The organism is Pseudomonas sp. Marseille-Q8238, from assembly GCF_965111915.1.
In genome coordinates this window covers 3,582,571-4,037,393 of record NZ_CBCOPI010000001.1, presented here as the reverse complement: position 1 = coordinate 4,037,393, position 454,823 = coordinate 3,582,571, and the positions used below count along the sequence as shown (strand labels likewise).

Genomic DNA, 454,823 nt, shown 5'->3' with positions numbered 1-454,823 from the left:
CAGGTCGCGATGCCGCGCCTGGCCTGGAACTACTTTCCCGGTCAGCGCCGGGTACGTCGGGCGCCGACCGTGGCGTACGACAATCCAGTGGATGGCTACGTCAGTGACGATGCGGACATGTTCAACGGCGCCCCCAATCGCTTCGACTGGAAGCTGGTGGGGCGGCAGGCACTGTATGTGCCATACAACAACTACCGCCTTGGCCAGCCTGGGATCCCCCATGCGACGATTCTGCAAAAGGGCCATATCAACCCGGACCTGACCCGATGGGAAATGCACCGCGTATGGCTGGTCGAGGCGACCCTCAAGTCGGGTGAGCGGCATGTCTATGCCAAGCGTCGCTTCTACCTCGACGAAGACAGCTGGAGCATCCTCATGTCGGAAAATTACGACAGTCATGGCCAGCTGTGGCGGGTCAACCTGGCCTACACCAAGCAGGCGTACCAGGTGCCGGTGCTGACGTCTGAGGCAATCGTTTATCACGACCTGATCAACCGCGACTACAGCGCCCTGGGTCTGCGCAGCCAGGAAAAGGCGCCTCGCCAGTTTCTTCTCACCCCACCTGCCGATAGCTACTGGCAGCCCGCTAACCTGCGCCGTATGGGCGTGAATTGAGGCTTTTACATGAAACGTGCTTTCTCGAATCGTCTTCTACTGGTAGCCGTGGTTGTGGTCGGCTGCCTGACGCTGTTGTGCCTGGGGCAACTTGGGCTTCGGCTCTGGGACTTTCATACACTGTTCAGGCCTGACCGCATTGTCGAGAATTTCCGCTCGATGCCAGACATCTTTCGTTCAGAAGAGATCCCCAAGGGACCGAACGTCTACCCTTTGGAAACAAGCCCTAGAGCGCTCCCGGAGAGCTTCCGGTTCCAAGGCCGCACGATGTTGCTGAAGGACTGGCTGGTGGCGTCTGATACGACGGGCATGCTGGTCCTGGCCGATGACAAGGTCGCCTATGAACAGTACTTCCAGGGTAATCAGCAGCAGAGTCAGGCTATCTCCTGGTCCGTGGGCAAATCATTTGTCTCTGCTCTGGTCGGTATCGCCCTGGCGGATGGTTCCATCCGCAGTGTGACCGATCCGGTCAGCGATTATGCACCGACCCTGAAGGGCAGTGGCTATGAGGGCGTGCCCTTGCAGGACGTCCTGCAAATGGCATCCGGCATCGCCTTCAGCGAAGACTACGCAGACCCGGATTCAGGCATCAATAAACTGGGCGAAACCATTGCGCTGGGAGGATCAGCCGATGCCTGGGTGGCAGGCCTCAGCCAGGCAGAGAAGCCGGGTCGCAAACACCACTACGTCAGTGTGGACACCCAGGTGCTGGGCATGGTGCTCAAGGGGGCAACTGGCAGAAGCCTGACTGACTACATGACCGACACGTTGTGGTCACGCCTGGGCGTTGAATGCGATGGTCGCTGGCTGACCGATAACAATGGCGCAGAAATAGCGTTCGGCGGGCTCAACCTGTGCCTGCGTGATTACGCGCGTTTCGGTTTGCTTTATCTGCATGGTGGTCGCAACCTGATGGGCGAGCAGGTCGTGCCCGAGCAATGGGTGCAGCAATCGGTTCACCCCAGCAAGGATTTTCTGCGTCCAGGCCGGTTCGAGGAGGAGGGGCAACCTAACCTCGGGTATGGTTACCAGTGGTGGATACCGCAGGGTGATGAGGGCGAGTTCATGGCTGTGGGGGTTTATGGCCAGTTCATCTATGTCAATCCTGTGCATCGCGTCGTGATCGCCAAGAATTCCGCATATAAGCAGTACAACGTGGATGGGATCCGTATGGAGTACGAAGCACTTGAAGCTTTCAGAGCCATTGCTCGAAGCCTTTGAGGCTACTGGAGAGCAGCAGATGTCGTCGTCATTGCTGACATTCGATTTCGAATGGCGACCGTTGCAGAACTACCTCAAGGTACGAGGCCTGGTTCCTCCTGATCTGCTATTCGCCGAGATGCCCAGAGATCAGCTACCCAGTCATGCGCTGTACGACTGGGTGGTACAGACTCATGCAGCGGTCATCGATGGGCTGCAGCTAGGCGAGCACTACCACGTTTCCGACTATGGAATGGCGGGGCTCGCACTGATGAGTGCCGAAACTTTCGGTGATGCGCTAAAGGTGATCAGGGCGTATGTACTGCTCTTCAATTCGGATATTGCCGATATTCGCGTCGATCATTCTGTGCAGGGCGGCGTGCGTATTGCTACCAGCCTAAATGCCCGGCCAGGCTGGTGCGACCAGGCTCGTCAGTTTCATGCCAATGTTCTGGCTTCGGCGTCCCACCACCTGCTCAAGGCGTTGATAGGCGTTGATGTAGCGGGGCTGGGGTTGACCTTGCCGGCAGGGCTGGAGGATACCCACCCATACCAGGCCTATTTTCGTATGCCTGTTCGCTCATATGGCAGCGATATTGTCTTCCACATGCCCTCCAGCGTACTCGATCAACCGATTCCGACAGCCAATCCTGCGGTATTTCAGGCTGCCCTCGCTACAGTCAGCGAAAGCTTCACCAGGATACTGGAGCAGGAAATGGGGGGCATGCGTCAGCGTGTAGTTGCGCTATTGGCGTCGCTTCCGGAGCGCTATCCCGACATCCGGCAAGTTGCCCGGCACCTGAAGTTGACCGAGCGGACCTTGCGCCGGCGCCTCTGCGAAGAGGGGAGTAGTTATCGGCAGATACTGGATGAGTCCCGTTTGCAGCGTACGCAAGAACTGTTGGAGCGCACCCAGCTCACCATCGAGCAGATTGCCGAGCTTGTCGGATACGCCGATGCGTCCAGCTTGCGTCAGGCATTTCGGCGCTGGACCGGGCGGAGCGTGAACGAATATCGCCAGCAGCATCGGGCGGTATAGCCCAGAGGCGAAGCATTAGTGGTTGAGTCAGGTGGGTACGCAGCATGCTGTTTGCAGGCTGCTGAGTCTCCGGGAAACCCCTGAAGATACACAGGCTCTCCAGGGGCTTCGTGGTTCACCAGTTGAAGGAAACCGTACCGAGCACGGTGCGCTCTTCGCCCCAGTAGCAGCGGCCGGCGTTGTTGCAGCCGCTGACGTATTCCTGGTCGAACAGGTTCTTCACGTTCACGTCGAGGCTCCAGTGCTCGTCCAGGGTGTAGCCGACCGCCGCGTCGACCAGGGTCACGTCGCCGGAGTCCAGCTTGCCGTAGAGCGTGGTCGGGTTGGTGTAGGCGAAGGTGCTGTCGAAATGGCGAACTCCGCCACCCAGGCGCAGACCACGCAGGTAGCCGTCGAGGAAGCGGTAGTTGGCCCAGAGCGAGGCCTGGTTGCGCGGTACACCTGTCATCTGGTGGCCTTCGAGCAGCGAGCCTGGCGCATCCTTGGTGATGCGGGCATCGGTGTAGGTGTAGGACGCGGTCAGGTTGAGGTTCTCGCTGAGGTTGCTGTTGAACTCGAGCTCGAATCCTTTGGCGCGGCTCTTGCCAACCTGGCGATAGTCGTTGGCTGCGCTATCGAAGATCACATCGTCCTTCTTGCGCAAGTCGTAGACCGAGGCGGTGATCGCGGTATCCCAGCCCTTGGGTTCGTACTTGATACCCGCTTCGTACTGCTCGGCCGTCGTCGGGTCCAGCGGGCCGGAGTGGCTGGTGGTCTGCTGAGTCGGCGCGAACGCGGTGGAGTAGCTGATATACGGCGAGATGCCGTTGTCGAACTGGTACATCAGGCCGGTCTGCCAGGTGAAGTCGCTGTCCCAGTAGTCGAGGTCGGCGGCCGGGTTGGTGGTCCCGGCCTTGTTGAGGTACTGGCTGTTGACCCGGTCGAAGCGCCCACCGAGGAGCAGGACCCAGTTGTCGTACTGGGTCTGCAACTGGCCATAGGCGCCATACATTTCCTGGTCGATCTGTGCGTTCTGGACGTGGGCGGCCATCGTCGGCTTGCCGGTCCAGACCGGATTGAAGACGTTGATGACACCACCAAAGCCGGCGTCCCAGTTCTGGTTGAACGAAGTGCGGTCGAAACTGGCGCCGAGCAGCACGGTGTGCTCGACGTCACCGCTGGCGAAGTGGCCTTCGAACTGGTTATCCAGGGAGTAGGCGATGGACTTGTTGGTGCGCTCATAGGCGGTATAGGTGAGCGTGGTGCCGAACCCGCCGTTGTTCAGCGCGCCAGGCCACATTTCCTGGCGGTCCACACGCGACTGCATGTAGCGGGAGTTCTGGCGGAACTGCCAGGTGTCGTTGAGCTGATGAGCGAACTCGTAGCCGAGGGTCCAGGTTTCGCGTTCGAACTTGTCCCAGTCCGGGTGGCCCAGCAGGGTGCTTCTGCCGATCTTGCCGTTCGGATTGTTCAGCAGCGTACCGGCAGCGGGGTAACCCAGCTCCATCAGAGTGCGATCACGCTGATAGGTCGAGAGCAGGGTCAGCGAGGTGTCGGTGCCGAGGTTCAGGGTCAGCGACGGGGCAATATAGAGTCGGTCGTCTGGCTGGTGGTCGACCTGCGTATCGGCATTGCGTCCCAGCATCACCAGGCGCCCGAGCACATTGCCCGCATCGTTCAGCGGGCCGGATACATCGACGCCCAGTTGGCGTTTGTTGTGCGAACCGTAGGTGAGCTGAACTTCGCCGCGCGCCTGCTCGGTTGGGCGTTTGCTGACCATGTTGACCACGCCGCCCGGGGCGTTCTCGCCGTAAAGGATCGAGGTCGGGCCACGGAAGACCTCGACCCGCTCCAGGCCATAGGGCTCGCTGGTGGTGTCGTAGCGGTTGCCCTGAACGCGCAGGCCGTCGCGCAGCAGGCCGTAGCCCCAGTCGGTGGCGTTGAAACCGCGAACGAAGAACAGGTCACCGGCCTGGCCATCACCGGCGGCGAAGGGCGGGGCGAAGATACCGGGTACATAGCCGAGTACATCGGTGAGGGTCTGCGATTTCTGGTCTTCCATGCGCTGACGGGTCACCACGGACACCGAGCGCGGGGTTTCGGCCAGGGCGGTGCTGGTCTTGCTCGCGGTGGAGCTGGCGACCACCTTGTAGCCGCGATCAGCCACCTGGCCGCCATTGGCCAGGCTGGTGCCGATCACCGAGGTGGCGTCCAGTTGCAGGGCGCCGTTCTGTGGCGCCGGCTGTAGGACATAGCCGCCGCCACCCTGGGCAATCGCCTGGATGCCGGTGCCATCGAGCAGGCGTGCCAGGGCCTGTGGCACCGAATAGCGGCCATTGAGGCCTTTGCTGGTGCGGTTGGCCGTCAAGTCATTGTGTCCGGCCAGGTAGATGCCGGCCTGGTTGCTGAACTGGTTGAGCACGCTGCCCAGGGGGCCGGGCGCAATCGTGTACTGGCGCTCCGCTGCCTGCTGTTGATCTGCCTGGACGATGGAGGATTGCAGTAACAGTGGCGCGCCGGCCAGGCAGGAAAGTGGCAGCGCGAGAGCCAATGGCCGCAGGGCAAAACGACGCGTGAGTCGGGCGGGCAAGTGCATGGTGTCCCCTGGAACAATTCGTTGGTTGAATGGGTGGTGTTCCGGGTAAACCGAACGAAAAGCCAAAAGGGGAACCGCAGCGGCAAGTTTTTTTTGCACATGCCACGGCGCTTAGGCGGGCTCGATGCTGACCCACCAGTCCGTCAGGCGCTGCACGCGGATCGGCAGGGCCGCACTGAGCAAGCGGAGCGCCTGCTCGGTATCGTTCAACGGGAAAGCGCCGATGACGGGCAGCGAGGCCACCGCCGGGTTGCAACCCAGGTAGCCATGGCGATAACGGCCCAGCTCATTCACCAATTGCCCCAGGGCCATGTTTTCAGCGGTCAGCACCTGATGGATCCAGGACTCGCCGGTGATCTGTGCCGGGCGTTGCGCATTGATTGCCAGGTGCGAGAAGTCGACCTGATAACCCGCATTGACCACTTCGGTTTGCGCACTCTCGCCGGTACATACCTCCACCGCGCCCTGGTAGACGTTGAGGCGCGTGATGTTCTCCATCTGCTTGACGCCGAAGCGTGTACCCAGCGCGCGCATGCGCCCATGGCGGGTGTCGATGAGGAAGGGGCGTCGTGCGTCACTGGCGGTATCGATCAGGACTTCACCGAAGCGCAGGTGCAGCAGACGCTGGTCTGCCGTGAACTCGGCGTCGACCGAGCTGAGCGCGCTGAGCCACAGGTGAGTGCCATCAGCCAGGATGGTGTCGCGGATTTCACCCGTGTGGGTGGAGAAGTCCGACGTCCAGCTGCCGAGCAGGCGTGGCAGTGGCGTGGTGCGCCAGGCGCCCCAGCCCAGGAGCGAACTGGCGCCCAGCACTATCAGGGTCTTGAGTCCCTGGCGGCGGCTGAAGCTGCCGTGTTCTGCGTTGCGCAGCATGGCGCTTGCCGACTCTCGCTCGTTGTCGCTCTGCAGGGGCGCGAACCGTTGCCCCACGCGCTCGACATAACGCCAGGCGTCCTGGTGTTCACCTTGCTGGTCGAGCCAGGCCTGCCATTGGGCGCGTTGCTGGTCGGTGGTGTTCTCGTCATGCAGCAGCACGTACCAATGGGCGGCCTGTTGCAGGCTGGTGTGGCTGAGTTTTCTGTCCTGGCCTTGCATGCGCGTCACTCGACCAGCAGGCCGTCAAGTTCGGCCTCCAGCAGCGCGCAGTGCACGAAGGCCTGGGCCAGGTATTTCTTCACCATGCGCTCGGAAACCCCGAGTTCGGTGGCAATGATTCGGTAGGGAAGGCCATCGATCTGGGCCAGCAGAAACGCCCGTCGCACACGTGCCGGCAGGCGCAGCAGCATGGCGTCCACTTCATGCAGGGTTTCGACGATCAGGGCGCGGTGTTCGGGGGATGGCTGCAGGTGAAGGGGGCGGGCTGCCATGCTTTCCAGCCAGGACTGTTCGAGTTGCCGACGTCGCCAGTGATCGATGCACAACCCTCGGGCAATGGTCGCCAGGTAGGAGCGTTCGCCGGTCACCCCATCGAATGTCCGGGGGCGCAGTAGCACACGCAGGAACGTATCCTGCACCAGGTCTGCGGCATCGAAGCGGCTGCCCAGCCGACGATGGAGGAAGCCGAGTAGCCAGCGGGAATGGCTGTGGTAGAGGGTGTTGATCGATGAGACGTCTGGGGAGGGCATCGAGTGCACGCTAATACCCGGCGCGATGCGCCTCAAGTGCGGATGAGAATTAATGTCAATGGTAATGATGCGCCGTCCGCTGTGCAATGCGCATGTCGCGATAGGGGGCTCGGGCCACTGTTTTCGGGTGTTTGCGGGGTGTAAGGGGCGTTTTCTCGGCACAGCTATAGCGAAAGGCTTACACGGCCTGCCTGCGATTCGCTCTGTTGATCACCCGGAGACAGGCCTAATCTTCACCCATCACTGAAGCGCAGGACGCGCTCAGGATCATGGACGATCGACCATTGCCAGGATGGCTGCTGACAGGATGTCGGAATGGTCTGAAAAGAACCCGCCTCGGCGGGTTTTTTGTTGCCTGCACGAAAGCGCCCGTCCGCCGGACGCCCTGTGTTCACGTGGTTGAAGCCGGCCTACAGGCTTGCTCGACCGCCAGGCAGATGGCCAGCAGGCTGTCGTCCTGGCCTTGCGTCAGCGAAAACAGCATCGAGGTGGGCAGGCCCTGGGCATCGACGCCTGAGGGCATGGCAATGCCGGGCATGTCCAGCAGGCTACCGATCATGGTCAGGTTGAGGGTCTGCAGGTTGGTCAGGGCGAAGTGCGCGTCGTCCTGTTCCAGCGCGGCCAGAGGCGGCGCCACATGCCAGACGGTGGGCATGACCAGCACGCTGTTGCCCAGTTCGAACTCAAGCCCGGCCATCAACTGGTCGCGGCCCTGGCGTAGCAGTGCCTCGCGCTCGCCGACGGCCCTGGAGGCCAGCAGGCGCTGGCGAACGCGCGGGTCGATCTGCATCGCGTGCGGGCCTTCGACCGCTTCCCCGTAGTTTTGCCAGGCTTCCACTGCGCCCAGCCAGCCATGCTCGGCGATCAACTGGCGGGTAAGGGCCACGGATTCCAGCGCGCGAACTTCGACCACTGCCCCCGCTGCACGCAGGCGTTCCATGCATGCCAGCAGGTTGTCGCGCACGGCAGGTTGCAGAAGCGGGTCCCGCAGAACCGTTTCCTCCACGACAAACTGGATACCCGCCAGGCGCAGAGGCACGGGCAGGCTGGCCAGCGTGCCGCGCAGGGCACCGTCGAAGGCAATGCAGTCGGCCACACTGTTGGCGATAGGCCCCAGGGTGTCCAGGGTTTGCGCCAGCGCTCGCACGCCTTGCATGGGGTAGCGGTTGCAGGAGGCACGGTAGCCGACCAGGCCGTTGAACGCGGCGGGAATGCGCACAGAGCCCGCCGTATCGGTACCCAGCGCGACGCTGACGATGCCGCGTTGCACGGCAATCGCCGAGCCTGACGAGGAGCCACCGGGGGCACGCGGTTCATCGACGGCAACGTCTGCCACCGGGGTACCGAAGTTCGCGTTCAGACCCAGCCCGGAATAGGCGAACTCGCTGAGGTTGGTCTTGCCGATCGGAATCATCCCCAGCGAGCTGAGCGCGGCGATCACCGGTGCGTCCCGCGCCGCGAGCGGGCCGTCGGCGAACAGTGTCGAGCCGGCACTGGTCGGCATGCCGGCAATATCCACCAGGTCCTTGACGGCATAGGGGATGCCGTCGAACGGGCTCAGGGGCTGCCCGCGCAGGCGCCGCGCCGCCGAAGCCTCGGCCTGGCGCAGTGCCCGCTCTTCGCACAGGGCGATGAACACATGCGCTGACGAGGCCGCAGCGGCCAGCGCCTGGCGGGTCAGTTGCAATGGGTCAGTCAGGCCCTCGCCCAGGCGATACGCCTCGTCCAGCAGCGTGCTCATGCTCGGTCGTTCTCCGCCGCGTGCTTCGCTCATGCGGCCGCGGTGCCGCGGTTGAGCCAGGGTTTGAGGAATTGCTGCAGGCGTTCGGTGGTCGGCTGGCGGAACAACTGCGCTGGCGCACCACGCTCGACCACCTGGCCGGCTTCCATGAATACCACCTGGGTGGAGATCTTCTCGGCGAAGCTCATCTCGTGGGTCACCATCACCATGGTCATGCCGGACTGGGCCAGCGACTGGATGACTTGCAGCACTTCTTCCACCAGTTCCGGGTCGAGGGCCGAGGTCGGCTCGTCGAGCAGCAGCAGCTCCGGTTGCACGGCCAGGGCGCGGGCGATACCGACCCGCTGCTGCTGGCCACCGGACAGGCGCCCCGGATAGGCGTCCAGCTTGTGGCTCATGCCTACACGGTGCAGGGCCTGTTCGGCCAGGGTCTGGGCCTCGGCCTTGGCCATGCGTTTGCCGAGCAACAGTGGCGCCATCACGTTGCCCAGCACGTTCATGTGCGGCCACAGGTTGAACTGCTGGAACACCATGGCCAGCGGCCGGCGAACCTCGGCCAGTTGTGCCGCGCTCTGGCGGTCCTTGAGGCTGCGCCCGTCGTTCTTGTAGCCGAGCAGGCGGCCGTGGATCAGCACCTCGCCCTCGTCATAGGCTTCGAGAAAGTTCATGCAGCGCAGGGCGGTGGTCTTGCCCGACCCGGAGGGGCCGATCAGGGAGACGATCTCACCGGGCATCACGTTCAGGTCGATACCCTTGAGCACCCGATGGTCGCCGTAGGATTTGCCCAGGCCACGCAGTTCGATGATCGGAGACGGATTCATGTTCAACCTCTGAGAATGCGATTGGCGCGCTGGGCGGCCAAGCCGAACAGGGTGCCGACGGTCTGGGTGAGCAGCCAATAGGCGATCACCAGCAGGGCGTAGGGCACGACATAAGAGAAGGTGTTGGAAACGATGGCGCCGGCGGTCTGGGTCAGTTCAGGGACGGTGATGATCGAGGCCACTGCGCTTTCCTTGATGGTCAGGATCACCTGGTTGCCCAGCAGTGGCAGGCAGAACATCAGCGCCTGAGGCGTCTGGATATGCCAGAACACGCGCCAGGCACCGATGCCATGCACGTGGGCCGCCTCGACATGGCCACGCGGAATGCTGTTCCACGCCGTGCGCAGCAGTTCGGCGAAGTACGCCGAGCTGTACAGGGCCAGCGACACGATGGTCGCTTCCACTGCGCTGAGGGTCAGGCCGAGCACGGGCAGGCCGAAGTACACCAGCATCAGTTGCGCCAGGAATGGCGTGCCACGAATCAACCAGACATACACACGGTAGACATGGACCAGCGGTGCCCAGGCTACCCGCAAGCCATTGAGGACGAAGCCGAGGATGCCACCGAGCAGGGCCGCGAGCAGGCTGATCTGCACCGTGACCCACAGGGCATTGAGGAAGTCGGGCAGGTAAGTCAGTACTTCTTCCATTACGCGCGCCTCTGCCAGTATTGCTCCAGAGCCCTGCCGGCCAGCGCGAGCACGCTGGTCAGCGCCAGGTAGAACAGGGCGGCCACCAGGTAGACCTCAAGCGGCCGGTAGGTTTGTGCGACCAGTTGCTGGCTGACGCGCATCAGGTCGGTCATGGCGACCACCGAGACCACGGCCGAGGCCTTGATCACGTCGATCAGTTCCGACACCAGGGCCGGCGAGGCCAGTTGCAGAACCTGGGGGATCTGCACGCGAGTCAGGGTCTGCCAGCGGCTCAGGCCGAAGACGGCGGCGGCTTCCAGTTGGCCCTTGGGAATCGCCTCGAAGCCACTGCGCAGAATCTGCGACTGGTAGGCCGCGGTGTTCAGCGACAGCACCACGATGGCCGCCACGACGCCCGGCAGGTCGATGTCCAGGCTGGTCGGCAGGTAGAAGCACAACAGCAACTGCGCGAGCAGCGGCGTGCCGCGAAAGAAGCTGACGTAGCCACGGGAAAACCAGATCAGCGCCGGTGAGCGGCTGGAGCCGCACAGGTACAGTGCGACACCCAGCGCAAACCCCAGGAGCATGGCCACCAGGCACAGCCCCAGGGTTACCAGCAGACCATTCCCGAGTGCCGGCAGATACATCATCAGCCGTTCAATGAACTCGTTCATGGGGTGACCTCAGATTTCCGGTTCAGGGCTTTCGGTCGGCAGGTCCATGGTGAAGCCGAACCATTTCTGCTGCAGCTTCTGCATGGTGCCGTCCTGGTTGGCGCGGACCAGGCGATCATTGAAGAATTTCACCAGCGATGCACTGTCGACATCCTTGCGGCCCACCCAGGCGAAGTAGGTTTTCGGCCCCAGCGGATCCGGCAGGGTGGCGAACAGGCCAGGGCGCGCCTTGAGCAGCGGGCCGATGTTCGGCAGCGCCTGGGCGACCCCGTCGAGACGCCCCGCCGCCAGGTCGGCGTAGGCTTCGTCATAGGCGATGTACTGGCGCAGTTCCTTCAGGCCTGGCTTGCCCTCGGCCTTGAGTTGCTTGTCGAAGGCCTGCAGGGCGAGGATCTGCCCGGAGCCGGTCTGCGAGCCAACGATCTTGCCGTTGAGATCGTCCAGCGACTTGATCGAATCATCCCCTTCGCGCTTGAGCAGTTTCACCGTCGCATCGGCAATCGGAATGGTGAAGGCGAACTGTTCGGCGCGGGCCTTGTTGACCGTGGCGGCACTGACCACGAAGTCGAACTTCTTGCGATCCAGGCCTGGCAGCACGCCCTGCCACGGCAGGTCGAGGTGCTTGAGCTTGACCCCTGGCAGGTCGGCCAGCACGTAGTTCATCAGGTCGATGTCGTAGCCGACCATCTTGCCGCCTTCGACGAATTCGAATGGCGCATAACGGGCCTCGGTGGCGATGGTGATGCGTTTGCTGGACTGGATCTGCGCGAGCAGGTCGTCGGCATTGGCCCAGGACGCGCTGAGGGCGGTCCAGGCACTGAACAGGGCAACGGCGATGTGTTTGCGAGGAAGCGTGATCATGGTAGTGACCTCATGGCTTGGTTTTTGTGGCAGCTCGGGTTGAGGGCAAAAGGCTGAGACTTTTTATTATTGTCTTGGCCTGTCGGTCATTGGACCTGGTAGTGCACTTCGGTGGGCATCATGCCGTTTACGGGCGTCATGTCCTGCGGACAGGCGGAAAACACGATCACCAGGTCCATTTCTGCCCGCAGGGTGACATGGTCGCCCGGTTTGCTGACGGGCGGCACGAAGGCCAGGCGACCGTCGCTGTCGACGGGCACGTTCATGAACAGGTTGAGCGGGCAGGGCGTATCGGTAATGTGCAGGCCGATGGCTTCCAGCGCGTTGGCCAGGTTGTCGGTGCAGCTGTCGTGATAGCCCTCGGCGCCCAACTGACGATAGCGGTGGATATCGCAGGCGGCGATCAGGGTGTCGTGGATGCCTGGCGTGGTGTCTTCGGTCAGGGTCAGCATCGGCCGGCGACGGTTGCTCAGGAAGGTATCACCGACCTGCGGGATCAGGCGCAGCAGTGAGGCGCGGCTGTGTTCCATGGACATGCACTCGGCCACATCGTCCTGGGCGAAGGCCCAGGTGTCGACCACTTGATGGCCGTGGGTGTTGGTGATGCGGATGGTTTGCCCGCTGGTCAGTTTCACCGCTACGCCATGGCGTGGGGCCAGGCGGGTAATGGCGGTGAATGTCGCGGAAACTGGGGTGTCGGTCACGTGTGGATGCTCCTTTGTTATCGGTCTTGAACAACGCATGACCAAGGAAATCACAGCGTGACATGGGAAAACCAATAATATAACTTGGCTTCACTATAAGTTAAATTTATAGGATCGCCATGCGAATCCGTCAGCTCGAATGCTTCCGAACCCTCATGCTCCACGGCACCATGACCCGTGCGGCCGAGCTGCTGGGCATTTCCCAGCCAGCCATCAGCAGCACCATTGCCATCCTTGAGCATGAGATCGGTCTGACCCTCTTCGTGCGCCGTGGCGGGCGTTTGCAGCCCACTCCCGAGGCGCGCCTGTTCTACGTCGAGGCCAACCGCGCGCTGGAAGCGGTGGAGAAGGCCACGCGTCATGCCCAGGAGATTCGTCTGGGTAAACGCGGGCATCTGGCGGTAGCCGCCTATGCCAGTGTCTCGATCAGTTTGCTGCCGCGGCTGATGGCCGAGTTCGCTCGGGAACGCCCCGGCTTGCAGATCAAGATCATCAGCCGCAACTCGCAATCGGTGCGCGAATTGATGGCCACCCAGCAGTTCGATATCGCCATTGCCGAGCTGCCGCTGGACTACCCGACGGCGAACATGGAAGTGTTCTCCTACGAGTGCCAATGCATGATGCCGGCCAGCCATCCGCTGGCCATGTTGCCCAGCATCACGCCGGCCGACCTGAGCGGTGTACCGTTCGTGTCCCTGTTCAAGGGCGACCCGATCCACCAGCAACTGGCCACGGCATTTTCCGAGTACGGCGCATCCTGGAACGTGGTGGCGGAAACCGAATTCTTCTCCACCGCCTGCGAGCTGGTCGCCGCTGGCCTGGGGGTGGGCATCATCGATCCGGTGGTGAGTCGTCCGTTCACCAGTGGACTGGTGCTGCGTCCGTTTCGCCCGTCGATTCGCTATGAAGTGGCCCTGCTGCACCCGACCCACGAGGCGCCTTCGCAACTGGTACTGGAGTTCATCGAGATCCTGCGGGCCAACCTCACGGCAACGCCGGCGGAGTGATGGCCGGGCAGTTTTCCTGAAGTGCTGAATGCATTGAACTAGAGCGCTTCATGAGCTTCAGCGGCTTATGAATTAATCACGATAAGGTGCGGTTTTTATATTCCCTTATCGTCCAAGGTATTAATACGAAGTGAACTAGCGTGAATCCAGTTAACTCACTGGAGCGTCACTTCGTATGGCCACGATCAAGAAAATGAGTGTCATGCAGTTGACCATGCTGACAGCGGTCAACATGCTCGGCTCCGGCATCGTCCTGTTGCCGAGCAAGCTGGCAGAAGTCGGTGCCATCTCGATTCTTTCCTGGCTGGTCACGGCCACCGGCTCCCTGGCCCTGGCCTATGCCTTTGCCCGCTGCGGCATGCTCAGTCGCAACAGCGGTGGTATGGGCGGTTATGCCGAATACACCTTCGGCAAGGCCGGCAACTACCTGACCAACTACACCTACGGCCTGTCCCTGCTGATCGCCAACGTGGCGATTGGCATCACGGCGGTGGGCTATATCGCCGAGCTGTTTCACCTCAGCCTCACAGCCCTGCAGGTCGGGTTGATGACCATCGCCCTGTTGTGGCTGACCACGATCGCCAACTTCGGCGGTGCGCGCATCACCGGCCGGATCGGCAATGTCACCGTGTGGGGTGTGATCCTGCCGGTGCTGCTGGTCTCCACCATCGGCTGGTTCTGGTTCGATCCGGCCACCTATGCCGCCGGCTGGAACCCGCATGGCAAGAGCCTGTTCGAAGCGGCGGGCGCCTCGGTGGCGATTACCCTCTGGGCCTTTCTCGGGCTGGAATCGGCCTGCGCCAACAGCGATGCGGTGGAGAATCCCGAGCGCAACGTGCCCATCGCCGTGCTCGGTGGGACGATCGGTGCGGCGGTGATCTACATCACCTCGACCAACGTCATCGCCGGCATCATCGACAATGCCGAGCTGGTGAAATCCACCGGGCCATTCGGCCTGGTATTCGCCCACATGTTCACCCCGGCAGTCGGCAATCTGGTCATGGCCCTGATGGTCATCGCCTGCATCGGCTCGCTGCTCGGCTGGCAGTTCACCATTGCCCAGGTGTTCAAGAGCTCGGCGGACACCGGCTACTTCGTGAAGATATTCGCCCTCGCCAACAAGGCCGGTACGCCCATCGTCGGCATGCTGGTTCTGCTGGCCTGTCAGACGGCCCTGGCCCTGCTGACCATCAGTCCGGACCTGAGCAAGCAGTTCGACACCCTGGTCAATCTCGCGGTGGTCACCAACCTGGTGCCGTACATCCTGTCCATGGCCGCGTTGATGACCATGCAGAAGGTGTCTGGTGTGCCGCCGAAACAGGCGTTCATCACCAATGCCGTGGCCTGTGTGGCGGCCGCCTACAGCTACCTGGCGCTGTATAGCTCCGGGGCGGAGGCACTGATGCTGGGCGGTGTCGCCGTCATCATCGGCTACACGCTGTTCGGGTTCGTCAACAACCGCCTGATCGACATGGAACGCGCGCGGCAGGTCAGCAGCATCGAGACATCCACGGTGCTGCGCGACGCGGAACCAACCCTGCCGCTGCAAAGGAGCTGAGCTCATGGCCCAAAGAAAACATCCCCTTGGCATGCTGGCGCTGGTGATCAGCGCCGAGCCAGACAGCAATACCGTCTTCGGTCGCTCGCTCAACCAGTTGATGGAGGACATCGAGGCCCGCGACATCAGCCTGCTGAGCTCGCGCAGTTTCCACGACGCCACCTCGCTGCTGCGTTCCGATTCGGCCATCCAGTGCGTCCTGCTCGACTGGAACCTGGACAGCAGCCCCGCCCACGATGCCTGTGTCTCCCTGCTCGTCGAATTACGCACGCGCAACAAGCGCATGCCGGTGTTCCTGATCAGCGACCGGGGTGGCGTCGACGGCATCCCGCTGGTGGTCATGCAGCACGCCGATGACTTCATCTGGCTGCCGGAGGACACCAGCAGCTTCCTCAGCGGACGGGTGCTGGCTGCCATCGAGCGTTATCGCCAGGAAATCCTGCCGCCCATGTTCGGTGCTCTGGCACGCTTCGCCCGCAGCTACGAGTATTCCTGGCACACGCCAGGGCATGCCGGTGGCACGGCCTTTCTGAAAACCACCGTGGGCCGCGCCTTCTACGAATACTTCGGGGAAAACCTGCTGCGCTCGGACCTGTCGATCTCGGTGGGCGAGCTGGGCTCGCTGCTGGATCACAGCGGGCCAATCGGCCAGGGTGAGCGCTACGCCGCCAAGGTGTTCGGCGCGCACCGCACCTACTACGTCACCAACGGTTCCTCGACCTCCAATCGAGTGATCCTGATGGCCAGCGTGACCCGCGACCAGATCGCCCTGTGCGACCGCAATTGCCACAAGTCCGCCGAGCACGCGATGACGCTTTCCGGTGCGATCCCCACCTACCTGGTACCGACCCGCAACCGCTACGGCATCATCGGCCCGATCATGCCGCAGACCCTGAGTCGCGACGCCGTGGCGCAGGCCATCGCCAGCAACCCGCTGGTGCGTGAAGGCATCGACCGCACGCCAGTGCACGCCATCATCACCAACTCCACCTATGACGGCCTTTGCTACAACGTCACCCGGGTCGAGCAACTGCTTGGCGCCAGTGTCGATCGCCTGCATTTCGACGAGGCCTGGTACGGCTATGCGCGGTTCAACCCGATGTACCGCGAGCGCTTCGCCATGCACGGCGAACCGGGCGACCACACCGCCTCGCGGCCTACGGTGTTCGCCACCCAGTCGACCCACAAGTTGCTTGCGGCGCTGTCCCAGGCCTCGATGATCCATGTGCGCGATGGCCGCTCGCCGGTGCCTCATGCGCGCTTCAACGAGTCGTTCATGATGCATGCCTCGACCTCGCCGAACTACGCGATCATCGCCTCCTGCGATGTCAGCGCGGCGATGATGGAAGCGCCCCACGGCGAGATCCTCACCCAGGAATGCATCGACGAGGCGGTGTCCTTCCGCCAGGTGATCGCGCGCATGCATGCCGATATGCGCGCGGCGGGCGACTGGTTCTTCAGTTGCTGGCAGCCGGAGCATGTCTCCGTCGCTGGCGCGTCCTGTCCGTTCGAGGATGCCGACCCTGCGCAGCTCAAGACCGATCCGTCCTGCTGGGTGTTGCACCCGAACGAAAGCTGGCACGGCTTCGGCGATATCGAGGATGGCTACTGCCTGCTCGATCCGATCAAGGTCACCGTGCTCACGCCGGGCATGGGCACCGACGGTCAATTGCAGTCCAGTGGTATCCCGGCCTGTGTGCTGACCGCCTACCTCGGGCGGCTGGGTATCGTGGTGGAGAAAACCGCCGACTTTTCTCTGCTCTTCCTGTTCTCGGTCGGCATCACCAAGGGCAAGTGGGGCACGCTGGTCAACGCACTGCTCGACTTCAAGCGTGACTATGACGAGAACCTGGAACTGGAGCGCTGCCTGCCCGACCTGATCGGCAGTCATGCACAGCGCTACAAGGGCATGGGCCTGAGGGACCTGGCCGACCAACTGTTCGCCGCGATGGGCGAGACCCGCACCACCGCGACCATGGCGGCGGCGTTCGCCATGCTGCCGCAGGCGGTGCTGAGCCCGGTGCAGGCCTACGAGAAACTCGTGCGCAACGAGATCGAACCGGTAACGCTGGCCGAGGCGGCCGGGCGCGTGGTGGCGACCGGTATCGTGCCTTACCCGCCTGGCATCCCGCTGATGATGCCGGGGGAAAACGCCGGCCCCATCGACGGTCCGTTGTTGTCGTACTTGCGCGCGCTGGAAAGCTTCGACCTGCAGTTCCCGGGCTTCGGCCACGACACCCATGGCATCGAAGCCGAAGAGGGCGTCTACCGCCTGTTGTGCATCCGGCAGCCCTAGCGTTGCTTAACACTGACGCCAACCCTGATCGGGCTGGCGCCAGTCGGTTCAGGCATTGCGCAGCCGTTCGCGCAGCGCTTTGCGATTGAGCTTGCCGACTGCCGTCTTCGGGATTTCGTCGACGAACAACACACGCTGTGGCTTCTTGTAGGACGCCAGTTGCGCGGCGACGTGTGCGGTGAACGCCTCGGGCCCGGCCTGCTGACCTTCACGCAGGGCGATGACGGCGGTAACGACCTCGACCCATTTGTCATCGGGCAAGCCGATCACGGCGCATTCACGTACGGCCGGGTGGCTCATCAGGGCGTTCTCCACTTCGCGTGGATAGACGTTGTAGCCGCCGGTGATGATCATGTCTGACGTCCGGTCCTTCAGGTACAGATAGCCGCGCTCGTCGAACACGCCGACATCCCGCGTGCGTACCCAGCCATCGGCCATGAAGGTTTCGGCATTCAGCTGTGGCGCATTGAAGTAGCCGGCAATCGCCGTAGGTGTGCGCACGGCTATTTCGCCCGGTGTACCGGCGGGTACTTCGTTGCCGTCCTCATCGATCAGCTTCACCTCGACATCCATGGCCGGTTGTCCGCAGGCGTCGAGCAGCTCGCCTTCATGTTCTTCCGGGCGCAATACGGTCAGGCAGATGGGCGCTTCGGTCTGGCCGTAGTACTGCCAGAAACGGTGTTGTCCCCAGAGCGCCATGGCGCGCTGGATCACCGCGCGTGGCATGGGCGAGGCGCCGTAGATGACATAGCGCAGGGCGGTGACATCTGCGCTCGACAACTGCGGGTGCTCCAGCAGCATCTGCAGCATGGTCGGCACCAGGTTGATGGCGGTGATGCGCTGGTCTTCAAGGGTACGCAGGAACAGGTTCGGCTCGAACCCGGGCAGGATCACCGTGCGCCCACCGCGCAACCAGAACGGCAGCACGAACACGCCGCTGGCGTGGATCAGCGAGGCGGCGTGCAGCATGGCATCGTCCGGGGTGACCGGCAGCAGGTTGATCAGTACGTTGCGGCAAATGGCGGCGAACGAGGCCTGGGTATGCTGGGCAGCCTTGAGCGTGCCGGTGGTGCCGGAGGTGAACAGGGTCAGCACGATGTCGTCCGGATGGACGTCGATTGCTGGTGCGCTCACCGGTTGCTGTCCGGCCAGCGCCAGGAGGTCGCTGCCACCGGGCAGGGCGCTGCCCATGCCGAGGCAGACCAGTTGCGGAATTTCCTCGGCCAGAGCAGCGGCGCGTTCGGCCAGGTCCGCACCGAACACCAGATAGTGGCACTGGGTTTCGCGCAGCATGGTGGCGTGTTCGGCCAGCGACAGGCGTGCGTTGAGCGGCACCCGATTGATCCCGGCTTTCACACAGGCGAAATCCAGCGGCACGCTGTGGATGCCATTGTTGAACAGCAGGCCGACGCGTTTGCCGGACGTGGCGCCGGCGTTGTGCAGGCAGTGAGCGAGCTGGCTGCTCAGGTGGTCGACCTCGGTGAAGGTCAGGCTGTCGCGGCCGCAGACGATGGCCGTGCGGGGGCCGTGTTGCAGGGCGCCACGGCGAATCAGTTCATGGTAGGTCGCGCCGTCGGGGCGAGGAGAGCGGGGCTGGGTCATGTGCGGTTCCTGGCAGAGGCGTGAAGGGTTCAGCTGGCGAAATCACCGTGGCGACCTGCGCCCAGGGCAAAGCGGGCGGCGCCTTTCTCACCTTCGGCGAAGACCATGGGCGTGCTTTGCTTGCCTTCATGGCGCAGTGCGTCGGCCAGCGGCAGTGCCCATTGGGCGAAGGCCGATGCACGATCGGCCAGCATGCATTGCTGTGGGAAGGCGGCGATCTGGCGGGCCAGTTCCTGGGCCACCGTCACGGCTTGTCCTGGTGCGGCGCTGCGGTTGACCAGGCCCATATGCAGGGCTTCGGGCGTGCCCACGGGGCGCCCGGTGAGGATCATGTCGAGGGCATGGCCCATGCCGACGATGCGTGGCAGGCGCACCGTGCCGCCATCGATCAGCGGTACACCCCAGCGGCGGCAGAACACGCCGAATACGGCATCCTCATCGGCCACGCGCAGGTCGGCGAGCAATGCCAGCTCCAGGCCGCCGGCGACCGCATGGCCACTGACAGCGGCAATCAGCGGTTTGGACAGCGCCATGCGCGTGGGTCCCATCGGGCCCGTGCCGCCACCATCCGGGTCGAGTTCGTTGCGTAAGGCGGGATCTGCCACAGCAGACAGATCGGCGCCCGCACAGAAGTTCCCACCCGCGCCGGTGAGCACGGCTACACGCAAGCTCGGGTCGGCTTCGAACTGCAGGAAGGCGTCGCGAATCTCGGCCGCCATCGGGCCATTCACGGCGTTGCGTTTCTCGGGGCGATTCAGGGTGATGGTGAAGACGGCGTCATCGATCGTGGTTACAACGAAGGCCATGGCAGGTACCTGGAATGCAGCGGGTTGGCTGGATTGACAGGCTAGGAAATATCTCTTTATAACGCAATTATGGACACCTTATGTAATATCGAGCGGGCCGCGATGAGCGCGCCGGAACTGATCCTGGACCTGCTGGTTGCCTGCGGCGAGGCGCTGCCGGCGCAGGCGTTGTGCCAGGCGGGCGAACTGCTCGGGATAAAGGCCTCGGCCGTTCGCGTTGCGCTGAATCGCCTGAGCCAGCAAGGCAAGATCATCAATCACCCGCGTGGCTTCTACCGGCTGAATCCAGCGGGGCCTGTGCTGGCTCGGGTGGTGGATGACTGGGCGCACAAGGAGACGCAAACCCTGCCTTGGCAAGGCGGCTGGCTGGCGGTGCACGATGGTGGCGTGCAGCGGTCCGACAAGACCACCTGGCGGCATAACGCCCTGGCCTTGAGCCTGCAGGGCTTTCGCCTGCTGCAGCCCGGTTTGCATGTGCGCCCGGACAATCTGCAGGGCGGCGCCAGTGCCATGCGCACTCACTTGCAGGCGTTGGGCCTGGCACCTCAAGCGTTGGTGTTTCGCCTCGACGAGTTGGACAAGGCCAGCCACAAACAGGCCATGGCCTTGTGGGATGTGAAGGCGCTCGCTGCCGATTATCGGGCCATGCAGAAGGCGCTGGTACGCAGCACACGCACGCTGGAAAAAGGCCCGCTCGAAAAGGCCGTGCGCGAGTCGTTGCTGTTGGGGCGCGTGGTCATCATCCGCCTGGTGCGTGACCCATTGCTGCCGGAGGAGATGACATCTTCCCGCGCGCGCCTGGAACTGACCGCAGACATGAAGAACTACCAGCGCAAGGCGCAGGTGCTGTGGCGCAGCTGGCTGGCGTTGAGCGAGAGGTAAGGCGCGGGGGCCTGAGTTGGGGCTTCCGTGTCACGACGTGAAGTTACTTCAACGTCGTGCACCCTTCAGGAGTACAGTGGTGAAGCGCTTCATCTCTCGATAGTCCTTCACGCGTAGCTTTCAACTATCGATTCCACTGGGGAATAGATATGGAAGCCCTGACGCTTTCCGACGTTAAACACGCCTTGGCCACTCATCTGGCCGATTACGACTGTGAAGTGACCCGTGCTGGCGATGGTTACCTGAGCCTGCAGTGCACACACATCACCAGCCTCGAGCAAGTCACGGTGGTGGGTATCAAGTGGGATGATTTTCTGAGCGATGCCGCGGCGCGCACGTTCGGCCAGGTGCTGAGGGAGGAGTTCGCCGCAGTTGCCATGAGCTTTCGCTGGCTTCCCGGTCGTATGTCGGGTGTCGCCACGCACTGATAGGCCTGCTTCATGCCGGCGCCTGCTTGTGCCTGAAGGGCCGGCGCCTACTCAGCACCATAATCGGTCCCGCCTGGTGCGGCATTTCATCTGCATAGGTGCCTGTCATGTCTGCTACTGCCGATCCACAACAGAATCACCTGCTGGCTGCGTTGCCAGTCGATGTGAAACAGCGTCTGTTCCCCCATCTCGAACGAGTTCCGCTGCCGTTGGGCGATGTGCTCTACGAGTCCGGGGATGCCCTGCACCATGTGTATTTCCCCATCGATGCCATCATCTCGCTGCTCTACGTCATGGAGAGTGGCGCCTCGGCGGAGATTTCCGTGGTGGGCAACGAGGGGCTGATCGGTGTGGCAGTGTTCATGGGCGGGGAGAGCACGCCCAGCCGCGCCGTCGTGCAGAGCGCGGGCCATGCCTATCGGCTGGCGGGGCAGCGCCTCAAGGATGAGTTCAACCGGCATGGTGAGTTGCTCCAGTTGATGCTGCGCTACACCCAGGCGCTGATCACGCAGATGGCGCAGACTGCCGTGTGCAACCGCCACCACTCCATCGACCAGCAACTGTGTCGCTGGTTGCTGCTGGCGCTGGACCGTTTGCCCGGCAACCAGCTGAACATGACCCAGGAGCTGATCGCTAACATGCTCGGTGTACGCCGAGAGGGCGTCACCGATGCGGCGGGCAAGTTGCAGCGGGTCGGGGTGATCGAATACAGCCGTGGGCATATCACCGTGCTGGATCGGCCCCGCCTGGAGCGCCTGAGTTGCGAGTGCTATGCCGTGGTGAAAAAAGAGACCGACCGCCTGCTGCCTTACCTGCACGCCCGGCATTCGCCCTAGGGCTTCGCCTCGCGGGATTACACCTCGTCAGAGTTTGTTGCCATTGACTTCGTGATCGTCGATTTCCTTCGTGGGCGCGGCCTCGTTGCCGCGTTCGACCTGCGGTTTGTTCGCGGGGTGGTGCCTGTCCTGATGACGCCCGGCGTCGTTCCGATTGCCCGGCTTGGGCGGGTGGCTGTGAGTGTCGCGGTTGCCCGGGGTGCTCTTGTTCATGTGGACCTCTGTTTCTGCCCGTCGCGGGAGTGCGCCGCAGCGTGGCAACGACTATGACAGGTAATGCGAGCCACGTCGGTACGCCTTCCTCCCCAGCGGCACAGAACATGAAGAGCCGATGACCGGGCCAGCCTATGTGCGCTAGCGGACAGACGCCCGGCGCTGGGGTGTGCAGACTGGTACCCGGCAGAGCTGGGTTAGCGAGTTTTCTGAACAGAAACAGAGCCCGGCGCCTGCTGCCTTCAGGGTGAGAGCCCGCATGGCGGCGCATGTTTTGCGCCGCACCTCACCTGTGCCTCTGCGGATGAACGCGGCGCAGGCCTGCCAAGGAAACGATGATCAGCCTATTGAACCGTACCTGGTCGCGCTTGCGCGGCGCCTCCCGCAAGTTCGAGTACGAGCCTGTCCTGCGTGCCGAATTGTTCAGCGCCGAACAGATGGCCAGCCACGGCAGCCATCTCGCCACGCAACACCGCCTGAGCCCGCGCTCCGCTTCCAGTTCGTTGCTGGCGCGCCTGGATGACAACGAGGCCCTGCTGGCGCGCAGTTGCGCCATGCTCAGCCAGGTGCCACTGGCCACGCGACGCGCCACGCCGGCGGCGGAGTGGTTGCTGGATAATTTCTATCTGGTCGAGGAGCAGATCCGTACCGCGCGCAAGCACTTGCCGCGTGGCTACAGCCGCGAGTTGCCGCGCCTGGCCAACGGCCCGTCGAGCGGCCTGCCACGGGTCTACGACATCGCTCTGGAAACCATCTCCCATGGCGATGGCCGGGTCGACAGCGACAGCCTCAGCCGCTTCGTCATGGCCTACCAGTCGGTCATGCCGCTGACGCTGGGTGAGCTGTGGGCGATTCCGATCATGCTGCGCCTGGCGCTGATCGAGAACCTGCGCCGCGTCGCCTCGCGGGTAATGGCCAACTGGGATGATCGCAACCTGGCCAACGACTGGGCCGACCGTCTCAGCGAAACGGCCGAGCGCGATGCCAAGAGCATGGTGCTGACCGTCGCCGACATGGCGCATTCGCAGCCGCCGATGACCAGCTCGTTCGTCGCCGAGCTGGCCAGGCGCCTGCAAGGCCAGAGTGCCGCGCTGATTCTGCCGCTGACCTGGGTCGAGCAGATGCTCGCCGAGACCGGCCTGAACATCGAGCGCCTGGTGCAGCAGGATGCCCAGCAGCAGGCGGCGGAGCAGGTGTCGATCAGCAACAGCATCGGCAGCCTGCGCCTGCTGTCTTCCACTGATTGGCGCACCTTCGTCGAGCGCATGAGCCGGGTCGAACAGGTGCTGCGTGAGGACCCGGCGGCGGTGTATGCCGGTATGGATTTCGCCACCCGTGACCACTACCGGCATGTGGTCGAACGCCTGGCCAGGCACTGTGCGCACAGTGAAGAAGCCGTGGCCCGGCAGGCCGTCAGCCTGGCCGAAGCCCGGCGCGAGCAGGGCGTTACCGGGCATGTCGGTTTTTACCTGGTCGACCGTGGGCTCACCGAACTGGAGCAGCAGCTGGCGGTACGCGTGTCGCTGGCCGAAGGCTGGCAGCGTTTGCTGCGGCGTGCGCCGTTGCTGTTCTTTCTCGGCCCGGTGCTGATCCTCAGTGTGTTGTTTGCCTGGCCCTTTCTCCACAGCGCCCGTGGCGTCGGCCTGGGCGACGGTGTGCTGGCGCTGCTCAGCGTTGTCGCTCTGCTGATGACCAGCCGCCTGGCGCTCGGGTTGGTCAACTGGCTGGTGACCCTCAGCGTGAGGCCGGATCTGCTGCCGCGTCTGGATTACAGCGAAGGCATCCCCGAGCAGGCGCGTACGCTGGTGGTGATCCCCACGATGATCGCCAGCGACAAGGATATCGAGGAGCTGGTCGAGGGCCTGGAAGTGCGCTTCCTGGCCAACCGCGACGCGAACCTGCACTTCGCTCTCCTTACCGATTTTCTGGACGCCCCGACCAAGGTGCTGGATCAGGATGCGGCCCTGCTGCAACGGGCCCGCCACTCTATCGAGGCGCTCAACCAGAAGTACCCGCCCGTCACGGCAGAACGCTTCTACCTGTTCCATCGACCGCGTCGCTGGAGCCCGGACGAGCAGGTCTGGATGGGCCATGAGCGCAAGCGCGGCAAACTCGCCGAACTCAACGCCCTGCTGCGCGGGCACGGGCGCACGTGTTTCTCGCTGATCGTCGGTGACATCGCGGCGCTGCAATCGGTGACCTATGTCATCACCCTGGATACCGATACCCAACTGCCCCGCGATGTAGCCCGGCAACTGGTCGGCGCCATGGCGCATCCGCTCAACCAGGCGGTGTTCGACCTGGAGCAACGGCGCATCAGTGCCGGCTATGCCATCCTCCAGCCGCGGGTCGGCATCAGCTTGCCCAGCGTCGCGCGTTCGGCCTATGCCCAATTGTTCGGCAGCGATGCCGGGGTCGATCCCTATACCCGTGCCGTTTCGGACGTCTATCAGGACCTGTTCCGCCAGGGCTCCTTTATCGGCAAGGGCATCTACGCCGTGGATGCTTTCGAGCAGGCGCTTGCCGAGCGCTTCCCCGACAATCGCATCCTCAGCCACGACCTGATCGAAGGCAGCTACGCACGTTCCGGGCTGATCAGCGATGTGCAGCTCTACGAGGAGCATCCGGCCCGCTACAGCGCCGATGTGAAACGCCGCCACCGCTGGATTCGCGGGGACTGGCAACTGCTGCCGTGGCTGATGCCGTGGACGCCGAAGCCGCAGGGCGGCCTGGAGCGCAATCACCTCGATGCGCTGGCCCGCTGGAAACTGTTCGACAACCTGCGGCGCAGCCTGGAGCCGAGTGCGTTCCTGATCATGCTGTTGTGGGGGTGGTTCGCCGCGCCATCGGCCTTGGTGTGGACGCTGGCCGTGTTCGCTCTGGTGCTGGCGCAACCGCTGCTCGGTGCGCTGCTGGAGCTGTTGCGCAAAGCCCATGACATCCCGTTGGGCCAGCACCTGGCCGTGACCTCGCGAGCCTCGTTGCTGGACCTCGGGCGTGCCCTGCTGACGCTGGTCTGGCTGCCATTCGAGGCGTTGTTCAGCCTCGATGCCATTGGCCGCACGCTGTGGCGCATGCTGGTCAGTCGGCGGCGCCTGCTGCAATGGAATCCGTCGCGCGAGGTCGAGCGCACCAGCAGCAACGACCTGGGCGGCCTGTATCGGCTGATGTGGGTGGCGCCCGCGCTGGCCGTGGTGGTCGCCCTGTTGCTCATCCCGACCCCGCTGACCCTGGCGCTGGCCAGCCCGTTGCTGGTGTTGTGGCTGCTGGCGCCGGCCATTGCCTGGTGGCTGAGCCGGCCGTCGTCACGCGCTGCATTCGTCCCTTCCGCCGAGGAACTGCGCTTTCTGCGCACCCTGGCGCGCAAGACCTGGGCGTTCTTCGACCAGCACGTCGGTCCGGCCGACAACTGGTTGCCGCCGGACAACGTGCAGGAGCAACCCGTGGCCGTCATCGCCCACCGGACTTCGCCCACCAACATGGGCATGGCGCTGGTGTCGCACCTGGCCGCCCATGATTTCGGCTACCTGAGCGCCGGGCGCATGCTCGCGCGGCTGGACCAGTCATTGACCTGCATGGCAGGCCTGGAACGCTACCGTCGGCACTTCTTCAACTGGTACGACACGCAGACCCTCAAGCCCTTGCCGCCGCACTACGTCTCGACCGTGGACAGCGGCAACCTCGCCGGGCTGCTGCTGACCTTGCGCGCGGGCTTGCTGGAACTGGCCGACCAGCCATTGATCGGCCCGCAGCTGTTTGCCGGAATCGGTGACACCCTGGCGGTGTTGCGTGATGCGTTGCGTGCGGTGCATCAGGATGAACAACCCCTGCGGGCGTTGCAGGCGGAACTGGATGCCGCCTCCGCCGCTGACTCGCCCGGCAGTGAAGCGGCGGTGGCGCGTCTTGGCGTATTGCTTCACCACGTCGAGCAACTGTTACCGCTCCTTGCCGTCGCCAACGACAGCGAGGTCATGCGCTGGGCCAATGCCCTGCTCAGCCAGTGCCAGGACCTGCACGACGAACTGAGCAGCATGAGCCTGCCACTGGCGAGCCTGGCTACCGCGCCGGTGCTCTCGAGCTGGCGCTATCTGGCCCGCCTCGACAGCGCGCACTGGCCCGTCGAACAGCAGGACCGGGCGCTGCTGGTACAGCGCCAGGCCAGCGAGCGCATCGCCAGTGCCACGCGCCTGGCCCGCTTGGCTGGTGAGCTGGCGCACATGGATTTCACCTTCCTCTACGACGCCCGCCGCGACCTGTTCGCCATCGGCTACAACGCGGAAGAAAACCGCCTGGATGCGGCCTATTACGACCTGCTGGCCTCCGAGGCGCGGCTGACCAACTTCGTGGTCATCGCCCAGGGCCAGTTGCCGCAGGAGGGCTGGTTCACCCTGGGCCGGTTGCTCACCAGCAACGGCGGCGTGCCGGTGCTGCTGTCGTGGTCCGGCTCGATGTTCGAGTACCTGATGCCGATGCTGGTGATGCCGACCTATGCCGGCACGTTGCTCGATCAGACCTGCCAGGCGGCCGTCGCCCGGCAGATCGAACATGGCCACCAGCTCGGCCTGCCCTGGGGCGTGTCGGAGTCCGGCTACAACACCCTCGATGCCCACCTCAACTACCAGTACCGCGCTTTCGGCGTGCCGGGGCTGGGACTGAAACGCGGGCTGGGCGAGGACATCGTCATTGCCCCTTATGCCAGCGCCCTGGCCCTGATGGTCGCCCCCGAGGCGGCCTGCAAGAACCTGCAGCGCCTGGCGGATCTCGGACTGGCCGGCCCCTTCGGCCTGTACGAGGCAATCGACTTCACCCCGGCGCGTTTGCCGCGTGGCCAGCAATCGGCCGTGGTCCAGTCGTTCATGGCGCACCACCAGGGAATGAGCCTGCTGGCACTGGCCTATGTCCTGCTGGACCGGCCAATGCAACGGCGCTTCGAGTCCGACCCGCAGTTCCAGGCCACGGCGTTGCTGCTGCAGGAGCGTATTCCGAAAACCGCCGCACAGTACCTGCACGCCGCCAGCGCGCCGGATGCCGATGCCGCTGCACGCGTGGTGGAGACCAAGCTGCGCGTGTATGCCGACCCGGATCGCCGGCGCCCGGCCGTGCAGTTGCTGTCCAACGGCCGTTACCACGTCATGGTGAGCAGCGCTGGCGGTGGCTACAGCCGTTGCAACGAGCTGGCGGTGACCCGTTGGCACGAGGACATCAGCGCCGACAACTGGGGCATGTTCTGTTACCTGCGCGATGTTGCCAGCGGCGCTTTCTGGTCCGCGGCGCACCAGCCTGCGCTGCAGCGTACGACCAGCCATGAGGCGATCTTCACCGACGCCCGCGCCGAGTTCCGCGTGCGCGAACGTGACTTCGATACGCACACCGAAATCGTCGTCTCGCCCGAGGACGACATCGAGCTGCGCCGCCTGCACATCACCAACCGTGCCCGCGTCCGGCGCACGCTGGAACTGACCAGCTACGCCGACGTGGTGCTCGCACCGGCCCTCGCCGATGCACTGCACCCGGCGTTCAGCAAGCTGTTCGTGCAGACCGAGCTGCTGCCCACGTTGCAGGCGATACTCTGTACCCGCAGGCCACGCTCCAGCCAGGAGGCGACGCCCTGGATGTGCCACCTGCTGGCTGCACACGGCGTGGATATCGAGGCGATTTCCTACGAGACTGACCGCGCGCGCTTCGTCGGGCGAGGGCGTAACGTCACACACCCGGCGGCGATGGACCGTGGCCATGAAAACCTGTCCGGCACGATGGGCTCGGTGCTCGATGCCATCGTGGCAATTCGTTGTCGCATCAGCCTGGAACCCGGGCAGACTGCGACCATCGACCTGGTCACCGGGGTCAGTGAAAGCCGTGAAGGCTGCCTGCACCTGATCGACAAGTACCGCGACCGCCACCTCGCCGACCGGGTGTTCGGCCTGGCCTGGACCCACAGCCAGGTGCTGTTGCGCCAGCTCAATGCCTCGCCCGCCGATGCCCGGTTGTTCGAGCAGATGGCGGCGTCGATCATCTACGCCAATGCCTCGCTGCGCGCCGACACCAGCGTCCTGCTCGGCAACCAGCGCAACCAGTCCGGGTTGTGGGGCCAGGCGATCTCCGGTGACCGGCCCATCGTGCTGGTGCAGATCGCCGACCCCGAGAACATCGAGCTGGTGCGGCAACTGGTGCAGGCCCACGCCTACTGGCGGCAGAAGGGCCTGGTGCTCGACCTGGTGATCTGGAACGAGGACCAGGTGGGCTATCGCCAGCACCTGCAGGACCTGATCATGGGCCTGGTCACCTCCGGCAGCGAGGCCAGCCTGGTCGACCGCCCGGGTGGCATCTTCGTGCGTCCGGCCCAGCAACTCTCCCGCGAAGACCGCCTGCTGATGCTGGCCGTGGCCCGGCTGGTCCTCAGCGACAGCCGTGGCAGCCTGGCCGAGCAGGTGCACAAGCGCCGCGCCGAGACGCCGTTGCCGCGCTTCGATCCGGACCTGATGCGCATACCGCGCAGCGTGCCGGGTGCGCTCATCGACAGCCCGGTCACCTTGCTGGGCAATCAGTACGGTGGCTTCAGTGCCGATGGCAGCGAATACGTGATGACCCTGGCCGAAGGGGCCAGGACGCCGGCGCCGTGGGCCAACGTGCTGGCCAATCCGCACTTCGGCACGGTGATCAGCGAAAGCGGCGGCGCCTACACCTGGAGCGAGAACGCGCATGAATTCCGCCTGACACCGTGGCGCAACGACCCGGTCGGCGATGCCAGCGACGAAGCGCTGTACCTGCGCGACGAAGACAGCGGCCACTACTGGTCGCCCACCCCGTTGCCGCGTCCCGGTACCGGCCCTTACGTGACTCGCCATGGCTTCGGTTACAGCGTGTTCGAGCACGAGGAGGATGGCATCCACAGCGAGTTGTGGGTGTATGTGGCGCTGGATGCGCCGATCAAGTTTTCCCGCCTGAAGATTCGCAACGACTCCGGGCGTGCGCGGCGCCTGTCCGTCACCGGCTATGTGGCCTGGGTGTTGGGTGATCTGCGCGAGAAGTCGGCGATGCACGTGGTCAGCGAGGAAGATGCGCTGAGCGGCGTGCTGTTCGCGCGCAACGCATTCTCCATCGAGTTCCCCGGCCGCGTGGCGTTCTTCGATGTGGATTCGCCGGCGCGCAGCGTCAGTGGTGACCGCAGTGAATTCCTCGGGCGCAACGGCAACCTCAATGCCCCGGCGGCCATGGCCAAGCCACGGTTGTCGGGGCGTACCGGTGGCGGCCTCGATCCCTGTGCGGCCATTCGTGTCAGCCTGGAACTGACGGATGGCGAGGGCCAGGAGGTGGTATTCCGCCTGGGTGCTGGTCAGGACGCCAGGGGCGCTAGCCGTTTGGCGCAGCGCTTTCGCGGCAGCAATGCCGCCAGCGAAGCCCTGGAGCAGGTGCGAGAGCACTGGCGCACGACCCTCGGCGCCGTGCGCATCGAAACCCCGGAGCCGGCCCTCGATGTGATGGTCAATGGCTGGCTGATGTACCAGGTCATCGCCTGTCGCTTCTGGGCGCGCAGTGGTTATTACCAGTCCGGCGGCGCCATCGGTTTTCGCGATCAGTTGCAGGACAGCATGGCCATGCTCCACGCCATGCCGGCGGCCAGCCGTCAGCATCTGCTGCTTTGCGCCGCGCATCAGTTCGTCGAGGGCGATGTGCAGCACTGGTGGCATCCCCCGCTGGATCGCGGTGTGCGTACCGCCTGCTCCGACGATTACCTGTGGTTGCCGTTGGCGACCAGCCGTTATGTGGCGCTCACCGCCGACCGCTCGGTGCTCGATGAGCTTGCCGGCTATATCGAGGGCCGTGCGCTGAATGCCGGCGAAGAGTCCTACTACGATCTGCCGCAGCGCTCGCCAGTGCAGGAAAGCCTCTACCAGCATTGCGTCCGCGCCATCGAACACGGCATGCGCCGTGGCAGCCATGGCCTGCCGCTGATCGGCAGCGGTGACTGGAACGATGGCATGAACCGCGTCGGCGAGCAGGGCAGGGGGGAAAGCGTGTGGCTGGGCTTCTTCCTCTACGACGTGCTTCTGCGGTTTGCGCCCATCGCCCGCCTGCAGCAGGACGAGGCGTTCGCGCAACGCTGCAGCGAGTACGCGGCGGCCCTGCGCGTCAGCCTGGAGGAACATGGCTGGGACGGCGACTGGTACCGCCGTGCGTATTTCGACGATGGCACGCCACTGGGGTCTTCGGACAATGAAGAGTGCCGCATCGACTCCATCGCCCAGAGCTGGTCGGTGCTGTCTGGCGCGGCCAGCGATGCCCGTCGGCGCACGGCCATGGATTCGCTGGAGCGGCATTTGCTGGACCGCGACCTGGGCCTGGTGAAACTGCTGGAGCCACCGTTCGACAAGAGCACGCTCGATCCCGGTTACATCAAGGGCTACGTGCCCGGCGTGCGCGAGAATGGCGGCCAGTACACCCATGCCGCAGTGTGGGCGAGCATGGCTTTTGCTGCGCTCGGTGACAGCGCGCGGGCCTGGGAGCTGTTGCGTCTGATCAACCCGGTTAGCCATGGTGATGCCGCCTCCATCGCCGTGTACAAGGCCGAGCCCTATGTGCTGGCGGCGGATGTGTATGGCGTGGAACCGCATACCGGTCGCGGCGGCTGGAGCTGGTACACCGGCTCGGCAGGCTGGATGTATCGACTGGCGGTCGAGTCGCTGCTCGGGGTGCAACGGAGCGGCGCGAGCCTGCGGATCGCTCCGGTACTGCCCGAACACTGGTCCGGGTTTACCCTGCACTACCGTTTCGGCACCACGCAGTATCACATTCAGGTGCTGCAGGACCGCGAGGCCGCGCCTTCGATTCACCTAGACGGCGAGCGGGTTGAAGGCGAGACCATCCCGCTGTTCGACGATGGCGCTGAGCATCAGGTCGTCGTCAACTATCGCGCGCCCTAGGACCTCTTTGAGGCAGTTGCGGACGTTCGACCTTTGGGTTTCATGATGCGTTGATTGGTGGGCTGAAGCCCACCCTACGGGGGCCGGTTCTGTAGGGTGGGCTTCAGCCCACCAACTGCGGTGTTCGCAGTTGCCTTGATCCGACCACCGATGTCGGAACGTCAGCAGCCCCTGGGAACGAGAGCTGCTAAGCGGCTCAGCGCACCGACGCGGGCGGGCATAGCTGTCATGGTCTGTCTTCCTGCCGTCAATTCGAGTCCGCCATGAAGCGTTCCATCTGTACTACCTCATTCACCTCGACGCTCGAGCGTGGGGCATGAGTCGCCCGTTGGCGGAGGTCATCCAGAACAACTGGCGTCATCTGGCCGGGCTTGCCCGTATCGTCTGGGACGACCTGACCCTGGATGAAGTGATCAAGTCCGGAGGCGATGCGCAGAAGCTGATCGGCCTGGTCGAGAAGCGCTATGGCATGACCCACGACGAGGCGCGCAAGCAGGTCATGAGCTTTTTCGAGCGTCACCGCACCACCTGATTCCACCTGCGAGGTACGTCTGATGTTGCTTTCCTACTTCGTCGTTGCCCGCAGTTCCGGCAACATCATCCGCATTACCCGGCGCACCTGCCCGCCAGCCGATACGGCCACGTTGCTCAACGTGAAGGCGTCCACGGCGAGCCTGCACTGTTACCAGGCGCTGTATGCCAAGGGCCAGGATCTGATCAGTCTCGACAGCGTGAGCTGAGCCAGCCTGCCAGGCCAGCGCTGGGCGTCGCGAGCAGGGCGTCAATCTGGCGTCTCGATGTATGTCTTGCGGTGCGCGTGGCGCCCCCTATGCGCGACACCTGAGGTCTTGCTGGCGCTGCTCATGCTGGGCGGCGTGATTCACCGTGCCCGCCTTCAGCGTGGTGGCGGCAGGCCGGCGACGCTGAACACCAGGCGCTCGATGGCGGGAAGGAAGACCCGCTGTTCGAAGTCCTTGCGTGGCAGCGACAGCTGGGCGATGACCAGGCCGCCGATGGCGTGCAGGACGAAGGCGAAATCGGTGTCCGGGTCTTGCGAGCCGAGCCTGAGGAACGCCTCCCGGCAGATGCCGGCATGCACGCGTCCCCATTTGGACAGGGCAGGCCGTAGAGCCGGGTCGTGGGCGCCGGCCAGGTTCAGTTCGTAAACGGCGATACCCATGCTGCGGTCGTCGATCAGCAGGCGGGTGTTGTACTGAGCGATGATCGCGGCGAACTGCACCGGATCATGGGCGCAGGCCTCCAGGTCAGGGGCGATCTCGCTGAAACTGGTGGCGATCTGCGCGCAGGCATGGTCGATCGCCGCCGACATCAATGCCCCCTTTGAACCGAAGTAATAGGCAACCGAGCCGTGGCTGCATTCGGCTTCCTTGGCCACGCTGCGCAAGCTGAGGCTGTGATGGCCATCGCGCACGATCAGGCGCATGGCTGCTTCGATCAGCGACTGGCGACGTTGCTCACCCTTGGCAGACAGGCCCTCATCACAGCGTGGGAGCGGTACTTTTTTCGGTTGCTGTTCTGTCATGACCAAACCCGGGAAATACGCTTCTCCGCGGCCGATTCGTCGTGGCTGCGGGATGGACGGCGATTATTGGTCAGATGGACCTGTATTGACAAAGTTATCCACTTGGATAAAAGTTAAATTACTCCACTCGGAGTAATTTGCCGGCGCAGCCATCCGCCAGCCCTTTGTCAGGACACAGGAGAACAATAATGAGCACTGTCGCTGTCCCCGATCCCCAGCGCGAAGCGCTACTGGCCGCGGCCGATGAGATTGGTCGCCGCGCTGCGGCACGCCTTCCCGAGATCGAGGCCAATCGCTTCCTGCCCCAGGACCTGGCCGACGAGCTGGCCAGCGCCGGGCTGTACCGCATGCTTACGCCGCGCGATTACGGTGGCCTGGAAGTAAGCGTGGAAACCTTTGTCGAGGTCGTCGAGCGACTGGCTCGTTACGAGGCCTCGGCTGCATGGTGCACCTTCATCGATTGCACCGCCTGCATTCTTGCGGCCTACCTGCCGAAAGAGGGCGCCTGCGAGCTGTTTTCCGATCCACAGCTCAAGACTGCCGGCGTGTTCGCCCCGCGTGGCAAGGCCGTGCGCGAAGTGCGTGATGGCGTACCGGGCTTCCGTATCACGGGCCGCTGGGCCTGGGGCTCGGCCAGCCGCAACGCTGACATCATCCTCGGTGGCTGCGTGATCATCACCGACCAGGGCAAGCCGGAAACCCTGGCCGATGGCTCCGTGCGCGTGCAGGCGATGGTGTTTCGCCGTGACCAGGTGAGCTGGCTGGACAACTGGGACACTTTCGGCCTGTGTGGCAGTGGCAGCGGTGAATTCGAGGTGCGCGATGTATTCGTCGCCGAGCAGCACAGTGCCTCGCTGGCCGCCGATGAGCCACTGCCCCGTGCGCTCTATCGCTTCCCCGCATTCGGCCTGCTGGGCATCGGTGTCGGCGCCGTGGCGCTGGGTATTGCCCGGCATGCCGTGGACAGCCTGTGTGAACTGGCGTTGGTGCGTACGCCGCAGTTCAGCGGCAAGACCCTCGATCAGCGCCCGACCACACAGCAGGCTGTGGCCAAGGCCGAGGCGGGCCTGCGTTCGGCTCGGGCGTTCATGCTGGAGTCCGTGCGCCGGGCCTGGGATGAAGCCGAGCAGAACGGTGTGATTCCCGTCGAGCAGCGCCGCGACATCCGCCTGGCGACCACCCACGCCGTGGAGACCGCGCGCACCATCGTCACCAGCATGTATCAGTTGGGGGGTGGTGCCTCGATTTTCGACAATTCGCCGTTGCAGCAATGCCTGCGCGATATCCATGTGGTCACGCAGCACTTCATGGTCAGCGAATCCACCTACGAGTTGGTCGGGCGCCTGTTTCTCGGCCTCGATACCAACGTCTCCATGCTCTGACACGAGGTGCATCCCATGAGTCTTCCCGCTGAATGGCGTTCGCGCCTGAAGTTGCCGCTGATCGCGGCACCGATGTTCCTTATCTCCGGCCCGCAGATGGTCATCGAATGCTGCCGCAACGGCGTGATCGGCAGCTTTCCCGCGCCCAACGCCCGTACCCCGGCGATCCTCGAGGAGTGGCTGCAGCAGATCAGTCAGTCGCTCACCGAACAGGACGCGCCCTGGGCGGTGAACCTGGTGGTGCACCGCACCAATGACCGCCTGCCCCTGGACCTTGAGCTGGTAGAGAAGTACAAACCGCCGCTGGTGATCACCGCGCTGGGCAGCCCCAAGGCGGTAATCGAACGGGTGCAGGCCTACGGCGGTCGCGTGCTGGCTGACGTCAACTCGCTGAAGTACGCCCGCGAGGCGGCCAAGGCCGGAGTCGACGGGCTGATCCTGGTCAGTGCCGGCGCCGGCGGACACACCGGGCAGATGAACGGCTTCGCCATGGTCAGCGCGGTGCGCGAGTTCTTCGATGGCACCCTGGTGCTGGGCGGTGGCCTGATGACGGGCGCGTCGATTCGCTCGGCCGAACTGTTGGGCGCCGACCTGGCCTCCATGGGCACGCGCTTCATCCCCTGCCTGGAGAGCCAGGCCGACGAGCGCTACCGGGAAATGCTGGTGGCATCCGGTTTCGAGGACCTGGTGCTGAGCAACCGGATTACCGGCGTGCAGGCCAACTGGCTGCGCCAGAGTCTGGAGCTGGCGGGTATTCGCTCCGAGGACCTGGCCCAGGAAACGCCCATCGACTTCACCGACCCGAAAGGCGCGGCACGACGCTGGACCCAGGTGTGGTCGGCGGGGCATGGCGTCGGTTCGATCCAGCGGTCCGAGCCTGCGCGCGAGCTGATTGCCGGCCTGGCCGAGGACTACTGGCAGGCCGTGCGTCGGCCAGCGTTCAACATCGCGCCGGAGCATGACTGACATGAACACGCGACAGCCCTATATCGTGGCGATTGGCGGCACTACTCGGCCCGGCTCGATGACCGAGCGGGTGCTGCTCAATGCCCTCGGCCACGCCCGCACGCGTGGTGCGCAAGTGAAACTGTTGGGTGGGGAAAACCTGCAATTACCGCTCTATGGCGCAGCGCCGGCCAGCCACCCGCTGGTGCAGGAGCTGCTGAATGAGGTACGCCGGGCCGATGGGGTGATTCTCGCTTCGCCGGGTTACCACGGCGCGCTCTCGGGGCTGATGAAGAATGCCCTCGACTACCTGGAGGAAGCGCGTACTGACGAGCAGCCGTACCTGAGTCGACGTGCGGTGGGCTGCATCGGCCTGGCTGCGGGTTGGCAGGCGGGTGCGGCAACCCTCGGTGGCCTGCGCGGCATCGTCCATGCCCTGCGCGGCTGGCCCACACCTATGGGCGTGGTGATCAACTCGACGCAAACCACCTTCGGCCAGGACGGCGCCTGCGATGACGAGCGGGTCGACCAGCAGTTGCAGACCATGACCGATCAGGTGCTGGAGTTCTGCCACATGCTGCACTGATCCAGACGCTTCAACCGTGGCCACGACGCTTGGCCACGGTGCAATTCCCCTTAGACCTGTTCACGATCTCCTGACTGTCAGCCATACCGCGTTAAAACTAGCCTCAGACTGCTCATTTAGAGCTCGTAAACCCGAGTGCGGGCTCAGTCCGTTCCTCGGCTAGTTTTGCCTTGTCTGGCTCTACTTCAAAAGGTCGTGAACAGGTTCTTGCGCCTCGGTTGTTCCAGCACGGCATGTGCTGGCGCAATCGGGGCTTTTTTGCTGATTTCTTTTCTGCCCACACCCCGTCATTCGGACATGTCATGAGCGTTGACAGACGTGCCCAACGGGTAGATGCTTTTTGCGTACGAACGTTTGTTCGTAAAGAATAATTCCAAAAATCAGGCAGTCATCAGCGAGAGTTCTCATGCGCATACTCATCATCGGGGCCGGCATTGCCGGGCTGACCGCAGCCATCGCGCTGCGCCGCAAAGGTATCGATGTCACGGTGCTGGAACAGGCCGCGGCACTCACCGAAATCGGTGCCGGTATCCAGATCGCCAGCAACGGTTCGCTGATCCTGCGCGAGCTGGGTCTGGAGAAGATCGTCAGCGAGCGTGGCGTCATGCCGCAGTCCTACGACACCCGCGATATCGTCAGCGGCAAACTCCTCTACACCTCGCCGCTCGGCCTGCAAGGTGCCGAGCGCTGGGGGGCGCCGCTGTACAACGTGCACCGCGCCGACCTGATCGAGATTCTCGCCGCCGAGATTCCCGCCGATGTGCTGCGCCTCAATGCGCGCTGCACCAGCATCAGCCAGGATGCCGAGGGCGTCACGGTGCAGCTGGCCTCGGGCGAAAGCCTGCACGGCGATGCGCTGATCGGTGCCGACGGTATCCACTCCCTGGTGCGCAAGCACTTGTGTGGTGAGGACGAGGAGGACATCCAGTTCTCCAATATCCTGATGTGGCGTGCACTGATCCCGGCGGAGAAACTGCGTGATATCGACCTGCAGGAGCGTGGCAACTACTGGGTCGGCCCAGGTCGCTCGCTGATCACCTACTGGGTGCGGCCGAAGCAGCTTTACAGCGTGCTGGCCTCGGTACCCGCCGACGAAGTGCACCGCGAATCCTGGACCGAGAGCGGCGACATCGAGGACCTGCGTCGTTCCTTCAGCGGCCTGGAACCTCGGGCGCAGCGGATGATGGACCAGATCGACAGCGCCTTCGTCACGGGCATGTACTACCGCAACCCCATCGAGCGCTGGACCTTCGGTCGCATCACCCTGATGGGCGACGCCGCGCATCCCATGGTGCCGTTCCTCGCCCAGGGCGCGTGCCAGGGCATGGAAGACGCCTGGACCCTGGCCAGCATCCTGGGGCGTAACGACGGGCAGAGCATCGAGGCCGCCCTGGTCGAATACGAACAGCGCCGCCGGCCGCGTACGACGCGGGTGCAGTCTGGTGCACGGGCGATGGTGAAGATGGTCCACGAGTCGGAGCCGGCGCGGATCAATGCGCGCAATGGCCGCTGGAAAGGCATGCAGCGTATCGACCCGATGACGGCCGCCACCTGGGGCTTCGTCTGGGACTACAACGTGATCAAGGCGGTCGAACAACCGGCCGGCGACGTGCTCGGGCTGTCGGCCACCCGTGAAGCCAAGACCCTCAAACGCCCGGAAAGCCAGCGCGCTTTCGCCCTGTGGAAGAACCTGTTCACCCCCGAGGACGTTGCCCGTGGCCACGATGGCATGCGTGAGGCCTACGAGCGTTTCCTGCTGAACAACTTCCCGCCACCGGCGGACCTGGCGGTGCAGCCGCTGGAGCTGTCGGGCATCCATACATTGCATGTCGCCGGGCCGCGGGGGCGTACCGGGCAGCGCACCGTGCTGCATTTCCACGGCGGTGGCTACATGGTCGGTTCGGCCAAGGGCTCGTTGGAATATGCCTCGCGTCTGGCGCACAGCCTGGAGGCCGATTGCATCACGGTGGATTACCGCCTGGCCCCGGAACATCCGTATCCAGCCGCACTCGACGATGCGGTGGATGCCTATCGCGGCCTGTTGCGCAGCGGCGTGCCGGCGTCCTCGATCCTGCTCAGCGGTGAGTCTGCTGGGGGCGGACTGGTGCTGGCGTTGGCGCTGACCCTCAAGGCCGCCGGTGATCCGCTGCCAGCAGGGATCATTGCCGTGTGTCCGTTCACCGACCTCGCGCTGACCGGGCCGAGCATCGCCGAGTTCACCGGGGACGATCCGGCGGCCAACCGCGATTCGCTGGCGCACATGGCGGCCTGCTACTTCCAAGGGCACGAACCGACCGATCCGCTGGTGTCGCCGCTCTATGGCGATCTGCGGGGCCTGCCGCCGCTGTACCTGACGGCCGTGCAGGGCGAGGTGCTGCTCAGCGATACTCTGCGCCTGGCGCAACGCGCCGAGGCCGCCGGGGTGGCGACGACGCTGCGTCTGGTGGAGGACTCGGTGCACATCTACACCCTGTTCCCGTTCCTGCCGGAAACCACGGCAACCTTCGACCAGTTGCGCGAATGGGCGACGGGTATCGACGTGTAGGCTGGAGCAGCCGTGGGGGCCGCCGGCCCCTGCGGCTCAGAGCCCCAGCAGGCGCCGGGTCAGGATATTCAACTGGTCGATGATGTCTTCGGCGCTCAGCGAGCCGTCCGGTTCGTACCAGTAGGCCAGGCGGTCGCATTGGGTGAGGATCGCCAGGGTGATGATCTTCGGTGCAATCGGGTCATCGGCGCTGATGAAGTCGCTGATCAGGTCCTGGACCCGATGGCGGTAGTGCTTGAGTTGCTGGTCGAACTTGGCGGCCACATCCTCGGGCAGGAAGATGCGCGAGAACTGGGTGTCGATCAGGCGGTCGTTGGCGCGGGAAATGATGCGTCGGCGCATCTTGTAGCTGGCGTGCCGACGGACGATCTCGAACAACTGGTCTGCACGGGGCAGTTGCTCGATGCCGTCGAGAACGAAGTTGAAGAAGTCGTCCATGCCGAAGCTCATGGCTTCGATCAGCACGGCTTCCTTGGAGGGATAGTAGTTGTACAGCGTCGGCGCCTTGAGACCGGACGCTTCGGCGATGGCGCGCATGCTGCAGTTCTCGAAGCCGCGTTCGGCGAACAGGGCGATGGCCGCCAGCAGAATCTGCGTTTCCATCTTGCCCAGGTCCGGGCGGGCGCCGGACTCGCCAGGACCATCCTCGATCCGCTCACCGAAATAGCTGGCGCCGGAGGGCTCGGCGGACACCCGCACGCCGCTGCGCAATCGCTTGGTAGTGGGTGTGCTCAAGGTCGCCTCCTTCGTTCGTAGAGAGGCGATTGTACTGATTTTCGCCACGGGTAGCGGACGGCTTGGCAATGACCTCTGCCAGCCGCACGCCGTAGCACTCAGCCGAGCTTCTGCTCGGCCACCTGCTTGAGGGCCAGCAGCGAATCTTCGGACTCGCGTTCGACACGGCGGCGCATCATCAGGCGGTCGAGCAGGCGCATCAGCCAGCCGGGGAAGTCGTATTCCAGCGTGCGGATGAAGCGCGTGCCGGCGGGCGTGGCCTGGCACTCGTAGGTCACCAGCAGGCGCAGGCCATGGTCGCCACTGGCGCGTGCCTGCCAGCGTTTGCCGGGCTGGTAATCGGTCACGTCCCAGCTCAGGTGCCCGGGGCGGCCGCCGGCGTGGATGTCTTCTTCGAAGTGATCACCGGCCTGCAGCGGGCCGCTCGGGCCATCGATGCGTAACGAGGACGGATGCCACTGCGGCCAGTGGGTTGGTGCGGCGGCATAGGCCAGCAACGTGTCGGCGGGCAGGGCGATGTCGATGCGGTGGGTCATGCGGGTCATGGGCGCTTTGCCTCCTGCTCCTCGGGCTCCCAATGCAGGCTGCCGAGCAGCCAGTCGGTCAGAGGGAAGACCAGGTTGAAGTTGTGGGTGTGCATCAGGTCGCGGCGGTGGTGCAGCTCGTGCAGGCGGCGCATGTGGCGTATCCACGGAAGGCGGGCCACCGGGTGTTCGGCTGGCAGATGCTCGCAGGCATGGAAGATCTCGTAGGTCAGGTAACCGATGAGCATGGTCGCGCTGAACAGTGCAGCCACGTTGCTGTTGAGGTGCGCCAGCAGCCACCAGGCGATGAACAGGCCGATGCTGTAGAACACGATCAGCCAGGCGGGGAACAGGATCACCCGCCAGTCCTGGGCGGTTTCGTATCGCATCTTCCCGGCGACGAAAAAGCTGTGGTGGTCGCCGGTATGGCGCTTGTAGAACATCTTGCCCAGGCGCGTCTTGTGGTGCCCGAGCTTGCGGTGTACGACGTATTCGCCCCAGTTGAAGAACACCAGGGCCAGCGGTATCACCAGCCACTCCAGCGGGCGCACCTGATCCAGGGTGCTGAACAGAAAGGCCAGGCACAGCGCGCCGTAGGCCAGCACGAACGAGGCATGCAGCCAGGGGTTGTAGCGCGGATGAATGCCAGCCCGGTAGCGCAACCGGAAGCCTTGAGTGTCGTGGGCCATGATGCCTCCAGACCTGGTAGGGATTGACTGGAGTCTAGTGAGGGAATAATTATTTAGATAATGGATATTTATGATGATCTTTATTCATGAGCCTGAATTTGCGTCGAATCGATCTGAATCTGTTGCTGGTATTCGACGCGCTGATGCAGGAGCAGAACCTGTCGCGTGCGGCGGTCAAGCTGCACATGAGCCAGCCGGCTGTCAGCAATGCCCTGGCGCGCTTGCGTGAGCAACTGGGGGAGCGCCTGTTCACCCGTACGGCCCGTGGCATGACGCCTACCTCGCAGGCGCATGCATTGCATGGCCCGGTTCGCCAGGCCCTGCATCTGTTGCAGTTAGGGCTGGGCGCGCAGCAGGATTTCGATGTGCAGGCCGAGCATGTGTTCCGCCTGTCGATGAACGACTACGCCCAAGCGACGCTGTTACCGGCGCTGCTGGCCCGGCTCGCGGAGCTGGCGCCGCGCGTGGTTCTGTCGGTGCAGAGTGACCAGGCCGATACCCTGACCGCACGGCTGGCCACCGGTGAACTGGATCTGGCCATCGACTACCTGTACTTCGACAGCGCGGACCTGTGCTATCAGCCGCTGATTGAAGAGCAACTGGTGGTGATCGGCCGGGCCGGACACCCGGCATTCGATGGGGGTCTGAGCCTGGCGGATTACCAGCGGTGCCAGCATGTGTTGATCCAGCCGCGTGCCGGGCGGGGGTCGCCGTTGGAGATCGTGCTGGGGTCAGCCCGTGTGCGTCGTCAGGCGCTATTGCATGTACCGCATTACCTGACGATCGCCCCCATCGTGGCGCAGTCCGACTTGCTCGGCACGGTGCCGCGCCGGCTTGCCGAGCATTTCGCACCGATCTATGCGCTGTGCACGGCACCGTTGCCGATCGACATGCCCGGCGTGCAGGTCAGCATGATCTGGCATCGTCAGCAGGAGCTGGCGCCCGGGCTGCGCTGGCTGCGTGAGCAGATCGCGCAACTTCATCTGGCTCTTTAGCGCCTGCTGTAGAGCGCATCAACAAGCTGCGAGCGGGTCACGCCAGCACGATGTAGTCGCTACGTTGCACGATGCCGCGATGGGGGCCTTCGACCAGTTGAATGTAGCGGCCGTCGACCTGGTCGATGGGAATGCAGTCGTCCACATCCAGCAGGGCATCGGTGTGGGGCTTGTCCCAACCCGAGCGGAGCTGGTGCTTGCCTTTGACCTTGGCCTCGGCGGGGTCCCTGGCCACGACCAGCAGGTAGCGGTGCGCCTCGCCGAAGCTACCCGGCTCGTAACCCCCCAGGTTGATGAAGTACAGGCGTGGCTCTCCGGCGGCCGGGGCCAGGGAGGTCAGGTTCACCTTGTAACCATCGATACCATCGACCTCCAGCCAGGAGTCGATATGCAGGCCGCGCGGGCTGCCGAACCAGCCCTGGCGCAATTGTGGGTAGGCCTGCTCCAGGGTGGGTGCGATGACAAACAGCACATCGTGTACTTCGATCTTGGCCTTGGGGTGGCTACCTCCCAGCATGACGACGAACAGCATGGCGATCCTGCAGTAATGGCGTGAAGTTCAAGGGTGTGTGCTCAGCACGTCTATTCTGCGGCATGCGAGGGTGTTCATGCCACGTCGGACGGCGCGGCTGCCGTGACGTTGCCGCACGTATCACGGTGCTGTGCCATTATGATGGCGACTGGATGTTCATGGAGGGCCGGCATGCCGCCTGCACCGCACAAGCCTTTGCGTCGCTGGATCTGGCTGGCCTTTCTGCAGAGCTCGCTGATTCCCCTGGTACTGGTCGAGTCGGTGTTGATCGGCGTGTACCTGTACAGCAATGAGTCGATTCGCGAAGCGCAGATCGGTTACTTGCAGAGCAGCGCCTTGCAGGACCTGTCCAGTGCGGTACAGCGCGAAGGGCAGGTGATCGACAGCCGCCTCGGGGCCATCGAGGCTCAGGTGACCATCTATCGCGACATGGTGGCTGCGGCCTTGCGGGACACTCACTACCGCCCCGATGCGCTGGAACGGCAACGACACGCGCAGACCGAGAGCGGTATCTACTACAGCCACAGTGATGATGGCCGCGCGGCTTCCTTCTATTCCAGTGCCACGCCAGTCGCCCAGCAAGATCGGGAAAAGGCCTGGCGCCTGTCGCAGGTCGATCCATTGATGCGTTCCATTTGGGCGGCCAATTCGTTGGTTGCGTCGGTGTATTTCAACACCTGGGACAACTACAACCGGCTCTACCCGTTCCTTAACATTCTGGAACAGTACCCTCACGATATCGTCATCCCCGAGTACAACTTCTACTACCTGGCCGATGCCCGGCATAACCCGGAACGCAAGGTGGTCTGGACCGATGTCTACCTGGACCCGGCCGGGCAGGGTTGGATCATGTCGGCGGTGGCGCCTGTGTACCGCGATGACTTTCTCGAGGGCGTCGCCGGGCTGGATGTGACGGTGGGGCAGATGCTGGGCGAGATCGGCAGCCTGAATGTGCCATGGCAGGGCTACGCCCTTCTGGTCAGCCGCGACAACGGCATCATGGCGCTGCCTGCGGCCGGTGAGCGCGATTTCAACCTGCGCGAGCTGACCGAGTATTCCTACGAGGAAGCGGTGCGCCGTGAAGTGCTCAAGCCCGAGGATTTTCGTCTCGACCGCCATGAAGGACTGACACAGTTGGCGGGCATCATGGCGGGCGCCAGCCAGGGTATCCAGGAGGTGCATCTTGGCGGGCGCAATCAACTGGTGGCCTGGAGCGAAATTCCCCAGACCGGCTGGCGCCTGCTGCTGGTGGTGGATGAGTCGAACATCTTCAGCGACACCAATGCCCTGGCCCAGCAGTACCTGAATATCGGCTACCTGCTGATCGCCGGTCTGGTGTTCTTCTACCTGGTGTTCGGTTGCTTCATGACCTGGCGCTCGCGCCAGTTGAGCAACCGCCTGGGTGCGCCGATGGCGGGCATCGTCGGCATGATGCGCCGGCTGGGGCAGGGCGAGCGCCACCCTGAAGCGCCACAAACGGCCATCAGCGAGCTGGCCGATATGGCGCGCGAGGTGCAGAACACCGGCAAGCAATTGCAGACCAGTGAAGCCCTGCGGCTCGAGACGCAGGGCATGCTCGAACTGGTGCTGGAAAGCACCACGGAAAGCCTCTGGGAGCTGGATGTGGCAAGCATGACTGCGAGCCTCAGCGAGCGCTTCGTCAAGCGCTTCGCCCTGGCCGCAGCGACCCTGCCACTGGCCGAACTCAATAAGCGCATGCACCCGGATGACATGCAGCGGGTGGGGCACCTGCGCCTCAACCTGACCCAGAACACCGCCGAGGATTTCTTCGAGGCCGAGTACCGCTATGCCGATGCCCAGGGTGACTACGTCTGGTTGCTCAGCCGCGGCAAGGTGATCGAGCGCGACAGTCAGGGTTGGGCGTTGCGTGCGGCCGGTACGCATGTCGATATCACCCGCCTCAAGCAGGTCCAGGAGGAATTGCGCCAGGCCAGCCTGGTGGCGCAGTCCGCCAGTCAGGCCAAGAGCCGCTTCTTGTCCAGCATGAGCCATGAGCTGCGCACGCCACTCAATGCCATCCATGGCTTCGCCCAGTTGATCGAGCTGGACGCCCAGGAGCGGCCGGACAGGCAGCAGGAGGCCGAGTATGCCGGTGAGATCGTCAGTGCCAGCCGGCACCTCACGGCCTTGGTCGACGACATTCTCGACCTGTCCAGTATCGAAAGTCGTCGGCAGCAATTGCAGATCAAACCGGTGGAGATCAGCAGCCTGTTGCTGGGCTGCGCCGAGCTGGTTCAGCCGGAAGTTCAGCAACGTGGCCAGCAGATTCGCGTGCTGGCCGAAAGCGGGGTGCAGTTGTATGTGCTCGCCGATACCCGCCGTGTGCGCCAGGTGTTGCTCAACCTGCTGAGCAATGCGCTCAAGTACAACAGCCCGAACGGTGTGGTCAGCCTCGGCTGTGACGTACGGCCAGAGGGTGTGCGCCTGTGGGTCGAGGATTGCGGGCCGGGTTTGAGTGAGGAGCAGCAGAGCCAGTTGTTCCAGCCGTTCCAGCGTCTTGGCCGGGAGAGCTCGACCATCCCGGGTACAGGCATTGGCCTGATGCTGTGCAAGGAACTGGCCGCCCTGATGGATGGCGAGATTGGCCTGTGCAGCACGCCGGGTAAGGGCAGCCGATTCTGGATCGACCTGCCCAGTGCGGCGGGGCCGGAGCCAGGCGCGGAGGTCACCTGGGCCATGGTGGCCGACGAAGCGCTTGCCCCTTTCGCCCAGGTGCTCTGCGTCGAGGATCACCCGGCGGGTCTGCGCATCCTGCAGGATGGCTTGCGCGATATGGCCGAGGTCCAGTGCGCCACGTCATTGCGCAGTGCCTTTGCCCTGCTCGCCGAGCATACGCCGGCGCTGGTCCTGCTCGACCTCGACCTGCCGGATGGCAGCGGCCTGGATATTCTCGAATGGATGCGCGGCCAGCCACGCCTGGCACAGGTGCCGGTGATGGTGGTCAGTGCTGCCAGTGACGAAACCCTGCTGGCAGAGGCGCGCCTGCTGGGCGCTAGCGCCTGTCTGCTGAAACCGCTGGACTTGCAACGGTTGCGGCAGATCGCTCGATCCCTGCTAGGCGGCGGGAACTGACCCGGCGGGTGCGGGCCAGTTGCGACCTGTCACTCGCTGGCTTGCAGCAGATTCAGCGCCTCTTCGAGTACCTTGACCGACTCTTCGTGGTTGCCGCTCTTGTGCAGTTGCTCGCCTTCATTGCGCAAGCGTTCAACCTCGGCCTTCACCTCTGGATCGGCAGGTGGGTCGCTTTGCAGCAGGCTGTCTATCCGCGCCATCTCTTGCGGGCAGTGCATGGCCCACAGGCTGCCGCTGAACAGTGTGAGAACGAGCAGAAGGGCGAATCGACGCATGGCAGCAACCTCCATCGGCATGATGCAGGGAGTATAGAGGCCTATGGCCGGGCTGGCCGGTCAGGGAACTGGCCGCCCCTGGGCCGGCCAGAGCCATCAGTTGGCGCCGCCCTTGTCGGATTTTTCCAGCAGGGTCAGGGCCTGACTGGCACTGCCCGAACACTCTTGGGTGTTGCCGGCTTGCTGGGCTTTGCGGGCGGCGTCTCGAAGGTCTTCAACTTGTTTCTTGACCGGCTCGCTGAGCATGCTGGTGGAGGCCATTTGGTCGTCCAGCTTTTGCAGGTTGACACTGCACAGGTCGCTGGCCGCGAAGGCTGGCGCGGTCAGCAGGGCACAGGAAAATAGCAGGGCAATACGTTTCATCGGTCGTTCCTCTTTCGTCCAGTTTGGGCCTCGGATCAGTCCGCACGAGCGGTTCTGCGGTCGAGCCAGCGTATCCGAAGGGAGTAAGCCCGACTGAGCGGGCTTATGGAGTGGACGTCGAGGTTTTGCCTGCGGTTCAACCTTTCTTCCCGTGGGCGACTCAGTGCCCGTCGCAGCACTCGCCCCAGTGCTTTTGCTTCGAGGTGTGGCCGATGCCGGGGTTGAAGGCGTTGGTCGGGTCCAGCTCGCGGTAGAACCCGGCCAACGCCGGCTTGGCGATGTACAGGTGGCCGACGTTGTGCTCGGCCGGGTACTCGGCGCGGCGCTCATCCAGCAGCGCCCACATGCGGTGCTCCATCGCCAGCGGGTCGACGCCTTTGCTGATGATGTAGTCCTGATGGAACACATGGCAGAAGAAGTGCCCGTAGTAGAGCTTGTGGATGATCTGGCCTTCCATCTCGGCCGGCAGCGTCTCGACCCAGTCGCGATCATTGCGGCGCAGGGCGATATCCAGGGCGACGATATCTTCCACGCTGCTACGGTGCGCTTCGCGGTAGCGGATTGCCGCGCCAGCGATGGCGAAGCGATGCAGGAAGGCCTTGCGCCCTTCCTCGGCGTCGCATTCGAAGAATGCCCCGCTGGCACGGCCTGCGAAGTAGTCGGTGAGGAAGGTTCGGGTCGCCTCCAGGGTGTCGTTGGACACACGCACCAGCAAGTGATGTTCGTAACGGTCGCGATACTCGCGCATGCGCGGCGGCAGGTGGCTGGGCAGCAGGTTCATCAGCGCCTGGATGACCTTGTCGGTCACGCCACGCAAGCCGAAGCGCTCGAAGAAACCATCGACCCGGCTCTTTAGGGCGAAGGCGGCAGGGACCTTGGCGGTGCCGAATTTGTCGATGACCAGAAACGTGTCCTTGCCGTATTTCTCGCCGATGTCGAAAGCGGTGCGATGAATGTACTCGCCGGCAATTGGCAGCCGCGGCAAATGGGCGAGCAAGTGGCGGCGCACTTCGGTGAGGTCATGCGGGTCGTTGCTGCCGATGTAGAAGACGCTGCTGGGCTCCTTGGGGAAGGTGTCCAGGCGCACGGCGAACAGACACAGCTTGCCGGCCGAACCCGAGGCCTCGAACAGGCGTGAGGGGTCGGCGTTGAAGCGCGCCGGGGTATCGGCATCGACGTCACGCACGTGCTCGCCATAACGGGCATCCGAGGCCTTGCCGTCACCGTCGTTACGGACCTGCTGCGGGCTGTAGTCGCCCTTCTGCAGGCGGGTGAGAATTTCCTCGGGGCTGTTGCCGAGGTCGATACCCAGGTGGTTGACCAACTCCAGCGTGCCGTCTTCCTTCACCTGCGCGTACAGTGCCAGCTCGGTATAGGCCGGGCCGCGACGGACCAGAGCGCCGCCAGAGTTGTTGCACACCCCGCCAAGCACCGAGGCGCCGATGCACGAGGAGCCGATCACCGAATGCGGTTCGCGGCCGAGCGGTGCCAGGGCCTGCTCCAGGCGGTCGAGAGTGGCGCCGGGCAGGCAGACCACCTGTTCGCCGTCGTTGATCAGTTGCACGCCGGTGATGCGCAGGGTGCTGACCAGCACGATCTCGCGGTCGTAGTCGTTGCCATCCGGTGTCGAGCCGCCAGTGAGGCCGGTATTGGCCGCCTGCATGATGACGATGCGATCAGCCGCGACCGCCGCCTGCAGCACGTGCCACTGCTCCAGCAGGGTGGCAGGACGGACGACGGCCAGCACGCCGCCTTCGCCACTGCGATGGCCCTTGCGAAAGCGCCGGGTGCTCTGCTCGTCGGTGAGGACGTGGTCGGTGCCCACGACCTTGCGCAGTTTCGCCAGCAGGGCGTCGCGGCTGCTAACTGTCATGCTTCAGAGCTCCTTGACCAGCGAATCGACGTTGATGTCGCTGATGGATTTTGCGCCGGTCAGGGTCATGGCCACACGCATTTCCTTGTCGATCAGCTCCAGCAGGTTGCTCACACCGGCGCCGCCAGCGGCGGCCAGGGCATAGACGAAGGCGCGGCCGAGCATCACCGTATCGGCGCCCAGGGCGATCATGCGCACCACGTCCAGGCCGTTGCGAATGCCTGAGTCGGCGAGGATCTTCAGGTCGCCCTTGACCGCGTCGGCAATGGCCGGCAGTGCGCGGGCGCTGGACAGTACGCCGTCGAGCTGACGACCGCCGTGGTTGGATACGACGATGCCGTCGGCGCCGAAACGTACGGCATCGCGGGCGTCTTCGGCGTCGAGGATGCCCTTGATCACCATCGGACCTTTCCAGAACTCACGGATCCACTCCAGGTCCTTCCACGAGATCGACGGGTCGAAGTTGGCGCCCAGCCAGCCGATGTAGTCGGCCAGGCCAGTCGGGTTGCCACGGTAGGTGGAAATATTGCCCAGGTCATGCGGGCGGCCAAACAGGCCGACGTCCCAGGCCCAGGAGGGATGGGTCATGGCTTGCAGCATGCGCCGCAGCGGCGCATTGGGGCCGCTCATGCCGGAGTGCGCGTCGCGGTAGCGGGCGCCTGGCGTGGGCATGTCCACGGTGAATACCAGGGTGGTGACGCCAGCGGCCTGGGCGCGTTCCAGGGCGTTGCGCATGAAGCCGCGGTCCTTGAGCACGTAGAGCTGGAACCACATCGGTCGGTCAATGGCCGGCGCGACTTCCTCGATCGGGCACACCGACACTGTGGACAGGGTGAAGGGGATGCCCTTGGCCGCTGCCGCCTTGGCTGCCTGCACTTCACCGCGCCGCGCGTACATGCCGGTCAGGCCGACGGGGGCCAGGGCGACCGGCATGGCCAGCTTCTCGCCGAACAGCTCGGTTTCCAGGCTCAGTTCCGACATGTTGCGCAGCACGCGCTGACGCAGGGCGATGCTGGCCAGGTCCTCGACGTTACGTTTCAGGGTGTACTCGGCATAGGCGCCGCCGTCGATGTAGTGGAACAGAAACGGCGGCAGCTTGCTCTGGGCGGCGGCTCGGTAGTCGGTAGAAGCGGATATGATCATTGGCGTCTCATCCGGTTGAAAAAGTGAAGCTTCGATGTTTCGCACGGATCTCGCGAGCTAGAGCGAGACCAGGCAGGCATGGCCTTACGAGCTGCACATGAGCAGCCCGAGGCCATGTCTAACGCGGTATCGCCGACGCGCGGCAGATCCGACTATTCAGTGAACCAGCATGCCGGTCAGCCAATAAGCCTGAACCAGCGTAATCAGGCCGACGAAGGCAGCGAAGATCAGGCTGTGCTTGAGAGTGAAACGGAACAGGTCGGATTCCTTGCCGACCATGCCGGTCGCGGCGCAGGCCACGGCGATGGATTGCGGCGAAATCATCTTGCCGGTCACGCCGCCGCTGGTGTTGGCCGCCACCAGCAGGGTGTCGTTGACGCCGATCTGGTGGGCGGTAGTGGCCTGCAACGAGCTGAACAGGGCGTTGGACGAGGTGTCCGAGCCGGTCAGGAACACGCCCAGCCAGCCAAGGAATGGCGAGAAGAACGGGAACAGCACGCCGGTGCCGGCCAGGACCAGGGCCAGGGTGCTGGACATGCCCGAGTAGTTGGTGACGAAGGCAAAGGCCAGCACCATACCGATGGACAGGATCGGCCATTTCAGTTCGATCAGGGTTTCCTTGAAAGTGGTAAGACCAGTTTTGACGTTGATCTTCAGCACCAGCATCGACACCAGGGCGGAGAAGAAGATCGCCGTGCCCGTCGCCGAAATCGGGTCCAGCTTGAATACGGCCGGCATGGCGGTTGGCGCGGTCACGATAGGGGCGACCTTAACCACCAGTTGATCCAGGTGCGGGATGGCGAAGTTGAACACCGTGCTGTACATCGCGCCGCCTGCAGCGAACAGGGCCTTGAACGGCTTCAGGGTCCAGATGGTCACCAGGGCGGTAAGGATCAGGAACGGTGACCAGGCCTTGAGGATTTCACCGAAGCTGTAGGGCGAAGGCGTTGTGCTGCGCTGGCCGCCAAAGCCGCCTGCCACTGCCGCGCTGCCTGCGGATACGCCGACGACTTCCGCTTGGGCGGCGCGACTTGGGCTCCAGACTTTAAGGAACAGAGTCAGGCACACGAGGCTGACCAGGGCCGAGGTGATGTCCGGCAGCTCAGGGCCGATGTAGTTTGAGGTGAAGTACTGGGTGATGGCGAAGCTGGCGCCCGCGACCAGGGCGGCAGGCCAGGTTTCCTTGATACCGCGCCAGCCGTCCATCATCGCTACCAGCCAGAACGGCACGATGATCGACAGCAGAGGCAGTTGCCGACCGGCCATGGCGCCGATCTTGAAGGCGTCGATCCCCGTGACCTGGCCAGCGACGATGATCGGAATACCCAGGGCGCCGAACGCCACCGGGGCGGTGTTGGCGATCAGGCACAGGCCGGCGGCATACAGCGGATTGAAGCCGAGGCCAACGAGCAGGGCGGCGGTGATCGCCACCGGCGCGCCGAAGCCGGCCGCACCTTCGAGGAAGGCGCCGAACGAGAAGCCGATCAACAGGACTTGCAGGCGCTGGTCGTCGGTGATCGACAGTACCGAACTGCGGATGATCTCGAACTGGCCACTTTTCACGGTCAGCTTATACAGAAATACCGCCGCGACGATGATCCAGGCAATCGGCCACAGACCATAGGCGAAGCCGTATCCGGCCGCGGCGAATGCCATGTCGGCCGGCATGTTGAAAGCGAAGATAGCGACAATGATCGACAGGGCCAGGGTAATACTGCCGGCCACGTGCCCTTTCAGGCGAAACACCGCCAGAGCAAGAAAGAAGAAAACGATAGGAATCAGTGCGACCAGGGCGGATAGGCCCAGGCTGCCGAGTGGGGCATAGAGTTGTTGCCAGGTTTGCATGATGCGGTGGCTCCCTGATTGTTCTTGGATGGCCTGTCGGCAGATCACCTGTATGAGGATGCTTGTGGCATCCGCTAGGGTCGTGGCAATTTTTGTTTCAGGTAAATTGGTAATACCAATTTACAAGGGGGACGGCTCAGGGTAAAAGTTGCGTAGGGGTGTGTCAATTTCGCGCACTACGACTTTCGTCGAGCATGCGTTGGAGAAGGGTCGCTTGTGGTGTCCAGGCAGGCTGGTTAGGCTGCCGCCGCTGTCCGTGCAAGGTGTGGTTCGACGGGGTCGGCAAGCGCAAAGGAGAGGGTGAGCGGGTTATGGCATTTGGTCAGGTGCAGCAACGCCGTCTGTCGGACGATATCGTCAGTCAGCTGGAGTCGATGATTCTCGAGGGCACTCTCAAGGCAGGAGAGCGTCTGCCGGCCGAGCGGGCGCTGGCCGAGCAGTTCGGTGTGTCACGTCCCTCGCTGCGCGAGGCGATCCAGAAGCTGGTGGCGAAGGGATTGCTGGTCAGTCGGCAGGGTGGTGGTAACTATGTGGCGACGGCATTGGGGTCGACGTTCAGTGACCCGCTGCTGCACCTGCTGGAAAGCAATCCGGATGCGCAGCGCGATCTGCTGGAGTTTCGTCACACGCTGGAAGGTTCCTGTGCATTCTACGCCGCGCAACGGGCGACCCCCGTCGACCACGAGCGCCTGCGCGATGCCTTCGAGACGTTACAGCGTTGTTATGCGCCAGGGAGCAAGGCCACGCGGGCCGAGGAGGGGGCGGCTGACGCGCGCTTCCACCTGGCCATTGCCGAGGCCAGCCACAATGGGGTGTTGCTGCACACGATTCGCGGCCTGTTCGACCTGCTCAAGCACAACGTGGTGACCAACATCGGCGGTATGTACCTGCAGCGCAGCGAAACCCGCGACATGCTGATGCGCCAGCACCGGGCGCTTTATGAGGCGATCATCGAGCGTCGTGCGGAAGAAGCGAGGGATATTTCCCACCATCACATTCTGTATGTGCAGGAGGTGCTGGCGGAGGGGCAGCAGGAAGCCAAACGCATGGCGCGGGCGCAGCGACGTCAGGGAACCTGATGAAGAGAAGCGCTGCCGGGAGCGGCCCCGGCAGTTGTGATCACTCGTCCTTGCCCTTGCTGCGCATGGCGCGCTGAACTTCACGGTCGGCGTCACGTTCTTTCTCGGAGTGACGTTTGTCGAAGTCCTTCTTGCCCTTGGCCAGGGCGATCTCGCACTTGATCAGGTGCTGCTTCCAGTAGATCGACAGGGCGACGCAGGTGTAGCCCTTTTGCTGCACTGCACCGAACAGCTTGTCCAGCTCGCGCCGGTTCAGCAGCAGCTTGCGCGTGCGCGTCGGGTCGGCGATCACGTGGGTGCTGGCGGCCGTCAGCGGCGTGATGTGGCAGCCCATCAGCCAGGCTTCGTCATTCTTGAGCAGGATGTAGCTGTCGACCAACTGTGCCTTGCCGGCGCGCAGGCTCTTCACTTCCCAGCCGGCCAGGGCCAGGCCCGCCTCGAATTTCTGTTCGACGAAGTAATCGTGTAGCGCCTTTTTGTTTAGCGCGATGGTCCCGGAGGGATGTTTCTTCTGTTTAGCCATAAGCGCCGCATTATAGGGAGTCTGCGGCGTGCTGGCGACAGCCTGTGCTTGAGGCGACAGGTTCAATTACGCACAATGCGCGCTTCCTGCTGATGCCCCGGCGTTTCCGGGTGCCATTGCGTCGTGGTTTTACAAGTGAGAGCTGATGAGCACCCGAATCCAACGTTCGGCGCTGTTGCCTTATCCGGCGCAGGCGCTGTTTGACCTGGTCAACGATGTGGCGAGCTATCCGCAATTTCTGCCGTGGTGCTCGTCATCCGAGGTGCTGAGTGCTGACGCCCAGGAAATGCGCGCCACGCTGACCGTGGCAAAAGGAGGTTTGAGCCAGCGTTTCATGACACGTAACCGGCTGGTGCCAGGTGCTTCTATAGAAATGCAGCTGGAAGAAGGGCCGTTCAGTCAGTTGCATGGTCTCTGGGAATTCAAGGCGCTGGGCGATAAGGCCTGCAAGATCAGCTTGGACATGACCTTCGATTACGCGGGGCCGTTGGTCAAGGCGACCCTGGGGCCGCTCTTCAATCAGGCAGCGAATACGCTGGTCGATGCCTTCTGCCAGCGAGCCAAGCAGCTGTATGGCTGAGTCGATGATCACGGTCGAGGTGGTTTTTGCTCAGGCCGAGCGCCAGGAGTTGCTGAGTATGGAGGTGCCTGCTGGTACGTCGGCACGGCAGCTCGTTTTACATTCGCCGATGAGTGAGATGTTTCCTGATCTGGATCTGGCGGGGTGCCCGCTGGGTATCTTCGGCAAGGCACTGGCTAATCCGGATGCTTATGTCGTGCAGGCCGGCGAGCGGGTTGAGATCTACCGTCCGCTGATCGCCGATCCGAAAGAGGTACGCAAGCAGCGCGCTGCAAAGGCGGCTCAGGCGCGAGCAGCAGAACAAGCAGAGTGATAGGTCTGGAAACGAAAAAGCCCGGCGATGCCGGGCTTTTTTATGCTGCAGATTACTGCGGTGAGCTTTCCAGGGGTTCTGGAATCGGCACGGGAACCGGCTCGGCGGCGTCGACTTCGCGCTGGATCTGGTCCAGCAACGAGCCTGGCTTGGCTGGGGCGTCGGTCTGCTGTTGCGGTTGCTGCTGTGGCGCGACGCTGGTGTTGCCGTCTTCGCCCATGATCGCCTGATCACGGCTGACGCCTGGCATGAAATCGCCGGCCAGGCCGATAAGCTGGTCGTTGCCGTCGAACATCAGGCTGACGCGTTCCTGGAAGCGCTGACGGCCGCCCGGCTGGATGCTGTACAGATAATCCCAGCGTTTGGCGTGGAAGGTATCGGTGATCAGCGGGTTGCCCATGATAAACCGCACTTGTCGGCGGGTCATTCCCGGCTTCAACTGGTCTATCATGTCCTGCGTAACGACATTGCCCTGCTGAATGTCGATTTTATAAACCCCGGGAAATGAACAACCGGCGAGTGCGAACAGGCCCACGAGCGTGAGACTGGACAGCAAGAGCTTGGTGTTTTGCATCGGTGGGTGACTTCCACTATCTTGGCTGGGCAAAGTAATCACCGATCATACCCGCATTAACGGAAGCTGCGAAGCAGCAACCTCGAGAAAGCTGACCATGGTTGAAAATAGCGAGCTGCGCAAAGTTGGTTTGAAAGTCACCCTGCCTCGGGTCAAGATCCTGCAGATGCTTGACTCGGCGTCTTCAGGCCAGCGTCACATGAGTGCTGAGGATGTCTACAAGGCACTGATGGAGGCGGGCGAAGATGTGGGCCTGGCCACCGTGTACCGGGTTCTGACTCAATTCGAGGCTGCCGGCCTGGTGGAGCGTCATAACTTCGATGGCGGCCACGCGGTGTTCGAGTTGGCCGACGGTGGTCACCACGATCATATGGTCTGCGTCGATACGGGCGAGGTCATCGAATTCTTCGACCAGGAAATCGAGAAACTGCAGAAAGAGATCGTCAAGAAGCACGGCTTCGAGTTGGTCGATCACAATCTGGTGCTGTACGTACGCAAGAAGTAATTCGTACGGCTACGCAAAAAAACGGCGACCTTGGGTCGCCGTTTTTGTTGCTGTCAGGTGTTCAGGCCTGGGCGCTGTCCAGCATCTTGCGCGCGTGCTGCAGGGACTCTTCGGTCAGATCGACCCCGCCGAGCATGCGTGCGACTTCTTCGATGCGCTGCGCAGGCTCCAGGCTGCTGACCGCGGTGCGGGTTTCCTGGCTGTCACGGGCCTTGTGCACAAACAGGTGGTGATGACCTTGTGCCGCGACTTGCGGCAGATGGGTCACGGTCAGGACCTGGCCGCGCTCGCCGAGGCGGCGCAGCAGTTGACCAACGACCTCGGCGGTGGGACCGCCGATACCGACATCCACTTCGTCGAATACCAGGGTCGGTACGCGTGAGGTCTGGGCCGTGATGACCTGAATGGCCAGGCTGATACGGGACAGCTCGCCGCCCGACGCCACTTTGGCCAATGCCTTGAGGGGAAGACCAGGGTTGGCGCTGACCAGGAACTCCACGTGCTCCAGGCCGTGGGGGTGGGGTTCTGCGTTATCACCTGGTTGGAGCTGGATGCTGAAACGCCCACCTGGCATGCCCAGGGTCTGTATTTCCTGTTGCGCGGCAGTGGCCAGGCGTTCAGCAGCAGTCTTGCGCAGTTGGCTCAGCTCGCTGGCTTTCTCCTGATAATGGCGCTCGTAGGCCGCCAGTTCTTCCGCGAGGCGCTCGCTGGCCTGGTCGTCTGCATTCAGGCTTTCCAGTTCCTCCATCAGGCGGTGCTGCAGTTCGGCCAGTTCGGCGGGCTGGATGCGGTGCTTGCGGGCCAGGGTGTAGATGCTGTCTAGGCGCTCCTCGAGCAGTTGCTGGCGCTGCGGGTCGGCGTCGAAATGGTCGATGAAGCGATTGAGTTCGCCCACGGCCTCTTCTACCTGGATCTGGGCGCTGGCCAGCAGATTGGCGGCTTCACCAAGCGCGCCTGGCTGGCTGCTGAAACTGGCCAGGCGGTTGAGACTGTTGGTCAGGGCGGACAGCACATTGCCTGCGTCGCTTTCGCTGCAAAGCTCCAGGACCTGGCGGCAGGTGCCGAGCAGTTGTTCGGCATTGCTGAGGGTCTTGTGCTCGTGCTCCAGTTGTTCCAGTTCGTTGTCGCCGAGCGCGAGATTATCCAATTCCTCCAACTGGTAGCTGAGGAGTTGGTGGCGGGCGCGTTGCTCGTCACTGGTGGAGGTCAGGCGTTGCAGTTCCTGACGGGTCTGGCGCCAGCGCTGTGCGGCCAGCTGCACTTGCCGGGCGAGTTCCTGGCTACCGGCGTATTCGTCGAGCAGGCGACGGTGGGTGTCCGGCTTCAGCAGGGATTGGTGTTCATGCTGGCTATGAATGTCGATCAGCAGTTCGCCTACGGCCTTGAGGTCGCCGAGTGGGCAAGGGCTGCCGTTGATATAGCCGCGTGAGCGGCCTTCGCTGGTAATGACGCGACGCAGGATGCACGGGCCATCATGGTCCAGGTCGCGTTCGGCCAGCCAGGCGCGGGCTTCGGGAATGTCGTCGAGATCGAAGCTGGCGAGAATGTCGGCTTTGTCCGCGCCGGGGCGTACCACGCCACTGTCGGCGCGATCACCCAGGGCCAGGCCGAGGGCGTCGAGCATGATCGATTTGCCGGCACCGGTTTCGCCGGTAATGGCCGACATGCCGCGCTGCAGCTCCAGATCCAGATGTTCGACGATGGCGTAATTGTGAACCGACAGGTGCACCAGCATGGGGAGCGCTCCCGAAAATTAAGGCTGGCTATTTATACAGTGTTTTTCTTTGTGCTGACAATAACCCTTGAAACCTTGTGTTTGGGCCCCATATAGGCGGCATAAGCGCGGGCCATGACCCGTTGATGTCTACACAGGAGGACCCAATGACCGACGAACAGCCCCTCGATACGCAGACCCCTCAAGATAATCCGGCAACAGAAAGCGGCGCGGGCGAAGACCTGGCGGCACGTGTGTTGGCGCTCGAAGAGCAACTGGCTGCGGCGCAGGATCAATCGCTGCGCGTCGCCGCTGACCTGCAGAACGTGCGCCGTCGCGCCGAGCAGGATGTAGAGAAGGCACACAAGTTTGCCCTCGAACGCTTCGTCAATGACTTGCTGCCGGTAGTCGACAGTCTGGAGCGTGGTCTGGAGCTGTCGAACCCCAACGATGAGTCGATCAAGGCCGTGCGCGAAGGCCTGGAGCTGACGCTGAAGCTGTTCCTCGACACCCTCAAGCGTTATCAGGTTGAAGAAATCGATCCGCATGGGGCGCCGTTCAATCCGGAGCACCATCAGGCGATGGCAATGGAAGAAAGCACGCATGTCGAGCCGAACAGTGTGCTCAAGGTGTTCCAGAAGGGCTATCTGCTCAGTGGACGCCTGTTGCGTCCGGCGATGGTCGTGGTGAGCAAGGCGCCGGCCGCTGCGCCGCCCACGATCGACGAGCAGGCTTGAAATCGGCCGACTGGCCCCCATCTATTTAGTCAAGCGAATCAAGCTGCGTGACCCAAGACATCGGGGCACGCCATAACCAAGTTTTGGAGAGAGTGAAAATGGGCAAAATCATCGGTATCGACCTGGGGACCACCAACTCCTGCGTCTCCATCCTGGAAAACGGTAGCGTCAAAGTCATCGAGAACGCCGAAGGCGCGCGTACCACGCCTTCGATCATCGCCTACGCCAACGATGGAGAGATCCTTGTTGGTCAGTCGGCCAAGCGCCAGGCTGTGACCAACCCGCACAACACGCTGTACGCGGTTAAGCGCCTGATTGGTCGCCGCTTCGACGAAGAAGTCGTGCAGAAAGACATTCAGATGGTGCCGTACAAAATCGCCAAGGCCGACAACGGTGACGCCTGGGTTGAGGTCAATGGCCAGAAAATGGCACCGCCGCAAATCAGTGCGGAAATCCTCAAGAAGATGAAGAAGACCGCCGAAGACTACCTCGGCGAAGCGGTGACCGAGGCGGTCATCACCGTACCGGCTTACTTCAACGACAGCCAGCGCCAGGCCACCAAAGACGCCGGCCGCATTGCCGGTCTGGACGTCAAACGCATCATCAACGAGCCGACTGCCGCTGCACTGGCCTACGGCATGGACAAGGCCAAGGGCGACCACACCGTGATCGTCTATGACCTGGGGGGTGGTACCTTCGACGTGTCGGTCATCGAGATCGCAGAGGTCGACGGCGAGCACCAGTTCGAAGTGTTGGCCACCAACGGTGACACCTTCCTCGGTGGTGAGGACTTCGACATCCGTCTGATCGACTACCTCGTCGACGAATTCAAGAAGGAAAGCGGCATCAACCTGAAAGGTGATCCGCTGGCCATGCAGCGCCTGAAAGAGTCGGCCGAGAAAGCCAAGATTGAGCTGTCCTCCAGCACCCAGACCGACGTCAACCTGCCGTACATCACGGCAGACGCTACCGGTCCGAAGCACCTGAACGTGAAGATCTCCCGTGCCAAGTTGGAATCGCTGGTTGAGGATCTGGTGCAGCGCACCATCGAGCCATGCCGTATCGCGCTGAAAGATGCCGGTATCGACGTTGGCGCGATCAACGATGTGATCCTGGTCGGTGGTCAGACCCGTATGCCGCTGGTACAGAAGGCAGTTACCGACTTCTTCGGCAAGGAAGCACGCAAGGACGTCAACCCGGACGAAGCCGTCGCCATGGGTGCGGCCATTCAAGGTGCGGTGCTGGCTGGTGATGTGAAGGACGTACTGCTGCTCGACGTCAGCCCGCTGACCCTGGGTATCGAAACCATGGGCGGCGTGATGACGGCGCTGATCGAGAAGAACACCACCATCCCGACCAAGAAGTCGCAGGTGTTCTCCACTGCCGATGACAACCAGGGCGCGGTGACCATCCACGTGCTGCAGGGTGAGCGTAAGCAAGCCGCGCAGAACAAGTCGCTGGGCAAGTTCGACCTGGCCGAGATTCCGCCGGCTCCGCGTGGCGTGCCGCAGATCGAGGTTACGTTCGACATCGACGCCAACGGTATCCTGCACGTGTCCGCCAAGGACAAGGCCACTGGCAAGAGCCAGTCCATCGTGATCAAGGCCAACTCCGGCCTGTCCGAGGATGAAATCCAGCAGATGGTGCGTGACGCCGAGGCCAATGCCGAGGAAGACCGCAAGTTCGAAGAGCTGGCGACCGCGCGTAACCAGGGCGATGGTCTGGTGCATGCCACTCGCAAGATGGTCACTGAGGCGGGCGACAAGGCAACTGCTGAAGAGAAAGCCGCCATCGAGAAAGCGCTGGGCGAGCTGGAGGCAGCGGTCAAGGGTGATGACAAGGCTGCTATCGAGGCCAAGATGACAGCCCTGTCCGAAGTGACCGCACCGCTGGCGCAGAAGCTGTACGCCGAGCAGCCGCAGTCGGGTGCTGCAGGTGCAGGTGCCGAAGAGGCGCCGCAGGACGCCGGTGACGACGTGGTCGACGCCGAGTTCGAAGAGGTCAAGGACAACAAGTAAGTCCCAGCCCCGCGGAGACGTGGGGTGTGCAGCAGGCCGCCAGGCGCGGTCGCTGCCTTCCGCTCTGGCCCGTTGCAGCTTGGCTGTGGCGGGCATGATCCGTCACGCGGGGGCTTGCCCCCGCGTTGGCGTGTCTGGGGGAGACGAATTCAGAGGTGTTGAAGGCATATGGCCAAACGTGACTATTACGAAGTGCTCGGCGTGGAGCGTGGCTCCAGTGAAGCCGAGCTGAAGAAAGCCTATCGCCGGCTGGCGATGAAGTATCACCCGGACCGCAATCCGGACGACAAGACAGCTGAAGAGCGCTTCAAGGAGGCTAATGAGGCCTATGAAGTGCTGTCCGATGCGAGCAAGCGCTCGGCCTATGACCAGTACGGTCATGCCGGGGTCGATCCGCAGATGGGCGGCGGTGCCGGTGGCTTTGGGGCCGGTGGTGCCAACTTCTCCGATATTTTCGGCGACGTGTTCAGTGACTTCTTTGGTGGCGGCCGCGGTGGTGGTCGTGGCGGCGCCCAGCGCGGCAGTGATCTGCGCTACACCCTCGAACTGGATCTGGAAGAGGCTGTGCGCGGGACCACCGTGACCATCCGCGTGCCGACCCTGGTCAACTGCAAGCCTTGCGATGGTACTGGCGCCAAGAAGGGCACTAGTCCAGTGACCTGTACCACCTGCGGCGGCATCGGCCAGGTGCGCATGCAGCAGGGCTTCTTCTCCGTGCAGCAGACCTGCCCGCGCTGCCATGGCAGCGGCAAGATGATCACCGACCCCTGTGGCTCGTGCCATGGCCAGGGCCGTGTGGAAGAAAGCAAGACCTTGTCGGTCAAGGTGCCGGCTGGTGTCGACAGTGGCGACCGTATTCGTCTGACCGGCGAGGGTGAGGCCGGCAGTCTGGGTGGTCCGGCTGGTGATCTCTATGTGGTGGTCAACGTGCGTGAGCACGCGATCTTCCAGCGCGATGGCAAGCACCTGTACTGCGAGGTGCCCATCAGCTTTGCCGACGCGGCGCTGGGTGGTGAGCTCGAAGTGCCAACGCTGGATGGTCGGGTCAAGTTGAAGATTCCGGAAGGCACTCAGACCGGTAAGCTGTTCCGCTTGCGTGGGAAGGGTGTGGCGCCGGTGCGTGGCGGTGGTGCGGGCGATCTGATGTGTCGGGTGGCGGTGGAAACGCCGGTCAACCTGAACAAGCGCCAGCGCGAGCTGCTAGACGAGTTCCGCAAGTCGCTGGAGGGCGACAGCTCTCACTCGCCCAAGGCCAGCGGCTGGTTCGATGGCGTGAAGCGCTTCTTCGGTGATATTTGAATGAAACTGCAGGCGGCCAGCCATGAGGCGTTATTGAGCGTGGTTTGTCGTCTGCGGCTCGTAGCTTGGAGCTGACGTGATGCGACGTATTGCAGTGATGGGCGCCGCCGGGCGCATGGGGAAGATCCTGATCGAGGCGGTCAGTCAGACCGAGGGTGCCGGCCTGACGGCGGCGATCGATCGTCCGGATAGCAGCCTGATTGGCGCCGATGCCGGCGAGCTGGCGGCGCTGGGGCGTATCGGTATCACCTTGTCGGATGACCTGAGCAAGGTGGTCGACGAATTCGATGTGCTGATCGACTTCACCCACCCCTCGGTCACGCTGAAGAACCTGGATGTCTGTCGTAAGGCGGGCAAGGCCATGATCATCGGCACCACCGGCTTTTCCGCTGAGGAGAAGCAGCGCCTGGCGGATGCGGCCAAGGACATTCCGATCGTCTTTGCGGCCAACTACAGCGTGGGCGTGAACCTGTGCCTGAAATTGCTCGATACCGCCGCGCGCGTGCTGGGCGACGAGGTCGATATCGAAATCATCGAGGCGCACCACCGGCACAAGGTCGACGCGCCATCCGGGACGGCGCTGCGCATGGGTGAGGTGGTGGCCAATGCCTTGGGGCGCGACCTGCAGAAGGTTGCCGTTTATGGGCGTGAGGGCCAGACCGGTGCTCGTGAGCGCGAGACCATTGGTTTTGCCACTGTGCGTGCTGGCGACGTGGTTGGTGATCACACTGTGCTGTTCGCCGCGGATGGCGAGCGTGTGGAGATCACTCACAAGGCATCCAGCCGCATGACCTTCGCCAAGGGGGCGGTGCGTGCAGCCATGTGGTTGGGTCAGCAGCCCGCAGGGCTGTATGACATGCAGGATGTGTTGGGGCTTAACTGAAATGCCTGAATGGTCCACCTTGGCTGTGGACCAAAAATGGCTTTTCCTGTAAGCTTCCTGCTTTAGTGTGTCCACTAAAAGTAGCGCAGAATGATTCAGATAAAAAAGCGGGGTGACGGTCATACGTCATCCCGCTTTTTTACAACCTGCGTTTGAGCAAGTTTCAGATCTAAGGGAGGTCTTCTTGACTAAGCCAGCCATACTCGCCCTTGCCGACGGCAGCATTTTCCGCGGTGACGCCATCGGGGCCGACGGCCATACAATTGGTGAGGTCGTGTTCAATACGGCCATGACCGGCTATCAGGAAATCCTCACCGATCCTTCCTATGCCCAGCAGCTCGTCACCCTGACTTATCCGCATATCGGCAACACCGGTACCACGCCCGAGGACGCCGAGTCGAATCGTGTCTGGGCTGCCGGCCTGATCATTCGCGACCTGCCACTGACTTCCAGCAACTGGCGCAACAAACAGCCGCTGGACGAGTACCTGAAGGAAAACGGTACTGTCGCCATCGCGGGCCTCGACACCCGCCGTCTGACCCGCATCCTGCGTGAGAAAGGCTCGCAGAATGGCTGCATCCTGGTGGGCGACGACGCTACCGAGGAAAAAGCTCTGGAGCTGGCGCGCAGCTTCCCTGGCCTCAAGGGCATGGACCTGGCCAAGGTCGTATCCGCGGCCGAGCGTTACGAGTGGCGCTCCAGTGTCTGGGAACTGAAGACGGACAGCCATCCGGAGATCGCCGCCAGCGAGTTGCCCTACCACGTGGTGGCCTATGACTACGGCGTCAAGCTGAACATCCTGCGCATGCTGGTCGCGCGCGGCTGTCGGCTGACCGTGGTGCCGGCGCAGACACCGGCCAGCGAGGTGCTGGCGCTCAACCCGGATGGTGTGTTCCTGTCCAACGGCCCTGGCGACCCCGAGCCGTGCGATTACGCGATCCAGGCGATCAAGGACCTGCTGGAAACCGAGCTGCCGATCTTCGGCATCTGCCTCGGCCATCAGTTGCTGGCCCTCGCTTCCGGTGCCAAGACCCTGAAAATGGGCCATGGCCATCACGGCGCCAACCACCCGGTTCAGGATCTCGACAGCGGTGTGGTGATGATCACCAGCCAGAACCACGGTTTTGCCGTGGACGAGGCGAGCCTGCCGGCCAACCTGCGTGCGACCCACAAGTCACTGTTCGACGGTTCCCTGCAGGGTATCGAGCGCACCGACAAGGCGGCCTTCAGCTTCCAGGGTCACCCGGAGGCGAGCCCCGGCCCGCACGACGTCGCGCCACTGTTCGACCGTTTTATCGAAGCCATGGCCAAGCGCCGCTAAGCCCGCCGACTGACCTACGGATTCGAGAGAGAGAAAATGCCAAAACGTACAGACATCAAAAGTATCCTGATCCTCGGCGCCGGCCCCATTGTCATCGGCCAGGCCTGCGAATTCGACTACTCCGGCGCGCAAGCGTGCAAGGCGCTGAAGGAGGAGGGCTACCGCGTCATCCTGGTGAACTCCAACCCGGCCACCATCATGACCGACCCGTCGATGGCCGACGCGACCTACATCGAACCGATCAAATGGGCCACCGTGGCCAAGATCATCGAGAAGGAGCGCCCTGATGCGCTGCTGCCGACCATGGGCGGGCAGACTGCGCTGAACTGCGCCCTCGACCTGGAAAAGCATGGCGTGCTGGAAAAGTTCGGCGTCGAGATGATCGGTGCCAACGCCGATACCATCGACAAGGCCGAAGACCGCTCGCGCTTCGACAAGGCGATGAAAGACATCGGCCTGGCCTGCCCGGTTTCCGGCATCGCGCACAACATGGAGGAAGCCTACGGTGTCCTCGACAAGGTCGGCTTTCCTTGCATCATCCGTCCGTCCTTCACCATGGGCGGCACCGGTGGCGGTATCGCCTACAACCGGGAAGAGTTCGAAGAAATCTGCGCCCGAGGCCTGGATCTGTCGCCGACCAGCGAGCTGCTGATCGACGAGTCGCTGATCGGCTGGAAGGAATATGAGATGGAGGTAGTCCGCGACAAGAAGGACAACTGCATCATCGTCTGCGCCATCGAAAACTTCGACCCCATGGGCGTGCACACCGGTGACTCAATCACCGTGGCCCCGGCCCAGACCCTGACCGACAAGGAATACCAGATCCTGCGTAACGCCTCCCTGGCGGTGCTGCGTGAAATTGGCGTGGAAACCGGCGGCTCCAACGTGCAGTTCGGCATCTGCCCGAACACCGGGCGCATGGTGGTGATCGAGATGAACCCGCGCGTGTCGCGTTCCTCGGCGCTGGCTTCCAAGGCCACTGGTTTCCCGATCGCCAAGATCGCCGCCAAGCTGGCCGTCGGCTACACCCTCGACGAACTCTCCAACGACATCACCGGTGGTCGTACCCCGGCGTCGTTCGAGCCGGCCATCGACTACGTTGTTACCAAGATCCCGCGTTTTGCCTTCGAGAAATTCCCGAAAGCCGATGCCCGCCTGACTACCCAGATGAAGTCTGTGGGTGAGGTCATGGCCATTGGTCGTACCTTCCAGGAGTCCCTGCAGAAAGCCCTGCGCGGCCTGGAAGTCGGCGTTGCAGGTTTCGACGAGAAGCTCGATCTGAACGACCCGGAAGCCGAGAGCACCCTGCGCCGCGAGTTGACCGTGCCGAGCGCCGACCGCATCTGGTATGTGGCCGATGCCTTCCGCGCAGGCAAGACCGTCGCGGAAATCTTCGAGCTGACCAATATCGACGAATGGTTCCTGGTGCAGATCGAGGACCTGATCAAGGACGAGGAGCGGGTCAAGACCCTCGGCCTGTCCAGCATCGACCGCGACGCCATGTTCAAGCTCAAGCGCAAGGGTTTCTCCGATGCGCGCCTGGCCAGGCTGCTCGGTGTGACCGAGAAGAACCTGCGCAGCCACCGCCACAAGCTGAAGGTGCTGCCGGTGTACAAGCGCGTCGACACCTGCGCCGCTGAATTCGCCACCGATACCGCCTACATGTACTCGACCTACGAGGAAGAGTGCGAGGCCAATCCGTCGACTCGCGACAAGATCATGATCCTCGGCGGCGGTCCGAACCGCATCGGTCAGGGCATTGAGTTTGACTACTGCTGCGTGCACGCGGCGCTGGCCATGCGTGAAGACGGGTACGAGACCATCATGGTCAACTGCAACCCGGAAACCGTCTCCACCGACTACGACACTTCCGACCGCCTGTATTTCGAGCCGGTGACCCTGGAAGACGTGCTGGAAATCGTCCGTGTCGAGCAGCCCAAGGGCGTGATCGTGCAGTACGGCGGCCAGACTCCGCTGAAGATCTGCCGCGCCCTGGAAGAGGCTGGCGTGCCGATCATTGGCACCAGCCCGGATGCCATCGACCGTGCCGAAGACCGCGAGCGCTTCCAGCAGATGGTGCAGCGTCTGGGGCTGCGTCAGCCGGCCAACGCTACCGCGCGCAGCGAAGATGAGGCCCTGGCCGCATCGAAGACCATCGGCTACCCGTTGGTGGTGCGTCCGTCCTACGTGTTGGGCGGTCGGGCGATGGAAATCGTCTACCAGGAAGAAGAGCTCAAGCGCTACATGCGCGAGGCGGTGAAGGTGTCCAATGACAGCCCGGTGCTGCTGGACCACTTCCTCAACTGCGCCATCGAAGTCGATGTCGATGCCGTCTGCGACGGCGAGAGCGTGGTAATTGGCGCGATCATGCAGCACATCGAGCAGGCCGGCGTGCACTCGGGTGACTCGGCGTGCTCGCTGCCGCCATACTCGCTGCCGGCGCATATCCAGGACGAGATCCGCGAACAGGTCAAGAAAATGGCCCTGGAGCTCGGGGTGGTCGGCCTGATGAACGTGCAGATGGCCGTGCAGGGCGAGGACATCTTCGTCATCGAAGTGAACCCGCGTGCGTCGCGTACCGTGCCGTTCGTGTCCAAGTGCGTGGGCGAGTCTCTGGCCAAGGTCGCGGCCCGGGTCATGGCTGGCAAATCGCTGGCCGAGGCTGGCTACAGCAAGGAAATAATCCCGCCGTACTTCAGCGTCAAGGAGGCGGTGTTCCCGTTCGCCAAGTTCCCAGGGGTTGACCCGATTCTCGGCCCAGAGATGAAGTCCACCGGTGAAGTCATGGGTGTGGGTGATACCTTCGGCGAGGCCTTCTCGAAGGCCCAGCTGGGTGCCAGCGAGATCCTGCCAAACTCCGGTTGCGCGTTCATCAGTGTGCGCGAGGATGACAAGCCATTCGTCGAGCAGGTCGCTCGCGATCTGATCGCCCTGGGCTTCGAGGTGGTCGCCACCGCCGGTACCGCGCGTGTGATCGAGGCTGCTGGCTTGCCGGTTCGTCGGGTGAACAAGGTGACCGAGGGTCGTCCGCACGTAGTCGACATGATCAAGAATGACGAGGTCACCCTGATCATCAACACTACCGAGGGGCGTCAGTCGATTGCTGACTCCTATTCCATTCGTCGTAACGCTCTGCAGCACAAGATCTACTGCACCACCACCATCGCGGCGGGGCAGGCGATCTGCGAGGCGCTCAAATTCGGTCCGGAAAAGGCCGTGCGCCGGCTGCAGGATCTGCATGCAGGAATCAAGGCATGATCAAGTACCCCATGACCGTCCAGGGCGCTCGCGCCCTGGAAGAAGAGCTGGCGCACCTGACCAAGGTCGTGCGGCCCAAGCTCAGCCAGGACATCGGCACCGCGCGCGAGCTGGGTGACCTCAAGGAAAACGCCGAATACCACGCTGCTCGTGAGCAGCAGGGTATGGTCGAGGCGCGTATCCGCGACATCGAAGGCCGCCTGCAGAACGCTGTGGTCATCGATGTCACGACCATTGCCCATACCGGCAAGGTGATCTTTGGCACCACCGTTGAGATCGCCAACGTCGAAACGGACGAAAGCGTCACTTACCAGATCGTTGGTGAGGATGAGGCCGATATCAAGCTGAGCAAGATCTCGGTGGGTTCGCCTATCGCCCGTGCCCTGGTTGGCAAGGAAGAAGGCGACGTGGTGGTGGTGAAAACCCCGAGTGGTCTGGTCGAGTATGAGATTGTCGAAGTCCGCCATCTCTAAGCATCCTTCAGGCGCAGCGCTGCTCAGCTGGAAGCTGGCCCAGACATTCTGGGTCGGCGGCCTGTGGGTGCTGTACTTCGCTGTGTTGCCAGGGTTGGGGCAGATTGGTCTGGCGCCGCTGCTGATTGAAGAGGTCAGTCTGACGCTGAGCCCGCTGCTGGTCGCCTTTGCGGCGTTCTGTGCGGTGCTGCAGTTGATGGTGCTGGCTCACGCCCAAGGTGTGCGAGGCCTGCTGCAGGATAGGCGCTGCCAGTTGCTACTGGCAGTGCTGGTGCTGGTGCTGGCGTACTTCGTGGTGCGCCAGTGGCAGCCGAACGCAGTGCGTTGGCTGTTGTTCAACTACCTGTTACTGGCGTTTACCGGGGTGTTGCTGATCGCCCAGCCGCTGCCTGGACAGCAGCGTATTGCAGAGGGCTGAATCAGCCCTGATAGCGGTGAACGTTGGACAGGTTCTTGTTCGGCTTGGGGTTCTTGCGGTAGACCAGTGCCATCTTGCCGATGATCTGCACCACTTCACAGCGGCCAATCTTGCTCAGTTCGTCGATCACGGCGCGACGGTCGTCGCGCTCGGTGATGCGGAACTGCACCTTGATCAGTTCATGATCGTTCAGCGCACGGTCCAGTTCGGCCTGCACGCCCTCGGTCAAACCGTTCTCTGCCACGATCAAGACCGGTTTGAGGTGGTGGCCGATGGATTTGAAGTGTTTCTTCTGCTCGTTGGTAAGCGCCATAATCTGAACCTGCGACTGGGAAACTGCCGGAAATGAAGCCTCGCCGATTGGCGTTTCGATGGCTGCGGAACACCGCACCATGCAGTTTCCTCAACCTTCCGCCTGATCTGGCTTCGTTTGCCGAGGGCTTCTGACTGTAAAAAGCGGCGTAGTGTACCCGAGCGTGTACAGCCTCGCCCAGATAATCACGATCATTGCGCTGGATGGCATTTCCGGTGTTGCTTCTATTTGGGATGGTTTCACTAGGGGGGAGCAAGCGCTTCTCGGCGCATCGATAACATTCGATGGGCCTTGTGATTTTCAATATGGCCCCCATATGGATGAAATAAGGATTTCAGTCCTGCGGGCCTCTATGTAAAGCGCTCGCAAGAGCGCGGAAGTGCGGACCCCTCTCGTCGAGCGGTTGCTCCTGCAAGCAGTACGTGCTCGCATGGGGCTTGCAAGGGGCCTAAACTGAAACTGTATGCGTCTGCGCAGGTCGGATTTGCCTGTGACAGGCTCATAAAGGGTTACAGACGACGCCTGCCTAGGGCAGGGTTGTGTAGTAAGTTAAGCGGGTATTTCTCCAGCCGTTTTGCGAAGCGCGTTTCAGGACGGGGCTCGCTTCAGAGGGTAGCTAATTGAACGATATGGCAAAGAACCTGATCCTGTGGCTGATCATCGCGGCCGTTCTGGTCACCGTGATGAACAACTTTTCTAGCCCCAGTGAGACCGGCAAGCTGAACTATTCCGAGTTCATCCAGCAGGTGCAGGAAGGCAAGGTCAGGCAAGTCACCGTGGATGGCTACATCATCAGCGGCAAGAGCTCCGACGGCACTACGTTCGAAACCGTGCGCCCCGCCATCGAAGACCGCGGCCTGATCAAGGACCTGATGGACAACAATGTCGAGATCGTCGGCAAGCAACCAGAGCGCCAGAGCATCTGGACTCAGTTGCTGGTAGCCAGCTTCCCGATTCTGGTGATCATCGCGGTGTTCATGTTCTTCATGCGCCAGATGCAGGGCGGTGCCGGCGGCAAAGGCGGGCCGATGAGCTTTGGCAAGAGCAAGGCGCGCCTGCTGTCCGAGGATCAGGTCAAGACCACGCTGGCTGACGTTGCAGGTTGCGATGAGGCCAAGGAGGAAGTGGGCGAGCTGGTCGAGTTCCTGCGCGATCCGGGCAAATTCCAGCGCCTCGGTGGCCGCATTCCCCGTGGCGTATTGATGGTCGGTCCACCCGGTACCGGCAAGACGCTGTTGGCCAAGGCCATCGCTGGTGAAGCCAAGGTGCCGTTCTTCACTATCTCCGGCTCCGACTTCGTCGAAATGTTCGTGGGTGTGGGTGCCAGTCGCGTGCGTGACATGTTTGAGCAGGCCAAGAAACACGCACCATGCATCATCTTCATCGATGAGATCGATGCAGTTGGTCGCCATCGGGGCGCCGGTCTCGGTGGCGGTCATGACGAGCGTGAGCAGACCCTCAACCAGTTGCTGGTGGAGATGGACGGCTTCGAGATGAACGATGGGATCATCGTCATCGCCGCGACCAACCGCCCTGACGTGCTTGACCCGGCGCTGCTGCGCCCGGGTCGCTTCGACCGTCAGGTGGTGGTCGGCTTGCCGGACATTCGCGGTCGTGAGCAGATTCTCAAGGTGCACATGCGCAAGGTGCCAATCGGCGATAACGTCGAGCCTGCTGTGATTGCTCGCGGTACACCGGGTTTCTCCGGTGCCGACCTGGCCAACCTGGTTAACGAGGCTTCGTTGTTCGCGGCGCGTGCCAGTAAGCGTCTGGTTGAGATGAAAGAGTTCGAGCTTGCCAAGGACAAGATCATGATGGGCGCCGAGCGCAAATCCATGGTTATGTCCGAGAAGGAGAAGCTCAATACCGCTTACCACGAGGCGGGGCACGCCATCGTTGGGCGTCTGGTGCCTGAACATGATCCGGTCTACAAGGTGTCGATCATTCCGCGCGGGCGGGCGCTGGGTGTGACCATGTTCCTTCCGGAGGAGGATCGTTACAGCCTGAGCAAGCGTGCGCTGATCAGTCAGATTTGCTCACTGTTTGGTGGTCGTATCGCCGAGGAGATGACGCTGGGCTTCGATGGTGTTACGACCGGCGCGTCCAACGACATCATGCGTGCCACGCAGATCGCCCGGAACATGGTGACCAAGTGGGGGCTCTCCGAGCGCCTGGGGCCGCTGATGTACGCCGAGGAAGAGGGTGAAGTGTTCCTGGGGCGCAGTGCCGGTAGTCAGCACACCAATGTTTCAGGTGAGACGGCCAAGGCCATCGATGAAGAGGTGCGCAGCATCATCGACGGTTGCTATGGCACGGCCAAGCGCTTGCTCGAGGAGAATCGTGACAAGTTGGACGTCATGGCTGATTGCCTGATGAAGTACGAGACCATCGATGCTGCGCAGATCGACGACATCATGGCTGGGCGTGAGCCGCGTGAGCCACGTGATTGGCAGGATGGTTCCGGTACACCGCCTGCGCCGAAAGAGCAGGTCGATCGCCCTGAGACGCCAATCGGTGGGCCGGCAGGCGAGCACTAATAGGTTCTTCATGACGTCTGTGCCGTACCCAACCCTGCTGCCCTTCGGCAGCAGGGTTCTCGATTTATCCCGTCCTCATGTGATGGGAATTCTGAATGTAACCCCTGACTCTTTTTCCGATGGCGGCCGCTTCGCTGCACGTGATGCGGCGTTGCGTCATGCCGCCGATATGGTGGCCGCTGGCGCTACCTTGGTGGATGTCGGTGGTGAGTCCACCCGACCAGGGGCGCGTCCGGTATCCCCGTTGGAGGAATTGGAGCGCGTGGCGCCTGTCGTTGAGGCGATTGTTGCCGAGTTGGATGTCGTCGTTTCTCTGGATACGTCCACGCCCGCGGTCATGCGCGAAGGTGCGAGACTGGGTGCGGGGTTGATCAATGATGTGCGGGCATTGCGACGCGATGGGGCATTGGAGGCTGCTGCGGATGCAGGGCTGCCTGTCTGTCTGATGCATATGTTGGGCGAGCCTGGAACCATGCAGTTGAATCCGCACTACGATGATGTAGTGGCGGAGGTGGGCGACTTTCTCGTCGAGCGGATGGCCGCCTGTGTTGCCGCGGGTATTCCTGAGGAGCGAGTGATACTCGATCCTGGCTTTGGGTTTGCCAAGCTGCTTGGGCACAACTTGAGCCTGTTCAAGCATCTTGAGCGTCTGCATGTGCTGGGGCGGCCTCTGTTGGTAGGCGTCTCGCGTAAAAGCATGGTAGGGCAGGCGCTCGGGCGTGAAGTCGGCCAGCGTTTGTATGGCAGCCTGGCGCTTGCTGCTTTGGCGGTTGGTAAAGGTGCCTGTATTCTGCGCGTACATGACGTGCCCGAGACGGTGGATGTCGTCCGGATGGTTGCGGCCGTAAGTGCGGCAGAATGAGAGGGTAGGGAGCAGGTATGAGCAGAAAATATTTCGGCACGGATGGTATTCGTGGCTATGTAGGGCAGTTTCCGATCACGCCGGACTTCATGCTCAAGCTCGGTTGGGCGGCGGGCATGGCCTTTCGCAAGCAGGGCAAGTGCAGGATTCTGATCGGCAAAGACACGCGTATTTCCGGTTATATGTTCGAGTCTGCCCTGGAGGCCGGTCTTTCTGCTGCAGGGGCCGATGTCATGCTTCTGGGGCCGATGCCTACGCCGGCTATCGCGTACCTGACGCGTACCTTTCAGGCCGAGGCGGGCATTGTCATCAGTGCTTCGCACAATCCGCACTACGACAACGGCATCAAGTTCTTCTCCGGCAAGGGCACCAAATTGCCGGATGAGGTCGAGCTGATGATTGAGGAGTTGCTCGATCAGCCGATGACCGTGGTCGAATCTGCTCAGTTGGGCAAGGTATCTCGCATCAACGATGCTGCAGGGCGCTATATCGAGTTCTGCAAGAGCAGCGTGCCAACCAGCACCAGTTTCGCTGGGCTCAAGCTGGTTCTCGATTGTGCCAATGGTGCGACCTATAAAGTGGCGCCCAGTGTGTTTCGTGAGCTTGGGGCGGATGTGACGACCCTGGCGGCGCAGCCCAATGGCCTGAATATCAATGACGATTGCGGCTCTACGCATGTCGCCGCGTTGCAGGCGGCGGTACTGGAGCAACAGGCTGATCTGGGTATTGCGTTTGATGGCGATGGCGACCGGGTCTTGATGGTCGATCATACCGGTGCCGTCGTCGATGGCGATGAGCTGCTCTATATCATTGCGCGTGACCTGCAGGCGCGTAACCGCTTGCAGGGCGGTGTAGTGGGCACCTTGATGAGTAATCTCGGTCTCGAGCTTGGGCTTGCCGAGCTGGGAATTCCCTTCGTTCGGGCCAAGGTTGGCGATCGTTATGTGATGGCTGAGTTGCAGGAGCGTGGTTGGCAGCTTGGTGGTGAAAATTCAGGGCATATCGTGTGCTTCCAGCACACTACAACGGGGGATGCGATCATTGCGGCCCTGCAGGTTCTGCTGGCGCTGGCGCGCAGTGAGTGCACGCTGGCTGAGGCGCGTCAGGGATTGCGTAAATGCCCGCAGACGCTGATCAATGTGCGTTTTGCTGGTGGTGTCGATCCGTTGGAGCATGCTGCAGTAAAAGATGCTTGCCAGCGAGTGACTGAGCGAATGGCGGGGCGCGGTCGGGTGTTGCTGCGCAAGTCGGGTACCGAGCCGCTGGTGCGTGTCATGGTCGAGGGTGATGACGAAGCGCAGGTGCGCAGCTATGCCGAAGAGCTGGCAGGTATTGTTACTGATGTCTGCGCCTGATTGCTTGCCAGTGCAGATGCTCTTGGGTAACATCTGCGCCCACTTTGATCGACGAGGTTCGGCATGCGTCGCCCCCTGGTAGCTGGTAACTGGAAAATGCACGGTACCCGCGCCAGTGTCGCAGAGCTGATCAAGGGCCTCCGTCAGTTGGCGTTGCCAAGTGGTGTCGAGGTGGCGGTATTGCCGCCCTGTTTGTATATCAATCAGGTCGTGACAGGTCTGGAAGGCAAGGCCATTGCCGTCGGTGCGCAGAATTGTGCTGTCGAGCCGATGCAGGGTGCATTGACGGGTGAGATATCGCCCAGTCAGTTGGCTGATGCGGGTTGCTCGCTGGTGCTGGTTGGTCACTCTGAACGTCGCCTGGTGCTCGGCGAGCGTGATGATGTGTTGAGTCGCAAGTTCGCGGCTGCGCAGTCATGCGGTCTGGTTCCTTTGTTGTGTGTGGGTGAGACGCTGGAGCAGCGGCAGGCAGGCAAAACCCTTGAGGTCGTTGCCGGGCAGCTGGGTAGCGTAATCGAAGAGTTGGGCGCAGGTGCTTTTGCGAAAGCGGTTGTTGCGTATGAGCCGGTCTGGGCTATTGGCACTGGATTGACGGCTACACCGCAGCAAGCGCAGGAAGTGCATGCTGCCATTCGCGCGCAGTTGTCGGCGGAAAATGCTGAAATTGCCCGCGGTGTTCGGATTTTGTACGGTGGCAGCGTAAAAGCGGCCAATGCTGTTGAATTGTTCGGCATGCCGGATATCGATGGGGGGCTCATTGGTGGGGCCTCCTTGAATGCAGATGAGTTTGGTGCGATCTGTCGCGCCGCGGGAAACTGAGAAGATGCTGGAAACAGTCGTAGTCGTTGTCCATCTGCTGGGTGCCATTAGTGTGGTGGCTCTAGTGTTGCTGCAGCAGGGTAAGGGTGCCGATGCTGGTGCTTCTTTTGGTGCGGGCGCCTCAGCTACCGTTTTTGGTAGTCAGGGTTCTGCTACCTTTCTGAGTCGTTTCACTGGTATACTCGCTGCGATTTTTTTCATTACCAGCTTGGGTTTAGCGTATTTTGCTAAAGAAAAAGCTGATATGATTGCTCAGGCAGGTTTGCCGGATCCGGCAGTGCTTGAAGTTAAAAAGGAAAAGCCGGTCGTCGAAGACGTTCCGGTGCTCGAAGAGCAAAAGCCGGAAGCAGATAATGCTGACGTGCCAGAGGCTCCGGAGCAGAAGTAACACCCGTTTTTGCCGAGGTGGTGGAATTGGTAGACACGCTACCTTGAGGTGGTAGTGGCCATAGGCTGTAGGGGTTCGAGTCCCCTCCTCGGTACCAAATCAAGAAAGCCCGCTAGATGCGGGCTTTCTTGTTGCTAAGGGCGTTTGGTTGACCCTGAGAGGGTACAGCCGTATACTCTCGGCCCAGCTTTGACGCGGGGTGGAGCAGTCTGGTAGCTCGTCGGGCTCATAACCCGAAGGTCGTTGGTTCAAATCCAGCCCCCGCAACCAGTTGTAGCCAAGCCCCTTTTCAGGGGCTTTTTGCTAGCTGGACAGTCCGCCGCCGGTTTTCGAGCGGCATGATGGATGGGCGTTTCGCCCATTTTTTATTTCTACGACATGCACGGAGGGGTTCAGGTGTCGAGCAAGCTAGAACAGTTGCAGGCCTTGTTGGCCCCGGTAGTGGAGTCGCTTGGCTACGAGTGCTGGGGCATCGAGTTCTTGTCTCAGGGGCGCCATTCCGTATTGCGCGTCTATATCGATCACGCCAACGGCATTCTGGTTGAGGATTGCGAGACGGTCAGTCGGCAGATCAGCGGTGTGCTGGATGTCGAGGACCCGATTACCAGTGAATACACCTTGGAGGTGTCGTCACCTGGGATGGACCGTCCGCTGTTCACTATCGAACAGTTCGCCAAACATGCCGGTGAACAAGTGAAGATCAAGCTGCGCTCGCCCTTTGAGGATCGACGCAACTTCCAAGGCCTCCTCCGCGGTGTGGAGGAGCAGGACGTGGTGGTGCTGGTGGATGACCACGAATACCTGTTGCCGATCGACCAGATCGACAAGGCCAATATTATCCCCCGTTTTGACTGAGGCGCGGATCCCGCGGAGTACGCGGATTGCGTGGATCCAATGGATTGCGAAAGGCGAGGCGTACGATGAGTAAAGAAGTACTGCTGGTTGTAGAGTCGGTATCCAATGAAAAGGGCGTACCGGCCGGTGTAATTTTCGAGGCGCTGGAGCTGGCTCTGGCGACAGCGACCAAAAAGCGTTTCGACGACGAGGTCGAGCTGCGTGTGGAAATCAATCGCCACACCGGCAACTATGAGACCTTCCGTCGCTGGACGGTGGTCGAAGACGAGGCGCTGGAAAATCCGGCAGCCGAACTGACTGTCGAGCAAGCCCAGGAACAGAAGCCGGGTGCCAAGGTCGGTGATTTCATTGAGGAGCCGGTCGAGTCGATCGAGTTCGGTCGCATCGCTGCACAGACCGCCAAGCAGGTCATCGTGCAGAAGGTTCGCGAAGCTGAGCGTGCTCAGGTCGTGGATGCCTACCGCGAGCGCGTGGGCGATATCATTTTTGGTACCGTGAAGAAGGTGACGCGTGACAGCGTGATCGTCGATCTCGGCAACAACGCTGAAGCGCTGCTGGCCCGTGAAGACATCATCCCGCGCGAGACTTTCCGTGTCGGAGCACGCGTTCGTGCGCTGCTCAAGGAAATTCGCACCGAGAATCGCGGTCCGCAGCTGATCCTGTCGCGCACCGCGCCGCAGATGCTGATCGAGCTGTTCCGCATCGAAGTGCCAGAAATTGCCGAAGAGCTGATCGAAGTGATGGCTGCATCCCGCGACCCGGGTTCGCGTGCCAAGATCGCCGTTCGCTCCAAAGACAAACGCATCGACCCGCAGGGCGCGTGCATCGGTATGCGCGGTTCGCGTGTACAGGCCGTATCCGGTGAGCTGGGCGGTGAGCGTGTCGATATCGTCCTGTGGGACGAGAACCCGGCACAGTTCGTCATCAACGGCATGGCGCCGGCCGAAGTCGCGGCAATCATCGTTGATGAAGATGCCCACGCAATGGATATCGCGGTTGCTGAAGACAACCTGGCCCAGGCCATTGGCCGTGGTGGTCAGAACGTGCGCCTGGCCAGCCAGTTGACCGGCTGGACGCTGAACGTGATGACTGAGGCCGATATTCAGGCCAAGCAACAGGCCGAGACCGGCGACATCCTGCAGAACTTCATCGACGAGCTGGAAGTCGACGAGGAGCTGGCTCAGGTGCTGGTCGAAGAGGGCTTTACCAGCCTGGAGGAAATTGCCTATGTCCCGATGGAAGAAATGCTCAGCATCGACGGCTTTGACGAAGAAATCGTCACTGAGCTGCGTGCCCGCGCTAAAGACCGTCTGTTGACCAAGGCCATCGCCAACGAAGAGAAGCTGGCCGATGCCCAGCCTGCCGAGGACCTGTTGTCCCTGGAAGGCATGGACAAGGACCTGGCGCAAGAACTGGCGGTACGCGGCGTAATTACCCGCGAAGACCTGGCCGAGCAGTCGATTGACGACTTGCTCGACATCGACGGCATCGACGAAGAGCGTGCCGGCAAGCTGATCATGGCCGCCCGAGCCCATTGGTTCGAGTAAGTTTTACGGCCTGAGGAGAGAAATGCATGTCGCAAGTCACGGTGAAAGAACTGGCCCAAGTGGTCGACACACCGGTAGAGCGCCTGCTGCAGCAGATGCGTGAGGCGGGTCTGCCGCACACCAGTGCCGAGCAAGTTGTGACCGATAACGAGAAGCAGGCGTTGCTTGCCCATCTCAAGAGCAGCCACGGCGAGAAGGTGGAAGAGCCGCGCAAGATCACCTTGCAGCGCAAGACCACCACTACCCTGAAAGTCGCTGGTAGCAAGACCATCAGCGTTGAAGTGCGTAAGAAGAAAACGTACGTCAAGCGCAGCCCCGACGAGATCGAGGCGGAGAAACAGCGCGAGCTGGAAGAGCAGCGTGCCGCTGAAGAGGCCGCTCGCCTGAAAGCCGAGCAGGAAGCAGCTGCCCGTCGTGCGGAAGAAGAGGCCCGTAAGCAGCCAGAAGCCGCCAAGGCTGAAGAGCCTGCTGTTGAGGCGCCTGCAGCTCCTGTTGTCGCACCAGTGGATGTACAGCCGGTCATCGATCCTGCTGCCGCCGAGCGCAAGAAAGAAGAGCCGCGTCGCCCAGAGAAAGCGCGTACCGATGACGACGAGCGTCGTGATCGCAAGCATGCGCAACATCGCCCTTCGCTCAAAGAGAAGGAAAAGGCGCCTGCTCCGCGTGTTGCCCCGCGCAGCACCGACGAGGAAACCGATGGTTTCCGTCGCGGTGGTCGCGGCAAAGGCAAGTTGAAGAAGCGTAATCAGCACGGGTTCCAGAGCCCGACAGGACCCGTAGTGCGCGATGTGTCGATTGGTGAAACCATCACCGTAGCCGATCTGGCTGCTCAGATGTCGGTCAAGGGCGCTGAAGTCGTCAAGTTCATGTTCAAGATGGGCACCCCGGTGACCATCAACCAGGTACTGGATCAGGAAACTGCCCAGCTGATCGCCGAAGAGCTGGGCCATAAGGTCAAGCTGGTCAGCGACAATGCGCTGGAAGACTCCCTGGCCGAATCCCTGAAGTTCGAAGGTGAGGCGTTCTCCCGCGCGCCGGTCGTGACCGTAATGGGCCACGTTGACCACGGTAAGACCTCGCTGCTCGACTACATTCGTCGTGCCAAAGTGGCCTCCGGTGAAGCCGGTGGCATCACCCAGCACATTGGTGCCTACCACGTTGAAACCGAGCGCGGCATGGTTACCTTCCTCGACACTCCGGGCCACGCCGCGTTTACCGCCATGCGTGCCCGTGGTGCCAAGGCGACCGATATCGTCATCCTGGTGGTGGCAGCGGACGACGGCGTGATGCCGCAGACCCAGGAAGCCGTACAGCATGCGAAAGCTGCTGGCGTGCCGATCGTGGTCGCGGTGAACAAGATCGATAAGCCGGATGCCAACCCGGACAACATCAAGAACGGCCTGGCCGCGCTGGATGTAATCCCGGAAGAGTGGGGCGGTGATGCACCTTACGTGCATGTCTCGGCCAAGATGGGTACCGGTGTTGACGAACTGCTCGAAGCAGTTCTGCTGCAAGCCGAAGTCCTCGAGCTCAAGGCCACTCCGTCGGCCCCGGGCCGTGGTGTAGTCGTCGAATCGCGCCTGGACAAGGGCCGTGGCCCGGTGGCCACCGTGCTGGTTCAAGACGGTACCCTGCGCCAGGGCGACATGGTGCTGGTCGGCGTCAACTATGGCCGCGTGCGCGCCATGCTTGACGAGAATGGCAAGCCAATCAAGGAAGCGGGTCCGTCGATCCCGGTCGAGATCCTCGGCCTGGATGGTACGCCGGATGCCGGTGACGACATGACCGTGGTTGCCGACGAGAAGAAGGCGCGCGAAGTCGCCCTGTTCCGTCAAGGCAAGTTCCGCGAAGTCAAACTGGCTCGTGCTCACGCCGGCAAGCTGGAAAATATCTTCGAGAACATGGGGCAGGAAGAGAAGAAGACGCTCAACATCGTCCTCAAATCCGATGTCCGTGGTTCGTTGGAAGCGCTGCAGGGCTCGCTCAGCGGCCTGGGTAACGACGAAGTGCAAGTGCGCGTTGTCGGTGGCGGTGTCGGTGGTATCACCGAGTCCGACGCCAACCTGGCGCTGGCGTCCAACGCGGTGCTGTTCGGTTTCAACGTGCGTGCCGATGCAGGCGCCCGCAAGATCGTCGAAGCCGAAGGTCTGGATATGCGTTATTACAACGTGATCTACGACATCATCGAAGACGTCAAGAAAGCACTCACCGGTATGCTCGGCAGCGATGTTCGCGAGAACATCCTGGGTATCGCTGAAGTCCGTGACGTATTCCGTTCGCCGAAGTTCGGTGCGGTTGCTGGTTGCATGGTGGTTGAAGGCAACGTTTTCCGTAACCGTCCGATCCGCGTACTGCGTGAAGACGTGGTGATCTTCGAAGGCGAGCTGGAGTCCCTGCGTCGCTTCAAGGACGACGTCTCCGAAGTGCGTGCCGGCATGGAATGCGGTATCGGCGTGAAGAGCTACAACGACGTCAAGGTCGGCGACAAGATCGAAGTGTTCGAGAAGGTCCAGGTGGCTCGTACGCTCTAACGCGCGAGTTGCAACACGCAACGCCCGGCCCCGCACTGCGCGGCCGGGCGTTTGCCGCTTTTGAACCCGCTGGTGATTGCTGGCGGGGGAGGTCAGGAAAATGGCAAAAGACTACAGCCGTACCCAGCGTATCGGCGACCAGATCCAGCGCGAGCTGGCACAGATGATTCCGCGTGAGGTCAAGGACCCACGTCTGGGCTTCGTCACCATCACCGCTGTCGAAGTCAGCCGGGATGTGGGGCATGCCAAGGTGTTCATCACCGTCATGGGTGAGAACGACGAGGACAAGATCAAGCAGAACCTGCTCGTGCTCAAGGATGCAGCGGGTTTCCTGCGCATGCTGTTGGGCAAGGCCATGAAGCTGCGCAGCGTACCGACGCTGCATTTCCACTATGACGAGAGCATTTCCCGCGGTGTGCACCTGTCGGCTCTGATCGAGCGTGCCGTCTCGGAAGACAGCAAGCACCAGGACGATTGAGCGTGGCCCAGGTAAAACGTATCCGTCGCAAGGTCGACGGCATCATTCTGCTCGACAAGCCCCTGGGCTTCAGCTCCAACGCAGCCCTGCAGAAGGTGCGCTGGCTGCTCAATGCCGAGAAGGCCGGGCACACCGGCAGCCTCGATCCACTGGCCACTGGCGTCCTGCCGCTGTGCTTCGGGGAAGCCACAAAGTTCTCCCAGTACCTGCTGGATGCGGACAAGGGCTATGAGACAGTGGCTCGACTCGGCGTCACCACCACCACCGGCGATGCCGAGGGCGATGTGCTCGAGCAGCGCGAAGTGACCGTCGATCGGGCGGATATCGAGGCACTGCTGCCACGTTTTCGTGGTGAAATCAGCCAGATACCACCGATGTACTCTGCCCTGAAGAAGGATGGCCAGCCTCTCTACAAGCTGGCGCGGGCCGGCGAGGTAGTGGAGCGCGAGGCGCGTTCTGTTACTATTGCGCGCCTGGAATTGCTGGACCTTGATCAGTCTGCTCTGCGACTAGCGGTTGGCTGCAGCAAAGGCACGTATATTCGTACGCTGGTCGAGGATCTCGGTCAGTTGCTGGGCTGTGGTGCGCACGTGGCTGAATTGCGGCGTACTCAGGCGGGACCATTTGCCCTGGCGCAGACGGTAACCCTAGACGCGTTGGAGCAAGCCCACGCCGAAGGTGGCAGTGAAGCGCTGGATCGTTTCCTGATGCCGGCAGACAGTGGCCTGCAGCATTGGCCGTTGTTGCAGTTCTCCGAGCACAGCACTTACTACTGGTTGCATGGTCAGCCGGTACGGGCCCCGGAAGCGCCGAAGTTCGGCATGGTGCGGGTGCAGGATCACAATGGTCGCTTCATCGGCATCGGTGAAGTGAGCGAAGACGGGCGCATTGCGCCGCGTCGATTGATTCGGTCGGAATGACCGGAGCCACAGGCGGATTCGTCTGCCTGTGGACTGTCGTCAGCGGGCTTATCTGTTGTCGACTCGAGGGTGGCTGTTAACAGGCATGGTCATTCCTCATTAATTAACTACAGGGAGCAGTCCCTGGCCTGTTCACTCTAGGAGCCCATTACCATGGCACTGAGCGTTGAAGAAAAAGCCCAGATCGTAACCGACTACAAGCAAGCTGAAGGCGATACCGGTAGCCCGGAAGTGCAGGTTGCCCTGCTGACCGCCAACATCAACAAGCTGCAAGGCCACTTCAAGGCCAACGGCAAAGATCACCACTCCCGTCGTGGTCTGATCCGTATGGTTAACCAGCGTCGCAAGTTGCTGGACTACCTGAAGGGTAAAGATGTATCGCGTTACAGCGCCCTGATTGGTCGCCTGGGTCTGCGTCGTTAAGACGTAAACCTGAAGTGAGAAGCTGGAAGTCATGAGTCTCCGCCGCGTCAACCGGCTGGGGTTCGTGCTTCCAGCTTCTGGCTTTTTACAGAATGGAATTTGAAACCCGTTCAAAAACCGGTTCTGGCGAGCCGAGTTCTGAACAGGTTTTCAGGGGGTTCAGTCCCTCGTTTCAGCAGTTTCCCCAAGGCAACAAAGAGAAGGAAAACACCGTGAACCCGGTAATCAAGAAGTTTCAGTTCGGTCAATCGACCGTTACCCTCGAGACAGGCCGTATCGCCCGTCAAGCCTCCGGCGCTGTGCTGGTCACCGTTGACGACGACGTCACCGTATTGGTCGCCGTAACCGGCGCCAAGTCTGCTGACCCCAGCAAAGGCTTCTTCCCGCTGTCCGTGCACTACCAGGAAAAAACCTACGCTGCCGGCAAGATCCCAGGTGGTTTCTTCAAGCGTGAGGCGCGTCCTTCCGAGAAAGAAACCCTGACCTCGCGTCTGATCGATCGCCCGATCCGCCCACTGTTCCCGGAAGGCTTCCAGAACGAAGTGCAGGTCATCTGCACCGTGGTTTCCACCAGCAAGAAGACTGATCCGGACATCGCAGCGATGATCGGTACGTCGGCTGCCCTGGCCATCTCCGGTATCCCGTTCAACGGTCCGATCGGCGCCGCGCGCGTTGCCTTCCACCCGGAAACCGGCTACCTGTTGAACCCGACCTACGAGCAGCTCAAGGCTTCCAGCCTGGACATGGTCGTGGCCGGTACCAAAGACGCCGTGCTGATGGTTGAATCCGAAGCCAAAGAGCTGACCGAAGACCAGATGCTGGGCGCCGTTCTGTTCGCCCACGACGAATTCCAGGCCGTTATCCAGGCTGTTACCGAGCTGGCTGCCGAAGCCGCCAAACCGACTTGGGACTGGCAGCCGAAAGCGGAAAACACCACCCTGCTCAATGCGATTCGCAGCGAGTTCGGCGAGGCGATTTCCCAGGCCTACACCATCATCATCAAGCAGGACCGCTACGCGCGTCTGGGCGAGCTGCGTGACCAGGTGGTTGCCAAGTTCTCCGGTGAAGAAGGTCAGCCGTCTGCTGGTGAAGTCAAAGATGCCTTCGGCGAAATCGAATACCGCACCGTGCGCGAGAACATCGTCAACGGCAAACCGCGTATCGATGGCCGTGACACCCGCACCGTACGTGGCTTGAACATCGAAGTCGGTGTTCTCGACAAGACCCATGGTTCGGCACTGTTCACCCGTGGTGAAACCCAGGCGCTGGTCGTTGCCACCCTCGGTACTGCCCGTGACGCGCAGTTGCTCGACACCCTTGAAGGCGAGAAGAAAGACCCCTTCATGCTGCACTACAACTTCCCACCGTACTCGGTCGGTGAGTGTGGTCGCATGGGCGCTACCGGTCGCCGCGAAATCGGCCACGGTCGCCTGGCTCGTCGTTCGGTTCAGGCCATGCTGCCGGCCGCTGACGTATTCCCGTACACCATCCGCGTGGTATCGGAAATCACCGAGTCCAACGGTTCCAGCTCCATGGCTTCCGTGTGCGGTGCTTCCCTGGCCCTGATGGACGCCGGTGTGCCGATGAAGGCGCCGGTTGCTGGTATCGCCATGGGTCTGGTCAAGGAAGGTGAGAAGTTCGCTGTTCTGACTGACATTCTGGGTGACGAAGATCACCTGGGCGACATGGACTTCAAGGTGGCCGGTACCGCCAATGGCGTCACTGCGCTGCAGATGGACATCAAGATCCAGGGCATCACCGAAGAGATCATGGAAATCGCTCTGGGCCAGGCCCTGGAAGCGCGCCTGAACATCCTCGGCCAGATGAACCAGGTCATTGCTCAGTCCCGTAGCGAACTGTCGGCCAACGCACCGACCATGATCGCCATGAAGATCGACCAGGACAAAATCCGCGACGTCATCGGCAAGGGTGGCGCGACCATCCGTGCCATCTGCGAAGAAACCAAGGCGTCGATCGACATCGAAGACGACGGCTCGATCAAGATCTTCGGCGAAACCAAGGAAGCTGCCGAGGCCGCGCGTCAGCGTGTTCTGGGTATCACCGCGGAAGCCGAGATCGGCAAGATCTATGTCGGCAAGGTTGAGCGTATCGTCGACTTCGGTGCCTTCGTCAACATCCTGCCGGGCAAGGACGGTCTGGTGCACATCTCGATGCTGAGCGATCAGCGTGTCGAGAAGGTCACTGACGTTCTGAAAGAAGGCCAGGAAGTGAAGGTTCTGGTACTCGACGTCGACAACCGCGGCCGCATCAAGCTGTCGATCAAGGATGTCGCTGCTGCCGAGGCCTCGGGCGTATAACACCCCGGCGTCTGCATGCATGAAGAGGGCCCCTTGCGGGCCCTCTTTTTTTGCCCTGAAATACGCCCTTTGCGGTTCCACACGGATGTCTGGCCATGGAAAAGAGTTACTGCCGTTATCACGCGAGTCAGCCCGCAACCTGGCGCTGCTCCCCCTGCGAGCGTGATTTTGGCGACTGTTGCATGCCTTTGAATGTCGAGGCTCCGGACGAAATACCGGTCTGCCCGTTGTGTCGTACCCGTCTAGAGTTCCTCGGTGCGGCCAATACGGCCCAGCCATTTTGGGAGCGCATCCCCCAGTTCTTCCTCTATGGCTTCCAGCGTGGGCCGCTGCTGTTCAGCATCGCGCTGGCGCTGGCCAGTTTGTTCATGCCGAGCTGGAAGCTGTTATGGCTGGCTCTGTTCAGTGTGGCGACCAAGTACCTGCAAAGCGTGATCGAACGTGTCAGCCAGGGCGGGCGTGAGGCGCCGGGGTTGGCCGGTGCCTTTTCAGGAGAGGGATTCAGTCTGTTCTGGCGGCTATTGGTGCTGTTCCTCATTGCCTTCGGTGTGCTCTGGGTAGCCAGCGATTTTGGCAGTGAGGCGCTGTATTGGGCCGTCAGCCTGGCGCTGCAACTGGTGATTCCGGCGAGCATCATCCGCCTGGCGCTGAGCAAGACTCTGGGGGCGGCGTTGAACCCTGAAGAGGTCGGCCAGGTGATCCGTGCCATGGGCTGGCGCTATCTGATCCTCTGGGTGTTCCTGTTCATTCTCTGGCAATCCCCGGCCTGGGTGACCTACATGCTGGCCAATGGTTTGCCGGGCGTCGTGCTCGTGCCAATCGCGACGCTGCTGTTCGGTTATTTCAGTGTGGTGATGTGCGCCATGATGGGCTATGCGGTTTTCCAGTATCAGGGAGCGCTGGGCTTCGCGATTGCCGAGGAGGGCACGGCTGTCGGTTTGCCGGAAGAGGAGTATCGGCAGCGCAAGGCCATCGCTGAGAGTGAAATCCGCTTCAAGGAAGGCCAGAGTGGTCCGGCGCTGGAAGTACTGGCCCAGGCTCTGGACCGTACCCCCAATGACCTTAAGCTCAATGAGCGTCTTCATCAGCTTCTGTTCGGCCTTGGCGCACGCGAACGGTGCCTGCGCCATATGGCCCATTATCTGCCGCTGGTGGCACGCACCAATCCGGCGCTGGCGGCTACTGCGCTGCTCAATGCGCGGCAGTTGCAACCCGACTACCTGCCTGATGATGCACAGGTTTGTGAGCGTGTGGCGGCGGCGCTGATCGAGCGTCATCGGGTGCGTGAGGGCTTGAGCCTATTGCGCAATCTGCACGTGCGTTTTCCCGATTATCCGTTTATTGCGCGAGCCTACCTGCTGGCCGCCCGCGGTTTTGCCGAGGGCCTTGGGCAGAACGAACCGGCCTTGAAACTGCTGCGTTATATCCGCGCGCGCTACCCGCAGTCTTCGTTGCTGGCCGAGGTCAGTAATCTTGAGGCGACCGTGGCACGCCTGGCTGGCCAGGCGTGATTCGTGCAAATTGCCTGACGCCATGAGCCGCAACTTGCAGAATGCACGAGAAAGGAGAATTATTTTTTAGCTAAGTGTTTGATTTATAAGTTAAATAATTTGTGCGTGAGGTTGGCACAGCGCTTGCGATAGTACTACTGGACTGCAGCCGGGAACTGGCTCGCAGATATCTGGAACGTACAGGAGTCGATACCCATGAAACAGCCAATCAACAAGATCGCTTTTGCCGCTATCGCTGCTGCTGCCCTGAGCCTGCCACTGGCCGGGACTGCCTTCGCCCAGAACAGTGTGGCTGTACAACCGACCATGCTGGCCGCCAATACCGTCGACAAGGCTGAAGAAGCCGTGTCCGACACCTGGATTACCAGCAAGGTGAAGTCGACATTCCTCGCCGAGAGCAATCTCAGCGGTCTGGATATCAAGGTCGAGACCAACAAGGGCGTTGTGTCCCTGTCCGGCGTCGTAGCCACTGATTCCGAGCGTGATCTGGCTATCGCCAAGGCCAAGGAGATCAAAGGCGTGAAAGCGGTATCCGCTGATGGCCTGAAGTCTGCTGACTGATCACGCAGTAATCGCCAGGGGCTAGATGCCTTGTTCACTCAACCATGGAGGACAGGATCATGAACAGCGACGTTATCAAAGGGAAGTGGAAGCAGCTCAGTGGGCGCATCAAGGAACGTTGGGGCAACCTGACCGATGACGACCTGGGTGTAGCCGAAGGCCATAGTGAATACCTGGCTGGCAAGCTGCAGGAGCGCTACGGCTGGACCAAGGAAAAGGCTCAGCAAGAGTTGCGCGACTTCAGCGATAAGCTGTAACGCGACACGCGCAACGGAGTGCGCAAAAGCCCCGCAGGAAACTGCGGGGCTTTTTTCATTGTGTGGCCAGGTGCTGACGGAATACCCCGAGCTGTGCGGTCTGCTCTGCGTCGGGGTAGGCCTTGCCCATGAACTGGCTGAGCTCGGTCACGGCGGTCATATCGTGTCGCCGCCCCAACTGCTTGGCCAGCTGCAGGGTCAGGATGGGGAAGTTGGCAGGTTGAGGTGTGTTACGCGCCACGATGCGCCAGGAGGCCAATGCCAGTTGTGGATGCTCGGTATCGCTCAGCAGCCGCTGCAGCAAATGGACCTGCAGTACTGGATGGTGCAGCAGACGCTGCTGCGAATCGGCACTGTCACGCGCCAGGCGATGCAGCAACGTACGGTTAGCAGGCTGTTCGGGTAAGGTCAGGATCTGCTTGAGCACACCGCCAAGTAGCGGTTTGTCCTGACGGTTCAGTGCAAGAGGGTAGAGGCGCTCGAGTAGGCCGAGGCGACCAGGATAGCGTTGGAGCAGGTCCAGGCCTCGGGTGCTGGCCTGGTGCAGCTCGAAGCGGCTGATCAACTGGTCGAGGTTGACCAGCTCGCGCTTGAAGGGAGCGTCCGGGTCTTCCTTGTGCAGATAGTGTTCGTCGACGCCCAGCTTCCCGCTCAGGCGCGGTAGCCAGACGGCAAGAAAACCCGCGGCCAATCCACCGAGGTGGGCATAGTAGTTGACGTGATCATTGGCCAGCAGCAGGCCATACAGCTCCTTGCCCATCCAGACCGGCAGGATCCACAGGGCGGGTGCCTTGAAGTAGCCGAACAAGGGGCCGAGCCAGTAGAAGAAGTTGATGCGCCGCAGGCCGTACACACCGATGTACATGCCCATCAGGCCGGAAATTGCGCCGGATGCACCGACTCCGCTGATCCAGGTCGGGTCCAGTGCCCACCAGAGCAGGTGCGAGGCTGCGCCACTGAGCAGATAAAGGCCGAGGTACACAGCTCGCCCCAGAGCGATCTCCAAGGCGAAGCCGAAGATGAACAGGAATACCATGTTGCCCAGCAGGTGCTCGGCACTGCCATGCAGGAACATGGCGCCGAACAGGCCTTCCACGGTAAAGCGTGCCGGAATGAAGCCAAAACGAATGCTGCTGAGTTGGTTGCGTGCGGCCTCTGCTTTTCCCCGGGCGGCTTGCCAGGCAGCATCTTGCTGGTAGTCGGGGCGTTGATGCAGGGTATGCTCGAATTGCAGGTCACTCAGGATCAGAGAGGCCAGGTCTTGTCTCCGGGCCGCGTCGAGGTCGCGGCGTGAGGTCTGGTCCAGCGTGTGGCGCTGGCTGAAGTCCTCGATGAACAACGCACGTTCGCGATTGAGCAGGCCGCCGTCCAGGTACAAGCCGACTGCTTCCTCGCGGCGCTCGGTGTCGCCGCCTTGGTAGCCGAAGTAGATGAGGGTGTTGAGCAGAATCAGCAGCAGGGTGACCACCGGCGGACGCTTCCAGTCCAGCGGGTGTTCGGCAGGCAGGATCATCACGGCGGGTTAATCTCGCATACGATTCTGGGGGAAGTACTATGAGCGTCTGTCGCTTCAGTTGCCGCGCTTGCTCTCGATCCTGACCAGGCGATTACCCTCCAGGCGCAGGTAGTGGTACATGCCGTTGCGCGGCCCGTAGATCCACTCTTCGATTTTCACTTCGCGGCCATAGCCGTACTCATCCAGGGCGGCCCGGTAACCGAGAAATTCGCGGCTGACCGGCTCGCCACATTTGCTCTGCACTTCGGCGCTGATGGCGCCAACGCTGACCAGGCTGCTACCGCAGCGCAGGGTCGCGCCTGCCTCGGCGGTGCTGGCCATGATCAGGCAGAGAGCAGGAACAAGCATCTTCAGCATGGGGGGCTCGATGGTTGGGGAGCGCTCAGCGCCTGCGCTGTTTTTCAATGCGTACCAGGCGGTTGGCTTCGAAGGTCAGGATGCTGTACATGCCGTTCTGAGGGCCGTACAGCCATTCTTCGATCTTGAACTCGCGACGATCATAGCCCCCCAGGGTGTAACCGAGCAGCTCGCGCTGTGCGGGAGGGCCACATTTGTTTTCGACCTCGAAGGCCCGGTCACCAATATTGATGAGTTGAGTGCCGCAGCGCATCGTCGCCGCCTGGAGCTGGCCGTAGGCCAGGCTGCCGAGCAGCAGGAGCACGACGCGCAGGCGCATGTTTATTCGCCACTGCCCAGGTGCAAGGCGGTGGCTACACGGCCATCGGCTTCCGCTTCGGCGCTGTTGACGTCGAGCAGGTAGACGCGCTGGTCTTCCAGGCCGCCTTTCTCGACCAGGTATTCCTTGATGCTCGCAGCGCGTGCCTGGCTCAGCTGGCGCAGCAGGAGCTGACTTTCGCCCCAGGATTGCAGCACGGCATTGCGCAGGTTGGCGACGCGCTGCTCATCTGGCAGGTCCTTCCATTCGGCCGGTGGCTGCTGTTTCAGGCGGTTGCGGTAGATGGCTTCCAGCAGGATGTCCTTGTCGCCGTCCTTGACCACCAGATCGCTAGGTTCGGCGGGGACTTTGTCGCCGCGCCGCTGCAGCATCTTGTACCAGGTGGTCTGGTATTCGCGCTCCAGCCGCTGTTCAGCCAGTAGAGGGCCGTCGCTGCTTTGTGCGCTCATGCCCTCTACTTCCAGACGCAGCACCGGGCGTTCCTTGAGGGCGGCGGCCAGGGTGTCGAGAGATTTCTGCGCGTTGCCATCGAGTTCGCTGCTGCCAGCGGCGAACTGCACCTGGCTGAGGTCGCTGTCACTGCCACCTACCAGGCCGGCGATGAACTTGAACGGGGCCTGGGCCGCACGCAACACCAGATTGCGCACGGTTTGCCAGACGATCGGCATCACGCTGAATTCGGGGTTGTTGAGGTCGCCTTTGACCGGAAGCTCGATGGAGATCTTGCCCTCGGTGTCCTTGAGCAGGGCGATGGCCAGGCGGATCGGCAGGTCCACGGCATCCTTGCTGTCGACCCGTTCGCCGAGCTGCAGATTTTCCAGCAGCAGCTTGTTGTCGGCGTTGAGCTGACCTTTCTCGATGCGGTAGTGCAGGTCGAGGTTGAGGCGGCCCTTGCGGATGCGATAACCGGCGAACTTGCCCGAGTAAGGCGTCAGGGTAGTCAGTTCGACATTCTTGAAGCTGGTGGCGATATCGAGGCTGTTCATCGGGTCGAACGGCGTCAGGCTGCCCTTGATGCTGACCGGCGCGTAGCGGTCGACCTTGCCCTGGATATCCACGGAGGCGGTTTTCGGGCTCTGGTTGTCCAGGGTGCCGATCTTGCCGTTGAGTTGCTGGATGGCCGTGGCGAAGTTGGGGGTGAGGCTGAAGTCGGCGAAGTTGGCCGAGCCATTGTTGATGGCGACCCCCCCGATCCGAATACCCAGCGGCTTGCCCGGAGCCGCCGGCTTGGCATTGGCATCGGTGGGTTGCGGAATCAACAGGTCATTGACGTTGGTGGTCAGGTTCTCGTTGATGATGAACCGCACATACGGCCGGTCCAGGGTGACCTGGGCAATATTCAGGCTGTCCTCGTGGCGGTAGTCGATGCCATCCACCTGTACCTGCTGCCAGCGCAGGAAGTCGCGCTCCTTGATGGTGTCGAGGGTATGCAGTTGTTTGATGGTGGCAGCACCCTTGATGGTGAAGGCCAGTGGCTCGGTGCTTTTCAGGTCGACGGCCAGGTCGCTGCCCAGCATCCCGCTACGCAGCTCCAGGTGCACGAATGGGCTGATATAGGCCTGGGCCAGGCGCAGGTCGATGTCGCGGGTCGCTACCTGCAGCGTGGCACTGACCGGGCTCAGCTGGACCTTGCCCTCGGCCTTGATCTGGCCATTCTTGTTCACGCGGGTGTCGAGCTTGATGCCAAAAGGCGAGGTACCCAGGCTATCGAAATCGGTCAGGTCGAGGTTGAGTGGTGCCAGGTCGACCGTGACGGGTTGCTGCCCGGCGCCTCGGTCGACGAGGTGTACCTGATAATCGCGCAGTTGCACGTCGCGCAACAGCACCTGCCAGGGTTTGGCGGGCTCTGCAGCGGTCGGTTGGGCGCTGGTGGTCTTAGTGTTTTCGTCCGTGGTTTGCGCCGGCTCAGTTTTTGTCTCAGCCTGCTCTGGAGCTGGAGCTGGAGCTGGAGCTGGAGCTGGAGCTGGAGCTGCCGGTTTGGCTGCTTGGCTGGCAAACAGTTTCTGCCAGTCGAGCTGGCCATCGGCTTCGCGCGCCGCCCAGGTTTCCAGCGCTTGGCTGCGGATCTTGCCGACCACGACTTGCTGCTTGGCGAGGTCCAGCGTGGTCTCACTGACATCCAGGCTTTGCAACTTCACCAGCGGCTTGTCGTCGGGGTTCTTGATGGCGAAATTGGCGATGCTGGCGGAGGTATTGTTGAGCAGCAGCTCGGTGCCCTTGGCCAGGTTCAGCGTGTACTCGGTGCTCAGGCTGACGTGGCCTTGCTCCAGAACCAGCGGCACGGCGTCACGCACATAGGGCCAGAAGCCTTTCATGTCGAGATCGGTGAGCTTCAGTTGGCCGCTGGAACTGATCGGGGTAAGGCTGACCTGGCCTTCCCAGTCGATGCGCCCTCCATGCGGGCCGGTGGCCACGAGGGTCATGTCGGCGTTGTCGTCGGGCAGGGTGCTGAGGTTGTGCAACTGCAGGTTGAGCGAGTCGTAGACGAATTCGACCGGCTCGCTGGGGCGCTGGTCTTCGAAGTGCAGGCCGCTTTCGATCAGGGTGATGCGGTCGATACGCAGCGGGAAGGGCTTGCTGGGTGTTTCCTGTGGCGGCTGCTCGGGGCTGGGCGGCAGTTTGAATAGCTGGGTGAGGTTGAGAGTCCCGTCCTTGGCGAACAGTACCTCGGTATGTGAGCGCTCCAGCTCCACATCGGCCAGGTGCAGGGCGCCGCTCCACAGGCTGTCCAGTTGCAGGTTGGCATACAGACGCTGGAAGCCGATCTGGTCCTGCTCGGGCGTCCCGATATGCAGCCCCCACAGGCTCAGCTCAAGGCTGAACGGATTGAGTTCGATGCGCTCTAGGCGGGCCGGTACGGTGGCGTATTCCGCCAGTTGCTGGTTGACGACGCGCAGGGCGATGCCAGGGATGATCAGGAAGCCGAGCAGGCTGTACAGGGCTAGGGTAATCAGCAGGGCGCTCGCGGCGCGTTTCAATCCTTTGGGCATGGGGAGGCGTCATCTTCCAGGCTGCGATGCGGGAAGTATGGCATGGCTATCGCGCCTTTGGGCGCCTGGCGCGACGGCCTGTTGGCATTCAGAAATGCAGAATCAATGTCTTCAGCGGTGGTTGGCCATCCTGCGAGGGGAAGTCGAGGGCTGGAGGCAGATGCTCATACTCGCGTACTGGCCGACCGAGCTTTTCAGCGCAACGCAGTACCTGGTTCCGCCATTCGGTGAAGGCGACCTTTGCCAGGTTGTTGCAGCAGATCAACGTGCCATCGGCCGCGGTGGTGAGAATCGCGGGCTTGAGCAGACTCTGGTAGTCGCGCTGTAGATCGACCGTGCCGAATGCGCTTTTGGCCCAGGCGGGAGGGTCAAGCAGCACCAGGTCGAACTGGCGAGCAGCGAGCTTGGGGTAATGCGGTAGTTTCTGCCCGCGGCGACTGCTGATGGGTAGGTCGGCAAATTGGCGAATCGCCGGGAAGTAGTCGGACTGGATGAACTGCATGGCCGGCAGGCCCGGGTTCAGCGCATTGTTTTCCCGGCCGACGGCCAGGTTGCCTTCGGCGAAATCCAGGTTGACCACTTCACGCGCGCCTCCGGCTGCGGCGCACAGGCCGACACCGCAGGTGTAGGCGAACAGGTTGAGCACCGACTTGCCCTGGCTGTGCGCTTTGACCCAGCCACGGGCATTGCGCAGGTCGAGGAACAGCAGCGGATCCTGCCCGGCATGGCGGCCGCGGATGCGGTAGTTCAGCCCCCATTCGCGGCCGATCTGTTCCGCCAGCGCTTCGGCTGTGGCCTGGTAGACGGGATCACTGCGGTCGATTCGCGAGTTGCCCTGCGAGCGGTCGTTGTAGACGAGGTGCAAGGGCAGGCCGAGGTGTTCTTCCACGGTGGCGTGCACGGCGAGCAAGGCTTCCCGTTCCAGTGGCTGATGAAAGCTCTGGACCAGCAACTGCGGGCCGTAACGATCGACGGTCAGGCCGGGCGCGCCTTCCTGGCTGCCATGGAACAGCCGGTAACAGTCGGTTTGCTGGTTGTGCAGTTGCTCCAGCAGGTCTTGGCGTTGGTCGAGTGCGGCGCGCAGCGCCTGGGCGAGAGAAGGCATGCGCGCTGTCTCGGATAAGGGGCGCGCAGTTTATCAGGCCTGGGAACTGCGGGCTGCTGGCGCTGCAACTGCGCGTGCGGTCTGGGTAACAGGAATGAACTGTCGGCTCCGTTGCGAGCTTTCGTAGGAACGGGCCTTGCCCGCGACGCCTTTCACGCCCCGGACTTTCGCAGGCAAGGCCTGCTCTCACGAAGGGTCGAGCGCTGCCTCGTCTCTCATCGGAACCGCTCCATGAGTGGGCGTGTGATACTCGACTGGCCGTACGTCCCGAGTATTTAGCTCAGGGCTGGCAGCCCCAGGCGTTTGCGGGCGCGGTGTACGGCGCCACTGCGTACTGCCCAGCGCAGCAGGGGCGCCACGCGACCGACTCCGGCAGCGATCAGGCGGCTGCGGCGAGCGCTGATGGGCTCGCCGAGCATGCCTTGGGCCCAGTGGGGCAGCAAATCGAAGCCAGCCTGCATCATCAGGGCGCCCATAGGGGCTGCGAGTGCGCTGGGGGCTGGGGCGCTGCGCAGGATACGCAGGATTTCCCGTGAGCGGTCGTCGCACCGCAGCTGCGGTCGCATGGCGTGCAGGTAGCTGTCGATCTGCACACGGGATCGGGGTATATCACGTGCACCGAGGCGTTCGGCGATCAGGGCGACTTCGTCGTAATAGCGGTCCTGGTCGGCCGGGCTGAGCTGTGGGTTGCGGTAGCGCAGGTGAGCGGCGAGGAAGCTGGAAACCTCTGCAACGTGTACCCAGGTCAGCAGGTCCGGATCGCTGGCGGCATAGGGGCGGCCATCTGGTGCGGTGCCGGTGACGCCTAGGTGGATGCGCTTGACCTTGTCGATCAGCCAGTCGGCGTCCTGGCGGCTGGCGTAGGTGGTGCCCGAGATGAACTGCCCCGTGCGCCGCAAACGCCCAAGCAGGTCTTCACGAAAGTTCGAGTGGTCCCAGACCCCGGCCAGCGCCAGGGGGTGCAGGGCTTGCAGCAACAGGGCGCTGATGCCGCCGATCATCATGCTGGTGAAATCACCGTGCACCCGCCAGCACACCGAATCAGGACCAAACAGGCCGGGGTCACCCGGTGGTTGCTCGAAATCGATCTGGCCCAGAGCCAGCCCGGTAAGGCTGAGAACCTGGGTTTCGATACGGCGGCGGAGGAATTCCATGGCGTGATGCGCTCGGTCAGGGACGGGCTGTATGCGGGAATTCTACCGCGCAGCAGACAATGCTGCGCTGGGCGTAGGGCGGACCGTGCGCACCGGCAGGATTTGCACGGCGCGCCCTACGAACAGTGGCGGTCAGCTGTTCAGGCGCTCCGCAATCAGGCTGTCGACCACGGATGGGTCGGCCAGGGTCGAGGTGTCGCCCATGTTTTCCAGTTCGTTGCAGGCGATCTTGCGCAGGATGCGTCGCATGATCTTGCCCGAGCGGGTTTTCGGCAGGCCCGGTGCCCACTGGATCAGTTCCGGCTTGGCGAAGCTGCCGATTTCCTTGCCGACCAGGGAAAGCAGTTCCTTCTTCAGGTCCTCGGATGGCTCGCTGCCGTGCATCAGGGTGATGTAGGCATAGATGCCCTGGCCCTTGAGGTCGTGCGGGTAGCCAACTACCGCGGCTTCGGCGACGGCATCGTGCAGCACCAGGGCGCTTTCCACTTCGGCGGTGCCGATGCGGTGTCCGGAGACGTTGATCACGTCGTCGACGCGGCCGGTGATCCAGTAGTAGCCGTCCTCGTCGCGGCGGGCGCCGTCGCCGGTGAAGTAGTAACCGGGGTAGGGTTTGAAGTAGGTGTCGATCATGCGTTGGTGGTCGCCGTAGACGCTGCGGATCTGGCTCGGCCAACTGGCCTTGATGGCGAGCACGCCAGCACCGGGACCGTCGATCTCCTTGCCTTGCTCGTCCAGCAATACCGGCTGTACGCCGAAGAACGGGCGGGTCGCCGAGCCGGGCTTGAGGTCGGTGGCGCCGGGCAGGGGGGTGATCAGGATGCTGCCGGTCTCGGTCTGCCACCAGGTGTCGACGATCGGGCAGCGCTGTTCGCCGACCACGTTGTAGTACCACTCCCAGGCTTCCGGATTGATCGGCTCGCCCACCGAGCCGAGCAGGCGCAGGCTGCTGCGGTCGGTCTTGCGTACCGGGCCTTCGCCTTCACGCATCAGCGCGCGCAGGGCGGTGGGTGCGGTGTAGAAGGTGTTGACCCGGTGCTTGTCGATGACTTGCCAGAAGCGCGAGGCATCCGGGTAATTGGGCACGCCCTCGAACATCAGGGTGGTGGCGCCGTTGGCCAGTGGGCCGTAGACGATGTAGCTGTGCCCGGTGACCCAGCCCACATCGGCGGTGCACCAGTAAATGTCCCCGTCGTGGTAGTCGAACACGTACTTGTGGGTCATCGCCGCGCCCAGGAGGTAACCGCCGGTCGTGTGCAGCACGCCCTTGGGTTTGCCGGTGGAGCCGGAGGTGTAGAGGATGAACAGCGGGTCTTCGGCATCCATCGGTTCGGCCGGGCATTCGCTGGCGGCCTGTTGCAGGGCCTGGTGATACCAGATGTCGCGGCCGTCGTGCCAATCGACAGTGCCCTGGGTGCGCTCGACCACCACCACGGTGGCGACGCCCGGGCAACTCTGCAGCGCCTTGTCGACGTTGGCCTTGAGCGGGATGTACTTGCCGCCGCGCACGCCCTCGTCGGCGGTGATCACGGTGCGGCAGTCGGCATCGAGAATACGGTCGCGCAGGGCATCCGGTGAGAAACCACCGAACACCACCGAGTGCACGGCCCCGATACGGCTGCAGGCGAGCATGGCGTAGGCCGCTTCCGGGATCATCGGCATGTAGATGCACACCCGGTCGCCCTTCTTCACGCCGCGATCCTTGAGCACGTTGGCCAGGCGGCAGACGTGGCTGTGCAGCTTGTTGTAGGTGATGTTGGCCGATTCCGCCGGGTTGTCGCCTTCCCAGATGATGGCGATCTGTTCGCCACGGGTGGCCAGGTGGCGGTCGATGCAGTTGTGGGCGACGTTCAGGGTGCCGCCCTTGAACCACTCGGCCTGGCCGGTTTTCAGGTCGCTGCGCTGCACCTGCTGCCAGGGCGTGAACCAGTCGAGAAAGGTGCTCGCCTGTTCGGCCCAGAAAGTATCAGGCTGGCCGATGGACTGGCGGTAGAGACGCTGGTAATCATCGTCGTTCAGGTGGGCGCGCTGGCGCACGGCGGCGGCGACGGGGTGAACGCTGATCTCGAACATGGCGGGGTCCTTTATTGTTGTGTGTCCGCGGTTGGCCCAGTGGGCAGGCGAGCCGATGTGTAGGCACTCAGGCAGACCCTTAGGGTGCACCCAAGCACTTGCTTGGTTCAAGTATCGACTCGTCTCTACGCGATCGGTTCGCCAGAATGAAAAAGCCCGGCGCTAGGCCGGGCTTTTTGGGTCAACCGCGGTGACGGCCGCGGAAGAAGTCGATCAGACCCTGGGTCGAGGCATCCTCGGCGGGTGGTTCGTCCCAGCCGGTGAGGCGCTGGTAGACGCTCTTGCCGAGGTCTTTGCCCAGTTCCACGCCCCATTGGTCGAAGGCATTGATGCCCCAGATCACGCTCTGCACGAACACCTTGTGCTCGTACATCGCCACCAGCGCGCCGAGGCGACGTGGGCTGACACGCTCGAGCACCAGGGTGTTGCTTGGCCGGTTACCCGGAATCACCTTGTGCGGGGCGAGGCGCTGCACTTCGGCTTCGGGCAAGCCTTTGCCGCGTAGCTCGGCTTCGGCTTCTTCACGGCTCTTGCCCAGCATCAGCGCCTGGCTTTGCGACAGGCAGTTGGCATACAGCCACTGATGATGGTCGGCCACCGGGTTGTAGCTGACCACCGGCACGATGAAGTCGGCCGGAATCAGTTGCGTGCCCTGGTGCAGCAATTGGTGATAGGCGTGCTGACCGTTGCAACCGACACCACCCCAGATCACAGGCCCGGTATCGGTGCTGACGGCGCTACCATCCTGGCGCACGCTCTTGCCGTTGGACTCCATGTCCAGCTGCTGCAGGTGTTTGGTGATGTTGCGCAGGTAGTGGTCGTACGGAAGGATGGCATGGCTCTGTGCGCCCCAGAAGTTGCCATACCACACGCCCAGCAGGGCCAGGAGGACGGGCATGTTCTTCTCGAACGGCGTGCTGCGGAAGTGCGTGTCCATGCTATGGGCGCCGGAGAGCAGTTCCTTGAAGTTGGACATGCCAATGGCCAGGGCGATCGGCAGGCCGATGGCCGACCACAGTGAGTAGCGCCCACCCACCCAGTCCCACATCGGGAAAATGTTCTTTTCACGGATGCCGAAGGCAACGGCGGCTTCCTTGTTGCTGGTCACCGCGATGAAGTGGCGGTAGAGCTTTTCCTCGGTGCCGCCACGGGCTAGGTACCAGGTGCGCGCAGCCTGGGCGTTCTTCAGGGTTTCCAGGGTGCTGAACGATTTGCTGGAGACAATGAACAGCGTGGTTTCGGCACTCAGCTTGCCCACCAGTTCGTGGAATTCACTGCCGTCGATATTGGCCAGGTAGTGGCAGCGTACGCCGTTCTGGGTGAATGGCAGCAGCGCTTCGGAAACCAGTTGTGGGCCGAGGAAGGAGCCGCCGATGCCAATGTTGACCACGTCGGTGATGGTCTTCTCGCTGTAGCCGCGCCACAGGTTGCTGTGGATGCGCCCGACGATCTCGGTCATCTGGTTGAGCACGCGGTGCACGTCATGCATGACGTTCTCGCCATCGACCTTGACGCAATCGCCGATGGGGCGGCGCAGCGCGGTATGCAGGGCGGGACGGCCTTCCGAGGCGTTGACGTGGTCTCCCTCGAACAGCGCCAGGATGGCCTGCTCCAGGCCGGCCTCACGGGCCAGGCGCACGAGCAGTTCGCGGGTCTCTTCGTTGACCAGGTTTTTCGAGTAATCGAGGAACAGCCCGCAGGTGCTCATGGAAAACTGGCTGAAGCGTTTGGCATCCGCCGCGAAGGCATCGCGCATGCTGAAAGTCTGCATGCTTTCGCGGTGCTGGCGCAGGGCCTGCCAGGCGGGCAGGGTCGTCACGTCGAGCGGGGTCTGGTAGTACGCCATCGGCTGCAGTTTCCTTCTTGTCCGACCATCAAACTGGTTCTTGAAACGGTAGTACAACGTCGAGCAGGCATTAAAAAGCCCGGCAGATACCGGGCTTGGAGTGTAGCGGCGAGAGGTCGTTCAGGCGACCTGGACCGGAATTGCATTACTGGTGTGGCTGAGTGCGCCATCGGCAGCCATGTACAGCACACGCGGTTGGAAATTGGCCAGTTCTGCTTCGCTGTACTGGGCATAGGCGCAGATGATCAGGCGATGGCCGACACCGGCTTTATGCGCAGCGGCGCCGTTGACCGAGATGATGCGCGAGCCTTCTTCGCCACGGATGGCGTAGGTGGTGAAGCGCTCGCCATTGTCGACGTTATACAGCTGGATCTGCTCGTATTCGCGGATGCCGGAAAGATCGAGCCATTCCCCGTCGATGGCGCAAGAGCCTTCATAGTCGAGTACCGCATGGGTCACGATGGCCCGGTGCAATTTGGCCTTGAGCATGATGGTGTGCATGGCGCTTTCCTCGTCAGTACTGCAAGCGGCGGCAGAGTGTGCCCGAACCGCTAAAGGCGTTCAAGGCGACCCTGTTCAAGGCAATTCTGCCCACGTTTTCAGCGGTCGAAAGCCAGATTGTCGATCAGGCGGGTAGTGCCCATATACGCTGCGGCGAGAATGACCAACTGCTGATCATTGGCACTCGCGGGCTGCAACTCGTTGCTCTCGCGGATTTCCAGATAGTCAGGGCGGAAACCGGCAGCGATCAGCTCGGCGTTACCGCCATCGATCAATTCGGCAAAGTCCGTTTCCCCTCCGCGAATGGCGTCGGCCAGGCGGCTCAGCATGCGATACAGGGCCGGAGCGCTGGCGCGCTGTTCGTCATTCAGGTAGCCATTGCGCGACGACAAGGCCAGGCCATCTTCGGCGCGCGCGGTGGGCTCGCCGACGATCTGCACGGGCATGTTCAGGTCGCGCACCAGGGCACGAATCACCGCCAGTTGCTGGAAGTCCTTTTCGCCGAACACGGCAAGATCAGGCTGAACCATGTTGAACAGCTTGGTCACCACCGTCGCCACACCCTCGAAATGACCAGGTCGGCTGCCGCCGCACAGGCCTTCAGAGAGGCTTGGCACGCTGACCCGAGTCTGCAGCCCCATACCCTGGGGGTACATCTCTTCGACCTCGGGGGTGAACAGCAAATGGCAGCCAGCGGCTACCAGCTTTTCCTGGTCGGCGATGAGGGTGCGCGGGTAGCGCGCCAGGTCTTCGCTGGGGCCGAACTGCAACGGATTGACGAAGATGCTGGCGACGACGAAGTCGGCGCGCTGGCCGGCTTTCTCCACCAGTGCGACATGCCCGGCATGCAGGTTACCCATGGTCGGTACAAACGCGATGCGCTTGCCTTCGGCGCGTGCTCGAGCGATGGCCGCTCGTAGTTCACGTACGGTCTTGACGGTGTTCATGCGGAAAAGCCGTGCTCCGGAGCAGGGAATTCGAGGTTCTTCACAGCTTTGACATAAGCCTCCAGAGCTGCCTGGATGCTGGTCTGGCCTTCCATGAAGTTCTTCACGAACTTCGGCGCGCGGCCGGTCAGGGACAGACCGAGCATGTCGTGCAGGACCAGAACCTGGCCATCGGTAGCGCTGCCAGCACCAATGCCGATAACCGGAACTTTCACCGCCTGGGAGATTTCGGCAGCCAGTTCGCTAGGCACGCATTCGAGCAGGATCATCGCCACGCCGGCCTGTTCCAGCGCCATGGCATCGGCACGCATCTGACGGGCCTGGGCATCGCCACGGCCTTGTACCTTGTAACCACCGAATACGTTGACTGCTTGTGGCGTCAGGCCCAGGTGCGCGCATACCGGTACACCGCGCTCGGCCAGTTGCCGAATGGGTTCGGCCAGCCAGGCGGCCCCTTCGAGCTTGACCATGTGCGCGCCGGCTTGCATCAACGCCGCGCTGCTGGCGAAGGTCTGTTCCAGTGTGGAGTACGCCATGAAAGGCAGGTCGCTGATGATCAGGGCGCCCTGGTTGCCGCGCTTCACGGAAGCGGTGTGATAAGCCATGTCGGCCAGGTTCACCGGCAAGGTGCTGTCATGGCCTTGCAGTACCATGCCCAGTGAGTCGCCCACCAGCAGCACGTCCACACCCGCCTTGCAGGCAGCCTGGGCGAAGGTGGCGTCATAGGCGGTCAGCATGGCGATCTTCTCGCCTTTTTGCTTGAGGCCCAGCAGGGTGCTTATGGTTGTATCAGGCATGAAAACGTCCTCATCAGCGGGCTCTATGACAACTGTTTACGCCCGGTTATGCCACCTGAAAACAGACGCAGATACCTGTGCTTATCACGAGTGCACTGCGCGTTTTCGTCTGTGTTCAACTCAGCTCATCCGTCGCGCGTTACACGTCCATAAAACCCGATTGTCGTGCGGTTTTTGCACCGCCTCAGGGCAACGGGACGCCTATAGTCCCGATGAGGGTGCATGAAGTCAATCGTGGGTGTTACCGGTTTGTTACCGCGTTACCGGCGCCGGCGCCACGCGTTCCAAGCCGACAAAGGGGCACGCGGCGAGCAGTTGCTGCAGCGTGCGGCCATCCGGGAAGTGCAGGTCGACGGCAATTTCAGCCAGTGGATAGAGCACGAAGGGGCGAGCCTGCATGTGATAGTGCGGCACGATCAGGCGTGGTTCGTTGAGCAGGTGCTGGCCGAACAGCAGGATGTCGAGGTCCAGGGTGCGCGGCCCCCAGCGCTCATCCTTGCGTACCCGGCCCTGTTCGAGCTCGATGGCCTGCAGGGCATCGAGCAGTTCAAGTGGTGCCAGCTCGGTTTCCAGGGCCGCCACGGCATTCACATAGCGTGGCTGATCGGCTGGGCCAAGTGGATCGCTGGCATAGAAGGACGACGTGGCGACAACCCGCGTGTGTGGCAACTGAGTCAATGCCAACAAGGCATTGCGCAGTTGTTGCAGTGGCTCGGCCAGGTTGCTGCCGAGCCCGATATACACGCGCTCCATCTTATTCACTGGCAGGGCTGTCGCTGCGTGGGCCGCGTTTGCGGCGGCCCCCACTGCGGCGGCGCTTGCGGGCCGGGCCATCGGTGCCTTCTTCAGCCTTGCTGCTGAGCTCGCGAATCATGCTGCGGCGTTCGCTGTCGCTGGCGTCCTGATAATCGGTCCACCAGTCGCCGAGGCCGTCCGTCTGCTCGCCGGCATCTTCGCGCAGTAGCAGAAAGTCATAGCCGGCACGGAAGCGCGGGTTTTCCAGCAGCAGGTCGGCGCGTTTACCACTGCGCCGTGGCAGGCGTTCCTGCATGTCCCAGATCTCGCGGATCGGCAGGGTGAAACGCTTGGGAATGGCGATCCGCTGGCACTGCTCGCTGATCAGCTCATGCGCCGCTTCCTGCATGGCCGGGATGGGCGGCATGCCACGGTCCTGCAGGCGCACCACCCGGGCAGGCAGCGCCGGCCACAGCAGGGCGGCAAACAGGAAGGCGGGTGTTACTGGCTTGCCCTGTTCGATACGCGCATCGGTATTGGCCAACGCCTGGCGGATCAACGTGCCGGTGTACTCGGGGTTCTGCTTGAGGGCAGTGGCGCTGGCTGGAAACAGCGGGGCGAACAGGTCGTATTCGACCAGCAGGTCGAAGGTGTACTGGGCATAGCCGGTGAGGAACAGCTTGAGCACTTCATCGAACAGGCGCGCCGAGGGGATGTCGCGCAGCATGGGCGCGAGGCGCCGAATCGGTGCAGCGCTGTGCTTCTCGATGTCGAAGTCGAGCTTGGCGGCGAAGCGGACCGCACGCAGCATGCGTACCGGGTCTTCGAGATAGCGCTTCTCCGGGTCGCCGATCAGGCGAATCAGATGGTTGCGGATATCGTGCACACCATTGGCGTAATCGAGGATGCGTTCACCGGTTACGTCGAAATACAGCGCGTTGATGGTGAAGTCACGACGTTGGGCGTCGTCTTCCAGGCTGCCATAGACGTTGTCGCGCAGAATGCGTCCGCTTTCATTGCGCGAAGACAGGTGGCTGTCTTCTTCCTCTTCACCTTGCGGGTGATTGGCGCGGAAGGTGGCGACTTCGATGATCTCGCGACCGAAATGCACGTGGGCCAGCTTGAAGCGTCGACCGATGACCCGGGCGTTGCGGAATTCGGCCCGTACCTGCTCCGGCGTCGCGCTGGTGGCGACGTCGAAATCCTTGGGTTGCAGGTCGAGCAGCAGATCACGCACACAACCACCCACCAGGTAAGCCTGGTAGCCCGCCTGTTGCAGGCGCTCGACGACGTTGACCGCATTGCGGCTGAAACGGGAGCGTTGCAAGGCATGCTGACGGTTGTTCAGCACTTCAGGTTTGCTGTGGGAGTGGGGGTTACGCTTCAGTGGCGAGCGAAATGACTTGAACAGCTTCTTCAGCATGGGGGGCACTGTTTGATGGTTAAAACGGCCGTATCAGTGCGTCGTGCTACGCCGGAATGGGAAAGGACGGCGATTGGCGACGGACTGAAAAATGCATTAGACCGCACGAGTGGCGCGGATTCTAGCATTGAGGGAGGGGAAGGAGAATTAAATGGCAGGCTGGGGATAAAGCTACTGGGGGAGCCGAAGCTCCCCCCCAAATAGGTCTGTGCTTTGTTTTTATTATTATGGCGGGCCTGTTGTTTTTGTTGGTTGGCCCGTTGTTGGTAGCCCAAATCGGGTACCAGTAGCAAACGGATTACTTTGGATGCTGACATTGCCATGATCAATCCGTGATCCAACCAGTTCCGGCGCTGCCTTAGGGCAGTTTTGTTATTCTCAGCCTGGCTGTGGGGCGAACCCCAAAAGCAATTCCTCTCCAAAATGATCAGTTAGCTGCGCCTCCGCCTTCTTGTTTTTATTGTGCTGGAGCCGTTCTGTCTTATTTTTATTATGGTTTTTCTAGCTTGTTATTGTTGTTGTGCCAGACATAAAGCAGAAGCCGTGCCAGTTTTTAAAAATCCTTATTTATCAATTGCTTAGTATTTTTGACCCTGGCAAGCAGGCAAGAAAAAGCCGGGTCATCGTTACCGTTGAACCCGGCTTTGTTACGCGATATTGATGGGGGTAACAGATCGGTGTGGCGTGGGCCTGTTACCGGCGACCCTCAGGACTCGCTGGTAGCGCCGGATTTGCGGCGTGGAATACCCAGGCGCTGGCGACGTTCCCACAGGCACTTGCGGCTGATGCCGAGTTTCCTGGCCAGTTCGGTTTCCGTCATGTGGTCCTGATGTTCGAGCACGAAGTGCTGGAAGTAGTCTTCCAGGGACAGGTCTTCGGTAGGCTCGTGATTGCTGTTGGTGCCGGTTACCGGGCTGGGTGGCAGGCCGAAGTCATCATCACGCAGGTCGTCCAGCTCGATATCGATGCCCAGTAGGTCGGCGGAAATTTCCGGACTCTCGCAGAGAATCACGGCCCGCTCGATGGCGTTTTCCAGCTCTCGCACGTTGCCCGGCCATGGGTAATGACGGATGGCCTGTTCGGCGTCCTGAGCGAAGTGCAGCGTCTCGCGTCCCATGCGTATGCACTGGCGCGCAAGGAAGGCGTTGGCGATTTCGTTGACGTCGGCACCGCGCTCGCGCAATGGCGGTAGCTTCAGGGCGATGACGTGCAGGCGGTAATAAAGGTCTTCGCGGAACTGGCCGATTTTCGACAGGGTCTTGAGGTCGCGATGGGTCGCGGCGATCAGGCGCACATCGACCTTTTGTGACTGCACCGAGCCAACCCGGCGAATCTCGCCTTCCTGCAATACCCGCAGCAGGCGGGCCTGGGCTTCCAGTGGCAGTTCGCCGATTTCATCGAGGAACAGGGTGCCGCCGTCAGCGGCCTCGACCAGGCCGGCACGGCTGGCGCTGGCGCCGGTGAACGCGCCTTTTTCGTGGCCGAACAGTTCCGACTCGATCAGGGTTTCGGGGATCGCCGCACAGTTGACCGAGATCAGCGGTGCCTTGGCGCGCTTGGACAGGTTGTGCAGCGCGCGGGCGACCAGCTCCTTACCGGTACCGGACTCACCCTGGATCAGGACATTGGAGTCGGTCGGCGCGACCTTGCGAATTTTGCTGTAGAGGTCCTGCATGGCGGCGCAGGAGCCGATGATGCCGATCTCGCCTTCGGCACTGGCGGTCGCCTTGCCGGCATTCTTGCTCGGGCTTTCCGAAACCTTGCTGCGCGCAGCCTGATGGTCACGCAGGATGCGCGCGGCGGCTTGGAGCATCTCGTCGTGGTCGAAGGGTTTGGCGATGTAGTCGACCGCGCCCATCTTCATCGAGTCCACCGCCGAGCGCAGACTGGCGTAGCTGGTCATGATCAGCACCGGCGTGCCGTCGGCCAGTTTGATCAGTTCGGTGCCGGGCGCGCCGGGCAGGCGCAGGTCACTGACGACCAGGTCGAAGTCCGGGATGTTGTAGCGCTCCTGGGCTTCCTGGACCGAGCCGGCTTCGCTGACCCGATACTGGTTGCGCTCCAGCAGGCGGCGCAGGGCCGAGCGGATGATGGTTTCGTCTTCGACGATGAGGATATGTGGCATTGAATTCTCTTCTCTCGACGGTCTCGGAACCTCGTCAGTATCTGTTGCGAACCGTGGGCCAGCGTGGCTGCGTGAGCGGCTGGCCCGGGCTTGCGAGATACTGAACAGGATTCCAGATCACTGCTCAGGTCGCTTCAGACGTCGCGTCGACAAACCTCGGCAGGGTCACCCGGAAACGGGTGCCGCACTGCCGTTCAAGGTCGGCCGGGCTGTCGATGATGATTTGTCCATAATGCTCTTCCACGATCGAATAGACCAGAGCGAGTCCCAGGCCCGTCCCTTTGCCAGGGTCCTTGGTGGTAAAGAACGGTTCGAACAGGCGGTCCATGATCGCCCGTGGAATCCCGCTGCCTTCGTCCTCGACGATCAGTTGCACGCTCTGCTCCGAAGCCTCGCTGCTGACGCGAATGGCGCCACCGGTCGGTGAGGCATCGCGGGCGTTGGACAGCAGGTTGATCAGCACCTGGGCCAGGCGTTGCGGGTCGCCCTTGGCCAGGTGGTCGGGATCGCACAAATTGTAGAACTGCACTTCGGTGCTGTTGCGGTTCAGCGCCAGCAGGCTGATGGCATCCTGCGCCACGTCGGCCAGGCTGACTGGGTATTCGGAGCGTTGCTGGGCGCCGGCATGGGCGAAGTTCATCAGCGACTGGACGATGCGCGAGATACGCTTGGTCTGGTCGATGATCTGCGAGCTCAGCTCGACCATTTCTTCATCTTCTTCCCGCTCTTCGCGCAGGTTCTGCGCCAGGCAGGCAATGCCGGTGACCGGGTTGCCGATTTCGTGTGCGACCCCGGCAGCCAGGCGGCCGATGCTGGCCAGGCGTTCGGAATGCACCAGTTGGTCTTCCAGGGCGCGGGTTTCGCTGATGTCCTCGACCAGTACCACCAGGCCGCTGTTGCCCGGTGCCAGGGGTTCGTCGATGGCGGCCTTGTGCAGGTTGAACCAACGTTCTTCGCCATCCAGGTTCAGCTGCTGCTTGTGCTGATGCTCGTCGTCCAGGCAGGTGAAGCTTTCCAGCAGTTCGCGCCAGGGCTCGTCCAGCGCGGCCAGGCGCGAGCCGACCACACGTTGCGCGGGAATCCCGGTGAGATCCTCCATGGCACGGTTCCACATGAGGATTTCCTTGTCCTTGGCCAGCGAGCAGACGCCCATGGGCAGCTCCTGCAAGGTCTGGCGGTGGAAGCGGCGCAGGGCATCGAGTTCGGCTGCCAGGCCGGTGAGGCGCGAGTGGTAGTCCTCCAGGCGGCTCTCGATGAAGTGGATGTCTTCACTGACATAACCCTCGCTGCCCGATTTGTAGGGCAGGAAGGTTTCCACGATGTCCTGGGCCACGCTCGGGCCCATCAGGCCGGACAGGTTGGCTTCGAGGCGATCACGCAGGCGGCGCAGGGCATAGGGGCGGCTCTCGTCGAAGGGCAGGTGCAGGTCGTGCAGCGCCCGTTCGACTTCCTTTTGCGCGGTTTTGGCGCCGAGCGGTTTGGCCAGTTGGGTGGCGAACTCCTGGGGCGAGTTGGCCAGCAGTTCGCGGCGCTGTGGGCGGCGGACGTTATCCACCGTACAGGCCTCGGCGGCGCTACGTTCCTCGGGACTGGCTTCGGTGAACAGCGAGATCAGGGTGAACACCAGTACGTTGGCGGCCAGCGAGCCGATGGCCGCCAGGTGCCAACTGGTGTCGCTGAGGCTGTAGATGATGTTCAGGAACGGCACCTGGATGCCGTCCAGATTGCTCACCAGCGGCAGCAGCATGGTGATGGCCCAGACCACGATGCCGGTGAGCAGCCCACTGATGAAGCCACGCCGGTTGGCAGTCGGCCAATACAGCACCGACAGGGCGCCCGGCAGGAACTGCAGTGTCGCGACGAAGGCGACGATACCGAGGTTGGTCAGGTCCTGTTCGGCACCGAGCAGCAGGTAGAAGCCGTAGCCGGCCATGATGATGGCGATGATCAGCGCGCGCCGTGTCCATTTCAGCCAGCGATAGATGTTGCCCTCGGCCGGCGGCTGGTACAGCGGCAGGACCAGATGATTGAGCGCCATCCCTGACAGGGCCAGGGTGGTGACGATGATCAGGCCGCTGGAAGCGGAGAGACCGCCGACGTAGGCGATCAGCGCCAGGGTCTCGCTGTTGACCGCGATACCCAGGCCGAGGGTGAAGTACTCGGGATTGGTGGTGGCGCCGAGCTTGAGGCCGGCCCAGAGAATCAGCGGTACCGACAGGCTCATCAGCAGCAGGAACAACGGCAGGCCCCAGCTGGCACTGACGATGGCGCGCGGGTTGAGGTTTTCGGTAAAGGTCATGTGGTACATGTGCGGCATGACGATGGCCGAGGCGAAGAACACCAGCAGCAGGGTGCGCCAGGGGCCTTCCTGCAGTGGCGTATGCAGCGCGGAGAGTGCGGCCTGGTTCTGCAGCAGCCACAGCTCCAGTTCACGCGGCCCGCCGAACACGCCATAGAGGGCATACAGGCCGATGCCGCCCAGGCAGACCAGTTTGACCACCGACTCGAAGGCGATGGCGAACACCAGGCCTTCGTGTTTCTCGCGGGTGGCGATATGGCGTGCGCCAAAAAGGATGGTGAACAGCGTGATCAGGGCGCAGAAGGCAAAGGCGAAGCGGTTCTGCAGCGGCTCACGGGTGAGGATGCCGATGGAGTCGGCCACGGCCTGGATCTGCAGGGCCAGCAACGGCAGCACGCCGATCAGCATGAACAGGGTGGTCAGGGCGCCGGCCCAACTGCTGCGGAAGCGGAAGGCGAACAGGTCGGCCAGCGAGGACAGTTGGTAGGTGCGGGTGATGCGCAGGATCGGATACAGCAACACCGGGGCGAGCAGGAAGGCGCCGGTAACACCCAGGTAGCTGGCGAGGAACCCGAAGCCGTACTGGTAGGCCAGGCCGACCGTGCCGTAGAACGCCCAGGCACTGGCATAGACACCCAGCGACAGGGTGTAGGTCAGCGGATGACGAATCACCCAGCGGGGGATCAGGCCCTTCTCGCTGATCCAGGCCACGCCGAACAGCATTAACAGGTAGGCGGCGCTGATCAGGACCAGCTGGCTCAGGCTAAAGCTCGTCAGCATCACGTTGGCTCTGCAGGATAAAGGTGACGACGATGAGGATCAGCCACAGCAGGTACGGGCGGTACCAAGCGCCATTGGGGTCGATCCACCAGTCCATGATGGCGGGGGAAAACAGGTAGATCCCCACCACCAGGAGCAGGACCAATCGATAGATGTACATGGGTGTTCTCGTCGCAGGCGAGCGGCGATGGTAGCGGATCGATCAAGGGCCAGCGAGAGGCGTGCTACTCGCATCGCCTTGGTGGGACGGTGCGCACGCCGGGACAGGCGTGAACCATCCCACGGAATGCTGACGAGGCACACGAGTAATGCCGCGAAAAATGCGACCATGGAGGTTGTCGAAAGCAGCGGTTTAGTGGGGGTAATGCATGAATATCGTTATCTATCTGATTGGGCTGGTCGTGTTGACGGCGTTGATCGTCCGCGGTGCTGTCGCGTTTTATGATGACTGGAAGAAGAGGAATCCGAGGTAATGACGCAAATCAACTTCAAATGGGTGGTCCTGGCTCTGCTGGCGCTGCTGCTGTTCGTCTCGTTTGCCGGTTCGTTCTACACCGTGGATGAGAAAGAGCGCGGGGTGGTGTTGCGCAATGGCAAGTTCATCGATGTGGCCGAGCCCGGCCTTGGTTTCAAGCTGCCCTTCATCGAGTCGGTCAAGTTCATCAGTGTGCAGAACCATGCCACCCGTTATGAGCGGTTGCAGGCCTACAGCCGTGATCAGCAGTCCGCCTCGCTGAATGTCTCGGTGTCATGGCATGTCACGCCTGGCGAAGTGGCCGACGTATACAAGGCCTATGGCGACCTCGAGACGTTGATGTCGCGCCTGATCAGTCGTCAGGTCCCGACCCAGGTGGAGAATGTCTTCGGTCGCTATACGGCGATCAATGCGGTGCAGAACCGTGGGCAGTTCGTCGCCGATGTGGCTGCGGCGATCAAGGCCGAGATTCGCGGGCCGGTGGTGATCGACAGCGTGCAGGTCGAGAACATCGATTTCAGCGATGCCTACGAGAAGTCGATCGAGGAGCGCATGAAGGCCGAGGTGCAGGTCAAGACGCGTGAGCAGATGCTGGCGACCGAGGAGGTGCAGGCGAAGATCCGGGTGACCCAGGCGCAGGCTGAAGCCGACAGCCAGGTGGCGCAGGCCAAGGCCGATGCCGAAGCGACTCGTCTGCGTGGCGAGGCTGAAGCCGACGCCATTCGTGCCCGCGCCCAGGCGCTGGCCAGTAACCAGAACCTGGTGGAGCTGACCAAGGCTGAGCGCTGGAACGGCGTGCTGCCGACTACGGTGTTGCCTGGCGGCACCATGCCGTTCATCGACGTCAGCAAGTAACACGCTGCGTGTTCAGATGCTCCGGGCAAACCGGAGCATCGTGCGGTTACCTTCGTTGTACCACTCGGTGCACTGACACCCCCTCGTACCTATTTATTAGCGCAGTTGGGCTTCGGCCAGCGTTGGGCTGCGCGGAATTCGTGTGGCGTCCCAGTGTTCGATGCCCCAGGCCAGCAGTTCGCCGGCCGCGGCGCCGGCCAGGTCGGCGGGTGGTTGCTGGCCCAGTGCACGCAGCGCGCGTAACAGCAGCGGCGAAGCCTGATCGCCAGGCAAGGGAGGCGAACGGTAGGTCTTGCCCAGCTTGTGGCCGTCGGGCTGGATGATCAGCGGCACATGCAGGTAGCGCGGTTGCGACAGGCCCAGCAATTCCTGCAGGTACAGCTGGCGTGGCGTGGAGTCGAGCAGATCGGCGCCACGCACTACGTCGGTAATGCCCTGCCAGGCGTCGTCGAGCACGACGGCCAGTTGATAGGCATACAGGCCATCGCGGCGGCGAATGATGAAGTCACCGACTTCGCGGCCCAGGTGCTGGCGAAACTCACCTTGCACCCGGTCATGGAAGTGATAGTTCAGCTCGGGCACGCGCAGGCGTATGGCGGCATCTTCAGCGTCGTGCCCGGCGTTGCGACAGAACCCCGGGTAGATGCCGTTGTAGCCCTCCAGTTGTTTGCGCGAGCAGGTGCAGGCATAGGCCAGTCCCTGACCGAACAACTGCTCGAGACGGGCGGCATAAACGTCGAGGCGCTCGCTCTGGCGTACCAGTTGGCCATCCCACTCGAAACCGTAGGCCTCCAATGTATGCAGGATCGCGTCCTGGGCGCCGGGTACTTCGCGGGGCGGGTCGAGGTCTTCCATGCGCAGCAGCCATTGGCCGCCAGCATGGCGCGCGTCGAGGTACGAGGCGAGGGCGGCAACCAGCGAACCGAAGTGCAGGTAGCCACTGGGTGTGGGGGCAAAGCGCCCGACATAGGAGGATGCGTTCATCGGCAGAAGACTATCTGGCGGTGGTTCATGAGGCCAGTGGGGCAGGTGGCAGTGATCACTGCGATACGGCTGGCTCGATGGCAAGCGCGGGGTGTTCGATCAGGCGCTGGAAATGAAACGGGGCGCCTGAGCGCCCCGTCCGGAATCAGGAACCGAGTTGCTTTTCCTTGATTTCCGCCAGTGTCTTGCAGTCGATGCACAGGGTTGCGGTTGGGCGTGCTTCGAGACGGCGGATGCCGATCTCGACGCCACAGGAATCGCACCAGCCGTAATCGTTGTCTTCGATCAGTTGCAGGGTTTCGTCGATCTTCTTGATCAGCTTGCGTTCGCGATCACGGGCACGCAGTTCCAGGCTGAACTCTTCTTCCTGGCTGGCGCGGTCCGCCGGATCCGGGAAGTTGGCCGCTTCATCCTGCATGTGGTGCACAGTGCGGTCGACCTCCTGCATCAGCTCCAGCTTCCACTTGTTGAGGATGCCGGTGAAGTGAGCGCGCATAGGCTCGCTCATGTACTCTTCGCCCTTCTTTTCTTTGTAGGGCTCAAAGCCACGGGCCAACTGGCTATTGCTTGGTTTTGCTTTGGTGGGCATGGATGGCCGCCTCTCACTTTCTCTGATCCATAGCGCAGGATCTGTTCCTTTACCGGCAGGGCCGGGCCTGCGGCGTGCAAGCGGGCGAACTTACCAGATCGACCCAGGGTTCGCTACTCCCTGTTGCCTTGCTTGTTGGTGGGCTTGTTACGGGGTGCTCGAACAGTTGGTTAGAATCGTCTCTTTGTCTGGATAAAGGAAGGCCAATGGCCCAGCCCTGGAGTGCGCGCAGCCGCGCCATCGAACCGTTCCATGTCATGGCATTGCTGGCCCGTGCCAACGAATTGCAGGCCGCTGGCCACGACGTGATCCACCTGGAAATCGGCGAGCCGGATTTCACCACGGCAGAGCCGATCATCCGTGCCGGGCAGGCCGCACTGGCCGACGGACGGACGCGCTACACCGCCGCGCGCGGGCTTCCGCAGCTGCGCGAAGCCATCGCCGGGTTCTACGCGCAGCGGCACCAACTGACTATTGACCCCAAACGCATCCTGATTACGCCCGGCGGTTCGGGGGCTTTGTTGCTGGCGGTGAGCCTGCTGGTCGATCCGGGCAAACATTGGCTGCTCGCCGACCCGGGCTACCCGTGCAATCGTCATTTCCTGCGACTGGTCGAGGGGGCGGCACAACTGGTGCCGGTTGGCCCGGACAGCCGCTACCAACTGACGCCGCACCTGGTGGAGCGCCACTGGGATGGCGACAGCGTCGGGGCACTGGTTGCCTCACCTGCAAATCCGACTGGCACATTGCTGCAGCGTGACGAGCTGGCGGCGCTGTCCGCCAGCCTGAAGCAACGCGGCGGCCATCTGGTGGTGGACGAGATCTACCACGGGCTGACCTACGGCTGTGAAGCGGCCAGTGTGCTGGAGGTCGACGACGAGGCCTTCGTCCTCAACAGTTTCTCCAAGTATTTCGGCATGACCGGTTGGCGCCTGGGCTGGCTGGTGGCGCCGGAGAATGCCGTGCCCGAGCTGGAGAAGCTGGCGCAGAACCTTTACATCAGTGCGCCGTCGATGGCCCAGTACGCCGCGCTGGCCTGCTTCGAACCGGCGACTTTGGCGATCCTCGAGGAACGTCGTCACGAGTTCCAGCGGCGGCGCGATTTCCTCCTGCCGGCGTTACGCGAACTGGGCTTCGGCATTGCCGTGGAGCCCGAGGGCGCTTTCTATTTATATGCGGATGTCTCGGCCTTCGGCGGCGATGCGTTCGCCTTCTGCCAGCATTTTCTGGAGACCGAGCACGTGGCCTTCACGCCCGGTCTGGACTTCGGCCGGCATCTGGCGGGTCACCATGTGCGGTTTGCCTATACCCAGAGCCTGCCGCGTCTGGAGCAGGCGGTCGAGCGCATTGCCCGTGGCCTGAAAAGCTGGGCGGCGCTCGCCCGATGAAGTTCGTACCGGACCTGGAAGAGGGGCGCCTGCTACGCCGCTATAAGCGTTTCCTCGCCGATATCGAGACCACCAGTGGCGAGCTTCTGACCATCCACTGCCCCAACACCGGCTCGATGTTCAATTGCATGAGCGAGGGCTGTCGGGTCTGGTTCAGTCGCTCCAACGATCCCAAGCGAAAATTGCCGGGCACCTGGGAAATCGCCGAAACGCCCCAGGGGCGGTTGGCCTGCATCAACACCGCGCGGGCCAATGCCTTGGTCGAGGAGGCGTTGCGTGCTGGAGTCATCACTGAACTGGACGGCTTCACCGCACTCAAGCGCGAAGTCGCCTATGGCGTAGAGAACAGCCGGGCGGATTTCCGCCTGGACTATCCGAGTGGTGCGGTTTTCGTCGAGGTGAAAAGCGTCACCCTGGGCTTCGATGGCACCACGGTCGCGGCGTTTCCCGATGCGGTCACCCTGCGGGGCAGCAAGCACCTGCGCGAGCTGGCTGCGTTGGCACGGCAGGGCATGCGGGCGGTGCAGTTGTATTGCGTCAACCTGTCCGGCGTGGAGGCTGTGCGCGCGGCGGTGGAAATCGACCCGGCTTATGCGGCAGGGTTACGCGAGGCCAAGGCGGCAGGTGTCGAGGTGCTGGCCTACGGCGCCGAGATCACTCCGCAGGCAATACGCCTGGTGCGCCGGCTGGATGTGCAGCTGTAGGCGCACGTTCCTACGGATTGACCCAGATTCCCGTGCTGTCTTCGCGGCAGGCAATGGCTCGCAGTGACTTGCCGGCACAGGGGCCGGTCACGCATTCGCCACTTTCTATAAGGAACAGCGCGCCATGGTGAGCGCACTGGATCAGGCTGCCGCTGGCGTCGAGGAAACGATCGGCCTGCCAGTCGAGGCTAATGCGCTGGTGTGGGCAGCGGTTGTGATAGGCATAGACCTCGCCATCGCGGCGCACCGCGAACAGGGCGAGGTCATCGATCAGAAAGCCCCGGCTCTGGCCTTCGGCCAGTTCATCTGGGGCGCATAGAAGAATCATCGGGCTTCTCCATGCCGGGGCGGGGATTATCCCGTAGATGCGCTACGCCTGTCGCGCTTGGAACCTGCTTCGGATCTGTTACAGGCCGGGCAAACGGCGTTTGCGTGAGGGCGCCTCGCCCTCGTTTTGCTCTAGCTCGCGACCCGAGACAGGTTCTGAGGCGATGGGCACATCACCGCGGGCGTTGTTCCGGGGTGACGTGCTGCCCGTCAGATATCCCACACCAGGTTGACCGAGACATTGCGCCCTGGCTGGCTGAGGCGGTCCATGGTCGCCGGCGCGGTCACCCCGGCCTCACCGTTGCCGTCATAGCCGCGCACGTCGTCCCACAACCAGTATTTCTTGTCGGTCAGGTTGTACAGGCCGGCGTTGACGGTCAGGTCGTTGGTCAGCTTGTAGTAGCCAGTCAGGTCGAGAATGCCGAGCCCGGGTGTGGCGAACTGGCTGCCGCTGCCATCCGGGGATTTGAAGCTGGTGTCGTCGATTCGCGTCTTGCGCTTGATCAGGGTCCAGTTCAGCAGGCCACCGAAACGCTCCTGTTCGTAGCCCAGGCCGAATACGCCGGTCAGCGGGTTGATGCTGTTCAGCGGCTCGCCCGTGTCGTCGTTACGGCCTCGGGCATAGGCAATGGAGCCCTGGGTATAGAGGCCGGGCAGGGCACCGAAGCTGTCCAGGTTCAGGCGACCCTTGGCTTCCGCGCCTCGGATGCTGGCCCGGCCGATGTTCTCGCTGCGAAATACGCTGAAGCCGCCACTGGTGCCTACGGCATCGTTGTCGATGAAGTCGCGGTAGCGGTTGTAGAACACGGCCACATCGAAGCTGCCACCCTCGAAGTTGCCACGCAGACCGGTTTCTACACCGCGGCTCTTCTCGGGTTCGAGATTCGGGTTGGGCTCCACGATGTAGCGCAGGTTGGCGTTCTCGAAGCGCCCGTACATGTCCTTGGCTGCTGGCGTGCGGAAGCCTTCGGCGTATTGGCCGAACCAGGTGTAGTGGTCATCGAAGGCATAGGTCACGCCGAGTTTGGGCGAAACGCGCTGCCAGGTTTCATCGCTGGGCTTGAAGTCATTGCCGGCCAGAGTGGCGCGATATTCATTGGTCAGCTCGGGTTTGAGCTGTGTACGGTCGTAGCGCAGGCCAGGCAGGAAGGTCCACTGGTTCCAACTGATTTCGTCCTGCAGGAACAGGGCATAGACATTGACGGTTGGATCGGGGAAGTCACTCTGTGCCGCTGGTGTGTCACTGGCATTGTTGCTGACCGAGCCGGGCCCGCCAGCGCACGCCGCGCCTATGGCCGCCTGGCAGATGCCCAGGCCGGTGCGCAGGCCGGTGACTTTCTGATGCTTGAGATTGAGCCCGTAAGTCAGCAGGTGCTCGGTTTCGCCGAGCGCGAAGCGTTTGTCCAACTGCGTGTCCAGCACCCACTGGCGGTCCTTGTAGTAGGTGTCGCGATAGCGCATGACATCGCGCGTGACCACGCCCGCGAAACCGGCCATGTAGTGCTCTTGGGTGCTCTGGTCGGTCTTGGCGATCTGATAGTTCAGGCTCCACTTCAGGTTGTCGGCCAGCGCGCTGTCCAAGGCCAGGCTGTGCTCCAGGCCGAAGCGTTCGCGGGTGATGGTGTCGTTACCGCTGCGTGCCCGGTAGAGGTTCTGGCCCACGCCGATGGTGGGGGCGTTGAAGGGGCCGCCGACGGCGCTGAGCTGGTTGGTGTCGCGGTCGTCCTTGTACTTCTCGTAGGTCAGCTGCAGGCGGTCGCTGTCGTTGTAGTTCCAGCCCAGCTTGGCCAGCAGGTTGGTGGTGCGCACGTCTTCCGGGTTGGCCTCGGTGCGGTTCAGGCCGATCCCGCCCTGGTTGCCATAGGATTCGGTTTCGTGACCATCCCGGCGGGACAGGTGCAGAAGGGCGTCGAAGGCCTCGTGGCGACCGGCGACGGTGGCGGATTTGAGCCAGCTCTCGTCGGCCGAGCTGTAGCCGGTTTTCAGGCGTGCGCCGACGTCCTGGCCGGGTTTGATGATGTCATCGGCGTCCAGGGTGAAGTAGCTGACCGCGCCGCCGATGGCGTTGCTGCCATACAGCGCCGAGGCCGGGCCACGGAGAACCTCCACGCGCTTGACGATCTCCGGATCGACGTAGTTGCGGTGGGTATTGGCGTAGGGGCCGTAGTAGAAGCTGGCCGGTATCTCGACGCCGTCGACCTGTGTCAGTACCCGGTCACCATCGATGCCACGGATGTTGTAGCCGGTGGCGCCTGCGCGCTGGCCAGTACCGCCGACGGACACGCCCGGCTCGTTGCGTACCAGCTCCTTGAGGGTGTTGACGTTGTTGCGGTCGAGGTCGGCGCGGTCACGCACGCTGACGGTAACCGGAACCTGATCGACATCGCGGGCATGGCGAGTCGCGGTGACGGTCTGTGGCTGCAGTTCGAACGAGCGGGACTGTTCCGCGCGGCGCAGGACGATATTGCTGGGCCCGACCTGCACGAAATCCAGGCCGCTGCCGGACAGCAGGCGCTGGAGTGCCTTCTCGGCCGAAAGGTTGCCGCGTGCGCCGGGAGAGGTAACGTTCTCGGCCAGCTCAGCCTGCAGGCCGATCTGCCAGCCGGTCACACTGCTGAACGCGTTGAGGGCGCTGCCCAGCGGTTGGCGCTCGATGTTGAACGGGTAGCTGATGCGAACCTGCTGATTGTCCGTGGCGGCCAGCAACGGCCCGGTGGGAGCCGAGGCGAGGGCGATGGACAGGGTCAGCAGAGACAGGGCGCGCAGGGGAAGGCTGTTCTGGGTGCGCAGGCTATCCAGGGAAGTGCGTCGGGAGGCGGTCATCGAGCTCTCTTCTTCAGTCGAAAGTTTCGCTGTAATGCGAATTAGTTGCATTGACATTTGACGAAACGAACGAGCATCGAAAAGCGCGTAAAAATTTTATGGAGCCGCTGAATGTCGGGCTCAAACGCGCACGGGCGGATCAGTCCAGGATCAGCAGGCGCGGCAGTTCATGCAGGCGTGAAGAGGTGACTTCGGCCAGCGAGCGCATGGCGCCGAGCGGGTCATCCAGGCGGTAGTTGCCGGTGATGCTGAGGTCGGCCAGGCGCTCGTCGGTTGTGATGATCCAGCCGGGGTAGTAGCGCCGCAATTCGCTCAGCACCTTGCTCAGTGGGCAGTTCTCGAAGACCAGGCGACCCTGAACCCAGGCCAGTTGCGAGGGATTGGCCGTCATCTGCTGGCGGTTGCCAAAGCCGTCGGGGCCGATGCGAATGCTGTCGCCGGCGCCGAGAATCAGGCTGGCGTCGTTACGCAGGGTACGCAGGCCCACTTCGCCGCGTTCCACGCTGACTTCCGTCACGTCGTTCAGGTAGCGGACGGCAAAGGCGGTACCGCGCACGCTGACCAGCACCGGGCCAGCATCCACCTCGAACGGGCGGCTGCGGTCATGGGCTATGTCGAAATAAGCCTCGCCGTAGAGCAGGCGGGCTTTGCGCCTGGAGTCGTCCAGCTGGCTGGCGAGGGCGGTGTCGGTGTTCAGCAGTATCCGCGAGCCATCGTCCAGCTGCAGATGCTGGCGCTGCCCGACTGCGGTGACATGGTCGGCCTGCAGGCGTTTGGGCAGATCGCTCAGCAGGATCACGGTGATGGCCAGCAGAAGGCTCGCGGCCGAGGCAACGGAGCGGTAGCGGGAACGGCGTACGCGCAGACGATTCTGCTGGTCCTGGCGCTCCAATCCGGCGGCTGCGGTACCTAGCAGTGGCGAGCCCCACAGTTGGCTGGCCCGCTGATAGGCGTGCGCGTTTTCTTCGCAGGCCTGCAGCCAGGCCTCGAATTGCGCGCGTGTCGCGGCATCACCATCGTCCAGTTGGATCAGCCAGTCCAACGCCTCTGAAAGGCGCTCGGTGCTGTCTGGTGATTGCTGGCTGGGAACGGTCACGCGCAAGTCCTTGAGGCTGGGGCGGGTATTCTCTGCCAAGCCTCGCGGGATGAACAGACGATCACGTCGGGGTTTCCAGGCGATCCAGAACCCCGATGCAAATCGCCATGATCAGTTTCAGTTCCTTCTGCACCGTGCTCTGCGAGACGTCGAGTTGTTCGGCAATCTCGGCGTAGCCGCAACCATGCAGGCGGCTGAGGATGAAAATCCGCTGCTGGCGCGGGCTGAGCTGGTTGACCGCCGAACCCAGGCGTATCAGCAACTGCTCGGCATGCAGGCTTTCTTCGGCCGAAGGCGCGCCGGAGGGAATGGCCTGCAGCACGTCATCGGAGACATCGTCGAGCATGGTGCGCGATTGCATGCGCTGATGGCGCAGATGGTCCAGGGCCAGGTTGCGCCCGGTCTGGAACAGGAACGGCTCCAGGTGTTCCACCTCGCGCTGGTTCAAGGTGCGGGCTACACGCAGATAGGTTTCCTGCACGAGTTCTTCGGCGATGCTGTGGTTTTTGACCATCTTCACCAGAGTACGTAGCAAGGGGAGACGCTGGGTGAGGAACACCGTATCGAGGTTGGAAGCGCTCACAAGATAGCCATCTTGAATTAAATGATAATTATTATTAATTGGTTGCGCGCTTTCGCACAAGCTGCCCCATGCAGATTGATGGGCGGGGCGTGTCACTCGCGCACGGGTAGAGGAACGGTCGCGGCGCATTTTGTAAATGCAAATTATTATCGACTGTGGTTAGACTTGGCCTGTTCTCAATTTGCCTTTCTGAGTGGCGATCGCTGCCAAGGACTTCCATGAACACGCCCACACACTCCCTCCTGTATGACCGCTGGCAGGCACTGCGTGCCGAGCAGAGTGGGCTGCGTGCCCGCGATGCTGCAGCACATCTCGGTGTTAGCGAGGGAGAGCTGACCGCCAGCCGACTGGCTATCGATACGGTACGGTTGCGCCCGGAATGGGCCGCTTTGCTACCCGCCCTGGGCGAGCTGGGCTATGTCATGGCGCTGACCCGCAACGAGCAGTGCGTGCATGAACGCAAGGGCTATTACCGTGACGTATCGGTCATGGCCAATGGGCAGATGGGCCTGGTGGTGTCGGCCGATATCGACCTGCGGCTGTTCCTGGCAGGCTGGTCCAGTGTGTTCGCCGTGGCAGAAGAGACGGCGCGTGGCATGCAGCGCAGCATCCAGGTGTTCGATCAGCAGGGTACGGCTGTGCACAAGGTGTTTCTCACTGCTGACAGCCACGTCGACGCCTGGATATCGCTGGTGGAGCGCTTTCGGGCGCCTGAGCAGCGCGCCGAGCTGGACCTGTCGCCGCTCCCTGCGCCGGAGTCGGTACGGGCCGATGAGGCAATCGATGTCGCCGGGTTGCGCGAGGGCTGGGCGAGCCTCAAGGACACCCATCACTTCTTCGCCTTGCTGAAAAAACATGCTGTGGCCCGCACCCAGGCGCTGCGCCTGGCCGGTGAAGAGTGGGCGCAGGCGCTGGCGCCCAGTGAGCTGCCGGCGCTGCTGGAGGCGGTCGCCGCTCAGGCGGTGCCGATCATGGTGTTCGTCGGCAATCGCCATTGCATCCAGATTCACAGTGGCCCGGTGCAGAACCTGAAGTGGATGGATACCTGGTTCAACGTGCTCGATGCCGAGTTCAACCTGCACCTGAAGATGCCATCGGTGAAACACCTGTGGCGGGTGCGCAAGCCCAGTGCTGACGGCACGATCACCAGTTGGGAGGCGTATGACGACGCCGGTGAACTGGTGCTGCAACTGTTTGGCGCACGCAAGCCTGGCATCCCCGAGCGCGAAGACTGGCGCTTGCTGGCTGAGGCCGTACCAGCGTTGCGCTGAATGACACTCATATCTTCCTGGAGACGCAGAACATGCGTAGTGCGGTCCGTTTGGCTGGCGTGTGTGCCGGCTTGTTACTGAGTCAGGGTGTGCTGGCGGCAGAGTCTTTGCCGCAACGTTGGGTCAGCGCCGGTGGCTCGCTCAGCGAGTGGGTGGTTCAGCTCGGTGGGCAGAGCAAGCTGGTCGGCGTGGACACCACCAGCCTGCACCCGGCAAGTCTCAAGGCGCTGCCAAGCATCGGCTATCAGCGTCAGCTGGCGGCGGAGGGGATTCTTTCGCTGCGACCGGACATTCTCCTGGGTACCGAGGAAATGGGGCCGCCGCCGGTCCTGCAACAGATCAAGGCAGCCGGTGTGCGTATCGAGCAATTATCCGCCAAGGCCGACCGGCAGGTGCTGCAACACAACCTGCAATCCCTCGGCCGCCTGTTGGGGGACGAGCCGCGTGCGCAGCAGGTCTTTGTCGATTATCAGAAACGCCTGGAACGCCAGGCGCAGTGGGTGAGCGAAGCGCAGCGTACGTACCCGGCACCGCGTGTGTTACTGCTGCTCGGGCATGCCGGTAACAGCCCGATGGCAGCCGGCAAGGACACGGCAGCGGCCTGGCTGATCGAGCGCGCTGGTGGGCAGAACCTGACCACGCATGATGGCTACAAGAGCCTTTCCAGCGAGGCGCTGGCAGCACTTGACCCACAGGTGGTGATCATTGCCGACCGCAGCCTGGACGGTGACGCGGCACGTGATGCCCTGCTCAAGCAGAATCCGGCGCTGGCGATGACCCGTGCGGCGAAAGACGGCCGCTTGCTGGCGCTTGATCCGACCTTGCTGGTGGGCGGGCTTGGTCCGCGTCTGCCGAATGACCTGGCAACGTTGTCGGCAGGGTTTTATCCGCAGGTCCCCAAACTACTGGCTGAAAGCCTGCTCCAGCCATGACCATGGGTGTTCGCTCGCGCCCATTGTTCATTGTCTTGGGTGTGTTGCTGGTGCTGGCGCTGTGGTTATCGCTGGCGCTGGGGCCGGTCAGCTTGCCGCTGACCGATACCGTGCGGGCGGCGATGCGCTTGCTTGGTCTGCCACTCGATGGCGAAGGGCTGGAGCAGGCTGAGCTGATCATCGGGCAGATTCGCCTGCCCCGTACGCTGCTCGGGTTGGCGGTGGGCGCCGTACTGGCGTTGTCTGGCGTGGCCATGCAGGGCCTGTTCCGCAACCCGCTGGCGGACCCGGGCCTGGTTGGGGTGTCCAGCGGCGCTGCATTGGGTGCTGCGGTGGCGATTGTCGGCGGTGCCGCCTTGGGCGGTCTGCCGGAGGCCTCGGCGCCTTACCTGTTGTCGCTGTGTGCGTTTCTCGGCGGGCTCGGGGTAACGGCGCTGGTCTATCGCCTGGGGCGGCACGACGGGCAGACCAGTGTGGTGACCATGCTACTGGCCGGTATCGCCCTGAATGCCTTGGCGTTCGCCTGCATCGGCCTGTTCACCTACCTGGCCGACGACGCCACCCTGCGTACGCTGACGTTCTGGAACCTGGGCAGTCTCAACGGGGCGAGCTATGCGCGCCTGTGGCCGCTGCTGCTGGTGACGCTGGCCGTGGTGCTGTGGCTGCCGCGCCGGGCCAGGGCGCTGAATGCCCTGCTGTTGGGCGAATCGGAGGCACGTCACCTGGGTTTCGACGTCGAGGCGTTGAAGCGTGAGCTGGTGTTCTGCACGGCGTTAGGCGTCGGTGCCGCCGTGGCAGCGGCCGGGCTGATCGGTTTTATCGGCCTGGTGGTGCCGCATCTGGTTCGGTTGGTCGCCGGTCCTGATCATCGGGTGCTGTTGCCGGCGTCCGCCCTGGCGGGAGCGAGCCTGATTCTGTTTGCCGATCTGTTCGCCCGCCTGGTGTTGGCGCCGGCCGAGCTGCCGATTGGTATCGTCACCGCCTTGATCGGCGCGCCGTTCTTCCTTTATCTGCTGTTGCGCAGGAGAGCCTGATGCTGTGCGCCGAGCGGCTGGAAATCCACCGGGGCGAGCGTGTCGTGCTGGCGGATATCGACCTGTGCCTGCAGCCCGGTGAGGTGCTGGGTGTGCTGGGGCCCAATGGCGCGGGCAAGAGTACGTTGCTGGCCGCGTTGTGCGGGGAGCTGGCGCCCAGCCATGGCAGCGTGCACCTCGACCAGCGGCCGCTCGGGGCATGGTCCGGCCCCGCGCGGGCACAGCGCCTGGCGGTATTGCCGCAGAGTTCGACGCTGAACTTCGGCTTTGCCGTCGAGGCGGTTGTCGGCATGGGGCGCCTGCCCCACGCCACCGGTGCGCAGCGTGATGCCGAGATCGTTGCGCAAACCCTGGCAGCGGCCGATGCCGGGCACCTGGCTGGGCGCAGCTACCTGGCCCTGTCCGGTGGCGAGCGTCAGCGCGTGCACCTGGCGCGTGTGTTGGCGCAACTGTGGCCAGGCGCGGCGGGGCAGACCCTGTTGCTCGACGAGCCAACCTCGATGCTCGACCCGCTGCACCAGCACACGACCTTGCAGGCGGTACGCGATTTCGCCGGGCGCGGGGCGGCGGTGATGGTGATTCTGCATGACCTCAACCTGGCCGCTCGCTATTGCGACCGCGTGCTGCTGTTGCACAATGCCCGCCCCCATGCGCTGGGCGCTGTCGATGAGGTATTGACCGCCCAGGCACTGGAAGCCGTCTTTGGTCTGCAGGTACTGATCCAGCGTCATCCCGAGCGTGGGCATCCGCTGATCATTGCCCGCTGATAACCCAGGCCCATGCTCACACGAGGGATCGCTTATGCGCGTGCTGCTGTTCTGTGTCGTTGCCCTGCTGGCGGCTTGTCAGTCTCGTGAAACCTTGCCGCCACCACCCTGGCTCAGCCCGTTGGGGCATGAGCATGCCGATATCGGCGTGATTAGCGACCTGGCCAGCGGTGAAATCCTCACTGCGCAGCAATTGCTCAATCGCCTGGCCGACGCACCCCGAGTGCTGGTGGGCGAACAGCACGACAACCCGGACCACCACGCGCTGCAGCTGTGGCTGTTGCGCAACCTGAGTGCGCGCCGCGAGCAGGGCAGCCTGTTGCTGGAGATGCTCACGCCTGGTCAGCAGGCCCGAGTCGAGGCGGTCCAGGCTGGTGCTCGCGTTGGCCATCGCCCCGATGACCTGATTACTGCCCTGGCCTGGCAGCCGGGTTGGGGCTGGTCGCTGTATGGGTCGCTGGTGACTTATGCGCTCGCACAATCCTATCCGCTGCTGGCGGCCAACCTGGATCGTACCGAGATCATGTCCATCTATAAGCAGAAGCCGGTGCTCACTGGCGCGTCGTCCACGGCGTCGGTGGTGCAGGACAAGCTGCTTGCGGATATTCGCGATGCCCATTGCGGGCTGCTACCGGAAAGCCAGATGCCAGCCATGCTGGCTGTGCAACAACAGCGTGACCGGCGCATGGCCGAGCGCCTGCTGGCGGCGCCACAGCCGGCGATGCTGCTGGCGGGCGCCTTTCATGTGCGCAAGGACTTGGGCGTACCGCTGCACCTTGCTGACCTGGGCGCAGGGCCGGGCACACGCGTGCTGATCCTGGCCGAGGTGGGCGCAGCGGTGCCTGCAGGCAGTGCCGACTATGTCTGGTATACCGCCGCGCAGCCCGAGCAGGATCACTGCGCGGGACTAAGGCCTGCGGGCTGATTCAGGCTCAGGGCGCGGCTGGCGGCGTGCTGCTCTGCGGCGAGCGGACAGCGATTTCGGCAGTCAGCTTGAGCACCTTGCCATCGCGCAGCACCTCGATAGGGATGCGTTCGCCAGGCTTGGTCTGTGCGACCTGGTTCATCGAACGGCGACCATCCACGGCGGGTTGATTGCCGATGCTCAGGATCAGGTCGCCGGGCTGCAGCCCGGCCTTGTGCGCCGGACCCTCCCGGTAGACGCCGGCAACGAGGATGCCCGCGCGCCCTTGCAGGTCGAAGGACTCCGCCAGTTCCGGGGTCAGCGGCTGGACCTCGATGCCCAGCCAGCCGCGAATGACCTGGCCGTGTTCGATGATGGCCTTCATCACGTCCATTGCCAGTTTCACCGGGATGGCGAAGCCGATGCCCTGCGAACCGCCCGACTTGGAGAAGATCGCCGTATTGATGCCGATCAGGTTGCCGTGGGCATCGACCAGCGCGCCGCCGGAGTTGCCGGGGTTGATCGCTGCGTCGGTCTGGATGAAGTCTTCGTAGGTGTTGAGGCCCAGTTGATTGCGCCCGGTGGCGCTGATGATGCCCATGGTTACGGTCTGGCCAACACCGAATGGGTTGCCGATGGCCAGGGTGACGTCACCGATCTTGATCTGGTCGGAACGACCCAGGGTGATCGAAGGCAGCTTGGCCAGGTCGATCTTGAGTACGGCCAGGTCGGTTTCCGGGTCGCTGCCGATGACCCGGGCGATGGTTTCGCGTCCGTCCTTGAGGGCGACCACGATCTGGTCGGCGCCGGACGTCACGTGGTTGTTGGTCAGCAGGTAACCTTCGGGGCTCATGATCACCGCCGAGCCAAGGCTTGATTCCATGCGCCGCTGCTTGGGCAGGTTATCGCCGAAGAAGCGCCGGAACATTGGGTCGTCGAACAGTGGGTTGTTCGATTTGTTCACCACCTTGGTGGTGTACAGATTGGCCACGGCGGGCGCGGCCAGGCTGACCGCATCGGCATACGACACCGGGCCTTCGCGTGCAGCCCCGTATTGCGGTGCCTGACGCAGGTGTACGTCATTGCTCGGCAATCCCACCCATTGCGGGTAGCGCTGCATGAGCAGCAATGCCAGCAACAGGCCGACCAGCAGGGGCCAGCCGAGGAAACGCAGGGCCTTGAACATCGATGAACAATCCTGAGGGTTGCGAGGGCAGGGAGCGGCCCTTAAGGTGGCGGCATTATAGTGGGGCGCCGAGCAAGAAAGCAGTGCCCGCAACAGCTTGTGAGGAATATCCATGGCCATCGCTTTGCGCACCCTGGTCGACGAGGCGGACCGGTTTCTGAATGCCGCGCGTATCAGCGATTACTGCCCCAATGGCCTGCAGGTCGAAGGGCGTCCACAGGTGCGTCGCATCGTCAGTGGCGTGACCGCCAGCCAGGAACTGGTGGATGCCGCTGTAGAGGCCGAGGCAGACGTGCTGCTGGTTCACCACGGCTATTTCTGGAAGGGCGAGGACGCGCGTATTGTTGGTATGAAGCAGCGTCGCCTGAAAAGCCTGCTGGCCAATGACATCAGCCTGCTGGCCTATCACCTGCCGCTGGATGTGCACCCCGAGGTGGGCAATAACGTGCAGCTTGCCCGTGAGCTCGACATTACCGTGGAAGGCCCGCTCGACCCGGACAACCCGAAGGTGGTCGGCCTGCTCGGTTCGCTGGCCGAACCGATGAGCGCACGTGATTTTGCCCGACGGGTGCAGGAGGTGCTGGGACGTGAGCCGCTGCTGATCGAGGGCACGAATACGGTACGCCGGGTTGGCTGGTGCACGGGGGGCGGTCAGGGCTATATCGACCAGGCCATTGCGGCGGGTGTCGACCTGTTCCTCTCCGGCGAGGCCTCCGAGCAGACCTTTCACAGCGCCCGGGAGAATGGCATCAGTTTCATTGCTGCCGGCCACCATGCCACCGAGCGCTATGGGGTGCAGGCGCTGGGCGATTATCTGGCGCGGCGTTTCGCCCTTGAACACCTGTTCATCGACTGCCCCAATCCCATCTAATTTCGCCTCGAATCACGGCTATATGTTTAGATCGTTTCGATCTAATGGGCTGCCTGAATAGAATAGGGTGCTGTGCTAGAGTGCGCGCTCGTCCACGGCCCGCCGGCCGTTCATCCCTGATCTCGTGATAAGCCATGCTCGACAAACTGACGCACCTGAAACAGCTCGAGGCGGAAAGCATCCACATCATTCGTGAAGTGGCCGCCGAATTCGACAACCCGGTGATGCTGTATTCCATCGGCAAAGACTCTGCCGTGATGCTACACCTGGCGCGCAAGGCCTTCTTCCCCGGCAAGCTGCCATTTCCGGTGATGCATGTCGACACGCGCTGGAAATTCCAGGAGATGTACAGTTTTCGCGACAAGATGGTCGCGGAGATGGGGCTGGACCTGATCACCCACGTCAACCCGGATGGCGTTGCGCAGGGCATCAATCCCTTCACCCACGGCAGCGCCAAGCACACCGATATCATGAAGACCGAGGGCCTCAAGCAGGCGCTGGACAAGTATGGTTTCGATGCCGCCTTCGGTGGGGCGCGCCGCGACGAAGAGAAGTCCCGCGCCAAGGAGCGCGTGTATTCCTTCCGCGACAGCAAACACCGCTGGGACCCGAAGAACCAGCGTCCCGAGCTGTGGAACGTGTACAACGGCAAGGTCAAGAAGGGCGAGTCGATCCGGGTGTTCCCGCTGTCCAACTGGACCGAGCTGGACATCTGGCAGTACATCTATCTGGAACAGATCCCGATCGTGCCGCTGTACTTCGCCGCTGAACGTGAAGTCATCGAGAAGAACGGCACGCTGATCATGATCGACGACGAGCGCATCCTCGAGCACCTGTCGGACGAAGAGAAATCCCGCATTCAGAAGAAGATGGTGCGTTTCCGCACCCTCGGCTGCTACCCGCTGACCGGCGCGGTGGAGTCGGAGGCGGCCAGCCTGACTGACATTATCCAGGAAATGCTCCTGACCCGAACTTCCGAGCGCCAGGGCCGCGCGATTGATCACGACGGCGCCGGTTCGATGGAAGAGAAAAAACGTCAGGGCTATTTCTAAGGATTCCGCACCATGAGTCATCAATCCGATCTGATCAGCCAGGACATCGTTGCGTACCTGGCCCAGCACGAACGTAAAGAACTGCTGCGCTTTCTCACCTGCGGCAACGTCGACGACGGCAAGAGCACCCTGATCGGGCGCCTGCTGCACGACACCAAGATGATCTACGAAGACCATCTGGAAGCCATCACCAAGGATTCCAAGAAGGTCGGCACCACCGGTGAAGAAGTCGACCTGGCGCTGCTGGTCGACGGCCTGCAGGCCGAGCGCGAGCAGGGCATCACCATCGACGTGGCGTACCGCTATTTCAGCACCGCCAAGCGCAAATTCATCATTGCCGACACCCCCGGCCATGAGCAGTACACGCGCAACATGGCCACGGGGGCTTCCACCTGCGACCTGGCGATCATCCTGATCGATGCGCGTTACGGTGTGCAGACCCAGACCAAGCGCCACAGCTTCATCGCCAGTCTGCTCGGCATCAAGCACATCGTCGTCGCCATCAACAAGATGGACCTCAAGGGCTTCGATCAAGGCGTGTTCGAGCAGATCAAGGCTGACTACCTGAAGTTTGCCGAAGGTATTTCGCTCAAGCCGACGTCGTTGTTCTTCGTGCCGATGTCGGCACTCAAGGGCGACAACGTGGTGAACAAGAGCGAACAGTCGCCCTGGTACACCGGCCAGTCGCTGATGGAAATCCTCGAGACTGTGGAAGTCGCTGGCGACCGCAATTTCACCGACTTGCGTTTCCCGGTGCAGTACGTCAACCGCCCGAACCTGAACTTCCGTGGTTTCGCCGGTACTCTGGCCAGCGGCATCGTGCGCAAGGGCGACGAAATCATCGCCCTGCCGTCGGGCAAGGGCAGCCGGGTCAAGTCCATCGTCACCTACGAGGGCGAGCTGGAGCAGGCCGGTCCTGGTCAGGCGATCACGCTGACCCTGGAAGACGAAATCGACGTGTCCCGTGGCGACATGCTGGTGCATGCCGACAACCGCCCGCAGGTCGTCGACAGCTTCGACGCCATGCTGGTGTGGATGGCCGAAGAGCCGATGCTGCCGGGCAAGAAGTACGACATCAAGCGCGCCACCAGTTATGTGCCGGGCTCGATTGCCAGCATCGCCCATCGCGTTGATGTGAACACCCTTGAAGAGGGCGCGGCGAGCAGCCTGCAGCTCAACGAGATCGGCAAGGTTCGTGTGGCGCTGGATGCGCCGATTGCCCTCGACGGCTATGCGCACAACCGCACCACCGGTGCCTTCATTGTCATTGACCGATTGACCAACGGCACCGTGGGTGCCGGCATGATCATCGCCGAGCCTGTCGGTGCGGGTGGGGCGACGCATCACGGGCAACTGGCGCATGTGTCTACCGAGGAGCGTGCCACGCGCTTCGGTCAGCAGCCGGCTACCGTGCTGTTCAGCGGCCTGTCCGGCGCCGGCAAGAGCACCCTGGCTTACGCGGTTGAGCGCAAGCTGTTTGACATGGGGCGTGCGGTGTATGTGCTGGATGGCCAGAACCTGCGCCACGACCTGAACAAGGGCTTGCCGCAGGATCGCGCCGGGCGTACCGAGAACTGGCGCCGTGCCGCTCACGTGGCGCGTCAGTTCAACGAGGCCGGCCTGCTCACCCTGGCCGCATTCGTTGCCCCGGATGCCGAGGGCCGCGAGCAGGCCAAGGCGCTGATCGGCACTGATCGCCTGATTACCGTCTACGTCCAGGCTTCGCCGCAGGTATGCGCCGAGCGTGACCCGCAGGGCCTGTATGCCGCCGCTGGCGACAACATCCCGGGCGAGTCTTTCCCCTACGACGTGCCGCTGAATGCCGATCTGGTGATCGATACCCAGAGCCTGTCGGTGGAAGAGGGCGTCAAACAGGTGCTCGATCTGCTGCGGGCCCGCGGCGCGATCTGATCAAGCCGTCTGCGAAAAGCCCCGCCTTGTGCGGGGCTTTTCATTTCTGCCTGCGTGGGGGGCGCCTTGCGCACCGTGGAGATAGGCAAGGCCTTTGGTTCAGGAGGCGCGTACGGCGACTCTGCGTCTGGCAGTAGTTCCCAGGCATGAAAAAGCCCCGCATCGGCGGGGCTTTTTCATGCGGCGGATAATCAGCGCTTGAGGCCGAACGTCTCGTCCAGCGTACCCGGCGCGTCGGCAGCTTTCGGTGCGTAGTCCTTGGGCATTTCGTTGTTCTTCGGTGGGGTCAGGCGTTCGCGTTTTTCGCTGGCTTCGTCGACATGCAGGGCGGCCAGCAGGCGTTGACGCGTGAGCTCGTCGAGGGCCAGGCGGTTGGCGCCTTCGGACAGGTGCTCTTGCACGTCCTGATAGCTCTGGGTGAGTTTTTTCACCAGGCTGGCGGTGGTGTTGAAGTGCGTCACCACTTCGCTCTGGTAGGCATCGAAGCGTTGTTGCATATCGTCCAGCTGGCGCTGGGTGCGATTGGGCGCGGCATTGGGCAGCAGGCGCGCTACCAGAAAGCCGATGGCGACGCCTGCCAGCAAGGCAATGGCGGGGAGCAACCAGGGCGTTATCGTCTGTTCCACGAGTCCTTCCTCTCTAAACGGCTTTGCTTTACGGTAACGGCTCTAACCCGAGCTGTATAGCGCACATGAGCCATAGGTTGTGCGTTGTGCCTAACCAAGACGTGTCGACCCGATCCGGGGTCACGGAGTTCCTGCAGTTGATCCGCGAAACCCCTCTCTTTCTCGATGGCCCCAGTGGGCCGCTCGAAGCCCTTTATCTCGACGCGCCTGATGCCCGAGGTGTGGCGCTGCTCTGCCATCCCAATCCGGTCCAGGGCGGCACCATGCTCAACAAGGTGATTTCTACCTTGCAGCGTGCGGTGCGGGACATGGGCTACAGCACGTTGCGTTTCAACTACCGGGGCACAGGGGCAAGCGCGGGCAGCCATGACATGGCTTCTGGCGAAGTGGATGATGCCGAAGCCGCCGTGCATTGGCTGCGGGAGCAGCATCCGCAATTGCCGCTGACCCTGCTCGGTTTCTCCTTTGGCGGCTTTGTCGCCGCAGCGCTGGGTGGGCGGCTGGAGCAGCAGGGCATCGACGTCGAGCGATTGTTCATGGTTGCACCGGCGGTGCAGCGTCTGCAGGAGCCTGAGCATATGCCGAACGCTGGCACGTTGACGGTCATCCAGCCCGATCAGGATGAAGTGATAGATCCGGCAACGGTATTTGCCTGGTCAAGTGCCCTGACGCGTCCTCATGAGCTGCTGAAAGTGGCAGAATGCGGCCACTTTTTTCATGGCAAGCTGCCGGAGCTGAAAGACCTGGTACAGCCGCGCCTCTAATTTCAAGCGATATAGATCATGACCACCCGAATTCTGACTGGCATTACCACCACCGGCACGCCGCACCTGGGCAACTACGCGGGCGCGATTCGGCCGGCCATTGTTGCCAGCCGCGCGACCGACGTTGACTCCTTCTACTTCCTGGCCGACTACCACGCGCTGATCAAGTGCGACGATCCGCTGCGTATCCAGCGTTCGCGACTGGAAATCGCCGCGACCTGGCTGGCGTGCGGCCTGGACGTGAACAAGGCGACGTTCTATCGCCAGTCCGATATCCCGGAAATTCCCGAGCTGTGCTGGCTGCTCACCTGTGTTGCCGGCAAGGGCCTGCTCAACCGCGCGCATGCCTACAAAGCGTCTGTGGACAAGAACGTCGAGGCTGGCGAAGACCCGGATGCAGGCGTGACCATGGGGCTGTTCAGCTACCCGGTGCTGATGGCTGCAGACATTCTCATGTTCAACGCACACAAGGTGCCGGTCGGCCGTGACCAGATTCAGCACGTTGAGATGGCGCGCGATATCGGCCAGCGCTTCAACCACCTGTTCGGTCAGGGCAAGGAGCTGTTCACCCTGCCTGAAGCGGTCATCGAGGCCGAAGTGGCGACGCTGCCAGGGCTCGACGGGCGCAAGATGTCGAAGAGCTACGACAACACGATTCCGCTGTTCGGCAGTGCCAAGCAGCTCAAGGACGCTGTCGCCCGTATTGTCACCGACTCGCGCCTGCCGGGCGAGGCGAAGGACCCGGACAACTCGCACCTGTTCACCCTCTACCAGGCGTTCGCTACGCCGGTACAACAAGCCGAATTCCGTGCCGAACTGCTCGCAGGCCTGGCCTGGGGCGAGGCGAAGAGCCGCCTGTATCAGTTGCTGGAGAGCGAGCTGGGTGAGGCGCGCGAGCGTTACCATGCATTGATCGAGCGTCCGGCGGATCTGGAAGACATCCTGCTTGCTGGCGCCGCTCGAGCGCGCAAGATTGCCACGCCATTCCTCGGCGAGCTGCGCGAGGCTGTCGGCCTGCGTTCGTTCCGCAGTCAGGCGCAGAGCCAGGAAGCTGGCAAGAAGAAAGCTGCAAAGAGTGCACGTTTCGTCAGCTTCCGCGACGAAGACGGCAGTTTCCGTTTCCGTCTCCTGGACGCTGCTGGCGAGCAGTTGCTGCTGTCCAAGTCCTTTGCTGATGGCAAGGCGGCTGGCCAGGCGAGCAAGCGCCTGCAGTCCGGCGAGACGCTGGATGTGCGCGATCAAGGCGAGGGTTTCGGCGTGTGGCTGGAGGGCGAGCTGATCGGTGAGAGCCCGGCCTTTGCGGATGCTGCTGCACGTGAGGCCGGTGTCGCCCGGCTGCGTGAGGCGTTGGCCCCGCAGGATTGAGTGCGCGTCGCGCCTTGGCCGGCGCGACATTGCCCGCCATATAAATGCAGGCTGTGATTGCCAACCCACGGGGCCGTCGCTAAAGTGACCGCCCCGTTTTTGTTACCGAATTTCCCATCATGACTCCTCTTGAGCGCTACCAGGCCGACCTGAAACGTCCGGACTTCTTCTTCGATGCCGCCCAGGAAACGGCGGTACGCCACCTGCAGCGTCTGTATGACGACCTGGTTGCCGACTCTCAGAGCAAGAGTGGGTTGTTTGGCGGGCTGTTCGCCAAGAAGCGCCAGGGGCCGGTCAAGGGCCTGTATTTCTGGGGCGGCGTCGGTCGCGGTAAGACCTACCTGGTCGATACTTTCTTCGATGCATTGCCGTTCGAGCAGAAAGTACGCACGCACTTCCACCGTTTCATGAAGCGCGTGCACGAAGAAATGAGGACGCTCAAGGGCGAGAAGAACCCGCTGACCATCATCGGCAAGCGCTTTGCCGAAGAGGCGCGGGTCATCTGCTTCGATGAGTTCTTCGTCTCCGATATCACCGACGCGATGATTCTTGCCGGCTTGCTCGAAGAGCTGTTCAAGAACGGCGTGACCCTGGTCGCCACCTCCAACATCGTGCCGGACGGGCTGTACAAGGATGGCTTGCAGCGTGCGCGTTTCCTGCCAGCCATCGCCCTGGTCAAGCAGCACACCGATGTGGTCAACGTCGACAGCGGTGTGGACTATCGTCTGCGGGCGCTGGAGCAAGCGGAGTTGTTCCATTGGCCGCTGGATACCGAGGCTGAAATCAGCCTGCAGAAGAGCTTCAAGAGCCTGCTGCCGGACTGCACCCAGGCGGTGGAGAACGAGGCGCTGATGATCGAGAATCGCGCAATCAATGCGGTGCGCGTTTGCGAGGATGTGGCCTGGTTCGAGTTCCGCGAGCTGTGCGATGGCCCGCGTAGCCAGAACGACTACATCGAGCTGGGCAAGATCTTCCACGCGGTGATCCTGGCCAACGTCGAGCAGATGGGCGTGGCCAAGGATGACATGGCGCGGCGCTTCATCAACCTGGTGGACGAGTTCTACGACCGTAACGTCAAGCTGATCATCTCTGCCGAGGTCGAGCTCAAGGACCTGTACACCGGTGGCCGCCTGGAGTTCGAATTCCAGCGAACCCTCAGCCGCTTGCTGGAAATGCAGTCCCACGAGTTCCTTTCGCGCCCGCACAGACCCTGACCTGCAGGTTGATTGCTCAATGAAAAAGGGCTGCCAGTTGGCAGCCCTTTTTCATTCAGGCGTGGTTGTCCTTGTGCAGGAATTGCCGGCGGTACTGGTTGGGTGACAGCTCGGCGTGCTGGCGGAACAGGCGAGCGAAGAAGCTGGCGTCGTCGTAACCGACTTCGTAGCTGATGGTCTTGATGCTCTTGCGCGTGGAACTGAGCAGGCCCTTTGCCGTTTCGATACGCAGGCGTTGCAGGTAGTGCAGCGGCTTGTCGCCGGTGGCGGCCTGGAAGCGGCGCATGAAGTTGCGGATGCTCATGCCGTGCTCGCGGGCGACATCCTCGATGCGGAATTTATCCGCGAAGTGCTCCTCCAGCCATTGCTGGACCTGCAGGATGGCTACGTCCTGGTGCAGCTTCTGCCCGCCAAAGCCGATGCGTCCGGGGCTGTAGCTGCGCTGGGTCTCATAGAGAATGTCGCGGGCTACGGCCTGGGCAACGCTGGCACCACAGAAGCGTTCGATCAGGTAGATGTACAGGTCGCAGGCGGAGGTAACGCCGCTGGCGCAGTACAGGTTGTCTGCATCGGAAAGGTGTTTTTCCGGGTTCAAGAGGACCTTGGGGAAGCGCTCGCCGAACTCGCGGAAGAAGCGCCAGTAGGTGGTGGCCTCCTTGCCGTCGAGCAGGCCGCTGGCGGCCATCCAGAAGACGCCGGTGGCTTCACCGCACACCACGGCTCCGGCCGCATGTTGCTGCTGCAGCCAGGGTGTGATCTGTGGGTAGCGTTGGTGCAGGACGTCGAAGTCTCCCCAGAAGGCTGGCAGGATGATCACATCGGCGGCTTCCAATCCGCCATCGGCCTGTACGTTGGCCTGGCTGAAACTGGTGACGTCGTGGCCATCCGGGCTGACCACGCGAATCTGGAAGTTGGTGGTGACGCCCAGGCCTTGCTGCTTGCTGTAGCGCAGGCCGGCCATGTGGAAGAAATCACGTGCCTGCATCAGGGTGGCTGCGAAGACGCCTTCGGTGGCCAGGATGCAGATGCGGGTCAGAGCGGTTGTCGCAGGCATGGCATATTATTCTTTTAAGTGGTGAAACGGTCATAATGTGGCTGGATCGTCTTATTTTTTGGCGCATGTGTCCAGTGTCTAGTGTCGGCGGGCTGGCCTAGAGTGGAGGCCATCCATTGGCCAACCAGATACAGGTACCACAATGATTCCAAGAACCCTGTTCAGTCACGAGCACGAGCAATTTCGTGAGTCGGTGCGTAAATTCTTCGAGCAGGAAGCGGTGCCGTTCCATGCGCAATGGGAAAAAGACGGCCATATCGACCGTGCCCTGTGGAACAAGGCGGGCGAGGCCGGCATGCTCTGCTCGCACATCCCGGAGGAATACGGCGGCATGGCCGCAGACTTTCTCTACAGCGCCGTGGTGATTGAAGAGCAATCGCGCCTGGGGCTGAGTGGTGTGGGTTTTTCCCTGCATTCGGACATCGTTGCGCCCTACATCCTTCACTACGGCAGCGAAGCGCAGAAGCTGAAGTACCTGCCCAAGCTGGTCAGCGGCGAACTGGTTACCGCTATCGCCATGACAGAGCCAGGTACGGGCTCCGACCTGCAAGGCGTGAAGACTACCGCTGTGCTGGATGGCGATGAATACGTGATCAACGGTTCGAAGACCTTCATCACCAACGGCTTCCTTGCCGACCTGGTGATCGTGGTCGCCAAGACCGATGCCAAGGCTGGTGCCAAGGGCATCAGCCTGTTTCTGGTCGAGGCCAATACCCCGGGCTTCGCCAAGGGCAAGCGCCTGGAGAAGGTCGGAATGAAGGCGCAGGACACCTCCGAATTGTTCTTCCAGGACGTGCGGGTATCCAAGGACAACCTGCTGGGCAAGGAGGGCATGGGCTTTGTCTACCTGATGCAGGAGCTGCCGCAGGAACGCCTGACCGTGGGCATCGGTGCCATCTCTTCGGCCGAGGCTGCGCTCAAGTGGACGCTGGATTACACCCGTGAGCGCAAGGCCTTTGGCAAACCGGTCGCGGACTTCCAGAACACACGCTTCAAGCTGGCGGAGATCGCCACCGAAGTGCAGATTGGTCGTGTGTTCGTCGATCGCTGTCTGGAGTTGCACCTGCAGAAGAAGCTCGATGTGCCGACCGCAGCGATGCTCAAATACTGGGGTACGGATCTGCAGTGCAAGGTGCTCGACGAGTGCGTGCAGTTGCATGGCGGTTACGGCTACATGTGGGAATACCCGGTGGCACGTGCTTGGGCCGACTCGCGGGTGCAACGCATTTATGCCGGCACCAACGAGATCATGAAAGAGATTATTTCCCGCTCGCTGTAACTCGTCCGGTTCGCCTGCGGTCGTCGCAGGCGAACCTGTCTCGCTGCGCATTGGTCTACCGGTCCTGATTCAGAGTCGGAGCGACCAATGCACACTTCACCATTCGCTGATTGGGACGGAACCGCGCAACAGGCGCGCGTGCTGCAGAGCGCGCTGGCCGAGCGTGTGGTGCTGGAGGATGACTTCGCGCCTTTGCGGGTGATCGCTGGTGTCGATGTCGGCTTCGAGGAGCAGGGCAGGGTCACCCTGGCGGCGGCTGTGCTGCTGGATGCCGAGACCTTGCAGTTGCTTGGGCATAGCGTGGCGCGTGTCCCCACCAGCATGCCGTATGTGCCGGGGTTGCTGTCCTTTCGCGAGTTGCCTGCGCTGTTGCAGGCTCTGCAAGGCCTGCCGCAGGTGCCAGATCTGATCTATTGCGATGGCCTGGGTATCGCTCATCCGCGTCGGCTAGGTATCGCGTCGCACCTGGGCGTGGTCACCGGGCTGCCGACCATTGGCGTGGCCAAGAGCATTTTGGTCGGCACGCATGAGGACTTGCCCGCAACGAAGGGGGCCTGGGTGCCACTCAGGCATGCTGGTGAGCAGATTGGCTGGATGTTGCGCAGCAAGGATGGCGTCAAGCCGCTGCTGGTCTCGCCCGGGCACCGGGTGAGCCTGGCGACTACGGTCGAGCTGGTGTTGGCGTGCTGTCACGGCTATCGCCTGCCCGAGCCGACCCGTCTGGCGGATCGGCTGGCCTCACGACGTGAGGAGATGCCGGCGTCCACGAGTCGTACGCCGGATCTGTTTGGTTGAGTCTTCAGGGGGCTGGATTGGGTTGCTCGCGGTGAATGGCTTCTATTCCTTCCAGCACCTCGTCGCTCAAGTTCAGCTCGGCGCTACCCAGGTTGCACTCCAGTTGTTCCAATGACGTTGCGCCAATGATGTTGCTGGTCACGAATGGCTGTGCGGTGACATAGGCCAGGGCCATCTGCGCTGGGTCCAGGCCGTGCTTGCGGGCGAGGGCAACGTAGCGGGCGCAGGCGGCCTGCGACTGTGGATTGGTGTAGCGGGTGAAGCGACTGAACAGGGTGATGCGGCCGTTCGCTGGGCGCGCGCCGTTGTCGTACTTGCCGGACAGCATGCCGAAGGCCAGTGGCGAGTAAGCGAGCAGGCCGCACTGTTCACGAATGGCGACTTCAGCCAGGCCAACCTCGAAGCTGCGGTTGAGCAGGTTGTAGGGATTCTGGATCGATACCATGCGCGGCAGGCCGAGGCTGTCGGCCAACTGCAGGAATTTCATGGTGCCCCAGGGGGTTTCGTTGGACAGGCCGATGTGGCGGATCTTGCCGGCCTTGATCTGCTCGGCCAGCACGTCCAGGGTTTCCTGCAGCGGGGTGAAGTCCTGTTCCTGGTGGCGATAGCCGAGCTGGCCGAAGTAGTTGGTGCTGCGCTCGGGCCAATGCAACTGATAGAGGTCGATCCAGTCGGTCTGTAGGCGTTTGAGGCTGGCATCGAGAGCGGCGACGATGTGCGTGCGGTTGTGTTTGAGCTGGCCGTCGCGAATGTGATTGATGGCGTTGCCTGGCCCGGCGACCTTGCTGGCCAGGATCCAGTCGGCCCTATTGCCGCGGGCCTTGAAGTAGTTGCCGATGATGCGTTCGGTAGCGCCGTAGGTTTCGCCGCGCGGTGGCACCGGGTACATCTCGGCGGTGTCGATGAAGTTGATGCCGACCGCTTGGGCGCGGTCGATCTGCGCGAATCCTTCGGCCTCGGTGTTCTGCTCGCCCCAGGTCATGCTGCCCAGGCAGAGAACGCTGACATCGAGGTTGCTGCGGCCCAGTGGACGGTACTTCATGCGCTTCTCCTCGCATTGGCTGAAAAAGACGTCATCAAAGCAGGTTGCTATTTTCGCTGCAATCGGCATAATTCCGCGGCTTTCTCAGCGGGGATGCCTAGCCTGCTCGAGAAGGAAGGTGGGGATGCCTAGCTCACCGAAAACCTTGCCGTAGCGGACGCGCTGACCCGAGCCCCCGATAGCGTCTGATTCCGGCTGCCTTTGACTTGTCAAAGCAAGCACTATTCAGTAAGATCCGCCGTCTAATTTTCAGGGCGGCCCCTGAGGCTATAGCGAATGAAGACTTTTACTGCAAAACCGGAAACTGTTAAGCGCGACTGGTACGTCGTCGACGCTGCAGGTCAGACCCTGGGTCGTCTGGCCACTGAAATTGCCAGCCGTCTGCGTGGCAAGCACAAGCCGGAATACACCCCGCACGTTGATACCGGCGACTACATCGTCGTCATCAATGCCGAGCAGGTGCGTGTGACCGGTGCCAAGACCACCGACAAAATGTACTACTCGCACTCCGGTTTCCCGGGTGGCATCAAGGAAATCAGCTTCGACAAGCTGATCGCCAAAGCCCCCGAGCGCGTGATCGAGACCGCGGTCAAGGGCATGCTGCCGAAAAACCCGCTGGGTCGCGACATGTATCGCAAGCTGAAGGTGTACAAGGGTGCTGTTCACCCTCACACTGCTCAGCAGCCCCAAGAACTGAAGATTTAACGGAATAGTTCATTATGTCGGCGACTCAAAATTACGGCACTGGCCGTCGCAAGACTGCAACCGCGCGCGTATTCCTGCGCCCGGGCACTGGCAAGATCTCCATCAACAATCGCACCCTGGATACCTTCTTCGGTCGCGAAACCGCTCGCATGGTTGTGCGTCAGCCGCTTGAGCTGACCGAGACCGTCGAGAAGTTCGACATCTACATTACCGTTCTCGGTGGTGGTGTCAGCGGCCAGGCCGGTGCGATCCGTCACGGTATCACTCGCGCCCTGATGGATTACGACGAATCGCTGCGTCCCGCCCTGCGTAAGGCCGGCTTCGTAACTCGCGATGCGCGTGAAGTGGAACGTAAGAAAGTGGGTCTGCGCAAAGCGCGTAAGCGTCCGCAGTACTCCAAGCGTTAATTCGCTGCTACGTTCAAAAGCGCCCAGTTTCCTTTTTGGAACTGGGCGTTTTTTATGGGTGTTTAGTTGTCCTGCGACAACGTGCCGCATTGGTGGATGCCGCGTCGGATAAGGCTTCGGAGCAATTTGTATCCGGTAATTACCTTGTCAGAAAAGGGGCTTTTCTTTACCATTCGGCAAATTTTGTGCGGCTAGATGATTACCTAGTAGAGGCCTGACCACAGGCCACAAAGCTGATGGGAGACGACTGAATGAGCAATGACGGCGTGAATGCAGGCCGGCGTCGCTTCCTGGTAGCAGCCACATCCGTGGTGGGTGCTGCCGGAGCGGTAGGTGCTGCGACTCCGTTCGTGGGGTCATGGTTCCCCAGTGCCAAGGCAAAGGCTGCCGGTGCACCGGTGAAAGTGAATGTCGGCAAGATCGAGGCCGGTCAGCAGATGATTGCTGAGTGGCGCGGTCAGCCGGTGTTCATCATGCGCCGTACCGAGGAAATCCTCGGTAACCTGGGCAAGATCCATGATCGTATGGCTGACCCTGAGTCCAAGGCGTCGGTACAACCCGAATACGTGGACCCACAGAACCGTGCGATCAAGCCGGAGCTGGTGGTGCTGGTCGGCCTGTGCACCCACCTGGGTTGCTCGCCGTCCTTCCGCCCGGAAGTGGCGCCTGCCGATCTTGGCAGTGAGTGGGTTGGTGGTTATTTCTGCCCCTGCCACGGTTCCCGCTACGACCTCGCCGGCCGCGTCTACAAGGCTCAGCCTGCGCCTCTGAACCTGCCGGTACCGCCGCACTCGTATGAGTCCGACGACGTCATCATCATTGGCGTGGACCAGGAGAAAGCCTGATGGAAAAGTTCATGGCTTGGATTGATGCGCGCTTCCCCGCGACGAAAATGTGGGAAGACCATCTGAGCAAGTATTACGCTCCGAAGAACTTCAACTTCTTCTATTTCTTCGGCTCCCTGGCACTGCTGGTGCTGGTCAACCAGATCCTTACCGGTGTGTGGCTGACCATGAGCTTCACGCCGTCCGCTGAGGAAGCGTTCGCCTCCGTCGAATACATCATGCGTGATGTGGAGTACGGCTGGATCATCCGCTACCTGCACTCCACCGGTGCTTCTGCGTTCTTCATCGTGGTCTATCTCCACATGTTCCGCGGTCTGCTTTACGGCTCCTACCAGAAGCCGCGTGAGCTGGTGTGGATCTTCGGCATGCTGATCTACCTGGCGCTGATGGCTGAGGCCTTCATGGGCTACCTGCTGCCGTGGGGTCAGATGTCCTACTGGGGTGCCCAGGTGATCATCTCGCTGTTCGGTGCCATCCCGGTGATCGGTGATGACCTGACTCAGTGGATTCGTGGTGACTACCTGATTTCCGGTATCACGCTGAACCGCTTCTTCGCCTTGCACGTGATTGCACTGCCGATCGTTATCCTCGGTCTGGTCGTGCTGCACATCCTGGCGCTGCACGAAGTCGGCTCGAACAACCCGGACGGTGTCGATATCAAGAAGAAGAAGGACGAGAACGGCATCCCGCTGGACGGCATTCCTTTCCATCCTTACTACACCGTGAAAGATATCGTCGGTGTGGTGGTGTTCCTCTTCGTGTTCTGCGCCATCGTGTTCTTCTTCCCGGAGATGGGTGGTTATTTCCTCGAGAAGCCGAACTTCGAACAGGCCAACCCGTTCAAGACACCTGAGCACATTGCCCCGGTTTGGTACTTCACGCCGTTCTACGCGATTCTGCGTGCGGTTCCGGACAAGCTGCTCGGCGTTATCGCCATGGGCGCCGCCATTGCCGTGCTGTTCGTGCTGCCATGGCTGGACCGTAGCCCGGTCAAGTCGATGCGCTACAAAGGCTGGCTGAGCCGTATCTGGCTGCTGGTGTTCTGCGTGTCCTTCGTGATTCTCGGTGTGCTGGGTGTGCTGGCTCCGACCCCGGGTCGTACCCTGCTGTCGCAGATCTGCACCGCACTGTATTTCGCCTACTTCATCCTGATGCCGTTCTACACCAGGATGGAGAAGACCAAACCGGTTCCGGAAAGGGTGACTGGCTGATGAAGAAGCTATTTGCTGCATTTGTTTTCGCTGCAATGCCGGTGTTCGCCTTTGCCGCCAGCGGCCATGATGTTCAACTGGATCATGTTGATATCGATCTGACCGATAATGCTGCCCTGCAGGATGGTGCGCGTACCTTCGCCAACTACTGCATGGGTTGCCACAGTGCCAAGTTCCAGCGTTACGAGCGCGTTGCCGATGACATCGGCATTCCGCACGAGCTGATGCTGGAGAACCTGGTCTTCACCGGTGCCAAGATCGGCGATCACATGCAGATCGGCATGAAACCTCAGGATGCCAAGGTCTGGTTCGGTGCTGCACCGCCTGATCTGACGCTGGTCGCTCGCGTACGTGGTACTGATTGGCTGTACAGCTACCTGCGTGCCTTCTACGAGGATTCCACGCGTCCGTGGGGGGTGAACAATAAGGTGTTCCCCAACGTCGGTATGCCGAACGTGCTGGTGGGTCTGCAAGGTCGTCAGGTAGTCGGCTGCAAGCAGGTCCAGGTTGTCGACAACGGCAAGAAGCAATTCGACCCACTGACTGGTGCGCCGATCACCCATGAAGCCTGTGATCAGCTGACCGTTCTGGACAAGACCGGCAAGCTGACTGAAGCCGAATTCGACACAAAAGTGCAGAATCTGGTGACCTTCCTGGCTTATTCGGCAAACCCGGTTCAGCTGAAAAGCCAGCGCATCGGTACGTATGTACTTCTGTACCTGGCCTTCTTCTTCGTCTTCGCCTACCTGCTCAAGCGCGAATACTGGAAGGACGTGCACTGATATCCTGTCGTACTGTTGTCGACGCACGCGCCCTATTGGGCGCGTGCGTTTTTCTGTTTCCGTAATTTGTTTAACCGAGGAGGGGCATTATGGCCGCACCCAATAAGCTGGCCTGCTATTCCGACCCCACCGATCACTACTCCCATCGCGTGCGCCTGGTGTTGGCCGAGAAGGGTGTCAGTGCCGAGATCATCGATGTTGCGCCAGGGCGTTGCCCGCCGAATCTGGCTGAGGTGAATCCATACGGTAGCGTGCCGACGCTGGTTGATCGTGACCTGGCGTTGTACGAGTCGACCGTGGTGATGGAGTACCTCGATGAGCGCTACCCGCATCCACCGTTGCTGCCGGTCTACCCCGTGGCGCGTGCCAACAGTCGCCTGCTGATCCATCGTATTCAGCGAGACTGGTGCAAGCTGGTCGACCTGATTCTCGATCCCCGCAGCAAGGAGCCAGCCCGTGTGCAAGCGCGCAAGGAGCTGCGCGAGAGCCTGACAGGCGTATCGCCGCTGTTTGCCGACAAGCCCTATTTCCTCAGCGAGGAATTGAGTCTGGTAGATTGCTGCCTGTTACCCATTCTCTGGCGCCTGCCGCAACTGGGCATTGAGTTGCCACGTCCGGCCAAGCCATTGCTCGATTACATGGAGCGCCAGTTTGCCCGTGAAGGGTTCAAGGCCAGCTTGTCCGCCGCCGAGCGCGACATGCGCTAACACAGGAGGTCCCACATGAATTCCAGTCGCCCCTACCTGGTGCGCGCTCTGTATGAGTGGATCGTCGATAACGATTGCACGCCGCACCTGTTGGTCAATGCCGAGTTTCCGGGTGTACGCGTGCCGACCGGCTTCGTCAGTGATGGGCAGATTGTCCTCAATGTATCGCCGAGTGCCGTGCGCAACCTGCAGATGGACAATGAGGCGGTGAGTTTCGAGGGGCGTTTTGGTGGCGTGCCTCATTCGCTCTATATCCCGGCGGGCGCCATGTTGGCGATCTATGCCCGGGAGAATGGGCAGGGCATGGTGTTCGAGCTGGAGCCGTCTGCGGCTGAGCAAGGGCCTGATGCTCCCGAGCCTGACGATGATGGTCCGGGCGGTGAGCCGCCGAAGCCTGCTGGAAGACCCAGTCTGAAAGTGGTCAAGTGATACAAAAAAGGCGATCCAATGGATCGCCTTTTTGCATCGTGGTGCTGGATCAGTTGGTGTACTGGAATAGCTTGACGATGCGTTGTACGCCGGAGACGCCTTGCACGACGTTGGTCGCATTGGCGCCCTCGGCGCGTGTCACCAAGCCCATCAGGTAGACGATACCGTTCTCGGTTACCACCTTGATGCGCGAGCTGGGCACGTTGCTATCGAACAGCATCTGTGCCTTGACCTTGGTGGTCAGGGCGGCGTCATTGCTGCGTGCAAGGGCGGAGCTGGGCTGCAGCACCTGGATCTCGTTGTGTACCTTGCGTACCCCGCGCACGGTGCGTGCAACCTGGTCAGCCTTCTCTTTGAGCTCAGCGCGTGGCGTCTGGCCGGCCAGCAGGATGACCCCGTTGTAGGCCGTGACTACGATGTGCGAGGTCGGACTGGTCAGGTCCGCATGGGCATTGGACACGGCCTTGGCGACATCCGGTTCGATGAACTGGTCATCGATCTTGTTACCCAGGCTGCGGTTGCTGCAGCCGCCGAGCAGAAGGCTGAAGGCCAGGGCGGCAAGGAATAGCGGATTGCGGGTCATTCTTCACTCCCGAACAGTTGGCGGTCGATCAGGTCGCACAAGCAGTGGATGACCAGCAAGTGCACTTCCTGAATGCGTGCAGTGACCTTGGAGGGCACGCGAATTTCCACATCTTCCGGTAGCAGCAGCGAGGCCATACCACCACCGTCACGCCCGGTCAGGGCGACTACCGTCATTTCACGATCATGGGCCGCTTGTATGGCCTGGATCACGTTGGCCGAATTGCCGCTGGTAGAAATAGCCAGCAACACATCGCCTGGTTGCCCGAGTGCGCGAATCTGCTTGGAGAAGACCTCGTTATAGCTGTAATCGTTCGCTATCGAGGTAATGGTAGATGTGTCGGTGGTCAGTGCGATGGCGGGCAGGCTTGGACGCTCGCGCTCGAAGCGGTTGAGCAGTTCGGAGGAGAAGTGCTGGGCATCACCAGCGGAGCCGCCGTTGCCACAGCTGAGCATTTTGCCTTCGCTGAGCAGGGCATGGACCATCACCTGGCTGGCATGCTCGATGAATGGCACGAGGACTTCCATCGCCTGCTGCTTGGTATCGATACTGGCCTGGAACATCTGGCGAATTCGGGGTTGCATGTCCATCGGATATGACCTTGAAACTGAAGGCTGAGCCTGCCTCTGTATTAAGAGGCGCTATTGGTCCGGCTTTTTACCTGAGTTGCCGGGTGCGGTCGACTGGAAATGGTTGTGGAGTCGTGTTCACGCCTCAAAAGCATTCTGAATCCAGTTCAGCTCCGGGCTCGCCGGTGAGGCACCGGGTGACAGCGCGATGACATCGAAGCGACAGGCATGCCTGGCCCAGCGTGATTCCTGTTGCAGGAACAGCTGGGCGGCATGCACGAGGCGCTGGCGCTTGCGTGCATCGATGCTTTCCAGGGCCCCACCCCAGGCGGCATGTTTGCGATAGCGCACTTCGATGAAAGCGACGGTGTCGCCATCGAGCATCACCAGATCGAGTTCGCCGCCACGGCAGAGCCAGTTCTGCGCCAGTAGGCGCAGGCCGTTGCGTTCCAGATGGCTGCGCGCCAAGGCTTCGGCCGCGCGGCCACTCTCTTGCTTACTGATGGGCGACATCCTGCAGGCGCTGAACCTGGCCATTGCGGAACTCGGCCCAGGGCAATTGGCGCTCCACGCGCTGCGCCGGGTTCAGGCTCAGGTTGCCGGACAGGCCTTCGATCTGGCTGTCAGGCAGGGCCTTGAGCTGATTCAGGCGCGGCGCCAGGCGGAAGGCATCCGCACCCATGGCGTACAGCCGGCCCAGGCTGCCAGCGGCTTGCGGCCACTGGTTGTCGACTTGCTGGCGCAGCGGATCATTGTTGTCCAGCAGCCAGGGGGTTTCGCAGAAGCGAATGCCCTCGAGGTCGCGGTACTGGCTGGGGTTGTTGCCGCCGGTATACAGGTGCGAGGTGGCATACACCGGTACATCGCCTGCGTACTGGAAAGCCAGGGTGGGCTTGATCTGCTGGGCTTGCTGCGGCGTGGCGGCGAGGAAGATGAAGTCCACATCCTGGCGGCGTGCCGGCAGAGCGGCGACGGCACCGCCTACGGTGTTCTGCAGGCGTTTGGCGCGTGCTTCGCTCTGGCGCAGTTGGAACAGGTCGGCAATCTGTTGGGCCAGCTCGACCGGTTTGTCGACATGCTCGGCGGCGATCAAGGTGCCGCCGGCGGCTTGCCAGCTTTGTTGGAAGGCGGCCAGAACGCGGTCGCCCCATTCGCCGCGCGGCACCAGTGCCACGGCGCGGCGCATGCCGTCTGCCCAGGCCCGGCGTGCCACTTCGCGGGCTTCATCTTCGGCGGCCAGGCCGAACTGGAACAGCTGGGCCGGTGCTTCACGTCCTGCGTCACTGTAGTTCAGGGCCAGGGTGGTGATGGGCAGTTGTGCGCGCTCGCTGAGCTGTTTGACCAGTGGCTTCTCCAGGGGGCCTACGACCAGTTGTGCACCATCGGCCTGGGCCTGGCGGTAGAAGTCGTCCAGCGAGCTCAGGCGCGAGCTGTCATAGAAGAGAATCTCCGGTGGGTTCTGCCCCTCTTGCTGGGCCTGATAGTGGGCAGCCATGAAGCCATCGCGCAGTGCGCGTGAAACCGAGGCCAGTTGCCCTTCCTGAGGAAGCAGGAGGGCAATCTTCTGCAGTGGCTGGCTGGCAATTTCCTTGAGGGTTGCCAGTGCTTGCGGCAGGTGTTCGGCGGCCGGGTGCTGCGGGTTCTTTTCGCGCCAGCTGTCGATGGCGCTCAGTTGTTGTTCCGGGGTGCTGCTGGTCTTGGCGATACGAGCCAGCTCCAACCAGCCATTGAGATCGCTGTCGGCATCACCTTGTAGTTGGTTGAGCGGCAGGCTGGAGACCAGCTTCCAGATGATTTCGTGGTTGGCTTCGGCACTATTGCCATCGAGCAGCGGAGCGATGAATACGCGCTCGCGTGCGGCGGCCAGCGTCTGGCCGTCAGCCTCCAAGGCATTGGCGCGTGCCAGTTGAGTGCGCGTCTGTTGCTCGATGGGGAGCTCGCCAAGGCGGTCGAGACTCGGGTGGCTCAGGGCTTTCAGTGCGCTCTTGGGTTTGTTGCGGCTCAAGGCCAGCTCCGCGCTGAGGGTGCTGGCGAAGATCTGCTGGGCAGGTTTCAGGGCGTCCAGCGGGACCTCTTCGAGGATGCGCGTGGCGCGGCTTGTGTCCTGTTGCTTGTAGGCCAGGTCGGCAGCGGACAGGCGCAGCAGGGCGGCTTGCTCGGGCGCGCTGGTGGAGGCTTGTTGCAGCATCTGTTCGATACTGGCTTGCGGCGTACGTGGCAGTTCACCCAGGCTGGACGAAGGGGAACTCCCGCAGGCGGCCAGTAGGCCGGCAAGGCAGAGTATGGAAAACGGACGCAGGCAGGCGATCATCGAAACGTTCCTGGTACTTGAGCAAATGAGTACACGATTGTACCCAAGGGCCGCAGCCCACGCGATGTTGACGGGACGAAACGGGCTACAATGCGCGTTTTCCGCTGTTATCGAGGATTGCAGGTGAGCCTTTCCGCTGCTTCTGGTGCCGCTGTTGGCACGCTCTATGTGGTCGCCACGCCTATCGGCAATCTGGATGACATCAGTGCTCGGGCGCTGCGCATCCTGCGAGATGTGGCGCTGATCGCAGCGGAGGACACTCGACATTCGGTGCGCCTGCTGCAGCATTTTGGTATCGCCACGCCGCTTGCGGCCTGTCACGAGCACAACGAGCGCGAGCATGGCGGGCGTTTTCTCGCTCGTTTGCAGGCGGGCGAAGATGTGGCGCTGATCTCGGATGCCGGCACGCCGCTGATTTCCGACCCAGGGTTCCACCTGGTGCGTCAGGTGCGAGCGGCAGGTATCAGTGTTGTGCCGGTACCAGGCGCTTGCGCGCTGATCGCTGCGCTGTCGGCGGCAGGGTTGCCGTCGGACCGTTTCATTTTTGAGGGTTTTCTGCCGGCCAAGGCTGTTGGCCGGCGCGCGCGTCTTGAGGCGTTGAGGGAAGAGCCGCGCACGGTGATCTTCTACGAGGCGCCGCACCGGATTCTCGAGTGCATCGAAGATATGCGAACGGTGCTGGGCGCAGAGCGGCCAGCGGTGCTGGCACGTGAGCTGACCAAGACATTTGAAACGCTTAAGGGATTGCCGTTGGGTGAACTGCACGATTGGATCGCAGCAGATTCGAATCAGCAGCGTGGTGAGTGTGTGGTGCTGGTCAGCGGCTGGCAGGCCCCAGAGGGCGAAGAGGCGGTGAGTGGTGAAGCGTTGCGGGTGCTGGATCTGCTGCTCGCCGAGTTGCCACTCAAGCGTGCTGCCGCCTTGGCGGCGGAGATTACCGGGGTGCGCAAGAACCTTTTATATCAGGTGGCATTGGAGCGGCAGCGCTGACTGCGAGTGGCGCAGTTAGGAGGGGATGCAGCATTTGGCTGCTGTGGATGGTCGAGTCGAGCGCGCTAGAGCGTATCGATCAGCTTGCAGCTTGGGGGCGCTGGCCGTACCCTTGTCGGCGGAGAGTCGATCGGACAGTCGCTGCCTTCGCAAGAGGGGGGAGGAAAGTCCGGGCTCCATAGGGCGGAGTGCCAGGTAATGCCTGGGAGGCGTGAGCCTACGGAAAGTGCCACAGAAAATAACCGCCTAAGCGCGCAAGCGCCGGTAAGGGTGAAAAGGTGCGGTAAGAGCGCACCGCACGGCTGGCAACAGTCCGTGGCTAGGTAAACCCCACTCGGAGCAAGACCAAATAGGGTTCCATTGGCGTGGCCCGCGCTGGAACCGGGTAGGTTGCTAAAGGCGTGCAGTGATGTACGTCGTAGAGGAATGACTGTCCTCGACAGAACCCGGCTTACAGATCGACTCTCCTCCTTTCTGCTCCACTCGTTTCGCTTTATCTCCCTTCGTCGCAATTTCGAAAAAATCCCACTCTTAACAAATTACTTTAAGTTTGAAGTTCAGCCTTATGAGCCTGCTGAAATTCATCCTTAAACCCCCTCGCTATGTCTCCGCAAAACCTCTCCTTAGTTCGCTAAATCTCCGTCCCATAAGGATTTTTCCTTATTTGCGCGCCTTGACGGTGGGTGCTGTGCATTCCTATAGTGTGCCGAAGTGGCACAAAGTGGCACGAAGTGGGTCATATGGGCATGGAAAGCTAACTTACAGTGGGGAAGCGCAACCTTGTTTCGCGGAGCTAACGCCATCAGTCTCGACGCCAAAGGGCGACTCGCGATGCCGAGCCGGTATCGTGACGAGCTCGTTTCGCGTTGCTCTGGCCAGCTCATTGTCACCATCGATGCCGTTGACCCTTGCCTGTGTGTGTATCCCCTGCCTGAGTGGGAGCTGATCGAAGCCAAGCTTCGCGAGCTGCCTTCCTTGCGTGAAGAAAACCGCCGCCTGCAGCGTCTGCTGATCGGTAATGCCGTGGATATCGAGCTCGATGGCAGCGGTCGTTTCCTGGTGCCGCCGCGTTTGCGCGCGCATGCGGGCCTCGACAAGCACGCGATGCTGGTCGGCCAACTGAACAAATTTCAACTGTGGAACGAGGACGCCTGGAACGCACTTGCCGATGCCGACCTGGCTGCCATCAAACAACCCGGTGCTCTGCCGGACGAACTGCGTGATTTGATCCTGTGAACATGACCAGCCCACTGCGCCATATCACCGTGCTGCTCGACGAGGCTGTCGAGGGGCTCGCCGTGCGCGCCGACGGCTGCTACCTGGATGGCACCTTTGGTAGAGGAGGGCACAGTCGGCTAATCCTCGAAAGGCTTGGTTCAGACGGTCGCCTGCTCGGTTTTGACAAAGACCCACAGGCGATCGCAACAGCAAACGCACTGGCGGCCGAAGACGGCCGCTTCGTCGTTGTACAGCGCAGCTTCGCCGAGTTGGGTGATGAGCTTGCGGTTCGTGGCCTGGCTGGTCAGGTGGCGGGCATCCTGCTTGATCTCGGTGTGTCGTCGCCGCAGTTGGATGATGCCGAGCGTGGCTTCAGTTTCCTTAACGATGGCCCGCTGGACATGCGCATGAATCCGGATGCCGGCGTCAGTGCTGCCGAGTTCATCGCCACGGCGAGCGCCGATGAAATTGCCCGGGTGTTCAAGGAATATGGCGAAGAGCGCTTTGCCAAGCGCATGGCGCGCGCTGTCGTCGAGCGTCGGGTGCTCAAGCCATTCGAACGCACGGCGGACCTTGCTGCCGTGCTGACCGAGGCCAATCCGGCCTGGGAAAAAGGCAAGAACCCTGCGACCCGTGCTTTCCAGGGGCTGCGCATTCACGTCAACAACGAGCTGGGCGATCTGGAGCAAGGGCTCGATGCCGCGCTGGAAGGCCTGGCTGTGGGTGGTCGCCTCGTGGTGATCAGCTTCCACTCGCTCGAAGATCGCATCGTCAAACAGTTCATGAAGCGCCACGCCAAGGGCGAGGCGGACAAACTGCCGCGCGACCTGCCGATCATTCCCAAGGCTTTCGAGCCGCGCCTGAAACTGCTGGGCAAGCCGCAGTTCGCCTCCGAGGCTGAGCTGAAGGCCAACCCGCGTTCGCGCAGTGCAGTCATGCGTGTGGCGGAGAAGCTGCGATGAGCCGCCTGTTCGCCAAGCCAATGCCACCTGGCAGCCTGTTGCTGGCGATTCTGTTCGTCGGCGTATTGCTGTCGGCCATTGCTGTTTCCTACAGCGCCTACTGGAATCGCCAATTGCTCAATACGCTCTATGGCGAGCTCAGTGTGCGTGACAAGGCGCAGGCAGAGTGGGGGCGGTTGATTCTCGAGCAGAGCACCTGGACTGCGCATAACCGGATCGAAGCGCTGGCCACTGAACAACTGAAGATGCACATCCCCGAGCCAGCCGAAGTACGGATGGTGGCGCCATGATGGGGCTTGAAGGCGCACTGTACCCCTGGCGTTTCCGCCTGGTACTGGCCTTGGTGGGCCTGATGGTGGCCGCTATTTCCTGGCGGATCATCGACCTGCACGTCATCGACCATGATTTTCTCAAGGCGCATGGCGATGCACGTAGCGTGCGGCATATTCCGATTCCCGCTCACCGTGGCCTGATCACCGACCGCAATGGCGAGCCGCTGGCCGTCAGTACGCCGGTCACTACGCTGTGGGCCAATGGCAAGGAGCTGAGCAAGGCCCGCGAGCAATGGGGCACCCTGGCTGCAGCGCTGGGTCAAGAACCCAAGGCTTTCGCTCAGCGCCTGGAGCAGAACAGCGGTCGCGAGTTCATGTACCTGGTGCGGGGCCTGACGCCCGAGCAAGGGCAGGTGATTCTCGACCTGAAAATTCCGGGTGTGTATGGCCTGGAAGAATTCCGTCGTTTCTACCCAGCCGGTGAAGTCACCTCGCATGTGATCGGCTTTACCGATGTCGACGACCGTGGCCGCGAGGGCATGGAGCTGGCTTTCGACGAGTGGCTGGCTGGCGTGCCGGGCAAGCGTCAGGTGCTCAAGGATCGCCGTGGTCGTTTGATCAAGGATGTGCAGGTCACCCAGAATGCCAAAGCCGGCAAGACCCTGGCACTGTCCATCGATCTGCGTCTGCAGTATCTGGCTCACCGCGAGCTGCGTAACGCACTGGTCGAAAATGGTGCCAAGGCCGGCAGCCTGGTCATCGTTGACGTGAAGACCGGTGAAGTGCTGGCCATGGCCAACCAGCCGACCTACAACCCGAACAATCGCCGCAACCTGCAGCCGGCAGCCATGCGCAACCGCGCCATGATCGACGTGTTCGAGCCAGGCTCGACGGTCAAGCCGCTGTCCATGAGCGCCGCCCTGCAAGGTGGTCGCTGGAAACCCAGCGACACCGTGGAAGTCTGGCCAGGCTCGCTGCAGATCGGTCGCTACACCATCAAGGATGTATCCCGCACTGAAGGGCGTGTGCTCGACCTGACGGGCATCCTGATCAACTCCAGTAACGTTGGCATGAGCAAGATCGCTTTCGATATCGGTGGCGAGTCCATCTACAACCTGATGCAGCAAGTCGGTCTCGGCCAGGATACCGGCCTTGGTTTTCCCGGCGAGCGCGTGGGCAACCTGCCCAACCATCGCAAATGGGCGCCTGCCGAAACCGCCACCCTGTCCTACGGCTATGGCCTGGCGGTCACTGCCGTGCAACTGGCGCATGCCTATGGCGTACTCGCCAACAATGGCGTCAGCGTACCGCTGACCCTGACCCGTGCCGACCGCATTCCGGATGGCGTGCAGGTGATGTCCGAAGATGTGGCGAAAACCATGCAGGGCATGCTCCAGCAGGTTATCGAGGCGCCGCGCGGGGTGTTCCGTGCCCAGGTGCCCGGTTATCACGTGTCCGGCAAGAGCGGTACGGCGCGTAAGGCCAGCGTGGGCACCAAGGGCTACACGGCGAACGCTTACCGCTCGCTGTTCGCCGGCTTCGCGCCGAGCAGCAACCCGCGCCTGGCGATGGTCGTGGTGATCGATGAGCCGAGCAAGGCCGGTTACTTCGGTGGCCTGGTGTCGGCGCCGGTGTTCAGCCGGGTCATGGCCGGTTCGCTGCGCCTGATGAATATCACCCCGGATAACCTGCCGGCACCTGTCGCTCCGGCAGGCTCGGTCGCTACTGTCGCCAGTCAGGGAGGGGCGCGCTGATGCCAATGCCACTCAACCAACTGTTGCCACAGGCCCATTCCGCCACGCTGATCCGTGAGCTGACCCTGGATAGCCGTAAGGTGCGTCCGGGCGACCTGTTCCTGGCTGTGCCAGGTACGGCGCAGGACGGTCGTGAGCATATCGCTGATGCCATCGGTCGCGGGGCATCGGCTGTCGCCTACGAAAGCGAAGGTGGTGTCGTACCGCAAGCCAATGGTGCCGAGCTGGTGCCGATCAAAGGGCTGGTCGGCCAGTTGTCGGCGATCGCCGGTCGTTTCTACGGTGAGCCAAGCCGGGCCATGCGCCTGGTTGGCGTCACCGGAACCAACGGCAAGACCAGCGTCAGCCAACTGTTGGCCCAGGCCCTGGATGCTTTGGGTGAGCCGTGCGGTATCGTCGGAACCCTGGGTACCGGCTTCTTCAGCTCGCTGCAGAGCGGTCGCCACACCACGCCGGACCCCGTTGCGGTGCAGGCCATCCTGGCTGATCTGAAACAGGCTGGTGCACGCGCCCTGGCCATGGAAGTTTCCTCCCACGGCCTCGACCAAGGTCGTGTCGCTGCGCTGGATTTCGATGTGGCGGTGTTCACCAATCTGTCGCGTGATCACCTCGATTACCACGGCACGATGGAAGCCTACGGCGCTGCCAAGGCCCGCTTGTTCGCCTGGCCGGATCTACGCTGCCGGGTGCTCAACCTGGATGATGCCTTCGGGCGCCAACTGGCTGCCGAGAAACACGAGTCGCGCCTGATCAGCTACAGCCTGGAAAACAGTGATGCATACCTGTTTTGTCGCGAAGCACAGTTCGATGACCAGGGTGTGCGCGCCCATCTGGTTACACCGCAAGGCGAAGGCAACCTGCGTAGCCCCCTGCTTGGCCGTTTCAACCTGAGCAACCTGCTGGCGGTGGTCGGTGCGTTGCTCGGCCTGAACTATGCGCTGGATGAAATCCTCCGTGTGCTGCCGTCGCTGCAAGGCCCGGTCGGGCGTATGCAGCGGTTCGGCGGCGGCAAGCTGCCGTTGGTGGTAGTCGATTACGCCCATACCCCGGATGCGCTGGAACAGGTGCTTACCGCGTTGCGCCCGCATGTGGCCGGTCGTCTGGCTTGCCTGTTTGGCTGTGGCGGTGATCGCGACAGCGGCAAGCGCCCATTGATGGCTGAAGTCGCCGAGCGCCTGGCTGATCAGGTGCTGGTCACCGATGACAATCCACGCAGTGAAGATCCGGCACAAATCGTTGCCGATATCCGTGCCGGTTTCACTCAGCCGGACCGTGTCGAGTTCGTACATGGCCGCGGTGCAGCCATTGCCTGGTTGATCGCTGCCGCCCAGGCCGAGGATGTCATCCTGCTGGCAGGCAAGGGGCATGAGGACTATCAGGAGATCAACGGTGAGCGCCAGGCGTTCTCCGATCTCGCAGAAACCACCAAGGCCCTGCAGGCCTGGGAGGTGGCGCATGCTTAAGCCGCTGCTGCTGAGCGAAGTTGCCGCGCCATTGGCGGCCCGTGTAGTGGGCGCCGATGTGGCGTTTTCCTCGGTTTCTACCGACAGCCGCAAGATCGAGCCCGGGCAGTTGTTCATTGCCCTCAGTGGGCCGAACTTCGATGGCCATGACTATCTGGCTGATGTCGCTGGCAAGGGGGCGGTGGCTGCATTGGTCGCCCGTGAGGTGGCGGGTGCGCCGTTGCCGCAACTGCTGGTGCAGGACACCCGTATTGCGCTCGGTCAGCTCGGCGCGCTCAACCGGCAGGCCTTTCACAAACCGTTGGCCGCCGTTACCGGCTCCAGTGGCAAGACCACGGTCAAGGAAATGCTCGCCAGCATTCTGCGCGCAGGGCTCGATGGCGAGGTTCTGGCAACCCGTGGCAACCTGAACAATGACCTGGGTGCGCCGCTGACCTTGCTGGAACTTGCGTCCGAGCACGTCGGCGCGGTGATCGAGCTGGGCGCCAACCATGTGGGCGAGATAGCCTATACCGTTGGCCTGACCCGGCCGCAGGTGGCGATCATTACCAACGCTGGTGTCGCCCATGTCGGTGAGTTCGGTGGCCCAGACAAGATCATCGAAGCCAAGGGCGAGATTCTCGATGGCCTGGCCGCCGATGGCGTTGCCGTGCTCAATCGTGATGACAAGGCGTTCGCCACGTGGCAAGCACGCGCCAAAGGGCGTCGCGTAACGAGTTTTGCCCTGCATGACAGCAGCGCTGATTTTCACGCGAGCGAACTGGCGCGTGATGCCCGTGGTTGCCAGGCGTTCACCCTGCACAGCCCGGTGGGTCAGACGCGTATTCAGCTCAATCTGCTGGGTACGCATAACGTTGCCAACGCGCTGGCTGCTGCTGCCGCTGCCCATGCTCTGGGTGTGCCGCTGGTCGGGATCCAGTCGGGGTTGGAAAACGTCAAACCGGTCAAGGGGCGCGCCGTAGCGCATCTGGCGCCAAACGGTGCCCGCGTGATCGACGATACCTATAACGCCAACCCGATTTCGGTATGCGCGGCCATTGATATACTCGCCGGCTTCTCCGGTCGCACCGTTCTGGTGTTGGGAGATATTGGCGAGCTGGGCGCATGGGCCGAGCGGGGGCACCGCGATGTTGGCGCCTATGCCACCGGCAAGGTCGACGCATTGTATGCGGTAGGCCCGCTGATGGCGCATGCCGTCACCGCCTTCGGTACTCAAGGACAGCATTTCGCTGATCAGGCCAGCCTGATTGCCGCACTGCGTCGTGAGCCAGGCGATATCACCATTCTAATTAAAGGCTCGCGCAGCGCGGCGATGGAAAACGTCGTCAACGCCCTGATCGCGACCACGAGCTGTGCAAACGGGGAGGCTCACTAATGCTGCTGCTGCTGGCGGAATACCTGCAACAGTTCCACACCGGATTCGGCGTATTCCAGTACCTGACCCTGCGCGGGATTCTCGGTGTACTGACCGCCCTGGCACTGTCGTTGTGGCTGGGCCCCTGGATGATCCGCACCCTGCAGGTGCGTCAGATCGGCCAGTCGGTGCGTAACGACGGCCCGCAATCGCACCTGTCGAAGAAGGGCACGCCGACCATGGGCGGTGCGCTGATTCTTTCTGCAATCACCATCAGCACCCTGCTCTGGGCCGATCTGTCCAACCGCTATGTCTGGGTGGTGCTGATTGTGACCTTGCTGTTCGGTGCGATCGGTTGGGTCGATGACTACCGCAAGGTGATCGAGAAGAATTCGCGTGGCCTGCCGAGCCGCTGGAAGTATTTCTGGCAGTCGGTGTTCGGCCTCGGTGCGGCGATCTTCCTTTACATGACGGCACAAAGCCCGGTGGAAACCACGCTGATCCTGCCGATGCTCAAGGATGTCAGCATCCCGCTGGGTATCGGCTTCGTGGTGCTGACCTACTTCGTCATCGTTGGCTCGAGCAACGCGGTCAACCTGACCGATGGCCTCGATGGTCTGGCGATCATGCCGACGGTGATGGTGGCGGGCGCGCTGGCGATCTTCTGCTACCTGTCCGGCAACATCAAATTCGCCGATTACCTGCTCATCCCTTATGTGCCGGGTGCCGGTGAGTTGATCGTGTTTTGCGCCGCGCTGGTCGGGGCAGGCCTGGGTTTCCTCTGGTTCAACACCTACCCGGCGCAGGTGTTCATGGGCGACGTTGGTGCACTGGCGCTGGGTGCCGCACTCGGCACCATCGCCGTAATCGTTCGCCAGGAAGTCGTGCTGTTCATCATGGGGGGCGTGTTCGTCATGGAAACCCTGTCGGTGATCATCCAGGTCGCGTCCTTCAAGTTGACCGGCAAGCGTGTGTTCCGCATGGCGCCGATCCACCACCACTTCGAACTCAAAGGTTGGCCCGAGCCGCGCGTGATCGTCCGTTTCTGGATCATCACGGTGATTCTCGTGCTGGTCGGCCTTGCCACCCTGAAACTGAGGTAATAGAGAGTGTCGCTGATCGCTTCCGACCAGTTCCGCATCGTTGTCGGCCTCGGCAAGAGCGGCATGTCCCTGGTGCGCTTCCTTGCGCAGCAGGGCGTGCGCTTTGCCGTGGCCGATACGCGCGCGAACCCGCCGGAGCTGGCGACACTGGCTGCCGAGTACCCGCAGGTTGAAGTGCGCTGCGGCGAGCTGGACGTGGAGTTTCTCTGCCGCGCCAGCGAGCTGTACATCAGCCCTGGCCTGGCGGTGGCCACCCCGGCGCTGCAAGCCGCTGCGGCGCGTGGCGTGAAGCTGTCTGGCGATATCGACCTGTTCGCCCGTCACGCCAAGGCGCCGATCATCGCGATCACCGGCTCCAATGCGAAAAGCACCGTGACCACGCTGGTCGGTGAGATGGCGCAGGCCGCCGGCAAGAAGGTCGCCGTGGGTGGCAACCTTGGGACGCCGGCGCTGGACTTGCTGGCTGATGACGTCGAGCTGTATGTGCTGGAACTGTCCAGCTTCCAGCTGGAAACCACCGAGCGCCTGGATGCCGAAGTGGCGACCTGCCTCAACGTCAGTGAAGACCACATGGACCGCTACAGCGGCATGCCTGACTACCACCTGGCCAAGCACCGCATCTTCCGTGGCGCCCGGCAGGTGGTGGTGAACCGTCAGGATGCCCTGTCGCGGCCGTTGATCGCCGATCAGGTGACCTGCTGGACCTTCGGCCTGAACAAACCCGATTTCAAGGGCTTCGGTCTGATCGAAGAGGCTGGCGAGAAACACCTGGCCTTCCAGTTCGAGGCCCTGTTGCCGGTCAAGGCACTGAAAATGCGCGGTGCGCACAACCAGAGCAATGCCCTGGCTGCCCTGGCCCTGGGGCATGCCGTCGGCCTGCCGTTCACCGCCATGCTCGACACCCTGCAACGTTTCACCGGTTTGGCCCATCGCTGCCAGTGGGTGCGCGAGTTGCGTGGCGTGAGCTATTACGACGATTCCAAGGCGACCAACGTGGGTGCCGCTCTGGCGGCTATCGAAGGCTTGGGTGCCGATATCGATGGCAAGTTGCTGTTGATCGCTGGTGGCGACGGCAAGGGGGCCGACTTCTCGGCACTGCGCGCGCCCGTGGCGAAGTTCTGCCGTGCGGTGATCTTGCTCGGTCGGGATGCCGAGCGCCTGGCCGTCACACTGGAAGGCACACCGCAATTTCGCGTGCAGACCCTCGATGAGGCGGTCAGCCGCTGTGCCGAACTCGCTCAGCCTGGCGATGCCGTGCTGCTGTCGCCAGCCTGCGCCAGCCTGGACATGTTCAAGAACTTCGAAGAGCGCGGGCGCCTGTTCGCCCAGGCGGCGGAGGGCTTGAACTGATGATTGCGCAACTGTTCGCCGCACCGTCGCCCTTGCGTACCCGTCGCGGTATCGATTTGGACTTCCCGCTGTTGGCCGGTTGCTTGGCCTTGCTCGGCCTGGGTCTGGTGATGATCACCTCGGCTTCCTCTGAAGTGGCTGCGGCCCTGTCCGGCAACCCGCTGTACCACATGATCCGTCACCTGATTTACCTGGGTATTGGTTTGGGTGCGGCCGTCGTCACCCTGTTTATCCCGATGTCGGTGTGGCAGCGTTTTGGCGGCACCTTGCTGCTGGCTGCTTTCGTCCTGTTGATCCTAGTGCTGCTGCCGGGTATCGGCCGTGAGGTCAACGGGGCCAAGCGCTGGATCGGCTTCGGCATGTTCAACGTGCAGCCGTCCGAGTTGGCCAAGTTGTTCACCGTGATGTTTATCGCCGGCTATCTGGTGCGCCGTCAGACCGAAGTCCGCGAGAAGCTCACCGGGTTTCTCAAGCCATTGCTGGTGCTGGGACCGATTGCCGTGCTGCTGCTGGCCGAGCCGGACTTCGGCGCCACGGTGGTACTGGTTGGTGCGTCTATTGCCATGCTGTTCCTGGGGGGCGTCAACCTCTGGCGCTTCATTCCGCTGGCAGGACTTGTTTTGGCCGCGGGCGTGCTGGTGATGACCAGCCAGGCCTATCGTCTGGAGCGGCTGACCAACTTCGTCGACCCCTGGGCCGACCAGTACGGTGCCGGTTATCAACTGAGTCAGGCACTGATTGCCTTCGGTCGTGGCGAGTGGTTTGGCGTCGGCCTGGGTAACAGCATCCAGAAACAGTTCTACCTGCCTGAAGCTCACACCGACTTCGTGTTTGCCGTGCTGGCTGAAGAGCTGGGCATGGTCGGCGCGCTGGCCACGGTTGGGCTGTTCGTGTTCGTCAGCGTGCGCGCGCTTTACATCGGTCTATGGGCTGAGAAGGCCAAGCAGTTCTTCTCGGCGTATGTGGCCTATGGCATTTCGTTCATGTGGATCGGCCAGGTGCTGATCAATATCGGGGTGAACGTCGGCCTGCTGCCGACCAAGGGTCTGACCTTGCCGTTCCTCAGCTACGGTGGCAGCTCGCTGGTGATCTGCTGCGTGTGCCTGGCATTGCTGCTGCGCATCGAGTGGGAGCGTCGCACCCAGCTGGGCAGCGAGGATATCGAGTTCAGCGAGGCGGACTTCCTTGAAGAACCGCCTGTTGCCAAGGGAGGCCTGAACCATGGCCGGTAATGTGCTGATCATGGCGGGCGGCACCGGTGGCCATGTGTTCCCGGCGCTGGCCTGTGCCCGCGAGTTCAAGGCTCGCGGTTACAGCGTGCATTGGCTGGGGACGCCACGTGGTATCGAGAACGAACTGGTACCCGCGGCAGAGCTGCCCTTGCACCTGATCAATGTCAGTGGCCTGCGCGGCAAGGGACTGCTGTCGCTGCTCAAGGCACCTTTTGCGCTGTTGCGCTCGTTGTTCCAGGCGCGTCGTGTCATGCGTGAGCTGCAGCCTGTTTGCGTACTGGGTATGGGCGGCTATGTCACTGGCCCCGGCGGCCTGGCGGCCAGGTTGGCCGGCGTACCGCTGATCATCCATGAGCAAAATGCCGTGGCCGGTACCGCCAACCGCAGCCTGGTGCCGTTCGCCAGTCGTATCTGTGAGGCCTTCCCGAATACCTTCAGTGCTCGCGCCAAGCGCCGCACCACGGGTAATCCGGTTCGCGAAGAACTGTTCCTGGAAACCCCGCGCGATACCCTGGCGGGTCGCCAGCCACGCCTGCTGGTGCTGGGCGGCAGCCTGGGTGCCGAGCCATTGAACAAACTGCTGCCCGCAGCCCTGGCCAAAGTGCCGGTAGCGCTGCGTCCGGCGGTGTTTCACCAGACCGGCAAGCAACATGCTCAGGTCACCACGGAGCGTTATCGCGATGCCGCGGTCGAAGCCGAGGTCGCGCCGTTCATCAAGGATATGGCCCGTGCCTACGCCTGGGCTGATCTGGTCATTTGCCGCGCTGGCGCACTGACCGTCAGCGAGCTGGCTGCCGCTGGTCTGCCGTCTTTCCTGGTGCCTTTGCCGCACGCGATCGACGACCACCAGAGCCGCAATGCCGACTATCTGGCCAAGGAGGGTGCCGCCATCCTCCTGCCACAACACACGACTGACGCGGACACGCTTGCCGCGCAGCTGACCGAGGTACTGATGCACCCAGAACGACTCGTGGCCATGGGCCGTACCGCACGCAGCCTGGCCAAGCCAGACGCGACCCGCAGTGTGGTGGATATCTGCCTGGAGGTGGCCCGTGGCTAAGTCTCCTGCTGCCGTGAAAGCCGAAGTACGCCGCATGCGCCGTATCCGCCGTATCCATTTCGTCGGGATTGGCGGGGCGGGCATGTGCGGTATCGCCGAAGTGCTGCTCAACCTGGGTTATGAAGTATCGGGTTCCGACCTCAAGGCATCGGCTGTGACCGAGCGCCTGGAAAGCTTCGGCGCCATCGTGTTCATCGGTCATCGCGCGGAAAACGCCGAGCAGGCCGATGTGCTGGTGGTATCCAGCGCTGTCAACACCAGCAACCCGGAAGTCGCTACCGCACTGGAGCGCCGTATTCCGGTCGTGCCGCGTGCCGAGATGCTTGCCGAGCTGATGCGTTACCGCCACGGCATCGCCGTCGCCGGCACCCATGGCAAGACCACCACCACCAGCTTGTTGGCTTCAGTATTCGCTGCCGGGGGCCTGGACCCGACGTTCGTCATCGGTGGCCGCCTGAATGCAGCTGGCACTAACGCCCAGTTGGGCAGCAGCCGTTACCTGATCGCCGAGGCGGATGAGAGCGACGCCAGCTTCCTGCATCTGCAGCCGATGGTTTCGGTGGTCACCAATATCGACGCTGACCACATGAGCACCTATGGCGGCGACTTTAATGTACTGAAGAAAACCTTCATCGAATTCCTGCACAACCTGCCGTTCTATGGCCTGGCCGTGCTCTGCGTGGACGACCCGGTAGTGCGTGAGCTGCTGCCACAGGTTGGCCGCCCCACTGTGACCTACGGCTTTGCCGAAGATGCCGACGTGCGGGCTATCAACGTGCGCCAGGAAGGCATGAAGACCTATTTCACCGTGCTGCGTCCTGACCGTGAGCCGCTGGATGTGTTCGTCAACATGCCGGGCAACCACAACGTACTGAACTCCCTGGCGACCATCGCCATCGCCACCGATGAAGGCATCGATGATGCGGCCATCGTCCAGGGCTTGTCCGGCTTCCAGGGCGTTGGTCGGCGTTTTCAGGTATACGGCGAGCTGCCGGTCGAAGGCGGCAGCGTGATGCTGGTCGACGACTATGGCCATCACCCGCGCGAAGTCGCCGCGGTGATCAAGGCCGTGCGGGGTGGCTGGCCAGAGCGTCGTCTGGTGATGGTCTATCAGCCGCATCGTTTCAGCCGCACCCGCGACCTGTACGACGACTTCGTTCAGGTGCTGAGCGAAGCCAATGTGCTGCTGCTGATGGAAGTCTATCCAGCCGGTGAGGAACCGATTCCCGGTGCAGACAGCCGTCAGCTGTGCCACAGCATCCGTCAGCGCGGCCAGCTCGATCCGATCTACATCGAGCGCGGCAGCGACCTCGGCCCACTGGTCAAGCCGCTGCTGCGCGCCGACGACATCCTGCTCTGCCAGGGCGCCGGTGATATCGGCGGGCTGGCTCCACAACTGATCAAGCACCCGCTTTTCCAAGGTGATCGCGTATGAGCCTGTTCTCCACTCTTGAGCCTTCGGCCTTTGGCCGGGTCGTCGTGCTGTTCGGTGGCAAGAGCGCCGAGCGCGCGGTCTCGCTGAAGTCTGGCGCTGCGGTGCTCGAGGCGCTGCAGGCGGCTGGCGTGGATGCCTTCGGTATCGACGTGGGCGATGACTTCGTGCAGCGCCTGGCCGCCGAGCATATCGACCGTGCCTTTATTGTCCTGCATGGCCGTGGTGGTGAAGATGGTTCCATGCAAGGGCTGCTGGAGTGTGCGGGGATTCCCTACACCGGTAGCGGCATCCTGGCGTCTGCCCTGGCCATGGACAAGTTGCGCACCAAGCAGGTGTGGCACAGCCTCGGCCTGTCGACACCTTTGCATGCCGTGCTGGCATCGCAGGCCGATTGCGAAGCGGCAGCGGCCGAGCTGGGTTTCCCGCTGATCGTCAAGCCGGCTCACGAAGGGTCGAGCATCGGCATGGCCAAGGTCACCGACCTGGATGCGCTGATCGTCGCCTGGCAGGCCGCCAGCGAGTACGACTCGCAAGTGCTGGTGGAACAGTGGATCAGCGGCCCGGAGTACACCATCGCCATGCTGCGCGGCGAGGTGCTGCCGCCGATTGGCCTGGGCACGCCGCATACCTTTTATGACTACGACGCCAAGTACCTCGCCAGTGATACCCAGTATCGCGTGCCGTGTGGCCTGAGCGCCGAGAAAGAAGCCGAACTGAAAGACCTGACCGCCCGTGCCTGTGAGGCCGTGGGCACCCAGGGCTGGGCGCGCGCCGACGTGATGCAGGACGCTGCCGGCACGTTCTGGCTGCTCGAAGTGAACACCGTACCGGGCATGACCGATCACAGCCTGGTGCCGATGGCTGCCCGCGCTGCCGGCCTGGACTTCCAACAACTGGTGTTGGCGATTCTCGCCGACAGCGTCGAGGCACGAGGCTAAGTCATGGTCGCAACGGTCCGTCATCCGCAACCCATCGGCCGCGCTCCTCAGCGCAAGCCGACGGCTGCGCGTGGCGCAAGCCGGATGGTGGCGCGCGAGCCGTTGTCCATGCGCGTACCGAAAGTCGACTTCAGCGGGCTCAAGCGTCTGGCCTGGCCTCTGCTGTTGCTGGTGCTCGGGTTTGGCACCTATGAGCTGGCCCAGCGGCTGCTGCCTTATGCCGACCGCCCGATTGCTCGGGTGAGCGTCCAGGGCGAGCTGAGTTATATCAGTCAGCAGGTGGTGCAGGAGCGTATCGCGCCCTACGTATCGGCGAGCTTCTTTACCGTAGACCTGGCAGGCATGCGTGCCGAGCTGGAGCAGATGCCGTGGATCGCTCACGCCGAAGTGCGTCGCGTATGGCCGGATCAGGTGTCTATTCGTCTGGACGAACAACTGCCGGTGGCGCGTTGGGGCAATGAGGCGCTGCTGAACAATCAGGGGCAGGCGTTCGCGCCGCGCGAACTGGCCAATTATGAAAACCTGCCCCTGCTGTCCGGCCCCAAGCGAGCCCAGCAGCAGGTGATGCAGCAATACCAGGTACTCAGCCAGATGCTGCGGCCGATGGGTTTCTCCATTGCCCGTCTGGAGCTGCGTGATCACGGCAGCTGGTTCCTCACCACCGGGCAGGGCGTCGAGCTGTTGCTGGGGCGGGACCATCTGGTGGAAAAGATACGACGCCTGAACAGCATCTACGACAAGGTGCTGAAAGAGCAGATTACGAATATCGCGCGCATCGACCTGCGTTACGCCAACGGCCTGGCCGTGGCGTGGCGTGAGCCGCAAGCGCCTGCGACGGGTCAACCCGTCGCCGTGCAGTGAATCGAGGAGAAAGGTAAGGATCATGGCAAGCGTGCAGAGCGGCAAGATGATCGTTGGCCTGGACATCGGCACCTCCAAGGTGGTGGCGCTGGTGGGCGAGGTAACGGCCGACGGCCAACTGGAAATCGTCGGCATCGGCACTCATCCGTCGCGCGGCCTGAAGAAGGGCGTGGTGGTCAATATCGAGTCCACCGTGCAGTCGATTCAGCGCGCGGTGGAAGAGGCTCAGCTGATGGCTGGCTGCCGTATCCATTCGGCTTTCGTCGGCCTGGCCGGCAACCACATCCGCAGCCTGAACAGCCATGGCATCGTCGCCATCCGCGATCGCGAAGTCAGCAGCGCCGACCTCGAGCGCGTGCTCGATGCGGCACAGGCCGTGGCGATTCCTGCCGACCAGCGTGTGCTGCACACCTTGCCGCAGGATTACGTGATCGATAACCAGGAAGGCGTGCGCGAGCCATTGGGCATGTCTGGCGTGCGTCTGGAGGCCAAGGTGCACGTGGTGACCTGCGCGGTGAACGCGGCGCAGAACATCGAGAAGTGCGTGCGTCGCTGTGGCCTGGAAGTTGATGACATCATCCTCGAGCAACTGGCCTCGGCCTATTCGGTGCTCACCGAGGATGAGAAAGAGCTGGGTGTGTGCATGGTCGATATCGGCGGTGGCACCACCGACATCGCGATCTTCACCGAAGGGGCGATTCGCCACACGGCGGTGATCCCGATTGCCGGCGATCAGGTCACCAACGACATCGCCATGGCCCTGCGTACGCCGACTCAGTACGCCGAAGAGATCAAGATCCGTTACGCCTGTGCCCTGGCCAAACTGGCCGGCGCGGGTGAAACCATCAAGGTGCCGAGCGTCGGCGACCGTCCGCCGCGTGAACTGTCGCGCCAGGCGTTGGCTGAGGTTGTCGAGCCACGCTACGACGAGCTGTTCACCCTGATTCAGGCCGAGCTTCGCCGCAGTGGCTACGAAGACATGATTCCGGCCGGCATCGTCCTCACCGGCGGTACTTCCAAGATGGAAGGCGCAGTCGAGTTGGCCGAGGAAATCTTCCACATGCCAGTACGACTTGGCGTGCCGCATAGCGTCAAAGGTCTGGCCGATGTCGTGCGCAACCCGATCTATTCGACAGGCGTGGGCCTGCTCATGTACGGACTGCAGAAGCAGGCCGATGGCATCTCCATGTCTGGCAGCAATTTTTACAACGATGAACCCAAGACACCTGTACTGGAACGGCTGAAACGCTGGGTCCAGGGCAATTTCTGATGGCAAACCCGCGGTAGCAGTAGGCGTACAACTAGAAAGGAAGGAGAGGGGAAATGTTCGAACTCGTAGATAACGTTCCACAGAACGCAGTTATCAAAGTGATCGGCGTGGGTGGCGGTGGCGGTAACGCTGTCAATCATATGGTCAACAACAACATCGAAGGCGTCGAGTTCATCTGCGCCAACACCGATGCGCAAGCCCTGAAGAACGTGGGTGCGCGCACGGTTTTGCAACTCGGCCCAGGCGTCACCAAGGGTCTGGGTGCCGGTACCAATCCGGAAATCGGCCGTCAGGCCGCCCTGGAAGACCGCGAGCGTATCGCTGAGGTGCTGCAGGGCGCCGACATGGTCTTCATCACCACCGGCATGGGTGGCGGTACCGGTACCGGTGCGGCGCCGATCATTGCTGCCGTGGCGAAAGAGATGGGCATCCTGACCGTCGCGGTCGTGACGCGTCCGTTCCCGTTCGAAGGTCGCAAGCGCATGCAAGTCGCCGATGAGGGCATCCGTGCACTGTCCGAGTGCGTCGACTCGCTGATCACCATCCCGAACGAAAAACTGCTGACCATCCTCGGCAAGGACGCCAGCCTGCTGTCCGCCTTCGCCAAGGCTGACGATGTACTGGCCGGTGCCGTGCGCGGCATCTCCGATATCATGCAGCGTCCGGGCCTGATGAACGTCGACTTCGCTGACGTGAAAACCGTCATGGGTGAAATGGGGATGGCGATGATGGGTACTGGCTGCGCCAGCGGCCCGAACCGCGCCCGTGAAGCCACCGAGGCGGCCATCCGCAACCCGCTGCTGGAAGACGTCAATCTGCAGGGCGCGCGTGGCATCCTGGTCAACATCACTGCCGGTCTCGACCTGTCCCTGGGTGAGTACGCCGCGGTGGGCGAGATCATCGAGGCCTTCGCTTCCGAACACGCGACCGTCAAGGTTGGCGCCGTCATCGATCCGGACGTACGTGACGAACTGCACGTGACCGTGGTCGCTACCGGCCTGGGCCCGCGCATCGAGAAGCCGGTCAAGGTGGTCGACAACACGGTACCGGCTGCAGTTGTTGCTCCAGTTGTCAGCAACAGTGCCGCGCCCCGTTCCGTCGAGCCGCAAACCGTCAACTACAAGGACTACGAGCGCCCTACCGTTCAACGTCAAAGCCACGCCGGCGCAGCCGCTGCGGCCAAGTTGAACACCCAGGATGACCTGGATTATCTGGACATCCCGGCGTTCCTGCGTCGTCAGGCTGATTGATGGAATTTATCAGGAGTATGAAGGTGATTGGTGTTCAGCAAAGGTCGGTTCTGCTATTATCGCCGGCCTTTGTTGAAAACAATTCGCAACTAGCGCAGCCAAAGCCATGATCAGACAACGCACCCTGAAGAACATCATCCGTGCCACTGGCGTTGGCCTGCATTCGGGGGAAAAGGTATACCTGACCCTGAAGCCGGCACCCGTGGACAGCGGTATCGTGTTCCGTCGCACCGACCTCGACCCCGTCGTGGAAATCCCCGCCCGCGCGGAGAACGTTGGTGAGACAACCATGTCGACCACTCTGGTCAATGGTGACGTCAAGGTAGACACCGTAGAGCACTTGCTTTCGGCCATGGCAGGCCTGGGCATCGACAACGCCTACGTCGAGCTCTCGGCGTCCGAAGTCCCGATCATGGACGGCAGCGCCGGTCCCTTCGTATTCCTGATTCAATCCGCCGGTCTGGAGGAGCAGGACGCACCGAAGAAATTCATTCGCGTCCTGCGCGAAGTCACCGTGGAAGAGGGCGACAAGCGCGCCACCTTCCTGCCGTTCGAAGGCTTCAAGGTGAGCTTCGAGATCGATTTCGATCACCCGGTCTTTCGCGGCCGTACCCAGACCGCGAGCGTCGACTTTTCCAGCACCTCGTTCGTCAAGGAAGTCAGCCGTGCACGGACCTTCGGGTTCATGCGTGACATCGAGTTCCTGCGTTCGCAGAACCTGGCGCTCGGCGGCAGCGTGGAAAATGCCATCGTGGTTGACGAGTTTCGCGTGCTCAACGAAGACGGCCTCCGTTACGAGGACGAATTCGTCAAACACAAGATCCTCGACGCCATCGGCGATCTCTACCTGCTGGGCAACAGCCTGATTGGTGAATTCCTTGGCTTCAAGTCGGGGCACGCGCTGAACAACCGTCTGCTGCGTACGCTGATCGAGCAGAAAGACGCGTGGGAAGTGGTGACCTTCGACGATGCCAGCACTGCGCCGATCTCCTACATGCGGCCGGTTGCAGCGGGTTAAGCAATACGTCCCTCCCTTCTGTTGTATTCAGGCCACCTTCGGGTGGCCTGTTTTTTTGTGGCCTGCCATTCAGGGCCGCAACGCGTGGGAGCGCGCAACATGAGGAATTGTTTTGAGGCGTTTTCGAGTGCTGTTCGATAAGCACCGGCTTGAAGTGCTATTCGCGCGGCTTGGCGTGGCTGGCCAGACGCTCCAGGGCGGCGCGTAGCCTGGGGTCGCTGATACCCTCGGCGGCACTGTTGAGGCTGTCTGCGGCGGCGCTGGACAGTTCGGCGGTGCGTTTGACATAGCCGACCTGATCGCTCGGCGGGCGCACCTTTACCTGTATGCGGATGAGGCCGGTGAACTCTGGAAGCGCCTGGAGTTGGCGTTGCAGCCTGCGTTGCTGGTAGTGCAGGCGAGTGGCCCAATGGCCATTGCTGGCCAGCAGCAACAGGCATCCGTCACGCCAACTGGCCACGCGGCAGTGCTCGCGGGCCGCGGCTTCCAGCTGGCTATCGACCAGCGTCTGCAGGCGGCCCAGGCGCAGAGCCTGATCAAGCAGCGCTTGCAGCGGCTTGGTTTCACGCAGCAGGGCAATCGGAGCCTTGGACGGGAGCGGGCGAAAGGTCATGGCGGGCACGTTGGGTCAATGAGCCAGTATGTTAGCAAACGGGGCTTGTAGCCGTTGGATGCTATCCCCATATAAGAACAGATTGTGTTTGCGCAGTTGAACGGCTTGCCCCGGCCTGTATGCACGCTGCGCTTTCATCGCCAACGTTTCCGGGTAGAATGCCCCCTTTGCACGCAGCCGTGCTGGCTGCAGGGCCGGTGTTTTACACTGTCCATCATCCCAATTAGTGGAAGAATCTGCCGATATGTTTGCGCCGCTGTTGAAGAAACTCTTTGGAAGCAAGAACGAGCGTGAAGTCAAACGCATGCTCAAGGCAGTGTCGGCAGTGAATGCCTTCGAAGAGCAGATGTTGACGCTCTCCGACGAGCAATTGCGAGCCAAGACCGAAGAGTTCAAGGCGCGCCTGGCCAAGGGCGAGACCCTCGATCAGATTCTCAGCGAAGCCTTTGCCGTAGCCCGTGAAGCGGGCAAGCGGGTGATGGGCATGCGCCACTTCGACGTACAGCTGATCGGCGGCATGGCCTTGCATGAAGGCAAGATCGCCGAGATGCGTACCGGTGAGGGCAAGACCCTGGTGGGTACCCTGGCGGTTTACCTCAACGCACTCGAAGGCAAGGGCGTCCACGTCATCACGGTCAACGACTACCTGGCCCGTCGTGACGGCAACTGGATGCGTCCGCTGTATGAGTTCCTGGGCCTGTCGGTGGGTATCGTCACGCCGTTCATGCCGCCGGAAGAGAAACGTGCCGCTTACGCGTCTGACATCACCTACGGTACCAACAACGAATTCGGTTTCGATTACCTGCGCGACAACATGGCGTTCAGCCTGGATGAGAAATTCCAGCGCGAGCTGAACTTCGCCGTGATCGACGAAGTGGACTCCATCCTCATCGATGAAGCGCGTACGCCGCTGATCATCTCCGGTCAGGCCGAAGACAGCTCCAAGCTGTATATCGAAATCAACAAGCTGATCCCGCGCCTCGTGCAGCACATCGAGGAAGAGGAAGGTGTGGTCACCCAGGAAGGCCACTACAAGATTGACGAGAAGACTCGTCAGGTCGAACTGAACGAAGCCGGTCACCAATACATCGAGGAACTGCTCGGTGCGGCCGGTCTGCTGGCTGAGGGCGAAAGCTTGTATGCCGCGCACAATCTTGGCCTCCTGACTCACGTGTATGCTGGCCTGCGCGCGCACAAGTTGTTCCATCGCAACGTCGAATACATCGTGCAGAACGACCAGGTGCTGCTGATCGATGAGCACACCGGCCGCACCATGCCCGGCCGTCGCCTGTCCGAAGGCCTGCACCAGGCCATCGAGGCCAAGGAAAAGCTGCAGATCCAGGCCGAGAGCCAGACCCTGGCATCGACCACCTTCCAGAACTACTTCCGTCTGTACAAGAAACTCGCCGGCATGACCGGTACCGCCGATACCGAGGCGTTCGAGTTCCGCCAGATCTACGGCCTGGACGTGCTGGTCATCCCGACCAACAAGCCGCTGGCACGTAAGGATTACAACGACCTGGTGTACCTGACCCAGGAAGAGAAATACGTGGCGATCATCGCCGACATCAAGGAATGCCAGGCCCAGGGCCGGCCGATCCTGGTCGGTACTGCGTCGATTGACAGCTCCGAGTACGTCTCCCAACTGTTGGAAAAGGCCGGTATCGAGCACAAGGTGCTCAACGCCAAGTACCACGAGAAGGAAGCGGAAATCATTGCCCAGGCTGGTCGTCCTGGCGCCGTGACCATCGCTACCAACATGGCGGGCCGTGGTACCGACATCCTCTTGGGCGGTAACTGGGAAGTCGAAGTGGCAGCCCTGGAAAACCCGACTGACGAACAGGTTGCACAGATCAAGGCTGATTGGCAGAAGCGTCACCAGCAGGTGATCGAAGCTGGTGGTCTGCACGTGGTCGCCTCCGAGCGTCACGAATCCCGCCGTATCGACAACCAGCTGCGTGGCCGTGCCGGTCGCCAGGGTGATCCAGGCTCCAGCCGCTTCTACCTGTCGCTGGAAGACAGCCTGATGCGCATCTTCGCCTCCGACCGGGTGAAGAACTTCATGAAGGCCCTGGGCATGCAGTCCGGTGAGGCCATCGAGCACAGCATGGTGACCAACGCCATCGAGAAGGCCCAGCGCAAGGTCGAAGGTCGCAACTTCGATATGCGTAAGCAACTGCTCGAATACGATGACGTAGCCAACGAGCAGCGCAAGGTGATCTACCACATGCGCAACACCTTGTTGTCGGCTGACAACATTGGCGAAACCATCATCGATTTCCGCCAGGAGGTGCTGGATAGCACCATCAGCCAGCACATGCCGCCGCAGTCGCTGCCCGAGCAGTGGGATATCGCTGGGCTGGAAGCAGCCCTGTACAGCGACTTCGGTCTGAAACTGCCGGTTCAGCAGTGGCTGGACGAAGACGACAACCTGCACGAAGAAACCCTGCGCGTCCGCATCCTCGACGAGCTGCTGGCTGCCTACAACGAGAAGGAAGAGGTCGCCAGCGCCGCGGCCCTGCGTACCTTCGAGAAGCAGATGCTGCTGCGTGTGCTCGACGACCTGTGGAAGGACCACCTGGCGACGATGGATCATCTGCGCCACGGTATCCATCTGCGTGGCTATGCGCAGAAGAACCCGAAACAGGAATACAAGCGCGAGTCCTTCACGCTGTTCCAGGAACTCCTCGATTCGATCAAGCGCGACACCATCCGCGTGCTGTCGCATGTCCAGGTTCGCCGCGACGACCCTGCTGAAGAAGAGGCACGCCTGCGCCGCGAGGCCGAGGCCCTGGCTGCCCGCATGCAGTTCCAGCATGCTGACGCTTCTGCGCTGCCGCTCGATGAGGACGCTGAGGCCGAGGCTGCCGGTGACGTTGCAGTCGCCGCCGCGCCGGTCCGTGCCGAGCCGAAGATCGGTCGTAACGAGCCGTGCCCCTGTGGCTCCGGCAAGAAGTACAAACACTGTCATGGTCAGGTCGGCTGAGCCACTGACCACGATGGCTTGAGGCCTGTTATATAACCACGCCGCGACCGGCTTAGCCGCTCGCGGCGTTTTTACTGCCTGCCGCACCGGTGTGCGGCGTTTCACCTGATCGCCCACGAAGGAGCGCACCCATGGCTGTTGGTCTTGGTCCCCTGCCGGTCCTGCACCCGGTTCCCGGTTTTGAACTCGGTATTTCCTCTGCCGGCATCAAGCGCCCAGGGCGCAAGGATGTTGTGGTGATGCGCTGCGTCGAAGGTTCGCGCGTGGCTGCCGTGACCACCACCAACGCCTTCTGCGCAGCGCCGGTGATCGTTACCCGTGAGCGATTCCAGGGCGATGTGCGCTACCTGCTGACCAACACCGGCAACGCCAATGCCGGTACCGGTGCCGATGGCCTGGCCAATGCCCGTCGCACCTGCGCCGCGCTGGCTACGCTGACGGGCGTGGTACCCGAGGCGGTGCTGCCGTTCTCCACTGGAGTGATCGGCGAACCCTTGCCCGTGGAAAAGATCGAGGCTGCCTTGCAGGCCGCTCTGGATGATCTGTCCGAGAACCACTGGGCTGAAGCCGCTACCGGCATCATGACCACCGATACCCTGCCCAAGGGCGCCAGCCGCCAGTTCCAGCACGAAGGCGTGACCGTCACCGTGACCGGTATCAGCAAGGGTGCCGGCATGATTCGCCCGAACATGGCGACCATGCTCGGCTATATCGCTACCGACGCCAACGTGGCGCGCGGTGTGCTGCAGGACCTGGTGCGCGATGCGGCAAACAAGTCGTTCAACCGCATCACCATCGATGGCGATACCTCGACCAACGACTGCTGCATGCTGATCGCCACCGGCCAGGCGCAACTGCCGGAAATCACCGAAGCCAGCGGTGAACTGTTCGCCAAGCTCAAGCAGGCGGTGTTCGAGGTTTTCATGGACGTGGCGCAGGCCATCGTGCGTGACGGCGAAGGCGCGACCAAGTTCGTCACCGTACAGGTCAATGGTGGTGGCACTCACCAGGAATGCCTGGACGTCGGCTATGCCGTGGCCCACTCGCCGCTGATCAAGACCGCGTTGTTTGCCTCTGATCCGAACTGGGGGCGCATCCTCGCTGCCGTGGGCTATGCCGGCGTGCCGCAACTGGACGTGAGCAAGATCGACGTGTTCCTCAGCGATGTGTGCATCGCCAGCCAGGGCTGCCGTGCGGCGAGCTACACCGAGGCGCAGGGCGCCGAGGTCATGGCGCGCGAGGAGATCAGTATTCGCATCGAACTGGGGCGTGGCACCTGCAGTGAAACCATCTGGACCACTGACCTGTCCCACGAATACGTCAAGATCAACGCGGAATACCGGACCTGATACCGGCATTCCTGCCGCGCATCCCCCGATGAAAAAAGGGAATTGGTCAGCAGGGCATGCGCCTCTTATGTTCCATCGATATCCGACGGGTAACAGGAGCGGCACATGTCCCTTACGCTGATCATCGGCAACAAGAACTACTCATCCTGGTCGCTGCGTGGCTGGCTCGTCACTGAATTGAGTGGCGCGCCCTATCAGGAGGTTACTGAATCGTTGTATCGCGCGGGTAGCCGCCAACGCTTGTTGGCGCATTCGCCAAGCGGCAAGGTGCCTGTACTCAAGACCGCCGAAGACGGGGTGATCTGGGATTCCCTGGCCATCGCCGAATACCTTGCCGAACGTTTTCCCGAAGCCCATCTGTGGCCGCGTGGTCAGGCGGCTCGTGCGCTGGCGCGGTCGATCTGTGCCGAGATGCACAGCGGCTTTGTTGCCTTGCGTAGCCATATGCCAATGGACATGCAACGGCTGACGGCCCTGGCGGACGTCCCGGACGAGGTGGCGGTGGATATTCGTCGCATCTGCACCCTGTGGGCTGACTGTCGTGCGCGGTATGGCCAGGACGGTCCCTTCCTGTTTGGCCATGCCAGTGTGGCCGATGCGTTCTACGCGCCAGTGGCCAGCCGGCTGCGCAGTTATGCCGTGGCGCTGCCAGACGAGGCGGCCGCCTATGTCGATACCATTTTTCAGTGGTCTGCCTTCCAGCGCTGGCACCAGGCCGCTTTGCAGGAGACGGAGTCCAATCAATGAAACGTGTGCATGTGGCGGCTGCGGTTATCCGCGATGCCAATCAACAGGTGCTGATCGCCCGCCGTGGCAACGATCAGCACCAGGGCGGCCTGTGGGAATTTCCAGGCGGCAAGGTAGAGCCAGGTGAAGCGGTAGAGGCAGCCTTGGTGCGCGAGCTGGATGAGGAGCTGGGCATCCGCGTGACAGCGGCCAGGCCGTTGATTCAGGTTCATCATGATTACCCGGACAAGCAGGTGCTGCTGGACGTCTGGGAGGTTTCCGCGTTCAGCGGCGAGCCGCATGGTGCCGAGGGACAGCCGCTGGCCTGGGTCAGCGCCAGGCAGCTCGGCGACTATGAGTTTCCTGCTGCCAATCAGCCCATCGTATCGGCAGCACGTTTGCCAGACCGTTACCTGATTACCCCGGACGATCTCGAGCCCGGTGAGCTGTTGCGCGGTGTTCGTACGGCGTTGGCCAATGGCGCTCGCCTGATTCAGTTGCGGGCGCCGGCGATGTTCGATGCGCAGTACCGCGACCTGGCCACTGATATCCAGGGCCTGTGTGCCGGCAAGGCGCAACTGATGCTCAAGGGGCCGCTGGAGTGGCTGGGGGATTTCCCCGCTGCCGGCTGGCACCTGACGCGTGAGCAGCTACGCAAGTATGCCGCCAAGGGCAGGCCGTTCCCGGCTGAGCGCTGGTTGGCGGCCTCCTGCCATGACGCCGAGGAGCTGGCGCTGGCCGAGCAGATGGGTGTGGATTTCATCACCCTCTCGCCGGTACAGGCGACTCTGACCCACCCTGACGCCGTGCCTTTGGGTTGGGACGCTGCCAGCGAGCTGCTCAAGGGCTTCAATCGCCCGGCTTATCTCCTGGGTGGTGTCAGTGCCGACGACCTGCCTCGTGCTTGGCAGAGCGGCGCACAGGGCGTCGCCGGCATTCGGGCGTTCTGGCCGCTGGTTTGATTGCGGGGGCGAGGAGGAGCCTGGCCTCTGCCCGCGAGCCCGGCGCCGAAAAAGCTTCGCGAGCAGAGCTCGCTGCTACGGTGTGGACGGCTTCTGCGCTACCTGCCAGAGCACTTCGTCGATATGTTGGCGGCGGGCGATCAGGCGGCCAGCCACGAACAGCAGGTCGGAAAGGCGATTGATGTAAGCCATGCCGGCCGCGCGCAGTGGCTCCTCGGCGTTGAGCGTTTGGCAGCGGCGCTCGGCGTTGCGAGCCAGGCTGCGGCAGACATGAGCCTGGGCAATCAGGCGTGAACCACCGGGCAAGATGAAGTTCTTCAGCGGGCCCAGCTCGTCATTCCAGCGGTCGATAGCCTGTTCCAGGCGCTCGATTTCCGCTTCGTCCAGCGCCTGGTAGTCGGGCATTGCCAACTCACCGCCAAGATCGAACAGGCGGTGCTGGCAGGGGGCGAGCACCTCGATGATTTCCGTCAGCCCCGGCCACAGGCTTTGCTGTTCGGCCAAGTCGGCCAGCAGCAGCCCGAGCTGGCTGTTGAGGTGGTCCAGTTCGCCAATGGCTTCGATGCGCGGGTGGTCCTTGCTGACGCGGCGGCCGTCGGCCAGCCCGGTTTCGCCGGTATCGCCGGTCTTCGTATAGATCTTGCTCAGGCGATAGCCCATGTTCAGTTGCTCGTGTTGTCGGTGGCGATAAGGGGCAGGCGCAGGGTGAAGCAAGTGCCTTGGCCCGCTGTGGAGTGCACCTCCATCTGCCCTTTGTGGTTGTTGGTGATGATGAAGTACGACACGGACAACCCGAGGCCAGTGCCCTGGCCAACCTCCTTGGTGGTGAAGAAGGGTTCGAAGATGCGTTTGCGCACGGTGTCGGGCATGCCGATGCCATTGTCCTCGACCTGGATTTCCGCCCAGGGTGGATTGAGGCGAGTGCGCAGAGTGATATGCCCAGGTTCGCTGTCGTCTTCACGCAGGTGGATGGCCTGCGCGGCGTTCTTCAGCAGATTGAGCAGCACCTGTTCCAGTTCGTTGGCGGTGGCCGGTACAGGGCCCAGGTGCTCGTCGAAGTCGCGCGAGATGGACAGGGTCTTGAAGTCGAAGCTGTCTGCCAGATCGAAATCGTTGCCGGCGATCTCCAGAGCCTGATCGATCAGGGCCGGCAGTTCACACGGCTCCATCTGCCGGTTGCTCATGCGGCTGAAGTTGAGCATGTGGCTGACGATCTTCGCGGCCCGCGAGCCGGCCTGCTGGATGCCGTCGAGCAGTTGCGGGATCTCGCGCGCTTCCAGGTAGGCGGTCACGTCATCCAGGGCGATGCCGATGGCGACGGCCTGTTCCTGGTTCTTTACCAGTTCGTGGGACAGGCGACGGCGGATGTTCTGCACGTTGTGCAGGATGGCCCCGAGCGGGTTGTTGATCTCGTGAGCCATGCCCGCAGCCAGGCTGCCGACCGAAAGCATCTTTTCCGATTGCACCATCATGTCTTCCAGCGACAGGCGTTGGGTGATGTCGTCGATGCGGATCACCACGCCCCGGCCACTGCCTCCCATCAGGGGGTAAAAGGTCAGGGCGTAATGGTGGGTTTCTTCGCCGCGCTTCCAGGTGACCCGTTCGATTTTTTCCACGCGGTGCTGTTCGGCCGTGCGCTTGAGGCGGGCGAGAAACGGCTTGAGTGGCGCAAAGGCGAGGAAGATCGGCTGGTTCAGCGCTTCGTCGAGGCGCGTGCCGGAGAGGGCGCTCGCTTCCTGGTTCCACTGCGTGACGTAGAGCTGTTCATCGAGGGCGATCAGGGCCGACGGCATGGAGTCGATGATGCTGTTCAGGTAGTTCTGGAAACCGGTGAGCTTTTTCTCGATCTTGCCGCGGACCTGGACTTCCAGTTCCAGCTTGCGGTTGGAGTGACGTGTCTCTTCGGCCAGGCTGCGGGCCTGGTCGAAGGCCTCCTGGGCATCGTCGCGAGCGCGCTTGAGCTGCTGCTCGCGGGCTTCGATACGGCCAAGCATGGTGTTGAAGGCGTCGGCCAGGCTGCCGATCTCATCCTGGTTGCCACGGGCCGCACGCAAGGCGTAGTTCTCTTCGCGGGTGACCTGGCGCGACAGCTCTTCCAGATGACGGATCGGCCGGGTGATCAGGCGGCGGATCTGCCGGGCGATCAGCGTCCAGAGCAGCACACTGAACACCAGAATCGCGCCGCTGGCGGTGAGCGTGCCGGTATAGAACGCGCCTGGCAGTTCGCTGGACGCCACCAGTAACAGGTAGCCCGGTGGGCTATCGCCTTGCGGCAGCTCCACGACCAGTGATGTGCGGAATTCGCTGACGCGCCAGTGGTCGAGTTTGTCGGCGCGACGTGGCAGCTTCAGTGAGGCGCCCACTTGCAGCTCGGCCAGGCGTTGGCCTTGGCTGTCGTAGAGGGCGGCCGCGCGCAGTGGCGCATAGCTGTCCAGCCTGTGTAGCAGGGCGTCGGCATTTTCCGGTGAGGCCAGTGCGTGGCGGCTGACTTCCGGGCTGGCGATCAGGCGCCCCAGGGTATGCAAGGCTTGTGGCGCCACGCTGTCCTGGGAAATCCAGTAGGCGGCGCTGATAAAGGCCAGGTTGGCGACCAGCAGCACGGTGGCCAGTAGCACGAGCAATGCCGCGAGCAGTTTGCGGCCGACCGGCAGGTTGTCGAGGCGCTGGCGCAGACGGGTCAAGGGCGCAGTTTCCGCAGGTAGGAAGGTTGGCAGGGTAACGCGCACCCGGAAGGGGCTCAATAGGCCCCGAGCTTAGTCCAGTGGTAATCCCTGTGCAGCAAGGTGTGCGATCAGGCGGGCATGCAGCGACTGCAAGGCAGGTATCTTGACCTGGTATTGGCGAGCGGCGTTGCAGGCATAGCCGAGCAGGTAGCTGACCTCGCTGCGCCGCCCTTGAGCCACATCCTGATACATGGACGAATAGTTGGCGGCCGTGGCGATGATGACCCGCTGCACGTCTTCGTGCAGGCCGATGGCGGCTTCCTGCTGATCGCAGGCGACCAGCAGTGTCACCAGTTCATCGCATAACGCTGCAACCTCTTGCGGCCAGTTCTGCAGCTCGCCATTGCGACAGTCATGCAGGACGGTCAGTGGGTTGATGGCGCAGTTCAGCGCCAGCTTGCGCCACAGCTTGCTCAGGATGTCCGGCGTCCAGGCGTGGGTGATACCCGCCTGCTGCAGATCATCCAGCCAGGCGGGCGGCTGTGGATCGTTCGGGCGTCCCAGCCAGGTGAATCCTTGTCCGGCGAAGACCACGCGAAAACCGTCCTGACGAAAGGCGCCTTCGGTGCTGGAGGCCAGGATGATGTATTTGCCGGGCAGGGCGGCAGCGACTGCGTCCTGGCTGCCCAGGCCATTCTGCAACAGGATGATCTGCGCCCCTTCGGCCAGGTGCGGGGCCACGCTGCGTGCGGCCTGTTCGGCATCGTAGGCCTTGCAGGCCAGCAGCAGGCGCTGGATCGGGCCGCTAGTGCCGGCCGTGGAGGCTGTGATTGGATAGGTGGTGCTGTGTTCGTTTTCCACCAGTGTCAGCCCGCCGCCAGCCTCATAGGCCGCCAGGCGTGCCGCATCCCGCAGGATCAGGCTGACGGGCAGGCCGGCACGGGCAAGCCGGGCGGCCCACAGGCTGCCCAGGCTGCCGGCGCCGAGGACGTGCCAGGTCACTGTGGTTGGGGTTGTGGCATGCGTGCGGCGTTGACCCGGCCGCTGGCGTAGGAGTCGGGCAGCAGGCGGGCAGCGTGGCTGATCAGATGGTGAGGGTCGAGGGGCAGCGACTTGGCATCGAGCCCCACCAGGCTGATACCGGCCTTGAGCGTGATAAACCCTTCGCTGGTCTTGAAGGCCTTGAGGTTGAGCCCCTCGTGCAAGCGTTTGAAGCTGCTCGGTGAGCACTCCTGCAGGTCATCGATCAAGGTGATGAGGGCGAAATGGTTGTCGTCGATACGTGCCAGCACATCGAGTGGACGTACCAGCTGTTGCAGGCGGCGCGCCACGCCGTGCAGCAGTTCGTTATAGAAGGTGTTGCCATATTGGCTGCGCAGCGTGCCGGCATCCTGCAGGCCGATCAGCAGGTAGCACACCGCGCCGCCGCGCGATTCGATCTGGCGCAGGCTGTCGCTCAGCTTCTGTTGCAGATAACGCGGGTTACCGAGCCCGGTCAGCGGGTCGACCAGGTTGCGCTGCTCCAGGCTGGCGATATTGAGCGTGAGCATGCGGTTTTCCTGCAGCAGCCGCTGCAGGGTGTTGCACAGGCGGTCGGCGGCATACACCCGGGGAACCAGTTGCTCGTTCATCGACGCCTTGCTGATGAAATCGTCGACACCGCGGTCAAAGGCCTCCACCAGCACGTTGTCGCCTTCCTTGCCGGTCAGCAGGATCACATAGGTGTAGTGATCGGCGGTTTCATCCAGTTGCCGCACTCGACTGGTAAGGTCGAGGCCGTCCATCTCGGGCATCAGCCAGTCGGCGAGCAATACACTGGCCGGGCGCAGTTCGAGCTGACGCAACGCCTCTGCCGCGCTGGTGGCGAAGCGTACATCCAGATAACCGGCCTGCGTCAGGGCGCGGCCGATCATGGCACTGGAGAACTTGGCGTCGTCCACCACCAGGATGCTGAGATGGGGGTTGGGCATGGGGGTGGCTCGCAAGAAAGAGATAGGAGTGCCGCCGTGCTTCACCGAGCAGGGCGTGCGGGTGTGGTTATAATGAGCGCGCAAATTCTACCGTCAAGCCAGGCGCGTTCTGTCCGTGACACTGATCGCGCCGTCCATCTGGAGCAAGCACATGCCTTCGTTCGACGTGGTGTCCGAACTGGATAAACACGAACTCACCAATGCCATCGACAACGCGGTGAAGGAACTGGAGCGGCGCTTCGATCTGCGTGGCAAATGCAGTTTCGAAAGCAAGGACAAGACCATCACCCTGACCGCCGAAGCCGATTTCATGCTGGAGCAGATGCTTGAGATTCTGCGCATCAGCCTGATCAAGCGCAAGATCGACAGCCAGTGCCTGGAGCTCAAGGACCCCTATGCCTCGGGCAAGGTGGTCAAGCAGGAAGTTACCTTCCGCGAAGGCATCGATAAGGAGCTGGCGAAGAAGATCGTCGCCCATATCAAGGACAGCAAGCTCAAGGTCCAGGCGGCGATCCAGGGTGAGCAAGTGCGGGTAACCGGCAAGAAGCGCGATGACCTGCAGGAAGCGATCGCAGCATTGCGTGGCAAAGAGTTTGGCATGCCGCTGCAGTACAACAACTTCCGCGACTGAAACTTCACCCGATCCTCGCGGCAATTCTTTGAACCTTCACGACTGACCTGCGTCGCAAAAAGAGGTCAGTTGCACGCTGTCGCAGCCTGCCTGGGGCACGTGCGTTACGTGAAGGCGAAAGAGGATGTCCGGTGTGGAAATGAATGTCGATGAGTTGCTGAAACGCTCCGAGGCCTGGGTTCCCGTGTTGCTGGAGTACAGCGGCAAGGTGACCCTGGCGTTGATCACCCTGGCCGTTGGCTGGTGGCTGATCAACGTGCTGACCGGTCGGGTCAGCCGCCTGTTGGCCATGCGTCGGGTCGACCGGACCTTGCATGGTTTCATCGCCAATTTGGCCAACATGGTGCTCAAGGTGCTGCTGTTGGTCAGCGTGGCGTCGATGATCGGCGTGGAGACCACCTCGTTCATCGCCGCGATCGGCGCGGCCGGCCTGGCTATTGGCCTGGCCCTGCAGGGCAGTCTGGCGAACTTCGCCGGTGGCGTGCTGATCCTGCTGTTCCGTCCGTTCAAGGTGGGCGACTACGTCGAAGCGCAGGGCGTCGCCGGGACGGTGGATAACATCCAGATCTTCCATACGGTGCTGCGCACGGGTGATAACCGCACGGTGATCGTGCCTAATGGCAGCCTGTCCAACGGGATCATCACCAATTATTCCAACCAGCCCACTCGTCAGGTGTTGTACGACGTGAAGGTCGACTACAGCGCGGATCTCGCCAAGGCGCGCGAGGTGCTGTTGAAACTGGCTGAAGACCCGCGCGTCCAGAAAGAGCCGGCCCCGGTGGTTGTGGTGGCTGGTCTGGGCGATACCGCGATCAACCTGTCCCTGCGCATGTGGACCAGCAATGCAGATTACTGGGGGGTGATCTTCATGCTCAACGAGTCGGTGCGTGACAGCCTGGCGAGTGCCGGTGTGGAACTGGCTCAGCCGCCGCGACTGGTGCAGGTAGTCCCCACGGCGTCCCAGGCGCAAAGTTGAAAAAAGCCGGCGATTGCCGGCTTTTTTCACGGGTGTTCGGTGCGCTCTGTGGGGGGCGTGGCAGTTTCGGGCGGTTGCTCGTTCTGGCGTCTGCGCTCCTGCGTCCACTGCAGGGCAATCAGGATCAGGGTCGGGATGCCCATGATCGCAGTCAGCATGAAGAACTGGTGATAGCCGAGTTCCTCCACCATCACGCCCGAGTAACCGCCGATCAGGCGCGGTAGCAGCAGCATGATGGAGCTGAGCATGGCGTACTGGGTGGCGGAGAACTTCAGGTTGGTCAGGCTGGACAGATAGGCAACGAATGCCGAGGTGGCCAGCCCTGCGCTGAAGTTGTCGCAGGAAATGCTCAGCGTCAGCATGGGCAGGTGCGGGCCCATGTCGCTGAGCGCGACGAACATCAGGTTGGTTGCTGCTGAAGCGGCGCCGCCGATGAAGAGGATTGGCAGGATGCCGAAGCGCACGATCAGCAGACCGCCAGCACCGGCACCGAGCAGGGTCATGACCAGGCCGAACAGCTTGCTGACACTGGCAATCTGCTCCTTGGTGAAGCCCTGGTCGATGTAGAACACGTTGGCCATCACGCCCATCACCGTATCGGACATGCGGTAGGTGGCGATCAGCCCGAGCAGCAGCAGGGCCTGCCAGCGATAGCGCTGGACAAACTCGCTGACGGGGGTAACCACGGGCGCCATGAGCAGGCGCCCCGGTGCCGAGAAGCAGGCCAGGGCAATCAGTGCATACAGGGTGCCGCGCGGCCATGCCCCAGTGCTGTAGGCCTTCACCGCAGCCGCAATGGTCACCATGATGACGATGAGCACGATCACCGACACCGCCTGGTGAACGAAGTCGAAGTTGGGAATCACCTTGCCGCGTGCGGCGGCCAGCAGCTGTCGGCGTTGCTGGCTGAGCAAGTCGCGCACAGGGGCGATCTGCCGTTGGCCCCACGGTGACAGGCAGGTGATGAGGAACAGCGCGTACAGCGCCGCACGCGGCCAGGCACGGTCCAGCAGGCCAGTGATCATCGCGGGCAGGGAAATCAGCATCACCAGTAGGATCAGCACCGAGAACAGCTGGTCCTTGAGCTTGAAGCGCGAGGTACTGCTCTGGGCAGGCATGTCGATGTGCGGTTCGCGCATCCACAGGCTGGTGATCAGCCCCGGTATGATCATCAGGGCGAATACCAGGTAGGTACTCGCCCAGGCGCCGTATTCATAGACCTTGGTGGTGGAGCCGAACCATTCGGCGAAATACAGCGCACCCGCGGTTGCCAGCAGGGCGGAGACCCGATAACCGAGCATGTAGCTGGCGGCCAGTGCAGCCTGGCGATTGTCCTCGGCGATTTCCAGGCGGTAGGCGTCGACTGCGATGTCCTGGGTGGCGGAGGCGAAGGCGACCATCACGGCGATAGCGATCAGCCAGGTCAGGTGCTGCTGTGGATCGCACAGGGCCATGCCGATCAACCCCAGCGCGATCATCACCTGGGACAGCACCAGCCAGGAGCGGCGACGCCCGAGACGGCCGAGCCAGGGCAGGCGCCATTGATCGAGTAGAGGCGACCAGATCCATTTGAAGGCGTAGGCCAGGCCGATCAGGCTGGCAAAGCCGATGGTTTCTCGCGCGACACCGGCTTCACGCAACCATACGGAGAGGGTGGAGAACACCAGCATGTAAGGCAGGCCAGCGGCGAAGCCAAGCAGGAGCAGGGCCAGCGTAGCCGGGCTGGCATAGGCGGCAAGTGCGGCGCGCCAGGTGCGATGGGGCATTGGGCGTGTGATCCGAAAAAAGCGCTGCTCGGTTCATCTCGGTGATGTGCACCGCGATGGAGCCGCAGCAAAGCGCGCACTCTACCCGTTGATCTCCATCGGACGCCAGCCGTGGTGGCGCATATCGACCCGGTTGTTACGAACGGTCAGTCCTTCGTCACGCAAACGGGCGCGCTGTTCGTCACCGGAGGGGCTGCCAGCGGGCAGGCTCAGACGCCCGCCGGCCCCCAGCACGCGGTGCCAGGGCAGGCGCGTGTCGTCGGGCAGTTGACTGAGCGTACGCCCCACCCAGCGTGCCGCGCGGCCCAGGCCGGTGAGGGCGGCCAGTTCGCCGTAGCTGATGACCTTGCCTGGCGGGATCTGCGCCATCACCAAATAGAGTGCGGCACGGCGCCCTTCGGGGCTGCTCATCGGGTCGCCGATTGGGGCGTGGGCAAGAGGTGTTGTCTTGTCGGTGGGGGTACGCATTGGAGATCCTTCAGGTCGGCGAATGCACCTTCTGGCGTCATTATCATGAGCTTATGGGGGAACTTGAGGTTTTTCGGTCGGTCAGTTCTTGCTCAGCCGCCGTGCATAAGGATAATGCCCGGTTTATGCGAATCTGAGTTGTTGTCTACCCGCCATGTTTTCCAGAACCCTGTTTCCCAGAACCTTGTTGTGCCTCGCCATTGCATCCGGTTCAAGTGCTGCCCTTGCCGATACTGTCTGGTTGAAGAACGGTGATCGCCTGACGGGCACCATCAAACTCTTCGACGGCGGCAAACTGCTGCTGCAGACCGACTACGGTGGTGCTATCACGCTCGACTGGAACAAGGTGGCTACCCTGGAGAGCGATCGCGAGCTGCTAGTCAAGCAGGGCGACTTCATTGGCGAGCGTGCCAAGTCGCTGCAACGGTCCGAAGACGGCAAGGTGATTCTGGCCAATGGCGAGGAGCCCAAGACGGTCGAACTGGCCAGCATCCAGCAGATCCTCAAGCCCAAGCCAGTGCTGGAAGACTTTGTCTGGAAGGGGAACGTCGACCTGTCGTTCGATTACAAGCGCGCCGAGAAGGACACCGACGACTACGACGTCGACTTCAAGACCCAGGCGCGACATGGCAGCTGGCGGCACAATGCCAAGGGTGGCTACAACCGCGAATACCAGAACAAGGTGGAAACCACCGACAACTGGAGTGCGGAGTACGCGCTGGACCACTTCATCGACGAGCAATGGTTCTGGCAGGGTCGCCTCGAATACAAGCACGACAACGTTGAAGACTTGCGTCGCCAACGCACGGTCGGTACCGGTCCGGGTTACCAGTTCTGGGATAACGAGCTCGGTGCATTCTCGCTGGCCTCGTTGGCCAACCGAACGGATCACCAATATGCCAATGGCGGCAAGGAAAACTTCTACGCGCTGAGCGTGAAGTGGGACTACAACCGTTACCTGGTCGGCAAGAATTTCGAGCTGTTCAGCAGTGGCGAGGTGGGCAAGCCGTTGGCTGGCGTGGCCGACTACACCCTGGATGCCGAAGTGGGCTTGCGCTACAAGGTGACCGACTGGGCGTCGCTGAACATGAAGGCGCAGAAAGATATCGTCAGCGGCTCCGAAGGCGAGATCGACGAGACCCGTTACACCATCGGTTTTGGTGTGGGCTGGTAGCCGCCGCGTCGAACGGACATGAAAAAGCCCCGCAATGCGGGGCTTTTTCATGGGGCTGGAGATCGATTTTGTGTCCGATCAGAGACGCAGGCCGCCGTCCAGCTCGAGCACCCGACCGGTGTAGTAATCGTTCTCGAGGATGTACGCCACCGAGTGAGCGATTTCACGTGGTTTGCCCAGGCGCTTGAGTGGAATGCCCGAGGCCATTTTCTCCAGGGCTTCCGGCTTCATGCTGGCGACCATCTCGGTCTCGATGAAGCCTGGGGCTACACCGGCGACGCGAATGCCATAGCGTGCCAGCTCCTTGGCCCAGACCACGGTGTCGGCAGCGACGCCGGCCTTGGCGGCGGAGTAGTTGGCCTGGCCGATATTGCCGGCGCGGGAAATGGAGGAAATATTGACGATCGCGCCTTCGTTTTTCAGCTCGATCATTTTTGCAGCCACTTCACGGGTGCAGAGGAATACACCGGTCAGGTTGACGTCGATCACCGATTGCCACTGGGCCAGGCTCATCTTGGTCAGCTCGCCGTCCTTGACCTTGATGGTCAGGCCGTCGCGCAGGATACCGGCATTGTTGACCAGACCATTGATGGCGCCGAAATCGTCGGCAATCTGTGCCACGGTGTGGGTGACCTGTTCTTCGTTGGCCACGTTGCAGATATAGGCGCGCGCATCACCACCGGCAGCCTTGCAGGCTGCCACGGCTTCGTCGAGACGTTCCTGGTTGAGGTCGACCAGTGCCAACTTGGCGCCTTTGGCCGCCAGGTACTCGCCCATGGCCCGGCCAAGGCCTTGGCAGCCGCCGGTGATGATGATGACTTTGTCTTTGAGTTCCATAACGGAAATCCCTTGCTGGTTAATTCAGTGGCCGCGCCGGCCTCTAAGCCAGTTATGCTGAAGACCTGTCCGTTTATGACGGATTCTGCGCGAGGAGTCATAAAGTGAGCGTGAAGGCCGCAAAGCATGCACGAGAATTGCTGCTCAAGGAATACCGGGGAGTGCTTTCTACCCACTCCAAGGCGATGCCAGGGTTCCCGTTTGGTTCGGTGGTGCCCTACTGCCTGGATGATCAGGGGCGTCCGCTGATCCTGATCAGCCGTATCGCCCAGCACACCCATAATCTGCAGCGTGACCCCAAGTGTTCGTTGCTGGTGGGGGAGCGCAATGCCGAGGATGTACAGGCCGTTGGCCGCCTTACGCTGCTGACCGAAGCTCGCCAGCTGAATGAGGCGGTCGATATCGATGCCGCTGCAGCGCGCTATTACCGCTACTTCCCCGAGTCCAGCGATTATCACCAGGCTCATGATTTCGACTTCTGGCGCCTGGAGCCAGTGCGCGCCCGCTATATCGGCGGCTTTGGTGCGATCCACTGGATTGATCAGGTCACCCTGGCCAACCCTTTTGCAGGTGCCAGCGAGCAGGGCATGATTGAGCACATGAATGCTGACCATGCCAGTGCCATCACCCACTATGTGGCGTTGGCCGGCCTGCCACAGCACGAGACGGCGCAACTGGTCGGCATCGACAGCGAAGGTTTTCACCTGCGCATCGGCAAGAGCGTGTACTGGCTGGCCTTTCCAACATCCTGTAACAGTGCTGCTGAGGTGCGGCAGGCCTTGGTATTGCTGGCGCGGGCTGACAGCTGGCCGTCGGACAAGGTGCATACGTCTTGAATTAATGGGGGCGCGGCATCATCTACAGGCTATCGGAAGCCGTTCTTCCGCCAAGGAAACCCAGATGCGCGCTTTTCTCTTTCTGTTTCTGCTGTTCCCGATCATCGAGCTGGCTGTCCTGATCAAGGTCGGCAGCATGATTGGTGTGCTGCCGACGCTGTTGCTCATTATCGGCAGCGGTATCCTCGGGGTGTTCCTGCTGCGGGTGGCCGGTATCACCACGGCCTGGCGGGCACGGGAAAAGCTTTCCCGTGGCGAGTTACCCGATCAGGAGATGCTCGAGGGCCTGTTGATGGCTGTGGGTGGTGGTCTGTTGATCCTGCCAGGCTTCATCAGTGACATCATCGGCGTGTTCTGCCTGCTTCCCTTTACCCGACGCCTGCTGATCAGCAACCTGCGCCGCCGGGCTGCCGAGCAGGCTGCGCGGCAGCGCGCGTTTGCCGATGATCTTGCTGCGCAGGCGGCCCAGGCGCGTCCTGGCGCGGGTCGTCCCAATGTCATCGAAGGCGAGTACGAGCGTCGCGATTGATGGTTGATGTGTGTCAGGTGGCGGTTTCCATCATGTCCCGCGTTACGCGTGATGCGTGAAAAAAATCACTGCGCGCCCTTGAAATACGCTTGAACGCCCCTATCTAGCCATCACCGAAAGGTTTCTGTCGTTTGGCAGAACAAATTCCGCGGTTCGCCCTGGCGTGCCGCGACCGGCTCCGCCGGACTGTGCTAACGCGCCGGTGCGCTCATCGGCTGTGTAAAACAACTATCAGGAGAGATCGACAATGAAGCTTCGTCCTTTGCATGACCGCGTCGTCATCCGCCGCAGCGAAGAAGAATCGAAAACCGCTGGTGGCATCGTGCTGCCGGGTTCCGCTGCCGAAAAACCGAACCGTGGCGAAATCGTCGCCGTCGGTACCGGCAAGGTGCTGGATAGCGGCGAAGTGCGTGCGCTGGCCGTCAAAGTGGGTGACAAGGTCGTATTCGGTCCGTACTCCGGCAGCAACACCGTCAAGGTCGATGGCGAAGACCTGCTGGTGATGAGCGAGAACGAAATCCTCGCCGTCATCGAAGCCTGATTCCCGCGAATCTCCGCCACTTATTCAAGAATTGAGGATCAATCATCATGGCTGCTAAAGAAGTCAAATTCGGCGACTCCGCTCGCAAGAAAATGCTGGTCGGCGTTAACGTCCTGGCTGACGCTGTCAAAGCGACCCTCGGCCCGAAAGGCCGCAACGTGGTCCTGGAGCGCAGCTTCGGCGCGCCGCTGATCACCAAAGACGGCGTTTCCGTTGCCAAAGAAATCGAGCTGAAAGACCGCTTCGAGAACATGGGCGCGCAACTGGTCAAAGACGTTGCCTCCAAGGCGAACGACGCGGCCGGTGACGGCACCACCACTGCTACCGTTCTGGCTCAGTCGATCGTCAACGAAGGCCTGAAAGCCGTCGCCGCCGGCATGAACCCGATGGACCTCAAGCGCGGCATCGACAAGGCCACCATCGCCATCGTCGCCGAGCTGAAGAACCTGTCCAAGCCGTGCACCGACACCAAGGCGATTGCCCAGGTCGGCACCATCTCCGCCAACTCCGACAACTCCATCGGCGACATCATTGCCGAAGCCATGGAGAAAGTGGGTAAAGAAGGCGTGATCACCGTTGAAGAAGGCTCGGGCCTGGAAAACGAACTGTCTGTCGTCGAAGGCATGCAGTTCGACCGTGGCTACCTGTCCCCTTACTTCATCAACAAGCCGGACACCATGGTTGCCGAGCTCGACGGCCCGCTGATCCTGCTGGTCGACAAGAAGATCTCCAACATCCGCGAAATGCTGCCAGTGCTGGAAGCCGTTGCCAAAGCCGGCCGTCCGCTGCTGATCGTGGCTGAAGACGTCGAAGGCGAAGCCCTGGCGACTCTGGTTGTGAACAACATGCGTGGCATCGTCAAAGTCGCTGCCGTCAAGGCACCGGGCTTCGGCGACCGTCGCAAGGCCATGCTGCAGGACATCGCCATCCTCACTGGCGGTACCGTCATCTCCGAAGAAGTCGGCCTGAGCCTGGAAAGCGCTACCCTGGAGCACCTGGGTAACGCCAAGCGTGTTCAACTGAGCAAAGAGAACACCACCATCATCGACGGTGCTGGTCAGCAGGTTGATATCGAAGCCCGCGTTGCACAGATCCGCAAGCAAGTCGAAGACACCTCGTCCGACTACGACAAAGAGAAACTGCAAGAGCGTCTGGCCAAACTGGCTGGCGGTGTTGCCGTGATCAAGGTCGGTGCCGGTACCGAAGTCGAGATGAAAGAGAAGAAGGCCCGCGTTGAAGACGCCCTGCACGCCACCCGCGCAGCCGTCGAAGAAGGTGTGGTGCCTGGCGGCGGTGTTGCCCTGGTACGTGCCCTGCAGGCCATCAGCGAGCTGAAAGGTGACAACGACGACCAGAACGTCGGTATCGCCCTGCTGCGTCGCGCGGTCGAGTCCCCACTGCGTCAGATCGTTGCCAACGCCGGTGGCGAGCCGAGCGTGGTGGTCGACAAGGTCAAGCAAGGTTCGGGCAACTACGGCTTCAACGCCGCGACCGATACCTACGGCGACATGATCGAGATGGGTATTCTCGATCCGGCCAAGGTCACCCGTTCGGCGCTGCAAGCTGCTGCGTCCATCGGTAGCCTGATGATCACCACCGAAGCGATGATCGCTGACAGCCCGGAAGACAAGGCCGCTCCGGCCATGCCTGACATGGGTGGCATGGGTGGTATGGGCGGCATGATGTAATCAGCCTCCCGGCTCTGCTGTACTGAAAGCCCCGCCTAGTGCGGGGCTTTTTTATGGCTCGTGGATAGGTACTGACGAAAAGTCATGCGCCCACTGCGCTGACTGTCGTGTACGGGGTATCTTTGCGCCTCTGCTTTTCGCTTCGGCAAGGATTTTGGCTATGCGTATTCTGCTGGTTGAGGACAACCGCGACATCCTCGGCAATATGGCCGACTACCTGGAGCTCATGGGCTATACGGTGGACTGTGCGCAGGATGGGTTGTCCGGGCTGGACCTGGCGTCGACCGAACACTACAACCTGATCGTGCTCGACATCATGCTGCCGGGTATCGACGGCTACACCCTGTGCCAGCGCCTGCGCGAAGACGCCCGGCGCGATACGCCGGTCATCATGCTGACCGCGCGTGATCAACTGGACGACCGCCTGCAGGGCTTCCGTGCTGGTGCGGATGATTACCTAATCAAGCCGTTTGCCCTGTCGGAATTGGCGGCACGCATCGAGGCGGTGCTGCGTCGCAGCCTGGGCGGTGGCAAGCGCTTGCTGCAGGTCGGCGAGCTCAGCTATGACCTCAACACCCTGGAAGTACGGCGCGGCGAGCGGTCCCTGAAGCTCAACCCGGTCGGGCTCAAGCTGCTCGCGCTGCTGATGCAGAAAAGCCCGCATGTGGTGCCCCGTGAAGTGCTGGAAGAGGCGCTATGGGGGGACGACTGCCCGGACAGCGACAGCCTGCGCAGCCATGTGCATCAGTTGCGTCAGGTCATCGACAAGCCCTTCGGGCATCCGCTGCTGCACACCGTGCACGGGGTGGGGTACCGCCTGATGGAGCAGCTTGATGGAGTTTAGGCAGAGCCTGTCACGTCGGATCGTCATTGCCTTCGTTCTCATGACCCTGCTGGTGGGCGGTACCTTCTCTGTGGGCATCGTGGAAACCGTGCACCTGGTCGAGGAACGCCTGCTGACCGCTGAATTGGGGGGAGACCTGACCCGCTACCTGAAGATGGACAACATGGAGGACTGGCGACACAAGCCAGAGCCTGGCCAGTTGTTCTACTTCAGTGACGGCCATGGTCTGTTCGCCTTGCCTGAGGACTTGCAGGCGCTGAGCCCGGGATTTCACGAGATCGAGCGCGATGGACGTTCCTATCACGTTCATGTGCAGGAAGTCGGCGGGCGCAGTTATGTGCTGCTGCAGGACTTGAGCGAGTTCAAGAGTCGTGAGCGTGTGTTGTTTGCCGTGGTGCTCAGTGGCTTCTTTATCAGCCTGGCGTTGTCCGGTCTGCTGGGCTGGTTGCTGGCGCGCAAGGTGATCGAGCCGGTAGGGCGCTTGGCGCGGCAGGTACGGCATCGCGACCAGTTGCAGGACCTGGCGCCGCCGATGGCGCCGGATTATGCCGCCGATGAGGTGGGTGAGCTGGCGGAAGCATTCGACAGCACCTTGGGGCAGCTGCGCCGTGCCCTGACGCGCGAGCGCCTGTTCACCAGTGATGTCAGTCATGAACTGCGCACACCCCTGATGGTACTGGCCAGTTCCTGTGAGCTGCTGCAGGTGAACCCGGCGCTGGACGCCCGGGGGCGGGTTCAGGTCGAGCGAATCGCTCGTGCCAATGAAGAAATGCGTGACCTGGTGCAGACCTTTCTGTTGCTGGCCCGTGCCCGTAACGAAGCGCCGGGCGCGACACCGATGGAAGGGATCGAGGGCGTCGCGACCGAACTGTTCGAGCAGTGGCGGGTACCGGTACAGGAAAAGGGACTGCGCTTCGATTACCTGTCCACCGAGGCCGGAAATGGCCTCTATAACGCTCCATTATTGCGCTCGGTAATGAGCAATCTGCTGCGCAATGCCCTGCACTACACAGAGCAGGGGCATATCCGGCTGTGGCTTTTGCCGGAAGGTTTCATTGTTGAAGACAGCGGCGTCGGCATCCCTGAGGCGGAGCGCGAGTCGATGTTCCAGCCATTCGTGCGGGGTATCGCGGCACGTGGTGAAGGCCTGGGGCTGGGCCTGTCGCTGGTGCAAAGGATCTGCGAAAGCCAGGGCTGGCGCGTGACACTGAGCGATGCCGAACCCCAGGGGTGCCGTTTTGAGGTGCAGTTGGGCGTCCCATCCTGAGCCATTCATCGAGACATGCCGTGCAGCGAGCCCGTGAGGGAACAGGGCTTGCATGCAGTTCCAGAAAATAGCCTGCAGCCGTATCGCGTTTCTCGATATTTCCGCTTGAGGCCAAGTGGGGCGGGGTCTTTGTCGCCAAGTGTGTCACACGCTTGAGCAGCGCCCGTGTTACGGCAGGCCGCACAGTGTTACTGGTACGCTCGTACTGCCTGAGTTGCAGGCCTCCGGCTACCCACTCAAGGCAGCATAGTTCTGATCGCCGCACGGCCGGTCGGCTACAAGGATCGATAAGACAATGAACGGGAATGCATCTGTGGTTGCTGATGTGGAAGTCGAGTCCTTGGCAGGTTCCCCGGAGTTTGAACAATGGTGGCGGGTGCAGGGCGAGTGGGTAGAACCACCTAATGTACGGCGTGGCGGTGAAAGCGGTGTACAGCGTCTGCGCCTGAGCGATGGACGCCTGTTGTATGCCAAGCGCCAGACTGGCCACCTGTACCGCAGTGTTCGCCACCCGTTCGGGCGACCTACGATCTTGCGCGAGCGAGATGCGCTGCAAGCCATGGAAGCCATAGGGGTCAAGGCGCCGCATCTGGTCTATTGCGACGCCCAGTACAGCGCTGAGGGACAGTGGCGTGCGTTGCTGGTTTCCGAGGACCTCCGCGGATTCCAGGAGCTGGACGCGTGGTATGCCAGTGGTGGCCGCGAACAGTTCGGTGAAGAGGTGCATGACCGCATCCTGCAACATATAGCTGCTATGCTCGGGCGCTTCCATCGTGCTCGTTGGCGCCATGGCTGTCTGTACCAGAAGCATCTGTTCGTGCGTGTGGAGCAGGTGGCGGGAGAGGTCGAGGTGGAAGTCGCCATGCTCGATCTGGAAAAAAGCCGGCGTGTCTGCAGTGCCAGGCGTGCCGCTCGTCATGATATGCAGCAACTGAGGCGCCATTCGTCGTGGAGCGCTGGTGACTGGTCCCGACTGGTCTACTGTTACGAACAGGTGTTTGGCCGGGCGATCAAGGGGTTACAGTGATGAAGCTAGAAATTGCTCGAGGATTGTTCCTCGTTGGCGCGCTGGGTGTCACCGCGATGGCCGCTGCTGCCTGGCAGGAGTCCACGCCAATGATCATCGATTCCCAGACCAGCAGTGCGCTGTACTGCCCGCAACCGCTGGCGCTGCGCAAGAAGCCTGTCGAGCAAGTGCGGCCGGATTCCGATCTGCTGCTGTTCCTGTTCGGTATGACCCGGGGTGTCTCCTCGCGCAACTGAGCGATTCCCGATCAATAAAAAGCCCCGCTTGTGCGGGGCTTTTTATTGCCTGTTAACTCAGTGCGCGCTAGCGGCTTGAATAGCCGGATGGCTATCCGGCTTGGCCAGCAGACTGTAGACGCAGGGGAGAACGAACAGGGTGAACAGCGTCCCGATGGACATGCCCGTGGCAATGACCAGGCCGATGTCGAAGCGGCTGACCGCGCCGGCGCCGGTGGCAAGAATCAACGGCACCATGCCGAAGACCATCGCTGCCGTGGTCATCAGAACGGGACGCAGGCGGATCGAGGCAGCTTCCTCGACAGCCTCACGGGCACTCAGGCCCTTCTCACGGCGCAACTGGTTGGCAAACTCGACGATCAGGATGCCGTGCTTGGTGATCAACCCGATCAGGGTCACCAAGCCGACCTGGGTGTAGATGTTCATGCTGGAGAAACCGAGGAAGATCGGAATCAGCGCCCCGCAGATCGACAGCGGCACCGTGACCAGGATCACCAGCGGATCGCGGAAGCTTTCGAACTGTGCGGCCAGCACCAGGAAGATGATCGCCAGCGCCAGGCCGAAGGTCAGGTACAGCGCGCTGCCTTCCTGAATGAACTGGCGCGATGCACCGGCATAGTCGAAGGCGTAGCCCCGTGGCGACTCCTCGCGAGCGATCTGGGTGATGGTCTCCACTGCTTCGCCCATGCTGACGATCGGTACACCTTCGATGATCGCCGAGTTGAGCTGCTGGAACTGCTTGAGCTTGGTGGGGCGAGCCCGGTCGCTCACGGTGATCAGCGTGCTCAGGGGCACCATCTGCCCGCTTTCACTTTTCACGTAGTAGTTGCTCAGCCAGCCGGGGTTGTCGCGGTAGGGTCGTTCGACCTGGGCGATGACCTTGTAGCTGCGGCCGTCGATGGTGAAGCGGTTGATCTCACCCTCACCCAGCAGGATGGCCAGGGTGCCGCCCAGGTCCTGCATGGATACGCCCATCTGCGCAGCTTTCTCACGGTCGATATCGACCACGATTTCGGGCTTGTCGAAGGCCAGGTCCACATTGAGGAAGGCAAATTTGCCCGACTCCATGGCGCGCTGTTTGACCCGGTCCGCGACCTGCAGCAGCGACTCGTAGTCGTTCGGCGTGTTGATCACGAACTGGAAGGGCAGGCCTTCCCCGGTGCCGGGGAGCGACGGCAGATTGAAGCCGAAGATCTGCAGGCCGGGGATATCGTTCAAGCGCTGCTGTACAGCGGGCAGCAGTTCCATCTGCGAGCGTTCGCGCTCGCCCCAGGGCTTGAGCAGAAAACCACCGATACCCGACTGCACACCGTCGAAGCCGTTGATCTGGAATGACGAGTAGTACTCGGGGAACTCCTTGAAGATCGTGGTGAATTCGGCGGTGTAGCGGTTCAGGTAGTCGAGGTTGGTCGGCTGGGGCGCATTGGCGAAGATGAACACGATGCCCTGGTCTTCTTCCGGGGCCAGCTCGCTTTTGCTGAACATGAGCAGGACCGGAATCAGGCACAGCACGATCAAGGCGAATACCACCACGACCGGGCGTGTATTCAGCGTGCCATGCAAGGCGCGTTGATAGCGGCGTTTCAGCTTGTCGAAGATCTGGTCCAGCTTGTGCGCCAGACCCGAGGGATCCTCCTCATGACGCAGCAGTACAGAGCACATCATCGGCGACAGGGTCAGCGCGACGATACCGGAGATGATCACCGCACCGGCAAGGGTCAGGGCGAACTCCTTGAACAGCGCGCCAGTGAGCCCTTCGAGAAAGCCGATAGGCGCATACACCGCCGCCAGGGTGATGGTCATCGAGACCACCGGCACGGCGATCTCGCGTGCGCCCTCGATGGCGGCGTCGAAGGGCGTCTTGCCTTCTTCGATATGGCGGTGAATGTTTTCCACCACGACGATGGCGTCATCCACCACCAGGCCGATGGCCAGGACCATGGCCAGCAGGGTCAGCAGGTTGATCGAGTAGCCCATCAACTGCATGAAGAACATTACGCCGATCATCGACAGCGGAATGGTGATGACCGGAATCAGTACCGAGCGGAAGGCGCCGAGGAACAGGAACACCACGACGATGACGATCAGCACGGCCTCGGCCAGCGTTTTCACCACCTCGTCGATGGATGCCTGGATGAACAGCGTGGCGTCGTAGGCGATCGACACCTTCAGGTTGGGCGGCAGCTGTGCTTCCAGCTCCGGCATGATTTCGCGCACGTGCTTGATCACATCCAGCGGGTTGGCGCTGGGTGTGCCTTTGACACCGATATAGACGGAGGGAATGCCGTCGAACGAGCTGATTGCGTCGTAGTTCTCTGCCCCCATCTCCACGCGAGCGATATCGCGCACCAGGACGCGGCTGTCACCGACGGTCTTCACCGGGATGGCGCCGAAGGCCTCCGCCGATTTCAGGTCGGTAGTGGCATTGATGCTGGTGACCACCAGTTGGCCCTTCACCTGGCCGGCGGCAGAGAGGAAGTTGTACTTGCGTACGGCGTCGCTCAGGTCGCTGGCGGTAACGCCATAGGCGGCCATCTTCACCGGATCCAGCCACAGGCGCATGGCGAAGACCTGGTTGCCGAGGATTTCCGCTTCGGCCATGCCTGGCAGGGTGGCCAGCTTGGGCTGGATCACGCGGGACAGGTAGTCGGTGATCTGTGGATTGGACAACTCGTCGCTGTAGAAACTGATGTACATCAGCGCCGAGGCGTCGGCGGCTTCTTTGGATAGCACCGGGTCTTCGGCATCCTGCGGCAGTTGGTTCTTGACCTCGTTGGCCTTGGACAGCAGCTCGGTGAACAGGCGGTCCGAGTTGGCGCCAATGCGCGCATAGATCTGGATGATCGACACGTTCTGCTGGCTCGACGAGGTCATGTAGTCAATGCCTTCGGCACTGGCCAGACTCTGCTGCAGCGGCTGTGTGATATAGCCCTGAATGGTCTCGGCATTGGCCCCGGGGTAAGCGGTGGTCACCGTGATCAGGGCGTTCTCCATCTGTGGGTACTGACGGATCACCAGCTTGCTGAAGGCCTGGAAGCCAAGCAGCACGATCAGCAGGCTGACCACGGTCGCCAGTACCGGACGACGGATAAAGGGATCGGTAAAAGCCATATGCAATTCCTTGGCGGCAGCCAGTTACTGGCCGGTGCTGGCGGGCGGGGCTTTGTCGTCGACGATGGCAACATGGGCGCCGTTATCCAGCTTGAGCTGGCCGGCGGTCACCACCTGTTCGCCGGCCTTGAGGCCTTTGAGCAGGGTGACCTTGCCGTCGCGGCGCTCACCGGTTTCGACGAAGCGACGCTCGACCACCAGTTGGGTTTCACCTTTGTCGTTTTTCTCGACCTGGCCGTCCTTGTCTTTCTTCTCGCCGATCACGTACACCGAGTTGCCGTAGAGGGTGTAGGTAATGGCGGTTTCCGGTACGACAACGTGAGGCAGGTCACCGGGCAACAGGACTTCCAGGTTGGCGAACATGCCGGGCAGCAGTTTGCTGTCCGGGTTTGGCAGGACGGCACGCACCTGGACGTTGCGGGTGGTGTCCTCGACCTTCGGGTTGATCGCGGCGATTTCGCCCACGAACACTTCGCCCGGATAGGCGGCGACCTCGATGCGTACCTGTTGACCAATGGCCAGCTTGGGCACGGCCTGCTCCGGCAGGTAGAAGTCGACGAACAGCGTGGTCAGGTCCTGCAGGGTCGCGATGATGGTGCCCGAGGACAGGAAGTCCCCCACATCGACCTGGCGGATACCAATGGTGCCGGCGAACGGTGCGACGATGCGCTTCTTGGCCAGCATGGCCTGGAGTTGGGCAACGCTGGCGTTGCTCTTCTGCAGTGACGAGGCGAGGCGGTCGAATTCGCTCTTGGAGATGCTCTGGCGATTGACCAGGCTGCGGCCGCGCTCGAACTCGACGCGGGCCAGGCTCAACTCGGCTTCGGCCGTTGCCAGGCTGGCCTGCTCGACATCGCTGTCCATCTGGATCAGGGGTTGCTTCAGGCTGACCTTCTCGCCGGACTGGAACAGCACGTCACGTACGGTACCGCTGACCTCCACGGTCAGGTCGACGCCCTGGGACGCTTTCAGTGTGCCGATAGCTGGCAGGCGGCTCTGCCACGGCATTTCCTCGGCAGTGGCGGCAGAAATGCTGATGGCCGGTTGCGGCGCGGAGAACATCTGGATCTGCTGATAGATCGAATAGCCTTTATAGGCGGCCAGGGCGAGCACCACGAGGATGACGATGCCCAACATGATGACCATGCGGCGGAGCAACATATTCCGTTTCCTTGGCAGGAGGAGAGGGGCCTGGGAATAGGCAAGAGCGGAACCTTAGACTGCCTGGCAAGCCAAGTCAAAAGCCTCTCATTTGCAGCGCGTTGTGCGCGGCAACCTGCCGCGCCCGTCAATTATTCGAGGGTACTGGTCGGTCGATGCAATGGGCGGAATGGGGGCCGGATTGCGCTGATTGTTCTGGGCGTGCGTACTGAGCAGATGGCCTGCTGTTGTTAGCTTGGAAGCCGGTCCGCACGGCGCCCCTTGGGTGATGACTGTGCATCAGCAAGGCCATCACGCCAGGTGCAGGTGGTTGTCCCAGAGGCCGGCGGGCAGGTTCAGTGGCTGGACATCGATGGTGCTGGTGCGGCAATCGTACAGGCGGCAGCGGCCTTGTCCGGAGGTGACGACAAAACCGTCCTGCACCGCGCCGACGCCGGCACAGTCTGGGAGTGGGGCATCGAGACGCAGGGCGCCGCTATCCAGGTCCCAGATAAAGAAGCGATTACCGCGCGGGGCAGTCAGGGCGACCAGGCGCAGTGTGTCGTGCACCGCGACGCTGGCAGTGTACTGACTCATCGCCAGGCGCTGTTCGTCGCCCACAGGGAACGCCTGGAAAGCCTGACCGGGGCGCTTGATCGCGAGCAGGTCGGCGGGCTCGTTGGCATCGCCCATGAATTGCTGGCCAGCAACGATGGTGCCATCGCTGGCGATGGCCAAGTGGCGCACGCTGTTCATGGCTTGTGGCAGGGTTTCCTGGGAAATCAGGCTGCCGTCGCGGTGCATCAGTACCAGGCTGGGTTGCATGGCATCGAGGTTCATCTCTACCCGGCTTTCCGCTTCGGTACGGATGCCGCCATTGGCCACCACCAGGGTTTCACCATCGGGCATCCAGGACACCTGGTGCGGGCCAATGCCATGAGTGGAAAGTTCGCCCTGATGGCTCAGTCGGCGATCGGTGTAGGTATAGACGCCAAGCAGGCCGCGACCGGGGTCGGTGGTGTCGTTGTCAGTGGTGTAGAGCCATTCGCCGCTCTTGTGGAACACGCCATGGCCGTAGAAGTGTCGGTTGGGCAAGGAGCGAATGGTCTGCAGCAGGCTGCCGTCGGTGAGGTCGATCAGGTAGCTCTCGGTACCGGGGCGGCGCGCGACGAACAAGGCGACCGGCTCGCTGGGGTGCTCGACGATATCGTGGCAGCGCTGTGCCACGGGGGTGGCGAACACCTGGCTGCCGTCGAGACGGTAGCCGACGGCGTAGTGCTGGCCATCGGCATCGTCGCGCGCGGAGAGCAGCAGCGGCGAGCTGCCTTTTCTGCTCAGGGTCCAGCCACCCAGCGTGACGGCGCCGAGCAGCAGGCTGCCGAGGGCGAGAACCTGGCGGCGCAACATATCAGTCACCATCGTTGGCGTTGAAGCCCAGTTGTACGTTGAGTACGCGGGCCAGCTCGCCCGAGTGCAGGCGGTGGACGACATCGAGGCTGTCGTAGAACGCGTTCAGCTGTTTCAAGCCGGCCTCACTGGCGAGCAACTCGCTGAGTGGAGGTTGCAGGGCGTCCAGTTTGCTGCGTGTATCGGCATAGGCCGCATCGATCTGCTCGGCCAATGCTTGCTGGTCGCTGCCGAGCAGGCTGCGGATGCCTTTTTTGTCGACGCCGTGCCACAGGGTCTCCGAGCTGCTCAGGCTGGCGCCCAGGCTGCTGAGGGACGTCTGACTGCGCCAGCCATCGGCCTGGAAGGGTTGCGGGGTGCTCTTGGTCTGGCGGCCCATGGGCGCGCCGAGCTTTTTCTTCAGGGTGTCGAGGGCGGTTACCTGAACGCGCAGCAGCTCCGAAATGGCTTCGTGGGAGTCGGCGTAGCGCGGGTTGGGGAACTTGCTCAACTGATCGAGCATGCCGTCCTTGCTGTTCCAGCTGGCGAGGATTTCCTCGGCGAGGCGTTGCTGGTGTTGGCCGATGGCTTCCAGTAACGGGCAGTAGCGGGCCTTCTGCTCGCTGTCGGCGAGGTCGAGGTTGCTATCGAAGAGGATGTATTCGTAAGCGGAGAGCCCCTGTACTACCACGCTGGCTTTACCCAGGGCAGCTGCATCGATGGCGGGCTGGGCTTTCACCAGCTGTTCGACCTGGCGCCCGACCAGGTTCTTCTTGTCGGGCCAGAACTGTACTTGCCAGGCGCGGTTGCCTTCGGCGATGGGGCCGACCATCAGCGGTTGCAGCTCGGCCCAGGCTTTCTGCGCGGCGAGAAAGTCGGCGCGTGCCTTGGTCAGGTCTTCCTTGCCGGAGCAGAAGGCCAGGGCGCTGGCCGCGAGCTGGCGGTCGGCGTCGACCCAGCGGCTGTATGTCGGCAGGATCACCTGCTTGGCGATGGCGGCGGAGGCTTGTGCCTGCGGGTCCTGCGGGGTGCAGGCGCTCAGTACGATGGCGGCCAGGCTGGTGAAAAGCAGGGTGGGGCGGAACATGCAAGGCTCCTTAGAGTGAATTCAGAAAGGCCAGCAGCGCAGCGCGCTGGTCGGCGTTGTAATGCATGACGGCCTGTTTTGCCGGTTCCGCTTCACCGCCATGCCAGAGTATCGCTTCGAGCAAGTCGCGGGCACGGCCGTCATGCAGGAACTGGGTGTGCCCGCTGACGGCAGCCGTCAGGCCGATGCCCCACAGCGGCGGGGTGCGCCAGTCGCGACCGCTGGCCTGGAACTCGGGGCGGTCATCGGCCAGCCCTTCGCCCATGTCGTGCAGCAGCAGGTCACTGTAGGGGCGGATCACCTGGTTGGCCAGTTCGGGTTCGGCGGCGTCGGCTGCCGTGGTGAAGCTGGGCACGTGGCATCCTTGGCAACCGGCCTGTTCGAACAGGCGCTTGCCCTGGCGTACCTGCAACTCGTCAACGGAGCGACGGGCCGGCACGGCCAGGTTGCGGGTATAGAACAGCACCAGGCGCAGGATGTTGTCGCTGACCTCCGGGTCGCCACCATTGGGCGCCGCCAGGCAGGCGGTCTGGGTCGGTGTGCAGTCCACATGGGGCAGCAGGCTGGTGGTCAGGCCCATGTCGGCGGAAAAGGCGTGGGCGTTCTGCTGGTTGAGGCTGGGTTGCCCAGCCTTCCAGCCGAAGCGGCCGAGGACGGTCTTGCCTTGCGCGTCGTCCCATACCCAGTTGGGGCGACCGTTGATGCCGTCGGCTTGCCCTTTGCCGGCGTTGGCCAGCAGTGCGGCCTCGGGGATCGCCTCCAGAAGGCCCAGGCCGATCATCGGCGGTGCGATGCGGGCGGAGAACAGGGTGTCAGGGTGCATCGGCCCATAGCCCAACTGGCTGATCTGCAGCTTCGGCTTGCGCAGGATGATTTGTGTGCCATCGGCCAGGCGCACCGGGACCGGGTCGTACTCGACACGCACCTTGCCTTCTGGCTCGACACCCGGAATGGCCATGTCTTTGAGCTGCGTGCCATACACGGGCTCGGCAATCACGCCCGCGCGGGTCAGCTGATCAGCGTGCTCCGTGGAGTCATTGGCGGGGATCGACAGGCGCACCAGCATCGAGACGGCATTGTTGGCGTTCGGCTCGGGTGGATGTCCGCGGCCATCCTTGATATGGCAGTTCTGGCAGGCGTTGGTGTTGAACAGCGGGCCGAGACCATCACGGGCCGTGGTGGTCGAGGGCGCGATCACCCAGGGGCTGCGGAAGAAACTGTTGCCCACACTGAAGTCCAGGCGACGCGTGGGTGTCAGGTTGGCGGATGGCATGGAGAAGGCGTTGTGATCGTTCTGGTAAACGGTCGTGCGACCACCCGAGAGCGCTTCGCCGGGTTCTGCGGGCGGTGGAGCCTGCTCGCAGGCGACCAGGCCGAGCGTCAGCGTAAGGGCACAGAGGCGAAGCGGGAAGGGCATTGCGCGGGAACCAGATGGATATTCAGGCGGGCAATCTTAGCAGGCTAAGGGAACTCAAATAATAGGAGTTTGCGTTCTCATGTCGGGCTAAATGTCGCGGGGCACTGCTTATGCCAGGGAGGTCGGGCCGTTCGTGGTCGGTGAGGCTTGCTCGGCAGGAGGGGCTCCAGGCAGATCTGTTGATGATGGAACGCGTTGTAAGTCGGTGGAGGCAGGCATAAAAAAAACGGATGCGCCTTGTGGGCGCATCCGTTGCCAGTACCGTTGTTATCAGAACTGGTGGTCGGCGTTGTCCGGGCTGAGGTCGTTGATGCCCAGTTTGCTGGCAGCTTGTTCGATGGCGCCGGTCTGCTTGACCAGGGCCGCGATCGCGTCACGAACGATTTGCTGGCCTTCGGTGTTTTCCGGAGCGATCAGCTGATCGAAGTGCACGTTGTTCTTCTCGGCGCTGTCGACCATGGCCTGTAGCTTGGCCTCGGTGGCCTCCAGGTCGGCTTTCAGCGTGGTGTCGGTGGCGGCATCGACCTTGGCCACCAGGGACGACAGGCTCGGGCCGGTCAGCGTGGTGCCGTCGACTTTCTTGTACTCGCCCAGGTAGACGTTACGAATACCCTTGCCGTTGTAGAAGTGTGAGTTGTGCGTGTTGTCGCTGAAGCAGTCGTGCTCGTCTTCCGGCGAGTTGGCTTCCAGAGCGACTTTCATGCGCTCACCAGCCAGTTCGCCGAGGGACAGGCTGCCCATGCCGAAGAGGATCTTGCGCAGACCATTCTCGGTTGGCTCGCCAACCAGAGTGGCGCGGTAGTTGTTGGCGTCACCGTCTTTCCACTGGACGACCATTTCGTCGAGGTCGCTGACCAGCAGGTCGGTTACCGCTTTCAGATAGGTGCGACGGCGCTCGTTGTGGCCGCCCGTGGCGCCTTCGCCAACGACATAGTCAGTGGCAGGGCGGTCGCCCGCGCCTGGGCCGGTGCCGTTCAGGTCCTGGCCCCAGAGCAGGAATTCGATGGCGTGGTAGCCGGTGGCTACGTTGGCTTCGGAACCGCCCAGCTCGTTGAGGCTGGCCAGCTTCTCGCCGGTGATTTCGGTGACGTCGATCTTGTCTTCACCGACCTGGATTTCGGTGTTGGCAATAATGTTGGCAGTCGCGCCAGGGTTGCCCAGAGCGTGCTGGTAGTCGGCGGCGACATAGTCGATCAGGCCTTCGTCCAGCGGCCAGGCATTCACTTGGCCTTCCCAGTCGTCGACGATGGTGTTGCCGAAACGGAATACTTCGGTCTGCATGTACGGTACACGAGCGGCAACCCAGGCTTCGCGAGCAGCCTTGAGAGTGGCGTCGTTCGGGTTGGCAAGCAGGGCGTCGACAGCGGTCTGCAGGTTTTTTGCGGTGCTGGCGGCATCGGAGAAGGCGGCCAGGGCGATGTCAGCGTAGTGAGCAACGACTGCCTTGGCAGCGGCTTCGTCGACTTTTGCGGCAGCCGGTGCAGTGCTGGCGCTGGCAGCTGGTGCGCCGTTTTGCGAGGCTGCGGTGTCTTTCTTGTCGTCACCGCAGCCAGCGAGGGAAATGGCGATAGCTAACAGGCTGGCGGTAGCCAGGGGCATACGAGTCATGGCGAAGTCCTTTGCGTCTGGTGTGTGGAGTGCCGTACAGCGACACATGAAAACCGCGCAATAATGCGAAAGATTTTCATTTTATGCAAAGGGCTATTTGCTTTCGCGGGCCTTGGCTCGCACCTGCTGGCCTATTGGAAAGTACCGTGGCTGGTGCTATTTGCCTTGCTTGTGAATGTTCTTCGGCAACTGCACGACCAGGCTTTCCGAATAGATGTCGTGCCAGCTGCGTTTCTTCTTGTCCCAGAGCACCCAGAGGAATCCCAGGCCACCGAGCAACCAGGAAATGATGGCGATCAGGAAGCGCAGCAGCGCCTGCCATAGGCTGATGGCCGAGCCATCGGCGTTCTGGATGCGCAGTCCCCAGACTTGCATGCCGAGGGTCTGGCCGTTGTGGGTCCAGAACTTGGCAAAAAAGGCAAAGAGAGCGAAGAGCACGAGGGTGGCGAGCATTGGGTCGCGATCCAGCATGCCGGCTTGCGACATGGCCAGCAGCTGCTCATTGCCATAAATGAGGCGTAGCAGTCCCTGTTGGTACAGCAGGGTGACAACCATCATCAGGGCTACGGAGAGCAGGAAGTCGTAGAACATTGCGGCCAGGCGGCGAATCAGGCCGGCGGCGGGGAAGTCGCCTGCGGGGCGGAGCATGTGCTGTGGCATGGTGCGCTCGTTGCTAAAAGTCGGCGTTGATTCTACGGGCAACGAATCGCGGGCACAAAAAACACCTGGGGCGGTTTACGTTGCAAGCACGCGTCATCGAGACGGCCGCCTTGAACGGCAGGCACAAAAAAGCCCCTGATGTTGCCATCAGGGGCTTTTCGGAGCAGCGACTTAGCCCAGGATCTGGACTTTGTCAGCCTGCATGCCTTTCTGGCCTTGGACGGCTTCGAAAGTAACTTTCTGGCCTTCTTTCAGGCTCTTGAAGCCGTTACCTTCGATAGCGCGGAAGTGTACGAACAGATCCGGACCGCTCTCTGGAGTGATGAAGCCAAAGCCCTTCTCGTCGTTGAACCACTTAACGGTGCCGGTTTGACGATTCGACATGTCTTATTTCCTTGAAACTAGAGTTGATGACAGCCTCTCGCTCTGGCGAAGAGGGCTGGGACTGGTTGCAGAGAGTAAGAGAAGTCGAGCGGGATGTAGCGGATCTAGGATCTACTGCATCAGGTCACGATTCAAGGCGACCCATGCAAACACAGTGGGCACACTCTACGCTAACTTAAAGAGGTTTGCCAAGCCCCCGAAATCGTCGTTTTCGGGCGATTTCACACGGGTCTGCAATGGGTGTTTCAGAGGGCTTCAATCTTCTGCTGTGAGAGAGTGAAGCGAGTGATGTGGTGCCCCGGGGGAGACTCGAACTCCCACTCCTTTCGAAAACGGATTTTGAATCCGCCGCGTCTACCATTCCGCCACCGGGGCATAACCGGCGCGAAGTATAGGGAGCCGTCGGCGAGCGGTCAATCGCGTTGCGTGGCCAGATCATGTGCTTTCCGGTAAGCTCTGCGCCCCCGCAAGACGATCCCCCACCATGCGCGTAGCCGATTTTCACTTCGACCTCCCCGAATCCCTGATCGCCCGTTACCCCTTGGTCGAGCGCCGGGCCAGCCGTCTGCTGGTGCTCGATGGCGAGCATGGCACGCTGGCGCATCGGCAGTTTGTCGATCTGCTCGACTATCTGCGCCCTGGCGATCTCATGGTGTTCAACAACACCCGGGTGATCCCGGCGCGGTTGTTTGGGCAGAAGGCCACTGGCGGGCAGTTGGAGATTCTGGTCGAGCGCGTGCTGGACAGTCATCGCGTGCTGGCCCATGTGCGCTCAAGCAAGTCGCCGAAGCCGGGTTCGCTGATCCATATAGAGGGTGGTGGCGGGGCTGAAATGCTGGTGCGTCACGACGCCCTGTTCGAACTGCGCTTCGCCGAGGAGGTATTGCCGCTGCTGCAGCGAGTCGGGCATATGCCGTTGCCTCCTTATATAGACCGTGCCGATGACAGCTCCGACCGTGAGCGTTACCAGACCGTCTATGCCGAGAAGGCAGGCGCAGTGGCGGCGCCAACGGCCGGGCTGCATTTTGACCAGGCCATGCTCGAGGCGATTGCCGTAAAGGGCGTCGAGCAGGCCTTCGTCACCCTGCATGTCGGGGCTGGCACGTTCCAGCCTGTGCGGGTCGAGCGTATCGAGGACCACCACATGCACCTGGAGTGGCTCGAGGTCAGTCAGGGGGTGGTGGATGCGGTCGAGGCCTGCCGGGCACGTGGTGGGCGAGTCGTTGCCGTGGGCACGACAAGTGTTCGCTCGCTGGAAAGTGCCGCGCGTGACGGGCAGTTGCGTGCGTTCAGTGGCGACACCGATATCTTCATCTACCCGGGGCGCCCGTTCCATGTGGTCGATGCGCTGGTGACCAACTTCCATTTACCAGAGTCGACCCTGCTGATGCTGGTCTCGGCTTTTGCCGGCTACCCGGAGACCATGGCGGCCTATGCGGCGGCAGTGGAGCAGGGGTACCGCTTCTTCAGTTACGGTGATGCCATGTTCATCACCCGCAATCCTGCCCCGCGCGGGCCAGAGGAAACCCTATGAGCCACATGTCCTTCGAGCTGCTGGCCACCGACGGTCGTGCGCGCCGTGGGCGCCTGACCTTTCCGCGTGGTGTGGTGGAAACCCCGGCATTCATGCCGGTCGGTACCTACGGTACGGTAAAAGGCATGCTGCCGCGTGATATCGAAGCCATCGGCGCGCAGATCATCCTCGGCAATACCTTTCACCTGTGGCTGCGACCAGGTACCGAGGTCATCAAGAAACATGGCGACTTGCACAATTTCATGCAGTGGCAGGGGCCAATCCTTACCGACTCCGGTGGTTTTCAGGTGTTCAGCCTGGGCGCAATGCGCAAGATCAAGGAAGAGGGTGTGACCTTCGCTTCGCCGGTAGACGGCAGCAAGGTGTTCATGGGGCCGGAAGAGTCGATGCAGGTGCAGCGCGAGCTGGGTTCGGACATCGTGATGATCTTCGACGAATGCACGCCGTACCCGGCCGAGTTCGATGTGGCCAAGCGCTCCATGGAGCTGTCGCTGCGTTGGGCCAAGCGCTCGAAGAATGCCCATGAGGGGAATCCGTCGGCCCTGTTCGGCATCGTTCAGGGCGGTATGCATGAAGAGTTGCGCATGCGCTCGCTGGATGGGCTCAATGAGATCGGCTTCGATGGGCTGGCCATTGGCGGTCTGTCCGTTGGCGAGCCGAAGGAAGAGATGATCCGCGTGCTGGATTTCCTGCCGCCGCAACTGCCTGCGGACAAACCCCGTTACCTGATGGGAGTGGGCAAACCAGAGGACCTCGTAGAAGGTGTGCGCCGCGGCGTCGACATGTTCGACTGCGTGATGCCTACGCGCAATGCGCGCAACGGGCATCTGTTCACCGATACCGGTGTCATCAAGATCCGCAATTCGGTGCACAAGCACGATGAGTCGGCACTGGACCCAGCCTGCGATTGCTACACCTGCCAGCACTTCTCGCGCGCCTACCTGCATCATCTGGACAAGTGTGGGGAAATGCTGGGCAGCATGCTCAATACCATCCACAACTTGCGCCATTACCAGCGCCTGATGGCTGGTTTGCGCGAGGCAATTCAACAGGGTACATTGGCCGCCTTCGTCGATGCCTTCTATGCCCGGCGCGGTTTGCCAACGCCGCCGCTGGCGCCCTGATAAGCACTTTTTAAAGACTAGTAATAGGAGTTTTCCATGAGCTTTCTGATCCCAGCCGCCTATGCCGATGCTGCTGCGCCTACTGCTGCTGCCGCTGGTGCGGGTGGTTTCGAGTGGGTGTTCCTGATCGGCTTCCTGGTCATCTTCTATCTGATGATCTGGCGCCCTCAGGCCAAACGCTCCAAAGAGCACAAGAACCTGCTCGGCAGCCTACAGAAGGGCGACGAAGTAGTGACCTCCGGTGGTCTGGCCGGCAAGGTGACCAAGGTTTCCGACGATTTCGTCGTGGTTGAAGTGTCCGACAACGTCGAGCTGAAATTCCAGAAGCAAGCCATTGCAGCGACCCTGCCGAAGGGCACGCTGAAGGCGATCTAATAACGATTCATTCTTTACCAACGACGGGGCGCATCAAGCGCCCCGCGTCATAACGGGCGGCGTCATGCTCAACAAATACCCTCTGTGGAAGTACCTGCTGATCCTGGTCGTGCTGGTGATCGGTCTTATCTATTCCGCGCCCAACCTCTATCCGGACGATCCGGCCATCCAGATCAGTGGTGGCAGCACTGCGACTACTGTGACGCCGGCTGATGTCGAACGAGCGGCCAAAGCGCTTTCCGAAGCGGGCATTACCGCCAAGGAATCGGGCGTTGTCGGTCGCGGCGGGCTGATTCGACTGAACAGCCTCGGTGATCAGTTGCCGGCCAAGGATGTCGTCACTCGCGTGCTGGGCGATGACTTCGTGGTCGCGCTGAACTTGGCGCCGACTACTCCGGACTGGCTGCGCAAGCTGGGTGCCAGCCCGATGAAGCTGGGTCTGGACCTCTCCGGTGGTGTGCACTTCCTGCTGGAAGTGGACATGGATAAAGCGCTCGACATGCGCCGCAAGGTCTATGAGGGTGAAATCAAGAGCCTGCTGCGCAAGGAGCGTATCCGCTACCGCAGCATGCCTGAGCAGGGCGGTGCCATTCAGTTGGGCTTCGCCGATGCCGCTGCGCTGGAAAGCGCCGAGAAGCTGATTCGCAAGGAGTATGCGGACTTCGATCTGGAGACCCGGGCGCGTGGCTCCGAGCAGGTGCTGCGTTTGAGCCTGACCCAGGCCAAGATCGCCGAAATCCGCGAATACTCGGTCAAGCAGAACCTGACAACCGTGCGTAACCGCGTCAACGAGCTGGGTGTTGCTGAGCCGTTGGTGCAGCGTCAGGGCGCCAACCGGATCGTGGTCGAGCTGCCAGGTGTTCAGGATACCGCTGAAGCCAAACGTATCCTCGGTAAGACCGCCAGTCTCGAATTCCGCTTGCAGGCCGAGCCCGATGCGCCGCGTGCGACCACCGAGTCGTTCGAGTTCCGTGAGGAAGGGCGTCCGGCCGTAGCGCTGGAGCGCAGCCTGATCATCACCGGTGATCAGGTGACCGATGCCCAGGCCAGTTATGACGAGCACGGCCGGCCACAGGTGAATATCCGTCTTGACGGCCACGGTGGCGGCCTGATGAATCGGGCGACCCGCAATAACGTTGGTCGCAGCATGGCGGTGATCTTCATCGAGCAGAAGCCGGTGACGCATTACGTCAACGAGACGGTCGATGGTGTCGAGCGCAGTGTTGCCGCGCAGTCGTTCAAGGAAGAAAAGAAAATCATCAGTCTGGCGACCATTCAGTCGCCGCTGGGTAGCCAGTTCCGTATCACCGGGCTGAACGGCCAGGGCGAGTCGTCCGAGCTGGCCTTGCTGCTGCGCGCCGGTGGTCTGGCTGCGCCGATGTACTTCGCGGAAGAGCGCACCATCGGCCCGAGCCTGGGTGCTGACAACATCACCAAGGGTATCGAGTCCACCGAATGGGCGATGATCTTCGTCTCCTTGTTCATGCTCATCATCTACCGCTTCTTCGGTGCTTTGGCGACTGTTGCGCTGGCTTTCAACCTGGTGCTGCTGGTGGGGCTGATGTCGGTAATCGGCGCCACCCTGACGCTGCCGGGTATTGCCGGTATCGTCTTGACCCTGGGTATGGCGGTGGATGCGAACGTACTGATCTTCTCGCGGATTCGCGAGGAATTGGCCAAGGGCCTGACAGTGCAGCGTGCGATCCACGAGGGCTTCGACCGTGCCTTTGCTGCCATCGTCGACAGTAACCTGACCACCTTGCTGGTGGGCGGCATCCTGTTCGCCATGGGCACCGGCCCGATCAAGGGCTTCGCTGTAACGCTCTCGCTCGGCATCATCACCTCGATGTTCACGGCCATCATGTTTACCCGCGGTATGGTGAACGTGATCTTCGGCGGTCGTAACTTCAAGAAACTGTGGATCTGAGGTTAGCCATGAGCAAGAAAATCATTCCATTCATGGCGATCCGCAATATTGCGTTCGCCATTACCGTACTGCTGACCATCATTGGTCTGGTCAGTCTGTTCTCCAAGGGGCTCAACTTCGGTCTGGACTTCACGGGCGGCACGCTGATCGAGCTCAAGTACGAGAAGCCCGCCAACCTCGAGCTGATCAAGAGCGAGTTGGGGCAGGCGGGTTATACCGATGCAGTTGTACAGAGCTTCGGGGCTACCACTGACGTGCTGGTGCGGATGTCCGGTGATGACCCGCAACTGGGTAATCAGGTTGCTGCGGCCCTGCGCAAGATCGATGCGGGAGCTCAGTTCGAGGTCAAACGTGTCGAGTTCGTCGGTCCGCAGGTGGGTGAGGAGCTGCGCGATCAGGGCGGCATTGCCACATTGCTGGCCCTGGGTGGCATCCTGCTGTACCTGGCCTTTCGCTTTCAGTGGAAGTTCGGCCTTGGTGCTGTCGCCTCGCTGGCCCACGACGTGGTCATCGTGCTGGGTGTACTGGCCTTCTTCCAGATCCCCTTCGACCTGACGGTATTCGCTGCAGTGCTGGCGATGATTGGTTACTCGTTGAACGACACCATCATCATCTATGACCGGATTCGCGAGAACTTCCGCCTGCTGCGCAAGAGTGGCCTGGTGGAGAACATCGATATCTCGGTTACCCAGACGTTGCTGCGTACCATTGCGACGTCCTTGTCCACGGCGCTGGCGCTGGTCGCTCTGCTGATCTTCGGCGGTGACTCGCTGGGTAACTTCGCCCTGACCTTGCTGGTCGGCGTGGTGGTGGGTACCTACTCGTCCGTGTACATCGGTGCAGTAGTGCTGATCTGGCTGAAGCTCACCTCGGAGGACCTTATTCCGACCGTGACAGCCGAAGAGGCAGATGGTCGTCCCTGAGTCGACCGTTCACGACAAAAGCCCGGCCCTGTGCCGGGCTTTTTCGTTATGGCGGGCGTGATCTCCGTCCCACTTGTCGGCTTATGGCGGGGCCTCCGGGAACTCGCTCATCGTGCATTTATCCAAGGCTGCGAATGGGGGCGAAATGCCCTGAAGCGTGTCTCGGGAGAATGATATGAACAAGTCGATGATCGTGGGTGCAGTGCTGGGTGCGGTGGGTGTAACCGCCGGTGGCGCAGTGGCTACCTATAGCCTGGTCGGAGGCCCCAAGTACGCGGAAGTTCTGGCGGTAGAGCAGGTCAAGGAATCTGTGAAGACGCCACGTGAGGTGTGCAAGGACGTTGCCGTGACCCGGCAGCGGCCGGTGCAGGACCAGCATCAAATTGCCGGGACCGTGATCGGTGCCGTGGCTGGTGGCCTGTTGGGTAATCAGGTTGGCGGTGGTAATGGCAAGAAGCTGGCTACCGTTGCCGGTGCTGTCGGTGGTGGTTATGCCGGCAACAAGGTGCAAGAGGGTATGCAAAATCGCGATACCTATACGACAACGGAAACTCGCTGCAATACGGTGGTCGACACCAGTGAGAAGGTGGCGGGTTATGACGTGAAGTATCAGTTGGATGGTCGAGTGGGGCAGGTGCGGATGGATCGAGATCCCGGCTCGCGGATTCCGGTGAATGATCAAGGGCAATTGGTGCTGGTGGAGCAGGTTCAGTCGGCCCGTTAGACTGTATTTCAGCCATAAAAAAACGCCCCGCGGGGCGTTTTTTTATGGCTCGAATGCCGTGGCGGTCAGCGTTTCATCGACGGTGCCAGGTGCGGCTGGATGGCTGTCAGTACGGCTTTGAAGCACTTGGTGTTGCCGGCTACGATCTGGCCTTTTTCAAGGAAGTCGTGGCCGCCGCTGAAGTCGCTCACCAGGCCGCCGGCTTCCTGAATCAGCAGGGCGCCTGCGGCCATGTCCCACTCCGACAGGCCGAACTCCCAGAACGCGTCAAAGCGGCCTGCCGCGACGTAGGCCAGGTCCAGGCTGGCGGCGCCTGCGCGGCGGATGCCGGCAGTCTGGCCAACCAGGCTGCGGAACATGCCCAGGTAGTTATCCAGGTTGTCCAGCTGGCTGTCGCGGAACGGGAAACCGGTGCCCAGCAGGGCGCCATCCAGGCTCTTGCGCGAGCTGACGCGCAGGCGGCGCCCGTTGAGTGCGGCGCCACGGCCGCGGCTGGCGGTGAATTCTTCCTGGCGGGTGGGGTCGAGGATGACGGCGTGCTCGAGGCGGCCACGGTATTTGCAGGCGATGCTGACGGCGAAGTGGGGGACGCCGCGAATGAAGTTGGTGGTGCCGTCCAGTGGGTCGATGATCCACTGGTAGTCCGCGCCTTCTCCGCTGCCTTGGATCAGTCCGCCTTCCTCGCCGAGGAAGCTGTGGGTTGGATAGGCCTTCTGCAGGGCTTGAATGATGGTCTGCTCGGCGGCGCGGTCGATTTCGGTGACGTAGTCGCGGGCATCTTTCTCGCTGACCGAGATGGCGTCCAGGCGCTCGACGGAGCGGAAAATCAGTTCGCCAGCGCTACGAGCTGCGCGCAGCGCGATATTCAGCATGGGCTGCATGGGGGAATTCACCAGGGTCGTTAAAGAAAGCCGGCAATTCTATCAGAAAAGCCATGGGCATAAAGCGTCGCCTTTGCCGTGCGTGACGTAAGGTCGGGCGCTTCTGTACTATCTACGCCCCTTTGCATCCCGCCGGGAGCCCGTGTTGCTGCAGAATATTCGTGTGGTCCTGGTCAATACCAGTCATCCCGGTAACATCGGTGGTGCCGCCAGGGCGATGAAAAATATGGGGTTGTCGCGCCTGGTGCTGGTCGATCCTCAGGACTTTCCCAGTAGCGAGGCCACGGCACGCGCCTCCGGTGCGACCGATATTCTTGACTCGGTGCAGGTTGTCGGCACGCTGGAGGAGGCCTTGGTCGGTTGCAGCGTGGCGTTGGGTACCAGTGCGCGTGAGCGGCATATCCCGTGGCCGCTGCTTGACCCGCGCGAATGTGCGACGACCTGCCTGCAGCATATTCAGCAGGAGAGTGAGGTTGCTCTGGTGTTCGGTCGCGAGTATGCCGGTCTGACTAATGAAGAGCTGCAGCGCTGTCATTTTCATGTGCACATCCCCTCTGATCCCGCCTTCAGCTCGCTGAATCTGGCGGCGGCGGTGCAGGTGCTGAGCTATGAGGTGCGCATGGCCTGGCTGCAGGCGCAGGGGCAGCCGACCAAGATGAGCAAGGTCGAGCCCGTGTCGCTCGATGAGCAGCAGGTGACGGCCGATGAGCTGGAGCTGTTCTATGGGCACCTGGAGAGTACGCTGGTGCAGATCGGCTTTCTCGATCCGCAGAATCCGCGTCATCTGATGTCGCGCTTGCGTCGTCTGTACGGGCGTAGTGGCATCAGCAAGCTGGAAATGAATATCCTGCGCGGTGTGCTGACCGAGACCCAGAAGGTTGTGCGTGGCGAGCCCCACAAGCGGAGAAAAGAAGATGTTTGAGCGAGTGCGCGAAGATATTCGAAGCGTGTTCCACCGTGATCCCGCTGCGCGCAATGCGTTCGAGGTGTTGACCTGCTACCCGGGGCTGCATGCCATTTGGCTGCATCGCCTGGGGCATCTGTTGTGGGCGCATGGCTGGAAGTGGCTGGCGCGCATGGTGTCGAATTTCGGGCGCTGGCTGACCGGGATCGAGATTCATCCTGGCGCGAAGATTGGACGGCGTTTTTTCATCGATCATGGCATGGGTATTGTCATCGGCGAGACCGCCGAGATCGGTGATGACGTGACCCTGTACCAGGGTGTGACCCTGGGGGGCACCAGTTGGGACAAGGGCAAGCGCCACCCGACGCTGGAGGATGGTGTTGTGGTGGGGGCGGGCGCCAAGGTGCTCGGGCCGTTTACCGTGGGTGCCGGGGCCAAGATCGGCTCGAATGCGGTGGTCACCAAGGCCGTTCCGCCGGGGGCTACGGCGGTGGGCATTCCGGGGCGAATCATCCTCAAACCGGATGACGAGCAGGAGGCCAAGCGCCAGGCCATGGCGGAGAAGCTGGGCTTCGATGCCTATGGCGTTGGCCAGGACATGCCCGATCCGGTGGCGCGCGCCATCGGCCAGTTGCTCGATCACCTGCAGGCGGTTGATGGGCGTCTGGAGGGTATGTGTGACGCGCTCAAGGACCTGGGTAGCGACTACTGTGGTAAAGAATTGCCGGCCTTGCGCGACGAGGATTTCGCCGAGGTCTGCAAGGATCAGGGCGACAAGCCTGCTGCCTGATGCCTTGTGCTGAGGGTTTTGCTATGATTTGCGCCCCTCGCTGCGCCTAAATCCGACTGTTTTAATCGGTCTTATAGTTGACCTAAATAGTCGGAAAAGAGGATACTGGCGACAATTCAGCGAAAACCCGTGGTAATCACCATGCGCTTGACCACCAAAGGTCGTTACGCCGTCACTGCCATGCTTGATCTGGCGCTTCACGCTCAGCAAGGGCCTGTGTCCCTGGCTGATATTTCCGAGCGCCAGGGCATTTCCCTGTCCTATCTCGAGCAACTGTTCGCCAAATTGCGCCGTGGCAATCTGGTGTCCAGTGTGCGCGGTCCGGGTGGCGGTTATCAGCTTTCTAGAGACATGCGCATCATACAAGTGGCGCAGGTTATCGACGCGGTCAACGAGTCGGTCGATGCCACGCGTTGCCAGGGGCTGGGCGACTGCCACTCCGGCGACACCTGCCTGACCCACCATTTGTGGTGTGACCTCAGTCAGCAGATTCACGAATTCCTCAGCGGCATCAGCCTGGCTGATCTGGTGACTCGTCGTGAGGTACAGGAAGTTGCCCAGCGCCAGGACCAGCGTCGTTGCAATGGCAGGACGCCCCATCTGGATAAGATCGAAGCGTCCGCCGTTGAATGAGCAGGGCGCCTGCCTGAATTAGGAGAAACCTGATGAGATTGCCGATTTACCTCGACTACTCCGCTACAACCCCTGTCGATCCGCGCGTCGCGCAGAAGATGAGTGAATGCCTGCTGGCTGATGGCAACTTCGGTAACCCGGCTTCGCGTTCGCACGTGTTTGGCTGGAAGGCTGAAGAGGCTGTGGAGAACGGTCGTCGCCAAGTGGCGGATCTGATCAATGCCGACCCGCGCGAGATTGTCTGGACCTCCGGTGCTACCGAGTCCGATAACCTGGCCATCAAGGGCGTCGCGCATTTCTACGGCACCAAGGGCAAGCACCTGATCACCTCCAAGATCGAACACAAGGCGGTGCTGGATACTTGCCGCCAACTGGAGCGCGAAGGGTTCGAAGTGACCTACCTCGAGCCAGGTGAAGACGGCCTGATCACCCTGGCCATGGTCGAGGCGGCGCTGCGTGACGACACGATTCTGGTTTCGCTCATGCATGTGAACAACGAGATCGGCACCATCAACGATATCGCGGCGATCGGTGAGCTGACCCGTTCGCGCGGCATCCTGTTCCATGTCGATGCCGCCCAGTCCACCGGCAAGGTGGAGATCGATCTGGAAAAGATGAAGGTCGACCTGATGTCCTTCTCTGCCCACAAGACCTATGGCCCGAAGGGCATCGGCGCGCTGTACGTGCGTCGCAAGCCGCGCGTACGCCTGGAGGCGCTGATTCATGGCGGTGGTCACGAGCGCGGCATGCGCTCGGGTACCCTGGCGACCCATCAGATCGTTGGCATGGGCGAGGCCTTCCGTATCGCCAAGGAAGAAATGACCCAGGAGAACGAGCGTATTCGTGCCCTGCGTGATCGCTTCTACAAGCAGGTGGAAGGTATGGAAGAGCTGTACGTCAACGGCAGCCTGACGGCCCGTGTGCCGCACAACCTGAACCTCAGCTTCAACTATGTCGAAGGCGAGTCGCTGATCATGGCGCTCAAGGACCTGGCCGTATCGTCTGGCTCGGCCTGTACGTCGGCGTCGCTCGAGCCGTCTTATGTGCTGCGTGCCCTGGGTCGTAACGACGAACTGGCACACAGCTCCATCCGTTTTACGTTCGGCCGTTTCTCCACCGAGGAAGAGGTCGACTACGCCGCATCGAAAATTCGCGAAGCCGTAGACAAGTTGCGTGAGCTGTCTCCGCTGTGGGACATGTTCAAAGAAGGTGTCGATCTGTCGAAGGTCGAATGGCAGGCGCATTGAATTAGTCGCCATCTAGAGCGGCACCTGATGAAAGAGGAATTGCACCATGGCTTACAGTGAAAAGGTCATCGACCATTACGAAAATCCACGCAACGTCGGCAAGATGGATGCTGAAGACCCGAATGTCGGTACCGGCATGGTTGGCGCTCCAGCGTGCGGCGACGTGATGCGTTTGCAGATCAAGGTCAATGAGCAGGGCGTGATTGAAGACGCCAAGTTCAAGACCTACGGCTGCGGTTCGGCCATTGCCTCCAGCTCCCTTGCCACCGAGTGGATGAAGGGTAAGACCCTGGACGAGGCCGAAACCATCAAGAACACCCAGCTGGCTGAAGAGCTGGCATTGCCGCCAGTCAAGATCCACTGCTCGGTACTCGCCGAAGATGCCATCAAGGCAGCCGTTCGCGACTACAAGCAGAAGAAAGGTCTGCTCTGAACCTCTCCCGTCATTAAGGAGCTGTTATGGCGATTACCATGACCGAGTCCGCCGCACGTCACGTTCAGCGCTCCATCGAAGGGCGTGGCAAGGGTGCGGGCATTCGTCTGGGTGTGCGCACCACCGGGTGTTCCGGCCTGGCTTATGTGCTGGAGTTCGTTGACGAACTGGCCGCCGAGGATCAGGTGTTCGAGAGCTTCGGGGTGAAAGTGATCATCGACCCGAAAAGCCTGGCTTACATCGACGGTACCGAGCTCGACTTCGTGCGCGAAGGCTTGAACGAAGGGTTCAAGTTCAACAACCCCAACGTGCGTGGCGAATGCGGCTGCGGCGAGAGCTTCAACGTCTGAGGCCTGTCGTGGGTAGTCCCTGTCATTTCGCTCTGTTCGACCTGCAGCCGGCTTTTTGCCTGGACCTGCAGCAGCTTTCCGCGCGCTACCGTGAATTGGCCAAGACGGTCCACCCGGATCGTTTTGCCGATGCGCCGGAGCGTGACCAGCGTCTGGCGCTGGAGCATTCGGCAAACCTCAATGAGGCCTACCAGACGCTCAAGAGCGCCCCGCGTCGCGCCCTGTATCTACTGGCGCTGCGCGGGCGCGAGCTGCCGCTGGAAGTGACCGTGCAGGACCCCGAGTTCCTGATGCAGCAGATGCGCTGGCGCGAAGAGCTGGAGGATTTGCAGGACAGTGCTGATCTGCCCGGGGTCGCGACGTTCAAGCAGCGCCTGAAGCAGGCCCAGGGCGAGCTCGATGAGGGTTTTGCTACCTGCTGGGATGATGAGGAGCGTCGTGAAGAAGCCGAGCGGCTGGTGCGGCGCATGCAGTTCCTCGACAAGCTGTCTCACGAAGTGCGCCAACTGGAAGAGCGCCTCGACGATTAACCGTAGTGCAGCTTCTGCTGCGCGCCTGACCTCTTGAGCATCATGGCCTTATTGCAGATTGCCGAGCCCGGCCAAAGTCCCAAGCCCCACCAGCGTCGTCTGGCCGTGGGCATCGACCTGGGCACTACCAACTCGCTGGTCGCTGCTGTGCGCAGCGGCCTTTCCGAACCTCTGGCGGATGCAGCCGGGCAGGTGATTCTGCCGTCGGCTGTGCGCTATCACGTCGATCATGTCGAGGTGGGCCAGGCTGCCAAGGCTGCTGCCTCCGGCGATCCACTGAATACCGTGCTTTCGGTGAAGCGCCTGATGGGGCGTGGCCTGGAAGACGTCAAGCAGCTCGGCGAGCAGTTGCCGTATCGCTTCGTCGGTGGTGAATCGCACATGCCGTTCATCGAGACAGTGCAGGGGGCGAAGAGCCCGGTCGAGGTCTCGGCGGAAATTCTCAAGGCGCTGCGTTTGCGCGCAGAGGCGACTCTGGGGGGCGATCTGGTGGGGGCGGTAATCACCGTGCCTGCCTATTTCGACGATGCCCAGCGCCAGGCTACCAAGGATGCGGCACGACTGGCTGGCCTGAATGTATTGCGTCTGCTCAATGAGCCGACGGCGGCGGCGGTGGCCTATGGTCTCGATCAGCATGCCGAAGGTGTGGTGGCCATCTATGACCTGGGGGGCGGGACGTTCGACGTATCTATCCTGCGCCTGAGTCGTGGTGTCTTCGAGGTGCTGGCCACCGGGGGTGACAGCGCGCTGGGTGGGGATGACTTCGACCACGCCATCGCCAACTGGATTCTGCAGCAGGCCGGCTTGTCACTGGATCTCGATCCGGGCACCCAGCGCAGCTTGCTGCAGGTAGCCTGTGCCGCCAAGGAGGCGCTGACTGCCGCCGACTCGGTCGAGTTGAAGCATGCGGGCTGGACCGGCTCGCTGAGTCGCGAGCAGTTCGATGCGCTCATCGAGCCGATGGTGGCGCGCAGCCTGAAGGCCTGTCGGCGTGCGGTGCGCGACGCCGCTATCGAGCTGGATGAAGTCGAGGCCGTGGTCATGGTCGGCGGCTCCACCCGGGTGCCGCGTGTGCGTGATGCCGTCGGGGCGTTGTTCGGGCGTACGCCGTTGACTGATATCGATCCGGATCAGGTGGTGGCCATCGGGGCTGCGATCCAGGCCGATACGCTGGCCGGCAACAAGCGCGGCGATGGCGAAGAGTTGTTGCTGCTTGATGTGATTCCGCTGTCCCTGGGGTTGGAAACCATGGGCGGCCTGATGGAGAAGGTCATCCCGCGCAACACCACCATCCCGGTGGCGCGTGCGCAGGAGTTCACTACCTACAAAGATGGCCAGACGGCCATGATGATCCATGTGCTGCAGGGTGAGCGCGAGCTGATCAGCGATTGCCGCTCACTGGCGCGTTTCGAGCTGCGTGGCATACCGCCACTGGTGGCAGGCTCGGCGAAGATTCGCGTGACGTTCCAGGTCGATGCCGACGGCCTTCTTGGTGTGACGGCGCGGGAGCTGGGTTCCGGTGTCGAGTCGAGCATCCAGGTCAAGCCGTCCTACGGTCTGACCGATGGCGAGATCGCGCGGATGCTGCAGGATTCCTTCCAGAATGCCGGGGGGGACAAGCAGGCGCGCGCCTTGCGCGAACAGCAAGTCGAGGCCGAGCGCCTGATCGAAGCTGTGCAGGGGGCCCTGGAAGTCGACGGCGATCGGCTGCTCTCGGCTGAGGAACGTCTTGCCATCGCAGCCCAGGTGGAGGCACTGCGTGAGCAGGCAGCGGGTAGCGATGTCGCTGCCATCGAGCAGCAGATCAAGCGCCTGAGTCATATCACCGACGCCTTTGCCGCGCGCCGCCTGGATTCGACGGTAAAAGCCGCGTTGGCGGGGCGTAATCTGAATGAGATCGAGGAATAACTGATGCCGCAGGTCATTTTTCTGCCCCACGAACGCTTCTGTCCGGATGGGCTGGTGGTGGAGGCCGAGCCGGGTGTGTCCATCCTGGAGCTGGCTCACCAGCACCATATCGAGATGGAAAATGCCTGTGGTGGTGTGTGCGCCTGCACCACCTGCCATTGCATCGTGCGCGAGGGCTTCGATTCGCTGAAAGAGGCCGATGACCTTGAAGAGGATTACCTGGACAAGGCCTGGGGGCTGGAGGCTCAGTCGCGCCTGGCTTGCCAGGCGATCGTCGGCGAGGAAGACCTCACCGTCGAGATTCCGAAGTATTCGCTCAACCATGCCGCCGAAGCGCCGCACTGATCGGGAATCACGTCATGAGTCTGAAATGGGTTGATGTGCTGGATATCGCCATCGAGCTGGCCGAAAGCAAGCCGGATGTCGATCCGCGCTACGTCAATTTCGTCGATTTGCAGCGCTGGGTCCTGGCGCTACCCGACTTCAGCGATGATCCGCAACGTGGCGGGGAGAAAGTCCTCGAAGCCATTCAGGCGGCCTGGATCGACGAGCTGGACTGAGCCCCTCCGCGCCAGCTGGCGCGCGCCTACGCATTTTTCCGGAACCCGCGTATAATCCGCGGGTTTAATTGTTCGCTTTAATCCTTGTTTCTGGAGTTTCAAATGGCTGTTCAACGTACTTTTTCCATCATCAAGCCTGATGCCGTTGCCAAAAACGTGATCGGCAAGATCACCACCCGTTTCGAAGACGCCGGTCTGAAAATCGTCGCTTCGAAAATCAAGCAGCTGTCCAAGGCTGAAGCCGAAGGCTTCTACGCCGAGCACAAAGAACGCGGTTTCTTCGCTGACCTGGTAGCGTTCATGACTTCCGGTCCAGTCGTTGTTCAGGTTCTGGAAGGCGAAAACGCCATCGTTCGCAACCGTGAGCTGATGGGCGCCACCAACCCTAAAGAAGCTGCACCAGGCACCATCCGTGCGGACTTCGCCGAGTCCATCGACGCCAACGCTGTTCACGGTTCGGACTCCGAAGCCGCTGCTGCTCGCGAAATCGCTTACTTCTTCGCAGCTACCGAGGTGACCACTCGCTAAGCCACGGCTTTCGGGTGAGGGTGAATCCATGGCGACATCAACTGGCAAAACCAACCTGCTGGGTCTGACCCAGCCGGAAATCGAGCAGTTCTTCGACGCGATAGGCGAGAAGCGCTTCCGTGCCGGGCAGGTGATGAAGTGGATTCACCATTTTGGCGTCGATGATTTCGACGCCATGAGCAATCTGGGCAAGGCCTTGCGCGAGAAGCTCAAGGCCTGTGCCGAAATTCGCGGTCCCGAAATCGTCAGCCAGGATATCTCCAGCGATGGCACCCGGAAATGGGTGGTGCGCGTGGCGTCTGGCAGTTGCGTCGAGACCGTCTACATCCCGCAGGGTGGGCGTGGCACCCTCTGCGTGTCGTCCCAGGCCGGTTGTGCCCTGGACTGCAGTTTCTGCTCCACGGGCAAACAGGGCTTCAACAGCGACCTGACTGCCGCCGAGATCATCGGCCAGGTGTGGATCGCCAACAAATCCTTCGGCACCGTACCGGCCAAGATCGACCGCGCCGTCACCAACGTGGTGATGATGGGCATGGGCGAGCCACTGCTGAACTTCGACAACGTGGTCGCCGCCATGCGCATCATGATGGACGATCTGGGCTATGGCATTTCCAAGCGCAAGGTGACCCTGTCGACCTCCGGCGTGGTGCCGATGATCGACAAGCTTGGTGAAGTCATCGACGTGTCGCTGGCACTGTCGCTGCACGCGCCCAACGATGAGCTGCGCAGCCAACTGGTGCCGATCAACAAGAAGTACCCCTTGGATGTGCTGCTGCCAGCGTGCCGCCGCTATATATCCCGACTTGGCGAGAAGCGCTTCCTGACGATCGAGTACACCCTGCTCAAGGACATCAACGATCAGCCCGAGCATGCCGCGCAGATGATCGCACTTCTGGCCGATTTCCCTTGCAAGATCAATCTGATTCCGTTTAATCCTTTCCCTTTCTCCGGTTATGAACGGCCTAGCAACAATTCGATTCGTCGCTTTCAGGACTTGCTGCACAAGGCCGGGCACAATGTCACCGTACGCACCACGCGTGGCGATGACATCGACGCCGCGTGCGGGCAACTGGTTGGGCAGGTGCAGGACCGCACCCGTCGCAGCGAACGCTATATAGCCGTACGTCAATTGGGTAGTGAGGCGGATGTGCCTCGCGATGCTGCCAACCGAAACTGAAAGGGAGGGTTTTCATGACTTTGCGCGCTGTGCTGTTGTTGGTCATTGCCGGGGTGCTGACGGGTTGCGTGACCACGGGTGGACACGTCGATCCGATGAAAAGCACAGAAGGCCGCAACCAGGCGCGTGATGCCTACATCGAGCTGGGGATCGGGTTTCTGACCCAGGGCTCGACTGAAAAAGCCAAGGCGCCACTCAAGTCGGCCCTGGAGATCGACCCTTCCAGTGCTGAAGCGCACGCGGCCCTGGCAGTGGTGTTTCAGCAGGAGATGGAGCCGCAGCTGGCTGAGCAGCACTACCGCAAGGCTCTGTCGCTGAAGGGCAATGATGCACGGCTGCTGAACAACTATGGCGGCTTCCTCTATGAGCAGAAACGCTACAAGGAAGCCCGGGAGGCCTATCTCAAAGCCTCCACCGATACACTCTATGGCGAACGCTCGCGGGTATTCGAAAACCTCGGTTTGACGGCGTTGCAGTTGAACATGAACGACGAGGCCGAGCAGTATTTCCAGCGCTCCCTGCGCCTGAACAGTCGGCGCCCGGTGGCTCAGTTGCAAATGGCACTGTTGTCTTACCAGGCCAAACAATACGTGCCCGCGCGCAATTACTACGAGGGCTACAGCCAACTGGCACCGCAGACGCCGCAGAGCTTGTTGCTGGGCATTCGCCTGGCCAAGGTCTTCGATGAGCGTGACATGGCAGCAAGCCTTGGCCTGCAGTTGAAAAGACTCTATCCGGGTACGCCCGAATATCAGCAATATCTGTCGGAGCTGTGATGAAAACGTCGCATTCTGAAGTCGTTGCGGCGACCCAGGTGAACCCCGGTGAAACGCTGCGTCTGGCGCGTGAAGCCCGTGGCTGGTCACTGGGTGATGTAGCGGCCAAGCTCAACCTGACGCCACAGGTCGTCGGCCAGTTGGAGGCGGGCAGCTTCGAGCGCCTGCCGGGCCATACCTTCGCCCGGGGCTACGTGCGGGCTTATGCCAAATTGCTCGAGATGGATCAGGCCAGCCTGGTCGCCGAGTTCGACCGTTATACCGGCAGCGACTCGGGCGCCAGCAGCGTGCACAGCCTCGGGCGTATCGAGGAGCCGGTGCGGCTGTCCCAGGGTATTCTGAAGATCGTCAGCCTGTTCCTGCTGGTCGGGTTGGGCATCGGTGCGTTCTTCTGGTGGCAGGGGGGCAGTGAGCGTACGACGGTGACCACTGCCAACCTCGGTTTCGAGCATGTCGAAGTCGAAGGTGCCGATGGCACCACCGAGATCCATCCACTGGACGAGCCGGAAGACCAGGCCGTAGCAGAGGCTCAATCGACCGAAGAACTGCCGCCGCCGGTTTCCGCTGAACTGGCTGGCCAGTCCGAAACACCTGAGGGCAGCTCGCCCGCGGAGCCGACTACCGTTGCACCTGAGGTCGCTTCTACACCGCCAGCGTCAGCTCCAGCAGCTCCAGCAGCTCCAGCAGCACCCACTGCCCCTGCGGCGCCAGTTACTCCGCAAACTTCCCAGGCTCCCGTCGTGGCAGCCCCGACGGTGACGCCGGCGGCGGGTGAGGCGCGGGTCAACCTGCAATTCACCGCCGATTGCTGGACGCAACTGACCGATGCCAACGGCAAGGTGTTGCTCATGGCGCTCAAGCGTCGTGGCGAAAGCGTGGAACTGGTTGGCAAGGCGCCTCTCGAGCTGCGTCTGGGCTTCGCCCGTGGCGCGCAAGTGCTGGTCGATGGCCAGTCGGTCGATGTGACGCCTTTTATCCACAACGAAACAGCGCGCCTGAAGTTGGGGCAATAACATGCACTGCGAATCTCCGATTACCCGTCGCCTGTCGCGCAAGATCTGGGTCGGTTCGGTACCTGTTGGCGGTGACGCACCGATTGCGGTGCAGAGCATGACCAACACCGATACCTGCGATGTTGCCGCCACGGTTGGCCAGATTCGCCGCCTGGAAGATGCCGGCGCAGATATCGTGCGGGTCTCGGTGCCGGATATGGAGGCCGCCGAAGCCTTCGGCAAGATCAAGCAGCAGGTTCGCGTACCGCTGGTTGCCGATATTCACTTCGACTATCAGATCGCCCTGCGCGTGGCTGAACTGGGCGTCGATTGCCTGCGCATCAACCCGGGTAATATCGGTCGTGAGGACCGTGTGCGCGCCGTGGTGGAAGCGGCCCGCGACAAGGGTATTCCAATCCGCATCGGCGTTAATGCCGGTTCGCTGGAGAAGGACCTGCAGAAGAAGTATGGCGAGCCTACGCCGCAAGCGTTGGTCGAGTCGGCGCTGCGTCATGTCGAACACCTGGACCGCCTGAATTTCCCTGACTTCAAGGTCAGCGTGAAGGCTTCGGATGTGTTCATGGCCGTCGAAGCCTATCGCCTGCTGGCCAAGCAGATCGAGCAGCCGTTGCACCTGGGCATCACCGAGGCCGGTGGGCTGCGTTCGGGCACGGTGAAGTCCGCCGTCGGCCTGGGCATGTTGCTGGCCGAAGGCATTGGCGACACCATCCGCATCTCGCTGGCCGCTGACCCGGTGGAAGAGATCAAGGTCGGCTACGACATCCTGAAGTCCCTGCGCCTGCGTTCGCGCGGTATCAACTTCATCGCCTGCCCGAGCTGCTCGCGGCAGAACTTCGATGTGGTGAAAACCATGAACGAGCTGGAGACCCGGGTCGAAGACCTGCTGGTGCCGCTGGATGTAGCGGTCATTGGTTGTGTGGTCAACGGTCCTGGTGAAGCCAAGGAAGCGCATATCGGCCTCACGGGTGGCGCACCAAACAACCTGATCTATATCGATGGCAAGCCGGCGCAAAAGCTGACCAACGAGAACCTGGTCGACCAGTTGGAAAAGCTGATTCGCGAAAAGGCGGCAGAGAAAGTCGAGGCCGACGCGGCGGTGATTGTTCGCGGCTGAGCCGTTTGGTTGAGATGAGACACGCAGTCGTAGGACTGTAAACGAGCATTTGAGCCTGCCCTGGTGCTGAACCGCATGAGCGGGGCGCAGAGCAGGCTGTTAAGGATTACCAGTGAGCAAGACCCTGCAAGCCATTCGTGGCATGAACGACATCCTGCCGGAACAGACGCCCACCTGGCGCTACCTGGAAAATACCTTTGCCGAGCTGCTGGATGGCTACGGCTACAAGGAAATCCGCCTGCCTGTGCTGGAGTTCACCGAGCTCTTCGCCCGTGGTATCGGCGAAGGCACCGATGTGGTCGACAAGGAGATGTATACCTTCCTCGACCGCAACAGTGAGTCCTTGACCCTGCGTCCCGAAGGCACCGCCGGTTGCGTGCGAGCGGTACTCGAGCATGGCCTGACCGGTGGCGGACAAGTACAGAAACTCTGGTATGCGGGGCCGATGTACCGCTACGAGAAGCCGCAGAAAGGCCGGTACCGGCAGTTCCACCAGATCGGAGTGGAAGTATTCAACCTGCCTGGGCCGGATATCGATGCCGAGCTCATCGTGCTCACCGCGCGCCTGTGGCAGCGCCTGGGGCTGGCGGATGCTGTGACCCTGCAACTGAACAGCCTGGGTTCCAGCGAGGCGCGGGCGATCTATCGTGATGCGCTGGTGGCTTATCTCAATGAGCGTTTCGACCAGCTCGACGAGGACAGCCAACGCCGCCTGACCACCAACCCGCTGCGTATTCTCGACAGCAAGAATGCCCAGACCCAGGCGTTGCTGGTGGATGCACCGACCCTGCACGACTACCTCGACGAGGAGTCTCGCGTGCACTTCGAGGGGCTCAAGGCGCGCCTGGACGTGCTGGGCATTCGCTACGAAATAAACCCGAAGCTGGTACGTGGCCTGGATTACTACGGTCGGACCGTATTCGAGTGGGTGACCGACAAGCTCGGTTCCCAGGGCACTGTCTGTGCCGGCGGCCGCTACGACGGACTGATCAGTCAGTTCGGCGGCAAGCCGACACCGGGTGTCGGTTTCGCCATGGGTATCGAGCGTCTGGTCCTGCTGCTGGAAACCCTCGAAGCCGTACCGGCCGAATTGCATAGCCCGGCGGACGTTTACCTGTGCGCCTTTGGCGAGGCGGCCGAGTTGGCAGGGCTGGCGCTGGCCGAGCAACTGCGTGATGCGCTACCGGGCTTGCGCCTGGTGGTCAACGCGGGGGCGGGGAGTTTCAAGAGTCAGTTCAAGAAGGCCGACAAGAGCGGTGCACGCTTTGCGTTGATTCTGGGTGACGACGAACTGGCCGGTCGCGTGGTAGGTTGCAAACCTTTGCGCGCCGATGGCGAACAACAACGAATCGAGTGGGATGGGCTGGCGCAGCATCTCACTGCCTGCCTCGCGCAGGCTTAAGAACACGAGAACAAGGAGTTATTGGGGTGAGCATGACCGAAGACGAACAAATTGCGCAGCTGAAAGACTGGTGGCAGCGCAATGGCAAACCCCTGCTGGTCGGTGCCGTGCTGGCCGTGGCCCTGATTTTTGGCTGGCAGGCGTGGAAGAACCATCAGAACAATCAGGCGCAAGGCGCTTCCTTGCTCTATCAGCAATTGCTGGAGACCAGCCTGACCCAGGAGGGCACGCCTGATGCCGCCAAGGTTGCGGAGCTGGGTGGCAAGCTGAAAAGCGAGTTCGCAGGTACGCATTACGCCCAGTACGCCAGCCTGTTCATGGCCAAGGTCGCTGTGGAAAACGGCAAGCTGGATGACGCCGCCGCCGAACTCAAGGCACTGCTCGACAAGCCGGCCGATGCCTCCATCGGCGAACTGGCCCGTCAGCGTCTGGCACGCGTACTTGCTGCCCAGGACAAGGCCGAAGAAGGCCTGAAACTGCTCGACGGCGAAGCCGATAAAGCCTGGCAGGCCACTCGTGAGGAGCTCCGGGGTGATCTGCTGGTACAACTCGGTCGTACCGATGAGGCCCACGCGGCCTATGAAAAAGCCAAAGCCACGCTGGCGGATGATGCCGCGGTCGGTAGCCTGCAAATGAAACTCGATGACCTGGCCAAAGGGGATGCGTGACGTGATGCGCTGGAATTATGCCGCACTGCTGGCCCTGGCCGTTCTCGCCACGGGTTGCAGCAGCACTAGCAAGAAGGAATTGCCACCGGCCGAGCTGACCAAGTTCCAGGAGGAGGTCGAGCTGAAAGTCGAGTGGAGCCGCTCCATTGGTGATGGCCAGGGCGATCTGTACAACACCCTGACACCTGCCGTTGATGGTGATCACCTGTTCGCAGCCTCGGCCGATGGCCGTGTGATTGCCATGGATCGCACCAACGGCAACGTGCTGTGGAAAGTCAGCCTCGACCTGCCGGTATCCGGTGCGGTAGGTGCTGGCTATGGCTTGGTTGTGGTCGGTACGCTCAAGGGCGAAGTGATTGCCCTGGATACCAGCTCCGGTGAGGAGCGCTGGCGCGCCAAGGTCACCAGCGAAGTGCTGTCCGCTCCGGCGGTCAACAGTGATCTGGTGGTGGTGCAGACTCAGGATGATCGTCTGATCGCCCTGGATGCCAGCACTGGCAGCCAGCGCTGGATCTACGAGAGCACCCCGGCGGTACTGACCCTGCGTGGGACCAGCAGCCCGGTGCTGACCAACAGCCTGGCCATCGTGGCGCTGTCCACCGGCAAGGTCGTCGCTCTCGACACCCAGCGCGGCATCCCGGTCTGGGAGCAGCGCGTGGCCCTGCCGCAAGGTCGTTCCGAGTTGGAGCGCGTGGTCGACATCGACGGTAATCTGCTGCTGTCCGGCGGCACCCTGTACGTGGTGACGTATCAGGGCAAGGTGGCGGGCATCGATATCGACAGCGGTCGCCTGCTGTGGCAGCGCGATGCATCGAGCTATGCCGGTCTGGCGCAAGGTTTCGGTAGCGTCTATGTCAGCCTGTCCAGTGGCAGCGTCGAGAGCATCGATGAGCGCTCCAATTCGGCGCTGTGGACCAATGACGCGCTGGCCCGCCGCCAGCTGTCGGCCCCGGAAGTATTCTCCAGTTACGTCGCTGTAGGTGACCTGGAAGGCTATCTGCACCTGCTGAGCCAGGTCGATGGTCACTTCGTCGGTCGCAAGAAGATCGACGGCGACGGCCTGCGTGCCCGGCCGCTGGTGGTCGGTGACTGGATCTATGCCTATGGCAACAGTGGGAAGCTGGTCGCACTGACCATCCGCTAAGCTGTAGTGCAATGTCCGGCCGCTGCCGTTCGACGGCAGCGGCCGCTGTGTTTTTGTAAAACCTGCTTCTGGGCGTGACGCTCATGAGTCGATAGAGGAGCGTTCGTTCACCCTGGCTGTGCCGATGCATTGCCGAGACTGAACGATAGCCGCCGTCGACGAGCAGGTTCGAAGTACTTAGCTGGAGTAACCAATGGTTCCGGTAATCGCCCTGGTGGGCCGCCCCAACGTGGGCAAGTCGACCCTTTTCAACCGCTTGACCCGAACGCGCGACGCTATCGTCGGCGACTTGTCGGGGCTCACGCGTGATCGCCAGTATGGCGAGGCCAAGTGGGAAGGGCGCAGCTACATCCTGGTCGACACCGGTGGTATCTCCGGCGACGAGGAAGGCATCGACGAAAAGATGGCCGAGCAATCGCTGCTGGCCATCGAGGAAGCCGACGTCGTGCTGTTCCTGGTCGACGCGCGTGCTGGCCTGACCGCCGGCGACCAGATGATTGGCGAGCACCTGCGCAAGCGCAACAAACGCAGCTACCTGGTGGTGAACAAGGTCGACAATATCGACCCGGACCTGGCTCGTGCCGAGTTCAGCCCGATGGGCATGGGCGAGGCACTGCCGATTGCCGGCGCCCACGGTCGTGGTATCAGCCAGCTGCTCGAAGCAGCGTTGGGTGAATTCCCGCGTGATGAGGAAGAGCCCGTCGACGAGAACGTGGCCGAAGGCGAGGAAGCCACCCGTATTCCGGGTCCGAGCGAGAAGGATGGCATCAAGATCGCCATCATCGGTCGGCCCAACGTGGGCAAGTCGACCCTGGTCAACCGCATGCTCGGCGAGGACCGCGTGGTGGTCTACGACCAGCCTGGCACCACTCGCGACAGTATCTACATCCCGTTCGAGCGCAACGACGAGAAGTACACGCTGATCGACACCGCCGGCGTGCGCAAACGCGGCAAGATCCACGAGGAAGTGGAAAAGTTCTCGGTGGTCAAGACACTGCAGGCGATCAAGGACGCCAACGTGGTGATCTTCGTCATGGATGCCCGCGAAGGTGTGGTCGACCATGACCTCAACCTGCTCGGCTTCGCCCTCGAGGCGGGGCGTGCGCTGGTCATCGCGTTGAACAAGTGGGACGGCATGGAGCCGGGCGAGCGCGACTACGTGAAGACCGAACTGGAGCGCCGGCTGTTCTTCGTCGATTTCGCCGACATCCACTTCATCTCCGCCCTGCACGGCACGGGTGTGGGTAACCTGTACAAGTCGGTACAGGCCTCGTTCAAGTCCGCCATTACCCGCTGGCCGACCAGCCGTCTGACGCAGATCCTCGAAGACGCCGTGCAAGAGCACCAGCCGCCAATGGTCAGCGGCCGTCGTATCAAGCTGCGCTATGCCCACCTCGGTGGTGCCAACCCGCCGCTGATCGTGATTCACGGTAACCAGGTCGAGGCGGTGCCGAAGTCCTACACGCGCTATCTGGAGAACACCTTCCGCCGCGTGTTGAAGCTGGTCGGTACGCCGATTCGCATCGAGTACAAGGGCGGCGAGAACCCCTACGAGGGCAAGAAGAACACCCTCACCGACCGCCAGGTGAACAAGAAACGGCGCCTGATGAGCCACCACAAGAAAGCCGAGAAGAAGCGCCGCGACAAGAAGAAGTAAGTCGCGAGGCAGGGCCGGTGGACCCTGCAGTGCTGGGCGAGAAGGCGTACAGGTATAAGCTTGTGCGCCTTTTTCATATGCGCGACGGCTGCACCTGTTGCTGGCCATCGGCTATTCTCGCGGGCTCGTGCCCGTCAGCAGGAATAGGCCCCGATGTTCACCAGCAAGTTGCCCGAAGTCGGCACTACCATCTTTACCCGCATGTCCCAACTCGCCGCTCAAACCGGTGCGCTCAACCTGTCTCAGGGCTTTCCCGATTTCGACGGCCCGCAGGCCCTGCGCGATGCAGTGGGCCGGCATATTGCTGCCGGGCATAACCAGTATGCGGCGATGACCGGGCTGCCCGCGTTGCGTGAGCAGATCGCGGCGAAAATCGCCCGCAGCTATGGTCGTCAGGTAAATGTCGACAGCGAGATCACGGTGACGCCGGGTGCGACCCAGGCGATCTTCTGTGCCATCCAGACGTTGATCCACGCCGGTGATGAAGTGGTGGTCTTCGATCCCAGCTACGACAGTTATGACCCGGCGGTGCAGTTGGCCGGCGGGCGCTGCGTGCATGTGCCGCTGGCGCTGCCGGACTTCGCCATCGACTGGCAACGCCTGATCGATGCACTGAGCCCGCGCACCCGGCTGATCATCATCAACAGCCCGCACAATCCCAGTGGCGCGCTGATCTCGGCGGCGGATCTGGATCGTCTGGCCGCTCTGATCCGCGATCGTGATATCTACCTGCTGAGCGATGAGGTGTACGAGCACCTGGTGTTCGACGGCGTTCAGCATGCCAGCGTGCTGGCGCACGACGAGCTGTATCAGCGGGCGTTCGTCGTCAGTTCCTTCGGCAAGACCTATCACGTCACCGGCTGGAAGACCGGCTACGTGGTGGCACCGCCGGCCTTGACCGCAGAGCTGCGCAAGGTGCACCAGTTCGTCAGCTTCTGTGGGGTGACGCCGCTGCAGTGGGCGCTGGCTGATTTCATGGGCGAGCAGCCGCAACATGTCGACGAGCTGCCGGCGTTCTACCAGGCCAAGCGCGATCTGTTCTGCGACCTGCTCGCCGACTCGCGCTTTACCTTTACCCGTACGGCTGGCACCTACTTTCAGTTGGCCGATTACTCGGCCATTCGACCGGACCTGGACGATGTGGCCATGGCCGAATGGCTGACCCGCGAGCATGGTGTGGCGACCATTCCCGTCTCGGTGTTCTACCAGCAGGCGCCGAAGGACCTGCGTCTGGTGCGCTTGTGCTTCGCCAAGCGTGAAGAAACCTTGCGCCAGGCGGCCGAGAAACTCAGCGCCGTATAGGGCACCCCCCTAACGCGACGCCCCAGTGACCGGGAGACGGATTTCCTCTGTGCGCGATAGCGCCGTGTCGGCTGGATACCACCAGGCGTTGTCCACCACGAGAGGGTGGACGTGAAAGGCGACATCCACCCTACGGTGAGGGAGATGAGATGAACGATAAACCCGACCTCGAACTGGCGCTGATCCAGACCCAACTAGCCTGGCATGACCCGACCGCCAACCGTGCGCATTTCACTGAGTTGCTGGAACAGGCACGCGGCGCCGATCTGGTGGTCTTGCCGGAGATGTTCAGCACCGGCTTTTCCATGCAATCGGCCGAATTGGCCGAGCCCGAGGATGGACCGACCACGCACTGGCTGCGTGAGCAGGCACACCGCATCGGTGCCGTGGTCACCGGCAGTCTGATCATCCAGGCTGCCGATGGCCGCTACCGCAATCGCCTGCTGTGGGCGCGCCCGGATGGTTCGTTGGCGCACTACGACAAACGCCACCTGTTTCGCATGGCGGGCGAGCACAAGCACTACCAGGCCGGTGAGCAGCAGGTCGTGCTGGAGCTGAAGGGCTGGCAGGTGCGGCCGTTGGTCTGCTACGACCTGCGCTTCCCGGTGTGGAGTCGCGACCCGGCCAATACCGACCTGCTGCTCTACACCGCCAATTGGCCAGCCGCGCGCCGCCATCACTGGAACCGTCTGCTACCGGCACGGGCCATCGAGAACCTCTGCTACGTGGCGGCGGTGAACCGCATTGGCAGCGATGGCAACGGCCACCCATACAGCGGCGACAGCCAGGTCCTGGACTTCCAGGGAGCGTCGTTGTTGGCGCCTGGTGAAGCGGATGGAGTATTCCGCATTACTCTGGATTCAGCCGCGCTGCGTGACTATCGCGAACGCTTCCCGGCGTATCTGGATGCCGATGACTTTCAGTTGGCGTGAGCCCGGTCACGCGCTTCGCTGCGATGCCTTCGGCCCAAGCGGGGTAGCGCGATAGAATGGCCAGGCAACGTATCCAGCAGATCATCAGGAGTCAGGCATGGACGCAAATCCCAGTAATCCCTTCCAGTCCCCCGAGGCCGAACTTATCGAGTCTACGGATAGCGCGACACTTCGTACGCCGGTCTACAGCGTCGCAGCCGTAGGGGTTGCCACGTTCTTCGGCACGCCACTGGGTGGTGCCTGGGTGCTGGCGCATAACCTGCGCACACTTGGTCTGGGCAACAAGGTGGCCACGGCCTGGTGGCTGGGCATTGGGCTGTTGGTGGCGAGTTTCATCCTGTCACTGGTATTGCCGGAGAACATACCGACGCTACCTTTCGTCATGGCGCAGTTGTTCGGCATGGTGCAGTACGCCAAGTCGACACTGGGTGATCGAGTCGATCAGCACAAGGCGCAGAACGGCGCGATGTATTCCAACTGGCGTGCCTTCGGCATCGCGCTGTTGTTCACCCTGGCCGTGCTGGTGGTGATGGTGCCGCTGCTGTTGGTGATCGAGGGCTGACGGGAAGGCTCGATGCGCCGGCATGGGGCAATTCGTCGAGTGGGCCGGACGCTGCACCGCTTCAGCCCACATGAGCGGTTGTGCGGGTGGGCTAAAGCCCACCCTACGGATTGTTGGTGATCGATGGCCCCATGTTTTGGCATGGGGCCATGATTGTCAGGCGACGCTGGCTTCGTGCTGGAGCGAGGCCATGTCGATCACGAAGCGGTATTTCACATCGCTCTTGAGCATGCGTTCGTACGCCTCATTGATCGATTGCATGGGAATCAGCTCGATATCCGAGACGATGCCGTGTTCGGCGCAGAAGTCGAGCATCTCCTGGGTCTCGGCAATGCCGCCGATCAGCGAGCCGGCCAGGCGGCGGCGTTTGAAGATCAGGCTGAACACTTCCGGCGACGGGTGCGGGGAGTCGGGCGCGCCCACCAGGGTCATGGTCGCGTCGCGCTTGAGCAGGCCGAGGAAGGCATCCAGGTTGTGCGGCGCGGCCACGGTGTTGAGGATGAAGTCGAAGCTGTTGGCGTGGGCCGCCATTTCTTCGGCGTTCTTCGACACCACCACCTCGGCCGCCCCCAGGCGCAGGGCGTCGTCACGCTTGTTCGGCGAGGTGGTGAACAGCACCACATGAGCCCCCATGGCCGCAGCGATCTTCACGGCCATATGGCCGAGACCGCCGAGGCCGACCACGCCTACCTTGTGCCCCGGTTGGACATTCCACTGACGCAGTGGCGAATAGGTGGTGATCCCCGCGCAAAGCAGCGGAGCGACGGCCGCCAGGTTGTCGGTATGGCTGATGCGCAGGACGAACTTCTGGTCGACCACGAGGTTGTCGGAATAACCGCCGAAGGTGTTCTCGCCGCCGAACACCGGGCCGTTGTAAGTGCCGGTGAAGCCGTTTTCGCAGTACTGCTCAAGGCCTTCGGCACAGGAGGGGCAGGTCTGGCAGCTGTCGACCATGCAGCCGACGCCGGCGATATCACCGACCTTGAACGTTGAGACATGGCTGCCGACGGCGCGGACCTTGCCGACAATTTCGTGGCCCGGCACCGATGGGTACAGGGTGTTCTTCCACTCATTGCGTACGGTGTGCAGGTCGGAGTGACAGACGCCGCAGTAGAGGATGTCGATCTGCACGTCATTGGGGCCGATCGCTCGGCGCTGGAACTGGTAGGGCACCAATGGCGCGTTAGGATTCTGGGCTGCGTAGCCAAGGGTCTTGCTCATGAACAACTCCTGTCCGAATGGGCGGGGCGGGTTCCGCTCGAACGATCAATGCATTCGTACAGATGGCCGTGCCCGGGAGTCACAAGCCTAGTACAGCGAGCGAGCGGCTCCTTGCCTGATCCTGCTGACGCCATGCCGATTTCTGTCGGCGTGAGGCGGAAATAGAAAAGGGATGCCGAGGCATCCCTTTTTCACACACAGACCGATCAGGCGACTTCGGACTTTTCCTCGGCCTGGCTCACGGCCCGGTTGAGTGCGCTGAACAGGGCGCGGAACGTTGCCGTGGTCAGGTTCTCATCGATCCCGATGCCATGCAGCGGTTTGCCACCATTCAGGCGAATCTCGATATAGGCCGCGGCCTGGGCATTGGTGCCCGAGCTGATGGCGTGCTCGTGGTAGTCCATGATCTCGATGCTCTGCGGCAGGGCCGCGACCAGGGCTTCCAGCGGGCCTTTGCCAGTGCCGTGTTTGCGGCGCGGCTCACCACCGACGCTCACGTCGACATCGACCGTGCAGATGCCGTTCTCTTCCTGCAGACGATGGCTTTTCAGCTCGTACGGCTGTGCCGCCTTGAGGTATTCGGCGTCGAGCAGTTGGTAGATCTGCTCGGCGGTCATCTCGAGACCGAGGCGGTCGGTTTCCTTCTGCACCACCTGGCTGAATTCGATCTGCATGCGACGCGGCAGGCTGATGCCGTACTCCTGCTCCAGGAGGAAGGCGATGCCACCCTTGCCGGACTGGCTGTTGACGCGGATCACCGCCTCGTAGTCGCGGCCGATGTCGGCCGGGTCGATCGGCAGGTACGGCACTTCCCAGATCCCGTTCGGGTCCTGCTGGGCGAAGCCCTTGCGGATCGCATCTTGGTGCGAACCGGAGAAGGCGGTGTGCACCAGGTCGCCGACGTAGGGGTGACGTGGGTGAACCGGAAGCTGGTTGCAGTCCTCGACTACCTTGCGCACGGCGTCGATGTCGGAGAAGTCCAGTTGCGGGTCGACGCCCTGGGTGTAGAGGTTCAGCGCCACGGTGACCAGGCAGACGTTGCCGGTCCGCTCGCCGTTACCGAACAGGCAGCCTTCCACTCGATCCGCGCCGGCCATCAGGGCCAGCTCGGTCGCGGCCACGCCGGTGCCACGGTCGTTGTGGGTGTGCAGGCTGATGATCACGCTGTCGCGACGGTCGACATGACGACCGAACCACTCGATCTGGTCGGCGTAGTTGTTCGGCGTCGCGCCTTCGATGGTGGTCGGCAGGTTGAGGATCAGCTTGTGCTGCGGGGTCGGCTGGAACACGTCGATCACCGCGTTGCACACCTCGACGGAGAAGTCGATTTCGGTGGAGCTGAACACCTCGGGCGAGTACTCGAAACCCCACTGGGTCTCCGGGTTGGCATCGGCGAGGCGCTTGATGGTGCGCCCGGCATTGATGGCAATTGCCTTGACGCCGTTCTTGTCCTGGTTGAACACGATGCGGCGGAAGCTCGGCGCACAGGCGTTGTAGTAGTGCACGATGGCGCGCTTGGCACCCTTGAGCGACTCGAAGGTGCGCTCGATGAGGTCGTCGCGGGCCTGGGTCAGGACCTGGATGGTGACGTCATCCGGAATGTGGCCGCCTTCGATCAGTTCGCGGATGAAGTCGAAATCGGTCTGCGATGCGGACGGGAAGCCCACTTCGATTTCCTTCAGGCCCACCTGCACCAGGGTCTTGAAGAAACGCATCTTCTTGTCGGCATCCATGGGCTCGATCAGCGACTGATTGCCGTCGCGCAGGTCGGTGCTGAGCCAGATCGGCGCCTTGTCGATGGTCTTGTTCGGCCAGGTGCGGTCCGGAATGTTGATCGGGGTGAACGGACGGTAACGCTTCGACGGGTCTTTGAGCATGCTCATGGGTAAATCCTTGAATAGCTGTTCGACACCACAGCCGTGTGCAGGCTGGGTCGAGGGAAACGGAAGATGAAAACGGGGGCGTGCAGTCAGCTACGCAGTCGCTGACTAACCAGGCAGAGGTTGGCGTGTTGCCGCAGCAGGATGAGGGTTTGCGATACGTTCATGGCGACCACCCTAACCAGCAAGAAGAAAGCTGGCAAGCATCTGCTGAAAATTGGTGATATCGGGTGGTATTTCAGGGTTGGCGAGATTTTATTGCGTAGAAATCCGGGTTTCTTGTGATTTTTTTGCGCGGGCCATTCCCCGGTGCAGTGATCTGCACCGGGGCGTTGGCTCAGGGTTGCGTGTGCACTGAGGGGAGCGTGCGCAGTTCGCGCATGTCCGCACCGCTGGGGTGCTGGAAGACGCGCAGGCCGAACTCCGGCAGGATCGCGAAAAGGTGGTCGAAGATGTCCGACTGGATTGCCTCGTAGCGGGCCCAGGCGATGGTGTTGGTGAAGCAGTACAGCTCCAGTGGCAGGCCATCTGCGGTGGGGTTCAACTGGCGGACCAGTTGCGTCATCTCCTGGTGAATGCCCGGGTGCTGGCGCAGGTAGTGCTCGACGTAGGCGCGGAAGGTACCGATGTTGGTGACCCGTCGCGTGTTGGCCGGCTCCTGGCTGGCTTCGGCCAGTTCGCTGTTCCAGCTCAGCAGCTCGCTCTGCTTGTTGCTCAGGTACTGGCCGAGCAGCAGAAAGCGTTGCAGGCGGGCAATCTCGTCCGGGCTGAGGAACCTGATACTGGTCTGGTCGAGAAACAGGCTGCGCTTGATCCGCCGGCCGCCGGACTCCTGCATGCCACGCCAGTTCTTGAACGGGTCACTGATGAAGCGCTTGGTCGGAATGCTGGTGATGGTCTTGTCCCAGTTCTGCACCTTGACCGTGTGCAGGGCGATGTCGATCACGTCGCCGTCGGCGTTGAGCTGCGGCATCTCGATCCAGTCGCCGACCCGGATGATGTCGCTGGAGGAAATCTGCACGCTGGCCACCAGGGACAGCAGGGTATCCTGGAAGATCAGCATCAGTACCGCAGCCATGGCACCGAGGCCGGAGAGCAGAATCAGTGGCGAGCGGTCGATCAGCGTCGCGATCATCAGGATCGTGGCGATGGCGTAGACCACGATGGTGACCACCTGGATGTAGCCCTTGATCGGCTTCAGGTGGGCGTTGGGTCGGCGCTGGTAGAGGGTGTTGATCAGGCCCAGCACGCCACCGATGGCCAGGGCGATGGTGAGGATGATGAACGCGCTGCAGACATTCTCCACCACGGTGATCACGGCAACTGGCAGGTGCGGCACGACCTTGATGCCGGCAACCAGAATCAGCGCCGGTACGATATTGGCCAGGCGCGAGACCACATGAGAGTTGGCGAGTGCCTTGTCCTGGCCGACGCTGGTGGACTTGAGCAGGCGATAAAGGCCGCGCACGAGAATGCGCTTGACCACCCAGTTGGCGATCCAGGCGCCGAGGATCAGCAGGCTGAGGCTGATCAGGGTATGCAGTTCGGGGTGCTGTTCCAGCCAGTGCAGGGCACTGATGTACTGCTCTTTCATTGAAATCCTCGCGGGCAGTGGCGGAAAAGCGTCCTACCTTAACAAACTTGGCTGCCTGGTCAGGGCCGAGCTGCTTACCGAATTTGTCCGTTGGTCCCGTTCTGTCGTGGGTCGGCCCATATTTACGCCGTTGTTGCGCGGCTGCGGCTGACCGAAGTCGCTCGGCGTCGCACCTTGCTCAGCGCCAGCAGGAACAGCGTGGCAAATCCCAGTGCGGTCAGGTCCACCCCGGCCATGCTCCAGTCACCTTGCGCCAGGCTGACGCCCAGATGACGGTCGGTGGTGAGGGCATTGAGCAGGGGTAGCAGGCCGGTGAGCAGTGCCGCCAGTCCAAACTGTTCGAGCCAGGCGCGTCGTGCGGGTCTGCAGCATGCATGGAGCAATGACAATCCCCAGAGCATGAACAGGCAGTGGGCTTCCCAGGCCGCACGGTTCGGCAGGTCCAGGGGGAGCAGGCGATTGGCCCAGAAGTAGACGGCGATCGCTGCCGGCAGGCCGGCAATGCTGGCGATGTTCAGGCTTTCGACCAGACGGAATGCGTACTGCGCCGCAGGGGTGGTGTGCTGACGGCTCTTGCGCTTGACCGTCCACAGCACCAGGCCCGTGGCGATCAAGGCACAGCCCATCAGGCCGGAAAAGAAGTACAGCCAGCGCAGTGGCAGGCTGGCGTAGTTGCCTTCGTGCAGGTTGGTCAGGGTGTTCTGGAACTGCCAGATACCAGCCTCCGGCGGCATAGCCAGGGGCTGGCCGGTCGGGCCGCTGAATACCGCACTACTGTAGCCACGCAGGATGCGCTCGCTCTCCAGATAAAAGACCACGCGGGCCTTGCCGGTTGCCGGTGCATGCACGTCGATGCCATGGAGAGCGCCAGGCACGAGCATCTCGGCCAGTGGTGCCAGAGGTGCTGGCAACCCGGCCGTCTCGGGCTGCGGGTTGATGAGCAGGTTATTGGCGCGGGGGTTGAGCACGTTGACGTAGCCTTTCGGCTCATCCCAGCCATAGGCGACCTGCATGCCCACCGGTACATAGATGTACATGAAGAACACCAGCCCGCTGTAGGTGATCATCAGCAGGAAGGGCAGCGCCAACACGCCCGCCAGGTTGTGGGCGTCCAGCCAGGAGCGCTGGCCCTTGCCTGGGCGGAAGGTAAAGAAGTCCTTGAAGAACTTCTTGTGGGTGATGATGCCGCTGATCAGCGCCACCAACATGAACATGCTGCAGATGCCGACGATCCAGTTACCCAGCTTTTCGGGCAGGTAATGCAACTGGTAATGCAGGCGATACAGCCAGGTACCGCCACCGGTTTCCCGTACTCGCTCGACTGCTGCGGGTTCCAGCACCTGACCGGTCACGGCATCGAGCTGCCGGCCATGGTACTGGCCCTGGCTGTCCTGCCATTCCACGTCCACGGGTTGCCCGACATGGGCGGGTGGTTCGATGTACCAGTAGTGGGCAGGCAGGGCATTGGCCTCCAGCCACTGCTGGGTGAGTTGGAGTGCGTGGCGTGTCTGCTCGATGGAAACGAGTTCGGTGGCCAGCGGTTGCGCTTGCTCCGGGCGCATCCAGTCATCGATGGCTGCGCGGAAGTAGCCCAGCGTGCCGGTGATGAACACGAACAGCAGCACCCAGCCGACCAGCAGGCCGGACCAGGTGTGCAGCCAGGCCATGGATTGGCGAAAGCCTTCTTTCACGACGACATCCTCTACAGTGAAGACGCCCTCCGTAGAGGGCGTCGCAGGGTCAGAAGTCGCCGCGCAAGGTCAGCATGTAGCTGCGGGGATCACCGTAGTAGTTGCCACGCCGCAATTCACCCACCGACTTGTAGTAGTTCTTGTCGAAGAGGTTCTTCACGTCCAGGCCGACCTTCCAGTTCTGGTCGAGCTTCCAGCTGGCGAGTGCATCGAATACCGCACGGCCAGGGTTGCTGACTGTCGGGCCATAGACGTCGGTGCTGTAGCCGCTTTGCATCGAGACGCTGCCGCCGACGCTCAGGCGATTCCACTCACCCGGCAGGGCATAGGTGGTCGATGCACGCAGCAGGTGCTTGGGCGTCTGGTAGTCGGTCGGGGTGCCGTCGCTTTTGCGGGTCATGTTGAAGGTGTAGCCGGCAGCAACCTGCCAGCCCGGCAAGACCTCGCCACTGGCTTCCAGCTCATAACCCTTGCTGCGCTGGATCTGCCCGTTGAGGAAGCAGGTGCCGCCGAGGTTGGTCGGGCAGACGACGGTTTGATCCGGGTCTTCCACGGCGACGTCTTTCTGCTTGATGTAGAACACCGCTGCCGACAGGTTCAGGCGGCCGTCGTACAGCTCGCCCTTGATGCCGGTCTCGTAGTTCTTGCCGATGGCCGGGTCCAGCAGGCTGCGGTCGGCGGCGCGGTACTGGCTTTGCGGCTGGAAGATATCGGCATAGCTGGCGTACCACGACCATTGTTGGTTGAGGTCGTAGATCAGCCCGACGAAGGGGGTGAACTCGTGGTCCTGGCGATTGGAGGGATGATCACCGGTGATGTCGAGCTTGTCCTTGGCATCGTATTCGTACCAGCTGAGCCGGCCGCCGAGTACCAGGCTCAGGGGCTCAGCCAGGCGCAGGCGGGTGTTGGCGTAGACCCCGTAGCGGCGTGAGGTGCTGTCGACGATGCTGTCCCAATTGCCGCGTACGGGCTCCGGGAGCGCATGGTGATCAGGGTTGAACACATCGATCGGGACGCCGGCCCCTTCGCTGTAGTTCTTGTTGCGCAGGTCTTCGCTCGACCAGTTGGCGCCGACCAGCACCGAGTGCTCCAGGCCGAAGGCCCTGAAGGTGCCAGAGAGGTTGCTGTCGATGCCGTTGTTGACCACTTCGTCGCGGCGGAACATGACGTTGTACAGCGAGGAGCCGGTGCCGGTTTGCGGGTCGATCATGCCGCGCGGCAGAGCAACGCGCTGATCGAATCCGCCTTCGGAGTGGGTCAGCGAGGTCTTGCTCTTCCAGTCGTCATTGAGGCGGTATTCCAGGTCGGCGAAAACTTCCGTCTGGTCGCTCGCGTGGCGGTTCCAGTTCTGCGCCAGTGAGGTGGAGCGCGATACCCCGAGCGGTCTGCCGTCGCTGAAACGCGGCAGGCCGAAGATCGAATAGCCGCTGGTCACGCTGGTCTGGTGGCGCAGGCCGAGGGTCAGGGTGGCGTCTTCATTCAGGTCCGCCTCGACGATGCCGTAGAACAGCGGCTTACGGTTGCTGGCGACGTCATAGTAGAAGTTGCGGTCCTCATAGGCGATCAGCGCGCGGCCGCGCAGGGTGCGTTCGTCATTGAGGGCACCGCTGCCATCGAGGTCCATGCGGTAGAAATCATCGGAGCCGGCACGGGTGGTGACCGAGAAATGCGGTTCTGCAGTCGGGCGTTTGCGCACCAGGTTGATGGCGCCGCTCGGGTTGCCGTTGCCGACCAGCAGGCCGGCGGCACCGCGCAGGATCTCGACCCGGTCGTAGACGGCCGTGTCCGGTGTCATCCAGCCGGTGGGGCTGTGGATCACACCGGGCATGCCATCCACCAGGTAGGCGTCAGCGCCCAGTTCGAACCCGCGCGCGTTGTACTGGTGGTCACCGAAGTTGCGGGTTTGCAGGGTGATGCCGGGCGCGCTGTCGAGTACCTGCTCTAGGGAGGTGAGGTTACGGTCGTCCAACTGCTGACGGGTGATCACGCTGACCGACTGCGGGGTTTCGCGCAGCGATTGCGCGGTCTTGCCGAGGGTCACGGCGCCAGTGGTGTAGGAGCCCGTGCCATCCGTGGTGGTGCCGAGGCTTTTACCGCTGATGCTGGTGGCGCCCAGTTGCAGGGCATCACCGGCCTCCACTTGTGGCAACAGAAGGTAGGCGTTGTCCGACTGCTGTTGAGCCTGCATGCGCGTGCCCTGGAGCAAGGCGCTCAAGGCGCTGTTGCTGTCCATCTGCCCGGCTACGCCACGGGTGCTTTTGCCCGCGACGCTGCTGGCGTCATAAGACAGGCTGATTCCGGCCTGCCGGGCGAATTGGTCCAGGGCTGAAGCCAGCGGGCCAGCCGGGATGTTCCACTGCTGATGTTGACCGGCAACCTGGGCCTGTTGGGCAGTGGCCAGGCTCGGCAGTACGCCGCCACCGAGTGCCAGGCCGAAGAGGACGTGGCGAATGGTGCGGTGAAGAACAGTGGTGCGCGAGGGAGGAAACGCGTTCATGGGTGATCTCAAGCTCCAGGGATAGGAGGCCAGTCATGGCGGCCTTTCCTTACAGGTCGAACGGAATGAGAATTCACCTCAATTATTTTTTGTGCCGTGTTTTTCAGGGATATGGGCTGGGCTTGCGCTCGGTTTTGCGCGGGGCAAGGCGCCTTGTTCAGGCCGAGACCGTCACCCAGTAGCGGGTGCGGTAGTCGATACGCACGGCGAGTGAACGGGCCAGCAGGGCCAGTACCTCATCGGTATCGGCGAGCTGGTAGGTACCCGACACACGCAGGTTGGCGACCGCCTCGCTGCATTGCAGCAGGCCGTGACGGTGCCGTCCCAGTTCGGCGAGGAAGTCGCCCAGGCGCATGTCGTTGGCACTGATCACGCCGGCGGTCCAGGCCCAGGGGTCGAGGCCGTCATTGCGTGTCGGGATCAACCCGCTGCTGGTGAAGAGCGCCTGCTCGCCTGCCTGCAGTACGTGGGCAGGCGCCTGGGCCTGGGAGCCGGGGAAAATCGCAACCGAGCCACTACGAATCGCCAGTTGGGTGCCCTGGTCGCGCTGGCGCACCAGCAGCCCGCTTCCCGTGGCGCGCAGGTAGCCATCGCGGCTGTGGACCCAGAATGGCCGCTGCGGGTCGCTGCCTGTGTCAATCAGGATCTCGCCCTGGCGCAGTTCAAGCAGGCGGCGCTCGGAGGTGAGCTGCGCATTGAAGGCGCTGCCACTGTTCATCTGGATGCGGCTGCCATCGGTGAGCTGTATCAGGCGCCGTTCGCCCACTCCACTCTGGTAGTCCGCCAACAGGCCGGGCAGTGGCGTGTGGTCGCGTACGCTCCAGAGCACGGCCCCGCTGGCGGCAAACAGGCCGAGCAGCTTCAGGCCCTGGCGCCTACTCATATGCTGCTTGGCGCCGTTGAGCGTCTGCCGCGTCAATTGGGGTGGCAGGCGGGAGAATTCATTGCCCAGCGCCGTGACCTGCTGCCAGGCCCGGGCATGTTCCGCGTCCTGCGCATGCCACTGATCGAAGCGTTGCAGGGCGTCTGCCGTCGGGTGATCGAAGCGCAGGGTGACCAGCCACTGGATGGCCTGGTCGAGGATGTCGGCGTCGAGCGGACGAGGATCAGAGCTCGGCATAGTGCAGCCGGTAGCAGGCATGCAGCGCCTTGGCCAGGTCGCGCTCGACAGTGGCGCGCGAGACACCAAGCTGGGCGGCGATCTGCGGGCAGGTCAGGCCATCGAGTTGGGCCAGCAGAAAGGCCTGGCGTACCCGGGGCTTGAGGCGGTCGAGCAGGCGGTCGAGGCGTTCCAGGGCATCGAGCATCAGCAGGCGCTCCTCTTCAGACGGCACCTGGTGTTCTTCCAGGTGGGTGACACTGTCCAGGTAGGCCTGTTCCAGGGCGCGGCGGCGGTACTGATCGATCATCAGGCCGCGGGCGATGCTGCTGAGGTAGGCGCGGGGTTGCAGGAGGGAGGGCGCAACCCGGCTCTTGAGCACGCGGATGAAGACATCCTGGGCCAGGTCGGCGGCATTGTCGCGGCATGCCACGCGCCGGCTCAACCACCCCTTCAACCAGGGGTGGTGGTCGCGGTAGAGCAGGGCAATGTGGCTGCGATCAGGGATGTCATCGCTCTGCATCGGGTTCTGGACTGCGTGCTAGTTGATAATGTGTCGCATTCTAGAGTCCGTGTCGGCGCGAAGCAATCGCTGTTCAAGGGGGCCGAGCAATTCAGCCAGTAAAGCGCGCAAGCCGTCGCCGTAACTGCTGGTTCTCGGCCTTCAGTCGCTCCACTTCGCCGATCAGGTCCAGGGCCAGAGCAGTCGCCGCCCAGTCCAGTTCCAGTTCCCGGCGCAGGCGGCTGGCATGACGCAGCACGCTCAGGGCTTCGCTATCGAAGCGCCAGTGGCGGGGTTCGCTGCCTTGTGGCTCGACGATGCCGTGTTCGACCAGCTCGATCAGGGTCTCCACGGAAAGGTGGGTGGCCTGGCAGCATTCTTCCAGGCTCATGCGTACGATCAGAATGTCGCTCATGCGCGTTTGCTCCAGTCGGTCCGAGGGTTGAAGGCGTCGGCGTCGGCCAGTTGTTGCCATAGGGCCTGGGTGGTCGCGTCGGTGGTTTTCGGCATCACCACCTTGAGTACCGCATAGAGATCGCCAGCACCCTGCTTGCTCGGCAGCCCCTTGCCCTTGAGGCGCAGGCGCTGGCCGGTCTGGCTGTTGGCCGGAATGCTCAGGTTGATGCGACCGCCGAGGGTGGGGATTTCCACCTTGGTGCCGAGTGCCGCTTCCCACGGGGCCAGGGGCACGGTGAGCAGCAGGTCCTTGCCGTCGACATCGAACAGTGGGTGCGGCACCAGGCGTACTTGCAGGTACAGATCGCCATTGGCGGCGCCAGCGAGTCCGGGTGTGCCCTGACCCTTGAGGCGGATGCGTTCGCCGTCGGCGACGCCGGCAGGAATCTTCACGTTGAGGTTCTTGTCCTGGCTGCCGGTGCGCCGGCCGAGTTCGTCGTACTCGGGCAGGTTGTAGCGAATGGCCTTGCTCTGTTCGCTGAGGGTTTCCTCGAGAAACAGTGGCAGCTCTATTTCCACATCCTGGCCCCGGCGCGCCTGCTGGGCGCCGCTGCCCTGGCGACGAGCCCCGAACAGCGATTCGAAGAAGTCGGAGAAGTCATCGCCGAAGTGCTCGGCATGGCCGCCCGGGTTGCCATGGGGCTGCCAGCCGGGGGGCGCTTCGAAGGGTTGTCCGGCCTGGCCGCCGTAGCGTTTCAACTGGTCGTACTCGGTCCGTTTCTCCGGGCTTTTCAGGACCTCGTAGGCTTCGGCCACTTCCTTGAATTTGTCTTCGGCGCCCGCTTCCTTGCTGACATCTGGGTGGTACTGGCGCGCCAGTTTGCGATAGGCCGTCTTGATGGTTTTCTCGTCGGCATCCTCGGCGACACCGAGTACGGCGTAGTAATCCTTGAAATCCATTGCATGCTCCCGCTGGTCTTGGCTCCGCGCCCACTCGAACGGGTGGGCACGGCATATTGACCAGTCTAGGCGGCATGCGTTGAGGCTGCGTTGGCCTCGGTCAAGGCATCAGGGGGTGAATTTGCCGATGAAGATGGCCGGGTCCACGCGCACATCGTTGAGGCTGATGTTCCAGTGCATGTGCGGGCCGGTGGCGCGACCGGTGGCGCCGACCTTGCCGATCAGGCCGCCGCGCGGCAGTTCCTGGCCCAGTTGCACGTCGATCTTGGACATGTGGCAGAACATGCTGATCAGGCCTTGCCCGTGGTCGACGAACACCGTGCGGCCATTGAAGAAGTAGTCGCCGATCAGAATCACCTTGCCAGCCGCCGGCGCCTTGATCGGCGTGCCGGCCGGCACGGCGAAGTCCAGGCCGGCGTGGGGGTTGCGTTCTTCGCCATTGAAAAAGCGCCGCACGCCGAAGGGGCTCGACAGGGGGCCGTTGACCGGTTTGTCGAACAGCAGGTTACTTGGCTGGCGCGCGCTGAACTGGGCATAGGCGCGGTTCTGCTCGGCCAACTCGCGGTCGATGCGCTTGAGGTTGGCGGCATCCGGGTTGACCTGCTGCGGGTTCTTCAGGGTGATGCGTTGCTCGCGGTAGTGCTTGCTGCCCACGCTGAAGGCGACCGGCTTACCGTCGACCAGAGCCTGTTGCTGGCCGGCAGCCGTCTTCAGCGGAATGCCGACGATGGCGATCCAGCGCTTGCCGTCTTCGCGCACCACCAGCACGGGTTTGCCCAGGTAGCTGACGCTTGGCGCGGCGCTGCGTTCACCCAGTTGCAGCACGGCGACGCCGCCCGGCACCGGTTTGTGCAGCAGGCGGCTGATGAAGCCGTCGGCAAAGGCCGAGGCGGGCAGGGCGAGGCACAGCAGCAGGGCAAGAAGCGTACGCGGTAGGAGTGAGCGAGCATTCGTGGCAATAAAGCTTCGCGAGCAGGGCTCGCTCCTACAGATGAAGGCAAGCATGGGGATGTCCAGTGATCAATCGAGTAGAGACAGGGTGACCGGGGTGAGGTGATTGTCTTCCACCCGCACCTCCAGCTCGCCTTCACCCAGGCGCGCCTTGAGGCGTTGGCCGGTGTGGGTCTGGGCGGCGCTGCGAATGGGTTTGCCACGCTCGTCGAGGAGGATGCTGTAGCCACGGCCCAGGGTCGCCAGCGGGCTGACGATGTGCAGGGACTGGGCGAGGCCGTCGAGCTTCTGCCGGCGCTCGCGCAACTGCCCCAGGGCGGCACGCGGCAGGCGTTCGGCCAGGCTGTCCAGGCGCTGGCGCAGCAGGGCCAGGCTGCGGCCCGGATGCTGCGCGGCCAGGCGGCCGTCGAGACGCGCCAGGCGTTCGTGGCGGCGGTTCAGGTCCTGTTCGAAGGCGCGGCGCAGGCGCATGTCCAGGTCGTCGAGGCGTTGGGCTTGCTGGCGCAAGCGTTCGCCCGGATGACGCAGGCGCCGGCTGATGCCGTCCAGGCTCATGCGTTCGCGGGCCAGGCGGTCCTGCATGCGCAGCAGCAGGCGGCGCTTGAGGGTGTCCAGGCGATGGGTAAGGTCGCTGTTGTCAGGGGCCAGCAGTTCGGCGGCGGCAGAGGGCGTGGGCGCTCGCACATCGGCGACGAAATCGCTGATGGAGACATCGGTCTCATGGCCGACGGCGCTGACGATGGGCGTGACGCAGGCATCCACGGCTCGCGCCACGGCTTCTTCGTTGAAGCACCAGAGGTCTTCCAGCGAACCACCGCCGCGGGCCAGGATCAGCGCATCGAAGCCCATGGCGTCGGCCCGCTGCAATGCACGAACGATCTGCGTCGTGGCTTCGCGGCCTTGCACGGCGGTGGGGATCAAGGTCAGTGCGACCTGCGGCGCGCGACGCTTGAACACGCTGATAATGTCGCGGATCACCGCGCCGGTGGGCGAGCTGATGATCCCGATGCGCTGCGGGTGCCTGGGCAGCGGCGCCTTGCGCTCGGCGCTGAACAGGCCTTCGCCGGAGAGCTTTTCCTTCAGTGCCTCGAAGGCCAGGCGCAGGGCGCCATCACCGGCTGGTTCGACACTGTCGAGAATCAACTGGTAATCGCCACGCCCCTCGAACAGCGACACCTTGCCGCGCACCTTGACCGCCAGGCCGTCACGCAGCGCCTGGCGAACGCGTGCGGCGTTCTGCCGGAACAGGGCGCAACGCACCTGGGCCTGGCTGTCCTTGAGGGTGAAATAGAGGTGGCCGGAAGCGGGCTTGGCCAGGTTGGAGATTTCGCCTTCTACCCAGATCTGGGCGAATACGTCCTCCAGCAGCAGGCGTGCACGGTTGTTGAGTTGGCTGACGCTGAGCACCTCGCGGTCGAGGTTCAAGCGTTGGAAGTGGTCCTGGATCATGCGCGCCATCATAGGCCGCCTGGCGTTCGGGCGGAACCGTTGGTAGCCGATTGCAGGCGCTCCAGTAGCCAGGAGCCGGCGGGGCCGAGCCCGCGCTGGCGTGACCAGACCAGGTCCACGGGAACCTGGCGCGGCCAGCCCAGCACAGGCAGCTCGCGCAGCTGGCCGTGGGCGAAGTCCTGGACCAGGGCGCGCGGCAAGGCCGCCCAGCCGAGGCCTTGTACGGCCATGCCCAGCAACAACAGGTAGTTGGGCGCGGACCAGCAGCGTCCGCCTTCATTGGGCAGGTCGTCCACGGCGGTATCGCTTTGCACCAGGGTGCTCAACCGCAGGATGCGCCAGTGAGCCAGGTCCGGCAGGCCCACGCTGCTCAGTTGGCTCAACGGATGATTGGAGGCGGCGAACAGGGCGAATTCGCCACCGGCGGCACAGCGACCATGACCCAGTTCCGGCGGGTAGCTAGCGCGTGCGGCGAGCATGCCTAGGTCGGCACGGCCCTGGCGGACCAGATCGAGCACGTCGGCCTGCTCGGCGATCAGGCACTCGAATTCCAGGTCCGGGTAGCGTTGGTCCAGTTCCTCCAGGCGGGCTTCGTACTGGGCGGGTTGGTATGCATCGGAGAGCACCAGGGTGATTTTGCTTTCCAGGCCGCTGGCCAGTTGGGCCGCCGATTGCTGCAGACGGTCCGTGGCTACCAGGATCGCCTCGGCGCGTGCCAGCAGATGCTGACCGGCAGGCGTCAGGTTGAGGTGGCGGGCGCCGCGCTCGAACAGGGTGACGCCCAGGTCGATCTCCAGACGGGCAATCGCTTCGCTGAGCGTCGACTGGCTCTTGCCCAGGCGCCGGGCGGCTGCGCTGAACGAGCCGGTAGCAGCGGCCTGGGCGAATGCCTGGAGTGCGTCGGGGGAAATGGACATATCGGTTTTCCCGATGGTAGTTAACTTTTGTCTCGCGTGTTTCCCGATGATCATAACGCCGGTTTATCACTACAGCGAGATTGGTTTCATGGATATCACCCAGCAACTGCTGAACAAGACGCCTCGCCAGCGTCTGGTCCATGCCCTGGCGTTCGAGGGGCTGGCATTGCTCATCTGCGCACCGGTGCTGGCCTGGGTGATGGACCGTCCCTTGTTGCAGATGGGGGCCCTGACGCTGATGGTGTCGCTGGTGGCAATGCTCTGGAACATGCTGTTCAACTGGCTGTTCGACCGCGCACAGCTGCGCTATGGGTTCCACCGTGGCCTGTGGGCGCGGATCAGCCACGCAGGGCTGTTCGAGCTCGGCTTGCTTTTCACCATCGTCCCGCTGGCGGCCTGGTGGCTGTCGATCAGCCTGTGGGAGGCGTTCCTGCTGGATATAGGCTTGCTGCTGTTCTTCCTGCCTTACACGCTGGTGTTCAACTGGACGTACGACCAACTGCTGGCGCGGCAGATTCGCCGTAGCCAATGCCTGGCTTGAACACCTGGGGTTTCCAATGAAGTACCGGGTCAGCCACACCCATCGCAGTGAGTACCCGCAGCCCATCACGTTTGCCCGTGGCGCCGAACTCGAGGTGGGCGAGGCCTATATCGGGCCGGAAGGTTGGGACAATTGGTATTTCTGTACCACCTTGGGCCAGCAGGGTGGTTGGGTGCCGGCGCAGGTTCTCGATCGCCGCGGAGCGACTGCTGCCATCGCCCTGGAGGACTACACCGCCAGGGAGCTGGATGTGGATATAGGGGAAATCGTGTGCGGTTCCCGGCAGCTCGACGGCTGGCTATGGTGCGTGCGCGAAGACGGTTTGGGCAGTGGTTGGGTGCCGCTGAACAATCTGCACGAGCCGGCGCCTGGCTGCTGAGCCGACGGGAGCGTTGTGCGTTGTACGCCTGGGGCGGGGCCGCTGGAGTAAACTCTTGCGCCGATGTTTCGCCGCCGCAGCCGCGTGGTGAATGGACCCAAGATTTCCCGAGCCTGCCCATGTCCGCCGACCAGTTGATCCTCGTCCCCCGTATTTCCACCTTGCCGGACCCCGCGACGCGCGGACGTGCGCTGCTGAACTGGCTGGTCAAGCAAGAGGTCGTCGCAGCGCTGCCCAGTACCTGTGGCCTGGGTGGCAATGGCATGGCCTACGCCATCGGTCCAGGTGCCCGGCGCGTGGTTCGGCACCCGGAACGCCTGCCCTATGGCGAGGCGGTCAACGGCCTGGAGATCATCGACAAGCGCTGCATCTATACCCCGACTGCTGACTTTCTTGAGGAGGCCGGTTGCCCGGAGTGCCGACAGGAGATCGGCGAGGCCCTGTTCGATAGCCTGGAGGAGTGGTTTCCCGCCCGTACGGATAACTTCATCTGCCCCGAATGTGGCCATGAAGACGACATCAATGGTTTTCTGTTCCTGCAACCCTGCGCCTTCTCCAACCTGGGGTTCATCTTCAATGGCTGGGCTGACGCCGTGTTCACCGAGGCATTCCTAACGGCGTTTGCCGAGCGCCTGGGTTTTGCGCTGGCGGTGGTACGCGTCCAGCGTTGAGCCTTCGTCAGGCCCAACGGCCTCGCGGAACTGTGCGACGAACTGGGTGACCAGCGGCGTATCGTCCTGCCGGCAGGCGAGGGCGACGGTGGTGTGGCAATGCGCATCCGCAAGGGCAACCAGGCGTACGTCGGCTGGGGCGATGGCGGTCATGCTCATGGGGAGCAAGGCCACGCCGAACCCTGCCTGGATCAGTTGCAGTTGTGTCGTTTTGCGCGACACGACCCGCGCGGCCTTCGGATAGAAACCTGCACGCGTACACAGCTCTGCTGACAGGTAGCTGAGGCCGCCCCGTTGTGGGTGAGGGATGGATATGAAGGGCTCGTTTGCCAGCTCGGCCAGATGCACGCTGCTCGCCTCGGCCAGTGGATGGTGCGCGGCGACGGCCAGCAGCAGGGGCTCGCTGAACAGCGGGAACAACTGCACACCCTCCTGCTGGCGCAGTACGGGCAGGCGCAGCAGGCCGATATCCAGGCGTCGCTCCGCGAGTTCCTGCAGCTGGATTTCCGATGGCTGCTGGGCGATTTCCATGCGCACGCCGCTGCAGGCGTTCAGGTAGTCGGTCAGGGCATCGAGCAGGCGACCACTCAGGGGCACGGTGCTGGAGTGATTGAGGCGCAAGGTGCCGCGCTGGCCCTGGCCGATTTCCCGCGCCTGGGCAGCGGCTTTCTCCAGATCGATCAGCAGGCCCCGCGCGCGCAGGAGGAAGGCCTGGCCGGCCTCGGTCAGGATTGGCTGGCGTGCGGTGCGAGTGAACAGGGGCGTCTGCAGCAGTGCTTCCAGCTCCTTGATCTGTCGACTCAGGGCTGATTGGGCGACGAACAGGCGTTCGGCCGCTGCACTGAAGCTGCCGGTCTCGGCGATTTCGACGAAGTAGCGCAGTTGCCGCGTGGAAATCATGAGGCATGCCTTAATGAGATGGCTTGGGGGCTCTTATCATATTGGTCGCATGGCTCGTGCCTGGCTAGAGTGCAGCGCATTCCCTGCTGTCCAAGGATGTACCGTTCCATGAGCCTGACCGTGTTGCTGGACTCGCTGGCCTTTTCTCCGCTCGGTTGGCTGATGATCGTGCTGGGCATTGCCCTGGCCTATGTGGTGTTCGGCATCGCCGGGTTCGGTACGGCGTTGGTGGCGGCGCCGGTGCTGCTGCATTTCATGCCTTTGTCCACGATCATCCCGTTGTTGGTGTTGCTGGATTTCGTCGCGGCCTCCGGGAGCTGGTTGCCGGCCCGCAAGGCGGTAGCGCGGGGCGAGTTGTGTTGGCTGCTGCCGTGCATGGCAGTGGGGTGCACGTTGGGCGTGGCGTTCCTGCTCAGCCTGAAGTCCGATCTGCTGTTGCTGGCGATGGGCGTATTCGTCACGGCCTATGCGGTCTACAGCCTGGCGGTGAGGGCCAGGCCGCGGACACTGGTCCAGGCCTGGGCCATCCCGACGGGCATGGTCGGCGGCCTGTTCGGCGCCTTGTTCGGCAGCGGCGGCTTCCTCTATGTCCTTTACCTGAATGCGCGCCTGGACTCGACGGCGCAGGCGCGGGCGACACAGAGCGCGCTGATTACCTGCAGTACCCTGTTACGCCTGACGTTATTCCTGATTGCCGGCGTCTATGCCGACCTGTCGATGCTGGTGCTGGCCGCCTGTCTGGTGCCGGCCATGGCGGTCGGGCTGTGGATCGGGCGCCATCTGACCCTGAACATGTCGCGCGAGGCGTTCGTGCGGCTGGTGACCTGGCTGGTGCTGGCCAGTGGCATCGCATTGCTGCTGCGCTACCTGATGACATGAGCACGCGCCGCGCGGCGGCGGAAATCTCTCATTCCATTCGTTACTTTACGTTGAGGAGAAGGGGCTGTCTGGGTATAATGCCGCGCTTCCTTTTTCCCGCCTGGGAGCCCCCGCCATGCTGCGCATCAGCCAAGAAGCTCTGACTTTCGACGACGTCCTCCTCATCCCCGGTTATTCCGAAGTCCTGCCCAAGGACGTGAGTCTCAAGACTCGCCTGACCCGTGGTATCGAGTTGAATATCCCGCTGCTGTCCGCAGCCATGGACACTGTCACGGAAGCACGCCTGGCCATCGCCATGGCCCAGGAAGGCGGCATCGGCATCATCCACAAGAACATGACCGTCGAGCAGCAGGCCACGGAAGTGCGCAAGGTCAAGAAGTTCGAGGCGGGCGTGGTCAAGGACCCGATCACCATCGAAGCCGACGCCACCGTGCGTGACCTGCTCGAACTGACCCACCAGCACAACATCTCCGGTGTGCCCGTACTGAGCAATGGCGACCTGGTCGGTATTGTCACCTCCCGTGACGTGCGTTTCGAGAATCGCCTGGATGCCCTGGTCCGCGAAGTGATGACGCCGAAAGAGCGTCTGGTCACTGTCAAGGAAGGCGCCGACAAGGACACCGTACGTGCCCTGCTGCACAAGCACCGCATCGAGCGTGTGCTGATCGTCGACGACCAGTACCGCCTCAAGGGCATGATGACCGTCAACGACATCGAAAAAGCCAAGGCCTACCCGCTGGCCAGCAAGGATGACCAGGGCCGCCTGCGCGTTGGCGCCGCCGTCGGCACCGGTGCCGATACCGGTGACCGCGTTGCCGCATTGGTCGCCGCTGGCGTCGATGTGATCATCGTCGACACCGCTCACGGCCACTCCCGGGGCGTGATCGACCGCGTGCGCTGGGTCAAGGAGAACTTCCCGGAAGTCCAGGTGATCGGTGGCAACATCGCCACGGGTGACGCTGCCAAGGCGCTGGTCGAAGCTGGTGCCGATGGCGTCAAGGTCGGGATCGGCCCAGGCTCGATCTGCACCACGCGCATCGTGGCCGGTGTCGGCGTGCCGCAGATTTCCGCTGTCGCCAATGTAGCGGCTGCCCTGGCAGGCACCGGCGTGCCGTTGATTGCCGACGGTGGCATTCGCTTCTCCGGTGACCTGTCCAAGGCCATCGTTGCCGGCGCTTCCGCCGTGATGATCGGCTCGATGCTGGCCGGTACCGAAGAAGCGCCGGGCGAAGTCGAATTGTTCCAGGGCCGTTCCTACAAGGCCTACCGCGGCATGGGCTCGCTGGGCGCGATGGCGCAGGCGCAAGGCTCCTCCGACCGTTACTTCCAGGATTCCTCGGCCGGTGCCGAGAAGCTGGTGCCGGAAGGCATCGAAGGTCGCGTGCCATACAAGGGTGCGATGAGCGCCATCGTTCACCAGTTGATGGGCGGCCTGCGTGCTTCCATGGGTTACACCGGCTGCGCCACCGTCGAGGAAATGCGCACCAAGCCCGAGTTCGTGCGCATCACCGGCGCCGGCATGGCCGAGTCGCACGTCCACGACGTACAGATCACCAAAGAAGCGCCCAACTACCGGGTTGGCTGAAAATCGATTTGCCGCTGCTGCGCTTGATCCGGCGGCGTTGGAGAAAAACTCGAAATGCTCATTGGCTGCAGTCAACTCCGCTTTCTCGTTTCTCTCCGCTTTGCCGGCTCTGCGCTCGCGACGTGGCAAATCGGTTTTTGATATTGAGGTAACACGGGGCTGCTTTCAGCCCCGCGTCATTTGTGAACTCCGCTACGAGAGACGGCCATGGCCCACGACATTCACGCCCACCGCATCCTGATTCTGGACTTCGGTTCCCAGTACACCCAGTTGATCGCTCGCCGTGTCCGCGAGATCGGCGTGTACTGCGAAATCCATCCGTTCGACATGGATAACGACGCCGTTCGTGCTTTCGCGCCGCGCGGTATCATCCTCGCGGGCGGGCCTGAGTCGGTGCACGAGGCCAACAGCCCGCGTGCGCCGCAGGCGGTGTTCGACCTGAATGTGCCGCTGTTCGGCATCTGCTACGGCATGCAGACCATGTCCGAGCAACTGGGCGGTCGCGTCCAGGGCTCCGACCTGCGCGAGTTCGGCTACGCCCGTGTCGACGTGGTCGGCAAGAGCCGCCTGCTCGACGGCATCGAAGACCATATGGGCAATGACGGTGTGTTCGGCCTCGATGTGTGGATGAGCCACGGCGACAAGGTCACCGAGATCCCGGCCGGCTTCCATGTGCTCGCCAGCACCCCGAGCTGCCCGATCGCCGCCATGGCCGACGACACCCGTGGCTACTACGGCGTGCAGTTCCACCCGGAAGTGACCCACACCAAGCAGGGCGGTCGCATCCTTTCGCGCTTCATCCTCGACATCTGCGGCTGCGAAGCGCTGTGGACTGCCGCCAATATCGTCGAAGACGCCATCGCCACCGTACGCGCCCAGGTTGGCAGCAACAAGGTACTGCTGGGTCTGTCCGGCGGTGTCGATTCCTCGGTGGTCGCGGCGCTGCTGCACAAGGCCATTGGCGATCAACTGACCTGCGTGTTCGTCGACAACGGCCTGCTGCGCCTGCACGAAGGCGACCAGGTGATGGCGATGTTCGCCGAGAACATGGGCGTGAAAGTTATCCGTGCCAATGCCGAAGAATTGTTCCTCGGTCGCCTGGCTGGCGTCAGCGACCCGGAGCAGAAGCGCAAGATCATCGGTGGCAGCTTTATCGAAGTGTTCGATCAGGAAGCCACCAAGCTGCAGGACGTGAAATTCCTCGCCCAGGGCACCATCTACCCGGACGTGATCGAGTCGGCTGGCGCCAAGACCGGCAAGGCCCACGTGATCAAGTCGCACCACAACGTCGGTGGCCTGCCGGACGACATGCAGTTCAAACTGGTCGAGCCGCTGCGCGAACTGTTCAAGGATGAAGTGCGCAAGATCGGCCTGGAGCTGGGCCTGCCCTACGACATGGTTTACCGCCACCCGTTCCCGGGCCCGGGCCTGGGCGTGCGCATCCTCGGCGAAGTGAAGAAGGAGTACGCCGACATCCTGCGTCGCGCCGACCATATCTTCATCGAAGAGCTGCGCAACTTCGACTGGTACCACAAGACCAGCCAGGCCTTCGTGGTATTCCAGCCGGTGAAATCGGTTGGCGTGGTCGGTGATGGCCGTCGCTACGCCTGGGTCGTCGCCCTGCGTGCGGTGGAAACCATCGACTTCATGACCGCGCGTTGGGCGCACCTGCCTTACGAGCTGCTGGAGAAGGTTTCCAACCGCATCATCAACGAGATCGAAGGCATTTCTCGCGTCACCTACGACGTGTCGAGCAAGCCGCCAGCGACCATCGAGTGGGAGTGATGCCCCCAGTGCTGTAGCTCGTTCTACAGCGTGTAAACAAAACAAAGCCCGCATGATTGCGGGCTTTGTTTTTTGCGAAATCGCGATACTCAATGCAAGAGTACTTCGCCTTCAGCCAATGCTTGAATCGGCCTTCGACGGCGCACCCATAGGCTGTGCGTTGGCTTCAGGCGCACTGTTTCGGCGCATGAAAAACGCAGGCGGTGGTCCAGGCTTGGCATACCCACGGCCAGTGCACAGGTTTGCGGGATTGGGCAGTGCTTACAAGGCAAATACTTCTTTGATCATCTGCTCAAGCCCGGCAGGCTCGCGTCCGAGCAGTTTGCGCAAGGCATCGCTGCGCAGTTCGTACTGGTGATCCTTCACATCCCGTACCGTGCTTGTGCTCAGGTAGATCAGGAAATCGGGCAAGCCGGCGGCCTGTAGGTGCTGGGCAAAGGCTTGCTCGGATATATCGGTATAAGACACGGTCTGGCCGGTCAGGCTGCCCAGGGCATCTGCCACATCCAGGTAAGTGTGGCTGCCGCAGCCGGTGATGTCATAGGTTCGCATGGCATGGTCATCCTGTAGCAGAAGGTTGGCAGTTGCCTCACCCATTTCCCTGCGCAGGGCGTACGGTACCTGGCCATCGCCGCCAGGCAGGTTGATGCCGTGCCGCGACCAGCCATCACCGATGATCTCGGGCAGGGCATCGGCGTACATGGTGTTGCGCAGGAAGGTGTAGGCAACGCCCGAGGCACGAATATGAGCTTCTGTGTCAAAGTGGCTTTGCATCAGATCGTTGGTATGCGATGTCGCAATGTCCTGGATGGCCAGGCCGGTGTAGACGATATGGCGTACACCTGCATGCACGGCGGCATCCACCACCTGTTTCTGTTGTCGTGCGCGTTCTATGGAGCGGCTGGAAATCAGCAGCAGCTTGCTGATGCCTGCAAAGGCCTGTGGCAAGGAGGCGGGATCATCAAAGTCGCCCACTCTGACGGGAATGCCCTGATCGATGTAGGCCTGTGCCTTGCTCCTGTCACGAACAAAGAGGGTGAATTTGCCCAGGGCCGACTGTCGTAGCAATTGTGTGACGACGGCAGTACCCAGTTGTCCGGTGGCGCCTGTGATCAGAATCATCGGGTTCTCGCTTCTTCAGTATTGGATTAATGAGGGGTTATGAATCGAATTACGTCGGAGGAAGATGCCTGCAAGGTGGCATTTGTAATGGCCATCAAAGATGCGTTGAACGTGGTCAGCGGCAAATGGAAACTGGCTATCGTGTGTACCCTGTTGCTTGGCCCGCGCCGCTTCAATGAAATGGAGCGGCTGCTCAATGGTCTGACGCCTCGCATGTTGGCCAGAGAGCTGCGCGAGCTGGAGATCAACGGTGTAGTGACCCGCGTGCCCGTGAACACTGCTTCCCGCACGGCACGCCTGTATGAGCTGACCGACTCAGGCAGGCAACTGGAGGGAGTGATTGTCAGCATGGCCGAATGGGGTGTGCAGCATCGTGAGCAGACTGCTCGCAGCCTGCCGGGCAACGCATCGCACCCCGCCTCATCCCTACTGGCAGAGCAAGCCTAATGAGGGCCTGTTCGTGCTGTCGCTATCAAGTGTGTGAGTGCATGCCGGGGTGACGCTGCTCATGATTGACGCGCGATCAATCTCTGTGGAGCGTGAACATGCGTACCCCCGAAAAAACCGTTGTCGAAAAAATGTTTGCGGCGTTTGCTGACCAGGATGTCGCGGCGGCGGTGAGTACGGTGTCTGAAGACACCGTGTGGATTCACCATGGCACGCAAAAACTGCCGTCCATGCGCTTTGTGGGCCGGAAAGGCGTACAGCAGTTTTTCGAAATCAACTTCACCACCATGCAGATGGATTATTTTCGCGTTAAGCAAATCGTGCAGGACGGTCAGATGGTGATCGCCCTGGGTGAGGAGAGATTCACCATGGCAGGCCGAGAGGGCGCCATGGCCCAAAAATGGGTGCAGGTTTACACTGTGGAAAACGGCTTGATTACGCGCATGGAAGAATTTGCCACCTCGGTCGATGATAAGGATTACGGAGTGGTGGCCTGACTGCAGAGGCAGCCCGGCAAGTCTTTCAGGTGTTACCCGCGAGCCGTTTTGTAGCTTGCCGCATACCGCGGGGCTCATAACAAGGACAGCGCATGACATCAGCCACCATTCCCCAGAATCCCATTTGGACATGGGCCGTACCGGCGGCCAGTTGGGTCTTTTTGCTGTTGTATGTGTCGATGCCAGACATGCCTGGCCTTGTGCCGTTGTTGTGCATGGGTTTATTGGGCAGTGTGATCGCCGCCGTACACCACGCGGAGGTGATCGCGCACAAGGTGGGTGAGCCTTTCGGCACGCTGGTGCTGGCGTTGTCCATCACCACGATCGAGGTGGCACTGATCGTATCCATGATGCTCTCGGGTGATCCGGCAGATGCCCTGGCCTTGCCGCGCGATACGATTTTCGCCGCGGTGATGATCATCCTTAATGGGATCATCGGCTTGTGCCTGGTAGTGGGCGGGCGCAGGCACCGCGTACAGAAATTCCATGTTGAAGGCATGACCGATGCCTTGTGCACGATGACCGTGATCATCGTGCTGGCCATGGTGCTGCCCAACTACCTGGGCAGTAGCCCGGATGGTACTTACACCGCGTTTCAGTTGAGTTTTGTGGCAGTGGCCACGCTGGTGCTCTTTGTGGCCTTCACCTTTTTTCAGACCATGGGGCATCGCGACTATTTTGTGCCCGTACCTGTGCCTGGCCAGGACCCCGAGGAGGAACACGCTGCGCCACCCACTGCCGGCACGACCTGGATGAGTCTGGGCTTGCTGCTGGTATCGCTGGCGGCGGTGGTGCTGAGTGCCAAGGCCATTTCCCCCACGCTGGAGGCGCTGCTGGGGCGTTGGGGGGCGCCGGCTGCCACGCTGGGTATCATCATTGCTGCGATCGTGTTGCTGCCGGAGTTCGGGGCCGCCCTGCGCAATGCCTCGGCCAATCGTTTGCAATCCAGTCTGAACCTGGCGATTGGTTCGGCCATTGCCAGCATTGGCCTGACCATTCCGGCTGTGGCGCTGCTGGCCAGCTACATGGGCTGGCCACTGCAACTGGGCTTGGATGGGGCGTCTTCGGTCATGCTGGTGCTGTCGCTGTTCGTGGTGGCGCTGACTCTCCGCACGGGCAAGACCACGGTGCAGCCAGGCATCGTGCATCTGGTGATTTTTGCGGTGTATCTGTTCTTCAGCTTTGTGCCTTGAGCGAAGCAGGTATCGTGATGCTCCCGCTTCAGGTGTCGATTGCCCGTCGCTGAAGCCCCTCGCGTTTCCCGTTGAGCTGCGCGGTGCAGGCATCGCCGATGGCGTGACGTATGTCTTCCCGGGTGCGCCTTTCTAGTGGGCGCATGGATACCCTGCATTGGCCACGGCCATGACCGTCTTGAGGCGGTCATGGTGTGCTGGCGTGTTCATGTTTTCTCTTGATGACTAAGGTTGGCGTGATCCTGTGCTTTGTCGTGTTCTGGCCGAGCAGGTGGCCGGCCATGGCATCGCTATCCTTGTCATGAAATTCGGGTATAGGGCGTGCTTGTAGAGTTTATGGGGGATCAGCACCTGCTTTGCGAGGCCGCTTTCCGCCCTTATGTTCTTTTAGCCTTGAGGCTGTGGTGAAGGAGTTTTCCGAGCAAATGAGCGCATGGGGAAAGGGGGCGCCTGGCGACGTGTTCAGGGTCTTTCTCAAGCTGGGGCTGAGCGCATTCGGCGGGCCGATTGCCCATCTCGGTTATTTCCGGGATGAGCTGGTGGTGCGCCGCAAGTGGCTTTCGGAAGAGGGGTATGCCGATCTCGTCGCGCTCTGCCAATTCCTGCCAGGCCCGACCTCGAGCCAGGTCGGTTTTGCACTCGGCCTGCTGCGCGGTGGGCCGCTGGGCGCGCTGGCCGCCTGGGCGGCGTTTACCTTGCCATCTGCGTTGTTACTGGTCGTATTTGCGTTGCTGGCTCCAACGAGTTCCGGGTGGTTCGCTGAGGGGCTGTTGCAGGGTTTGAAGCTCGTCGCGGTCGTCATCGTGGCGCACGCGGTATGGGGGATGGCCAGGACACTGACACCTGACTGGCAGCGCGTGGGTATCGCGCTGGGTGCTGCGTTGATTGCGGTCTTGGCGGCGGGTGTTGTGGGGCAGGTAGCGGCCATTGGGTTTGGCGTGCTCGCCGGCCTGGCACTGTGTCGGGGACTGTTGGTTAGCGAGCCTGCTGTGCTTTCGTTCGGGATTTCTCGGGTGTGTGCAGGGCTTTGCCTCTTCACCTTCCTGCTATTGCTTGTCGGACTTCCTCTCGTCGCTGTGATAGTCGATAGTCCGGCGCTGTTCGTTTTCGATGCATTTTACCGCTCGGCTTCATTGGTCTTTGGTGGCGGGCACGTCGTCCTGCCATTGCTGCAGGCCGAAGTGGTCGCGCCGGGTTGGGTGTCGGATGACGTATTTCTTGCCGGCTATGGTGCCGCTCAAGCGCTGCCTGGGCCGTTGTTCACCTTTGCCGCGTACCTGGGGGTGACCATGGAGCCGGTCCCCGGCGGTTTCGTGATGGCTGCTCTTGGTCTCGTGGCGATTTTCCTGCCGGGGTTCCTGTTGCTGGTGGGTGTACTGCCGTTCTGGAGCGAGCTGGGCAAACAGGCTGTCGTGCGGGCGGCGATGCGTGGCGCCAATGCCGCGGTGGTCGGGCTGTTGGCTGCTGCCTTGTTCGATCCGCTCTGGACCCACGCCGTTTTCGATGTTTACGACGTGGTTCTGGTTGGGCTCGGCCTGCTGGTTCTCAGCGTCTGGAAGGCGCCGCCTCTTGCGGTCGTCTTGCTGGTGGCGGCAGGCGGGGTTGTGCTGCCACTGATTCGCTAGAGGGGGGGCACGTGGTCGCAGGTTCCTGCGTGTCGAGCCTGGGGTGCATGGACAGGCTTGCTGTATCCTGTGCGCCGTGCCGGTCGCATGGCGCGATTGCGAGAATGTCTGGCGCTGATCACGAGCCTGGATCGTTCCAGGAACGTTGTCGAGGGCATGGGAAAACAGCAATGGCAGCTCAGGTTGTCCTTGTTACATGAAACAGTTGGGTCTTGGGGTAGCAGGATGTTTGGCATCACCGATTACGGCGCTTTTGTCATGGCTTTCATCGTGCTGCTGATGATTCCCGGACCTGGCAACCTGGCGCTGATCACCTCGACCACCAAGGGTGGCGTGCGCGGTGGTCTGGCATCCACGCTGGGCATAATTCTTGGTGATCAGGTGTTGATGTGGCTGGCCGTGGCCGGAGTAGCGGCACTGTTGGCGTCCTATCCCACGGCCTTCCACGCGGTGCAGTGGCTGGGTGCAGCCTATCTGGCATGGCTTGGTCTACGCATGCTGCTGGCCAAGCCCGGCAGTGCTCCGGCAGTGACCATCACCGCCGGCCACTACCTGCGGCAGACCGCCGTCATCACCCTGTTCAACCCCAAGGCCATCGTGTTCTACATGGCTTTCTTCCCGCTGTTCATCGATCCGGCCCGTCACCAGGGGTTGCTGACGTTCGCGGTCATGGCCGTGACAGTCGCATTGCTGACCTTGTGCTACGGCGTCGTCCTCGTACTGCTCACGCGGCGCATGGTCGACAGGTTGCGTGCCCGGCCGCGTGTGGGCCTGGTCCTGGAGCGGCTGGCTGGCGTGAGCCTGTTGGGCTTCGGTTTGAAGCTCGCACTGAGCCGCTGACCGAGCCGCCGATAGGGCATCTGCCTGCACCCGGCGCAATCTGTCGCAGGCATTTCTTGAGAATCAGGCGCAATTGGTCCGTATAATCGTTTCAGGTTATTGCTGAAGCTTTAGAGGAGTGGTTCATGTCGGTACGTCTTGTAACTGCATTGGCGCGTGCCTGTGGCGCGGGCGTCCTGTCCCTCGGCCTGTTGTTGCCCATGGCCGCACAAGCGGCGGATACGGTGACCCTGACGCTGTACAACGGCCAGCACGAAGCGACCGGCAAGGCCGTCGCCGAAGCATTCACCAAGAAGACCGGCATCAAGGTGCTGATCCGCAAGGGCGGTGGCGGCCAGTTGGCCAACCAGATCGCCGAGGAAGGCGCGCGCTCGCCGGCCGACATCATCTATACCGAGGAAGCGCCGCCGCTGGTCAAGCTGGCGAGCCAGGGGTTGCTGGCCAAGGTCGACGACGCAACGCTTGGGCAGATCGATGCAGGGTTCTCTGATGAAGGCGGCCAGTGGCTGGGCATTACCTCGCGCGTGCGGGTACTGGCCTACAACCCGGACCTGGTCAGTGAGGATGAGTTGCCCACCAAGGTACTCGATGTGGCCGGCCCCGAATGGGCGGGCAAGATTGCCTTCGTGCCGAGCAGTGGTGAATTTCTCGGGCAGACAGCCGCTGTCATCCGTCTCGACGGGCGTGAGGCGGCCGAGGAGTGGCTGACCGGCCTCAAGGCATTCGGCAGTACCTACACCAACAACGTCATCGCCATGAAGGCGGTGGAGAACGGTGAAGCCGGCGCGGCCCTGGTCAACAGCTATTACTGGGCAGCGCTGAAGAAGGAAAAGGGCGAGCTCAAATCCAGATTGCACTATTTCGCCGATGGCGATGCCGGTGGCCTGGCCAGCGTTTCCGGCGCTGCGGTGATCAAATCCACCAAGCATCCGAAAGAGGCCCAGCAGTTCCTGGCCTTCATGATCAGCGAGGAAGGGCAGAAGACCGTACTCAGCAAGTCGGCAGAGTATCCGGTGAATCCGAAGGTGTCGGCCGACCCCCTGCTCAAGCCGTATGACCAGCTCAAGCCGCCTGCCATCACGGCATCGCAAATCGGCCTGGCCGAGGATGCCCTGGAGCTGCAGCGCGAAGTCGGGCTGAACTGAGCATGCCCACCCAGGCCGTGAGTCCCGAGCTACCCCCGTTGCCCATGCCTGTGGGCGGACGTCGGCGCAAGTCGCCGCCGATCTGGTTGCAGATTCCCGTGTTGGCGCTGTTGCTGGTAGCGGCGCTGCCGTTGTTCTTCGTCGTGGTGCGGGCGGGGCAGACGGGTTTGCACGAGGCCTGGGCGCTGCTGTGGCGGCCTTTCGTATTCGGCCTGCTAGCCAACACCATGAAGCTGATGGTGCTGGTCACCATTGGTTGCGCGCTCATCGGTCTGACGCTGGCCTGGCTGGTGGAGCGCAGTGATCTGCGCTGGCGCAGGCACTGGAACGTGCTGTTGTGCTTGCCGTTTGCCATTCCGTCGTTCGTCAGCGGTTTCACCTGGGTGTCGATCAGTCCGCTGTTCGAAGGCCTCGGCGGGACGGTGCTGGTGATGATCCTGTCCAAGTATCCGCTGGTCTACCTGCCGGTGGTCGCCACCTTGCGCAACCTTGATCCGGCGCTGGAGGAGTCGGCGCGGATGCTCGGCTACAACCGGCGCCAGGTGTTCTGGCGGGTCACATTGCCACTGCTGCGCCCGGCGTTGATGGCCACCAGCCTGCTGGTGGCGGTACACATGCTGGTGGAGTTCGGCGCGCCGTCGATCATGCGTTACCAGACCTTCACCACGGCGATCTATCAGCAGTTCGAACTGGAGTTCAGCGGCAGCAATGCGGCCATGCTCTCGGCGCTGCTGCTGGCGTTGTGCATGCTGCTGCTGTGGGGTGAGTTCCGCCTGCGCGGGCGTGGCTATGCGCGCACCGGCCAGGGTGTGGCCCGCAGTGCCGCGCGGGTGGGCCTGGGGCGCTGGGGCGTGCTGGCGCAGGTGCTGCTGCTGGCGCTGGTCGTCATCGGCTGTGGTGTTCCGCTGACCATGTTGGGTTTCTGGATCGCCGAAGGCAGTTCGGCCAGTTTCCCAGTCATGGAGATTGCCGAGACGCTGTGGTCCTCGTTGACGTATTCCTTCGGCGGCGCGTTGCTCAGTTGCCTGCTGGCCTTGCCGGTCTGCCTGGTGGTGGTGCGCTACTACGGGCGTATGGCGACGCTGGCGGACAGGCTACCCTATCTGCTGCATGCCTTGCCGGGGCTGGTGATCGCCCTGTCGCTGGTGTTCTTCGCCCTGGGTTACGTCCCGGCGCTGTACCAGACCAGCATTCTGTTGCTGGTGGCCTATGCGCTGCTGTTCATGCCGATGGCCCAGGGGCCGATCCGTGTGGCGCTGGAAAAGGCTTCACCACAACTGGAAGAGGCGGCCCGTACCCTGGGGCATACGCCTCTCGCGACCTTTGTCAAGGTGACCCTGCCGATCATCTTCCCGGCCATTGGCGCCGGTTTCGTGCTGGTGTTCCTCGATTGCATGAAGGAGCTGACGGCCACGCTGATCCTCGGTCCGACCGGTCTGGATACCCTGGCCACGAAAGTCTGGTCGCATACCGGCAACCTTGAGTATGCCGGTGCGGCGCCTTATGCAGCGCTGATCGTGTTGGTGTCCGGACTGCCCGTCTACCTGCTGACCACCAGGGCCTACGTGCGCCGCAGTACATGAGTACCGGCGCGCGACAAATCGTCTCGGGCCTTCGGTTCGCTGGAAGAGCGCTCAGGGTGTATCGTTCGCGCCAGCGCCCGCAGAGGCCCATGCAGCCCCAACCGGATTGGCGTCAGAGCTGTCCCGTTTCAGGAGCCTGAACCATGTCTTTCACCCGCAGACAGATTTTGTCTGGCATCGCCGGTATCGGCGTCGTTGGCCTCGCTGCTGGCGGCGCACGCTATTGGCTGGCGCGCGTGGCCGCGCCCCAAACACATGACTACGAACTGATCGCCGCACCGGTCGATATCGAGCTGGTCGCCGGGCATTCCACGCCTGCCTGGGGCTATGGCGGCCAGGCACCGGGTGTGGAGCTGCGCTCGCGTCAGGGCGACTGGTTACGCGTGCGTTTCATCAACAAGCTCGATGAGCCGACCACCATTCACTGGCATGGCATCCGCCTGCCGCTGGAGATGGACGGTGTGCCCTATGTGTCGCAATTGCCGGTGCTGCCTGGCGAGTATTTCGACTACCAGTTCAAGACCGAGGATGCCGGCAGCTTCTGGTACCACCCGCACCTGTCCAGTGCCGAGCAGCTGGGGCGTGGCCTGGTTGGCCCGTTGATCGTCGAGGAGCGCGAGCCGTCGGGGTTTCAGCATGAGCGTACGCTCAGCCTGAAAACCTGGCACATCGACGAGGAGGGCGCTTTCACCGCCTTCAGCGTGCCGCGTGAGGCGGCTCGTGAAGGTACGCGTGGGCGCTTGAGCACCATCAATGGCGTCCCTGCGCCGACGCTGGAGTTGCCTGCCGGGCAGGTGGTGCGCCTGCGCGTGATCAACCTCGACAACACCGTGACCTATCGCCTCAACATGCCGGGGGCGGATGTCCGTATCTATGCGCTGGATGGCCACCCCATCGAGCCGCGCGAGCTGGGCAAGGAATACTGGCTCGGCCCAGGCATGCGCATCGACCTGGCCCTCAAGGTCCCGGAAGCCGGGCAGGAGTTGCCGCTGCGCAATGGCCCGCTGCGGCTGGCTACCCTGCGCAGCATTGCCAGTGCCGAGCCGGCTGGTAACTGGCCTGCGGCGCTGCCGCGCAACCCGGTGCCCGAGCCGGACCTGTCCAAGGCCGAGACATTGAGCTTCAAGTTCGAGTGGGCGGCGACCCTGGTCAACGGCCCGGGGCGGCCGAGCAATTACTGGCAGATCAACGGCAAGGCCTGGGATATCCAGGACAAGACCTGTGCCGACCGACCTATCGCCACGCTGAAGAAGAACGGCCACTACATCTTCGAGCTGCGCAACATGGCGCAGTACCTGCACCCGATCCACCTGCATGGCATGGCCTTCAAGGTGATCAGTTCCGACCGCAAGAAGATCATCCCGTACTTCACCGACACCTACCTGCTGGGCAAGAACGAGACCGCACGTATTGCCCTGGTGGCCGATAACCCGGGGGTGTGGATGTTCCACTGCCACGTCATCGACCACATGGAAACCGGCCTGATGGCCGCGATAGAAGTCGCCTGATGCGCAAGCCGATGATCGTCGACCGTAGCCGTGACCAGGACTTCATGCGTGAAGCCCTGGCGCTGGCGGCCGAGGGTGGTGAGCTGGGCGAGGTGCCGGTGGGGGCGGTGCTGGTGCATGAGGGCCAAGTGATTGGACGTGGCTTCAACTGCCCGATCTCTACCCATGATCCCAGTGCTCATGCCGAGATGGTGGCCATTCGCGCTGCCGCGCTGGCGCAGCTCAATTACCGCCTGCCGGGTAGCACCCTGTACGTGACACTGGAGCCGTGCAGCATGTGCGCCGGCTTGATCGTGCACTCGCGCATTGCGCGCGTGGTCTACGGTGCCAGCGAGCCGAAGGCTGGCGTGGTGAGCAGTCGTGGTCAGTTCTTCGAGCAGACCTTCCTCAACCACCGCGTGTTGGTCGAAGGCGGGGTGCTGGCCGAGGATTGCGGTGATGTGCTGCGGGCCTTCTTCAAGGCGCGCCGCTCGCTCTGATCGTTTTTTGTGCACTGCATGCCGGGCGTGCCACGGGGCTGAGCCATGTTTCGGTGCGCGATCTGGGGCTCTTGCTGTGTGACGCTCGGGGCGCGAAGGGCTCAGAGCGTTGGGTTATCGCCAGGTTCCTGCTTGGCCACGCCAGGCACGTGGATGATGTTCTCCACGATCGGTGAGCCTTCCAGCTGCGGCTGGGTCACCCAGTTGAGGATGTCGTAGTAGCGGCGAATGTTGCGCACGAAGTGCACGGTCTCGCCACCGCGGGCATAGCCGTAGCGGGTCTTGCTGTACCACTGCTTCTGCGACAGACGTGGCAGCATCTTCTGCACGTCGAGCCACTTGTTCGGGTTCAGCCCTTCGGCCTGGGCCAGCTTGCGGGCGTCGCCGAGGTGAGCGATGCCGATGTTGTAGGCGGCCAGCGCGAACCAGGTGCGATCCGGCTCTTCCAGCTCCTCGGCCAGGCCACTGTGGATCAGCGCCAGGTACTTGCCGCCTCCCTGAATGCTTTGTCGGGCATCCAGGCGATTGGCCACGCCCATGGCCTGGGCGGTGCCCTGGGTCAGCATCATCAGGCCGCGCACGCCGGTCTTGGAGGTGGCTTCCGGTTGCCACAGCGATTCCTGGTAGCCAATGGCCGCGAGCAGGCGCCAGTCGACCTTGTGCTTCTCGGCAGCCTGTTTGAAGAACTGTTCGTAGCGTGGCAGGCGCTGTTGCAGGTGCTTGGCAAAGGTATAGGCGCCGACATAACCGAGTACGTCGACGTGCCCGTAATAGCGGTCCTTCAGGCGTTGCAGGCTGCCGTTTTCCTCGACCAGCGCGAGGAAGTGATTGACCTCCTGCAGCAGGCTGTCATCGGCACCAGGCGCCATGGCCCAGGCCAGGTTGCGTGCATCGCCGAGGTCGAATGCCACGCGTACATTGGGGAAGTACACCTGGTTCATGGCCAGTTCGTTGGAGTCGACCAGGGTCAGGTCGATCTGTCCTTCATCGACCATGCGCAACAGGTCGACCACCTCGACCGCTGAGGATTCTTCATATTTGAGTTCGGGCAGGGTTGCTTGCAGTTGCTTGAGCTGTTCGGCGTGACTGCTGCCCTGGAGGACGAGAATGCGTTTGCCGATCAGGTCTTCCGGGCGGCTCGGGCGTTGCTCGCCATTGCGGTAGATGACCTGCGGGGTGACCTGCAGGTACGGCTGGGAGAACTTTGCCTGGACCTTGCGGCCGTCGCTGGCAACGAGCCCGGCAGCGGCCAATACCGGGCCATCGGGCTGGTTGAGGCGGCTGAACAGGTCATCGAGGTTGTCTGCGGTTTCGATCTTCAGTTCGACGCCGAGGTTGTCGGCGAAACGCTTGACCAACTCGTACTCGAAGCCGGTTTCGCCGCTGCGATCCTGGAAATAGGTAGCCGGGCTGTTGCGGGTGACCACGCGTAGGACACCCTCCTTCTGCACGCGCTCGAGCGTGGTCGGTTGGTGGGGTTCTTCACCACAGCCACCGAGCAACAGAAAGATTCCGGTAGCCAGCAGCCAGGCGGCAGTGCGCGTGCGGAACGCAGTTTGGGCAAACATCGGCGCAGTATACGCAAAGCCTGTCAGTCGCCATATCTCGACAGCTATCGGTGGCTCTGATACGCGGAACGCCTGACGGGTGCCGCCGCCCGGTGCTTTAGGCTAGAATGCACGGCCTCAAAGCACACCCCTTCCCAGAGGCTGTTCACGATGTTGATCCTGCGCGGCGCGCCCGCTCTTTCTGCTTTTCGTCACGGTAAATTGCTCGAGCAACTGACCGCCAAGGTCCCCGCCGTGACCGGGCTGTACGCCGAGTTCGCGCATTTTGCCGATGTCACCGGTGTCCTCAGCACCGACGAAGAGCATGTTCTGGCCCGCCTGCTGAAATACGGCCCGAGCGTGCCGGTGCAGGAGCCGAGTGGCCGCCTGTTCCTGACCATTCCACGTTTCGGCACCATTTCGCCCTGGTCGAGCAAGGCCAGCGACATCGCCCGCAACTGCGGCCTGGCGAAAATCCAGCGCCTGGAGCGCGGCATTGCCTACTACGTCGCCGGCGAACTGAGCGAGGCCGATGTCCAGGCTGCCGCCAGTGTGCTGCATGACCGCATGACCCAGCTTGTTCTGGGGGCGCTGGAGCAGGCCGAAGGGCTGTTCAGCCACGCGCAGCCGAAGCCGCTGACGGCGGTTGACGTGCTGGGCGGAGGTCGCGCCGCGCTGGAAAAGGCCAACGTCGAGTTGGGCCTGGCGCTGGCCGAGGACGAAATCGACTACCTGGTGAAGAGCTTCAACGACCTGGGGCGCAACCCGCACGACATCGAGCTGATGATGTTCGCCCAGGCCAACTCCGAGCATTGCCGCCACAAGATCTTCAATGCCAGTTGGGACATCGATGGCGAGAGCCAGGAAAAGTCGCTGTTCGGCATGATCAAGAACACCCACGAACTGAACCGTGAAGGCGTGTTGTCTGCCTACAAGGACAACGCCGCGGTCATCGTCGGCAGCGTCGGCGGACGTTTCTACCCGAATCCCGAAACCCGCGAATATGCGGCGTCTCAGGAGCCGGTACACATCCTGATGAAGGTCGAGACGCATAACCACCCGACCGCCATTGCTCCGTTTCCCGGCGCGTCCACCGGCTCCGGCGGCGAGATCCGCGACGAAGGCGCGACCGGTCGCGGTGCCAAGCCCAAGGCTGGCCTGACCGGTTTCACCGTGTCCAACCTGAACATCCCAGGTTTCGAACAGCCGTGGGAAGTGCCGTATGGCAAACCCGAGCGCATCGTCACCGCGCTGGACATCATGATCGAAGGCCCGCTGGGCGGCGCCGCGTTCAACAACGAATTCGGCCGTCCGGCCCTGACCGGTTACTTCCGTACCTTCGAGCAGGCGATCAATACGCCGCGCGGTGAAGAAGTGCGGGGTTATCACAAGCCGATCATGCTCGCTGGCGGCATGGGCAACATCCGCGAAGAACACGTGCAGAAAGCCGAGATCAGCGTCGGCGGCAAGCTGATCGTGCTCGGCGGCCCGGCCATGCTCATCGGTCTGGGCGGCGGTGCCGCTTCGTCGATGGCCACCGGTGCTAGCTCGGCTGACCTGGACTTCGCCTCGGTACAACGTGACAACCCGGAAATGGAGCGTCGTTGCCAGGAGGTGATCGACCGGTGCTGGCAACTGGGCGACAAGAATCCGATCAAATTCATCCATGACGTCGGTGCCGGTGGCCTGTCCAACGCCTTCCCGGAACTGGTCAACGACGGTGGTCGCGGTGGTCGTTTCGAGCTGCGCAACGTGCCCAACGACGAGCCGGGCATGGCGCCCCATGAAATCTGGTGCAACGAGTCCCAGGAGCGCTACGTGCTCTCGGTCGACGCTGTCGATCTGGAGCGCTTCAAGGCTATCTGCGAGCGTGAGCGTTGCCCGTTCGCCGTGGTCGGCGAGGCCACCGAGGAGCGTCACCTGACCGTGGCCGACAGCCACTTCGGCAACAATGCCGTGGACATGCCGCTCGAAGTACTGCTCGGCAAGGCGCCGCGCATGCACCGCAGCGCCGTGCGCGAGGCCGAGCTGGGCGATGACTTCAGCGCCGCCAGCGTCGATCTGGATGAAGCGGTCAATCGCGTGCTGCGTCATCCGGCCGTGGCCAGCAAGAGCTTCCTGATCACCATCGGTGACCGCACGATTACCGGCCTGGTGGCCCGCGACCAGATGGTCGGCCCGTGGCAGGTGCCCGTGGCTGACGTGGCCGTGACTGCTACCAGCTTCGACGTCTACACCGGTGAAGCCATGGCCATGGGCGAGCGCACGCCGCTGGCCCTGCTCGACGCCGCTGCTTCCGGGCGCATGGCGATCGGCGAGACACTGACCAACATCGCCGCCTCGCGCATCGAGAAGATTTCCGACATCAAACTGTCCGCCAACTGGATGGCCGCTGCCGGTCACCCGGGCGAAGACGCGCGCCTGTACGACACCGTCAAGGCTGTTGGCATGGAGCTGTGTCCGGCGCTCGGCATCACCATTCCGGTGGGCAAGGACTCGATGTCGATGAAGACCAAGTGGCAGGACGAGGGGACGGAGAAGAGCGTCACCTCGCCGCTGTCGCTGGTGGTCACCGGTTTCGCGCCGGTTGCCGACATTCGCCAGACCCTGACGCCGCAACTGCGTCTGGACAAGGGCGAGACCGACCTGATTCTGGTTGACCTCGGCCGTGGCCAGAACCGCATGGGGGCTTCGATCCTTGCTCAGGTCTACGGCAAGCTCGGCCAGAGCGCGCCGGACGTCGACGACGCCGAAGACCTCAAGGCGTTCTTTGCCGTGATCCAGGGCCTCAACGCCGACGGTCATCTGCTGGCCTACCACGACCGTTCTGACGGCGGCCTGCTGACCAGCGTGCTGGAAATGGCCTTCGCCGGTCATTGCGGCCTGAACCTGTTCCTCGACGCGCTGGCCGATGAGCGTGAAGAACTGGCTGCCGTGCTGTTCAACGAAGAGTTGGGTGCGGTGATCCAGGTGCGTCAGGACGCGACCCCGGATGTGCTGGCGCAATTCAGTGCGGCCGGCCTGGGTGACTGCGTGGCGGTGATCGGTCAGCCGGTCAACGGCAGTGACGTGGCCATCAGCTTCAATGGCGAGCCGGTGTTCGGCGGCCAGCGTCGTCTGTTGCAGCGCCAGTGGGCGGAAACCAGCTACCAGATCCAGCGTCTGCGCGATAACGCTACCTGCGCGGAGCAGGAATTCGACAGCATTCTCGATGAGGACAACCCTGGCCTGTCGATCAAACTGTCCTTCGACGTCAACCAGGACATCGCCGCGCCTTACATCAAGAAGGGCGTGCGTCCACAAGTGGCAGTGCTGCGTGAGCAGGGCGTCAACGGTCAGGTGGAAATGGCCGCGGCCTTCGACCGTGCCGGCTTCGCGGCGGTCGACGTGCACATGAGCGATATCCTCGCCGGTCGCGTCAGCCTGGAAGAGTTCAAGGGCCTGGTCGCCTGTGGTGGCTTCTCCTACGGTGACGTGCTGGGTGCCGGGGAAGGCTGGGCCAAGTCGGCGCTGTTCAACAGCCGTGCCCGTGATGCGTTCCAGGCGTTCTTCGAGCGCAAGGACAGCTTCGCCCTTGGCGTGTGCAACGGCTGCCAGATGATGAGCAACCTGCACGAGCTGATTCCGGGCACCGAGTTCTGGCCGCACTTCGTGCGCAACCGCTCGGAGCAGTTCGAAGCGCGCGTAGCCATGGTGCAGATCCAGGAGTCGGCGTCGATCTTCCTGCGTGGCATGGCCGGTTCGCGGATGCCGATCGCCATTGCCCACGGTGAAGGTCATGCCGAGTTTGAGAGCGAGGAAGCCCTGCTTGAGGCCGATCTGTCCGGCACCGTGGCGATGCGCTTCGTCGACAACCACGGCAAGGTCAGTGAAACCTACCCGGCCAACCCCAACGGTTCGCCGCGTGGTATTACCGGTCTGTGCAGCCGTGATGGTCGTGTGACCATCATGATGCCGCACCCGGAGCGGGTCTTCCGCGCCGTGCAGAACTCCTGGCGCCCGGACGAGTGGCAGGAAGATGGCGGCTGGCTGCGCATGTTCCGCAATGCGCGCGTGTGGGTCGACTGAGTCGCTCCGTCAGCCGTGTCAGCCTGGCACGGTTGCTGAGAAAGGGCGGGCTCGGCCATGGCCGATGACCCGTCTGTGATTTTTCCCGAGGTGCGCCAGGTTCGACCTGGCGATACCTTGACGCTGTGCCGTTGTGGGCGTTCGCCGCAACTTCCCGATTGTTCCCTCGGTTGTACCGATGCAGTGCGGCTTGAGCCGGTGCGCGAGCAGCATCTGCTGCTATGTCGCTGTGGCCTGTCGCGGCGCCTGCCCTACTGCGACGGTAGCCATAACCCACCGGCAACCGGCTTTCGGGCGCATTGGTCACGCTTTATCAAAGGTGATTGATTGCCCCGGTTGTATACCTAGGTGTTCTAGCGATCCTGGGCATTTTCATCTTTTGCGTGACTCCAACGTGCAGATGCGAACTGTGCCTCATGGTAAGAATAAGGCAAAATGCCATCATTGCTGGGCAGGGTGAACCGCAAGGTTCCCGTATTCGTCGATGCACCTTGGAGAACCTGATGTACAAGCTGTGTTTCTATGTTCCACCGAGTCACCTGGAAGAAGTCAAACAGGCGATTTTCGCCGCTGGCGCGGGTGAGGTAGGGCGCTATGACCATTGTTGTTGGCAGACCCAGGGACAGGGACAGTACCGCGCGTTGGAGGGCAGTTCGCCTTTCCTCGGGCAGCAGAATGTACTCAAGGAAGTCACGGAGTGGAAGGTTGAGCTCGTGGTTGCAGACGAGCTGATTCACGACGTGGTCAAGGCGCTGAAGAAGACTCATCCGTATGAGACGCCGGCGTATGACGTCTGGCGGTTGTCCGACCTGAGGTTCTGACTTTCGCTCGCTGAAAAGCCCCGGTCCGCCATGTGCGTGCCGGGGCTTTTTCGTTTCAGTGCCGGTTAGACGCTGACGCTGAGACGCACGTCGATGTTGCCACGGGTTGCGTTGGAGTACGGGCAGACCTGGTGGGCCGCCTCGACCAGTTCCTGCGCAACGCTCTGATCCAGGCCAGGCAGGCTGACATCCAGCTCAACTTCCAGACCGAAGCCGCCGGGGATCTGGCCGATACCGACCTTGCCGGTGATGGAGGCGTCGCTGGGGAAGGCCAGTTTCTTCTGGCTGGCGACAAACTTGAGCGCGCCGATGAAACAGGCTGAGTAACCGGCAGCAAACAGCTGTTCCGGGTTGGTGGCCTCACCACCTTGGCCACCCAGTTCGCGTGGCGTGGTCAGCTTCACATCGAGAAAACCGTCAGAAGAAACAGCGCGGCCGTCACGGCCTCCGGTAGCAGTGGCGGTAGCGGTGTACAGGGCTTTGATGGCTTGCATGGGGATATCTCGCAAATTGTTTGTTGGTTAAATAATTGCGCGCAAGGTTTGTGCGTGAGACGAAATATAGTGCGATGTTATTTTGTGTGCAAGATATTTGTTAGAAGCAATATTCCCGTGTCACCTGCGAGGAGCGCATATCGGGTTAGGTCGAGCGTTGCAGCTGTTCGCGCAGGGCGATGATTTCATCTTTGAGGGCGACCAACTGGGCGACGCTTTGGCCGCTGGCCTCGACGATGCAGGTGGGGAAATGTTCCGCCTGGGCCTGCAAGGCACGTCCCTTGCCGGTCAGGTGCAGCTCGACCACGCGTTCGTCGGCACGGCTGCGGGTGCGGGTCAGTAGCCCTTCAGCTTCCAGGCGCTTGAGCAGGGGTGTCAGGGAGCCTGGGTCGGTGAGCAGGCGGTTGCTGATTTCCCCTACCGTGATGCCATCGCCCTCCCAGAGCACCAGCATGGCCAGGTATTGCGGGTAGGTCAGGCCGATACCCTGGAGCAGGGGTTTGTACGCCTTGGTCATCAGCAGGGAGGTGGAGTGCAGGGCGAAGCACAGCTGGTTGTCCAGGCGCAGTGCTGAGCAGGGTTCTGGCTTTTTCATGGTGCGCCCTGTTGGGAAGTGGAGGCGCGACAAGTTATCGCGCCAAATGAATTGGCGCAAATGGATGCAGGGAGGTTGGGAAGTTGCCGGGGGACGCAATGCCCCCGGTGAGCAGTGCTTACATCGAGTTGCCGACGATGATCAGCAGGATCGCCAGCAGGGTGGTCAGCGAAGAGAAGATGGTGCCGAGGATGGCGAAGATCTTCTTGCGCTCACTCTGGCACAGCCCGCCGATACCCAGGCCGATGGCCACTAGGTTGATGAACAGCATGAGGATGATGAACAGACCGAGCACGATGGCTTCGGTCGACTCTTCGTTGATCCCGCCCGGCGTCGATGACTCGATTACACCTGCGACGATGAACAGCAGAAAAATCAGAATGCCGGTGACGATGCTGATGATGAAGGAGGCAATGCCAAGCCCTGAGTGTTTCTGTTCCATGGATGATTAGCTCTGGTCCGAATAAAAGGCCCGCGCATGATCTTGGAGTTTGTCCAGCGCTTCAAGCGGAAACTTGGGCTGTGTGCAGCAGGGTGATCAGGGGCGGATTTCGATCAGCGTGCCGTCTTTGACCAGATTCCACACTTCGCGCATGTCGGTGTTCTTCATGGCGACGCAGCCCTCGGTCCAGTCAAGGGTGTGGAAGTACCACTCGGGGTACTCGTCATCCAGCGGCGTGCCATGAATCATGATCATGCTGCCTGGCGACACGCCTTGTTTGCGGGCGTTGTCCAGGTCGCGGGCGTTGGGGTAGGAGATGTGCATCGACAGGTTGTATTTGTCGCTGGTCTTGCGCCAGTCGATCCAATAGAAGCCTTCCGGGGTGCGGCTATCACCTTCGCGGACTTTGGTGCCTTTGGGCTGCTTGCCGAGGGAGATCCGGTACGACTTGAGGATTTCGCCGCGCTCCATCAGGTGCAGTTTGCGTTCGGACTTGACCACTAGCACCTTGTCCACGCGCTTGTCTGCCAGGGGCGCGCTGGTCGAGGCGTGACCGACGCCGATCAGGGAAAAGCAGAGTAGGGCGAGCAGCCAGCGCATTGCGAGGTTCCGGAGAGCGGGAATACGGATTCTGGGACGAGAGTCTGCCTATGCCGGCGGTGATGATCAATCCTCGTCCGGCGGGCCGTTCATCCGTACGTAGCGCTTTCTCGGGGCCACCCCTGGCTGAGGGCTATTTGGCGAGGGATGTCGCCAGCTCGTCGACCTGTACGGCCCAGTCGGCGTCTCGGGACAGGGCTTCGGCCAGGAAGCTGGCCTGGGCGGGTGTCCAGAAAGGGGCCTCCGATAGTTTCTGTCCTTTGGCCAGGTGATTGTCGCGAATGAAGGCGGCAATATCGGCGTTGCTGGCCGGCAGGCCGAGTTGTTCGAACAGGGTGCTCAGGCTGTGGTGATCACTGGTGTCCATGGTGTTCTCCTGGTCGGTCATCGGGTTCGGCGGTCGCTGTTCAGGTTCTCGGACGCAAAGGCGCGATACCTTCATTGCGCACCGGATAGGCATGCGCGATGCGGTCGGCGAAATAACACTTCAGAGTACGTCCGACGGTGGGGAAGGCGAGTTCGTTCCAGGGAATTTCGTGCTCGTGGAACAGTTGTACCTCGAGGCTTTCCTCGCCAGCGCAGAAATCCAAGTCGACCAGCTCCGCACGGAAGAACACATACAGCTGGCTGATATGCGGCAGGTCGAACAGCGTATAGAGGTTGAGATCACGAACGCGGGCGCAGGCTTCTTCGTGGGTTTCGCGGGCGGCGGCCTGTTCGAGGGTTTCGCCGTTCTCCATGAAACCAGCCGGCAGAGTCCAGAAGCCCCGGCGCGGCTCGATGGCACGGCGACATAGCAGGACCTGCTCACCCCAGACCGGCAAGCAGCCCGCGACGATGCGCGGGTTCTGGTAATGGATGGTGCTGCACTGCGGGCAAACGAAGCGCAGGCGGTTGTCTCCCTGCGGGATGCGCTCTTCCACGGGGCTGCCACAGTGGCTGCAAAATTTCATGCGGGCTCCTCTCTTGTTCGCCCATCTTGGCGCCAGTCAGGTGCCCCGGCAAGCCGCGCCGTTGGCTCGGGGCTTGGGCGGGCGTCGGCTTTCATGCCATCATGGCCCAGACAAAAATAGACCGAGAACGACCATGCTCGACGAGCTGCTGCAACGCGTGCGCAGCCATACTCCGCGCATCCTCACCGTCGACGAGCGTTTGCCCGAGGCGGCAGTGCTGGTTCCGATCACTCGCAGCGACGAGCCTGAGCTGGTGCTGACCTTGCGGGCCAGTGGCTTGTCCACCCACGGTGGAGAAGTGGCCTTCCCCGGTGGCCGACGCGATCCCGAAGACCGCGACCTGACCCACACGGCCCTGCGTGAGGCCGAGGAGGAAGTGGGGTTGCCGCCGGGCCTGGTCGAGGTCGTCGGCCCGCTCAGCCCGCTGGTGTCGCGCTTCGGCATCAAGGTGACCCCGTACGTCGGCGTGGTGCCCGATTACGTGGAGTACCGGGCAAACGATGATGAAATCGCCGCGGTGTTCTCCGTTCCCCTGGCATTCTTCTGCGATGACCCGCGTGAGGTCACCCATCGCATCGATTACGAAGGGCGCAGCTGGTATGTGCCCTGTTACCACTACGATAACTACAAGATTTGGGGCCTGACGGCCGTGATGATCGTCGAACTGGTGAACCTGGTGTACGGCGCCGGGATCGATCTGGACCAGCCGCCGAAGTCATCGGTCAGGGTCATCCACCTGTGAGGAGCTGCGCATGAAGTACCGTCTGGGCGATGCCCGTGTCGAGACCGATCCACAAAGCTGGACGGCGCCCAACGCCACGCTGATTGGCAAGGTCAAGCTCGAGGCCGGCGCCAACGTCTGGTTCGGTGCCGTGCTGCGCGGCGACAACGAACTGATCCATATCGGCGAGAACAGCAACGTCCAGGACGGCACGGTGATGCACACCGACATGGGCTTCCCGCTGACCTTGGGCAAAGGTGTGACGGTCGGCCACAACGTGATGATGCACGGGTGCACGGTGGGCGATTACAGCCTGATCGGTATCAATTCGGTGATCCTCAACGGTGCGAAGATCGGCAAGTACTGCATCATCGGCGCCAATGCGCTGATTCCCGAGGGCAAGGAAATTCCCGACGGCAGCCTGGTCATGGGTTCGCCCGGCAAGGTGGTGCGTGAACTGACCGAGGCGCAGAAGAAAATGCTCGAAGCCAGCGCCGCCCACTATGTGCACAACGCCCAGCGTTATGCGCGCGACCTCGTGCCCCAGGACGACTGATGCAAGCCGAACGTCCGGTTCGCTCGCCGTGCGTGAGCATCTGTGCCCTCGATGACCAGGACATCTGTATCGGCTGCCAACGTAGTGCCGATGAAATAACGCGCTGGGGCCGCATGGACAACGTCGAGCGGCGGGAGGTGCTGCAGCGTTGTGTCGAGCGCACCCGCGCGGCCGGCCAGTTCCTGCTGCAGCCCGAGTCGCCTTGACTGCCCCACTTTTTCTTTTTCCGAGGATGATTGCATGCCCCGTATCGGTACCCCGCTGTCGCCGACAGCTACTCGTGTTCTGCTCTGTGGTTCTGGTGAACTGGGCAAGGAAGTGGTGATCGAGTTGCAGCGCCTGGGCTGCGAAGTGATTGCCGTGGACCGCTATGACAATGCCCCGGCCATGCAGGTGGCGCACCGCAGCCATGTGCTGAGCATGCTCGACGGCGAGGCCCTGCGCGCGATCATCGAGCAGGAACGTCCGCACTATATCGTTCCCGAAATCGAGGCGATTGCCACCGATACCCTGGTTGCGCTGGAGCGGGAAGGCTTTACCGTCATCCCCAGTGCACGTGCCGCGCAACTGACCATGAACCGCGAAGGCATCCGTCGCCTGGCTGCCGAAGAGCTCGGTTTGCCGACTTCGCCTTACCTCTTTGCGGACACCTTCGAGGCCTACAAGGTCGCGGTGGAAACCGTCGGCTGCCCATGCGTGGTCAAGCCGATCATGAGTTCCTCGGGCAAGGGGCAGAGTGTCGTCAAGTCCGCTGACGACTTGCAGGCCGCCTGGGATTACGCCCAGGAGGGCGGTCGCGCCGGCAAGGGCCGGGTGATCGTCGAAGGCTTCATCGATTTCGATTACGAGATCACCCTGCTGACCGTGCGCCATGTCGGCGGCACTACCTTCTGCGCGCCTATCGGTCATCGTCAGGTCAAGGGCGATTACCATGAATCCTGGCAGCCGCAGGCCATGAGCGAACAGGCGCTGGCCGAGTCGCAGCGAGTCGCTCAGGCGGTCACCGAGGCGCTGGGCGGGCGCGGCCTGTTCGGCGTTGAATTGTTCGTCAAGGGTGATCAGGTCTGGTTCAGCGAGGTTTCGCCGCGTCCGCACGACACTGGTCTGGTCACGCTGATTTCCCAGGACCTCTCCGAGTTTGCCCTGCACGCACGGGCCATCCTGGGCCTGCCGATCCCGGCCATTCGCCAGTTCGGCCCTTCGGCTTCGGCAGTGATCCTGGTCGAGGGCGAGTCGCAACAGGTCAGCTTCGCCAACCTTGGGGCCGCCTTGGCTGAGCCGGATACCGCGCTGCGCCTGTTCGGCAAGCCGGAAGTGAGCGGGCAACGGCGTATGGGTGTGGCCCTGGCGCGCGATGAGTCCGAGGCCCTGGCCCGGGCCAAGGCAGAACGCTCGGCACAAGCGGTCACCATCACGCTGTGATGCGCCTGCGTACGCTGTTGTGGTGGGGCGTTACCGTGACGCTCTTGCCACTGCTGCTGGTTCTGGCCGTGCGGGTGCGGCGCAGTGCCGTGCGCCTGCAACCTGCTTCGGGGCCTGCACAGGGCGTGGCTGGTGCTACATTTCCAGGACCACCGCTGCGCCTGGCGCTGCTCGGCGAGTCGACCGTGGCGGGTGTCGGTGTTCCGCTGAACGAGTTGGCGCTGGCTGCGCAGGTCGGCGAAGCGCTGGCCTCACGCTTGCAACGCACCGTGGCCTGGCGTGCCTGTGGCGAGAATGGCATCACGGCGCCGCAAGCCTGTGAGCGGCTGTTGCCACAGATGTTGGCTGAGCCCATCGATCTGGCCATCGTGGTCTTCGGCGTCAACGACACCACCCACCTGAGCAGCTTGCGCGCATGGACGTCGGCACTGCGTCAGATCGGCTTGGCATTGCAAGGGCAGGGTGCTCAAGTGCTCTTTGCCGGCGTACCGCCAATCCAGCATTTCAGTGCTTTGCCCTGGCTGCTGCGCCAGGTGCTGGGTACGCGTGGCGCGTTGCTGGACGAGCAATTGCAGCTTGTCTGTCGCGAGCTGACTGCGGGATATCACCCGATACAGGCCAACGGCGCAGCCGGTTACCTGGCGGAGGATGGCTATCACCCTTCCGCGTTGGGCTATCGCGTATGGGCCGAGGGTTTGGCAGAAGCGGTCGAGGGCTGAGGACTTGCATACTACGGCGGGGAGTAAGTGGCGCTAGCGATGTGAGCGCCTAGGCGGTTGATGACCGGCCCTGAACTCGGCAGCAATGCGCCCCATTAGATTCAGCGCGATTCTCAAGTCTTCATCCAGGCACTGCGATGCCATGTACACCTTTATGACCTTGTTCTGGATGCTGATCAGGCGCCGCGTCTTGCGTGCGCAACGGGCTGCCGGCACTGGGTGGGCATGATGGATTGCATCCAGAAGAAGCACGCAACGTGCGAGGGTTCGAGAAGGCATCATGTTGCGTCCTGCGGCATGTCATCTTGTTGTTCTATGCCTTAAGACGAAGGTCGGCTGGGTTTCGTTCAGGCTTTTTTAGCCATTAGGACACCACTTCGGGTGAGCCTGCGTGTCGGCTTTCCTTTGAGCCCGATTGGGACAGCAGGGGCTTGCTTGAGCCCATTTGTAGATGGTGCTGGACGTGGCTTGGCGCGGGTAGGAAGTAGGTGCGTTGGAAGGCTGCGCAATAAAAAGCCCCGCACAAGGGCGGGGCTGAAAAGGAGCACATCACTGTCCTGGAGTAGTCAGTGACGACAGGGTGCGCAATTGCTTGTGAAATTCTCGTGAAGAGGGGGGGGCGACTGGTCACGTTCCCATAAGCCAGAAACGACAAAGGCCTACCCGAAGGTAAGCCTTTGTTTTGTTTGGTGGCTACGCAGGGACTTGAACCCCGGACCCCAGCATTATGAATGCCGTGCTCTAACCAACTGAGCTACGTAGCCGTTTGAGGCGCGCATTATTCTCGGCTGGTGGCGGGCTGTCAAGCCCTGTCATTGGAGATTTTCTGCGCGCGATCAATTGCTTACACGTTGAAGCGGAAGTGCATCACGTCGCCGTCCTTGACGATGTATTCCTTACCTTCCAGGCGCCATTTACCGGCTTCCTTGGCGCCGCTTTCGCCCTTGTACTGGATGAAGTCGTCATAGGCGACGACTTCGGCGCGGATAAAGCCTTTTTCGAAGTCGGTGTGGATCACGCCGGCAGCCTGGGGCGCGGTGGCGCCTACCTTGACGGTCCAGGCGCGAACTTCCTTAACACCGGCGGTGAAGTAGGTCTGCAGGTTGAGCAGCTCGTAACCAGCGCGGATCACGCGGTTGAGGCCTGGCTCTTCGAGGCCGAGGGATTCGAGGAACATGTCCTTTTCTTCGCCATCATCGAGCTCGGCGATTTCCGCTTCGATCTTGTTGCACACCGGAACAACGATGGCGTCTTCGGCGTCGGCGATGGCCTGGACCACGTCGAGCAACGGGTTGTTGTCGAAGCCGTCTTCAGCAACGTTGGCGATGTACATCACCGGTTTACTGGTGAGCAGGTGGAAGCTGCGAACCAGTTGCTTCTCGTCGTCTCCCAGGGCCTTGAGCAGGGTGCGTGCGGGCTTGCCTTCGGTGAAGTGGGGGATGAGCTTCTCGAGCAGGGCTTTCTGCGCTACGGCGTCCTTGTCGCCACCCTTGGCGTTACGGCTGACCTTCTGCAGTTGCTTCTCGCAGCTGTCGAGGTCGGCGAAGATCAGTTCGAGGTCAATGATCTCGATATCACGCTTGGGGTCGACGCTGTTGGCGACGTGGATGACGTTGTCGTCCTGGAAGCAGCGCACCACGTGGGCGATGGCGTCGGTCTCGCGGATGTTGGCGAGGAACTTGTTGCCCAGGCCTTCGCCCTTGGAGGCGCCTTCTACCAGGCCGGCGATGTCGACGAATTCCATGGTGGTCGGCAGGATGCGTTCAGGTTTGACGATCTCGGCCAGGGCCGCCAGGCGGGCGTCGGGCATGGGTACGATGCCGCTGTTCGGTTCGATGGTGCAGAAGGGGAAGTTCTCTGCCGCGATACCCGATTTGGTGAGGGCGTTGAACAGGGTGGACTTGCCGACGTTGGGCAGGCCGACGATGCCGCAGTTGAATCCCATGGTGTGTCCCTCGCGCGATAAGGCGGTAAAGAGTTAAGAGGTGGCTTTCTGGCTGTGCAACTTCTGCATGGCCTTGGTCCAGTCGCCTGCGAGCATCTCGGGGACGACGCCGAGGGCGAAGTCGATGCTGGTGTCCAGCAGTTCCTGTTCGCTGCGTGGAGCGCGGCCCAGGACGTAATTGGAGACCATGCTGGCATGGCCGGGATGGCCAATGCCGAGCCGCAGGCGGTGGAAGTTATTCTGGTTGCCGAGCTGGGCGATGATGTCGCGCAGCCCGTTGTGCCCACCGTGTCCGCCGCCCAGTTTGAGCTTGGCAACACCCGGAGGCATATCGAGTTCGTCATGAGCTACGAGGATCTCTTCCGGTTTGATGCGGAAGAAATTCGCCAGTGCAGCTACGGCCTGGCCACTGCGGTTCATGAAGGTAGTGGGGATGAGCAGGCGAACATCGCGGCCCTGGTGGCTGAATTTGCCTGTCAGGCCGAAATACTTCTTGTCGACGCTCAGGTTGACTCGCTGGCTGTCGGCCAGGCGTTCAACAAAAAGAGCCCCCGCATTATGCCGGGTCTGGTCGTATTCGGGGCCGGGGTTACCCAGGCCAACGATCAGTTGTACGGCGGTCATGACAGGAGCCCTTTATGCAAATATACAAAAGCCCAGCCGTCGAAACGGCTGGGCTGTTGTGCAGCGTCGCGAGTATTACTCGGCGGCGCCTTCTTCGTCTTTCGCAACGCGGGAGGCGTGGATGTTGGCCACTGCCAGGTCGTTGCCGTGGGCCAGGGCCACCAGCTCGACGCCTTTCGGCAGGGTCAGGTCGGACAGGTGAACGATCTGACCGACTTCCACTTTAGCCAGGTCGACGTTGATGAATTCCGGCAGGTCTTTTGGCAAGCAGGAAACTTCAACTTCGGAGATGGTGTGGGACACTTCGCCGCCTTGCTGCTTCACGCCAACCGAGGATTCCTGATTGAGGAAGTGCAGAGGAACGTGGGCGGTCAGTTTCTGGCCGGCTACGACGCGAACGAAGTCAGCGTGCAGTACGAAGCCTTTGGCTGGGTGGCGTTGCAGGGCCTTGATCAGAACGGTTTCGGTGGCGCCGGCAACGTTCAGGGTCAGCACGTGGCTGAAGGCCGCTTCGTTTTCCAGCAGCTTGGCCAGATCTTTGGCCAGCAGGCTGATCGATTGCGGGGCTTTATCACCACCGTAGATTACGGCTGGAACCAGGCTGGCGATACGACGCAGGCGGCGGCTCGCACCTTTCCCCAGGTCGGAACGCGCTTCGGCATTCAGGGCAAATTCAGTCATTTCACTTCTCCAAAATAACCAAACCGCCAGCTTCGCTTGCGACCAGCGTGCGGGCGGTTGGGCAAAAAGCCCCGCATGCGCGGGGCACTTGTCGTCAGTGGATGTTTCGCTTAGCGGAACATCGCGCTGATCGATTCTTCGTTGCTGATGCGGCGTACCGCTTCAGCTACTACCGGCGCCATGTCCAATTGACGGATTCGGGCGCAGGCTTGTGCCGCAGCGGACAGCGGGATGGTGTTGGTCACCACCAGTGCGTCCAGTACGGAGTTTTCAATATTTTCGATCGCGCGACCGGACAGAACCGGGTGCGTGGCGTAGGCGAAGACCTTGGACGCGCCGTGCTCTTTCAGTGCCTTGGCGGCATGGCAGAGGGTGCCGGCGGTGTCGACCATGTCATCGACCAGTACGCAGGTGCGGCCTTCCACATCACCGATGATGTGCATCACTTCGGAGTGGTTGGCCTTCTCGCGACGCTTGTCGATGATCGCCAGATCGACGCCCAGGGACTTGGCCACGGCGCGTGCGCGCACAACGCCACCGATGTCCGGGGAGACGATCATGAGATTGTCGAAACGCTGGTCTTCGATGTCGTCCACCAGAACGGGGGAACCGTAGATGTTATCTACCGGGATATCGAAGAAGCCCTGGATCTGGTCGGCGTGCAGGTCGACGGTCAGTACGCGGTCGATACCGACCACGGTGAGCATGTCGGCAACTACTTTGGCACTGATTGCCACGCGAGCGGAGCGCGGGCGGCGGTCCTGGCGGGCATAACCGAAGTAGGGGATCACGGCGGTGATACGAGTAGCCGAGGAGCGGCGGAAGGCATCAGCCATCACCACCAGTTCCATCAGGTTGTCGTTGGTAGGTGCACAGGTAGGCTGGATGATGAAGACGTCCTTACCACGAACATTTTCATTGATTTCAGCGCTGATTTCGCCATCGGAAAACTTGCCTACGGAGGCATCGCCGAGGGGAATGTGCAGTTGGCGCACGATACGGCGCGCCAGGTCGGGGTTAGCATTCCCCGTGAAGACCATCATCTTGGACACGCGCAGTACCTGCCGGCTGAGGGTGGACCTGATGAATTAAAAAGCTGTTCAAAATGGCTGCGTTAGCGGCAACTTTGAACAGCTTCGTAGAATATGGCAGGGGCGGCTGGATTCGAACCAACGCATGCCAGGATCAAAACCTGGTGCCTTACCGCTTGGCGACGCCCCTAAAGGATGAAACTACATCCGCTTCTCAGATCAGGCTTTGCAGCGAGCGGTGCAACATCGAAACGTTGCTGCCCTTAGCGACAAACCCTGGCAGGGAGGCTGGAAGTTGGGCCGCGACTTTATCAGCTTCGACTTTGCTTGGGAAGGACCCAAACACACAACCACCAGTGCCGGTTAATCTAGCTGAAACAAATTTGTTTAGCAAGATCAAAGCGTTACGAACTTTTGGGTAACGCTTCTCGACCACCGACAGACAGTCATTACGACCGCCCTGTGCGAGAACGGTGCGCACTGTAATGGCCGGAGTATTTCGTGTCAACTCCGGGTCAGAGAAAATTTCTGCTGTGCTGACAGATACTTGCGGTGCCAGCACGAGATACCAGGGTTCTTCGAGGTCGACGGGCACCAGCTTTTCGCCCACACCTTCGGCGAACGCGGCGCGTCCACGCACGAATACCGGTACATCCGCGCCCAGGCTGAGCCCGCATGTGGCCAGGCGATCTTCGCTCCAGCCGAGTTGCCACAAATGGTTCAGGGCGAGCAGGGTGGTGGCTGCATCGGAGCTGCCGCCGCCGATTCCACCGCCCATGGGCAGGCGTTTGTTCAGCCAGATATCGGCACCCTGCGAGCAATGACTTTCACTTTGCAGGCGGCGTGCGGCGCGCACGATCAGGTTGCTGTCGTGGGGCACGCCGACGATGTCGCTGTGCAGGCGAATGTCCCCGTCATCACGTGGCGAGAAGCCGAGCTCGTCACCGTAATCGAGGAACTGAAAGAGGGTCTGCAGCTCGTGATAGCCATCGGCGCGGCGGCCGAGGATATGCAGCATCAGGTTGAGCTTGGCGGGTGCGGGCAGGATCAGTTGTGCGTCTTGCATGGGGCTTATTGGCCGAGCTGGCGTGGTTGCCAGTCCTTGATCACCAAGGTGACGTCGAGGTCTTCGCCGCGCAGCTTGATGCGCTCTGGCAGGCTGTAGCCGTTCTGGTCGGCGTAGCTGAGGTATTCGATATCCCAGCCATCCTGTTGCAGGCGTGCCAGGCGGCTGGCGCCGTCCAGTGTCACCTTGCTCTTGCTGTCCGGAGCGGGCAGGCCGCGCACCCACCACAGCAGGTGCGAGACGGGCAGGCGCCAGCCAAGCTGTTCTTCGAGTAGCGATTCGGGGGATTCGGCTTCGTAGCGGCCCTGGTTGGCGACCTCGAGAACGATTGCGCCGGGTCGGCCGGTCAGGCGGGCTGCACCGCGACCCAGCGGGCCGGAAAGGCGGATGTCGTAGTAGTCCTGGCGTTGCAGCCAGAACAGCGTGCCGCTGCCCGAGTCCCGCGGGGCGCGAATGCCGACCTTGCCGCTGATCTGCCAGGCATCCAGGGTGCTGACCTGGGCCTTGTGGGCTTTCCATTGCTGGGCGTCGCCGTGCCCTTCGATGGCTTCACGACCGGTCAGGCCGGCGCAGCCGGCGAGGAGGGTGATAAGGCTGAATACAGCGAGATGACGACGCATGGATCAGGGGGTCTCGGAACCGGTCAGGCGCTGCAGGGTGCTGCGCAGGATGGAGCTGTCGGGCTGGTCGGCCAGGGCGGCGGCCCAGACCTTGCGTGCCTCGCGCTGTTTGCCTTGAGCCCAGAGCACTTCGCCCAGGTGTGCGGCGACCTCATGGTCGGGCAGCCTTTCCAGTGCCAGGCGCAAGAAGCGTTCGGCCTCGCTCAGGTTGCCCAGGCGATAATTGACCCAGCCCATGCTGTCGAGTGTGGCCGGATCATCCGGGTTGAGCGCGTGGGCTTTCTCGATCAGGCTCTTGGCTTCGGCATAGCGAGTGGTGCGGTCGGCAAGGGTATAGCCGAGGGCGTTGAGTACGGTTGCATTGTCCGGCTCGCGCTCGAGGACGCTCCGCAGGTCGCGCTCAAGCCCTGGCAGGTCATCGCGTTTTTCGGCGAGCATGGCGCGGGTGTAGAGCAGGTTGGTGTCGTTGGGGAACTGCTCCAGCCCTTGCTGAATGACCTGCCAGGCCTGTTCGGTCTGCTTGCGATTGGCCAGCGCCTCCGACTCGATCAGGTAGAGCTGGATAGCGTAGTCCGGCTGGTTCTCGCGAGCCTTGTTCAGGCGGCTGCGGGCCTCGCTGGCGCGGCCGCTGTCGAGAAGGATTTCAGCCTGGCGCAGTTGCGCCGACAGGTAGTCGTTGCCGGGGCCGACCAGGCCGTATTCGACAAGGGCGTTGCTCGGGTCCTGGCGCTCTTCATAAGCGCGGCCGAGGTTGAAGTGGGCAGCATCGACGTGGCTGCCACGTGCAACCAGCTCATCCAGGTAGATCGACGCCTCGTCCCATGCTTCGGCTTCGAGGCAGACCAGGGCCAGCGAGAAGCGCAAGTCATCGTCGTCGGGGAACTGCTGCAGCAGGCCGGCGAATTCGGACTTGGCTTCGTCCATGCGTTGCAACTCGACCAGTTGGCGGGCGTAGGCCAGGCGCAGGCGTTTGTCCTGTGGGTGTTCCTTTATGCCTTTGCGCAGCAGTGGCAAGCCTTCTTCGCCGCGTTCCAGGCCTTGCAGCAGGCGTGCGCGCAGTAGCAGGGGCGGCACTTCGTGAGCACTAGCGTCGTGGGCTTCAAGCAGCTTGAGGGCTTCTTCGGCGCGGCCATCCTGGTGCAATAGCAGAGCCTTGCCGAACAGCAGTTGGCCGTTGTCGGGGAATTTCACCAGCAGGCGATCAAAGCTTTGCAGAAGGCCGGTGCGTGTGTCGGGATCGGTTTCCGCCGCAGACAGGGCGAGGAAGTCAAAGTGCGTGTCACCCTTGCCCAGCAGAACGCGCTCCATGTATTGCATGGAGTCGTCGTACTGCCCGTCGCGCGCGAGTTGGATAGCGGCGGCGCGTTGGGCGTCAAGGTTGTCCGGAGCGTTTCGGGCCCAGATCAACGCAGTCTCGAGTGCGGCCTGGTCGGCGCCCAGGTACTCGGCGATGCGGAAGGCGCGCTCGGAGACGGCAGGGTCCTGGGTGGACCTGGCCTGATGCACGTAGTTGCCCAGGGCGATATCGAAACGGTTGCGTTGCCCGGCCAGCTCCGCCGTTAGCAAGGCGTACAGCGTTTCTTCGCTGAACGAGGCGTAAACCTTGGGGGCTTCCGGCGTCTGGTTGGCGGCCGTTTCCTCGACGGGAGGCGTGCCGTCGGGAGAGGAGGAGGTGAGGCTCTGGCAACCGCCAACGAACATGAGGGCGGCCAGCAACGCTAAGGATCTATTCATGGGGTCAATGCGATTAACCTGCGGTTTAGCCATCATGACACAAGCCATCTGGCATGCCCAATGGCGCGCGAGCCTGCTCAGTCAATGTTTATGGGCGCTCGCGGTGTCAGTGCATCCCTTTATCGGGACGGTGGTGAGGAGCGTTTGACCTTGGGCGCGAAATGGCTGGGGCTTTACGTCTCAGGGCTGAGACTTGCCAGAACCTGGATGGGTTCCATGCCGGGAGGCGGGTTATCTGCAAGCTGCTCTCGCAAGTGTTGCAGGAAGCTGCGCGTGGTTTGCGTAATACCGCGGTGTGAGGGCGTTAGCGCATAGAGGGTGGTGTCGTTAGGCTGATCCTGCGGGCAGGCATGGAGGAGGGTGCCTGCGGTGAGTTCGTCCTGGCAGGCGTATAGCGGCAGGCAGGCTAGGCCGAGTCCGGCTTTTGCGGCCTCACGTAGGCTCAGTAGGTGCTCTGCACACAACACGGGGTTGTGTAGCTCGCGCTGGGTGTGTTCTAGGTTCCAGGGTTGCGGGGCTGTTGCCGAGCCGATGGCCAGAAGAGCGCTGTCGTCGACCTGGGCCAGGGTTTTCGGATTGCCCAGGCGTTTCAGCAGGGCAGGGTGGCCAACGATGACGTTTGTCAGCTTGGCGAGCGGGCGCGCGACGATTTCGCTGCTGTCCTTGGGTGAGGCGTTCAGGCTCAGGGATAGGTCCAGGCGCTGGGGGCGTAGTTCGACGAGCGCATCGGCCTGGAGCAGGGAGAAGCGCACGCGTGGAAACTGTTTGTGGAAGGCTGACTGCTGGCCCAATAACCATGGGGTGATTGCACTGGGAGCTGACAAGCGCAGCAGGCCGCGCGGTGTGCCGAGTGTTTCCTGGGCGTTCAGTGAGGCAGCTTCGGCGGCAGCGAGCATTTCCAGGGCGTTGCGATAGATCTGCTCGCCGACCGTGGTCAGCGTGAACTGACGGGTGGTGCGATTGAGCAACTGCACGCCCAGTTGCTGTTCCAGCTGCATGATGCGCCGGCTCAGGCTGGACTTCGCCACGCGGGTGTTTTCTGCTGCCGCCGAGAAACTACCGGCCTCGACCACGCAGATAAACCAGTAAAGATCGCTTAGTAAATTGACCTGAATCATATTTTTATATGTCGATCTTGGAATGCTGAATTGCCGTGAAAGCAACGCTGCGGCGTGCCATGCACAGGGCATTGGGTTATCGTATGCGCCCTCCAGACCGGGGACTTTTGCTGTAACGGATTACTGCTTTGTTTGAGCGGAAACTGGCTAAATAAATCGTACAAAGCGATTGCAGCCATCATGCATAAGGCTGAAGCCCAAGTGATTGCCGAAAAGAAGTCCTTTGATCGTGCGCCACATATCTTGGTTATCGATGACACCCCCGAGGATGTTCGCTCTCTGCTGCAATTGTTGAGGGTGCAACCTTGGCGTCTTTCCGTTGCTCACGATTCACGCCAGGGTTACCAGCGTGCCCTGGCCTTGCGTCCCGATCTGATCGTGCTCGACGTGCGCATGCCTCATATGGACGGATTCACCCTCTGCCGCCTGCTGCGCGAGGAGCCTGCAACGCAGCGGGTGCCTGTGATCTTTCTGACCTCGGCCGTAACCCTGGATGAGCGAATCGAGGGGCTGAGCCTGGGCGGGGTGGATTACGTCAGCAAACCATTCGAGGCTGAAGAAGTGCTGGCGCGTATTCGTGTGCACTTGCAACTGATCTGGCGTGACGAGGCGATCGCAGTGCCTGCCGAGCGCACGGATACGCGAGATGCCGACCAGGTAGTGCTACATGCTGCCATGCGCTTTATTGGTCAAAATCTGAACGAGCTGCCTTCGCTAGCCGAGATCGCCCGCAAGGTCGGCACCCATGACAAGCGCCTGTCAGCCATTTTTCGTGAGCGCCTGGGGTCGACCGTATTCGCCTATATTCGCGAGGCTCGCCTGAAATATGCCCAGGAGTTGCTGGCAGACAGCGCGGTGAGTGTGCAGGACATTGCCGATCTGGTGGGCTTCCGTAGTGCCTGTAACTTTACTACCGCGTTCCGCGAGCGCGTGGGCGTGACACCGACCCAGTATCGCCAGCGGGCACGTGGCGAGCCGCAGGATGAGTGCGGCTGATGAGGTTATGGGTCGGGCTGCTGGTATGGCTGGCGATGTTTCCGGCCTTTGGCGCGACCGTTTTGTGCGAAGCCTCCCGCATGGGGCTCAAATTGCCGGTGCAGGCTCTGGAAGATGCAGAGCGCACACTGACGCCACTGCAAGTGGCAGCGCTGCCTGACGCGCAATTCGTCGGTGATATCCGTCCCAGCGAGATCTACAGTCACTCGGCCTATTGGCTGCGCTTCGTGTTGCACAACAATGGTGATGCGTTGTGCTCGCGCTGGTTGTCGATTGGTGAGCCTCGGCTGGATAACGTCCAGGTGCATCTGCTACGCGACGGGCGCTGGAGCGAGATGCTTTCCGGCAGTGACTATCCACTGGCGGACTGGGCGCTGAGGGCACGCGAACCGCTGTTTCCGCTGATGCTTGCGCCGGACGAAGAGGTGCAGGTGATCATTCGCATCGCCAGTCGCGGCGTTCTCATGCCCAATCCTCGTCTCTGGACCGAGGCCGAGCAACTGCGGGTCAGCCAGAGTGCTCATTTGCTTGATGGCATCGCACTGGGTATCGGTATTCTCATCGTGCCATTCAGCCTGATCGTAGGGTTTCTGATTCGCTCGCGCCTGTTGATGGTCCACGCGCTGGCGATTCTCAGTTACTTGCTGCTGGTCTGTTCTGCTACGGGGTATTTGTTCTATGTCCCCGGCTTACTGCCCTGGGTGCATCAGATAGTTGGGGCGTTGTCCGGCTTTGCCCTGCTTTTCTTCATGGCTTATGTCGGGGTGCTGTTCAGGGTGCCCCAGCTCCCCAAGGTGTGGCGCTACACCTGGCTGTTCGCCATGGTCTCGCTGAGTGGCTTGCTGTTGTGGGGGGCGATTGGCGATTTCATGTACACCCGGATCCTGTTCGCACAACTGCGCTGGGTGCTGTACCTCATCGTGCCGTTGTTCTGCGTGCTGGCCTGGCGGCGAGGTTTGCAACCCAGCTGGTTGGCCTGGCTGCTGGTGGGGATGTTTTCGTTGCAGGGCATGAGTCGCTATCTGCTGGGTATCAAGGACAGTGTCTGGCAATACGGTGAGGACCCATTGAGCCTGCCCTCCAGCCTGCCGGGAATATTCCTGCTGGTGTGTACGCTGGTCATGGAGTTTCGGCGCAACTGGCGCAATGAACAGTTGGCTCGTGCTGAACTCGACGAGCAGCGCGTCGCTGAACAGGATCGCCTGGAGACAACCGTGGCGCGACGTACAGAGCAACTGCAGGAGGTGCTACGCGCACGCAGCTCCCTGCTGGCTCGTATCAGCCATGATCTGCGCTCACCACTGGCAGGGATCATCGAGTACTCGCATCAGTTGCAAGGCCGAGATAATCAGGACTATCCACAGCGCATCGAGCGCAATGCGCGTCGCCAGTTGGAAATGATCGATGAGCTACTGGAGTTCTCGCGTAGCGAGCTGCAGCAACAGGAACTGGTAGTGGTCCCCGGCTATTTGTATCGCTTCCTGCGCGAGATCGAGGACGAAGGGCGTTTTCTGGCTCAGCGCCAGAACAACCAGTTCGAATGCCTGATCGATGCAGGGTTGCCGCCGCTGGTGCACGCCGATTTTCGTCGGTTGCGTCGGGTGCTGGTCAATCTGTTGGGCAATGCGGCCAAGTTCACCCGCGATGGCCTGGTCGAATTGCACATTTCGACTGTTTCCCGGGATGAGGGGCGTGTGAGCCTGCATGTCGAGGTGCGCGATTCCGGCATAGGCATTCACGCGGACGAAAGCGAGCAGGTGCTGCAACCGTTCTCGCGAGGGCGCAACGCCGTGCGCTATGAGGGGGCCGGTCTTGGATTGTCCATTGTCAGCCAATTGCTTGAGCAGATGGGCAGCACGTTGCAGGTGGATACGGAGCAGGTTTCGGGCACCCGCTTTCATTTTCAGCTTGATCTGGCTACGGCCCATGAAGATGAGCTGGACCTGGTGCTGTTGGAGGGCAGGGCGGTGGCGCTCTCTGGAGACGGCAGCCGTCTCCTGCTGGTCGATGATGTGGAGCAGAACCGTGAGAGCATGGCCGATCTGCTCGCGGGTTATGGTTTTGAGGTCATGGTGGCTGCCAGTGGTGAAGAGGCTGTGTCTCTATTGGCAGAGCAACGCTTCGATGCGCTGATCACCGATCAGATGATGGCTGGCTTCGATGGCTGGCAATTGCTGGCCTGGGCGCGTGAACACAAGCCGGAGCTGCCTGTGTTGTTGTATTCGGCGGCTCCTCCCTTGCGTCCATCGCATGTTGCCGCTGAGTTGGTCTTCGATGCAGCCCTGCTTAAGCCTGCCGATGGTGGTGAGCTGATCGAGCAGATAGCGCGGTTGCTGGAGCACAGGCTGGAAGCGGGCGGGGCAATATGAGACGCCTGGGGGTTCTGCTGTTCGGCATGCTGGGTAGTCTCGGCGCATGGGTGGCATCCCCTTGTTTGGTCGAGCGGTTGTACCTGATATCGCATGTCGGCTGGCAGGAAGATCCAGGTGCAACCTTGACGGCTGAGCAGGTGGCGGCTGATGGGCGGCAAGCCATGGGCCTGTCGAGCGAGCAGGCGGTCGATCTACGGGTGGCTGATCAGGTCATGCCGGAGGTGAATGGCTGGGAGCTACTGGCGCCTGCACGAGACTGCCAGCCGCAGATGCCGGTGCTGCTGTATTCGGCCGGGCCGCAACTGTGTCCTCGCGGTGTGGCAGATGGTCTGCATTTCGATGCGGCAGTGCTCAAGCCAGCCGGTTCGGTTGAGTTGATCAAGCAGATCGAACAGCTTCTGGAGCGGCCGGCATGAGGAACTGGCTATTCCTGTTGCTGCTCTGTTTCGGAGCTCCGGCACTGGCGGCCTCTATCTGCGACCAGGACCGTCTGGATCTGATGCCTCAGGCGTTGATGCTCGAGGACCCTGCAGCCGTGCTCACCGCTGATCAGGTGGCTGAATTACCCGCCAACCAGTTTACGAGCATCGGCACAGACCATGCGCCCTATGGATACAGTGCGTCGGCGTTCTGGCTGCGTTTGCACCTGAGAAACGATGATCCCTGGAGCTGCCAGCGCTGGTTGACGGTGGGCTTCCCGCACCTGGGCGATATCCAGGTGCATATGAAGTTGGGGGACAACTGGCAAATGATGCGCGCGGGTAGCGTCTACCCACGTGGGTTGTGGCCCGCACGCTCGCATCAGCCCATCTTCCCGCTGGAATTGCAGGCCCACGAAAAGGCGACCTTGCTGGTTCGAGTCGTCAGCCAGTCACTGCATAGCATCGAACCGACGCTCTGGTCCGAATTGGAACTGCTGGGTGAGCGCCATGTCAGCGCGATGATCGACGGGTTCATTCTGGGGGTAGTCCTGCTGTTGGTGCCGTTCAGCCTGGCGGTTTCGTGGATCCTGCGTTCGCGCCTGCTGGTGATCAGCGCCCTCTCGGTGTTGTCCTATTTCCTGCTGGTGTGCGTGGTCAATGGCTACCTCGTGTATTGGCCTGCGCTGCTGCCATGGTCGCGTGAGGCGATCAATATCCTGCTGTTGCTGTTTTCCACGCTGTTTCTCACCTACCTGCGCGTCCTGCTGCATGTGCGTCGACTGCCGGCGATCTGGGGGCAGGCGTTCACTGCATTCCTGATCTGTCTGACTATCAGCCATTTCTGGTTCTGGTTTTACGATTATGTGCAGGGCCGGCTTGTGCATGATTATCTGGCTCAGCTTGGTTATGGCCTGGTCCTTGTCACCTTTCTTGTCGGTTTACGGCAACGCCTGGGCTACGGCTGGGTTGTCTGGCTGGTGGTCAGTGCGTTGATGCTGCAAGGTCTGGTGCGTCTGCTACGGCCGTATGGGGCGCTCTGGCAGGTTCCTTCGGAAAGCCTGACATTGCCGTCGACGTTGCCGGCGCTGGTCCTGCTGACCTGTACCTTGATCATGGAAGTGAGCCGCAGCCGGAGTCGGGAAACACGAGCGCTGGAGGAGCTGGAGCGCCAGCAGCAGGCCGAGCATGATCGGCTGGAGAGCACGGTCTCGCTACGTACCGCTCAGTTACGCGAGTCGCTGCTGGCGCGCAGCTCGCTGATGGCACGGATCAGCCATGACCTGCGTTCGCCGTTGGCGAGCATTGTCGATTACGCGCGCTTTCTGCAGATGGGGGCGACCGAGGACTATGCGACCAAGATCGAGCGCAACGCGCGTCAGCAGTTGGAGCTGATCGACGAGTTGCTGGAGCTTTCCCGCAGCGAAGTGCAGCAGGTGGAGTCGTCCGCCGTGCCGGGCTATCTCTATGGCTTCCTGCGCGAAATCGAGGACGAGGGCCGGTTTCTCGCGGCTCGTCAGCGCAATGCCTTTGTCTGCACGCTTGATCCCGATCTGCCTTCCGTCACGCGTCTCGACTACCGACGCCTGCGTCGTGTGCTGATCAATCTGCTGGGTAATGCGGGCAAGTTCACCCATGACGGGCAGGTGCAACTGAGCGTCGAGTGCCTGGCGCGTAACGAGCATACGGTGGATCTGTGCTTCAGCGTCTGCGACAGCGGTATCGGCGTTCCACACGGGGAGCGTGAGTACTTGCTGCAACCCTTTTGGCGCGGCAGCAATGCCATGCACTTCAATGGCACTGGCCTGGGGTTGGCGATCGTCAATCAGTTGTTGAGGCAATTGAACAGCTCGTTGTTGTTCGATGAGAACTGGTCGAAGGGCAGTCGTTTCAGCTTTGTGCTCTCGGCCGAATTGGCCTACGAGGAGGATGTGGAGAGTTTGTTCGTCGAGAGCCACTCCTCTGCGGCCAATGGAGCCGGTCGGCAGATTCTGTTGGTCGACGATATCGGTCATAACCTGGAGCAATTGAGCGACTTGCTACAAGGCTACGGTTTCGAGGTGGAAGTCGCCGAGTCTGGCGAGCAGGCCCTGCAGTGGCTGGAGCGTCAATCCTTCGATCTACTGGTCAGCGATCAGCTAATGCCAGGCATGGATGGCTGGGCATTGCTCGATATCGTGCGTTCACGTTGGCCAACCCTGCCGGTTTTACTGTATTCAGCATCGCCAGCCATACGCCCCGCAACGGTGGCGGATGATCTGGCGTTTGATGGCAGCCTGCTCAAGCCGGCGCCCAGTCATGCATTACTTGGTCGTATCCTCGCGCTGCTGGATGTGCGGGCTGGTGCTGAATCACTAAAAGAGGTCTGATGATGCGCCGCCTGCAGCACTCGCTGTTGCTTCTATATATAGGTGCGTTCTGCACCGCTGCGCAGGCTGAGGTCACTCCCGATTCGCAAGGCGGGGAAGAGACCGCATTGGTTCTGGACGAGGTGCGCGTGGCAGCGCGACATCGCGAGGAGCGGGCCCAGGATGTCCCCATCGCCTTGAGCGTGAACGATGGCGAGGCGCTGGCCGAAGCCGGCATTTACACGATTGAGTCCCTGCAACAGCGAGTGCCGAGCCTTCTGGTGGCGGTGCCGAGTGCGCGTTACGTGGGATACGGCATTCGCGGTTTGGGTTTGAGCTCGTTCAACGATGGCCTGGACGGCAGTGTCGGAGTGTTTCTGGATGGCGTGTATCAGGGGCGTCAGGGCATGGCTGTTCATGATCTGGTCGACCTGGAGCGGGTCGAAGTGCTGCGTGGGCCGCAGAGCACCCTGTACGGCAAGAACACCAGTGCCGGTACGATCAACGTCGTCAGCCGCATGCCTACCTTCACGCCGGAAGCCGCGGGCGAGCTGTCGTATGGTGAGCATGGTCTGCGGCAATATCGCGCCACGGTGTCCGGGGCGTTGGTGGAGGGGGGGCTGGCAGGGCGCCTGACCGGCTATGACGTGACGCGCGATGGGGCTATCGACAACCTCTATCAGGGCATCAAGCAGAATGACCAGAACCGGCAGGGCCTGCGCGGACAACTGCTGTGGACACCCACCGATATTTTCAGTGCACGCTTGATCGGCGAATACGGTTGGCAAGACGAACGCGGAAATGTTCTCGCGGCTAGCAGTCACAGCCGTTCCACGCTGGATCGCATGGCCTATCTGGGCTATCGACCGTTGCTCCTTGACCCTTATTCACGCGAGATCCTGCAAGACGGGCGCAATGCTGTACAGATTCAGCACACGGGTGCCACCCTGCAACTGGAATATCAATTGAACGATGCTGCCGCGCTGACCAGCATCACCGCATACCGGGACTGGTCCTATGACACGGTCGTAGACGGAGACGGTATGTCGCTGTCAGTGGCGGAGAGTGGTGCGCGGCTTGACCAGCATCAGTTCAGCCAGGAGCTGCGCCTGGCTGGTTCAGTCGATGATTCGCTGGATTACCTGCTTGGCCTGTACTACCTGCGTCAGCGTTTCAATCGCCATGTCGATGTAACGTTCGGCAAGGATGCGGCGAAGTTCTTTCTCGGTGATCGACCTGAGATCATCGCGCTGGGTATTCAGCCGGGAATGATTCCAGCCTCGCTGCTGGATGGTGCACGACAGGACATGGACGGTGGGCAGCGCAGTGACAGCAATGCGGTATTCGGCCAGTTCACCTGGCGCCCGACCGGGAAACTTGCGATTACCCCGGGCCTGCGTTACTCCCTTGAGCGCAAGCGGGGCAGCATCACCCGAGCGGTCTCCGGTCTTACGCCATTACCACTAGACCCGCTTTGGCAATGGGGCGGGCAGTTGATGCGCGATAGCGGGTTGGGTGCGGACGATGGTCGCTATTCACGCAAGAACAGTATTGTCGAACATGACCTCTCAGGTCAGTTGGCCGTTAGTTACCCGTTGCGCGACAACCTGCTGGGGTATGTGAGCTGGGCTCAGGGCTACAAGGCGGGTGGAATCAACCTGGATGTAGTTGGGCCCTACGCGGCGCCTACCTTCGGCAGTGAAAAGGTCAACTCCTACGAGGCTGGCCTCAAAAGCAGTTTTTGGGATGGGCGAATGCTGCTCGACCTGGCCATCTATCAGGCTGAGGTCGATGGTTATCAGGCGCTGACCAACAGCCGTCCGGCGGATCAATATGCCCCTCCCTTACGTGACAACCTGGTCAATGTTGGCAAGGTTAGGTTGCGCGGTGTGGAGGTCGATGCGTTGCTGCGAGCCAGCGAACGTATCGACCTGCGCCTTGGTGTGGCGTGGAGCGATGCTCGTTACCGTGACTTTTCCAATGCACCCTGCAAGCCGGGAAATGCGCAGCTCTCCTGCGACCTGAGCGGTAACCGCCTGTTCAATGCCCCAGAGTGGAGTGCCGCAGCCGGAGCCGACTATATGCGTCCACTGGGCAGTGGTCTCGAAGGATTTGCGGGTGTGGACTACAGTTTTCGCAGTGGTTACTACGGTGCGCTTGAGGCGGGAGCCGGTAGCTACCAGCCCGCCTACGGGATTACCAACGTGAAAATTGGCCTGCGTCGCGAAAATAGGCGTTGGGAGATGGAACTCTGGTCGCGCAACCTGTTCAATAGGCAGTACATCACTGCAGTGTTCGCTGCGCTGGGCGAGGGTGACTACGGTGTAGTCGCTGGTGATCCACGCAGTGCTGGCCTTACTCTACGTACTCGCCTCTGAATGGGCTGCCGTTCGTCGGTTGCTCGAATCGCGCAGACGGTGGGTACGGTTTTTCAGCCGTAAAAGGCTCCGCGCCAGCAAAGGCGCCAGGTTTTTCCCCGTTTGCCTGTAAGGCTTTTCACGTCTGCCTTTCCATGTCACTTGCCTTTGATTGAAGCCTCTGCCGAGCTTTGCTTGAGCGGACGAAGTGCTTCATCTGTGCAATCCGGTTTTCGCAAAAAACGCCCTGTTTACCCCCTAGCAGCCTCCCTACCATCGCTGCCGCCAATGTACCGGCTGGTCGATTCGCGTCCGTTGTAGGGAGAAAACACATGGTTTCATGGAGTAAGCGTCTGGCCTCAGGGCTGGGGATGGCACTAGTAGATCGGCCAGCGCAGCAGGTTGATGCTGTAGCACCGATGCGTGTCGGGCTGCCAGCATTTGCCCCGGTGCCGCACGATAACTCCTTTGGCCAGCACTCCATGACGGTGCGTACTCTTGCCTCTTCCGCGCAGGGCAATGTGCGTCGTTGGCTGGCCCATGCAGGGGTGGCTGTAGCTTTGTTGAGTGCGGGTGGCGTGGCCTGGGCTGCGCCGAATGCCGATTTCACGGTAGGTGTGAATAACAAAGACGGATCACCTACGTCGGTCGCGCCAGGTGAAACAACGACTGTACTAATCACCTTGACCAACGACTCTGCCACCCCGTTAACGGGCGTGAATTTTTCCAATCTGACACCTAACCCCGCTACCGGTAATACGTTCGTTAGCAACGGTAATCCAGTGATAGTTGGTGCTGGGTGCAGCGGTGGGACGGTGACTGCTTCCGCTCCACCCGACGGTGCCGTTATCAATCTCTCCGGGCTGACGGTGCCAGCCAAGGTCGGTTCGACTCCGGGCATTTGTTACATCGAGATCCCCGTCAAGGCTGTTTCCGGCACAGGTGCGTCGTCGAGCGTTAGCTACACGTTGGGCGACAACTCGGTATCCACTTCATCCGGTGATACCAATGAAAAGGGTGGTGGCCAAGCGTTCAATATCAACGCGGTGTCTCCTCCTACCTGGGAAAAAGGCTTTTCAAGCGACACCGCAGTGCTGGGCGGTGACAACGTTACCCTGACGCTGAAAGTCACCAACCCGGATGATGGGGTGGCTCTGACTGGTGTGGCGTTCGAGGACGTTTTTCCTACCGCTGGCAGCGGTGCCGTCATCGAGCCGGTTAGCGTGGTCAGCGTCTTGCCCGCGAGCTGCGGGACGACGAGCAATGTGACCACTACCACTGGCGCAGCCGCCAAGGTAGCCGTCAGCGGCCTGTCCGTCGCCAAGGGTGGCAGTTGCGAGGTCAAGGTAACGGTCAAGGCAAGTCATACAAATGGCAAGTACGAGTTGGGAAGTCAGCTCAACAAGATCAATCCAGCCTCATTCAGTAGCAACCAGGGCCTCAAGCCTGCAGCTGAAAAAACGGCCAACATCACCGTGCGTTCACCGTTGCAGGTAGCGAAATCCGCCAGTCCGGCTCGGGTGGCCAGTGGTGATACGGGTACTTTTGTCATCACCCTGAGCAACAGTGGTAGCACTGCTCTGCCGATCACCCAGTTCAATGAAACGAATATCAGCGATATCCAGTCCGGCCAACGCTTGACACCGACCGGTATCGTGACGACATGTCCGCAAACCAGCGGCCAGACGCGCACAACTGCAACGACTGCGACTGGCTTCACCTCCAGTGGTTACAGTGTCCCGGCGAATGCTTCGTGCGCCATCACAGTGAGCTTCACCGGCACTACCAGCAATAACCAGCCGCTGACGTTCACCAATAACATTCCTGAGGGCGATGTTAAGACCAGCGTGCCTGGCATCGTCAGTGAGCAGAAAAGCGCGACGGTGACCCTGATCGACGAGCTGTACGTTGATAAGGAGCGACTCTCTCCTGCTGTGGCCGCGCCTGGCAACCCGATCAAATACACCGTAAAGGTGAGCAACTTTGGCACCACTGCCAGAAGTGACGTGCACGTCACTGATGCACTGAACAACGGTTCCACTTTCCTGACGGGCATGTTCAACGGTGTGGATTACACGCCTGAATACAGTTGCTCCGGTACCAGTACCTCGAACGTGCTGGGCTCCACGTCGTTGGATTTCCTCATACCCACCTTGCCGGCTACGTCAGGCAACATTCCAGGGCAATGCTCGATCACATTTTGGGTGCTGAGCGATCCCAACAATCCGAACTTGAATGCTACGGACAATCAGATCGCCGAATGTGGCGTCTGGTACGGCGCCAGCCAATCTGCAGCGGAAGTTGCGAAGACGTGCAACGGCAGCGCGTCTAATTCAGTTAGAACTACGCACCAAGCCCCTTTGCAGGCAGACAAGACATTCAACGGCACCAATTACCAGTATCCGAAGGGCTATAACGCCGCGAACAATAGCAACTACGCCAATGATGCGGAGACCGGGACCCGTAACTCCAAGCCTGAGGGCACGGTGGTTACCATGCGTATTCGCGTGCGTAACTACAACGACCAGGAGGTCACGAGTGTCACGGTTTCCGATACCTTCCCGGCGGGGTTGACGGTTGCCAGCCCTGCGAATGCTTCCACTAACTGCGGTGGCATCGTTATTGCGCCAGCAGGCAGCACTTCGCTGGCGCTCAATAATGCGCGATTGCCTGCTCGCAATGGCGCGACCAATGCGCCAGGTATGTGTACGGTGCAGGTGGATGTGGTCGGTCCGGCCAAGGCCGAGACTCCTTTCAACTACCCCAATACGGCACGTGCCACGGCCAGCCTGGCGCTGCCTGCTGGTGGTAGTCAAAACCTGACGGCGGACTCCAATACCGCCGTGCTGACCTATACCGGCGCGCTGAAGGCTGCGAAGTCCTTTGAGCCTGCGGAGATGACCCCTGACGGCAAGTCGCAGGTACGTATCCGTTTGACCAACGATGATGCAGCAGCAGCCCTCACGGGCGTTGCCGTCATTGACCCGCTTACCTCAGCCAAGTTGAAGCTGGCAGACCCCACCAACCTGCGCACCACCTGTGGTGGCAATCCGGTGCTGGCAGGGACGGCGGGTGCAACTTCGGTGTCCCTGACTGGTGTGACGCTGCCGCCGAGTGGCTCGTGTGACCTGTTGTTCGATGTGGTCAATGACGGTAGCGACAGTGGCAACTGGGTCAACACCATTCCTGCGGGTAACGTCACCGCAGATGGTGGCATTCGTAACGCCGAGCCGGTTACGGCGACGTTGGCGCGCAGCGGTGCGCAGACGCCAGCGGTGACCAAGAGTATTAATCCAACAAGCGTTGCGCCGGGCCAGCCGGCACGCTTGACCATTGATGTGACTAACGGTACGCAGGCGCTGTCGGGTGTTGGTCTGACCGATTACTTCACCTTAGGCGGTACCGAAGCTGGTAGTCCCAGCGGAATGCAAGTGGCTACCCCTGCCAACGCCAGTACCACGTGCCCTGCCGGTGTGCTTACTGCTACGCCAGGCAGCAATAAGGTTGCCTTGACCGGAGCAACGTTGGCCGCTGCTGCCAGCTGCACGATCACAGTGGATGTGATCAGTACCAACCCAGGCACAGTGGTGAACTCCATTCCGCTAAATACTCTGGTCAGTGACCAGGGACAGACCAACAGCACCACGTTTGGTGAAGCCTCGCTGCAAACCAGCAAGAGCGTCACGCTGGATAAAGGTTTCAACCCAGCAGTGATTAGCGTTGGTCAGCGTTCGCGTCTGCGCATCAGCTTCTTGAACTCGACGGTAGTGGTTGCCCCCAACTTTGCTGTAACCGACAACCTGCCTGCCAACATGTATGTGCCGGTTGGTCCCAATATCGTGCAGACCTGCGGGCCTAACACGGTGGTGGATGTCAGCGACAACACCAAGGTGAAAATCTCCAAAGGCACCTTGCCAGGAGCGGTGGGTGGCACTACGGCTTCGTGTTACGTGGAATTGGACGTTACGGCCAGTGTCGAGGGTGAGTACGTCAATAACATCCCCACCAAGAGCCTGACCGTCGATGGCAAGGAAATCGAGCACCCGCCGGTGACCGATACCCAGCACGTGCTCAAGCCATTGGTGCTGCACAAGGCCATCGACAGTAAAACGCTGGACAGCAGCAATACCGCAGGTTTCAGCAGCGGTACAGCGCTGGCCAAGGCTGGCGAAGCGAAAACCCTGACGCTGCACCTGCACAACACCAATACCACTGGTGTGCTGACCGAAATCCGTGTGCAGGACAACCTGCCCAGCGGTCTGGTTGTGGCACAAACCCCTAATGCAAGCACGACCTGTGGTGGCGTGGTAACCGCACCAGCTTCGGCCACGTTCGTACGCCTGACGGGGGCGACTCTCGCAGCCGGTGCCAGCTGTAGGGTAACCGTGGATGTGCTCAGCAACATTCCGGGCAGTCATGTGAACAGTATTCCCTCTGGCGCGGTGAGCACCAAAGAGGGCGTCACCAATGGTGAGCCGACCAGCGCGGAGGTGATCATCAGCTCCCCGCCGACTGTGGGTAAACAGTTCTCCCCAGCGGTCATTCCGGCGAACGGCACGTCCAAGCTGACCATCGTGTTGAACAACCCCAACGCCACGGCGATCACCTTGAGCCAGGCGCTGGTGGATAACTTGCCGCAAGCACCAGGCTCCATGAAGGTTGCTGCGACGCCCAATGTGAATAAAACCTGTCCGGGTACGGTGACGGCTATTGCGGGTGCGACCACGGTGACCTATGCCAGCGGCGCAACAATCCCCGCAGGCGGTTGCACCATTGAAGTCGATGTCATTGCCGATCTGGCGGGCGACTACAACAACAACATTCCGGCAGGTGAGTTGCAGACCGATGCCGGCAGCAACAGCGATCCGGCCAACGCTCCGCTCAAGGTCAGCACCCAGGGCTTTATCTCGGGCAAGGTGTTTGCCGACAACAAGGTGACCCCGGATGGCATTTTTGCGAGCGGTGACAAGCCGTTGCCGGGTGCTTTGATCGAACTGCATGCTGGTGGTACATGCGGCGGAGCCGCTCTGACTCAAACGACTACGGATGCCCAAGGTAACTACCTGTTTGCAGGCTTGCCGGCAGGTAACTATTCGGTGTGTCAACCGGCGCAGCCCGCAGGCACGAGTAACGGCATAACCACGCCGGGCACTAACCAGGCTGTGAATGGCAGCTCGGGCACTCCAGGCAACGCCAGTAACCCGACCACCACCACGAGCCAGATCACCGGCATCGTGCTGAATGATGATGGCCTGGGCGGTGAGGTCAGCGGCTCGGTGAACAACAACTTCGCCGAGGTCATTCCTTCCAGCATCAGTGGCAAGGTCTTCCTCGACCACAACAACGATGGCCTGGTGAACGGTTCCGATAGCGGTATTCCCGGGCAGCTAATCGAGCTGTGGAAAGACGGCGCCAAGGTTACTGAGACAAGCACCGATGCCGACGGCAACTACCGTTTCGACGGTCTGGAACCGGGTGACTATGAAATCAAGCAGCCAAACCAGCCTGATGGCACCTCCAACGGCAAGGCCACCGGTGGTGCCGTGCCCAATGGCGGAACGCCTGGCACGGGGAGTAACCCCACTACGACCAGCAGTCAAATCGGCATCGTCAAGCTGCCGCCCAATACCCAGTCCACCGGCAACAACTTTGCCGAGCTGCCCAATAACCGCAGCGTCAGTGGTTCTGTGTTCCTGGATCACGACAACAGCGGTGTCCCGGGTGGTAACAACAAGGGCATCGAAGACCAGGTAATCGAGCTGTGGAAAGATGGCAGCAAGGTGGCTGAGGTTCGCACCAAGCCCGATGGCAGCTATCGCTTCGACAACCTGCCTGAAGGTGTATACACGGTTAAGCAACCAAACCAGCCCGTTGGCACCACCAATGGCACTCCGCAATCTCCTGATGGCACGGGAAGCAACCCAACCGCGACCAGCAGTGAGATCGCCACGATTGATCTGACGGGCAACAAGCTGGTTTCGGTGGAGAACAACTTCCCCGAGCTGCCTGGCGCTGCGCCTGATCTGAAGATCGTCAAGACCTCGGTGACCGACATGGTGGCCGCCGGCTCCAATGTGCCGGGTATCTTTACCCTGGCGCCGAGCAACATCGGTAGCGTGGACACCAGCGGGGCGATCACCATTACCGATAACCTGCCTGCTGGTATGACACTGGCCGAGCCGGCTGTGGGGGCAGGTTGGATCTGTCCGGCGGGTGCGGGTGCATCTGTCCTGACCTGTACCACCAACGACATCATTGCTGCTGGTGGAAACGGTGCGGTCATTACCGTCAAGGTGCTGGTCGCGGCCTCTGCCGATGGCACAGTGCTGATCAACACGGCCAGGATTGCCGGTGGTGGTGAGCCGGATGGCTTTGTGGGGCCGGAAAACCAGAGCAGTGCCCAGGTTTCTGCCACTCAACCGGCCAGAATCAGTGGCACCGTGTGGCGAGATAACAACCATACCCGCACATTCACGGGTAACGAGCCACGTGTGGCTGGCGTGCTGGTTGAGCTGATGCGCAACGGCGTGGTCGTGGCGACGGCGGTAACCGGTGCGGACGGCACGTACAGCTTCGGTGGTCTGCCTGCGGGCACTGGCTATGACCTGCGCTTCAAGGACGCGTCGGGCGCTGTATATATCGGTAGCGTGACTAACGAAAGCAACCTGACCCCTAATCCGGGGCAGCGTGATTCGTCAGATGCCGTGGATGGTGTCAACAATGGTAACCCCGCCGGTGCCACGATCGACAAGGGCGCTCTCAAGGGCATGACGCTGCTGCCTGGCGACCACATCGTCGAGCAAAGTCTGCCGCTGGACCCGAGTGGGGTGGTGTACGACGCCGTGACTCGTCAGCCGGTAGCCGGTGCGGTGGTGACCTTGCGTGGGCCGGGTGGGCAGGATGTCAGCAATTTCATCCTCAATGGCTCGTCGTCGCAAACGACTGGCCTGGATGGTATGTATCAGTTCTGGCTAAGCGCCGGTGCACCTGCGGGTGAGTACACCCTTGAGGTGACACAGTATCCGGCTGGCTACCTGCCAAATCCGTCAACGTTGATTCCGGCATGCCAGGGCGCGCCAAACGTCGGTGCTAACCCTACCCCAGCGCTGGTGCAGCAGAGTGATTTTGCCCCAGCGGCCAATATCGCAAGCCATGATCCGGCAGCCTGTCAGGGAATTATTGCGGGCGGTGTGCCGACCACGCAGTACTACTTCCGTTTCAACCTGACACCGGGTACCTCGGCCAACGTGGTGAACAACCATATTCCGCTGGACCCGATCCTGGGTGGTGCCATCGTCATGACCAAGGTCACGCCGAAGGTCAACGTCACCCGTGGTGAGCTGGTGCCGTACACCCTGACTGCGCGGAACACGTTGACGGCGACGCTGAGCAATATCGCCATCGAGGACCAGATCCCGCCAGGCTTCAAGTACATCAAGAACTCGGCGCAGATCGATGGCGTGCCGGTCGAGCCTGAAGTGCAAGGACGCTTGTTGCGTTGGCCTAACCAGACGATCAATGCCGGTCAGGTCCGTGTTATCAAGCTGTTGCTGGTCGTGGGTTCTGGTGTCGGTTTCAACGAATACGTCAACCAGACCTGGGCCGCGAATCAGCTCGTCAATGCACGGGTATCCAACGTGGCCACGGCTACGGTACGTGTGGTTGCCGACCCAACCTTCGACTGCTCTGACCTGATCGGCAAGGTATTCGACGACAAGAACCGCAACGGCTATCAGGACGAAGGCGAGCCCGGTATTCCCGGCGTGCGCCTGGCCACGCCGAAAGGCTGGTTGGTGACCACCGATGAGTACGGCCGCTACCACATCGCCTGTGCCGACGTGCCGAGCGAGATGCGTGGCAGCAACTTCATCATCAAGGTTGATGAGCGCACGTTGCCGTCCGGCTACCGCGTGATCACCGAGAACCCGCGTGTGGTGCGCCTGACCCAGGGTCGCCTGGTCAAGGCCAACTTCGGTGCGAGCATTCACCGCGTGGTGCGTCTGGACCTGAATGGCGATGCCTTCGGTAAAGACAACAAGCTGACCACCGAGTACGCCGCGCGTCTCGATGAAGTGCTCAAGCTGCTGTACGCCGAGCCGTCGATCCTGCGCATCGCCTACCGCATGCCGGTAGACAGTGAGGTGAGCGACGCTCGCAAACGCGTGACCTATGTGAAGGACTGGATCAAGGAACATTGGGAGCCCCACGACTGCTGTTACGACCTGCAACTTGAGGAAGAAATCGTACCGGCGACTGATAGCGTGGAGGTGATCCGATGAGCATGCGTAACTGGATGGTCTGTGGCGTTGCCGCCCTGACCCTGAACCCGCTGGCCATCGCCGTTTCGGTCGCCGCGGAACAATGTGAAGTAGGTAAAGGTTGCGGTCTGCAAGGGCCGCGTGGGGCGATGGAGGACGAGTCGCTGCTGCAGCGTCGTCCTTTCACTCTAGGCGGATTGCCGGCATTGCCGGCCAACGCCGAGCGCGAGTTGCCGCGCGAGAAACTGGTGCTCTGGGAGCTCGACGGTGCCCTGGGCAAGCGCGAGCAACTGGTGGATGTGACCGACGAGAAGATCGAATCCGTGGTGCTGCGTGACAACCTGCCAGTGGTGCGTTTCGCCTCGGGTCGTTCGTTCATCCCGTCTCGCGATAGCGATGCCCTGGACACACTGATGCAGCGGCTGACGGGCAAGCGCAACCTGCGTCTGCGCTTGATCGGTCACACCGATCCGCAGCGTCTGTCCGAGCGCACCCGCGCCATTTACCAGGACAACTACGGCCTGGGCCTGCAACGTGCCAAGGAAGTCGGTGAAGTCTTCCGTCAGCGTCTGAATCTCAAGCCCGAACAGGTGGAATTCAGCAGCCGTGGGCCGGATGAGCCGCTGATCAAAGGCGACAGTGATAGCGCCTGGGCGATCAACCGCCGGGTGGAAGTGGAAATCTGGTACGACGAATCCATCGTCAGTACGCCGGCCAAGCCGGAGGAGTGCGCGCCGGGCAGTGTGGCCGAGGCGGGCGTTACGCCGTTCCGCATCAGTGTCGATGGTCAGCCGCAGGATGGCGGATCTGCCGGCAGCGCCGACACCCAGCGTTGCGTGGACGTGGCCCTGGCGCGTGACGTGTTGCAGGTGCGTTTCGACAACCTGTCGTCGCAGCCGCGCTTGAACCTGGTGTCCGGAGCCCGTGTCGCACGCATTGGCGAGGAGCAGACGTTCAGCGGCTACAGCAACTACCTGCACTGGATCAAGCGGGCCGAGGTGCGCATCATCGGCAAGAAGCGCCTGTTCGGCGAGCCTGAACTGCTCGATACCGTCGCGCTGGACCCAGCCCTGCAGGGCAGCTGGACACCGCCGGCGAATCTGCCGGATCGCGTCTACTACCAGCTGCGCGTGTATGACGAGCAGGGCCGTTACGACGAAACCAGCGCGCAATCGCTGAATGTCGCCCGTGGCGAGTTGCCGAAGGAGCCCGAAGAGGAGGTCACCGCTGACCTGCTCGCCGGTTACGGCGGCAACCGCCTGCAACGCCACACCATCCCGGTGGCCGGCGGCACGGTGACCATCAACGGTAAGCAGGTCAAGGAAGGCCAGCACGTCTTCGTCATGGGCCGTGCGGTGCCGGTGGATAACAGCGGTACGTTTGCGGCAGCGCAGATCATTCCGCGTGGCCTGCATACCGTTGAAGTGGCCGTGCTCGACGACGAGGGCAAGGGCCGCATCTACCGTCGCGACCTGCGCTTGCCGCAGGACGACTGGTTTACCGTGGCCATCGCCGATTTCACTGTCGGCCAGCAGGACACCAGCGGTCCGGCGCGCCTGGTCACCCAGGAAGACCGTTACTACGACGACAAGCTGTATGTCGACGGTCGTCTGGCGTTCTATACCAAGGGCAAGATCGACGGCAAATACACCGTCACCGGTAGCGTCGACACGGGCGAGCAGGCAGCTGACAGCCTGTTCAGCAACTTCAACGACAAGGACCCGCGCGAGTTCCTGCGCCGCATGACCTCTGACTCGGACAAGGGCTGGGCTACCTTCGGCGACGACTCGACCCTGGTCGAAGATGCGCCGACCCGTGGCAAGTTCTACGTCAAGGTCGAAGACGAAAAGTCCCACGCCATGTGGGGTAACTTCCGCGAGCAGATCCGTGAAACCGAGCTGACCCAGATCGACCGCAGCCTGTACGGTGCCCAGGTTCGTTACCGTGACGACGCCTTCACCGGCTTCGGCGAGCGCCGTCTGCAGGTCGAGGGTTTCGCCGCTGAGCCGGGCACTGCCTCGGCCCGTGAGGATTTCCGCGGTACCGGTGGTTCGTTGTACTACCTGCGTCACCAGGACATCACCATCGGCAGCGAGCGCGTGCGCGTCGAAGTACGTGACAAGGATTCGGGCCTCGTACTGCACAGTCAGGACCTGGTCGCCGGCATCGATTACGAAGTCAACTCGTTGCAAGGTCGGGTCATCCTCAGCCAGCCCCTGTCGGCCACTGCCGATGGCAGCACGCTGATTCGTTCCGGCTCCAGCCTGTCTGGTAACCCGGCGTTCCTGGTGGTCGGCTATGAATACTCGCCGAGTTTCGACCAGCTCAACGACCTGGCCTATGGTGGCCGTGCCGCCTACTGGGTGAACGACAAGGTGCGCGTCGGCGTAACCGGCAGCCAGCAGCAGCAAACCGGCGCCGAAGACCAGACCTTGGGCGGTGGCGACCTGTTGCTGCGCCACAGCGAAGGCACCTGGGTGAAACTGGAGACCGCGCAGAGCAAGGGCGACAGTCTCGACCAGAGCTTCTCGTTCGATGGTGGTTTCGGCTTTGGCCAGGAAACGGCTGGCACCGATTCGCGCGCCCGGGCCAATCGGGTGGAAACCGCTTTCGACCTGAAAGATGTGGTCGACGATGCGGATGGCAAGGGCACCTTCTATTACGAGAAACGCGATGCGGGCTTCTCCGCTCCCGGTCGTCTGTCCAGCCTGGCTACCGAGCAGGTCGGCGGTAGCTATACCGCACCGATCGGCGAGAAGACCGAAGTGATCATCAAGGCTGACCAGACCGACGAGGACGGTGGCCGTTCGCGCCGTGCCGCCGAAGGTGTGATCGCCTATGACCTGAGCGAGGCCTGGCGCCTGTCCGCAGGTCTGCGCAATGATCGCCAGACCTACGGCAATGCCTACAGCAACCTCTACACCGGTACCTACGCTGGCTACAGCACCGGCAACTACGACGAGGGTGAGCGTAACGACGCGATCTTCCAGGCGCACTACCGTGCCGGCGAAGACTGGTCGTTGTACGGCTTCACCCAGGGCACGCTGAGCCGTGATGGTGGTCGCGAGGCCAACAACCGTCTGGGCGTGGGTGGCGACTACCGCCTCAACGAGCGTACCTCGCTGAATGGCGAGCTGTCGGGCGGCAACCTCGGGTTGGGCGCCAAGGCCGGCGTCAACCATGACGCTTCCGACCGCACTAACCTGTACCTCAACTACCAGTTGGACAACGACCGCAGCGACGATGGCTTTGCCAGCCGCAGTGGCCTGGGCGGCGATGGACGTACCGGCCAGGTGGTCTCCGGTGCCCGTTCGCGCTGGACCGATACCACCAGCGTATATGCCGAGCAGCGCATGCAGCACGGCGACCAGGCTGGCCTGATCCAGGGCTATGGCCTGGACTTCGCCCCGGACGATCACTGGAGCTATGGCCTGACCACCGAGTTCGGCACCTTCAACAGTGGCACGGACTACGAGCTCAAGCGTCGTGCCATCGGGGCCAAGGTCGGCTACAGCAACCAGCAGTTGCGTTACACCAGCCGTCTGGAATACCGCAAGGACAAGAGCGACGTGCAGGACCTGGCCGTGTGGCTGATGCGTAACAACCTCAGCTACAAGGTCAACCCGGACTGGCGTTTCATCGGCAAGCTGGACTTCTCCGTGGGCGATTCCGACCGTGGCGATTACTTCGACGGCGACTTCGTCGAGGCATCGCTGGGTTATGCCTACCGTCCGGTGCTCAACGACCGCCTCAACCTGCTGGCCAAGTACACCTACCTGGCGGACCTGCCGCCACCGGATCAGGTGTCCACGGCCACTGGGCGCAACGTCGACTATGCCCAGCGCAGCCATGTGTTCGCCATCGACGGTATCTACGACCTGACCGAGCGCTGGAGCATCGGCGGCAAGTACGCCTACCGCCTCAGCGAACTGCGCATGAGCCGTGATACCTCGGCCGACTGGTTCGACAGCCGTGGGCAACTGGTCGCCGTGCGGGTCGACTGGCATGTCGTGAAGAAGTGGGACCTGATGGCCGAAGTCCGTCGGCGCGACGAGTTCGCCGCCAAGGACAGCCGTACCGGGGCGCTGGTGGGCGTGTACCGCCACTTCGGCAACCACTTCAAGGCGGGTGTCGGCTACAACTTCAGCGACTTCAGCGATGACCTGACCGACCTGTCCTACCGCAGCCAGGGCTGGTTCTTCAACGCCATCGGCAAGTACTGAGGTTGGTGCCGGGTCAGTGACCGGCGTGTTGTAACGGAAAAGGCCGGGCTGCTTGCAGTCCGGCCTTTTCTCATTCTGGCGGTTGGCAGGCGCTACTGCTTACCAAGGCAGGGTTTCTCCCTGGTAGTCGAGAAAGGCCAGTTCGCGGCGACCCAGTTGCCCGGTAATCACGTGCAGCAGGCCGGCGGCGCTTTGCTCCACGCTCAACGGCGCGGCGTCGCCGCCCATGTCGGTGCGCACCCAGCCGGGGTGCAGGGCCAGCACGCTCCATGGCCGTGGCTGCTGGGCATGCCAACTGACCAGCAGGCTGTTCAGCGCGGCTTTGCTGGCGCCGTACAACGGCATCGAGGCGGACATCGCCAGGCCCTGGCTGCCCATCTGCGAACTCATGAAGGCGACCACGCCGTCGTCTTCTACCTCCCCGGCCAGTCGCTGTGCCAGGCGCAGCGGGGCGACGGCATTGGCCAGGAACAGTTGGCCGAGCTCTTCGACGCTGGCCTGCAAGGCGTCTGCGTGACGGGGCGTGGAAACCCCGGCGTTGAACAGCGCGCAGGCCAGGCGTTGGCCAGCGAGCGCCTGGATAATGCGCTCGCCGGCATCGGCAGCGTTGAGGTCGGCCTGGATCAACTGCAGGGCGTGCGGCCATTGCTGCTGCAGGGCCAGCAGCGGGCTGTCGTCGGGCAGCGAACGCGCCACTGCGTGCACTTGCCAGCCGGCCTCGAGAAAGGCGCGGGTCAGGCCCAGGCCGATACCGCGTGAGGCGCCGCCGATGAGGATGTGTCGTTTCAAGGCCATTGCATTCTCCCCTTGAGCATCGTGATGCTCAGCTCCAGGCTGCTGTTGTCGAGTCCATGAGGATAGCGTGCTTGCATGAGCGCTCCCATGCTGTGCATGAGGACTCTGTGCCTGCCGGGCGGCAAGCTGTCGCACGGGGACGAGGGCCGAACAAGCCCGTGCCGGCCTTGCGATGTGCATGGCGCACTCTTGGATTGCCCGGTCAGAATGTCGGCAATGGTTGTCCCGCACCGGATGAAGTAGGACAATTGCGCGCCTCCGTTCTCCGTAGCGACCCTGCATGGCTTTTCTCGCACTCGGCATCAACCACAAGACCGCCTCGGTGGACGTGCGCGAGCGCGTGGCATTTACCCCCGAGCAACTGGTCGAGGCTCTGCAGTTGCTGTGTCGCAGCACGCCCAGCCGTGAGGCGGCGATTCTCTCCACCTGCAACCGCAGTGAGCTGTACCTGGAGCAGGGCGAGCTGGCCGCCGACGATGTCCTGCGTTGGCTGGCTGACTATCACCACCTGAATATCGATGAGCTGCGCGCCTGTGCCTATGTGCACCAGGACGATTCCGCGGTGCGCCACATGATGCGTGTGGCCTCGGGGCTCGATTCGATGGTGCTGGGCGAGCCGCAGATCCTCGGCCAGATGAAGTCCGCCTATGCCGTGGCCCGCGAGGCCGGCACCATTGGTCCGCTGCTCGGTCGGTTGTTCCAGGCCACCTTCAGCACGGCCAAGACCGTGCGCACCGACACCGCCATCGGCGAGAACCCGGTGTCCGTGGCCTTCGCCGCGGTCAGCCTGGCCAAGCAGATTTTCGCCGACCTGCACCGCAGCCAGGCGCTGCTGATCGGCGCCGGCGAGACCATCAGCCTGGTCGCCCGCCACCTGCACGACCAGGGCATCAAGCGCATCGTCGTCGCCAACCGCACCCTGGAACGTGCCAGCAGCCTGGCCGAGCAGTTCGGTGCGCACGCCGTGCTGTTGGCTGACATCCCGCAGGAGCTGGCCAATAGCGATATCGTCATCAGCTCCACCGCCAGCCAGTTGCCGATCCTTGGCAAGGGCGCGGTGGAGCGGGCCCTGAAGCAGCGCAAGCACAAACCGATCTTCATGGTCGACATCGCCGTGCCGCGTGATATCGAGCCGGAAGTCGGCGAGCTGGACGACGTGTACCTGTATACCGTCGACGACCTGCACGAGGTTATCGAGGAAAACCTCAAGAGCCGCCAGGGTGCAGCGCAGGCGGCGGAAGAGCTGGTCAATGCCGGTGCCGGCGACTTCATGTTGCGCCTGCGCGAACTGGCTGCGGTGGATGTGCTCAAGGCCTACCGCCAGCAGGCCGAGCGCCTGCGCGACGAAGAACTGGCCCGCGCTCAGCGTTTGCTCGCCAACGGCTCCAGTGCCGAAGAAGTGCTGGCGCAACTGGCGCGTGGCCTGACCAATAAATTGCTGCATGCACCCAGCGTGCAACTGAAGAAAATTTCCGCTGACGGCCGCTTCGATGCGCTGGCCGTGGCCCAGGAACTGTTTGCCCTCGATGAGGGCGAGTCGAAATCATGAAAGCGTCATTGTTGAACAAGCTGGATATCCTCCACGACCGCTACGAGGAACTCACCGCGCTGCTCGGCGATGGCGAGGTGATTAGCAATCAGACCCAGTTTCGTGCCTATTCCAAGGAGTTCGCCGAAGTAGAGCCGGTGATCGTCACCTACCGCGAGTTCCGCAAGGTCACGGCGGACCTCGAAGGCGCCCAGGTGCTGCTCAAAGACAGCGACCCGGACGTGCGCGAGATGGCGGCCGAGGAAGTGAGCAGTGCCCGCGAGCAGCTCGAGGAACTGGAAAGCCGCCTGCAACGCATGCTGCTGCCCAAGGATCCCAAGGATGGCCGCAACGTGTTCCTGGAAATCCGTGCCGGGACCGGTGGCGACGAGGCGGCGATCTTCTCGGGCGACCTGTTTCGCATGTATTCGCGCTATGCCGAGAAGCAGGGCTGGCGGGTCGAGATCCTTTCCGAGAACCCCGGCGAGCACGGCGGTTACAAGGAAGTGATCTCCCGCGTCGAAGGTGACAACGTCTACGCCAAGCTCAAGTTCGAGTCCGGCGCGCACCGCGTGCAGCGTGTGCCAGAGACTGAATCCCAGGGCCGTATCCACACCTCGGCCTGCACCGTGGCGGTGCTGCCGGAGCCGGACGAGCAGGCGGCCATCGAGATCAATCCGGCGGACCTGCGTGTGGACACCTACCGCGCCTCCGGTGCCGGTGGGCAGCACATCAACAAGACCGACTCGGCGGTGCGCATTACCCACTTGCCGTCGGGGATCGTGGTCGAGTGCCAGGAAGAACGCTCCCAGCACAAGAACCGCGCCCGTGCACTGTCCTGGCTGGCAGCCAAGCTGCAGGACCAGCAGGACAGCGCCGTACACAAGGAAATCTCCGAGACGCGCAAGCTGCTGGTCGGCTCCGGTGACCGTTCCGAGCGCATCCGCACCTACAACTTCCCGCAGGGGCGCGTCACCGACCACCGTATCAACCTGACCCTGTATTGCCTCGACGATGTGCTGACCGGTGGCGTGGAAGCGGTGATCGAGCCGCTGCTGCAGGAGTTCCAGGCGGATCAGTTGGCCGCCCTGGGCGATTGAGTTGTGGTATTGGCTGGTGTGGTGCGCACGACGCACCCTACGGCACGAGTTATTACGTAGGGTGTGCCATGCGCGCCAATCGTAGGGTGGATGACGCTCTGTTCATCCACCAACAAGCCCGTACGGTGAATCACTGACGTGCTTCGATCCATTTAACGAGAGCCTCATGGCGACTATTCAATTCCTGCTCGATAGCGCCGACCTGCCTGACTCGCCCACCGCGCAGCTGGATGCCGAACTGCTGCTGGCTGCAAGCCTGGGCAAACCACGCAGCTACCTGCGCACCTGGCCGGAGCGTGAGCCGAGCGCCGAGCAGCAGGCCGCTTTCTCAGCCATGCTGGAGCGCCGGCGCCAGGGCGAACCGGTGGCTTATATTCTCGGCCAGCAGGGTTTCTGGAGCCTCGACCTGGAAGTGGCGCCGCACACCCTGATTCCCCGCCCGGATACCGAACTGCTGGTGGAAACCGCGTTGCACGTGCTGCCGGCCACGCCGCTGCGTGCGCTCGACCTGGGTACCGGAACCGGTGCCATTGCCCTGGCCCTGGCCAGCGAACGGCCGGGCTGGCGCGTGACCGGTGTCGACCGGATCGACGAGGCGGTCGCCCTGGCCGAACGCAACCGCCAGCGCCTGGGGCTGAGCAACGCCGAGTTTCGCCGCAGTTCCTGGTTTGCTGCCCTGGCAGGCGAACGCTACCGGCTGATCGTCAGCAACCCGCCCTATATCGCAGCCAATGATCATCACCTGGCCGAAGGTGACGTACGTTTCGAGCCGGCCAGCGCCTTGGTAGCGGGCGTCGATGGTCTGGACGATATTCGCCTGATCACCGGGCAGGCCCCGCAGCATCTCGACGCGGGTGGCTGGCTGCTGCTCGAACACGGTTATGATCAGGCGACAGCCGTGCGTGCGTTGTTGAGCGCAGCCGGCTTCACTCTGGTAGAAAGCCGCCGCGACCTTGGCGGCCATGAGCGAATCACCCTGGGGCAATGGCCAGCCTGATGAATCCGGAACTCACTGACGACGAGCTGTTGCGCTACAGCCGGCAGATCCTCCTGCCGCAGATCGATATTGCCGGTCAACTGAAGCTCAAGGGCGCTCGGGTGCTGATCGTCGGCCTCGGCGGGCTGGGTTCGCCGGCAGCGCTGTATCTGGCCGCTGCCGGCGTGGGTGAGTTGCACCTGGCTGACTTCGATACGGTCGACCTGAGTAACCTGCAACGCCAGGTCATTCATGACCAGACCCAGCTCGGCGTGGGCAAGGTCGATTCCGCTCTAAAGCGCCTGGCCGCGCTGAACCCGCAGATCAGCCTGGTGGCGCATCGCACGGCGCTGGACGAGGACACGTTGGTGGCGACAGTCGCTGCCGTGGATGTGGTGCTCGATTGCTCGGACAACTTTGCCACCCGCACGGCGGTCAATGCCGCCTGCGTGGTGGCGGGCAAGCCGTTGGTCAGCGGTGCGGCGATCCGCCTGCAGGGCCAGTTGGCCGTGTTCGATACCCGGCGCAGCGACAGCCCCTGTTATCACTGCCTGTTCGGCCATGGTGATGACAGTGAGCTGACCTGCAGCGAAGCCGGCGTGGTCGGCCCGCTGGTGGGCATGATCGGTTGCCTGCAGGCCCTGGAGACACTGAAGCTGCTGGCCGGTTTCGGCGAGCCTATGATCGGCCGGTTGCTGCTGGTCGATGCCCTCGATTCGCGTTTTCGCGAGCTGCGCATTCGCCGCGACCCGGCGTGCAGTGTCTGTGGAGCGCGTCCATGAGCAGCCAGGCACCGGTCGGCGTCTTCGATTCGGGCGTGGGCGGGCTTTCCGTCCTGCATGAGATTCGTGCGCGTCTGCCCGACGAGTCATTGTTGTACGTCGCCGACAGCGGCCATGTGCCATATGGCGAGAAGAGCCCGGAATTCATCCGCGAGCGCAGCCAGGCGATCAGTGCCTTCCTGCTGGAGCAGGGCGCCAAGGCACTGGTGCTGGCCTGCAACACCGCGACGGCGGCAGCGGTCGCTGACTTGCGCGAGCGCTATCCGCAGTTGCCCATTGTCGGTATGGAGCCAGCGGTCAAACCGGCTGCAGCGGTGACCCGCAGTGGCGTGGTTGGCGTGCTGGCCACCTCGGGTACGCTGAAAAGCGCCAAGTTCGCGGCCTTGCTCGACCGTTTCGCCAGCGATGTGCGGGTCATTACCCAGCCTTGCCCAGGCCTGGTCGAACAGATCGAGGCTGGCGAGCTGGACACACCGCGTACCCGTGAGCTGCTGCAGGGCTGGGTCGAGCCGTTGCTGGCCGAGGGCTGCGACACGCTGATTCTCGGTTGCACGCATTACCCGTTCATCAAGCCGTTGCTGCGTCAGCTGGTGCCGGAAACGGTGAGCCTGGTGGATACCGGTGCGGCCGTCGCCCGGCATTTGCAGCAACTGCTGGAGCAGCGTGAGTTGCGTGCACCCCAGGGCAATGCCGCGCAGACTCGGGTCTGGTCCAGTGGCGATCCTCAGGCGCTCAGCGCCGTATTGCCGAAACTCTGGGACGAACACGTCGAGGTTTTGGCGCTATAGGCGCCAAAAAATCTGGTTTTTTCGTCTAACCCGGCTTCCCCTCATAGCGAACGTTCCTATAATCCAGATGGGTACGTGAGCCCTATCATCCCTACGGTACAGGACGTTTGTATGAAGAAGATCCTTTCCATTGCGGCTGGTGCAGCGCTGAGTGTGGGTAGTCTGTGTGCACAGGCAGTGGATTTCACCGCTGCCGTGGGGCAGAGCGGCGACTCCACCATGGTTTATCGACTGGGGGCCCAATGGAACTGGGAGCGCAGTTGGCTGCAAAGTTCGGTGGGTCGCCTGACCGGCTACTGGGATGCCGGTTACACCTATTGGGACGGTGACAAGACCTCCACCAACCACAGCCTGTCCTTCGCTCCGGTATTCGTCTACGAATTCGCCGGCCAGAATGCGCAGCCCTATATCGAGGCTGGCATCGGTGTGGCGGCATTCGCCAATACCAAGCTGGAAGACAACGACCTGGGGTCGTCCTTCCAGTTCGAGGACCGAATCGGTTTCGGTCTGCGCTTCTCGGGTCAGGAAGTAGGGATTCGCGCGATTCACTATTCCAACGCCGGGATCAAGAAGCCTAACGACGGGGTCGAGGCCTATACCCTGCATTATCGTTTGAGCTTCTGAGCACCTGTTCACGATCTCCTGGCTCGCGGCCATACGGCGTTAAAAACGCCCTCGGAATGCTCATTTACCGCTCGTAAACTGCGCTTCCTCGGACGTTTTTGCCTTGTTTGGCTCTAATCCAGAAGATCGTGGACAGGTTCTGAGTTCGCGATCAACAAGAACCGGGCAAACAGCCCGGTTTTTTATTGCCCGGAGGACTTCAACGGTAGATGGTGCCCATCGTCCTGCGCTCGTCGCGGCACTCGGGGGAGCCCGTTTCGAATTCGCGGCAGATCAGTGGGCGTACCTCATAGATGGTGCAGCGCATGCTGTCGCGGTCCAGTGCGGCACACCAGCCGTCGCCGAGCCGGCGCATGACTTCACCGCCCCAGTCATCGGTGTCGATGAAGCGCTGCGGTACACCGGTATCGGTGATCAGCATGACCTCCAACTGGCAGCAGCACGCCGCGCAATTGGAGCAGGCGATGACGGGTTCGTCGGGGAGCTGGGTGATGGCGATGGCACTCATGGGCGCGCAGTGTAATGCAGGCGCACTGCCCAAGGGCAGTGCGCCGACGAAGGCCGCGTGGGTCAGCCTTCGTAGTCGTCTGGCTCGGTCAGCTCGTCGACCTTCAGCTCCAAGCGGAAGGCGAGGGCGATGAACAGTGCCTGGCACAGGCAGATGGTGGCGCTTAGCGAGCGGAAGGCGAAGGCGCTACCCTCGTTGACCAGCAGCAGGGCGTTGGCGCGTTTGCTCAAGGGGGATAGCTGGCTGTCGGTGATGACCAGGGTTTCTGCCTGGTTGTGTTGGGCGATACGCAAGCAGTGCTGGCTCTCACGGCTGTAGGGCATGAAGCTGATGACGATCACCAGGTCCTTGGCTTTCACGCTGCGCATCTGTTCCCGGTAGCTGCCGCCGCTGCCGTCCACCAGGTGCACGCGCTTGTTGGTGTGCTGCAGGTTGTAGAGCAGGTACTGGGCCACGGCGAAGGAGCGACGGACGCCGACGATGTAAATGTTCTCCGCCTTTTCCAGCAGGCCGACGGCCTTGTCGAAGGCATCGCCATCCAGCTCCTCGCCCAGTCGTTCCAGGCCCAGCCGCGTGGCATCAATCATTTCGTGGGCCAGGTCGCGGGTAGAGGTTTCCCGGGACTTGTTGGCGATCATGCTGCGAATGCGTTGCTGGTAGTTCTGTGCGGGGGCGGCCTTGTAGGTGTAGGCATCGCGGAACACCGACTGCAACTCGCTGAAGCCGGAGAAGCCGAAGCGTTGGGAGAAACGCACGATGGCCGATGGCTGCACTTCGCATTCGCGGGCGATGTCGCTGATGCGGTCGACCACGACCCGGCTGCTTTGCTGGCTGATGTAGGTGGCGACCCGTTTCAGTTGCTTGGGCAGATCGTCGTACTCGGCCGTGATCTTGCGCAACAGTTGTTCCACCGTGATCGGGGTGTCCACTTGCGCGTCGTCTGGGTGAGACATGAGTCGTCCTTAATCCGTCAGTAGCGACTGGTTCAGCGTATCCGCGCTGCACCAAAAAGAGGGTGAGTATCGCAGGAAATCGTGGCTGTCAGGTGTCACCTGCCCATGTGGATCCACGTTATGGCTTGCATTGATATGGAAATAATATTCCAATGATTTTATTTTGGGAAAAAATATTTCTATTTCGGTGTGCCGATTCTGTCGGGCAAAAATTCTGCCACGTCACTTCGGGCATGACCTCAAGTAAAACGTAACGGGAGTAACGATGGGAAAGGTGATCGGAACGCCGACGCTGGACGTAGTGTGTCTGGGGCGAATCGGTGTTGATCTCTATGCGCAGCAGATCGGCGCGCCGCTGGAAGATGCCAGCAGTTTCGCCAAGTACCTGGGGGGGTCGCCCGCCAATATCGCCTTCGGTTGCGCGCGCCTGGGTCTGCGTTCAGGAATGCTGACACGGGTGGGCGATGACCACATGGGCCGCTTTCTGCTCGATACCCTGCGGGGCGAAGGCTGTGATACCTCGGGCGTGGTGGTCGACTCGCAGCGCCTGACCGCACTGGTGCTATTGGGGATCAAGGATCAGCAGACCTTTCCGCTGGTGTTCTACCGCGAGAATTGTGCCGACATGGCTCTGTGTGTCGATGATATCGAGCCGGCTTACATCGCCTCGACGCGGGCGTTGCTGATCACGGGTACGCACCTGTCCGCCCCAGGTGTACATGCGGCCAGCCTGCATGCGCTGGCGCTGGCGCGTGAATTCGGCGTGCAGCGGATTCTCGATATCGATTACCGGCCGGTCCTGTGGGGGCTGGCCCAACGGGCGGATGGCGCAACCCGCTTCGTGGCCGATCAGGCCGTCAGTCGGCATCTGCAATCCGTGCTGCCGCAGTTCGATCTGGTGGTTGGCACGGAGGAGGAGTTCCTGATTGCGGGCGGTGAAGCCGACTTGCTCGCGGCCTTGCGTCGTGTGCGCGAAGTGACGGCAGCGGTACTGGTGCTCAAGCTCGGCGTGCGTGGCTGCGTGGTGCTGCGCGGGGCGATTCCCGAACGGCTGGAACAGGCGGGGATTCAGGCCGGGCAGCAAGTGGAGGTGCTCAACGTGCTGGGGGCCGGCGATGCCTTCATGGCGGGCTTTCTCAAGGGCTGGCTGGCGGGTGCTGACGATGCCGAATGCTGTCGCCTGGCCAATGCCTGCGGTGCCCTGGTGGTATCGCGCCATGGCTGTGCTCCGGCGATGCCTTCGGCCGTCGAGCTGGCGTATTACCTGGAACATGCCACGCATTTGCTGCGTCCGGATGAGGATGCCACCTTGCAGCGCCTGCATCAGGTCAGCGTGGCGCGGCGAGAATGGCGGCCGTTGCATATCTTCGCGTTCGATCACCGCCAGCAACTGGTCGATCTGGCTCAGGAGGTCGGTGCCGATCTGGCGCGCCTGGGACGGCTCAAGCAGTTGTGCGTGGCGGCGATGGGGCAGGTCGAGCAGGGTTTTGTCGAGCAGGGCATCGAGGCCGATGTCGGCATTCTCGCCGACGAGCGCTTCGGCCAGGATGCGCTGAACGATGCCACCGGCCGTGGTTGGTGGATCGCCCGTCCCGTGGAGTTGCCCGGCTCGCGTCCGTTGCAGCTGGAGCGGGGCCGGCACTTGCAGGGCGAACTGCTGCAGTGGCCGCGGGAGCAGATCGTCAAATGCCTGGTGCAGTACCATCCGGATGACGAGCCGGTGCTCCGACACGAGCAGGAGCAATTGCTGCTGGATATCTACCAGGCGTCGCAGGCCAGTGGGCATGAGCTGCTGCTGGAGGTGATTCCGCCGCGCGATCATCCCTCGTCCTGCGCCCATGCGTTGTACCGGGCCATCGAGCGGCTCTACGACATCGGCATCTACCCGGCGTGGTGGAAGATCGAGTCCCAGTCGCACGCAACCTGGGCGCGCCTGGATGAGTTGATCGACGCCCGTGACCCGTATTGCCGGGGTGTGGTGCTGCTGGGGCTGAATGCACCGGTCGAGGCCCTGGCCGAAGGTTTTCGCCAGGCCCGCGACAGTCGCTGGTGCCGGGGGTTCGCCGTGGGCCGTACGATCTTCCAGGCGCCGAGCCGCGAATGGCTGAGCGGTGCGCTGAGCGATGAACAGTTGATCGAGCAGGTGCGCGATACGTTCGAGCGTCTGGTGCGCTGCTGGAGGCAGGCACGCATATAGGCTGGATAGCATGACGGGGACGCGCCCCGCCATGGTTTAGGAGGCAGTGATGAAATTGTTGGTCAAGGGCGATGCCCGCAAGCAGACCTGCGTGGCGCTGCCAGAGCAGGCGCTGCGCTATGTCGGTTTCTCGGTGCAGGCATTGGCTGTGGGGCAACGCTGGTCATTCGACAGCGGTGAGCAGGAAGTCTGCCTGGTGCTGCTCTGCGGCAAGGCCGGCATCGTGGTGAACAGTGCCGCATTCGGTGACTTCGACTGGCCGCAGCTGGGTACCCGCGAGAGCCCGTTCGACGATGTATCGCCGGATGCGGTGTACCTGCCGCCGCACTGCCAGGTATGCATCACGTCGTTGAGCCCGTGCCAGGTGGCGATCTGTGCTGCACCGGGTGATACCGATGGAGAGCTGCCGCCTCGTTTGATCAGTGGTGGAGGCATGGCGCGCTCGGTGCGCGGCAAGGGGCCGAACACCCGTTATGTCTGCGACATCCTGCCGGATACCGAGGCGGCACATTCGCTATTGGTGGTGGAGGTCATCACGCCCTCCGGGCACTCGTCGAGCTACCCGCCGCACAAGCATGACCTGGATGCCTTGCCGGAGCAGAGCCTGCTGGAAGAGGTGTATTACCACCGGCTCGACCCGGAGCAGGGCTTCGTCTTCCAGCGTGTCTACACCGATGACCGCAGCCTCGATGAGGCCTATGCGGTGGAGAACCATGACGTGGTGATGGTGCCGCGTGGCTACCACCCGGTCACCGTGCCCTGGGGCTACCGTTCCTACTACCTGAACGTCATGGCCGGGCCGCGACGGGTGTGGAAGTTCGCCAACGACCCGGCACATGAATGGCTGCTCGATACGCTGTGAAGCGGGATGCGCCGGAAGCGAAGCAGCGTGCTTCCGGCGCATGGCTTCAGGCCTGCTGCGGGGCCAGGCGTGGCGACGGACCGCCGGGGCGGCCGCGGTAGGTGTTGAGGGTGAAGGCGCAGGTCAGCAGGACCGAGAAGCCGATGGCACCCATCCAGAACAGTGAGATCTGTTCGAAGTCGTAGAACTTCTGCCCATCCAGCACCACCTTGTTGTGGTCGAGGATAAAGCCGCTGATCAGCTCGCCCATGGCCGCGCCGAAGTAGCTGGCAATGCCGATCACACCCAGTGCCGCGCCTGCGGCTTTCTTCGAGCTGATATCCACCGCCATCAGGCCGCCCAGGTAGCACAGCAGCACGCCGAGCGAGGTGCCGAACAGCGCCATGGCCAGGAAGTCGAGCCATTCGTGGCCGCCGGGAATGAACAGGAACATGCCCAGGCCGACGGCATTCAGCAGGCCGAACAGAATGGCCAGCGCCTCGCGACGGCCGGCGAAGAAACGGTCGGAAATCCAGCCGCTCAACCCCGTGCCGAAGATGCCGCAGATGGCGCTCACCGAAATCACCGTGGAGGCCTTCAGCGTGCTGTAGCCCTTGGCGTTCTCCATGAAGAAGATGCCCCAGGAGAAGATCGCGTAACGGCTGATGGACATGCCGGCAGCGGCGAGGGCGAGCAGCCACAGGTTGACGTTCTTCAGGATGCTCAACTGTTGGCGCAGTACCGAGCCTTCTTCAGCTTCCTGGGGTTCGCCCTTGATCACCGCAATGCTCGGGTAGCCGCGGCTCTGTGGCGAGTCATGCATGAACAACACGATCAGCGCGACACCGAATAGGCCCATGGCACTGGCGGTCCAGTAGCCCGATTGCCAGCCCCAGGCAGTGATGGCGGCGGCGACCACGATATAGGTCAGCGCTTCACCGGCGTTGTGCGCCACCGACCAGAGGCCGTAGAAGGTGCCGCGCTCCTTGTCGCCATACCAGCGCGCCAGGGACACCACCGCCGGGCCAACGCCCATCGACTGGGCCCAGCCGTTGACGGCCCACATCAGGGTCAGCACCAGGGCGCTGGTGGTCATGCCCATGCCGAGGTTGATCAGCGCGGTGATCAGCAGGCCGAGGCCCATATAGCGCGCCACGTTGGCATGATCGGCGAGAAAACCGTTGACCAGTTTGCCAATGGCGTAGCTGGCGAACAGGGCCGAGCCGATGACTCCCAGTTCGGTGGTGCTCAGCAGGTTGCTCTCGGCCAGCGCGGGCTTGGCCACGTTGAACGACAGGCGGCAGACATAGAACATCGCGTAGCTGACCGACATGGCGAGAAACGTCTGCCAGCGCAGGCGGCGGAAGGCGCTTTCATCAAAAGGGCCATCTGCCGGGCGCGCCGGGGCCGCTTTGAAAAAATGGAAAAGGCCCTTCATTGGGGTCTCCTTTTATTGTGCGAATCACTGTGCGCAAGGTCGGGGCAGAGGCTGCCCCGAACAGCGGCGTGCTCCTCAGAGCGAGGTGTTGCCGATCAGGCTGGCGAGTTGCGGATACAGCGCCTCGGGTGCCACCAGGATCGGGTTGCCCTTGAGCAGGCCGTTGCCGGCGAAGAAGTCATTGCTGCGTCCGCCGGCCTCGTGCATCAGGACAATGCCGGCCAGGCAGTCCCACGAGTTGATGTGCGGTTCGTAGTAGCCGATCAGGCGCCCGGCGGCAGCGTGGGCCATCATCAGCGCCCCGGAGCCGGTTCTGACGAACATGCCGCCGGCTTCCAGCAGGCCTTCGATAAAGGGTACGAAGTCGCTGGCCCGCACGCGGTGCGAGGTGCCGACGCCGAGCACGCCTTCGCGCACATTGCCGGCCTGGCTGGCGCGGATCGGCGTGTCGTTGACGAAGGCGCCGACGCCTTTACAGGCATGGAAGGTTTCGTCGTGGTTCGGGTCGCTAATGGCGCCGATCACCGGTTCTCCGTCGATCAGTACGCCGACCGAGGTGCACCAGTTGTGCAGGCCATTGAGGAAGCAGGCGGTGCCATCGATCGGGTCGACGATCCACAGCACGCCGTTACTGCCTGACTCCAGCCCGGATTCCTCGCCGAGGAAGCCGTCCTCGGGGAAGCGCTCGCGGATGGCGCCCTTGAGGTAGTTCTCCACCTCGCGGTCGGCGATGCTGACGACGTCCTGCAGGTCGTCGCCCTTGTGCTCGGTGATCAGCTCAGCGCGGCGCAGGTAGAGGTTGTGGCCGATCTCGGCTGCCTGTTTGGCGGCCTCGCGGGCGAACTGGTAGCGCGCGTCGAGGGCTACCGGGTCGAAAGTTGCTGACATGTCTGTGACCTTCATGGAATGAGGAAGAAGAGGCGCTGCAATGGCGGCGCGCTAGTAGATATCGGGATCGGCTACCGCTTCGTCGGCGGTTTCCAGGAAGTCGAAATCGCAACCCTGGTCGGCCTGAGAAATGTGCTCGGCGGACAGGCGACCGAAGCCGCGTGGGTAATGCGGTTTGGGTTTCTTCCACAGGGTGCGCCGGGCCTGCAGCTCCGCATCGCTGACGTGCAGGTGCAGGCGGCGGCCAGCAGTGTCCAGGGTGATCAGGTCGCCGTCGCGCACCAGGGCCAGTGGCCCGCCGATGCCGCTTTCGGGGGAAACGTGGAGGACGCAGGCGCCATAGCTGGTGCCCGACATGCGCGCATCGGAAACCCGCACCATGTCGCGTACGCCTTGCTCCAGCAGCTTCTTCGGAATCGGTAACTGGCCCCACTCCGGCATGCCCGGTGCGCCGATGGGGCCGCCATTCTGCAGCACCAGGACGCTGTCGGCGGTCACCACCAGGTCGGGGTCGTCGATGCGTTGGGACATGTCCTTGTAGCTGCTGAACACCACGGCCGGGCCGGTGTGTTGTAACAGCTCGGCTTCGGCGGCGGCTGGCTTGATCACCGCGCCGTTGGGTGCCAGGTTGCCGCGCAGCACGGCGAGACCGCCGAGGCTCCACACCGGGTTGTCCAGCGGGCGGATCACGTCGTCGTTGTAGACCTCGGCAGGGGCGATGTTGTCGCCCAGGGTCATGCCATTGACGCTGCGGCAACCCAGGTGCAGTTCGCCCTGCAGGCGCGACAGCAGGCCACCGAGGCCGCCGGCGTAATAGAAGTCTTCCATCAGGTAGGTGCCGGCCGGGCGGATGTTGCCCAGCACCGGGATGCGCTGGCTGATGCGGTCGAAGTCGTCGATGGTCAGGTCGACGCTGGCACGGCGGGCCATGGCGATCAGGTGGATGATGGCGTTGGTCGAGCCGGACAGGGCCAGATCGACCATGATGGCGTTCTCGAAGGCTTCGCGGCAGAGAATGTCGGACGGCTTGAGGTCTTCCCAGACCATGTCGACGATGCGCCGGCCGCTGGCTGAGGCCAGGCGTGCATGGTTCGAGTCGGCCGCCGGGATCGCCGAGCCGCCTGGGAGGACGAAGCCCAGTACTTCGGCCACCGACATCATGGTGGCGGCGGTGCCCATGGTCATGCAGGTGCCGGCCGAGCGGGCGATGCCGTCTTCCAGCTCCAGCCAGGAGAGTTCGCTGAGGTTGCCGGCGCGTTTTTCCGCCCAGTATTTCCAGACGTCCGAGCCGCTGCCCAGCACCTTGCCTTTCCAGTTGCCACGCAGCATCGGCCCGGCTGGCAGGTAGATCGCCGGCAGGTTCATGCTGGTGGCCGCCATCAACAGGGCGGGGGTGGTCTTGTCGCAGCCACCCATCAGCACCACGCCGTCGATCGGGTGGCTGCGCATGATCTCTTCGGCTTCCATGGCCAGCAGGTTGCGATAGAGCATGGTGCTGGGTTTGACGAAGGGCTCGCCCAGGCTCATGGCCGGGAGTACCACGGGGAAACCGCCGGCCTGCCAGACACCGCGCTTGATCTCTTCGACGCGCTGCGGGAAGTGGCTGTGGCAGGAGTTCAGGTCCGACCAGGTATTGATGATGCCGATGACCGGCTTGCCGGCGAAGTCCTCGCTGGAGAAGCCCATCTGCTTGGTGCGCGAACGGTGGCCGAAGGCGCGCAGGTTCTGCACGCCGAACCACTTGTGGCTGCGCAGTTCATCGGGACGTTTACGGGTTGGGGTACTGCTCATGTGTGTTCTCCTTGCCGCTCAATAGCTGGTGGCGGCGTCGGTGGCGCGCGCCTGGCGCACTTCGGACAGGGCGAGCTGGGCGGCGGCGGCCATCAGGCGTGCATCGGAGGCGATGGTCACCAGGTCGAAGCCCTGTTCCAGCATGCGACGGGCATAGGCCGCGCTGCCGTTATGGATGCCGGCATACAGGCCGTGGGCCTTGGCCCGCTCGAGAATGTGCGCGATGGCCTGGACCACCGCGGGCTCTTCCTGGTCGAAGCGCGGCGTGCAGCCAAGCGACAGCGACAGGTCGGCCGGGCCGATATAGATGCCGTCCAGGCCCGGCGTGGCGAGGATCTGCTCCAGGTTGTCCAGCGCCTGGTGCGTTTCGATCATGGCCAGGGCCAGGGTGTCGCGGTTGGCATGCTCGGCGTAGTCCGCGCCGTAGTGCAGCAGCGCGCGGATCGGGCCGAAGCTGCGCTGGCCCAGGGGCGGGTAGCGCATAGCCGAGACGAAACGCTCGGCATCGGCGGCGCTGTTGACCATCGGGCAGATGATGCCGCCGGCACCGGCGTCGAGCATGCGCATGATGATGCCCGGATCGAGCCAGGGCACCCGAACCAGTGCGGCGGTGTCGGTGCTGGCAATGGCAGTGAGCATGTTCACCGCCGCGGCGTAGTCGATCAGGCCGTGCTGCATGTCCAGGGTCAGGCTGTCCCAGCCCTGGTGGGCCATGGTCTCCGCGGAGAAGGCATGGGGGATCGCCAGCCAGCCGTTGATGCTGCCGCACTGCTTGGCGCGGTTGTCCCTGAGTCGGTTCGGGCGCATGGGGGCTTCCTCGGCTCAGTCCAGACGCACGCTCTGACCGGTGGTCAGCGAGCGGTACGCGGCCTCGGCCAGGCGCTGGGCCTGATAGCCATCGTCGAAGCTCGGACTGGCCTGCTGCTTCTGGGTCAGGGCTGCGACGAAGGCATCCATCTGCAGGCGGAAGGCATCCTGATAACGGTCGAGGAAGAAGTTCATCAGCGGCTCACGCATGCCGGTGGCCTGCTCGGTATAGCGCTCCAGGGCGGTGTGGGTGCGGTTGTTCGACAACAGCATGCCTTTGCTGCCCAGGGCTTCGATGCGCTGGTCATAGCCGTAGCTGGCGCGGCGCGAGGCATTGATGTGGCACAGGCGGCCGGAGGCGGTCTTGAGGATGACCACGGTGGAGTCGACATCGCCGGCCTCGGCCACGGCCGGATCGACCAGCGCACTGCCATAGGCGCAGAGCTCGACGATCTCTTCGTCGAGGATGAAGCGGGCGATATCGAAGTCGTGGATCAGCATGTCGCGGTAGATGCCGCCGGAATGCTGCAGGTAGCTCAGTGGCGGCAGGCCAGGGTCGCGGCTGGTGATGATCAGTTGTTCCAGGTTACCCAGCTCGCCGGCACGGATGGCGTCACGCAGGGCGCGGTGGCCCGGATCGAAGCGGCGGTTGAAGCCGATCTGGATGGTGCTGTCGATGCCTTCAAGCGCCTGGCGGCAGCGTTCTACCTGGGCTAGGTCGAGGTCGATGGGCTTCTCGCACAGCACGGCCTTGCCGGCCTTGGCGGCACGCAGCAGCAGGTCGACATGGGTGTCGGTCGGCGAGGCGATCAGCACCGCGTCGACGGCCGGGTCAGCCAGCACGGCTTCCAGGTCGGAAATGGCGGTGGCACCGCATTGCTCGGCGACGGAGCGGGCGAACTCGGCATTCAGGTCCTGAACGTAGACCACCTCGGCGCCAGGGTGACGCGCGATGGTCTGGGCATGCAGGCGGCCGATACGACCGGCACCGAGGATAGCGAAGCGAATCATGGATAACTCCCGTTTTTGGAATTTTTGTTTCATCGGCGCCGACTATAGAACGCTAGTTAGGCGATAGGAATAGCTTTAGGGAAAATATTTTCTGAAATTCTGTTGCATTGGAATTTTTGTTCCAATAAGGTTGCTCCATCGAATGCAGACCCTGCTCGCGATTCGCTGCCGGATCGCCGAACAGGCAAGAACAAGAGAACAAGGTGAAACGATGAAAACGCTTCGACTGACCGCCGCCCAGGCGCTGGTTCGTTACATGCAGGCGCAGTACGTGGAGCACGAAGGGCAGGAAGTCCCGTTCTGTGCCGGTGTCTGGGCAATCTTCGGGCACGGCAACGTGGCGGGTCTGGGTGAGGCGCTGTATCAGGTGCGCGACAGCCTGCCGACTTTGCGTGCACACAATGAGCAGGGCATGGCCAATGCCGCCATCGCCTACACCAAGGCGCTTGGTCGTCGCCGCATCATGGCGTGCACCACCTCGGTCGGTCCGGGCGCTACCAATATGGTCACCTCGGCGGCGCTGGCTCACGTCAACCGCTTGCCATTGCTGCTGCTGCCCGGCGATACCTTCGCCAGCCGCCTGCCGGACCCGGTACTGCAGCAACTGGAGGCCTTCAACGACCCGACCCTGAGCGTCAACGACTGCTTCCGCCCGGTGTCGCGTTACTGGGATCGCATCACCCGCCCGGAACAGTTGCTGGTGAGCCTGCCCAGGGCGTTCGAAGTACTGCTGGACCCGGTCGATTGCGGTCCGGTAACCCTGTGCCTGCCGCAGGATGTGCAGGCCGAAGCCTGGGACTACCCGGAAAGCTTCTTTGCCCGTCGCGTGCACCGCCAACGTCGTCCGCAGGCCGATGCCTATGAGCTGGAGCAGGCGCTGCAAGCCCTGCGGACGGCGCGCAAGCCATTACTGATCGCGGGCGGTGGCGTGCATTACAGCGGTGCTTGCGAGGTGCTGGCGCAATTCGCCCGGCAGCATGGCATTCCTGTAGCGGAAACCCAGGCAGGCAAGGGCGCGCTGAACTGGCGTCACCCGCAACTGCTCGGTGGTGTGGGCGTGACCGGTAGCGATGCCGCCAACCGGCTTGCCGCCGAGGCCGACCTGGTGCTGGCGGTCGGTACCCGGCTGGCGGATTTCACCACCGGGTCGCGCAGCCTGTTCGGCAATCCTGAGCTGAAGCTGTTGTCGCTGAACATCGGCAGTTTCGATGGCCACAAACATGCGGCGCAACCGCTGGTCTGCGATGCCCAGGTCGGTCTCACGGCACTCTCGCTGGGCCTGGCCGACTGGCAGGCGCCGAGTGTCTGGCAGGCCTTGGCGAACGAGCAGATCGAGCACTGGAATGTCCTGGTGGATCAGGTCACGGCACGGGTCGATAGCGCGCTGCCCAACGATGCCCAGGTACTGGGTTGCGTCAACCGCGCCGCCGGTGAAAAGAGTGTGGTGGTCTGTGCTGCCGGTGGTCTGCCGGGGGAGTTGCAGAAGCTCTGGCGTACCGAACAGCCGGGCGGCTATCACCTGGAATACGGCTTCTCCTGCATGGGCTACGAAGTGGCCGGCGGGCTGGGTGTGAAGATGGCCCGCCCAGAGCGCGACGTGTTCGTCATGGTCGGCGATGGTTCCTACCTGATGCTCAACTCGGAGCTGGCCACGTCGGTGATGCTCGGCCACAAGATCACCGTGGTGCTGCTCGATAACCGCGGCTTCGCCTGCATCAACCGCCTGCAGCAAGCCTGTGGCGGGGCGCCGTTCAACAACCTGCTGCAAGACAGCCTGCAAGGTCCTGACGGCGCGCCGGACATCGACTTCGCCGCCCATGCCGCCGCTCTCGGTGCCGCCAGCCGCAAGGTCGCCTCTTTGGAGGAACTTGAGCCGGCGCTGGCATGGGCCGCCGAGCAGACCCGCAGTTGCGTGCTGGTGATCGACACCGACCCGATGCCGAAAACCCAGGCCGGCGGCTGCTGGTGGGATGTGCCGGTACCGGAGCGTTCCGAGCGTCCGCAAGTGCTGCAGGCTTATCAGAATTATCGCGAGCAGAAGCGCCAGCAGCGCATCTGACCGCCCACTATCACGGCTCTCTGCAAAGAGACTTCGGGGTCGGCGACCGGCCCCTTTTTTATACCTTCGGAGTGCGACATGAGCGTACGTATCGGCATCAATCCACTGACCTGGACCAACGATGACCTGCCCGAGCTGGGCGCTGATACACCACTGGAAACCTGCCTGAGCGAGGGCCGCGAGGCTGGCTTCGCCGGCTTCGAACTGGGCCAGAAATTTCCCCGCGCCCCCGAGGTGCTGGGGCCGATCCTGAATGCCCACGGCCTGTCGCTGGTATCCGGCTGGTACAGCTCGCAGCTGCTCGACCGCAGTGCCGCCGAGGAGATCGAGGCGCTGCAATCGCACCTGCATCTGCTCAAGGCGCTGGGTGCGCGGGTCATGGTGTTTGCCGAGGTCAGTGGTTGCATCCACGGTCTGCGCGATGTGCCGCTGTCGCAACGTCCGGTGATGACCGACAGCCAATGGCGGCTGTTCAGCGAACGCCTGAGCGAGGTCGCCGATTACCTGCAGGAGCAGGGCGTGCGCATGGCCTACCACCACCACATGGGCACCGTGGTGGAGAGCGAGGCGGAGGTGGATCGCATGATGGAAAGCACTGCGCCTTCGGTCGGCCTGCTGCTGGATGGCGGCCACCTGACCTATGCCGGTGGTGATCCGGTACGTGTCGCACGTAAGTGGGCCGCCCGTATCGTGCATGTGCACTGCAAGGATGTGCGCCTGGACGTGCTGGCTCAGCGCAAGGCCATCGATTCGAGCTTCCTCGAGTCCGTATTGGCCGGTGTGTTCACCGTGCCGGGTGATGGCGGCGTGAACTATGCAGGTGTGTTGTCGGTGCTGGCGGATGCCCGTTATCAGGGCTGGCTGGTGGTCGAGGCCGAGCAGGACCCGGCCAAGGCCCATCCGCTGACATATGCCAGCCTCGGCTATCGCAACCTCAGCGCCCTGGCCAGGCAGGCGGGTTTGACCGCCGGCTGACGAGAGGCGGCCGCGCTCGCGACATTCCAACCACTGAAAAAATATTGCCCGCGTGGGTAAGGGGATCGGCTTGCCTGTCGCAGGCCGGGGAGTAGCTATGAGTCAGGTCGAATGTGTTCTGGATGCGCGTGCCGAACTGGGTGAAAGCCCGGTCTGGTCGGCAACCGAGCAAGCGTTGTATTGGCTGGACATCATCGGCCAGCGCCTGCATCGCTTCGAGCCCGCCACGGGAGCGACACGCGAGTGGCCGTTGCCGGCACGACCGGGTTCGCTGGCGCTGTGTGCCTACGGCGATGTGCTGTTGGCGATGGGCGAGGGCTTTCATCGCCTGGATCTCGACAGTGGCCGTCTGCAATTGCTGCAGCGCCAGGCGCTGTCCGAGGGCTGCCGGTTCAACGACGGCAAGGTGTCGCCCGATGGCCGCTTCTTCGTCGGCAGCATGGACGAAGCGCAACTCAGCCGGCGCCTGGGCGTGCTCTATCGGTTCGATCCCGATGGTCGCTGCGAGGCGGTACTGGACGACCTGATTGTCTCCAACGGCCTGGCCTGGAGCCCGGATGGTCGCCAACTGTGGCACTCCGACTCCAAGGGCCAGCTGATTCGCTGCTTCGACTACCACAACGGCCAGCTTTCCAATCCACGCGAAATCGCCCGCCCGGACGAGGCCGCCGGCCGCCCGGATGGCGCGGCGATGGATGTCGACGGCTTCTACTGGAGCGCCGGCATCTCCGCTGGCGTGCTCAACCGCTGGGCGCCGGATGGCCGTCTGGATCGTCGGGTGGAGCTGCCCTGTGCGGCGCCGACCATGCCCTGTTTCGGCGGGCCGGACATGAAAACCCTGTTCATCACATCGCTGCGGCATGGCCTCAGTGCTGCGCAACTGGCGCACCGGCCGTTGTCGGGAGGGCTGTTCGCCCTTCGCGTCGACGTGGCGGGCGTGCCGGTCGCGCGCTTCAAGCAATAAGGAGAACCAGTCAATGAATGTATGCATGGTAGGGCACGGCATGATGGGGGTGTGGCACTCCGAAGCGCTGCAAGGTGCCGACTGCTGCCTGCACACCGTGGTCGGCCGTCGGCCGGAGCCCACCGCCGAATTCGCCGCGCGTTTCGGTTACCGCAAGTGGACGGTCAGCTATGAGCAGGCGCTGGCCGATCCCGAGGTCGAGGTGGTGATCATCGCCGGGCCGAGCGAGACCCATGCCGAGATGGCCACTGCCGCCCTGATGGCTGGCAAGCACACGCTGGTCGAGATCCCCCTGGCGATGTGCCAGGCGGATGCCGAGCGGGTGGTGGCGTTGGCCGAAGCCCGTGGGCTGACCCTGGGCGTGGTGCACCCGATGCGCTTTCGCCGCGAACGCGACGCGCTGATGCGCCGTGTGGCCGCAGGTGAAGAAACCGTCAGCCATGCCCATGGCCGCTTCTTCATCCAGCGTCGGGTCAACATCGGTGCGACCGGCTACAAGCGCAGCTGGGTCGACAACCTGCTGTGGCACCACACCACGCACCTGCTGGATATCGGCCTGTGGACCCTGAGCGGTGGCGACATGCGCAACGTGGAATCGCGCGTGCGCTCGATTCGCGGGCTGATGCCGGCCTGCGATCCGCACACCGGCATTCCCATGGAGCTGGTGCTGAGCCTGGACACCCATGACGACCAGAGCCTGGCCTGCATCGGTTCCTACTACGGCCACGAATACCTCTACGACACCCTCACCGTCACCGACCGCAACAGCTATCGGCTGGACGAGCGCAGCGCCACCTTGGCCACCGCCAGCGGCGTGCAGCCGATCGACAGCGAGCAGCACAACGCCTGGCAGGTGCCGTTGGACTTCATCGCGGCGCTGCACCAGGGCCGCGAGCCCAAGGTGCCGGGCTGGTCGGTGCTGCCGACCATGCGCCTGCTGCAGCAGGTCCAGGACCAGTGGGACGCCATTCACGGACGCCAGCCGCTGCCGGGTCGCCCGCAGTACTGACGCCGCCGACTTCCAATTCATTTCGAGGTAAACAGCATGACCAAGACCCTCAGCCATTACATCAATGGCCGCGAGCAGGACGGCAACAGCGGTCGTCACAGCGCGGGCTACAACCCGGCCACCGGGGCGGTGATCAGCCAGGTGCCACTGGCATCGGCCGAGGAAGTCGACCTGGCCGTACAGGCTGCCCAGCGCGCCTTTGTCGGCTGGTCGGCAACCACGCCACTGCGCCGTGCCCGTGTGCTGTTCAAGTTCAAGGAACTGATCGAGGCCAACGCCGATCGCCTGGCCGCGCTGATCAGCAGCGAGCACGGCAAGGTGCACGACGATGCCCTGGGCGAAGTCACCCGTGGCCTGGAAGTGGTCGAGTTCGCCTGCGGTATTCCGCACCTGCTCAAGGGCGAGTTCAGCGAGAACGTCGGCACCCAGGTCGATGCCTACTCGATCCGCCAACCACTGGGCGTGGTCGCGGGCATCACGCCGTTCAACTTCCCGGCCATGGTGCCGATGTGGATGTTCCCGGTGGCCCTGGCCTGCGGTAACACCTTCGTCCTCAAGCCTTCCGAGCGCGACCCGTCGACCGCGCTGCTGCTGGCCGATCTGCTCAAGCAGGCCGGTTTGCCGGATGGTGTGTTCAACGTCGTGCACGGCGACAAGCTGGCGGTCGATGCACTGCTCGAACACCCGCAGGTCCAAGCGGTGAGCTTCGTCGGTTCGACCCCGATCGCTCGCTACATTTATGCCACCGGCACTGCTCAGGGCAAGCGTGTGCAGGCGCTCGGTGGCGCCAAAAACCACATGGTGGTGATGCCCGATGCCAACCTCGATCAGGCCGTCGACGCGCTGATGGGCGCGGCCTATGGCTCGGCTGGCGAGCGCTGCATGGCGATCTCGGTGGCGGTCGCCGTCGGTGATGAAACCGCCGATGCGCTGGTCGAGCGCCTGGCACCCAAGGTGCGCGCGCTGAAGATCGGCTCGGGCGACCAGCCGGGCATGGAAATGGGCCCGCTGGTAACGCGCGAGCACCGCGACAAGGTCAGCGGCTACATCGACCAGGGCGTACGCGAAGGCGCAACGCTGGTGGTCGATGGGCGTGGCCTGGTAGTGCCTGGTTATGAGGATGGCTTCTTCCTCGGTGGCAGCCTGTTCGACCACGTGACCGAGGACATGGTGATCCACCAGGAAGAGATCTTCGGCCCGGTGCTGGCCGTGGTACGGGTCAAGGACTACGCCAGCGCGGTCGAGCTGATCAACCGCCAGCCGTTTGCCAATGGCACGGCGGTGTTTACCAGCAGCGGCGATGTGGCCCGGCATTTCGCCACGCACATCCAGGTCGGCATGGTCGGCGTCAACGTGCCGATTCCGATCCCCATGGCATTCCACAGCTTCGGTGGCTGGAAGGCTTCGTTGTTCGGCGACCACCACGTGCATGGCGCCGAAGGCGTGCGCTTCTACACCCGCATGAAGGCCGTCACCAGCCGCTGGGCTACCGGCATGCGCAGCGGTTCGGAATTCAGCATGCCAACCATGAAGTGATGTTCCTGCCTCCCGGCTGATGCCGGGAGGTTTCCCCTTTCATTTCAGACCGGAACCAGGAGGTGCCGCCCACAGACTCGCCTTGGATTCAACGGAATCGGATTTGCTTAAAACAATGATAATACGGTGAATTTTAATGAAAACTGAGAATAGTGTTCGGATGTCTGGCATGGCCAAATCGATGGGGATCAAGGGTGTGAAGCGCCCTGTAGTGTTGGCGATTGGGGCTGCGCTGATGATGGGTTGCACGGGTGCCATGGCGGACTACACCCTGAACTATCAGCACCAGTACTCCGACAAGAAGAAAAAACACGTCGACAAGGTGATGATCACCAAGGGCTTCGAGAACGACCTGTCGATCTCGCTGCAGGCGGTAATGGGCACGGCCGACACCAGCAACGGCGAGCCGGGTAGTGCGTTCTCGCGTCTGACCAAGGACTCGATCAAGGGCAAGGTCAGCTACTCCTACAAACTGGGCGACAGCTTCAAGCTCAAGCCGAAGTTCACCTACACCCACGGCAAGGACAAGAAGTCCTACAAGCCGTCGTTGAAGCTGAGCTACAGCCTGACCGATGCCTTCTCCGTCACCCCGGGTTACTACCAGAAGTTCACCCATTACGACGAGCAGGGGCAGCGCACCAAGCGCGACGAAGTCTGGTCGATCGGTGCCAAGTACAAGTTCGACAAACTCACCGTGGGTGCTGGCCACAAGCGTGTGCACAGCAACACCATCGTGTTCGACGGTGAGAACAACAACTACAGCAACAAACTGGCCTTCGAATACAAGCTGACCAAGCAGTTCCGCCCCTACGTGGAAGTAGCGGACGTCTATGTCAGCAAGAAGACCGATGAGCGCCAGGCCCGCTACCGCGTGGGCTTCAAATACAAGTTCTGATCATTCCCACAATAATAAGGAGATCGACTATGTTGACTTCAAAGCAGCCTCGCTGCCTTCGTACTGCCAGCCGTCTGGGGCTGGGTGTGGCCCTCGGTATGCTGATGCTGCCGGTTGCCCAGGCTGCCGATGCGCCGGCCTCGCGTTACGTGCTGGAAAAATCGGTTCAGGTCAGCCGTCACGGCGTGCGTCCACCAACCGACATGGAAAAGATGAAGAAGGCCACCAACCGCGAATGGCCGCGCTGGACTGTTGCCCCGGGTGAATTGACTGGCCACGGTTACATCGCCTCCAGCCTGATGGCCGACTACCAGGCACGCTACTACCGCGATGCCGGCCTGCTGCCGGAAGGCTGCCCACAGGCCGATTCGGTCTACGCGATCTCCAGCCCGAAACAGCGCACCCGTGCGACCGTGGCGGCGATGATGGATGGTATGTTCCCAGGCTGCGGTGAGCAGGCGGTGAGCGTTCCCGGCCTGCAGGACGCCCTGTTCCAGACCGACAAGATGGGCTTCGCCAAACTCGACCCGGCGATTGCCAAGGCCGAGATTCTCGCGGCGCTCGGTGGTGACCTGAAGAAGGCCAAGGCGCAGCTGCAACCTGAGCTGGAGCAACTGAAGAAAGCCGCGTGCGTCGAGGGCAAATCCTGCCCGTTCTACGAGGCCGATTGGGAACTCAAGCACAAGGACGGACGTTTCAAGATCAAGGGGCTGTCCAACGCCTCGTCGATCGGTGAGAGCTTCCGCCTGCAGTACAGCGAAGGCCTGCCGTTGAGCCAGGTAGCCTTCGGCCATGCGCGTACCGCCAAGGAAGTTGCGGCCCTCAGCCGTTTCCACCAGGCCAAGTACGACTTCATCAACGACACACCGCACATCGCCAAGCGCGGTGGCTCGCAACTGATGAACCAGATCAACCTGGCGCTGCTGCAAGGCACCGATCTGGAGAAGAACGATGCACTGGGCAATCCGCCCAAGGCACCGCTGTTCGTCATCGTCGCGCACGACACCAATATCTCCTACCTGCGCACCATGCTCGGGTTCACCTGGGAGCTGGGCGAGTACCGCAAGGGCAATATTCCGCCGACCGGTACCCTGACCTGGGAGCGTTTCCGCGACAGCAAGACCGGCGAGCGTTTCGTGCGCACGTCCTTCACCGCCCAGAGCATGGACCAGATCCGCAGCCTGACGCCGCTGAATGCGAGCAACCCGCCGCTGCAGGCCGAGTTCGACCTGGGCGACTGCAAGAAGACCGAAGTGGGCACGCTCTGCCCGCTGAACAGCTTCGCGCAGAAGATGGACAGCATCATCGATAAGACGGCTCTGACCCGCTACAGCTATCCGCAATAACCCCACGGGGTTTCGCAGCGCCGCTCCCTGTTCGGGCGGCGCTATTCCCGGCGCACCCGCGAGGGTGTGGCCGACCTCCTGAACAAGAGGACAGAACATGAGTATGCAAACCCGTACCGGCGTACGCGCAACCCTGCGTCGAACCAGCCTTGGTCTGCTGGTGGCCGCCGCACTGGCGCCCGCTGGCCCGGTCGTGGCAGCGAATGCCAATGGCTTCGTGCTGGAGAAGGTGGTCCAGGTGACTCGTCACGGCGTGCGTCCACCGACCGGTGGCAACGTCAAGGCCATCGATGCCGCGACCCGTCGCGACTGGCCGGCCTGGACGGTCGAGCCCGGTCACCTGACCGGCCATGGCTATGCTGCCGTGGTGGAAATGGCGCGCTACCGTGCCAGCGAACTGCGTGAGCGCGGTCTGTTCAGCGATGCCTGCCCGAGCACTGGCCAGGTCTACGCCTGGGCCAGCCCGATGCAACGCACCCGGGCCACGGCAGAAGCCATGCTCGACGGTCTGTTCCCTGGTTGCGGCCTGCAGGCCGGCTCGGTGCCGGGCGACATGGACGCCCTGTTCCAGGCTGACAAGATGGGCTTCGCTCCGCTGGACGAAAGCAAGGCGCGCGAAGGCATCCTGAAAGCCCTGGGCGGTAGCGAAGAGGCCGCTCGCAAGCGCCTGCAACCGACCCTGGACAAGCTGCAGAAAGCGGTTTGCCAGCCAGGCAAGGCGTGCCCGTTCGTGGGCGAGCCGTGGAAGCTGGCGCGCAAGGAAGATGGTCGTTTTGCCGTCGACGGCCTGACCGTCGCGTCGGATATGGGTGAAACCTTCCGCCTGCAGTACAGCGAAGGCCTGCCGCTGGATCAGGTCGCCTTCGGCCATGCACGTACCCCGGCGCAGGTTTCCGCGCTGATGGAACTGCACAAGGCCAAGTACGACTTCATCAACGACACGCCGTACATCTCCACGCGCGGTGGTTCGCAACTGATGAACCAGATCGCCCTGGCCGTGCGCCAAGGCACCGAGCTGGAGCGCAAGGACCCGCTGGGTAACCCGCCATCCACTTCGCTGCTGTTGTTGGTGGCTCACGACACCAACATTTCCTACCTGCGCACCATGCTCGGCTTCACCTGGAAACTGGGCGACTACCCGCAGGGCAATATCCCGCCAGGTGGCACCCTCGCGTTCGAGCGTTATGTCGAAAGCAAGACCGGCAAGCGTTTCGTTCGTGTGGTGTTCGAAGGCCAGAGCATGGACCAGATCCGCAGCCTGACCCGACTCGAAGGTGGGGAGAAACCGCTGATCGCCGAGTTCAAGGCGGCGGACGATTGCCGTCAGACCTCGGTCGGCCTGCTGTGCTCGCTGGACGCGGTGGCGACCAAGCTGGACTCTATCGTCGACCGTACCGCACTCAAGGCTTATCAATACCCGTAACGGGTTGATGGATTGTTGAGCGCACCCTGAAAACGGCGAGCCCCAGGCTCGCCGTTTTTTATGGCTGTGGAAAAGCCCCGAGGCCTGTCCGACGCAGGCCCAGTATCACCGCCATCACACCGGCCCAGATACAGGCCAGCAGCAATAGCGTGGTCAGGTTGCCAAGAGGTAGGCCGACACCGGCAATCTGTGCGCCACCGTAATACGATAGCGGGCCGGCCACGGCGCCGCAGAGCATGCCCAGCCAGACGTGACGCGCGGTCCATTGCAGGCAGTGTTCCAGGGTGCTGGCGAACAGTGCCCAGAGCAGCGCCAGCCAGAGCGGCAGCAGTGGGCTGTCACCGGGAAAGTTGAACAGACCGAGGTTGAGCAGCAGCGAATCCAGCACGCAGCCGAACAGCGTCACCGCCGCGATCAGGCGCCATTCGCGCCATCCATGGCTGAGCCAGAACAGATGAGCCAGCAGGCAACTGGCGGCCACGAGCAGCAGCCAGGGCCGCTGCGCGCCGAACACGCAGGCGAACCAGCCGAGCTGGAACAGCGCGGCATTGATCAGGTTGCGCTGCAGGTTACTCATTCAGGCGCCGAAGCTGCCCAGTAACGGCGCCGGGCGAGCCTGGGGTTTGGCCAGCAGCAGTTGCACGGTGCCGATGGTGCGCTCGAGGAACCCCCCCTCGCAGTAGCACAGGTAGAACTCCCACAGGCGGTAGAAGTAGTCGTCGTAGCCGAGCTGCTCCAGGCGGTGGCGGGCGCGGTACAGGTTGTCGTGCCACAGGCGCAGCGTTCGGGCGTAGTGCAGGCCGAAATCTTCCAGGTGGTGCAGGTTGAGGTCCGTGTCGCGGGTGACGATCTGCAACATCTTCTGCACCGAGGGCAAGGCGCCGCCGGGGAAGATGTAGCGCTGGATGAAGTCCACCGTGTTCTTCGCCTGTTCGTAGCGCTGGTCGCGGATGGTGATGGCCTGCAACAGCATCAGGCCATCGTCCTTGAGCAGGTGTGCGCACTGTTTGAAGTAGGTGGGCAGGAAGCGATGGCCGACTGCTTCGATCATCTCGATCGACACCAGCTTGTCGTACTGCCCATCGAGGTCGCGGTAGTCCTTGAGCAGCAGGATGATGCGGTCCTGCAGGCCCAGCTCGGCGATGCGGATGGCGGTGTAGGCGTACTGCTCCTGGGACAGGGTGGTGGTGGTCACCTTGCAGCCATAGTGGGTGGCAGCATAGATCGCCATGCTGCCCCAGCCGGTGCCGATCTCCAGCAGGTGGTCGCTCGGCTGCAGGTCGAGTTTCTGGCAGATGCGTTCGAGCTTGTTCAACTGCGCCTGTTCCAGGCTGGTGCAGGCATCGTCGAACATGGCGGCCGAGTACATCATGGTCGGGTCGAGGAACTGTTCGAACAGGGAGTTACCCAGGTCGTAGTGGGCGGCGATGTTGCGTTGCGAGCCCCGGCGCGTGTTGCGGTTGAGCCAGTGCAGGCCCTGGATCAGCGGGCGGCCGAGGCGTGCCAGGCCACCTTCCATGGCATCCAGTACATCGAGGTTGCTGACGAATACGCGGATCACCGCGGTCAGGTCCGGGGTGGTCCAGTAGCCGTGGATATAGGCCTCGCCGGAACCGATGGAGCCGTTGCCGGCGACCATGCCCCAGACCGCCGGGTCGAGCACCTGGATCTCCGCGTGCAGCACCGCGCCGGCCTGGCCGAACAGCATGCGCTCGCCGTTTTCGACGATGGCCAACTGGCCATGGCGCAGCTGGCTGAGCTGGCGCAGCACGGCACTGCGCAGCAGATTGGCGCCCAGCCCGTTGCCCGAGCGGATGACGGATTTGGTGGCGATCAGGCTAGGGCTTTTCATCGGAGGGCTCCATTGGGGCAGAACGGGCAACGCGGTATTCACCTGCCGCAGCCTGGTGCGTAAATAACGGGGTACGTTTGAGTAGCAGGCGCAGGGCCTGCCAGTAGATGGCGAGCACGGTCTTGGCGGTCATCCAGGGAAAACTCAGCAGGTGCCGGTGCAGACTGGCGCGGGTCAGTTCCTGGCGCTCAAGGCCGAGGCCAGCAGCGAACAGGCGATCCGAGCCCTGCCAATCTTCCATCTGGATATTCAGCCGCTGCTCGGGCGCACTGAAACGCATGCGGTATTCCACATCGCGCGGCAGGAATGGCGAGACATGAAACGCCTTGGCCACGGCGAACTGCGCGGCGCCTTGGGCCGGCACGGGCAGCACGTAGTGGTAACGATCGCGCCAGGGTGTGTTGCTGACCTCGCAGAGGATCGCCGCCAGCGTGCCGTCGGCGTCATGGCAGTAGAAGAAACTCGCCGGGTTGAACGCCAGGCCCCAGCTGCGCGGCTGGGTCAGCAGGCGCACCGGGCCTTGTGGGGTACGACCGAGGGCGGTGCTGACACGCTCGCGTACCGCGTCGATCAGGCGCATGCCCTGGCGGGTGAACTGCGGCAGGTAGTCACTTTCACGAAAGGCGAAGGCGGCGAAGCGGCCGCGACCGGCCAGCGGCGACAGGCCGAGCACCTGCTCCTGCTCATCCAGATCGAGGTAGAGCATGCCCATGCGGTAGCGAAAGGCGTGGCCGCGCGGCAGGTAGCGGCGGTGGCTGACCCAGCCGCTGTAGAGGGCGCTGTTCACAGCCGCTCACCGAACGCTTCGGCCACGCGCAGGGCGCTGACGACGCCATCCTCATGGAAACCGTTGGCCCAGTAGGCGCCACAGAAATGGCTGTGCTGCTGGCCGTCGAGTTCCTGCCAGCGCGCCTGTGCGGCGATGCCGGCCAGGCTGTATTGCGGGTGGGCGTAGGTGTAGCGGCCCAGCACGCTGCTCGGGTCGATGGCGTCGGTCTGGTTGAGGCTGACGCAGAAGGTGGTGTCGCTGTCGATGCCCTGCAGGATGTTCATGTCGTAGGTGACGGCTGCCGCCTGGCTATTGGGGCCGCCGAGGCGGTAGTTCCAGCTGGCCCAGGCCAGGTGGCGGTCCGGTAGCAGGCGGGTATCGGTGTGCAGCACCACGTCGTTTTCGGCGTAGCGCAGGGCGCCGAGCACTTCACGCTCAATGGCGCTGGGCGCGGCCAGCAGGGCCAGGGCCTGGTCGCTGTGGCAGGCGAATACCACTTTGTCGAAGCGCTCGCTGCCGGCGGCGCTGTGGATCGTCACGCCATCGGCATCGCGCTCGACGCGCTGCACCGGGCAGTCGAGACGAATGTGTTGCTGGAACGATGCGCAAAGGGGCGCCACGTAGCTGCGCGAGCCCCCGCTGATCACCCGCCATTGCGGGCGGTCATTGACCGAGAGCAGGCCGTGGTTCTTGAAGAAGCGCACGAAGAACTGCAGCGGGAAGGCCAGCATGTCGTGCAGCGACATCGACCAGATGGCTGCGCCCATGGGCACGATGTAGTGGTCGATGAAGCGCTGGCCGTAACCACCCTGGCGCAGGTAATCGCCGAGCGTGGTGGTGCTGGCGATGCGTTGCTGTTCGAGGTCGGCAATCGCTTCGCGGTTGAAGCGCAGGATGTCGCGCAGCATGCCCCAGAACGCCGGTGAGAGCAGGTTGCGACGTTGGGCGAACAGGCTGTTCAGGGTGTTGCCGTTGTACTCGATGCCGGTTGCCGGGTCGTGTACCGAGAAGCTCATTTCCGCTGGCTGCGAGGCCACGCTCAACTGCCCGAGCAGCTTGATGAAGTTGGGGTAGGTCCAGTCGTTGAACACGATGAAACCGGTGTCGATGGCATAGTCGCGACCGTTTACGCGTACGTCCACGGTGTGGGTGTGGCCGCCAACCCAGTTGCTGGCCTCGAACAGCGTGATGCTGTGCTGGCGATTGAGCAGGTAGGCGCTGGTCAGGCCGGAAATGCCGCTGCCGATGATGGCGATTTTCATACGTGCGAGTCCTGGTTGCTGCTGCGCGCCATGCGTTTGCCGAGGGCCAGTTGCAGGCCGGTAGGCAGACTGGCGAGCAGCTTGAGGGCGGCAATGAAGGGTGTCGGGAAGGCGATCTCGTACGGCTGCGCGGGCAGGCGCCGGACGATGTACTGCGCGGCCTTGTCCACGGGCCAGCGCATGGGCATGGGGAAGTCGTTGCCGCGCGTCAGCGGTGTGTCGACGAAACCGGGGCTGACCAGGGTGACCGCGATGCCTTCGGCCGCGAGGTCGATGCGCAGTGCCTCGAACAGGTAGCGCATGGCGGCCTTGGAGGCGCCATAGGCTTCAGCGCGCGGCAGCGGCAGAAAGGTCACCGAACTGGCGACACCGACCAGATGCGGCGTATCACCCTGGCGCAGCAGGGGCAGGGCGGCCTCGATGCAATGGCTGGTGGCAAACAGGTTGGTGCGCATCACCCGCTCGATCATCGCTGCCTCGAAGTGCCGTGCATCGACGTATTCGCAGGTGCCGGCATTGAGGATGACCGTGTCCAGCGCCCCCCATGCCTGGCCGATCTGCTGACCGATGGCACGCACCTGCTCCGCGTCCGTCAGGTCGCCAGGCAGCGCCAGCACCTGCTGTGGATAGCGTGCGACCAATACCTGCAGGGCGGCAGCATTGCGCGCACTGACAGCCAGCCGATGGCCCTGCTGCAAGAGAAGATCGGCCAGTGCCGCACCGATGCCGCTGCTGGCACCGGTGAGCCAGATGCGTTTTCCGCCGGTGGTGGAGGCGTTCATGCCAGGCGCCCCTTGAGCCAGCGGATCAGCGCGCCGAACAGCGGCAGGTGTTCATAGAGCAGTGCACCGGCGTCGAAATAGTCGTGGTGGTGATAGACCTTGTCGTCGCGCCAGCGCAGGTAGGAGCAGCCTTCCAGTTGTAGCGGCCGGCCTCCTTCCAGGCGTGGGTGGCGGTAGTGCATGGTCCAGCGCAGGTAGCCCTCGCCGCTGGCCACCTGGTCGTAGCCTGTCTGGTCATAGCCATGGAAGTCGAAGCGCAGCTCGCTGACGTTGGCGTAGAGCTGTTCGTAGTAGGCACGCAGGTCGGCGAGGCCATGGATGCGGTGCAACGGGTCCTGAAACAGGATGTCGGCGCTGTACAGCTCGGCGACGCGCGCCAGGTTGTCCTTGTCCAGGCTGGCGAAGCCCGTGGCGAACTGCTGCAGAAATTCACTCATCGTCGGACTCCTGGCGCGGCAGGTTCTTGAGGGCCTGCAGGGCACGGTCGCGGCTGCTGGCGAGGTCGACGATCGGCGCGGGGTAACCCGCCGGGCCGAATAGCCCACCCGCGCCTGCCGGGTTATGGATATCGCGGTTGCCCAGGTCGGCCAGCTCGGGCAGCCAGTGACGGATGAAACGGCCTTCCGGGTCGAAGCGCTGCGACTGGCTGATCGGATTGAACAGGCGGAAGTAAGGCACCGCGTCGGTGCCGGTGGAGGCGCTCCACTGCCAGCCGCCATTGTTGGCGGCGAGGTCGCCGTCGATCAGGTGACGCATGAAGAAGCGCTCGCCTTCGCGCCAGTCGATCAGCAGGTTCTTGGTCAGGAACATGGCCACCACCATGCGCAGGCGGTTGTGCATCCAGCCGGTGGCGAGCAGTTGGCGCATGGCTGCGTCGATCAGCGGCAGGCCGGTGCGGCCCTGTTGCCAGGCGGCGAGGTCAGCCGGAGCGTCACGCCAGGGCAGTGCCTCGGTGTGTGGGCGGAAGGCGCGGTGCCGCGAGACGCGCGGGTAGCCGACCAAGACGTGTTTGTAGAACTCGCGCCAGAGCAGTTCGTTGATCCAGGTAACGGCGCCGGCGCTACCGGTTTCGAACTCGCCCTGGTTGATGCGCAGCGCGGCATGCAGGCACTGCCGCGGTGATAGCACGCCTGCAGCGAGATAGGCCGACAGCTGGCTGGTGCCGGGCTTGGCGGGCAGGTCGCGCTGCACCTGGTAGTCGTCGATCTGCTCGTCGGCGAAGGTCGTCAGGCGTTCAAGGGCCGCGTCTTCACCGGCGGGCCAGAGGGCTTGCAGCGCTGCATTCGGCGTGGCGAAACCCTCGACCGCGCCTGGCACGCTGTCATTGGTGATATCCAGCGGTGCTTGCGCTGGTGGGGTGGCGATGCGCGCTGGCAATGCGGTGTGCAAACGCTGGTAACAGGCCTTGCGGAACTGGCTGAAGACCTTGAAATAGCCACCGCTCTGGGTCAGCACGCTGCCCGGCTGGAAGAACAGCTGGTCGAGGTGGCCCTGGAAGTCCACGTCGATCTTCGCCAGTTCGGCGGCTACCTGTTCATCGCGACGTGTCTCATGGATGCCGTACTCGTCGTTGACCTGCACTCGGGTTATGCCGTGCTCCCGGCACAACGTGGCGATCACCTTCGGCGCATCGCGCCAGTGCGCTGCAGTGCGCAGCAACAGCGGCACATTGAGTGCGCGCAGTTCTCGCGCCAACTCGGCCAGGTTGCGCAGCCAGAAGTCGACCTTGCACGGCGCATCGTCGTGTTCCTGCCACTGCCGTGGGCTGAGCAGGAACAGCGCCACGGTTGGGCCGGCGCTCATGGCGGCGGCCAGGGCGGTGTTGTCGCGCGCGCGCAGGTCGCCGCGAAACCACATCAATTGGCGTTCAGTCATGGGGATGTCCTGCGAGCACGTCGAGCTCCTGCAAACGGTTCAGAACGGCGAGCGGGTCGGCGAGCAGATGCAGGCCATACAAGCGCTGCAGCTCGTCACGGTGGATATGCGCCGCCGGCCCGGCCAGCAGCAACGGAATGGAACAGGCGCCAAACAGGCGCGGGATTTCACGGCGCAACTGCTGGCTGTCCAGGGCCTGGCTGGAATACAGCAGCAAGGCGCGCGGGGCGATGTGGTCGAGGGCCAGGGCCAGTTCGCTGGCTGGCAGCGGCCAGTCGAACACTTCCACCGGGCAGTCGGCGCTACCGGCCAACCAGGCACAGAGCCACAGGCCCGGCTCCATCGGTTGTTGCGAGAAGTTGACCAGCAACAGCGGGGCACTGCGCTGCTGGCGGTTGTTGTGGTACAGCCGCGCGCCGAGCTTGCTGCGCAGCCAGCTGTGGAAGAACACCCGCTCCAGTTGGGCGCCGAGCTGGGCGCCTTGCCAGCGTTGCTCCAGTTCGGCGAGCAGTGGCAGGAGCAGCTGTTCACACAGGGTGCGTGGCGGGTAGAGGGCAAGGGCGCGGTTGAACGCATCGTCGAGCTGGCGTTCGGCCTGGCGGCCAATGGCGCGCAGGAGGTCTTGCAGCAGGTCATCCCAGTCGTTGTGGCTGGCCGGGTTTTCCGGTGCGCGGTTGTCCAGCAGGTCCTTGACCTGGCTGACCGCCACGCCGCGATTGAGCCAGGTGAGGATGGCCTGGATACGCGCCAGGTGTTCGCTGGAGTACAGGCGATGACCCTTGGGCGTGCGGTGTGGCACGACCAGGCCGTAGCGGCGCTCCCAGGCGCGCAGGGTGACCGGGTTGACCCCGGTGCTGCGGGCCACTTCGCGGATCGGCAGATAGCCCTGGGCGAGGGCATTCTCGTAGTCGAGACTCATCAGATGGCATTCCTCAGGCTGAGGTTTTCCGGGTGCGGCTGCAGGTAGGCCTGGCGGGCGATGTAGTCGTCGGGGTGATGGCGGAAGTGGTGCTTGAGCAGGGTCAGCGGGACTACGAGGGGCACGATGCCGCTGCGGTATTGCTCGATCAGGTGGCCAAGCTCCTGCTTTTCCGGCGGGCTGAGCGATTGCTTGAGGTAACCGCACAGGTGCTGCAGCACATTGCTGTGGGTGCCGCGCGTGGCACAGCGGCGCAGTGCGGCCATCAACTGGCTGAAATAACGCGGGGCGAATTCGGCCGGGTCGTGCTGGCCGAGGTCACCAAGCAGGCGGCCAATCGCCTTGTACTGTGGCGGGTTGTTGGCCATCAGCTGGTACTTGTAGCGCGCGTGGAAGTCGGTGATGGCGCGGCGGGTCGGGCCGGTGGCGAGCAGGTCTTGCCATTCGGCATAGGCGAATACGCGGGTGAGGAAGTTCTCGCGCAGTACCGGATCGTTGAGGCGGCCGTCTTCTTCCACCGGCAGGTCCGGGCGGGCTGCGCAGAAGGCGCTGGCATACAGGCCACGACCACCGCCTTCGGCGGGGTAGCCATTGGCCTGGTAGACCTTGACCCGTTCCAGGCCGCAGGACGGTGACTTCTGCATGAAGATATAGCCGCAGATGCCGTCCAGTTCGCCGGCCATGCGCGTGCCAAAGTTGTACAAGTCGGTGCTGTGGTCCAACTGGCTGCGGCTGCCCAGCGCGCGGGGCGCGGTCGGGTCACCGACGAGGCGGATGGTTTCCCGCGGGACACCCAGGCCGATGGCCATTTCCGGGCAGACCGGCACGAACTCGACATGCTCTGCCAGGGCCTGGCTGCACAGGGCGGAAAGCTTGTGGCCGCCGTTGTAGCGCACCTCGGCCCCCAGCAGGCAGGCGCTGATCCCGAGTTTTGGCTTGTGAACACTGTCGTCGTGCATGGCCGACCCTGTGATGGTTTCTTGTACAGATACCAGTACCTGTACAAGTTTCTTTCATCATAGGGCTGGATTTGTACAAGTCAATTTTCTTGTATAGCTTTTGTATCGATTTATCGGCCGACACAAAAGCTGGCCGGCGAGCGGGATTGGCTCGCACCTGGGGTCGCGGTTGTAAATGAGCAGAGCACCTGGGATCTGTTGACGTTTCGACATGAATAGCCGGATTAGGCAATTGCAGACATCGCAACGGTGGGCTGAAGCCCACCCTACAAATCCTGCACCCCGCGTAGGTTGGGCTTTAGCCCACCAATCGGCGCGTCATGAAACGCAAAGGTCGAGCGTCCGCAACTGCCTCAAAGAGGCCCGCTCAGAGCTGGATGTGAGGGCTCGGACTTTCTGCGCCGGTTGGGCGTTCGGCTTGAGGCAGGCGGTGCGGAGTTCGCCGAAGCCGCGCCTGGTGGGGCGGTGATGCGTGACCTACGCGGCCCGATCCAGCCTACGAGACGCCGCCGTATGGCGGATAGCCTGAAGATCGCGAGCAGGTTTTCAGAGCGGAAACAGCCACGGCACCATGACCACGCTGACCAGCATCACCAGCAGGGTGAAAGGCACGCCCACGCGCACGAAGTCACCAAACCGGTAGTGCCCGGGCCCTAGCACCAGGGTGTTCACCGGTGAGGAAATCGGCGTCATGAATGCGGCCGAGGCGGCCAGCGCGACGATCATCGCGAACGGGTAGGGCGAGGCTTCCAGCGCTTGCGCCGTGGCAATGGCCACCGGCGCCATGAGCACGGCGGTGGCGGTGTTGGAGATGAACAGGCCGATCAGCGCGGTAACGACGAACAGGCTGGCGAGAATCACCCGCGGCCCCGCTTCGCCCAGGGTGCCGACCAGGCCGTGCACCGCCAGGTCGATACCGCCGGTTTTCTGCAGGGCCAGGGCGAAGGGCAGCATGCCGACGATCAGGATCAGGCTCTGCCAGTGGATGGAGCGGTAGGCGCTGTTCATGTCGATGCAGCGGAAGGCGCCCATCAGCAGACAGCCGATCAGCGCTGCCAGCACGTTGGGCACCAGGCCGCTGATCATCAGGCCGACCATCACGCCCAGGCTGAGCAGGGCGTAAGGTGCCTTGCGGGCAGCCGGTGCGACCTCGTCGATCTCGGCGGGCAGGGTGAGTACCAGGAAGTCGCGGCTGAGGCCCTGCAGGCGCTGAATGTCCTTCCAGTCACCGGCCACCAGCAGGGTGTCGGCCGGCTTGAGCTTTTCATCCACCAGCAGGCCGTCCAGGGCCTGGCCATGACGGCGCAGGCCAACCACGTTGAGTTTGTGCTGGCTGCGGAAACCCAGTTCCTGAATGGTCTTGCCGGGCAGTTGCGAGTCGGGCGGCAGGGCGACTTCGGCCAGGCCCAGTTGATGGCTGTGCACGCTGTAGTAGGAGTCTTTCAGCGTGCGGGGTTCCAGGCCGAGTTCCTGGTAGGCGCCGAGCAGGGCGATGGCCGGGCTGGCCAGGTCGACCAGCAGCACATCGCCCGCCAGCAACTGGGTATTGCCGGTGGCGCCGAGCAGCAGGTTGCGGAACTTGCGTGGCCGCTCGACGGCGATGACGTTGATGCCGTACTGCGTGCGCAGGCTCAGTTCATCCAGGGCGCGGTTGACCAGGGGCGAATCGGCGCGCACGTACAGGCGTCGTTCGCGCTCCTTGAGGCGGTAGGCGTTGGCCAGGTCGGCCAGGGTGTGGCGCGAGCCGCGAATGTCGGCAGGGTCCTGGTTGCGGCTGAGCCAGCCGCGGGTCAGCAGCATGTAGCCGATGCCCAGGGCCAGCACCGTCAGGCCGATGGGGGCGAAGCTGAAGAAGCTGAAACCGTCCAGCCCGGCGCGTCTCAGTTCGCTGTGCACCACCATGTTCGGCGGCGTGGCCACCAGGGTGAGCATGCCGCTGATCAGGCCGGCGAAGGCCAGTGGCATCATCAGGCGGCTGGGCGAGGTGCGCAGGCGCGCGGCGACACCGAGTACCACCGGAATGAAGATCGCCACCACGCCGGTGGAACTCATCACCGAACCGAGCCCGGCCACGGCCAGCATCAGCAGTATCAGCAGGCGGGTCTCGCTGTTGCCGGCACGGGCCACCAGCCAGTCGCCCAGGCGATAGGCGATGCCGGTCTGCACCAGGCCGTCGCCGATGACGAACAGGGCGGCGATCAGAATTACCGCCGGATCGCTGAAGCCTGCCAAGGCCTGGTCGAGGGTGAGCACGCCGCTCAGCGGCAGGGCCACCATCACCAGTACAGCGACCACGTCCATGCGTGGCTTGTTGATGACGAACAGGGTGACGGCGGTGAGCAGCAGGGCCAGGACCCAGAGCAGTTCGGGATTCATCGGGCTTCCAGGGCGAGAAGAGAGTAGGTCGGCCAGTCTGTTGGAGCCTGTCTACGATCTTCTGAATTAGAGCCAGGCAAGGCGAAACTAACCGAGGATGCGGAGTTTACGATCTGTAAATAAGCAATCTGAGGTTGGTTTCAACGCCGTATGGCTGACAGTCAGGAGATCGTAAACAGGATCTCAGGGATAACCGAGGATCGTCTTGATCTGCTGCAAGTGCGTGGCGATCCAGCGCTTGTCGATGGCGCCCCAGTCGCGGATCTCATAGTGCCCGGCGTTATTGCGTTCGCCGGCCTGCTGACGGAAGTCGCAGAGGATATCCAGGTCAGCCAGTGCTGCCAGGGTGTCCTGGGCGGTGCGCCGGGGCATGCCGGTGGCCTCCATCAGGGCGGGCACGCTGGTGGCTGTGCCGCTGTCGATCAGCCAGGCGACGTAGAGGCGACGATAGAAACTGCTCTTGGTCTTGCTCACATCCATGGTGAAACCCGTTCGGCTCGAATGATGGAGCCTGGAGAATACTGTCTGGCCGGCGTCCATGCCATGTCGCGGGCTCATCTGCGGACGAGCCCGCGGAGCGATCAGGCCAGTTCCCGCAGCGCCAGGTAGCGCTCTGGCGCGCGTCCCTTGAGCAGCAGTGCGGAGATGCTGCCGATGGCAAACGCGAGGAGAACCAGCAGCCCCATCAGTTGCGCGATATCGCTGGCGTTGTCACCGCCGATGAGCATGGGCAGGTTGGCAATCGCGATGGCCAGGCAGGCGAGGATGCCGATCAGGCCGCCCAGTGGCGCGATGCGCGTGTTCCACAGGCGCTTGTCATTGCCGCTGCGTTTGAAGTACGCCAGCACGGCGGCGCTGGTCAGGGCCAGCACTACCATGTAGCCGAGCGTGCCGGCAGTGGCGCCCCAGGCATAGATCTGCGTGACCGGGTCGAGCCCGGCGAGCATCAGCAGCAGGATGCCGACCACGGCGAACCCGCTCTGCAGCAGCGAGGCGACGTAGGGCGACCCATGCTCGGCATGGATGCGTGCGCAGCGGGCCGGCAGTACCGAGTACTTGCCGAGGATGTACTGGTAGCGCACTACGATGTTGTGTAGCGAGAGCATGCAGGCGAACAGGCTGGTGATCAGCAATACCTGGATCACATCGCTGAAGGTTTTGCCCAGGTGCTGTTCGGCCAGCAGCAGGTACATGTCGCCCGGATGTTCGTTGGCGAAGGCGACGATCTGCTCGACACCGATGCCGGCCACGGCGCACCACATCGACAGCACGTAGAAGATGCCCACGGAGAACACCGCGGTGTAGGTGGCTATGGGGATGGTGCGTTCCGGGTTACGCGCTTCTTCGCGGTAGATCACCGTGGATTCGAAGCCGATGAACGAATAAATGGCGAAGAGGATGCCCAGGCCGGGAGAGCCGGAGAGGATGTGGCTGGGCTGGAAGGATTCCAGCGGCAGGCCGCCGATGCCCTTGTCGGAGATCACCAGCAGGTTGACCACCAGGACCACGGCGATCTCCAGGATCAGCGCGACACCGAGGAATTTCGAGCTCATCTCGATGCGCCGGTAACCCAGTACGCCGATGATGGCGATGGCCGCCAGGGTCAGCAGCCACCAGGGCGGGGCGATGCCGAACAGGCTGTTGAGCAACTCGCTGGAGGCATAGCCGACATAGGTGCCGATAGCCAGCAGGAACAGCGAATAGGAAATCATCGCCAGGGTTGCGGCGCCGAGGCCGACCACGCGGCCGAGGCCTTTCTGGATGCAGGCGTAGAACGCGCCGGCATTGCCGATATGGCGAGACAGGGCGACGAAGCCGACGGCGAACATGAACATGATCAGCATCGCCGCCAGGGCATCGAAGGGCGCGGCGGCGCCGTTGCCGAGGCCGATCATCAGCGGAGTATTGGCGACCATCACGGTCAGGGGCGCGGCGGTGGCGATCACCATCATGACGATGGGCACCACGCCCAGGTTGCCGCTCAGGGCGGGTGGTTGCGGGGGCGCGGTCACACGGTTCGTGTCATTCATGTCTGCAGTCCCGTTGTGTGTTTTCTGATTGCCCGTGACGGCAGGGCGCCACGGGGTGGGAAGGTTTTCGCGACTGGGCGCGGCACGTTCGGCGAAACAGGTTCAGGCTGTGGCGACGGCGATTGCGGTGATCTCCAGTTGCTGGGCCGGGTGGATCATTCCCTGGATCTCCAGGGTGGTGCTGGTCGGGCGATGGTTGCCGACCCAGGGCCCGAGGCGATCCGGAATCACTGCGCAAAGGCCGTGGATGTCGGTGGTGTAGAAGGTCCAGGCCACCAGATTGCTGCGGTCCAGGCCCTCTGCCTGCAGGCAGCGGTCGAGCACGTCGAGGACGAAGTCCAGCTGGGCACCGATGTCGCCTTCACCAACCAGTTCCAGCCCGGTGAGATCGCCACGCAACGGGGCGATGCCGGAGAGGTAGAGGGTGTCGCCGGCACGCACCGATTGATGGAAGGCGAAGGCGTCGAACACGTCCTGGCCCAGGTAGCCGATGTCGGGGGTATAGCGCGTGATCATGCTCGGCTCCTCAGGCGCTTTCGCTTTTCAGGTTGTGGCGGAAGCTGCCGCCGTTGTCGGCCCGCTGGGCATCGACCAGGGCAACGCTCATGTCGACGGTGGCGACGTCATCGCGCAGGGCGGTCAGTGGGTCTTCGAAGTCGCGGGTGTAGCCGATGGCGAAACAGCCGTACTGGTAACCCATGACCTTGAGCAGGTCGTCGGGCAAGGTCTGGGCGATTTCACGCGGGCAGGACAGGTACTGGTTTTCCTCCTGACGCACCCAGCCCACGGCATAGGTGATGTTGATGGCCTGGCGGATGCCATCGGAGCGATTGGCGCCGGCGCCGTGGTAGATCTTGCCGGTGTAGAACAGCGCCGAACCGCGTTTCATCACGGCAGGAATGCTTTGCTCCTCGCTGTATTTCTGCTTGCGCCCGACGAACTGGCTGTCGGGGACGATGCGCGTGGCGCCGTTTTCCTCGGTGTAGTCGGACAGGGCCCAGAGCAGGTTGCATTGCACCTGGTAGTCATCGGGAAAGGGAAAGAAATCCCAGGCCAGCTCATCCTGGTGCAGCATCTGTGCCGGTGAGCCGGGGAACACGCTGATGATCTGCGTCAGGTGCAGTTGAAAGGCCGATGCATGCTCCAGAAAACGTTCGGCGGTGCCCAGCACGACCGGGTGCATGACCAACTCGCGGGAGGCCGGCGAGCGGGCGATGAGCGAGCCGGTGCGCTTGGTCTGGTGGCCGATGAAGGTGTCCTTGCCGTAGTGGGTCTGCTCGATATACGGCGCCATCTCGGCAGCGATCCGGTCCATCAGTTCGGGGCTGGCCAGCTCGTCGACGATGACGTAGCCGTGCGCACGCAGGGACTGGTTGACCTGCTCGGCGGTGGCTGTGTTGGGTAGGCGGTTGGGGATCATGCAAGTACCTCGACAATGTGTGGTCGAGGCGAGAGTAGGCATCCGTCGAAAACCCAACAATCCATCCGAAGATGGACAAATTTTCGCGAAATCGACGAATTTCCCGCTATTGGTGCGTGAAGCCTGACGAGGCCCTGTTGTGGTGCTCCCGCAGCGGTTCGATGTGCGCAAAAGGCCGCCAGAAACTACGTGGCGTACTGCTTGCATAAGCAAAGGGGCGACAAGACGCACACCTGTTCAACCACCCGAGATGAGCGTTATGGGACCTGCGAATGGCGATCTGTTGGTCAAGGAGACCTTGAACTTCAGCCGGCACTTTCTGGGTGTCAGTGGCGCCCTGTTCTATTGGGTGGACAGCCGCCGGCAGGAGATGCAGGTGCTCGACACCGTGGGCGTGCCGCACGGCTTTCTCGAGCAATACCGGCGTGGCATGCAGCCGTTCGACCCGATGCGGGTCAGCCGCATGCTGGAGCGGCACGACAGCGTGGGCGTGCTGAGCATCGTGCGTGAATCGCAGAACCTGTCCGAGATGCGCCATTACCAGGGTTATCTCAATACCTATGGCGTGGTCGATACCGTCGACATGATGTTCTGGGGTGAGCATTGCGCATTTGGCGGGGTCGGTTTTCTGCGCACCCTGGATGACCCACCGCTTGCCGTCGACAGTGCCGGCTTGGGGGCCTTGCAGCGCCTGCTGCAGGCCAGCTTCAGCAGCCACCCGCATGTACGCCAGCTGCAACTGGAGCAGCGCCTGGCGCACTGCGGCCTCAGCCAGCGCGAGCGACAGGCTGCGCAGCTGATCGGCGCGGGAGCCTCCAATCGGGATGTGGCGCAGGCCATGGGCATCACCCTCGGTACGGTGAAAACCTACGTGGTGCGGATCTTCGAGAAGTTGGGGGTGGAGAGCCGTACGGCGCTGGCTGCCTACATGGGGCAGTTGAACTGATGATCCGGGCCGGTGTTCAGCGGCCCAGCCGAGCCGCGCGGTTTCGCAAGGCACGATGCCGGCTACGGAAGAACAGGGTGAGGAAGGGGCGCACGATAAAGGCCGGCAGCAGCGGTTCAACATGCAGCGTATCGGTGATACGCGTGCCGCCAGTCAGGACCTCCAGGCGCCGTTCATGACGCCACAGGCGCATGCCGCTCATGGGCGACTGTTCGACGAAGCCCCGGCCCGGCTCCAGGGTCAGGAGGGTCAGGCGCGAGGTGCCCAGGGGCAGGACGCCGAACAGCCAGAGCCAACTGGTGAACAGCGCTTGCCCCGGTTCGACCTGGACATCGGCGAGGCTGTTCAGGCCCTTGGGTACGCTCATCCACAGCCACGGCGCCATTTCCTCGCGCAATAGCTGCACATCGGTAATCCACTGCCAGGCCTGGGTAGGCGGGATGTTCAGTTCGGCGCTGAAACGTAGATCGAGGGGCATGGCGTGCTCACGGCGCAAGGCAACGGTGACCGCTCCGGCGGGCTGCAGGGCGCAGCACGCCGGATAGGGTGTCAGCTCAGCAGCAGGGCGTCGTCGCTGAGTTTTTCGCCACGGACTTTCTCGAACATCGCCAGCAGGTCGGGCACATCCATGCCCTTGCGTTCTTCGCCGGACACGTCGAGCACGACCTGGCCCTGGTGCAGCATCACCGTGCGTTCACCCACGTCCAGCGCCTGGCGCATGCTGTGGGTGACCATCATGGTGGTGAGCTTTTTCTCGGCAACGATGCGCGCGGTCAGTTGCAGGACGAAGTCCGCGGTACGCGGATCGAGCGCCGCGGTGTGTTCGTCCAGCAGCAGGATGCGCGACGGTTGCAGGGCTGCCATCAGCAGGCTGACGGCTTGGCGCTGGCCACCGGAAAGCAGGCCGATTCGGTCGCTCAGGCGATTTTCCAGACCCAGGCCGAGGGTCTCCAGGCTGGCGCGGAAGCCGTCGCGCATGGAGGCTTTCACCGCCTTGCCCAAACCACGGCGCAGGCCGCGTTGCTGAGCCAGGGCCATGTTCTCCTCGATGGTCAGGTCTTCGCAGGTCCCGGCCATGGGGTCCTGGAATACGCGGGCCACACGCTGGGCACGGCCCCACACCTGCTGGCGGGTAACGTCCACGTCGTCGATGACGATTTTCCCGCTGTCCACCGCCAGGTCGCCGGAGACGGCGTTGAGGAAGGTGGATTTGCCGGCACCGTTGGAGCCGATCACGGTGACGAACTGGCCCTGCGGAATATCCAGGGACAGGCCGCGCAGCGCACGGTTCTCGATGGGCGTGCCGGCGTTGAAGGTGATCTTCAGGTCCTTTGCACTGAGCATGTCAGACGCTCCTCCGGGCCAGGCGTTTTTTCAACAACGGAATGACCAGGGCAACCACGACCAGTACGGCGGTGACCAGGTTCAGGTCTTGCGCCTGCAGACCGATGAAGTCGCTGTTCAGCGCCAGGGCGATGAAGAAACGGTACACCACCGCGCCAAGAACCACCGCCAGGGTGGCCCACAGCAGTTTGCGCGACGGCAGGATGCTTTCACCGACGATGACCGCAGCCAGGCCGATGACGATGGTGCCGATACCCATGGAGATGTCCGCACCGCCCTGGGTCTGGGCGAACAGGGCGCCACCGAGGGCGACCAGGCCGTTGGAGATGGCCATGCCGAGGATGATCATCGCGCCGGTGTTGATGCCCTGGGCACGCGCCATGCGCGGGTTGGAGCCGGTGGCACGGATGGCCAGGCCTTGCTGGGTGGCGAAATACAGGTCGAGGCCGATCTTGGCCGCAATCACGATCAGCACCAGGATCAGCGGACGGGCCACATAGTCCACCAGCCATTCCGGCTGGAGGATGGTGAACATCGTCGGCTCCATGATCAGCGGGATGTTCGGCTTGCCCATGATGCGCAGGTTGATCGAATACAGGGCGATCATCATCAGGATGCTGGCCAGCAGATCCATGATCTTCAGGTGGACGTTGAGTACGGCGGTCGCGACGCCCGCCAGGGCACCGGCGGCAACGGCCACCAGGGTTGCCGTGAACGGGTCCCAGCCACCGGCGATCAGCACCGCGGCAACGGCGCCACCGAGGGGGAAGCTGCCATCGACGGTGAGGTCGGGGAAGCGCAGCAAGCGAAAGGAAATGAATACGCCGAGCGCCACCAACGAGAAAATCAGGCCGATTTCTAGGGCGCCGAACAGGGAAAACAGGGACATGAGAAGAGGAACCGTGTGAGAGGAGTCAAACGCCGGGGCGATAGCATCGCCCCGGCGGAAGGCTTACTCGATGATCTCGGCGGCCGAGTCGAGCAGTTCCTGGGACAAGGTAACGCCTTGGGCTTTGGCGGCTTTCGGATTGACGAACAGGCTCAGGTTGCTACTGGTTTCCGGTTTGATATCGCCCGGTTTTTCACCATTGAGGATGCGCACCACGATGCGCCCGGTCTGTTCGCCAAGGTCGCGGTAGTTTACGCCGAGGGCGGCGATGGCACCACGCTTGACACTGTCGGTATCGGATGCAATCAGCGGGGTCTTGGTGTCGATGCCGACCTTGACCAGCGATTCGTAGGCCGACACCACGTTGTTGTCGGTGTTGGTGTAGATCACGTCGACCTTGCCGGCCAGGCTGCGGGCGGCGGAGCCCACGTCCACCGAGCGCGGTGCGGCGGCTTCGACCAGGGTCATGTTCTGGCTGGTTAGCAGCTCCTTCAGACGCTTGACCACGACCACGGAGTTGGCTTCGCCCGGGTTGTAGACGATGCCTACGCGGGTGGCGTCGGGAAGAATGCGCTTGATCAGCGCGACCTGCTTGTCCAGTTCGAGCACGTCGGAAACGCCGGTCACGTTGGTGCCCGAGGCTTCCCAGCTTGGCGTCAGTTGCGCTTCGACCGGATCGGTCACGGCGGTGAACACCACCGGAATGCTCTTGGTGCCGGCGACCACGGCCTGGGCCGATGGGGTGGCGATGGCAACGATGACGTCGGGCTGGTCACCGATGTACTTGCGGGCGATCTGTGCGGCGGTGCCGGTATTGCCCTGTGCGCTCTGGTACTGCCACTTGAGGTTCTTCTCGTCGTAGCCGGCCTTGGCCAGGGCGTCCTTGACGCCGTCACGTGCTGCATCGAGAGCCGGGTGTTCGACGATGGCGGTTACCGCCACGGATTTCTTGTCGGCGGCGTGGGTGCCGAACGATACGGCCAGGCCAAGGGCCAGGGCTGTGAAAGGCAACCATTTATTCTTATAGGCCATCATGCGGTGATCTCCTGGTGTGTCGAATGGCATGCTGTAGTGAGTTGTTCTGGTGGGTAGGGCTACCCTGTACAGCGTGGCCGAAACATCGCATTTTTCGCCGGTCGAGTCAGCAGGTTTGATGGTTTTATTGCGCAGAGATGGCTGTTTTTGTCGCAATATCCCGTCACTGCACCTGTCTGGCGGCCTTTACGGCAAAGGGGCAAGCCTGGTTGGCCGTGAGATGGCGCCACCTGACGGGCAGGTTCCGGTTGCCACCCCGCGCCCAGGTTGGCAGGCGCCAGGGCATTGCACCCTGGCGCTTATCTTCTGTTCAGTCGGTTTCGATCCGCGAGTGCTTGCTGGTGTCTTTCATGGTGACGTAGACCAGCAGAGAGACAGCGATACAGGCGGTGACATACCAGTAGTAGCCGGTTTCCATGCCCGCGCTCTTGAACCACAGGGCGATGTATTCAGCGGTGCCGCCGAAGATCGATACGGTCAATGCATAGGGCAGGCCGACACCCAAGGCGCGGATTTCAGTCGGGAACAGTTCGGCTTTGACCACCGCGTTGATCGAGGTGTAGCCGCTGACGATGATCAGCGCTGCCATGATCAGGAAGAACGCGCCCCACCACGTCTGGATGGTATGCAGGGTGGTGAGGATTGGCACGGTGAAGATCGTTCCGAGGATGCCGAAGGCGATCAGGATCGGACGCCGGCCGATCTTGTCCGACAGTGCGCCGACGACCGGCTGCAGGCACATGAACAGGAACAGTGTCGCCGCCGAGATGGTGGTGGAGTCGGAGATGCTCATCCCGGCCGTGTTCACCAGGTATTTCTGCATGTAGGTGGTGTAGGTGTAGAACGCCAGGGTGCCACCCATGGTCAGGCCGACCACGGTCATCAGCTCCTTGGGGTGACGCAGCAGGGTGCGCATCAGGCTTTCCTTGGCCTTTTCCTTCTTCTTGGTGAAGGACTCGGTTTCTTCCATGCCACGGCGCAGGTAGAGCGCGACCACGGCGCAGAGGGCACCGATGGCGAACGGAATGCGCCAGCCCCAGGCGTGCAGCTCTTCGGTGGTCAGCAGGTTCTGCAGCACGATCAGCACGCCCAGGGCGATGAGCTGGCCGGAAATCAGGGTCACGTACTGGAAGCTGGAGAAGAACCCCCGGCGTTCCTTGGTCGCCATCTCGCTGAGGTAGGTGGCGGAGGTGCCGTACTCGCCGCCGACCGACAGGCCCTGCATCAGGCGCGCCAGGACCAGCAGGATCGGCGCACCGACGCCGATGGTTTCGTACCCTGGGGTCAGGGCGATGATCAGCGAGCCTGCGCACATCAGCAGCACCGAAGCCATCAGTGCGGCCTTGCGGCCCTTGCGGTCGGCATAGAGGCCCATGAGCCAGCCACCGATGGGGCGCATCAGGAAGCCCACGGCGAAGATCGCGGCCGTATTGAGCAGTTGTGCGGTGGTGTCGCCCTGGGGGAAGAAGACCTTGGCGAAGTACAGGGAGAAGGCGGCGTAGACGTACCAGTCGTACCACTCGACCATGTTGCCGACCGAGCCACTGAAGATCGATTTCAAGCGACTGGCGGTGGTCTTCTCTTTGGCGGGGGCGACTGCCATTCCAAGCGTCACGCTTTGCGAGTTATCCATGACGGATTCCTTCATTAATTGTTTTTGTGGAGCGCGCCGAAACGCAACCTGCCGGGGCTATAGCAGGAGGTGTGCCAGGCCTGTAAGGCCCGTTCTAGAAGGGTTTTTAGGTTTTATTGAGCGGAAATCCGCTCAGGCGCACGAGGTGCTGAGCGGAAAATTGCCGAGTGCTGGGGCGGGCAGGTGCGTGACTGGAGAAAGGGCGGCGGCGCGCCTTGGAAAGCCTGTGTGGGCTGCCGGCCCGAGGGGCGGCCTATTCGTCTTTGAGGAACATCTCGCGGCTCAGGCCATGGCGCTGCAGCTTTTCATTGAAGGTGCGGCGGGGTAGCTGCAGTTCGTTGAGTATGGCCTTGATATCACCCTTGTGCCGCGTCAGGGCCGCGCGCAGGCATTGCGCCTCGAAGGCTTCCTGCTGCGCCACGAGCGATTGGCCAGGTTCGATGCCGGTCGGCTCCGGTTCGCCGAGGCCCAGTACCTGGCGTTCGGCGACGTTGGCCAGTTCCCGTACATTGCCTGGCCAGTCGTGGCTGAGCAGTCGGCTCAGTTGAGAGCCATTAAGCGGTGCCATGCTCCGGCCGAGGCGCTCGCTGGCGGCGTGGGCGAAATGTTCGAACAGCAGTGGGATGTCCTCGCGTCGTTCGCGCAGCGGTGGCAGGCGCAGTTGCGCGACATTCAGGCGATAGGCCAGGTCTTCACGGAAGCGCCCGGCACGGGCCTCGTCCAGCAGGTCGGGTTTGGTGGCGGCGATGATGCGCAGGTCAACATCGATGCTCTGGTTGGAGCCCAGGCGCTCGAGTTTCTGCTCCTGCAATACCCGCAGCAGCTTGACCTGCTGGGCCAGCGGCATGCTTTCGATCTCGTCGAGAAACAGGGTGCCGCCATCGGCGTACTCCAGCTTGCCGATACGCTTGCCCTGCGCGCCGGTAAAGGCGCCGCTTTCATGGCCGAACAGCTCGGCCTCGAACAGGTGCTCGGGGATTGCCGCGCAGTTCAGCGCGACGAAGGGCTTGCCTGCGCGCGGCCCGAAATCATGCAGGCAGCGGGCGACCAGCTCTTTGCCGCTGCCGGTTTCGCCGCGGATCAGCACGTTGACCGGCAGCGCGGCCAGGTCCAGCACTTGCCGGCGCAGTGTCTGCAAGGCCCGGGAAACACCGAGCAGGGTAGCGTCGATCCTGGCCAGGTTGTCGGCCTGTTCATGCAGGCGGCGGTTTTCCAGGACCAGGTGGCGCTTGTCGAGTGCGCGGCGCAGGCTGCTGAGCAGCGTGTCCGGGCTGAAGGGCTTCTCCAGGAAGTCATAGGCGCCATCACGCATGGCCTCCACCGCCATGGGCACGTCACCGTGGCCGGTCAGCAGGATTACCGGCAGGCCGGCGTCCTGCTGTTGGACCTGGGCCAGCAGCTCCAGGCCGCTCATGCCGGGCATGCGCACGTCACTGAGAATGACGCCGGGAAAATTCCTTGGCAGGTGCGCCAGGCAATCCTGGGCGCGGCTGAACAATTGCACGTCGAACCCCGACAGGCTCAACCATTGTTCGACGGCTGCACGGATGCTGCTTTCGTCGTCGACCACCATCACTGCATTCAGCATGGGTTCTGTGCCTCCGGATCGATGGGCAGGGTCAGGGTGAACAGGGCGCCGCTATCCTGGTTGGCCACGCTCAGGCGTCCGCCCAGGTCGTGGACAATCGCATAGGACACGGCCAGTCCCAGCCCCAGGCCATCACCCACCGGTTTGGTGGTGAAGAAGGGTTCGAAGATATTCGCCAGGTGCTCCTCGGCGATGCCGCCACCGCTGTCGGCGATGCTCAGGTGCCAGTGCTGCATCTTGGCTTCGAGGCGAATGTCGAGTTGCTTGTGGGGCTGCTCCTGCATGGCGTCGAGGGCGTTGCGCAGCAGATTGATCAGCACCTGTTCCAGGCGAATGGCATCGCCACGAACCCAGGCCGGGCGGACAAGCTGCAGCTGCGGCGTTACCTGTTCAGCCCGCAAGCGGGTGTCCAGCAACTGCAGGGCGTGGTCCACCACTGTCGCCAGGTCCAGGCGCTCGCGCAGGCCGCTGGGACTCTTGCGAGCGAAAGTCTTGAGGTGGCCGGTGAGGGCGGCCATGCGGCTCAACATGTCATCCAGTGGTTGCAGGGCTTGGTGGGCGTCGTCGACACGGCCGTGTTCCAGCAGCAGGCGCAGGGTGGCCAGTTGCATGCGCTGGGTCGTCAGCGGCTGGTTGATTTCGTGGGCAAGGGCGGCGGACATCTGGCCGAGTGCAGCGAGTTTGGCCGACTGCACCAGGCCATCCTGGGCGGTGTGCAGGTCACGGGTGCGCTCTTCCACCAGGCGCTCCAGTTCCACGCGACTGCGTTGCCGTAGCCTGGCCAGGCGCCAGCGCTGGTTGAGGAACAGCAGCAGGAACACCAGCGTCAGCCAGACCCCGGCAGCAGCCAGCGCAGCGTTGCGGCTGTCCTCGAAGGCCATCTGGGGGCGACGCAGCAGGTGCAACGTCCAGCCTTCGCTACTCAGCGGCAGGGATTCCCACAGGTAGTTGGCCGGGCCGGCGGGGCCGTCGACCCTGGCCAGGTAGCGGCCCTCGTCGAATTGCCTGGCTGGATGATGCTCAAGCGGTTTCAGCGGTTGCTTGTCGTATTGACGCGTGCTGGTGAGCTCGGCGCGATCCGCGTCCGAAAGTGGCTGCAACTGGCGGTAGCGCCAGCCCGGTTGATTGGCGATGAACACGATGCCTCGTGCGTCGCTGACCAGCAGCGTATCACTCCCCTGACTCCATTCACGCTCCAGCTCGGGAAACTCCAGTTTCACCACGATGGCGCCGAGGAACCGGCCCTGGTCGTCCTTGACAGCGCTGGAGAGGAAGTAGCCGGGAATACCGCTGGTCACGCCCACCGCGTAGAAGCGTCCGCTGCCATGATCGCGGGTCTGGATGAAGTAGGGGCGAAAGGCATAGTTGTGACCGACGTAACTGCTGGGCAGGCGCCAGTTGCTGGCGGCCACGGCCAGGCCGGTGCGGTCCAGCAATTCCAGGGTGGAGGAGTGCGCCGCGGCGTTGATGCTTTCCAGCTTACGGTTCAAGGCATCCTGCTGTTCGATGCTGATCGGTCCCTGCAGCGTGGCGCGCAACTCAGGGTCCAGGGCCAGCACGGCGGGCAGGGCACGGTAGCGCTCGATCAGGGTCTGCAGCGAGTTGGCATACAGCGCCAATTGTTCGTTGGCGCGTGCGGCATCGTTCACCAGCGTCTGCCGCTCGGTGTGGTGCACGGCCAGGCTGGCGCTGAGGAGCGTCCCGGCGAGGATTGCCAGGGCATAGAGCGTCAGGCGCAGTGGGCGGGGAATCTGGATCATGGGGCTGTGAAGGCTGTCGCGAGGGCTGGAACGATAGCATGAGCGCCAGGTGCGGCGTGGGATGCGCTGGGCACGTAACGCTGCCCACGCAGAAACGCGAAAGGCGGGAGTCGCTCCCGCCTTTCGCTTCTGGCTCATCGCCGGCTGGTTAGAGTGCGGCGATCTTCTGCCGTTGCTCGACCAGCTTGCCGAGTGCCTGCTCGGCCTCGGCCAGCTTGGCGCGCTCCTTGTCGAGCACTTCGGCCGGTGCCTTGGCAACGAAGCCTTCGTTGCTCAGCTTGCCGCCGACACGCTTGACCTCGCCGTCCAGGCGCTGGATTTCCTTGTCCAGACGCGCCAGTTCGGCGTCCTTGTCGATCAGCCCGGCCATCGGCACCAGCACCTCCATCTCGCCAACCAGGGCGGTGGCAGACATCGGCGCTTCTTCGCCAGCAGCCAGCACACGGACCGATTCCAGCTTGGCCAGCTTGTTCAGCAGCGGGGCATTGTCGGTGAGGCGGCGCAGGTCTTCTTCGCTGGCGTTGGCCAGGATGATGTCGATGCGCTTGGCCATGGAGATCTTCATCTCGCCACGGATCTGCCGGACGCCGAGCATCAGGGCCTTGACCCACTCGATGTCGCCTTCGGCGGCGGCATCGATGCGGCTTTCATTGGCCACCGGCCAGGCTTGCAGCATGAGGGTTTCACCGCTGACGCCGGCCTGCGTCTTGATGCGCTGCCAGATCTCTTCGGTGATGAAGGGCATGAACGGGTGGGCCAGGCGCAGGATCACTTCCAGTACGCGGATCAGCGTGCGGCGGGTGCCGCGCTGGCGCTCGAGCGGGGCGTTTTCGTCCCACAGCAACGGCTTGACCAGCTCCAGGTACCAGGCGCAGTACTGGTCCCAGGTGAACTCGTAGAGCGCCTGGGCAGCCAGGTCGAAACGGAAGGCTTCGAGCTGGCGGGTCACTTCGGCTTCGGTGCGCTGCAGCTGGGAGATGATCCAGCGGTCGACCGAGGACAGTTCCACTTCCTCGCCGTTGACGCCGGTGTCCTTGTCATCGGTGTTCTCGATGACGAAGTTGGCGGCGTTCCACAGCTTGTTGCAGAAGTTGCGGTAGCCCTCGACGCGGCCCATGTCGAACTTGATGTCGCGGCCCGTGGACGCCAGCGAGCAGAAGGTGAAGCGCAGGGCGTCGGTGCCGTAGCTGTTGATGCCTTCGGGGAACTCGGCCTTGGTCTGCTTGGCGATCTTTTCGGCCAGCTTGGGCTGCATCATGCCGCTGGTGCGTTTTTCCAGCAGTTGGTCGAGGGTGATGCCGTCGACGATATCCAGTGGGTCGAGCACGTTGCCCTTGGACTTGGACATCTTCTGGCCCTGGCCGTCGCGTACCAGGCCATGCACGTACACGGTCTTGAACGGGATCTGACCGGTCAGGTGGGTGGACAGCATGATCATCCGGGCGACCCAGAAGAAGATGATGTCGAAACCGGTGACCAGCACGTCGGTCGGGTGGAAGGTCTTCAGTGCTTCGGTCTGCTGTGGCCAGCCGAGGGTGGAGAAGGTCCACAGGCCGGAGCTGAACCAGGTGTCCAGTACGTCTTCGTCCTGGCGCAGGTTGGCGTCGCCAAGGTTGTGGGTGGCGCGAACTTCCGCTTCGTCGCGACCGACGTAGACGTTGCCTGCGTCGTCGTACCAGGCCGGGATGCGGTGGCCCCACCAGAGCTGACGGCTGATGCACCAGTCCTGGATGTCGCGCATCCAGCTGAAGTACATGTTCTCGTACTGCTTGGGCACGAACTGGATGTCGCCATTCTCGACCACGGCGATGGCTTTCTCGGCCAGCGGCTTGGTGGAGACATACCACTGGTCGGTCAGCCACGGCTCGATCACGGTGCCGGAGCGGTCGCCCTTCGGCACTTTCAAAGCGTGGTCGTCGATACCGTCGAGCAGGCCGAGCTGGTCGAAGTCGGCGACGATGGCCTTGCGTGCCTCGAAGCGGTCCAGGCCGGCATAACGGGCGGGCACGGCCGGATCGACAGTGATGTTCACACTGCCGTCGATGTTGAACACCTGGGCCTTGGCCAGCACGGCGGCGTTCTTGTCGAAGATGTTGATCAGCGGCAGGTTGTGGCGCTTGCCGACTTCATAGTCGTTGAAATCGTGGGCCGGGGTGATCTTCACGCAGCCGGTGCCGAATTCCGGGTCGCAGTAATCGTCGGCGATGATGGGGATCAGGCGGCCGATCAGGGGCAGTTCGATGAACTGGCCGATCAGGTGCTTGTAGCGCTCGTCTTCCGGGTGCACGGCGACGGCAGCGTCACCGAGCATGGTTTCCGGGCGGGTGGTGGCGACCACCAGGTGGTCCTCGCCGGCCGTGGTGCGGGCACCACCGCTCAGCGGATAGCGCAGGCGCCACAGGCTGCCTTTCTCGTCGTGGTTTTCCACTTCGAGGTCGGAGATGGCGGTGTGGAACTTGGTGTCCCAGTTGACCAGGCGCTTGCCGCGGTAGATCAGGCCATCCTGGTGCAGGCGCACGAAGGCTTCCTTGACCGCCTCGGACAGGCCGTCGTCCATGGTGAAGCGCTCACGCGACCAATCCACCGAGGAGCCCAGGCGACGGATCTGCCGGGTGATGGTGCCGCCGGACTGTTCCTTCCATTCCCAGACCTTCTCCAGGAACTTCTCGCGGCCGAGGTCGTGACGGCCGATGCCGTCGGCGGCCAGCTGGCGCTCGACCACCATCTGCGTGGCGATGCCCGCGTGGTCGGTGCCCGGCTGCCACAGGGTGTTGCGCCCCTGCATGCGGCGGAAGCGGATCAGCGCATCCATGATCGCGTTGTTGAAGCCGTGGCCCATGTGCAGGCTGCCGGTCACGTTCGGCGGCGGGATCATGATGGTGTAGGGCTCGCCGGAACCTTGCGGGGCGAAGTAATTGTTCTTCTCCCAGGTCTGGTACCAGGAAGTTTCGATGGCGTGGGGCTGGTAGGTCTTGTCCATGGGTGCGGCGGGACCGTATTGGCAACTGAGCGGGAAAGCCGCCGAGTATAACGGCAAAGGGTCTGGGCGACCAAAGGGCGAAGCTGGGAGGGGAATATGGATTCTTCCCATGCTCTGCGTGGGCGGCTTTTTGGATCGGCTGATTTTTGGCGCTTGGCAACCAGCAATTCTTGCTAGGTTCTGTACGAAAAGTCGTCGAGCGAAGGTCAGGCAAGGCAAAAACAGGCGAAGAAGCGGCGTTTACGGCTGTACATGAGCATGACTCGCTTCGCTCGCCCCTTTGGGGTTGCACTGAAGTGCGTTAGCCGCAAGCGGCTTGCTGAGCCTGTTTTTAACGCAGCATCACCGAGCGCAGGCACGTTTCGTACAGAACCGGGGGTTACTTTTGCTGTGGCTTCTTGCCGAGTGGTTGGATGGCTTGCGTTTCGTGCTGCGCGCGTCACTTTCTTGTTTGCCGATCGCCGCCCGGATCAAGAAAAGTAACTGAAAAGAAGACTGTCCCTGCCTGGACGGCCCTGGTCATCGCGGTTCTCGCGGCAGCCATGCCGCTCAACCGCTGCGCAACGATTTCGTTCGCTCTTCTCAGCTAAACAGGCGTCAGGGCTTGCGTTGAGCCAGCAGGCGGTCGAGGCGGGCGTCCAGGCGGCGTTTGAGCTCGGCTTCGATCTGCGGCACGAAATCGTCGATCACATCCTGCAGGAGCAATTGCGCAGCAGCCCGCAGTTCGCTGTCGAGGCGGGTGAGCTCGCCGAGTTGCTGGGTGCCGACACTGCGTTGGATGGCAGTGCTGATCGTGGACATGGTAGGCGTTGCGGCCGGCGTGGGGGCTGCCTGAGGCGTGAAGGACGCAGGCAGCGGGGCGCTGGTCATGGGCGCCACACTGACCGGTGTCGGTGGTGGCGTAACAGGCTGCACGACGGCAGGGCCGGGCTCGATGATGTCGGACAGCAGCGGAATCTGCAGGTCATCATCCAGCGTCTCGGTGAGCAATGGCAGCTCGAGGTTGTCATCCTCCAGCAACTGGCGGATGGACTCCAGATCATGCAGCAGATGATCGGGCTTGGGCGGTTTCGGGGTGTCCATGGTGCGTATCGGGGCCTGTTCGCGGTCTCGCGGGTAGCCGGGCAGGGCAGGGACGGGCGAGGTGGCGCGGTGGATCTGTGGGCGTGGGTGGAGTCTGCAGTAGAGGCCGCGGCGCGAGTGCCGCACGGGCGGTGCTCAAGGTCGGGCTGTTACAGCTCTACACGCTGCGGATCATAGCCTTTCTGGCGATAGAGACGGAAATTCTCCCGACATAGGGCAAGCAACTGGGGTTCCTGGTTGACGATCTCGATGACCCGGCTGAAATGTTCCAGGTGTGGAGACAGGTTCGGGTGCAGGTTGATCAGCAGGCCCTGGCGTGCGATCGGTTCGTCATCCACGCCAAGCACCACCGGTGCGTCAGGGTCCTGCTGATGCGGGCCGTGGGGGACAAAGCTGTCGCTCTTGAAGCGCCACAGCAGCTCGTCCAGCTCCGCGCATTGCGCCGGGTCGGCGCCGCGCAGGAACACCGGCATGCCGGCGCGCCAGGCTTTCATGGCCAACTGGCAGGCCGCGCGAAAGCGGTCTGCCGGGGCGGCGGATGAGAGCACATAGAACTCGATCCTCACGGGCGAGCTCCAGGGTGTGCGCGACGGTGTGGCGTCACTTCACCTGATCCAGCAGGTACTGGGTCAGCAGCGGAACCGGACGGCCAGTGGCGCCCTTGTCCTTGCCACCGCTGATCCAGGCGGTGCCGGCGATGTCCAGGTGCGCCCATTTGTAGCTCTTGGTGAAGCGCGAGAGGAAGCAACCGGCAGTGATGGTGCCGGCCTTCGGTCCGCCGATGTTGGCGATGTCGGCAAAGGGGCTGTCCAGCTGTTCCTGGTACTCGTCGAACAACGGCAGCTGCCAGGCGCGGTCGTCGGCGCGTTGGCCTGCGCTCAGCAGTTGTTGCACCAGGGCGTCGTCGTTGCCCATCAGGCCGGAAACGTTGCTGCCCAGGGCGACGATGCAGGCGCCGGTCAGGGTGGCGATGTCGATGACCGACTGCGGCTTGAAACGCTCGGCGTAGGTCAGGGTGTCGCACAGCACCAGACGGCCTTCGGCGTCGGTGTTGAGGATTTCCACGGTCTGCCCGCTCATGGTGGTGACGATATCGCCCGGACGGGTGGCGCCGCCGCTCGGCATGTTTTCGGCACAGGCCAGCAGGCATACCAGGTTGATCGGCAGCTGCAGCTCCAGTACGGCGCGCAGGGTGCCGAACACGCTGGCGGCACCGCCCATGTCGTACTTCATTTCGTCCATGCCGGCAGATGGCTTGATGCTGATGCCGCCGGTGTCGAAGGTGATGCCTTTGCCGACCAGGGCGAAGGGTTTTTCACCCTTCTTGCCGCCGTTGTATTGCAGCACGATCATCCGTGGTGGCTGGTCGCTGCCCTGGGCCACGGCGAGGAAGGCGCCGGCGCCGAGTTCCTTGAGTTTCTTCTCGTCGAGGATCTCGACCTTGAGGTTCTTGTGTGCCTTGCCCAGGGCCTTGGCCTCTTCGGCCAGGTAGCTGGGGTGGCAGACATTCGGTGGCAGGTTGCCGAGGTCACGGGTGTAGGCCATGCCGGTGGCGATGGCGCGGGCGTGCAGGCTGCCGCGCTCGACATCGGCCAGTTCGGCCTTCTCGACGATCAGGGTGAGCTTTTTCAAGGCCTTGGGTTCGGCTTTCTTGCTTTTGAACTGGTCGAACACATAGCCGCCATCGGCCAGGGTTTCTACCAGCAGCCGCGCCTTGCCGTAAGCGTCGCGGCCCTTGACCTGCAGCTCGCCCAGCGCGAGTACGGCGTCGCTGCCGGCGAGGCCCTTGAGCACGCCATGCACCGATGCAACCAATTTGCGGAACTGGCGGTCAGACAGCTCATCCTTGCCGCTGCCAACCAGCAGCACGCGCTCTGCCTTGAGCCCCGGCAGGCTGTGCAGCAGGAGAGTCTGGCCGGGCTTGCCGGCGATGTCGCCGCGCTTGAGCAGGGTGCTGATGGCGCCGCCGCTGAGATCGTCCAGCGCCTTGGCGGCGGTGCCGAGCTTGCGGCCCTCGGCAACGTTGACCACCAGGGTGGCGGTCTTCAGGGTTTCCGGGCGAAGGCTTTTGACAAGGAATTCCACGGTGAGCTGTCCCCAAGACAAAGAGTCGGGTTTGGCGGATAATGGCCGCTATTTTTCAAAGGCCTGCCCGCGCGGCAGGCTGGCAACTGTGTCGGCTAGTTTGAGCGTAGCCGCCTGAGCCTGACAACCCTGGAGTGTCTGGTTTGATCATCTTCCGTTATCTCGCGCGCGAACTTCTGCTTACCCTCAGCGCGGTCAGTGCCGTGCTGCTGGTGATCATCATGAGCGGGCGTTTCATCAAGTACCTGGCTCAAGCTGCACAGGGGGTGCTTGATCCGAGCGTGCTGTTCCTGATCATGGGCTATCGCCTGCCAGGTTTCCTGCAGCTGATCCTGCCGCTGGGGCTGTTCCTGGGCATTCTGCTGTCCTACGGACGCCTGTACCTGGAAAGCGAAATGACCGTGCTCTCGGCCACGGGCATGAGCCAGAAGCGCCTGCTGGGCTACACCCTGGTGACCGCTACCCTGGTCGCGTTGCTGGTCGGCTGGCTGAGCCTTGCGCTGACGCCGCAGGGCGTTACCGGTGTGGCGCGCATTCTCAAGCAACAAGACGCCCTGACCGAGTTCGACACCCTGGTGCCCGGGCGCTTCCAGGCGATGCGCGATGGTTCGCGGGTGACCTATACCGAGGGGTTGTCGGGCGACCGTACGCAGTTGGACAACGTATTCATTTCCGAGAAACGCCTGCGTACCGACAACAACCAGGCGGACAAGAAGAAGGAGCCCGGCATCGCCGTGCTGGTCGCGGAGAAGGGGCGCCAGGAGATTCAGCCTGACGGCAGCCGTTACCTGATCCTGGAAAATGGCTACCGCTATGACGGTAATCCGGGCCAGGCCGATTACCGCGCGATCAAGTATGAAACCTACGGCGTGCTACTGCCCAAGCCGGAAGTGGGTAACGAGGTTGGTGATCGCGAGTCGATTCCGACCCATGAGCTGCTGGGCAGTGATGACCCGCGTTATACCGCCGAGCTGCAATGGCGTGTGTCGATTCCCATCCTGGTGTTCGTGGTCACCCTGCTGGCGGTGCCGCTGTCTCAGGTCAACCCGCGTCAGGGGCGTTTCCTCAAGCTGCTGCCGGCCATTTTGTTGTACATGGCTTACCTGGCGCTGCTGATCGGTGCCCGTGGCCAGATGGACAAGGGGCGCATCCCGTCCAACCTGGGGCTGTGGTGGGTTCACGGCCTGTTCCTGCTGATCGGTCTGGCGTTGTTCCTGTGGACGCCCATTCGACTCAAGTTGGCCAGTCGTCGCGCTATGAAGGAGATGGCCCATGGTCAGGCTTGATCGCTACATCGGCAGCAGTGTGTTCTTTGCCATTCTGGCGGTGCTGGGCATCATCGTCGGCCTGGCGCTGCTGTTCGCCTTCATCGACGAGCTCGGCGATATCCGCGGCAGCTACGGCATGGGCGATGCGATCACCTATGTGCTGCTGACTGCACCGCGACGGGTCTACGACATGCTGCCGATGGCGGCGTTGATCGGCTGTCTGATCGGCCTGGGCACCCTGGCCAGCAATAGCGAACTGACCATCATGCGTGCGGCCGGCGTGTCGGTCGGGCGGATCGTCTGGGCCGTGATGAAGCCGATGCTGGCGCTGATGCTGGCTGGCGTATTGATCGGTGAGTACGTGGCTCCCTGGAGCGAAAACCTCGCCCAGGCTGGTCGCTCCATGGCGCAGGGCGGTGGTGAGGCGCAAACCTCCAAGCGCGGCCTGTGGCATCGCCAGGGGCAGGAATACATTCACATCAACGCCGTGCAGCCCAATGGGCGCCTGTATGGGGTGACGCGTTACCAGTTCGACGACGAGCGCCATATGCAGTCGGCCAGCTTTGCCAAGCGCGCACTGTACGAGGGTGACCACTGGAAACTGGAAGATGTAGTGACCACGCGCTTCCTGGAAAACAGCACGGAAGTAGTCAACGTAGCGAACGAACGCTGGAATATCGAGCTCAGCCCGCAACTGCTGAGCACGGTGGTGATGGAGCCGGATGCGCTGTCCATCACCGGCCTGTGGCGCTATATCGGCTACCTGAAGGACCAGGGCTTGAACAATGGCCGCTACTGGCTGGCTTTCTGGACCAAGATGCTGCAGCCGCTGGTGACCGCAGCGCTGGTGTTGATGGCGATTTCCTTCATCTTCGGCCCGCTGCGCTCGGTGACCTTGGGGCAGCGTATTTTCACCGGTGTGCTGGTGGGTTTCGTGTTCCGCATCGCCCAGGATCTGCTCGGACCATCCAGCCTGGTATTTGGTTTCTCGCCGTTGCTGGCGGTGCTGGTGCCTGGGTTGATCTGTGCGGCTGCCGGTCTGTATCTGCTGCGCCGGGCGTCCTGATCCGCTGATCGAGGGGGCCTGCTGAGGGTGTGCGAGATGCCAAAGTCTTAGCGTATCCGTGAAGCGAAGCTGGAGCGCACGGCGCACCCTACGGAGTCTGGAGCACCTGATCTGCCGCAGGCATGACCAACAAAAAAGCCAACAACGGGTTACCGCTGTTGGCTTTTTTACTTTGGGCGCGAGTTACAGCGTGGCGTTGCTGGCTGCGCTCAGGCGGCGGGCCTGTTTGAGGTAGAGGGTCACTTCGCGTGCGGGGATCGGGCGGCTGTACAGGTAACCCTGACCTTCGTTGCAACCCTGGGCGATGATGTAGGCCTCCTGCTCGACGGTCTCCACCCCTTCGGCGATGACTTGCATGCCGAGGCTCTTACCCAACTGGATGATGGCGCGCACGATGGTGGCATCGTCTTCGTCCTGGAGCAGGTCCTGGACGAAGCTCTTGTCGATCTTGATCTTGTCCAGCGGCAGGCTCTTCAGGTAGCTCAGCGAAGAGTAGCCGGTGCCGAAGTCATCGATGGCGATCAGCGCGCCGGCGCGGCGCAGGCTGAGCAGGTGTTGGGCGGCGGTGGTGATGTCTTCCATCAGGCCGGTTTCGGTGACTTCCAGTTCCAGGCTGCGTGTTGGCAGGCGATAGACCTGCAGCAGGTTGCTGACCATGCGTGGCAGCTCGGTGTGATGCAGTTGCACGGTGGACAGGTTGACCGCCATGCGCAAGTCGGTGAAGCCCTGGTCGTGCCATTCGCGTAGCTGGCGGCAGGCCTGGTCGAGCACCCATTCACCGATGGCGATGATGCTGCCGTTCTGTTCGGCCAGCGGGATGAACAGGTCCGGCGGGACGAAGCCATGTTCCGGGTGCTGCCAGCGCAGCAAGGCTTCTACGCCGACCACCCGGTGGTCGCGGTAGTCCACCTGGGGCTGGTAGACCAGATGCAGTTCGTTGCGGTTGAGGGCTTCGCGCAGGTCCTTTTCCAGTTCGCGGCGTCGGCGCATCTCGCTGTCGACGCTGGCGATGTAGAACTGATAGCGGTTGCGCGACCGGCTCTTGGCCAGGGTCATGGTCTGTTCGGCTTTCTGCAGCAGCTTCTCGGTGGTATCGCCATCTTCCGGGAACAGGGTGATGCCGATGGTGGCGCGCAGGCGTACCTCCTGCTGTTCGAGCGAGAAGGGCGTGTCCAGGCTGTCGAGGATGCTTTGTGCCAGCTCGGCGGCTTCATAGGGTTGTTCGATATCGGCCTGGACCAGGGCGAACTGGTCGCCGCCCAGACGCGCCAGCGCACCGAGTTTGCCGCTGTGGCTGCGCAGGCGATCAGAGAGGGCCAGGAGCAACTGGTCTCCGGTCTGGTAGCTGAATTGCTCGTTGATGCTCTTGAAGTCGTCGAGACCGACACAGAGCACGGCGACCCGGCGCTGCAGGCGGCCGGCGTCGTCGAGGATCTGATCGAGTTGTTGCTGCAGTTGCTGGCGGTTGGGCAAACCGGTGAGAAAATCGTATTGCGACATGCGCAGGAGGCTGTTTTCGGCTTCGTGGCGCAGGTGGGTGTTGCGTTCGATGGAGGCGAGTAACTGGTTGGCCGTATTGATCCACAACCCCAGCTCGTTCTTCTCGTTGCCCTTGAGCATCGGCAGTTTGTGCTCGCTGGGCCGGTCGGGGTTGATGCTGGTCAGGTGTTCGATGATTTTCGACAGTGGCTTGGTCAGCAGCCAGTGATAGACCAGGTACAGCACCAGGCCCATGGCCAGGGCGCGTAGCACGCCTGATATGAAGATGATGACCGAGGTGACGATGAAATTCTGGCCGTAGGTGGCGGTGTCGAGGGTGATCTTGAGGTCGCCGTAGTATTCGCTATACGGCCCGCGGCCGACCAGTTGGGTGCTGAACAGCTGCTCCTTGCCGAGGATCGGGTCGGTCATCCAGCGCAGTGGGGAGTCGACCAGCTGGCGTTCGCGTTCGGCCAGCATCGGTTCATTGGGGTGGCCGATGGCGGCATAGCGTACCGCCTCATGCTGGAACAGACCTTCGATGACCTGCATGCCCATCTCGCGATCGAGGCTGTAGACCGCTTGTGTAGACGGGTCGCGGAACATGCCGAGAATGCGCTGGGCGTCATTGGCCACTGCCTGGCGTGTCTTATACACGTCGAAGACGATTTGCGCGCAGCTCAAGACCACCCCGACGACCAGGGCCGATAGGAGGACGACACGAAGCAGTTTTAGCGACAGGCTGTTTTTCAGTTCCAGCTTCAAGTGCGTGTTCCTTGTTCGCGACCGGAGGCTCCTGACCGCTGAGTATTGGCAAATGCGCGTGAGCCGTCAAAGGGCCATTACGCGATAGGCGGTTTTTTATCTCCATGAGTCGCCTTGGCGCGCTGTCTGGACGTTGTGGGCTGTGCGCGCGCTTTTTTGGTGCGTTTGTCGTGATGGCACCGCGAGATGACGGCCTGGCGCGCCTGGCACAAGAGTTGCGATGCGCACTTCATCACTGTGTCGGGGGACAAGTCATGAAGAGTTACCTGCTGTCGTTGTGCATCTTGTTGTTCGCGCCTGCAGCTCATGCGGCGTCGGATGCGGCGGTGAATACCGCGTGGGTGGTTCTGGCCAGCGCGTTGGTGTTCTTCATGCAGGCCGGGTTCGCCTTGCTGGAAAGTGGCATGTCGCGGGCCAAGAACGCCGTGAACGTGATGATGAAGAATTACATGGATGGCTGTGTGGGCGGCATTACCTACTGGCTGGTCGGCTTTGGCTTGATGTTCGGCAGCAACCTCACCGGCTGGTTCGGCATGAGCCACTTCGCTCCACAAGGAGGCGAGCCCTGGGACTACACCTTCCTGCTGTTTCAGATGATGTTTGCCGCCACGGCGGCCACCATTGCCAGCGGCGCCATGGCCGAGCGTACCCGCTATGCGGGCTATCTGATCGGGGCGGTGGTCATCAGTGGCTTCATCTATCCGGTATTCGGCAGTTGGGCCTGGGGTGGGGCGTATGGCGGACAGGGCTGGCTGGCGAAACTTGGGTTTATCGATTTTGCCGGTTCCACCGTAGTGCATAGCGTCGGGGCCTGGTGTGCGCTGGCTGGGATCATGGTGCTGGGACCGCGCCTGGGGCGTTTCGCCAACGACGGCACGCCACGGGTGATTCCCGGGCATAACCTCGGATTGGTTACGCTGGGTGGCTTCGTGCTCTGGGTTGGCTGGTTCGGCTTCAATGCCGGCAGCACCCTCGGGGTGACCGAGAGCCTGGGGCTGATCGCTCTCAATACCCACCTTTCCGCGGCCTGCGGTGCGCTCGGTGCGATGCTGGCCTTGCGCAGCAGTTCCAGTCCGGTTCTGCTGACCACCACGATCAATGGCTCACTGGGCGGGCTGGTCGGGATTACTGCCGGGTGCGCGACCATGGAGCCCGGCTTTGCCATGCTGACCGGTCTGATTGCCGGTTTCGTGGTGGTATTTGGCATGCGCCTGCTCGAGCGCCTGCAGATGGACGATGTGGTGGGTGCCGTGGCCGTGCATGGTTTTGCCGGCGTCTGGGGCACGTTGGCGGCAGGGCTGTTCTTCAATGGCGATCTGTTCAGTTGGGCGCGGATCAGCGTGCAATTGATCGGCGCCGGCATGGCCTTCGCCTGGGCCTTTCCCATGGCGTTGATGGTGTACTTCCTGATTGCCAAGACCATCGGCTTGCGCACCTCGACCCAAGATGAACAGCGTGGCCTGGATTACGCCGAGCACGCCGAAGTGGGGTATCCGGAGTTTGGCCAGACGGTCACCTTCGATGACAGCGAACTGACGCGGAGGGGTTGAGATGAGTCTGACCACCCGCCGACGCGCCATTTACACCGGGCTGGCCGGGCACTTTGCCGAAGAAGAACTGCTGCCGTTGCTGTCGCTGTGGGAGGCGAAGTATTCCGACAGGCCGCCCTTTGCGCTCAATGAGTTCCTCGCCGAGGTGGTGCAGCGCAGTGGCCGCAAGCTCGAACGGGCGCGCCTGTATCGCGAACTGGTCGGGGCACTGACCGGGCCGACGTCCGCCTTGCTGCCGGACCCTTCACCCATGCTGAAGGCCTGGCGGCAGGCGGATGGGTTGGCAGCGGATGAGGTCTCCGGCCCCGATGCACTGGCTCGGGAAACCTTCGAAGCCTTGAGCCGAACCCTGTTTGCCTTGCTCGATCCGGATATGGTGCCGCGCCTGCGCCGTTTTGCGGCCGGCAATCTCAATGGCATGAAGCTGGATACGGAGGCACGCCTACGGGTCCGTGGCTGGCTGGAGCAGGGTGGCGCGCAGGGGCTGGGCTCGTTGGGCCTGGAGCAGCTGCGTATGCTGCTGAACCTGCTTTATATCGGCCTGTGCGAGTTTCTCGGGCCGGTTACTGCGGATCAGGTATTGACCCGAACGGTGCAGAAGGTCGAGCGGCTCAGCTTGCGGATGCCGCCGCAGAAACTGCTCTGACAGAGCGAGAGGTCCATCGACGCTATTTTCTGTATTGCTCCGTGAAGGGGTAAAGAATGCCCCTCATGATCTGCCGGCCACAAAAAACCCGGCATCAGCCGGGTTTTTTGGTGGTGCGAGAGGCGACTCAGGCAGCGAAGTTTTTCGCTACGAAGTCCCAGTTCACCAGGTTCCAGAACGACTCTACATACTTCGGACGCAGGTTGCGGTAGTCGATGTAGTAGGCGTGTTCCCAGACGTCGACGGTGAGCAGCGGGGTGTCGCCGCTGGTCAGCGGGTTGCCGGCACCGATGGTGCTGGCCAGGGCCAGGGAGCCGTCAGCTTTCTTGACCAGCCAGGCCCAACCGGAACCGAAGGTGCCGATGGCGGTTTTGGTCAGCTCTTCTTTGAACTTGTCGAAGGAACCGAAAGCCTTGTTGATGGCTTCAGCCAGGGCGCCAGTAGGCTGGCCACCGCCGTTCGGGCTCAGGCCTTCCCAGTAGAATGTGTGGTTCCAGATCTGTGCGGCGTTGTTGAAGATGCCACCCGAAGAGGTCTTGATGATCTCTTCCAGGGACTTGCCTTCAAACTCGGTGCCCGGTACCAGGTTGTTCAGGTTCACCACGTAGCTGTTGTGGTGTTTGCCGTAGTGGTATTCCAGGGTCTCGGCGGACAGGTGCGGCTCGAGGGCATTTTTCTCGTACGGCAGCGGCGGCAATTCGAAAGCCATGATCAATCTCCTTCATCAGGTCGGGATATGTGCGACTAGCGCGAGGCCGTTCACGGGCGGCCGAATGGGCGGCGATGAGTTTGTACTCTTTTGACCGCGAGGCCGGGATCATAGCACCGGGCCTGGGCCTTATCCACGCAGCAACTGTGTGGGAAAGCCGAGGCTAGGGCCTCTGCATGAGAATTGATCGCGGCTGGGAACCTGCTGGTCAGATTCTCAGCAGGCTCGAAAGAGTGGACCGTCGTCCGTTGACCGATGTTCCACCTGAATCATCAGGCCCCCATCAGCAGTTGTGCCGCCACGGCAAACATCATGATGGCCACGCCCAGGTCGAGGACTCGCCAGGTGGCCGGGCGCGCCAGCCAGGGGGCCAGCCAGGCGGCGCCCAGGGCCAGGCTGAAGAACCACACCAGCGATGCACTGGCCGCGCCCAGGGCATAGGCACCGGGCTGGGGTTGCTGGGCACCGAGCGAACCGATCAGCAGGACGGTATCTAGGTAGACGTGGGGGTTGAGCAGGGTGACGGCCAGCGCCGCCAACAGCACGGCGCGCAGCGAGCGTGGTGCCTTGTCGTCATCCTGCTCCAGCGCCTGTGGCTTCAGCGCCCGCAATAGTGCCTTGCCGCCGTACCAAAGCAGAAAGGCCGATCCGCCCCAGCGAGCTACCGCCAGCAACATCGGGCTTTGTGTCAGCAAGGCAGCCAGACCGAATACGCCCGCTGCCACCAGTAGCGCGTCGCACAACACACAGAGCGCTGCCACAGGCAGGTGATGTTCGCGGCGCAGGCTTTGCGCGAGGACGAAGACGTTCTGTGCGCCGATGGCCACGATCAGTCCGGCGGCCACCAGGACGCCGTTTAAATAGCTTTGCCACATGGGGTTCATGCGTCGTTGTCCCTGGCGAGTTGTTGCAGGGTGGCCATGGCGTGCGCAGCGTCCTCACGGGCGACGAACAGGTGATCATGGTGAAAACCTGCCACCACATTGCAGCTGATGCCCTGATTGGCCAGCGCGTTGGCGAAGGCGGCTGTCAGGCCGACGGCGGAGAGGGCCGAGTGCACGGTCAGGGTGATCCAGGCGGCGACATAGTCATAGGCCAGCCCCAGCCGGTCCGCCTCGTGGCGCGGGAGAACCACGCTCAGGCCTTCCGGCTCGCGGATACTGGCGATTACTTCGGCATTGCCCAGTCGTGCGCCATCGCTGAGGCAGCAGAAGGCGTAGTCGCCAGGGTTGAGGCGGGGCGAGAGGTTGCGTAGCAGTACCGCGAGGGAGGTTTCGCCGGCCATGGACGGCTCCTGGAAAAGTGAAGGTGGCCAGTCTGGTGGGGATGGATGTATAAGAAAAACGAATCTTGCTGATGTCACATTAGGAAAATTGATTTGTTCGACTACAAACTCCTTGCCGCTCTGGCTGCCGTGGTCGAGCAGGCTGGCTTCGAACGGGCGGCCCAGTTGCTCGGGCTGTCGCAGTCCGCGGTCTCGCAACGCATCAAGTTGCTCGAAGCGCGGGTCGGCCAGCCGGTGCTGGTGCGGGGCACACCACCCTTGCCGACGGAAATCGGACGGCGCCTGCTCAACCATGTGCAGCAGGTGCGCCTGCTCGAGCGCGACCTGCAAGGCCAGGTGCCGGCCCTGGATGAGGGCGGCCTGCCGGAGCGGCTGCGCATTGCCTTGAATGCCGACAGCCTGGCGACCTGGTGGGCTGGAGCGGTGGGGGCGTTCTGTGCTGAACAACGGCTGTTGCTGGAGTTGGTGGTCGAGGATCAGGAGGTGGGGCTCAAGCGCATGCGGGCCGGTGAGGTCGCCGCCTGCGTATGTGCCGCCGAGCGGCCGGTGGCCGGAGCACGCTCGTTGGCGCTGGGAGCGATGCGCTATCGCGCCCTGGCCAGCCCGGCCTTCATCGCCCGGCATTTCCCCCATGGCGTGCAGTACGAACAATTGGCCAGGGCGCCGGCGATTGTCTTTGGCCCGGATGATCTGCTGCAGCACCGTTACCTTGCATCGCTGGGTGTGGTGGGTGGTTTTGCCCACCACCTGTGCCCCTCATCCGAAGGGTTCGTGCGCCTGACCGAGGCTGGCTTCGGTTGGGGGCTGGTGCCCGAGCTGCAGGTGCAGGAGTCACTGGCCAGTGGGGCGCTGGTCGAGTTGATTCCGGGGCGACCTGTGGATGTGCCGCTGTACTGGCACCACTGGCGCAGTGGCAGTGAATTGCTGAACGAGATGACCCGCCACCTGGAGCGAGAGGTGCAGCACTGGCTGGTGCCGCAGGCATAAGGATCTGCTTTCGGTTCGTGAACGAAACGAAAACAGACCCTACTAAGTCATGTACTTGGCTCAGACGGTCAGCGTGGACTTTCAATGGGTCTGCTAGGGTTGCTGCACAATAAAAATCACGGGGGAAGGCGATGAAGATTCTGGTGACCGGCGCGAGTGGGTTCATTGGCGGGCGATTTGCCCGGTTCGCTCTGGAGCAGGGCCTGACCGTGCGGGTCAACGGGCGGCGGCCGGAAGCGGTCGAGCACCTGACCAAGCGCGGCGCGGAGTTCGTCCAGGGTGATCTGTCCGATGCGGATCTGGTGCATCGCCTGTGCCGTGATGTCGATGCGGTGGTGCATTGCGCCGGCGCGGTCGGGGTATGGGGTAGCTATCAGCATTTCCATCAGGCCAACGTGGTGCTGACCCAGAATGTCATCGAAGCCTGTCTGGGGCAGAAGGTCCGGCGGCTGGTGCACCTGTCTTCGCCGTCGGTGTATTTCGACGGGCAGTCGCATGTCGGCCTGCGTGAAGAGCAGGTGCCGAAGCGCTTCGTCGATCATTATGGCGCGACCAAATACCTTGCCGAGCAGAAGGTCTTCGAGGCGCAGGAGTTTGGCCTGGAAGTGATTGCCCTGCGTCCGCGTTTCGTCACCGGCGCCGGCGATACCAGCATCTTCCCGCGGCTGATCAACATGCACCGCAAGGGGCGCTTGATGGTGATCGGCAATGGCCTGAACAAGGTCGACTTCACCAGCATGCAGAACCTCAACGATGCGCTGTTGAGCAGCCTGCTGGCCGCAGGTCCGGCGCTGGGCAAGGTGTACAACATCAGCAATGGCGCGCCGTTGCCGCTGTGGGATGCGGTCAATTTCGTCCTGCGTCAGTTCGATCTGCCTCCCGTGACCAAACACATGCCCTATGGCGTGGCGTACGGCGCCGCGCTGCTTAATGAAACCCTGTGCAAACTCACCCCCGGCCAGCCGGAGCCTGGCCTGTTCCGGTTGGGTGTCGCGGTGATGGCGCGTGACTTCTCGCTGGATATCAGCCGCGCCCGGCAATACCTGGACTACGACCCGCAGGTCAGTGTGTGGACCGCGCTGGAAGAGTTCTGCCAGTGGTGGAAAGTGCAGGGGCGTTGAGCCGCTGGCCTGCTGGTGACGTTCATCGTCAGGTCTTGTGGGCGGCCGCGCGCACCATGGGCGGGCCCCGCTAAGCGTTCCCGGGAGCACTACGGGGTGTCTTGAGGACAGTCTGGTTATCAGGGGCGCCGGGCTTATGCCCAGTCGGACCAGGGCGGTGCGGCAGGCGGCCTATACTGGCTGTTAAAGCCAGCAAGGAAATCCGCATGTTCGCCATGATGGAAAGCGCCGGGCTCGAAACCTTGCACCTGGCGCACGACCCACACAGCGGCCTGCAGGCCATCATCGCCATTCACAGTACCCACCTGGGGCCAGCGCTCGGTGGCTGCCGGTACTTGCCTTACCCCGATACCGAAAGTGCCGTGCGCGATGCCATGCGCCTGGCGCGTGGCATGAGCTACAAGGCGGCGCTGGCCGGGCTCGAACAGGGCGGTGGCAAGGCCGTCATCATCCGTCCGGCACATGTGGAAAACCGCGCGGCCCTGTTCGAAGCCTTCGGCCGCATGATCGAATCCCTCGGTGGTCGCTACATCACCGCGATGGACAGCGGCACCTCCAGCGCGGACATGGACTGCATCGCTCAGCATACCCGGCATGTCACCAGCACCACGGCGGCTGGCGATCCCTCGCCGCACACGGCCATGGGCGTGTATGCCGGTATCCGGGCCAGTGCCTGGTCACGCCTGGGCAGTGATGACCTGCACGGCCTGCGTGTGTCGATCCAGGGCCTGGGCAATGTCGGCTTTGCCCTTGCCGAGCAACTGTCGGCCGTCGGCGTGGAGCTGTTCGTCAGTGATCTCGATCCGGGGCGTGTGCAACTGGCGGTGGAGCAACTGGGCGCCCATGCGGTCGCCAACGATGCATTGATCTCGACGCCCTGCGACATCTTCGCGCCCTGCGGCCTGGGCGGCGTGCTCGATGCGCGAACGGTTGGCCAACTGCACTGTGCTGCGGTGGCCGGGGCCGCCAACAACCCGTTGAGCAGCCTGGAGGTTGCCGATGAACTGGAGGCGCGGGGCATCCTCTATGCGCCTGACTATGTAATCAACTCGGGCGGGCTGATCTACGTGGCGTTGCAGCACCGTGGCGAGTCCTTGCCGGCCATCACTGCCCATCTGTCCCGAATCGGCGTACGCTTGACCGAAATATTCGCCCACGCCCAGGCCGACAAGCGCTCACCCGCGCGCGTCGCCGATGCGTTGGCCGAACGCCTGCTTTACGGCGGCTAGGCTCTTACCCAGAGCCCGGTCGCCAAACCCTCCCGCCGCCACAAGCAGCGGGTCAACAATCCTCACACCTACCGGTGTGTCGAGAGGAAGCATGCAATGACCCATAACAAGATCGACCTTCCGTACACCCGCTATCTAGCGCCCGATGGCCGCCTCACCGGCGAGCTCCCCGCTTGGGCCGACGACTTCAACCTGCTCACCCGCCTGTACCGGCAAATGGTGCTGACCCGTCTGTTCGACCAGAAGGCGGTGGCCTTGCAGCGCACCGGCCGGATCGGCACCTATGCGCCGACACTCGGCCAGGAGGCCATTGGCGTTGCCATCGGCAGCCTGATGCAGCCTCAGGACGTGCTCGTGCCGTACTACCGCGACACCGCGGTGCAACTGATGCGCGGGGTGAAGATGGAGGAAATCCTTCTGTACTGGGGCGGCGACGAGCGCGGAAGTGTCTACGTCGACCCGGCGGTGCAGCAGGACTTTCCGCTCTGCGTGCCGATCGCTACCCAGTCGCTGCATGCCTGCGGCGTGGCCACGGCTTTCAAGATCCGTGGCGAGCACCGCGTTGCCGTGACCACCTGTGGCGACGGCGCCACCAGCAAGGGCGACTTTCTCGAAGCCCTCAACGTGGCGGGCACCTGGCAGTTGCCGGTGGTATTCGTGATCAACAACAACCAGTGGGCCATTTCCACGCCACGGCGCATCCAGAGTGGCGCGCCAAGCCTGGCGCAGAAGGCCATCGGTGCCGGCTTCCAGGGCGAGCAGGTGGACGGCAACGACATGCTCGCCGTGTATGACCGCATGCGTGTCGCCATCGAGCGTGCCCGCCAGGGCAAGGGGCCGGTGCTGCTCGAATGCCTGAGCTATCGCCTCGGCGACCACACCACCGCCGACGACGCCACTCGCTACCGCAGTGCGGATGAAGTGAAGAAGGCCTGGGAAGAGGAGCCGATCAAACGCCTGCAGACGTTCCTGGCCAGCCAGGGGGTATGGGACGAAGGCCGCGAACAGAAGCTGATTGCCGACTGCCAGGCACGGGTGCAGCAAGCAGTGGATGCCTTCGAGGGCGCCGGCACCCAGCCGGTTGAATCGATCATGGATCATGTCTATGCCACCTGGCCTGCCGCCCTGGCGGAGCAGCGCGAGATGCTGCACGAGCGTGCGACCCGTCGCGAGGGAGGTGCCAGCCATGGTTGAGGTCAAGAAGTATGCCCTGCTAGAAGCCGTGAACCTGGCCATGCACCGGGCCATGAACGAAGACGAGAACGTGGTGGTGCTGGGGGAAGATGTCGGCATCAATGGTGGGGTGTTCCGGGCCACGGCTGGCCTGCGTGACAGCTTCGGTTTCAAGCGGGTGATCGATACGCCGCTGGCCGAGACCATGATCGCCGGGCTGTCGGTGGGCATGGCCGCACAGGGCCTGAAACCGATCATGGAAATCCAGTTCCTCGGTTTCGTCTTCGCCGCCATGGAGCACCTGGTCACCCACGCCGCGCGTTTGCGCAACCGTACCCGTGGCCGGCTGAGCTGCCCGATGGTGCTGCGCAGCCCGATGGGCGCCGGTATCCGGGCGCCGGAGCACCACAGCGAAAGCACCGAGGCGATGTTCGCCCACGTGCCGGGCCTGCGCGTGGTCATCCCGTCCTCGCCGGCACGCGCCTATGGCCTGTTGTTGGCGGCCATCGACGATCCCGATCCGGTGATCTTCCTCGAACCGACCCGGCTGTACCGGATGAACCCGCAGGCGTTGGTCGACGATGGCAAGCGCTTGCCGCTCGACACCTGCTTCACCCTGCGCGAAGGCAGTGACGTGACCCTGATCAGCTGGGGCGCCAGCGTGCATGAAACCTTGCAGGCGGCTGACCGCCTGGCCGAGCAGGGTGTGTCCGCCGAAGTGATCGACGTGGCCTGCGTCAAGCCGCTGGACCTCGACACCCTGGAGGCCTCGGTGCGCAAGACCGGGCGCTGCGTGATCGTGCACGAGGCGCCGAAGTCCTGCGGGGTCGGCGCGGAGATCGCCGCCAGCCTCTACGAACGCGCGTTGCTCGATCTGCAGGCACCGATCCAGCGGGTCACCGCGCCGGACATTCCACCGCCCTTGTATCGCCTGGAGCAGCTCTACATTCCAGGCGTCGAGGACATCCTGGCGGCCTGTGACACCGTGCTGAATTTCGCCTGAGCAGAATGCGCTTCGCACCCTTTCTCCCCGTTGGGTCGAGAGCGGGGGTGAGGCGGCAGAGAGGAGAACACCAATGAAATACTTCAAATTGCCCGATCTGGGCGAAGGTCTGCAGGAAGCCGAGATCGTCGAGTGGCACGTCAAGGCAGGTGACACGGTGAAGGTCGACCAGTTGCTGGTATCGGTGGAAACCGCCAAGGCCATCGTCGATATCCCCGCGCCCTATGACGGTGTGGTCAGCAAGTGCTTCGGTGGCGAGGGCGACATCCTGCATGTCGGCGAGCCGCTGCTGGCCTACGAGGGCGAGGACGATGCCGGCACCGTGGTCGGTCGCCTCGAGGGCAGCGGGCATGCAGCCCAGGAAGACAGCTTCTTCGTCGGTGCAGCGCCGTCCACCCGCGAGCATCTTGCGCCGCGTGCCACTCCGGCGGTACGCCAACTGGCGCGCAAGCTCGGCGTGGAACTGGCCTCGCTGGCCGGCAGTGGTGCCGATGGTCTGGTCACCAGCGCAGATGTCGAGGCGGCGGCGCAGAGCGCGCGCGACAAGTTCGGCGGCGAGCGGGTACGTGGGGTACGCCGCAGCATGGCGATCAACATGGCCAAGTCGCATGCCGAGGTGGTGCCGGTGACCATTTACGGTGATGCCGACCTGCACCGCTGGGGGCAGGCGCGTGATCCGTTGATTCGCCTGGCCAAGGCCATCGCCTATGCGTGCACGGTGGAGCCGGTGCTCAACAGCTGGTTCGACGGCAAGAACCTGTCCATCCGTCAGCACGAGACGCTCGACCTGGGCATTGCCGTCGATACACCGGACGGCCTGTTCGTCCCGGTGCTGCGTGATGTCGGCACCCGTGCTGCGGCGGACCTCAAGGAGGGCATGGCGCGCTTGCGCGCGGACGTGAAGGCGCGCTCTATCCCGCCACAGGAAATGATGGGGGCGACCATCACCCTGTCCAATTTCGGCACGCTGTTCGGTCGCTATGCCAACCCCATCGTGGTGCCACCGCAGGTGGCGATCATCGGTGCCGGTGGTATCCGCGACGAAGTGGTGGCGTGGGAGGGCAAGCCGACGGTGCATCCGATCCTGCCGTTGTCGCTGACGGTTGACCACCGTGCCGCCACGGGCGGCGAAGCAGCGCGTTTCCTCAAGGCATTGGTCACGGCGCTGGAGGCGCCTGAGGGCTGACCGCGTTGGGTTGATAAACGAACGCCCGAGGCAGTGATGCCGCGGGCGTTTTTGTTTGGCTGGTCGACCGAGGTGAAAGCTGGTGGATAAGCAGAGGCTTATCCGCCCTGTGTCGGACGGCGCTGGTATCTCCCGGATGGCGGATAACTGCGAGGCATTTTCCACCGTGGCGATCAGACCTATCCCGGCGCAGACCGCCAGGGCCTGTTGACGTTTCGGCATGGATGACCGGAGCGAGGCAGTTGCGGACGCTCGACTTTGCGTTTCATGACGCGCCGGTTGGTGGGCTAAAGCCCACCCTACGCGGGGTGCCAGATCTGTAGGGTGGGCTTCAGCCCACCGTTGCGACGTCCGCAACTGCCTCAAAGAAGTCCGTTCGAAGGGCTGGGTTGGAAGTATATTTCCATCCGATTCAATACGTTGAAGCGAAACGGGAACATACCCTAGTGCTTCTGGCGAAACACCAGCGCCAAGCCCAGCAGGATCGACGCCATGCCCGCCAGGCTGAGCAGCGACATGCGGTTGCCGAGGAACAGGTAGTCCATCGCCGCCGTCACGCCCGGCACCAGGTAGAACAGGCTGGTGACGTTGACCAGGTTGCCGGCGCGGATCAGCCGGTACAGCAACAGCTGCGCCACCACCGAAATCACCAATCCGAGCCACAGCAGCGGGATCAGGAAGTCCACCGACCACTGCACCTCGAACGGTTTGAACGGCAGCAACAGTGCACAGGCACCAAGGCTCACCGCGTACTGCAGCGGCAGTGTTTGCAGCGGTGCCTGCTGCGAGCCTTTCTGCAGAATCGCCCCGACTGTCATGCAGCCCAGGGCCAGCAGGGCGAAGCTCATGCCCAGCGTGGAGAAATGCGCCAGGCCGATGCTCTGCCATACCACCAGAACCAGGCCGAGCAGTGCCATACCGAGGCCGAGCAGGCGATTCAGCGGAAAGCGCCGTTCCAGCAGCAACTGCGTAAGGATTGGCTGTACCCCAAGCAGCGTGGCCAGCACGCCAGGGGTGATGCCGTTGTCGAGGGCCAGCAGGTAGCCGATGGAGTAGCCGCCGATCAGCAGCAGGCCGGTACCAGCAGTGCGCAGGCGCGTACCCGGCTGTGGCAGCCAGGTACGGCTCCATAGGCCGAACAGGGCCAGGGCACCGAGCGCCACACTGAATCGCAGGATGAGAAAGGCCAGGGCCGAGGCGTGGTCCAGGCCGAGGCGGGCGAAGATTGCGCCGCTGCTCCAGAGCAGCACGAACAGCGAGGTCGAGGCGCAGGCGCCCCAGAAGCTTTTGTTGAAAACCATGATCGTTACCTGTCGAAAAACGCAGCAGGCTTCGTCGTTGCAAGGCAATGGTCAGGAGCAAGTCCCGGGACGAAGCGTGAGGTGAGCCGGTTAGTGGGTGGCCGGCGGTGGCGGCGTATGGCCGCTGGGTGGATCGACAGGAGGGGAGACGGAGCGCAGGGCCGGGCAGGCGTAATTACCGAACAGGTCGGTAATCGTAAAGCGGTCTGCGCGGTCGTGGAAAGGCATGGCGGGTGTCCGTTGAGCCTGGGTAGGCCGGACCAAACTAACGTTTCCTGGCGGGTCGGTCAATCAAATGGGCTGGCATCTGGTCGCCTTACAGGCTATTTCTGCACGCCTCGACAGACAGGACAAGGTCATGAACGAACCGTACTGGCAGGGCAGTCTGGGTTTGGCCCGGGATTACTGCCTGCTGGATGGCGTCAGCGGTGACGCACAGCCCCATGCCCACTATGCCCATCAACTGATGCTGGCGCCCAGTGGCACGCTGAGCCTGCTCGTGGCCGGGCAGCCACTGCAGGGACGTTGCCTGTTGGTGGAGTCGATGCAGGAACACGCGTTTGTCGAGCCAGGACAGCCGATGCTGGCGTTGTATGCCGAGCCGATGTCCTTTCCCGTTGGTGAACTGCGAGCCTGGCTGGACGACGTGCCGGCATGCCCGCAGGCACTGGTCGAACGACTGCGTGACTGGTCGCGGCCACGCCTGGACTCGCGAGTCGAACAGGCTTTGCAGGCCGTGGATGGGCTGCTGCTGGACAAGGTCAACGCCGTCACACTGGCGGCTCAGGTCAGCCTGTCGCTGAGTCAGTTAGAGCGCCTGTTCGGCGAACAGGTAGGGCTATCGGTGCGGCGTCTGGTGTTGTGGCGGCGTTTGCGTCTGGCCTTGGCCATTGCCCTGGCGGGCAACAGCCTGACCGACGCTGCACACGCTGCCGGTTTTGCCGACTCCGCCCATTTCTCCCGGACCGTGCGCAGCATGTTTGGCATTCGTGCCCAGTCGCTACGGCATCTGCGTATGCATCTGCTCGACTGAGCGCTGGAGCCCCACCGGCAGCGGTGGCGGCGCTTGGTGCCCGGTTGTGTCCCTGAATGGCTCGGCCAGTTGTGCCAGGTACTCGTCCGGGTAGTCCGGCTGGCTGCCGATGCCCAGATCATCACTGGCGATCCGGTAGTGGGGATGATGAAACGCGGTGCCGAGCAGGCGATCCCAGACGCTGAAGAACAGGGCGAAATTCACGTCGCCGGCAGTACCGTACTTGAGGTGGTGAAAGCGGTGCACGGGTGCCCAGGCCATCAGGTGGCGCAGAAAGCCGATACGCATGTCGACGTTGCTGTGTTGCAGCAGGAGCTGGATGGCCACGGCAAAGGCGAGCAGGGCGGCGATATCCACTGGCATGCCGAGCAGGATCAGCGGAGCTGTGCCGGCAAGCGCTTCGAGCGCCTGGTGCAGTGGGTGCTTCATCAGCCCGTTGAGTCCATACATGCGACGCACACTGTGGTGTACGGCATGCAGTCGCCAGAGCAGGGCACTGCGATGACTCAGCCAGTGCACCAGGGTGATGCCCAGGTCGGCCACGACGATGGCGGCCAGCACCTGTAGCCAGAGAGGCCAGGCATGCGGCCAGAGCGTGCCGATGGGCAGCAGGGCCGCGACCAGGGGAATGCTCAGTACGCCCAGGGCGTTGAGGCTTTCATTGATCAGGGCATGCAGGGTATCGCGACGTCGATCCTGGCGCGGCTGATTCCATTCGACGGCATAGGGCAGCCAGCTTTCAGCCAGCCAGGACAGGCCGATGGCGACGACCAGCAGCAAGGGCAATAGCCACAGGGTGGCGTGCAGGTAGCCGACCAGCCAGACGGCCAGGCCAATCAGACCGAGGCTGAAACAAGGGGCATAGAGGTAACGGAACAGATGACGCATGGTGCTCTCCTGAAAGCGTGGAGAGCACAGCGTGAGGCGGGCAGGGGGCGATGCGCTTGAACAAACCGCGCATGCTGCCCCTTGGCGTCAGGCTTCGGCCGTGGCGTCCAGTTCGGCCAGGGCGTCCGGCTGGTTCTTGAAGGCCTTGGCGAAGGTGTCGCGGTTCTTGGCCATGAAGATGCCGAGTTCCTCGACCTGCTGTTCGCTCAGGGAGGGCACGGCTTTCTGCAGGGCGTCGGACAGGGCCTCGGCCAGTTCCAGCATCTTGTCGTAACGATCGGCTTCGGCCTTATCCATGAACAAGCGCTCCAGATCGCGGCTGCTGCGGTACACCACTTCGACGGCCATTCATCACCTCATTCCTGTATCTGTGGAGAAACCAATACTGTATTTGCATACAGTATAAAGAGAAGTCATGACTCTGCAAGGCCTGCGCCAGACCGGTCGGTCATGTGTCGACTGGTGCGCGGAAAGCGTCAGACTGGCCTTCATTGTGCATAACCGTCATCTATCGCCGCCAGTATGGCTCGTCAAGGCCAGTCAGGAGTGACAACGTGAAACTGAAACGGGTCGAATCCCTACGCGAAGGCATGCATGCCTTGGCGCAATCTCTCGGCAACCTGCTGGTCGAGGCGTTCCACTACCTCGCGCTGTTCGCCATCGGCGCCATCATTGCCTGGGCCTCGGTCGTGGCCTTCCTCGGCATGATCGACAAGGGCCATATCACGGTCGACGATATCCTGCTGCTGTTCATCTACCTCGAGCTGGGTGCGATGGTCGGTATCTACTTCAAGACCAACCACATGCCGGTGCGCTTCCTCATCTACGTGGCCATCACCGCGCTGACCCGCCTGATGATTTCTGATGTGTCGCACCACACCAAGCCGGACATGGGCGTGGTGTACGTCTCGGGTGCGATCCTGCTGCTGGCGCTGGCGATCCTGGTGGTGCGCTTCGCCTCCTCGCGTTTCCCGGCGGTCAAGGCACCATCGCCGATAGATCGCACGCCCGGGCGTGAACCTGAGGAAGCCTGAGTTCCATGAGGTCCGTTTGCGCTGCATTCGGGCCTTGAAACCCTTCATTGCTGGGGAGTGGCCAGCGAATCTATGCCGCCTGATCTGCCGTGGGTGTGCCCGGCAGATCACGGTATGAGAGTCAGAGTCTCTGCCTCCGCTCCCTAGATCTCATTCCTCGCGCAACTATTTCTCATTACTATATGCACCCTGTTCTGATCGGTCGCACCCCGGGACCGACAGACACGGAGCAGTCGAGTCGACCGTGAGCACACCCACATCCTTTCCGCGCTGGCGCATGGCCTCGCGCATCCTGGCCGCTATCGTCGGTGGTTATGCACTGGCTTACGGCAGCACGGCGTTCCTCTCCGTCTACCTGCCGCTGGCGCGTCCTGACCGCGTCGTGTTCGCCAGCCTGCTGTGCTTCGCCGTGTGGACCGCTGCCGCGATCTATGCGTTTGCGGCACGCAGTACCGGGCGCAGCTGGTTGTTGCTGATCGGGCTGACCACCGTCCTGTGCCTCGCCGCTTTCCTGCCCGGCGAGTTGAGGGTGCGCCCATGAGCCTGCGCCAATCCATGGCCGGCCTGCACACCTGGGGTGGTCTGCTGCCGAGCTGGCTACTGTATGTGATCATCTTCGCTGGCACGCTCGCCTGTTTCGACAAGGAGCTGAACAACTGGATGCGCCCGGCGGTGCAGCAGACGAGCACGGCGAGCATGAGCGCGGACGAAGTGCGTGCCTGGCTGCAAGCCAACGTGAAGGAGGACTTGCATGCGTTCTGGATGCATGGGCCGACCGTGCGTGAGCCTTACTGGAAGCTGGGCTGGGAAGTCGACAATAGCGAAAGCACGCATCAGGTCGCCCTGGACCCGAAAACCCGCGAACCAGTCCCGGACACCGTAGGTGGAGACTTCTTCTTCACCCTGCATTACAACCTGCACAGTGGGTTGATCGGCATGTATATCGTCGGCTTGGCCGGCATGTTCATGCTGGTGGCGCTGGTGTCTGGCGTGATCATTCATCGACGCATCTTCAAGGACTTTTTCACCCTGCGCCCCTCTGCCAATGGGCAGCGGGCCTGGCTGGATGCGCACAACCTGTTCGGCGTGGTCGGCTTTCCTTTCCATCTGGTGCTGGCCTACACCGGCGTGGCGATATTCGTCGCCTCCTACATGCCTGCGGGTGGCCAGGTGGCCTACAAGGGTGATATCCAACACTTCTTCACTGAAGTGATGGGCGGTTTCAATCGTGAGGGTGTGCATCAGCCTGGGCCCGAGCCGCGCTCGCTGGATGCCTTGATCGAACAGTCCCGGCAGCACTGGGGCGGCGTCGAAACCGGCTGGGTGAGTGTGGATCATCCGGGCGATCTGGCATCGGTAGTGAATATTCGCCCCTATGACACTTCACGCATCCGTCTGCCGCAGAGCACACTGACCTACGACGCTGGCACTGGCGAATTGCTCAATGAACAGAAACCGTCGATGGGCTACCGCGCCTTTGGCTGGCTCAGTGGATTGCACATGGTGCAGTTCGGTGGCTCGCTGGTGCGCCTGCTCTACCTGCTGCTCGGCCTGGCGGGCTGCGCCATGCTGGTGGGCGGCATCAATGTCTGGCTGGCCAAGCGCGAAGCGCGTGGTGGCGCCGGGATTGCCGTGGTCAGGGCGTTGAATGGTGCCGTGTTTGCCGGTCTGCCATTGGCCAGCCTGGCGCTGCTATGGGGCAATCGGCTGATTCCGGCCGGTACGCTCGAACGTGCCAATGCCGAGGGCTGGGTATTCGCTGGGAGCTGGTTGCTGATCGCCGGCTGGTCGTTCCTGCGGCGCAACCGGCCACGCGCCATGCTGCGGGATGTGCTGGGGTTGGGGAGCGTCCTGGCCCTGGGGTTGCCGCTGCTCAATGTGTTCCTCACCGAGCAGCGTGATCTGTTGGCAACACTGTATCGCGGGGACTGGAGTCTCGCCGGTATTGACCTGTTCCTGCTGTTGGTGGGCCTGCTCTGCGCGTTGTTCGCCTGGCGTTACCAGCAGCCGACGGTGCAGGCCGCGCCGCGCCGACGGGTACGGGTTGTGGAGGGGAGCGTCTGATGGTGCTGCTCGGTTTCGCCTGCAACTACCTGGCAATGCTGGCGCTGTGTCTGGCCATGCCGCGTCACCACAAGCTGCTGTTGCAGAAAGAGCCGGCAGCGGCTCTCCAGCACTTGCTACGAGGAGTGGCGATTGGCGCACTGGTCGTTGCCCTGGCCCTGTGCGTGCGTGAGCTGGGTGGCGAGATTGGCACGCTGATCTGGTTCTGCCTGCTGATGCTGGCCGGTTGGTTGCTGGTCGGCCTGCTGGCCTGGCGGGCACGCTGGGTTTTCCGGATGGCGGCAGTGCTGCCGGTGGTAAGTGGTGTGCTGCTGGTCCTCTGATTCGACATTCAACCCGATACGCTGCGCAGCAGGCTCGGTGCGCCACCGAATGCCTGCCGGAAGCGATTGCTGAAGTGGCTGGCACTGGCAAAGCCGCAGGCCATGGCGATGTCGCCCAGGGCCATCGTGCTGTGTTGCAGCAGATGGTGCGCGCGAGCCAGGCGTCGTTGCAGCACGTAGCGGTGTGGCGGCATGCCGAAGCTGCTGCGAAACATGCGGGTGAAGTGATATTCCGATAGCGCGGCCAGTTGAGCCAGTTCACCCAGGCTCAGCGGCGCGGCCAGGTTCTGTTCGATGTAGTCGAGCAACTGCCGGCGCAGGTAGGGCGCCAGCCCGCCTTTGACCTTGAGACCGTGACGCAAGCCAGCCTGTGTCAGCAGGGCATGGTCGATCATCTCGTGGGCCACGCTGCTGGCCAGCATGCGCTCGGTGGGCTCGTTCCAGTTCAGGTGCACCAGATGGCGAAAGCGCGTGGCTTGTTCGGCATCGTCGAGGAAGGTGCTTTCGCGCAATGCCAGTTCGCGGGGTTCGCGGTCGAGCAGGGCGATGGCGCCGGCGGTGAAGCGCTCCGGGCTGATGTACAGGTGGGCCAGGCGAATCTGGCCGTTGATCACCCAGGACGATTCATGGCCCGCCGGCAGGATGCACAGCTTGCCCGGCGCGCCCTTGCTCGAAGGCTGCTCGCGGCGGAAGGTGCCGGTGCCATCCGCCAGGTAGCAGGACAGCGTGTGGTAGCTGGGCCCCTGATACTCGCGGGCATCGTGGTGATTGCTCCACAATGCAGCGGCCATGCCATCACCCAGCTCGACCCTACGCTCGAGACGGGCATGGGGCGAGTTGCTGAGTGATTGGAAAACCTGGTGCTGGTCGAGGACGGCCATGGCGGATCACCGTGAGCGGATACCCGTCATCCTAGCGCGTGTGGGCAGTCGCGTTGATCGGCAAGGATAAATAAGCGCAAGTTTGTGCAAGTGGTTCGCCGGTGACTCAAGGAGACTGATGGTCTCTCCCCCGGAGCCTGGCCATAAACCTGTCGTTGTACCTGCTTACCGTACTGATCTGGGGTACCACCTGGATCGCGTTGAAGCTGCAACTCGGAACGGTGGCGATTCCCCTGTCGATTGCCTACCGCTTCGCCCTCGCGGCGCTGGTGCTGTTCGTCGTCCTGCTGCTCAGTCGCCGCCTGCAACGGGTCGACAGGCGCGGACAACTGATCTGCCTGGCCCAGGGGCTGTGCCTGTTCTGCCTCAACTTCATGTGCTTCTACACGGCCAGCCAGTGGATTCACAGCGGCTTGATCGCCGTGGTGTTCTCCACCGCGACACTGTGGAATGCGCTGAATGCGCGGGTGTTCATGGGCCGACGCATCGCCACCAACGTGCTGCTCGGTGGCGGGCTGGGCCTGCTCGGGCTAGGGCTGCTGTTCTGGCCCGAGTTGAGCGGCCACACGGCCAGCCATGAGACGTTGCTGGGGCTGGGTTTGGCATTGATCGGCACCCTGTGCTTTTCCGCCGGCAATCTGCTCTCCAGCCTGCAGCAGCAGGCGGGCCTCAGGCCGCTGACCACCAATGCCTGGGGCATGCTCTATGGGGCGCTGCTGCTGACCGGTTATTGCCTGGTCGCCCAGGTACCGTTCACCTTCGACAGCAGCACTCGCTATGTCGGCTCTCTGCTGTACCTGGCGATTCCCGGTTCGGTGATCGGCTTTACCGCCTACCTGACCCTGGTCGGTCGTATGGGGCCGGAGCGGGCGGCCTATTGCACCGTGCTGTTCCCGGTGGTGGCGTTGAACATTTCGGTCTTTGTCGAGGGCTACCAGTGGACGCTGCCGGCGTTGCTCGGTCTGGGGCTGGTCATGGCCGGTAACGTGCTGGTGTTTCGCAAGCCGGCGGCTGCGGCCGTGCGCTGAATGCACGAACGCCAGCGCGAGGCTGGCATTCAGGTCGCACCGGACAGTGGTGGGTACGCAGTACTTGACCCGTTGGGCGATATGGTTGAACCCCTCGCGCGCCAAGGGGGTCAAGACCTGTGTGAACCCCCAATAACAACGATGGAGTCACCACCATGTTCAAGCGCCATATGGCGGCCTTTCTGGTCGCGTTGCATGTGATTTTCGTTGCTCAAATCCCCATGGCCAATGCCGCGATGATCGGCACGCCACAGGTGCTGCACGAGCAGCAGCAACAGGTCGATCGCCAACAATTGCTGAGCATGCTGGATGATCAGCAGGCACAGCAGCGGCTGCAGGAAATGGGTGTCGACCGTGAGCAGGTCGAGGCACGCATCAACAGCCTGACGCCTGCCGAGCTGGCGCAGTTCAACGAACGCCTGGCCAATGAGCCTGCAGGTGCAAGCGTCGCGGGTGTGATCGTGCTGTTTCTGCTGGTGTTCATCGTCACCGATATTCTCTGCGTGACCGATATCTTCAGCTTCATCAAATGCCTGCGCTGACGGGCTGGCCGGTGCGGCAGGCTCTGCTCGCACTGGTCCTGATTCTTGGCGGTTGCGCCAGTCAGGTGCAACTGCCGGCCCAGAGTGAGCGATTGCCCTCGCGCGTCGAACTCACCGAGGTGCCTTTCTACCCGCAGGACGAATACCAGTGCGGCCCGGCGGCACTGGCGACCATGCTGGTGCAGCGCGGCGTTTCGACATCGCCCGAGCAGCTCAAGCCGCAGGTGTACCTGCCGCAGCGCAAAGGCAGCCTGAAGTTGGAGCTGGTTGCTGCGGCCCGGCAGCATGGGATGCTGGTATACCCGCTACAACCCAATCTGGATGCGCTGCTGACCCAGGTAGCCGCGGGCAATCCGGTGCTGGTGATGCAGAACCTGGGCTTCGACTGGTACCCGCAATGGCACTTCGCGGTGGTGGTCGGCTTCGACCGCAGCAAGCGCGAGCTGGTGTTGCGTTCCGCCACGGTGGAGCGTTGGACCACCGACTTCACCAGCTTCGACAAGACGTGGGCGCGCGCCAAGCGCTGGGCTGTGTTGACCCTGCCACCCGACCGCCTGCCCCAGGAAGCGCAATTGCAGCCTTGGCTGCAGGCCGCCAGTGACCTGGAGGAAACCGGGCGACGGACCGATGCCGAGCGTGCCTATCGCACGGCAGCCGAGCACTGGCCCGACGAGGCGATGCCGGCACTGGCGCTGGGCAACGCGCGCTATGCCGAGGGTGACCGTGTCGGAGCAGAAGCGGCGTTGCGCGACAGCATCCATCGCCAACCGGATTTCACCGTTGGCTGGTTCAACCTGGGTGAGTTGCTCAATGAACGGGGCTGCCCGCAGCAGGCCGCCGTGGCACGCACCTGTGCACAGCAACTGGCGCCAGACGATGCACGCTTCAAGGCGCCGCTGGGTGCCAGCGCCAAGGCAGCCAATGGCAGTTGCACGGCGCTACCGCAATGCCCCGCACTGTGAAGTAGGGCGTGCGGCGCGCACCAGGCCTTTATCAGGCTGATGGTGCGCGCATGCTGGGCGTACCACGCCCCTGCGCTGAAGCTTAAAGCTGTACGTTGAGGCCGAAGCGCTTGCGCAACATGCCATCGAGCAGGCTTTGCGGAAGCCAGCGCACCATCCATGGGTACTTGCTGCTGCCATTGCCGATCCGCATTAGCTGTGGACGTTTGCTGCGCTGTACACCAGCCAGAAGTTCAGCGGCGAATTCGCTGGCTGGGGTGGCGTTTTCCTGCGAGGCATTGGCCCGCGCGCGGATACCGTCGCGGATCGGCCACCAGGGCGAGCGTTCGCTGATCACCTGTTCTGCCGCCTGGGTGGCGTTGTTGCCGAAGCTCGACGCGATCGCCCCCGGCTGCACTTCCATGACGTCCACGCCGAAGGGCGCCAGTTCCATGCGCAAAGCGCGCGACAGTACATGCACCGATGCCTTGGAGGCGCAGTAGGCGCCGGCAAACGGAGTGATCAGGACGCTGGAAATGCTGCTGATATTGACCACCAGGCCACGGCTTGCACGCAGCAGCGGGAAGCAGGCCCGGGTCAGTTCGATCAGGCTGAACACGTTGGTCTCGAACTGCTGGCGCAGCACGGGCGCGCCGCCGTCGAGCAGCGGCCCCATGGCGCCATAGCCGGCATTGTTGATGAGGATATCGAGACGCCCGGCTTCAGTCTGCAGGCGGCTGGCAACCTGTTGCAGCGCGTCGGCATCGTTGACGTCCAATGGCACGGCGGTGAAGCCGGCGGCGGCAAGGGCATCCAGGTCCTGCGGTTTGCGCGCGCAGGCCCAGACCTGGTAACCGGCTGCCTTGAAGGCATCTGCCAGGGCGCGGCCAATACCGCTGGAACATCCGGTGATGAGGACGACGGGTTGACTCATGCTGCTGTGCTCCTTGTGTGACCGATGGAGGCATCCTACACAAGGACGGGCACTTGGCTATGACCTGACGGGCCAAGCCGAGGGAAGCTGGCGCATCCTGCGATGCGCCATGTGAGGCAATTGGGGGGGCCGCAGCCCACCCTACAGAGCCTGAGCCCCGCGTAGGGTGGGCTTCAGCCCAGCAACCGGTGCGAACGCAAGGTCGAACGTCCGCCATTGCCGCGATCCGGCCATCCGTGCCGAAGCGTCAACAGGCCCTAGCGCGTCACCACGCTGGTCGGCTCCGTGTTACGCCCATAGACATCCTCCAGGCGCTCGATATCGTCTTCGCCCAGGTAGCTGCCCGACTGCACCTCGATGATTTCCAGCGGAATCTTGCCGGGGTTGCTCAGGCGGTGCACGGAGGTCATCGGGATGTAGGTCGACTGGTTTTCGGTGAGCAGGAATACCTTGTCATCGCAGCGCACCTCCGCCGTGCCGGAGACCACCACCCAGTGCTCGGCGCGGTGATGGTGCATCTGCAGCGAAAGCTGCGCGCCGGGTTTGACCGTGATGTGCTTGACCTGGAAGCGCCCGCCGATATCCACCGAATCATACGAGCCCCACGGCCGATAGACGGCGCAGTGATTCTGGGTTTCGCAGCGGCCCAGGGCGTCGAGCTGGCTGACCAGTTGCTTGACCTCCTGCACACGGTCCTTGTGGGCGATCATCATGGCGTCCTTGGTTTCCACCACGACGATGTCTTCCAGGCCGATCACCGAGACCAGCTTGCCGTTGCCGTGGACCAGGCAGTTGTGGCTGTCCTGGACCACCACATCGCCCTTGGTCACGTTGCCGTCGCCATCCTTTTCGTGCACGTCCCAGATCGACGACCAGCTGCCGACATCGTTCCAGCCAGCCGACAGCGGCACCATGCAGGCCCGCTCGGTCTTTTCCATCACCGCGTAGTCGATGGAGTTGTCCGGGCAGCACTCGAAGGTGGCCGGGTCGATGGAGATCTGCGTGCCATCGCGCGTGCTGCGCTCCAGGGCCAGCAGGCAGGTGTCGTAGATGTCCACGTCGTGACGCTTGAGTTCCTCGAGAAAGCGGCTGGCGCGGAACAGGAACATGCCGCTGTTCCAGTAGTAGTTGCCGGACTGGACGTATTCGGCCGCGCGCACAGCATCCGGTTTCTCGACGAACTGGGCGACCCGGCTGATGCCATCCGGCAGGCTGCCGTCATCGCTGGCCGCTCGTATGTAGCCATAGCCGGTTTCCGGCTTCAGGGCTGGCACGCCGAACAGCACCATCTCACCTTTTTCCGCGGCGATGGTGGCCAGCGCCAGTGCCTGCTGGAAGGCGTGCTGGTCTTCCAGAACATGGTCGGCGGGCAAGACCAGCATCAGTTCATCGCGCCCTTCGGCGAGCAGTTGCATGGCGGCGATGGCCACGGCCGGTGCGGTGTTGCGCCCGAAGGGTTCGAGCAGCAGCAACTGCGATTGCAACTGCAGCTGTTGCAGTTGTTCGAGCACGATGAAGCGGTGCTCCTGGTTCGCCACCAGCACGGCTGGCTGCATGCCCTCGAAGTTCAGGCGCTGCAGGGTCTGCTGGAATAGTGTGTGCTCGCCGGTCAGGGCCAGGAACTGCTTGGGGTATTGCTTGCGTGAGAGCGGCCACAGGCGCGAACCGCTACCGCCGGAAAGGATCACTGGAATCATGGTTGTATCTCCTGAGACATCGTTGAGGGCCATTCCCCACTGTTCCAATCACATGCCATTGCCTCGCCCTTGTTCGCTCAGGCGAGTGCGGGGTGCTGCGTGATGCTGCGATCAGGACTCGGCCGGGCGCTTGACCCAGACCGGGGCGAGCTTGCCGCCGTTGCCGGTGACGTACAGGCACACCACCTCACCGCGCTCGAGGGTGACGGGCTTGAGGTCGCTGACCTTCCTGTCGCCATCGAACAGGGCCAGGCCAACCTTGACCGGGTTGATTTCCCGTTCGCCGGTGCCATCCGGGGCGACGGCTTCGACGACGGCTGTCTTGCCATCTGCAGTCTTCAGGGTCAGCTTGCTGTCGCTGAGGTTCTGCACGCGGATCAGGGCTTTCTGCTTGTTCTTGAAGGGGTGTTCCTCGACCAGTTGTGGTGGCTCGCCCGGTTGGCTGACTAGGGTGTAGTACTGGTCGGCCCCCAGCTTCACCGGCAGGTTGCTGCTGCCGACCTGGGCGCTGTAGTTGCCGGCCGGGAGAAACTTGAAGTCACTGGAGCCTTGCGGCGCGATGTCGTTGAGAGCGGTATTGCCGACCGTGACACTGAGTTCACTGTTGCCGGCGTTGTAGGCCCGCACGAAGGCCGAGCCTTTGGGGGCCTGCGGGCCATAGAGGCCGCCTTCGTCGGCATGGGCATGCAGGGCGCCGAGACCCAGTGCCAGGGCACAGGCATAGGCGCTCCAGCGGCGTTGAGGCTGTCTGTTCATGGGGTGTTCCTCCAGCTCGTTTGCAAGATGGCCCAGGGGCCGTTGTTCCAGGCGAGGCGCAAGGCCTCACCGTCTGTTTGCTCGGTGATCAATGCCTGGCCAGGCGTTGATTGCCAGTGCCGTGTTTCAGCTCGGCGATCCAGTCCGGGTCGAAGTCGCTGAGGTCGTTGCCCATGGGCAGGTAGCGTTCGGGAAACTCCCAGATCACCAGCTGTGGGGCTGCATCTTTCAGGGCGTCGCTCTGCAGGAAGCGCAGCATCGGCAGGATCGGCCCATTGCCGTCTTCGGCGTGGTTGCTCACGTCATGCCCCAGGCTCTGGCGCAGGGCACCGGCGAAGTTCCAGTTGGGGTTGGCGCTGTAGCTGGTGCCGACCAGCGCCACGGGAATGTGCTGCTCGGCGAACAGGGCATCGCCGCTTTCTAGGTCGGCACTGCTGGTGCTGCGGGTCTCGCGCAGTTGCAGGCGTTCGGGGGGCGGCAGCAGGTTTTCGAATAGCGGGTCCAGCGGCAGGAAGCGGGTCAGGTCGCCCTTGTAGTCCTTCTGCCCGGTAATTTCGGTGATGTACCGCTGCGGCTCGCCCTGCAGGGATAGCGAACGGTGCACCGCCGCGCCCACCTGTTGCGCAGCGACCTCCGCACCCAGTGGGGTCCAGTGGGTGTCGTTACGCAGGAATATCTGGCCGTGCTGCTTGGCCTGTTGCAGGGCGGCTAGCAGGTCGGGCGTGACAATGTTGGCTCGCCGGGCGGTGCTGCGTAGCTGCTGGTAGAGGTCACTGCGCAAGGCCGCGGGTTGATGCTGGCCGGTATGCTCCGGATAAAGGCGTGACTTGGCCGGGATGATGGCCAGAACCAACTGTACGTCGTGTCGCTGCAGTTCGTCGCGTACGCCACGGATGATCGCCAGGTTGTCGCGCAGGTGTTGTTCGCCGTCGGCTACCGGCTTGAACTCTTCATCGGAATACAGCCAGTCGTTCTCACCGATCACCACACCTGGCCGGCCTTCGCCGAACAGGCTGTACTCCAGCGCGGCCCAGACGTTGGTGCCGAACTGCCGGACCGGGAATTCATCGTCATAGTGCTTCTCGAAGGCGTGGCTGAGCTTGCCGTTGAGCACGGGCGTGTCGCTGGCGACGGAGAAGTCGGTGAAGCTTTTGCTCGACCACAGGGCCAGGCCCAGCAAGGTGCCGCAGAAGGCGGCGCAATAGATCAGGTTCGCGGTTCTGTGCATGGCGTCATCCCTCAGAACTGGAAGTACAGGAAGGGTGAAAAGCTCTGCGCCGAGAGCTTCAGGAGCGAGAGCGCGAACAGCAGGAGCAGGGCCAGGCGGGTGGCCAGCAACGGCCACTGGGCAAGCCAGGATTGCCGGTAGGCCAGCGCACCACTTGGCGAGTAGGCAATGGCAGCCGGGTCATCCTGTGCCGCACCAGGGCTGCGTGGTTGCGCCGTCGCAGGCCCGTTGGCGTTGACTTTTTCTTTGCCGCCGTCGTTCTCGGCCCTGGCCTTGGGCGCACCGGTCAGTGGTTGGGCATGGAACTGACGGATGCCGAACCAGGCCAGCGTCAGGTAGGCCAGCACCAGGGTGCTTACCTGCAGGCTGGTCAGTTGTGCGGCGTTGAGCTCCGACAGGCGCCAGTCGCCGAAGCTGAACATGGCGGCGTACATGCGCCATGCCACGTCGAGGTTCTCGGCGCGGAAGATCACCCAGCCGGCCACCACCAGGAGGAAGGTGAAGGCCCATTTCAGTGGGCGAATACGCCGGGGCGCGGCATCCACACCGAAGGCGCGCTCGATGGCCAGCCACATGCCGTGCCAGGCGCCCCAGATCACATAGGTGAAGTTGGCGCCGTGCCACAGGCCGCCAAGGAGCATGGTCAGGAACAGGTTGCGGTAGGTAGCGAAGGTGCTGCCACGGTTGCCGCCCAGGCTGATGTACAGGTAGTCGCGCAGCCAGGTGGAGAGACTGATGTGCCAACGCCGCCAGAACTCGGTGATCGACTGGCTGATGTACGGCTGGTTGAAGTTCTCCATGAAACGGAAGCCCATCATCAGACCCAGGCCGATGGCCATGTCGCTGTAACCGGAGAAGTCGAAGTACAGCTGCGCGGTGTAGGCCAGTGCACCGAGCCAGGCATCGCCCGTGGTCGGATCGGAGAGGGCGAAGCAGTGGTCGGCGATGGGCGCGATGCTGTCAGCGATGAACACCTTCTTGATGAAACCCTGCATGAAGCGCGTGCAGCCCTCGGCGAACTTGTCGACGGTATGGGTGCGATGGTTGAACTGGTCGACCAGGTCCTTGAAACGCAGTACCGGGCCGGCGATCAGGTGCGGGAAGATCGCCACGAACGCGGCGAAGTCGATCAGGTTGTGCGTGGCAGGTGTGTCGCCACGGTAGACATCGATGATGTAGCTGATCGACTCGAAGACGTAGAACGAGATGCCGATGGGCAGCAGGATGTGGGTGACGATGAACGGCTCGAAGCCGAACGAGGTGATGATCGTGTTGAGGCTTTCCACGCCGAAGCCGGCGTACTTGAAGTAGCCGAGCACGCAGAGGTCGACGACCACGCCGAAGATCAGCCATTTCTGTGCCGGCTTCGTGCGCACCCCGGCGGCGCCGATGCGCAGGCCGATCCAGTAGTTGAATACCGTGACCCCGATGAACAGGGCCAGGAAATCGACGCGCCACCAGGCGTAGAAGATATAGCTGGCGATGAGCAGCAGCAGGTTGCGGTAGCGATTTCCGCTCAGGTAGTACAGGCCGAGAAAGACCGGCAGGAACAAGAACAGGAATACGTTGGATGAGAAAACCATCCGCGTTTCTCCATCGAAGACATGTCAGGGCCAGGTAGCCCACCCAGTCCTCCCCGGTCGTGCAAAGGTGGCGCATGCCGCCCGCGTCTGTCGCGCGGTGCGGGGTGGTGCTTGCCGTCGTAGGGTTGGCCGACGCGATGCCTGGTGGATTGGTGAATGGCGACCCGCCCTACGAGAAGCCGTTCAATCGACAGGCCCTAGGGTTGCGGGGTGAACACGCGGGTCACATCGCCGCCCAGGCGGAAGGTCTTGAACGGTCCTTTTTCGTGGCGCTCTTCCTGCAACTGCGGGCTGCAGGCGTAGAGGCTGCAGTAGGGCTCCAGCCAGGCGAACTTGACGTCCTTGTGCAGGTCTTCCATGTCCTGTTTCTCGCTCGTCCGTTCGCGGAAGGCGTCCTGGTTGTCGACGCCCTGCATCACCCGTTCGGCAAGGCGCCTGAGGGCCGCATGGTTTTCTTCGCGCAGGTCGACACCGTTGGCCTGGGCGAAGGCGGCGACCATCGCCAGCGGCGGCAGGGCGTAGTTGTGATAGGCCAGGGCACGCTGGCGGCGCTTGAGTTCGTTGGGCAGGTAGCCCTGGTCGTCGACCTGGTTGGCGGCAATGCGGAACTGCTCGATGGACCAGTCGAACAAATCGCGGCGGTCGATGGCCACGGCGGTGGCCATGACCGACCAGGCGGCCCAATAGCTGTGGTTGTTGATTTTCTTCAGGGGCAGGTCGCTCCAGTCCTTGACCGTCTGCTCGGCCAGTTTCGCGAACCACGACTCGATCACCTGCGTCTGGCGCTGGTAGGGCGCCAGTGGGTGGGAGTCGGAGAACTTCAGGCTCAGGTAGGCCGAGGACAGGCTGCCCAGCGCCCATTTACGGATCGACTTGCCGGTGTGGTTGAACTCGGTGCTGAGCAGGGCATCGGCCTGGGCCCAGTTGCCCAGCCATTGCAGGGCGCATTCGAGCTGCTCACGCTGACCGTCGCGCAGGTAGCGGGTGACCTGATCGGTTACGCCACGCTCCAGCTCGGTGATAGGCGCGGTGCTGTCACGGAAGGCCTTTTCCGCCGTGGTGTTGAGGGTCGCGCGGGCCTGGTCTGAGCCTTCGTACTTGCTGCGAAACTCCAGCTTGGCGGTATAGGGCGGCGGCGGTGCGCTGCAGTGCTGGGGTTTGCCGCTGGCCTTGCCGACCGGTGCGTAATAGCCGGGTGGCGGTACCAGGCTGGCGGCAAATACCGGTGACACGGCCAGCAGGGTGCTGCCGAACAGGAGGGCGAGTAACCAGGGCGTCGTATGCATGTGCGGCTCCTTGCTCATCGGCGTTGCGCCGTGAGGTGTTCGGCCCCGGCATCCGGCCGCTTGCACAGCGTGGCTTGCACACTGAGGTTGGCGGGCATCTGCTCGGGGCTGTGGATTTCCAGGGCGAGGAGGTTCAGGTCGGGCCAGTCGGCGTCGTTGCGCAGCTCGAAGGCGTAACGACCACCGGTGTCGACCCGGTCGCTCTGTTCGATCTTGAAGTTCTCGCGGCGGCCGTTGAGGTACCAGAGGGTGGCCATCGCTTCGTGGACTGTTGGATCGCTGAAGGTCAGGTCGATCTGGTAGTCGCCGCCACGCAGGGTGCGCAGCTTGTCCTGACCATTGACCAGCACTTCGTTGCTGCCAGGTTTGAGGGTGATGGTGTTCTTCATCACGGCATCGCGGCCCTTGCAGCCGTTGTTCACCAGCGGCAGGGCCTGACGGTAGAAGCTCTGCTGGGCCAGGTCGTAGTGAGTGGCGAACTCCCAGATCAGAATCTTCGGTGGGTTGTCGTGAAAGTCCTGGCTGCTCAGGTATTGCAACAGGGCGCTGTCGAAGCCGCCGCCACTGACGGCCAGATTGAGCACGTCGACGCCGCTGTGCTGTTGCAGGAAGCCGGAGAAGTTGTAGGCCGGGCCGCTGTTGCTGGTGCCGACCAGGGCGACCTGCGGGTTGCTGCCCTCGCCGAACAGGCTGTCGCTGCTGGCTTCGTCGTCCGGGGTGGTCTGGTAGCGTTCGACGTATTGGGTGGCGTAGCTGGTGCCACAGAAGGTGGCGGCGGTTTTATGCAGGGTGCCGGCTTTGGGTAGCAGGCCGACCACGTTGCTTTCGAATTCCTTTTGCTCGATGTCCTTGAAACCGGGGATTTGCTTCAGGGTCTGCGCCACCAGCCTGGCGGTGCGGTCGGCTCCCGCCGGCGTCCAGTGGTGGTCAGCCTTGAAGTAGTAGTCGGTGCCCACGTCCTTTTCGTCGAACAGCGGCGACAGGTCGGTGATCCAGATACCGGCCTTGCGGAAATTGGCTACGGCGTCGAGGTAGTTCTTCTTCGCCAGACCGTAGTCGAAATGAGCCTTCTCTTCGTCGGTGAGCTGTTCGCGGTTCACCAGGCCACGGGTTGGCTGGTAGACGATCATCAATTCGACGCCCCTGGCTTTAAGGGCATCGCGTAGACGCTTGAGTTCCTTGTAGCCCTGCGGTGTGGTGCCGAAGTCGGTGCGCAGGTCATAGCGGGTACGGAACAGCCAGTCGCCCTTGCCTTGGACCAGGGCGGTGAAGAAGCTCAGGTACTTGGTGTTGTACTGGCTCGGGTCTTGCGCCAGTGGGCACAACGGACCGACGCGCTGCACGTTGTAGTGCGGCTCGGCCAACGCCGTACCGCTGGCGCCGAGCAGGGCGCCGGCCAGGGCCATGGCGCGCAGAGAGGTGGGGTGCTTGATCACGTATGCGCTCCTCAATCCTGAAGTTCGGCCTGGCTTTCGACGGGGTCGATGAGCACGGCTTTCTTGCGTCGCACCATTAGGTCGAGAATCTCTTCCTGCTTGTCACCGAGGATGCCGGCGAAGCTGATGCCGGTGCTCTTGGTCGGGGCGATGAGGTCGACGTTGTACAGTTCCACCGACAACGGCGAGTCGATGGACAGCGGGCTGGAGCCATTGGCGACGAGCTTGCCGCCGACCACGATCATCGACACCTTGGCGTCGAAGGGGTCGAGTTCGATATTGCGGTCGGTGTCCGAGAGGTCCTTGATGTGGCCGTAGACACCGGTAAGGCCGTTGCCAGCGGAGAGGTTCTCGTACAGGCGGATGTTGACGCTGTTGCGGATGCGGATGCCGTGGCGGGCGTTGTTCAACACCCGGTTGCCCCACAGCAGGTTGTCCGAGCTTTCGTACAGGGTGATGCCGTCGGAATGGTTCTGGTAGACCTCGTTCCAGGCGATCAGGTTGTTCACGCTGTTGCGGTCGATGACGATGCCCGAGAGTTTGTTGTCGTAGGCCTTGTTGTTGAAGATCCAGCTGTCGTCGACTTCGCGGGAGATGATGATGCCGTGCTTCTTGCGGGTGCCGTGCACGGTGTTGCCGGCGATGATCAGGCCGTGGGAGCGGTCATGCGGGTCGATGCCGTAGACGATGTTGTCGCGGTAGGTGTTGCCCTTGATCACCACGTTTTCCGCCTCGTAGCAGTAGAAGCCGTACCAGTGGTCGACGAAGGTCGAGTCGATCAGCCAGCCGGTTGGCTCCGGACGCTTGAGGCGGGCGTGCATACCGGGGGTGTACTGGGTGATGGAGACGCCATAGGACTTGGAGTTGTCGTAGCCCAGGCTGGTGACCACGCTGTCGGCTATGTACAGCTCGCTGCCGCCCCAGGAGACCAGGAACGGGCGGAACTCGTCAGGCCTGCGGAAGGTTGCCGGACCTTTGTCGGCTTCACGCCAGGCGGTCAGCTTGCTGCCGGTGATGAACAGCAGGCCGTCATTGACCAGAAAGGCGCCGCGCTCCTGCGACAGGCGCAGTTCCTTGACCTCGGGGCCGACATGCAGCGTCGCTCCCTGGGCAACCACCATGGGCAGGCGGGCGATGTACACGCCGGGTGCGGTTTCCTCGAACTGGCTGGCGGGGAGCTTCTTGGCCAGGTCGCGGGGCGTCATGTAGCCGCCCTCGACGAAGATCGCCTGGGGCAGGCCGCGCTGGCGGCTCACCCATTCACGCAGACGCTCGTTGCCGCCAATGAAGTCCTTGAGTGCGTCCTGCTGCATCATCCGCTTCACGCTGACCCGTCCACCGGGCTTGCGCACGATCCTGGCGTCTACCGCTTCGCGGGTATAGCCGCTGAGGTCCGGCAACGTTGGTGGGTCCAGATGCAACTGGGCAATGGGCGCACTGGTGACCGTGTAGTTATTGGTTTCCTTGAGTTCCTGGGTCGGCTCCGGCGCGTTGGCTTCGGCCAATGGCAGCAGGCTGAGCAGCACGCCACCGCAGAGCAGGCGTAGACCCAGCGCTGGGCGTCTGGCGGATCTGCTTTGTGTAGGCGCCAGCTTGCTGTGGTCCGGTATTCCGGCGCTCCGGGCCGCCTGAAAAGCATCGTCAGCAAGCTGACGCCTACAGGGTGTGTGTGGGTGCGGTGCGTGCATGGCCATGTCCTCAGAAACGCCAGATGAAGTCGACGAAGGCGCGATGCATCAGCGAGTCGGTGCCGCCGGCATAGGCATCTCCCGGTTTGAACACGCCACCACGCAAGCGCACCAGTGCCGAGCGGTCGTCCAGGTGCTCGCTCATCGAGGCGGGCAGCAGGCCTTGTCTGAGGTATTTGGTCAGGACCAGGTCGACCTCCTGGCCAATGTCCTTCTCGCCGTTCTGCAGGGGGGCGACGATGCCGCTCTGGCCGACATCCTGCTGGTCGTCGATGCGCCAGAAGCGGTGGTAGACCAGGCTCGCGTCGTAGTCTTCGCGCAGTTTCCAGGAGGCGAAGGCGCTGGCCACCTGCAGGTTGGACAGCTCACCGCGGAAGGCCTCGCCAAAGCGATGCAGGCGCGACTCGACTCCGGTGAAGCTGGAGCGGTTGCTTTCCAGGCCGGTCTGCATGAACTGTTCGGACCTGCCGTCGTTGCCACCACCACTGCCACGGGCGTAGGCCCCGCCGACTTTCCAGTTTTCGTCGAGGCTGTAGCGCAGGCCGAGGTCGACGGCCCAGGCGTTGACGTCCTGGTTGCGCGAGCCGCTGGCGATGCGTTCGTCACCGGCCACGGTCTGTTCGAGCTGCTCGGTATCGCCGGTCAGCCAGGTGAGCTGGGCCCAGTAATTGAGCGGGTTCTTCGACCGCGGGTTGAAGAAGTCGCCGTCGGCGTTGAGGCCGAGCCAGGTGAGCTTGCCGGTGTAGCGTTTGTCCAGTTCGTCGAGCGTTTCGCCCGGCTTGGCCAGGTGGCCGTCGTCGCGGCTGTGCTGGGCGCGCAGGCCGATCCAGTGGCCGGGTGTCCACTGGTAGTCGAGGTCGCCAAACAGGTGGCGGCGGTCCTTGTCCTCGGGCGCCAGGGCATTGAGGTCGGTACGGTAGTCGGAGAAACGCTGGGCCACGCCGATATGAGCGCGCAGCAAGGTGGTGTCGAAGGACCAGCGCAGGGCTTCGATGTTGGTGTCCCACCAGGTGCCTTCATCGCTGCGCACGCGCTGGCGGCCGAAACGCAGGTGTTCATCGGGGTAGGGCGTGAGGCCGGCGTAGTCGACCCAGAATTCGCGCAGGGCCAGGTAGTTCTTGTCTGGCTGGCGGCCGCCGGTGCGGCTGCTGGAGCCAGAGTCGGAGTCCAGGTCATCGGACTCCAGGGTGTCGGTCTGTACGATATCGGTGGCGGCCACCGCCTGGCCCATGGCGAAGGCGCTCCAGTTGCCGTGCTGGCCGTAGACCCAGGGGCGCAGGTCGAGGCCGATGCCTTCGACATCGCCGCCGTCCTGTGTGCCCAGGTCGCGATCGTCTTCCGATTGCGCGGTGATCTTGATGTCGAGGCCGAAGTTCTGGTCGGTCAGTTGCACGGCCCAGCCGGGGCTGGTGGTCAGGAGCGATACCAGACCCAACCCTGTGGTGATACGAGTGAGCTTCATGGAGCAATCCTTCCTTGCGGCGTCGTTTGGGCATCGAGCGCGGCGACGCTTTGCCAGGCATTGCCGCGAGCCTGGCGTTCTTCGCGCAGCAGCTGTTCTGCCCTGGCCTGTTGTGCAGGTGTCAGTTGCTGGGCGATTTCGCGGGCCAGGTCGGTGGCTTGCGGAGTGTCTTTGGGCAGCGCCAACTGGCTGAAGACATAGGCACTGACGAGATCGGGGCGGATGCCCTTGCCCTGGGAGAACATCTGGCCGAGGGCGAAGTCGGCATTGAGGTTGCCCGCGCGGGCGGCGCTGAGCAGATGATCCAGCGCCTGCTGCGGGTAGATATCGCCGAGGTAACCGCGCAAGTAGATCTGCCCTAGGAAGTAGTTGGCGGTCGGTTCGCTCGCGGCGGCCTTGCGCAGGTGTTCTTCGGCTTTGCGCGGGTCGGCCGGTACCAGCTTGCCTTCGTAGTAGAGGCGGCCGAGCAGCAGTTCGGCGCGTGGCAGGGCGGCGGCCCGTCCGTTCTCCAGGTAGGTCAGCAGGGTGTCGCTGTCACCCAGGGCGGGATAGTCGTAGAGCAGACGTGCCAGGCTGACCCAGGCTGCCGGGTAGGACGGTGCGATCGTTTCGAGCAGTTCCTTGGCCTGGTTCTCGTCCGGCTTGCCCAGTTCGGCATCGGCCAGCACCAGGGCGACGTTGTCGACGCGCTGTGGCGGTACGCTGCCCTGACGATAGCCAGCCATCATCCGCGTGGTCAGTTGGTTGCGGGCATCGGCCTTGTCCTGCATCTGGTAGACGGTGGCCAGCTCGGCATAGCACAGCGTTTCCTGGGCGATCAGGTTCTGGCAGATGCGCTCGATTTCGCCCAGGTGCTGCGCGTAGGTGCCCTGGGTGCGGTAGAAGAGGATTTGCGCCAGTTCGGCCTGCGGGTGCCCTTGCTGACGCCAGGTGGCGATCTTTTCCTGCACGTTGAGGCCGGGAAAGTCCTGGGGGTATTGCAGGTAGAGCATGACCAGCGGCATCAGGCTGCCGACCTCGCCCGCCGCGAAGGCCTGGTTGAGCAGTTCGGCGGCTTCGTGGCGTTCGTCCGGGGTGGCGTTGGGCTTGCCTGCCAGCAGTTTGCCGAGACGGGCCTTGGCCCGTGGCGACTCGTCCATTGCCAGGCGATAGGCCTGTTCAGCCTTCTCCAGGTCTTGCGGTGTGCCACTGGCGAGCTGCAGGTCGGCGAGGCCGAGTTGGGCATCGACATAGCCGAGCTCGGCCAATTGCCGGAAGTTGCGTTCGGCGGTGGCGGTATCACCGTTCTTCAGTGCTTCACGCGCCAGTTTCTGGTCCGGTAATCCGGCACAGCCGGACAGGCCCAGTGCCAGCGCCAATAACGCGAAAGAAGGTGCGCGCATGCTCATGCCCTCCTCAGAACCCGGCAGCCATGGCTCGGTCGATGACCCAGTCGAGCGACGGACCATGATCGATCACCACTTCCACCGGTTGTCCGGCGAGGGTGCTGGGCAAGGGTGTGTCCGGCTGGATCACCGCGCGAATATCGGACGACAAGCCGCCTTCGTGCAGGCGGGTGCTGATGATTTTGCCGCTGCGTGTGGTGGTCTCGTTGGCCACCTGGAAACGCACTCGCGATCCTGGCTTGGCCTGGTCCAACAGGCGATAGGGAAAGCTCGCGGAGACGCTGGCCTGGCTGTCCTGGGGCACCAGTTCGAAGATCACGTCACCCTTGGAGGCGAACTGACCATCGGCTACCAGTTGCCGCGCGACCTTGCAGTTGCACGGGCTGGTCAGGGTGCCTTTCATCTGCTTGCCGAACAGCTCCTCGACGTGGGCCGGGCTGAGCTGGTCATCGGTCAAATGGCCCTTGAGCATCTCCAGCATGCTGGTGGAGAAGGCAGCCATCGGCGCGCCCTTGGCTACACTGTCGCTGCCTTCGGGCAGCAGGCTCTGTACCGTGCCTTCGCGCGGCATGGTGACCTGCAGGCTGGGCACGCTGACCTGGGCGGCCTGGGCGCGGGTGACGAAGTACAGGTTGTACAGCGACTGCAGGATGAAGGCGAAGGCCGCTACCCCGATGATCAACAGCGCCAGGCTGAAGCCCACGGCCCTGAGCCGGGCGAAGAAGCCCATGCCGTTGCCCGCGTTGTTCTGCTTGCGTGCCTTGGTGAAGTTGTCGCGCTGCAGGGTATTGAGCAGGCCACCGATGCTGATCAGTTCGCCGCCCAGGTGAGCGCTGATCAGGTGGTGCAGGGTGGCGATGTCCTGAGGCTTGAGGTTGTGGAACTGGCAGCCGACGCGATGGCTGTCAGGGTCGAACGAGCGCACCTGGAACTCCACGTCCAGGCCCAGGTTGAGGCCATCGACCTGGAATTGCAGGCGCCCTTGGTAATAGTCGCCGACCTGGATTGGCAGCGTGTCGGTGCTGAAGCCGAAGCCGCCTGCGGAAAGGTCCAGCAGGCGCATTTCCACGGGCTCGCGGTGCTTCGACAAGAAGCGCAGCAGCGCCGGTATTTTCACCCGTGCATGCTGGCGCTGGGCTTCCGATTCATGGACCACATTGACGTTGACGGCGGTATTCATGGGTTCAAATTCCTGTTCGAGGGCGGGTCAGACCACCGCCAGTAACGTGGCGATGAATACGCTGGTGGCAGAAAAAGTCATGGCGCGGGAGGACCAGGTGTTGAACCAGCGCGAAAAGCTGGCCAGGTCGCGTTTGAGCGTGGTGTTCTGGCGGGTCCAGGACTGCTGGTCCAGGCGGAAGAACACGTAGATCTTCACCAAGGCACCGACGATCTGGTTGTAATAGAGAATCAGCGGATAGGCCGGGCCGATGCGGTGGCCCGTCACGCTGAGCAGCAGGGTGAGGATCAGGCGGGTGATGCCGATCCACAGCAGGTAGATGAGGATGAAGGCGACGCTGTACTTGAGGCTGGCGATGATCGCCACCGCCAGGCCCAGCAGGCAGGTCCACATCGACACGCGCTGGTCGAACAGCACCAGGCTGGTGAAACCACCCAGACGCCATACGCCCAGGCGCAAGGCGCGTGAGTTCTGCCGCAGGTTGTTGCCGTACCAGCGGAACATCAGCTTGCGGCTGGCCTTGAGGAAGCTTTTTTCCGGTGGGTGCTCGACCGTGTTGATTGCCGCATCCGGCACGTAGAAGGTGTCGTAGCCCAGACGCATCAGGCTGTACCAGCTGGACTTGTCGTCGCCGGTGAGGAACTGGAAACGGCCCAGACGCCAGTGATCGAGGTGGTCGCTCTCGACATCGGCGATGAAGCCGGGGTCGGTGACCACGCTGGCGCGAAATACCGACATGCGCCCGGTCATGGTCAGCACGCGTTTGCTCAGCGCCATCGAGCACATGTTGAGGTGGCGCTGGGCGAAGCGCAGCTTGTGCCACTCGCTCATCAGGTAGCTGCCGCGCACCTCGCAGAACTCGTTGGTGGTCAGGCCACCGACATTGGGAAAGAGCTTGAACCAGGGCACCGTCTTGCGCACCACACCTGCGCCGAGCACGGTATCGCCATCGATCACGGCGACGACCGCATCGCGATCCGGCATCTGCCGTGAGATGGCGCGAAAGCCGTAGGCCAGGCCATCGCGCTTGCCAGTGCCGGGAATGCGTACGAAGTCGAGCGTGACCCGCGGTGGTGGCGCGAGTTGTGCCCACAGGCCTTTCACCAGCAACTCGTCAGCACGTTCGACGATGGAGCAGACCACGGTGGTGGGGTAGCCGCAGTCGATGGCTTCGCGCAGCACCGAGCGATACACCTGGGCGGTGGTCAGGGCATCGATGCGGAAACTGGTAACCAGCAGGAAGACCTGCGACGGGTCCGCCGCCTGGCCGAGCGTGCGCACCTTGCGCCGGTAATAGGGGAAAACTAGATAGAGGAACAGGCAGCCGCGTACGAAATGCAGGGCACCCATCGAATAGCGCCAGATCCCCACCGCGCCGATCAGCAGCAGGAAGTGCTTGGAGTCGGGATCGAATACCGTCCTGGGCAGCAGCAGGGCCAGCAGCATCAGCGCACTCAGGTAGAGCAGCCAGCCACTGGCCTGGTTGAGGGTTTTCTTCAGCGTGTCCATGGGCCTGTCCATCGTCTTCGTCGGGGCGAGCCAGGCTCGCCCCGCGGTGACTGCCGGGATTACCAGCAGATGCCTTCTGCACCCGCATGGGTGGGGCGTGACATGAAACCGACCAGATCGATGACCTGTTTGCCTGCCGGTGTGTGTTCGGCCAGTTCGGCGAAGCGCTGGTCGCCATTGCCGAGCACGATCACGTCGGCGTTGCCGACCACGGCGTCGAGGTCACTGTTGAGCAGCGAGGACACATGGGGAATCTTCGATTCGATGTAGTCCTTGTTGGCGCCGTAGACGCGGGCGTATTCGACATTGTTGTCGTAGATACTCAGGTCGAAGCCCTTGCCGATGAGCATCTCCGCCAACTCGACCAGCGGGCTTTCGCGCAGGTCGTCGGTGCCGGCCTTGAAGCTCAGGCCGAGCAGGGCGACCTTGCGCTTGTCGTAGCCGGCGATCAGGTCGAAGGCGTTCTGCACCTGGGTGGCATTGCTGCGCATCAGCGAGCCGATCAGCGGCGCGTCGACATCCAGCGAGTGCGCGCGGTAGTTCAAGGCGCGTACATCCTTGGGCAGGCAGGAGCCGCCGAAGGCGAAACCGGGTTTCATGTAGTAGCGGGACAGGTTGAGCTTGTGGTCCTGGCAGACCACGTCCATCACATCCCGGCCATCAACGCCGACCGCCTTGGCGATGTTGCCGATCTCGTTGGCGAAGGTGACCTTGGCCGCGTGCCAGACATTGCAGGTGTACTTGATCATCTCGGCGACTTCGATCGGTTTGCGGATCACCGGCGCATCGAGTTCGCGGTAGAGGCTTTCCAGGAGGTCGCCAGACAGGCTGTCCAGCTCGCCGATAACGGTCATTGGTGGGAAGTCGTAATCCTTGATCGCGGTGCTCTCGCGCAGGAACTCCGGGTTGACGGCCAGCCCGAAGTCGGTGCCTGCCTGCTTGCCCGAACAGTCCTCGATGATGGGCTGTACCACGTTCTTGACGGTGCCTGGCAGGACGGTGCTACGTACCACCACGGTATGGCGGCCGGGCTTGTCGCGCAGGGCCATGCCGATTTCGCGGCAGACGTTCTCGATGTAATCGAGCTGCAGGTCGCCATTCTTCTTGCTGGGTGTGCCGACGCAGATGAACGACATGTCACTGTCGCGTACAGCCTCTGCAACGTCGGTGGTGCCACGCAAACGGTCACTATTCAGGCCCTTTTGCAGCAGTTCGCCAAGTCCGGGTTCGACGATGGGGGAAAGCCCCTTGTTGATCAGATCAATCTTGGTGGCGGATATATCTACGCCAATGACAGTATGACCGCGAGCCGATAAGCAACCGGCACAAACAGCCCCCACATAACCCAAACCGAAGATGCTGATTCGCATCGCGTTCACCTCGTCCATTTATTACAGTAGTGAGAAATGGCGCAGCGCCATAAACAGTTGATCAACGCACTTCGTTAATTGAATTGGTTAATCTCGGCATGATAAGAAACTGGCCTTCTGCAAGAAGACGAATAATGGGCTTGTAATATAAAAGCGTGCCCTTGGTGGTGTGAGCTATAGGCTGTAGTGGCCGTGGCTCTAGGGTTTGATGTCTTTAATATGATGAGTGGTGAATAACTCCGTTAAGGGGTTTGAATATTCAGCGAATACAGAGCCTCATCAAACAAATGCTTGATAGTGAATAGGCAGTATTGGGTCGCGCTGAAAGTTGCGTGGAGAAATTATGTTACGGGAGTAAGAGGCAGCGAGAATTCGATAGTTCCTACCGTTCGTCCTGTTGGGTGAAATGAGTAATTATCAGTCGATAAACAATTGCAATGTGCTAGTACAAGTGAATGGTTATATTGGAAGTTCAGAAAGTTACAAGGGAAAGTGGCCGAACTGGACTGCGTGGCAGGCGAGGGATGGGGCAGATGTGGGCCGCAGGTAGGCGGCCCAGCGGGGTGCAGGCTTAGTCCTGTGGTTGATCGCGCAGGAACACCAGGCTGTCTTCCTTGGAGTGTTCGGTGCTGTAGCGGTAACCCTGGTAGTTGAAATCCTTCAGGCCTGCCGGGTCTTTCAGGCGTTCCTTGATCACGTAGCGTGCCATCAGGCCGCGGGCCTTCTTGGCGTAGAAGCTGATGATCTTGTACTGGCCGTTTTTCAGGTCCTTGAACTCGGTGTCGATGACTCGCGCATTGAGTGCTTTGCGCTTGACCGAGCTGAAGTATTCATTCGACGCGAGGTTGAGCAAGATGTTGTCGCCTTGCTCGGCCAGGGCCTGGTTGAGCCAGCCGCTGATACGTTCACCCCAGAAGGCGTAGAGGTCCTTGCCGTGGACGTTGCTCAGTTTGGTGCCCATCTCCAGGCGATAGGGTTGCATCAGGTCCAGCGGGCGCAGGAGGCCGTAGAGGCCGGAGAGCATGCGCAGGTGCTGCTGGGCGAAGTCGAAATCGGCTTCGGCGAAATCTTCGGCATTCAACCCGGTATACACGTCGCCCTTGAAGGCGAGCAGCGCCTGTTTGGCGTTGGATGGGTTGAAGGGGCGTTGCCAGCTGTCATAACGCGCGACGTTGAGCGCGGATAGCTTATCGGACAGGTGCATCAGCTCGCCGATCTGCAACGGGCTGAGCTCGCGCAAGCGCTCGATCAGGAGCTGGGCGTCGTCCAGGTGTTCGGGCTGGGTGAAGCGGCCGATTATCGGCGGCGTCTCGTAATCCAGGGTCTTGGCGGGGGAAATCACCATCAGCATGTCAATCGTCTCCTCTCGGCGAGGGGCGATTCTAGGCCGGAGTAGTGTCCTGGCTCTAGGGTTTGCTGCTGATTCGTTTTTGCGAGGTGGGTGCGGCAATGGCCCGGACGATCAGTCACGGGCCGCCGCTATCGGTCAGCCGCGCTCGGGCAGCATGGCGCGCAGGACACCATCACGCTGCACACGGTGGTGCCAGATGGCCACGCCTGCATGGCCGAGGATAAGGGCGAACAGCAGGTACTGGGCGGTGACGTGGAAGGTCTTGGCCAGCTCGCGGACGCCATCTTCCACTGGCAGCGGGCCGATCTCCACCAGCCAGAACAGGTTGACCGGGCGCTTGCCGAACAACAGCCCGGTCAATGGCATCAACAGCAGCAGGGCATACAGCAAGGCGTGCCCGCTCTTCGCTGCAACGCGCTGCAACCGGGCATCGCCAGGCAGTAATTGCGGGGCACCATCACGGGCACGCACCAGGAGGCGCAGCACCGTCAGCACCAGCACCAGCAGGCCAAGGGACTTGTGCAGGGTGAATACGCCACCGACGCCACCGAACAGTGGCGCGAGCAGGTCGCTGGCATAGGGCAGGGTGATGATCAGCAGGACCAGGATGGCGCTGAGCCAGTGCAGGGTGATTTGTCGTGGGGTGAAGCGTGTGGCGGTCACGGTGAACCTCTGGATTCTAGGTGTATAGGCGGAAGAAGGGCGTTGCAGAGCAGGTCTGGGCCTGCGCGCAAAGGCGCGAGGGTAACCGATTGTGACCGGCGAAGAGGACTCAAGGCATTACAGTATGTGTGGGATTTGGCGCAGCAGCTCGCACAGCAGGGTGGTGTGGGCAGGAGGGACGCGGGGAGGATGTTGCGACAAACGACAGGATTTCCGACTTTAACGATGCCTACCCGGTACGCCAAGGGTTATTCGTCGCGCCGATAAAAAAGCCGGAAAGCGCATAAAAAGTTCTTTTTCCTGTCATCTGTAATGGAGTATTAACGAAAGTAGACCGCCGAACCCTGCAGCACAGGTGGCGTCCCTTGGCCATCACCTTGCCTGCGCTTCCCGGCTTGCCCTGGAGGTTGGCGGCCCTTCGCGACGGAGCTCCGCACCGTCGTCTGGCCTCTCGATTAAGGTGACCGAGTATGGATGATCACGGACACAACCGTTCTACCCTGCCCACCCTCTATGTCCTCGACACCAATGTCCTGATCCACGATCCCAACGCACTGCTGAACTTCCAGGAACACCACGTCACCATCCCCATGACCGTGCTCGAGGAGCTGGACAAGCTCAAGACCGGCAAGCATTCGGTGGCCGCCGAGTGTCGCCAGGCCATCCGCCTGATCGACAAGGTGTTGGGTGAGGCTACGCCGGATGAAGTGGAGAAGGGCGTCCCCATCCAGCGCGGCAAGAGCGGGCCGTGTGGCAGTCTGTCGATTCTCATGAGCAAGCGGGCGGAGCCGCTGACCTGGCTGCCGGAAAACCTCAACGACAACAAGATCATCAACCAGTTGGTCGACCTGCGCAGCCGCAACCCCGGCGTGCGCGTGGTGCTGGTGACCAAGGACATCAACATGCGCCTGAAGGCGCGTGCCTGTGGGATCGCCGCCGAGGATTACCACACCGACCAGCTGGTGGACGACGTCAACCTGCTGTCACGCGGTTACCACACCATGACCGGCTCCTTCTGGGACCGGGTGAGCAAGGTCGAGACGCGCCAGGGGCATGGCCGCACCTGGCACCAGGTGCAGCTCACCGACAACCTGCCGGCGGTGCACGTCAACGAGTTCGTCATCGACGAGCAGGGCTTCGTCGGTTGGGTCAAAGGTATCGAGGGCAGTACCCTGACCATCCTCGATCTGCATCAGGAACCGCTGATGCACCAGGAAGCCTGGGGCCTGAAACCACGGGACATCTACCAGGCGCTGGCACTGTTCGCCCTGCTCGATCCGGATATCCACCTGGTCAATCTGTCCGGTGCGGCGGGCTCCGGTAAGACCATCCTGGCGCTGGCCGCAGCCATCGAGCAGACCATGGTCAGCAAGCGCTACCGGCGCATCATCGCCACCCGCAGCGTGCAGGGTCTGGATGAGGATATCGGCTTCCTGCCGGGCACCGAGGCCGAGAAAATGGAGCCCTGGCTGGGAGCCATCACCGACAACCTCGAAGCGCTGCACATGGATGACGAGAGCACCCATGGCAGCGTCGATTACATCCTGCAGAAGGTGCCGCTGCAGTTCAAATCGCTCAACTACATCCGCGGGCGTAGCTTCCAGCAGAGCCTGATCCTTATCGACGAATGCCAGAACCTCACCCCGCACCAGATGAAGACCATCATCACCCGAGCCGGTAGCGGTTCGAAGGTGATCTGCCTGGGCAACCTGGCGCAGATCGATACCCCATACCTGTCGGCCACCAGTTCCGGCCTGACCTACCTCACGGAGCGTTTCAAGGACTTCCCCCATGGCGTGCACATCACCCTGCAGGGCGTGCCGCGCTCGGTCCTGGCCGAGTACGCCGAAGCGCATATGTAGCGCTGCATGACCGCAGCCTTCGAGGGCAGGCAGACGCAAGGCATGCGTTTTTGCTTGCAGCTTGAGGGCTGTGGCTGGAAGCTTGGCGCTCACTCATTCGCTCGTGAGCGTTTCCAAGCCGATGCTGACTCATCTCGATTCCCACGGTCGCGCCAATATGGTCGACGTCACCGATAAGGCGGTGACGTCGCGCGAGGCGCTGGCCGAAGCTTGGGTGCGCATGCGCCCGGAAACCCTGCGCATGATCGTCGACGGTGGCCACCCCAAGGGTGACGTATTCGCCGTGGCGCGCATTGCCGGTATCCAGGCGGCGAAAAAAACTTCGGACCTGATCCCGTTGTGCCACCCGCTGATGCTGACCAGCATCAAGCTGGAGTTGAGCGCGCTGGGGGACGACGTGGTACGCATCCAGGCGCGTTGCAAACTCGCCGGGCAGACCGGCGTGGAAATGGAGGCGCTGACCGCCGCCAGTGTCGCTGCACTGACGATCTACGACATGTGCAAGGCGGTGGACCGTGGCATGACCATCGAAAACGTGCGGTTGCTGGAGAAGTCCGGTGGCAAGAGCGGTGATTTTCACGCGCAGGAGCCAGCATGATTCGTGTGCAGTACTTTGCCCGTTACCGCGAGGCGTTGGGGATCGACGCTGAAGAGCTGCCACACGCCGCAATGAATCGGATCGAAGACCTGCGCCAGCACCTGCTCAGCCGTGGCGGCGCCTGGCAGGTGCTGGGCGAGCAGAGCCTGATGTGTGCGCGAAACCAGGAGCTGTGCAGCCTGGACAGCGAGTTGACCGATGGCGACGAAGTGGCTTTTTTCCCCACTGTTACCGGGGGCTGAGTGCTGCTGGTTTTTGCGGGCGCGGGGTGGGAATGCCTAGCTCATTCCCGAGAGCCTTTTTCCGGCTAGGGGGGGGGCGCCGTTTGGCTCGCACAGCTTGGCCCCGTGAAGGGGGCGCATTGTTCGCCTCTTATTGAACAGACACTTGATCGAAACTCGACACCAGAAGGAGCATGTCATGGCCATTCGTATCTGCACCGAAGTGTTCGATCCCGGTGCCGAACTCAACGCGCTGCATGCTGCCAACCTGGGGATTGGCGCGGTTACGGGTTTTGTCGGTTACGTGCGCGATTTCAATGAGGGGCGGGATGTCCATGGGTTGTTTCTCGAACATTACCCCGGCATGACCGAAAAGGCGTTGGCGAGCATCGTCGTCGAGGCCGAGCAACGCTGGCCGCTGCTGCGGGTGGAGGTGGTGCACCGGGTGGGGCACTTGCCTCCAGGCGAGCCCATCGTCTTTGTCGGCACCGCCAGCGCGCACCGGCAGGCGGCGCTCGATGCCTGCACCTTCATCATGGATTACCTGAAGACGCGCGCGCCGTTCTGGAAGAAGGAAGACACCCCGGAGGGCGCGCGCTGGGTTGAGGGGCGCGGCAGCGATCAGACTGCTGCCGGACGCTGGAATCAAACCCCATAGGTGTTAGCAGGCCTGCATGCGACAGGTAGGGCGCGCCAGGCGAAGTAATCCGCGCCATTGCGCAGGAAAAATCATGGCAGTGCGCTGTGTCAGGCTGGTTACTTCCTTGGGTTGTAAAGCGACTGAGGCAGCCCTCGATCAGGCCAGCTCGACGAAGATCTTGAAGAACAACGGCGCGAACATCGACAGCACGCCGAGGCCGGTGAGCCAGACGCCCCACTCGTGGTCACGGTTGTTGAAGCCGATGCCCAGTAGCAGGAATCCTACGACGAGCAGGACGATCATGATGTGAAAGGAATCCATGGTGTAGCTCCTTCAAGCAAACCTCACTGTCTATGAGTTTAGATGCTAGCCGGTCGTACACGATGATCTGCGGCAATGAAGGGTTCTGTTACCGGCATTTCCGGCGAGTGCTCGGTTTTGTACGGAGAGTCGTCGAGCGAAGGTCAGGCAAGGCAAAAACAGGCGAAGAGGCGGAGTTTACGTGTTGTGCATGAGCATGACTCGCTTCGCTCTCGCCTATTGGGGCCGTACTGAAGTGCGTTAGCCGCAAGCGGCTTGCTGAGCCTGTTTTTAACGCTGAGCGCAGGCACTTTTCGTACAGAGCCTAGGGCGTTAATGGGTGGGTCACCACAGGCAAGTGGGATTGGCATGCCCTGCCATGCTGATCGGTTAGATATCCGGGAGGCATCCGAGGGGTGTGTCATGTGCAGCTATGACCGTATGCACGTCTGGTGTGGCTTAGGCCGACCGACGCTGAAATACCAGCAGCATCAACCAGCCTGGCAGCAGGGACAGCGCCAACAGCTGCAGATGGGCGAGGAGTAATTCGCGAACGATCTCGCCAGTCGTCCAGGTCGCGCCGAAGGCCGCGGCGAATACCATGCAGACACAGAATGCCGCGAGGAAGGCGAGCAGGGTGAAGGTGATCAGCGTGGCCAGGGTATTGCGTACCAGGCACGCGAAGAGAATGAACAGCAGCATGGCGGGTAGTGACGGCAGGAGCAGGTCCAGCAGGGGATTGCTGTACGGCTCACCGTAATAGGGCCAGGCCAGCGTCAGGCGCTGTTGCTGCAGTTCACCGGTGACCAGGGCGATGAACAGTCCGGCCACCAGCATGATGGCCAGGCTTTGCAGTCCGGCGGCAACGATACGCCGCACGGGTCAGCGACGCAGGGCCGGAAGGAGACTGAGCAGCGCCGACGGCAATTGGGCGCGCAGGTTGTTGGTGAGGCGCTCGCGGCGTCTCTGGTAGAGCAGGCCAAGCCCGATCAGCGCCAGGCCGATCAGCGTCAGTACGACGGGGAACAACAGCGAATCGGCGAACACCTTGTACGACAGGTGGCCCAGGTAACCGGCCACGCCGAGCCCGCCAAAGACCATGAACATGGGGCGGCGCAGCAGCACGGCAACCCCCATCAGGCCGAGGTTGATCAGGCAGTAGGCGGCCTTGCCCCATTCGCTGTTGCTTTCCGACAGGCTGAGCCCGCCCCAGAAGGCCAGCAGCCCGGCCAGGTAGCCCCAGAAGGCGTAATCCTTACGCGTACGCCCGTCGATCAAAACGAAGGCCAGCAGCAGGCAGAGACCGAACCACAGCGAGACGTCGCGGCGTTGCTCCCAACTGAAGCCGTCACCGTGCAGCAGCTCGCTCAGGTCCATGGACATGAACCACAGCGCCACCGCCATCGGCATGACGATGAAGGGGAAGGGCATCAGGCGCAGCATCAGCAGGCCGGCAATCACGGTGGCGGCCTCCATGGCCAGCCAGCCCCCTTGCACATAGGTGTAGTAGTTGTGGTAGTTGGTCTGGGCGTCGTCCAGCGGCCACAGGCCGGTCAGGCGTTGCAGGGCGAACACGGCAAGCGGCACTAGGCTGACCGCCACCGCACCGAGCAGGCCGCCGGGGATCTGCTGGCCACGTTTCCACAGGCTCAGGCCGCAGGCGCAGAACAGGCCGATATAGGCGAGGGCGATCAGGAGCAGGGCGAGATCACCGACCTGCATCCAGGCCTCGGTCATCAGCCAGCCCATGGCCGCGATGATCAACAGCGCACCGAAGTAGTAGGCGACATGGCTCAGCTGGAAGCTGGCCTGTTCATCCGGGCGCTGGCGCAGGAAGGCCAGCAATGTCTGGTCCTGACCGGGCTGCAGGACGCCAGCGCTGACGGCGCGGGCGAGGTCATGGGCGTCGAGTTTGAGTGTCATGGCAGGGTCCTTTCTGCGATTCAGATGGCGCCGGTCTGGCGCAGCGCGGTGACTTGCTCGGCGCTGTAGCCGAGGCTGGCGAGTATCTGGTTGGTGTGTTCGCCCAGCTCGGGGCCGGTCCATTCGACGCTGCCAGGCGATTCCGACAGCTTGGGCACGATGCCGGGCATCCTGAAGGGCTTGCCGTCTGGCAGTTTGGCCTGGAGGAACATCTCACGGGCGAGGAATTGCGGGTCGCGGAACATGTCTTCGGCCGAATAGATGCGGCTGGCCGGTACCTCGGCATGGCTGAGCACGACCTCCACCTCGGCCAGCGGCAGGCTGGCGGCCCAGCGGTCGATCACGCCGTACAGCTCGTCGCGGCGGGCGTCGCGGCCATCGTTGCTGGCCAGTTGAGGGTCATCGGCCAGGTCATGGCGATTGATGGCGCGCATGAAGCGGCGGAAGATCGCATCGCCATTGGCGCCGATCTGGATGTGCCGGCCGTCGGCACAGGTGTGGATGGACGACGGCGTGATGCCGGGCATGATGTTGCCACTGCGTTCACGGATGAAACCGAACACATCGAACTCGGGCACCATGCTTTCCATCATGGCGAAGATCGCCTCGTACAGCGCCACATCCACCACCTGGCCTTGGCCGCCGTTGACCTCACGATGGCGCAGCGCCATGAGCGCGCCGATCACGCCCCACAGCGCGGCGATGGAGTCACCGATGGAGATGCCGGTACGTACTGGCGGGCGGTCTTCGAAGCCGGTGATGTAGCGCAGCCCGCCCATGGACTCACCGACTGCACCGAATCCCGGCTGGTCCTTCATCGGCCCGGTCTGGCCGAAGCCGGACAGGCGCACCATCACCAGCTTCGGGTTCAGCGCGTGGAGCACGTCCCAGCCCAGCCCGAGTTTCTCCAGTACGCCAGGGCGAAAATTCTCGATCAGGATATCCGCCTCGCCGAGCAGCGTCTTCAAGATGGCGCGCCCGTCCTCGTGCTTGAGGTTAAGGGTGATCGAGCGTTTGTTGCGCGCCTGCACGAACCACCACAGCGAGGTGCCCTCGTAGAGCTTGCGCCACTTGCGCAGCGGGTCACCGCCATCAGGGGACTCGACCTTGATCACCTCGGCACCGAACTCGGCACAGATGCGTGAGGCGAACGGGCCGGCGATCAGGGTGCCGAGTTCGATCACTTTAAGGCCGGCGAGAGGTTTGCTGGGGATCATGCGGACTCCGGAACAGGGAAAGGCTTAAAGCCTATGCGATTGTGTGCTCTGTAGGGAAACTCGACAGGCGTCAGTCAGGGTGCGAAAGCCAACGTGCGACGGGGTTGGCGCTTTGCGAGCAGCATTGTGCGGTTTAATGAGACGCCAAACGAATGTACCCTGCACCTTCATTCGACTCCCCCTGCATGTCTTCCGTTGTCCGCTCAGTGTGGCCGGTTTTTGGTCGTATCAGCGGTGGTCGTTTTATTACATGGGTTTTATCGGGATAGGAAAGATATGGAGATATTCCTGCAAACGGCGTTGTCGTTTCCCACTGTCATCTACAGCTTTCTGCTGCTTCTGGCGGTCTTCTACTGGATCATCGTCTCGTTCGGCCTGATCGAGATCGATGTGCTGAACGTCGAGGCCGATTCGACGCTCGACAGCGCCGGCCAAGGCGAAGGGGTAGCGGCGTTGCTCAGCAAGCTCAAGCTCAATGACGTACCGCTCACGCTGGTGCTCACCCTGCTGTTCCTGTTCGGCTGGTTCCTCACCTATTTCGTCGAATTGCTGCTGCTTAGCCACCTGCCCCTGGGCCTGTTGCGTTATCCGGTGGGCGCGGTCGTGGTAGTCGCTGCAATGATTATCGTGTTGCCATTCTGTGGGCTGGTCTGCGCGCCACTGCGGCCGCTGTTTCGCAAGATGGAAGCGTCCACCAGCAAGAGCGTGCTCGGCCAGACAGCTGTGGTGCGCAGCGGTCGTGTCACCCTGACCCATGGCGAGGCGGTGCTCGAAGACGGCGGCGCCGGGTTGATCCTGCGGGTGCGTGCCGACGAAGCGCGGGGCTTCAAACGCGGTGATCGCGTCGTATTACTGGAGTATCTGGAAGCGCAACACGCTTACCAGGTTATTACCGAGGATGAGTTCCGGGAGCTCTGAGAACCTGAGCAAAATCTGCTGCGCGTCGGCTCTGCTGCGTTGAAAACAAGCTGGTTCGCCAGTCCGACCGGAATGCTCATTTACAATTCGTAAACTCGAGTGCGAGCCCAGTCCGTTCCTCACTTGTTTTCGCCTTGCAGAGCTTTAGCTCGCGAGATTTTGCTTCAGATTCTGACCCGGTCCTCAGCATCAAAGGAGATTGATTGCATGCTTCCACCTTCACTGATTCCCGTACTGGTCGTGGCCGGTGTTGTTGTTCTGCTCATCGTCGGCTTGCTGGCGCTGTTCAAGGCGTTCTACATCAAGGTCCCGCAGGGCACCGCGCTGATCGTCAACGACATGTCGTCGACGCCCAAGGTGCATTTCACCGGCTCGCTGGTGTACCCGGTCATCCACCTCAAGGAGTTCATGAAGATCTCCCTGATCACCCTGGAGGTCGATCGTCGTGGCAAGGACGGCCTGATCTGCCGGGACAACATGCGGGCTGACATCACCGTGGCGTTCTACCTGCGCGTCAACGAGACCCAGGAAGATGTGCTCAAGGTGGCCAAGGCCATCGGCGTCGCCCGTGCTTCCGATCGCGCGGCGGTCAACGAGCTGTTCAACGCCAAGTTTTCCGAGGCCCTGAAAACGGTTGGCAAGCAGTTCGAGTTCGTCGAGCTGTTCGAGAATCGCCAGGACTTCCGCGACCGCATCATCGAAGTGATCGGCAATGATCTCAATGGCTACGTGTTGGAAGACGTGGCCATCGACTACCTGGAGCAGACCGCCAAGAGCTCCCTGGACCCGAGCAACATTCTCGATGCCGAGGGCATTCGCAAGATCACCGAGTTGACCGCTGCGCAGAACGTCATCACCAACGAGCTGGAGCGCAACGAGGAGCTGGCGATCAAGAAAAAGAACGTCGAGACCCGTGAGGCGACCCTGTCGCTGGAGCGTCAGCAGGCCGATGCCGAGGCGCGGCAGAAGCGCGAGATCGAGACCATCCAGGCTCGCGAACAGGCAGAGACCCTCAAGGTCAAGGAAGAGGAGCGCCTGAAGGCCGAGCAGGCGCGTATCCAGACCCAGCAGGAACTGGATATCCGCGCCGAGAACCATCAGCGCGAAGTGGAAGTCGCCCAGCAGAACCGCCAGCGCGCCGTGGTTATCGAGGTGGAAAAAGTCACCCGCGCCAAGGACCTGGAAGTGGTTGCCCGTGAGCGCGAGGTCGAGCTGCAGCGCATCGAGAAGGAAAAGGCGCTGGAAGAAGAGCGCAAGAACATCGCTGCCGTGGTACGCGAGCGCGTTGCGGTCGAGAAGACGGTGGCCCAGGAAGAGGAGCGTATCAAGGAAGTTCGCGAAGTCTCCGAGGCCGAGCGCCTGAAGCAGGTCGTCGTGCTCAACGCCCAGGCCGAGGCCGAGCAAGAGCTGGTGCGCCAGGTCAAGCAGGCCGAAGCCGACGAAACCCGTTCCAAGCACAAGGCGGTGGAAATCAACAACCTCGCCCAGGCCGAGCTGGAGGCTGCGGCCAAGAGCGCCGAGGCCAAGAAGAAACTGGCTGAAGGGATCGAAGCCGAGCGCGCTGCGCCTGGCCTGGCCGATGCGCGGGTGCGTGAAGTCACCGCAGCGGCCAAGGAGAAGGAAGGCCTGGCCGAGGCCCGCGTGCAGGCGGAGTACCTGATTGCCGAAGCCAGGGGCGAGCAGGAAAAAGGCCTGGCCCAGGCGCGTGTCACCGAGGCTCAAGCTGCTGCCAAGGAAAAAGACGGCCTGGCCGATGCCAAGGTGCTGGAAGAGAAGCTCGGCGCCCAGGCGCGCGGTGAGGAACAACTCGGTACTGCCAAGGCCAAGGCCACCCAGGACCTGGGTATGGCCGAGGCGCAGATTCTGCTGGAGCGCCTGAACGCTGAAGCCGAAGGTCTGGGCAAGAAGTTCGGTGCCCTGGACGCGCTCAGCGACAAGGCTCGCCAGCACGAAGAGTTCCGCATGCAACTGGAGAAGAGCTTCGAGGAAGCCATGGCCGCCATCGCCGCCAACAAGGAAATCGCCAAGGACCAGGCCGAGGTGCTCGCCACCGCGCTGGCCAAGGCGAAGATCGAGATCGTCGGCGGCGAAGGCGACTTCTTCAACTCGTTCGCCAAGTCCCTGTCGGTGGGCAAGGCCATTGAGGGCGTGGTCGGCAAGAGCCCGGTGGTGCAGGACGTGCTGGCGCGGTTGCTTCAGGGACGCGCTCCCGCCGCTGCAGTGCCGGCGAGCAACGTTGAAGGGCCGAGCGAGGCCTGAGTGAGCCGCTGATGCCTGGCGCCTGAAGGTGCCGGGTGTCTGGCCGGCCCTCTGGCGAGCATGGCTCGCGCCCGCGATGGCGCAGGCCCGCCTCGATCCATAGGTGGAAGCGGGCGGGAACGCCCAGCCCATGACGGCGAGAAACAGGCAGGTGCCAAGCGATGGCTTTGCCGGGCTCTCAGAACCAGAAAAACTTCAACCACAAGGAAAGTATGCATGTCCGAACCAAGAGATTATCTGGAGTTGTCCTTTCGCTCGATCCAGTGCTTCGCCAACGATGGCCGGCTGGATGTACATGAGTTGGGTTCGTTGCTGGATATCGCCGAGCGCGATGGGGTGATCGACGAGAACGAGATTCGGGTGCTGAAAAAGATCATCGCCCATGTCAAACCGGAAGAGATCGATCAGGCCATGCGCGACAAGATCGCCGAGGTCGAGAGAAAAATAGGTGCCTGAACGCGATGCGTTTTTCACCGTGAGGGAGCGTTGACGCCACCCTTGGTTTTGGCCCCCACATAGGTGGGGGCGTCTTTGCAGGTAGCACGGATTCAGGAAGCCCCAGATGTCGGATGCCCCAGCCATAGCCCAGTCACAGGACGTATTGGACAAGGCCGTCGCCGAAGGCGGCGCCTACGAGGTGCTGCACAAGCGCCTGCAGGAGCAGGGCCTGCGTCTGCGGCAAACCACCGATGCCCTCAATCAGCGGCGTCTGGAGGAATTTGGCAGCAGCCAGATGGACGCCATCGGGCGCGTGCGTATCCGTACCGAGAACAACTGCATTGCCCGGGACATCGTCCAGGTCGGCGACTGCCTGCTGTTCGGCTACAACGTGTTCATGGGCCTGAAGAAGGAAACCAGCGTCGCCGACGTGTTTTCCCTCTATCGCCTGGTGGAAGAGAACGAAGGTTACGAAGCCGAAGCGGTGCCGCTGGACGATTCATTCCTGGGCCAGCAAAGCTTCGTCCACGACTTCAACGAGCTCTACACCTACTATAAGAACACCCGCCTGCTGCAACTGGCCATCCGCGACGGCAAGCTGTTGGCGAGTTTCCAGATCGGTGAGCGCATCACCGATATCCGCGTATTCCGCTGGTCGATCTCGGTCGATGGCAAGGACGTGCGCTACATCGACAACCGAGGCGAGCGGGATATCGCGCTACCGGCGCCCTTCGATTTCGAGTGGCAGAAAGCCACGCGCGAGATGGTGGTCAACGGTCGCTATCCGCACCTGAATATCCTCGACACCATCTTCGTCGAGACCATCGGCGGCGACCTGACCATCAAGGTCGAGAACAACACCGAGGACGGCCTCGGCATCTACCGCGAAGATGTGGTCGACAAGACCCAGTCCCTGGACGACGCGCAGATCGAGTTCGCTCGCCTGGGCAGCCTGATCCTGCTCAAGGTGCTGCCCTACCGCGAAGAGCAATGGCGCTACCTGGTGTTCAACAGCCTGACGCGCAAGGTCGAGCGCATCGATGCCATCGGCCAGGCCTGCGTACAGCTGCCGGAAGACCACGGGATCATCTTCCCCGGCGGTTACTACCTGCAAAGCGGCGAATACAAGACCTTCGAGCAGTCCATGGCCGGCATGCGTTTCAAACGCTCGGTACGTTCGCCCAATGGCGAGGATGTGCAGTACGTCTTCTACCACCCCGAGCAGGGCCGCGCGGTGCTGCTCACCTACAACATGATCAACCGGACGCTGCAGAACCCGTTGTTCGGTCATGGTTACGCACGCCTGGAAGACGGGCGCATGGTGATCTTCGCCGCCGAAGGCGACGAACCGACGCGCATCCACCCCATGCAGATCTGGCAGACGCCGTTCTGCACCGAGGAATACGCCGCCCGCCAGCCGGCGCGCAGTGGTTTCTTCGGCAAGATCGGCAACGCCGAGCTGGTGCGCGGCGTGTCCGATCTCTACGACCTGTGCCGTGAGATCGACACACCGTCGGTGTCGGTGCAGCGCTACTCGCTGCTGTGCCAGAACACCCGCCGCCTGTTCGATATCTATCACTGGCTCAGCAGTGCCGAGGTCGAGGGCCTGGCGCCGTTGCTGCGTGAGGTAGCGGCCACCTCCGAGCTGGTGCTGGACGAATACGAGAAGGTCGAAAGCATCCGCCAGCAGTCGACCCAGGCCATGACTGCTGCCGAGAACAAGCAGAAGACGCTGCTCGATGGCTTGCTGATCGACAGCTGGGATGAGGCGCAGAACTTCGTCGACGCACTTAATGCGATCACTGCCCAGCGCGGCCTGCTGCTGACCATCCGTGACTACCGCTACATCGATACCGTACGTATCGACGAGATGGAAAAACACCTGCTTGCCGCCCAGGAGCGCACGGCTGCCGCGACCGCGCGCTTCCTCGCCAGCGACCAGGCACTGCAGCCTTTCGTCGATCGCCTGCAGGTGCTCGATGCCGAGGCGCAGAAGGCCGAAAGCGTGGCGCAACTGGTCGAGCCGCTGGGTGCTCTGCAAGAGATGGCCGGCAACCTGGACATGCTGTCGAGCCTGATGGCCTCGTTGCAGATTGACGATGCCACCCAGCGTACCCGCGTCGTCGAATCCATCTCGGAAATCTATGCCCGCCTGAACCAGGCCAAGGCTCGTGCCGAACAGCGGCGCAAAGGCCTGGGCTCGAGCGAGACCGTGGCTCAGTTCGGTGCCCAGTTCAAACTCTTCGGCCAGGGCATCACCAATGCCCTGGCGCTGGCCCAGGACCCGGAACGCTGTGACGAGCAACTGTCGCGCCTGCTGGTGCAGCTGGAAGAGCTGGAAAGCCAGTTCGGTGACCACGAGCAGTTCCTTGGCGACATCATGGCCAAGCGCGAGGAACTGCTGGAGACCTTCGAGGCGCACAAGCAGTCGCTGCTCGATGAGCGTCAGCGCAAGGCCCAGGGCCTGCTCGACGCTGCACGGCGGATTCTCGACAGCCTCGGCCGACGCACGGCCAGGTTCACCCAGGCCGAGGAGCTTAATGCCTTCTTCGCCGCTGATCCGCTGATCCTCAAGCTGCGCGAGCTGGCCGACCGACTGCGCGAGCTGAAGGACAGCGTCAAGGCCGACGATGTCGAGGCGCGCCTTAAAGGTGCCCGCGACCAGGCGGTGCGTGCGCTGCGCGACAAGACCGAGCTGTTCGAAGAGGGCGGCAACGTCATCAAGCTCGGCCCGCGTCACCGTTTCAGCGTCAACACCCAGGAGCTGGACCTGACCCTGATGCCGCGCGGCGACCAGCTGTGCCTGCACCTGACCGGCACCGATTTTCTCGAACCGCTGCGCGACGAGCGCCTGGAAGCCCTGCGCGATTACTGGCAGGTGTCGCTGGAGTCCGAATCCGCACAGCTGTACCGCGCCGAATACCTGGCCGGCCAGGTACTCGATGCGGCCATCCATGGGCGCGAAGGGCTGAGCCTCGACCTGCTGCGTACGCACCTGGCGCAGCCCGAGTCCCTGACCCGGTTGATCCGCGATTTTGCCGCGCCGCGCTACAAGGAAGGCTACGAGAAGGGCATCCATGATCACGATGCCGCCGCCATCCTGATCCAGCTCCTGCCGCTACGCGACAGTGCCGGCCTGCTGCGCTACGCGCCACTGCCACGGGGCTTTGCCGCGCTGTTCTGGAACCGCTGGAGCCAGGATGTCGAAGCCGAGCATTGGCCGGAACGCGCGCGTAGCAGCCTGCATTTGCGCCAGCTGTTCGCCAGTGAAGACGGCGTGCGCCAACTGCAGGCCGAGATCGTCGCGGCGATGAACCGTTTCCTCGGCGTGCACCCGTTGTCGGTCAGTCCGGGTCAGCGCGAGATGGCGGGGGCGTATCTGATCGAGGAGCTGGCGGCCAAGCCGATAGCGTTCACCTTCAGCAAGTATGCCCGGCAGTTGCTCGACACCCTGCACCAGCGCCTGCACGGCAGCCACATGTGGGAAGACTACCGCGAAGCTCTGGACAACCTGCGTGGTCGCCCGGTGCCGCGCTGGGCCCTGGCGCAGACCTGGCTGGAAGGCCTGTGCCGCCACGATGCCGAATTGGCCTCGCTGGCCGACTACATCCCCGAGGCGGCCGCGCTCAGCCTGCTCGATGACGAGTTCCCGCGGCGCTTCACTGAAGTCGACCTGCGCTTTACCGTCAGCGGCCTGATTGGCGAGCACCCGCGCGTCCAGGAGGGCAGCCTGACCCTGGCCATCGACGATTTCTTCGCGCGCCTGGAGCATCACCGCAGCGTGTTCGTCCCGCAGTTGCAGCACTATCAGACGCTGCGCCAGGAGATCGTCGCCCGCGAGCGCGAAGCCCTGCGTCTGGCCGAATTCAAGCCACGGCCGCTGTCGTCGTTCGTGCGCAACAAGTTGATCAACGACGTTTACCTGGGCTTCATCGGCGACAACCTGGCCAAGCAGATGGGTACCGCCGGCGAAAACAAACGCACCGACCTGATGGGCCTGCTGATGCTCATCTCGCCGCCGGGCTATGGCAAGACCACGTTGATGGAGTACGTCGCCCATCGCCTGGGGCTGATCTTCATGAAGATCAACGGCCCGGCGCTGGGCCACGAGGTACGCTCCGTCGACCCGGCCCAGGCGCCGGACGCCACGTCGCGTCAGGAACTGGAGAAGCTCAATCTGGCCCTGGAAATGGGCAACAACGTGATGCTGTATGTCGACGACATCCAGCACACCCATCCCGAGTTCCTGCAGAAGTTCATCTCGCTGTGTGACGGCACACGGCGCATCGAGGGTGTGTGGAAGGGCCGCACCAAGACCTACGACATGCGTGGCAAGAAGTTCTGCGTGGTGATGTCGGGCAACCCGTACACCGAGTCCGGCGACGTGTTCAAGATCCCCGACATGCTCGCCAACCGCGCCGACATCTACAACCTCGGCGACACCCTGGGCGGCATGCAGGAGGCCTTCTCCCTGTCGTACATCGAGAACGGCCTGACCTCCAACCCGGTGCTGGCGCCGCTGGCGACCCGCGACATGGCCGATGTCTATCGCTTCGTCGCCAAGGCCGAGGGCAAGGCGTTCTCCAGCAATGAGCTGAGCCACAGTTACAGCGGCGCGGAGATCAACGAGATCGTCACCACCCTGCAGCGCCTGATGCAGGTGCGCGACGTGGTCGGTCGGGTCAACCAGCAGTACATCGTCAGCGCCGCCCAGGCTGATCAGTACCGTACCGAGCCGCCGTTCAAGCTGCAGGGCAGCTACCGCAACATGAACAAGATGGCGGAGAAGATCAGTTCGGTGATGAACGATGCCGAGCTGCTGCAACTGATCGCCGACCACTATCAGGGCGAGTCGCAACTGCTCACCACCGGCGCCGAGGAGAACCTGCTCAAGCTTGCCGAACTGCGTGGCAACCAGACGCCCGAACAGCTCGAGCGCTGGACGCAGATCAAGCGCGATTTCATGCGCAACAAGGCCATGGGTGGCAGCGAGGCGGATGTCGGCGGGCGCGTGGTCGCGCAGCTCACTGACCTGGCCGAAGGCATCCAGGCCATGGCTGCCAGCCTGCAGCGTGAGCCGCAGCCTGCACCGGAAGTCCCGTGGCAGGCCGTACTCGACAGCCTGGAGCAACTGGGCAAACTGCACCCGCAGGTGGCGGTCGAGGTACTGCCGCCAGCACAGCCTGGCTTGCAAGCCTTGCTCGAGAGCCTGGCCCATACCCTGCAAACCAGTTTCCTGCCGTTGCTGACGGCGATGGACAAGAAGATCGAGATCGACCTGCGTACCCACAGCCGCCTCAACGAGATGGCCGGGCGTCTGCAGGAGCTGGGTCAGTTGCTGGGGAGTGGCACGGCAGGCGAAACAGGCCCTGGCGGCTCTGCATGAAAACGTGGGTCGTCCCGCGTCTGCAGATCCTCGGCGGTATCGCTGCACTGATGGTGCTGGTGCAGATGATCAACAGTCTCAGTGGTCATGCGCTGAATGCCTGGGGCGTGTTGCCACGGCATCTGGCCAGCCTGCCGGGCATTCTGGCTGCGCCATGGTTGCATGCCGACTGGCTGCATCTGTTCAACAACCTGCCCGGGCTGTTGGTGCTGGGCTGGTTGGTGAGCCTGGTGTCCATTCGTCATTTTCTCCAGGCCAGTGTTTTCATCATCCTTGGCAGTGGTGGGCTGGTATGGCTGTTCGCCCGTCCGGGCATGCACCTGGGCGCCAGTGGCTGGCTGTTCGGGCTGTGGGGGCTATTGCTGGCTCAGGCCTGGTTCCAGCGTAGCCTGGGCACCTTCCTGATCGCGCTGCTGGTGCTGTTCTTCTATGGCGGCTGGTGGTTCGGCCTGTTGCCGCATGATGTCGTGTCGTTCGAGTACCACCTGGCCGGGGCTCTCTGCGGCGTGGCGTATGCGCGCTCGGTTCGCGGATGCGCCGTTAAGCGCTAAGCGTTTGTCACTTGGCGCGGCGGTGTGCTGGCCCGTAAAGTGTTATCTCTGTCACGTTTTAGGCTCCTCTCGGCATCATTACCCATAAACCGAACTTTTCTGCTGCAGCTCTTTCAATCATGAGCCTGAATATCCCAACCCTGGTGTTGGTCGACATCTACATTCTCACGTTGCTGGGCATCCTCATGTTCCATGCCTGGCGGCGTGGGCGCCGCGAAGCGACGCTGGGCTACATGACCTCGATGCTTCTGCTCGGCACCCTGGCTATCGTGCTCAGCAGCCTGCGAGGGCGTGGCATCGACTATGTGCCGATCATCATTGGCAACCTGCTGCTTCTGCTTGCCTGTGCGATGAACTGGACGGCCATGCGGGTATTCGCCGGGCGGCGGGCGCACGTGCCCGGGATCGTCGCTGGGGGCGGTATCTGGCTGCTGCTTTGTGCCGTGCCGGCGTTCTACGAGTCACTGGCGGCCCGGGTGATGCTGAGTACGCTGCTGATTGCCGCCTACACCGCACTGGCTGCATCCGAACTGTGGCGCAGCCGTGAGTCGCTCAACGTATCGATCAAGCCGGCACTGGCGCTGATGCTGCTGCATACCGCGTTCTATGCCTGGCGGGTGGTATTTGACCGCGGCGAGGCGCTGCAGAACGTGCTGGACGGCAAGGGCAGTGACTTCTTTGCCCTGCTGGTTTTCGAGACCCTGCTATACGCCATCGGTATCGCGTTCGTGACCCTGGCGATGGTCAAGGAGCGGGCCGAGTTGCAGTACAAGTCGGCGGCCTTCAGTGATCCGCTGACCGGCATCGGCAACCGCCGTGCACTCATTGCCTCGGGCGAGCAACTGCTCTACCGCTGTCGGGCGCTGGAGCAGCCTGTGTCGCTGCTGGTGTGCGACCTGGACTTCTTCAAGCGTCTCAACGACTCCTTCGGCCATGCCACGGGCGATGAAGTGCTGGTCGATTTCAGCCGCATCATCGCCGCGAGCATGCGTAAACAGGATGTATTCGGCCGCCTCGGTGGCGAGGAGTTCGCCTGCGTGCTGGAAAATGCTGATGCGCCGACCGCCGTACGGGTGGCCGAGCGCATTCGCCAGGCGTTTGCCGAACTGCCGTTCCAGCAGCCGGACAGCCTCAGCGTGAGCATCGGCGTGGCGACCATTCGTTCCGAGGATGCCGACCTGCTTGGCCTGATGTCGCGTGCGGACAAGGCGCTGTATGTCGCCAAGGCCAAGGGGCGCAATCGGGTCGAACTGGCCGCCTAAGGCCTGCTCACAATCCCTCAACTGGCTGCGGCCAGAAATTGTCGTGGATGATTTTGTCGAGCAGGTACTGATATCGATCGGCATGTTCTTCTTCGGCGGAGTTGCCGAGCTTATCCAGCAGTTGGTGAACAGCGTCTGGCATGCCGATTATGTCGTTGTAGCTCAGGTGTTCGACAGCCTGGTTCAGCAGGTCGTGCTCGACCAGTGCCGCGAGCCAGTAAGTGGCGAAGTTTCTATCGATATGGATCTCCCGGTAGAGTGCGATCGCCTGCTCGGTAAGGCCCAACTGCAGAAAACAAGTGGCCAGCTCTTCTTGCAGGCATGCCTGATCGAACGGCTCCATGTCGTCATCCTCGGCGATGCTCTGCAGGTCCTGCTGAGTGTCTTCTAGCAGGCGCCGTGCATCTTCGGGGCGTCCCAGGGCGTGTAGCCGCATGGCATGTTGCTTGGCATTGAGGGTTCTTAGGTAAAGCGGCTGGCGTGCGTTGAGCCGCTGTGTTTCTTCCAGCAGGCAGCGAATTTCATAACTGCTGCGCTGACGCTCGGGCAGGCGGATCTGTAACAGCAGGCGGGTATCCAGAACGAACAGGCGCAGGCGATCTCGTGTGGCACCATCCGGCAACGCGTCAACCCAGCGTTCTGCCTGTTCCCGTAGCGGATTCGCCAAAGCCGGGCGAGTATCCTTGTGCAGGCTCCAGAGTGCCAGATACAGGTCGATTCGCATGGCGCTGTCCTGGCTTAACCGCTGGATGGCCTGCGGGGCTTCGGCGTCCCGGCCTTGATCGATATGCCAGCGTGCCAGACGTAACAGTAGCTTGCCGCTGTCTTGTTCATCCCGGGCTGACAGCAGTGTCTCTGCTTGTTGCAACTGGCCGTGTTGCAGCAAGGCATCGAAGAGCATTTCGTAAGGGTTGTATTGCTGCAGAGGCTCGAGTCGCTCGATCAACGAGGTTGCTTGCTCAAACAGGCCGGCGTCGATCAACGGTGCAATGAATGGGTTGTTGCGGGAGATTTCGAGTGTCGTAGCAATATCTTGCAGTGTCTGGAAATCCCCCAGACGGACCAGCTCCTGAATGAACGTGTTCAGGTCGAAAATCTCGTCTGCGCTTTTGTCTTGTTGGAGCACCCAGAACTGCTCAAGGCTTTGCCGCGCGGCGTCGGTCTGACCCAATTCACGTTGCAGACGCGCCACATCGAGCCATTGCGTCGCGTCGGGGTGGGTGCTCTGAAGATAGTCTTCCAGCGCCTGGCAGGCCGCCTCGTGTTTATTCTCGGCAAGCAGCAGGGCTGAGCGTATCAGTCCATCATGAGGTGGCTCTTCACCCGTCTGCTCCAGTAGTGCGACGGCCCGATCGGCCTTTCCGGTTTGGGTCAAGGCCTTGAGCATCAGCTTTAGCGCTTCGCGGCGATGATGCGTGTCTAAACGTGGGAGCAATAGCAGCGCTTTATCTTCCAGGCCTGCACGGCAAAGCGTGTCGCAGAGCCCCATGTTGGAAACCTGCCAGGCATCACCCTCGAAGCGATTGCTCAGGTGCAATGCCAGCATCGGGTAAGTCGAACCGAGTAAGCTGATGCGGTTGATCAGCTTGATTTCCTGAAGGGTCAGTTTTGCCGGGCTGCCGGCGATGCTCAGACGCAGTTCCTGCTCGTCGTCAGGAGTGCGCGTGAAAAAAATCAATATGGCAATCAGAACCAGCAAGATGATGAATGGTGTCATGCAACCTCCGTGTGTATCGCTTCCTTTTGGGAACTCCTTCTTCATGAATGAGCCCGTGGCGGTTTATACGGATGTGTCGAGAGGCTGACAACCTTCCCAGTGGCCATTTGCCAATCCGTTCATCTCGGCTTCGGCATCGGGGTGGTGATTCGCGTAGACTTGCCGCCTTTCCAGACAGTCAAGAAGCCGCCCATGGCCCTGCAAGCCACCCCATACAAAGTCGATCTCAACCTCACCGATATCGACCGCAATATCTATGAAAGCCTGCGTTTCACCGTAGCCAAGCATCCTTCGGAGACCGAGGAGCGCCTGGCCGTGCGCCTGATTGCGTACGCCCTGTGGTACCACGAGCAACTGGCCTTTGGCCGTGGCCTGTCGGATATCGACGAGCCCGCGTTGTGGGAGAAGAGCCTGGATGACCGCGTGCTGCACTGGATCGAGGTCGGCCAGCCGGATGCCGAGCGCATCACCTGGTGTTCGCGGCGTACCGAGAAATTCAGCCTGGTGGCCTACGGCAACCTGCGTGTGTGGCAGAGCAAGGTGCTCGACAGCGTGCGTAGCCTGAAGAACATCAACGTCGTTGGCGTGCAACAGGAAGCCCTGGAAAACCTCGCCCGTGACCTGCCGCGCGCGATCAACTGGGCGGTGATGATCAGCGATGGCGAGTTGTTCGTGACCGATGAGCGCGGTCAGCACGAGATTCCGCTGGAGTGGCTGGCCGGCGAACGCTGAGCCGTTCTTCTGCGTTGATCGCCTGATCGTTCCCACGCTCTGCGTGGGAATGTAGCCCGGACGCTCCGCGTCCAGCCTAGGCACGCGGGACGCGGAGCGTCCCAGGAGGGGCTCCCACGCAGAGCGTGGTAGCCATCATTACGACACTGTGGTCCGTCCCCCATGCGCATCGATCCCCGTCCGCTTCCCGCCAATCTGCCTGACCTGGGCAATCTGCCGCCGCTGCTGACGCGCCTGTATGCCGCCCGTGGTGTGCAGTCCGAAGCCGAGCTGGACAAGAGCCTGGCGCGCTTGATCCCTTATCAACAGTTGGCCGGGATAGACGCGGCGGTCGAGTTGCTGGTGCAGGCGCTGGACCAACGTCAGCGTATCCTTATCGTCGGCGACTTCGATGCCGATGGCGCTACTGCCAGCACGGTCGGTGTGCTCGGCCTGCGCATGCTTGGCGCAGCGCATGTCGATTACCTGGTGCCGAACCGTTTCGAGTATGGCTATGGCCTGACCCCGGAGATCGTCGCCGTGGCGCTGACGCGCACGCCGGATCTGCTGCTAACCGTGGACAACGGTATCTCCAGCGTCGACGGCGTGGCGGCGGCCAAGGCAGCGGGACTCAAGGTGCTGGTCACCGACCACCACCTGCCAGGCCCGGAACTGCCGGCGGCGGATGCCATCGTCAATCCCAATCAACCTGGCTGCGGCTTTCCGAGCAAGGCGCTGGCCGGCGTCGGGGTGATGTTCTACGTGCTGCTGGCCCTGCGTGCTCGCCTGCGTGAGCTGGGCCGCTTTGCCGAGCCGACACCAAACGGTCCTAACCTCGGTGAGCTACTTGATCTGGTGGCATTGGGCAGCGTTGCCGACGTGGTGCCGCTGGATGCCAACAACCGCATCCTCATCCACCAGGGCTTGGCGCGCATCCGCGCCGGGCGGGCACGTGCCGGCCTGCGGGCGATCCTTGAGGTTGCGGGGCGTCAGCCTGGGCGTATCACCTCAACCGACCTTGGCTTCATCCTCGGGCCACGGCTGAATGCGGCGGGACGCCTGGACGACATGAGCCTGGGTATCGAATGCCTGCTCTGCGATGACGAGGCGCTGGCACGCGACATGGCCCAGCAGCTCGACGAGCTGAACAAGGACCGCAAGAGCATCGAGCAGGGCATGCAACGCGAGGCGTTGGCCCAGCTCAAGGACTTGCGTGTCGAGGACATGCCGTTTGGCCTATGCCTGTTCGAGCCGGACTGGCACCAGGGTGTGATCGGTATTCTTGCTTCGCGCCTGAAGGAGCGTTACCACCGCCCGGCCATCGCCTTTGCCGATGCCGGCGAGGGGCTGCTCAAGGGCTCGGCGCGGTCAGTACCGGGGCTGCATATTCGTGATGCGCTGGACGCCGTGGCGGCCAAGCATCCGGGGCTGATCAGCAAGTTCGGCGGGCATGCCATGGCCGCCGGCCTGTCGTTGCCGCAGGAGAACTACGGCGCATTCGCCGCCGCCTTCGATGCCGAGGTACGCCGCCAGTTGACCGAGGACGACCTTACCGGTCGCCTATTGTCGGACGGTCAGCTCGGGGTCGAGGAGTTCCATCTGGAGCTGGCCAAGGCGCTGCGCCATGCCGGCCCGTGGGGCCAGCATTTTCCAGAGCCGCTGTTCCATGGCGTGTTCCAGATCGTTCAGCAGCGCCTGGTCGGCGAGAAGCACCTGAAACTGGTGCTGAAGACCGAGTGCGGTGGCCAGACCCTGGATGGCATCGCCTTCAATATCGACCGCGATTTGTGGCCGAACCCGACCCTGCGCTGGGTCGAGCTGGCCTACAAACTGGATGTCAACGAGTACCAGGGGCGCGAGAGTGTGCAATTGATGGTGGCGCACATCGCCCCTCGCTGAGGGGCGATGCGTTGCATCGTTATCAGCCGGTGACCTTGTAGCGCGCCGCCGCTTCGTTGCGCGACAGATTGGGGCCGAGCTTGCCACGGGCTTGCACCACGGACTGCCAGTCGGCGGCATCCGGCAGCGAAGGAATGGTCACCAGTTCGCCCTGATCGAAACCAGCCAGCGCTGCATCCACCATTTCGCCGACTTCCATGATCATGCGTGGATCGAGACCGCTGTCATCGATGCCGGCACGCTCCCAGATTTCGGTGCGAGTGAGGCCGGGCAATACGGCCTGGACGCGCACGCCGCTGGCGGCGATCTCGTGGTTGAGGGTCTGGGTCAGGCTCAGCACATAGGCCTTGGACGCGCTGTAGACCGCGTTGAACATTTCCGGGATCAGGGCGACGACCGATGCCAGGTTGATGATGCCGCCGCGCCCAGCCTTGCTGAAGGTGGTGGCCGCCACGGCGGACAGGTGGGTGAGGGCGACCACATTGAGTTGGATCATGGCGTCGACCTTGTCGCTATCGGCCCCTGCCAGGTGGCCATTCATCGCTACGCCGGCGTTGTTCACCAGCAGGCTGATCGCGGCGTCACTGGACAGGCGTTGTTCCACGGCGCGCAGATCGGCGGCCTGGGTGAGGTCGGCCTTGAGTACCTCCACCTTGATGCCATGTTCTGCACGCAACTGGGTGGCCAGTTGTTCCAGGCGCTGCTGATCGCGGGCCACCAGCAATAAATCGTAGCCACGGCGGGCGAGGCGCTCTGCATAGGTGGCGCCGATGCCGGAAGAGGCGCCGGTAATCAGAGCTTTACCTTGGGTGGTCTGGGGTGTGGTCATGGTTGTCTCCGGGTAGTTGTAGGGCTGGGTCTGGTCGTGCCTGATTTTAATATTACGCTTGTAATTTAAATCAGCAAGCCGGATGGCGATTGATTTTTACCGGAGAGGTTGAAGGTTTTTTCTATCGCGAAAACGCTGGTGCCCGGCTCCTGCTAGCAGGAGCCGGGCGATCTCGCCAAGCGTTCAAGCATCACCTGAAAGATGGATGCTCAGCCCAGCTCGCCGACGGCGCGCCAGGCTTCGTCGATGGCAGCATGGGCGTAGGCATCCCAGGCGGCATCGGAGTTGGCGATGGTGACATTGCCGACTTTCTGGCGAGCCAGGTTCATCAGCTTTTCGCTATCCTCTTCGTCATCGAACAGGCTGTTGGAAAAGTATGAATAGCCGTGCGACCAGCGATTGACGGTGATCGCCAGGATGTCCTTCTGGTGATCGAAACCAGCTGGGCCGAGCATGGCCTGCAACTGGTCACGGATGGCGGTCTCCATCTGCTCGAAGCTCATGCTGTACAGCTTGGTACGGCCGACTCGGGCCTGGGTGCGGGCGTCCATGCCGCTGTTCGGGCTGGTCGGTACATAGACCATGTGCAAGCCAATGGGCTGGTTCGGGGCGCGCGGGTGGGTGTAGCCACCGATGTCCACCGGGTAGTCGAGCTTGACCCGGCTGTAGGGCTGGCTCGGCGCATAGATTTCGTGCACGCCCAGTTTCATGAAGCTCTGCCAGTTGCGGATCACCACCTTGGTGTACACCAGCGGGAACTTGACGTTCTGCGACAGCGCATGGGCTTGCTCGCCAGGCAGATCGCGCATGATGTAGGGGATGATCATGTTGTAGCAGGCCAGAACGCAGTGCTTGCCGCGCACCCGGTACAGCTGGCCGGCACGGCTGTAGCCGACGTCCACACCACCGTCGCGGTTCTTCACGCTCACGGCAGTGCTGTTCAGGCGCAGCCGCACCTTGTTGGAGGCCAGGTCCAGCTTGGTGTAGTCGAAGTCGGCCAGCACGATGTCGTTCATGTCCTTGCCAGGCGCCACACCGGGAATCAGGCCCCGCACCAGCAGGCGGGCGAGGGATGCGTTGCCGTCAGGGAAGTGGTAGATGTACGGCTCTTCCATCTCCGCTTTGGCTTCTTCGCTGATGGGCGACAGGTTCATCGCGGCAAAGCCCGGGAAGCCTACGGAATAGGCATCTGCAGCCGCCACGGCATCGATGCTCAGGGCGGAAAAGTCGTTGGTGCGGCTGAGAAAGTAGCGTGTTGCCGCATCGCTAAGGCCAACATTCTTGAGCAGGAAGTCCTGATAGCTGGTCTTGGCCAGGTAGGCTTCCTTCTCCTCGCGGCTCTTGCCTGCCAGGTAGTCGCGTGGTGCTTCGTGCAGGTCGATCAGGGCCTTGCGATCCGCTTCAGGCAGCGGGAAGTCACTGATGAAGGCGCGCCAGCTACGAGCGTTGAGCTTCTCCGGGGCTATGTCATCGGCCACCATGGGCGTCGGGTCGCCGCTCACCAGTTTGTCCTGGCCGAAGCCGGCCTTGTCGAAGAACACCCCGCGCGACAGGCCAAGGCCCGGATAGAAGTCGCGGTCGAAAGCGCTCTCGAAGCGGTCGACGTTGACCCCCAGTTGCTTGAGCAGGCCATTCACTTCGGTGCTGTACAGGTGCTTGGGTGACTGGAAGGCTTCGCTGCCGCCGTAGCCAAGGATCATCCGGCCGCCAGCCTGGAATTCGTTGCGCTTGGCGTGGCCGCCGAAGTCGTCATGGTTTTCGACGATCAGGATGCGTGCCTGTGGATGTTTCTGCTGGTAGAACCAGGCAGCCGACAGGCCACTGATGCCACCGCCGACCACGACCAGATCGTACTGTTCCTCGATCGTCAGGTTGTCGGTGTCGAAGACCTTCTTTTCCCAGCCCATCTGGTGGGCGATTTCGAATGAGCCCGGGTGGCTGCCGCGCAGTCCGGTGAGTGCTGGTGGGTAGTAACGGGCGCCATTGCCAGCACCTCCGGTAGTGGGCGCGGCGCGCAGCAGTTGCAAGGGCGTCAGGCCGGCGGCGATGGTTATCGCCGCGCCATTGAGGAAATCGCGTCGGGTGATGCTCATGAAGGAACCTATGCAGGCTTGCGCGCCGGCAGGCGCGGGTGGTGGGGTCTTCAGCCAGGCTGGCGTCAGGGATGCCGGCTCCCGTGCAGGAGCCGGCGGGTACGACTCAGTGCTTGAACATCACATGGCGGATGGCGGTGTAGTCCTCCAGGCCGTACATGGACATGTCCTTGCCATAACCGGACAGTTTCACGCCGCCATGGGGCATTTCGCTGACCAGCATGAAGTGGGTGTTGACCCAGGTGCAGCCGTACTGCAAACGCGCCGACAGGCGATGGGCGCGGCCAACGTCACTGGTCCACAGCGAGGAGGCGAGGCCGTAGTCCGAGTCATTGGCCCAGGCCAGCACTTGCTCTTCATCGTCGAAACGGGTGACCGAGACCACGGGGCCGAATACTTCGCGGCGGACGATCTCGTCATCCTGCAGGGCGCCAGCCAGTACGGTCGGCTCGAAGAAGAAGCCAGGGCCATCGACGGCCTTGCCACCGGTGACCACCTGGATGTGCGGGATGGCCTTGGCGCGCTCGACGAAGCCGACGACGCGGTCGCGGTGGGCAGCGGTGATCAGTGGGCCGAGTTCGGTGCCTTCATCATCCTGCAGGCCGTACTTGATGGTGCTCACGGCTTCGCCGAGCTTGGCCACGAATTTGTCGTAGATGCCTTTCTGCGCATAGATGCGGCAGGCAGCGGTGCAGTCCTGGCCGGCGTTGTAGAAGCCGAAGGTGCGGATGCCTTCCACGGCGGCGTCGATGTCGGCGTCGTCGAAGATGATCACCGGCGCCTTGCCACCCAGTTCCATGTGCATGCGCTTCACGCTGTCGGCCGTGCTGCTGATGATGGCCGAGCCAGTGGGGATCGAGCCGGTCAGCGAGACCATGCGTACTTTCGGGTGACTGGTCAGTGGCGCGCCGACGCTCGGGCCGCGGCCGAAGACGATGTTGACCACACCAGCGGGGAAAATGTCGGCGAGGAATTCGGCCAGCTTCAGGGCGGTCAACGGGGTTTGCTCGGAGGGCTTGAGCACCACAGTGTTGCCGGCGGCCAGGGCCGGGCCGAGTTTCCAGGCGGCCATCATCAGCGGGTAGTTCCATGGTGCGATGGAGGCGACCACGCCAATCGGGTCGCGGCGGATCATCGAGGTGTGGCCCGGCAGGTATTCACCAGCCGCCGAACCGCCCATGCAACGGCTGGCGCCGGCGAAGAAACGGAACACATCGGCGATGGCCGGCAACTCGTCGTTCAGGGCGGCGCTGTAGGGCTTGCCGCAGTTGTTGGACTCCAGGCGGGCGAGTTCCTCGGCATGGGCGTCGATGGTGTCGGCCAGCTTCAACAGCAGGTTGGAGCGGTCTTTTGGTGATGTTTGCGACCAGCTGTCGAAGGCTGCATCGGCTGCGCGCACGGCCGCATCGACCTGGGCTTCACTGGCTTCATGGATCTCGACCAGGGTGGTGCCGAGGGAGGGGTTGAGCACGGCCTGTACGGCGCCTTCGCCAGCGACGAGCTGGCCATTGATCAGCAGTTTGGTTTGCATCGCTTGAACCTCGCTTGGGGTCTGCATGAGTGTTTGTCGGGTGGACCGGGGCGCGCAGTCCGGGCGCGTAGCCCGAGTTGCTTAGCTGTCGCGTTGCATATCCACCCTGGGCGTCTCTATGGGGCTGTGGTGGATCGAAGAAGCGCGATCCACTACCGGCCCCAGGGAAATCACTTGCCGCTGCCGGCTACGCCTTCGCCTCCCTTGGTCAGGTAATAGGCGCCGAGGATCGGCAGCATGGTCACCAGCATGACCAGCATGGCCACGACGTTGGTGACCGGTACGTCCCGCGGGCGGGACAGTTGGTTGAGCAGCCACAGCGGCAGCGTGCGTTCGTGGCCGGCGGTGAAGGTGGTGACGATGATTTCGTCGAACGACAGGGCGAACGCCAGCATGCCGCCCGCCAGCAGCGCTGAGCCGAGGTTGGGCAGGACGATGTAGCGGAAGGTCTGCCAGCCGTCGGCGCCCAGGTCCATGCTGGCCTCGATCAGGCTGTGGCTGGTACGGCGGAAGCGTGCGATGACGTTGTTGTAGACGATCACCACACAGAACGTGGCATGGCCGATGACGATGGTCAGGATGCCCGGTTCGATGCCGAAGCTCTTGAACGCCGCCAGCAGTGCCAGGCCGGTGATGATGCCCGGCAGGGCGATCGGCAGGATCAGCAGCATGGAGATGCTTTCCTTGCCGAAGAAGTCGCGTCGGTACAGCGCGGCCGCGGCCAGGGTGCCGAGGATCATGGCGATCAACGTGGCCAGGCAGGCGATCTGGGCTGACAGCTTGACCGCCTCCAGGACATCCGCACGGGCCAGGGCGACGCTGAACCAGTGCAGGGTGAATCCCTGCGGCGGAAAGCTGAAGCCCGAGCTTTCGGTGTTGAAGGCATAGACGAAGATGATCAGGATCGGGAAGTGCAGGAACACCAACCCGCCCCAGGCTGCCAGTTTCAGGCCCCAGGAGGCCCGATTCGAAGAGTCAGAGTGCATCGAAGGCCCCCAGGCGTTTGACGATGGACAGGTAGATGGCGATCAGCACGATCGGCACCAGGGTGAAGGCGGCGGCCATCGGCATGTTGCCGATCGAGCCTTGTTGCGAATACACCATGTTGCCGATGAAGAAGCCGGGCGGACCGACCAGTTGCGGCACGATGAAATCACCCAGGGTCAGGCTGAAGGTGAAGATCGAGCCGGCGGCGATGCCGGGGATCGACAGCGGCAGGATGACCTGCATGAAGGTCTGCGCCGGGTGTGCGCCAAGGTCGGCCGAGGCTTGCAGCAGCGACGGCGGCAGGCGCTCCAGGGAGGCTTGGATCGGCAGGATCATGAACGGCAGCCAGATGTAGACGAACACCATGAAGCGCCCCAGGTGCGAGGTCGACAGCGTGTTGCCACCGACGCCAGGTACCGTGAGGATCAGCTCCAGCAGCGGTTGCAGGTGCAGCGCCTGGATGAACCACATGGCCACGCCACCCTTGGCCAGCAGCAGGGTCCAGGCATAGGCCTTGACGATGTAGCTGGCCCACATCGGCAACATCACCGCGATGTAGAAGAACGCCTTGGTCTTGCCCGTGGTGTAGCGCGCCATGTAGTAGGCGATAGGGAAGGCCACCAGGCCGCTGGCAAGGGAAACCGCCACTGCCATGCCCACGGTGCGCAGGATGATGTCGAAATTGGCTGCCTGGAACAGGGCCAGGAAGTTGGCCAGCGTGAGGTCCGGGGTGACCGTCATGCTGAAGTCGTCGAAGGTGTAGAAACCCTGCCACAGCAAGCCCAGCAACGATCCCAGGTAGATGGCGCCGAACCACAGCAGTGGCGGAATCAGCAGCATCGACAGGTACAGCGTCGGCTTGCGGTAGAGCAGGTCGGACAGGCGCCGCAGCAGGCCGCCGCCCGCGCTGTCGATAGCGAGAGTCTGGCTCATGTCATGCTTCCTCGCGCAGGTCGACCATGGCGCCGCGCGCCCAGCGTGCGGTCACGCGCTGGCCAGGCTGCACGGGCGTTTCGCCCAGTTGCCACTGGTTGTTGGCCTGGCTGACGGAGAAGTTCTGGCCGTTCTCCAGCTGAATCTCGAAACGGGTCGACGCGCCCTGGTACTGGATGTCATGCAGCAGGCCGGCGACCTCCACTTCATCGCTGCCGAGCGGGGCATCCGTGCCCAGGCGTACGTGCTCCGGGCGGATCGAGATCGGCCGTGGCGAGCCATTGATGCGCGCCGCCAGTTCGCCCTTGAGCACGTTGGAGGTGCCGACGAACTCGGCCACGAACGAGGTGGCAGGCTTCATGTACAGGTTGCGCGGGGTATCGACCTGCTCGATGCGGCCCTTGTTGAACACCGCCACGCGGTCGGACATGGACAGCGCTTCGCTCTGGTCATGGGTGACGAAGATGAAGGTGATGCCGAGCTGGCGCTGCAGCTTCTTCAGTTCGCTCTGCATCTGCTCGCGCAGCTTGAGGTCCAGGGCGCCAAGCGGCTCGTCGAGCAGCAGCACCCGTGGGCGATTGACCAGGGCACGGGCCAGGGCCACACGCTGGCGCTGGCCACCGGACAGCTGTACCGGCTTGCGCACGCCATAGCCACCGAGGGCGACCAGGGCCAGCGCCTCCTCGGCGCGAGCCAGGCGTTCGGCCTTGCCTACGCCCTTGACCTTGAGGCCATAGGCGACGTTTTCCAGCACGCTCATGTGCGGGAACAATGCGTAGTCCTGGAACACCGTGTTCACGTCACGGCGGTAGGGCGGCAGGCCGGCGGCTTCCTCGCCGTGGATGCGGATGGAGCCTGCGCTGGGCTGCTCGAATCCGGCGATCAGGCGCAGGCAGGTGGTCTTGCCCGAGCCGGATGGGCCGAGCATGGAGAAGAATTCGCCGTCCTGGATGTCGATGGACACCCGGTCTACGGCTTTGACGTCGCCGAACACGCGGGACACATCGGTAAATTGCACTGCATGGGTCATGACAAACACTCCAGGAGAAAAAGCCACCCACCGCCGACCGCGGTCAGGGTTTGCCGACACGGGACAGGGAGGTCGGCGGTGGATGTACAACGGTGAAAATTGTGGGCGCGCAGGGTGAGGTCGGTCGTGCTTCTCATCACCTGCGCTGCAGGAGCCGTGCGCGCTCTTGCACTCGGAACAGCATCGCCAGCAAGCGGGCTCCTATAGCTCAGGCTGCCCCGAGCAGCCGCAGGGTGGATCAGTACGCGTAGCTGGCGCTCTATCCATCCACCGGCGATGCCGGTTGGTGGACGAAAGAAGCGTCGTCCACCCTGCGAGTTGTCCGGGCATGGATCAGGTCTGCGCAGCAGCCGCCATGGCGACTTTTATCGGCCGCCCATGATGGCGATGTAGTCCTGGGTCCAGCGGCTGTAAGGCACGTACTTGCCACCTTCGGCCTGGGGTGTTTTCCAGAAGGCGATCTTGGCGAAGTTGTCGAAGCCGTTGGTCTTGCAGCCTTCGGCACCGAGCAGCTCGCTGGCCTGGCAGGCAGCCGGCACGGCGGGCAGCGAGCCGAACCAGGCGGCTACGTCGCCCTGGACCTTGGGTTGCAGGGACCAGTCCATCCACTTGTACGCACAGACCGGGTGTTTGGCTTCGGCGTGCAGCATGGTGGTGTCGGCCCAGCCGGTGGCGCCTTCGACCGGTACGGTGGAGGCGATCGGCTGTTTTTCCCCTTGCAGGGCGTTGACCTGATACGGCCAGGCACTGGAAGCGACCACGCCTTCGTTCTTGAAGTCGTTCATCTGTACGGTCACGTCATGCCAGTAACGGTGGATCAGCGGCTGTTGCGCGCGCAGCAGTTGCAGCACGGCAGCGTACTGCTCCTCGTTCAACTGGTAGGGGTCCTGAATGCCCAGGTCGGGTTGGGTGGCCTTCAGGTAGAGCGCAGCATCGGCGATATAGATCGGGCCGTCATAGGCCTGCACGCGGCCTTTGTTGCTCTTGCCGTCGGGCAGCGTCTGCTCCTTGAGAATGATGGACCAACTGGTCGGCGCTTCCTTGAAGACGTTGGTGTTGTACATCATCACGTTCGGGCCCCACTGGTAGGGCGTGCCGTAATGCTTGCCAGCCACGGTGTGCCAGGCGGCATCCTTGAGGCGGTCGTCGACGTTCTTCCAGTTGGGGATCAGGGCGGTGTTGATCGGCTGCACACGCTTGCCGGCGACCAGGCGCAGCGAGGCATCGCCAGACGCGGTGACCAGGTCGTAGCCGCCCTTGGCCATCAGGCTGACCATTTCGTCGGAGGTGGCGGCGGTCTTGACGTTGACCTTGCAGCCGCTGTCCTGTTCGAACTGGGTTACCCAGTCATAGGCCTTGTCGGTATCGCCGCGCTCGATGTAGCCGGGCCAGGCGATGATGTCGAGCTGGCCTTCGGCCTTGCCCAGGGATTGCAGAGGTTCGGCGGCCTGCACGGCGCCTGAGGCGAGCAGGGCGGTAGCCAGTGCACTGAGCGCTGCGGTTTTGTACGCGGACATTGGGATTCCCTCTTCTTGTGGACTGTTATTGGGGCAGTTGAATGTCGGCGATACCGCTGCCGAACAACGGGTGTTTCTTGTCAGTCTAGTTGTTGTCCGTGACGTGCCATGATGTGGCGCACCACGCTGTAGTCCTGCAACGAGTCGCTGGACAGGTCCTTGCCGTAGCCAGAGCGCTTGAGCCCGCCGTGGGGCATCTCGCTGGCCAGCATGAAATGGGTGTTGATCCAGGTGCAGCCGTACTGCAGGCGGGCGGCAACCTGCATGGCCTTGTCCAGGTTCTGGGTCCAGACCGAGCTGGCCAGGCCGTACTCGGAGTCGTTGGCCCAGTCCACAGCCTGACTCAGTTGGTCGAAGCGGGTCACGGTGACCACCGGGCCGAACACTTCGCGCTGCACGATCTCGTCGCTCTGCTTGCAGCCGGCGAGCAGCGTTGGCTGGTAATAGAAACCCGCGCCGGAGTGCACGGCGGCGCCGGTGACCCGCTCGATATGCGGCTGGCCGAGTGCGCGTTCGACGAAGCTGGCCACGCGGTCGCGCTGGCGTGCGCTGATCAGCGGGCCGATCTCGTTGTCGCTGTCTTTCTTGCGGGCGAAACGCAGGCTGGACACGGCGCTGCCCAGCTCGCTGACCAGGCGATCATGGATGCCGGCCTGGGCATAGATGCGGCAGGCGGCTGTACAGTCCTGCCCGGCGTTGTAGTAGCCGTGGGTACGGATACCCTCGACCACGGCCTCGATATCGGCATCGTTGCAGACGATCACCGGAGCCTTGCCGCCGAGTTCCAGGTGCGTGCGCTTGAGGGTGCGCGCGGCGCTCTGCAGGATCTTCTGCCCGGTGACGATGTCTCCGGTCAGCGACACCATGCGCACGCGCGGATGGCCAACCAGTTGGCTGCCGACGCCTTCACCGCCGCCGCAGATGATGTTCAGCACGCCGGCCGGCAGAATCTTCGCCAGCGCCGGGGCCAGCGCCAGGATCGACAGCGGCGTGTGTTCGGACGGTTTGAATATCAGCGTGTTGCCGGCGGCCAGTGCCGGGGCGATCTTCCACGCCGCCATCATCAGCGGGTAGTTCCATGGTGCGATGGAGGCGACCACGCCAACCGGATCACGGCGCACCATGCTGGTATGGCCGGGTACGTATTCGCCGGCCAGTTGGCCCTGTTGGCAGCGTACGGCACCGGCAAAGAAGCGGAATACGTCGGCGGTGGCGGGGATGTCGTCCTGGCGCGCCAGGTGCAACGGCTTGCCGCAGTTGAGGGACTCCAGGCGCGCCAGGTGATCGGCCTGGGCGTCGATGGCGTCGGCAATGGCAAGCAGGGCGGTGGCGCGCTGGGCCGGTGTAGTGCGTGACCAACCGGCAAAGGCATTGTGGGCAGCCTGGATGGCTGCCTCTACCTGTTCCAGCGAGGCCTCGGCGATGCGGGTCAGCACGTCGCCACTGGCCGGATTGACGATGGTTTCGACCAAACCTTCCCCGGCGACCAATTGGCCGCCGATCAGCAATGCGCTGTGCAGGGTAGGTTCGGGCATCTTTGCACTTCTTCTTTTAGTTTCAGCCTGCATGACGACTCCAGGGTTGCCCGGAGCGTCTGCCTCTTGGTTGCTGAGACTAGAGTCCGGTGCAGAGGTCTACAAATTCTAAATATTGAAAGCGGCGTTCGATTAAATCGATACCTTGCGGGTGTGCGATTGTTCGCGGGCCAGGGTCAGGAAGGGGTCAACCAGGGCGGGCCGGGCGGTGCCGCGGCGCCAGGCCAGGCCGACGTCCAGTGGCTCGCTCAGGTCGGCCAGTGGTAGTGCTTCGATGATGTCGCCCTCCAGTGACCATGGACGATAGGTCATGTCCGGCTGGATCGACAGGCCGAGGCCGGCGGCTACCAGGCTGCGCACCGCCTCTACCGAGGCGGTGCGCAAGGTCACGTTCGGCGTCAGCCCGGCACGGGTCCAGATGCGCTGGGTGTGCAGCCCCATTTCATCGGCATTGAGCTGGATCAGCGGTTCGCGCGCCACATCCGCCAGGCTGATGCTGTCGCGCTCCAGCAGCGGATGGCGCGCGGGCAGCCACAGGCGGTGCGGCGAATGGGTCAGCACTTCGGTTTGCAGGGCGTGGCGGTCTTCGAGGTTGGACAGGATCAGCACGGCCACGTCGATCTCGCCGCTGACCAGCAGGTGCTCGATATACGGGCGCTCGTCTTCCAGAACCCGGGTCTGCACGTTGGGATAGGCGCGCTGAAAGCGGGTGATCAGGTCGGCCAGGTAGTAACCGGCAACCAGGCTGGTCACGCCGATGGTCAGGCTGCCGGCGACCTGGTCGGTGCTCTGCTGCAAGCTGCGCTTGGCGTTTTCCACGGTGGCGAGGATCAGGTGCGCCTGACGCAGGAACTGGTGCCCCTGGTGGGTCAGGCTCATGCCCTTGGCGTGGCGGTTGAACAGGCTGACGCCGATCTCTTCCTCCAACTGTTGGATGGCCAGGGTGAGGGTCGACTGGGAAATGAACACCGCCTGGGCGGCGGCGGAAATCGAGCCGGTTTCGGCTACGGCGATGAAGTGGCGGATCTGGCGCAGGGTCATCATGCGACGAGGGCTCGCGGTGGGGAGGTGACACTGCTCAGTATGATTTATCGAAAGTCGATAGGTTCTTTCTTTTTTTACGAATGATCGACTTATGCCAGACGCTGTTAGGCCAGGCACAAGTCGACAGCGGCACTACGTCACCAGGTCTGCACCAGTACTGGGTTGTCGTTGTAGCGCTCGGCGAACAGATGCTTGAGCTGGTGCACCTTGGGCAGGTCGTTGATCACGATGTACGGGTGCGTCGGGTGGTTGGTCAGGAAGTTCTGGTGATACGTCTCCGCCGGGTAGAACCCCTGGGTCGATTCAAGGCGGGTGGCGATGGGTGCATTGAAGACATGGGCGCTTTCCAGTTGGCTGATATAGGCCTGGGTCAGGTTGCGTTGCTCGTCGGTCTGCGGGAAGACGGCCGAGCGATACTGCGTGCCGGTATCCGGCCCCTGGCGATTCAGCTCGGTCGGGTTGTGGGCTACCGAGAAAAACACCTGCAGCAGGGTGCCGTAGCTGACCTGCTGTGGATCGTAGGTGATCTGCACCGCTTCGGCGTGCCCCGTATCGCCCCCGCTGACTCGCTCATACTGCGCGGTGTTTGCCGCGCCCCCGGCGTAACCCGATACCACGTTCTGCACCCCCTTCAGGTGCTGGAACACGCCCTGTACGCCCCAGAAACAACCGCCCGCGAAGACGGCCGTCTGGCTGTGGGTGCCAGGCGCTTGGTCGTGTAGCGGTGCCGGGAGCACGGTGGCCTCTTCGGCCGCGCTGGACGAGCAGGCGGTCTGTAGCAGGGCAAGGCCGACCAGTAGGCCGCTGAGCAGACGGTTGCGCGCTGACATGGTGGGCTCCTGGTCAGTACTGGGTGGCGGGTGGTTGTTTCTCCATCATGGCCTTGTCCTTGCCCATCATGGCCGGGTCGTGCGCGGTCATGGCGGAGGCTGGTTTGTTCTCCATCATGGCCTTGTCCTTGCCCGTCATGGCTGGGTCTTGCGCGGTCATGGCGGAGGTTGGTTGTTTCTCCATCATGGCCTTGCCCTTGTCCGTCATGGCTGGGTCCTGCGCCATCATGGCGGCACCCGGCTGCTGTTGCATGGCTGGCGTAGCAGCCTGTGCGGCGCTGGTGAAATAGGCGGTCTGCAGCAGGGCAAGACCGGTCAGCATATTGGTGAGTAGATGCTTGCGTGGGTTCATGGTGGGCTCCTGATTAGCCGAAGGTGAAGGCGTAAGCTGATACGCCTGGGTCGAGAAACTCGATGGTGAAGGTGTGCGCCTCGATGCCGGCCGGCTGGCGGATCAACTGGTACAGCCGCTGTTCGGTCACGCGGCCGTTACCGGCGTTGTCGGTATCGGTGCCATGGGCGTCGCCGGGGGCCTTGCCGTCGATGAGCACGCGAAAGCGCACGGCTTTGCCGTCGGTGCCGGGGCCGAGCACCAGATGCAGGTCGCGGGCCTGGAAGCGGTAGCTGATGCTGCCGCCAGGCTGGCTCAGGGTGGCTTGTTCGGCACCGACTCGCCATTGGCCGTTCAGCGACCATTGGTTGAGGTCGAGGTGTTCGGCTGCTCGATAATGGGCGTCGCGCTCGGGCTGCAGACCGCCAGCGGAAGCGAAGTTCTGCGCGCGGTCATGGCCCAGGTAGGTTTCCGGGGAACGTACCTCATCCATCTCCGCGGCCTGCTGCACCCCCTGGGCCTGAACCACAGCGGTGTCGGTGGCGACATGTTGGGCGCCGGCTTCGCGTAGCAACTGCTGGATCACCTGTTCGGAGTGGGCGTAGTCACCTTCGCCGAAGTGGTGGTAGCGGACGCGACCCTGGGCGTCGGCGAAGTAGTGCGCGGGCCAGTAACGGTTATTGAAGGCGCGCCAGATCTGGTAGTCATTGTCGATGGCCACCGGGTAGCTGATGCCCAGGTCACGCATGGCCTTCTGTACATTCTTCACGTCTCGTTCGAAGGCGAACTCCGGTGCATGCACGCCGATCACCACCAGGCCCTGATCGCGGTACTTCTCGGCCCAGGCTTTGACGTACGGCAGGCTGCGCAGGCAGTTGATGCAGGAGTAGGTCCAGAAATCGACCAGTACGACCTTGCCCTTGAGCGCTTCGTTTGTCAGAGGCGGTGTGTTGAGCCATTGCACGGCGCCAGCGAGCGACGGCAGGTTGCCTTCCACCGGCAGGCTGTCCTGGGCCGCCATCATCATCGCGCCCGAGGCCATCATGGCCGGACCAGCGTCGGTTTCTGGCAGGTTCTGCGCCATCATGGCGTTGCCGTTCGGCACCGGAGTGAGGCGGTCGACCAGGGCTTGTTCCAGGCTGCTGGTGGAGGCGATGGAAAGGCGGGTGAGCAGGCCGGTGTCCAGGCCGAGGGCAATGGCCGCCACGCCGGCAAGCATCGCCGCGCCCAGACCACGGCGCAGCCATTCGCCGGCGCCGAGTGAGCGCTTCATTGCAGTGAATACCTTGCCGCCCAGCAGCAGCGCCACGGCGAGCGAGGTAGCGGCACCAGCGGCGTAGGCCAGGAGCAGCAAGGTCGTGCCAATGTTGGCGCCTTGCAGGGCCGCGCCGGTCAGCAGCAAGCCGAGGATCGGCCCGGCGCAGGGCGCCCAGAGCAGGCCGGTGGCGACGCCGATCAGTAGCGAAGCCCAGGGTCGCGGACGTGCATCATGACCTGCCGCTTCGGAAAGACGATTGCCTGCCGCCACCAGGGGACGGGTCAGGCGTTGTGCCAGGCCCGGCAGCAGCAAGGTCAGGCCGAACAGGGCGATGAACGCCAGGGCCAGTACACGCCCATATTGATTGAGACTGACCACCCAGTTGCCACCGACGGCCGCGAGCGTTGCGACCAGTGCAAAGGTCAGGGCCATGCCCGCCAGTAGCGGCAGACCGCTGCGCACGAAGGATTGCCCGGTGCGCGCGAAGACGAACGGCAGTACCGGCAGAATGCAGGGGCTGACGATGGTCAGCACACCACCGAGATAAGCGAGGATAAGAAGCAGCATGGGCAGGTAACCTGTTCAGTGAGGCGGGTCACGCCGTCTGGGCGTTGAAATGCATGGCGATGCCGTTCATGCAGTAGCGCAGCCCGGTGGGTCTGGGGCCGTCATCGAATACATGCCCGAGGTGGCCGCCACAGCGGCTGCAATGCACTTCTTTCCGGAGCATGCCGTAGGAGGTGTCGGTGCGAATCGCGGTGGCCTGGTCCAGGGGCGCCCAGAAACTGGGCCAACCGGTATGGCTGTCGAATTTGCGGCTGGAGGAAAACAGCGGCAGATCGCAGCCTGCGCAGGAGAAGATCCCTTCCCGGTGTTCATCGTTCAGCGGACTGCTGTAAGGGCGTTCGGTGCCCTCCTGGCGCAGGACCTGATACTGCTCGGCACTAAGCAACTGGCGCCATTCGGCGTCGCTGTGGCTCACCTTGAAGGTGCCTGTCGGGCCTTCTTCCAGGCGCATCGTTTCGCTGTCGGCCAACCGTGGTAGCACGCCCAGCACCAGCGCCGCTGCACCTGTAGTGCCACCGGCCAGCAGCAGTTGTCGTCTCGAGAGCATGATCATCTCCATATGCACGTTGAGTCGTGATGGAGCGAGGCTACGGCTGTGCAGGTCGCCAAATCCTCACGCAGAGTTAAACAATTCGTGATAACTCTGCCCGGACAACCCCGGCACAATGGCCGGTATCGCACTTCAGTACGGACCCGCCCGAATGGATCAAGCCAAACGTGTTCTGGTGGTCGAGGATGATGCCCATATCGCCGACCTGATCTGCCTGCACCTGCGCGATGAGCAGTTCGAGGTGGTGCACAGTGCCGATGGCGAGCAGGGGCTACGTCTGCTGGAGCAGGGCGGCTGGGATGCCTTGATCCTGGACCTGATGCTGCCGGGTGTTGATGGCCTGGAAATCTGTCGGCGGGCACGGGCGATGACGCGCTACACGCCGATCATCATCACCAGCGCTCGCTCCAGTGAAATGCACCGCATCCTCGGGCTGGAGCTGGGCGCGGACGATTATCTGGCCAAGCCGTTTTCCATGATGGAGCTGGTGGCCAGGGTCAAGGCGCTGTTGCGACGAGTGGATGCCCTGGCGCGGAACCTGAAGATGGAAGCGGGCAGCCTGTCCACGGGCGGGCTGTTCATCGATCCGCTGACCCGCGAGGCTGCGCTGGAAGGGCAGTCTCTAGACCTTACGCCGCGCGAGTTCGATCTGCTGTATTTCTTCGCCCGCCAGCCAGGCACGGTCTTTTCCCGGCTCGAGTTGCTCAATTCGGTTTGGGGGTACAACCACGAAGGCTATGAGCATACGGTCAACACCCATATCAACCGGCTGAGGGCCAAGATCGAAGTCGATCCGGCTCAGCCGACACGCATCCTCACGGTGTGGGGGCGTGGCTACAAGTTTGCCACGACAGGAGACGGGCAGTGAAGATGACCCTGACGCGGCGCTTGTCGCTGGTGTTCGCCCTGTTGCTGCTGATCTGCTGCGGGACCTCGGTATGGCTGCAGGTGCGCTCCAGCCGCATGCATGAGCTGGAAGTGGTGCAGGGCTTGTCGCGCGACCTGGCCCGGCATATCGCCAGCGACACCCAGTTGATGGATGCCAATGGCTTGATGCCAAACGCGGTGCGCGAGTTGTTCAGCCAACTGATGCTGGTCAACCCCAGCGTCGAGGTCTACCTGCTGGACAGGCAGGGCAGGATCATTGGCGATGCCGCCCCGAAGGATCGCCTGTTGCGGGCTCAGGTCGACCTTGAGCCGCTCAGGCGCTTTCTCTCCGGTGAGGCGTTGCCCATCCTCGGCGACGATCCGCGCAGCGCCACGGGGCGCAAGGTATTCAGCGTCGCGCCCTTGATGGTGTCCGGGGAGCGTGCGGGCTTCTTGTATGTGGTGTTGCTGGGCGAGGCGCATGACCAGTTTGCCGAGCGCGGCGCGACCAGCGAAGCGCTCAATACGGCGCTGTGGTCCATCGGCTTGATCGCAATGCTCTGCCTGCTGGCCGGTCTGACGGCATTCGCCTGGATTACCCGGCCATTGCGACGCCTGACCGAGTCGGTGGGGCGCTTCGATATCGATGCGGCTCATGCTTTGTCAGCGCCGCCGGTTGAGCCGGGGCGTGGCTCGGGCGATGAGATCGCTGCCCTGGAGGCCACGTTCCAGCAGATGCAGGTACGTCTGAGCGAGCAATGGCGCACGTTGACCCAGCAGGATCAGGAGCGCCGCGAACTGGTGGCGAATATTTCCCATGATCTGCGCACACCCCTGGCGTCGCTGCATGGCTATCTGGAAGTGCTCTCGCTCAAGGACGCCACGCTTACCGCCGACGAGCGTCGTCGCTACCTGGGCGTGGCTCTTGATCAAAGCCGCAAGGTCGGTGGCCTGGCCCAGTCACTGTTGGACCTGGTGCGCCTGGAGCATGGCTTCGTCAAACCGGTGATCGAGCGTTTTGCCTTGGCTGACCTGGTGCAGGACGTATTCCAGAAATTCGAGTTGAGCGCCGAGTCACGACAGGTCGCCCTGAATGCCTGCCTGGCGCCCGTGCTTCCTGTGGTTTACGCCGATCTGGGGTTGATCGAGCGGGTGCTGACCAACCTGCTGGACAATGCCTTGCGCCATACACCCAGTGGCGGCCAGGTGTGCGTGGAGTTGGCAGTGAAGGGGCGTTTCGTCACCGTGACGGTCAGCGACACGGGGCCGGGCATCGCCCCGGAGCTGCGCGAGGGGCTGTTTCTGCGGCCATTTACCATTGGCGGGGCGCGGCGCGACGGAGGCTTGGGCTTGCGTATCGTGCACCAGATCCTGCAATTGCACGGCGTCGCTATCGAACTGCTGGAGGTGCCGGGTCAGGGCGCGACCTTCCGCTTTGCCCTGCCGGTCGATGAGCCCAACCACTGAGGTAGACACCTCGGGCCAGGGTGCAGCCATGGCGGGAAATGGTGCGGCTTGGGCTATTGGTCTGCTATGCCCAGGCTTCGCAATATCTGGAAGCATGTGCCACCCCTGATACAACGCTGCCCATCGCTAGAATCGAGAACTTACAGAATCCGTTTACGGTCTTCTGAGTTAACGCCATATGGCCGGCAGTCGGCAGATCGTTTGCCGGTTCTCAGGCATCGCTTCCCATCCCGAGGAATTTCTCCATGAACACCCGTGGCCTGCTCGACCAACTGCTCAAATCCGGTCAGGACCTGTTGCAACAGAAGAATGGCGGTGGTGGCACGCCATCCGCAGGCCTGGGCGGCGCCTTGGGCGGTTTGCTGGGCGGCGGTGGCAAGGGTTCTGGCGATCTCGGCGCCTTGCTCAAGGGCGCCGGCGGTGGCGCACTGGCTGCAGGCGCGCTGGGCTTGCTGCTGGGCAACAAGAGCGCTCGCAAGGTAGGCAGCAAGGTGATTACCTACGGTGGCCTGGCTGCTTTGGGGGTTATTGCCTACAAGGCCTACGGTAACTGGCAGGCACAGCAAGGGCAGAGTGCTGGTGCCGCACCGCTGCAAACGGTTGATCGCCTGCCGGCTCCACAGGTCGAGGAACACAGCCAGGCCATCCTGCGTGCCCTGGTTGCCGCCGCCAAGGCGGACGGTCATGTCGACGCCAGGGAAAAACAACTGCTCGAAGAGCAGCTGGGTCAATTGGCGGGCGACCCTCAGTTGAGCCGCTGGCTGGAGGCCGAGTTGAACAAGCCTCTGGACCCTGCTGAGGTGGCGCGTGCTGCCAATACACCGGAAATGGCGGCTGAAATGTATATCGCCAGTGTGCTCATGGTTGATGAAGAACACTTCATGGAGCGTGCCTACCTCGAGGAGTTGGCCCGCCAGCTAAAGCTCGAGCCCTCGCTCAAGGCTGAGCTGGAAGCGCAGGTTCGCCAGGAACTGAGCGCTCAGTAAACGTCCCCTGACTACGGTGCATGCAGCTTCGCACCGTGGTCAATCTGCTGCCTTCCGCCCCCATGCCGTGACTATCGGTAAATCCTGACCTTTACTGTGGTCAGGCCTTTCTGAGGCCTGATGGAGTGGTATGCCTGTAGCAAATGCGCCACTTTCGAGCATGAAGGCGTACCTACTATTTAAAAGGTTTATCTTTCTGCCACACTGAGCGGCAGAAAAACTTAAGTAGCGACCGAGATACCCTGGGCAGGCGGCTTGCGGCCGTCTGGGCGAGTCTCTAGAGTCGCGCCGCAATAGGCGTTGCCTGAGCAGACAGGCATTAACCGGATTTCTGGCGAGTGGGGATGAATGTGAAGAACTGGACTGTTCGGCGGCGGATTCTGGCGAGCTTTGCCGTGATCATTGCGATCATGCTGATGATGGCGGTGGTTTCCTTCGAGCGCCTGTCACGTGTGGATGAGAGTGCTACGCATCTGCTTGAGGATGCGATGCCAGGGATGTTTCACATCACTCAAGTCAGCAGCAGTTGGGCTGAATATGTCCGGCTGACGCTGGAAATGGTCGGGCTCAATGATCAGCGGACGCTGGGTGACAGTGATCTTCAGCAGTTCAAACGTGTGAACGACAGCCTGGAAAAGTCGATTGCGGACTACCAGGACACGATCAATGAAGCCCGTGATCAGGCCTTCCTCGATCAGTTCAAACGGACCCTTGGACAGTTCCGCGAGGAGCACGACAAGGTCATTGCCCTTTACCAGCAAGGGCAGTACGACGATGTACAAACCGAGCTCCATGGTCGTCTCCCCAGCATCTGGCAGGAAGGGCGTGACCACCTCAATGCGATGATCGAGCTGAACCGTGATAACGCCTACGGTTCGGCTGGCAATATCGTTTCAGCAGTGGGCAATGCCCGGCTGGGCATGATCGTCGCGCTGCTGCTGGCGATTCCAGCGGCGTTCATCTGTGGCTTCTTCCTCATGCAGGCCATTACCCAGCCGGTGCAGCGTGTCGTAGAGACACTGCAGGCCCTGGCCAAGGGCGACTTGACCGTGCGTCTCAGTCTGGGTCGCAACGATGAGTTCGGTGCCATCGAGTCGGGCTTCAACGGCATGGCCGAAGAAATCAAGATTCTGGTCGCGCAGGCCCAGCGTTCCTCGGTGCAGGTGACCACCTCGGTTACCGAGATTGCTGCAACGTCCAAGCAGCAGCAGGCCACCGCAACGGAAACCGCCGCCACTACCACGGAAATTGGCGCGACCTCACGCGAGATCGCCGCGACCTCGCGCGATTTGGTCCGCACCATGGCCGAGGTATCCGGCGCGGCCGAACAGACCTCCACCCTGGCAGGCTCCGGCCAACTGGGGCTGGCACGCATGGAAGAAACCATGCACCAGGTCATGGGCGCGGCCGAACTGGTCAATGCCAAGCTGGCGATCCTCAATGAGAAGGCCGGCAACATCAATCACGTGGTCACCACCATCGTCAAAGTGGCGGATCAAACCAACCTGCTGTCCCTCAACGCCGCTATCGAGGCGGAAAAGGCCGGTGAGTACGGGCGGGGTTTTGCCGTGGTTGCGACCGAGGTACGTCGCCTGGCCGACCAGACCGCCGTGGCCACCTACGACATCGAACAGATGGTGCGCGAAATTCAGTCGGCGGTGTCTGCCGGCGTGATGGGCATGGACAAGTTCTCCGAGGAAGTGCGCCGCGGCATTGCCGAAGTTGGCCAGGTCGGTGAGCAACTGACCCAGATCATCCAGCAGGTTCAGGCCTTGGCGCCTCGCGTGCTGATGGTCAATGAAGGCATGCAGGCGCAGTCGACCGGCGCCGAACAGATCAACCAGGCACTGGTGCAGTTGAGCGAAGCCTCCGGGCAGACGGTGGAATCGTTGCGTCAGGCCAGTGCTGCCATCGATGACCTGAACCTGGTTGCCAATGGGCTGCGCAGCGGCGTCAGTCGCTTCAAGGTCTGACCATGTCTAACAGCGCTGCCAGCCTGAAGGCGCTCCGGGCCCACGAACAGCTGTTCCTGCTGTTCAGCATGGGCGCCGATCGCTATGCGCTGGATGTCCGTGAAGTGATTGAAGTGCTGCCGTTGCGGCGCTTGAAACAGATCCCCGAGGCGCCTGTCTGGGTTGCCGGGCTGTTTTCCTTCCGCGGACAACTGGTGCCGGTTCTCGATCTGGCGGCACAAGCATTCGGTACGCCAGCGGCGATGCGTACCAGCACCCGACTGGTGCTGGTGCATTATCGGTCGTATTGCCTTGGCCTCATTCTCGAACAGGCTACCAACACCTTTCGCTGCGACCCTCAGGCGTTTCATGAGTCGGGCCTGGACCAGGTTCAGGCTCGCTATCTGGGGCCGGTCTACGAAGGAAAGGAAGGGCTGGTGCAGCGTGTCCGTATCGAGGATCTGTTGACGGACGATATTCGCGATCTGCTGTTTCCGCCTGGTGCCCGATGATCGAGCGCTTTGAGCAATTGCTGAAAACCCGTATCGGCCTCGACGCCGAGTCAGTTGGCCGCATCGTGGTCGAAAGGGCTGTACGCCAACGCACCCGGGCTCTGGGCTGCGCCGACGAAGAGGCCTATTGGACTCATCTGAATGCTTCCCCGTCTGAGCAGCAGGCGTTGGTCGAGGCGGTGGTCGTACCGGAGACCTGGTTCTTTCGTTACCCCGAATCCTTCAACGCACTGGGCCGTCTCGCGCTTGAGCGACTGCCGGGCCTTGGTGGCCGGCCGTTGCGTATTCTCAGTCTGCCTTGCTCCAGTGGCGAGGAACCCTATTCGATCACCATGGCGTTGTTCGATGCGGGGTTGATGGCGCAGCAGTTCCATGTCGATGCCATGGACATCAGTGACAAGGTGCTCAAGCGCGCCAGTGAAGGTGTGTATGGCCGCAATTCATTTCGTGGCAATGATATGGGCTTTCGTGACCGCTATTTCACTGCCAGTGGCGACAACTTCATCCTGAGCGAGTCGGTTCGGCACACGGTCCGCTTTCTGAGTGGCAACTTGCTGGAGCCGGCCTTGCTGGCGGCAGAAGAGCCTTACGACTTCGTCTTCTGCCGTAATCTGCTGATCTATTTTGATCGACCGACGCAGGGGCGCGTGGTCGAGGTACTCAAGCGCCTGATGCGTGCAGATGGTGCCATGTTCATCGGTCCGGCTGAGGCGAGCCTGTTCAGTCAGTGCGGCATGAACGCATTGAACATCCCGCTGGCGTTCGTCTTCCGCCATGCGCCTGCAGTCGCTGCAGTGCGCCCGGCCAAGGCCGCACTGCCACGGCCGGCGGCCAAACCACCGCTGCCGACACGTCCGGCTATTCCTGCACGAGTATCTCGGCCGGCTTTGCCGAAAATGGGCGATATCGCGGCCAAACAGGTCGAGGGAGACGCCGCGCTTCAGGAAATCGCCAGCCTGGCCAACAGTGGCCGTAGTGCAGAGGCCCGGGCCATTTGCGAACGTCATCTGGCACAGCATGGCCCCTCGGCTGCCGTCTTCTACTGGCTGGGCTTGCTGAGCGATGTTGCCGGGCAGATCAATGAAGCCCAGGACTATTACCGCAAGACGTTGTACCTGGACCCGCAGCATGCCGAGGCCATGGCCCATCTGGCCGCACTGCTCGCTGCTCGTGGCGATCTGGCCGGTGCGCAGCGCTTGCAGCAGCGCGCCAGTCGCGGAGTGAAACCTAATGATTGATAGTCGTCTGCCCCTGATCGATGCCGATCAGCTACAGCCCATCGATGACTGCTGGAACCGTATTGGCGTGCATGGCGACAAGACCTGCGAGCGCCTCGAGGCCCACATTCACTGCCGCAATTGCGACGTCCATGCCGTTGCTGCAACCCACTTGCTTGACCGCTATGCCCTGCATCGCAGTGATCAGGATGAGCAGCCGGTAGAAGCTGAGCTGGGGCAGGGCGAGCTTCGTTCGAACCTGGTGTTTCGTCTGGGGGAGGCCTGGTTCGGCCTGGCGACCCGTTCGTTGGTGGAGGTGGCGCCACAGACCTTGATTCACTCGCTGCCCCATCAGCGTTCCATCGGGCTGCTAGGGGTGACCAATGTGCGCGGTGCTCTGGTCGCGTGCCTGTCGCTGAGCGAACTGCTGGGGTTGGAGCCTGGTGCGGCGCCGGTGTCCGAGCGGCGCGTGGTACCCCGCATGCTGATTCTCGCCGGGCAAGGCGGACCTGTGGTCGCACCGGTGGATGAGGTGGATGGTATTCATGGCATTCCGTTGGCGCTCGTCAACGAGGCAGGCAAAGGTACTGCCCAGGTGGCCAAGCGGTTTGCCACGGGCGTGTTGCAATGGCGTGGTCGCAGCATCACGCTGCTCGATGAGGAAATGCTGCAGCAGGCAATCGTGAGGAGTCTCGGATGACCCCGGATCAGATGCGTGATGCCTCGTTGCTGGAGTTGTTCAAGCTCGAGGCCGAGGCCCAGACCCAGGTGCTCAATACCGGCCTGATGGTGCTGGAGCGCAATCCCAACCAGGCCGAACAGTTGGAAGCCTGCATGCGTGCGGCGCACTCGCTGAAGGGCGCTGCGCGTATCGTCGGGCTGGAGGCTGGGGTGCGCGTGGCGCATGTCATGGAGGATTGCCTGGTCGAGGCGCAGGATGGCCGCTTGCGCCTGCAGTCCGAGCACATTGATGCACTGTTGCAAGGCGCTGATCTGTTGCTGCGACTGGGCATGCCCATTACGGATACCGGCTCGCTGCAGGTTGCTGGCGAAGAAGTGGATGCGCTGGTCGAGCGGATTGGCAGCCTGGCACGGGGCACGCGCTCATCGGTATCTGTCAGCGTTGCTCTCCCCGAACGTGATGCGCCGACGCTACCGGCTAGTCCAGCGGCGCCTGCGCCTGCGCTACCTGCCGAACCCGAGGCGGTCGTCGCGGAACCACTCTCCAGCGAACTGCCGGCAATGCCTGCCAGTACGGAAACCTGGAATGATGGCCGTGGTCGGGTGCTGCGCGTCAGCGCGGAGCGGCTGGATCACCTGCTGGATATTTCCAGCAAGTCGCTGGTGGAATTTCAGCGTATCAAGCCCCTGGCCACTGCCTTGCAGCGACTCAAGCGTTTGCAGGTAGGGGCGAGCCGTGCCCTGGATGTGGCGCGTGAAACCATCCTCGATGAACAGCTCGATCCGCAAGCGCGGGAAATGCTGGTCGAAGCGCGCCAACTGCTCGGCGAAAGTCAGCAACTGCTGGCACAGCATATGGCGGATCTCGACGAATTTGGCTGGCTGGGTGGTCAGCGTGCCCAGGTGCTATATGACGCCGCACTGGCCTCGCGGATGCGCCCGATTGCCGATGTGCTCTCCGGTCAGGTGCGCATGGTGCGCGACCTGGGACGCTCACTGGGCAAGCAGGTCAGTCTGGAGATCGAAGGGGAAAGCACGCAGGTCGATCGTGATGTACTGGAAAAGCTCGAAGCCCCGCTGACCCACTTGCTGCGCAATGCCGTCGATCACGGTATCGAGCACCCGGAGGTGCGCAAGCGCCTGGGCAAGCCGGAGGTCGGTCGAATCGTGCTGCGTGCGCGTCACCATGCCGGCATGCTGGTGCTGGAACTCAGCGATGATGGTTCGGGGGTGGACCTCGAGCGTTTGCGCGATGCGGTGGTGAGTCGCCAGTTCGCCAGCGCTGAAACGGCGGCGCAGTTGAATGAGGAAGAACTGCTGGCCTTCCTTTTCCTGCCCGGCTTCAGCATGCGTGAGCAGGTTACCGAGGTGTCCGGACGCGGAGTCGGTCTGGATGCCGTCCAGCACATGCTGCGCCAGTTGCGCGGCGGCGTGCGCATGGAGCAGCGCCAAGGGCTGGGTGCGACCTTTCACCTCGATGTACCGCTGACGCTCTCGGTAGTGCGCAGCCTGGTGGTCGAGGTGGGTGGTGAGGCCTATGCATTTCCCCTGGCTCATATTGAACGCATGACCCGCCTGCAGGCCTCGGACATCGTTCAGCTCGAAGGGCGTCAGCATTTCTGGCACGACGGGCAGCATGTTGGTTTGGTATCGGCAAGCCAGATTCTTCAGCGCCCGGAAGGGACGCCCGAGGACAATGGCATCGCTGTGGTCCTGATCCGTGATCGCGAAACCTTGTATGGCATCGTCGTCGAGCGCTTCATCAGCGAGCGCACGCTGGTGGTGATGCCACTGGATGCACGGCTGGGCAAGGTGCGCGACGTCTCGGCTGGTGCGTTGCTGGATGATGGAACGCCGGTGCTGATCCTGGACGTCGAGGACATGTTCCATTCGGTCGCCAAGCTGCTGGGCAGTGGGCGACTGGATCGTGTGGACCGCAATACCCGACAGCATCAGGGCGCGCGGCGCAAGCGCGTGCTGGTGGTCGATGACTCGCTGACCGTGCGTGAACTGGAGCGCAAGCTGCTGCTCAGTCGCGGTTATGACGTGGCGGTCGCGGTGGATGGCATGGATGGTTGGAACGCGCTGCGATCGGAACACTTCGACCTGCTCATCACCGATATCGATATGCCGCGCATGGACGGCATCGAACTGGTTACGCTGGTGCGTCGCGACAACCGCTTGCAGTCACTGCCGGTGATGGTGGTGTCCTACAAGGACCGCGAAGAAGACCGCCGGAGAGGGCTCGATGCCGGTGCTGACTACTACCTGGCCAAGGCCAGTTTTCATGACGAAGCATTGCTGGAGGCCGTTGTGGTGCTGATCGGGGAAGCGCAGGGATGAGGATTGCAATCGTCAACGACATGCCGCTGGCCGTCGAGGCTTTGCGGCGTGCATTGGCCATGGAGCCTGCGCATCAGCTTATCTGGGTGGCGAGCAATGGTGCCGAGGCGGTGGCGCGTTGCCGGGAAAATACCCCCGATGTCCTGTTGATGGACCTGATGATGCCGGAGATGGATGGTGTCGAGGCGACCCGTTTGATCATGTCGCAGACCCCCTGTGCGATCCTCATCGTGACGGTGGACATGGCGCAGAACGTTCATCGGGTATTCGAGGCAATGGGGCACGGAGCCCTGGACGCGGTCGATACGCCGGCGCTCGGCAGTGGCAGGACGCAGGACGCCGCTGCCTTGTTGCGCAAGATCCAGAATATCGGCTGGCTGATCGGGCAGGGTGATAGCCGGCGCCGTGAAGCAGCCAAGCCCGTGCGTACAGCCAAGGCCCAGCGCCTGGTCGCCATTGGCGCTTCGGCGGGCGGCCCGGCGACCTTGGCGACTTTGCTGAAGCAGCTTCCGGCCAGTTTCTCCGCTGCTGTCGTGTTGGTGCAACATGTGGATGAGGTATTCGCCGCAGGCATGGCCGAGTGGCTGGCCAGCGAATCGAAGCTGCCGGTGCGCCTGGCGCGCGATGGCGAACCACCGCAGCCAGGAACCATTCTGCTGGCGGGTACCAACAACCATATTCGTATACAGCGCAGCGGCCATCTCGTGTACACCGCGGAACCCAGCAGCCATGTGTATCGCCCTTCCATCGATGTGTTCTTCGATAGCGTGGTTGCGCACTGGAAAGGCGAGGCAGTGGGTGTGCTGTTAACCGGTATGGGGCGAGACGGTGCGCAGGGACTGAAGCACATGCGTGACCATGGTTTCCGCACGATTGCCCAAGACCGTAAAAGCTCGGCCGTATATGGCATGCCCAAGGCTGCTGCCGAACTGGATGCCGCGATGGAAGTGCTCCCGCTCGAGCGCATTGCACCGCGCCTGGTCGAGGTGTTTGGCTGATGGCGGTCGTACCTTTTGCTCTCTCGGCTAGAATCTCATTGTTTACCGTAGGCCCAGGCGCCCGGAGATCGTATGCAATACCCTAATCGTAACCCTGCGGAAACGGGCGTCCCGCCAGAGAGTGCCGTCATGGTCCTGTTGGTCGATGACCAGGCCATGATTGGCGAGGCAGTCCGTCGCTCGCTGGCCAGTGAGACCGGCATCGATTTCCATTTCTGTGCCGATCCACGCCAGGCAGTTGCCCTGGCCGAACAGATCGGCCCGACCGTCATCCTGCAGGACTTGGTGATGCCGGGGGTGGACGGCCTGACCCTGCTGGGCGATTACCGGGCTTCTTCGCTGCTGCGCGACGTGCCGATCATCGTGCTGTCGACGCGTGACGATGCCACGGTGAAGAGTGCGGCATTCGCGGCCGGCGCCAATGACTATCTGGTCAAACTGCCTGATGCAATCGAGCTGGTGGCGCGTATCCGTTACCACTCACGTTCCTATATCGCCATGCAGCAGCGCGACGAGGCCTACCGCGCCTTGCGTGAGAGCCAGCAACAGTTGCTCGAAACCAATCTGGTGCTGCAGCGCTTGATGAACTCGGATGGCTTGACCGGTCTCTCCAACCGCCGCCATTTCGACGAATACCTGGAAATGGAATGGCGCCGTGCACAACGCGAGCAGGCTCCGGTTTCCTTGCTGATGATCGATGTCGATTACTTCAAGAACTACAACGACAGTTTCGGCCATGTCGCCGGTGACGAGGCCCTGCGCCGTGTGGCGGACACCCTGCGCGAATGCTGCAGCCGCTCCTCGGACATGGCCGCGCGCTATGGTGGCGAAGAGTTCGCCATGATTCTTCCGGGCACCTCGTCCGGCGGTGCGCGGTTGTTGGCCGAGAAGGTCCGGCGCACGGTCGAGTCCTTGAACATCCTCCATGATCAGCAAGTGGGAAAGACCGTGCTGAGTGTCAGTATCGGCGTATCGACCCTGTTGCCAGTGACTGGCCTGTCCTCTTTGCAGCTCGTGCAGATGGCCGACCAGGGCCTCTATGAGGCCAAGAACAACGGGCGTAATCAGGTCGGGCTGGTCAGCGAGCCACTCAGCACCTGAGTGTTCGGTAGTTCCGGCGTCATGAAACCCTCTGATGGGACAGGGCGATGAGCAAGAAGCGCAGCGCCCTGCAAATGGGGGCGATCCTGATCGGGCTGTCGCCGCCGCTGTATGCCGAACCGCAAGCAGGCGGACTGTGGCTCACGCAACGCAGCCTGTTGCTGGAGGACAGCCGAATCCCCCGTGATGCTGCTCTGGATCGCCTCCAGCAGATTCGTTTTGCCTTTCGTGAGCGCCCGGCTGCGGATGGCCAGCTGCAGGCTTGGACCCGGGCCTACGGCGGCTACGGAACCTGGCAAGGTGATGCTTATTCGTCACGTCTGCAACGGCACAGCGCTGGTGTGCTGTTCGGTATTGACCGTCCCCTGCAGGGCATGTGGGTGGCCGGGGTGCTTGGCGGGTTTGGGCGTAGCGAGCTACAGGTCGATGGCTCATCTGGCGACAGTGACGTCGACAGTTACCACCTGAGTGCTTATGCCGCGACGCGTTACTATCAACTTGGTTTCAAGTTCGGCGTCGGCTACAGCTGGCACGATCTGCAGGCTCAACGTAACGCGTCTGGCGAAGCGCTGAAGGCCGATGGCCGCGCCGCGACCACCCAGGTATTCGGCGAGGCCAGTTATCCGCAGGACTTTCGTGACTTCACCATCGAACCCTTTGCTGGCCTGGCTTATGTGCATCTGGATGCCCAGGGCATGCGTGAGCGCGGTGGTGCACATGCGGTGCACCTGGGGCGAGATGAACAGGACGGTGCATACCTGACCCTTGGCTGGCGTGCCGCAACCACTTGGCAACTGCAACAGCGTCGGTTGATCGGCCGAGGCAGCCTGGCATTGCGGCATGGCTTCATCGAGCCACGACTGCAAAGCGGTGTGCAGCGCGCCGATGGCAGTGTCCTCGACCTTTCCGGGCGTACATTCGAGCGCGACAATCTGCGTTTGGATCTGAGCCTCGACTATGAACTGGTGCCGGAGGTGTACGTCGGTGTGCTCTACGCGAGCCAGTTCGCCGAGGACGCCCGTGACCAGAGTCTCGGGGCACGCATGAGCCTCAAGTTCTGACCGCACGTACATGACGCAATTACCACGCTGCCTGGTTGTGCCTCACCAAGGGCGCGCGGGCGTTGTTTTGGCGGTCATTCGATCTGGGCCAGCAGCGATTGCGGGCACCGTCCGTGGTCATGGCGTGCGGTGACGGTGGTTGAGGCCTTGTAGTGCAAAGCCTTGTTGCGAGTGGTCAGCCCGTCTGCCCGTGTGGATTCGACTCGGGTATACTCTCCGGCTTTTCCGAAGTTTTACCTGCGAGTGCCGTCAGCTATGGAAATCAACCCGATCCTTAATGCCATCAAGGACCTGTCCGAGCGCACCCAGACTATTCGGGGGTATCTTTGACTACGATCAAAAGCATGATCGTCTCGTCGAAGTAAACCGCGAACTCGAAGACTCGAACGTCTGGAACAAGCCGGAATACGCCCAGAACCTGGGCCGTGAGCGTGCCACCCTGGCGCAGATCGTCGAGACCATCGACGACCTGACTGGCAGCCTGGCCGATTCGCGTGACCTGCTCGACATGGCCGTCGAAGAAAACGACCAGGGTGCCGTCGACGACGTCGCTGCGGAAATCGAGCGCCTGCGCGAAATCCTCGAGAAGCTGGAGTTCCGCCGCATGTTCAGCGGTGAGATGGACCCGAACAACGCTTATCTCGATATCCAGGCCGGTTCTGGCGGTACCGAGGCGCAGGATTGGGCCAACATCCTGCTGCGCATGTACCTGCGCTGGGCCGACAAGCGCGGTTTCAGTGCGGAGATCGTCGAACTGTCCGAAGGTGAAGTCGCCGGCATCAAGGGCGCCACCGTGCACATCAAGGGCGAGTACGCCTTTGGCTGGCTGCGCACCGAGATCGGTGTGCACCGCCTGGTACGCAAAAGCCCGTTCGACTCCGGTGCCCGTCGCCATACCTCCTTCTCGGCGGTGTTCGTATCGCCGGAAATCGACGACAAGGTCGAGATCGATATCAACCCGTCCGACCTGCGCATCGACACCTACCGCTCCTCCGGGGCCGGTGGTCAGCACGTAAACACCACCGACTCGGCGGTACGTATTACCCACGTGCCGACCAACACGGTGGTGGCGTGCCAGAATGAGCGCTCTCAGCACGCCAACAGGGACACCGCCATGAAAATGCTGCGTGCCCGCTTGTACGAGCAGGAGATGCAGAAGCGCAACGCTGCGTCCCAGGCGCTGGAAGAGACCAAGTCCGACATCGGTTGGGGGCATCAGATCCGCTCCTACGTGCTCGACGACTCGCGCATCAAGGACCTGCGTACCGGCATCGAGCGCAGCGACTGCCAGAAGGTTCTCGATGGCGACCTCGACCAGTACCTTGAGGCTAGCCTCAAGCAGGGCCTGTAAGAAGCTGCTCACGATCTGCTGCGCGTCGGCGATACGAGAGTGTGAGCAGGCTCTAGCGGCCACAAGCGTCAAGCTGCAAACCAGCGGGTTTGCAGCCATTTTTCAAGAATGATGGTTTAACCGGGACGACCCGAAATGAGCGACCAACAACTCGACCAACACGAACTGCAACAGGAAGAAAACAAGCTGATTGCCCAGCGCAAAGAGAAGCTTGCAGCCCTCCGTGAGCAGGGCAATGCCTTCCCCAACGACTTCCGCCGCGACAACTACTGCGCTGACCTGCAGAAACAGTACGTCGACAAGAGTAAGGAAGAGCTGGAGGCTGCTGCCATTCCGGTCAAGGTTGCCGGGCGCATCATGCTCAACCGTGGCTCGTTCATGGTTATCCAGGACATGACCGGACGCATCCAGGTCTACGTCAATCGCAAGACTTTGTCGGAAGAAACCCTGGCCGCGGTGAAAACCTGGGACATGGGCGACATCATCTCGGCTGAAGGCACCCTGGCCCGTTCCGGCAAGGGCGACCTGTACGTCGAGATGACCGACGTGCGTCTGCTGACCAAGTCGCTGCGCCCGCTGCCGGACAAGCACCACGGCCTCAGCGACACGGAGCAACGCTACCGCCAGCGCTACGTCGACCTGATCGTCAACGAGGATGTGCGCCAGACCTTCCGCGTTCGCTCGCAGGTCATCGCGCATATCCGCAGCTTCCTGATGAAGCGCGACTTCCTCGAAGTCGAAACGCCGATGCTGCAGACCATCCCAGGCGGCGCTGCGGCCAAGCCGTTCGAGACCCACCACAACGCCCTGGACATGCAGATGTTCCTGCGTATCGCGCCTGAGCTGTACCTCAAGCGCCTGGTGGTCGGCGGCTTCGAGAAAGTCTTCGAGATCAACCGCAACTTCCGTAACGAAGGCGTTTCGACCCGGCACAACCCCGAGTTCACCATGCTCGAGTTCTACCAGGCCTATGCCGATTACGAAGACAACATGGACCTGACCGAGGAGCTGTTCCGCGAGCTGGCCCAGCTGGTTCTGGGGACTACCGACGTGCCGTACGGCGACAAGGTGTTCCACTTCGGTGAGCCGTTCGCACGCCTGTCGGTGTTCGACTCGATCCTCAAGTACAACCCGGAGATCAGCGCTGCCGACCTCAACGACATCGACCGTGCCCGCGAGATCGCCAAGAAAGCCGGTGCCAAGGTGCTCGGCTTCGAAGGCCTGGGCAAGCTGCAGGTGATGATTTTCGAAGAGCTGGTCGAGCCCAAGCTGGAACAGCCGCACTTCATCACCCGTTACCCGTTCGAGGTCTCGCCGCTGGCTCGTCGCAGCGACGATGATCCGAGCGTGACCGACCGTTTCGAGCTGTTCATCGGTGGCCGCGAGATCGCCAACGCCTATTCCGAGTTGAACGACGCGGAAGATCAGGCCGGGCGTTTCATGCAGCAGGTGGCTGACAAGGATGCAGGTGATGATGAAGCCATGCATTACGACGCTGACTACGTTCGCGCCCTGGAATACGGCATGCCGCCGACCGCGGGCGAGGGCATTGGGATCGACCGTCTGGTCATGCTGCTGACCAACTCGCCGTCGATCCGTGATGTGATCCTGTTCCCGCATATGCGCCCTCAGGCTTGATTGCCGCACGCTGAGCAATCAGCCTCGCTTCGCTGTAGTCATGGCAATTGGCCATCTTTGCTATGACAATGCGAAAAGATCGGCCCACTGATGGGGTGGGCCGCATTTTCCGCATCAGCGGGCGAGAGGATCGTTTTCCCAGTGATTCAGGCACCCAGCAAGCAGCATCCCGCCAGACGCGCCAGCGACTTGGCCGAGAGCATCCAGTACCGGGGTCGCAAGACCAGCCGTCAGGGCAGCGAGCAACGCCGCCGTAAAATCCTCGAAGCTGTACTGCGCATCATCGTGCGTGACGGCATTAGGGCTGTTCGTCACCGCGCGGTTGCGGCCGAAGCCCAGGTGCCACTATCGGCCACGACCTACTACTTCAAAGACATCAAGGACCTCATCAGCGACAGCTTTGCGCTGTTCGTGGAGCGCAGTTCTGCCAGTCTGGCCGTGCTTTGGGCCGGTATCGACGATGACTTCCAGCGCCTGGCCGCAAGCGCCGAGGGCGATCGGCAGGCGCGCAGGCAGATGGTGGATCACGCCATTGATGTCGCGGTTGCCCATGTCGAGGCCAAATTACGCGAAGGCCGCGACGAACTCTGGCTGGAAATCGCCTTTGGTCAGGAGTCGCTGACCAATCCGGCCTTGAAATCACTGGCTTTGGCGCATCAGCAGTTGCGCACGCATTTCGCTGAAATGGCGTTGCGTGCCATGGGATCGAGCGCACCGGTAGAGGATGCGCGCGTGTTGACTACGCTTATTTTGCGGATGGAATATCATGCCCTCGTCGATGGGCTGGAGAATCTGGACCGGGCAGGGCAGCGGGCTGTTCTCAAACGCTTCCTCGATCTGGTCTGTGGCCTCTGAGTCGGAGCTGTCCCGGTAGCTCGCTCGCTGCTTGGTTGCCGTCGCCACCGCTGGTTTATCGGATCTCACAAGGAGTGCGTAATGAAAACCTGGCGTTTCGCGATCGTCGCTCTGTTCTGTCTGCTATCGAGCGGTTGCCTGGTCACATTCAGGGAGCCGATTCCTGCCAATGAGGCGGCACCGATTCCTCTGCTCGGTGAGTGGGAGCGGCAGGATGAATGGGGCGAGCGGCAGTTGCTCAGTATCAGCCGTTCGGGCTCTAACCTTTATCGGGCGCGTGTCTGGAGCGACGGCGAAGAGGGCAAGACGGCTGACGAATATGGCTTCACGGTGTCTCATCACGGGCATCGCTGGTACATGTCGGCGGGGTTGCCGAAGCGGCTGGGCGCCAATTTCGCGATTGCCGGTTTCGAGCTGACCAGCAGCAATGAACTGGTCATCTATACCCTCGATGTAGACCGCATCCAGCAGGATGTACACAACGGTGTCCTGCAGGGTCAGACGGTGGAGACCGTACAGGGCGATGGTCTGCTGATCAGCAGCCCGTTGCCACAGGTGTTCGGCTATCTGGACGATCAGGCCAATTCCGATGTTTTCATCGAAGTGGCGCGCTATCAGCGCAGCAGTGGCCAGTAACGGAGTGGGCATGAGCAAAGGCGATACGCTTAACGAATACCAGGCCACGATCCGTGGTTTGTCCGACCGGATTGTCGACGCGCAGACGCCGATTCGCGTGCTCGATGCCATCAAGTGGGACGACAGCATCCGTCAGGGCTTCCTCAAGGCCAAGGGCAAGGCGATGCCGGCGGTGGATCGCAGCTACTACGATAGCCGACCGCTGGCGTTCGATGCCGCCGCGAAGAAGCTGGAGTTTCAGAACATCGAGCGTGATATCACCCGCCACCTGGGACAGTTCAACCCGGTCGGGCAGATCATGCGGCGCATGTGCAAGGAATACCGCATGGTAATCCGCATGCTCGAAGCACGTGGCACGGCGGATTTCGGCCTGATTTCCCAGGAGCTGTATGGCGCGGCGTCCGATGCCTTCCACGCCGGTGACCCGACCCTTGCCGACCTCGGCCTGATGCTCTCCGATTACCTCAACAACATCGCCAGTCGCGGCGATCTCGAAGACGAAGCCAAGACCCTGACCGCCAAGGACGCAGTGCTGCAATTGCAGACCCGCCTGGCCGGTGTATTTGGCGACGACACCATTCGCGTATTCGAGTCCGACGGTATCGTCGCCGATGCGGCGGCCGGTGCCGACTACATCAAGGTGCGTGCCGACGCGATGTTCAACGAGCGTGATGTGCGTGCGTTGGAGGTCCACGAAGGGCTGGTCCATGTCGGCACCACGTTGAACGGGCAGAACCAGCCGATCTGTACCTTCCTGGCCAAGGGGCCACCCTCATCGACGGTGACCCAGGAAGGCCTGGCCATTCTCATGGAGGTCATCGCTTTTGCCTCTTACCCGACGCGTTTGCGCAAGCTGACCAATCGTACCCGCGCCATTCACATGGCGGAGGAGGGTG

At 62.5% G+C, this 454,823-nt stretch carries 396 protein-coding genes, 5 tRNA genes, 1 other RNA gene and 1 pseudogene (2 of these 403 only partly in view); 224 read left to right on the top strand and 179 right to left on the bottom strand.

Going from position 1 to position 454,823, the window contains the following annotated elements:
- The 3 genes in view from ACWPW0_RS18715 to ACWPW0_RS18705 are tightly spaced (at most 9 nt apart) and all read left to right on the top strand, a layout consistent with a single transcriptional unit that may run on beyond the window.
- Nucleotides 1-615 carry the 3' portion of a DUF1329 domain-containing protein gene (locus ACWPW0_RS18715; RefSeq protein ID WP_454256141.1) on the top strand. Its footprint begins 747 nt before the window's first position, so the window shows 615 of its 1,362 coding nt (coding positions 748-1,362); its start codon lies off the left edge, out of view; its stop codon occupies nt 613-615.
- A gap of 9 nt (nt 616-624) precedes the next feature.
- Nucleotides 625-1,836, top strand: a complete 1,212-nt coding sequence (locus ACWPW0_RS18710; RefSeq protein ID WP_454256140.1) for a serine hydrolase domain-containing protein — start codon at nt 625-627, stop codon at nt 1,834-1,836.
- Entirely contained in the window at nt 1,802-2,854 is a 1,053-nt protein-coding gene (locus ACWPW0_RS18705; RefSeq protein ID WP_454256139.1) for a helix-turn-helix domain-containing protein, read from the top strand. Before ACWPW0_RS18710 ends, ACWPW0_RS18705 begins: the two co-directional genes overlap by 35 nt.
- 115 nt (nt 2,855-2,969) lie before the next feature.
- Here ACWPW0_RS18705 and ACWPW0_RS18700 read toward each other — a convergent pair whose 3' ends face one another.
- The 9 genes from ACWPW0_RS18700 to ACWPW0_RS18660 all read right to left on the bottom strand — a co-directional run bounded on the left by ACWPW0_RS18700 (nt 2,970) and on the right by ACWPW0_RS18660 (nt 12,487).
- Nucleotides 2,970-5,429, bottom strand: a complete 2,460-nt coding sequence (locus ACWPW0_RS18700; RefSeq protein ID WP_454256138.1) for a TonB-dependent siderophore receptor — start codon at nt 5,427-5,429, stop codon at nt 2,970-2,972.
- A 111-nt stretch (nt 5,430-5,540) separates the two neighbouring features.
- Complete coding sequence (locus ACWPW0_RS18695) at nt 5,541-6,524, bottom strand: FecR domain-containing protein (RefSeq protein WP_454256137.1); 984 nt, start codon at nt 6,522-6,524, stop codon at nt 5,541-5,543.
- A 5-nt stretch (nt 6,525-6,529) separates the two neighbouring features.
- Entirely contained in the window at nt 6,530-7,054 is a 525-nt protein-coding gene (locus ACWPW0_RS18690; RefSeq protein ID WP_447593915.1) for a sigma-70 family RNA polymerase sigma factor, read from the bottom strand.
- Nucleotides 7,055-7,445: 391 nt separating this feature from the next.
- Entirely contained in the window at nt 7,446-8,795 is a 1,350-nt protein-coding gene (locus ACWPW0_RS18685; RefSeq protein WP_454256136.1) for an amidase family protein, read from the bottom strand.
- Between the two features lie 29 nt (nt 8,796-8,824).
- Nucleotides 8,825-9,616 (bottom strand): amino acid ABC transporter ATP-binding protein, encoded by a 792-nt coding sequence (locus ACWPW0_RS18680; RefSeq protein ID WP_147809564.1) that lies wholly within the window; start codon nt 9,614-9,616, stop codon nt 8,825-8,827.
- 2 nt (nt 9,617-9,618) lie between these two features.
- The gene (locus ACWPW0_RS18675) at nt 9,619-10,266 is read right to left on the bottom strand and encodes an amino acid ABC transporter permease (RefSeq protein WP_147809563.1); all 648 of its coding nucleotides are present in this window, start codon (nt 10,264-10,266) and stop codon (nt 9,619-9,621) included.
- The gene (locus tag ACWPW0_RS18670; protein ID WP_147809562.1) at nt 10,266-10,922 is read right to left on the bottom strand and encodes an amino acid ABC transporter permease; all 657 of its coding nucleotides are present in this window, start codon (nt 10,920-10,922) and stop codon (nt 10,266-10,268) included. Before ACWPW0_RS18670 ends, ACWPW0_RS18675 begins: the two co-directional genes overlap by 1 nt.
- Nucleotides 10,923-10,931: 9 nt before the next feature.
- Nucleotides 10,932-11,783 (bottom strand): transporter substrate-binding domain-containing protein, encoded by an 852-nt coding sequence (locus ACWPW0_RS18665; protein ID WP_454256135.1) that lies wholly within the window; start codon nt 11,781-11,783, stop codon nt 10,932-10,934.
- Between the two features lie 86 nt (nt 11,784-11,869).
- Complete coding sequence (locus ACWPW0_RS18660) at nt 11,870-12,487, bottom strand: urea carboxylase-associated family protein (protein ID WP_261985309.1); 618 nt, start codon at nt 12,485-12,487, stop codon at nt 11,870-11,872.
- Nucleotides 12,488-12,606: 119 nt separating this feature from the next.
- On the opposite strand from ACWPW0_RS18660, the gene ACWPW0_RS18655 reads away from it, so the two are divergent.
- The 3 genes from ACWPW0_RS18655 (at nt 12,607) to ACWPW0_RS18645 (ending at nt 17,348) form a co-directional block, all read left to right on the top strand.
- Complete coding sequence (locus ACWPW0_RS18655) at nt 12,607-13,494, top strand: LysR family transcriptional regulator (RefSeq protein ID WP_147809559.1); 888 nt, start codon at nt 12,607-12,609, stop codon at nt 13,492-13,494.
- Nucleotides 13,495-13,669: 175 nt separating this feature from the next.
- Complete coding sequence (gene potE, locus ACWPW0_RS18650; protein ID WP_447593909.1) at nt 13,670-15,052, top strand: putrescine-ornithine antiporter; 1,383 nt, start codon at nt 13,670-13,672, stop codon at nt 15,050-15,052.
- Between the two features lie 4 nt (nt 15,053-15,056).
- Entirely contained in the window at nt 15,057-17,348 is a 2,292-nt protein-coding gene (locus tag ACWPW0_RS18645; protein ID WP_454256134.1) for an Orn/Lys/Arg family decarboxylase, read from the top strand.
- 48 nt (nt 17,349-17,396) lie between these two features.
- On the opposite strand, the gene ACWPW0_RS18640 is transcribed toward ACWPW0_RS18645, so the two are convergent.
- Nucleotides 17,397-18,950: a class I adenylate-forming enzyme family protein gene (locus ACWPW0_RS18640; RefSeq protein ID WP_454256133.1), complete on the bottom strand. Its 1,554-nt coding sequence runs from the start codon at nt 18,948-18,950 to the stop codon at nt 17,397-17,399.
- 29 nt (nt 18,951-18,979) lie between these two features.
- Nucleotides 18,980-19,756: a crotonase/enoyl-CoA hydratase family protein gene (locus ACWPW0_RS18635; RefSeq protein WP_454256132.1), complete on the bottom strand. Its 777-nt coding sequence runs from the start codon at nt 19,754-19,756 to the stop codon at nt 18,980-18,982.
- A gap of 102 nt (nt 19,757-19,858) precedes the next feature.
- Here ACWPW0_RS18635 and ACWPW0_RS18630 point away from each other — a divergent pair, with 102 nt between their 5' ends.
- The 3 genes from ACWPW0_RS18630 to ACWPW0_RS18620 all read left to right on the top strand — a co-directional run bounded on the left by ACWPW0_RS18630 (nt 19,859) and on the right by ACWPW0_RS18620 (nt 21,902).
- A complete protein-coding gene (locus ACWPW0_RS18630) occupies nt 19,859-20,638 on the top strand; it encodes a hypothetical protein (RefSeq protein ID WP_454256131.1) in 780 nt (259 codons plus the stop codon).
- Between the two features lie 149 nt (nt 20,639-20,787).
- Nucleotides 20,788-21,066 carry a hypothetical protein gene (locus ACWPW0_RS18625; protein ID WP_454256130.1) on the top strand — a complete coding sequence of 93 codons (279 nt, stop codon included), beginning with the start codon at nt 20,788-20,790 and terminating at the stop codon, nt 21,064-21,066.
- 107 nt (nt 21,067-21,173) lie between these two features.
- On the top strand, nt 21,174-21,902 hold the full coding sequence (locus ACWPW0_RS18620; protein WP_447593899.1) for a Crp/Fnr family transcriptional regulator: 729 nt from the start codon (nt 21,174-21,176) through the stop codon (nt 21,900-21,902).
- A 27-nt stretch (nt 21,903-21,929) separates the two neighbouring features.
- Here ACWPW0_RS18620 and ACWPW0_RS18615 read toward each other — a convergent pair whose 3' ends face one another.
- Nucleotides 21,930-22,115 (bottom strand): hypothetical protein, encoded by a 186-nt coding sequence (locus tag ACWPW0_RS18615; RefSeq protein ID WP_447593897.1) that lies wholly within the window; start codon nt 22,113-22,115, stop codon nt 21,930-21,932.
- 335 nt (nt 22,116-22,450) lie between these two features.
- Between ACWPW0_RS18615 and ACWPW0_RS18610 the strand changes: the two genes are divergently transcribed.
- From ACWPW0_RS18610 to ACWPW0_RS18600, 3 genes are all read left to right on the top strand, one after another.
- Nucleotides 22,451-31,036, top strand: coding sequence for a GH36-type glycosyl hydrolase domain-containing protein (locus ACWPW0_RS18610; RefSeq protein WP_454256129.1), 8,586 nt, complete (start codon nt 22,451-22,453; stop codon nt 31,034-31,036).
- Nucleotides 31,037-31,352: 316 nt separating this feature from the next.
- Entirely contained in the window at nt 31,353-31,568 is a 216-nt protein-coding gene (locus tag ACWPW0_RS18605; protein WP_447593895.1) for a CsbD family protein, read from the top strand.
- Between the two features lie 22 nt (nt 31,569-31,590).
- Complete coding sequence (locus ACWPW0_RS18600; protein WP_454256128.1) at nt 31,591-31,776, top strand: hypothetical protein; 186 nt, start codon at nt 31,591-31,593, stop codon at nt 31,774-31,776.
- 155 nt (nt 31,777-31,931) lie between these two features.
- Here ACWPW0_RS18600 and ACWPW0_RS18595 read toward each other — a convergent pair whose 3' ends face one another.
- Nucleotides 31,932-32,579 carry a TetR/AcrR family transcriptional regulator gene (locus ACWPW0_RS18595; protein ID WP_454256127.1) on the bottom strand — a complete coding sequence of 216 codons (648 nt, stop codon included), beginning with the start codon at nt 32,577-32,579 and terminating at the stop codon, nt 31,932-31,934.
- 188 nt (nt 32,580-32,767) lie between these two features.
- Here ACWPW0_RS18595 and ACWPW0_RS18590 point away from each other — a divergent pair, with 188 nt between their 5' ends.
- The 4 genes from ACWPW0_RS18590 (at nt 32,768) to ACWPW0_RS18575 (ending at nt 38,037) form a co-directional block, all read left to right on the top strand.
- Nucleotides 32,768-33,961, top strand: a complete 1,194-nt coding sequence (locus ACWPW0_RS18590) for an acyl-CoA dehydrogenase family protein (protein ID WP_454256126.1) — start codon at nt 32,768-32,770, stop codon at nt 33,959-33,961.
- Between the two features lie 15 nt (nt 33,962-33,976).
- Complete coding sequence (locus tag ACWPW0_RS18585; RefSeq protein WP_447593887.1) at nt 33,977-34,927, top strand: NAD(P)H-dependent flavin oxidoreductase; 951 nt, start codon at nt 33,977-33,979, stop codon at nt 34,925-34,927.
- Between the two features lies 1 nt (nt 34,928).
- Nucleotides 34,929-35,492, top strand: a complete 564-nt coding sequence (locus tag ACWPW0_RS18580) for an NADPH-dependent FMN reductase (RefSeq protein WP_447593885.1) — start codon at nt 34,929-34,931, stop codon at nt 35,490-35,492.
- Nucleotides 35,493-35,898: 406 nt separating this feature from the next.
- Complete coding sequence (locus tag ACWPW0_RS18575; RefSeq protein ID WP_454256125.1) at nt 35,899-38,037, top strand: alpha/beta hydrolase fold domain-containing protein; 2,139 nt, start codon at nt 35,899-35,901, stop codon at nt 38,035-38,037.
- 36 nt (nt 38,038-38,073) lie between these two features.
- Here ACWPW0_RS18575 and ACWPW0_RS18570 read toward each other — a convergent pair whose 3' ends face one another.
- A complete protein-coding gene (locus tag ACWPW0_RS18570) occupies nt 38,074-38,772 on the bottom strand; it encodes a TetR/AcrR family transcriptional regulator (protein ID WP_454256124.1) in 699 nt (232 codons plus the stop codon).
- 98 nt (nt 38,773-38,870) lie between these two features.
- A pseudogene (locus ACWPW0_RS18565) lies at nt 38,871-39,985 on the bottom strand (sterol desaturase/SRPBCC family protein).
- Between the two features lie 86 nt (nt 39,986-40,071).
- On the opposite strand from ACWPW0_RS18565, the gene bsrA reads away from it, so the two are divergent.
- A complete protein-coding gene (gene bsrA, locus ACWPW0_RS18560) occupies nt 40,072-40,980 on the top strand; it encodes a LysR family transcriptional regulator BsrA (protein ID WP_447593880.1) in 909 nt (302 codons plus the stop codon).
- 37 nt (nt 40,981-41,017) lie between these two features.
- Here the strand turns inward: bsrA and ACWPW0_RS18555 are convergent, their stop codons facing one another.
- The gene (locus ACWPW0_RS18555) at nt 41,018-41,512 is read right to left on the bottom strand and encodes a DUF1543 domain-containing protein (RefSeq protein ID WP_447593878.1); all 495 of its coding nucleotides are present in this window, start codon (nt 41,510-41,512) and stop codon (nt 41,018-41,020) included.
- 171 nt (nt 41,513-41,683) lie between these two features.
- On the opposite strand from ACWPW0_RS18555, the gene ACWPW0_RS18550 reads away from it, so the two are divergent.
- On the top strand, nt 41,684-44,605 hold the full coding sequence (locus tag ACWPW0_RS18550) for an ATP-binding protein (protein ID WP_454256123.1): 2,922 nt from the start codon (nt 41,684-41,686) through the stop codon (nt 44,603-44,605).
- A gap of 29 nt (nt 44,606-44,634) precedes the next feature.
- On the opposite strand, the gene ACWPW0_RS18545 is transcribed toward ACWPW0_RS18550, so the two are convergent.
- The 5 genes from ACWPW0_RS18545 to ACWPW0_RS18525 form a co-directional block, all read right to left on the bottom strand.
- Nucleotides 44,635-44,880 carry a hypothetical protein gene (locus ACWPW0_RS18545; protein ID WP_447593874.1) on the bottom strand — a complete coding sequence of 82 codons (246 nt, stop codon included), beginning with the start codon at nt 44,878-44,880 and terminating at the stop codon, nt 44,635-44,637.
- A gap of 96 nt (nt 44,881-44,976) precedes the next feature.
- Nucleotides 44,977-45,243, bottom strand: a complete 267-nt coding sequence (locus ACWPW0_RS18540) for a hypothetical protein (RefSeq protein ID WP_447593872.1) — start codon at nt 45,241-45,243, stop codon at nt 44,977-44,979.
- 160 nt (nt 45,244-45,403) lie between these two features.
- Entirely contained in the window at nt 45,404-47,116 is a 1,713-nt protein-coding gene (gene dld / locus ACWPW0_RS18535) for a D-lactate dehydrogenase (protein WP_454256122.1), read from the bottom strand.
- Nucleotides 47,117-47,119: 3 nt separating this feature from the next.
- A complete protein-coding gene (lldD, locus tag ACWPW0_RS18530; protein ID WP_447593868.1) occupies nt 47,120-48,259 on the bottom strand; it encodes an FMN-dependent L-lactate dehydrogenase LldD in 1,140 nt (379 codons plus the stop codon).
- A gap of 156 nt (nt 48,260-48,415) precedes the next feature.
- The gene (locus tag ACWPW0_RS18525) at nt 48,416-50,104 is read right to left on the bottom strand and encodes a lactate permease LctP family transporter (protein WP_454256121.1); all 1,689 of its coding nucleotides are present in this window, start codon (nt 50,102-50,104) and stop codon (nt 48,416-48,418) included.
- 311 nt (nt 50,105-50,415) lie between these two features.
- Here ACWPW0_RS18525 and ACWPW0_RS18520 point away from each other — a divergent pair, with 311 nt between their 5' ends.
- On the top strand, nt 50,416-51,183 hold the full coding sequence (locus ACWPW0_RS18520; RefSeq protein ID WP_447593864.1) for an FCD domain-containing protein: 768 nt from the start codon (nt 50,416-50,418) through the stop codon (nt 51,181-51,183).
- A gap of 40 nt (nt 51,184-51,223) precedes the next feature.
- Here the strand turns inward: ACWPW0_RS18520 and smpB are convergent, their stop codons facing one another.
- Nucleotides 51,224-51,706, bottom strand: coding sequence for an SsrA-binding protein SmpB (gene smpB / locus ACWPW0_RS18515; protein WP_447593862.1), 483 nt, complete (start codon nt 51,704-51,706; stop codon nt 51,224-51,226).
- 145 nt (nt 51,707-51,851) lie between these two features.
- Between smpB and ACWPW0_RS18510 the strand changes: the two genes are divergently transcribed.
- Both ACWPW0_RS18510 and ACWPW0_RS18505 read left to right on the top strand, forming a co-directional pair.
- Entirely contained in the window at nt 51,852-52,286 is a 435-nt protein-coding gene (locus tag ACWPW0_RS18510; protein ID WP_447593861.1) for a type II toxin-antitoxin system RatA family toxin, read from the top strand.
- Nucleotides 52,279-52,599 (top strand): RnfH family protein, encoded by a 321-nt coding sequence (locus ACWPW0_RS18505; protein WP_454256120.1) that lies wholly within the window; start codon nt 52,279-52,281, stop codon nt 52,597-52,599. Before ACWPW0_RS18510 ends, ACWPW0_RS18505 begins: the two co-directional genes overlap by 8 nt.
- A 52-nt stretch (nt 52,600-52,651) precedes the next feature.
- On the opposite strand, the gene ACWPW0_RS18500 is transcribed toward ACWPW0_RS18505, so the two are convergent.
- On the bottom strand, nt 52,652-53,173 hold the full coding sequence (locus ACWPW0_RS18500) for an outer membrane protein assembly factor BamE (RefSeq protein ID WP_454256776.1): 522 nt from the start codon (nt 53,171-53,173) through the stop codon (nt 52,652-52,654).
- Nucleotides 53,174-53,270: 97 nt separating this feature from the next.
- On the opposite strand from ACWPW0_RS18500, the gene fur reads away from it, so the two are divergent.
- Nucleotides 53,271-53,678 carry a ferric iron uptake transcriptional regulator gene (fur, locus tag ACWPW0_RS18495; protein WP_447593858.1) on the top strand — a complete coding sequence of 136 codons (408 nt, stop codon included), beginning with the start codon at nt 53,271-53,273 and terminating at the stop codon, nt 53,676-53,678.
- A gap of 61 nt (nt 53,679-53,739) precedes the next feature.
- On the opposite strand, the gene recN is transcribed toward fur, so the two are convergent.
- Complete coding sequence (gene recN / locus ACWPW0_RS18490) at nt 53,740-55,413, bottom strand: DNA repair protein RecN (RefSeq protein ID WP_454256119.1); 1,674 nt, start codon at nt 55,411-55,413, stop codon at nt 53,740-53,742.
- A gap of 146 nt (nt 55,414-55,559) precedes the next feature.
- Between recN and grpE the strand changes: the two genes are divergently transcribed.
- From grpE to ACWPW0_RS18450, 8 genes are all read left to right on the top strand, one after another.
- Entirely contained in the window at nt 55,560-56,129 is a 570-nt protein-coding gene (grpE, locus tag ACWPW0_RS18485) for a nucleotide exchange factor GrpE (protein WP_447593854.1), read from the top strand.
- 98 nt (nt 56,130-56,227) lie between these two features.
- Entirely contained in the window at nt 56,228-58,147 is a 1,920-nt protein-coding gene (dnaK, locus tag ACWPW0_RS18480; protein WP_447593852.1) for a molecular chaperone DnaK, read from the top strand.
- Nucleotides 58,148-58,315: 168 nt separating this feature from the next.
- Nucleotides 58,316-59,446: a molecular chaperone DnaJ gene (dnaJ, locus tag ACWPW0_RS18475; RefSeq protein ID WP_447593850.1), complete on the top strand. Its 1,131-nt coding sequence runs from the start codon at nt 58,316-58,318 to the stop codon at nt 59,444-59,446.
- Nucleotides 59,447-59,525: 79 nt separating this feature from the next.
- The gene (gene dapB, locus ACWPW0_RS18470; protein ID WP_454256118.1) at nt 59,526-60,329 is read left to right on the top strand and encodes a 4-hydroxy-tetrahydrodipicolinate reductase; all 804 of its coding nucleotides are present in this window, start codon (nt 59,526-59,528) and stop codon (nt 60,327-60,329) included.
- A gap of 184 nt (nt 60,330-60,513) precedes the next feature.
- On the top strand, nt 60,514-61,650 hold the full coding sequence (gene carA, locus ACWPW0_RS18465) for a glutamine-hydrolyzing carbamoyl-phosphate synthase small subunit (RefSeq protein ID WP_454256117.1): 1,137 nt from the start codon (nt 60,514-60,516) through the stop codon (nt 61,648-61,650).
- A 36-nt stretch (nt 61,651-61,686) separates the two neighbouring features.
- Nucleotides 61,687-64,908 (top strand): carbamoyl-phosphate synthase large subunit, encoded by a 3,222-nt coding sequence (gene carB, locus ACWPW0_RS18460; RefSeq protein ID WP_454256116.1) that lies wholly within the window; start codon nt 61,687-61,689, stop codon nt 64,906-64,908.
- Entirely contained in the window at nt 64,905-65,381 is a 477-nt protein-coding gene (gene greA / locus ACWPW0_RS18455; RefSeq protein WP_447593843.1) for a transcription elongation factor GreA, read from the top strand. Before carB ends, greA begins: the two co-directional genes overlap by 4 nt.
- Nucleotides 65,353-65,799 (top strand): DUF4149 domain-containing protein, encoded by a 447-nt coding sequence (locus ACWPW0_RS18450; protein ID WP_454256115.1) that lies wholly within the window; start codon nt 65,353-65,355, stop codon nt 65,797-65,799. The genes greA and ACWPW0_RS18450 overlap by 29 nt, the downstream gene beginning before the upstream one ends.
- A 1-nt stretch (nt 65,800) precedes the next feature.
- Here ACWPW0_RS18450 and yhbY read toward each other — a convergent pair whose 3' ends face one another.
- Nucleotides 65,801-66,112: a ribosome assembly RNA-binding protein YhbY gene (gene yhbY, locus ACWPW0_RS18445; protein WP_454256114.1), complete on the bottom strand. Its 312-nt coding sequence runs from the start codon at nt 66,110-66,112 to the stop codon at nt 65,801-65,803.
- 629 nt (nt 66,113-66,741) lie between these two features.
- Here yhbY and ftsH point away from each other — a divergent pair.
- The 17 genes from ftsH (at nt 66,742) to ACWPW0_RS18360 (ending at nt 83,474) form a co-directional block, all read left to right on the top strand.
- Nucleotides 66,742-68,649: an ATP-dependent zinc metalloprotease FtsH gene (ftsH, locus tag ACWPW0_RS18440; protein WP_454256775.1), complete on the top strand. Its 1,908-nt coding sequence runs from the start codon at nt 66,742-66,744 to the stop codon at nt 68,647-68,649.
- A gap of 10 nt (nt 68,650-68,659) precedes the next feature.
- Complete coding sequence (gene folP / locus ACWPW0_RS18435; RefSeq protein WP_454256113.1) at nt 68,660-69,511, top strand: dihydropteroate synthase; 852 nt, start codon at nt 68,660-68,662, stop codon at nt 69,509-69,511.
- Nucleotides 69,512-69,528: 17 nt separating this feature from the next.
- Nucleotides 69,529-70,866: a phosphoglucosamine mutase gene (gene glmM, locus ACWPW0_RS18430; protein ID WP_454256112.1), complete on the top strand. Its 1,338-nt coding sequence runs from the start codon at nt 69,529-69,531 to the stop codon at nt 70,864-70,866.
- A gap of 63 nt (nt 70,867-70,929) precedes the next feature.
- Nucleotides 70,930-71,685 (top strand): triose-phosphate isomerase, encoded by a 756-nt coding sequence (gene tpiA / locus ACWPW0_RS18425; protein WP_454256111.1) that lies wholly within the window; start codon nt 70,930-70,932, stop codon nt 71,683-71,685.
- A 4-nt stretch (nt 71,686-71,689) separates the two neighbouring features.
- Complete coding sequence (secG, locus tag ACWPW0_RS18420; protein WP_447593834.1) at nt 71,690-72,073, top strand: preprotein translocase subunit SecG; 384 nt, start codon at nt 71,690-71,692, stop codon at nt 72,071-72,073.
- Between the two features lie 11 nt (nt 72,074-72,084).
- Nucleotides 72,085-72,170 (top strand) — tRNA-Leu (locus tag ACWPW0_RS18415).
- A 96-nt stretch (nt 72,171-72,266) separates the two neighbouring features.
- Nucleotides 72,267-72,343: transfer RNA gene (locus ACWPW0_RS18410), tRNA-Met, on the top strand.
- A 126-nt stretch (nt 72,344-72,469) separates the two neighbouring features.
- The gene (gene rimP, locus ACWPW0_RS18405; protein ID WP_447593832.1) at nt 72,470-72,928 is read left to right on the top strand and encodes a ribosome maturation factor RimP; all 459 of its coding nucleotides are present in this window, start codon (nt 72,470-72,472) and stop codon (nt 72,926-72,928) included.
- A 65-nt stretch (nt 72,929-72,993) separates the two neighbouring features.
- Nucleotides 72,994-74,475, top strand: a complete 1,482-nt coding sequence (gene nusA / locus ACWPW0_RS18400) for a transcription termination factor NusA (protein WP_447593830.1) — start codon at nt 72,994-72,996, stop codon at nt 74,473-74,475.
- Between the two features lie 26 nt (nt 74,476-74,501).
- Entirely contained in the window at nt 74,502-77,006 is a 2,505-nt protein-coding gene (infB, locus tag ACWPW0_RS18395) for a translation initiation factor IF-2 (RefSeq protein WP_454256110.1), read from the top strand.
- Between the two features lie 100 nt (nt 77,007-77,106).
- Nucleotides 77,107-77,484: a 30S ribosome-binding factor RbfA gene (gene rbfA / locus ACWPW0_RS18390; protein WP_447593826.1), complete on the top strand. Its 378-nt coding sequence runs from the start codon at nt 77,107-77,109 to the stop codon at nt 77,482-77,484.
- A 2-nt stretch (nt 77,485-77,486) separates the two neighbouring features.
- Nucleotides 77,487-78,404: a tRNA pseudouridine(55) synthase TruB gene (gene truB, locus ACWPW0_RS18385; protein ID WP_454256109.1), complete on the top strand. Its 918-nt coding sequence runs from the start codon at nt 77,487-77,489 to the stop codon at nt 78,402-78,404.
- A gap of 153 nt (nt 78,405-78,557) precedes the next feature.
- Nucleotides 78,558-78,827 (top strand): 30S ribosomal protein S15, encoded by a 270-nt coding sequence (gene rpsO, locus ACWPW0_RS18380; protein WP_160082491.1) that lies wholly within the window; start codon nt 78,558-78,560, stop codon nt 78,825-78,827.
- 212 nt (nt 78,828-79,039) lie between these two features.
- On the top strand, nt 79,040-81,145 hold the full coding sequence (gene pnp / locus ACWPW0_RS18375; RefSeq protein WP_454256108.1) for a polyribonucleotide nucleotidyltransferase: 2,106 nt from the start codon (nt 79,040-79,042) through the stop codon (nt 81,143-81,145).
- Between the two features lie 182 nt (nt 81,146-81,327).
- Complete coding sequence (locus ACWPW0_RS18370; RefSeq protein WP_454256107.1) at nt 81,328-82,656, top strand: hypothetical protein; 1,329 nt, start codon at nt 81,328-81,330, stop codon at nt 82,654-82,656.
- Nucleotides 82,657-82,851: 195 nt separating this feature from the next.
- Nucleotides 82,852-83,217, top strand: a complete 366-nt coding sequence (locus ACWPW0_RS18365) for a BON domain-containing protein (protein ID WP_447593817.1) — start codon at nt 82,852-82,854, stop codon at nt 83,215-83,217.
- A gap of 59 nt (nt 83,218-83,276) precedes the next feature.
- Nucleotides 83,277-83,474, top strand: a complete 198-nt coding sequence (locus ACWPW0_RS18360; RefSeq protein WP_447593815.1) for a CsbD family protein — start codon at nt 83,277-83,279, stop codon at nt 83,472-83,474.
- Nucleotides 83,475-83,529: 55 nt separating this feature from the next.
- On the opposite strand, the gene ACWPW0_RS18355 is transcribed toward ACWPW0_RS18360, so the two are convergent.
- The 16 genes from ACWPW0_RS18355 to ACWPW0_RS18280 all read right to left on the bottom strand — a co-directional run bounded on the left by ACWPW0_RS18355 (nt 83,530) and on the right by ACWPW0_RS18280 (nt 104,598).
- A complete protein-coding gene (locus tag ACWPW0_RS18355; protein WP_454256774.1) occupies nt 83,530-84,987 on the bottom strand; it encodes a rhomboid family intramembrane serine protease in 1,458 nt (485 codons plus the stop codon).
- A 57-nt stretch (nt 84,988-85,044) separates the two neighbouring features.
- A complete protein-coding gene (locus ACWPW0_RS18350; RefSeq protein ID WP_454256106.1) occupies nt 85,045-85,347 on the bottom strand; it encodes a DUF2845 domain-containing protein in 303 nt (100 codons plus the stop codon).
- A 25-nt stretch (nt 85,348-85,372) separates the two neighbouring features.
- Complete coding sequence (locus tag ACWPW0_RS18345) at nt 85,373-85,666, bottom strand: DUF2845 domain-containing protein (protein ID WP_454256105.1); 294 nt, start codon at nt 85,664-85,666, stop codon at nt 85,373-85,375.
- Nucleotides 85,667-85,668: 2 nt separating this feature from the next.
- On the bottom strand, nt 85,669-88,656 hold the full coding sequence (locus ACWPW0_RS18340; protein ID WP_454256104.1) for a DUF748 domain-containing protein: 2,988 nt from the start codon (nt 88,654-88,656) through the stop codon (nt 85,669-85,671).
- Between the two features lie 88 nt (nt 88,657-88,744).
- Nucleotides 88,745-89,761, bottom strand: coding sequence for a class I SAM-dependent rRNA methyltransferase (locus ACWPW0_RS18335; protein ID WP_454256103.1), 1,017 nt, complete (start codon nt 89,759-89,761; stop codon nt 88,745-88,747).
- A 275-nt stretch (nt 89,762-90,036) separates the two neighbouring features.
- Complete coding sequence (locus ACWPW0_RS18330) at nt 90,037-90,915, bottom strand: oxygenase MpaB family protein (RefSeq protein WP_454256102.1); 879 nt, start codon at nt 90,913-90,915, stop codon at nt 90,037-90,039.
- 132 nt (nt 90,916-91,047) lie between these two features.
- Complete coding sequence (gene acs, locus ACWPW0_RS18325; RefSeq protein WP_454256101.1) at nt 91,048-92,985, bottom strand: acetate--CoA ligase; 1,938 nt, start codon at nt 92,983-92,985, stop codon at nt 91,048-91,050.
- Between the two features lie 181 nt (nt 92,986-93,166).
- Nucleotides 93,167-94,831 (bottom strand): glucose-6-phosphate isomerase, encoded by a 1,665-nt coding sequence (gene pgi / locus ACWPW0_RS18320; protein ID WP_454256100.1) that lies wholly within the window; start codon nt 94,829-94,831, stop codon nt 93,167-93,169.
- 120 nt (nt 94,832-94,951) lie between these two features.
- A complete protein-coding gene (panD, locus tag ACWPW0_RS18315) occupies nt 94,952-95,332 on the bottom strand; it encodes an aspartate 1-decarboxylase (protein WP_447593800.1) in 381 nt (126 codons plus the stop codon).
- A gap of 98 nt (nt 95,333-95,430) precedes the next feature.
- On the bottom strand, nt 95,431-96,279 hold the full coding sequence (panC, locus tag ACWPW0_RS18310) for a pantoate--beta-alanine ligase (RefSeq protein WP_454256099.1): 849 nt from the start codon (nt 96,277-96,279) through the stop codon (nt 95,431-95,433).
- Nucleotides 96,276-97,076 carry a 3-methyl-2-oxobutanoate hydroxymethyltransferase gene (gene panB, locus ACWPW0_RS18305; RefSeq protein WP_447593796.1) on the bottom strand — a complete coding sequence of 267 codons (801 nt, stop codon included), beginning with the start codon at nt 97,074-97,076 and terminating at the stop codon, nt 96,276-96,278. Before panB ends, panC begins: the two co-directional genes overlap by 4 nt.
- 252 nt (nt 97,077-97,328) lie before the next feature.
- Complete coding sequence (gene folK, locus ACWPW0_RS18300; RefSeq protein ID WP_454256098.1) at nt 97,329-97,829, bottom strand: 2-amino-4-hydroxy-6-hydroxymethyldihydropteridine diphosphokinase; 501 nt, start codon at nt 97,827-97,829, stop codon at nt 97,329-97,331.
- A gap of 1 nt (nt 97,830) precedes the next feature.
- Complete coding sequence (locus ACWPW0_RS18295) at nt 97,831-99,234, bottom strand: polynucleotide adenylyltransferase PcnB (protein ID WP_454256097.1); 1,404 nt, start codon at nt 99,232-99,234, stop codon at nt 97,831-97,833.
- Between the two features lie 706 nt (nt 99,235-99,940).
- The gene (locus ACWPW0_RS18290; protein ID WP_454256096.1) at nt 99,941-101,359 is read right to left on the bottom strand and encodes a sigma-54-dependent transcriptional regulator; all 1,419 of its coding nucleotides are present in this window, start codon (nt 101,357-101,359) and stop codon (nt 99,941-99,943) included.
- A gap of 124 nt (nt 101,360-101,483) precedes the next feature.
- Nucleotides 101,484-104,438, bottom strand: a complete 2,955-nt coding sequence (locus ACWPW0_RS18285) for a sensor histidine kinase (protein WP_454256095.1) — start codon at nt 104,436-104,438, stop codon at nt 101,484-101,486.
- Entirely contained in the window at nt 104,422-104,598 is a 177-nt protein-coding gene (locus tag ACWPW0_RS18280) for a hypothetical protein (RefSeq protein WP_003095129.1), read from the bottom strand. The genes ACWPW0_RS18285 and ACWPW0_RS18280 overlap by 17 nt, the downstream gene beginning before the upstream one ends.
- Before the next feature lie 312 nt (nt 104,599-104,910).
- On the opposite strand from ACWPW0_RS18280, the gene ACWPW0_RS18275 reads away from it, so the two are divergent.
- On the top strand, nt 104,911-105,768 hold the full coding sequence (locus ACWPW0_RS18275; protein WP_447593785.1) for an SPFH domain-containing protein: 858 nt from the start codon (nt 104,911-104,913) through the stop codon (nt 105,766-105,768).
- Nucleotides 105,769-105,864: 96 nt separating this feature from the next.
- Here the strand turns inward: ACWPW0_RS18275 and gluQRS are convergent, their stop codons facing one another.
- Together gluQRS and dksA are read right to left on the bottom strand one after the other, a co-directional pair.
- Nucleotides 105,865-106,752, bottom strand: coding sequence for a tRNA glutamyl-Q(34) synthetase GluQRS (gene gluQRS / locus ACWPW0_RS18270; protein WP_454256094.1), 888 nt, complete (start codon nt 106,750-106,752; stop codon nt 105,865-105,867).
- Between the two features lie 145 nt (nt 106,753-106,897).
- Entirely contained in the window at nt 106,898-107,341 is a 444-nt protein-coding gene (gene dksA, locus ACWPW0_RS18265; RefSeq protein WP_447593781.1) for an RNA polymerase-binding protein DksA, read from the bottom strand.
- 206 nt (nt 107,342-107,547) lie between these two features.
- On the opposite strand from dksA, the gene ACWPW0_RS18260 reads away from it, so the two are divergent.
- Nucleotides 107,548-108,729 carry a pyridoxal phosphate-dependent aminotransferase gene (locus tag ACWPW0_RS18260; RefSeq protein WP_454256093.1) on the top strand — a complete coding sequence of 394 codons (1,182 nt, stop codon included), beginning with the start codon at nt 107,548-107,550 and terminating at the stop codon, nt 108,727-108,729.
- Nucleotides 108,726-109,433, top strand: coding sequence for a DNA/RNA nuclease SfsA (sfsA, locus tag ACWPW0_RS18255; protein WP_454256092.1), 708 nt, complete (start codon nt 108,726-108,728; stop codon nt 109,431-109,433). Before ACWPW0_RS18260 ends, sfsA begins: the two co-directional genes overlap by 4 nt.
- A 10-nt stretch (nt 109,434-109,443) precedes the next feature.
- On the opposite strand, the gene ACWPW0_RS18250 is transcribed toward sfsA, so the two are convergent.
- From ACWPW0_RS18250 to ACWPW0_RS18235, 4 genes are all read right to left on the bottom strand, one after another.
- Nucleotides 109,444-109,761 carry a Rieske (2Fe-2S) protein gene (locus tag ACWPW0_RS18250; RefSeq protein ID WP_454256091.1) on the bottom strand — a complete coding sequence of 106 codons (318 nt, stop codon included), beginning with the start codon at nt 109,759-109,761 and terminating at the stop codon, nt 109,444-109,446.
- Nucleotides 109,762-109,970: 209 nt separating this feature from the next.
- Nucleotides 109,971-112,583 (bottom strand): TonB-dependent receptor, encoded by a 2,613-nt coding sequence (locus ACWPW0_RS18245; protein WP_454256090.1) that lies wholly within the window; start codon nt 112,581-112,583, stop codon nt 109,971-109,973.
- A gap of 139 nt (nt 112,584-112,722) precedes the next feature.
- Nucleotides 112,723-113,679: a FecR family protein gene (locus ACWPW0_RS18240; protein WP_454256089.1), complete on the bottom strand. Its 957-nt coding sequence runs from the start codon at nt 113,677-113,679 to the stop codon at nt 112,723-112,725.
- A 61-nt stretch (nt 113,680-113,740) separates the two neighbouring features.
- Nucleotides 113,741-114,262 carry an RNA polymerase sigma factor gene (locus tag ACWPW0_RS18235; RefSeq protein ID WP_447593770.1) on the bottom strand — a complete coding sequence of 174 codons (522 nt, stop codon included), beginning with the start codon at nt 114,260-114,262 and terminating at the stop codon, nt 113,741-113,743.
- 218 nt (nt 114,263-114,480) lie between these two features.
- Between ACWPW0_RS18235 and ACWPW0_RS18230 the strand changes: the two genes are divergently transcribed.
- From ACWPW0_RS18230 to ACWPW0_RS18210, 5 genes are read left to right on the top strand one after another with little or no spacing between them, the layout of a single operon-like run.
- Entirely contained in the window at nt 114,481-115,533 is a 1,053-nt protein-coding gene (locus ACWPW0_RS18230) for a hemin-degrading factor (RefSeq protein WP_454256088.1), read from the top strand.
- Nucleotides 115,534-115,565: 32 nt separating this feature from the next.
- Nucleotides 115,566-116,465: a heme/hemin ABC transporter substrate-binding protein gene (locus ACWPW0_RS18225; protein WP_454256087.1), complete on the top strand. Its 900-nt coding sequence runs from the start codon at nt 115,566-115,568 to the stop codon at nt 116,463-116,465.
- Between the two features lie 50 nt (nt 116,466-116,515).
- On the top strand, nt 116,516-117,499 hold the full coding sequence (locus ACWPW0_RS18220) for a FecCD family ABC transporter permease (RefSeq protein WP_454256773.1): 984 nt from the start codon (nt 116,516-116,518) through the stop codon (nt 117,497-117,499).
- Nucleotides 117,499-118,266: a heme ABC transporter ATP-binding protein gene (locus ACWPW0_RS18215; protein WP_454256086.1), complete on the top strand. Its 768-nt coding sequence runs from the start codon at nt 117,499-117,501 to the stop codon at nt 118,264-118,266. The genes ACWPW0_RS18220 and ACWPW0_RS18215 overlap by 1 nt, the downstream gene beginning before the upstream one ends.
- Nucleotides 118,267-118,300: 34 nt before the next feature.
- Nucleotides 118,301-119,191 (top strand): ChaN family lipoprotein, encoded by an 891-nt coding sequence (locus ACWPW0_RS18210; protein ID WP_454256085.1) that lies wholly within the window; start codon nt 118,301-118,303, stop codon nt 119,189-119,191.
- 7 nt (nt 119,192-119,198) lie between these two features.
- Here the strand turns inward: ACWPW0_RS18210 and algW are convergent, their stop codons facing one another.
- Nucleotides 119,199-120,356: a Do family serine endopeptidase AlgW gene (gene algW / locus ACWPW0_RS18205; protein ID WP_447593758.1), complete on the bottom strand. Its 1,158-nt coding sequence runs from the start codon at nt 120,354-120,356 to the stop codon at nt 119,199-119,201.
- A 112-nt stretch (nt 120,357-120,468) separates the two neighbouring features.
- On the opposite strand from algW, the gene ACWPW0_RS18200 reads away from it, so the two are divergent.
- From ACWPW0_RS18200 to cysN, 3 genes are all read left to right on the top strand, one after another.
- On the top strand, nt 120,469-121,227 hold the full coding sequence (locus ACWPW0_RS18200) for a Nif3-like dinuclear metal center hexameric protein (RefSeq protein WP_454256084.1): 759 nt from the start codon (nt 120,469-120,471) through the stop codon (nt 121,225-121,227).
- 134 nt (nt 121,228-121,361) lie between these two features.
- On the top strand, nt 121,362-122,279 hold the full coding sequence (cysD, locus tag ACWPW0_RS18195) for a sulfate adenylyltransferase subunit CysD (protein ID WP_454256083.1): 918 nt from the start codon (nt 121,362-121,364) through the stop codon (nt 122,277-122,279).
- Between the two features lie 12 nt (nt 122,280-122,291).
- Complete coding sequence (cysN, locus tag ACWPW0_RS18190; protein ID WP_447593752.1) at nt 122,292-124,190, top strand: sulfate adenylyltransferase subunit CysN; 1,899 nt, start codon at nt 122,292-122,294, stop codon at nt 124,188-124,190.
- A gap of 191 nt (nt 124,191-124,381) precedes the next feature.
- Here the strand turns inward: cysN and ACWPW0_RS18185 are convergent, their stop codons facing one another.
- Nucleotides 124,382-124,816, bottom strand: a complete 435-nt coding sequence (locus ACWPW0_RS18185) for a YhcB family protein (protein WP_447593750.1) — start codon at nt 124,814-124,816, stop codon at nt 124,382-124,384.
- Between the two features lie 140 nt (nt 124,817-124,956).
- Between ACWPW0_RS18185 and ACWPW0_RS18180 the strand changes: the two genes are divergently transcribed.
- The 3 genes from ACWPW0_RS18180 to zapE all read left to right on the top strand — a co-directional run bounded on the left by ACWPW0_RS18180 (nt 124,957) and on the right by zapE (nt 128,159).
- Nucleotides 124,957-125,580, top strand: coding sequence for an alpha/beta hydrolase (locus tag ACWPW0_RS18180; RefSeq protein WP_454256772.1), 624 nt, complete (start codon nt 124,957-124,959; stop codon nt 125,578-125,580).
- A gap of 18 nt (nt 125,581-125,598) precedes the next feature.
- A complete protein-coding gene (locus ACWPW0_RS18175) occupies nt 125,599-126,945 on the top strand; it encodes a tryptophan--tRNA ligase (protein ID WP_454256082.1) in 1,347 nt (448 codons plus the stop codon).
- Nucleotides 126,946-127,064: 119 nt separating this feature from the next.
- The gene (zapE, locus tag ACWPW0_RS18170) at nt 127,065-128,159 is read left to right on the top strand and encodes a cell division protein ZapE (protein ID WP_454256081.1); all 1,095 of its coding nucleotides are present in this window, start codon (nt 127,065-127,067) and stop codon (nt 128,157-128,159) included.
- Nucleotides 128,160-128,214: 55 nt separating this feature from the next.
- Here zapE and ACWPW0_RS18165 read toward each other — a convergent pair whose 3' ends face one another.
- Complete coding sequence (locus ACWPW0_RS18165; RefSeq protein WP_454256771.1) at nt 128,215-129,120, bottom strand: GlxA family transcriptional regulator; 906 nt, start codon at nt 129,118-129,120, stop codon at nt 128,215-128,217.
- 235 nt (nt 129,121-129,355) lie between these two features.
- Here ACWPW0_RS18165 and ACWPW0_RS18160 point away from each other — a divergent pair, with 235 nt between their 5' ends.
- A complete protein-coding gene (locus ACWPW0_RS18160; protein WP_447593742.1) occupies nt 129,356-130,492 on the top strand; it encodes an acyl-CoA dehydrogenase family protein in 1,137 nt (378 codons plus the stop codon).
- An 87-nt stretch (nt 130,493-130,579) separates the two neighbouring features.
- Entirely contained in the window at nt 130,580-131,287 is a 708-nt protein-coding gene (nfi, locus tag ACWPW0_RS18155) for a deoxyribonuclease V (protein WP_454256080.1), read from the top strand.
- 4 nt (nt 131,288-131,291) lie between these two features.
- On the opposite strand, the gene ACWPW0_RS18150 is transcribed toward nfi, so the two are convergent.
- The gene (locus ACWPW0_RS18150; RefSeq protein ID WP_454256079.1) at nt 131,292-132,329 is read right to left on the bottom strand and encodes an NADP(H)-dependent aldo-keto reductase; all 1,038 of its coding nucleotides are present in this window, start codon (nt 132,327-132,329) and stop codon (nt 131,292-131,294) included.
- Nucleotides 132,330-132,605: 276 nt separating this feature from the next.
- Between ACWPW0_RS18150 and rplM the strand changes: the two genes are divergently transcribed.
- From rplM to ACWPW0_RS18115, 7 genes are all read left to right on the top strand, one after another.
- A complete protein-coding gene (rplM, locus tag ACWPW0_RS18145; RefSeq protein ID WP_447593736.1) occupies nt 132,606-133,034 on the top strand; it encodes a 50S ribosomal protein L13 in 429 nt (142 codons plus the stop codon).
- A gap of 14 nt (nt 133,035-133,048) precedes the next feature.
- Entirely contained in the window at nt 133,049-133,441 is a 393-nt protein-coding gene (rpsI, locus tag ACWPW0_RS18140) for a 30S ribosomal protein S9 (RefSeq protein ID WP_447593734.1), read from the top strand.
- A gap of 251 nt (nt 133,442-133,692) precedes the next feature.
- Complete coding sequence (gene petA, locus ACWPW0_RS18135) at nt 133,693-134,286, top strand: ubiquinol-cytochrome c reductase iron-sulfur subunit (protein WP_447593732.1); 594 nt, start codon at nt 133,693-133,695, stop codon at nt 134,284-134,286.
- Nucleotides 134,286-135,497, top strand: coding sequence for a cytochrome b (locus ACWPW0_RS18130; protein WP_447593730.1), 1,212 nt, complete (start codon nt 134,286-134,288; stop codon nt 135,495-135,497). Before petA ends, ACWPW0_RS18130 begins: the two co-directional genes overlap by 1 nt.
- Complete coding sequence (locus tag ACWPW0_RS18125; protein ID WP_447593728.1) at nt 135,497-136,279, top strand: cytochrome c1; 783 nt, start codon at nt 135,497-135,499, stop codon at nt 136,277-136,279. The genes ACWPW0_RS18130 and ACWPW0_RS18125 overlap by 1 nt, the downstream gene beginning before the upstream one ends.
- Before the next feature lie 89 nt (nt 136,280-136,368).
- Entirely contained in the window at nt 136,369-136,986 is a 618-nt protein-coding gene (locus tag ACWPW0_RS18120) for a glutathione S-transferase N-terminal domain-containing protein (protein ID WP_454256078.1), read from the top strand.
- Between the two features lie 15 nt (nt 136,987-137,001).
- A complete protein-coding gene (locus ACWPW0_RS18115) occupies nt 137,002-137,415 on the top strand; it encodes a ClpXP protease specificity-enhancing factor (RefSeq protein ID WP_447593724.1) in 414 nt (137 codons plus the stop codon).
- A 49-nt stretch (nt 137,416-137,464) separates the two neighbouring features.
- Here the strand turns inward: ACWPW0_RS18115 and ACWPW0_RS18110 are convergent, their stop codons facing one another.
- From ACWPW0_RS18110 to ACWPW0_RS18095, 4 genes are all read right to left on the bottom strand, one after another.
- A complete protein-coding gene (locus tag ACWPW0_RS18110; protein ID WP_447593722.1) occupies nt 137,465-137,998 on the bottom strand; it encodes a BON domain-containing protein in 534 nt (177 codons plus the stop codon).
- Nucleotides 137,995-138,588: a phosphoheptose isomerase gene (locus ACWPW0_RS18105; RefSeq protein ID WP_454256077.1), complete on the bottom strand. Its 594-nt coding sequence runs from the start codon at nt 138,586-138,588 to the stop codon at nt 137,995-137,997. The genes ACWPW0_RS18110 and ACWPW0_RS18105 overlap by 4 nt, the downstream gene beginning before the upstream one ends.
- A gap of 117 nt (nt 138,589-138,705) precedes the next feature.
- Nucleotides 138,706-139,080 (bottom strand): YraN family protein, encoded by a 375-nt coding sequence (locus ACWPW0_RS18100; RefSeq protein WP_454256076.1) that lies wholly within the window; start codon nt 139,078-139,080, stop codon nt 138,706-138,708.
- Nucleotides 139,064-140,878, bottom strand: a complete 1,815-nt coding sequence (locus tag ACWPW0_RS18095; RefSeq protein WP_454256075.1) for a penicillin-binding protein activator — start codon at nt 140,876-140,878, stop codon at nt 139,064-139,066. The genes ACWPW0_RS18100 and ACWPW0_RS18095 overlap by 17 nt, the downstream gene beginning before the upstream one ends.
- Nucleotides 140,879-141,001: 123 nt before the next feature.
- Between ACWPW0_RS18095 and rsmI the strand changes: the two genes are divergently transcribed.
- From rsmI to lpxC, 18 genes are all read left to right on the top strand, one after another.
- A complete protein-coding gene (gene rsmI, locus ACWPW0_RS18090) occupies nt 141,002-141,868 on the top strand; it encodes a 16S rRNA (cytidine(1402)-2'-O)-methyltransferase (RefSeq protein ID WP_454256074.1) in 867 nt (288 codons plus the stop codon).
- A 122-nt stretch (nt 141,869-141,990) separates the two neighbouring features.
- An RNA gene (gene rnpB / locus ACWPW0_RS18085) (RNase P RNA component class A) lies at nt 141,991-142,338 on the top strand.
- Between the two features lie 310 nt (nt 142,339-142,648).
- On the top strand, nt 142,649-143,104 hold the full coding sequence (gene mraZ, locus ACWPW0_RS18080) for a division/cell wall cluster transcriptional repressor MraZ (protein WP_447593712.1): 456 nt from the start codon (nt 142,649-142,651) through the stop codon (nt 143,102-143,104).
- A 2-nt stretch (nt 143,105-143,106) separates the two neighbouring features.
- Nucleotides 143,107-144,048, top strand: coding sequence for a 16S rRNA (cytosine(1402)-N(4))-methyltransferase RsmH (gene rsmH, locus ACWPW0_RS18075; RefSeq protein WP_447593710.1), 942 nt, complete (start codon nt 143,107-143,109; stop codon nt 144,046-144,048).
- A complete protein-coding gene (ftsL, locus tag ACWPW0_RS18070; RefSeq protein WP_447593708.1) occupies nt 144,045-144,338 on the top strand; it encodes a cell division protein FtsL in 294 nt (97 codons plus the stop codon). The genes rsmH and ftsL overlap by 4 nt, the downstream gene beginning before the upstream one ends.
- A complete protein-coding gene (locus ACWPW0_RS18065; RefSeq protein WP_454256073.1) occupies nt 144,335-146,074 on the top strand; it encodes a peptidoglycan D,D-transpeptidase FtsI family protein in 1,740 nt (579 codons plus the stop codon). The genes ftsL and ACWPW0_RS18065 overlap by 4 nt, the downstream gene beginning before the upstream one ends.
- A complete protein-coding gene (locus tag ACWPW0_RS18060; protein ID WP_454256072.1) occupies nt 146,074-147,537 on the top strand; it encodes a UDP-N-acetylmuramoyl-L-alanyl-D-glutamate--2,6-diaminopimelate ligase in 1,464 nt (487 codons plus the stop codon). Before ACWPW0_RS18065 ends, ACWPW0_RS18060 begins: the two co-directional genes overlap by 1 nt.
- Complete coding sequence (locus ACWPW0_RS18055) at nt 147,530-148,912, top strand: UDP-N-acetylmuramoyl-tripeptide--D-alanyl-D-alanine ligase (RefSeq protein ID WP_454256071.1); 1,383 nt, start codon at nt 147,530-147,532, stop codon at nt 148,910-148,912. The genes ACWPW0_RS18060 and ACWPW0_RS18055 overlap by 8 nt, the downstream gene beginning before the upstream one ends.
- Nucleotides 148,912-149,994, top strand: a complete 1,083-nt coding sequence (gene mraY / locus ACWPW0_RS18050) for a phospho-N-acetylmuramoyl-pentapeptide-transferase (protein ID WP_447593700.1) — start codon at nt 148,912-148,914, stop codon at nt 149,992-149,994. Before ACWPW0_RS18055 ends, mraY begins: the two co-directional genes overlap by 1 nt.
- Nucleotides 149,995-150,000: 6 nt before the next feature.
- Nucleotides 150,001-151,344, top strand: a complete 1,344-nt coding sequence (murD, locus tag ACWPW0_RS18045) for a UDP-N-acetylmuramoyl-L-alanine--D-glutamate ligase (protein WP_454256070.1) — start codon at nt 150,001-150,003, stop codon at nt 151,342-151,344.
- A complete protein-coding gene (gene ftsW, locus ACWPW0_RS18040; protein WP_447593696.1) occupies nt 151,344-152,576 on the top strand; it encodes a putative lipid II flippase FtsW in 1,233 nt (410 codons plus the stop codon). Before murD ends, ftsW begins: the two co-directional genes overlap by 1 nt.
- Complete coding sequence (murG, locus tag ACWPW0_RS18035) at nt 152,566-153,636, top strand: undecaprenyldiphospho-muramoylpentapeptide beta-N-acetylglucosaminyltransferase (protein WP_454256069.1); 1,071 nt, start codon at nt 152,566-152,568, stop codon at nt 153,634-153,636. The genes ftsW and murG overlap by 11 nt, the downstream gene beginning before the upstream one ends.
- A 34-nt stretch (nt 153,637-153,670) precedes the next feature.
- Entirely contained in the window at nt 153,671-155,071 is a 1,401-nt protein-coding gene (murC, locus tag ACWPW0_RS18030; protein WP_454256770.1) for a UDP-N-acetylmuramate--L-alanine ligase, read from the top strand.
- Nucleotides 155,068-156,009: a D-alanine--D-alanine ligase gene (locus ACWPW0_RS18025; RefSeq protein ID WP_454256068.1), complete on the top strand. Its 942-nt coding sequence runs from the start codon at nt 155,068-155,070 to the stop codon at nt 156,007-156,009. The genes murC and ACWPW0_RS18025 overlap by 4 nt, the downstream gene beginning before the upstream one ends.
- Before the next feature lie 3 nt (nt 156,010-156,012).
- Nucleotides 156,013-156,870 carry a cell division protein FtsQ/DivIB gene (locus tag ACWPW0_RS18020; RefSeq protein WP_454256067.1) on the top strand — a complete coding sequence of 286 codons (858 nt, stop codon included), beginning with the start codon at nt 156,013-156,015 and terminating at the stop codon, nt 156,868-156,870.
- Between the two features lie 22 nt (nt 156,871-156,892).
- The gene (gene ftsA / locus ACWPW0_RS18015; RefSeq protein WP_447593689.1) at nt 156,893-158,140 is read left to right on the top strand and encodes a cell division protein FtsA; all 1,248 of its coding nucleotides are present in this window, start codon (nt 156,893-156,895) and stop codon (nt 158,138-158,140) included.
- 53 nt (nt 158,141-158,193) lie between these two features.
- A complete protein-coding gene (gene ftsZ, locus ACWPW0_RS18010) occupies nt 158,194-159,390 on the top strand; it encodes a cell division protein FtsZ (RefSeq protein WP_447593688.1) in 1,197 nt (398 codons plus the stop codon).
- 106 nt (nt 159,391-159,496) lie between these two features.
- On the top strand, nt 159,497-160,408 hold the full coding sequence (lpxC, locus tag ACWPW0_RS18005; protein WP_447593686.1) for a UDP-3-O-acyl-N-acetylglucosamine deacetylase: 912 nt from the start codon (nt 159,497-159,499) through the stop codon (nt 160,406-160,408).
- 157 nt (nt 160,409-160,565) lie between these two features.
- Here lpxC and ACWPW0_RS18000 read toward each other — a convergent pair whose 3' ends face one another.
- Nucleotides 160,566-161,021, bottom strand: a complete 456-nt coding sequence (locus ACWPW0_RS18000) for a DUF721 domain-containing protein (protein WP_447593684.1) — start codon at nt 161,019-161,021, stop codon at nt 160,566-160,568.
- Nucleotides 161,022-161,265: 244 nt separating this feature from the next.
- Here ACWPW0_RS18000 and secA point away from each other — a divergent pair, with 244 nt between their 5' ends.
- The 4 genes from secA (at nt 161,266) to ACWPW0_RS17980 (ending at nt 167,044) form a co-directional block, all read left to right on the top strand.
- Nucleotides 161,266-164,007 carry a preprotein translocase subunit SecA gene (secA, locus tag ACWPW0_RS17995; RefSeq protein ID WP_454256066.1) on the top strand — a complete coding sequence of 914 codons (2,742 nt, stop codon included), beginning with the start codon at nt 161,266-161,268 and terminating at the stop codon, nt 164,005-164,007.
- Nucleotides 164,008-164,138: 131 nt separating this feature from the next.
- Nucleotides 164,139-165,356, top strand: a complete 1,218-nt coding sequence (gene argJ, locus ACWPW0_RS17990; protein ID WP_447593680.1) for a bifunctional glutamate N-acetyltransferase/amino-acid acetyltransferase ArgJ — start codon at nt 164,139-164,141, stop codon at nt 165,354-165,356.
- 105 nt (nt 165,357-165,461) lie between these two features.
- Nucleotides 165,462-166,103, top strand: a complete 642-nt coding sequence (locus ACWPW0_RS17985) for a glutathione S-transferase family protein (protein WP_454256065.1) — start codon at nt 165,462-165,464, stop codon at nt 166,101-166,103.
- The gene (locus ACWPW0_RS17980; RefSeq protein WP_454256064.1) at nt 166,100-167,044 is read left to right on the top strand and encodes a Nudix family hydrolase; all 945 of its coding nucleotides are present in this window, start codon (nt 166,100-166,102) and stop codon (nt 167,042-167,044) included. The genes ACWPW0_RS17985 and ACWPW0_RS17980 overlap by 4 nt, the downstream gene beginning before the upstream one ends.
- A 75-nt stretch (nt 167,045-167,119) precedes the next feature.
- Here ACWPW0_RS17980 and ACWPW0_RS17975 read toward each other — a convergent pair whose 3' ends face one another.
- From ACWPW0_RS17975 to ACWPW0_RS17960, 4 genes are all read right to left on the bottom strand, one after another.
- A complete protein-coding gene (locus ACWPW0_RS17975; protein WP_454256063.1) occupies nt 167,120-167,704 on the bottom strand; it encodes a cob(I)yrinic acid a,c-diamide adenosyltransferase in 585 nt (194 codons plus the stop codon).
- A gap of 2 nt (nt 167,705-167,706) precedes the next feature.
- Nucleotides 167,707-169,716 (bottom strand): ATP-binding protein, encoded by a 2,010-nt coding sequence (locus ACWPW0_RS17970; protein WP_454256769.1) that lies wholly within the window; start codon nt 169,714-169,716, stop codon nt 167,707-167,709.
- Nucleotides 169,717-169,797: 81 nt separating this feature from the next.
- Complete coding sequence (locus tag ACWPW0_RS17965; protein WP_454256062.1) at nt 169,798-170,709, bottom strand: putative 2-dehydropantoate 2-reductase; 912 nt, start codon at nt 170,707-170,709, stop codon at nt 169,798-169,800.
- Nucleotides 170,706-171,677: a response regulator gene (locus tag ACWPW0_RS17960; protein ID WP_454256061.1), complete on the bottom strand. Its 972-nt coding sequence runs from the start codon at nt 171,675-171,677 to the stop codon at nt 170,706-170,708. The genes ACWPW0_RS17965 and ACWPW0_RS17960 overlap by 4 nt, the downstream gene beginning before the upstream one ends.
- Nucleotides 171,678-171,828: 151 nt before the next feature.
- On the opposite strand from ACWPW0_RS17960, the gene ACWPW0_RS17955 reads away from it, so the two are divergent.
- Together ACWPW0_RS17955 and ACWPW0_RS17950 are read left to right on the top strand one after the other, a co-directional pair.
- A complete protein-coding gene (locus ACWPW0_RS17955; RefSeq protein ID WP_447593664.1) occupies nt 171,829-172,308 on the top strand; it encodes a YajQ family cyclic di-GMP-binding protein in 480 nt (159 codons plus the stop codon).
- Between the two features lie 133 nt (nt 172,309-172,441).
- Entirely contained in the window at nt 172,442-173,284 is an 843-nt protein-coding gene (locus ACWPW0_RS17950; RefSeq protein ID WP_454256768.1) for a mechanosensitive ion channel family protein, read from the top strand.
- Nucleotides 173,285-173,310: 26 nt separating this feature from the next.
- Here ACWPW0_RS17950 and ACWPW0_RS17945 read toward each other — a convergent pair whose 3' ends face one another.
- Both ACWPW0_RS17945 and ACWPW0_RS17940 read right to left on the bottom strand, forming a co-directional pair.
- Nucleotides 173,311-175,050, bottom strand: a complete 1,740-nt coding sequence (locus tag ACWPW0_RS17945) for an AmpG family muropeptide MFS transporter (protein ID WP_447593662.1) — start codon at nt 175,048-175,050, stop codon at nt 173,311-173,313.
- Nucleotides 175,051-175,131: 81 nt separating this feature from the next.
- Nucleotides 175,132-175,461, bottom strand: coding sequence for an MGMT family protein (locus ACWPW0_RS17940; RefSeq protein WP_454256767.1), 330 nt, complete (start codon nt 175,459-175,461; stop codon nt 175,132-175,134).
- 226 nt (nt 175,462-175,687) lie between these two features.
- Between ACWPW0_RS17940 and ACWPW0_RS17935 the strand changes: the two genes are divergently transcribed.
- On the top strand, nt 175,688-176,692 hold the full coding sequence (locus ACWPW0_RS17935) for a DUF481 domain-containing protein (protein ID WP_454256766.1): 1,005 nt from the start codon (nt 175,688-175,690) through the stop codon (nt 176,690-176,692).
- A gap of 78 nt (nt 176,693-176,770) precedes the next feature.
- On the opposite strand, the gene ACWPW0_RS17930 is transcribed toward ACWPW0_RS17935, so the two are convergent.
- Nucleotides 176,771-177,529, bottom strand: a complete 759-nt coding sequence (locus tag ACWPW0_RS17930; protein ID WP_447593660.1) for an SDR family oxidoreductase — start codon at nt 177,527-177,529, stop codon at nt 176,771-176,773.
- Nucleotides 177,530-177,633: 104 nt separating this feature from the next.
- Here ACWPW0_RS17930 and ACWPW0_RS17925 point away from each other — a divergent pair, with 104 nt between their 5' ends.
- The 8 genes from ACWPW0_RS17925 to ACWPW0_RS17890 all read left to right on the top strand — a co-directional run bounded on the left by ACWPW0_RS17925 (nt 177,634) and on the right by ACWPW0_RS17890 (nt 184,497).
- Complete coding sequence (locus ACWPW0_RS17925) at nt 177,634-178,365, top strand: HugZ family pyridoxamine 5'-phosphate oxidase (protein ID WP_447593659.1); 732 nt, start codon at nt 177,634-177,636, stop codon at nt 178,363-178,365.
- 64 nt (nt 178,366-178,429) lie between these two features.
- Complete coding sequence (locus ACWPW0_RS17920) at nt 178,430-178,894, top strand: FxsA family protein (RefSeq protein WP_447593657.1); 465 nt, start codon at nt 178,430-178,432, stop codon at nt 178,892-178,894.
- Between the two features lie 247 nt (nt 178,895-179,141).
- Complete coding sequence (locus ACWPW0_RS17915; protein ID WP_447593655.1) at nt 179,142-179,435, top strand: co-chaperone GroES; 294 nt, start codon at nt 179,142-179,144, stop codon at nt 179,433-179,435.
- A 47-nt stretch (nt 179,436-179,482) separates the two neighbouring features.
- The gene (gene groL, locus ACWPW0_RS17910) at nt 179,483-181,123 is read left to right on the top strand and encodes a chaperonin GroEL (protein ID WP_447593653.1); all 1,641 of its coding nucleotides are present in this window, start codon (nt 179,483-179,485) and stop codon (nt 181,121-181,123) included.
- A 160-nt stretch (nt 181,124-181,283) separates the two neighbouring features.
- Nucleotides 181,284-181,967, top strand: coding sequence for a response regulator transcription factor (locus ACWPW0_RS17905; RefSeq protein ID WP_447593651.1), 684 nt, complete (start codon nt 181,284-181,286; stop codon nt 181,965-181,967).
- Nucleotides 181,957-183,234, top strand: coding sequence for a sensor histidine kinase (locus tag ACWPW0_RS17900; protein WP_447593649.1), 1,278 nt, complete (start codon nt 181,957-181,959; stop codon nt 183,232-183,234). The genes ACWPW0_RS17905 and ACWPW0_RS17900 overlap by 11 nt, the downstream gene beginning before the upstream one ends.
- A gap of 295 nt (nt 183,235-183,529) precedes the next feature.
- A complete protein-coding gene (locus ACWPW0_RS17895; RefSeq protein ID WP_454256060.1) occupies nt 183,530-184,261 on the top strand; it encodes a lipopolysaccharide kinase InaA family protein in 732 nt (243 codons plus the stop codon).
- Complete coding sequence (locus ACWPW0_RS17890) at nt 184,261-184,497, top strand: hypothetical protein (RefSeq protein ID WP_447593645.1); 237 nt, start codon at nt 184,261-184,263, stop codon at nt 184,495-184,497. Before ACWPW0_RS17895 ends, ACWPW0_RS17890 begins: the two co-directional genes overlap by 1 nt.
- Before the next feature lie 57 nt (nt 184,498-184,554).
- Here ACWPW0_RS17890 and ACWPW0_RS17885 read toward each other — a convergent pair whose 3' ends face one another.
- The 9 genes from ACWPW0_RS17885 to ACWPW0_RS17845 all read right to left on the bottom strand — a co-directional run bounded on the left by ACWPW0_RS17885 (nt 184,555) and on the right by ACWPW0_RS17845 (nt 195,665).
- Nucleotides 184,555-187,608, bottom strand: a complete 3,054-nt coding sequence (locus ACWPW0_RS17885; protein WP_454256059.1) for a multidrug efflux RND transporter permease subunit — start codon at nt 187,606-187,608, stop codon at nt 184,555-184,557.
- Between the two features lie 24 nt (nt 187,609-187,632).
- Nucleotides 187,633-188,769: an efflux RND transporter periplasmic adaptor subunit gene (locus ACWPW0_RS17880; RefSeq protein WP_447593641.1), complete on the bottom strand. Its 1,137-nt coding sequence runs from the start codon at nt 188,767-188,769 to the stop codon at nt 187,633-187,635.
- A 291-nt stretch (nt 188,770-189,060) separates the two neighbouring features.
- Nucleotides 189,061-190,155 carry a DUF1513 domain-containing protein gene (locus ACWPW0_RS17875; protein ID WP_447593639.1) on the bottom strand — a complete coding sequence of 365 codons (1,095 nt, stop codon included), beginning with the start codon at nt 190,153-190,155 and terminating at the stop codon, nt 189,061-189,063.
- 1 nt (nt 190,156) lies between these two features.
- Nucleotides 190,157-191,221, bottom strand: coding sequence for an imelysin family protein (locus ACWPW0_RS17870; protein ID WP_454256058.1), 1,065 nt, complete (start codon nt 191,219-191,221; stop codon nt 190,157-190,159).
- Between the two features lie 10 nt (nt 191,222-191,231).
- Nucleotides 191,232-192,638 carry a di-heme oxidoreductase family protein gene (locus tag ACWPW0_RS17865; RefSeq protein WP_454256057.1) on the bottom strand — a complete coding sequence of 469 codons (1,407 nt, stop codon included), beginning with the start codon at nt 192,636-192,638 and terminating at the stop codon, nt 191,232-191,234.
- 270 nt (nt 192,639-192,908) lie between these two features.
- The gene (locus ACWPW0_RS17860; protein ID WP_454256056.1) at nt 192,909-194,246 is read right to left on the bottom strand and encodes an imelysin family protein; all 1,338 of its coding nucleotides are present in this window, start codon (nt 194,244-194,246) and stop codon (nt 192,909-192,911) included.
- Nucleotides 194,247-194,402: 156 nt separating this feature from the next.
- Complete coding sequence (locus ACWPW0_RS17855; RefSeq protein WP_447593631.1) at nt 194,403-194,906, bottom strand: RDD family protein; 504 nt, start codon at nt 194,904-194,906, stop codon at nt 194,403-194,405.
- Nucleotides 194,907-195,077: 171 nt separating this feature from the next.
- Entirely contained in the window at nt 195,078-195,290 is a 213-nt protein-coding gene (locus ACWPW0_RS17850; RefSeq protein ID WP_187807541.1) for a cold-shock protein, read from the bottom strand.
- Between the two features lie 291 nt (nt 195,291-195,581).
- A tRNA-Leu gene (locus ACWPW0_RS17845) sits at nt 195,582-195,665 on the bottom strand.
- 109 nt (nt 195,666-195,774) lie between these two features.
- Here ACWPW0_RS17845 and queA point away from each other — a divergent pair.
- The 6 genes from queA (at nt 195,775) to ACWPW0_RS17815 (ending at nt 201,897) form a co-directional block, all read left to right on the top strand.
- Complete coding sequence (queA, locus tag ACWPW0_RS17840; RefSeq protein ID WP_454256055.1) at nt 195,775-196,824, top strand: tRNA preQ1(34) S-adenosylmethionine ribosyltransferase-isomerase QueA; 1,050 nt, start codon at nt 195,775-195,777, stop codon at nt 196,822-196,824.
- 5 nt (nt 196,825-196,829) lie between these two features.
- Nucleotides 196,830-197,948 (top strand): tRNA guanosine(34) transglycosylase Tgt, encoded by a 1,119-nt coding sequence (tgt, locus tag ACWPW0_RS17835; protein WP_454256765.1) that lies wholly within the window; start codon nt 196,830-196,832, stop codon nt 197,946-197,948.
- Between the two features lie 36 nt (nt 197,949-197,984).
- A complete protein-coding gene (gene yajC, locus ACWPW0_RS17830) occupies nt 197,985-198,323 on the top strand; it encodes a preprotein translocase subunit YajC (RefSeq protein WP_447593503.1) in 339 nt (112 codons plus the stop codon).
- A gap of 64 nt (nt 198,324-198,387) precedes the next feature.
- Complete coding sequence (gene secD / locus ACWPW0_RS17825) at nt 198,388-200,250, top strand: protein translocase subunit SecD (protein ID WP_454256054.1); 1,863 nt, start codon at nt 198,388-198,390, stop codon at nt 200,248-200,250.
- Nucleotides 200,251-200,258: 8 nt separating this feature from the next.
- Nucleotides 200,259-201,173 (top strand): protein translocase subunit SecF, encoded by a 915-nt coding sequence (secF, locus tag ACWPW0_RS17820; protein WP_447593499.1) that lies wholly within the window; start codon nt 200,259-200,261, stop codon nt 201,171-201,173.
- Nucleotides 201,174-201,348: 175 nt separating this feature from the next.
- Nucleotides 201,349-201,897: a glycine zipper 2TM domain-containing protein gene (locus tag ACWPW0_RS17815; RefSeq protein WP_447593497.1), complete on the top strand. Its 549-nt coding sequence runs from the start codon at nt 201,349-201,351 to the stop codon at nt 201,895-201,897.
- A gap of 65 nt (nt 201,898-201,962) precedes the next feature.
- On the opposite strand, the gene suhB is transcribed toward ACWPW0_RS17815, so the two are convergent.
- Nucleotides 201,963-202,778 carry a type III secretion system regulator SuhB gene (gene suhB, locus ACWPW0_RS17810; protein ID WP_447593495.1) on the bottom strand — a complete coding sequence of 272 codons (816 nt, stop codon included), beginning with the start codon at nt 202,776-202,778 and terminating at the stop codon, nt 201,963-201,965.
- Between the two features lie 145 nt (nt 202,779-202,923).
- Here suhB and trmJ point away from each other — a divergent pair, with 145 nt between their 5' ends.
- From trmJ to ACWPW0_RS17700, 22 genes are all read left to right on the top strand, one after another.
- Entirely contained in the window at nt 202,924-203,700 is a 777-nt protein-coding gene (gene trmJ, locus ACWPW0_RS17805; protein WP_454256053.1) for a tRNA (cytosine(32)/uridine(32)-2'-O)-methyltransferase TrmJ, read from the top strand.
- Complete coding sequence (gene cysE, locus ACWPW0_RS17800) at nt 203,693-204,472, top strand: serine O-acetyltransferase (RefSeq protein WP_454256052.1); 780 nt, start codon at nt 203,693-203,695, stop codon at nt 204,470-204,472. Before trmJ ends, cysE begins: the two co-directional genes overlap by 8 nt.
- A gap of 141 nt (nt 204,473-204,613) precedes the next feature.
- Entirely contained in the window at nt 204,614-205,105 is a 492-nt protein-coding gene (gene iscR, locus ACWPW0_RS17795) for a Fe-S cluster assembly transcriptional regulator IscR (RefSeq protein WP_447593491.1), read from the top strand.
- 32 nt (nt 205,106-205,137) lie between these two features.
- Nucleotides 205,138-206,352 (top strand): IscS subfamily cysteine desulfurase, encoded by a 1,215-nt coding sequence (locus tag ACWPW0_RS17790; RefSeq protein ID WP_454256051.1) that lies wholly within the window; start codon nt 205,138-205,140, stop codon nt 206,350-206,352.
- A 46-nt stretch (nt 206,353-206,398) separates the two neighbouring features.
- The gene (gene iscU / locus ACWPW0_RS17785) at nt 206,399-206,785 is read left to right on the top strand and encodes a Fe-S cluster assembly scaffold IscU (RefSeq protein ID WP_220815504.1); all 387 of its coding nucleotides are present in this window, start codon (nt 206,399-206,401) and stop codon (nt 206,783-206,785) included.
- 26 nt (nt 206,786-206,811) lie between these two features.
- Complete coding sequence (iscA, locus tag ACWPW0_RS17780; RefSeq protein ID WP_447593489.1) at nt 206,812-207,135, top strand: iron-sulfur cluster assembly protein IscA; 324 nt, start codon at nt 206,812-206,814, stop codon at nt 207,133-207,135.
- 8 nt (nt 207,136-207,143) lie between these two features.
- A complete protein-coding gene (gene hscB / locus ACWPW0_RS17775; RefSeq protein WP_454256050.1) occupies nt 207,144-207,665 on the top strand; it encodes a co-chaperone HscB in 522 nt (173 codons plus the stop codon).
- Between the two features lie 42 nt (nt 207,666-207,707).
- On the top strand, nt 207,708-209,573 hold the full coding sequence (gene hscA / locus ACWPW0_RS17770; RefSeq protein ID WP_447593486.1) for a Fe-S protein assembly chaperone HscA: 1,866 nt from the start codon (nt 207,708-207,710) through the stop codon (nt 209,571-209,573).
- Nucleotides 209,574-209,576: 3 nt separating this feature from the next.
- Complete coding sequence (fdx, locus tag ACWPW0_RS17765; protein ID WP_447593484.1) at nt 209,577-209,918, top strand: ISC system 2Fe-2S type ferredoxin; 342 nt, start codon at nt 209,577-209,579, stop codon at nt 209,916-209,918.
- A gap of 14 nt (nt 209,919-209,932) precedes the next feature.
- Entirely contained in the window at nt 209,933-210,133 is a 201-nt protein-coding gene (gene iscX, locus ACWPW0_RS17760) for a Fe-S cluster assembly protein IscX (RefSeq protein WP_447593483.1), read from the top strand.
- 102 nt (nt 210,134-210,235) lie between these two features.
- Nucleotides 210,236-210,661 (top strand): nucleoside-diphosphate kinase, encoded by a 426-nt coding sequence (gene ndk, locus ACWPW0_RS17755; RefSeq protein ID WP_285861657.1) that lies wholly within the window; start codon nt 210,236-210,238, stop codon nt 210,659-210,661.
- A 28-nt stretch (nt 210,662-210,689) separates the two neighbouring features.
- Complete coding sequence (gene rlmN / locus ACWPW0_RS17750) at nt 210,690-211,838, top strand: 23S rRNA (adenine(2503)-C(2))-methyltransferase RlmN (protein ID WP_454256049.1); 1,149 nt, start codon at nt 210,690-210,692, stop codon at nt 211,836-211,838.
- Between the two features lie 14 nt (nt 211,839-211,852).
- Complete coding sequence (gene pilW, locus ACWPW0_RS17745) at nt 211,853-212,614, top strand: type IV pilus biogenesis/stability protein PilW (RefSeq protein ID WP_447593479.1); 762 nt, start codon at nt 211,853-211,855, stop codon at nt 212,612-212,614.
- Nucleotides 212,614-213,627: a RodZ domain-containing protein gene (locus ACWPW0_RS17740; RefSeq protein ID WP_454256048.1), complete on the top strand. Its 1,014-nt coding sequence runs from the start codon at nt 212,614-212,616 to the stop codon at nt 213,625-213,627. Before pilW ends, ACWPW0_RS17740 begins: the two co-directional genes overlap by 1 nt.
- Before the next feature lies 1 nt (nt 213,628).
- A complete protein-coding gene (gene ispG / locus ACWPW0_RS17735) occupies nt 213,629-214,741 on the top strand; it encodes a flavodoxin-dependent (E)-4-hydroxy-3-methylbut-2-enyl-diphosphate synthase (protein ID WP_454256047.1) in 1,113 nt (370 codons plus the stop codon).
- 112 nt (nt 214,742-214,853) lie between these two features.
- Complete coding sequence (gene hisS, locus ACWPW0_RS17730) at nt 214,854-216,143, top strand: histidine--tRNA ligase (protein WP_447593473.1); 1,290 nt, start codon at nt 214,854-214,856, stop codon at nt 216,141-216,143.
- A gap of 32 nt (nt 216,144-216,175) precedes the next feature.
- A complete protein-coding gene (locus ACWPW0_RS17725; RefSeq protein ID WP_447595705.1) occupies nt 216,176-216,811 on the top strand; it encodes a YfgM family protein in 636 nt (211 codons plus the stop codon).
- Nucleotides 216,804-217,955, top strand: a complete 1,152-nt coding sequence (bamB, locus tag ACWPW0_RS17720) for an outer membrane protein assembly factor BamB (protein WP_454256764.1) — start codon at nt 216,804-216,806, stop codon at nt 217,953-217,955. The genes ACWPW0_RS17725 and bamB overlap by 8 nt, the downstream gene beginning before the upstream one ends.
- Before the next feature lie 193 nt (nt 217,956-218,148).
- Entirely contained in the window at nt 218,149-219,612 is a 1,464-nt protein-coding gene (der, locus tag ACWPW0_RS17715) for a ribosome biogenesis GTPase Der (protein WP_447593471.1), read from the top strand.
- A 153-nt stretch (nt 219,613-219,765) separates the two neighbouring features.
- Nucleotides 219,766-220,914: a pyridoxal phosphate-dependent aminotransferase gene (locus tag ACWPW0_RS17710; RefSeq protein WP_454256046.1), complete on the top strand. Its 1,149-nt coding sequence runs from the start codon at nt 219,766-219,768 to the stop codon at nt 220,912-220,914.
- 149 nt (nt 220,915-221,063) lie between these two features.
- Nucleotides 221,064-221,846 carry an amidohydrolase gene (locus ACWPW0_RS17705; protein WP_454256045.1) on the top strand — a complete coding sequence of 261 codons (783 nt, stop codon included), beginning with the start codon at nt 221,064-221,066 and terminating at the stop codon, nt 221,844-221,846.
- A gap of 97 nt (nt 221,847-221,943) precedes the next feature.
- A complete protein-coding gene (locus tag ACWPW0_RS17700) occupies nt 221,944-222,408 on the top strand; it encodes a hypothetical protein (RefSeq protein WP_454256044.1) in 465 nt (154 codons plus the stop codon).
- Nucleotides 222,409-222,564: 156 nt separating this feature from the next.
- On the opposite strand, the gene ACWPW0_RS17695 is transcribed toward ACWPW0_RS17700, so the two are convergent.
- From ACWPW0_RS17695 to ACWPW0_RS17640, 12 genes are all read right to left on the bottom strand, one after another.
- Nucleotides 222,565-223,629, bottom strand: a complete 1,065-nt coding sequence (locus ACWPW0_RS17695) for an NAD(P)-dependent alcohol dehydrogenase (RefSeq protein ID WP_454256043.1) — start codon at nt 223,627-223,629, stop codon at nt 222,565-222,567.
- A gap of 206 nt (nt 223,630-223,835) precedes the next feature.
- Nucleotides 223,836-225,512 (bottom strand): 2-isopropylmalate synthase, encoded by a 1,677-nt coding sequence (leuA, locus tag ACWPW0_RS17690; protein ID WP_454256042.1) that lies wholly within the window; start codon nt 225,510-225,512, stop codon nt 223,836-223,838.
- A gap of 334 nt (nt 225,513-225,846) precedes the next feature.
- Nucleotides 225,847-227,103, bottom strand: a complete 1,257-nt coding sequence (locus tag ACWPW0_RS17685; protein WP_447593462.1) for a mechanosensitive ion channel family protein — start codon at nt 227,101-227,103, stop codon at nt 225,847-225,849.
- Between the two features lie 122 nt (nt 227,104-227,225).
- Nucleotides 227,226-228,794, bottom strand: a complete 1,569-nt coding sequence (locus tag ACWPW0_RS17680) for a PepSY-associated TM helix domain-containing protein (RefSeq protein ID WP_454256041.1) — start codon at nt 228,792-228,794, stop codon at nt 227,226-227,228.
- Nucleotides 228,795-228,843: 49 nt separating this feature from the next.
- On the bottom strand, nt 228,844-231,291 hold the full coding sequence (locus ACWPW0_RS17675; protein WP_454256040.1) for a TonB-dependent siderophore receptor: 2,448 nt from the start codon (nt 231,289-231,291) through the stop codon (nt 228,844-228,846).
- Between the two features lie 157 nt (nt 231,292-231,448).
- Nucleotides 231,449-232,411, bottom strand: coding sequence for a FecR domain-containing protein (locus ACWPW0_RS17670; protein ID WP_454256039.1), 963 nt, complete (start codon nt 232,409-232,411; stop codon nt 231,449-231,451).
- The gene (locus ACWPW0_RS17665; protein ID WP_447593455.1) at nt 232,398-232,913 is read right to left on the bottom strand and encodes a sigma-70 family RNA polymerase sigma factor; all 516 of its coding nucleotides are present in this window, start codon (nt 232,911-232,913) and stop codon (nt 232,398-232,400) included. The genes ACWPW0_RS17670 and ACWPW0_RS17665 overlap by 14 nt, the downstream gene beginning before the upstream one ends.
- Before the next feature lie 91 nt (nt 232,914-233,004).
- Entirely contained in the window at nt 233,005-233,307 is a 303-nt protein-coding gene (locus ACWPW0_RS17660; RefSeq protein WP_454256038.1) for a chaperone modulator CbpM, read from the bottom strand.
- Nucleotides 233,304-234,248, bottom strand: coding sequence for a curved DNA-binding protein (gene cbpA, locus ACWPW0_RS17655; RefSeq protein ID WP_454256037.1), 945 nt, complete (start codon nt 234,246-234,248; stop codon nt 233,304-233,306). The genes ACWPW0_RS17660 and cbpA overlap by 4 nt, the downstream gene beginning before the upstream one ends.
- 108 nt (nt 234,249-234,356) lie before the next feature.
- Complete coding sequence (locus ACWPW0_RS17650; RefSeq protein WP_454256036.1) at nt 234,357-235,253, bottom strand: peptidoglycan DD-metalloendopeptidase family protein; 897 nt, start codon at nt 235,251-235,253, stop codon at nt 234,357-234,359.
- A gap of 15 nt (nt 235,254-235,268) precedes the next feature.
- Nucleotides 235,269-236,648, bottom strand: coding sequence for an exodeoxyribonuclease VII large subunit (gene xseA / locus ACWPW0_RS17645; RefSeq protein WP_454256763.1), 1,380 nt, complete (start codon nt 236,646-236,648; stop codon nt 235,269-235,271).
- An 8-nt stretch (nt 236,649-236,656) separates the two neighbouring features.
- Nucleotides 236,657-237,565, bottom strand: coding sequence for a LysR family transcriptional regulator (locus tag ACWPW0_RS17640; protein ID WP_447593448.1), 909 nt, complete (start codon nt 237,563-237,565; stop codon nt 236,657-236,659).
- Nucleotides 237,566-237,653: 88 nt separating this feature from the next.
- Here ACWPW0_RS17640 and ACWPW0_RS17635 point away from each other — a divergent pair, with 88 nt between their 5' ends.
- From ACWPW0_RS17635 to ACWPW0_RS17625, 3 genes are all read left to right on the top strand, one after another.
- Nucleotides 237,654-238,106 carry a multidrug/biocide efflux PACE transporter gene (locus ACWPW0_RS17635; RefSeq protein WP_454256762.1) on the top strand — a complete coding sequence of 151 codons (453 nt, stop codon included), beginning with the start codon at nt 237,654-237,656 and terminating at the stop codon, nt 238,104-238,106.
- 16 nt (nt 238,107-238,122) lie between these two features.
- Nucleotides 238,123-238,485: an SH3 domain-containing protein gene (locus ACWPW0_RS17630; protein ID WP_454256035.1), complete on the top strand. Its 363-nt coding sequence runs from the start codon at nt 238,123-238,125 to the stop codon at nt 238,483-238,485.
- 119 nt (nt 238,486-238,604) lie between these two features.
- Complete coding sequence (locus tag ACWPW0_RS17625; protein ID WP_454256034.1) at nt 238,605-239,156, top strand: sugar ABC transporter ATPase; 552 nt, start codon at nt 238,605-238,607, stop codon at nt 239,154-239,156.
- Here the strand turns inward: ACWPW0_RS17625 and ACWPW0_RS17620 are convergent.
- On the bottom strand, nt 239,097-240,056 hold the full coding sequence (locus tag ACWPW0_RS17620) for a LysR family transcriptional regulator (RefSeq protein ID WP_454256033.1): 960 nt from the start codon (nt 240,054-240,056) through the stop codon (nt 239,097-239,099). The genes ACWPW0_RS17625 and ACWPW0_RS17620 overlap by 60 nt on opposite strands.
- A 123-nt stretch (nt 240,057-240,179) precedes the next feature.
- Between ACWPW0_RS17620 and ACWPW0_RS17615 the strand changes: the two genes are divergently transcribed.
- The 3 genes from ACWPW0_RS17615 (at nt 240,180) to guaA (ending at nt 244,305) form a co-directional block, all read left to right on the top strand.
- Entirely contained in the window at nt 240,180-240,935 is a 756-nt protein-coding gene (locus ACWPW0_RS17615; RefSeq protein WP_454256761.1) for a sulfite exporter TauE/SafE family protein, read from the top strand.
- A gap of 115 nt (nt 240,936-241,050) precedes the next feature.
- Nucleotides 241,051-242,520 carry an IMP dehydrogenase gene (gene guaB, locus ACWPW0_RS17610; RefSeq protein WP_447593441.1) on the top strand — a complete coding sequence of 490 codons (1,470 nt, stop codon included), beginning with the start codon at nt 241,051-241,053 and terminating at the stop codon, nt 242,518-242,520.
- A gap of 207 nt (nt 242,521-242,727) precedes the next feature.
- A complete protein-coding gene (gene guaA, locus ACWPW0_RS17605; protein ID WP_454256032.1) occupies nt 242,728-244,305 on the top strand; it encodes a glutamine-hydrolyzing GMP synthase in 1,578 nt (525 codons plus the stop codon).
- A 261-nt stretch (nt 244,306-244,566) separates the two neighbouring features.
- On the opposite strand, the gene ACWPW0_RS17600 is transcribed toward guaA, so the two are convergent.
- Nucleotides 244,567-245,427 (bottom strand): SDR family oxidoreductase, encoded by an 861-nt coding sequence (locus tag ACWPW0_RS17600; RefSeq protein WP_454256031.1) that lies wholly within the window; start codon nt 245,425-245,427, stop codon nt 244,567-244,569.
- A gap of 87 nt (nt 245,428-245,514) precedes the next feature.
- Between ACWPW0_RS17600 and ACWPW0_RS17595 the strand changes: the two genes are divergently transcribed.
- The 9 genes from ACWPW0_RS17595 (at nt 245,515) to tadA (ending at nt 254,744) form a co-directional block, all read left to right on the top strand.
- Complete coding sequence (locus ACWPW0_RS17595; RefSeq protein WP_454256030.1) at nt 245,515-245,874, top strand: winged helix-turn-helix transcriptional regulator; 360 nt, start codon at nt 245,515-245,517, stop codon at nt 245,872-245,874.
- A 98-nt stretch (nt 245,875-245,972) separates the two neighbouring features.
- Nucleotides 245,973-246,371 carry a nuclear transport factor 2 family protein gene (locus ACWPW0_RS17590; protein WP_454256029.1) on the top strand — a complete coding sequence of 133 codons (399 nt, stop codon included), beginning with the start codon at nt 245,973-245,975 and terminating at the stop codon, nt 246,369-246,371.
- Nucleotides 246,372-246,559: 188 nt separating this feature from the next.
- Nucleotides 246,560-247,564 (top strand): calcium:proton antiporter, encoded by a 1,005-nt coding sequence (locus ACWPW0_RS17585; RefSeq protein WP_454256028.1) that lies wholly within the window; start codon nt 246,560-246,562, stop codon nt 247,562-247,564.
- 425 nt (nt 247,565-247,989) lie between these two features.
- Complete coding sequence (gene chrA, locus ACWPW0_RS17580; RefSeq protein ID WP_454256760.1) at nt 247,990-249,189, top strand: chromate efflux transporter; 1,200 nt, start codon at nt 247,990-247,992, stop codon at nt 249,187-249,189.
- 225 nt (nt 249,190-249,414) lie between these two features.
- A complete protein-coding gene (locus tag ACWPW0_RS17575; protein ID WP_454256027.1) occupies nt 249,415-250,029 on the top strand; it encodes a LysE family transporter in 615 nt (204 codons plus the stop codon).
- A 125-nt stretch (nt 250,030-250,154) separates the two neighbouring features.
- A complete protein-coding gene (locus tag ACWPW0_RS17570; protein ID WP_454256026.1) occupies nt 250,155-251,174 on the top strand; it encodes an extracellular solute-binding protein in 1,020 nt (339 codons plus the stop codon).
- Between the two features lie 2 nt (nt 251,175-251,176).
- Entirely contained in the window at nt 251,177-252,757 is a 1,581-nt protein-coding gene (locus ACWPW0_RS17565; protein ID WP_454256025.1) for an ABC transporter permease, read from the top strand.
- Between the two features lie 143 nt (nt 252,758-252,900).
- Entirely contained in the window at nt 252,901-254,265 is a 1,365-nt protein-coding gene (locus ACWPW0_RS17560; RefSeq protein WP_454256024.1) for a multicopper oxidase family protein, read from the top strand.
- The gene (gene tadA / locus ACWPW0_RS17555) at nt 254,265-254,744 is read left to right on the top strand and encodes a tRNA adenosine(34) deaminase TadA (RefSeq protein WP_447593425.1); all 480 of its coding nucleotides are present in this window, start codon (nt 254,265-254,267) and stop codon (nt 254,742-254,744) included. Before ACWPW0_RS17560 ends, tadA begins: the two co-directional genes overlap by 1 nt.
- 101 nt (nt 254,745-254,845) lie before the next feature.
- On the opposite strand, the gene mltF is transcribed toward tadA, so the two are convergent.
- Complete coding sequence (gene mltF, locus ACWPW0_RS17550; RefSeq protein WP_447593423.1) at nt 254,846-256,312, bottom strand: membrane-bound lytic murein transglycosylase MltF; 1,467 nt, start codon at nt 256,310-256,312, stop codon at nt 254,846-254,848.
- A 150-nt stretch (nt 256,313-256,462) separates the two neighbouring features.
- On the opposite strand from mltF, the gene purL reads away from it, so the two are divergent.
- The 3 genes from purL to ACWPW0_RS17535 all read left to right on the top strand — a co-directional run bounded on the left by purL (nt 256,463) and on the right by ACWPW0_RS17535 (nt 261,180).
- On the top strand, nt 256,463-260,359 hold the full coding sequence (gene purL / locus ACWPW0_RS17545) for a phosphoribosylformylglycinamidine synthase (RefSeq protein WP_454256023.1): 3,897 nt from the start codon (nt 256,463-256,465) through the stop codon (nt 260,357-260,359).
- 57 nt (nt 260,360-260,416) lie between these two features.
- Entirely contained in the window at nt 260,417-260,686 is a 270-nt protein-coding gene (locus ACWPW0_RS17540; RefSeq protein WP_454256022.1) for a CDGSH iron-sulfur domain-containing protein, read from the top strand.
- Between the two features lie 176 nt (nt 260,687-260,862).
- Nucleotides 260,863-261,180 (top strand): NGG1p interacting factor NIF3, encoded by a 318-nt coding sequence (locus ACWPW0_RS17535; protein WP_447593417.1) that lies wholly within the window; start codon nt 260,863-260,865, stop codon nt 261,178-261,180.
- Between the two features lie 65 nt (nt 261,181-261,245).
- Here the strand turns inward: ACWPW0_RS17535 and ACWPW0_RS17530 are convergent, their stop codons facing one another.
- The 6 genes from ACWPW0_RS17530 to ACWPW0_RS17505 form a co-directional block, all read right to left on the bottom strand.
- Nucleotides 261,246-261,674, bottom strand: coding sequence for an organic hydroperoxide resistance protein (locus ACWPW0_RS17530; protein ID WP_447593416.1), 429 nt, complete (start codon nt 261,672-261,674; stop codon nt 261,246-261,248).
- Nucleotides 261,675-261,819: 145 nt separating this feature from the next.
- On the bottom strand, nt 261,820-262,269 hold the full coding sequence (locus tag ACWPW0_RS17525) for a MarR family winged helix-turn-helix transcriptional regulator (RefSeq protein WP_447593415.1): 450 nt from the start codon (nt 262,267-262,269) through the stop codon (nt 261,820-261,822).
- Nucleotides 262,270-262,387: 118 nt separating this feature from the next.
- On the bottom strand, nt 262,388-262,711 hold the full coding sequence (locus tag ACWPW0_RS17520) for a hypothetical protein (RefSeq protein WP_447593413.1): 324 nt from the start codon (nt 262,709-262,711) through the stop codon (nt 262,388-262,390).
- 96 nt (nt 262,712-262,807) lie between these two features.
- Entirely contained in the window at nt 262,808-263,311 is a 504-nt protein-coding gene (locus ACWPW0_RS17515; protein ID WP_454256021.1) for a L,D-transpeptidase family protein, read from the bottom strand.
- A gap of 133 nt (nt 263,312-263,444) precedes the next feature.
- Nucleotides 263,445-263,678, bottom strand: a complete 234-nt coding sequence (locus tag ACWPW0_RS17510) for a DUF2789 family protein (protein ID WP_447593409.1) — start codon at nt 263,676-263,678, stop codon at nt 263,445-263,447.
- Between the two features lie 40 nt (nt 263,679-263,718).
- Entirely contained in the window at nt 263,719-264,264 is a 546-nt protein-coding gene (locus ACWPW0_RS17505) for an NUDIX hydrolase (RefSeq protein ID WP_447593407.1), read from the bottom strand.
- 133 nt (nt 264,265-264,397) lie between these two features.
- Between ACWPW0_RS17505 and ACWPW0_RS17500 the strand changes: the two genes are divergently transcribed.
- The 5 genes from ACWPW0_RS17500 to ACWPW0_RS17480 are packed head-to-tail and all read left to right on the top strand — an operon-like array spanning nt 264,398 to nt 267,682.
- Nucleotides 264,398-265,006 (top strand): CoA pyrophosphatase, encoded by a 609-nt coding sequence (locus ACWPW0_RS17500; protein WP_447593405.1) that lies wholly within the window; start codon nt 264,398-264,400, stop codon nt 265,004-265,006.
- Between the two features lie 10 nt (nt 265,007-265,016).
- On the top strand, nt 265,017-265,541 hold the full coding sequence (locus tag ACWPW0_RS17495) for a gamma carbonic anhydrase family protein (protein ID WP_447593403.1): 525 nt from the start codon (nt 265,017-265,019) through the stop codon (nt 265,539-265,541).
- A complete protein-coding gene (locus tag ACWPW0_RS17490) occupies nt 265,541-265,747 on the top strand; it encodes a DUF1289 domain-containing protein (RefSeq protein ID WP_447593401.1) in 207 nt (68 codons plus the stop codon). The genes ACWPW0_RS17495 and ACWPW0_RS17490 overlap by 1 nt, the downstream gene beginning before the upstream one ends.
- Nucleotides 265,748-265,781: 34 nt before the next feature.
- Nucleotides 265,782-266,963: a formate-dependent phosphoribosylglycinamide formyltransferase gene (purT, locus tag ACWPW0_RS17485; protein ID WP_454256020.1), complete on the top strand. Its 1,182-nt coding sequence runs from the start codon at nt 265,782-265,784 to the stop codon at nt 266,961-266,963.
- The gene (locus ACWPW0_RS17480) at nt 266,963-267,682 is read left to right on the top strand and encodes an SGNH/GDSL hydrolase family protein (protein ID WP_454256019.1); all 720 of its coding nucleotides are present in this window, start codon (nt 266,963-266,965) and stop codon (nt 267,680-267,682) included. Before purT ends, ACWPW0_RS17480 begins: the two co-directional genes overlap by 1 nt.
- A 687-nt stretch (nt 267,683-268,369) precedes the next feature.
- Here ACWPW0_RS17480 and ACWPW0_RS17475 read toward each other — a convergent pair.
- From ACWPW0_RS17475 to ACWPW0_RS17430, 10 genes are all read right to left on the bottom strand, one after another.
- A tRNA-Met gene (locus ACWPW0_RS17475) sits at nt 268,370-268,446 on the bottom strand.
- An 80-nt stretch (nt 268,447-268,526) separates the two neighbouring features.
- Nucleotides 268,527-269,627: a redox-regulated ATPase YchF gene (gene ychF / locus ACWPW0_RS17470; protein WP_454256018.1), complete on the bottom strand. Its 1,101-nt coding sequence runs from the start codon at nt 269,625-269,627 to the stop codon at nt 268,527-268,529.
- Nucleotides 269,628-269,660: 33 nt separating this feature from the next.
- On the bottom strand, nt 269,661-270,251 hold the full coding sequence (gene pth / locus ACWPW0_RS17465; RefSeq protein WP_447593394.1) for an aminoacyl-tRNA hydrolase: 591 nt from the start codon (nt 270,249-270,251) through the stop codon (nt 269,661-269,663).
- 75 nt (nt 270,252-270,326) lie between these two features.
- Nucleotides 270,327-270,932 carry a 50S ribosomal protein L25/general stress protein Ctc gene (locus tag ACWPW0_RS17460; RefSeq protein ID WP_454256017.1) on the bottom strand — a complete coding sequence of 202 codons (606 nt, stop codon included), beginning with the start codon at nt 270,930-270,932 and terminating at the stop codon, nt 270,327-270,329.
- Nucleotides 270,933-271,042: 110 nt separating this feature from the next.
- Entirely contained in the window at nt 271,043-271,984 is a 942-nt protein-coding gene (locus ACWPW0_RS17455) for a ribose-phosphate pyrophosphokinase (protein ID WP_447593391.1), read from the bottom strand.
- Nucleotides 271,985-272,078: 94 nt separating this feature from the next.
- Nucleotides 272,079-272,153, bottom strand: a tRNA-Gln gene (locus ACWPW0_RS17450).
- A 24-nt stretch (nt 272,154-272,177) separates the two neighbouring features.
- Nucleotides 272,178-273,029, bottom strand: a complete 852-nt coding sequence (ispE, locus tag ACWPW0_RS17445; protein ID WP_454256016.1) for a 4-(cytidine 5'-diphospho)-2-C-methyl-D-erythritol kinase — start codon at nt 273,027-273,029, stop codon at nt 272,178-272,180.
- Between the two features lie 5 nt (nt 273,030-273,034).
- Nucleotides 273,035-273,649, bottom strand: coding sequence for a lipoprotein insertase outer membrane protein LolB (gene lolB, locus ACWPW0_RS17440; RefSeq protein WP_454256015.1), 615 nt, complete (start codon nt 273,647-273,649; stop codon nt 273,035-273,037).
- Between the two features lie 3 nt (nt 273,650-273,652).
- Entirely contained in the window at nt 273,653-275,383 is a 1,731-nt protein-coding gene (locus ACWPW0_RS17435) for a tetratricopeptide repeat protein (RefSeq protein WP_454256014.1), read from the bottom strand.
- A gap of 173 nt (nt 275,384-275,556) precedes the next feature.
- Nucleotides 275,557-276,501: a LysR substrate-binding domain-containing protein gene (locus tag ACWPW0_RS17430; RefSeq protein ID WP_447593384.1), complete on the bottom strand. Its 945-nt coding sequence runs from the start codon at nt 276,499-276,501 to the stop codon at nt 275,557-275,559.
- Between the two features lie 180 nt (nt 276,502-276,681).
- Between ACWPW0_RS17430 and ACWPW0_RS17425 the strand changes: the two genes are divergently transcribed.
- The 7 genes from ACWPW0_RS17425 to ACWPW0_RS17395 all read left to right on the top strand — a co-directional run bounded on the left by ACWPW0_RS17425 (nt 276,682) and on the right by ACWPW0_RS17395 (nt 297,474).
- Nucleotides 276,682-277,497: a response regulator gene (locus tag ACWPW0_RS17425; RefSeq protein ID WP_454256013.1), complete on the top strand. Its 816-nt coding sequence runs from the start codon at nt 276,682-276,684 to the stop codon at nt 277,495-277,497.
- Nucleotides 277,497-279,866, top strand: a complete 2,370-nt coding sequence (locus ACWPW0_RS17420) for a hybrid sensor histidine kinase/response regulator (protein WP_447593380.1) — start codon at nt 277,497-277,499, stop codon at nt 279,864-279,866. The genes ACWPW0_RS17425 and ACWPW0_RS17420 overlap by 1 nt, the downstream gene beginning before the upstream one ends.
- Nucleotides 279,863-280,285, top strand: a complete 423-nt coding sequence (locus tag ACWPW0_RS17415) for a response regulator (protein WP_454256012.1) — start codon at nt 279,863-279,865, stop codon at nt 280,283-280,285. Before ACWPW0_RS17420 ends, ACWPW0_RS17415 begins: the two co-directional genes overlap by 4 nt.
- The gene (locus ACWPW0_RS17410; RefSeq protein ID WP_454256011.1) at nt 280,282-282,657 is read left to right on the top strand and encodes a 7TM-DISM domain-containing protein; all 2,376 of its coding nucleotides are present in this window, start codon (nt 280,282-280,284) and stop codon (nt 282,655-282,657) included. The genes ACWPW0_RS17415 and ACWPW0_RS17410 overlap by 4 nt, the downstream gene beginning before the upstream one ends.
- Nucleotides 282,657-285,014, top strand: a complete 2,358-nt coding sequence (locus ACWPW0_RS17405; RefSeq protein ID WP_454256010.1) for a TonB-dependent receptor — start codon at nt 282,657-282,659, stop codon at nt 285,012-285,014. Before ACWPW0_RS17410 ends, ACWPW0_RS17405 begins: the two co-directional genes overlap by 1 nt.
- Before the next feature lie 794 nt (nt 285,015-285,808).
- Nucleotides 285,809-293,272 carry a DUF7933 domain-containing protein gene (locus ACWPW0_RS17400; RefSeq protein ID WP_454256009.1) on the top strand — a complete coding sequence of 2,488 codons (7,464 nt, stop codon included), beginning with the start codon at nt 285,809-285,811 and terminating at the stop codon, nt 293,270-293,272.
- The gene (locus tag ACWPW0_RS17395) at nt 293,269-297,474 is read left to right on the top strand and encodes a hypothetical protein (RefSeq protein WP_454256008.1); all 4,206 of its coding nucleotides are present in this window, start codon (nt 293,269-293,271) and stop codon (nt 297,472-297,474) included. Before ACWPW0_RS17400 ends, ACWPW0_RS17395 begins: the two co-directional genes overlap by 4 nt.
- A 99-nt stretch (nt 297,475-297,573) precedes the next feature.
- Here ACWPW0_RS17395 and ACWPW0_RS17390 read toward each other — a convergent pair whose 3' ends face one another.
- A complete protein-coding gene (locus ACWPW0_RS17390; protein ID WP_454256007.1) occupies nt 297,574-298,269 on the bottom strand; it encodes an SDR family oxidoreductase in 696 nt (231 codons plus the stop codon).
- A gap of 280 nt (nt 298,270-298,549) precedes the next feature.
- Here ACWPW0_RS17390 and hemA point away from each other — a divergent pair, with 280 nt between their 5' ends.
- The 6 genes from hemA to ACWPW0_RS17360 all read left to right on the top strand — a co-directional run bounded on the left by hemA (nt 298,550) and on the right by ACWPW0_RS17360 (nt 304,067).
- On the top strand, nt 298,550-299,818 hold the full coding sequence (gene hemA / locus ACWPW0_RS17385; protein WP_454256006.1) for a glutamyl-tRNA reductase: 1,269 nt from the start codon (nt 298,550-298,552) through the stop codon (nt 299,816-299,818).
- Complete coding sequence (prfA, locus tag ACWPW0_RS17380; protein WP_447593367.1) at nt 299,815-300,897, top strand: peptide chain release factor 1; 1,083 nt, start codon at nt 299,815-299,817, stop codon at nt 300,895-300,897. Before hemA ends, prfA begins: the two co-directional genes overlap by 4 nt.
- Nucleotides 300,898-301,063: 166 nt before the next feature.
- Complete coding sequence (prmC, locus tag ACWPW0_RS17375) at nt 301,064-301,894, top strand: peptide chain release factor N(5)-glutamine methyltransferase (protein WP_454256005.1); 831 nt, start codon at nt 301,064-301,066, stop codon at nt 301,892-301,894.
- Nucleotides 301,894-302,655, top strand: coding sequence for a molybdopterin-synthase adenylyltransferase MoeB (locus ACWPW0_RS17370; protein ID WP_454256004.1), 762 nt, complete (start codon nt 301,894-301,896; stop codon nt 302,653-302,655). The genes prmC and ACWPW0_RS17370 overlap by 1 nt, the downstream gene beginning before the upstream one ends.
- The gene (murI, locus tag ACWPW0_RS17365; RefSeq protein ID WP_454256003.1) at nt 302,652-303,443 is read left to right on the top strand and encodes a glutamate racemase; all 792 of its coding nucleotides are present in this window, start codon (nt 302,652-302,654) and stop codon (nt 303,441-303,443) included. The genes ACWPW0_RS17370 and murI overlap by 4 nt, the downstream gene beginning before the upstream one ends.
- 111 nt (nt 303,444-303,554) lie before the next feature.
- Nucleotides 303,555-304,067, top strand: coding sequence for an acyloxyacyl hydrolase (locus ACWPW0_RS17360; protein WP_454256002.1), 513 nt, complete (start codon nt 303,555-303,557; stop codon nt 304,065-304,067).
- A 199-nt stretch (nt 304,068-304,266) separates the two neighbouring features.
- On the opposite strand, the gene ACWPW0_RS17355 is transcribed toward ACWPW0_RS17360, so the two are convergent.
- Complete coding sequence (locus ACWPW0_RS17355) at nt 304,267-304,575, bottom strand: YkgJ family cysteine cluster protein (RefSeq protein WP_454256001.1); 309 nt, start codon at nt 304,573-304,575, stop codon at nt 304,267-304,269.
- Nucleotides 304,576-304,637: 62 nt separating this feature from the next.
- Nucleotides 304,638-305,528: a MurR/RpiR family transcriptional regulator gene (locus ACWPW0_RS17350; RefSeq protein ID WP_454256000.1), complete on the bottom strand. Its 891-nt coding sequence runs from the start codon at nt 305,526-305,528 to the stop codon at nt 304,638-304,640.
- Between the two features lie 265 nt (nt 305,529-305,793).
- Between ACWPW0_RS17350 and ACWPW0_RS17345 the strand changes: the two genes are divergently transcribed.
- Together ACWPW0_RS17345 and iolB are read left to right on the top strand one after the other, a co-directional pair.
- Nucleotides 305,794-307,725, top strand: a complete 1,932-nt coding sequence (locus ACWPW0_RS17345) for a bifunctional 5-dehydro-2-deoxygluconokinase/5-dehydro-2-deoxyphosphogluconate aldolase (protein WP_454255999.1) — start codon at nt 305,794-305,796, stop codon at nt 307,723-307,725.
- Nucleotides 307,726-307,774: 49 nt separating this feature from the next.
- Nucleotides 307,775-308,587, top strand: coding sequence for a 5-deoxy-glucuronate isomerase (gene iolB / locus ACWPW0_RS17340; protein ID WP_454255998.1), 813 nt, complete (start codon nt 307,775-307,777; stop codon nt 308,585-308,587).
- Between the two features lie 46 nt (nt 308,588-308,633).
- Here the strand turns inward: iolB and ACWPW0_RS17335 are convergent, their stop codons facing one another.
- The 5 genes from ACWPW0_RS17335 to iolG all read right to left on the bottom strand — a co-directional run bounded on the left by ACWPW0_RS17335 (nt 308,634) and on the right by iolG (nt 314,501).
- On the bottom strand, nt 308,634-310,004 hold the full coding sequence (locus ACWPW0_RS17335) for an MFS transporter (RefSeq protein WP_454255997.1): 1,371 nt from the start codon (nt 310,002-310,004) through the stop codon (nt 308,634-308,636).
- Between the two features lie 75 nt (nt 310,005-310,079).
- Complete coding sequence (locus ACWPW0_RS17330) at nt 310,080-310,892, bottom strand: inositol monophosphatase family protein (protein ID WP_454255996.1); 813 nt, start codon at nt 310,890-310,892, stop codon at nt 310,080-310,082.
- 51 nt (nt 310,893-310,943) lie between these two features.
- Nucleotides 310,944-312,683: an L-arabinonate dehydratase gene (araD, locus tag ACWPW0_RS17325; protein WP_454255995.1), complete on the bottom strand. Its 1,740-nt coding sequence runs from the start codon at nt 312,681-312,683 to the stop codon at nt 310,944-310,946.
- An 18-nt stretch (nt 312,684-312,701) separates the two neighbouring features.
- On the bottom strand, nt 312,702-313,490 hold the full coding sequence (locus ACWPW0_RS17320; protein WP_454255994.1) for an HpcH/HpaI aldolase family protein: 789 nt from the start codon (nt 313,488-313,490) through the stop codon (nt 312,702-312,704).
- Nucleotides 313,491-313,505: 15 nt separating this feature from the next.
- Nucleotides 313,506-314,501: an inositol 2-dehydrogenase gene (gene iolG, locus ACWPW0_RS17315; protein ID WP_454255993.1), complete on the bottom strand. Its 996-nt coding sequence runs from the start codon at nt 314,499-314,501 to the stop codon at nt 313,506-313,508.
- Between the two features lie 211 nt (nt 314,502-314,712).
- On the opposite strand from iolG, the gene iolD reads away from it, so the two are divergent.
- From iolD to ACWPW0_RS17275, 8 genes are all read left to right on the top strand, one after another.
- Complete coding sequence (gene iolD / locus ACWPW0_RS17310; protein WP_454255992.1) at nt 314,713-316,560, top strand: 3D-(3,5/4)-trihydroxycyclohexane-1,2-dione acylhydrolase (decyclizing); 1,848 nt, start codon at nt 314,713-314,715, stop codon at nt 316,558-316,560.
- A gap of 78 nt (nt 316,561-316,638) precedes the next feature.
- Nucleotides 316,639-317,535, top strand: coding sequence for a myo-inosose-2 dehydratase (gene iolE / locus ACWPW0_RS17305; RefSeq protein ID WP_454255991.1), 897 nt, complete (start codon nt 316,639-316,641; stop codon nt 317,533-317,535).
- Between the two features lie 97 nt (nt 317,536-317,632).
- Nucleotides 317,633-318,499 (top strand): SMP-30/gluconolactonase/LRE family protein, encoded by an 867-nt coding sequence (locus ACWPW0_RS17300; RefSeq protein WP_454255990.1) that lies wholly within the window; start codon nt 317,633-317,635, stop codon nt 318,497-318,499.
- Between the two features lie 13 nt (nt 318,500-318,512).
- Nucleotides 318,513-319,508, top strand: a complete 996-nt coding sequence (locus ACWPW0_RS17295) for a Gfo/Idh/MocA family protein (RefSeq protein ID WP_454255989.1) — start codon at nt 318,513-318,515, stop codon at nt 319,506-319,508.
- Nucleotides 319,509-319,544: 36 nt separating this feature from the next.
- Nucleotides 319,545-321,044: a CoA-acylating methylmalonate-semialdehyde dehydrogenase gene (locus ACWPW0_RS17290; RefSeq protein WP_454255988.1), complete on the top strand. Its 1,500-nt coding sequence runs from the start codon at nt 319,545-319,547 to the stop codon at nt 321,042-321,044.
- Nucleotides 321,045-321,213: 169 nt separating this feature from the next.
- Nucleotides 321,214-321,939, top strand: coding sequence for a porin (locus tag ACWPW0_RS17285; protein WP_454255987.1), 726 nt, complete (start codon nt 321,214-321,216; stop codon nt 321,937-321,939).
- Nucleotides 321,940-321,968: 29 nt separating this feature from the next.
- The gene (locus ACWPW0_RS17280) at nt 321,969-323,285 is read left to right on the top strand and encodes a histidine-type phosphatase (protein ID WP_454255986.1); all 1,317 of its coding nucleotides are present in this window, start codon (nt 321,969-321,971) and stop codon (nt 323,283-323,285) included.
- A 97-nt stretch (nt 323,286-323,382) separates the two neighbouring features.
- On the top strand, nt 323,383-324,708 hold the full coding sequence (locus tag ACWPW0_RS17275; RefSeq protein WP_454255985.1) for a histidine-type phosphatase: 1,326 nt from the start codon (nt 323,383-323,385) through the stop codon (nt 324,706-324,708).
- Between the two features lie 58 nt (nt 324,709-324,766).
- Here the strand turns inward: ACWPW0_RS17275 and ACWPW0_RS17270 are convergent, their stop codons facing one another.
- From ACWPW0_RS17270 to ACWPW0_RS17205, 14 genes are all read right to left on the bottom strand, one after another.
- On the bottom strand, nt 324,767-325,285 hold the full coding sequence (locus tag ACWPW0_RS17270; RefSeq protein ID WP_454255984.1) for a DUF2878 domain-containing protein: 519 nt from the start codon (nt 325,283-325,285) through the stop codon (nt 324,767-324,769).
- Nucleotides 325,286-326,560 (bottom strand): class I SAM-dependent methyltransferase, encoded by a 1,275-nt coding sequence (locus tag ACWPW0_RS17265; protein ID WP_454255983.1) that lies wholly within the window; start codon nt 326,558-326,560, stop codon nt 325,286-325,288.
- Nucleotides 326,547-327,347, bottom strand: a complete 801-nt coding sequence (locus tag ACWPW0_RS17260; RefSeq protein ID WP_454255982.1) for a DUF1365 domain-containing protein — start codon at nt 327,345-327,347, stop codon at nt 326,547-326,549. The genes ACWPW0_RS17265 and ACWPW0_RS17260 overlap by 14 nt, the downstream gene beginning before the upstream one ends.
- Nucleotides 327,344-328,591, bottom strand: a complete 1,248-nt coding sequence (locus ACWPW0_RS17255; RefSeq protein ID WP_454255981.1) for an NAD(P)/FAD-dependent oxidoreductase — start codon at nt 328,589-328,591, stop codon at nt 327,344-327,346. Before ACWPW0_RS17255 ends, ACWPW0_RS17260 begins: the two co-directional genes overlap by 4 nt.
- Nucleotides 328,588-329,373 (bottom strand): SDR family NAD(P)-dependent oxidoreductase, encoded by a 786-nt coding sequence (locus ACWPW0_RS17250; protein ID WP_454255980.1) that lies wholly within the window; start codon nt 329,371-329,373, stop codon nt 328,588-328,590. Before ACWPW0_RS17250 ends, ACWPW0_RS17255 begins: the two co-directional genes overlap by 4 nt.
- On the bottom strand, nt 329,370-329,810 hold the full coding sequence (locus ACWPW0_RS17245; protein ID WP_454255979.1) for a nuclear transport factor 2 family protein: 441 nt from the start codon (nt 329,808-329,810) through the stop codon (nt 329,370-329,372). The genes ACWPW0_RS17250 and ACWPW0_RS17245 overlap by 4 nt, the downstream gene beginning before the upstream one ends.
- Complete coding sequence (phrB, locus tag ACWPW0_RS17240) at nt 329,803-331,248, bottom strand: deoxyribodipyrimidine photo-lyase (protein WP_454255978.1); 1,446 nt, start codon at nt 331,246-331,248, stop codon at nt 329,803-329,805. The genes ACWPW0_RS17245 and phrB overlap by 8 nt, the downstream gene beginning before the upstream one ends.
- Nucleotides 331,241-332,167: a MerR family transcriptional regulator gene (locus ACWPW0_RS17235; RefSeq protein ID WP_454255977.1), complete on the bottom strand. Its 927-nt coding sequence runs from the start codon at nt 332,165-332,167 to the stop codon at nt 331,241-331,243. The genes phrB and ACWPW0_RS17235 overlap by 8 nt, the downstream gene beginning before the upstream one ends.
- Nucleotides 332,167-333,126 carry a YbgA family protein gene (locus ACWPW0_RS17230; protein ID WP_454255976.1) on the bottom strand — a complete coding sequence of 320 codons (960 nt, stop codon included), beginning with the start codon at nt 333,124-333,126 and terminating at the stop codon, nt 332,167-332,169. Before ACWPW0_RS17230 ends, ACWPW0_RS17235 begins: the two co-directional genes overlap by 1 nt.
- Before the next feature lie 546 nt (nt 333,127-333,672).
- The gene (locus tag ACWPW0_RS17225) at nt 333,673-335,502 is read right to left on the bottom strand and encodes an SLC13 family permease (protein WP_454255975.1); all 1,830 of its coding nucleotides are present in this window, start codon (nt 335,500-335,502) and stop codon (nt 333,673-333,675) included.
- 183 nt (nt 335,503-335,685) lie between these two features.
- Complete coding sequence (locus ACWPW0_RS17220) at nt 335,686-335,982, bottom strand: winged helix-turn-helix domain-containing protein (protein ID WP_454255974.1); 297 nt, start codon at nt 335,980-335,982, stop codon at nt 335,686-335,688.
- A 101-nt stretch (nt 335,983-336,083) separates the two neighbouring features.
- Nucleotides 336,084-337,532: an APC family permease gene (locus ACWPW0_RS17215; RefSeq protein WP_454255973.1), complete on the bottom strand. Its 1,449-nt coding sequence runs from the start codon at nt 337,530-337,532 to the stop codon at nt 336,084-336,086.
- A gap of 102 nt (nt 337,533-337,634) precedes the next feature.
- Entirely contained in the window at nt 337,635-338,048 is a 414-nt protein-coding gene (locus ACWPW0_RS17210) for a RidA family protein (RefSeq protein ID WP_447593334.1), read from the bottom strand.
- 10 nt (nt 338,049-338,058) lie between these two features.
- The gene (locus tag ACWPW0_RS17205) at nt 338,059-338,952 is read right to left on the bottom strand and encodes a phytanoyl-CoA dioxygenase family protein (protein ID WP_454255972.1); all 894 of its coding nucleotides are present in this window, start codon (nt 338,950-338,952) and stop codon (nt 338,059-338,061) included.
- 259 nt (nt 338,953-339,211) lie between these two features.
- Between ACWPW0_RS17205 and ACWPW0_RS17200 the strand changes: the two genes are divergently transcribed.
- The gene (locus tag ACWPW0_RS17200) at nt 339,212-339,898 is read left to right on the top strand and encodes a helix-turn-helix transcriptional regulator (protein WP_447593330.1); all 687 of its coding nucleotides are present in this window, start codon (nt 339,212-339,214) and stop codon (nt 339,896-339,898) included.
- A 16-nt stretch (nt 339,899-339,914) separates the two neighbouring features.
- Here the strand turns inward: ACWPW0_RS17200 and ACWPW0_RS17195 are convergent, their stop codons facing one another.
- From ACWPW0_RS17195 to ACWPW0_RS17145, 11 genes are all read right to left on the bottom strand, one after another.
- Entirely contained in the window at nt 339,915-340,376 is a 462-nt protein-coding gene (locus ACWPW0_RS17195; protein WP_454255971.1) for a hypothetical protein, read from the bottom strand.
- 71 nt (nt 340,377-340,447) lie between these two features.
- A complete protein-coding gene (locus ACWPW0_RS17190; protein ID WP_454255970.1) occupies nt 340,448-341,242 on the bottom strand; it encodes an ABC transporter ATP-binding protein in 795 nt (264 codons plus the stop codon).
- A 1-nt stretch (nt 341,243) separates the two neighbouring features.
- Entirely contained in the window at nt 341,244-342,131 is an 888-nt protein-coding gene (locus ACWPW0_RS17185; protein ID WP_447593324.1) for an ABC transporter permease, read from the bottom strand.
- Nucleotides 342,132-342,194: 63 nt separating this feature from the next.
- A complete protein-coding gene (locus ACWPW0_RS17180; protein ID WP_447593322.1) occupies nt 342,195-343,166 on the bottom strand; it encodes an ABC transporter substrate-binding protein in 972 nt (323 codons plus the stop codon).
- A 310-nt stretch (nt 343,167-343,476) separates the two neighbouring features.
- Nucleotides 343,477-344,799: an MFS transporter gene (locus tag ACWPW0_RS17175; protein WP_447593321.1), complete on the bottom strand. Its 1,323-nt coding sequence runs from the start codon at nt 344,797-344,799 to the stop codon at nt 343,477-343,479.
- Between the two features lie 253 nt (nt 344,800-345,052).
- Nucleotides 345,053-346,387, bottom strand: a complete 1,335-nt coding sequence (locus tag ACWPW0_RS17170) for a sigma-54-dependent transcriptional regulator (RefSeq protein ID WP_454255969.1) — start codon at nt 346,385-346,387, stop codon at nt 345,053-345,055.
- The gene (locus ACWPW0_RS17165; protein WP_454255968.1) at nt 346,381-348,147 is read right to left on the bottom strand and encodes a sensor histidine kinase; all 1,767 of its coding nucleotides are present in this window, start codon (nt 348,145-348,147) and stop codon (nt 346,381-346,383) included. The genes ACWPW0_RS17170 and ACWPW0_RS17165 overlap by 7 nt, the downstream gene beginning before the upstream one ends.
- Nucleotides 348,148-348,295: 148 nt before the next feature.
- The gene (locus ACWPW0_RS17160; RefSeq protein ID WP_454255967.1) at nt 348,296-351,127 is read right to left on the bottom strand and encodes a valine--tRNA ligase; all 2,832 of its coding nucleotides are present in this window, start codon (nt 351,125-351,127) and stop codon (nt 348,296-348,298) included.
- A gap of 597 nt (nt 351,128-351,724) precedes the next feature.
- The gene (locus ACWPW0_RS17155) at nt 351,725-352,210 is read right to left on the bottom strand and encodes a DNA polymerase III subunit chi (protein ID WP_454255966.1); all 486 of its coding nucleotides are present in this window, start codon (nt 352,208-352,210) and stop codon (nt 351,725-351,727) included.
- Between the two features lie 149 nt (nt 352,211-352,359).
- Complete coding sequence (locus ACWPW0_RS17150; RefSeq protein WP_454255965.1) at nt 352,360-352,776, bottom strand: DNA polymerase III subunit chi; 417 nt, start codon at nt 352,774-352,776, stop codon at nt 352,360-352,362.
- A gap of 34 nt (nt 352,777-352,810) precedes the next feature.
- On the bottom strand, nt 352,811-354,295 hold the full coding sequence (locus ACWPW0_RS17145; RefSeq protein WP_454255964.1) for a leucyl aminopeptidase: 1,485 nt from the start codon (nt 354,293-354,295) through the stop codon (nt 352,811-352,813).
- Between the two features lie 143 nt (nt 354,296-354,438).
- On the opposite strand from ACWPW0_RS17145, the gene lptF reads away from it, so the two are divergent.
- Both lptF and lptG read left to right on the top strand, forming a co-directional pair.
- Nucleotides 354,439-355,581: an LPS export ABC transporter permease LptF gene (gene lptF / locus ACWPW0_RS17140; RefSeq protein ID WP_454255963.1), complete on the top strand. Its 1,143-nt coding sequence runs from the start codon at nt 354,439-354,441 to the stop codon at nt 355,579-355,581.
- The gene (lptG, locus tag ACWPW0_RS17135; protein WP_447593305.1) at nt 355,568-356,629 is read left to right on the top strand and encodes an LPS export ABC transporter permease LptG; all 1,062 of its coding nucleotides are present in this window, start codon (nt 355,568-355,570) and stop codon (nt 356,627-356,629) included. The genes lptF and lptG overlap by 14 nt, the downstream gene beginning before the upstream one ends.
- Nucleotides 356,630-356,812: 183 nt before the next feature.
- Here the strand turns inward: lptG and ACWPW0_RS17130 are convergent, their stop codons facing one another.
- Entirely contained in the window at nt 356,813-358,873 is a 2,061-nt protein-coding gene (locus ACWPW0_RS17130) for a putative bifunctional diguanylate cyclase/phosphodiesterase (protein WP_447593303.1), read from the bottom strand.
- Between the two features lie 254 nt (nt 358,874-359,127).
- Here ACWPW0_RS17130 and ACWPW0_RS17125 point away from each other — a divergent pair, with 254 nt between their 5' ends.
- Nucleotides 359,128-360,423 (top strand): ammonium transporter, encoded by a 1,296-nt coding sequence (locus tag ACWPW0_RS17125; protein ID WP_454255962.1) that lies wholly within the window; start codon nt 359,128-359,130, stop codon nt 360,421-360,423.
- Nucleotide 360,424: 1 nt separating this feature from the next.
- Nucleotides 360,425-361,069, top strand: a complete 645-nt coding sequence (locus tag ACWPW0_RS17120; protein ID WP_454255961.1) for a hypothetical protein — start codon at nt 360,425-360,427, stop codon at nt 361,067-361,069.
- A 127-nt stretch (nt 361,070-361,196) separates the two neighbouring features.
- Here the strand turns inward: ACWPW0_RS17120 and sodB are convergent, their stop codons facing one another.
- The 3 genes from sodB to ACWPW0_RS17105 form a co-directional block, all read right to left on the bottom strand.
- Nucleotides 361,197-361,778: a superoxide dismutase [Fe] gene (gene sodB / locus ACWPW0_RS17115; protein ID WP_447593298.1), complete on the bottom strand. Its 582-nt coding sequence runs from the start codon at nt 361,776-361,778 to the stop codon at nt 361,197-361,199.
- Nucleotides 361,779-362,050: 272 nt separating this feature from the next.
- The gene (locus ACWPW0_RS17110; RefSeq protein ID WP_454256759.1) at nt 362,051-362,653 is read right to left on the bottom strand and encodes a LysE/ArgO family amino acid transporter; all 603 of its coding nucleotides are present in this window, start codon (nt 362,651-362,653) and stop codon (nt 362,051-362,053) included.
- 5 nt (nt 362,654-362,658) lie between these two features.
- Nucleotides 362,659-363,063, bottom strand: coding sequence for an ACT domain-containing protein (locus ACWPW0_RS17105; protein ID WP_454255960.1), 405 nt, complete (start codon nt 363,061-363,063; stop codon nt 362,659-362,661).
- 87 nt (nt 363,064-363,150) lie between these two features.
- Between ACWPW0_RS17105 and ACWPW0_RS17100 the strand changes: the two genes are divergently transcribed.
- The 6 genes from ACWPW0_RS17100 to ACWPW0_RS17075 all read left to right on the top strand — a co-directional run bounded on the left by ACWPW0_RS17100 (nt 363,151) and on the right by ACWPW0_RS17075 (nt 369,762).
- The gene (locus ACWPW0_RS17100) at nt 363,151-364,050 is read left to right on the top strand and encodes a LysR family transcriptional regulator ArgP (RefSeq protein ID WP_454256758.1); all 900 of its coding nucleotides are present in this window, start codon (nt 363,151-363,153) and stop codon (nt 364,048-364,050) included.
- 131 nt (nt 364,051-364,181) lie between these two features.
- Nucleotides 364,182-365,171, top strand: a complete 990-nt coding sequence (locus ACWPW0_RS17095) for an NAD-dependent epimerase/dehydratase family protein (protein WP_454255959.1) — start codon at nt 364,182-364,184, stop codon at nt 365,169-365,171.
- A 206-nt stretch (nt 365,172-365,377) separates the two neighbouring features.
- Nucleotides 365,378-366,400 (top strand): Leu/Phe/Val dehydrogenase, encoded by a 1,023-nt coding sequence (locus ACWPW0_RS17090; protein ID WP_447593290.1) that lies wholly within the window; start codon nt 365,378-365,380, stop codon nt 366,398-366,400.
- Nucleotides 366,401-366,496: 96 nt separating this feature from the next.
- Nucleotides 366,497-367,594: a pyruvate dehydrogenase (acetyl-transferring) E1 component subunit alpha gene (pdhA, locus tag ACWPW0_RS17085; protein ID WP_447593288.1), complete on the top strand. Its 1,098-nt coding sequence runs from the start codon at nt 366,497-366,499 to the stop codon at nt 367,592-367,594.
- The gene (locus ACWPW0_RS17080) at nt 367,587-368,576 is read left to right on the top strand and encodes an alpha-ketoacid dehydrogenase subunit beta (RefSeq protein WP_454255958.1); all 990 of its coding nucleotides are present in this window, start codon (nt 367,587-367,589) and stop codon (nt 368,574-368,576) included. The genes pdhA and ACWPW0_RS17080 overlap by 8 nt, the downstream gene beginning before the upstream one ends.
- 73 nt (nt 368,577-368,649) lie before the next feature.
- A complete protein-coding gene (locus ACWPW0_RS17075; RefSeq protein ID WP_454255957.1) occupies nt 368,650-369,762 on the top strand; it encodes a dihydrolipoamide acetyltransferase family protein in 1,113 nt (370 codons plus the stop codon).
- Nucleotides 369,763-370,205: 443 nt separating this feature from the next.
- Here ACWPW0_RS17075 and ACWPW0_RS17070 read toward each other — a convergent pair whose 3' ends face one another.
- Both ACWPW0_RS17070 and ACWPW0_RS17065 read right to left on the bottom strand, forming a co-directional pair.
- The gene (locus ACWPW0_RS17070) at nt 370,206-371,063 is read right to left on the bottom strand and encodes a DMT family transporter (protein ID WP_447593282.1); all 858 of its coding nucleotides are present in this window, start codon (nt 371,061-371,063) and stop codon (nt 370,206-370,208) included.
- Between the two features lie 90 nt (nt 371,064-371,153).
- Complete coding sequence (locus tag ACWPW0_RS17065) at nt 371,154-371,291, bottom strand: hypothetical protein (protein ID WP_447593280.1); 138 nt, start codon at nt 371,289-371,291, stop codon at nt 371,154-371,156.
- 130 nt (nt 371,292-371,421) lie between these two features.
- Here ACWPW0_RS17065 and ACWPW0_RS17060 point away from each other — a divergent pair, with 130 nt between their 5' ends.
- Nucleotides 371,422-372,096, top strand: a complete 675-nt coding sequence (locus tag ACWPW0_RS17060) for a helix-turn-helix domain-containing protein (RefSeq protein WP_454255956.1) — start codon at nt 371,422-371,424, stop codon at nt 372,094-372,096.
- Here the strand turns inward: ACWPW0_RS17060 and ACWPW0_RS17055 are convergent.
- Entirely contained in the window at nt 372,064-372,984 is a 921-nt protein-coding gene (locus tag ACWPW0_RS17055) for a sterol desaturase family protein (RefSeq protein WP_454255955.1), read from the bottom strand. The two genes, ACWPW0_RS17060 and ACWPW0_RS17055, sit on opposite strands and share 33 nt — an antisense overlap.
- Before the next feature lie 87 nt (nt 372,985-373,071).
- On the bottom strand, nt 373,072-373,332 hold the full coding sequence (locus tag ACWPW0_RS17050; protein WP_447593274.1) for a YebG family protein: 261 nt from the start codon (nt 373,330-373,332) through the stop codon (nt 373,072-373,074).
- A gap of 206 nt (nt 373,333-373,538) precedes the next feature.
- On the opposite strand from ACWPW0_RS17050, the gene ACWPW0_RS17045 reads away from it, so the two are divergent.
- The 4 genes from ACWPW0_RS17045 (at nt 373,539) to ACWPW0_RS17030 (ending at nt 376,405) form a co-directional block, all read left to right on the top strand.
- Nucleotides 373,539-374,018 carry a phosphate-starvation-inducible protein PsiE gene (locus ACWPW0_RS17045; protein WP_447593272.1) on the top strand — a complete coding sequence of 160 codons (480 nt, stop codon included), beginning with the start codon at nt 373,539-373,541 and terminating at the stop codon, nt 374,016-374,018.
- Between the two features lie 244 nt (nt 374,019-374,262).
- Nucleotides 374,263-374,559: a DUF3649 domain-containing protein gene (locus ACWPW0_RS17040; RefSeq protein ID WP_454255954.1), complete on the top strand. Its 297-nt coding sequence runs from the start codon at nt 374,263-374,265 to the stop codon at nt 374,557-374,559.
- Nucleotides 374,556-376,082 carry a PepSY-associated TM helix domain-containing protein gene (locus ACWPW0_RS17035; RefSeq protein ID WP_454255953.1) on the top strand — a complete coding sequence of 509 codons (1,527 nt, stop codon included), beginning with the start codon at nt 374,556-374,558 and terminating at the stop codon, nt 376,080-376,082. Before ACWPW0_RS17040 ends, ACWPW0_RS17035 begins: the two co-directional genes overlap by 4 nt.
- Complete coding sequence (locus ACWPW0_RS17030) at nt 376,082-376,405, top strand: DUF3325 domain-containing protein (RefSeq protein WP_454255952.1); 324 nt, start codon at nt 376,082-376,084, stop codon at nt 376,403-376,405. The genes ACWPW0_RS17035 and ACWPW0_RS17030 overlap by 1 nt, the downstream gene beginning before the upstream one ends.
- An 8-nt stretch (nt 376,406-376,413) precedes the next feature.
- On the opposite strand, the gene ACWPW0_RS17025 is transcribed toward ACWPW0_RS17030, so the two are convergent.
- Nucleotides 376,414-377,286 carry a helix-turn-helix domain-containing protein gene (locus ACWPW0_RS17025; RefSeq protein WP_454255951.1) on the bottom strand — a complete coding sequence of 291 codons (873 nt, stop codon included), beginning with the start codon at nt 377,284-377,286 and terminating at the stop codon, nt 376,414-376,416.
- 143 nt (nt 377,287-377,429) lie between these two features.
- Here ACWPW0_RS17025 and ACWPW0_RS17020 point away from each other — a divergent pair, with 143 nt between their 5' ends.
- From ACWPW0_RS17020 to ACWPW0_RS17010, 3 genes are all read left to right on the top strand, one after another.
- A complete protein-coding gene (locus ACWPW0_RS17020) occupies nt 377,430-378,314 on the top strand; it encodes a DMT family transporter (protein ID WP_447593262.1) in 885 nt (294 codons plus the stop codon).
- Nucleotides 378,315-378,469: 155 nt separating this feature from the next.
- Complete coding sequence (locus ACWPW0_RS17015; protein WP_447593261.1) at nt 378,470-378,856, top strand: PA2779 family protein; 387 nt, start codon at nt 378,470-378,472, stop codon at nt 378,854-378,856.
- Nucleotides 378,844-379,818, top strand: coding sequence for a PA2778 family cysteine peptidase (locus ACWPW0_RS17010; protein ID WP_454255950.1), 975 nt, complete (start codon nt 378,844-378,846; stop codon nt 379,816-379,818). The genes ACWPW0_RS17015 and ACWPW0_RS17010 overlap by 13 nt, the downstream gene beginning before the upstream one ends.
- Before the next feature lie 82 nt (nt 379,819-379,900).
- On the opposite strand, the gene ACWPW0_RS17005 is transcribed toward ACWPW0_RS17010, so the two are convergent.
- The 15 genes from ACWPW0_RS17005 to ACWPW0_RS16935 form a co-directional block, all read right to left on the bottom strand.
- Nucleotides 379,901-380,731, bottom strand: a complete 831-nt coding sequence (locus ACWPW0_RS17005; RefSeq protein WP_447593258.1) for an SDR family oxidoreductase — start codon at nt 380,729-380,731, stop codon at nt 379,901-379,903.
- 257 nt (nt 380,732-380,988) lie between these two features.
- Nucleotides 380,989-382,428 carry a mannose-1-phosphate guanylyltransferase/mannose-6-phosphate isomerase gene (locus ACWPW0_RS17000; protein ID WP_454255949.1) on the bottom strand — a complete coding sequence of 480 codons (1,440 nt, stop codon included), beginning with the start codon at nt 382,426-382,428 and terminating at the stop codon, nt 380,989-380,991.
- A gap of 111 nt (nt 382,429-382,539) precedes the next feature.
- Entirely contained in the window at nt 382,540-383,184 is a 645-nt protein-coding gene (locus ACWPW0_RS16995) for an alginate O-acetyltransferase AlgF (protein ID WP_447593255.1), read from the bottom strand.
- An 88-nt stretch (nt 383,185-383,272) separates the two neighbouring features.
- Entirely contained in the window at nt 383,273-384,412 is a 1,140-nt protein-coding gene (locus tag ACWPW0_RS16990; RefSeq protein WP_454255948.1) for an alginate O-acetyltransferase, read from the bottom strand.
- A gap of 11 nt (nt 384,413-384,423) precedes the next feature.
- Entirely contained in the window at nt 384,424-385,995 is a 1,572-nt protein-coding gene (locus tag ACWPW0_RS16985) for an MBOAT family O-acyltransferase (RefSeq protein WP_454255947.1), read from the bottom strand.
- Between the two features lie 197 nt (nt 385,996-386,192).
- The gene (locus tag ACWPW0_RS16980) at nt 386,193-387,281 is read right to left on the bottom strand and encodes a mannuronate-specific alginate lyase (protein WP_454255946.1); all 1,089 of its coding nucleotides are present in this window, start codon (nt 387,279-387,281) and stop codon (nt 386,193-386,195) included.
- Nucleotides 387,282-387,295: 14 nt separating this feature from the next.
- A complete protein-coding gene (locus ACWPW0_RS16975; RefSeq protein WP_454256757.1) occupies nt 387,296-388,687 on the bottom strand; it encodes an alginate O-acetyltransferase in 1,392 nt (463 codons plus the stop codon).
- A 41-nt stretch (nt 388,688-388,728) separates the two neighbouring features.
- Entirely contained in the window at nt 388,729-390,327 is a 1,599-nt protein-coding gene (algG, locus tag ACWPW0_RS16970; RefSeq protein ID WP_454256756.1) for a mannuronan 5-epimerase AlgG, read from the bottom strand.
- A gap of 88 nt (nt 390,328-390,415) precedes the next feature.
- Nucleotides 390,416-391,867: an alginate export family protein gene (locus ACWPW0_RS16965; protein WP_454255945.1), complete on the bottom strand. Its 1,452-nt coding sequence runs from the start codon at nt 391,865-391,867 to the stop codon at nt 390,416-390,418.
- On the bottom strand, nt 391,864-393,255 hold the full coding sequence (algK, locus tag ACWPW0_RS16960) for an alginate biosynthesis TPR repeat lipoprotein AlgK (protein WP_454255944.1): 1,392 nt from the start codon (nt 393,253-393,255) through the stop codon (nt 391,864-391,866). Before algK ends, ACWPW0_RS16965 begins: the two co-directional genes overlap by 4 nt.
- 7 nt (nt 393,256-393,262) lie before the next feature.
- Nucleotides 393,263-394,432 carry a PilZ domain-containing protein gene (locus ACWPW0_RS16955; RefSeq protein WP_454255943.1) on the bottom strand — a complete coding sequence of 390 codons (1,170 nt, stop codon included), beginning with the start codon at nt 394,430-394,432 and terminating at the stop codon, nt 393,263-393,265.
- Between the two features lie 27 nt (nt 394,433-394,459).
- Nucleotides 394,460-395,953, bottom strand: coding sequence for a mannuronan synthase (gene alg8 / locus ACWPW0_RS16950; RefSeq protein WP_454255942.1), 1,494 nt, complete (start codon nt 395,951-395,953; stop codon nt 394,460-394,462).
- A gap of 47 nt (nt 395,954-396,000) precedes the next feature.
- A complete protein-coding gene (locus ACWPW0_RS16945; RefSeq protein ID WP_454255941.1) occupies nt 396,001-397,311 on the bottom strand; it encodes a nucleotide sugar dehydrogenase in 1,311 nt (436 codons plus the stop codon).
- Nucleotides 397,312-397,882: 571 nt separating this feature from the next.
- Nucleotides 397,883-398,662, bottom strand: a complete 780-nt coding sequence (yaaA, locus tag ACWPW0_RS16940) for a peroxide stress protein YaaA (RefSeq protein WP_454255940.1) — start codon at nt 398,660-398,662, stop codon at nt 397,883-397,885.
- A gap of 135 nt (nt 398,663-398,797) precedes the next feature.
- Complete coding sequence (locus ACWPW0_RS16935; RefSeq protein WP_454255939.1) at nt 398,798-399,325, bottom strand: cytochrome b; 528 nt, start codon at nt 399,323-399,325, stop codon at nt 398,798-398,800.
- Between the two features lie 470 nt (nt 399,326-399,795).
- Here ACWPW0_RS16935 and ACWPW0_RS16930 point away from each other — a divergent pair, with 470 nt between their 5' ends.
- From ACWPW0_RS16930 to moaE, 4 genes are all read left to right on the top strand, one after another.
- Nucleotides 399,796-401,187, top strand: a complete 1,392-nt coding sequence (locus ACWPW0_RS16930) for a PhoH family protein (protein ID WP_447593234.1) — start codon at nt 399,796-399,798, stop codon at nt 401,185-401,187.
- Between the two features lie 121 nt (nt 401,188-401,308).
- Complete coding sequence (gene moaC / locus ACWPW0_RS16925) at nt 401,309-401,785, top strand: cyclic pyranopterin monophosphate synthase MoaC (protein ID WP_454256755.1); 477 nt, start codon at nt 401,309-401,311, stop codon at nt 401,783-401,785.
- On the top strand, nt 401,782-402,027 hold the full coding sequence (locus ACWPW0_RS16920) for a MoaD/ThiS family protein (protein ID WP_447593232.1): 246 nt from the start codon (nt 401,782-401,784) through the stop codon (nt 402,025-402,027). Before moaC ends, ACWPW0_RS16920 begins: the two co-directional genes overlap by 4 nt.
- A gap of 178 nt (nt 402,028-402,205) precedes the next feature.
- Nucleotides 402,206-402,664 (top strand): molybdopterin synthase catalytic subunit MoaE, encoded by a 459-nt coding sequence (gene moaE / locus ACWPW0_RS16915; RefSeq protein WP_454255938.1) that lies wholly within the window; start codon nt 402,206-402,208, stop codon nt 402,662-402,664.
- A 138-nt stretch (nt 402,665-402,802) separates the two neighbouring features.
- Here the strand turns inward: moaE and ACWPW0_RS16910 are convergent, their stop codons facing one another.
- The 4 genes from ACWPW0_RS16910 to ACWPW0_RS16895 all read right to left on the bottom strand — a co-directional run bounded on the left by ACWPW0_RS16910 (nt 402,803) and on the right by ACWPW0_RS16895 (nt 406,086).
- Nucleotides 402,803-402,967, bottom strand: coding sequence for a hypothetical protein (locus tag ACWPW0_RS16910; protein ID WP_447593228.1), 165 nt, complete (start codon nt 402,965-402,967; stop codon nt 402,803-402,805).
- A 438-nt stretch (nt 402,968-403,405) separates the two neighbouring features.
- On the bottom strand, nt 403,406-403,825 hold the full coding sequence (locus tag ACWPW0_RS16905; RefSeq protein ID WP_454255937.1) for a hypothetical protein: 420 nt from the start codon (nt 403,823-403,825) through the stop codon (nt 403,406-403,408).
- A 3-nt stretch (nt 403,826-403,828) separates the two neighbouring features.
- Nucleotides 403,829-404,869 carry a DUF2157 domain-containing protein gene (locus ACWPW0_RS16900; RefSeq protein WP_454255936.1) on the bottom strand — a complete coding sequence of 347 codons (1,041 nt, stop codon included), beginning with the start codon at nt 404,867-404,869 and terminating at the stop codon, nt 403,829-403,831.
- Nucleotides 404,870-404,889: 20 nt separating this feature from the next.
- Nucleotides 404,890-406,086, bottom strand: a complete 1,197-nt coding sequence (locus tag ACWPW0_RS16895; protein WP_454255935.1) for a CaiB/BaiF CoA transferase family protein — start codon at nt 406,084-406,086, stop codon at nt 404,890-404,892.
- A 276-nt stretch (nt 406,087-406,362) separates the two neighbouring features.
- Here ACWPW0_RS16895 and ACWPW0_RS16890 point away from each other — a divergent pair, with 276 nt between their 5' ends.
- From ACWPW0_RS16890 to ACWPW0_RS16865, 6 genes are all read left to right on the top strand, one after another.
- Entirely contained in the window at nt 406,363-407,004 is a 642-nt protein-coding gene (locus tag ACWPW0_RS16890) for a hypothetical protein (RefSeq protein WP_447593221.1), read from the top strand.
- A 207-nt stretch (nt 407,005-407,211) separates the two neighbouring features.
- Nucleotides 407,212-409,263, top strand: a complete 2,052-nt coding sequence (locus ACWPW0_RS16885) for a hypothetical protein (protein ID WP_447593219.1) — start codon at nt 407,212-407,214, stop codon at nt 409,261-409,263.
- A gap of 216 nt (nt 409,264-409,479) precedes the next feature.
- Complete coding sequence (locus tag ACWPW0_RS16880) at nt 409,480-409,719, top strand: hypothetical protein (protein WP_447593217.1); 240 nt, start codon at nt 409,480-409,482, stop codon at nt 409,717-409,719.
- A 106-nt stretch (nt 409,720-409,825) separates the two neighbouring features.
- On the top strand, nt 409,826-415,087 hold the full coding sequence (locus tag ACWPW0_RS16875) for a DNA repair ATPase (RefSeq protein ID WP_454255934.1): 5,262 nt from the start codon (nt 409,826-409,828) through the stop codon (nt 415,085-415,087).
- On the top strand, nt 415,084-415,638 hold the full coding sequence (locus ACWPW0_RS16870; protein WP_454255933.1) for a rhomboid family intramembrane serine protease: 555 nt from the start codon (nt 415,084-415,086) through the stop codon (nt 415,636-415,638). The genes ACWPW0_RS16875 and ACWPW0_RS16870 overlap by 4 nt, the downstream gene beginning before the upstream one ends.
- Before the next feature lie 119 nt (nt 415,639-415,757).
- Nucleotides 415,758-416,900, top strand: coding sequence for a diguanylate cyclase (locus ACWPW0_RS16865; protein WP_454255932.1), 1,143 nt, complete (start codon nt 415,758-415,760; stop codon nt 416,898-416,900).
- Between the two features lie 7 nt (nt 416,901-416,907).
- Here the strand turns inward: ACWPW0_RS16865 and ACWPW0_RS16860 are convergent, their stop codons facing one another.
- On the bottom strand, nt 416,908-418,617 hold the full coding sequence (locus tag ACWPW0_RS16860; protein WP_454255931.1) for a hypothetical protein: 1,710 nt from the start codon (nt 418,615-418,617) through the stop codon (nt 416,908-416,910).
- Between the two features lie 192 nt (nt 418,618-418,809).
- Between ACWPW0_RS16860 and ACWPW0_RS16855 the strand changes: the two genes are divergently transcribed.
- Nucleotides 418,810-419,349 (top strand): YaeQ family protein, encoded by a 540-nt coding sequence (locus tag ACWPW0_RS16855; protein ID WP_447593208.1) that lies wholly within the window; start codon nt 418,810-418,812, stop codon nt 419,347-419,349.
- A gap of 162 nt (nt 419,350-419,511) precedes the next feature.
- Nucleotides 419,512-421,227 carry a single-stranded-DNA-specific exonuclease RecJ gene (gene recJ / locus ACWPW0_RS16850; protein WP_447593206.1) on the top strand — a complete coding sequence of 572 codons (1,716 nt, stop codon included), beginning with the start codon at nt 419,512-419,514 and terminating at the stop codon, nt 421,225-421,227.
- A gap of 22 nt (nt 421,228-421,249) precedes the next feature.
- Here recJ and ACWPW0_RS16845 read toward each other — a convergent pair whose 3' ends face one another.
- From ACWPW0_RS16845 to msrB, 13 genes are all read right to left on the bottom strand, one after another.
- Nucleotides 421,250-422,056 carry an SDR family NAD(P)-dependent oxidoreductase gene (locus ACWPW0_RS16845; protein WP_454255930.1) on the bottom strand — a complete coding sequence of 269 codons (807 nt, stop codon included), beginning with the start codon at nt 422,054-422,056 and terminating at the stop codon, nt 421,250-421,252.
- 209 nt (nt 422,057-422,265) lie between these two features.
- Nucleotides 422,266-424,149, bottom strand: a complete 1,884-nt coding sequence (locus ACWPW0_RS16840) for an NAD(P)-binding protein (protein WP_454255929.1) — start codon at nt 424,147-424,149, stop codon at nt 422,266-422,268.
- Between the two features lie 106 nt (nt 424,150-424,255).
- Nucleotides 424,256-425,680 (bottom strand): gamma-aminobutyraldehyde dehydrogenase, encoded by a 1,425-nt coding sequence (locus tag ACWPW0_RS16835; RefSeq protein ID WP_454255928.1) that lies wholly within the window; start codon nt 425,678-425,680, stop codon nt 424,256-424,258.
- 170 nt (nt 425,681-425,850) lie between these two features.
- Entirely contained in the window at nt 425,851-426,666 is an 816-nt protein-coding gene (locus ACWPW0_RS16830; RefSeq protein WP_447593199.1) for an ABC transporter permease, read from the bottom strand.
- Nucleotides 426,656-427,600: an ABC transporter permease gene (locus ACWPW0_RS16825; RefSeq protein WP_447593198.1), complete on the bottom strand. Its 945-nt coding sequence runs from the start codon at nt 427,598-427,600 to the stop codon at nt 426,656-426,658. The genes ACWPW0_RS16830 and ACWPW0_RS16825 overlap by 11 nt, the downstream gene beginning before the upstream one ends.
- A gap of 1 nt (nt 427,601) precedes the next feature.
- Nucleotides 427,602-428,630 (bottom strand): ABC transporter ATP-binding protein, encoded by a 1,029-nt coding sequence (locus tag ACWPW0_RS16820; protein WP_447593196.1) that lies wholly within the window; start codon nt 428,628-428,630, stop codon nt 427,602-427,604.
- Nucleotides 428,631-428,995: 365 nt separating this feature from the next.
- A complete protein-coding gene (ydcS, locus tag ACWPW0_RS16815) occupies nt 428,996-430,147 on the bottom strand; it encodes a putative ABC transporter substrate-binding protein YdcS (protein ID WP_447593195.1) in 1,152 nt (383 codons plus the stop codon).
- Nucleotides 430,148-430,227: 80 nt separating this feature from the next.
- On the bottom strand, nt 430,228-431,682 hold the full coding sequence (locus ACWPW0_RS16810) for a gamma-aminobutyraldehyde dehydrogenase (protein ID WP_454255927.1): 1,455 nt from the start codon (nt 431,680-431,682) through the stop codon (nt 430,228-430,230).
- A 132-nt stretch (nt 431,683-431,814) separates the two neighbouring features.
- Entirely contained in the window at nt 431,815-432,726 is a 912-nt protein-coding gene (locus ACWPW0_RS16805; RefSeq protein ID WP_447593191.1) for a LysR family transcriptional regulator, read from the bottom strand.
- 137 nt (nt 432,727-432,863) lie between these two features.
- The gene (gene msrA, locus ACWPW0_RS16800) at nt 432,864-433,556 is read right to left on the bottom strand and encodes a peptide-methionine (S)-S-oxide reductase MsrA (RefSeq protein ID WP_454255926.1); all 693 of its coding nucleotides are present in this window, start codon (nt 433,554-433,556) and stop codon (nt 432,864-432,866) included.
- A gap of 13 nt (nt 433,557-433,569) precedes the next feature.
- Nucleotides 433,570-433,908 (bottom strand): hypothetical protein, encoded by a 339-nt coding sequence (locus ACWPW0_RS16795; protein WP_454255925.1) that lies wholly within the window; start codon nt 433,906-433,908, stop codon nt 433,570-433,572.
- A 13-nt stretch (nt 433,909-433,921) separates the two neighbouring features.
- The gene (locus tag ACWPW0_RS16790) at nt 433,922-435,712 is read right to left on the bottom strand and encodes a cytochrome c biogenesis protein DipZ (RefSeq protein WP_454255924.1); all 1,791 of its coding nucleotides are present in this window, start codon (nt 435,710-435,712) and stop codon (nt 433,922-433,924) included.
- Nucleotides 435,713-435,740: 28 nt separating this feature from the next.
- Complete coding sequence (msrB, locus tag ACWPW0_RS16785) at nt 435,741-436,259, bottom strand: peptide-methionine (R)-S-oxide reductase MsrB (RefSeq protein ID WP_454255923.1); 519 nt, start codon at nt 436,257-436,259, stop codon at nt 435,741-435,743.
- 154 nt (nt 436,260-436,413) lie between these two features.
- On the opposite strand from msrB, the gene ACWPW0_RS16780 reads away from it, so the two are divergent.
- The 16 genes from ACWPW0_RS16780 to ACWPW0_RS16705 all read left to right on the top strand — a co-directional run.
- Nucleotides 436,414-437,130 (top strand): response regulator transcription factor, encoded by a 717-nt coding sequence (locus ACWPW0_RS16780; RefSeq protein ID WP_454255922.1) that lies wholly within the window; start codon nt 436,414-436,416, stop codon nt 437,128-437,130.
- Nucleotides 437,127-438,596, top strand: coding sequence for an ATP-binding protein (locus ACWPW0_RS16775; RefSeq protein ID WP_454255921.1), 1,470 nt, complete (start codon nt 437,127-437,129; stop codon nt 438,594-438,596). Before ACWPW0_RS16780 ends, ACWPW0_RS16775 begins: the two co-directional genes overlap by 4 nt.
- Nucleotides 438,597-438,841: 245 nt before the next feature.
- Entirely contained in the window at nt 438,842-439,582 is a 741-nt protein-coding gene (locus ACWPW0_RS16770) for a tellurite resistance TerB family protein (RefSeq protein WP_447593179.1), read from the top strand.
- Between the two features lie 350 nt (nt 439,583-439,932).
- Nucleotides 439,933-441,555 (top strand): methyl-accepting chemotaxis protein, encoded by a 1,623-nt coding sequence (locus tag ACWPW0_RS16765; RefSeq protein ID WP_447593178.1) that lies wholly within the window; start codon nt 439,933-439,935, stop codon nt 441,553-441,555.
- A complete protein-coding gene (locus ACWPW0_RS16760; protein WP_454256754.1) occupies nt 441,552-442,046 on the top strand; it encodes a chemotaxis protein CheW in 495 nt (164 codons plus the stop codon). Before ACWPW0_RS16765 ends, ACWPW0_RS16760 begins: the two co-directional genes overlap by 4 nt.
- Nucleotides 442,043-443,284 (top strand): CheR family methyltransferase, encoded by a 1,242-nt coding sequence (locus ACWPW0_RS16755; protein WP_454255920.1) that lies wholly within the window; start codon nt 442,043-442,045, stop codon nt 443,282-443,284. The genes ACWPW0_RS16760 and ACWPW0_RS16755 overlap by 4 nt, the downstream gene beginning before the upstream one ends.
- Nucleotides 443,277-443,963 carry a chemotaxis protein CheW gene (locus ACWPW0_RS16750; protein ID WP_447593175.1) on the top strand — a complete coding sequence of 229 codons (687 nt, stop codon included), beginning with the start codon at nt 443,277-443,279 and terminating at the stop codon, nt 443,961-443,963. Before ACWPW0_RS16755 ends, ACWPW0_RS16750 begins: the two co-directional genes overlap by 8 nt.
- On the top strand, nt 443,960-446,287 hold the full coding sequence (locus tag ACWPW0_RS16745; protein ID WP_454255919.1) for a response regulator: 2,328 nt from the start codon (nt 443,960-443,962) through the stop codon (nt 446,285-446,287). Before ACWPW0_RS16750 ends, ACWPW0_RS16745 begins: the two co-directional genes overlap by 4 nt.
- Entirely contained in the window at nt 446,284-447,285 is a 1,002-nt protein-coding gene (gene cheB, locus ACWPW0_RS16740) for a chemotaxis-specific protein-glutamate methyltransferase CheB (protein WP_447593172.1), read from the top strand. Before ACWPW0_RS16745 ends, cheB begins: the two co-directional genes overlap by 4 nt.
- 72 nt (nt 447,286-447,357) lie before the next feature.
- Nucleotides 447,358-448,386, top strand: coding sequence for a diguanylate cyclase (locus tag ACWPW0_RS16735; protein WP_447593170.1), 1,029 nt, complete (start codon nt 447,358-447,360; stop codon nt 448,384-448,386).
- A gap of 47 nt (nt 448,387-448,433) precedes the next feature.
- Complete coding sequence (locus tag ACWPW0_RS16730; RefSeq protein ID WP_454255918.1) at nt 448,434-449,447, top strand: autotransporter outer membrane beta-barrel domain-containing protein; 1,014 nt, start codon at nt 448,434-448,436, stop codon at nt 449,445-449,447.
- Between the two features lie 255 nt (nt 449,448-449,702).
- Nucleotides 449,703-450,798, top strand: a protein-coding gene (gene prfB / locus ACWPW0_RS16725; RefSeq protein ID WP_447593167.1) for a peptide chain release factor 2 whose coding sequence is annotated in 2 segments (ribosomal slippage) — nt 449,703-449,774 and nt 449,776-450,798 — 1,095 coding nt in all. Because the reading frame shifts where the segments join, the coding sequence is not laid out codon by codon here.
- Nucleotides 450,799-450,933: 135 nt separating this feature from the next.
- A complete protein-coding gene (gene lysS / locus ACWPW0_RS16720; protein WP_447593165.1) occupies nt 450,934-452,436 on the top strand; it encodes a lysine--tRNA ligase in 1,503 nt (500 codons plus the stop codon).
- A gap of 141 nt (nt 452,437-452,577) precedes the next feature.
- The gene (locus ACWPW0_RS16715) at nt 452,578-453,291 is read left to right on the top strand and encodes a TetR/AcrR family transcriptional regulator (protein ID WP_447595689.1); all 714 of its coding nucleotides are present in this window, start codon (nt 452,578-452,580) and stop codon (nt 453,289-453,291) included.
- Between the two features lie 81 nt (nt 453,292-453,372).
- Complete coding sequence (locus ACWPW0_RS16710) at nt 453,373-453,927, top strand: hypothetical protein (protein WP_454255917.1); 555 nt, start codon at nt 453,373-453,375, stop codon at nt 453,925-453,927.
- 10 nt (nt 453,928-453,937) lie between these two features.
- Nucleotides 453,938-454,823, top strand: partial view of a flavohemoglobin expression-modulating QEGLA motif protein gene (locus ACWPW0_RS16705; protein ID WP_454255916.1) — the 5' portion only. The gene runs 404 nt beyond the window's last position; 886 of the gene's 1,290 nt are visible here — the first part of the coding sequence; its start codon is at nt 453,938-453,940; its stop codon lies off the right edge, out of view.

What these genes read in the sequence shown, in the direction of transcription:
- ACWPW0_RS18710 (WP_454256140.1), top strand. Translation starts at nt 625, where the DNA reads ATGAAACGTGCTTTCTCGAATCGTCTTCTACTGGTAGCCGTGGTTGTG.
- ACWPW0_RS18700 (WP_454256138.1), bottom strand. Translation starts at nt 5,429, where the DNA reads ATGCACTTGCCCGCCCGACTCACGCGTCGTTTTGCCCTGCGGCCATTG.
- ACWPW0_RS18695 (WP_454256137.1), bottom strand. Translation starts at nt 6,524, where the DNA reads ATGCAAGGCCAGGACAGAAAACTCAGCCACACCAGCCTGCAACAGGCC.
- ACWPW0_RS18690 (WP_447593915.1), bottom strand. Translation starts at nt 7,054, where the DNA reads ATGCCCTCCCCAGACGTCTCATCGATCAACACCCTCTACCACAGCCAT.
- ACWPW0_RS18685 (WP_454256136.1), bottom strand. Translation starts at nt 8,795, where the DNA reads ATGAGCACGCTGCTGGACGAGGCGTATCGCCTGGGCGAGGGCCTGACT.
- ACWPW0_RS18680 (WP_147809564.1), bottom strand. Translation starts at nt 9,616, where the DNA reads ATGAATCCGTCTCCGATCATCGAACTGCGTGGCCTGGGCAAATCCTAC.
- ACWPW0_RS18675 (WP_147809563.1), bottom strand. Translation starts at nt 10,266, where the DNA reads ATGGAAGAAGTACTGACTTACCTGCCCGACTTCCTCAATGCCCTGTGG.
- ACWPW0_RS18670 (WP_147809562.1), bottom strand. Translation starts at nt 10,922, where the DNA reads ATGAACGAGTTCATTGAACGGCTGATGATGTATCTGCCGGCACTCGGG.
- ACWPW0_RS18665 (WP_454256135.1), bottom strand. Translation starts at nt 11,783, where the DNA reads ATGATCACGCTTCCTCGCAAACACATCGCCGTTGCCCTGTTCAGTGCC.
- ACWPW0_RS18655 (WP_147809559.1), top strand. Translation starts at nt 12,607, where the DNA reads ATGCGAATCCGTCAGCTCGAATGCTTCCGAACCCTCATGCTCCACGGC.
- potE (WP_447593909.1), top strand. Translation starts at nt 13,670, where the DNA reads ATGGCCACGATCAAGAAAATGAGTGTCATGCAGTTGACCATGCTGACA.
- ACWPW0_RS18645 (WP_454256134.1), top strand. Translation starts at nt 15,057, where the DNA reads ATGGCCCAAAGAAAACATCCCCTTGGCATGCTGGCGCTGGTGATCAGC.
- ACWPW0_RS18640 (WP_454256133.1), bottom strand. Translation starts at nt 18,950, where the DNA reads ATGACCCAGCCCCGCTCTCCTCGCCCCGACGGCGCGACCTACCATGAA.
- ACWPW0_RS18635 (WP_454256132.1), bottom strand. Translation starts at nt 19,756, where the DNA reads ATGGCCTTCGTTGTAACCACGATCGATGACGCCGTCTTCACCATCACC.
- ACWPW0_RS18630 (WP_454256131.1), top strand. Translation starts at nt 19,859, where the DNA reads ATGAGCGCGCCGGAACTGATCCTGGACCTGCTGGTTGCCTGCGGCGAG.
- ACWPW0_RS18625 (WP_454256130.1), top strand. Translation starts at nt 20,788, where the DNA reads ATGGAAGCCCTGACGCTTTCCGACGTTAAACACGCCTTGGCCACTCAT.
- ACWPW0_RS18620 (WP_447593899.1), top strand. Translation starts at nt 21,174, where the DNA reads ATGTCTGCTACTGCCGATCCACAACAGAATCACCTGCTGGCTGCGTTG.
- ACWPW0_RS18615 (WP_447593897.1), bottom strand. Translation starts at nt 22,115, where the DNA reads ATGAACAAGAGCACCCCGGGCAACCGCGACACTCACAGCCACCCGCCC.
- ACWPW0_RS18610 (WP_454256129.1), top strand. Translation starts at nt 22,451, where the DNA reads ATGATCAGCCTATTGAACCGTACCTGGTCGCGCTTGCGCGGCGCCTCC.
- ACWPW0_RS18605 (WP_447593895.1), top strand. Translation starts at nt 31,353, where the DNA reads ATGAGTCGCCCGTTGGCGGAGGTCATCCAGAACAACTGGCGTCATCTG.
- ACWPW0_RS18600 (WP_454256128.1), top strand. Translation starts at nt 31,591, where the DNA reads ATGTTGCTTTCCTACTTCGTCGTTGCCCGCAGTTCCGGCAACATCATC.
- ACWPW0_RS18595 (WP_454256127.1), bottom strand. Translation starts at nt 32,579, where the DNA reads ATGACAGAACAGCAACCGAAAAAAGTACCGCTCCCACGCTGTGATGAG.
- ACWPW0_RS18590 (WP_454256126.1), top strand. Translation starts at nt 32,768, where the DNA reads ATGAGCACTGTCGCTGTCCCCGATCCCCAGCGCGAAGCGCTACTGGCC.
- ACWPW0_RS18585 (WP_447593887.1), top strand. Translation starts at nt 33,977, where the DNA reads ATGAGTCTTCCCGCTGAATGGCGTTCGCGCCTGAAGTTGCCGCTGATC.
- ACWPW0_RS18580 (WP_447593885.1), top strand. Translation starts at nt 34,929, where the DNA reads ATGAACACGCGACAGCCCTATATCGTGGCGATTGGCGGCACTACTCGG.
- ACWPW0_RS18575 (WP_454256125.1), top strand. Translation starts at nt 35,899, where the DNA reads ATGCGCATACTCATCATCGGGGCCGGCATTGCCGGGCTGACCGCAGCC.
- bsrA (WP_447593880.1), top strand. Translation starts at nt 40,072, where the DNA reads ATGAGCCTGAATTTGCGTCGAATCGATCTGAATCTGTTGCTGGTATTC.
- ACWPW0_RS18555 (WP_447593878.1), bottom strand. Translation starts at nt 41,512, where the DNA reads ATGCTGTTCGTCGTCATGCTGGGAGGTAGCCACCCCAAGGCCAAGATC.
- ACWPW0_RS18550 (WP_454256123.1), top strand. Translation starts at nt 41,684, where the DNA reads ATGCCGCCTGCACCGCACAAGCCTTTGCGTCGCTGGATCTGGCTGGCC.
- ACWPW0_RS18545 (WP_447593874.1), bottom strand. Translation starts at nt 44,880, where the DNA reads ATGCGTCGATTCGCCCTTCTGCTCGTTCTCACACTGTTCAGCGGCAGC.
- ACWPW0_RS18540 (WP_447593872.1), bottom strand. Translation starts at nt 45,243, where the DNA reads ATGAAACGTATTGCCCTGCTATTTTCCTGTGCCCTGCTGACCGCGCCA.
- dld (WP_454256122.1), bottom strand. Translation starts at nt 47,116, where the DNA reads ATGACAGTTAGCAGCCGCGACGCCCTGCTGGCGAAACTGCGCAAGGTC.
- lldD (WP_447593868.1), bottom strand. Translation starts at nt 48,259, where the DNA reads ATGATCATATCCGCTTCTACCGACTACCGAGCCGCCGCCCAGAGCAAG.
- ACWPW0_RS18525 (WP_454256121.1), bottom strand. Translation starts at nt 50,104, where the DNA reads ATGCAAACCTGGCAACAACTCTATGCCCCACTCGGCAGCCTGGGCCTA.
- ACWPW0_RS18520 (WP_447593864.1), top strand. Translation starts at nt 50,416, where the DNA reads ATGGCATTTGGTCAGGTGCAGCAACGCCGTCTGTCGGACGATATCGTC.
- smpB (WP_447593862.1), bottom strand. Translation starts at nt 51,706, where the DNA reads ATGGCTAAACAGAAGAAACATCCCTCCGGGACCATCGCGCTAAACAAA.
- ACWPW0_RS18510 (WP_447593861.1), top strand. Translation starts at nt 51,852, where the DNA reads ATGAGCACCCGAATCCAACGTTCGGCGCTGTTGCCTTATCCGGCGCAG.
- ACWPW0_RS18505 (WP_454256120.1), top strand. Translation starts at nt 52,279, where the DNA reads ATGGCTGAGTCGATGATCACGGTCGAGGTGGTTTTTGCTCAGGCCGAG.
- ACWPW0_RS18500 (WP_454256776.1), bottom strand. Translation starts at nt 53,173, where the DNA reads ATGCAAAACACCAAGCTCTTGCTGTCCAGTCTCACGCTCGTGGGCCTG.
- fur (WP_447593858.1), top strand. Translation starts at nt 53,271, where the DNA reads ATGGTTGAAAATAGCGAGCTGCGCAAAGTTGGTTTGAAAGTCACCCTG.
- recN (WP_454256119.1), bottom strand. Translation starts at nt 55,413, where the DNA reads ATGCTGGTGCACCTGTCGGTTCACAATTACGCCATCGTCGAACATCTG.
- grpE (WP_447593854.1), top strand. Translation starts at nt 55,560, where the DNA reads ATGACCGACGAACAGCCCCTCGATACGCAGACCCCTCAAGATAATCCG.
- dnaK (WP_447593852.1), top strand. Translation starts at nt 56,228, where the DNA reads ATGGGCAAAATCATCGGTATCGACCTGGGGACCACCAACTCCTGCGTC.
- dnaJ (WP_447593850.1), top strand. Translation starts at nt 58,316, where the DNA reads ATGGCCAAACGTGACTATTACGAAGTGCTCGGCGTGGAGCGTGGCTCC.
- dapB (WP_454256118.1), top strand. Translation starts at nt 59,526, where the DNA reads ATGCGACGTATTGCAGTGATGGGCGCCGCCGGGCGCATGGGGAAGATC.
- carB (WP_454256116.1), top strand. Translation starts at nt 61,687, where the DNA reads ATGCCAAAACGTACAGACATCAAAAGTATCCTGATCCTCGGCGCCGGC.
- greA (WP_447593843.1), top strand. Translation starts at nt 64,905, where the DNA reads ATGATCAAGTACCCCATGACCGTCCAGGGCGCTCGCGCCCTGGAAGAA.
- ACWPW0_RS18450 (WP_454256115.1), top strand. Translation starts at nt 65,353, where the DNA reads ATGAGATTGTCGAAGTCCGCCATCTCTAAGCATCCTTCAGGCGCAGCG.
- yhbY (WP_454256114.1), bottom strand. Translation starts at nt 66,112, where the DNA reads ATGGCGCTTACCAACGAGCAGAAGAAACACTTCAAATCCATCGGCCAC.
- ftsH (WP_454256775.1), top strand. Translation starts at nt 66,742, where the DNA reads ATGGCAAAGAACCTGATCCTGTGGCTGATCATCGCGGCCGTTCTGGTC.
- folP (WP_454256113.1), top strand. Translation starts at nt 68,660, where the DNA reads ATGACGTCTGTGCCGTACCCAACCCTGCTGCCCTTCGGCAGCAGGGTT.
- glmM (WP_454256112.1), top strand. Translation starts at nt 69,529, where the DNA reads ATGAGCAGAAAATATTTCGGCACGGATGGTATTCGTGGCTATGTAGGG.
- tpiA (WP_454256111.1), top strand. Translation starts at nt 70,930, where the DNA reads ATGCGTCGCCCCCTGGTAGCTGGTAACTGGAAAATGCACGGTACCCGC.
- secG (WP_447593834.1), top strand. Translation starts at nt 71,690, where the DNA reads ATGCTGGAAACAGTCGTAGTCGTTGTCCATCTGCTGGGTGCCATTAGT.
- nusA (WP_447593830.1), top strand. Translation starts at nt 72,994, where the DNA reads ATGAGTAAAGAAGTACTGCTGGTTGTAGAGTCGGTATCCAATGAAAAG.
- infB (WP_454256110.1), top strand. Translation starts at nt 74,502, where the DNA reads ATGTCGCAAGTCACGGTGAAAGAACTGGCCCAAGTGGTCGACACACCG.
- rbfA (WP_447593826.1), top strand. Translation starts at nt 77,107, where the DNA reads ATGGCAAAAGACTACAGCCGTACCCAGCGTATCGGCGACCAGATCCAG.
- rpsO (WP_160082491.1), top strand. Translation starts at nt 78,558, where the DNA reads ATGGCACTGAGCGTTGAAGAAAAAGCCCAGATCGTAACCGACTACAAG.
- ACWPW0_RS18370 (WP_454256107.1), top strand. Translation starts at nt 81,328, where the DNA reads ATGCCTTTGAATGTCGAGGCTCCGGACGAAATACCGGTCTGCCCGTTG.
- ACWPW0_RS18365 (WP_447593817.1), top strand. Translation starts at nt 82,852, where the DNA reads ATGAAACAGCCAATCAACAAGATCGCTTTTGCCGCTATCGCTGCTGCT.
- ACWPW0_RS18360 (WP_447593815.1), top strand. Translation starts at nt 83,277, where the DNA reads ATGAACAGCGACGTTATCAAAGGGAAGTGGAAGCAGCTCAGTGGGCGC.
- ACWPW0_RS18355 (WP_454256774.1), bottom strand. Translation starts at nt 84,987, where the DNA reads ATGATCCTGCCTGCCGAACACCCGCTGGACTGGAAGCGTCCGCCGGTG.
- ACWPW0_RS18350 (WP_454256106.1), bottom strand. Translation starts at nt 85,347, where the DNA reads ATGCTGAAGATGCTTGTTCCTGCTCTCTGCCTGATCATGGCCAGCACC.
- ACWPW0_RS18345 (WP_454256105.1), bottom strand. Translation starts at nt 85,666, where the DNA reads ATGCGCCTGCGCGTCGTGCTCCTGCTGCTCGGCAGCCTGGCCTACGGC.
- ACWPW0_RS18340 (WP_454256104.1), bottom strand. Translation starts at nt 88,656, where the DNA reads ATGCCCAAAGGATTGAAACGCGCCGCGAGCGCCCTGCTGATTACCCTA.
- ACWPW0_RS18335 (WP_454256103.1), bottom strand. Translation starts at nt 89,761, where the DNA reads ATGCCTTCTCTCGCCCAGGCGCTGCGCGCCGCACTCGACCAACGCCAA.
- ACWPW0_RS18330 (WP_454256102.1), bottom strand. Translation starts at nt 90,915, where the DNA reads ATGGAATTCCTCCGCCGCCGTATCGAAACCCAGGTTCTCAGCCTTACC.
- acs (WP_454256101.1), bottom strand. Translation starts at nt 92,985, where the DNA reads ATGTTCGAGATCAGCGTTCACCCCGTCGCCGCCGCCGTGCGCCAGCGC.
- pgi (WP_454256100.1), bottom strand. Translation starts at nt 94,831, where the DNA reads ATGGCGTACTACCAGACCCCGCTCGACGTGACGACCCTGCCCGCCTGG.
- panD (WP_447593800.1), bottom strand. Translation starts at nt 95,332, where the DNA reads ATGCACACCATCATGCTCAAGGCCAAATTGCACCGGGCCATCGTGACC.
- panC (WP_454256099.1), bottom strand. Translation starts at nt 96,279, where the DNA reads ATGAACACCGTCAAGACCGTACGTGAACTACGAGCGGCCATCGCTCGA.
- panB (WP_447593796.1), bottom strand. Translation starts at nt 97,076, where the DNA reads ATGCCTGATACAACCATAAGCACCCTGCTGGGCCTCAAGCAAAAAGGC.
- folK (WP_454256098.1), bottom strand. Translation starts at nt 97,829, where the DNA reads ATGGAGCGCGTGTATATCGGGCTCGGCAGCAACCTGGCCGAGCCACTG.
- ACWPW0_RS18295 (WP_454256097.1), bottom strand. Translation starts at nt 99,234, where the DNA reads ATGCTGAAGAAGCTGTTCAAGTCATTTCGCTCGCCACTGAAGCGTAAC.
- ACWPW0_RS18290 (WP_454256096.1), bottom strand. Translation starts at nt 101,359, where the DNA reads ATGCCACATATCCTCATCGTCGAAGACGAAACCATCATCCGCTCGGCC.
- ACWPW0_RS18285 (WP_454256095.1), bottom strand. Translation starts at nt 104,438, where the DNA reads ATGCTGACGAGCTTTAGCCTGAGCCAGCTGGTCCTGATCAGCGCCGCC.
- ACWPW0_RS18280 (WP_003095129.1), bottom strand. Translation starts at nt 104,598, where the DNA reads ATGTACATCTATCGATTGGTCCTGCTCCTGGTGGTGGGGATCTACCTG.
- ACWPW0_RS18275 (WP_447593785.1), top strand. Translation starts at nt 104,911, where the DNA reads ATGACGCAAATCAACTTCAAATGGGTGGTCCTGGCTCTGCTGGCGCTG.
- gluQRS (WP_454256094.1), bottom strand. Translation starts at nt 106,752, where the DNA reads ATGAACGCATCCTCCTATGTCGGGCGCTTTGCCCCCACACCCAGTGGC.
- dksA (WP_447593781.1), bottom strand. Translation starts at nt 107,341, where the DNA reads ATGCCCACCAAAGCAAAACCAAGCAATAGCCAGTTGGCCCGTGGCTTT.
- ACWPW0_RS18260 (WP_454256093.1), top strand. Translation starts at nt 107,548, where the DNA reads ATGGCCCAGCCCTGGAGTGCGCGCAGCCGCGCCATCGAACCGTTCCAT.
- sfsA (WP_454256092.1), top strand. Translation starts at nt 108,726, where the DNA reads ATGAAGTTCGTACCGGACCTGGAAGAGGGGCGCCTGCTACGCCGCTAT.
- ACWPW0_RS18250 (WP_454256091.1), bottom strand. Translation starts at nt 109,761, where the DNA reads ATGATTCTTCTATGCGCCCCAGATGAACTGGCCGAAGGCCAGAGCCGG.
- ACWPW0_RS18245 (WP_454256090.1), bottom strand. Translation starts at nt 112,583, where the DNA reads ATGACCGCCTCCCGACGCACTTCCCTGGATAGCCTGCGCACCCAGAAC.
- ACWPW0_RS18230 (WP_454256088.1), top strand. Translation starts at nt 114,481, where the DNA reads ATGAACACGCCCACACACTCCCTCCTGTATGACCGCTGGCAGGCACTG.
- ACWPW0_RS18225 (WP_454256087.1), top strand. Translation starts at nt 115,566, where the DNA reads ATGCGTAGTGCGGTCCGTTTGGCTGGCGTGTGTGCCGGCTTGTTACTG.
- ACWPW0_RS18215 (WP_454256086.1), top strand. Translation starts at nt 117,499, where the DNA reads ATGCTGTGCGCCGAGCGGCTGGAAATCCACCGGGGCGAGCGTGTCGTG.
- ACWPW0_RS18210 (WP_454256085.1), top strand. Translation starts at nt 118,301, where the DNA reads ATGCGCGTGCTGCTGTTCTGTGTCGTTGCCCTGCTGGCGGCTTGTCAG.
- algW (WP_447593758.1), bottom strand. Translation starts at nt 120,356, where the DNA reads ATGTTCAAGGCCCTGCGTTTCCTCGGCTGGCCCCTGCTGGTCGGCCTG.
- ACWPW0_RS18200 (WP_454256084.1), top strand. Translation starts at nt 120,469, where the DNA reads ATGGCCATCGCTTTGCGCACCCTGGTCGACGAGGCGGACCGGTTTCTG.
- cysD (WP_454256083.1), top strand. Translation starts at nt 121,362, where the DNA reads ATGCTCGACAAACTGACGCACCTGAAACAGCTCGAGGCGGAAAGCATC.
- cysN (WP_447593752.1), top strand. Translation starts at nt 122,292, where the DNA reads ATGAGTCATCAATCCGATCTGATCAGCCAGGACATCGTTGCGTACCTG.
- ACWPW0_RS18175 (WP_454256082.1), top strand. Translation starts at nt 125,599, where the DNA reads ATGACCACCCGAATTCTGACTGGCATTACCACCACCGGCACGCCGCAC.
- zapE (WP_454256081.1), top strand. Translation starts at nt 127,065, where the DNA reads ATGACTCCTCTTGAGCGCTACCAGGCCGACCTGAAACGTCCGGACTTC.
- ACWPW0_RS18165 (WP_454256771.1), bottom strand. Translation starts at nt 129,120, where the DNA reads ATGGCCGGCCTGCGCTACAGCAAGCAGCAAGGCCTGGGCGTCACCACC.
- ACWPW0_RS18160 (WP_447593742.1), top strand. Translation starts at nt 129,356, where the DNA reads ATGATTCCAAGAACCCTGTTCAGTCACGAGCACGAGCAATTTCGTGAG.
- nfi (WP_454256080.1), top strand. Translation starts at nt 130,580, where the DNA reads ATGCACACTTCACCATTCGCTGATTGGGACGGAACCGCGCAACAGGCG.
- ACWPW0_RS18150 (WP_454256079.1), bottom strand. Translation starts at nt 132,329, where the DNA reads ATGAAGTACCGTCCACTGGGCCGCAGCAACCTCGATGTCAGCGTTCTC.
- rplM (WP_447593736.1), top strand. Translation starts at nt 132,606, where the DNA reads ATGAAGACTTTTACTGCAAAACCGGAAACTGTTAAGCGCGACTGGTAC.
- rpsI (WP_447593734.1), top strand. Translation starts at nt 133,049, where the DNA reads ATGTCGGCGACTCAAAATTACGGCACTGGCCGTCGCAAGACTGCAACC.
- petA (WP_447593732.1), top strand. Translation starts at nt 133,693, where the DNA reads ATGAGCAATGACGGCGTGAATGCAGGCCGGCGTCGCTTCCTGGTAGCA.
- ACWPW0_RS18130 (WP_447593730.1), top strand. Translation starts at nt 134,286, where the DNA reads ATGGAAAAGTTCATGGCTTGGATTGATGCGCGCTTCCCCGCGACGAAA.
- ACWPW0_RS18125 (WP_447593728.1), top strand. Translation starts at nt 135,497, where the DNA reads ATGAAGAAGCTATTTGCTGCATTTGTTTTCGCTGCAATGCCGGTGTTC.
- ACWPW0_RS18120 (WP_454256078.1), top strand. Translation starts at nt 136,369, where the DNA reads ATGGCCGCACCCAATAAGCTGGCCTGCTATTCCGACCCCACCGATCAC.
- ACWPW0_RS18115 (WP_447593724.1), top strand. Translation starts at nt 137,002, where the DNA reads ATGAATTCCAGTCGCCCCTACCTGGTGCGCGCTCTGTATGAGTGGATC.
- ACWPW0_RS18110 (WP_447593722.1), bottom strand. Translation starts at nt 137,998, where the DNA reads ATGACCCGCAATCCGCTATTCCTTGCCGCCCTGGCCTTCAGCCTTCTG.
- ACWPW0_RS18105 (WP_454256077.1), bottom strand. Translation starts at nt 138,588, where the DNA reads ATGGACATGCAACCCCGAATTCGCCAGATGTTCCAGGCCAGTATCGAT.
- ACWPW0_RS18100 (WP_454256076.1), bottom strand. Translation starts at nt 139,080, where the DNA reads ATGTCGCCCATCAGTAAGCAAGAGAGTGGCCGCGCGGCCGAAGCCTTG.
- ACWPW0_RS18095 (WP_454256075.1), bottom strand. Translation starts at nt 140,878, where the DNA reads ATGATCGCCTGCCTGCGTCCGTTTTCCATACTCTGCCTTGCCGGCCTA.
- rsmH (WP_447593710.1), top strand. Translation starts at nt 143,107, where the DNA reads ATGACCAGCCCACTGCGCCATATCACCGTGCTGCTCGACGAGGCTGTC.
- ftsL (WP_447593708.1), top strand. Translation starts at nt 144,045, where the DNA reads ATGAGCCGCCTGTTCGCCAAGCCAATGCCACCTGGCAGCCTGTTGCTG.
- ACWPW0_RS18065 (WP_454256073.1), top strand. Translation starts at nt 144,335, where the DNA reads ATGATGGGGCTTGAAGGCGCACTGTACCCCTGGCGTTTCCGCCTGGTA.
- ACWPW0_RS18060 (WP_454256072.1), top strand. Translation starts at nt 146,074, where the DNA reads ATGCCAATGCCACTCAACCAACTGTTGCCACAGGCCCATTCCGCCACG.
- ACWPW0_RS18055 (WP_454256071.1), top strand. Translation starts at nt 147,530, where the DNA reads ATGCTTAAGCCGCTGCTGCTGAGCGAAGTTGCCGCGCCATTGGCGGCC.
- mraY (WP_447593700.1), top strand. Translation starts at nt 148,912, where the DNA reads ATGCTGCTGCTGCTGGCGGAATACCTGCAACAGTTCCACACCGGATTC.
- ftsW (WP_447593696.1), top strand. Translation starts at nt 151,344, where the DNA reads ATGATTGCGCAACTGTTCGCCGCACCGTCGCCCTTGCGTACCCGTCGC.
- murG (WP_454256069.1), top strand. Translation starts at nt 152,566, where the DNA reads ATGGCCGGTAATGTGCTGATCATGGCGGGCGGCACCGGTGGCCATGTG.
- murC (WP_454256770.1), top strand. Translation starts at nt 153,671, where the DNA reads ATGCGCCGTATCCGCCGTATCCATTTCGTCGGGATTGGCGGGGCGGGC.
- ACWPW0_RS18025 (WP_454256068.1), top strand. Translation starts at nt 155,068, where the DNA reads ATGAGCCTGTTCTCCACTCTTGAGCCTTCGGCCTTTGGCCGGGTCGTC.
- ACWPW0_RS18020 (WP_454256067.1), top strand. Translation starts at nt 156,013, where the DNA reads ATGGTCGCAACGGTCCGTCATCCGCAACCCATCGGCCGCGCTCCTCAG.
- ftsA (WP_447593689.1), top strand. Translation starts at nt 156,893, where the DNA reads ATGGCAAGCGTGCAGAGCGGCAAGATGATCGTTGGCCTGGACATCGGC.
- ftsZ (WP_447593688.1), top strand. Translation starts at nt 158,194, where the DNA reads ATGTTCGAACTCGTAGATAACGTTCCACAGAACGCAGTTATCAAAGTG.
- lpxC (WP_447593686.1), top strand. Translation starts at nt 159,497, where the DNA reads ATGATCAGACAACGCACCCTGAAGAACATCATCCGTGCCACTGGCGTT.
- ACWPW0_RS18000 (WP_447593684.1), bottom strand. Translation starts at nt 161,021, where the DNA reads ATGACCTTTCGCCCGCTCCCGTCCAAGGCTCCGATTGCCCTGCTGCGT.
- secA (WP_454256066.1), top strand. Translation starts at nt 161,266, where the DNA reads ATGTTTGCGCCGCTGTTGAAGAAACTCTTTGGAAGCAAGAACGAGCGT.
- argJ (WP_447593680.1), top strand. Translation starts at nt 164,139, where the DNA reads ATGGCTGTTGGTCTTGGTCCCCTGCCGGTCCTGCACCCGGTTCCCGGT.
- ACWPW0_RS17985 (WP_454256065.1), top strand. Translation starts at nt 165,462, where the DNA reads ATGTCCCTTACGCTGATCATCGGCAACAAGAACTACTCATCCTGGTCG.
- ACWPW0_RS17980 (WP_454256064.1), top strand. Translation starts at nt 166,100, where the DNA reads ATGAAACGTGTGCATGTGGCGGCTGCGGTTATCCGCGATGCCAATCAA.
- ACWPW0_RS17975 (WP_454256063.1), bottom strand. Translation starts at nt 167,704, where the DNA reads ATGGGCTATCGCCTGAGCAAGATCTATACGAAGACCGGCGATACCGGC.
- ACWPW0_RS17960 (WP_454256061.1), bottom strand. Translation starts at nt 171,677, where the DNA reads ATGCCCAACCCCCATCTCAGCATCCTGGTGGTGGACGACGCCAAGTTC.
- ACWPW0_RS17955 (WP_447593664.1), top strand. Translation starts at nt 171,829, where the DNA reads ATGCCTTCGTTCGACGTGGTGTCCGAACTGGATAAACACGAACTCACC.
- ACWPW0_RS17945 (WP_447593662.1), bottom strand. Translation starts at nt 175,050, where the DNA reads ATGCCCCATCGCACCTGGCGCGCCGCACTTGCCGCCTATGCCAGCCCG.
- ACWPW0_RS17940 (WP_454256767.1), bottom strand. Translation starts at nt 175,461, where the DNA reads ATGAGCAGCCCCGAAGGGCGCCGTGCCGCACTCTATTTGGTGATGGCG.
- ACWPW0_RS17930 (WP_447593660.1), bottom strand. Translation starts at nt 177,529, where the DNA reads ATGGAACTCAAAGACAAAGTCATCATCATCACCGGCGGCTGCCAAGGC.
- ACWPW0_RS17920 (WP_447593657.1), top strand. Translation starts at nt 178,430, where the DNA reads ATGCGCGCTTTTCTCTTTCTGTTTCTGCTGTTCCCGATCATCGAGCTG.
- ACWPW0_RS17915 (WP_447593655.1), top strand. Translation starts at nt 179,142, where the DNA reads ATGAAGCTTCGTCCTTTGCATGACCGCGTCGTCATCCGCCGCAGCGAA.
- groL (WP_447593653.1), top strand. Translation starts at nt 179,483, where the DNA reads ATGGCTGCTAAAGAAGTCAAATTCGGCGACTCCGCTCGCAAGAAAATG.
- ACWPW0_RS17905 (WP_447593651.1), top strand. Translation starts at nt 181,284, where the DNA reads ATGCGTATTCTGCTGGTTGAGGACAACCGCGACATCCTCGGCAATATG.
- ACWPW0_RS17900 (WP_447593649.1), top strand. Translation starts at nt 181,957, where the DNA reads ATGGAGTTTAGGCAGAGCCTGTCACGTCGGATCGTCATTGCCTTCGTT.
- ACWPW0_RS17895 (WP_454256060.1), top strand. Translation starts at nt 183,530, where the DNA reads ATGAACGGGAATGCATCTGTGGTTGCTGATGTGGAAGTCGAGTCCTTG.
- ACWPW0_RS17890 (WP_447593645.1), top strand. Translation starts at nt 184,261, where the DNA reads ATGAAGCTAGAAATTGCTCGAGGATTGTTCCTCGTTGGCGCGCTGGGT.
- ACWPW0_RS17885 (WP_454256059.1), bottom strand. Translation starts at nt 187,608, where the DNA reads ATGGCTTTTACCGATCCCTTTATCCGTCGTCCGGTACTGGCGACCGTG.
- ACWPW0_RS17880 (WP_447593641.1), bottom strand. Translation starts at nt 188,769, where the DNA reads ATGTTGCTCCGCCGCATGGTCATCATGTTGGGCATCGTCATCCTCGTG.
- ACWPW0_RS17875 (WP_447593639.1), bottom strand. Translation starts at nt 190,155, where the DNA reads ATGTTGCGCCGCCAGGTTCTCGCCCTCGGCAGCCTGCTGCTCGGCGCC.
- ACWPW0_RS17870 (WP_454256058.1), bottom strand. Translation starts at nt 191,221, where the DNA reads ATGTTCCGCCCCACCCTGCTTTTCACCAGCCTGGCCGCCATCGTACTG.
- ACWPW0_RS17865 (WP_454256057.1), bottom strand. Translation starts at nt 192,638, where the DNA reads ATGCCCTTCCCGCTTCGCCTCTGTGCCCTTACGCTGACGCTCGGCCTG.
- ACWPW0_RS17860 (WP_454256056.1), bottom strand. Translation starts at nt 194,246, where the DNA reads ATGACTCGTATGCCCCTGGCTACCGCCAGCCTGTTAGCTATCGCCATT.
- ACWPW0_RS17855 (WP_447593631.1), bottom strand. Translation starts at nt 194,906, where the DNA reads ATGCCACAGCACATGCTCCGCCCCGCAGGCGACTTCCCCGCCGCCGGC.
- ACWPW0_RS17850 (WP_187807541.1), bottom strand. Translation starts at nt 195,290, where the DNA reads ATGTCGAATCGTCAAACCGGCACCGTTAAGTGGTTCAACGACGAGAAG.
- queA (WP_454256055.1), top strand. Translation starts at nt 195,775, where the DNA reads ATGCGCGTAGCCGATTTTCACTTCGACCTCCCCGAATCCCTGATCGCC.
- tgt (WP_454256765.1), top strand. Translation starts at nt 196,830, where the DNA reads ATGTCCTTCGAGCTGCTGGCCACCGACGGTCGTGCGCGCCGTGGGCGC.
- yajC (WP_447593503.1), top strand. Translation starts at nt 197,985, where the DNA reads ATGAGCTTTCTGATCCCAGCCGCCTATGCCGATGCTGCTGCGCCTACT.
- secD (WP_454256054.1), top strand. Translation starts at nt 198,388, where the DNA reads ATGCTCAACAAATACCCTCTGTGGAAGTACCTGCTGATCCTGGTCGTG.
- secF (WP_447593499.1), top strand. Translation starts at nt 200,259, where the DNA reads ATGAGCAAGAAAATCATTCCATTCATGGCGATCCGCAATATTGCGTTC.
- ACWPW0_RS17815 (WP_447593497.1), top strand. Translation starts at nt 201,349, where the DNA reads ATGAACAAGTCGATGATCGTGGGTGCAGTGCTGGGTGCGGTGGGTGTA.
- suhB (WP_447593495.1), bottom strand. Translation starts at nt 202,778, where the DNA reads ATGCAGCCCATGCTGAATATCGCGCTGCGCGCAGCTCGTAGCGCTGGC.
- cysE (WP_454256052.1), top strand. Translation starts at nt 203,693, where the DNA reads ATGTTTGAGCGAGTGCGCGAAGATATTCGAAGCGTGTTCCACCGTGAT.
- iscR (WP_447593491.1), top strand. Translation starts at nt 204,614, where the DNA reads ATGCGCTTGACCACCAAAGGTCGTTACGCCGTCACTGCCATGCTTGAT.
- ACWPW0_RS17790 (WP_454256051.1), top strand. Translation starts at nt 205,138, where the DNA reads ATGAGATTGCCGATTTACCTCGACTACTCCGCTACAACCCCTGTCGAT.
- iscU (WP_220815504.1), top strand. Translation starts at nt 206,399, where the DNA reads ATGGCTTACAGTGAAAAGGTCATCGACCATTACGAAAATCCACGCAAC.
- iscA (WP_447593489.1), top strand. Translation starts at nt 206,812, where the DNA reads ATGGCGATTACCATGACCGAGTCCGCCGCACGTCACGTTCAGCGCTCC.
- hscA (WP_447593486.1), top strand. Translation starts at nt 207,708, where the DNA reads ATGGCCTTATTGCAGATTGCCGAGCCCGGCCAAAGTCCCAAGCCCCAC.
- fdx (WP_447593484.1), top strand. Translation starts at nt 209,577, where the DNA reads ATGCCGCAGGTCATTTTTCTGCCCCACGAACGCTTCTGTCCGGATGGG.
- iscX (WP_447593483.1), top strand. Translation starts at nt 209,933, where the DNA reads ATGAGTCTGAAATGGGTTGATGTGCTGGATATCGCCATCGAGCTGGCC.
- ndk (WP_285861657.1), top strand. Translation starts at nt 210,236, where the DNA reads ATGGCTGTTCAACGTACTTTTTCCATCATCAAGCCTGATGCCGTTGCC.
- rlmN (WP_454256049.1), top strand. Translation starts at nt 210,690, where the DNA reads ATGGCGACATCAACTGGCAAAACCAACCTGCTGGGTCTGACCCAGCCG.
- pilW (WP_447593479.1), top strand. Translation starts at nt 211,853, where the DNA reads ATGACTTTGCGCGCTGTGCTGTTGTTGGTCATTGCCGGGGTGCTGACG.
- ACWPW0_RS17740 (WP_454256048.1), top strand. Translation starts at nt 212,614, where the DNA reads ATGAAAACGTCGCATTCTGAAGTCGTTGCGGCGACCCAGGTGAACCCC.
- ispG (WP_454256047.1), top strand. Translation starts at nt 213,629, where the DNA reads ATGCACTGCGAATCTCCGATTACCCGTCGCCTGTCGCGCAAGATCTGG.
- ACWPW0_RS17725 (WP_447595705.1), top strand. Translation starts at nt 216,176, where the DNA reads ATGACCGAAGACGAACAAATTGCGCAGCTGAAAGACTGGTGGCAGCGC.
- bamB (WP_454256764.1), top strand. Translation starts at nt 216,804, where the DNA reads ATGCGTGACGTGATGCGCTGGAATTATGCCGCACTGCTGGCCCTGGCC.
- der (WP_447593471.1), top strand. Translation starts at nt 218,149, where the DNA reads ATGGTTCCGGTAATCGCCCTGGTGGGCCGCCCCAACGTGGGCAAGTCG.
- ACWPW0_RS17710 (WP_454256046.1), top strand. Translation starts at nt 219,766, where the DNA reads ATGTTCACCAGCAAGTTGCCCGAAGTCGGCACTACCATCTTTACCCGC.
- ACWPW0_RS17705 (WP_454256045.1), top strand. Translation starts at nt 221,064, where the DNA reads ATGAACGATAAACCCGACCTCGAACTGGCGCTGATCCAGACCCAACTA.
- ACWPW0_RS17700 (WP_454256044.1), top strand. Translation starts at nt 221,944, where the DNA reads ATGGACGCAAATCCCAGTAATCCCTTCCAGTCCCCCGAGGCCGAACTT.
- ACWPW0_RS17695 (WP_454256043.1), bottom strand. Translation starts at nt 223,629, where the DNA reads ATGAGCAAGACCCTTGGCTACGCAGCCCAGAATCCTAACGCGCCATTG.
- leuA (WP_454256042.1), bottom strand. Translation starts at nt 225,512, where the DNA reads ATGAGCATGCTCAAAGACCCGTCGAAGCGTTACCGTCCGTTCACCCCG.
- ACWPW0_RS17685 (WP_447593462.1), bottom strand. Translation starts at nt 227,103, where the DNA reads ATGAAAGAGCAGTACATCAGTGCCCTGCACTGGCTGGAACAGCACCCC.
- ACWPW0_RS17675 (WP_454256040.1), bottom strand. Translation starts at nt 231,291, where the DNA reads ATGAACGCGTTTCCTCCCTCGCGCACCACTGTTCTTCACCGCACCATT.
- ACWPW0_RS17670 (WP_454256039.1), bottom strand. Translation starts at nt 232,411, where the DNA reads ATGCCGAGCTCTGATCCTCGTCCGCTCGACGCCGACATCCTCGACCAG.
- ACWPW0_RS17665 (WP_447593455.1), bottom strand. Translation starts at nt 232,913, where the DNA reads ATGCAGAGCGATGACATCCCTGATCGCAGCCACATTGCCCTGCTCTAC.
- ACWPW0_RS17660 (WP_454256038.1), bottom strand. Translation starts at nt 233,307, where the DNA reads ATGAGCGACATTCTGATCGTACGCATGAGCCTGGAAGAATGCTGCCAG.
- cbpA (WP_454256037.1), bottom strand. Translation starts at nt 234,248, where the DNA reads ATGGATTTCAAGGATTACTACGCCGTACTCGGTGTCGCCGAGGATGCC.
- ACWPW0_RS17650 (WP_454256036.1), bottom strand. Translation starts at nt 235,253, where the DNA reads ATGCTTGCCTTCATCTGTAGGAGCGAGCCCTGCTCGCGAAGCTTTATT.
- xseA (WP_454256763.1), bottom strand. Translation starts at nt 236,648, where the DNA reads ATGATCCAGGACCACTTCCAACGCTTGAACCTCGACCGCGAGGTGCTC.
- ACWPW0_RS17640 (WP_447593448.1), bottom strand. Translation starts at nt 237,565, where the DNA reads ATGTCCATTTCCCCCGACGCACTCCAGGCATTCGCCCAGGCCGCTGCT.
- ACWPW0_RS17635 (WP_454256762.1), top strand. Translation starts at nt 237,654, where the DNA reads ATGGATATCACCCAGCAACTGCTGAACAAGACGCCTCGCCAGCGTCTG.
- ACWPW0_RS17630 (WP_454256035.1), top strand. Translation starts at nt 238,123, where the DNA reads ATGAAGTACCGGGTCAGCCACACCCATCGCAGTGAGTACCCGCAGCCC.
- ACWPW0_RS17625 (WP_454256034.1), top strand. Translation starts at nt 238,605, where the DNA reads ATGTCCGCCGACCAGTTGATCCTCGTCCCCCGTATTTCCACCTTGCCG.
- ACWPW0_RS17620 (WP_454256033.1), bottom strand. Translation starts at nt 240,056, where the DNA reads ATGATTTCCACGCGGCAACTGCGCTACTTCGTCGAAATCGCCGAGACC.
- guaB (WP_447593441.1), top strand. Translation starts at nt 241,051, where the DNA reads ATGCTGCGCATCAGCCAAGAAGCTCTGACTTTCGACGACGTCCTCCTC.
- guaA (WP_454256032.1), top strand. Translation starts at nt 242,728, where the DNA reads ATGGCCCACGACATTCACGCCCACCGCATCCTGATTCTGGACTTCGGT.
- ACWPW0_RS17600 (WP_454256031.1), bottom strand. Translation starts at nt 245,427, where the DNA reads ATGATTCTGATCACAGGCGCCACCGGACAACTGGGTACTGCCGTCGTC.
- ACWPW0_RS17595 (WP_454256030.1), top strand. Translation starts at nt 245,515, where the DNA reads ATGGCCATCAAAGATGCGTTGAACGTGGTCAGCGGCAAATGGAAACTG.
- ACWPW0_RS17590 (WP_454256029.1), top strand. Translation starts at nt 245,973, where the DNA reads ATGCGTACCCCCGAAAAAACCGTTGTCGAAAAAATGTTTGCGGCGTTT.
- ACWPW0_RS17585 (WP_454256028.1), top strand. Translation starts at nt 246,560, where the DNA reads ATGCCTGGCCTTGTGCCGTTGTTGTGCATGGGTTTATTGGGCAGTGTG.
- chrA (WP_454256760.1), top strand. Translation starts at nt 247,990, where the DNA reads ATGAGCGCATGGGGAAAGGGGGCGCCTGGCGACGTGTTCAGGGTCTTT.
- ACWPW0_RS17575 (WP_454256027.1), top strand. Translation starts at nt 249,415, where the DNA reads ATGTTTGGCATCACCGATTACGGCGCTTTTGTCATGGCTTTCATCGTG.
- ACWPW0_RS17570 (WP_454256026.1), top strand. Translation starts at nt 250,155, where the DNA reads ATGTCGGTACGTCTTGTAACTGCATTGGCGCGTGCCTGTGGCGCGGGC.
- ACWPW0_RS17565 (WP_454256025.1), top strand. Translation starts at nt 251,177, where the DNA reads ATGCCCACCCAGGCCGTGAGTCCCGAGCTACCCCCGTTGCCCATGCCT.
- ACWPW0_RS17560 (WP_454256024.1), top strand. Translation starts at nt 252,901, where the DNA reads ATGTCTTTCACCCGCAGACAGATTTTGTCTGGCATCGCCGGTATCGGC.
- tadA (WP_447593425.1), top strand. Translation starts at nt 254,265, where the DNA reads ATGCGCAAGCCGATGATCGTCGACCGTAGCCGTGACCAGGACTTCATG.
- mltF (WP_447593423.1), bottom strand. Translation starts at nt 256,312, where the DNA reads ATGTTTGCCCAAACTGCGTTCCGCACGCGCACTGCCGCCTGGCTGCTG.
- purL (WP_454256023.1), top strand. Translation starts at nt 256,463, where the DNA reads ATGTTGATCCTGCGCGGCGCGCCCGCTCTTTCTGCTTTTCGTCACGGT.
- ACWPW0_RS17540 (WP_454256022.1), top strand. Translation starts at nt 260,417, where the DNA reads ATGGCCGATGACCCGTCTGTGATTTTTCCCGAGGTGCGCCAGGTTCGA.
- ACWPW0_RS17535 (WP_447593417.1), top strand. Translation starts at nt 260,863, where the DNA reads ATGTACAAGCTGTGTTTCTATGTTCCACCGAGTCACCTGGAAGAAGTC.
- ACWPW0_RS17530 (WP_447593416.1), bottom strand. Translation starts at nt 261,674, where the DNA reads ATGCAAGCCATCAAAGCCCTGTACACCGCTACCGCCACTGCTACCGGA.
- ACWPW0_RS17525 (WP_447593415.1), bottom strand. Translation starts at nt 262,269, where the DNA reads ATGAAAAAGCCAGAACCCTGCTCAGCACTGCGCCTGGACAACCAGCTG.
- ACWPW0_RS17520 (WP_447593413.1), bottom strand. Translation starts at nt 262,711, where the DNA reads ATGGAACAGAAACACTCAGGGCTTGGCATTGCCTCCTTCATCATCAGC.
- ACWPW0_RS17515 (WP_454256021.1), bottom strand. Translation starts at nt 263,311, where the DNA reads ATGCGCTGGCTGCTCGCCCTACTCTGCTTTTCCCTGATCGGCGTCGGT.
- ACWPW0_RS17510 (WP_447593409.1), bottom strand. Translation starts at nt 263,678, where the DNA reads ATGGACACCAGTGATCACCACAGCCTGAGCACCCTGTTCGAACAACTC.
- ACWPW0_RS17505 (WP_447593407.1), bottom strand. Translation starts at nt 264,264, where the DNA reads ATGAAATTTTGCAGCCACTGTGGCAGCCCCGTGGAAGAGCGCATCCCG.
- ACWPW0_RS17500 (WP_447593405.1), top strand. Translation starts at nt 264,398, where the DNA reads ATGCTCGACGAGCTGCTGCAACGCGTGCGCAGCCATACTCCGCGCATC.
- ACWPW0_RS17495 (WP_447593403.1), top strand. Translation starts at nt 265,017, where the DNA reads ATGAAGTACCGTCTGGGCGATGCCCGTGTCGAGACCGATCCACAAAGC.
- ACWPW0_RS17490 (WP_447593401.1), top strand. Translation starts at nt 265,541, where the DNA reads ATGCAAGCCGAACGTCCGGTTCGCTCGCCGTGCGTGAGCATCTGTGCC.
- purT (WP_454256020.1), top strand. Translation starts at nt 265,782, where the DNA reads ATGCCCCGTATCGGTACCCCGCTGTCGCCGACAGCTACTCGTGTTCTG.
- ACWPW0_RS17480 (WP_454256019.1), top strand. Translation starts at nt 266,963, where the DNA reads ATGCGCCTGCGTACGCTGTTGTGGTGGGGCGTTACCGTGACGCTCTTG.
- ychF (WP_454256018.1), bottom strand. Translation starts at nt 269,627, where the DNA reads ATGGGATTCAACTGCGGCATCGTCGGCCTGCCCAACGTCGGCAAGTCC.
- pth (WP_447593394.1), bottom strand. Translation starts at nt 270,251, where the DNA reads ATGACCGCCGTACAACTGATCGTTGGCCTGGGTAACCCCGGCCCCGAA.
- ACWPW0_RS17460 (WP_454256017.1), bottom strand. Translation starts at nt 270,932, where the DNA reads ATGACTGAATTTGCCCTGAATGCCGAAGCGCGTTCCGACCTGGGGAAA.
- ispE (WP_454256016.1), bottom strand. Translation starts at nt 273,029, where the DNA reads ATGCAAGACGCACAACTGATCCTGCCCGCACCCGCCAAGCTCAACCTG.
- lolB (WP_454256015.1), bottom strand. Translation starts at nt 273,649, where the DNA reads ATGCGTCGTCATCTCGCTGTATTCAGCCTTATCACCCTCCTCGCCGGC.
- ACWPW0_RS17435 (WP_454256014.1), bottom strand. Translation starts at nt 275,383, where the DNA reads ATGAATAGATCCTTAGCGTTGCTGGCCGCCCTCATGTTCGTTGGCGGT.
- ACWPW0_RS17430 (WP_447593384.1), bottom strand. Translation starts at nt 276,501, where the DNA reads ATGATTCAGGTCAATTTACTAAGCGATCTTTACTGGTTTATCTGCGTG.
- ACWPW0_RS17425 (WP_454256013.1), top strand. Translation starts at nt 276,682, where the DNA reads ATGCATAAGGCTGAAGCCCAAGTGATTGCCGAAAAGAAGTCCTTTGAT.
- ACWPW0_RS17420 (WP_447593380.1), top strand. Translation starts at nt 277,497, where the DNA reads ATGAGGTTATGGGTCGGGCTGCTGGTATGGCTGGCGATGTTTCCGGCC.
- ACWPW0_RS17415 (WP_454256012.1), top strand. Translation starts at nt 279,863, where the DNA reads ATGAGACGCCTGGGGGTTCTGCTGTTCGGCATGCTGGGTAGTCTCGGC.
- ACWPW0_RS17410 (WP_454256011.1), top strand. Translation starts at nt 280,282, where the DNA reads ATGAGGAACTGGCTATTCCTGTTGCTGCTCTGTTTCGGAGCTCCGGCA.
- ACWPW0_RS17405 (WP_454256010.1), top strand. Translation starts at nt 282,657, where the DNA reads ATGATGCGCCGCCTGCAGCACTCGCTGTTGCTTCTATATATAGGTGCG.
- ACWPW0_RS17395 (WP_454256008.1), top strand. Translation starts at nt 293,269, where the DNA reads ATGAGCATGCGTAACTGGATGGTCTGTGGCGTTGCCGCCCTGACCCTG.
- ACWPW0_RS17390 (WP_454256007.1), bottom strand. Translation starts at nt 298,269, where the DNA reads ATGGCCTTGAAACGACACATCCTCATCGGCGGCGCCTCACGCGGTATC.
- hemA (WP_454256006.1), top strand. Translation starts at nt 298,550, where the DNA reads ATGGCTTTTCTCGCACTCGGCATCAACCACAAGACCGCCTCGGTGGAC.
- prfA (WP_447593367.1), top strand. Translation starts at nt 299,815, where the DNA reads ATGAAAGCGTCATTGTTGAACAAGCTGGATATCCTCCACGACCGCTAC.
- prmC (WP_454256005.1), top strand. Translation starts at nt 301,064, where the DNA reads ATGGCGACTATTCAATTCCTGCTCGATAGCGCCGACCTGCCTGACTCG.
- ACWPW0_RS17370 (WP_454256004.1), top strand. Translation starts at nt 301,894, where the DNA reads ATGAATCCGGAACTCACTGACGACGAGCTGTTGCGCTACAGCCGGCAG.
- murI (WP_454256003.1), top strand. Translation starts at nt 302,652, where the DNA reads ATGAGCAGCCAGGCACCGGTCGGCGTCTTCGATTCGGGCGTGGGCGGG.
- ACWPW0_RS17360 (WP_454256002.1), top strand. Translation starts at nt 303,555, where the DNA reads ATGAAGAAGATCCTTTCCATTGCGGCTGGTGCAGCGCTGAGTGTGGGT.
- ACWPW0_RS17355 (WP_454256001.1), bottom strand. Translation starts at nt 304,575, where the DNA reads ATGAGTGCCATCGCCATCACCCAGCTCCCCGACGAACCCGTCATCGCC.
- ACWPW0_RS17350 (WP_454256000.1), bottom strand. Translation starts at nt 305,528, where the DNA reads ATGTCTCACCCAGACGACGCGCAAGTGGACACCCCGATCACGGTGGAA.
- ACWPW0_RS17345 (WP_454255999.1), top strand. Translation starts at nt 305,794, where the DNA reads ATGGGAAAGGTGATCGGAACGCCGACGCTGGACGTAGTGTGTCTGGGG.
- iolB (WP_454255998.1), top strand. Translation starts at nt 307,775, where the DNA reads ATGAAATTGTTGGTCAAGGGCGATGCCCGCAAGCAGACCTGCGTGGCG.
- ACWPW0_RS17335 (WP_454255997.1), bottom strand. Translation starts at nt 310,004, where the DNA reads ATGAAGGGCCTTTTCCATTTTTTCAAAGCGGCCCCGGCGCGCCCGGCA.
- ACWPW0_RS17330 (WP_454255996.1), bottom strand. Translation starts at nt 310,892, where the DNA reads ATGTCAGCAACTTTCGACCCGGTAGCCCTCGACGCGCGCTACCAGTTC.
- araD (WP_454255995.1), bottom strand. Translation starts at nt 312,683, where the DNA reads ATGAGCAGTACCCCAACCCGTAAACGTCCCGATGAACTGCGCAGCCAC.
- ACWPW0_RS17320 (WP_454255994.1), bottom strand. Translation starts at nt 313,490, where the DNA reads ATGCGCCCGAACCGACTCAGGGACAACCGCGCCAAGCAGTGCGGCAGC.
- iolG (WP_454255993.1), bottom strand. Translation starts at nt 314,501, where the DNA reads ATGATTCGCTTCGCTATCCTCGGTGCCGGTCGTATCGGCCGCCTGCAT.
- iolD (WP_454255992.1), top strand. Translation starts at nt 314,713, where the DNA reads ATGAAAACGCTTCGACTGACCGCCGCCCAGGCGCTGGTTCGTTACATG.
- iolE (WP_454255991.1), top strand. Translation starts at nt 316,639, where the DNA reads ATGAGCGTACGTATCGGCATCAATCCACTGACCTGGACCAACGATGAC.
- ACWPW0_RS17300 (WP_454255990.1), top strand. Translation starts at nt 317,633, where the DNA reads ATGAGTCAGGTCGAATGTGTTCTGGATGCGCGTGCCGAACTGGGTGAA.
- ACWPW0_RS17295 (WP_454255989.1), top strand. Translation starts at nt 318,513, where the DNA reads ATGAATGTATGCATGGTAGGGCACGGCATGATGGGGGTGTGGCACTCC.
- ACWPW0_RS17290 (WP_454255988.1), top strand. Translation starts at nt 319,545, where the DNA reads ATGACCAAGACCCTCAGCCATTACATCAATGGCCGCGAGCAGGACGGC.
- ACWPW0_RS17285 (WP_454255987.1), top strand. Translation starts at nt 321,214, where the DNA reads ATGGCCAAATCGATGGGGATCAAGGGTGTGAAGCGCCCTGTAGTGTTG.
- ACWPW0_RS17280 (WP_454255986.1), top strand. Translation starts at nt 321,969, where the DNA reads ATGTTGACTTCAAAGCAGCCTCGCTGCCTTCGTACTGCCAGCCGTCTG.
- ACWPW0_RS17275 (WP_454255985.1), top strand. Translation starts at nt 323,383, where the DNA reads ATGAGTATGCAAACCCGTACCGGCGTACGCGCAACCCTGCGTCGAACC.
- ACWPW0_RS17270 (WP_454255984.1), bottom strand. Translation starts at nt 325,285, where the DNA reads ATGAGTAACCTGCAGCGCAACCTGATCAATGCCGCGCTGTTCCAGCTC.
- ACWPW0_RS17265 (WP_454255983.1), bottom strand. Translation starts at nt 326,560, where the DNA reads ATGAAAAGCCCTAGCCTGATCGCCACCAAATCCGTCATCCGCTCGGGC.
- ACWPW0_RS17255 (WP_454255981.1), bottom strand. Translation starts at nt 328,591, where the DNA reads ATGAAAATCGCCATCATCGGCAGCGGCATTTCCGGCCTGACCAGCGCC.
- ACWPW0_RS17250 (WP_454255980.1), bottom strand. Translation starts at nt 329,373, where the DNA reads ATGAACGCCTCCACCACCGGCGGAAAACGCATCTGGCTCACCGGTGCC.
- ACWPW0_RS17245 (WP_454255979.1), bottom strand. Translation starts at nt 329,810, where the DNA reads ATGAGTGAATTTCTGCAGCAGTTCGCCACGGGCTTCGCCAGCCTGGAC.
- phrB (WP_454255978.1), bottom strand. Translation starts at nt 331,248, where the DNA reads ATGACTGAACGCCAATTGATGTGGTTTCGCGGCGACCTGCGCGCGCGC.
- ACWPW0_RS17235 (WP_454255977.1), bottom strand. Translation starts at nt 332,167, where the DNA reads ATGAGTCTCGACTACGAGAATGCCCTCGCCCAGGGCTATCTGCCGATC.
- ACWPW0_RS17230 (WP_454255976.1), bottom strand. Translation starts at nt 333,126, where the DNA reads ATGCACGACGACAGTGTTCACAAGCCAAAACTCGGGATCAGCGCCTGC.
- ACWPW0_RS17225 (WP_454255975.1), bottom strand. Translation starts at nt 335,502, where the DNA reads ATGAATCCCGAACTGCTCTGGGTCCTGGCCCTGCTGCTCACCGCCGTC.
- ACWPW0_RS17220 (WP_454255974.1), bottom strand. Translation starts at nt 335,982, where the DNA reads ATGGATGTGAGCAAGACCAAGAGCAGTTTCTATCGTCGCCTCTACGTC.
- ACWPW0_RS17215 (WP_454255973.1), bottom strand. Translation starts at nt 337,532, where the DNA reads ATGAATGACACGAACCGTGTGACCGCGCCCCCGCAACCACCCGCCCTG.
- ACWPW0_RS17210 (WP_447593334.1), bottom strand. Translation starts at nt 338,048, where the DNA reads ATGATCACGCGCTATACCCCCGACATCGGCTACCTGGGCCAGGACGTG.
- ACWPW0_RS17205 (WP_454255972.1), bottom strand. Translation starts at nt 338,952, where the DNA reads ATGATCCCCAACCGCCTACCCAACACAGCCACCGCCGAGCAGGTCAAC.
- ACWPW0_RS17200 (WP_447593330.1), top strand. Translation starts at nt 339,212, where the DNA reads ATGGGACCTGCGAATGGCGATCTGTTGGTCAAGGAGACCTTGAACTTC.
- ACWPW0_RS17195 (WP_454255971.1), bottom strand. Translation starts at nt 340,376, where the DNA reads ATGCCCCTCGATCTACGTTTCAGCGCCGAACTGAACATCCCGCCTACC.
- ACWPW0_RS17190 (WP_454255970.1), bottom strand. Translation starts at nt 341,242, where the DNA reads ATGCTCAGTGCAAAGGACCTGAAGATCACCTTCAACGCCGGCACGCCC.
- ACWPW0_RS17185 (WP_447593324.1), bottom strand. Translation starts at nt 342,131, where the DNA reads ATGTCCCTGTTTTCCCTGTTCGGCGCCCTAGAAATCGGCCTGATTTTC.
- ACWPW0_RS17180 (WP_447593322.1), bottom strand. Translation starts at nt 343,166, where the DNA reads ATGATGGCCTATAAGAATAAATGGTTGCCTTTCACAGCCCTGGCCCTT.
- ACWPW0_RS17175 (WP_447593321.1), bottom strand. Translation starts at nt 344,799, where the DNA reads ATGGATAACTCGCAAAGCGTGACGCTTGGAATGGCAGTCGCCCCCGCC.
- ACWPW0_RS17170 (WP_454255969.1), bottom strand. Translation starts at nt 346,387, where the DNA reads ATGCTGAATGCAGTGATGGTGGTCGACGACGAAAGCAGCATCCGTGCA.
- ACWPW0_RS17165 (WP_454255968.1), bottom strand. Translation starts at nt 348,147, where the DNA reads ATGATCCAGATTCCCCGCCCACTGCGCCTGACGCTCTATGCCCTGGCA.
- ACWPW0_RS17160 (WP_454255967.1), bottom strand. Translation starts at nt 351,127, where the DNA reads ATGGACAAGACCTACCAGCCCCACGCCATCGAAACTTCCTGGTACCAG.
- ACWPW0_RS17155 (WP_454255966.1), bottom strand. Translation starts at nt 352,210, where the DNA reads ATGGACACCCCGAAACCGCCCAAGCCCGATCATCTGCTGCATGATCTG.
- lptG (WP_447593305.1), top strand. Translation starts at nt 355,568, where the DNA reads ATGGTCAGGCTTGATCGCTACATCGGCAGCAGTGTGTTCTTTGCCATT.
- ACWPW0_RS17125 (WP_454255962.1), top strand. Translation starts at nt 359,128, where the DNA reads ATGAAGAGTTACCTGCTGTCGTTGTGCATCTTGTTGTTCGCGCCTGCA.
- ACWPW0_RS17120 (WP_454255961.1), top strand. Translation starts at nt 360,425, where the DNA reads ATGAGTCTGACCACCCGCCGACGCGCCATTTACACCGGGCTGGCCGGG.
- sodB (WP_447593298.1), bottom strand. Translation starts at nt 361,778, where the DNA reads ATGGCTTTCGAATTGCCGCCGCTGCCGTACGAGAAAAATGCCCTCGAG.
- ACWPW0_RS17110 (WP_454256759.1), bottom strand. Translation starts at nt 362,653, where the DNA reads ATGTGGCAAAGCTATTTAAACGGCGTCCTGGTGGCCGCCGGACTGATC.
- ACWPW0_RS17105 (WP_454255960.1), bottom strand. Translation starts at nt 363,063, where the DNA reads ATGGCCGGCGAAACCTCCCTCGCGGTACTGCTACGCAACCTCTCGCCC.
- ACWPW0_RS17095 (WP_454255959.1), top strand. Translation starts at nt 364,182, where the DNA reads ATGAAGATTCTGGTGACCGGCGCGAGTGGGTTCATTGGCGGGCGATTT.
- ACWPW0_RS17090 (WP_447593290.1), top strand. Translation starts at nt 365,378, where the DNA reads ATGTTCGCCATGATGGAAAGCGCCGGGCTCGAAACCTTGCACCTGGCG.
- pdhA (WP_447593288.1), top strand. Translation starts at nt 366,497, where the DNA reads ATGACCCATAACAAGATCGACCTTCCGTACACCCGCTATCTAGCGCCC.
- ACWPW0_RS17080 (WP_454255958.1), top strand. Translation starts at nt 367,587, where the DNA reads ATGGTTGAGGTCAAGAAGTATGCCCTGCTAGAAGCCGTGAACCTGGCC.
- ACWPW0_RS17075 (WP_454255957.1), top strand. Translation starts at nt 368,650, where the DNA reads ATGAAATACTTCAAATTGCCCGATCTGGGCGAAGGTCTGCAGGAAGCC.
- ACWPW0_RS17070 (WP_447593282.1), bottom strand. Translation starts at nt 371,063, where the DNA reads ATGGTTTTCAACAAAAGCTTCTGGGGCGCCTGCGCCTCGACCTCGCTG.
- ACWPW0_RS17065 (WP_447593280.1), bottom strand. Translation starts at nt 371,291, where the DNA reads ATGCCTTTCCACGACCGCGCAGACCGCTTTACGATTACCGACCTGTTC.
- ACWPW0_RS17060 (WP_454255956.1), top strand. Translation starts at nt 371,422, where the DNA reads ATGAACGAACCGTACTGGCAGGGCAGTCTGGGTTTGGCCCGGGATTAC.
- ACWPW0_RS17055 (WP_454255955.1), bottom strand. Translation starts at nt 372,984, where the DNA reads ATGCGTCATCTGTTCCGTTACCTCTATGCCCCTTGTTTCAGCCTCGGT.
- ACWPW0_RS17050 (WP_447593274.1), bottom strand. Translation starts at nt 373,332, where the DNA reads ATGGCCGTCGAAGTGGTGTACCGCAGCAGCCGCGATCTGGAGCGCTTG.
- ACWPW0_RS17035 (WP_454255953.1), top strand. Translation starts at nt 374,556, where the DNA reads ATGAGCCTGCGCCAATCCATGGCCGGCCTGCACACCTGGGGTGGTCTG.
- ACWPW0_RS17030 (WP_454255952.1), top strand. Translation starts at nt 376,082, where the DNA reads ATGGTGCTGCTCGGTTTCGCCTGCAACTACCTGGCAATGCTGGCGCTG.
- ACWPW0_RS17025 (WP_454255951.1), bottom strand. Translation starts at nt 377,286, where the DNA reads ATGGCCGTCCTCGACCAGCACCAGGTTTTCCAATCACTCAGCAACTCG.
- ACWPW0_RS17015 (WP_447593261.1), top strand. Translation starts at nt 378,470, where the DNA reads ATGTTCAAGCGCCATATGGCGGCCTTTCTGGTCGCGTTGCATGTGATT.
- ACWPW0_RS17010 (WP_454255950.1), top strand. Translation starts at nt 378,844, where the DNA reads ATGCCTGCGCTGACGGGCTGGCCGGTGCGGCAGGCTCTGCTCGCACTG.
- ACWPW0_RS17005 (WP_447593258.1), bottom strand. Translation starts at nt 380,731, where the DNA reads ATGAGTCAACCCGTCGTCCTCATCACCGGATGTTCCAGCGGTATTGGC.
- ACWPW0_RS17000 (WP_454255949.1), bottom strand. Translation starts at nt 382,428, where the DNA reads ATGATTCCAGTGATCCTTTCCGGCGGTAGCGGTTCGCGCCTGTGGCCG.
- ACWPW0_RS16995 (WP_447593255.1), bottom strand. Translation starts at nt 383,184, where the DNA reads ATGAACAGACAGCCTCAACGCCGCTGGAGCGCCTATGCCTGTGCCCTG.
- ACWPW0_RS16990 (WP_454255948.1), bottom strand. Translation starts at nt 384,412, where the DNA reads ATGCACAGAACCGCGAACCTGATCTATTGCGCCGCCTTCTGCGGCACC.
- ACWPW0_RS16985 (WP_454255947.1), bottom strand. Translation starts at nt 385,995, where the DNA reads ATGGTTTTCTCATCCAACGTATTCCTGTTCTTGTTCCTGCCGGTCTTT.
- ACWPW0_RS16980 (WP_454255946.1), bottom strand. Translation starts at nt 387,281, where the DNA reads ATGCATACGACGCCCTGGTTACTCGCCCTCCTGTTCGGCAGCACCCTG.
- ACWPW0_RS16975 (WP_454256757.1), bottom strand. Translation starts at nt 388,687, where the DNA reads ATGGCCCTGGCCGGCGCCCTGCTCGGCGCCAGCGGTACGGCGTTGGCC.
- ACWPW0_RS16965 (WP_454255945.1), bottom strand. Translation starts at nt 391,867, where the DNA reads ATGAAGCTCACTCGTATCACCACAGGGTTGGGTCTGGTATCGCTCCTG.
- algK (WP_454255944.1), bottom strand. Translation starts at nt 393,255, where the DNA reads ATGAGCATGCGCGCACCTTCTTTCGCGTTATTGGCGCTGGCACTGGGC.
- ACWPW0_RS16955 (WP_454255943.1), bottom strand. Translation starts at nt 394,432, where the DNA reads ATGAATACCGCCGTCAACGTCAATGTGGTCCATGAATCGGAAGCCCAG.
- alg8 (WP_454255942.1), bottom strand. Translation starts at nt 395,953, where the DNA reads ATGGACAGGCCCATGGACACGCTGAAGAAAACCCTCAACCAGGCCAGT.
- ACWPW0_RS16945 (WP_454255941.1), bottom strand. Translation starts at nt 397,311, where the DNA reads ATGCGAATCAGCATCTTCGGTTTGGGTTATGTGGGGGCTGTTTGTGCC.
- yaaA (WP_454255940.1), bottom strand. Translation starts at nt 398,662, where the DNA reads ATGCTGATGGTGATTTCCCCCGCCAAGACCCTGGATTACGAGACGCCG.
- ACWPW0_RS16930 (WP_447593234.1), top strand. Translation starts at nt 399,796, where the DNA reads ATGGATGATCACGGACACAACCGTTCTACCCTGCCCACCCTCTATGTC.
- moaC (WP_454256755.1), top strand. Translation starts at nt 401,309, where the DNA reads ATGCTGACTCATCTCGATTCCCACGGTCGCGCCAATATGGTCGACGTC.
- ACWPW0_RS16920 (WP_447593232.1), top strand. Translation starts at nt 401,782, where the DNA reads ATGATTCGTGTGCAGTACTTTGCCCGTTACCGCGAGGCGTTGGGGATC.
- moaE (WP_454255938.1), top strand. Translation starts at nt 402,206, where the DNA reads ATGGCCATTCGTATCTGCACCGAAGTGTTCGATCCCGGTGCCGAACTC.
- ACWPW0_RS16910 (WP_447593228.1), bottom strand. Translation starts at nt 402,967, where the DNA reads ATGGATTCCTTTCACATCATGATCGTCCTGCTCGTCGTAGGATTCCTG.
- ACWPW0_RS16900 (WP_454255936.1), bottom strand. Translation starts at nt 404,869, where the DNA reads ATGACACTCAAACTCGACGCCCATGACCTCGCCCGCGCCGTCAGCGCT.
- ACWPW0_RS16895 (WP_454255935.1), bottom strand. Translation starts at nt 406,086, where the DNA reads ATGATCCCCAGCAAACCTCTCGCCGGCCTTAAAGTGATCGAACTCGGC.
- ACWPW0_RS16890 (WP_447593221.1), top strand. Translation starts at nt 406,363, where the DNA reads ATGGAGATATTCCTGCAAACGGCGTTGTCGTTTCCCACTGTCATCTAC.
- ACWPW0_RS16885 (WP_447593219.1), top strand. Translation starts at nt 407,212, where the DNA reads ATGCTTCCACCTTCACTGATTCCCGTACTGGTCGTGGCCGGTGTTGTT.
- ACWPW0_RS16880 (WP_447593217.1), top strand. Translation starts at nt 409,480, where the DNA reads ATGTCCGAACCAAGAGATTATCTGGAGTTGTCCTTTCGCTCGATCCAG.
- ACWPW0_RS16875 (WP_454255934.1), top strand. Translation starts at nt 409,826, where the DNA reads ATGTCGGATGCCCCAGCCATAGCCCAGTCACAGGACGTATTGGACAAG.
- ACWPW0_RS16870 (WP_454255933.1), top strand. Translation starts at nt 415,084, where the DNA reads ATGAAAACGTGGGTCGTCCCGCGTCTGCAGATCCTCGGCGGTATCGCT.
- ACWPW0_RS16865 (WP_454255932.1), top strand. Translation starts at nt 415,758, where the DNA reads ATGAGCCTGAATATCCCAACCCTGGTGTTGGTCGACATCTACATTCTC.
- ACWPW0_RS16860 (WP_454255931.1), bottom strand. Translation starts at nt 418,617, where the DNA reads ATGACACCATTCATCATCTTGCTGGTTCTGATTGCCATATTGATTTTT.
- ACWPW0_RS16855 (WP_447593208.1), top strand. Translation starts at nt 418,810, where the DNA reads ATGGCCCTGCAAGCCACCCCATACAAAGTCGATCTCAACCTCACCGAT.
- recJ (WP_447593206.1), top strand. Translation starts at nt 419,512, where the DNA reads ATGCGCATCGATCCCCGTCCGCTTCCCGCCAATCTGCCTGACCTGGGC.
- ACWPW0_RS16845 (WP_454255930.1), bottom strand. Translation starts at nt 422,056, where the DNA reads ATGACCACACCCCAGACCACCCAAGGTAAAGCTCTGATTACCGGCGCC.
- ACWPW0_RS16840 (WP_454255929.1), bottom strand. Translation starts at nt 424,149, where the DNA reads ATGAGCATCACCCGACGCGATTTCCTCAATGGCGCGGCGATAACCATC.
- ACWPW0_RS16835 (WP_454255928.1), bottom strand. Translation starts at nt 425,680, where the DNA reads ATGCAAACCAAACTGCTGATCAATGGCCAGCTCGTCGCTGGCGAAGGC.
- ACWPW0_RS16830 (WP_447593199.1), bottom strand. Translation starts at nt 426,666, where the DNA reads ATGCACTCTGACTCTTCGAATCGGGCCTCCTGGGGCCTGAAACTGGCA.
- ACWPW0_RS16825 (WP_447593198.1), bottom strand. Translation starts at nt 427,600, where the DNA reads ATGAGCCAGACTCTCGCTATCGACAGCGCGGGCGGCGGCCTGCTGCGG.
- ACWPW0_RS16820 (WP_447593196.1), bottom strand. Translation starts at nt 428,630, where the DNA reads ATGACCCATGCAGTGCAATTTACCGATGTGTCCCGCGTGTTCGGCGAC.
- ydcS (WP_447593195.1), bottom strand. Translation starts at nt 430,147, where the DNA reads ATGTCCGCGTACAAAACCGCAGCGCTCAGTGCACTGGCTACCGCCCTG.
- ACWPW0_RS16810 (WP_454255927.1), bottom strand. Translation starts at nt 431,682, where the DNA reads ATGCCCGAACCTACCCTGCACAGCGCATTGCTGATCGGCGGCCAATTG.
- ACWPW0_RS16805 (WP_447593191.1), bottom strand. Translation starts at nt 432,726, where the DNA reads ATGATGACCCTGCGCCAGATCCGCCACTTCATCGCCGTAGCCGAAACC.
- msrA (WP_454255926.1), bottom strand. Translation starts at nt 433,556, where the DNA reads ATGTCAGCGCGCAACCGTCTGCTCAGCGGCCTACTGGTCGGCCTTGCC.
- ACWPW0_RS16795 (WP_454255925.1), bottom strand. Translation starts at nt 433,908, where the DNA reads ATGAACCCACGCAAGCATCTACTCACCAATATGCTGACCGGTCTTGCC.
- ACWPW0_RS16790 (WP_454255924.1), bottom strand. Translation starts at nt 435,712, where the DNA reads ATGCTGCTTCTTATCCTCGCTTATCTCGGTGGTGTGCTGACCATCGTC.
- msrB (WP_454255923.1), bottom strand. Translation starts at nt 436,259, where the DNA reads ATGCTCTCGAGACGACAACTGCTGCTGGCCGGTGGCACTACAGGTGCA.
- ACWPW0_RS16780 (WP_454255922.1), top strand. Translation starts at nt 436,414, where the DNA reads ATGGATCAAGCCAAACGTGTTCTGGTGGTCGAGGATGATGCCCATATC.
- ACWPW0_RS16770 (WP_447593179.1), top strand. Translation starts at nt 438,842, where the DNA reads ATGAACACCCGTGGCCTGCTCGACCAACTGCTCAAATCCGGTCAGGAC.
- ACWPW0_RS16755 (WP_454255920.1), top strand. Translation starts at nt 442,043, where the DNA reads ATGATCGAGCGCTTTGAGCAATTGCTGAAAACCCGTATCGGCCTCGAC.
- ACWPW0_RS16750 (WP_447593175.1), top strand. Translation starts at nt 443,277, where the DNA reads ATGATTGATAGTCGTCTGCCCCTGATCGATGCCGATCAGCTACAGCCC.
- ACWPW0_RS16745 (WP_454255919.1), top strand. Translation starts at nt 443,960, where the DNA reads ATGACCCCGGATCAGATGCGTGATGCCTCGTTGCTGGAGTTGTTCAAG.
- cheB (WP_447593172.1), top strand. Translation starts at nt 446,284, where the DNA reads ATGAGGATTGCAATCGTCAACGACATGCCGCTGGCCGTCGAGGCTTTG.
- ACWPW0_RS16735 (WP_447593170.1), top strand. Translation starts at nt 447,358, where the DNA reads ATGCAATACCCTAATCGTAACCCTGCGGAAACGGGCGTCCCGCCAGAG.
- ACWPW0_RS16730 (WP_454255918.1), top strand. Translation starts at nt 448,434, where the DNA reads ATGAGCAAGAAGCGCAGCGCCCTGCAAATGGGGGCGATCCTGATCGGG.
- lysS (WP_447593165.1), top strand. Translation starts at nt 450,934, where the DNA reads ATGAGCGACCAACAACTCGACCAACACGAACTGCAACAGGAAGAAAAC.
- ACWPW0_RS16710 (WP_454255917.1), top strand. Translation starts at nt 453,373, where the DNA reads ATGAAAACCTGGCGTTTCGCGATCGTCGCTCTGTTCTGTCTGCTATCG.